Annotated in this window: 367 protein-coding genes, 11 tRNA genes and 1 pseudogene (2 of these 379 only partly in view); 214 read left to right on the top strand and 165 right to left on the bottom strand. The window is 43.9% G+C overall.

Going from position 1 to position 461,373, the window contains the following annotated elements:
• Positions 1–697 carry the 3' portion of a multidrug effflux MFS transporter gene (locus L0991_16530; protein XGB65136.1) on the top strand. Its footprint begins 497 nt before the window's first position, so the window shows 697 of its 1,194 coding nt (coding positions 498–1,194); its start codon lies beyond the left edge, outside the window; the stop codon is at positions 695–697.
• 100 nt (positions 698–797) lie between these two features.
• Here L0991_16530 and L0991_16525 read toward each other — a convergent pair whose 3' ends face one another.
• Both L0991_16525 and L0991_16520 read right to left on the bottom strand, forming a co-directional pair.
• Complete coding sequence (locus L0991_16525; protein ID XGB65135.1) at positions 798–1,583, bottom strand: ABC transporter ATP-binding protein; 786 nt, start codon at positions 1,581–1,583, stop codon at positions 798–800.
• Between the two features lie 33 nt (positions 1,584–1,616).
• Entirely contained in the window at positions 1,617–2,375 is a 759-nt protein-coding gene (locus L0991_16520) for a siderophore ferric iron reductase (protein ID XGB65469.1), read from the bottom strand.
• Positions 2,376–2,592: 217 nt separating this feature from the next.
• Here L0991_16520 and L0991_16515 point away from each other — a divergent pair, with 217 nt between their 5' ends.
• The 7 genes from L0991_16515 to L0991_16485 all read left to right on the top strand — a co-directional run bounded on the left by L0991_16515 (position 2,593) and on the right by L0991_16485 (position 11,850).
• Complete coding sequence (locus L0991_16515) at positions 2,593–3,501, top strand: AraC family transcriptional regulator (GenBank protein XGB65134.1); 909 nt, start codon at positions 2,593–2,595, stop codon at positions 3,499–3,501.
• A 206-nt stretch (positions 3,502–3,707) separates the two neighbouring features.
• The gene (locus L0991_16510) at positions 3,708–5,831 is read left to right on the top strand and encodes a TonB-dependent siderophore receptor (GenBank protein XGB65133.1); all 2,124 of its coding nucleotides are present in this window, start codon (positions 3,708–3,710) and stop codon (positions 5,829–5,831) included.
• A gap of 90 nt (positions 5,832–5,921) precedes the next feature.
• On the top strand, positions 5,922–6,875 hold the full coding sequence (locus L0991_16505) for an iron-siderophore ABC transporter substrate-binding protein (GenBank protein ID XGB65132.1): 954 nt from the start codon (positions 5,922–5,924) through the stop codon (positions 6,873–6,875).
• On the top strand, positions 6,875–8,869 hold the full coding sequence (gene fhuB / locus L0991_16500) for a Fe(3+)-hydroxamate ABC transporter permease FhuB (GenBank protein ID XGB65131.1): 1,995 nt from the start codon (positions 6,875–6,877) through the stop codon (positions 8,867–8,869). Before L0991_16505 ends, fhuB begins: the two co-directional genes overlap by 1 nt.
• A 201-nt stretch (positions 8,870–9,070) precedes the next feature.
• Positions 9,071–9,883, top strand: a complete 813-nt coding sequence (locus L0991_16495; GenBank protein ID XGB65130.1) for a crotonase/enoyl-CoA hydratase family protein — start codon at positions 9,071–9,073, stop codon at positions 9,881–9,883.
• Between the two features lie 93 nt (positions 9,884–9,976).
• Entirely contained in the window at positions 9,977–11,161 is a 1,185-nt protein-coding gene (locus L0991_16490) for a TonB-dependent receptor (GenBank protein ID XGB65129.1), read from the top strand.
• Entirely contained in the window at positions 11,161–11,850 is a 690-nt protein-coding gene (locus L0991_16485) for a hypothetical protein (GenBank protein XGB65128.1), read from the top strand. The genes L0991_16490 and L0991_16485 overlap by 1 nt, the downstream gene beginning before the upstream one ends.
• A 112-nt stretch (positions 11,851–11,962) precedes the next feature.
• On the opposite strand, the gene L0991_16480 is transcribed toward L0991_16485, so the two are convergent.
• The 3 genes from L0991_16480 to L0991_16470 all read right to left on the bottom strand — a co-directional run bounded on the left by L0991_16480 (position 11,963) and on the right by L0991_16470 (position 15,759).
• The gene (locus L0991_16480; GenBank protein XGB65127.1) at positions 11,963–13,558 is read right to left on the bottom strand and encodes a bifunctional aspartate transaminase/aspartate 4-decarboxylase; all 1,596 of its coding nucleotides are present in this window, start codon (positions 13,556–13,558) and stop codon (positions 11,963–11,965) included.
• A gap of 111 nt (positions 13,559–13,669) precedes the next feature.
• Positions 13,670–15,388: an aspartate-alanine antiporter gene (gene aspT, locus L0991_16475; GenBank protein XGB65126.1), complete on the bottom strand. Its 1,719-nt coding sequence runs from the start codon at positions 15,386–15,388 to the stop codon at positions 13,670–13,672.
• Positions 15,389–15,486: 98 nt separating this feature from the next.
• Positions 15,487–15,759, bottom strand: coding sequence for a hypothetical protein (locus tag L0991_16470; GenBank protein XGB65125.1), 273 nt, complete (start codon positions 15,757–15,759; stop codon positions 15,487–15,489).
• A 29-nt stretch (positions 15,760–15,788) separates the two neighbouring features.
• On the opposite strand from L0991_16470, the gene L0991_16465 reads away from it, so the two are divergent.
• The 4 genes from L0991_16465 (at position 15,789) to L0991_16450 (ending at position 22,106) form a co-directional block, all read left to right on the top strand.
• Complete coding sequence (locus L0991_16465) at positions 15,789–17,195, top strand: efflux RND transporter periplasmic adaptor subunit (GenBank protein ID XGB65124.1); 1,407 nt, start codon at positions 15,789–15,791, stop codon at positions 17,193–17,195.
• Between the two features lie 9 nt (positions 17,196–17,204).
• The gene (locus L0991_16460; protein XGB65123.1) at positions 17,205–20,297 is read left to right on the top strand and encodes an efflux RND transporter permease subunit; all 3,093 of its coding nucleotides are present in this window, start codon (positions 17,205–17,207) and stop codon (positions 20,295–20,297) included.
• Positions 20,298–20,386: 89 nt separating this feature from the next.
• Positions 20,387–21,067: a hypothetical protein gene (locus L0991_16455; GenBank protein ID XGB65122.1), complete on the top strand. Its 681-nt coding sequence runs from the start codon at positions 20,387–20,389 to the stop codon at positions 21,065–21,067.
• A gap of 4 nt (positions 21,068–21,071) precedes the next feature.
• Positions 21,072–22,106, top strand: coding sequence for a phospholipase A (locus tag L0991_16450; protein ID XGB65121.1), 1,035 nt, complete (start codon positions 21,072–21,074; stop codon positions 22,104–22,106).
• A gap of 58 nt (positions 22,107–22,164) precedes the next feature.
• On the opposite strand, the gene L0991_16445 is transcribed toward L0991_16450, so the two are convergent.
• Positions 22,165–23,982: a winged helix-turn-helix domain-containing protein gene (locus tag L0991_16445; protein XGB65120.1), complete on the bottom strand. Its 1,818-nt coding sequence runs from the start codon at positions 23,980–23,982 to the stop codon at positions 22,165–22,167.
• A gap of 230 nt (positions 23,983–24,212) precedes the next feature.
• Between L0991_16445 and L0991_16440 the strand changes: the two genes are divergently transcribed.
• From L0991_16440 to L0991_16415, 6 genes are all read left to right on the top strand, one after another.
• Complete coding sequence (locus tag L0991_16440) at positions 24,213–24,848, top strand: SDR family NAD(P)-dependent oxidoreductase (protein ID XGB65119.1); 636 nt, start codon at positions 24,213–24,215, stop codon at positions 24,846–24,848.
• Positions 24,849–25,157: 309 nt separating this feature from the next.
• Entirely contained in the window at positions 25,158–26,213 is a 1,056-nt protein-coding gene (locus L0991_16435; GenBank protein XGB65468.1) for an NADH:flavin oxidoreductase, read from the top strand.
• Between the two features lie 391 nt (positions 26,214–26,604).
• Positions 26,605–27,240: a CatB-related O-acetyltransferase gene (locus L0991_16430; protein XGB65118.1), complete on the top strand. Its 636-nt coding sequence runs from the start codon at positions 26,605–26,607 to the stop codon at positions 27,238–27,240.
• A gap of 139 nt (positions 27,241–27,379) precedes the next feature.
• Positions 27,380–29,017, top strand: coding sequence for an ABC transporter ATP-binding protein (locus L0991_16425; protein XGB65117.1), 1,638 nt, complete (start codon positions 27,380–27,382; stop codon positions 29,015–29,017).
• A complete protein-coding gene (locus tag L0991_16420) occupies positions 29,014–31,164 on the top strand; it encodes an ATP-binding cassette domain-containing protein (protein XGB65116.1) in 2,151 nt (716 codons plus the stop codon). The genes L0991_16425 and L0991_16420 overlap by 4 nt, the downstream gene beginning before the upstream one ends.
• On the top strand, positions 31,157–32,470 hold the full coding sequence (locus L0991_16415; GenBank protein XGB65115.1) for an HlyD family type I secretion periplasmic adaptor subunit: 1,314 nt from the start codon (positions 31,157–31,159) through the stop codon (positions 32,468–32,470). Before L0991_16420 ends, L0991_16415 begins: the two co-directional genes overlap by 8 nt.
• A 113-nt stretch (positions 32,471–32,583) precedes the next feature.
• Here L0991_16415 and L0991_16410 read toward each other — a convergent pair whose 3' ends face one another.
• Positions 32,584–42,261: a VCBS domain-containing protein gene (locus L0991_16410; protein XGB65114.1), complete on the bottom strand. Its 9,678-nt coding sequence runs from the start codon at positions 42,259–42,261 to the stop codon at positions 32,584–32,586.
• Positions 42,262–42,667: 406 nt separating this feature from the next.
• Between L0991_16410 and L0991_16405 the strand changes: the two genes are divergently transcribed.
• The 5 genes from L0991_16405 to L0991_16385 all read left to right on the top strand — a co-directional run bounded on the left by L0991_16405 (position 42,668) and on the right by L0991_16385 (position 50,230).
• Positions 42,668–43,132, top strand: coding sequence for a hypothetical protein (locus L0991_16405; protein ID XGB65113.1), 465 nt, complete (start codon positions 42,668–42,670; stop codon positions 43,130–43,132).
• A 99-nt stretch (positions 43,133–43,231) separates the two neighbouring features.
• Positions 43,232–44,674 carry a TolC family protein gene (locus L0991_16400; protein ID XGB65467.1) on the top strand — a complete coding sequence of 481 codons (1,443 nt, stop codon included), beginning with the start codon at positions 43,232–43,234 and terminating at the stop codon, positions 44,672–44,674.
• A gap of 10 nt (positions 44,675–44,684) precedes the next feature.
• The gene (locus L0991_16395; protein ID XGB65112.1) at positions 44,685–46,412 is read left to right on the top strand and encodes an efflux RND transporter periplasmic adaptor subunit; all 1,728 of its coding nucleotides are present in this window, start codon (positions 44,685–44,687) and stop codon (positions 46,410–46,412) included.
• Positions 46,409–49,552, top strand: coding sequence for an efflux RND transporter permease subunit (locus L0991_16390; protein ID XGB65111.1), 3,144 nt, complete (start codon positions 46,409–46,411; stop codon positions 49,550–49,552). Before L0991_16395 ends, L0991_16390 begins: the two co-directional genes overlap by 4 nt.
• Before the next feature lie 105 nt (positions 49,553–49,657).
• Positions 49,658–50,230, top strand: coding sequence for a copper-binding protein (locus tag L0991_16385; protein XGB65110.1), 573 nt, complete (start codon positions 49,658–49,660; stop codon positions 50,228–50,230).
• Positions 50,231–50,339: 109 nt separating this feature from the next.
• Here L0991_16385 and L0991_16380 read toward each other — a convergent pair whose 3' ends face one another.
• The 3 genes from L0991_16380 to L0991_16370 form a co-directional block, all read right to left on the bottom strand.
• Positions 50,340–50,597, bottom strand: coding sequence for a hypothetical protein (locus tag L0991_16380; GenBank protein ID XGB65109.1), 258 nt, complete (start codon positions 50,595–50,597; stop codon positions 50,340–50,342).
• Between the two features lie 218 nt (positions 50,598–50,815).
• A tRNA-Gly gene (locus L0991_16375) sits at positions 50,816–50,890 on the bottom strand.
• Between the two features lie 39 nt (positions 50,891–50,929).
• Positions 50,930–51,004, bottom strand: a tRNA-Gly gene (locus L0991_16370).
• Positions 51,005–51,527: 523 nt separating this feature from the next.
• Between L0991_16370 and L0991_16365 the strand changes: the two genes are divergently transcribed.
• From L0991_16365 to L0991_16340, 6 genes are all read left to right on the top strand, one after another.
• Positions 51,528–52,691, top strand: coding sequence for a threonine/serine exporter family protein (locus L0991_16365; GenBank protein XGB65466.1), 1,164 nt, complete (start codon positions 51,528–51,530; stop codon positions 52,689–52,691).
• A 179-nt stretch (positions 52,692–52,870) separates the two neighbouring features.
• Complete coding sequence (locus tag L0991_16360; GenBank protein XGB65108.1) at positions 52,871–53,209, top strand: PhnA domain-containing protein; 339 nt, start codon at positions 52,871–52,873, stop codon at positions 53,207–53,209.
• Between the two features lie 18 nt (positions 53,210–53,227).
• A complete protein-coding gene (locus L0991_16355; GenBank protein ID XGB65107.1) occupies positions 53,228–53,722 on the top strand; it encodes a GNAT family N-acetyltransferase in 495 nt (164 codons plus the stop codon).
• A gap of 42 nt (positions 53,723–53,764) precedes the next feature.
• Positions 53,765–54,196: a GNAT family N-acetyltransferase gene (locus tag L0991_16350; GenBank protein XGB65106.1), complete on the top strand. Its 432-nt coding sequence runs from the start codon at positions 53,765–53,767 to the stop codon at positions 54,194–54,196.
• Between the two features lie 140 nt (positions 54,197–54,336).
• A complete protein-coding gene (locus tag L0991_16345; protein ID XGB65105.1) occupies positions 54,337–55,698 on the top strand; it encodes a DUF1800 domain-containing protein in 1,362 nt (453 codons plus the stop codon).
• 8 nt (positions 55,699–55,706) lie between these two features.
• Positions 55,707–56,903, top strand: coding sequence for a DUF1501 domain-containing protein (locus L0991_16340; protein ID XGB65104.1), 1,197 nt, complete (start codon positions 55,707–55,709; stop codon positions 56,901–56,903).
• Positions 56,904–56,920: 17 nt separating this feature from the next.
• On the opposite strand, the gene L0991_16335 is transcribed toward L0991_16340, so the two are convergent.
• The gene (locus tag L0991_16335; protein ID XGB65103.1) at positions 56,921–57,853 is read right to left on the bottom strand and encodes a VirK/YbjX family protein; all 933 of its coding nucleotides are present in this window, start codon (positions 57,851–57,853) and stop codon (positions 56,921–56,923) included.
• Positions 57,854–58,149: 296 nt separating this feature from the next.
• Between L0991_16335 and L0991_16330 the strand changes: the two genes are divergently transcribed.
• On the top strand, positions 58,150–58,707 hold the full coding sequence (locus L0991_16330; GenBank protein ID XGB65102.1) for a hypothetical protein: 558 nt from the start codon (positions 58,150–58,152) through the stop codon (positions 58,705–58,707).
• Between the two features lie 57 nt (positions 58,708–58,764).
• Here the strand turns inward: L0991_16330 and L0991_16325 are convergent, their stop codons facing one another.
• Positions 58,765–59,373 (bottom strand): LysE family translocator, encoded by a 609-nt coding sequence (locus L0991_16325; protein ID XGB65101.1) that lies wholly within the window; start codon positions 59,371–59,373, stop codon positions 58,765–58,767.
• A 101-nt stretch (positions 59,374–59,474) separates the two neighbouring features.
• Between L0991_16325 and L0991_16320 the strand changes: the two genes are divergently transcribed.
• Positions 59,475–60,383 (top strand): LysR substrate-binding domain-containing protein, encoded by a 909-nt coding sequence (locus L0991_16320; GenBank protein XGB65100.1) that lies wholly within the window; start codon positions 59,475–59,477, stop codon positions 60,381–60,383.
• Here the strand turns inward: L0991_16320 and L0991_16315 are convergent.
• A complete protein-coding gene (locus L0991_16315) occupies positions 60,380–61,588 on the bottom strand; it encodes an AraC family transcriptional regulator (protein ID XGB65099.1) in 1,209 nt (402 codons plus the stop codon). The genes L0991_16320 and L0991_16315 overlap by 4 nt on opposite strands.
• A gap of 20 nt (positions 61,589–61,608) precedes the next feature.
• Here L0991_16315 and L0991_16310 point away from each other — a divergent pair, with 20 nt between their 5' ends.
• Complete coding sequence (locus L0991_16310) at positions 61,609–63,615, top strand: TonB-dependent siderophore receptor (GenBank protein XGB65098.1); 2,007 nt, start codon at positions 61,609–61,611, stop codon at positions 63,613–63,615.
• A gap of 199 nt (positions 63,616–63,814) precedes the next feature.
• On the opposite strand, the gene L0991_16305 is transcribed toward L0991_16310, so the two are convergent.
• The 6 genes from L0991_16305 to L0991_16280 form a co-directional block, all read right to left on the bottom strand.
• Positions 63,815–64,759, bottom strand: a complete 945-nt coding sequence (locus L0991_16305; protein ID XGB65097.1) for an ADP-ribosylglycohydrolase family protein — start codon at positions 64,757–64,759, stop codon at positions 63,815–63,817.
• 215 nt (positions 64,760–64,974) lie between these two features.
• On the bottom strand, positions 64,975–65,898 hold the full coding sequence (locus tag L0991_16300) for an amino acid ABC transporter permease (protein XGB65096.1): 924 nt from the start codon (positions 65,896–65,898) through the stop codon (positions 64,975–64,977).
• Between the two features lie 139 nt (positions 65,899–66,037).
• Positions 66,038–66,847 (bottom strand): transporter substrate-binding domain-containing protein, encoded by an 810-nt coding sequence (locus L0991_16295; protein ID XGB65095.1) that lies wholly within the window; start codon positions 66,845–66,847, stop codon positions 66,038–66,040.
• 12 nt (positions 66,848–66,859) lie between these two features.
• Positions 66,860–67,657 (bottom strand): amino acid ABC transporter permease, encoded by a 798-nt coding sequence (locus L0991_16290; GenBank protein XGB65094.1) that lies wholly within the window; start codon positions 67,655–67,657, stop codon positions 66,860–66,862.
• Complete coding sequence (locus L0991_16285; protein XGB65093.1) at positions 67,657–68,373, bottom strand: amino acid ABC transporter ATP-binding protein; 717 nt, start codon at positions 68,371–68,373, stop codon at positions 67,657–67,659. Before L0991_16285 ends, L0991_16290 begins: the two co-directional genes overlap by 1 nt.
• A gap of 264 nt (positions 68,374–68,637) precedes the next feature.
• Complete coding sequence (locus L0991_16280) at positions 68,638–69,786, bottom strand: iron-containing alcohol dehydrogenase (protein XGB65092.1); 1,149 nt, start codon at positions 69,784–69,786, stop codon at positions 68,638–68,640.
• Between the two features lie 193 nt (positions 69,787–69,979).
• On the opposite strand from L0991_16280, the gene L0991_16275 reads away from it, so the two are divergent.
• From L0991_16275 to L0991_16250, 6 genes are all read left to right on the top strand, one after another.
• On the top strand, positions 69,980–70,864 hold the full coding sequence (locus L0991_16275; protein XGB65091.1) for an AraC family transcriptional regulator: 885 nt from the start codon (positions 69,980–69,982) through the stop codon (positions 70,862–70,864).
• A gap of 483 nt (positions 70,865–71,347) precedes the next feature.
• The gene (locus L0991_16270; protein ID XGB65090.1) at positions 71,348–72,595 is read left to right on the top strand and encodes a RidA family protein; all 1,248 of its coding nucleotides are present in this window, start codon (positions 71,348–71,350) and stop codon (positions 72,593–72,595) included.
• A gap of 223 nt (positions 72,596–72,818) precedes the next feature.
• Entirely contained in the window at positions 72,819–73,175 is a 357-nt protein-coding gene (locus tag L0991_16265) for a hypothetical protein (GenBank protein XGB65089.1), read from the top strand.
• Between the two features lie 94 nt (positions 73,176–73,269).
• Positions 73,270–73,437, top strand: a complete 168-nt coding sequence (locus tag L0991_16260) for a hypothetical protein (protein XGB65088.1) — start codon at positions 73,270–73,272, stop codon at positions 73,435–73,437.
• A gap of 91 nt (positions 73,438–73,528) precedes the next feature.
• On the top strand, positions 73,529–74,047 hold the full coding sequence (locus L0991_16255) for a GNAT family N-acetyltransferase (protein XGB65087.1): 519 nt from the start codon (positions 73,529–73,531) through the stop codon (positions 74,045–74,047).
• A 103-nt stretch (positions 74,048–74,150) separates the two neighbouring features.
• Positions 74,151–74,627: a hypothetical protein gene (locus L0991_16250; GenBank protein ID XGB65465.1), complete on the top strand. Its 477-nt coding sequence runs from the start codon at positions 74,151–74,153 to the stop codon at positions 74,625–74,627.
• Positions 74,628–74,700: 73 nt separating this feature from the next.
• Here L0991_16250 and L0991_16245 read toward each other — a convergent pair whose 3' ends face one another.
• Positions 74,701–75,147: a YkgB family protein gene (locus L0991_16245; GenBank protein XGB65086.1), complete on the bottom strand. Its 447-nt coding sequence runs from the start codon at positions 75,145–75,147 to the stop codon at positions 74,701–74,703.
• Between the two features lie 265 nt (positions 75,148–75,412).
• Here L0991_16245 and L0991_16240 point away from each other — a divergent pair, with 265 nt between their 5' ends.
• Positions 75,413–75,775: a RidA family protein gene (locus L0991_16240; protein XGB65085.1), complete on the top strand. Its 363-nt coding sequence runs from the start codon at positions 75,413–75,415 to the stop codon at positions 75,773–75,775.
• A 96-nt stretch (positions 75,776–75,871) separates the two neighbouring features.
• Here L0991_16240 and L0991_16235 read toward each other — a convergent pair whose 3' ends face one another.
• Entirely contained in the window at positions 75,872–77,458 is a 1,587-nt protein-coding gene (locus L0991_16235; protein XGB65084.1) for a BCCT family transporter, read from the bottom strand.
• Between the two features lie 476 nt (positions 77,459–77,934).
• On the opposite strand from L0991_16235, the gene L0991_16230 reads away from it, so the two are divergent.
• Complete coding sequence (locus tag L0991_16230) at positions 77,935–81,102, top strand: glycosyl hydrolase family 18 protein (protein XGB65083.1); 3,168 nt, start codon at positions 77,935–77,937, stop codon at positions 81,100–81,102.
• Between the two features lie 257 nt (positions 81,103–81,359).
• On the opposite strand, the gene L0991_16225 is transcribed toward L0991_16230, so the two are convergent.
• Positions 81,360–81,614 carry a YgjV family protein gene (locus tag L0991_16225; GenBank protein XGB65082.1) on the bottom strand — a complete coding sequence of 85 codons (255 nt, stop codon included), beginning with the start codon at positions 81,612–81,614 and terminating at the stop codon, positions 81,360–81,362.
• 268 nt (positions 81,615–81,882) lie between these two features.
• Between L0991_16225 and L0991_16220 the strand changes: the two genes are divergently transcribed.
• The 3 genes from L0991_16220 to L0991_16210 all read left to right on the top strand — a co-directional run bounded on the left by L0991_16220 (position 81,883) and on the right by L0991_16210 (position 84,302).
• Complete coding sequence (locus tag L0991_16220; GenBank protein XGB65081.1) at positions 81,883–82,473, top strand: DUF4136 domain-containing protein; 591 nt, start codon at positions 81,883–81,885, stop codon at positions 82,471–82,473.
• Positions 82,474–82,659: 186 nt separating this feature from the next.
• Complete coding sequence (locus L0991_16215) at positions 82,660–83,844, top strand: D-alanyl-D-alanine carboxypeptidase (GenBank protein ID XGB65080.1); 1,185 nt, start codon at positions 82,660–82,662, stop codon at positions 83,842–83,844.
• A gap of 164 nt (positions 83,845–84,008) precedes the next feature.
• Positions 84,009–84,302, top strand: coding sequence for a YkgJ family cysteine cluster protein (locus L0991_16210; GenBank protein ID XGB65079.1), 294 nt, complete (start codon positions 84,009–84,011; stop codon positions 84,300–84,302).
• Between the two features lie 134 nt (positions 84,303–84,436).
• On the opposite strand, the gene L0991_16205 is transcribed toward L0991_16210, so the two are convergent.
• From L0991_16205 to L0991_16180, 6 genes are all read right to left on the bottom strand, one after another.
• The gene (locus L0991_16205; protein ID XGB65078.1) at positions 84,437–86,119 is read right to left on the bottom strand and encodes a pseudouridine synthase; all 1,683 of its coding nucleotides are present in this window, start codon (positions 86,117–86,119) and stop codon (positions 84,437–84,439) included.
• A 152-nt stretch (positions 86,120–86,271) separates the two neighbouring features.
• Positions 86,272–86,892: a glutathione S-transferase gene (locus L0991_16200; protein XGB65077.1), complete on the bottom strand. Its 621-nt coding sequence runs from the start codon at positions 86,890–86,892 to the stop codon at positions 86,272–86,274.
• A gap of 24 nt (positions 86,893–86,916) precedes the next feature.
• Positions 86,917–87,948: an NADP-dependent oxidoreductase gene (locus L0991_16195; GenBank protein XGB65076.1), complete on the bottom strand. Its 1,032-nt coding sequence runs from the start codon at positions 87,946–87,948 to the stop codon at positions 86,917–86,919.
• A gap of 150 nt (positions 87,949–88,098) precedes the next feature.
• Positions 88,099–88,692 (bottom strand): TetR/AcrR family transcriptional regulator, encoded by a 594-nt coding sequence (locus L0991_16190; GenBank protein XGB65075.1) that lies wholly within the window; start codon positions 88,690–88,692, stop codon positions 88,099–88,101.
• Positions 88,693–88,873: 181 nt separating this feature from the next.
• A complete protein-coding gene (locus L0991_16185) occupies positions 88,874–89,347 on the bottom strand; it encodes an FKBP-type peptidyl-prolyl cis-trans isomerase (protein ID XGB65074.1) in 474 nt (157 codons plus the stop codon).
• Positions 89,348–89,403: 56 nt separating this feature from the next.
• Positions 89,404–90,030, bottom strand: coding sequence for a thioredoxin domain-containing protein (locus tag L0991_16180; protein XGB65073.1), 627 nt, complete (start codon positions 90,028–90,030; stop codon positions 89,404–89,406).
• A gap of 258 nt (positions 90,031–90,288) precedes the next feature.
• Here L0991_16180 and L0991_16175 point away from each other — a divergent pair, with 258 nt between their 5' ends.
• A complete protein-coding gene (locus L0991_16175; protein ID XGB65072.1) occupies positions 90,289–90,924 on the top strand; it encodes an OmpA family protein in 636 nt (211 codons plus the stop codon).
• A 105-nt stretch (positions 90,925–91,029) separates the two neighbouring features.
• On the opposite strand, the gene L0991_16170 is transcribed toward L0991_16175, so the two are convergent.
• Positions 91,030–91,389 carry a glutaredoxin gene (locus L0991_16170; protein XGB65071.1) on the bottom strand — a complete coding sequence of 120 codons (360 nt, stop codon included), beginning with the start codon at positions 91,387–91,389 and terminating at the stop codon, positions 91,030–91,032.
• Between the two features lie 89 nt (positions 91,390–91,478).
• Positions 91,479–93,071: a nitric oxide reductase transcriptional regulator NorR gene (norR, locus tag L0991_16165; protein ID XGB65070.1), complete on the bottom strand. Its 1,593-nt coding sequence runs from the start codon at positions 93,069–93,071 to the stop codon at positions 91,479–91,481.
• Between the two features lie 370 nt (positions 93,072–93,441).
• Here norR and hmpA point away from each other — a divergent pair, with 370 nt between their 5' ends.
• A complete protein-coding gene (hmpA, locus tag L0991_16160) occupies positions 93,442–94,638 on the top strand; it encodes an NO-inducible flavohemoprotein (GenBank protein ID XGB65069.1) in 1,197 nt (398 codons plus the stop codon).
• A gap of 138 nt (positions 94,639–94,776) precedes the next feature.
• Here hmpA and L0991_16155 read toward each other — a convergent pair whose 3' ends face one another.
• Together L0991_16155 and clcA are read right to left on the bottom strand one after the other, a co-directional pair.
• Complete coding sequence (locus L0991_16155; GenBank protein ID XGB65464.1) at positions 94,777–95,724, bottom strand: TDT family transporter; 948 nt, start codon at positions 95,722–95,724, stop codon at positions 94,777–94,779.
• Positions 95,725–95,973: 249 nt separating this feature from the next.
• Positions 95,974–97,380, bottom strand: a complete 1,407-nt coding sequence (gene clcA, locus L0991_16150) for a H(+)/Cl(-) exchange transporter ClcA (GenBank protein ID XGB65068.1) — start codon at positions 97,378–97,380, stop codon at positions 95,974–95,976.
• 584 nt (positions 97,381–97,964) lie between these two features.
• On the opposite strand from clcA, the gene L0991_16145 reads away from it, so the two are divergent.
• From L0991_16145 to L0991_16135, 3 genes are all read left to right on the top strand, one after another.
• Complete coding sequence (locus L0991_16145; protein ID XGB65067.1) at positions 97,965–98,948, top strand: GTP-binding protein; 984 nt, start codon at positions 97,965–97,967, stop codon at positions 98,946–98,948.
• A 1,265-nt stretch (positions 98,949–100,213) separates the two neighbouring features.
• Positions 100,214–101,500: a DEAD/DEAH box helicase gene (locus tag L0991_16140; GenBank protein XGB65066.1), complete on the top strand. Its 1,287-nt coding sequence runs from the start codon at positions 100,214–100,216 to the stop codon at positions 101,498–101,500.
• A gap of 208 nt (positions 101,501–101,708) precedes the next feature.
• On the top strand, positions 101,709–102,329 hold the full coding sequence (locus tag L0991_16135; protein XGB65065.1) for a LysE family translocator: 621 nt from the start codon (positions 101,709–101,711) through the stop codon (positions 102,327–102,329).
• A 270-nt stretch (positions 102,330–102,599) separates the two neighbouring features.
• Here L0991_16135 and L0991_16130 read toward each other — a convergent pair whose 3' ends face one another.
• Entirely contained in the window at positions 102,600–104,627 is a 2,028-nt protein-coding gene (locus L0991_16130) for a PhoX family phosphatase (protein XGB65064.1), read from the bottom strand.
• A gap of 254 nt (positions 104,628–104,881) precedes the next feature.
• Here L0991_16130 and L0991_16125 point away from each other — a divergent pair, with 254 nt between their 5' ends.
• The 5 genes from L0991_16125 (at position 104,882) to L0991_16105 (ending at position 109,209) form a co-directional block, all read left to right on the top strand.
• Positions 104,882–105,223 (top strand): YggL family protein, encoded by a 342-nt coding sequence (locus tag L0991_16125; protein ID XGB65063.1) that lies wholly within the window; start codon positions 104,882–104,884, stop codon positions 105,221–105,223.
• 382 nt (positions 105,224–105,605) lie between these two features.
• Entirely contained in the window at positions 105,606–106,289 is a 684-nt protein-coding gene (locus L0991_16120) for a spondin domain-containing protein (GenBank protein ID XGB65062.1), read from the top strand.
• An 8-nt stretch (positions 106,290–106,297) separates the two neighbouring features.
• Entirely contained in the window at positions 106,298–106,978 is a 681-nt protein-coding gene (locus tag L0991_16115) for a spondin domain-containing protein (GenBank protein XGB65061.1), read from the top strand.
• A gap of 80 nt (positions 106,979–107,058) precedes the next feature.
• Positions 107,059–107,790: a response regulator transcription factor gene (locus tag L0991_16110; protein XGB65463.1), complete on the top strand. Its 732-nt coding sequence runs from the start codon at positions 107,059–107,061 to the stop codon at positions 107,788–107,790.
• Between the two features lie 45 nt (positions 107,791–107,835).
• Positions 107,836–109,209: a HAMP domain-containing histidine kinase gene (locus tag L0991_16105; protein ID XGB65060.1), complete on the top strand. Its 1,374-nt coding sequence runs from the start codon at positions 107,836–107,838 to the stop codon at positions 109,207–109,209.
• A 61-nt stretch (positions 109,210–109,270) separates the two neighbouring features.
• On the opposite strand, the gene L0991_16100 is transcribed toward L0991_16105, so the two are convergent.
• On the bottom strand, positions 109,271–109,735 hold the full coding sequence (locus L0991_16100; GenBank protein ID XGB65059.1) for an exoribonuclease R: 465 nt from the start codon (positions 109,733–109,735) through the stop codon (positions 109,271–109,273).
• Between the two features lie 148 nt (positions 109,736–109,883).
• Positions 109,884–110,813, bottom strand: coding sequence for a DMT family transporter (locus L0991_16095; GenBank protein XGB65058.1), 930 nt, complete (start codon positions 110,811–110,813; stop codon positions 109,884–109,886).
• A 219-nt stretch (positions 110,814–111,032) separates the two neighbouring features.
• Here L0991_16095 and L0991_16090 point away from each other — a divergent pair, with 219 nt between their 5' ends.
• Positions 111,033–111,491, top strand: coding sequence for an Lrp/AsnC family transcriptional regulator (locus L0991_16090; protein XGB65057.1), 459 nt, complete (start codon positions 111,033–111,035; stop codon positions 111,489–111,491).
• Between the two features lie 170 nt (positions 111,492–111,661).
• On the opposite strand, the gene L0991_16085 is transcribed toward L0991_16090, so the two are convergent.
• Positions 111,662–111,904 (bottom strand): hypothetical protein, encoded by a 243-nt coding sequence (locus L0991_16085; GenBank protein XGB65056.1) that lies wholly within the window; start codon positions 111,902–111,904, stop codon positions 111,662–111,664.
• A 235-nt stretch (positions 111,905–112,139) separates the two neighbouring features.
• Entirely contained in the window at positions 112,140–112,727 is a 588-nt protein-coding gene (locus L0991_16080; protein ID XGB65055.1) for a hypothetical protein, read from the bottom strand.
• A 105-nt stretch (positions 112,728–112,832) separates the two neighbouring features.
• On the opposite strand from L0991_16080, the gene L0991_16075 reads away from it, so the two are divergent.
• From L0991_16075 to phaC, 5 genes are all read left to right on the top strand, one after another.
• The gene (locus L0991_16075) at positions 112,833–113,504 is read left to right on the top strand and encodes an SH3 domain-containing protein (protein ID XGB65054.1); all 672 of its coding nucleotides are present in this window, start codon (positions 112,833–112,835) and stop codon (positions 113,502–113,504) included.
• A gap of 557 nt (positions 113,505–114,061) precedes the next feature.
• Positions 114,062–114,802 (top strand): SDR family oxidoreductase, encoded by a 741-nt coding sequence (locus tag L0991_16070; GenBank protein XGB65053.1) that lies wholly within the window; start codon positions 114,062–114,064, stop codon positions 114,800–114,802.
• A 26-nt stretch (positions 114,803–114,828) separates the two neighbouring features.
• Complete coding sequence (locus tag L0991_16065) at positions 114,829–116,040, top strand: acetyl-CoA C-acetyltransferase (GenBank protein XGB65462.1); 1,212 nt, start codon at positions 114,829–114,831, stop codon at positions 116,038–116,040.
• Positions 116,041–116,172: 132 nt separating this feature from the next.
• A complete protein-coding gene (locus L0991_16060; protein ID XGB65052.1) occupies positions 116,173–116,520 on the top strand; it encodes a phasin family protein in 348 nt (115 codons plus the stop codon).
• 75 nt (positions 116,521–116,595) lie between these two features.
• The gene (gene phaC, locus L0991_16055; GenBank protein XGB65051.1) at positions 116,596–118,422 is read left to right on the top strand and encodes a class I poly(R)-hydroxyalkanoic acid synthase; all 1,827 of its coding nucleotides are present in this window, start codon (positions 116,596–116,598) and stop codon (positions 118,420–118,422) included.
• Between the two features lie 129 nt (positions 118,423–118,551).
• Here the strand turns inward: phaC and L0991_16050 are convergent, their stop codons facing one another.
• The 6 genes from L0991_16050 to napF all read right to left on the bottom strand — a co-directional run bounded on the left by L0991_16050 (position 118,552) and on the right by napF (position 123,182).
• Positions 118,552–118,689: a TIGR02808 family protein gene (locus tag L0991_16050; GenBank protein ID XGB65050.1), complete on the bottom strand. Its 138-nt coding sequence runs from the start codon at positions 118,687–118,689 to the stop codon at positions 118,552–118,554.
• Positions 118,690–118,700: 11 nt separating this feature from the next.
• Entirely contained in the window at positions 118,701–119,279 is a 579-nt protein-coding gene (locus tag L0991_16045; protein XGB65049.1) for a NapC/NirT family cytochrome c, read from the bottom strand.
• 29 nt (positions 119,280–119,308) lie between these two features.
• Positions 119,309–119,764 carry a nitrate reductase cytochrome c-type subunit gene (locus tag L0991_16040; protein XGB65048.1) on the bottom strand — a complete coding sequence of 152 codons (456 nt, stop codon included), beginning with the start codon at positions 119,762–119,764 and terminating at the stop codon, positions 119,309–119,311.
• A gap of 124 nt (positions 119,765–119,888) precedes the next feature.
• Entirely contained in the window at positions 119,889–122,378 is a 2,490-nt protein-coding gene (napA, locus tag L0991_16035; protein XGB65047.1) for a periplasmic nitrate reductase subunit alpha, read from the bottom strand.
• Entirely contained in the window at positions 122,375–122,680 is a 306-nt protein-coding gene (locus L0991_16030; GenBank protein ID XGB65046.1) for a chaperone NapD, read from the bottom strand. The genes napA and L0991_16030 overlap by 4 nt, the downstream gene beginning before the upstream one ends.
• A gap of 22 nt (positions 122,681–122,702) precedes the next feature.
• Complete coding sequence (napF, locus tag L0991_16025) at positions 122,703–123,182, bottom strand: ferredoxin-type protein NapF (GenBank protein ID XGB65045.1); 480 nt, start codon at positions 123,180–123,182, stop codon at positions 122,703–122,705.
• Positions 123,183–123,435: 253 nt separating this feature from the next.
• On the opposite strand from napF, the gene narQ reads away from it, so the two are divergent.
• From narQ to L0991_16010, 3 genes are all read left to right on the top strand, one after another.
• A complete protein-coding gene (gene narQ / locus L0991_16020) occupies positions 123,436–125,166 on the top strand; it encodes a nitrate/nitrite two-component system sensor histidine kinase NarQ (protein ID XGB65044.1) in 1,731 nt (576 codons plus the stop codon).
• Positions 125,153–125,785 carry a response regulator gene (locus tag L0991_16015; protein ID XGB65043.1) on the top strand — a complete coding sequence of 211 codons (633 nt, stop codon included), beginning with the start codon at positions 125,153–125,155 and terminating at the stop codon, positions 125,783–125,785. Before narQ ends, L0991_16015 begins: the two co-directional genes overlap by 14 nt.
• A 202-nt stretch (positions 125,786–125,987) precedes the next feature.
• Positions 125,988–126,503, top strand: a complete 516-nt coding sequence (locus tag L0991_16010; GenBank protein ID XGB65042.1) for a porin family protein — start codon at positions 125,988–125,990, stop codon at positions 126,501–126,503.
• Positions 126,504–126,594: 91 nt separating this feature from the next.
• Here the strand turns inward: L0991_16010 and dcuC are convergent, their stop codons facing one another.
• The 3 genes from dcuC to L0991_15995 all read right to left on the bottom strand — a co-directional run bounded on the left by dcuC (position 126,595) and on the right by L0991_15995 (position 129,589).
• Positions 126,595–127,962, bottom strand: coding sequence for an anaerobic C4-dicarboxylate transporter DcuC (gene dcuC, locus L0991_16005; GenBank protein XGB65041.1), 1,368 nt, complete (start codon positions 127,960–127,962; stop codon positions 126,595–126,597).
• Positions 127,963–128,385: 423 nt separating this feature from the next.
• A complete protein-coding gene (locus L0991_16000) occupies positions 128,386–128,892 on the bottom strand; it encodes a hypothetical protein (protein XGB65040.1) in 507 nt (168 codons plus the stop codon).
• A complete protein-coding gene (locus L0991_15995) occupies positions 128,885–129,589 on the bottom strand; it encodes a winged helix-turn-helix domain-containing protein (protein XGB65039.1) in 705 nt (234 codons plus the stop codon). Before L0991_15995 ends, L0991_16000 begins: the two co-directional genes overlap by 8 nt.
• Positions 129,590–129,984: 395 nt before the next feature.
• Here L0991_15995 and L0991_15990 point away from each other — a divergent pair, with 395 nt between their 5' ends.
• From L0991_15990 to L0991_15975, 4 genes are all read left to right on the top strand, one after another.
• Positions 129,985–132,174 (top strand): lipase, encoded by a 2,190-nt coding sequence (locus tag L0991_15990; GenBank protein ID XGB65038.1) that lies wholly within the window; start codon positions 129,985–129,987, stop codon positions 132,172–132,174.
• Entirely contained in the window at positions 132,164–133,357 is a 1,194-nt protein-coding gene (locus L0991_15985; GenBank protein ID XGB65037.1) for an outer membrane protein transport protein, read from the top strand. The genes L0991_15990 and L0991_15985 overlap by 11 nt, the downstream gene beginning before the upstream one ends.
• Positions 133,358–133,548: 191 nt before the next feature.
• Positions 133,549–134,820, top strand: a complete 1,272-nt coding sequence (locus L0991_15980; protein ID XGB65036.1) for an efflux RND transporter periplasmic adaptor subunit — start codon at positions 133,549–133,551, stop codon at positions 134,818–134,820.
• Entirely contained in the window at positions 134,807–137,884 is a 3,078-nt protein-coding gene (locus L0991_15975) for an efflux RND transporter permease subunit (GenBank protein XGB65035.1), read from the top strand. The genes L0991_15980 and L0991_15975 overlap by 14 nt, the downstream gene beginning before the upstream one ends.
• A gap of 110 nt (positions 137,885–137,994) precedes the next feature.
• Here L0991_15975 and L0991_15970 read toward each other — a convergent pair whose 3' ends face one another.
• The 5 genes from L0991_15970 to L0991_15950 form a co-directional block, all read right to left on the bottom strand.
• The gene (locus tag L0991_15970; protein ID XGB65461.1) at positions 137,995–138,735 is read right to left on the bottom strand and encodes a DUF481 domain-containing protein; all 741 of its coding nucleotides are present in this window, start codon (positions 138,733–138,735) and stop codon (positions 137,995–137,997) included.
• Between the two features lie 177 nt (positions 138,736–138,912).
• A complete protein-coding gene (locus L0991_15965) occupies positions 138,913–139,809 on the bottom strand; it encodes a hypothetical protein (GenBank protein ID XGB65034.1) in 897 nt (298 codons plus the stop codon).
• A gap of 278 nt (positions 139,810–140,087) precedes the next feature.
• Positions 140,088–140,378 (bottom strand): antibiotic biosynthesis monooxygenase, encoded by a 291-nt coding sequence (locus L0991_15960; protein ID XGB65033.1) that lies wholly within the window; start codon positions 140,376–140,378, stop codon positions 140,088–140,090.
• A gap of 190 nt (positions 140,379–140,568) precedes the next feature.
• A complete protein-coding gene (locus L0991_15955) occupies positions 140,569–141,939 on the bottom strand; it encodes an endonuclease/exonuclease/phosphatase family protein (GenBank protein XGB65032.1) in 1,371 nt (456 codons plus the stop codon).
• Positions 141,940–142,220: 281 nt separating this feature from the next.
• Positions 142,221–143,363 carry a fatty acid desaturase gene (locus L0991_15950; GenBank protein XGB65031.1) on the bottom strand — a complete coding sequence of 381 codons (1,143 nt, stop codon included), beginning with the start codon at positions 143,361–143,363 and terminating at the stop codon, positions 142,221–142,223.
• 167 nt (positions 143,364–143,530) lie between these two features.
• On the opposite strand from L0991_15950, the gene L0991_15945 reads away from it, so the two are divergent.
• Positions 143,531–144,076, top strand: coding sequence for a GNAT family N-acetyltransferase (locus L0991_15945; GenBank protein ID XGB65030.1), 546 nt, complete (start codon positions 143,531–143,533; stop codon positions 144,074–144,076).
• Between the two features lie 127 nt (positions 144,077–144,203).
• On the opposite strand, the gene L0991_15940 is transcribed toward L0991_15945, so the two are convergent.
• From L0991_15940 to L0991_15920, 5 genes are all read right to left on the bottom strand, one after another.
• The gene (locus tag L0991_15940; protein XGB65460.1) at positions 144,204–145,229 is read right to left on the bottom strand and encodes a GGDEF domain-containing protein; all 1,026 of its coding nucleotides are present in this window, start codon (positions 145,227–145,229) and stop codon (positions 144,204–144,206) included.
• Between the two features lie 254 nt (positions 145,230–145,483).
• Positions 145,484–146,419, bottom strand: a complete 936-nt coding sequence (gene ylqF / locus L0991_15935) for a ribosome biogenesis GTPase YlqF (protein XGB65029.1) — start codon at positions 146,417–146,419, stop codon at positions 145,484–145,486.
• A gap of 166 nt (positions 146,420–146,585) precedes the next feature.
• The gene (locus L0991_15930) at positions 146,586–146,900 is read right to left on the bottom strand and encodes a cytochrome c (GenBank protein XGB65028.1); all 315 of its coding nucleotides are present in this window, start codon (positions 146,898–146,900) and stop codon (positions 146,586–146,588) included.
• Positions 146,901–146,990: 90 nt separating this feature from the next.
• Positions 146,991–147,995 (bottom strand): low-specificity L-threonine aldolase, encoded by a 1,005-nt coding sequence (gene ltaE, locus L0991_15925; protein XGB65027.1) that lies wholly within the window; start codon positions 147,993–147,995, stop codon positions 146,991–146,993.
• Positions 147,996–148,034: 39 nt separating this feature from the next.
• Positions 148,035–148,550: an NUDIX hydrolase gene (locus L0991_15920; protein ID XGB65026.1), complete on the bottom strand. Its 516-nt coding sequence runs from the start codon at positions 148,548–148,550 to the stop codon at positions 148,035–148,037.
• A 287-nt stretch (positions 148,551–148,837) separates the two neighbouring features.
• Here L0991_15920 and L0991_15915 point away from each other — a divergent pair, with 287 nt between their 5' ends.
• The 7 genes from L0991_15915 to L0991_15885 all read left to right on the top strand — a co-directional run bounded on the left by L0991_15915 (position 148,838) and on the right by L0991_15885 (position 154,934).
• Positions 148,838–150,493 carry a DUF3763 domain-containing protein gene (locus L0991_15915; GenBank protein XGB65025.1) on the top strand — a complete coding sequence of 552 codons (1,656 nt, stop codon included), beginning with the start codon at positions 148,838–148,840 and terminating at the stop codon, positions 150,491–150,493.
• Between the two features lie 11 nt (positions 150,494–150,504).
• The gene (gene viaA / locus L0991_15910) at positions 150,505–151,950 is read left to right on the top strand and encodes an ATPase RavA stimulator ViaA (GenBank protein XGB65024.1); all 1,446 of its coding nucleotides are present in this window, start codon (positions 150,505–150,507) and stop codon (positions 151,948–151,950) included.
• Between the two features lie 197 nt (positions 151,951–152,147).
• Positions 152,148–152,221: transfer RNA gene (locus L0991_15905), tRNA-Cys, on the top strand.
• Positions 152,222–152,257: 36 nt separating this feature from the next.
• Positions 152,258–152,333, top strand: a tRNA-Gly gene (locus tag L0991_15900).
• A gap of 80 nt (positions 152,334–152,413) precedes the next feature.
• Positions 152,414–152,500: transfer RNA gene (locus L0991_15895), tRNA-Leu, on the top strand.
• Positions 152,501–152,564: 64 nt separating this feature from the next.
• Positions 152,565–152,638: transfer RNA gene (locus tag L0991_15890), tRNA-Cys, on the top strand.
• 430 nt (positions 152,639–153,068) lie between these two features.
• A complete protein-coding gene (locus tag L0991_15885; protein XGB65023.1) occupies positions 153,069–154,934 on the top strand; it encodes a methyl-accepting chemotaxis protein in 1,866 nt (621 codons plus the stop codon).
• Between the two features lie 87 nt (positions 154,935–155,021).
• Here L0991_15885 and L0991_15880 read toward each other — a convergent pair whose 3' ends face one another.
• Entirely contained in the window at positions 155,022–155,810 is a 789-nt protein-coding gene (locus L0991_15880; GenBank protein XGB65022.1) for a lipase, read from the bottom strand.
• Positions 155,811–156,157: 347 nt separating this feature from the next.
• Between L0991_15880 and L0991_15875 the strand changes: the two genes are divergently transcribed.
• The 9 genes from L0991_15875 (at position 156,158) to cobA (ending at position 162,423) form a co-directional block, all read left to right on the top strand.
• Positions 156,158–156,244: transfer RNA gene (locus L0991_15875), tRNA-Leu, on the top strand.
• 67 nt (positions 156,245–156,311) lie between these two features.
• Positions 156,312–156,385: transfer RNA gene (locus L0991_15870), tRNA-Cys, on the top strand.
• Between the two features lie 36 nt (positions 156,386–156,421).
• Positions 156,422–156,497: transfer RNA gene (locus tag L0991_15865), tRNA-Gly, on the top strand.
• An 80-nt stretch (positions 156,498–156,577) separates the two neighbouring features.
• Positions 156,578–156,664 (top strand) — tRNA-Leu (locus L0991_15860).
• A gap of 64 nt (positions 156,665–156,728) precedes the next feature.
• Positions 156,729–156,802: transfer RNA gene (locus L0991_15855), tRNA-Cys, on the top strand.
• Positions 156,803–157,489: 687 nt separating this feature from the next.
• Positions 157,490–160,048, top strand: a complete 2,559-nt coding sequence (gene nirB, locus L0991_15850) for a nitrite reductase large subunit NirB (GenBank protein ID XGB65021.1) — start codon at positions 157,490–157,492, stop codon at positions 160,046–160,048.
• 15 nt (positions 160,049–160,063) lie between these two features.
• Positions 160,064–160,387, top strand: coding sequence for a nitrite reductase small subunit NirD (gene nirD / locus L0991_15845; protein ID XGB65020.1), 324 nt, complete (start codon positions 160,064–160,066; stop codon positions 160,385–160,387).
• A gap of 122 nt (positions 160,388–160,509) precedes the next feature.
• Positions 160,510–161,325 (top strand): formate/nitrite transporter family protein, encoded by an 816-nt coding sequence (locus tag L0991_15840; protein XGB65019.1) that lies wholly within the window; start codon positions 160,510–160,512, stop codon positions 161,323–161,325.
• A 327-nt stretch (positions 161,326–161,652) separates the two neighbouring features.
• Positions 161,653–162,423, top strand: coding sequence for a uroporphyrinogen-III C-methyltransferase (gene cobA, locus L0991_15835; GenBank protein XGB65018.1), 771 nt, complete (start codon positions 161,653–161,655; stop codon positions 162,421–162,423).
• Between the two features lie 30 nt (positions 162,424–162,453).
• On the opposite strand, the gene L0991_15830 is transcribed toward cobA, so the two are convergent.
• Complete coding sequence (locus L0991_15830) at positions 162,454–162,993, bottom strand: DUF4174 domain-containing protein (GenBank protein XGB65017.1); 540 nt, start codon at positions 162,991–162,993, stop codon at positions 162,454–162,456.
• A gap of 249 nt (positions 162,994–163,242) precedes the next feature.
• On the opposite strand from L0991_15830, the gene L0991_15825 reads away from it, so the two are divergent.
• The 3 genes from L0991_15825 to L0991_15815 all read left to right on the top strand — a co-directional run bounded on the left by L0991_15825 (position 163,243) and on the right by L0991_15815 (position 165,853).
• A complete protein-coding gene (locus L0991_15825) occupies positions 163,243–163,716 on the top strand; it encodes an NYN domain-containing protein (GenBank protein XGB65016.1) in 474 nt (157 codons plus the stop codon).
• An 80-nt stretch (positions 163,717–163,796) separates the two neighbouring features.
• On the top strand, positions 163,797–164,462 hold the full coding sequence (locus L0991_15820) for a response regulator transcription factor (protein ID XGB65459.1): 666 nt from the start codon (positions 163,797–163,799) through the stop codon (positions 164,460–164,462).
• Positions 164,459–165,853: a histidine kinase sensor domain-containing protein gene (locus tag L0991_15815; GenBank protein XGB65015.1), complete on the top strand. Its 1,395-nt coding sequence runs from the start codon at positions 164,459–164,461 to the stop codon at positions 165,851–165,853. Before L0991_15820 ends, L0991_15815 begins: the two co-directional genes overlap by 4 nt.
• Positions 165,854–166,007: 154 nt before the next feature.
• On the opposite strand, the gene L0991_15810 is transcribed toward L0991_15815, so the two are convergent.
• Positions 166,008–167,312, bottom strand: a complete 1,305-nt coding sequence (locus L0991_15810) for a dicarboxylate/amino acid:cation symporter (protein ID XGB65014.1) — start codon at positions 167,310–167,312, stop codon at positions 166,008–166,010.
• A gap of 561 nt (positions 167,313–167,873) precedes the next feature.
• Between L0991_15810 and L0991_15805 the strand changes: the two genes are divergently transcribed.
• From L0991_15805 to L0991_15775, 7 genes are all read left to right on the top strand, one after another.
• Entirely contained in the window at positions 167,874–170,006 is a 2,133-nt protein-coding gene (locus tag L0991_15805) for a TonB-dependent receptor (GenBank protein ID XGB65013.1), read from the top strand.
• Between the two features lie 178 nt (positions 170,007–170,184).
• Complete coding sequence (locus L0991_15800; protein ID XGB65012.1) at positions 170,185–170,952, top strand: DUF3450 domain-containing protein; 768 nt, start codon at positions 170,185–170,187, stop codon at positions 170,950–170,952.
• Entirely contained in the window at positions 170,952–172,328 is a 1,377-nt protein-coding gene (locus L0991_15795; protein ID XGB65011.1) for a MotA/TolQ/ExbB proton channel family protein, read from the top strand. Before L0991_15800 ends, L0991_15795 begins: the two co-directional genes overlap by 1 nt.
• Entirely contained in the window at positions 172,328–172,888 is a 561-nt protein-coding gene (locus tag L0991_15790; protein XGB65010.1) for a MotA/TolQ/ExbB proton channel family protein, read from the top strand. The genes L0991_15795 and L0991_15790 overlap by 1 nt, the downstream gene beginning before the upstream one ends.
• A complete protein-coding gene (locus L0991_15785) occupies positions 172,885–173,289 on the top strand; it encodes a biopolymer transporter ExbD (protein ID XGB65009.1) in 405 nt (134 codons plus the stop codon). The genes L0991_15790 and L0991_15785 overlap by 4 nt, the downstream gene beginning before the upstream one ends.
• 19 nt (positions 173,290–173,308) lie before the next feature.
• Positions 173,309–173,929 (top strand): energy transducer TonB, encoded by a 621-nt coding sequence (locus tag L0991_15780; protein ID XGB65008.1) that lies wholly within the window; start codon positions 173,309–173,311, stop codon positions 173,927–173,929.
• Positions 173,926–175,104, top strand: a complete 1,179-nt coding sequence (locus L0991_15775) for a hypothetical protein (GenBank protein XGB65007.1) — start codon at positions 173,926–173,928, stop codon at positions 175,102–175,104. Before L0991_15780 ends, L0991_15775 begins: the two co-directional genes overlap by 4 nt.
• Before the next feature lie 105 nt (positions 175,105–175,209).
• Here L0991_15775 and L0991_15770 read toward each other — a convergent pair whose 3' ends face one another.
• The gene (locus tag L0991_15770) at positions 175,210–175,530 is read right to left on the bottom strand and encodes a hypothetical protein (GenBank protein XGB65006.1); all 321 of its coding nucleotides are present in this window, start codon (positions 175,528–175,530) and stop codon (positions 175,210–175,212) included.
• Positions 175,531–175,848: 318 nt separating this feature from the next.
• On the opposite strand from L0991_15770, the gene L0991_15765 reads away from it, so the two are divergent.
• The 9 genes from L0991_15765 (at position 175,849) to L0991_15725 (ending at position 182,522) form a co-directional block, all read left to right on the top strand.
• Entirely contained in the window at positions 175,849–176,478 is a 630-nt protein-coding gene (locus tag L0991_15765) for a PepSY-associated TM helix domain-containing protein (GenBank protein XGB65005.1), read from the top strand.
• 72 nt (positions 176,479–176,550) lie between these two features.
• A complete protein-coding gene (locus L0991_15760) occupies positions 176,551–177,069 on the top strand; it encodes a DUF2271 domain-containing protein (protein ID XGB65004.1) in 519 nt (172 codons plus the stop codon).
• Between the two features lie 118 nt (positions 177,070–177,187).
• The gene (locus L0991_15755; GenBank protein ID XGB65003.1) at positions 177,188–178,024 is read left to right on the top strand and encodes a DUF4198 domain-containing protein; all 837 of its coding nucleotides are present in this window, start codon (positions 177,188–177,190) and stop codon (positions 178,022–178,024) included.
• 117 nt (positions 178,025–178,141) lie between these two features.
• Complete coding sequence (locus tag L0991_15750) at positions 178,142–178,477, top strand: hypothetical protein (protein XGB65002.1); 336 nt, start codon at positions 178,142–178,144, stop codon at positions 178,475–178,477.
• Positions 178,474–179,034 (top strand): hypothetical protein, encoded by a 561-nt coding sequence (locus tag L0991_15745; GenBank protein XGB65001.1) that lies wholly within the window; start codon positions 178,474–178,476, stop codon positions 179,032–179,034. The genes L0991_15750 and L0991_15745 overlap by 4 nt, the downstream gene beginning before the upstream one ends.
• Positions 179,035–179,051: 17 nt before the next feature.
• Positions 179,052–179,987, top strand: coding sequence for a zinc ABC transporter substrate-binding protein (locus L0991_15740; GenBank protein ID XGB65000.1), 936 nt, complete (start codon positions 179,052–179,054; stop codon positions 179,985–179,987).
• Positions 179,987–180,721, top strand: coding sequence for a metal ABC transporter ATP-binding protein (locus tag L0991_15735; GenBank protein XGB64999.1), 735 nt, complete (start codon positions 179,987–179,989; stop codon positions 180,719–180,721). The genes L0991_15740 and L0991_15735 overlap by 1 nt, the downstream gene beginning before the upstream one ends.
• The gene (locus L0991_15730; protein ID XGB64998.1) at positions 180,721–181,596 is read left to right on the top strand and encodes a metal ABC transporter permease; all 876 of its coding nucleotides are present in this window, start codon (positions 180,721–180,723) and stop codon (positions 181,594–181,596) included. The genes L0991_15735 and L0991_15730 overlap by 1 nt, the downstream gene beginning before the upstream one ends.
• Positions 181,597–181,598: 2 nt before the next feature.
• Complete coding sequence (locus L0991_15725) at positions 181,599–182,522, top strand: ABC transporter substrate-binding protein (protein XGB64997.1); 924 nt, start codon at positions 181,599–181,601, stop codon at positions 182,520–182,522.
• 112 nt (positions 182,523–182,634) lie between these two features.
• Here the strand turns inward: L0991_15725 and L0991_15720 are convergent, their stop codons facing one another.
• The gene (locus tag L0991_15720) at positions 182,635–182,838 is read right to left on the bottom strand and encodes a DUF2986 domain-containing protein (GenBank protein ID XGB64996.1); all 204 of its coding nucleotides are present in this window, start codon (positions 182,836–182,838) and stop codon (positions 182,635–182,637) included.
• 96 nt (positions 182,839–182,934) lie between these two features.
• Here L0991_15720 and L0991_15715 point away from each other — a divergent pair, with 96 nt between their 5' ends.
• Together L0991_15715 and L0991_15710 are read left to right on the top strand one after the other, a co-directional pair.
• Positions 182,935–183,450, top strand: coding sequence for a GNAT family N-acetyltransferase (locus L0991_15715; protein XGB64995.1), 516 nt, complete (start codon positions 182,935–182,937; stop codon positions 183,448–183,450).
• A 2-nt stretch (positions 183,451–183,452) separates the two neighbouring features.
• Positions 183,453–183,848: a nitrous oxide-stimulated promoter family protein gene (locus L0991_15710; GenBank protein ID XGB64994.1), complete on the top strand. Its 396-nt coding sequence runs from the start codon at positions 183,453–183,455 to the stop codon at positions 183,846–183,848.
• A 105-nt stretch (positions 183,849–183,953) separates the two neighbouring features.
• On the opposite strand, the gene L0991_15705 is transcribed toward L0991_15710, so the two are convergent.
• A complete protein-coding gene (locus tag L0991_15705) occupies positions 183,954–185,351 on the bottom strand; it encodes an MATE family efflux transporter (protein ID XGB64993.1) in 1,398 nt (465 codons plus the stop codon).
• Between the two features lie 50 nt (positions 185,352–185,401).
• On the opposite strand from L0991_15705, the gene L0991_15700 reads away from it, so the two are divergent.
• From L0991_15700 to L0991_15690, 3 genes are all read left to right on the top strand, one after another.
• Positions 185,402–186,295 (top strand): AraC family transcriptional regulator, encoded by an 894-nt coding sequence (locus L0991_15700; GenBank protein ID XGB64992.1) that lies wholly within the window; start codon positions 185,402–185,404, stop codon positions 186,293–186,295.
• A gap of 231 nt (positions 186,296–186,526) precedes the next feature.
• Positions 186,527–186,871: a winged helix-turn-helix domain-containing protein gene (locus L0991_15695; protein ID XGB64991.1), complete on the top strand. Its 345-nt coding sequence runs from the start codon at positions 186,527–186,529 to the stop codon at positions 186,869–186,871.
• Positions 186,872–187,025: 154 nt separating this feature from the next.
• Positions 187,026–187,367, top strand: coding sequence for a helix-turn-helix domain-containing protein (locus tag L0991_15690; protein XGB64990.1), 342 nt, complete (start codon positions 187,026–187,028; stop codon positions 187,365–187,367).
• 102 nt (positions 187,368–187,469) lie between these two features.
• Here L0991_15690 and L0991_15685 read toward each other — a convergent pair whose 3' ends face one another.
• Both L0991_15685 and L0991_15680 read right to left on the bottom strand, forming a co-directional pair.
• Positions 187,470–188,621 (bottom strand): MFS transporter, encoded by a 1,152-nt coding sequence (locus tag L0991_15685; GenBank protein ID XGB64989.1) that lies wholly within the window; start codon positions 188,619–188,621, stop codon positions 187,470–187,472.
• 262 nt (positions 188,622–188,883) lie between these two features.
• Complete coding sequence (locus L0991_15680) at positions 188,884–189,915, bottom strand: AraC family transcriptional regulator (GenBank protein ID XGB64988.1); 1,032 nt, start codon at positions 189,913–189,915, stop codon at positions 188,884–188,886.
• A 368-nt stretch (positions 189,916–190,283) separates the two neighbouring features.
• On the opposite strand from L0991_15680, the gene L0991_15675 reads away from it, so the two are divergent.
• Entirely contained in the window at positions 190,284–191,870 is a 1,587-nt protein-coding gene (locus tag L0991_15675) for a long-chain fatty acid--CoA ligase (GenBank protein ID XGB64987.1), read from the top strand.
• Positions 191,863–193,548 carry a GMC family oxidoreductase N-terminal domain-containing protein gene (locus tag L0991_15670; GenBank protein XGB64986.1) on the top strand — a complete coding sequence of 562 codons (1,686 nt, stop codon included), beginning with the start codon at positions 191,863–191,865 and terminating at the stop codon, positions 193,546–193,548. Before L0991_15675 ends, L0991_15670 begins: the two co-directional genes overlap by 8 nt.
• Before the next feature lie 107 nt (positions 193,549–193,655).
• Here L0991_15670 and trxC read toward each other — a convergent pair whose 3' ends face one another.
• The gene (gene trxC, locus L0991_15665; protein XGB64985.1) at positions 193,656–194,090 is read right to left on the bottom strand and encodes a thioredoxin TrxC; all 435 of its coding nucleotides are present in this window, start codon (positions 194,088–194,090) and stop codon (positions 193,656–193,658) included.
• Between the two features lie 123 nt (positions 194,091–194,213).
• Here trxC and L0991_15660 point away from each other — a divergent pair, with 123 nt between their 5' ends.
• The 5 genes from L0991_15660 to L0991_15640 all read left to right on the top strand — a co-directional run bounded on the left by L0991_15660 (position 194,214) and on the right by L0991_15640 (position 198,220).
• Positions 194,214–195,311, top strand: a complete 1,098-nt coding sequence (locus L0991_15660; protein ID XGB65458.1) for a ketoacyl-ACP synthase III — start codon at positions 194,214–194,216, stop codon at positions 195,309–195,311.
• 23 nt (positions 195,312–195,334) lie between these two features.
• On the top strand, positions 195,335–195,799 hold the full coding sequence (locus L0991_15655) for a GNAT family N-acetyltransferase (protein XGB65457.1): 465 nt from the start codon (positions 195,335–195,337) through the stop codon (positions 195,797–195,799).
• 88 nt (positions 195,800–195,887) lie between these two features.
• Entirely contained in the window at positions 195,888–197,120 is a 1,233-nt protein-coding gene (locus L0991_15650) for a glycosyltransferase family 4 protein (protein XGB64984.1), read from the top strand.
• 207 nt (positions 197,121–197,327) lie between these two features.
• On the top strand, positions 197,328–197,789 hold the full coding sequence (locus L0991_15645) for a YeeE/YedE family protein (GenBank protein XGB64983.1): 462 nt from the start codon (positions 197,328–197,330) through the stop codon (positions 197,787–197,789).
• Positions 197,789–198,220, top strand: a complete 432-nt coding sequence (locus tag L0991_15640; GenBank protein XGB64982.1) for a YeeE/YedE family protein — start codon at positions 197,789–197,791, stop codon at positions 198,218–198,220. The genes L0991_15645 and L0991_15640 overlap by 1 nt, the downstream gene beginning before the upstream one ends.
• 100 nt (positions 198,221–198,320) lie before the next feature.
• On the opposite strand, the gene L0991_15635 is transcribed toward L0991_15640, so the two are convergent.
• Positions 198,321–199,196 (bottom strand): endonuclease/exonuclease/phosphatase family protein, encoded by an 876-nt coding sequence (locus L0991_15635; GenBank protein XGB64981.1) that lies wholly within the window; start codon positions 199,194–199,196, stop codon positions 198,321–198,323.
• A gap of 303 nt (positions 199,197–199,499) precedes the next feature.
• Between L0991_15635 and nrdD the strand changes: the two genes are divergently transcribed.
• Positions 199,500–201,620: an anaerobic ribonucleoside-triphosphate reductase gene (nrdD, locus tag L0991_15630; protein ID XGB64980.1), complete on the top strand. Its 2,121-nt coding sequence runs from the start codon at positions 199,500–199,502 to the stop codon at positions 201,618–201,620.
• Positions 201,621–201,774: 154 nt separating this feature from the next.
• Positions 201,775–202,245 (top strand): anaerobic ribonucleoside-triphosphate reductase-activating protein, encoded by a 471-nt coding sequence (gene nrdG, locus L0991_15625; GenBank protein ID XGB64979.1) that lies wholly within the window; start codon positions 201,775–201,777, stop codon positions 202,243–202,245.
• A 117-nt stretch (positions 202,246–202,362) separates the two neighbouring features.
• On the opposite strand, the gene L0991_15620 is transcribed toward nrdG, so the two are convergent.
• Positions 202,363–203,790 carry an MATE family efflux transporter gene (locus tag L0991_15620; protein ID XGB64978.1) on the bottom strand — a complete coding sequence of 476 codons (1,428 nt, stop codon included), beginning with the start codon at positions 203,788–203,790 and terminating at the stop codon, positions 202,363–202,365.
• Between the two features lie 90 nt (positions 203,791–203,880).
• Between L0991_15620 and L0991_15615 the strand changes: the two genes are divergently transcribed.
• From L0991_15615 to L0991_15600, 4 genes are all read left to right on the top strand, one after another.
• Positions 203,881–204,729 carry an AraC family transcriptional regulator gene (locus tag L0991_15615; GenBank protein XGB64977.1) on the top strand — a complete coding sequence of 283 codons (849 nt, stop codon included), beginning with the start codon at positions 203,881–203,883 and terminating at the stop codon, positions 204,727–204,729.
• Between the two features lie 193 nt (positions 204,730–204,922).
• A complete protein-coding gene (locus tag L0991_15610) occupies positions 204,923–206,107 on the top strand; it encodes an aspartate/tyrosine/aromatic aminotransferase (protein XGB64976.1) in 1,185 nt (394 codons plus the stop codon).
• A gap of 14 nt (positions 206,108–206,121) precedes the next feature.
• The gene (locus L0991_15605) at positions 206,122–206,808 is read left to right on the top strand and encodes a RimK/LysX family protein (protein ID XGB64975.1); all 687 of its coding nucleotides are present in this window, start codon (positions 206,122–206,124) and stop codon (positions 206,806–206,808) included.
• Positions 206,809–207,107: 299 nt separating this feature from the next.
• Positions 207,108–208,691, top strand: coding sequence for an ABC-F family ATPase (locus tag L0991_15600; GenBank protein XGB65456.1), 1,584 nt, complete (start codon positions 207,108–207,110; stop codon positions 208,689–208,691).
• Between the two features lie 125 nt (positions 208,692–208,816).
• Here the strand turns inward: L0991_15600 and L0991_15595 are convergent, their stop codons facing one another.
• From L0991_15595 to L0991_15585, 3 genes are all read right to left on the bottom strand, one after another.
• Positions 208,817–210,637: a methyl-accepting chemotaxis protein gene (locus L0991_15595; protein XGB64974.1), complete on the bottom strand. Its 1,821-nt coding sequence runs from the start codon at positions 210,635–210,637 to the stop codon at positions 208,817–208,819.
• A gap of 370 nt (positions 210,638–211,007) precedes the next feature.
• Positions 211,008–211,532, bottom strand: coding sequence for a hypothetical protein (locus tag L0991_15590; protein ID XGB64973.1), 525 nt, complete (start codon positions 211,530–211,532; stop codon positions 211,008–211,010).
• A 98-nt stretch (positions 211,533–211,630) separates the two neighbouring features.
• Positions 211,631–212,008, bottom strand: coding sequence for a NirD/YgiW/YdeI family stress tolerance protein (locus L0991_15585; protein XGB64972.1), 378 nt, complete (start codon positions 212,006–212,008; stop codon positions 211,631–211,633).
• 196 nt (positions 212,009–212,204) lie between these two features.
• On the opposite strand from L0991_15585, the gene L0991_15580 reads away from it, so the two are divergent.
• Genes L0991_15580 through modC form a run of 4 tightly spaced genes read left to right on the top strand, consistent with a single transcriptional unit; the run spans position 212,205 to position 216,270 of the window.
• Positions 212,205–213,704, top strand: coding sequence for a cobyric acid synthase (locus L0991_15580; GenBank protein XGB64971.1), 1,500 nt, complete (start codon positions 212,205–212,207; stop codon positions 213,702–213,704).
• 5 nt (positions 213,705–213,709) lie between these two features.
• A complete protein-coding gene (modA, locus tag L0991_15575) occupies positions 213,710–214,468 on the top strand; it encodes a molybdate ABC transporter substrate-binding protein (protein XGB64970.1) in 759 nt (252 codons plus the stop codon).
• Entirely contained in the window at positions 214,469–215,167 is a 699-nt protein-coding gene (gene modB, locus L0991_15570) for a molybdate ABC transporter permease subunit (protein XGB64969.1), read from the top strand.
• Entirely contained in the window at positions 215,164–216,270 is a 1,107-nt protein-coding gene (gene modC / locus L0991_15565; protein XGB64968.1) for a molybdenum ABC transporter ATP-binding protein ModC, read from the top strand. The genes modB and modC overlap by 4 nt, the downstream gene beginning before the upstream one ends.
• 290 nt (positions 216,271–216,560) lie before the next feature.
• Here modC and L0991_15560 read toward each other — a convergent pair whose 3' ends face one another.
• Positions 216,561–216,998, bottom strand: a complete 438-nt coding sequence (locus tag L0991_15560; protein ID XGB64967.1) for a DUF3069 domain-containing protein — start codon at positions 216,996–216,998, stop codon at positions 216,561–216,563.
• Between the two features lie 131 nt (positions 216,999–217,129).
• On the opposite strand from L0991_15560, the gene L0991_15555 reads away from it, so the two are divergent.
• Both L0991_15555 and L0991_15550 read left to right on the top strand, forming a co-directional pair.
• Positions 217,130–218,101 (top strand): diguanylate cyclase, encoded by a 972-nt coding sequence (locus L0991_15555; protein XGB65455.1) that lies wholly within the window; start codon positions 217,130–217,132, stop codon positions 218,099–218,101.
• Positions 218,102–218,179: 78 nt separating this feature from the next.
• A complete protein-coding gene (locus L0991_15550; GenBank protein ID XGB64966.1) occupies positions 218,180–219,190 on the top strand; it encodes a Solitary outer membrane autotransporter beta-barrel domain in 1,011 nt (336 codons plus the stop codon).
• Positions 219,191–219,283: 93 nt separating this feature from the next.
• On the opposite strand, the gene L0991_15545 is transcribed toward L0991_15550, so the two are convergent.
• Positions 219,284–220,525 carry a GGDEF domain-containing protein gene (locus L0991_15545; GenBank protein XGB64965.1) on the bottom strand — a complete coding sequence of 414 codons (1,242 nt, stop codon included), beginning with the start codon at positions 220,523–220,525 and terminating at the stop codon, positions 219,284–219,286.
• A gap of 390 nt (positions 220,526–220,915) precedes the next feature.
• Between L0991_15545 and L0991_15540 the strand changes: the two genes are divergently transcribed.
• The 9 genes from L0991_15540 (at position 220,916) to L0991_15500 (ending at position 229,618) form a co-directional block, all read left to right on the top strand.
• Entirely contained in the window at positions 220,916–221,284 is a 369-nt protein-coding gene (locus L0991_15540; GenBank protein XGB64964.1) for a late competence development ComFB family protein, read from the top strand.
• A gap of 39 nt (positions 221,285–221,323) precedes the next feature.
• A complete protein-coding gene (locus tag L0991_15535) occupies positions 221,324–221,605 on the top strand; it encodes an HlyU family transcriptional regulator (GenBank protein ID XGB64963.1) in 282 nt (93 codons plus the stop codon).
• A gap of 387 nt (positions 221,606–221,992) precedes the next feature.
• A complete protein-coding gene (gene pntA / locus L0991_15530; GenBank protein XGB64962.1) occupies positions 221,993–223,540 on the top strand; it encodes a Re/Si-specific NAD(P)(+) transhydrogenase subunit alpha in 1,548 nt (515 codons plus the stop codon).
• Between the two features lie 10 nt (positions 223,541–223,550).
• Positions 223,551–224,948 carry a Re/Si-specific NAD(P)(+) transhydrogenase subunit beta gene (gene pntB, locus L0991_15525; GenBank protein ID XGB64961.1) on the top strand — a complete coding sequence of 466 codons (1,398 nt, stop codon included), beginning with the start codon at positions 223,551–223,553 and terminating at the stop codon, positions 224,946–224,948.
• Positions 224,949–225,231: 283 nt separating this feature from the next.
• Positions 225,232–226,704 carry a sensor histidine kinase gene (locus L0991_15520; protein ID XGB64960.1) on the top strand — a complete coding sequence of 491 codons (1,473 nt, stop codon included), beginning with the start codon at positions 225,232–225,234 and terminating at the stop codon, positions 226,702–226,704.
• The gene (locus L0991_15515; protein ID XGB64959.1) at positions 226,679–227,338 is read left to right on the top strand and encodes a response regulator transcription factor; all 660 of its coding nucleotides are present in this window, start codon (positions 226,679–226,681) and stop codon (positions 227,336–227,338) included. The genes L0991_15520 and L0991_15515 overlap by 26 nt, the downstream gene beginning before the upstream one ends.
• Entirely contained in the window at positions 227,338–228,225 is an 888-nt protein-coding gene (locus L0991_15510) for a DUF2861 family protein (protein ID XGB64958.1), read from the top strand. Before L0991_15515 ends, L0991_15510 begins: the two co-directional genes overlap by 1 nt.
• A gap of 50 nt (positions 228,226–228,275) precedes the next feature.
• Complete coding sequence (locus L0991_15505; protein ID XGB64957.1) at positions 228,276–229,424, top strand: conjugal transfer protein TraF; 1,149 nt, start codon at positions 228,276–228,278, stop codon at positions 229,422–229,424.
• Positions 229,425–229,465: 41 nt separating this feature from the next.
• Positions 229,466–229,618 carry a YoaH family protein gene (locus L0991_15500; GenBank protein ID XGB64956.1) on the top strand — a complete coding sequence of 51 codons (153 nt, stop codon included), beginning with the start codon at positions 229,466–229,468 and terminating at the stop codon, positions 229,616–229,618.
• A gap of 703 nt (positions 229,619–230,321) precedes the next feature.
• On the opposite strand, the gene L0991_15495 is transcribed toward L0991_15500, so the two are convergent.
• From L0991_15495 to L0991_15485, 3 genes are all read right to left on the bottom strand, one after another.
• On the bottom strand, positions 230,322–231,587 hold the full coding sequence (locus L0991_15495; GenBank protein XGB64955.1) for a GGDEF domain-containing protein: 1,266 nt from the start codon (positions 231,585–231,587) through the stop codon (positions 230,322–230,324).
• Between the two features lie 1,328 nt (positions 231,588–232,915).
• Positions 232,916–233,227 (bottom strand): stress response translation initiation inhibitor YciH, encoded by a 312-nt coding sequence (yciH, locus tag L0991_15490; protein XGB64954.1) that lies wholly within the window; start codon positions 233,225–233,227, stop codon positions 232,916–232,918.
• Between the two features lie 3 nt (positions 233,228–233,230).
• Complete coding sequence (locus L0991_15485; protein XGB64953.1) at positions 233,231–233,599, bottom strand: DUF3319 domain-containing protein; 369 nt, start codon at positions 233,597–233,599, stop codon at positions 233,231–233,233.
• Between the two features lie 100 nt (positions 233,600–233,699).
• Between L0991_15485 and L0991_15480 the strand changes: the two genes are divergently transcribed.
• On the top strand, positions 233,700–234,668 hold the full coding sequence (locus tag L0991_15480; protein ID XGB64952.1) for a tyrosine-type recombinase/integrase: 969 nt from the start codon (positions 233,700–233,702) through the stop codon (positions 234,666–234,668).
• Between the two features lie 111 nt (positions 234,669–234,779).
• Here the strand turns inward: L0991_15480 and L0991_15475 are convergent, their stop codons facing one another.
• Both L0991_15475 and L0991_15470 read right to left on the bottom strand, forming a co-directional pair.
• Positions 234,780–235,775 (bottom strand): D-alanine--D-alanine ligase, encoded by a 996-nt coding sequence (locus L0991_15475; GenBank protein ID XGB64951.1) that lies wholly within the window; start codon positions 235,773–235,775, stop codon positions 234,780–234,782.
• A gap of 179 nt (positions 235,776–235,954) precedes the next feature.
• The gene (locus L0991_15470; protein XGB64950.1) at positions 235,955–236,518 is read right to left on the bottom strand and encodes an SPOR domain-containing protein; all 564 of its coding nucleotides are present in this window, start codon (positions 236,516–236,518) and stop codon (positions 235,955–235,957) included.
• Positions 236,519–236,734: 216 nt separating this feature from the next.
• Here L0991_15470 and L0991_15465 point away from each other — a divergent pair, with 216 nt between their 5' ends.
• Positions 236,735–239,419, top strand: coding sequence for a bifunctional acetate--CoA ligase family protein/GNAT family N-acetyltransferase (locus L0991_15465; GenBank protein ID XGB64949.1), 2,685 nt, complete (start codon positions 236,735–236,737; stop codon positions 239,417–239,419).
• Here the strand turns inward: L0991_15465 and L0991_15460 are convergent.
• Positions 239,408–240,295, bottom strand: a complete 888-nt coding sequence (locus L0991_15460) for a LysR family transcriptional regulator (protein ID XGB64948.1) — start codon at positions 240,293–240,295, stop codon at positions 239,408–239,410. The two genes, L0991_15465 and L0991_15460, sit on opposite strands and share 12 nt — an antisense overlap.
• Before the next feature lie 226 nt (positions 240,296–240,521).
• On the opposite strand from L0991_15460, the gene L0991_15455 reads away from it, so the two are divergent.
• Positions 240,522–242,660, top strand: coding sequence for a TonB-dependent hemoglobin/transferrin/lactoferrin family receptor (locus tag L0991_15455; protein ID XGB64947.1), 2,139 nt, complete (start codon positions 240,522–240,524; stop codon positions 242,658–242,660).
• A gap of 339 nt (positions 242,661–242,999) precedes the next feature.
• Here the strand turns inward: L0991_15455 and galE are convergent, their stop codons facing one another.
• The 4 genes from galE to L0991_15435 all read right to left on the bottom strand — a co-directional run bounded on the left by galE (position 243,000) and on the right by L0991_15435 (position 248,645).
• Complete coding sequence (gene galE / locus L0991_15450) at positions 243,000–244,013, bottom strand: UDP-glucose 4-epimerase GalE (GenBank protein ID XGB64946.1); 1,014 nt, start codon at positions 244,011–244,013, stop codon at positions 243,000–243,002.
• Between the two features lie 75 nt (positions 244,014–244,088).
• Positions 244,089–246,071, bottom strand: coding sequence for a diguanylate cyclase (locus L0991_15445; protein ID XGB64945.1), 1,983 nt, complete (start codon positions 246,069–246,071; stop codon positions 244,089–244,091).
• Positions 246,071–246,532, bottom strand: coding sequence for a YfiR family protein (locus tag L0991_15440; protein ID XGB64944.1), 462 nt, complete (start codon positions 246,530–246,532; stop codon positions 246,071–246,073). Before L0991_15440 ends, L0991_15445 begins: the two co-directional genes overlap by 1 nt.
• Positions 246,533–246,581: 49 nt before the next feature.
• Positions 246,582–248,645 carry a TonB-dependent receptor gene (locus tag L0991_15435; GenBank protein ID XGB64943.1) on the bottom strand — a complete coding sequence of 688 codons (2,064 nt, stop codon included), beginning with the start codon at positions 248,643–248,645 and terminating at the stop codon, positions 246,582–246,584.
• Between the two features lie 170 nt (positions 248,646–248,815).
• Here L0991_15435 and L0991_15430 point away from each other — a divergent pair, with 170 nt between their 5' ends.
• The 3 genes from L0991_15430 (at position 248,816) to L0991_15420 (ending at position 251,347) form a co-directional block, all read left to right on the top strand.
• Entirely contained in the window at positions 248,816–249,559 is a 744-nt protein-coding gene (locus L0991_15430) for a LamB/YcsF family protein (protein ID XGB64942.1), read from the top strand.
• A 98-nt stretch (positions 249,560–249,657) separates the two neighbouring features.
• Complete coding sequence (locus tag L0991_15425; GenBank protein ID XGB64941.1) at positions 249,658–250,404, top strand: allophanate hydrolase subunit 1; 747 nt, start codon at positions 249,658–249,660, stop codon at positions 250,402–250,404.
• Positions 250,397–251,347, top strand: coding sequence for a biotin-dependent carboxyltransferase family protein (locus L0991_15420; protein XGB64940.1), 951 nt, complete (start codon positions 250,397–250,399; stop codon positions 251,345–251,347). Before L0991_15425 ends, L0991_15420 begins: the two co-directional genes overlap by 8 nt.
• Before the next feature lie 82 nt (positions 251,348–251,429).
• Here L0991_15420 and L0991_15415 read toward each other — a convergent pair whose 3' ends face one another.
• From L0991_15415 to L0991_15405, 3 genes are all read right to left on the bottom strand, one after another.
• Positions 251,430–252,884: an FAD-dependent oxidoreductase gene (locus L0991_15415; GenBank protein ID XGB64939.1), complete on the bottom strand. Its 1,455-nt coding sequence runs from the start codon at positions 252,882–252,884 to the stop codon at positions 251,430–251,432.
• 532 nt (positions 252,885–253,416) lie between these two features.
• The gene (locus L0991_15410; protein XGB64938.1) at positions 253,417–255,855 is read right to left on the bottom strand and encodes an ABC transporter permease; all 2,439 of its coding nucleotides are present in this window, start codon (positions 255,853–255,855) and stop codon (positions 253,417–253,419) included.
• A 1-nt stretch (position 255,856) separates the two neighbouring features.
• A complete protein-coding gene (locus L0991_15405) occupies positions 255,857–256,531 on the bottom strand; it encodes an ABC transporter ATP-binding protein (protein XGB64937.1) in 675 nt (224 codons plus the stop codon).
• On the opposite strand from L0991_15405, the gene L0991_15400 reads away from it, so the two are divergent.
• From L0991_15400 to mrdA, 5 genes are all read left to right on the top strand, one after another.
• Positions 256,530–257,153 carry an arylesterase gene (locus L0991_15400; protein ID XGB64936.1) on the top strand — a complete coding sequence of 208 codons (624 nt, stop codon included), beginning with the start codon at positions 256,530–256,532 and terminating at the stop codon, positions 257,151–257,153. The two genes, L0991_15405 and L0991_15400, sit on opposite strands and share 2 nt — an antisense overlap.
• Positions 257,154–257,234: 81 nt before the next feature.
• Positions 257,235–258,434, top strand: a complete 1,200-nt coding sequence (locus L0991_15395) for a trans-2-enoyl-CoA reductase family protein (protein ID XGB64935.1) — start codon at positions 257,235–257,237, stop codon at positions 258,432–258,434.
• A gap of 179 nt (positions 258,435–258,613) precedes the next feature.
• The gene (locus L0991_15390) at positions 258,614–260,521 is read left to right on the top strand and encodes an EAL domain-containing protein (protein ID XGB64934.1); all 1,908 of its coding nucleotides are present in this window, start codon (positions 258,614–258,616) and stop codon (positions 260,519–260,521) included.
• Positions 260,522–260,641: 120 nt separating this feature from the next.
• Positions 260,642–262,297: an ABC-ATPase domain-containing protein gene (locus L0991_15385; GenBank protein XGB64933.1), complete on the top strand. Its 1,656-nt coding sequence runs from the start codon at positions 260,642–260,644 to the stop codon at positions 262,295–262,297.
• Between the two features lie 267 nt (positions 262,298–262,564).
• Positions 262,565–264,463, top strand: coding sequence for a penicillin-binding protein 2 (gene mrdA / locus L0991_15380; GenBank protein XGB64932.1), 1,899 nt, complete (start codon positions 262,565–262,567; stop codon positions 264,461–264,463).
• Positions 264,464–264,542: 79 nt separating this feature from the next.
• Here mrdA and L0991_15375 read toward each other — a convergent pair whose 3' ends face one another.
• Together L0991_15375 and L0991_15370 are read right to left on the bottom strand one after the other, a co-directional pair.
• Positions 264,543–265,178, bottom strand: a complete 636-nt coding sequence (locus L0991_15375; protein ID XGB64931.1) for a DnaJ domain-containing protein — start codon at positions 265,176–265,178, stop codon at positions 264,543–264,545.
• Positions 265,179–265,341: 163 nt separating this feature from the next.
• On the bottom strand, positions 265,342–266,181 hold the full coding sequence (locus L0991_15370; protein XGB64930.1) for an isopenicillin N synthase family oxygenase: 840 nt from the start codon (positions 266,179–266,181) through the stop codon (positions 265,342–265,344).
• 199 nt (positions 266,182–266,380) lie between these two features.
• Here L0991_15370 and L0991_15365 point away from each other — a divergent pair, with 199 nt between their 5' ends.
• On the top strand, positions 266,381–266,986 hold the full coding sequence (locus tag L0991_15365; protein ID XGB65454.1) for a DUF2238 domain-containing protein: 606 nt from the start codon (positions 266,381–266,383) through the stop codon (positions 266,984–266,986).
• 93 nt (positions 266,987–267,079) lie between these two features.
• Here L0991_15365 and L0991_15360 read toward each other — a convergent pair whose 3' ends face one another.
• From L0991_15360 to L0991_15340, 5 genes are all read right to left on the bottom strand, one after another.
• On the bottom strand, positions 267,080–267,331 hold the full coding sequence (locus L0991_15360; GenBank protein ID XGB64929.1) for a hypothetical protein: 252 nt from the start codon (positions 267,329–267,331) through the stop codon (positions 267,080–267,082).
• Positions 267,332–267,350: 19 nt separating this feature from the next.
• A complete protein-coding gene (locus L0991_15355; GenBank protein ID XGB64928.1) occupies positions 267,351–268,256 on the bottom strand; it encodes a DMT family transporter in 906 nt (301 codons plus the stop codon).
• A gap of 42 nt (positions 268,257–268,298) precedes the next feature.
• Positions 268,299–269,990: an SgrR family transcriptional regulator gene (locus L0991_15350; protein ID XGB64927.1), complete on the bottom strand. Its 1,692-nt coding sequence runs from the start codon at positions 269,988–269,990 to the stop codon at positions 268,299–268,301.
• Between the two features lie 162 nt (positions 269,991–270,152).
• Positions 270,153–270,386 (bottom strand): DUF3389 domain-containing protein, encoded by a 234-nt coding sequence (locus tag L0991_15345; GenBank protein XGB64926.1) that lies wholly within the window; start codon positions 270,384–270,386, stop codon positions 270,153–270,155.
• A gap of 76 nt (positions 270,387–270,462) precedes the next feature.
• Positions 270,463–270,888 (bottom strand): hotdog fold thioesterase, encoded by a 426-nt coding sequence (locus tag L0991_15340; protein XGB64925.1) that lies wholly within the window; start codon positions 270,886–270,888, stop codon positions 270,463–270,465.
• 155 nt (positions 270,889–271,043) lie between these two features.
• On the opposite strand from L0991_15340, the gene L0991_15335 reads away from it, so the two are divergent.
• Positions 271,044–271,832, top strand: a complete 789-nt coding sequence (locus L0991_15335) for a M48 family metallopeptidase (GenBank protein XGB64924.1) — start codon at positions 271,044–271,046, stop codon at positions 271,830–271,832.
• A gap of 130 nt (positions 271,833–271,962) precedes the next feature.
• Here the strand turns inward: L0991_15335 and L0991_15330 are convergent, their stop codons facing one another.
• Positions 271,963–273,045 (bottom strand): site-2 protease family protein, encoded by a 1,083-nt coding sequence (locus L0991_15330; protein ID XGB64923.1) that lies wholly within the window; start codon positions 273,043–273,045, stop codon positions 271,963–271,965.
• 358 nt (positions 273,046–273,403) lie between these two features.
• Between L0991_15330 and L0991_15325 the strand changes: the two genes are divergently transcribed.
• From L0991_15325 to L0991_15315, 3 genes are all read left to right on the top strand, one after another.
• Positions 273,404–274,663: an outer membrane protein transport protein gene (locus tag L0991_15325; protein XGB64922.1), complete on the top strand. Its 1,260-nt coding sequence runs from the start codon at positions 273,404–273,406 to the stop codon at positions 274,661–274,663.
• Between the two features lie 15 nt (positions 274,664–274,678).
• Positions 274,679–277,105: a lipase gene (locus tag L0991_15320; GenBank protein XGB64921.1), complete on the top strand. Its 2,427-nt coding sequence runs from the start codon at positions 274,679–274,681 to the stop codon at positions 277,103–277,105.
• Positions 277,106–277,324: 219 nt separating this feature from the next.
• Entirely contained in the window at positions 277,325–277,882 is a 558-nt protein-coding gene (locus tag L0991_15315) for a PhnA domain-containing protein (GenBank protein XGB64920.1), read from the top strand.
• A gap of 80 nt (positions 277,883–277,962) precedes the next feature.
• On the opposite strand, the gene L0991_15310 is transcribed toward L0991_15315, so the two are convergent.
• From L0991_15310 to L0991_15290, 5 genes are all read right to left on the bottom strand, one after another.
• Positions 277,963–279,252 (bottom strand): DEAD/DEAH box helicase, encoded by a 1,290-nt coding sequence (locus L0991_15310; protein XGB64919.1) that lies wholly within the window; start codon positions 279,250–279,252, stop codon positions 277,963–277,965.
• Positions 279,253–279,442: 190 nt separating this feature from the next.
• Positions 279,443–280,183 carry a DUF1223 domain-containing protein gene (locus L0991_15305; GenBank protein XGB64918.1) on the bottom strand — a complete coding sequence of 247 codons (741 nt, stop codon included), beginning with the start codon at positions 280,181–280,183 and terminating at the stop codon, positions 279,443–279,445.
• 151 nt (positions 280,184–280,334) lie between these two features.
• Positions 280,335–280,523 (bottom strand): hypothetical protein, encoded by a 189-nt coding sequence (locus tag L0991_15300; protein ID XGB64917.1) that lies wholly within the window; start codon positions 280,521–280,523, stop codon positions 280,335–280,337.
• Positions 280,524–280,835: 312 nt separating this feature from the next.
• Positions 280,836–281,837 (bottom strand): TerC/Alx family metal homeostasis membrane protein, encoded by a 1,002-nt coding sequence (locus L0991_15295; GenBank protein XGB64916.1) that lies wholly within the window; start codon positions 281,835–281,837, stop codon positions 280,836–280,838.
• Positions 281,838–282,429: 592 nt separating this feature from the next.
• Positions 282,430–284,169 (bottom strand): bifunctional metallophosphatase/5'-nucleotidase, encoded by a 1,740-nt coding sequence (locus L0991_15290; protein ID XGB64915.1) that lies wholly within the window; start codon positions 284,167–284,169, stop codon positions 282,430–282,432.
• A gap of 238 nt (positions 284,170–284,407) precedes the next feature.
• Between L0991_15290 and L0991_15285 the strand changes: the two genes are divergently transcribed.
• Positions 284,408–286,093, top strand: a complete 1,686-nt coding sequence (locus tag L0991_15285; GenBank protein XGB64914.1) for an ATP-dependent endonuclease — start codon at positions 284,408–284,410, stop codon at positions 286,091–286,093.
• Positions 286,094–286,276: 183 nt separating this feature from the next.
• Here the strand turns inward: L0991_15285 and L0991_15280 are convergent, their stop codons facing one another.
• Together L0991_15280 and L0991_15275 are read right to left on the bottom strand one after the other, a co-directional pair.
• Entirely contained in the window at positions 286,277–286,771 is a 495-nt protein-coding gene (locus L0991_15280) for a DUF1097 domain-containing protein (GenBank protein ID XGB64913.1), read from the bottom strand.
• A 469-nt stretch (positions 286,772–287,240) separates the two neighbouring features.
• Positions 287,241–288,146, bottom strand: a complete 906-nt coding sequence (locus L0991_15275) for a LysR substrate-binding domain-containing protein (protein XGB64912.1) — start codon at positions 288,144–288,146, stop codon at positions 287,241–287,243.
• Positions 288,147–288,419: 273 nt separating this feature from the next.
• On the opposite strand from L0991_15275, the gene focA reads away from it, so the two are divergent.
• Positions 288,420–289,871, top strand: a complete 1,452-nt coding sequence (gene focA, locus L0991_15270) for a formate transporter FocA (protein ID XGB64911.1) — start codon at positions 288,420–288,422, stop codon at positions 289,869–289,871.
• Between the two features lie 331 nt (positions 289,872–290,202).
• Here the strand turns inward: focA and L0991_15265 are convergent, their stop codons facing one another.
• The 3 genes from L0991_15265 to L0991_15255 all read right to left on the bottom strand — a co-directional run bounded on the left by L0991_15265 (position 290,203) and on the right by L0991_15255 (position 291,706).
• Entirely contained in the window at positions 290,203–290,772 is a 570-nt protein-coding gene (locus L0991_15265; protein ID XGB64910.1) for a YceI family protein, read from the bottom strand.
• Entirely contained in the window at positions 290,769–291,308 is a 540-nt protein-coding gene (locus L0991_15260) for a cytochrome b (protein XGB64909.1), read from the bottom strand. The genes L0991_15265 and L0991_15260 overlap by 4 nt, the downstream gene beginning before the upstream one ends.
• Positions 291,309–291,460: 152 nt before the next feature.
• Positions 291,461–291,706, bottom strand: a complete 246-nt coding sequence (locus L0991_15255; GenBank protein XGB64908.1) for a DUF2164 domain-containing protein — start codon at positions 291,704–291,706, stop codon at positions 291,461–291,463.
• 284 nt (positions 291,707–291,990) lie between these two features.
• Here L0991_15255 and L0991_15250 point away from each other — a divergent pair, with 284 nt between their 5' ends.
• Both L0991_15250 and L0991_15245 read left to right on the top strand, forming a co-directional pair.
• On the top strand, positions 291,991–292,626 hold the full coding sequence (locus tag L0991_15250; protein ID XGB64907.1) for a hypothetical protein: 636 nt from the start codon (positions 291,991–291,993) through the stop codon (positions 292,624–292,626).
• A 585-nt stretch (positions 292,627–293,211) separates the two neighbouring features.
• Positions 293,212–293,949 (top strand): EAL domain-containing protein, encoded by a 738-nt coding sequence (locus L0991_15245; GenBank protein ID XGB64906.1) that lies wholly within the window; start codon positions 293,212–293,214, stop codon positions 293,947–293,949.
• 174 nt (positions 293,950–294,123) lie between these two features.
• Here the strand turns inward: L0991_15245 and L0991_15240 are convergent, their stop codons facing one another.
• The 3 genes from L0991_15240 to L0991_15230 are packed head-to-tail and all read right to left on the bottom strand — an operon-like array spanning position 294,124 to position 299,323.
• Complete coding sequence (locus tag L0991_15240; protein XGB64905.1) at positions 294,124–297,183, bottom strand: efflux RND transporter permease subunit; 3,060 nt, start codon at positions 297,181–297,183, stop codon at positions 294,124–294,126.
• Positions 297,180–298,235, bottom strand: coding sequence for an efflux RND transporter periplasmic adaptor subunit (locus L0991_15235; GenBank protein ID XGB64904.1), 1,056 nt, complete (start codon positions 298,233–298,235; stop codon positions 297,180–297,182). The genes L0991_15240 and L0991_15235 overlap by 4 nt, the downstream gene beginning before the upstream one ends.
• Entirely contained in the window at positions 298,235–299,323 is a 1,089-nt protein-coding gene (locus tag L0991_15230; GenBank protein ID XGB64903.1) for an efflux RND transporter periplasmic adaptor subunit, read from the bottom strand. The genes L0991_15235 and L0991_15230 overlap by 1 nt, the downstream gene beginning before the upstream one ends.
• Before the next feature lie 150 nt (positions 299,324–299,473).
• Here L0991_15230 and L0991_15225 point away from each other — a divergent pair, with 150 nt between their 5' ends.
• Positions 299,474–300,214 carry a TetR/AcrR family transcriptional regulator gene (locus L0991_15225; protein ID XGB65453.1) on the top strand — a complete coding sequence of 247 codons (741 nt, stop codon included), beginning with the start codon at positions 299,474–299,476 and terminating at the stop codon, positions 300,212–300,214.
• Positions 300,215–300,364: 150 nt separating this feature from the next.
• Here L0991_15225 and L0991_15220 read toward each other — a convergent pair whose 3' ends face one another.
• Both L0991_15220 and L0991_15215 read right to left on the bottom strand, forming a co-directional pair.
• On the bottom strand, positions 300,365–301,636 hold the full coding sequence (locus L0991_15220) for a DEAD/DEAH box helicase (GenBank protein ID XGB64902.1): 1,272 nt from the start codon (positions 301,634–301,636) through the stop codon (positions 300,365–300,367).
• Positions 301,637–301,693: 57 nt separating this feature from the next.
• Positions 301,694–302,305, bottom strand: coding sequence for an ACP phosphodiesterase (locus L0991_15215; protein ID XGB64901.1), 612 nt, complete (start codon positions 302,303–302,305; stop codon positions 301,694–301,696).
• Positions 302,306–303,017: 712 nt separating this feature from the next.
• Between L0991_15215 and L0991_15210 the strand changes: the two genes are divergently transcribed.
• Together L0991_15210 and L0991_15205 are read left to right on the top strand one after the other, a co-directional pair.
• Entirely contained in the window at positions 303,018–304,241 is a 1,224-nt protein-coding gene (locus tag L0991_15210) for an aromatic amino acid transporter (GenBank protein ID XGB64900.1), read from the top strand.
• 148 nt (positions 304,242–304,389) lie between these two features.
• On the top strand, positions 304,390–305,814 hold the full coding sequence (locus tag L0991_15205) for a methyl-accepting chemotaxis protein (GenBank protein ID XGB64899.1): 1,425 nt from the start codon (positions 304,390–304,392) through the stop codon (positions 305,812–305,814).
• Between the two features lie 435 nt (positions 305,815–306,249).
• On the opposite strand, the gene L0991_15200 is transcribed toward L0991_15205, so the two are convergent.
• The 3 genes from L0991_15200 to L0991_15190 form a co-directional block, all read right to left on the bottom strand.
• Entirely contained in the window at positions 306,250–306,978 is a 729-nt protein-coding gene (locus L0991_15200) for an HAD-IA family hydrolase (GenBank protein XGB64898.1), read from the bottom strand.
• 260 nt (positions 306,979–307,238) lie between these two features.
• Positions 307,239–309,047, bottom strand: coding sequence for an HD domain-containing protein (locus tag L0991_15195; protein ID XGB64897.1), 1,809 nt, complete (start codon positions 309,045–309,047; stop codon positions 307,239–307,241).
• Positions 309,048–309,107: 60 nt separating this feature from the next.
• Positions 309,108–309,602 (bottom strand): hypothetical protein, encoded by a 495-nt coding sequence (locus L0991_15190; GenBank protein XGB64896.1) that lies wholly within the window; start codon positions 309,600–309,602, stop codon positions 309,108–309,110.
• A 248-nt stretch (positions 309,603–309,850) separates the two neighbouring features.
• Between L0991_15190 and L0991_15185 the strand changes: the two genes are divergently transcribed.
• The 4 genes from L0991_15185 (at position 309,851) to L0991_15170 (ending at position 315,909) form a co-directional block, all read left to right on the top strand.
• Positions 309,851–310,327, top strand: a complete 477-nt coding sequence (locus tag L0991_15185) for a CreA family protein (GenBank protein ID XGB64895.1) — start codon at positions 309,851–309,853, stop codon at positions 310,325–310,327.
• Between the two features lie 116 nt (positions 310,328–310,443).
• A complete protein-coding gene (locus tag L0991_15180) occupies positions 310,444–311,748 on the top strand; it encodes an inosine/guanosine kinase (GenBank protein ID XGB64894.1) in 1,305 nt (434 codons plus the stop codon).
• Positions 311,749–312,018: 270 nt separating this feature from the next.
• The gene (locus L0991_15175; GenBank protein XGB64893.1) at positions 312,019–313,767 is read left to right on the top strand and encodes a formate--tetrahydrofolate ligase; all 1,749 of its coding nucleotides are present in this window, start codon (positions 312,019–312,021) and stop codon (positions 313,765–313,767) included.
• Positions 313,768–314,004: 237 nt separating this feature from the next.
• Positions 314,005–315,909 (top strand): diguanylate cyclase, encoded by a 1,905-nt coding sequence (locus L0991_15170; protein ID XGB64892.1) that lies wholly within the window; start codon positions 314,005–314,007, stop codon positions 315,907–315,909.
• A 40-nt stretch (positions 315,910–315,949) separates the two neighbouring features.
• On the opposite strand, the gene L0991_15165 is transcribed toward L0991_15170, so the two are convergent.
• The gene (locus L0991_15165) at positions 315,950–316,555 is read right to left on the bottom strand and encodes a beta-phosphoglucomutase family hydrolase (protein XGB64891.1); all 606 of its coding nucleotides are present in this window, start codon (positions 316,553–316,555) and stop codon (positions 315,950–315,952) included.
• 87 nt (positions 316,556–316,642) lie between these two features.
• Here L0991_15165 and arfB point away from each other — a divergent pair, with 87 nt between their 5' ends.
• Positions 316,643–317,053 (top strand): aminoacyl-tRNA hydrolase, encoded by a 411-nt coding sequence (gene arfB / locus L0991_15160; protein XGB64890.1) that lies wholly within the window; start codon positions 316,643–316,645, stop codon positions 317,051–317,053.
• Between the two features lie 81 nt (positions 317,054–317,134).
• On the opposite strand, the gene L0991_15155 is transcribed toward arfB, so the two are convergent.
• Positions 317,135–317,452: a helix-turn-helix transcriptional regulator gene (locus L0991_15155; protein XGB64889.1), complete on the bottom strand. Its 318-nt coding sequence runs from the start codon at positions 317,450–317,452 to the stop codon at positions 317,135–317,137.
• Positions 317,453–317,653: 201 nt separating this feature from the next.
• Between L0991_15155 and L0991_15150 the strand changes: the two genes are divergently transcribed.
• A complete protein-coding gene (locus L0991_15150) occupies positions 317,654–317,971 on the top strand; it encodes a hypothetical protein (GenBank protein XGB64888.1) in 318 nt (105 codons plus the stop codon).
• A 153-nt stretch (positions 317,972–318,124) separates the two neighbouring features.
• On the opposite strand, the gene L0991_15145 is transcribed toward L0991_15150, so the two are convergent.
• From L0991_15145 to L0991_15135, 3 genes are all read right to left on the bottom strand, one after another.
• Complete coding sequence (locus tag L0991_15145; GenBank protein ID XGB64887.1) at positions 318,125–319,183, bottom strand: trypsin-like serine protease; 1,059 nt, start codon at positions 319,181–319,183, stop codon at positions 318,125–318,127.
• Positions 319,184–319,432: 249 nt separating this feature from the next.
• On the bottom strand, positions 319,433–320,566 hold the full coding sequence (gene gcvT, locus L0991_15140) for a glycine cleavage system aminomethyltransferase GcvT (GenBank protein ID XGB64886.1): 1,134 nt from the start codon (positions 320,564–320,566) through the stop codon (positions 319,433–319,435).
• A gap of 448 nt (positions 320,567–321,014) precedes the next feature.
• Positions 321,015–321,638 carry an XRE family transcriptional regulator gene (locus L0991_15135; protein XGB65452.1) on the bottom strand — a complete coding sequence of 208 codons (624 nt, stop codon included), beginning with the start codon at positions 321,636–321,638 and terminating at the stop codon, positions 321,015–321,017.
• Positions 321,639–322,078: 440 nt separating this feature from the next.
• On the opposite strand from L0991_15135, the gene L0991_15130 reads away from it, so the two are divergent.
• The 3 genes from L0991_15130 to gcvP all read left to right on the top strand — a co-directional run bounded on the left by L0991_15130 (position 322,079) and on the right by gcvP (position 326,773).
• Positions 322,079–323,371, top strand: a complete 1,293-nt coding sequence (locus L0991_15130) for a serine hydroxymethyltransferase (protein XGB64885.1) — start codon at positions 322,079–322,081, stop codon at positions 323,369–323,371.
• Between the two features lie 51 nt (positions 323,372–323,422).
• The gene (gcvH, locus tag L0991_15125) at positions 323,423–323,803 is read left to right on the top strand and encodes a glycine cleavage system protein GcvH (GenBank protein XGB64884.1); all 381 of its coding nucleotides are present in this window, start codon (positions 323,423–323,425) and stop codon (positions 323,801–323,803) included.
• 90 nt (positions 323,804–323,893) lie between these two features.
• A complete protein-coding gene (gcvP, locus tag L0991_15120) occupies positions 323,894–326,773 on the top strand; it encodes an aminomethyl-transferring glycine dehydrogenase (GenBank protein XGB64883.1) in 2,880 nt (959 codons plus the stop codon).
• Between the two features lie 144 nt (positions 326,774–326,917).
• Here the strand turns inward: gcvP and L0991_15115 are convergent, their stop codons facing one another.
• Positions 326,918–327,751 carry an alpha/beta hydrolase gene (locus L0991_15115; protein XGB64882.1) on the bottom strand — a complete coding sequence of 278 codons (834 nt, stop codon included), beginning with the start codon at positions 327,749–327,751 and terminating at the stop codon, positions 326,918–326,920.
• Between the two features lie 911 nt (positions 327,752–328,662).
• Between L0991_15115 and L0991_15110 the strand changes: the two genes are divergently transcribed.
• Entirely contained in the window at positions 328,663–330,045 is a 1,383-nt protein-coding gene (locus L0991_15110; GenBank protein ID XGB64881.1) for an MATE family efflux transporter, read from the top strand.
• Positions 330,046–330,140: 95 nt separating this feature from the next.
• Here the strand turns inward: L0991_15110 and L0991_15105 are convergent, their stop codons facing one another.
• The 11 genes from L0991_15105 to L0991_15055 all read right to left on the bottom strand — a co-directional run bounded on the left by L0991_15105 (position 330,141) and on the right by L0991_15055 (position 341,495).
• Positions 330,141–330,677, bottom strand: a complete 537-nt coding sequence (locus L0991_15105; GenBank protein XGB65451.1) for an MSHA biogenesis protein MshA — start codon at positions 330,675–330,677, stop codon at positions 330,141–330,143.
• Between the two features lie 381 nt (positions 330,678–331,058).
• On the bottom strand, positions 331,059–331,685 hold the full coding sequence (locus L0991_15100; protein ID XGB64880.1) for a LysE family translocator: 627 nt from the start codon (positions 331,683–331,685) through the stop codon (positions 331,059–331,061).
• Between the two features lie 156 nt (positions 331,686–331,841).
• The gene (locus L0991_15095; protein ID XGB64879.1) at positions 331,842–332,702 is read right to left on the bottom strand and encodes a hypothetical protein; all 861 of its coding nucleotides are present in this window, start codon (positions 332,700–332,702) and stop codon (positions 331,842–331,844) included.
• Positions 332,703–333,074: 372 nt separating this feature from the next.
• Complete coding sequence (locus tag L0991_15090) at positions 333,075–333,545, bottom strand: hypothetical protein (protein XGB64878.1); 471 nt, start codon at positions 333,543–333,545, stop codon at positions 333,075–333,077.
• 201 nt (positions 333,546–333,746) lie between these two features.
• Positions 333,747–334,124 carry a VOC family protein gene (locus L0991_15085; protein ID XGB64877.1) on the bottom strand — a complete coding sequence of 126 codons (378 nt, stop codon included), beginning with the start codon at positions 334,122–334,124 and terminating at the stop codon, positions 333,747–333,749.
• Positions 334,125–334,321: 197 nt separating this feature from the next.
• Positions 334,322–336,364, bottom strand: a complete 2,043-nt coding sequence (locus L0991_15080; GenBank protein XGB64876.1) for a M4 family metallopeptidase — start codon at positions 336,362–336,364, stop codon at positions 334,322–334,324.
• 403 nt (positions 336,365–336,767) lie between these two features.
• Entirely contained in the window at positions 336,768–337,124 is a 357-nt protein-coding gene (locus tag L0991_15075; protein ID XGB64875.1) for a hypothetical protein, read from the bottom strand.
• A 215-nt stretch (positions 337,125–337,339) separates the two neighbouring features.
• A complete protein-coding gene (gene trpS, locus L0991_15070) occupies positions 337,340–338,362 on the bottom strand; it encodes a tryptophan--tRNA ligase (GenBank protein ID XGB64874.1) in 1,023 nt (340 codons plus the stop codon).
• A 307-nt stretch (positions 338,363–338,669) separates the two neighbouring features.
• The gene (locus tag L0991_15065) at positions 338,670–340,001 is read right to left on the bottom strand and encodes a D-serine ammonia-lyase (protein ID XGB64873.1); all 1,332 of its coding nucleotides are present in this window, start codon (positions 339,999–340,001) and stop codon (positions 338,670–338,672) included.
• A 133-nt stretch (positions 340,002–340,134) separates the two neighbouring features.
• Complete coding sequence (locus L0991_15060; protein ID XGB64872.1) at positions 340,135–340,920, bottom strand: helix-turn-helix transcriptional regulator; 786 nt, start codon at positions 340,918–340,920, stop codon at positions 340,135–340,137.
• 41 nt (positions 340,921–340,961) lie between these two features.
• Positions 340,962–341,495 carry a YbhB/YbcL family Raf kinase inhibitor-like protein gene (locus L0991_15055; protein XGB64871.1) on the bottom strand — a complete coding sequence of 178 codons (534 nt, stop codon included), beginning with the start codon at positions 341,493–341,495 and terminating at the stop codon, positions 340,962–340,964.
• Positions 341,496–341,768: 273 nt separating this feature from the next.
• On the opposite strand from L0991_15055, the gene L0991_15050 reads away from it, so the two are divergent.
• The 4 genes from L0991_15050 (at position 341,769) to L0991_15035 (ending at position 347,122) form a co-directional block, all read left to right on the top strand.
• Positions 341,769–343,178 carry a sensor histidine kinase gene (locus L0991_15050; protein ID XGB64870.1) on the top strand — a complete coding sequence of 470 codons (1,410 nt, stop codon included), beginning with the start codon at positions 341,769–341,771 and terminating at the stop codon, positions 343,176–343,178.
• The gene (locus L0991_15045) at positions 343,156–343,806 is read left to right on the top strand and encodes a response regulator transcription factor (protein XGB64869.1); all 651 of its coding nucleotides are present in this window, start codon (positions 343,156–343,158) and stop codon (positions 343,804–343,806) included. The genes L0991_15050 and L0991_15045 overlap by 23 nt, the downstream gene beginning before the upstream one ends.
• Positions 343,803–344,621 (top strand): DUF2861 family protein, encoded by an 819-nt coding sequence (locus L0991_15040; GenBank protein XGB64868.1) that lies wholly within the window; start codon positions 343,803–343,805, stop codon positions 344,619–344,621. Before L0991_15045 ends, L0991_15040 begins: the two co-directional genes overlap by 4 nt.
• Positions 344,622–344,800: 179 nt before the next feature.
• Positions 344,801–347,122, top strand: a complete 2,322-nt coding sequence (locus L0991_15035) for a glycoside hydrolase (protein ID XGB64867.1) — start codon at positions 344,801–344,803, stop codon at positions 347,120–347,122.
• 85 nt (positions 347,123–347,207) lie between these two features.
• Here L0991_15035 and L0991_15030 read toward each other — a convergent pair whose 3' ends face one another.
• Positions 347,208–348,110, bottom strand: coding sequence for a LysR family transcriptional regulator (locus tag L0991_15030; protein ID XGB64866.1), 903 nt, complete (start codon positions 348,108–348,110; stop codon positions 347,208–347,210).
• Between the two features lie 134 nt (positions 348,111–348,244).
• Here L0991_15030 and L0991_15025 point away from each other — a divergent pair, with 134 nt between their 5' ends.
• From L0991_15025 to L0991_15005, 5 genes are all read left to right on the top strand, one after another.
• Positions 348,245–349,309, top strand: a complete 1,065-nt coding sequence (locus L0991_15025; GenBank protein XGB64865.1) for an HlyD family secretion protein — start codon at positions 348,245–348,247, stop codon at positions 349,307–349,309.
• Between the two features lie 2 nt (positions 349,310–349,311).
• Positions 349,312–350,862, top strand: a complete 1,551-nt coding sequence (locus tag L0991_15020) for a DHA2 family efflux MFS transporter permease subunit (GenBank protein XGB64864.1) — start codon at positions 349,312–349,314, stop codon at positions 350,860–350,862.
• 270 nt (positions 350,863–351,132) lie between these two features.
• On the top strand, positions 351,133–352,722 hold the full coding sequence (locus L0991_15015; protein XGB64863.1) for a response regulator: 1,590 nt from the start codon (positions 351,133–351,135) through the stop codon (positions 352,720–352,722).
• Positions 352,716–353,048, top strand: coding sequence for an Hpt domain-containing protein (locus L0991_15010; protein XGB64862.1), 333 nt, complete (start codon positions 352,716–352,718; stop codon positions 353,046–353,048). The genes L0991_15015 and L0991_15010 overlap by 7 nt, the downstream gene beginning before the upstream one ends.
• A gap of 404 nt (positions 353,049–353,452) precedes the next feature.
• Complete coding sequence (locus L0991_15005) at positions 353,453–354,349, top strand: sigma-70 family RNA polymerase sigma factor (GenBank protein XGB64861.1); 897 nt, start codon at positions 353,453–353,455, stop codon at positions 354,347–354,349.
• Positions 354,350–354,452: 103 nt separating this feature from the next.
• Here L0991_15005 and L0991_15000 read toward each other — a convergent pair whose 3' ends face one another.
• Together L0991_15000 and L0991_14995 are read right to left on the bottom strand one after the other, a co-directional pair.
• Positions 354,453–354,806, bottom strand: coding sequence for a hypothetical protein (locus L0991_15000; GenBank protein ID XGB64860.1), 354 nt, complete (start codon positions 354,804–354,806; stop codon positions 354,453–354,455).
• Between the two features lie 194 nt (positions 354,807–355,000).
• Positions 355,001–377,164: a tandem-95 repeat protein gene (locus L0991_14995; protein XGB64859.1), complete on the bottom strand. Its 22,164-nt coding sequence runs from the start codon at positions 377,162–377,164 to the stop codon at positions 355,001–355,003.
• A 184-nt stretch (positions 377,165–377,348) separates the two neighbouring features.
• Between L0991_14995 and L0991_14990 the strand changes: the two genes are divergently transcribed.
• The 10 genes from L0991_14990 to L0991_14945 all read left to right on the top strand — a co-directional run bounded on the left by L0991_14990 (position 377,349) and on the right by L0991_14945 (position 391,874).
• A complete protein-coding gene (locus tag L0991_14990; GenBank protein ID XGB64858.1) occupies positions 377,349–377,711 on the top strand; it encodes a hypothetical protein in 363 nt (120 codons plus the stop codon).
• A gap of 3 nt (positions 377,712–377,714) precedes the next feature.
• A complete protein-coding gene (locus L0991_14985; GenBank protein ID XGB64857.1) occupies positions 377,715–379,064 on the top strand; it encodes an HlyD family type I secretion periplasmic adaptor subunit in 1,350 nt (449 codons plus the stop codon).
• Between the two features lie 3 nt (positions 379,065–379,067).
• A complete protein-coding gene (locus L0991_14980) occupies positions 379,068–381,299 on the top strand; it encodes a response regulator (protein ID XGB64856.1) in 2,232 nt (743 codons plus the stop codon).
• Positions 381,274–382,698 (top strand): TolC family protein, encoded by a 1,425-nt coding sequence (locus L0991_14975; protein XGB64855.1) that lies wholly within the window; start codon positions 381,274–381,276, stop codon positions 382,696–382,698. The genes L0991_14980 and L0991_14975 overlap by 26 nt, the downstream gene beginning before the upstream one ends.
• Positions 382,688–384,274 (top strand): ATP-binding cassette domain-containing protein, encoded by a 1,587-nt coding sequence (locus tag L0991_14970; protein ID XGB64854.1) that lies wholly within the window; start codon positions 382,688–382,690, stop codon positions 384,272–384,274. The genes L0991_14975 and L0991_14970 overlap by 11 nt, the downstream gene beginning before the upstream one ends.
• Positions 384,271–386,409, top strand: a complete 2,139-nt coding sequence (locus L0991_14965; protein XGB64853.1) for an ATP-binding cassette domain-containing protein — start codon at positions 384,271–384,273, stop codon at positions 386,407–386,409. The genes L0991_14970 and L0991_14965 overlap by 4 nt, the downstream gene beginning before the upstream one ends.
• Before the next feature lie 108 nt (positions 386,410–386,517).
• Positions 386,518–386,892 (top strand): hypothetical protein, encoded by a 375-nt coding sequence (locus L0991_14960; protein ID XGB64852.1) that lies wholly within the window; start codon positions 386,518–386,520, stop codon positions 386,890–386,892.
• Between the two features lie 214 nt (positions 386,893–387,106).
• On the top strand, positions 387,107–390,319 hold the full coding sequence (locus L0991_14955; GenBank protein XGB64851.1) for a response regulator: 3,213 nt from the start codon (positions 387,107–387,109) through the stop codon (positions 390,317–390,319).
• Between the two features lie 9 nt (positions 390,320–390,328).
• Positions 390,329–390,805 (top strand): hypothetical protein, encoded by a 477-nt coding sequence (locus L0991_14950; protein XGB64850.1) that lies wholly within the window; start codon positions 390,329–390,331, stop codon positions 390,803–390,805.
• A 1-nt stretch (position 390,806) separates the two neighbouring features.
• The gene (locus tag L0991_14945) at positions 390,807–391,874 is read left to right on the top strand and encodes a sulfate ABC transporter permease (protein XGB64849.1); all 1,068 of its coding nucleotides are present in this window, start codon (positions 390,807–390,809) and stop codon (positions 391,872–391,874) included.
• Between the two features lie 88 nt (positions 391,875–391,962).
• On the opposite strand, the gene L0991_14940 is transcribed toward L0991_14945, so the two are convergent.
• The 3 genes from L0991_14940 to L0991_14930 all read right to left on the bottom strand — a co-directional run bounded on the left by L0991_14940 (position 391,963) and on the right by L0991_14930 (position 395,108).
• Positions 391,963–392,373 carry a substrate-binding domain-containing protein gene (locus tag L0991_14940; protein ID XGB64848.1) on the bottom strand — a complete coding sequence of 137 codons (411 nt, stop codon included), beginning with the start codon at positions 392,371–392,373 and terminating at the stop codon, positions 391,963–391,965.
• 9 nt (positions 392,374–392,382) lie between these two features.
• Entirely contained in the window at positions 392,383–393,525 is a 1,143-nt protein-coding gene (locus L0991_14935) for a hypothetical protein (protein ID XGB64847.1), read from the bottom strand.
• A gap of 116 nt (positions 393,526–393,641) precedes the next feature.
• Complete coding sequence (locus L0991_14930) at positions 393,642–395,108, bottom strand: methyl-accepting chemotaxis protein (protein XGB65450.1); 1,467 nt, start codon at positions 395,106–395,108, stop codon at positions 393,642–393,644.
• A 623-nt stretch (positions 395,109–395,731) separates the two neighbouring features.
• Here L0991_14930 and ggt point away from each other — a divergent pair.
• The gene (ggt, locus tag L0991_14925; protein ID XGB64846.1) at positions 395,732–397,462 is read left to right on the top strand and encodes a gamma-glutamyltransferase; all 1,731 of its coding nucleotides are present in this window, start codon (positions 395,732–395,734) and stop codon (positions 397,460–397,462) included.
• A gap of 180 nt (positions 397,463–397,642) precedes the next feature.
• On the opposite strand, the gene L0991_14920 is transcribed toward ggt, so the two are convergent.
• Positions 397,643–398,701 carry a hypothetical protein gene (locus L0991_14920; protein ID XGB64845.1) on the bottom strand — a complete coding sequence of 353 codons (1,059 nt, stop codon included), beginning with the start codon at positions 398,699–398,701 and terminating at the stop codon, positions 397,643–397,645.
• Between the two features lie 81 nt (positions 398,702–398,782).
• Positions 398,783–400,114: an anaerobic sulfatase maturase gene (locus L0991_14915; GenBank protein XGB64844.1), complete on the bottom strand. Its 1,332-nt coding sequence runs from the start codon at positions 400,112–400,114 to the stop codon at positions 398,783–398,785.
• A 137-nt stretch (positions 400,115–400,251) separates the two neighbouring features.
• Here L0991_14915 and L0991_14910 point away from each other — a divergent pair, with 137 nt between their 5' ends.
• The gene (locus L0991_14910) at positions 400,252–401,040 is read left to right on the top strand and encodes a formylglycine-generating enzyme family protein (protein XGB64843.1); all 789 of its coding nucleotides are present in this window, start codon (positions 400,252–400,254) and stop codon (positions 401,038–401,040) included.
• A gap of 101 nt (positions 401,041–401,141) precedes the next feature.
• The gene (locus tag L0991_14905) at positions 401,142–402,824 is read left to right on the top strand and encodes an alkaline phosphatase family protein (protein XGB64842.1); all 1,683 of its coding nucleotides are present in this window, start codon (positions 401,142–401,144) and stop codon (positions 402,822–402,824) included.
• 104 nt (positions 402,825–402,928) lie between these two features.
• Here the strand turns inward: L0991_14905 and L0991_14900 are convergent, their stop codons facing one another.
• The gene (locus tag L0991_14900; GenBank protein XGB65449.1) at positions 402,929–404,023 is read right to left on the bottom strand and encodes a substrate-binding domain-containing protein; all 1,095 of its coding nucleotides are present in this window, start codon (positions 404,021–404,023) and stop codon (positions 402,929–402,931) included.
• Between the two features lie 81 nt (positions 404,024–404,104).
• Here L0991_14900 and L0991_14895 point away from each other — a divergent pair, with 81 nt between their 5' ends.
• Together L0991_14895 and L0991_14890 are read left to right on the top strand one after the other, a co-directional pair.
• Positions 404,105–405,223: a substrate-binding domain-containing protein gene (locus L0991_14895; protein XGB64841.1), complete on the top strand. Its 1,119-nt coding sequence runs from the start codon at positions 404,105–404,107 to the stop codon at positions 405,221–405,223.
• The gene (locus L0991_14890; protein ID XGB64840.1) at positions 405,220–407,697 is read left to right on the top strand and encodes an EAL domain-containing protein; all 2,478 of its coding nucleotides are present in this window, start codon (positions 405,220–405,222) and stop codon (positions 407,695–407,697) included. The genes L0991_14895 and L0991_14890 overlap by 4 nt, the downstream gene beginning before the upstream one ends.
• A 105-nt stretch (positions 407,698–407,802) precedes the next feature.
• On the opposite strand, the gene L0991_14885 is transcribed toward L0991_14890, so the two are convergent.
• From L0991_14885 to L0991_14845, 9 genes are all read right to left on the bottom strand, one after another.
• The gene (locus tag L0991_14885; protein XGB64839.1) at positions 407,803–408,708 is read right to left on the bottom strand and encodes a LysR family transcriptional regulator; all 906 of its coding nucleotides are present in this window, start codon (positions 408,706–408,708) and stop codon (positions 407,803–407,805) included.
• 143 nt (positions 408,709–408,851) lie between these two features.
• Positions 408,852–410,129 carry a BatD family protein gene (locus L0991_14880; protein XGB65448.1) on the bottom strand — a complete coding sequence of 426 codons (1,278 nt, stop codon included), beginning with the start codon at positions 410,127–410,129 and terminating at the stop codon, positions 408,852–408,854.
• Positions 410,130–410,218: 89 nt separating this feature from the next.
• Positions 410,219–411,910, bottom strand: coding sequence for a VWA domain-containing protein (locus L0991_14875; GenBank protein XGB64838.1), 1,692 nt, complete (start codon positions 411,908–411,910; stop codon positions 410,219–410,221).
• A complete protein-coding gene (locus L0991_14870; GenBank protein XGB64837.1) occupies positions 411,903–412,976 on the bottom strand; it encodes a VWA domain-containing protein in 1,074 nt (357 codons plus the stop codon). Before L0991_14870 ends, L0991_14875 begins: the two co-directional genes overlap by 8 nt.
• Positions 412,969–413,508 carry a DUF4381 domain-containing protein gene (locus L0991_14865; protein XGB64836.1) on the bottom strand — a complete coding sequence of 180 codons (540 nt, stop codon included), beginning with the start codon at positions 413,506–413,508 and terminating at the stop codon, positions 412,969–412,971. The genes L0991_14870 and L0991_14865 overlap by 8 nt, the downstream gene beginning before the upstream one ends.
• Complete coding sequence (locus L0991_14860; protein XGB64835.1) at positions 413,509–414,471, bottom strand: DUF58 domain-containing protein; 963 nt, start codon at positions 414,469–414,471, stop codon at positions 413,509–413,511.
• 12 nt (positions 414,472–414,483) lie between these two features.
• Positions 414,484–415,467: a MoxR family ATPase gene (locus L0991_14855; protein ID XGB64834.1), complete on the bottom strand. Its 984-nt coding sequence runs from the start codon at positions 415,465–415,467 to the stop codon at positions 414,484–414,486.
• Positions 415,468–415,595: 128 nt separating this feature from the next.
• Complete coding sequence (locus tag L0991_14850; GenBank protein XGB64833.1) at positions 415,596–417,980, bottom strand: tetratricopeptide repeat protein; 2,385 nt, start codon at positions 417,978–417,980, stop codon at positions 415,596–415,598.
• Between the two features lie 190 nt (positions 417,981–418,170).
• Complete coding sequence (locus L0991_14845) at positions 418,171–419,718, bottom strand: arylsulfatase (protein XGB64832.1); 1,548 nt, start codon at positions 419,716–419,718, stop codon at positions 418,171–418,173.
• A 346-nt stretch (positions 419,719–420,064) separates the two neighbouring features.
• Here L0991_14845 and L0991_14840 point away from each other — a divergent pair, with 346 nt between their 5' ends.
• The 5 genes from L0991_14840 (at position 420,065) to L0991_14820 (ending at position 426,537) form a co-directional block, all read left to right on the top strand.
• Positions 420,065–421,627: an arylsulfatase gene (locus tag L0991_14840; protein ID XGB64831.1), complete on the top strand. Its 1,563-nt coding sequence runs from the start codon at positions 420,065–420,067 to the stop codon at positions 421,625–421,627.
• A 258-nt stretch (positions 421,628–421,885) separates the two neighbouring features.
• Positions 421,886–422,962, top strand: coding sequence for a cytochrome B6 (locus L0991_14835; protein ID XGB64830.1), 1,077 nt, complete (start codon positions 421,886–421,888; stop codon positions 422,960–422,962).
• Positions 422,955–425,342, top strand: a complete 2,388-nt coding sequence (locus L0991_14830; GenBank protein ID XGB64829.1) for an ATP-binding protein — start codon at positions 422,955–422,957, stop codon at positions 425,340–425,342. Before L0991_14835 ends, L0991_14830 begins: the two co-directional genes overlap by 8 nt.
• Before the next feature lie 12 nt (positions 425,343–425,354).
• Positions 425,355–425,774, top strand: coding sequence for a hypothetical protein (locus tag L0991_14825; GenBank protein ID XGB64828.1), 420 nt, complete (start codon positions 425,355–425,357; stop codon positions 425,772–425,774).
• Between the two features lie 106 nt (positions 425,775–425,880).
• Positions 425,881–426,537, top strand: a complete 657-nt coding sequence (locus L0991_14820) for a DUF2057 family protein (protein XGB64827.1) — start codon at positions 425,881–425,883, stop codon at positions 426,535–426,537.
• A gap of 115 nt (positions 426,538–426,652) precedes the next feature.
• On the opposite strand, the gene L0991_14815 is transcribed toward L0991_14820, so the two are convergent.
• Both L0991_14815 and L0991_14810 read right to left on the bottom strand, forming a co-directional pair.
• Positions 426,653–426,811, bottom strand: a complete 159-nt coding sequence (locus L0991_14815; protein ID XGB64826.1) for a hypothetical protein — start codon at positions 426,809–426,811, stop codon at positions 426,653–426,655.
• Positions 426,812–426,964: 153 nt separating this feature from the next.
• Positions 426,965–427,684: a Crp/Fnr family transcriptional regulator gene (locus tag L0991_14810; protein XGB64825.1), complete on the bottom strand. Its 720-nt coding sequence runs from the start codon at positions 427,682–427,684 to the stop codon at positions 426,965–426,967.
• Positions 427,685–428,098: 414 nt separating this feature from the next.
• On the opposite strand from L0991_14810, the gene L0991_14805 reads away from it, so the two are divergent.
• Positions 428,099–428,881: a LuxR C-terminal-related transcriptional regulator gene (locus L0991_14805; GenBank protein ID XGB64824.1), complete on the top strand. Its 783-nt coding sequence runs from the start codon at positions 428,099–428,101 to the stop codon at positions 428,879–428,881.
• Positions 428,882–429,035: 154 nt separating this feature from the next.
• Here the strand turns inward: L0991_14805 and L0991_14800 are convergent, their stop codons facing one another.
• Together L0991_14800 and L0991_14795 are read right to left on the bottom strand one after the other, a co-directional pair.
• Positions 429,036–429,536, bottom strand: coding sequence for a GNAT family N-acetyltransferase (locus tag L0991_14800; GenBank protein XGB64823.1), 501 nt, complete (start codon positions 429,534–429,536; stop codon positions 429,036–429,038).
• A gap of 139 nt (positions 429,537–429,675) precedes the next feature.
• Positions 429,676–430,659: a DUF2860 domain-containing protein gene (locus L0991_14795; protein XGB64822.1), complete on the bottom strand. Its 984-nt coding sequence runs from the start codon at positions 430,657–430,659 to the stop codon at positions 429,676–429,678.
• A 203-nt stretch (positions 430,660–430,862) separates the two neighbouring features.
• Between L0991_14795 and L0991_14790 the strand changes: the two genes are divergently transcribed.
• The gene (locus L0991_14790) at positions 430,863–431,360 is read left to right on the top strand and encodes a fasciclin domain-containing protein (protein XGB64821.1); all 498 of its coding nucleotides are present in this window, start codon (positions 430,863–430,865) and stop codon (positions 431,358–431,360) included.
• A gap of 113 nt (positions 431,361–431,473) precedes the next feature.
• Here L0991_14790 and L0991_14785 read toward each other — a convergent pair whose 3' ends face one another.
• The 6 genes from L0991_14785 to L0991_14760 form a co-directional block, all read right to left on the bottom strand.
• The gene (locus L0991_14785; protein XGB64820.1) at positions 431,474–431,770 is read right to left on the bottom strand and encodes a hypothetical protein; all 297 of its coding nucleotides are present in this window, start codon (positions 431,768–431,770) and stop codon (positions 431,474–431,476) included.
• A gap of 498 nt (positions 431,771–432,268) precedes the next feature.
• On the bottom strand, positions 432,269–432,739 hold the full coding sequence (locus L0991_14780) for a GNAT family N-acetyltransferase (GenBank protein ID XGB64819.1): 471 nt from the start codon (positions 432,737–432,739) through the stop codon (positions 432,269–432,271).
• A gap of 93 nt (positions 432,740–432,832) precedes the next feature.
• The gene (locus tag L0991_14775; protein XGB64818.1) at positions 432,833–433,051 is read right to left on the bottom strand and encodes a hypothetical protein; all 219 of its coding nucleotides are present in this window, start codon (positions 433,049–433,051) and stop codon (positions 432,833–432,835) included.
• A gap of 25 nt (positions 433,052–433,076) precedes the next feature.
• Positions 433,077–433,391: a cupin domain-containing protein gene (locus L0991_14770; GenBank protein XGB64817.1), complete on the bottom strand. Its 315-nt coding sequence runs from the start codon at positions 433,389–433,391 to the stop codon at positions 433,077–433,079.
• A gap of 50 nt (positions 433,392–433,441) precedes the next feature.
• Positions 433,442–433,945 carry a YgjV family protein gene (locus L0991_14765; GenBank protein ID XGB64816.1) on the bottom strand — a complete coding sequence of 168 codons (504 nt, stop codon included), beginning with the start codon at positions 433,943–433,945 and terminating at the stop codon, positions 433,442–433,444.
• Between the two features lie 104 nt (positions 433,946–434,049).
• Positions 434,050–434,847, bottom strand: coding sequence for a PhzF family phenazine biosynthesis protein (locus L0991_14760; GenBank protein XGB64815.1), 798 nt, complete (start codon positions 434,845–434,847; stop codon positions 434,050–434,052).
• Positions 434,848–435,246: 399 nt separating this feature from the next.
• On the opposite strand from L0991_14760, the gene L0991_14755 reads away from it, so the two are divergent.
• Both L0991_14755 and L0991_14750 read left to right on the top strand, forming a co-directional pair.
• Entirely contained in the window at positions 435,247–436,278 is a 1,032-nt protein-coding gene (locus L0991_14755; GenBank protein ID XGB64814.1) for an extracellular solute-binding protein, read from the top strand.
• Between the two features lie 3 nt (positions 436,279–436,281).
• Positions 436,282–438,711 (top strand): bifunctional diguanylate cyclase/phosphodiesterase, encoded by a 2,430-nt coding sequence (locus L0991_14750; GenBank protein ID XGB64813.1) that lies wholly within the window; start codon positions 436,282–436,284, stop codon positions 438,709–438,711.
• Between the two features lie 279 nt (positions 438,712–438,990).
• Here L0991_14750 and L0991_14745 read toward each other — a convergent pair whose 3' ends face one another.
• Together L0991_14745 and L0991_14740 are read right to left on the bottom strand one after the other, a co-directional pair.
• On the bottom strand, positions 438,991–440,016 hold the full coding sequence (locus L0991_14745) for a diguanylate cyclase (GenBank protein XGB64812.1): 1,026 nt from the start codon (positions 440,014–440,016) through the stop codon (positions 438,991–438,993).
• 8 nt (positions 440,017–440,024) lie between these two features.
• Positions 440,025–440,480: a hypothetical protein gene (locus tag L0991_14740; GenBank protein XGB64811.1), complete on the bottom strand. Its 456-nt coding sequence runs from the start codon at positions 440,478–440,480 to the stop codon at positions 440,025–440,027.
• A gap of 385 nt (positions 440,481–440,865) precedes the next feature.
• Between L0991_14740 and L0991_14735 the strand changes: the two genes are divergently transcribed.
• The 6 genes from L0991_14735 to L0991_14710 all read left to right on the top strand — a co-directional run bounded on the left by L0991_14735 (position 440,866) and on the right by L0991_14710 (position 446,380).
• Positions 440,866–441,252, top strand: a complete 387-nt coding sequence (locus tag L0991_14735; protein XGB64810.1) for a cytochrome c — start codon at positions 440,866–440,868, stop codon at positions 441,250–441,252.
• A gap of 24 nt (positions 441,253–441,276) precedes the next feature.
• Complete coding sequence (gene ccoN / locus L0991_14730) at positions 441,277–442,701, top strand: cytochrome-c oxidase, cbb3-type subunit I (GenBank protein XGB64809.1); 1,425 nt, start codon at positions 441,277–441,279, stop codon at positions 442,699–442,701.
• A complete protein-coding gene (locus tag L0991_14725; GenBank protein ID XGB65447.1) occupies positions 442,702–443,316 on the top strand; it encodes a cbb3-type cytochrome c oxidase subunit II in 615 nt (204 codons plus the stop codon).
• Positions 443,313–445,469 (top strand): c-type cytochrome, encoded by a 2,157-nt coding sequence (locus L0991_14720; GenBank protein ID XGB64808.1) that lies wholly within the window; start codon positions 443,313–443,315, stop codon positions 445,467–445,469. Before L0991_14725 ends, L0991_14720 begins: the two co-directional genes overlap by 4 nt.
• A 212-nt stretch (positions 445,470–445,681) precedes the next feature.
• The gene (locus L0991_14715) at positions 445,682–445,909 is read left to right on the top strand and encodes a PAS factor family protein (protein XGB64807.1); all 228 of its coding nucleotides are present in this window, start codon (positions 445,682–445,684) and stop codon (positions 445,907–445,909) included.
• A gap of 288 nt (positions 445,910–446,197) precedes the next feature.
• Positions 446,198–446,380, top strand: a complete 183-nt coding sequence (locus tag L0991_14710) for a hypothetical protein (protein ID XGB64806.1) — start codon at positions 446,198–446,200, stop codon at positions 446,378–446,380.
• A 140-nt stretch (positions 446,381–446,520) separates the two neighbouring features.
• Here the strand turns inward: L0991_14710 and L0991_14705 are convergent, their stop codons facing one another.
• From L0991_14705 to L0991_14675, 7 genes and pseudogenes are all read right to left on the bottom strand, one after another.
• Positions 446,521–447,813 carry an alpha/beta hydrolase gene (locus tag L0991_14705; protein ID XGB64805.1) on the bottom strand — a complete coding sequence of 431 codons (1,293 nt, stop codon included), beginning with the start codon at positions 447,811–447,813 and terminating at the stop codon, positions 446,521–446,523.
• Between the two features lie 313 nt (positions 447,814–448,126).
• Entirely contained in the window at positions 448,127–448,864 is a 738-nt protein-coding gene (locus tag L0991_14700) for a DUF3726 domain-containing protein (GenBank protein ID XGB64804.1), read from the bottom strand.
• Positions 448,861–450,674: pseudogene (locus L0991_14695) on the bottom strand (hypothetical protein). The gene L0991_14700 and the pseudogene L0991_14695 overlap by 4 nt, the downstream one beginning before the upstream one ends.
• Before the next feature lie 223 nt (positions 450,675–450,897).
• Positions 450,898–452,505 carry a BCCT family transporter gene (locus L0991_14690; protein XGB64803.1) on the bottom strand — a complete coding sequence of 536 codons (1,608 nt, stop codon included), beginning with the start codon at positions 452,503–452,505 and terminating at the stop codon, positions 450,898–450,900.
• Positions 452,506–452,736: 231 nt separating this feature from the next.
• Positions 452,737–453,732 (bottom strand): dipeptidase, encoded by a 996-nt coding sequence (locus L0991_14685; GenBank protein XGB64802.1) that lies wholly within the window; start codon positions 453,730–453,732, stop codon positions 452,737–452,739.
• A gap of 207 nt (positions 453,733–453,939) precedes the next feature.
• Positions 453,940–455,400, bottom strand: coding sequence for an aldehyde dehydrogenase family protein (locus L0991_14680; protein ID XGB65446.1), 1,461 nt, complete (start codon positions 455,398–455,400; stop codon positions 453,940–453,942).
• Between the two features lie 187 nt (positions 455,401–455,587).
• Entirely contained in the window at positions 455,588–455,986 is a 399-nt protein-coding gene (locus L0991_14675) for a RidA family protein (GenBank protein XGB64801.1), read from the bottom strand.
• Positions 455,987–456,143: 157 nt separating this feature from the next.
• Here L0991_14675 and L0991_14670 point away from each other — a divergent pair, with 157 nt between their 5' ends.
• The 7 genes from L0991_14670 to atpA form a co-directional block, all read left to right on the top strand.
• Entirely contained in the window at positions 456,144–457,028 is an 885-nt protein-coding gene (locus L0991_14670) for a LysR substrate-binding domain-containing protein (GenBank protein XGB64800.1), read from the top strand.
• 757 nt (positions 457,029–457,785) lie between these two features.
• Positions 457,786–458,187, top strand: a complete 402-nt coding sequence (locus tag L0991_14665; GenBank protein ID XGB64799.1) for an ATP synthase subunit I — start codon at positions 457,786–457,788, stop codon at positions 458,185–458,187.
• Position 458,188: 1 nt separating this feature from the next.
• Positions 458,189–458,959, top strand: a complete 771-nt coding sequence (gene atpB, locus L0991_14660) for a F0F1 ATP synthase subunit A (GenBank protein XGB64798.1) — start codon at positions 458,189–458,191, stop codon at positions 458,957–458,959.
• A gap of 46 nt (positions 458,960–459,005) precedes the next feature.
• A complete protein-coding gene (atpE, locus tag L0991_14655) occupies positions 459,006–459,242 on the top strand; it encodes a F0F1 ATP synthase subunit C (GenBank protein ID XGB64797.1) in 237 nt (78 codons plus the stop codon).
• A 55-nt stretch (positions 459,243–459,297) separates the two neighbouring features.
• A complete protein-coding gene (locus L0991_14650; GenBank protein ID XGB64796.1) occupies positions 459,298–459,768 on the top strand; it encodes a F0F1 ATP synthase subunit B in 471 nt (156 codons plus the stop codon).
• 11 nt (positions 459,769–459,779) lie between these two features.
• Positions 459,780–460,331 carry a F0F1 ATP synthase subunit delta gene (locus L0991_14645; protein XGB64795.1) on the top strand — a complete coding sequence of 184 codons (552 nt, stop codon included), beginning with the start codon at positions 459,780–459,782 and terminating at the stop codon, positions 460,329–460,331.
• An 8-nt stretch (positions 460,332–460,339) separates the two neighbouring features.
• Positions 460,340–461,373, top strand: partial view of a F0F1 ATP synthase subunit alpha gene (gene atpA / locus L0991_14640; GenBank protein XGB64794.1) — the 5' portion only. It continues 508 nt past the right edge of the window; 1,034 of the gene's 1,542 nt are visible here — the first part of the coding sequence; it begins with the start codon at positions 460,340–460,342; the stop codon falls past the right edge of the window.

The raw sequence follows: 461,373 nt of genomic DNA, 5'->3' as shown, positions 1-461,373 counted from the left end.
TATCTCGCTACTTGGCTATGTCTCATTAGCTTGGGTCGTATTGGCGTTTAAATTCAAAGAAACGGTTTTACAGCTCTCGCCGATTCCCTCACCGAAGAAGATGGCATCGCAATACAAAGAGCTACTCACTTCTCGCTACTTTATGAGTTTTGCGAGCATTGGTTGGCTTAACTTTAGTCTCATGATCACCACTGTGTCGGTGATGCCATTTATTATGCAAAACCAGATCGGGATGACATCCGATGAATACGCGATGTGGGCGGTGATCCCAGCGTTAGGCATGCTTGGCGGGACAAGTTTGTGTAACCGTATCCGTCCAATGTTAGGTAACAAGAAAACACTGTTATGCACGCCTGTGTTACATATTTCGGCAGCGTTGTGGCTTTTCTTCTGCCCACTTGAGCCTCTCTATCTAATGCTCGGTCAGTTTTTGATGATACTTGGGAATGGCATCGCGTTACCTTGTGCACAAGCCTTGGTGATGTTGCCTTACAAAAAGAATGCAGGTGCAGCTGCTGCGATGTCTGGAGGCGGCCAAATGGTGGTGTCTTCGCTGGTAAGTATGGGGCTGGTTAAACTTGGTCTTGGCGAAGCGTGGCATCTGTCATTGGTCATCGCGTTATTCACCGCGATTACGTTATTGAATATTTTACGTGGCTTTAGTAGCCAAGAAGCCAGAGACGCTCAGCTTAGCTAGTTAAATGAGTTATCGAATCTAAACTGAAAGGCCACTGAAATGATGAATTTCAATGGCCTTTTAATGCTCAACGCTTTGGTTTAAGTTGCCAAAAGATCGGCTATTCGCAAACCACGGCGACTTTCTCACTGGCTGCAGTCTTAGCTGGAACCGGATGGTCGATCAGTCGAATAGGGGACTCATAAAGCTCAGATAAGGCCTGTTCATTAAGTAACTTATCAGCGCAGCCTTCAAAGGCGATCTTACCTTTCTTTAGAGCGACTATGTGTGTCGCGTAACGCAGAGCAAGATTCAAGTCGTGCAGAATGACGATGATTCCAACGTCTTCTTTTTTATTAAGCTCAGACAGCAAACCCATCAATTGGAACTGGTGATGAACATCTAGCGCGGATGTTGGCTCGTCGAGAATCAATACTGGAGACTGTTGAGCGAGCAACATTGAAACCCATGCACGTTGGCGCTCACCGCCGGATAAATCGTCTGCTAAAGCTTGTGAAAACTCGGCAACGCCTGTTCTATCCATAGCTTGTTGAATAATGGATTGATCTTCAGAGTTCCAACGACCAAACGCGCCTCGCCAAGGAAAACGTCCTAAACGAACCAATTCTTCGACCGTTAAGCCTGCCGAAGCAGGGAGCTTTTGAGGTAAATACGCAATCTTCTTGGCTAAGTCTTTGCTTTTGAAAGAAGAGATGGAAGCGCCATCCAGCTTTACTGTGCCGAGATCTGGTGCCATTTGTCCAGAGAGCAAGTTAACCAGAGTCGATTTACCAGAACCATTGTGACCAAGAACGACCGTAAGTTCATTGGTTGGAATGGAAAGCTCGTCAATTGAGAGAATAGTGCGTTCGTCACGGACCATTTTTATACTTGAAAGCTGAAACATGTCAGTCCTGGATTTTAAGATTAAGTAATAGTGTTAAGCGGTTTTCTTATTGTCTGGGTGTCTAGGGCAATCGTCGCAATATTTTCTAGAGTCACACTTGTAGACTAAGCAACAGCTGACCCTAACGAGCTTAAGCAACCCTGTTGTATCGTCGACTTTGAGGCTGTCTAAGTGGTTCTCTGGTAGTTGGCACGCTGTTAACCATAGCCTTGCTTGCTCAGTGATGTACTCATTAGTCAGGCTTTGTTCGCGCTGTTGCAGTTTGATCAAACAACCCAGCAGTAGATCCGCGAGCAAATGGTTGGTAAACCCCGGGCGAATGCGTGTCCACTCACTAATCTGGCTGCGAAAAAATTCTGTGAGTTCCAATATGGCTTGACCCGCATGTGGGATTAGCTCTTCTGGTGTACCGTGTTGGTGATCACCATTAAAGAAGCGGTATCCTGTGACGAACTCTTTATACCTAAACTGACCGATATTCTTGATATCTGGCAATGAATGAAGGCCATAGATAGAAACGAAGGTGACGTAGATTGGCTGCCAGCATACTAAATCCCAGGTTCGGGTTAACCAATAAGCTTTACCTGCTTCGGAATGGTTTTCCGCTAAGCCATCGTAAACGCGCTTTATCTCGATGTGGCTTTTGTCATTTGTGATGGCGATACTTTTGCTGCTCAGAGAACCATAACTGCCGCTTAAATAAGGGGTAATCTGTTTTGAATAAGCGAAGATTTTCTGGTGTAGAGAAGGAGCTCTACGACGAGTGGCAATATTGTGCAGCTGGGAAAGCATGTTAAACCAGTAAATGATAATCAGTTGCGTTATCATATCGAACCTTATCGATGATAACCATACAAAATGGAGCATCTCCTCGGAGAACTCTAATTATAGAATTTATAAATTGAGTGCGTCTTAGTCATTTTTAAGTGATAAAAGCCTCTTTAAATGATAAAAAGTATTTCTGAATTAACTTAATTGCTGCCACTAGCGAGATTATAAAAGCGTGACTATGAACACTCCTGCATTTGACCGTATCAGCCGTGTCTTGGCTTATATACATGCGAACCTCAGCTCGACATTATCTTTAGAGGATATTGCGAAACAGAGCTGTTGGTCTCGTTGGCAACTGCAAAGAGTGTTTCAAGCCGAAACTGGGCTCACTGTGGCGAACTACGTCAGAGAGCTTAAGTTAAGCCAAGCAGCTGAAGAACTGTTAGATACCAAAGAGCGAGTTATCGATATCGCGCTTGAACTGGGATTCAATTCAGAAATTAGCTTTAGCCGTTCGTTTAAGCAGATGTTTGGCTCCAGTCCGAGTCAGTACCGAAAAGCGGGCAAAAGAACGGGGCTTCGTAAACCGATACAAGTGTCTGACATGCTGAGCAGCGCTGATAATGGCCCGCTGAGCTTCGTTGAAGTCCGTATTGAGGAAAGAGAGTCGTTCCTAGTGAAAGGCATCACTTCTGAAATCAGTGGTCTGTTTTCGCTGACACAAGATTTTGCACAGAAAGTCCCTCAATTGTGGTCACGATTAGAAGGGGAAGTGACACTACCTGACGACAATGTCTATCAGTTCATTGGTGTGGTTGATCTCACTCAGGCTTGCTTTGATGGTACCAATATTCATTATTGGGCGGGAGTTGAACTGAATGATGAGATTTCAATTCCTCAATTGCCGAGCATTATCTCTGACAAGCTAGAGATCTTAAACATTCCAAAGCAAACCTATGCTGTGGTTAAACATTGTGGTCCGATTGAGAATCTTCGACATACTTTGAGTTGGTTTGTACTTAATTGGTTACCAAGTTCTGGTTATCGAGGTGTTGATGGCTACGAGCTTGAAGTATACCCACTCGATTATCAAACTCATGCAGCAGATGCAGTGATGGAGTACTGGGTTCCTATTATTAAATCGTAGTCATATCGCGTCTAGCATACTCTTTACAAAGCCACTCACTAAGTAAGGTCAATTGTGTTTTTAATCATCAATTGACCTTATTTCGTTATAAATAGGCCAAGTTCTTTTTGAACTTGCACCAAATTGTTAATTATCCCATCTATAGATACATACAATGCAAATGAGATTTATTATTATTTACAATAAGCATTGGTACCGAGGGAATCATGACCACTCACACTCGTTTTAAGTATTCATCACTAGCAGTTGCATTGCTGACTGCACTTTCAGCGCAAGCCATGGCGGAAGAGACCGTTCCTACGGCAGATTCGAATGTAGAAACAGTTACGATTATGGGTAAAGCCTATCGTAATACCGCGACTAAATCGGCACTTGAGCCTGAAGAAACGCCTCAAGGCATTACCGTTATTGATGAAGAACAGTTAGAGCAACGAGGTGTTCAATCTTTGAATCAAGCCCTTCGTTATGCACCGGGTGTTGTAACTGAAAACCGCGGTAGCTCGGTGGCAATGTTTGACTCGTACTCTATTCGTGGTTTCGCGACTAACAATGTTAACTACTACGATGGTCTGTCACTTCAATTCTTGAATGGTTGGAACCTACAACCGCAACTTGACCCGATTGCAATGCAGCAAGTAGAGATCTTCAAAGGACCTACCTCTGTACTTTATGGCGCTATGCCACCGGGTGGTATGGTCAACATGATCGCTAAAGCGCCACAAACGGAGCAGTCTACTAAAGTTGGCGTTGCGACAGGTTCACGTAATCTACAAGAAGCGTCGATTGATACTACTGGTCAGTTCGGCGACAGTGACTTTTCTTACCGTTTGATAGCACTTGCTCGTAAGCAAGATAGCCAAGTTGATAACGCAGAAGAAGAGCGTTACTTGATTGCTCCTTCTGTGGACTGGCAAGCAACGGACAGCACGTTAATCAACTTCAATCTGTACTACCAAAATGACCCTTCAATGGGTATCAACTCGGCAATGCCATTGGATGTGCTGAAAGCAAGTGATCCATCTGTTTCTATGGGTGACAAGAACTGGAGTAAATTTGAGCGTGAAGTTCTTATGGTCGGCTATAAGATCAACCATGAGTTCAATAGCAACTGGACATTCCTACAGAACGCTCGTTATACAGATGCCTCTTTATACCAAGAGAACACTTATCATGTGAGCTACGACCCAAGTACACCTAATCAGCTTGACCGTTACTTGTACTCTACCGATGAGAGCTTTAAAGGGTTTGTTATTGATAACCAATTGAGCGGTATTATCGATGTTGGTTCAGTAGAGCATAACTTGTTGCTTGGTATCGATTACCAAGATCTAGACGGTAATGTTAACTACTCATCTTACAGTGCGAATGGCAGCGGCTTTAGCAGCTTTGATCCATTGAATCCGAACAACGATCTACTAGACCGTAGTGACGTGACTAAAACCGGTGAATACTTAGATGACACAACGTCAAGCCAGCTTGGTTTCTACGTTCAAGACCAAATTCGTCTGGATGCGTTAGTGCTGATTGCTGGTGCGCGATTCGATCACTACAAGTCTGAAAGTGATTACTACGCACATGAATCCGATCACAAGCAGTTCACTTACCGTTTAGGTGGTTTGTATCAGTTTGATAATGGATTAGCACCATTCGCAAGTTATGCGACGAGCTTTGAACCAGCTCCAGGTGTCGATAAAGCGGGTAACGAATTCGATCCAGAGAATGCTCAACAAGCAGAGATTGGTGTGAAATACCTGTCTGATGATATGTCGAAGGAAGCGACAGTTTCTCTATTCCATATCGTTAAGCAAGATATGTTGATGACAGACCCAACTAACGTTTATGGCCCAAGAATCCAAGTGGGTGAAGTGGTATCGCAAGGTGCGGAACTATCAGGACGTTGGTTCGCGACAGAAAGCTTCGATATTGCGGCAGCATACACGTATGTTGATATGGAAATCACAGAAGACTCTAGTAACGGTTTAGAGGGTACTACACCGATCTATGTGCCTGAACATACGGCTAATGTGTGGGCTAACTACAACGTATTTAATGGTATGTTGGCTGGTTCTCGATTCAGTGCCGGCGCTCGTTACGTGGGTGAAATGCAAATGGATGCGAGCAACACGCAAGGTAAAGTTCCGTCTTACACGGTTGTTGATTTGTCGGTGGGTTATGATCTAGGTGCAGCAAGCGACACACTATCTGGTGCGACAGCTAACCTAGCCGTGAACAATATTTTCAACGAAGAATATTATGCGTGTTACGACCAATCTAACTGCTGGTTCGGTGCTGAGCAGTCTGTAGAGCTTAGCGTGAACTACGAGTTCTAATTCAGTTAGTAATATCACTTAAAAAGCAGCCTTACATTGGGCTGCTTTTTCTTATCAAGAAATATTTAATTTAGATTGAGTAGGTTAGGCATGAATACAACACGTGTAGACTCCCATTTTTCTAAAGTGACAAAACTGAACAAGACACTGGTATTTGCGTTGTTGGCGAGCGCCTTATCGTTTAATGCGATGGCGGATTATCAAGTTGAAGATAGCGAAGGAGTGAAAACCCTAGAAGCTCAACCTGTTAGAGTGGCGGCGCTGAACTGGGACATTGCAGAGCAAGTGATCGAACTCGGTGTAACACCCGTCGCAGTACCTGATATTGCAGGGTATACCGATTGGGTTGTTCAACCCGCTATTCCTAAGGGGGTTGCGGATATCGGTACTCGAACTGAACCTAACTTTTCTGCACTTAAGAAACTCAACCCTGATGTGATTCTTATTGCTTCACCTCAAAAAGATTTGCAGGAGCGACTTTCTGAAATCGCGCCTGTGCTTTACTACCAGACATACAGTGAACAACACAGTAATGCTGAAGCTGCTATTGATAACTTCAAAAAAATAGGTCAATTGCTTGGCAAAGAAGAGCAAGCGAGCAACAAACTGGCTGCGATGGATGAACGTATTGTTGCCCTCAAAGCCGAACTAGACAAAGCGTATCCGGGTGACAAGCCGAAAGTGACTTCTTTCCGATTTGCAAGCACCACTTCGGTATCCATTTATGGTGATAACTCGATTCCACAATATGCGCTTGAGCAACTTGGCTTTGAAAATGCGATGGAGCTTCCTGCGAGCCAGTGGGGTATCAGTCAAAAGCGTATGACCGAACTTAAGAAGGTGAAGAATGGCATAGCGCTTTACTTTGAACCTTTCCCGTATCAAGCAAAGTTAGACAGATCTCCGATATGGCAAAGTATGCCTTTTGTTCGTACTGAACAATTTAGCCCTGTGGCAGCAAGTTGGAGCTACGGTGGTGCGATGTCGATCCTGTATAACGCGGAAGCCTTGGCACAATCATTATTGGCGCTAGCGGAGCATTAATGAAATCCAGTGGTTTGATGGTGGGGGTGGCGCTATTTCTCGCTGCCCTTATTCATTTATGGCTAGGCCAGTCTGAATTTGGGTCTGTCGTTCAGTTGTTCCAGCAAGTTTCACAGGTCAGTGACATCGTGACATTCAATAGAATGGTTGATGATTCATTCGAGTTGATGGCGTTACTTAATGTCAATTTACCTCGTTTGGTGATGGCTATTCTGGTTGGTGGAACACTCGGCACTATCGGTAGTTTGTTCCAACAGTTAACGCAGAACCGCATGATGTCTCCGCTCACACTCGGTACTTCATCAGGTGCATGGCTTGGCTTGGTTATTCTGAATGTGGTCGCGCCGATGTTGGTCGCTCAATATTCAGTTTGGTTTGCACTGACAGGGGCGCTGCTTGCTATGGGGCTGATTGTCTCCATTGTTGGCATCAAAAACATGAGCGGTTTGCCGATTGTTTTGGCGGGCATGGCTGTTAACTTACTGCTCGGTGCATTTGCGACGGCGATTATTTTGCTTAATGACCAGTATGCGCAGAACTTGTTTATTTGGGGAGCTGGCGACCTTGGTCAGAATGGTTGGGAACAAGTGTTTTGGTTGATCCCTAAACTGCTGCCAATCTTTGCTATTTTCCTGTTGGCTCCGAGGGTTCTGACTCTGCTTTCGATTGGTACAGAAGGGGCTGCTGCACGTGGTCTTAATATCGGTACGACCTTCTTTGTACTAATGGCGATTGGCGTTTGGCTGGTTTCCGTGTCGATTACTTCGGTAGGGGTGATCAGCTTTATCGGTTTGATTGCGCCAAACATCGCGAGACATTTGGGCTTTTTAAAGGCGAAATCTGAACTCATCGCCAGCTGCGTGCTAGGAGCGTTGTTACTTTGTGTGACTGATAGCTTGGCGATTTTCTTGGCACAATGGTCATTGGATATGATTCCAACAGGAACGGCAACCGCGGTAATTGGTGCTCCAGCTTTGATCATTATTGCTCGTAAGCAGATGTCAGCTCAGGATCAGCTATTCTTCTCGATGCCTAAAGGGCCAAGGTCTATTTCACCTCTGGCTTATTTCTTAGTGGGTACGATGATCTTCGCTTTACTGGCGTTGAGTACAATGTCACAGCCTGCTTCTGATATGGGCTACTTTGTTATCCCAGATTCATTTGAATGGTCTATTCGTTGGCCTAGAATGTTAACCGCAATATTCGCTGGTGGCGGTTTGGCTGTGGCAGGTGTGATTTTACAAAGGTTGGTATACAACCCACTTGCCAGCCCTGACATTCTTGGTGTGTCAGCCGGTGCGGTTTTAGCCTTGATTTTCAGTAGCCTGTTTATGGGATACTCGATTCACTCATTAAGCCCGTGGGTAGCGTTTTTGGGCAGTGCAGTAGCACTGTGCTTGTTACTGCTACTTGGTAAAAAGCATCAGTTTGCACCTTCGATTCTCATTCTCACTGGTATCTCATTGACCGCCGTGTTGGAGGCTTTAGTGCAATTTTCTCTAACACGAGTCGGCGAGGGGAAATACACTTTATTGGCTTGGTTGGCAGGCTCTACGTATCGTGTTGAACCTGATACCGCGACGATCATGGCTTTAGTGACAACCGTTTGTATTGGCATTGCCTTACTGTTGAGCCCTTGGGTGACGCTAATTGCAACGGGTCGTCAATTCGCGAGTGCTAGAGGACTGAATATCAACATCGCCTATGTGGCTCTGTTGTGTATTGTCGCGGTTTTATGTTCGATGGTAACAACCACTATGGGGCCGGTCGCTTTTGTTGGTCTACTGGCTCCGCATATTGCCGCCATGGTTGGTGCTCGCTTGGTTCGAGAGCAGATCATCTTATCGTTTTTGATTGGTGCAGCACTAATGTTATTCGCTGACTGGTTAGGGCAAGTGGTGGTGTTCCCGGCTCAGCTTGCGGCAGGCACGTTGGTTTCTATTATAGGTGGAAGCTACTTCATCTTCTTGTTGCTGAAATCTCGAAGAGTGTGAGTGAACGCCCAGCACTTTGTCTGCTGAAATCAGTATTAAAGGCAGTGATTGATGTTATCTATCGCTGCCTTTTTAGTTCGTATGCGTTATTCAACCTGAGCGTAAAATGATCAACCTAGCTCTCGCTTTTGATACGCAAACTTTGCATATGTTAACAAGATGTATAACGCTAAGGTCTGACCACTTAGTTGAGTAGCCCATATGACCGACCTATCTCGTATTACTTGTTCCATTGATGAAAACCAAATTGCGACGGTGGCATTAAATCGCCCAGATAAGCTAAATGCCATTGATATGGATATGTTTCAAGGCGTTAATGACATGGTCAAGGCGCTTAAAAACAACACGGATATTCGAGCTGTGATCGTGAAAGGGAACGGGGCTGACTTTTGTTCCGGACTTGATGTGAAGTCGCTGCTGAACAGCAAATCTGGTGCGATGAAGCTTTTGTTTAAGTGGTGGCCAACACGTCCTAATGCCGCGCAGTATTTCTCGGTTGGTTGGCGAGATATTCCATGCCCAGTTATCTTTGCAATCCATGGCCGCTGTTGGGGAGGTGGCTTGCAACTGGTGAGCGGGGGAGATTTTAGAATTGCTAGCCCTGATGCGAACTTTTCTATCCTAGAAGCCAAGTGGGGCTTGATTCCTGATATGGGAGGCGCGATAGCCTTTAGAGAGTTGATGCGTAAAGATCACACTCTTGAAATGGCAATGACCGCTAAGGTGATCGATAGCGAGACCGCAAAAGAATACGGGCTTGTCACAAAAATAGCCGAAGATCCGTACGCGGAAGCTTATGCCTTGGCATTGGAGTGTGCGAACCGGTCGCCGGATGTTGTCGCTGCTAATAAAAAGCTCTACAACAAAACTTGGTGGTCTAGCCCTGGTGTCGCGTTATTCTACGAGACTTGGTACCAAATCAAAGTCGCTTTAGGCAAGAATAGAGCGATAGCGGCACAGCGTGAAATTCATCCTGATAAACCACGCGCCTACTTAGCGAGAAAGTTCAAATAACGTTTGTACAGGAATAATCGATATTCCCTTTGTTTATAGGGCATTGCGGTAACCTTAGAGCAATTTTATGTCTAAGGCTAAATGAGCATCCTGATGAACAAAACTTTTACTTACTCTCTAGCTGCCACCGCTATCCTAACTAGCTTAAATGCGTTCGCAAGTGGCCTATTTTTACAAGAGGCTGTTGTCGCCAACGCTGGTACTACAGGTGCAGGTGATGGTGTGTACACTCGTTCTGCTGCGGCGATGTGGACTAACCCTGCCACTATGTCTCACATGGGCGAAAGTAAGACGACCATCAACACCATGGCGTTCGATCTTGAGATGAAATATCAAGATAACGGTGACAAGCAAGATGGTAAAGCTCACTCAGTAATGCCTTCATTTGGCGCCTTTCACGCGCACCAAGTGACTGACAAATTACACCTTGGTATTGCACTTGGTGCCGTTGGTGGTTCTAGCCTTGACTACGGCAGTGATTGGGCTGGAGCGGGGCTGTTAGAAGATATCACTTTAACCGCAATGCAGATTAACCCATCGCTTAGCTACAAGTTGAATGATCAATGGTCTGTAGGTGCAGGTGTGCAATTTAACTGGGGTGCATTCCAACAGACGACTTCAATGCTGACAGCTAAACAAGACACTGATTGGGCATACGGTTATAACCTTGGCGTCATGTTTACGCCAACAGATAAACTTAAGCTCGGTGCAAGTTACCGTTCAAAGTTAGAGCATGAATTCAACAATGATGTAAACGGTAAGCTTGGTGCGAACGCTCTGAATTCGCTATCGACTGAAATTATTCTCCCTGAGATCATCGACTTAAGTGCAAGTTATTCTTTGAACTCTCAACTTGATCTTCTGGCGAGCATTCAATTCCACCGTTGGAGTGAATGGGATGAAACCGTACTTGATTTTGGCGCAACTGATATCGGTGGTGTTCCTATTAAACGTGATTGGGATGACGTATGGAAATTTGCTGTTGGTGCGGACTACCAATTGAACTCTGACTGGCGCTTAAAAGCAGGTTTCTCCTACGAAACTTCGCCGCAGGATGATCCGTCAATGCAATGGGCTGACCTACCGGTGGGTGAACAGTACCGTTACTCAGTAGGCGCTTCTACCTATTGGGACGACATCTTAATCGATGTGTTCTATGAATATGCAGATTTGGGTTCTGTTGATATGAATCGCAACTTAGCAGGATCATCAGTTAATTTGTTGAACGGTTCGTTCGATGGCCGTATCCACTTCGTTGGCATTAGCGCGACCTTCTAATGACAGTACGTAAACTACTCGTTATTGGTGTGGCAATACTGGGTTCAACGGGTGCTTTGGCTGAAGAGAAGCACCCCGACGATCCAACCAAGATTGTTACTAAAGCTGGCTTTGCCTACAACGAAGAGCTCAAGTTCTCTGGTTCTATTGGGCTTGACGAAGCTCGAATGATCAACGCTCGTGTTAATGCTGACGGTGAAGAGTGGCGAGTTGGGGGCTCTTGGCTATTGCCTTTGGGAATCGTCAACTTTAACTTTAGTCGCTCTGAATACGACAACGATGCTTATAAGAACAACTACAGTATCGGGACATTTGTTCCACTGAGTTACTTTGATATTGAGCCTTTCGGCTGGCAGATCTTCCCAATGGCGGGCTACAGCTATAACGATGGCGAAGTAGCCGTTTTCGATGACGAAAACGTTGGTTCTGATTACGTGTTGATGCCGAGCTCTACACATGGTGGCTATATTGGTGCCTTCGGCTTAAAAACGATTACTGACGAGTGGTCGATAATGGCTTTTGGTGGGGGCTCAATGGGCTCTGATGACTATTCAGGATACTGGACCGGCGTAGGGGCAAGCTACAGATTGACTGATGCACAGTCATTTAACTTCTTCACTATTTTTGCTGAGGATGACTTTGGTGAAAATAACAGTGTCGGTGCTTCCTACACCTACGAGTTCAAATAAAACTCGTTTGGTATCGATATAATAACCTGAACGTAGGCTCAGCGGCTGAGGTGAGCTTACGCTCAGGTTTTTTTATAGATGATTGAATCCAAATTTACTTAGTGTTGGCAAATTAAATGGCTTCGTAACGCTCAATATAGCTTTGCATTACCGCGTTCATAGCACGAGTGATATTAGCGTATTGCGCTTCTTCTAGGTTTGCGAGAGAAACGCGTAGCGACCATGTTGGCGCATCAAATCCAGCACCCGGCATCACAATCACGCCATGTTCCTCTGCAAGACGAACCAAGAAATCTAATGGTTCATACGTCTCTTCTAACCAAGTAAAGAACCCATCGCTATGAATCGTTTGAGCGATTTCTTTTAGGTCAATTTCGACGTAATAAAACGCACCTGTTTGATCGCCTTCTGCAACGATCGGTGCCGCCAAGTTCTTCTCCATCAAAGTATGATAACGACGACGCACGATCTGTTTGGCCAAGCGCTTATATTCTTCACCGCCTTGCATTAGAGATAGCAGCGAGAACATCGTCATCTGGATTTGTTGCGGAGTAGAAAGGCCAGCAGTGTGGTTCAGTGCCACGGCACGGCTGTCAGCCACCAAGCGATCAATAAACTTAAGCTTACTCGGTTCTAGAGTGATGCCTTGGTATCGTGTTGAAAGCGCATTTCGAGTCCCTTCTGGGAGATCACCAATCATACGGTCGAAGTTATTATCTTCATGAACACCGATTACTCCTAAACGCCAGCCTGTTGCGCCAAAGTACTTAGAGTACGAGTACACCAGAATCGTGTTTTTCGGAGCAAGCATAGCCAACGAAGTGAAGTTATCTGCGAAGGTGCCGTAAACATCATCTGTCAGCAGGATCAATTCAGGGCGACGGTTCGCGATCTCCGCAATCTTAAGCAGAGTCTCATCACTCAGCCTTACTGATGCCGGGTTGCTTGGGTTTACTAAGAAGAACGCTTTGACGCTTGGATCGTTTAACTTATCTAATTCAGAATCAGGGATCTGCCACGCTGACGCTTCCGTTGCCATGATTTCTACTTTGTTGAGCGAGTAATCCTCAAGCTCTGGCATCTCGATGTAAGGCGTGAAAATTGGCGCGCCAATCGCAATGGTATCACCTTGGTTTAATAGGCGGTTGCTCTTCAACGTATTGAAGATATAAACCATGGCCGCGGTGCCACCTTCAACAGCAAACAAGTCAAATTTGCCTGCAGGCACGGGTTGAGAGCCTGCCATTTCCTGCTCAATGTATTTGCGAGCAATCAGTTCTGAATACTTAAGCATGCGGTCTGGAACGGGGTAGTTATTCCCCAGAATGCCGCCAACCCATTCATAAATCAGCTCATCGCTGTCTACCTGATATTGCTCAGTAACAAACTGGAAGGCTTCAATAAGGAACTGAACGCCTTCTTGCTCTTCATGCTTCTCACAAAACTGAAGGAAACGTAGGCTAATGTCCTCTTTAGCTCCCATACCGCCAAAGCCTTGGTAGTCAGAAAAGGTCGCTTTTGACTCTTCTAGTGCAAACATTCCTAATTGAAAGAAGGCTTCGCGTGGCGCTGTTGCTACCCAGTTTGGGTTGCCGCGACCAGCGTTGATCATTGTTTTCTCATGTGAATGCTGGGCAAGGTCGATCAGTGTATTTTTTACTTCGAATGGGCTGAGTGTTTCCAGGCGCTGTTCATCTGTGCGTTTCATGGTCTTTTCTCTTTAAATTTTTGATTCGTAAATGCGTTAATTAGGTATTTGGTGCTTGTTCAAGAGGTGTGCTCTTGAACAAGCGGTTGCTCTTTCCAACGAGCGGTTGTTCTAGGAAATTTTGGTAATTAGGTTGACGATGATTGGCCCCCACAAGGTGAGGAAAATATTGGCAACCGCGTAAGTCATGGTGAAGCTCGGTACTGGTGTACTGTTCTGAGTTTTCTCTAGTAGAGACGCGAAGGCTGGGTTAGCGCTGCGGCTACCTGCGACAACTGCTAAGGCTTCGACTGGGTTCTTGATTTTCAGAACGTAGTAGTTGAATAGGAACGTCAGTATTTGTGGAATCATGGTGACCAATACGCCAAGCAGTAATAGCGTCACACCATTTTGCTTGATGGCCGTAAGGGCAGGCGCACCAGCATTGATACCGACAACGGCAACAAACACTGCAAGTCCAAACGTTTGCATAAAGTTAGCAGCACCGTGGTTAATGCTTCCTAAGCGTGGCGTGCGCATTCTCAGGTAACCGACAAGCAAACCAGAAACTAGACAACCTAAGCCAGAACCTAAGGCAATATGCGAACCGCCGATAGAGAATCCGATCTCACCAATCAGATAGCCCAGTACCATACCGAAGGACATGGTCACAAAGTCGGTGACACTTGGAAGCGGGCTGTTATAGCCAATTTTCTTCTCTACTTTGGCAAGGTCGTCTTTCTGACCGACTAACGTTATTTCGTCGCCTAGGTGCAGCTCGGTATCTGGCAATGTCGAAATGTCATGACCCATACGTGACAGTTGAGTAATGTAAACACCACGACGAATATGTGCGTTGGTTTCATCGTGAAGCTTACGTAGCGTAATACCCGCTAACTTTTTGTTGGTGAGGACGACTTTTTTCTGCGTGTGAACCACATTGGTCTCTTCGCTGAATTCGCCAAGCTCGATACCAAGAGAGGTCACTTTCGGAAAGGCTTGCGTAAGACCTGTCAGGTAGACTTTGTCATCGGCAGCCAGAATCGGGTTTTTTGCTATATCTAACGTCGAGTCTGAATCTCCATGTTGGCGGTAAATCGCTTCAATCGTTAGATCAGAATCGAGCGCTTCTTCCAACTCAACAACGCTCTTGCCTACAAATACTGAGTTTGCTGTGACTTGATAAGCGCGAGAAGAGACACGGTTGAGTGCCGAGAATTCACCTTCATTAAGTTGTTTGCTGCCTGAGCCCATTTGTTCAGCCAGTTTCTTGGCTTCTTTAGTGATGTTCCAACCCATTACCATTGGGATTAGAGACATCATCAAGATAGGGCCAAGAGATCCAAAGATGTAGGTAATCGAGTAGCCTACTGCCACATTGGTTTTGAGTGTTGAGGTGACATCGGGTGCTAGATTTAGCTGATCAATGGCGTTACCAGCAGTACCTATTATCGCCGATTGTGTGAGACCGCCCGCAGCAAGACCCGCCGCTAAACCTTTATCTAGGCCTGCCCATTTAGCTAATACGACAACGGTTACGAGCCCAACAAACGTCATTACGAATGAGGCGAATAAGCGCGTTAGTGATGAAAGGCGGAATGATGAGAAGAACTGCGGTCCTCCGTTGTAACCCACCATGAAAATAAACAAAGCAAAGAAGATACTTTTTACTTCATTGGAAATTGTAATTCCGCCGATTTGGCCAAGCCCAACGGCGACCAAAAGCGAGCCTGCAATCCCACCTAATTCAAACTTACCGATTTTAATTTTACCGATTAAGTAACCAAGTCCTAGAGATAGGAATAGAGCTATAAATGGATAGTCTCTTAATTGTTCAATAATAAATGACATGATAAACCTTTAAATGAAACACCTTCGATATTTCACTTTAATTAATACGTTAACTTGTAAATGATAAATATTTATTGATTTCTATCGATTGTTCTTACCTAAGAGTTGCTTGTCTTATGGTGTAATCGAGATGATTTCTTATGAGTATGGGTTTTATCTTTGTGATGCTTATTGTGGTGACCATCAGGGTGGTGATTTACTAAATGTTTATGACCTTCTGGATTACCACCATGTGGTTGACCAGAATGAGAGGGCTGATGTTCTCTATATTCCAAATGGTCTTTGTTATGTTTATGCTCGACTTCCTCGCCGTATACTCGTTTCATTTTTTCTTTGATAGCGACTTTGGTGTGGTGTGATTGATTAGACATATTATTCTCAGTTAGTTGTTTAAGGAACGATGAGAATTATATCTATCAATGTGGGATATAAATCATTTCCAAATAAAATCGCCATAAAGCCAGGAAATGATTTTTGCTTGATAAATCTTTATCAAATTGTTGTATTTATTGGTTTTATTTTTATTTTATATACGTTGATTTCAATGTTATGTCAGTTTGATTTATTGGGCTTGCCGATAGTTAAAATAGTCGCACTTCAAAACCAAGGTGAACACATGAGTAAGTATAAAGGCGTAATTGTTGGGTCAGCTTTATTTATATTACTGTCTTTTGTATTTGGCTTTCATTATGTAAAAAGCGAGATAATAAAAGAGAAAGTAGCTAATTTTAAATTTCCAGCCGTATCGGTAACAACTGAGGTTGTCAATAAGGATGTTTGGAATGAGCATTTAAATGTAATTGGTAATATCCATGCTAATCAATCAGTAGAGGTAACGAGTCAAATATCAGGGCAAATAAAAGAGGTGCTTTTTAAATCAGGTCAATTTGTTAATAAAGGTGACGTTCTAGTTAAGTTGGACGATGCATTATTGAAGGCAAACTACAAGAGCCAGTTGGCAAAGGTAGAGTTGGCGAGAACAGAGTTAAAAAGAAACAGAAGGCTATTGAAAAATAATAGTGTCTCTCAGAATTCGGTGGATAAGCTAGCCGCTCAATTTAATGCCGAATCAGCGAAGTTAGAATATATTTCTACACAGGTTGAATATATGAAAGTTAAAGCGCCTTTCTCTGGGCATGTTGGAATCAGAAAAATAGACGTGGGGGACTTTATCAATTCGAGCACAGCGATTGTGGATCTTGAAGATAACTCAAAACAGTATGTCGACTTTTCTATTTCGGAGCTTTATCTACACAGTGTGCAAGTAGGACAAGATCTACAGTTTAAATCTGATGCAGCGAATGATGCCACTTATCACGCGACCATAACTGCTATTGAGCCTAGTTCAGATGCGAACACACACAATATCGAATTACGAGCTGTGACGACTGAATCTGTGCCGTTGGAGTCGGGTATGTATGTGGATGCAACACTAACCACTTCCGATTCAAACACGGTGATCAGTGTGCCATCCGTGGCAATCAGCTACACCTTATCTGGCGATACTGTGTTTGTTCTAGATACTTCAACGAAACAAGTGAGCACGAATTCTGGAGCTTCAAGTTCAGCCAGCACAAGTTCAAGCAAGCAAGATTCAGAAAAGGCAGAAACACCATTTTACGAATATAAAGTGGTTCAGCGCACAGTGGAAATTGGTCCCAAACAGGGAGGTTATGTTGGTGTTCTTTCTGGCTTGAAAGAAGGGGATGTGGTGGTGACCTCAAATCAGCATCAGCTCAAAAACGGTGGTTTGGTTTTGGTAAACAATCAACGACCACTTGTTACTCATGCGCAGCCAGGTAAATAGGAAAATCCCATGACATTTACTGATGTATTCATCAAACGTCCGGTGTTGGCGACGGTATTAAGCCTTGTGTTGTTGGTACTGGGGCTTAAAGCTTTTACTTCACTGCAGGTTCGTCAGTACCCGGAAATTGAAACGGGTGTGATCACTATTACCACTAGCTATCCCGGTGCCAGTGCGTCAAGTGTGCAAGGTTATGTGACCCAGCCGCTACAAGCTGAAATTGCTCAAACAGCGGGCATTGACTACATGACATCAGACAGTGCCTTGGGTAAATCGGTGATTACGGTGTACTTGAAGTTGGGATACCCATCAGATGGTGCATTGACGGAGATTTTGTCTCTGGTGCAGCAAGTGAAATACAAGCTGCCCTCTGGAGTCTTGGATCCAAGTATTCTTAAATCGACTTCTCAATCCCCAATTCTGTATGTCTCTTTTTCAAGCGATACACTGAAAACAGAGCAAGTATCGGACTATGTGAGCCGAGTGGTTAAACCGACGTTTTCTACTGTAGAAGGGGTGTCTAAAGTCGATATGTTGGGTCAGCAAGATTTTGCGATGCGTATTTGGCTGAAACCTCAAAAATTAGCGTCTTATGGTTTAACAGCTACCGATGTACAAAATGCACTGCGAGCAAATAACATTGTGAGCGCGGCCGGCAAGTTACAAAACCCATATATCGAAGTCGATATTAATGCTCATACAGACTCGAGCTCGGTGGCTGATTTTAAAAACATGTCGCTCAAAGCCCACGATGGGCAACTGGTGCACTTGAAAGATGTTGCCACCATTGAGTTGGGCGCGGCTACTTATGACTCGGACGTTGAGTTTAATGGCGTGACCACAGTAGCAACGGCGATCAGTAATACCGCGACATCTAACCCATTAACCGTGGTTGAAGGTATCTATGACTTATTACCTCAGATAGAAGCGGGCTTACCTGATGGTATTAAAGCGGACGTGGTATACGACTCAACCAAGTTCATTGAGACATCAATTGAAGAAGTAGCCAAGACTTTGATGGAAGCAGCGCTGATCGTTGTGATTGTCATCTTTGCGTTCCTCGGTTCGATGCGTGCGATGTTAATCCCGTTGGTGACCATTCCATTGTCCCTGATTGGCTCGATGTTCTTCATGCTGAGTATGGGTTTTAGCATTAATTTGCTGACGTTACTGGCAATGGTGCTCGCGATCTCTTTGGTGGTGGATGATGCGATTGTGGTCGTAGAGAACACATTCCGTCACCTTGAGGATGGCACTAATCCAATTAAAGCGGCTATCAACAGTGCGCGCGAAATTGCAGGCTCTGTGATTGCCATGACCATTACTTTGGCTGCGGTGTATGCGCCGATTGGCTTCATGGGTGGCTTGACCGGTAAGCTGTTTACCGAGTTTGCTTTCACTTTAGCGGGCTCTGTTTTGATCTCTGGTTTTATCGCACTCACGCTCACACCAATGATGTGTTCAAAACTACTCAATAAGTCGATTTTGGATGGAAAACTGGTTAAGAAAATCGATGCGGTTATTGGTGGTTTGACTGAGCGCTACCGCAAGGTGTTAGAACATGTGCTGAATAACCGTGTTTATATCTGGCCGGTAGTAGGAACACTGCTTATTAGCTTAGTGTTCATGTTCATGAATACCGCTTCTGAATTAGCGCCGGAAGAAGATCAAGGCGTAATGATCGTGATGGGACAAGGGCCGGCCCAAGCCAATACTGATTACATTCGTCACTTCACGCCTGCTCTTATCGACGCCATTGGAAAAAATGACGAAGTCGAAATGACCATGCTAGACAACGGCTACATGAACAACAATGCGTTCTTTGGTTTGGGTGTATTGAAAGATTGGGATTCACGAAAAGCAACCGCAAAAGAGGTGATGCAACGTTTCCAAAAAGAGAGTTCGGTTTTACCAGGTTTGCAGGTGTATACCTTCTCGCCACCAGACTTACCAGGGACACCGCAAGGCTTACCATTCCAAATGGTATTGAAGACGCCAACGGGTTCTTATCAAGACCTTTACCAGTATGCTGAAAAGCTAAAAGAGTATGCAGAGAAGAGCGGTAAGTTTATCTATGTGCAGAATGACCTTAACTTCAACAAGCCTCAAGTTGAGATCCATATAAACCGAGATAAAGCGGCACAAATGAATGTCAGCGCTCAAGATGTTGGTACGGTGCTGTCACGCTTTATCAGTGAAGGCTTCGTGAACTATTTCTCAATGGACCAACGTAGTTATCAGGTGATTACTCAAGTACCGAACGAAAATCGTAACTCTTGGAATGACTTGAAGAACTATTACGTACGTTCGAACACTGGGGAAATGGTGCCATTAGCGTCCTTAATTGAGATTAGCCAGTCGGTACAACCATCAAAAGTGGACCAATTCCAGCAACTGAACAGTGCCATGATAGAAGCGAAAATGATGCCGGGTATCAGTATTGGTGAAGCTTACCAAGTGATGGAAGAGGGTGCCGCTCAGATCTTACCTAAGTCATACAGCACAGATACCTCCGGACAGCTTCGTCAGTTCTTGCAAGAAGGATCATCATTAGTCACGACGTTCTTCTTAGCCTTGGTGATCATCTACTTAGTATTAGCTGCGCAGTTCGAAAGCTTACGCGATCCGCTGGTGGTATTAACCAGTGTTCCGCTGTCGATTTTTGGTGCCTTAATGCCGCTGTATTTGGGGATTGATACGCTCAATATCTACACCGAGGTTGGATTGGTCACCTTAATCGGACTTATCAGTAAACACGGTATCTTGATTGTTGAGTTCGCCAACCAGATGCAAGAGCAATTGAAATGCAGCCGCCGCGAAGCCGCTATCCGTTCAGCAACAGTGCGGATGCGCCCAGTACTGATGACAACCGCAGCTATGGTCGTCGGTGTTGTGCCGCTACTGATTGCAAGTGGTGCCGGAGCACAAAGTCGCTTCTCTATAGGTTTGGTTATCACCGTTGGTATGTCGGTAGGCACGCTGTTTACCTTGTTTGTTGTCCCTACGATCTACACCTATTTGGCGGCGGACCACACCACAAAGGAACAGGATGATGATTCAAGCGAAGAGCCTAGTAAGCCAGTTCAAATAAACCAGTCATAAACAAGAAAATTTAATCAACACGAATCCCACTGATGAGCTTAGCCGCTTAGGGGTTCGTGCACTCAAAATTCAGGAAATTAGAGGTTCACATGAAATTACATTACCTATATCCACTGTTAGCGTTGTTCACCGTTGGCTGCGCAAGTTCAATACCAAATCGGGAAGAAGTTAAAAGCGTCGATTCCCAGCATTATTTTGTGGATAGTCAGTTTGATGACGACATGGCGGGAATGTCTTGGGTGGCAAAGGACAGTGCTTCACACCACTTTAATCAGTTCAAATTCAATAGTGTTGAGATTAAAAGTTCTGGCATCGATAAACGTGTCTCGAAGACGGTACAGAAAGAGTTCAAAGCGCAGATCCTTACCAGTATGAACGAGAAACTTGAGCTTAAATTACAGGGGTACGAGAACAAGTTCTTAGAAAACAAAATGCTGGATATCAGCGTCACTTTGTATGGCATTGACGATATTCCTGAGGACATTCACGTCACAGAGTTTATTCCGGTTGGCTCTATCATTGGCGCTATCAAATACGCGGTTGGTACTCGTGATCGTTCAATTCGAGTGCTCGCAAGCGTAGACCTAAAGGACCATGATTCTGCTGAGTTGGTAGGGCGCCGTATCTTCGTGGTGAATGATAATGGTGTTCTAGAAAATGATAAATCAGCGATAACGATCGAGATGCTTGATAAGAATGTCGATCAAATCACTAAGCAGGCGGTCGACTTTGCTTTTGAGGTGACTTACCTAAACACAAAGCAAGGTTAAGGCTATGAAGCGTAAAAACAAACTCTGTAGCCAAATGACGTTAATGATGCTGGTTATCGGTGTGAGTTGTTCGGTATTCGCGAGCGACGATAATTATGAGCAGTGTATTCTGACCGCATTATCTGAAGCGAAAAGCCAACAAAATATCGAATGGCTAAAAGAACAGTGCGCTGCTTTGAAGACTGATGCTGAGAATAAGACTCAAGACAACGAAGCAAATGCAGGTTCACCTGAAAGGTCACCAGAGCAAAAGATCTCGCGTTTGAAATTGGAGTACACAACAGAAGATAACCCATTTGTGATAACGCCATATCGTTTGAATTATATTTTGCCCATTACCCACATGACGAGCGTCAATACTGAGCCGTACGGAGATGAGCGATTTGGCGGTAAAGCCGATGATCTGAGCGACGAAGAGATTAAGCTACAGGTAAGCTTTAAAATTCCTGTCATGGACAGTGGTGTGTTTAATCAAGAGGACAAAATCTATTTTGGTTTTACGATGAAATCATTTTGGCAGGCGTATTCGTCCGATATTTCAGCACCGTTTAGAGAGACAAACTACCGTCCGGAATTGTTTTATGAAATGCCTTTGAATATTGAATCGAGTGATGGTGTCTGGTTCTCTCGATTCGGTCTAGAGCATGAATCGAATGGTAGAACTGAGGATCTTAGTCGCAGCTGGAACCGAGTCTATACAGGGGTAGGATACATACAAGATGACTTCTTAGTTTATCTACAGCCTTGGTATCGTATTCCGGAATCTAGCAGCAGTGACGACAATCCAGACATTGAAGATTACTTAGGTCACTATGAGTTGTCGGGGGCTTATAAATGGGAGGCGTTTGAACTCTCAGCACTAGGCCGCTACAACTTTCAAACCGGCTATGGCGGCGTTCAAACCTCGCTGAGTTTTCCTCTGTTTGGGCGACTAAAAGGCTATGTGCAGTACTACAAGGGGTATGGTGAGAGCTTAATTGATTATGACTATAACAGCGAGCGGATCGGTGTCGGTGTTCTTCTTACTAATGCGTTATAGAGCAATGTTTAGAGTTGTGTTGCAAAGAGAAACACCGCCGATAACGGCGGTGTTTACATTACTTGGCGACTTCCAGTTTCGATTCTATCTCAGATATATTGCTATTGAAGAATAAGGTTTGTGCAACCTTCAAAACCACCGGGTAGCCAGACTCTAAAATGGTTTCGTAGTAATACTCTTCTGCAGCTGCCGGGTTGCCTTTTGATTCCTCTAGCTTGGCCAATATGATGGTGGACATGACGTTGTAATCGTTTCTTGGTATTAACGTCATATAACGCTCAGCTTCATTCGGATTATCTTGTGTGAGGGAATAGGCGGCCAGTGCATCGTAAACTCGATAAGACGTTGGATTGATTCCCGCTGAAAGTAGTTTTTCCCCAAACCGATTATTCAACTTTTTGACAAGCTGTTCTTTTTGAGAGGACTTCAATAAAAAGATATCGGCAAGCTCATACAAGTAACGACTCGACATTAGAAAGTGGTTATCAGGCTCAAGCTCGTTGGCTTCGATGATTTTCTTTAAGGTGTCTGTTCTATCCAGAGTCATAAAGGTGAGGCCCAGAGACTCAAGTGCCAGTCTCAACGGTACTTCTTGTTTTGGAAGCTCAGAGATTTGCTGCTTTAAGATGGTTTTCTGAATGTCGATATTAAATGAGTCTAATAAGTCATCGAGCATCGTTCGCATCGTGCTGTGTAGAGAAGAGGCATCAATCAGGTAGTCTCGCCCTAAATGTTTGAAGTTAGAGATGCGATTAAAATAAGTGATATCGAGATACTCTCTGTCGCCCTCTGTTTTGCTTTTAAAACTGACCACGTTTGCCGAGTTAGGAACCAAGGATTCATCCACTATGATGCGAAAGTTTCGGTAGGTCGTAACATAGCTCATCAACTTATGGACAATACCGCGCATAAAGGCATTGTTTTTTAAATTCTCATCCACTCTAACGTAGATGTAACGGGGTTCGAGTGATAAGTAATGAACCGTAGCGTGTGCTTTATGCTCTTCAATGACTTGGTGATTAGTTACGGCATTCGACTTTGCGTCAGAATCCGAAGCGTGATTTCTGGAATACGCTCGCTCTGTGGTCACAAGGGTGGAGCTATCAATACTGTTGTACGATTTGTTCGGCGATTGGATCCACCACCAAAACACGCCAATGGCAATAACGATAGCGCTTGCAGCCAAAGCCCCGACGGCAACAACCAATGGGGAGGGTTTTGCGGTTTTTTCTTTAGGTTGAGCTGTTGATGAGGTTTGTGTCTGATGGCTTGAATTGGGCTGTTCGAAGTGTGTTGATGTGCCTGAGTCATTGCTTTTTGACTTTGCCAAGCTTGGTGTCGTGTTGGTTTGATTACCTTGAATGCTAGTGTCTTGTAGCGTGAAATTAGCGCTGCCTTTTCCACTTTCATTTAGGGCGCCATCATTACCTTGTTCAGCAGAAGGTTCACTCTGAGAAGAGCTAGTTTGTGGTGAGTGATCCTCTGTATCAATGGTGCTAGCTTCATCGATTGAAACGGTATTGACCTGCAATGATGGGGTAATTAGGACATTTTTTCGCACCTCGACATCAAGCTTGTACCCTCGTTTAGGGACGGTAATTATGTAGCCCATCGAATGTCGTTCAGCCGATTTCAAGGTTTTTCGCAGCTCAAAAATCGCTTGAGTAATCACTTGATCCGTCAAGATCGAGCCATTCCAAACCTCATTAATGAGCTCATCGCGTGAGAACACAATGTTAGGGTTCTGACAGAAGAAGTCTAACAACTTGGACAAACGATTATCGATAATCACGTCTTCATTATCCATGATGAGCTTGTCTTCATCTGGGATAAACAGCCACACGTCGAAAGAATATTGGATGCGCTCTTTTTTCATAAGTACCGATACTAAGTCTTTGTATTAAAATTACTTTAGTAGACAAGTATGGGCAATTCAATGAACCAATGTTCAATAGTGATAGGTGTGCGTGCTTTTGACGCAGCCATACGCTGACTACGAACTATATATTTAATATTGAGAATTATTCGCATTTATTGATCTAAGCGAAAGAACCGATTAGATTGTGTCGTTAATATTAGGAACAACATGATTCTTTTGAGGTATTTATGAGTACAGTCGTTGTATGGGGAGCGGGTAGTGGCTTGGGCGCAGCAATGGTCGAGCACTTTCATCAACAAGGTTTTGAAGTGATCGCGATTGCTAGAAACCCAGAAAAGAACCCACGCTTGGCTATCCTTGGAGTAACAACACTGAGCTGCGATGCGATCGACAAGCAACAAGTTGAGAATACGGTGGCTGAGTTGCCGAAATCGGCGTTGGTGATTTCAAGTATGGGCAGTTTTAGAGCGGATGTGCCAGTTGACTATATTGGTCACCGGTATGTGATTGATGCTCTGGAAACGAATGACATTAAGCGCTTTGTATTGGTGACGTCTTTAGGTTGCGGTGATTCATGGCAATACTTGTCAGAGCGCTCTAAGAAAGGATTTGGCGCTGCCGTTCGTGAAAAATCGTTGGCGGAAGCGTGGTTAATGTCGAGCTCGTTGGAGTACACGATTTTACGTCCCGGTGGCTTGTTAGATGGTGAAGTGACGGGTAACGGTGAGCTTTCTCAAGACGTGGAAGTGCATGGCGTGATTTACCGACAAGAAGTGGCTCGCCTTATCGAAACCCTATTGGCAAATGACGCGAGTATCGGGCAAGTGTATCAGTGTATTGATCCTACCGTTGAGTATGGATAAAAGCCTGGTATTGTTTTCTGAAGGCATTCCCATCTGGTGAAAAGTTTTAAGGCCGTTTAGTCTCACTGAGCGGCTTTTCTTGTTTTTGTCCTCAACGACTTCCATTTTAAGCAAATGTGCCTGTTTCTTATATGAGAGTGCCGCTCTCTTAATCTAGATTAAGTTTTGCCTGTCTTATTCTCTGTAGTATCCGCGCAATCAGCCTCGCACTAGATGGGGCAATGGCGTAATACGATTGAATGAGGATTAGATTTGAGTACTTTGTTTGCAGAAACCCGCATTGGCACCATGACACTGAAGAACCGTTTTATGAGAAGTGCAACGTGGGAAAATATGGCGACTGAAGATGGTCATATGACAGATAAACTTTACGCTATCTATGAAGAGCTAGCTCAAGGTGAGGTTGGCTTGATCGTGACGGGTTACGCGAACATTGTTGAAGAAGAAAAGCCGAATGCTGGCATGATGGGTATGTATAACGACTCGTTTATCGATGAATACAAAAAGCTAACTCAGTTGGTGCATGACAACGATTCTAAAATCGTGATGCAATTGGCTTATGGCGGTACAAAAACCACGTATGACCTTGGAGAACGTGTGATCTTTGCACCGAGTGAGGTTCCTGAAAAAGGGACTCAAACACTGGGTAAAGCAATGACCAAAGAGGAGATTGACTACATTGTTGATGCGTTTGCCAAAGCGTCATCAAGAGCGAAACAGTCGGGCTTTGATGGTGTAGAAATTCATGCTGCTCACACATACTTGATCAACCAGTTCTTGAGTCCTTATTACAACCAGCGTGAAGATGAATACGGCGGTAGCTTAGAAAATCGCATGCGATTCTTGCTTGAGATCTACACGGCAACACGCAAGTTGGTTGGTGAGGATTTCCCTATCTTGGTTAAGCTGACGGCTTCTGAGTTTTTCGAGGGGGGCGTGACCTTCGATGAAACGCGTTTAGTGTGTAAAAAGCTTGAAGAAGTAGGCGTTGATGGCATTGTTGTTTCTGGCAACATTCATGGCAAAGCCGACACCATGATTGGCGAGTCACACGATGGATTTACTATCCAAGCTGAAGGTTACTTCCATGAATATGGCCACGCAGTCAGCCAAGACGTCGATATTCCTGTTATCACGGTGGGCGGCTTAACGGATTTTGATGCCATTGAAGAGATCGCCAACAATACAGGTATTGAGTACTTCGCACTCTCTCGACCTCTATTATCTGAACCTCATCTAATCAAACGCTGGAAAGAGGGCGACCGAAGCCCAGTTGAGTGTGAGAGATGTTCTAAGTGTCGTACTAAGCGCGGAAACTTCTGTGTGGTAAACAAAGATAGAAAGGTGCAGTTAGCTCGTATGTAGTTACTGAAGACGTGAGTTTAAACATGAGCTGGTGCTATAGTGCTGGCTCATGTTTTTCTTTTGCCACATGTACTGATATTTGAAACCTTATTAATCACATTTCTCTGTCAAATGAGTTGGAGTTAATGGGTACAATGCCCCAATAAACTTTTCAACAAAATTTTCCTCCTTGCCTGAGCATACTGTGAAATTACTTCCTCTTCTAAAGCAACCTCGAATCCACTGACGCTTCTTAGTTTTAGCGGCATTGCTATGATTTAAATATGGCATTCACTGTTCCTCCAAGCCTTTCTTGTGCCTATGGGGCGCTTGTTTGTGCATGTCTAGATCTTCAATGTCGAATCTTTTGATATTTAAACGAATAAAACTAACAAGTTAATCAGAGGTAGAAATGCAAAATAAGCATTGGTCTAAATTCGAATTGCTGCATGAGGTCGTCACCAATCCTAATATTCACATCAAGGGTCAACACAGCTATTACAGTGATTGTTGGGATAACGGATTTGAGCGTTCAGTTGTCCGTTATCTGCACGGTGACGAGGTTAGTCGCCAGTGGGAGCCTCGTTGGGAAATCGATGAGCTCTACATCGGGGATTATGTCTGCATAGGAGCCGAGGTTGTGATCCTTATGGGCGGCAATCACACCCACCGAATTGATTGGTTCTCTTTGTATCCATTTATGGATGTGATCGACGAAGCCTACATTGGCAAGGGCGATACTCATATCAAAGACGGAGTTTGGCTAGGGATGCGTGCCATGATCATGCCGGGTGTGACCATCGGAGAAGGAGCGGTTGTCGCTGCGAACAGCGTAGTAACCAAAGATGTGGAACCGTACAGTATTGTTGGTGGTTCTCCCGCGAAGTTAGTTAAACATCGCTTTGATAAGCCTGTTATCGAAGAGCTAACCTCAATGAAGATATACGACTGGCCACCAGAGAAATTTGAATCATTGAGACAGTATTTGTGTGATTCAGATTTATCTAACTTAAAGCAGGCAATCACTGATTATGACAAGGGATTGTAAGGAACAACTAAAAACACGGGTTTACGTATAAAGATCTTTGTCATATTTATCTTGAAAAATACGTTAAATCAGTTCGTTACCTTGCAATACCCAACATGGTGTACCAATCTTATTTCATAAGCATGGATAAGGATTGTGTATGCCTGTAACGTCAGTAAAAAACAAAGGGGTAGTAAGGAAAGTCTTACTGCCTTCTTTACTTATTAACCTCTTGTCATTAGCCGTTCCATTAACGGTTCTCCAGATCTACGATCGCATTCTTCCCAATCAAAGCTATGGTACGGCCACACTGCTATTAGCAGGGGCGACACTAGCTGCAGGCATGGAAGCACTCATACGTTTTGTGCGTACATGGCTTTTGTCTGCGGCGGCCAGCAATACAGAAAAAGCCACTTACCAAACTTTGGTTGAAAGGGTGACGACTGCATCATCAGGTCACCTTCGTAAGCTCGGTGTAGGCGGTGTCGAAGAGGGACTAGGATCGGTATCCAAAGTTAAGAATTGGTATTCTGGTGGAATAATCTCTGGCTTCATCGACTTGCCTTTCGCATTGATCTTTCTAGGGCTGGTGGCTTATATCGGCGGTGAGCTAGTGGCGATACCTTTGGCAGTTTGGCTTATTACGCTTGGTATTGTTTGGCTGTCTTCTATCCGCGTGAAAAGTTTAAGTGAAGAAGCTTCTAAAGATGAGCAGGAGAGAAAAGCCTTCTTGATCCTTCTTAGCCAAACCATTCAGGGTATTAAACGTCAGGCTGTTGAATCTCGAATTTTTAATCAGTTTAAATCGCTTAATAATGTCCGCTCTCAATCCAAAGCCAAAGAAGAAGAGCAGAATGCCTTCGCTCAAGAGTGTATTCAGCTTGCCGCACTCGCGACTTCTGTGTTGTTGGTGATTATCGGGAGCTTGTGGGTACTGGATGGTCAATTAACTACTGGTGGGTTAGCAGCATGCTCCATCTTATCGGGTAGAACTGTGGCGCCGCTTAGCGCTCTGGTTGGGGTTCGAATCAAGCTTAATTCAATCCATAGTGCCAATCAGGCAATTGAAAAGTTAGGGGACTTGTCACTGTCTGAGTCTGCGGTTTCTGAGCTTAATTTCTCTGACTTTGAGACTTTAGAAATCAAGCAAGCCACCGTTGAAAGGTATGGTGAACTCGCCAGTGCGGACGTGACGCTGAATAAAGGTGAGCTGGTGTTGTTAGAGAGTGAAGATCGCCACATCAATAGTCACTTACTGTCTTCGATAGCAGGGATTGATGATTTAGCCGCGGGTGAGTGCTTCATTAATGGTGAAGCCGTTTCTATTGCTTCTGTCGCTCAAGTTACAGCTTACTGCGGGGTTAAAGGGCAGTTAGTCTCAGGTACGATTCTGGACAATTTGTGTGGATTTGATCCTGAGAGAACACAAAGCGCCAATGATTATGCTGAGCGCTTAGGATTAACCAAAGAAATTACCCGTTTACCTGATGGGTTAGAAACACAAATCGGTCATACAAATGCCTCTTTGTTGAGTATGGGCAACATTAAAATGCTCAATATTGCGGCTCAATTAGCGAGTGGCAAGCCCGTTATCATGCTAGAAAGGCCGGATTCATCGCTCGATCTCAATGCTCTCGGTAATCTGGTCAAGGTGCTGGAAGAAGAAGTATTGGCAGGGCGCACCATATTGATGGTGAGCTATCATGCAAAACTTCGCGAAATAGCGAGTCGAACAATTACAGTAGAAAACGGTTCGATTGCCGAAGACAGTTCTAATAAGCAGGAGGTCATTGCATGAATCGTTTAGATGCTAATCGCCATGGCGAAACAGACGGTCAACATGAGCCGATGAACCGACTGGAAACTGAAAGCCTTTCTGTACTCAAGGCGTTGGAAGTAAATGCGAATATCCAACTGTTCGCTAGTCAATGGGTTGATGAGAACGGCATTGAATCAATAGATGATATGTTTGCCCTGTTTGATAGGCTTGCATTGCCATATCGCTTAGTTGCTAACCTAGATGAGGTGGGCGATCACAAATTAGTTCTCCTAGTTCTTAGTGAAAGTGAATTGGTTTCTGGTCACTTGGAGTCAAAACAGTTTGTGGCTGTTGATGGCAATGAAGACGTTTCAGAGGTTCCTCAATTTTGCATTGTGATCGAAGGGGCGCCATTGGAGAAGGCTTCTCCGGATTGGGTTGGTGAACGGTTACATGCTTTCCGTCCTATCATTCCTAAATTGCTCTTGGTCAGCTTTATCACCAATCTATTTGCTCTCGCAGTGCCATTTATCACGATGTCGATCTATGACCATGTAATTGGTGGCGATGCTGGGCACGAACTGCAAGGAATTGCCATTGGTGCCGCTTTGTTGTTTGTGATGATGGGTTGGTTAAGAACATTGCGCAGTCGAGTGTTTGCTTCTGTGTCCAACCGAGTCAGTCGCGAGATATCTCAATCCCTTGTGCAGCGACTATTAAGAAATAGCTATGCTCAAAATCAGCAAACTGCCTCGTCTAGTCAACAAAACCAAGTGATGTTATCTGAGCGCATTTCAGGTGTGTTATCAGGACCACTCGGTAATGCGTTGTTTGATTTACCTTTCATTGCCATTTTTGTCCTGGCGATAGGAGTGCTAGGTGGATGGCTAGTACTGGTTCCAATAGTCTCTTTAGTTTTGTATTACCTGTTAGCTAAGCGTTCGATACGTTCGAGTAGTAAGCGGTCAATGCAATCGACGGTAGCCGGCACGAATCGTCAAAACATGACTAATGAGTTGACGTCTAAGCTTGCTTTTATTCGTAGTGCCGGGTTTTCGGAACACTGGATTCAACGTTTCCAAAAGGCCAATCTGCTTGCCTCTACGGTGACATTTAATCAATCGGTGCTGCAAAGTCGATACACCTCGATTTATTACTTTATTGGAGTGGGTTCAACACTGGCTGTTATGGGCTTAGGTATTGGACTTATTTTCGAGCAAGTGATGACGCCCGGTGGTTTGATTGCATCAATGATGTTGATTTCCAAAGTGACTGGGCCTGCGCAGGTGCTGGCAAACAGTGCGATGCGTTTTAATAGCTTTAATCAATCTAAGCTGCAGGTAAATCGTATTCTGTCTCAGCCGTCTGAACGTGAATTCAGTTACCAGCATCATCCATTGCCAATGGTTGCTCCGAGCTTGAAGTTAGATCAAGTGACTCTCCGATATCCTAAACAGAGTCGCCCTGCATTGAATGGGGTAAGTTTTGATGTTGAAGCGGGGGATATTGTCGCGATTACAGGCCCTTCAGGCAGTGGTAAATCGACATTAATTGAAGTGTTGTCTGGTTTACAGCCTATTCAGAACGGCATGGTAGAGCTTAAAGGGGTAAACCTTGCTCAGTACGATCCGCAGCTCTATCGGCACTGGTGTTTCATTCGCGCGGCTTACCCCGACTTACTGACATTGAGTATTCGAGAGTGGTTGAGCGATGGACATAAAGTGGAGGAGCAGAAAATGATATCAGCCATTGATATGGTTGGCGGCAAGCGCTGGTTCTCCACATTACCAGATGGCTTAGATACCTCTATCAGTAGCATCCAACCGGATAGCCTGTTTGACATGTTGTCAGGCACTGTCGCTCAGATCCTCATTGACGCCAAAGCTTTGGTGTATGACTACCCGATGTTCCTAATGGATAACCCGGTACCAGATGGCCATCCCAATGCTAAACGTGTATTCGGTGAATTCTTAGCGACGAAGAAAGGAAAAGCAACGGTGATCTATACATCGCATGATCCAGACTTGATTAAGCTCGCTGATAAAGTCGTGGTGTTAGACGAGGGTGCTGTGGTTTATGCCGGTCCTTTGGAGCAGCCATCAGAGTCTCAAGAGCAGCAGTTATCTGACACACAAGAGTTACCAAAGCAAAAAGTAGAGTCAAAGCAAGGAGTCGCTAATGGCTAAAAAACCTATCGAGACTGGCAAGCGTTACGGTGAGCTTGTTGAATCACAAAATACAGCTCGAACATTGGCGCTGGCGACATGGTCAGTTGCCTTGTGTGTTATCGCTTTTGTTACTTGGTCTGTGGTTACTCAAGTGGATGAAATCGCAAAAGCAAAAGGTGCGGTGATTCCTGAAGGGGAAAAGCAAGTATTACAAAGCGCCATTGGCGGTAAGTTGAAGCAAATTCTCGTTAAAGAAGGTCAACTGGTAGAGAAGGGGCAGCCGCTTGTTGAGTTTGACGCGACCTTCCAGCGTACAGCACTCGAAGAGTTGAAATCACAACAAGTAACCTTGCTTGCGAGTATCGAGCGTATGAACGCTTTGCTAGATAATCGTGAACCGAATTTTGGGGAATTTGAAATTGATTTCCCGGAGATCGTTAGCCAACAAAAAGCGCAATTAAATGCACAAAAAGGCCTCTACTATCAAAAACGCATTGTGTTGGAAAAGGACAGTGAGCAGATAGCAGAGCAGCTTCGTGTCGTAGAAAAGTCTCTACCTAGCTACGACAAAGAGCTAAGTGCCACTAAGCAAGAACTGAACATCTTAGAAAAAGGTTATAAGGCCGGGAACATCTCTCGTTTACGTGTGCTTGAAATGCGTCAGAAGTTGGCCAGCATAGAGCAGAAAATTGAAGAAGCTCGCGGCAAGAAGTCGGTTCTGATTAAGCAGGCAGACAGCAATGAGCAAAAAATCGAACAACTTCTTGCTGAGGCCAAAGCAAAAGTCAGTGACGATCGATCCAAAGCAGTATCAGATTTGTCAGCTCTTAATGCACGAGTGCGTTCAAGCCAAGCGAAATTGACAAACACCATGTTAGTGTCACCGCTACAAGGCTTAGTACAAAGCCTGCCAAGTACGCAGAACGGCGGCGTTATTCAACCGGGCGGGACTGTGGTTGAGATTGTTCCTGTTGGCGGTAAAGCCGATTTTAAAGCTCGTTTATCTCCGAGAGATATTGGTTTCGTGAACGTAGGCCAGCCAACTCGAATCAAGATTGATGCGTTTGATTACAGCCGTTTTGGTGCCTTAAAAGGTGAGGTTGAGAGTATTTCACCAACCACAAGTCAAAGTGAGCGCGGTGAAATCTATTATGAGGTTGTGGTGTCTGTGGAAACGCCGTATTTCCGTGACAACCCTGAAAGCTTTTCAATTCTTCCTGGAATGACGGGAGAGGTAGATATCACGACGGGCGAGAAGTCGGTGTTCCAATACCTTTGGAAGCCGATCTATACCAATATCAGTGTTGCATTTGGTGAAAGGTAACTCGAAGAATCACAACTGTTCTTAGTTCAGAATTATATAAGAAACAACCATTAAAAAGGGAGCACATGGCGTGCTCCCTTTTGTTTTCTTCACTAATGATTAATCACCCAGCATTAGTTATTTGGATCTATGTCTGGTAGTCCATCTACGTCGTGGTGATGATGGTGCTCATCATCTTGGTTGTGGTTATTGGCTGCATCATGGTGTTCAAGTGCATCCGACATATCTAAATGCGTTTGATCGTAATCTACCGCATGTTGCTCGTCGACTTGTGCAAGCACGATGTCCATATCTGCGGGTTGATCGTGCCCTGTGGTAGGCGATGCATTCGGCTGAATACCTAGGGCATCCAAATAAGCCGCAGCACCCTGGTGATCTGTTTTTTGGTCTGGCTCCTGATGAGCATGCTGAGATAAATCTAGAGAAGTGTCTTCACTTACAGTAAACGTGAAGTCCTCGTGAGAGGCGATCTCTGGCTCGTCATGCTGAACTGGCGGTGGTGGAGGTGGAGCAGGGTGAGATGCGTGGACAATAGGTGTGATCGTCATATCAACAACCTCAGTTCCAATCGTAAGCTTGCCACTATGCCCTGGTCCATGACTGAGTATCTGAACATTCACGTGGGCAACCACCTCATCCTGATTGGTCCCTTGCAGCGCGATTTCGAACTTATCTTCATGCTGACCAATACCTGAAGCACTGCCATGTGGTCCCGTGTGGACTTGTGCTTGCTCTTGGTAATGTAAGTGACCGGTTTGAGGGTCAATGGTTAACGTTCCATATTGCCCATGATGGCTTGTTACATACTGACCATTAGGTAGGTGGATACGCCAACCGTTTTGCGCCGATGGGACAGGCGTTTGAGATGGGACAAGAGGTGGAACACCAAGTGTACCGGACACTTGATGGCTACCAGATGGTGGTTTAACAACAATCGGCTCTGGGATTGCACTGGCGGCAACACCTTGGCTACCCGCTGTATTTCCGTGTTCGTCTGTCATGGTGACTTGCACTTGAGAGCCTGGGTTTACTTCAATTTGTAACCCATGCTGGAGTGAATGGGCATCTAGTACGTGATCTTGTCCATTAACAACGAGATGTTCGCCAACCTTAGCATCACCCGGTGGGGTAATTGTCGCAGTGACTGTATTGGGGTGCCCGTGGGCTATTTCTGCTTTGCTGTAAAGCCCATCGGGTCCAGGGTTTTCAAAGGTAATTGTCGGCAGGCTAACATGAGTATCAACGCTGAATACCTGGGAACCTGTCGTCGCACTGCCAACATTTCCTACGGCATCGGTGGTTATAATGGTGGCTTCTATTGAGTGTATCGAGCCAGACTGGCCATTTGCATAGCTAGTATGAATATTGGCATGTTCCAATACATTACCAGCCACTGGAATAGAAAAATGTCCACTCGAATCAACTGAGCCTGTGAGTGATGAAATAGTTGCACCGTTTATCTTTAAGCTGACAATATCACCTGCTTGGTAATCGCCAGTTACTGTTCCGGTTATCGCGATAGTTTGACCAGACTCAAGAGCATTGAGCACGTTATCTTGTGTCACTGAGTCAACTGCGATATGTGGAATCGGACTCTGCGTATCAATCAGCAGATGGGTCGAAATGCGAGGCGTCGAATTGCCTGCCGTATCAACGGTACCGACTTGTATTGAGTAGTCGCGATCGGTCGCCATTATGTTTTGATGTATAGAAGTACCTAGAGTTAATGACCACGTGCCATCTGTTTTTACCGTTGCATCATAAAAGTGTTTATTGCCGATGACGACATAGACGACATCCCCTGGTGCTATGTTGGATGTCGTGCCGGTGATCACTAATGGTTGATTGTTCTCTGCTGCATTTAACGCATTGTCCTGCGATATCGGGTTTACTGTGATTGTGCCGGGAGTGGTGTCCAAGGTGAAGCTAAAGTGCGTCACTGGCGATACGTTGCCTGCGATATCAGTCTGTCTTACCTGTAGGTCATTAACCCCCTCAACTGGATTGAACACAGCTGTCCAAGTGTGCCCGCCGTCATTCGAGTATTCTACTTTTGCACCAGCTTCAGTTTGAATTGTAAGTTGAGAGTCTTTAGTGATTAAGTCTGGGGTGTTAACCGAGTGTCGCCCAGTGTCGTTGCGCAAAGAGACCGCTGGCGCAGCAATCGTATTATCGAGTGTGAAAGTCACCGAAGTATCAGGGGATATATTTCCTGCTGCATCAGTTTGTCTCACGCTAACCGTATTTGAGCCTTGTTGAGGGGTGAAACTCGGTGTCCATGTGTGTCCGTTGTCGGTCGAGTATTCAACGGTTGCGCCTGTCTCTTGTCCAGTGATAGTCAATGAACCATCGCTAGTAATCAAATCAGACGAATTGCTTCCTGTGTCATGGGTTAACGAGACTTGTAGCGGCGCGACAGTAACATCTGCACTCGGCGCGATAGCGTTTGTGACAGTTGATGTATTACCATTCTGGTCAGTAATACTTGCTGTAATTGATGCCCCTGGTGCGACTTCTATGTTGACGGATTTAGCCAAAAATTCAGCGTCGGTGATATGGTGAGAATGTCCGTTAATTGTCAGCGTATCTTTTGGATGTGCATCAGAAGGTAAGTGAATTGTACTGGTAATGGTACTCGCAGCTCCTGATGCAACTTCGGCTGCGTTATAAATGTTATCCAAGCCGGTGCTTTCAAAACTGATAGTAGGCGCGGATGCATGAGTATCAACGATGAAACGATCAAAAGTGCCTGCGTAACCAGATGCGGTGCTATTGCCAGCTTTGTCAGTTGCTTGAATATATGCTGTGTAACTTTGGTCTGGCAAATTAGTTGCGTCAACCGTGTAACCACCTTTTCCATCTAGTGTCGCGTGTAAGGTTTCAATAATGGTGCTTCCGCTTTTGATGACGATGTCAACGCTGGTGGTATCTAGAGAAACCGTACCGCTAAATGTTGGCTGATGGGTAGTCTCTGTTTTTAAGTTGACCTTTGAAATGGTTGGCGCTGTGTAGTCAACTTCAACGGGTAGGGACGCACTACTTTGGTTACCTGCTACATCGGTAGAAGACACTGTTAAAGTATGTTTACCCTCAGCAATATCCGATGTGGTCAGCTGATAAACACCACTGCTATTAGCTGTTCCAGTAGCAATCACTTTCCCTGTTTCGTCGGTAATGGAAATTGCTGAGTTTGCTTCAGCCATACCGGTGATTATCGGGGTATGAATGTTCGTAAGATCGTCGGTTGTAGACACTCCCGAGTCAGTTGACGCTTTCAAATCAATGGAAGGCGTAGCGGTTTGATCATCATAAGTAAACGTTAGAGATGTCGGAGTGGATACATTTCCTGCGGCGTCAGTTTGTCTCACGCTGACCGTATTTGAGCCTTGTTGAGGGGTGAAACTTGATGTCCATGTGTGTCCGTTGTCGGTCGAGTATTCAACGGTTGCGCCTGTCTCTTGTCCAGTGATAGTCAATGAACCATCGCTAGTAATCAAATCAGACGAATTGCTTCCTGTGTCATGGGTTAATGAGACTTGAAGCGGTGCCACTACAGTATCAACATGCAATGGAAGAATGGATGATGTTGATGGTAAAACTGAAGAAGGCGCTAAGGCTTTGGCAGAAAGATTATGAGCGCCATTCGATAAGCTGCTTACCGCCACACTATACTGTCCCGAGCCATCAGATAGCGCATGTCCAATAGGTGTTGAGCCATCATAAATAGTGACTTGTGAGTAAGGAATATCCGTGTGCCCGGTGACTGTCGGTGTGCTGTCTTTAGTGAGGTTATCGGTATCGGAAGTACCAGTATCGCTAGATGTCGCTAAGTCGACGGTGACTGCATTATTTGGCGGAGTGTTTGTTCCTGCTGGTAAACTTGGTTGCGTTGTCGTTACCAGTGGATTGGAAGGCACAGAGGTTGAAATCGTCGGTGATTGTCCTGGCACAACTGAAACATGACCGTTGGCATCAAAAGTGATGAACTTCGATGACTCCCCGCCGTGATTGTCAGACACTTTTACTTCGAACACATCGGCGCCGTGATATGTGTGCGTAGTTGCGTTGTAACTCATCCCAGCAACCGAACCGTTGGCTGTATACACATACGCGCCCGAATCTGGGTCAACCGATAGCGAACCGAATTGACCTGTTGAATTGACGACAGAGAAGGTATGAGTGTCTTTCACGTCAACATCAGTTTCGGTCAGTGTACCTGTTGTTGGAGTTGTTTGGGTTACCGATAAAACGGGATCATCATTGGTGCCATTGATAGTGAGAGTAATCATATGTGGCGTGCCATCTTTAGATTGGATAGTGACGGTATCCGTGAGCGTTTCACCTGCGCCTAAACTTTGAACTTCAGACTTACGATTATCGATGTAATAGTGCCATCTTCCTTGTTGATCTATTTCTAACTCACCACCAAGTGCGGATCGGTAGGGTGCCCAGTTAGGATGTGTAGGAGCGCCGATGAGTGTGTGGTAGTCAAAACCTGATTCTCCTGCATCTGGGTCAACGGCTGTAAGGTGGCCTTTAGCTTCTAATTTATATGAATAATTGCCTTGTACAGAAGAGTGAACATTTTGGTCTTCGGTGACGGAACCCGAGTCCACGCCTGTGATGGTCGCTGCATCATTGACCGCTGCTAAGGTTGTGTTTGCCCCTGTGTGTGTTGTTCCCCCATGTGCATCATTAACGTCATAAGTGAAGTGCACTTGACCGTTGTAATTATGATCTGGCGTAAAGGTGAATGTACCATCTTTATTATCGACGATTGTTCCATGATCAGCATGTAAGTTATCAATGAAGAGCTTGCCAATATCATTGAGATCAACGTCGCTAGAGTTCGCTAGTAGTGTTGTTGAACTCAACACTTGAACTGAATCTTCTTGCCCTGTGGCCAGTTGTACCTGTGTCGAAACAATGGGAGCATCGTTAGTACCGTGGATAACGGCGGTTAGCTGCTGAGTTGTACCATCAGCACTTTGCACTGTAATGGTGTCTTGAATTTTCTGCCCAGCCCCTAGTTGGTCTATTTGAGGGTTGTTGTTGTCTGCCCTGAATAGCCATTGTCCAGAGGCATGAAGAATGAACTGACCAACATTGTTGTCACCATCGACCCACGTTCCGTTTGATTGTCCGTTGGTGGTGCCTGTTGCTCCTGTAGGAATAAAGAAATTTTGACCTGAATCTGGGTCATGCACGTGCAGAGTCATAGAATCGGAAGACAACATATGACCGCTCACTCTAACATCCTCAGTGACGTGAGAACGGTCTTCGGTCGTTAATTGTCCACTGATTTGTGCAGCGTCACTAACCGCATCAATATGCAATGTATTAGTTGTTTCTGCAGAGCTGGCATGTCCATCATTCACCGTGAACTTAAATTGAACATCACCGTTAAAGTTTGGGGCAGGGACAAACTGAAGCTTAGTGATATCGGAGGCTATGATGCGCTGACCTGCGGTGATATCGTGTCCATCGAGTACAAACTTACCTTGAGCCGCTGTTGGCAGGTCAGTGATCGCGATGGAATGCAGCGTATCGCCTGTATCGACGTCGGTGAATCCGAACTGACTCGCCTGCATTTGATAGTTTATATCTTCCGTTCCATTGCTTAGAGCCACCTTGGTAACTGTCGGTGCGTCGTTGGTTCCGACGACATCAATATTTAAGTCGTAGGCAGTACCATCGAAGCTGTGCACTCGATAGGTGACCGTTTCAACTTGCCCTTGCGCTAGATGTTGAAGTGCCGCGTTGTCGACGCTATATCCCCAATTACCCGCACTATCAATTCGAAGCATGCCACCAAACGGATCGTGAATTCGAGTCTCACCAAATTGGCTGTATTGGAACTTATCTTCGCCGCTGTCTAGGTCGATGACTTGAAGTTGGCCGTTGGCTAATTCAGTCGTGGTGCCGTTGTTGTGCGTTGCATGTGGTCCATCCTCAATAACCCTTCCAGTGGTCACTTCAGAGATAATGGCTTTGTCAGGGGTAGCTGCGAGAGTAGTATTCGCGCCAGTGTGGGTGGTACCGCCATGCGCGTCTTTCACATCGTAAGTGAAATGAACTTGGCCGTTATAGTCTTTGACTGGCGTGAAAGTATAGGTTCCATCGTGGTTGTCTTGGATCGAACCGTGATCAGCATGTAAATTAGCGATAGTGAGCTTGCCTGCATCGTTGGCGTCTACGTCAACTGTATTTGTCAATAACTCGGTTGCTGTGATGGTTTGAGCTAGATCTTCCTTGCCTGAATTGAGCTGTACTTCAGAAGCGCAGTAAGGGCGGTCATTACTACCGTGAATCGTAATGACAATATCGTGCGATGTACCATCTTTAGAAAAAACGGTGATGGTGTCAGTTAGAGTTTGATTTTCACCAAGCTGGTCGATGGTTGTTCCTCGGGTGCTTGTGAGACCACCAGTGCTACGAATTTGCCCCGTATCAGCGTGATAAAACCAAGTTCCGTCTTTTCGTAGAAGTAGGTCGCCATATTGGCCAGCGTAATTAAAACCAAGTCCGTGTGTATCAAACTCCGCCTCACCTGTGTCTGTGTCGGCAATAGTAAGCTTGCCACTGGCGTCAATTGTACTTCGAACCAAGTGAGCCATGCCTGGTTGGGCATAATCTGGGGACATGTCCTGTCCAGCATTACCTTCGGTTACGTTACCCGTGTCGACACCGCCAATAACGGCAGAGTTATTAACCCCTGTAATCGTAATTGAGAGGTTTTGAGTGCTGCTCGCATTATGTTCGTCTGTGACTGTTACGGGAACAGTCAGCGTTTTCGTGACTCCTGATGCTAACGATTGATAGCTAGAGTGAGCAGGATTGAAACTATAACTGCCGTCCGGATTAACCACTAAACCATCAATCTGCGGTGCGCTGTAAGTCAAGGTCGCACCGGTATCTATATCTTGGCCAACCATTTGTCCATTTAGAACACTTCCACCTTCAGTCACTGAGTGAGACTGTGCATTGATGGTAGGGGCATCGTTGGTACCATGAACCGTAAGCTCTATCGTGTGCGTAGTACCATCCGCTGAACGTATAACGGCAGAATCGTGTTTAACTTCACCTTGCGCTAAGTTCTGTATGTTGCGGTTGTCGAGAGTATAGATGTAGTGGCCATCGCGCATAAGCAGTATATGACCACCTAACTTGGTGTCGTAGCCAATACCTTGATAGGTTTGTGGGCCGATATTTGGATCAAATTGAGCTTCACCCGCATCAGGGTCTTGGATGTCTAACTTGCCGTCGTAATGTAGTTGGTAGTGGGTATCTATGTAACCACGATCTTCAGTTACTCCCCTTAAGTCTGCATTGGTTTGTGCGTCGGTAATAATCGCGTTATCAGGAGTTGCGGTAAGGTCAAACTTAGCTTGAGTACTAACGCTACCACCATGGCCGTCAACGACATCATAGGTGAGTCGAATCTCACCATTGAAATCTTTGTCTGGCGTGAAGGTATAAGTGCCGTCTTTGTTGTCGACCAGATGTCCGTGAGTAGCTTGCAGATTCGTCACATGCAAAACATCGCTACTATCAACATCGTTTGCATGCGTTAGCAAATCAGAAGCTTTTATGGTTACAGGTTGATCTTCTTTGCCCGCAGGAAGCTGAGTCCACGCACTGACAATCGGTTTGTCGTTACTACCTTGCACATCGATAACGATTTTATGAGGGACTGTTGCTCCAGCTGAGTCGGTAGCAGTGATCCAGAATTGTTCTGACTGATGTTCACCACTCGCTAGCTTATCTGCAGCACCACCGGCTAAATTGTCGAGCTGATAGTGCCAATGACCATTCTGATCAATCGACAACGTTCCCCATTGGCCTTGGGGTTGATTGATTGCCCATGTGATAGTGTCAGACTTATCTATATCAGTTGCGATTAAACTCCCTGTCGCATCGGGGTTTCCTGCGGTGTTCAAGCCCTGCTCGATGACTGCACCACTTGAGGTTCCTGAGATGGTAGGGCGGTCATTGGTACCATTAATTGTGACGGTAACTTGATGCGGTGTTCCATCTGCCGAATGCACGGTAACCGTATCGGTGGCCGTCGCGCCTTTGCCCAAGGCTTGCACTTTAGGATTGGTGTTATCGAGGTCGTAAGTCCACGCACCATTGTCTTTGAGGTGGAGCGTGCCCAAAGCACCAGTAACATCAGTATTTGAGAAGTGCGCTTCACCGGTATCGACGTCAGTAATCGTCAATGTGCCGGACGTTTGAAGTTGAGATTCCTCCGTTACAGCGCCGGAGTTTGTACCACCAATCACAGCTTTATCGTTAGTTCCGTTAACAGTAACTGTGATTTGATGTGGCGTGCCGTCTGCCGAATGTACGGTAATCGTATCAGTGGCCGTGGCGCCTTTGCCCAAGGCTTGCACGGTTGGGTTGGTGTTATCGAGATCGTAGGTCCATGCTCCATTATCTTTGAGGTGGAGCGTACCTAAAGCACCAGCAACATCAGTATTGGAGAAGTGCGCTTCACCAGTATCAACGTCAGTAATCGTTAACGTTCCGGATGTTTGAAGTTGAGATTCTTCCTTTACTGCACCTGAGCTTGTGCCACTAATCACGGCTTTGTCATTGGTACCGTTAACTGTGACCGTGATTTGATGTGGCGTGCCGTCTGCTGAATGAACGGTAACCGTATCGGTGGCCGTCGCGCCTTTGCTCAGGGCTTGCACTTTTGGATTGGTGTTATCGAGATCGTAAGTCCACGCACCATCTTTGTCGATGGTTAATGTACCTAGATGGCCATTAACTTGAGACGCTTGAAAATGATCTTCTCCAAGATCTGGGTCTGTTACTGAAAGCTGGCCCTGTACCTGAGTTGTTAGGTCTTCTATAACTGAGCCTGTGTCCACACCTGTGATAACCGCATTGTCATCGTTGCCACCAATGGTCATGTCGATGGTTTGTGGTGTGCCATCTTTCGTGTGGATTGTGAAACTTTCATGCAGTGACGTCGCCCTGGTTAACGCTTGAACGTTGGAAAGCGAGTTGTCTACTTGATATTGCCAGTGCCCATCCGCGTCTATGGTTAATGAGCCATATTTACCTGAGATAACTTCTGGGGTTACTGAGCTTTCATTTTGGTCTGGGTCAATGACGTCAATCTTACCGTTTGCATGGAGTAAACCTTGTGAATCGACATTGTGATCTTCGGTAACGATCCCTGCTAAATCACCAGAAATACTTGGCAAGTCTTGCTTACCCGTTACCGGTATCTGAACAACGATGCTCGCGCCATTAGATAGGTGTAACGCAAAGTGATCGGTGCCTTGTTGGTGTTGGTTAAGCAAGATGTATTGAGGTGAGTTGGGGTTTAATACGAACGTGTATTGGCCGTTTACATCGACATGAAGCTCTCCGTACGTCCCCTTGATCACTTCTGGAATAAAAGTGACGGGTGTAGTTGGTGTAGGAGGCGTGTTTGAATGAGTTGGCTGACCGTTACCTCCTGCTGAAATGGTTGGCATGGAGACGGAAGGGATGTAGTGAACCTGTGGGTGTGAAAGCGTCGATAGGTGATGAGAAGGAACTAAATGCGTGTTTGCCCCATGAGGTGCCTGACTTTCAGTGGTATCAGGGATTTCTTGGCTCTCATTTTTTTGAATATTTTGATGAGTAGCTTCTAAGGGGGCTGCATTGGTGTGTTTATCGACGATGTCTTCATCTGCAACACTATTCGTCGCCGCTAAATCCATGTCATGAGAAGAATCACCTGACCCCTCGGTAGCTTCAGCGTGCCTAGCCAATGATGGTAAGATCATCATGAGAGACTGGAAGAGTGGGATGTTAACCCTCAGGTGTGAATGTAGTCTGAGCTTTTTATTTTTTGTTGTTTCTTTTGGCTTTAGCTCGCTGCTTTTTTCATTCTCTATTTTTGTATTTTTCTTGTGTGTTTCGACGTTGTTGTTTTTAGCCATTTTCTCATCCGTGAATCTTGGTTGCACTTTCTTAAGTAAAATACACAGATAGAGGTTTCGCGAGGTAATCGGATAATTTTTAAAGAAAATTTCCTTAAATCAAACGACTCTCTCACTTTAGTGTAAGGCGTGTTGAATAATCCTTGGTCAATTAGTTAAAAATTTCATCGATTAGTTAAAGATAACGCTTAACAAGCTTGACCTTACCCTAAGGGTAACCTTTATAGTCTTCTTATAAATTTAAAGGTTAGCTATGACAAACACATTCCGAACAACTTGGATTACTGTTTTCAGCATCATTGCGATGTTGATGTCTAGCTATGCCTCAAGCTCATCAGCCATGATGACTGACATCATGATGATGGATATGAGCTCGGGTAAATCGGCTTGTTACCACAACGATGCGTCGACCAACGACGCAATGGCGGGATGTCATGTGATGAGTGAAGAAGTACACGCCGAACACTCTAATATGAGTGCCCATGATTTGATGGCTCAATGCGATATGTCTTCAATGAGCGAAGACGGTAGTATGATGATGGGTAATCATTGTTCGAGTGCCGATTGCTGTGCCTCAGTGTGTTCTGCAACTTCTTATCCAATTCAGGCTGTTCAAGCCGCTAATCCATATGTCTCTTCTTTAGCTCGTTTTCAATCTGTCACTATTGGACAGAAAGTCGCACGTGCTCAATCTCTGTTACGCCCACCCACCGCATAAATCTATATCTAAAAACATAGCGATATCAGACTCATAAACCTGATACGCCAATCTTTTATATGCGTTATTTAACGCTAGATATGGACATTCACTGTGAATATAAAACCAACAACCTCCGTGTTTGGAATAAACGCGAGTGTCGTGGTCGCTGCTGCCTTTGTTTCGAGTGCTGCTTTTATTTCAGCCAGTGCTTTGGCTGCTGCACCTGCTTCAACACACGCTGATCAACAGAGCTCAACACAGCAACTCAATACATTGATTGAGATAGCATTGAACCAAGACAGCAATCGCAAACAGTACTTTGCTCAGTCGCAAGCGATGCGTGAAACCGGTATTGCGAGCGCTACCCTGATGGATCCGAAACTCAAAGTCGGGTTCGGTGGATTACCCGTCGATAGCTTTCAGTTTGATGAAGACCCGATGACCAATATCTCGGTCGGGCTGATGCAGCAATTCGAGCGTGGCAATACGCTTGATCTTCAGCAGAAAAAGGCAAGTCAGCAAGCTGATGGCCTCGCTCTTCAAGTTGAGGCTCGTGAATTGACTGTTGCTAACAGCATGACGCAGCTATGGCTTGAGTTGGGTTACCAGCAAGTCGCAGAAGGTGTGATGCGTGAAAACCGACGCCTTTTGGTTGAACTAGAGAACTACGTGCAAACCAATTACTCGATTGGCAAAAGCGAAGCGCAAGATCTGCTTAATGCTCAGCTTCAAGTCAGCAAACTTGATGAGAAACTGCAGGCAAACCAGCAAATTCAGCGTCGTTTAATCTCTCAGCTTTCTGAATGGTTGGGTTCGGATTGGCTAGGGACTCAAGCGATTAGCTCTCAGGTTCTTGATTCTCAGGCTCCTGATGCTCAAAGCGTACTCAATGCAACGAACCAAATTGATTGGTCGGTGTTGGAAAATAAACTAGCAACCAACCTCGATTCAACTAAACACTATCAACTGTTGATGGAGCATCCGCTCGTTAAGATAACGGATGCGACTATCTCGTCTAATCAGACACAAGTTGAATTGGCAGAACAAGCTTACACACCTCAGTTTGGTGTAGAAGTTATGTATGCCCACCGACAAGCTAATAACATGGCAGGTGAACCTGCTTCTGACCTTGTCAGTGCTTATCTAACGGTCGACATCCCTCTGTTTACAGGTAATCGACAAGACAAAACCTTGTCTGCGGCTCAACACCAAGTTGGCGCTGCTAAATCTCAAAAAGACACCTTACTTGCTCAAATGAATGCTCAAGTGAATGCATTATTGGTGGATAAGGCGAATCTCACCCAGCGCCTAGAGCGTTACCAAAGTTCCTTATTACCCCAGACATCGGCGCGAATCCGTGCGGTTGAAAGAGGTTATCAAAACAACACGGCACAGTTTAACGATGTGATTTCAGCAACGGCAGATGAGCTTGCTTTGAAGCTTGAGCAACAGCGTTTGATCACTGACCTTAACATCGTGAATAGCAAGCTCGCGTCACTCCTGAGTGGCTTTGATTATCAGGTTGAGCAACCGCAACTAACTGCGACAAACCATCAATAAGGAACGAATAATGAAATCAGTAAAAGTAGCAACAATCGCATTGTTGGTTGGTGGTGCATTAGGTTTTGGTGCGAATCATTTTCTAATTAACCAGTCACACGATATGCCAGCGATGGCGGGGACGATTGAGGGAAACTCCTCCTCACAGGCGAGCGATGAACCCTTGTATTGGGTTGCACCGATGGATCCCAATTATCAGCGTGACAAGCCAGGCAAATCTCCGATGGGCATGGATTTGATTCCTGTATACGCCGATGACGTAAGTGGTGGTTCAGACAAAGCTGGCACTGTATTTATTGACCCGTCAGTAGAGAACAACCTCGGTGTAAAAACAGCAAAGGTTGAGCTGGAGTCTTTGTCTCCACGCATTGAAACCGTAGGTTATGTGGCGTTCGATGAGAGTGCATTATGGCAAACCAACGTTCGCGCTGCGGGTTGGGTTGAAAAACTGTATATCAATGCGGTTGGTGAGAAGGTAAATAAAGGCGATGTACTGTTCACGCTTTATTCTCCTGAGCTTGTTAAGGCGCAAGAAGAGCTGCTGAGTGCCTACAAAACGGGTCGCAAAGGGCTGATCAAAGGCTCGACTGAGCGCTTGATTACGTTAGGTGTCGATAAGGCTCAGATTCGATCTATCACTCGTCAAGGCAAGGCTTCACAAACCATTGAAATCAAAGCGCCTGCTGATGGTGTTATTGCTAGCCTCAACATTCGTGAAGGTGGTTATCTTTCTCCTGCACAAGCGGTAATCAGTGCGGGGCCACTAGGCGAAGTGTGGGTCGATGCCGAAGTGTTTGAACGTCAAGCGCATTGGATATCTACTGGCAGCAATGCCGAGATGACACTCGATGCGATCCCCGGTAAAGAATGGCAGGGAACTGTCGACTATGTGTACCCGATCCTTGACCCTAAAACACGAACCTTACGCGTTCGTTTGAAATTCTCTAACCCAAATGGCGAGCTTAAACCAAATATGTTCGCCAATATCGCACTGAAACCAATCAGTGAAGACCAAGTTCTTACCATTCCTCGATCATCGGTTATTCATTCCGGCGGTATGACTCGTGTTGTGTTGTCTGAAGGGGAAGGTAAATACCGTTCGGCACGCATTGAAGTAGGGCGTGAAGCGGGTGACAAGATCGAGGTGTTGCAAGGGCTCACACAAGACGAACGGATTGTCACGTCAGCGCATTTCATGCTGGATTCTGAGTCTAGCCAATCAGCGGATTTGTCACGAATCAATGGTGTAGAAGAACAAGCAGACACAGCTTGGGCAAAAGGTGAAATTGCAGATGTTATGCAAGGCAGCCGTATGGCAACCATCAATCACCAACCCGTTCCTGAGTGGGATTGGCCGGGCATGGTAATGAACTTTACCTTTGCAGAAGGCTTGGACATTAGCCAACTTAAACGCGGACAAGTGGTTGATTTTGAGATGATGAAAACGGAGTCAGGCCAATACGAAGTGGTTGATTACAAGGTTAATGAACATCAAATGCCAGGTGAAGTATGGGTGAAGGGCAACATCACCATGCTAATGCCTGATTTCGGAATGATCACAGTGAATCATAAGCCAGTGCCAGAATGGGATTGGAAAGCGGGTGAAATGAATTTCCAAGCCAGTGATGACCTTGATTTATCTGAGTTTGCTGAGGGGCAAACCATCCGGTTTCTAGTGGCAAAGGAAGGTTCAGAGTATGTGCTTAAATCTATAGAAGCGAGTGAGGGCACACTATGATCAATGCAATCATTCGTTGGTCCATCAGTAACCGATTCTTGGTTTTGGTCGCCACTGTCGCCATCGTGTTTGGTGGGTTATACAGCGTTAAAAACACGCCCGTTGATGCTATTCCAGATCTCTCTGATGTTCAGGTGATCATTAAAACCAGTTATCCGGGCCAAGCGCCGCAAGTTGTTGAGGACCAAGTAACGTATCCACTCACTACCGCAATGTTGGCTGTGCCCGGAGCCGAAACGGTACGTGGTTACTCGTTCTTTGGCGATTCCTACGTCTATATCATCTTCAATGACGACACCGATATGTATTGGGCGCGGTCTCGTGTGTTGGAGTACCTCAGCCAAGTTGCACCTAATTTACCACCAAGCGCGAAACCAACGCTTGGGCCAGATGCAACGGGTGTGGGCTGGGTTTATAGCTATGTCCTGCAAGACAAAACCGGTAAGCATGACTTAGCCGAACTTCGCAGCCTGCAAGACTGGTTTTTGAAGTATGAACTGCAAACCGTTGAGGGTGTGTCTGAAGTCGCAACTGTGGGGGGCATGGTGAAGCAGTATCAAGTACAAATTGATCCTGCCAAATTACGTGCTTATGACCTGACGCTTCAGCAAGTTAACAAAGCAATCCAAGATGGTAACCAAGAAACAGGTGCCTCAGTGGTCGAAATTGCTGAAGCGGAGCACATGGTTCGCACCACAGGTTACCTGACGAGCATTGAGGACATTCAGTCACTGCCATTAAAAGTAACCGACAAAGGTACACCGCTGTTGTTGGGGGATATTGCTGACATCAACCTTGGCCCGCAGATGCGTCGTGGTATCTCTGAGCTTAATGGTGAAGGTGAAGCAGTTGGTGGCGTTATCGTGATGCGCTTCGGTGAAAATGCCAGTGAGGTGATTGATTCTGTAAAGAATAAACTTGCAGAGCTACAAGCTGGCTTACCTGATGGGGTTGAAATTGTTGCGACCTATGACCGTTCAACCTTGATCGACTCTGCGGTTGAGAACTTATGGAAGAAGCTGGCAGAAGAGTTCATCGTGGTTGCGATTGTATGTGCGCTGTTCTTATTCCACATCCGCTCATCATTGGTGATCGCGCTTAGCTTGCCTGTCGGTATCTTAGGTGCATTCATTGTTATGCATTGGCAGGGCATTAACGCCAACATCATGTCTCTTGGCGGTATCGCTATTGCGATAGGTGCGATGGTCGATGGGGCGATCGTAATGATAGAGAACGTCCACAAACACATCGAACGAACGCCTCTGACCGATAAAAACCGTTGGCAAGTCATTGGTAAAGCGGCAGAAGAGGTAGGGGCTCCTTTGTTTTTCTCTTTGCTGATCATTACCTTGAGTTTTGTGCCAGTGTTCGCGCTAGAAGGCCAAGAAGGCAAGATGTTCTCGCCACTTGCGTTCACTAAAACCTATGCAATGGCGGCGGCTGCAGGCTTGGCTATCACGCTTGTGCCAGTGCTAATGGGTTACTTCATTCGTGGCAACGTGTTACCTGAACACAAGAACCCGGTGAACCGCAGCTTAGTCGCGATGTATAAGCCATTGCTCAACCTAAGTCTCAAGTATCCAAAAGTGATGATAGTGATTGCACTGGGTTTGATGGCTTCGGCGTATTACCCAACCAGCAAGCTTGGCAGTGAGTTCATTCCTCCTTTGGATGAAGGCGATCTGATGTACATGCCGACGACTTATCCGGGCATTTCGATAGGTAAGGCACGTGAACTGCTGCAGCAAACCAACAAGTTAATCAAAACCATCCCAGAAGTTGAAACTACATGGGGCAAAATCGGGCGAGCTGAGACTGCAACCGATCCTGCGCCACTGACCATGATTGAAACGGTTATTCAGTTGAAACCTCGCGATGAATGGCGTGACGGTGTCACTACTGAGTCGCTGCGTAAAGAGTTCGATGATCTGATTCAGTTCCCGGGTTTAACCAACGCGTGGGTTATGCCAATCAAGACGCGCATCGATATGTTAGCGACCGGTATTAAAACGCCAATCGGAATCAAGATAGCAGGACCGGAGTTGAGTGTTATTGAGGATATCGGATCTCAACTGGAACCTATCTTGAATGGTGTGAGTGGTACCGCTTCTGTGTATGCCGAGCGTGTGGCTGGTGGTCGATATGTCACGATAGACATCAAGCGCCGCTCTGCTGCTCGTTATGGGTTAAGTATCAAAGAAGTGCAGCAGGTGATCTCCACGGCCGTAGGTGGAATGAATGTAGGTGAAACTGTTGAAGGGCTGGAGCGCTATCCAATCAACGTCCGCTACCCGCAAGATTACCGTGATTCTGTCGTTAAGCTGCAGAACTTACCACTCGTTACGCCTAACGGTGCCCGTATTGCGCTTTCTGATGTCGCGGATATCCGCTACGAAGATGGCCCACCGATGATCAAAACCGAGAATGCACGTCCTAACGGTTGGGTATTCGTGGATATTGATGGTCGTGATCTTGGTTCTTATGTGGCAGAAGCGCAGCAAGTGGTTGCCGAGCAAATCGTATTACCTGCCGGTTACTCACTCGCATGGTCTGGTCAATACGAATACATGGAACGCGCCAAAGATCGCCTAAGTGTGGTCGTGCCTATCACCATCGCCATCATTATGTTGCTGCTGTATCTGAGCTTCCGCCGTGTCGGTGAAGTGATGATGATCATGCTGACATTGCCTTTAGCCATGGTTGGTGGTTTGTGGTTGATGCATTACCTCAATTACAACTTCTCCATTGCGGTTGGTGTTGGCTTCATCGCGCTAGCGGGCGTTGCGGTAGAGATTGGGGTAATCATGTTGGTGTACCTCAACCAAGCGTGGCATTTCAAAAAGCTTGATGCTGAACAGAGCCAGCAAACCCTCCAACAAACTGATCTCACTGATGCCATTCGTGAAGGGGCAGGGCTTCGTGTGCGTCCAGTCATGATGACAGTGCTTACCGTAATCATTGGATTAATCCCAATCATGTACGGAGAAGGTACAGGCTCAGAAGTGATGCAACGAATCGCTGCACCAATGATTGGGGGAATGGCGTCTGCGCTACTGCTCACTCTATTGGTGCTTCCTGCGATCTTTAAACTTTGGAAGCAGCGTGAGATCACTCAGAGCCAAAGCGAGACAAGTAAATAACGTACTGATTATAAAGCCCTTACTTGCGAGATAGGAGTAGGTAAGGGCACACGATATGAACATGTGAAACTAGAAAAACAAACAGAATCAATTTAAGGAACGACCATGAAAAAAACACTAATTACTATCGCCCTAACAATCACCGCTTCAACAGCATTTGCTGCAATGGATCATTCAACGATGGACCACTCAGGTATGGATCACTCGATGATGAAGAGCGGAGAAATGGACCACTCGAAAATGAATCACAGCATGATGAAAGGTGGAAAGATGGATCATTCAATGATGATGAACATGGACGGTATGTCTGAAGTAGGCATGCCTGCGACGGGTGCAAAGCCGGATAAAGTGGTTCATGTTTTACTCAGTGACGATATGAAAATCACCTTTAAGAACAAGGTCGAAATTGAGCCGAACGATGTGGTGCAGTTCGTTGTGATGAACACAGGCAAGATCGATCACGAATTTTCGATTGGTTCTGCCGCGGAGCAGTTAGAGCATCGTGAAATGATGAAAAATATGGGGAATCATGCTCATGATTCTGGCAGTACAGTGACAGTAAAACCGGGCAAAGCGAAGCAGCTGCTTTGGCATTTCCATGGAGACAATCACGTAGAATTTGCCTGTAATATTCCAGGGCACGCAGAAGCGGGTATGGTGAAAAGTGTAACGCTTTAGACGCTAGTCATTAGATCTTGGTTGGATTAGAAATTCAATCGGGCTAGGAAATTAAAGATAAGTCTTAACTCATACCAATGCGTGAGTTGAGACTTATCCTCCTTTCTCATCACTGTAAAAGAATCGATGTTTCCAGTAGGTGCTGTGCCTCTCCACTAAGGTGAGGGAGCTCTGACATGATTCTTTTAAGCTTGTCGTCGATAGACTCCACTTCACTCAAAGAACGAAACGCAAGAATAGCTTGCTCAGGCTCACTGCTCACATAACCTTTCAACGTATTAAGTTGAATTTTGTTCGCGTTTTCGACTTTGGACAGGGCGATATTGATTGTCTCAATATTGATAGTTAACTCATTGCTTTTAAACATTTTTATTATTTTATGGTTGTTTCCAGTTGAGCGCACATTAACACAACAAAGGATTCGAACATTGACCGAGATTATAAAACTAGAAGAATTCTGAGAGACAGTAAGAGTTGTAAAGGGGAAACTAAAGGTAATTTAAGCAGTTAGTGCACTAAGTCAAAGTATTAAAATTATCTTTGAAGATTGGGTTCGAGCTGAGGGAATAAATGATGAACTTGAGTTGGAGCGTGCAGCGGGAATCGAACCCGCATCATCAGCTTGGAAGGCTGAGGTAATAGCCATTATACGATGCACGCACACGGTCTTAAGAGTAAGACTGAGGCATTAAGAAGACTTGGAGCGTGCAGCGGGAATCGAACCCGCATCATCAGCTTGGAAGGCTGAGGTAATAGCCATTATACGATGCACGCACATCGTCTTAACGAGTTTGATAATGCCACATCTAACTGAAAACGAAACCTTTTTCTTCCATTTTTATTCTAAGTGCTCGCATAACCACCACTCCGCTAGTTTTTCAATCACGTCTGCTGTTTCGTGGTTGCATAAAGTGTGACTAAACTCTCGTTAAGCGCTCTGTCCTTAAATGTCATGACTACCGCTAGCTGTGGATGAGTTTTAATCTTGATTTATAAACCGCCGCATTGTTTGCTCTTTGCTCTGTATTTAACCTGAATTTTATGAATAATCTCGTTAACACACGCGGGTTTTTTGAGCAGACTTAACGGTCTGTTTATAACAATATGGATGCATAGATTTAACTTGTGAACAATTCTTATTATTCATAGGCTTAATCCTAAATGAGTAGAGTCATTCGTACTTTTGAGTGTTCGAAGAAAAAAGTGACGAATCTAGTTGATAAATTACGCAAAAACCTCGTCATTCCGTCTATCGTCTGGTACATTTGCCGCACATTTTGTTTCCCCTAAAATACCCATGCCTTCTCAGTACCGAATTAACAAAATTGTTGAAATTGGCGATACACTTCACCGCAGTGGTTGTGCTCCTTATAAGCTTGAAAAATATACACAGCATTATGCTAAAAAGCATGGTGTAGACGTCATGATTCAGGCAACACCGACCGCGATTAATTATCAATTTCCAGACGATAACAATGCCGTTATCCTCAAACGTCTAAAGCCAGCTTCAATTAACCTGAGTTTGTTGGCAAATACCATTATTCGTATCAATCAACCAAGCAGTGAACCTGTTCCAGAGCCGGTTGGATATTCTAAATGGATTACCGCACTGGCGAATATGGGGATTCCACCTGCCTATCTAATGTTGGTCGGCAGTACTTTAGAAGCGGTAGGCTTTTCTGCGTTACTTGGCTTGATGGTTTGGGTATGTCAGCAAGTTCTCCATTCACGCCGCGCGATTGCGGTTGAATTCATCTCTGCACTACTAACCGGTATTGCTGTGGCATTTTTGGCAAGCACAGGGTTACCGATTCCGGTATGGGCGTTGTGTATTGCCTCGATCGTTTTGTTTGTCCCCGGGTTATCCATAGCCAACGCACTGGAGTGTTTGGCCTTTAACGATTTAGTCTCTGGTACCAGCTTACTAGGGCAGAGTGCGTTAACACTGATAAAGCTGTTTGTTGGCATCATCATGGGCCTGAATATTGGTGAAGCAGTATGGGGACAAGCGGTATCCATTGATTACACCAATGCTGTGCCGACTTGGATGCATATCTCCGGTTTGGTGCTGATTTCTGTTTCTATCGGTGTGATGTTTAATGCGCGCCCAACCGATATCCTGTTAGGCTTGCCAGTTGCGGTTCTCGGTATGTGGGGACCATTCTATCTAGGTTTTGATAGTGGTTGGGTAGTGGGTACTTGGGTGACAACAGTATTGATTACGCTCTATGGAACTTGGATTGCGAAGAAGATGGATCTAACGGGTTCTATCTATATTGTTCAAGGGATCATTATCTTGGTTCCAGGTAGCCGTGTTCTAGTAAGTGCCAGTCAATCGGTATTTGAGCAGTCTATCTTACCGATTCCAAGTATCGGTTTATCGGCACTATTTATGTTCTCTGCGATCGTCGCTGGTCAAATCACGGCGTACTCCATTTACTCGCCTAAAGTTGAACGTTAAGCCGCTTTACTTATCGGAACCTTCTAAACAAACACAGCTTACTGCTGTGTTTGTTCGTTTTGGGGCCGCTCTTTCTTGCCACTAACTTATCTTGAAGCAATTGATTCGATTTATGCTCGCTAACCCGCTAAAGAGCCATTAAGATGAACGCAAATTCCATTTAAATGAAGTAGTAACGTATGTCTTTTCCTCCTTGCCCGCAATGTCAGTCTGAATATGTTTATCCAGACCAAAACAACTTAATCTGCCCTGAGTGTGCTTATGAGTGGAATCCAGAAGAAGAACGTTTGGAAAGAGAAGCTGCGCGAGTGAAAGACGTTAATGGCGTTGTGTTAGAGACTGGCGACAAAGTCACTTTCATCAAAGATTTAAAAGTAAAAGGCAGCTCTAGCGTGCTAAAAATTGGTACCAAAGCCGTAATTCGCCGCATCAACGAAGGTAAAGATCATCAGCTAGATTGCAAACTGGATGGTGGCGGTGAAATGCTTGTGACTGCGAAATACGTTAAAAAGCAGTAATCGGGATCTCAAAACGACATGGATATAGTCAAAGCCGATTTATCGTATTCAACAGCCTTTCATCATTATGTGAATGCTTGTGCTGAAGATGGGCTTGATATCTACACTGGTATTTCTGATAGCAGTGACGCTTATTTAAAAAGGCGTATTGCTTATTCTAAAGGTGAAGGCTTGCCAGAAGGTTGGACTCCAGCCTCTACCTATTTTTGTATCGACTGTGCCGAGATCCTTGGTGTGATTCGAGTTCGTCATGGAACGACTGATTACATCCATGACGTCATCGGACACATAGGTTATGAAACTTTGCCCCAAGCTAGAGGGCGAGGTGTTGCTAGCTATATGTTGTCTTGGATACAACATCATGCGCTAACAGAAAGCGCTATCATTACTTGTGAAAGTGGCAATATCGCTTCGAAGAAAGTGATTGAGAAGTGCGGTGGTAGGTTCTTGAGTACATTTTATTCAGAGCAAGACAAACACGAAGTATTGCGATATCAACTAGACCCTAAATAAACCTTATTTAAGCAAGACGCCCTAGTGACTTTTGGAGATATTTTGAAGTATTCAACAAGGCCCGCTCAATCATCAGATTATGAATTTCTGTTCGAGCTTAAAAAGGCCGCCGAGTTCGAACCGATCAAAGCCGTATTTGGTTGGGATGAACAAGTCCAGCGAGATATACACACCGAAGAGTGGGAAGAAGAAAGACCTGAGATTATTGAATTTCAAGGCAAAGCCATTGGCAGTGTGTTGCTGCAAGACAAAGGTGACCACTTCTACTTTTGTCGATTTTTCTTGCTGCCTGAATATCATGGCAAGGGGATTGGAAGCCAAGTTTTGACGGATTGTTTAGCCCACGCTTCAAAGCTTAATAAGCCAGTAGAGCTGTGTTATCTGCAAGGTAACCGCGTTGGGGAGTTGTATCTCCGATTTGGTTTTGAAATTACCTCGCAAAACGATCAGTTTGTGTATATGTGGCGTAAATAGACACCCATTCAAAATGAACACAGCGTGTCTGTAACTTGATAGGCACCTGACACCCATCTAACGTAAAATCTTGTAAAGCTCCCTATGCTTGATGACTAAGCGATTACACTTAGAACAGATTGAGCGTGAGGGAGTGTGCAATGAATTATTACCCAACTTCAGAAATCTTGGGTGAACAGAGGTTTGGTTTTGGGCCTAGATTGGGACAGGAAACCTATTATTCCCCTTTAGAGCAGTTGGATAAAAAGTCATTTGTTCATCAGTCCATTCAAGCTTTACCTACAACCGAATCTATTCTCATAACTATCGGTGAAAATCGTGAACAGCGAAAGAAAGCCAAGGGTGATGAGCAAAAGATGCAAGCAATGAAGAAAGAGGCACAGTCGTTTCTTCGAACTCATTATCGACAACAATCTCAAGCTCGCCACCTGCAAAGCGTTGAAACACCCTATGGTTTCCAAGAACGAATTATTCAGTTTTGGAGCAATCACTTTGCCATTTCGGTCGATAATCGAAAATTGATGCCCTTAGCGGCAAGCATTGAAAACGACGTGATTCGCCAGCATTGGAATGGAAACTTTGGCGATATGCTGATGGCGTCTTCCAAGCATCCGGCCATGCTTCTTTATCTGGATAATCAACTGTCTATTGGACCAAACTCAAAAATTGGTAAGCGTCGTGATAAGGGGCTGAATGAAAATCTCGCTCGTGAAATTTTAGAGCTCCACACCCTAGGCGTTGATAGCTCCTATAACCAACAGGATGTGATTGCCTTGGCGAAGGCGATTTCAGGCTGGGGGATAAAGTTCAAATCACCCAACACTGGTTTTCGCTTTGCTTCGGATTTACACGAACCGGGTACGATAACTCTACTTGGAAAAGCCTATTCCCAGTCAGGAGTCTTACAGGGCGAATCGTGTTTGCAAATGCTAGCTACCCATAAAGACACAGCGGGACATTTGGTTGATAAGCTTTGTCAGCATTTTATTGGTGATACGCCTAAAGAACTCTCGGAACAGATGGTTGCAGAGTATCTAAAAAGCGATGGTGATTTGCTACCTATTTACCGTTTGTTGCTGAACAGCAAGGAGGCGGGCACGCCTAGGCCTAATCGATTTAGACCACCTAAAGAGTGGTTATTTGCCGTGCTTCGTAGCGCTGACATTTCACTTAACGAAAAACAGGTACTGAATACTCTTAACACACTAGGCCAACCACCTTTTAAACCGGGTTCACCTGCAGGGTGGTCAGATCAAGACAGAGACTACAACAGCCCGTCGGCGTTAACACAACGTATGCAAGTGGCTAATCGACTTGCTTCGGCTGTTATCAAGTCTGCTAGAGCTGCAGGTGAAAAACCTAAGGTCGTGGTGGATAAAGTGATTGCGACTCTATACGGCGATGCTATTGATGAACACACCCAAATTGTATTAAGCAAAGCCGACAGCGCAGCCATGCAACTTTCTCTGTTGTGGCTAAGCCCACAGTTTCAATATCGTTAGGAATGGGTATGAAAAAGACAAACGGTTTGCAAAGTATCAATCGTCGCCAGTTTATGGGAATGGCTGCTGCAGTTGGTATGAGTGCGATGTTGCCATTTCCAAGTTTTGCCAAAACACGCTCAGAGAATATTTTTATTTGGGTCTCATTGCGTGGCGCTATGGATGGGCTAAACGTTGTGGTGCCATACGCTGACTCAGATTATTTGAGTTTAAGGCCAAGTATTGGATTGAAGCAGAGCCAGCTACTAAGACTAGACAGCTTTTTTGGGTTACACCCTTCGCTTAAAAACTGTCATCAATGGTATGAAAACAAAGAGCTTAGTTTTGTACATGCGTGCTCAACGGCTTATCGTGAGCGCTCGCATTTTGATGGTCAGAAGATACTAGAGAATGGTACCTCTGATCCTTACAACAAGGAGGGCTGGCTTAACCGCTTGCTAAGTCTTAGCTCAGAAAAATACGATGGTATTGCGATTGATTCTGGCTTGCCGCTTATCATGCAGGGTGAATCTAGCGTGGCAAGCTGGTATCCAAACCGACTAAAAACCCGCGATAAACAAACCGAGCTGCTTGAAGAGCTTTTCCAGAGTGATCAAATGCTGTCTGCTAACTTTGAAAGCGTCATGAAGATAGATGAGTTGGTCGGTGACCAAGGCGTTGGCAAACAATTTAAGTCATTGATGAGTAAAACAGGAGATATCTTATCTGCTGACAACGGACCAAACATTGCTGCGTTAGAGCTCGGCGGTTGGGATACCCACGCTAATCAAGGCAGCGTAAATGGTAGGTTAAGCAATCAACTTAAAACTCTGGATGCAGGCCTAGCAGCGCTTAAGGAGTCATTAGGCTCACGTTGGAACAATACGGTGATCATGGCTGCGAGTGAATTTGGTCGAACAGCGAAGGAAAATGGCACAAAAGGCACCGACCACGGCACTGGTAATGTCATGTTGGTTGCTGGTGGTGCGATGGCTAACAAGGCTTCAGGAGCATCGAGTTCAGATGCTTTTGGAGGGCAAGTTATCGCAAGCTGGCCGGGATTAAGCGCAAAGGATTTGTATCAAGGGAGAGACCTCAAACCAACCTGTGACATGCGAGGCGTGATAAAAGGCGTGCTTGGCGAGCACCTATCTATAAACACGGAGCAGCTAAACACCATCTTCCCTGATAGTGAAATGGTCAAGCCGCTGGGTATCATCGAGTAGGGCGCTTCGATTAATAATTAATGTAATAACGTGGGAGCAGACTTAATTTCGTTTAACCGTGAAATGATCTGCTCTTCAGTTTCCTTTAGCCAATCATAGCGTTTTGTGTACAAGCGGCGTTTGGTCTTTTTCAATGTGTCAGTGTCTTTACGAAGAGGCTTAGTGGGCAAAGAAAACCAGTGTTTATCGACCAAAGAGGCGCCATTTTCAGTCCATAGTGTGTTGTAATCAAACGAGATTGCTCCTCGTTTTGATCCGATATAGCGCATCGCTTGGTAGATATGACCTTTATTCGAAACTGCTAGAATCTCATCAACTTTCATGTAATTCGCAAACATAATTGCGAGCTCAACCATCAGTGACTTTGGCCTTAACCCGTGTAAGGAACGCGTTAGTTCTTTGATCTTATCCTGGCTACTGGTGATGCGCTTGTTTGTGCCTTGTAGGCAGCCGATGTGCATGGTGCGCTGCCCATTGTTATCAGAGATATTGAAGGTGACCGAGTAAATAGTCAGCCCAGTATTGGCTTCGACGAGTCTGATCCCCAAGGAGCCTTCACGAGACTCCCCTGAGAAAGTCTCAATCCTGAACTCATCTCCATTTCGATCTGCAAAGGTCAGAAGCTCAAAGTTAGAAAGGTGCAGATGCACTGTGTTTGGACCAAATGTTTGTTCTAAAAGTTCGAAGTGAGAATGCAGTAACGAAGCACGTGTTTTAGGTTTGATGGCAATACAGATGAATGGTTTGAGTGGCTTTTCAAAGATTTTAGGATTCTGCTCAAGAAGGTTTGAGAGATTGCTTTTCTCTTTAAGCTGATGCACTTTGCGAATGATCTTAGGGTTCATAACGCCCCATAGTGTAAAGCGCAGATTTTTCTTGATTCGGGTTAAACCTTTGGTGTTTGGGTGTACAGCATTGGAAAGCTCAACGATTTGACGAAAATTTTGCACGTTTACCTCAACTTAGAAAACAAAAAAGCATCGTTGAAAATAAAAAACGATGCTCCATAAAATGATAAGTAGGGGGGAGTGAAAAAATCGTGAAACTTGAACAAGTTAGTTTCTATCAATCAGGATAACTAATGCGATGGGGAAAACTCGAATAAGATGCTGATAAATAATAAAACTATCAGCTTTACTACAAAATAATGCCAGCTATATCAATATTTTATAAATTAACATTTTCGGTCTGATGTTTTAATGATAGGGTCGCCGAATATTTGTGTTTATTAAAATAAAGGCTTTGTATGAATAAGTTTCTGATTGTTGCGTTTGCCGTAGCCACAAGCATCTCGGGCTGTAAAAGTATTCCCAATTCGGCTACGGACACATTGTCAGAACCTCAAGGTAACGGGGCGTTAGCTATCGCGACCAACATCTCTAAGTATGACTCAACTTACCCATGCGAAACGTTTTCTTTTGATATACAAGAAAAAGTTGATGGTAAATTAGTAGATTCTGAACCACAAACCTTACGCGTATTTGTGTATGAAGATACGAAGTACGCACTGTTTGATGGTATCAAGCCGGGAAATTATGTATTAACGCAGTTTCGATGCAATATGCGTCGTGGTCTTGTTGCCAATGATGGAAGATCGTTTCTTAGTCTTGATCTAAAGACTGAGCACACCATAAAGGCTAATACTATAACGATGTCTTCTAACTTTATTCACGCGACTCAAGACGAAGATCGTTCCTTTGCTTTACACGTTGGTTTTTGGCAACCGGATGATGCTGTGCATTTTCAAAATCTACTGACGAACGAAGTGAGTAACAAATGGGAAGTGAGTGGCTTTGAAGGTTAGTTAAGTTCATCAATATGGCAGCTTCCTTTGCTGCCATAGTTGCTGTGATTTATCGGATTATTTTAATGCTAGTGCTAAGCCAAACGTTACCAATCCAAATCCACACGCTTGGTTGAGCCTTTTCTTGGCTTTCAACAAGTGTTTTTGCAAAGTCTTCGAAGTAAATAACATTGCGACAATTCCAAACCACAAGCCGTGAAGAATAATCATATAAAGCCCATAACCGAGTGCAACATGTTGGTTTTCAGCGTTAGGTGAGATGACTTGGCTAAAAATGCTTAAGAAGAACAGCATGGTTTTAGGGTTAAGCACGTTGCACAAAAAGCCTTGCGCTAAATAGCGCCAAGTACTGATGTTCTCTGATGCTCCTTCCATAGGGGTAAGTTTGTTGTCTGCGCCTAGTATTCCCTTGATTCCAAGGTAAATAAGGTAAGCGGCACCTGCGTAACGAATGATGTCAAAAAGTTGCTCATTCTGTGAAATTAAGTAACTGATACCTAGCATTGAATAACTAATATGAACACAAATCGCTAGGCTTACCCCTAGCGCTGTCCAAATACCAGCTTGCCTACCTTGATTAACGCTATTCTTCAGAACTAAAACGAAGTCAGCGCCAGGGCTTATGACAATCAATAGTCCCAACACTGCTAAGCTTAACCACTCCATAAATACTCCAACTCTCTTATTTGATGAGCAGCCATTGTATGGTTTTTATTTGCTACCTATAATCGAAATGAAATCGACAAAACTGTGAGAAAAAATCACACATGAGGCATCTTAAAGCATTTCATGTTTTTCATGTTGCCGCGCATTCGATGAGTTACAGCGAAGCGGCAGACAAGCTGAACATTACCCATGGTGCGGTGAGCAAACAGATCAAGGTGTTAGAAAGCCACCTGTCACAAACTCTGTTTTATAAGCAGGGGCGCAATGTGTGTTTGACCAAAGAGGGTGAGCTGCTAAAAGGCTACACAGAGCAAGCGTTTCAGGCGTTGGACACAGGTATCCAAAAGCTCAACCAACTGAACAACCACGCACTCGAGGTGTCGTGTGAGCCAACATTAACCATGCGTTGGTTGATGCCTCGTTTAGGCGATTTTTACGCTGAGTCGGGTATTGATGTTCGTTTGTCGACTGCTGGTGGGGCTGTGAGTCTAGATGCGACGGGGCTCGATATGGCAATTCGACGGGATGATTTTAAGCTAACCGAGAGCTATAAACAGACACCATTAGTTGAAGAGTGGGTTGGGCCCGTTTGTTCTCCTGAATACTGGCAACAGATAAAGGAGAATTTGGGTGATATGAAGTTATTGCACAGCAGTACTCGACTGAATGCCTGGGCGCATTGGATGTCTATCACAAAAGACACAATAGACAGCGAGGCCTTATCACAAGTAGCAATGAACCAAACATTCGCACACTTCTACTTTTGCTTTCAGGCGGCTGTTGATGGGTTAGGAATTGCACTTGGGTCTTACCCACTTGTCGCCGATGATATTGAAAGAGGCAACTTGATCGCTCCGTTTGGCTTTGTACCTTCTGGTCATCAGTACATATTGCTCACACAAGACAGCGAACAAGATGATTCAGGCCACTTGTTCGTAACTTGGCTGAAGAGTGAGCTGTCGCAGTGTGTTCCAGCTATTGAACCAACGTCTCCCAAAGGCAAAAGCTAATTGACTCTTGATGCCGAGTGTTTAGCAAGCTCATGGGGTGGCACACCGAACGCTTTCTTAAACGCATTGGTGAAGTTTGAAGGATGTTGATAGCCCGCTTCATAGGCCGCTTCGGTGATTGAAACTAAGCCTCGCTCTAAATGCAAACGTGCGATATCTAGGCGTCGGTGGCGAATATAGCCGTTGATGGTTAGGTTGTAAGATTGCTTAAAGCGGCGCTGTAAATTGGAGACACTCATTGAGAACCGACGAGCGATACTTTCAAGGCTGAGCGGCTGATCCAGGTTGATTTCAATGTAGCTGATGATGTCTTCTATCTTTCCATCGAACCCTTTTTCGGCCTTAACTTGGCTATCGTTTTCAGCAAAACCACTGTTTTTATTCGTGCTATTTTGGCTAACGTTTATATTTTCAGTGGAGCACTCTTGGCAACATTGGAGCGGCATTTGAGACAAAGTTTGAGCAAGTAACTGTTGAGTCAGCGTCTCGACCATAAGCTTGTCCTGAAAGTTGGTTGGTGTCGCTTGGCTTGTAAGCGTGCTAGCGAGTTGAATGATGTCAGTGTTGATCTGAATATCGTAACAAGCCTTATGTGAATCTAAGAATGACTTACTTGAACAGTGATCACTCAAACGTGTTTTAATCCATTGTGGTTTAACCAAGATATTGATCTTATTCATTTTGTTATCTTGAATTAACGAACGTCTAAAGTTGGCTGGTTTGGCTAAGTTCACGACCACGCCTTGTGGTCCATTGCTGGCATCGAGGTCGAACTCCAAATCGTCGTAGCCAAAGGTGAGTTTTCCTTCGAGAAGGATAGTAATCAAAATAGCGGAGTGAGCCGTAGATACGATATTACTGTCGACCAGTTCGATACAGCGACCACCATGCACAAAAATTTGGTCGTTGTATTGGTAAGAAAGAAACTTCCCCTCAGCGAGTGAAGTCTGCTTAGTTTGACCTTGTGTCACGATGATCTGCTTTTCAGTCTGTTCTAGCTTTTTGGTGAGAGCGACCTTCTTGGTTAATGTAGACTTTTTGGCTGTTACATTCGCTTTCGCCACAGTCGTTTCGGCAAGTTTAGTTTGCTCTGACGTTACTTCACCCATTTGACTTTTCCTCATAACAGCTATGCGTTTTCGCATAAGCAAATCATCTGTGCATTTATAAATTACAACTCTATCATATTTGCGAATTATTATCATTTACATCTAGGATTGAATTTATGGAAAGCCCAGTCAGCTCAACAATCAAGCTTTCAGCCCTCTGTATTGCTATAGCCAGTGCGGTTAGTAGCCCTGTGATAGCAGAAGAGAACACATCGCACTTTGATGAAGTGGTGGTGTGGGGGACGAAAGTATCAAGCAATACTGAATCGATCATTGCCGACGATATGTCACTTAAGCAAGCTGACCATATGTCTGATCTACTACGTGAGATTCCGGGTGTTGATGTTGGCGGCACGCACTCGGTGAACCAAAGGATTACGATTCGTGGCTTGAGCGAAACGGACCTCGATATTCGACTTGATGGCGCTTCTCAGCACGCCAACATGTTCCACCATATTGGCAACCTCACGCTTAACCCAGACATTTTGAAATCGGCCGATATCCAAGTAGGTAACAACTCAGTCACGCAAAATGGACTCGGTGGCTCTGTGTTGTTTGAAACTAAAGATGCAAAAGACCTTCTTCGTTATGACGAAAGATTCGGAACTCGTGTCTATGGCGGTTATGCCACTAACGCCAGTCAACAAGGCTCTTTAACTGTGTATGGCTTATTGTCGGATAACGTTGATGCCATGCTCTATAGCCACTACATGAGCCGTGATAACTTTGAAGATGGTGACGGCAATGAGACCTTTGGTTCAGAAGGGGACGTATACAACATTCTTGGTAAGATTGGTTTTGAACCGAGCGACTTGCACCGTTTTGAACTCGCTTATGATCTCTACCGCGATAGCGGCGATTACAGCCCGCGCCCGGATATGTCGGGTGGCGCTAATGAAGGTCTGTCTAACGATATTCTGATCCCAACCGATTACGACCGTGACACCGTCACTGCAAGCTATGAGCTACGTGGCGATACTCATCAAGGTGACGTGACGCTTTACAACACTCAAACTGAAATTAAGCGTGATGAAACTGTTATGGCACCACGCTGGCCTTCGAACCGTTTGTCTAAAAACACGGCAAAGAATCAGAACTTTGGCGTGAATGCTAAGTTCCAGTCGGACTATCGTTTGATGTCGTTTGATAATGTTGCGACTTACGGTTTTGATTACATGGACAAGTCATCAAGCAGTTATTACGGCAGCAGTAAGTTTATGGATGAGTCGGCCATTTCTACCGCGCTTTTTGTTGAAGACCAGTTCTACTTTACTCAAGCCTTCTCGATCACAGCGGGTATTCGCTTTGATGATTATCAGCGTAAAGCAGAGACAGGAAATGACGATTTCGATGATGTAACTTGGTCTTTAGCGACGCAATGGGACGTGACACAAGATTGGACGCTGTTTGCGAGCACACGTTCGCTATTTAAAGGCCCAGAGTTGATGGAGACCTTTATTGCGTATCAAGATGCCGCATACTTAGCGGATGATATCAAAGCTGAAACAGGGCAGAACACACAAGGTGGCGTGCGTTTCGACAAGCGTATTGATGATCACTTTGTTGGTGCGAACCTAACTGTATTCCAAACCAATATTGATGATTACATTGCAGAAGAGTACCAGCGTGCGAGCCAAAGTTACTTGATCTACAACTTAGGCGACGTGGAGATCAAAGGCTTTGAAGCAAGCTTGTCTTACGGCTACGAGATGTTTAACAGTAAACTTTCTTATGCACGTTCAGATACTAAAAACAAAGACACAGGCGGCGCTGTCGCGGGTGGAAATGGTCGCAGTATTGATATGGGCGATAGCATCACGTTGACTCTGGATTATCAGTCTGAAGCGCTTGAAACGATCTTTGGGTGGAACTCGATGTTTGTTAAAGACGAAGATAACGTATTTGATGGTCAGCCAATTAAAGAAGGTTACGACGTGCATAACCTTTACGCTCAATGGGTACCATCAACAGTCGATGGACTGTCTGTTACCTTTGGTATCGACAACGTGTTTGATGAGCAATACACCTCACACGCATCTCGTTCAGGTACGGCGAGAGGCTTTACGCTAGATGACTATGAACCTGGCCGTAACTACAAGCTTTCTGCCGCGTATCAGTTCTAGGTACGAGGAACGAAATAGGTTCAGTTAGAGTGATAAACTAGCGGTCGTAGGGATCCGCGAAGTTTATTGCCCGAAACTGAAGCTATCCGTTTAAGCCATTCGTTGAAGTGAATAGTGGAAAGAAAAGCGCCTGTCGAGCAAGGAATCGACAGGCGCTTTAGTTTTTATTGCTAGAAAGGTTACATGGGCTTAATACAAATTACTCAATGGGCAGAGACAATACACCACCATTGAGCTCGACTTGCTTCAGCCACTCTTTTGGAATCGCACCGTCTTCTTCGTAGAAACAAGCCGCTAATACCGCGCCAATCACAATCGCACGTCCACAACTATCACCACCACATAAGATGTTATCTCTAATACCTTGTTTAAAGCTTTGAGCGCCTGCAATGATGCGAATCATCAGCGGGAACGCGGCGCTTAATTCACAATGCAATCCAAATTTCTTTGCGGCCTCGGTGATTGAAAGTTCAGGTTCGGCTAGTGCTTCATCGATTTGATCATGTATAAACTTGCTGCAGGTCTGTCTTACCATCTCTACCGATTGTGATGGCGAATTACCTTGTATCGAGGCTTGAATCAGCAGGGTAATAGCCTGCGCCCACTCGACGGCTTTGTCGTTGTTATTAGTCACTCGAACCGCGCTTTCGACCATCGCTGGTAAGGTGTGAGAAGTATAAGTACAAGCCACTAATGGGATGATTTTTGAAATAGCTGGTAATTGCGTGTCATCAGCGCCACAGGCTGTGATGGGGGCATTGGCCAGTTCCAGTTGGTGTATGTTCAGCAAGCTCATGCGCGTTGCTTTATCTATGTAACCTTGCCAACTGCCGCCGAAATCAAACCAGAAGCGGAAATGCTTGATGTAGCATGCTTCATCGTATTGTTGATTGTCGACTAGGCTATCGACCATCGCTAATAGTTGAGCGCCGTATTGTGATTGGTCGCCTGCGGATTTTCCTTGGTGAGCAAAATAGCCTTTATCTTGATAATCGGACTCGTTTGGCGAACGAAACTCAGGCTCGAAACCCGCTACCTGCAAGATCCTCTCTTGATCATATAACCAATGCAGCCCCATAGAGGCAGCGTCCCCGACTAATGCACCGACAACGGCATAAAACGCTCGTTCTTTATGATTGTCCATGTTGGTTTGACCTTTGAGAGAGTCCGATGGGATTTGGTATTCAAAGTATAGTAATTAAATGAAGGGTTTGCTGTGTTTTAGACGAGAGTTTTGAAATGATTAATCCTGATTGGTCAATGAGTTAAACCAATCAGGATAAGCTGATGAATATTATAGGCTAGGGTAAGAAAAGGTCACTGAAATGCTGTAGAAACAATAGGGTGACTAGGTGCAAATTAGCGGTTGAGATAAGCACTTGAGCGTTGTTCTATCTTTCTGAAAATACGCGAGAGAGTAAAGCATAATGCGAAGTAAACCGCGCCAACAATCAGCCAGATTTCAAAGATCAAACCGGATGAGTTGGCCATCTCGGTGCCAACGAAGGTCATTTCTTGAATCGAAATCAGAGACACAATCGAGGTGTCTTTTACCAACGAAATTGCTTGGCCAGCCAAAGGTGGTGTAATCGCGGTTAATACCTGTGGGCCTATCACATATCGATATTTTGAGAAGACGGATAAACCAAGTGAGTCCGCCGCTTCCCATTGGCCTTTAGGAATGCTTTCCAAGCCAGCGCGAATCACTTCAGCGATATACGCCGAAGAGAGTAGACCAATACAGATAACCCCAGAAGCTAAGTTTTCCCAAAGGTTGGCTGGGCCAAATAGAAAGGCTTGCAGCTGGTTAATATCGCCATTGTGTTCACGTAGAAGGGTTTCTAAACCAAGCAAAGGAATCAGCTGGTTAGAGACAAAAAAGTAAAAGATAAACACAAAAACCAGTGGTGGAATATTTCGAACCAATTGGATGAAAAGCAGAGCTGGTGTTTTAAATAGAGCGATCTTAGAGTGTCTTGCGACCCCAAGCAGGGTACCGAAAGATAAGGCCAACACCATACTCCACAAACTTAAACGTAGTGTTGCGACTAGGCCTTGGAAGAAGTAAGGGATGCTACCTTGAGAAGGTGGAATGAAGATCAGCGTGAACGCGTCTTCCCATCGCCACTGATAGTTAATGCCGACAGCAGAGCGATAATAAAGCCAACCTGCAAACGCACAAATGATGGCAAATAACACACCATCCAATAGATTGAGGCGTTGATACCAAGGCTTCATGTGAAGGTTGGGCTTGGGCGTTGATAATGCGCTAGTACTACTCACGTCATTCCTGTTTAAACAATGATTATTAATGTGTTGTGAGAATGGGCTATGAATTCATTGCTATCTCGGGTGTATCTTAAAAGGCAGTACCAGCAAGGTGCTGCCTTGATTAGTTCTTTAGCTTCTAATTAACCGTCGATTACTGACCTTGAGCAATCTGATCTTGCCAATCTAGAGTAGAGAACCAGTACTCGTAACGTTCTTTCAACCAACCGTCTTCAGTACGAGCTTTGATCCACTCGTTGAAGAACTCCGCTTTGTCCGTTTCACCCAGGCGAACAGCAAATGCTTCGTTACCTTTTGATAGACGTTCATCAAATGGAATGAATAGCGTGTCAGCGTTCTTGATTGCTTCGTGTTCTGGCTTAGGGCTAGAAGCGATAACCGCGTGTGCATTGCCGTTTAGTACTTCTTGGAACGCTTGAGCGTCGTCATCGAACTGAAGTACTTTCGCTTTCGGGAAGGTTTCACGAGCAACTTGAACTGTGAAGGCGCCACGACGAGCTGCAATTTTCACTCGACGAGAGTCGAAATCCGAAATCTTGTTGAAGCCTTCTGCTAGCTCTTTGTTAGCCGCCAGTTGAACACCAGAGTGAGAATATGGTTCAGTAAAAAGAACACTCTTAGCGCGCGCTTCAGTAATCGACATACCGCCAATGATTACGTCAAACTTATTCGATAACAGTGAAGGGATAATGCCATCCCATGCTGTCGGTACAAATTCAACTTTCCAGCCTGAATCCTCAGCAAGGCGTTTTGCAACATCGATTTCAAAGCCGACAAGATCGCCTTGTTTGTTACGCATTGCCCAAGGAACAAAAGTCGACATGCCAACACGTAGAGAGCCACGCTCGTTGATTTTGTCTAGGTTAGGCGTTTCAGACGCAAGTGCAGGCAAACTTACGGCAAGCGCAAGTAAAGCAGTGATAGCGGTTTTAAATAGCTTCATGCTGATAAATCCTTATTGTGTTCGCCAGTTAGCTCCGAGCTTATGCTCAAGCCAAGCTGCAACGGCAGAAAGTGAAAGTGTAAGTGCAAGATAAATGATTGCCACAGAGAACCAGATCTCAAATGGCATCGCAGTTTCAGAAACAATGTTTCTGGCCTCGGTTGTTAGGTCGAAAATAGCCATGACACTCACAATCGAAGAGTTTTTGATAAGGGAGATCACTTCGTTGGTCAGAGGTGGCAACGTGCGTTGTACCACTTGAGGAAGAATCACATCCCAATAAGTATAGGTCTTTGATAAGCCCAAAGATTGAGCGGCTTCAAACTGTCCTTTAGAAATACTATTTAACCCAGCACGAAATATCTCAGCGGTGTATGCCCCTTGGAAAAGTGCCAAGGCTAAAACAGCCGTGCTAAATCGATCCAGACCGATAACAGGGCCGAATACAAAATAGAGCAGGTAAATTTGCACCAACAGTGGTGTATTACGAATCAATTCCACATAGCTGGTGGCGAGGGTGCGACCAACCACTGAATTGGAATTACGTAATAGGGCTGTGGTTAAGCCAATTACCAGTGTTGCAACTAAAGAAATCAGAGAGATATTGATGGTAACGAGTAGTCCTTCCATCAACTCTGCAGGCCACCATTCACCATCTTCATAGAAGGCGATGTAGTCAGGTACTCGCTCCCATTGCCAGCTGTATCCCATCGCCTGAGCGCCAGAATCGAGGATCCATACAACGGCTGCCGCAAGCACCACAATTTGTACCAAGGCGGAGAGGGCGGGTTTCACTATTTTCAGCAGCATCAGTAAGTCAGAATCTGATTTAGGAACGCTTGAGTACGTTCGTGTTGAGGATTTTCGAACAGGCTCTGTGGCGTATTAGATTCCACGATCTGTCCTTCGTCCATAAAGATGACTCGGTCGGCAACGCGTTTTGCAAAGCCCATTTCGTGTGTCACGCACACCATGGTAATACCTTCACTTGCCAGTTCGACCATTACATCCAGTACTTCATTGATCATTTCCGGATCAAGAGCAGATGTCGGTTCATCGAATAGCAGTAGTTCTGGCTTCATACAAAGAGAGCGCGCAATTGCCACACGTTGTTGTTGGCCGCCTGAAAGTTGAGCCGGGTACTTATTCGCTTGCTCTGCGATGTGTACACACTCGAGATAATGCATGGCGGTTTTCTCTGCTTCTTCTTTGCTTTTTTTGAGCGTACGAATAGGAGACAGAGTCAAGTTTTCGAGCACAGTAAGATGGGGGAATAAATGGAAGTGCTGAAACACCATTCCAACTTGGCCTGGTGTGTTGAACTTGCAGGGAAGCGACTGTTCTAACACGGAAAGTTCGCCACTTTCGAACGGTTCTAGCTGATTGATACAGCGGATAAGAGTGGATTTACCAGAACCAGATGGTCCGCAAATCACCACAATCTCTCCCTGTTCAATATTTAGATCGATATCTTTTAGGGCATGAAAATCACCATACCACTTGTTAAGTGACTTAAACTTAACCATTTCCTTAAGATTGTTCAAATCGTTGTTCATACCTAGTAAAGAGACAGGTTTACCTTAACAATATAGAAATATGATTGCACATAAAATTAGGAACTTATGAGAATTTAATAGCATCTTGTAGGGCAAATAAAAAGCAGCGCCGGATGAGGACGCTGCTTGTGGGTATACGCAAGGTCAAAGAATTTGGTTCAGTTTCGCTGCATAAATTTTTAAATTATCGCGATTTTATTTAGAAACGTGATTTCTTTGCTTTAATTTTAACCGTTAATGGATCGCAGACTCTAGAATCTCGCGAGTTTTCTCTAGTGTAATCGCTTGGTTCTCGCCAAGTTGTAAATAGCCATGTGATTCTAGTTGTGCAACCACGTTGTCGATAGCTGTTGCTTTATCCGCCTCGTAGCCATCAAACATAGTCGCTACATCTAGGCTGTGGTAGAAGGCTTCGATAGCATCGATAGTGCGCTCTGCTAAATCTGCGCCAGTTTCTAGGCCAAATACGTTACGACCCATCTGTTCTAGCTTATTGCGCTTCGCTTCAATCTGGTTACGAAGTAGTGAAGGTTGAACGATAGCTAGAGAACGTGCGTGGTCGACATGCCATAATGCAGTGAATTCATGACCAATCATGTGCGTTGCCCAATCTTGAGGAACACCCGTACCAATAAGGCCGTTTAGCGCTTGGTTAGCTGTCCACATTAGGTTTGCACGCCATGCGTCGTTGTCACGCTCGTCGTATTGTTTACCCAGTACAAGAAGGTTTTTCAGCAATGTTTCTGCGTAGCCGTCTTGAACCATCGCGTTAGCAGGCATAGTGATGTATTGCTCACAGACGTGAACCCAAGCATCAACCAGACCATTCACCAATTGGCGCTCTGGTAGAGACTTCATTACATCTGGGTCCATAACTGCAAACTTAGGCTGTACCGCAGGGTTTAGGAAAGCCAGCTTCTCTTGAGTCGCTTTACGAGTGATTACTGCGCCCATGTTTGATTCAGAGCCTGTAGCAGGAAGCGTCAGTACAGCACCGATTGGCGTCGCTTCGGTTACTTGGTGCTTACCTGTTAGGATGTCCCAACCGTCACCGTCGTATTTCGCTGCTGCTGCAACATATTTCGAACCATCGATTACCGAACCACCGCCAACAGCGATAATGAATTCTACGTTTTCTTCTTTAACGATAGCGACTGCTTTGTCTAATGTTTCTTTAGTTGGGTTTGCTTCAACACCAGAAAACTCAATCCAAGCGTGATCTTTAAGAGATGCGACTACTTGGTCGTAAACACCGTTGCTTTTGATTGAACCGCCACCGTAGATGACAAGTACTTTCTTTGAAGTATCAACGGCTTGGCTGATAGCGTTGATTTGGCCTTGGCCGAAGTGGATAACAGTAGGGTTAACATAGGTAAATTGCATCGTCAGTTCCTTGTGTAAAGCTAAAATTTTTATTTTGTAGTAGTGCTTAATTTCTATATTTGCATATTAGTACACGGAATTAGGGTGGTGAAGGTCAATTTCTCCAAACTAATTGCCTATTTCTACATAATTGATATTCTCTTTGGGCTTTTGTGCAAACTAACATCACCCTTTGAATGGAACATCGCCTGTTATGAATACACTCGCTCAGTTACTGCAATCTTACGTTGAACTCAAAGGTTGGGATGATCTTGAAGGGATCAGAGAAACAGAGATAGAGGGCGTGTGGTTGTATCGCAGTAGTGGTGGGAATCAGCGCCAACCATTCACTTACCAGTCAGGTATCATCATGCTTGGACAGGGTAAAAAGAATATCTACATAGGCGACAGGCCGGTAACTTACGCGGCAGGTGACTACCTAGTGGTGGGGGTGCCAATGCCATTGGAGTGTGAAGCTTTACCGGTTGACGGTGAGCCGTTACTGGGTTTGTCGATCAACATTGATTCTCAGCGTTTGCACAGCTTAGTGAAAAAGCTCGAAGAGCAAGGTTTTCTAGAGAGTTACTGCAACAAGCACAAACAGAATTCGAGTGGCTTAGAGTCCACTCGAATGGAAACGGCGATGCTAGAGAGTTTCACTCGGTTGGCGAAGACACTGCATTGCGATATCGAAGCCAACATCTTAGGTGATGCAATGGTGACGGAGATTGTTTATCGCGCTTTAACAGGCTCTGAGGGCCGTGTACTGTTTGATTTAGCTCATCATGATGGCCATTACGCACGCGTCGCCAAAGCATTGTCTAAAGTGCATGAAGAGTATGACCAAACCATTACTGTTCAGTCACTAGCTGACGAAGCAAACATGAGTGTGTCTGCTTTTCATAATGCTTTCCGTAACGTCACTTTCGAATCACCACTCCAATACTTGAAGAAGGTAAGGCTCAACAAAGCCAAAGAACTGATCCAGTTAGAAGGCCTGCGTATCAGTGATGCCGCACGCCGGGTTGGCTACTCTAGTCCATCTCAATTCAGCCGAGAATTTAAGCGTCATTTCAATACTACTCCAAGAGCGGTGTAGTCTTTCTTCCTCGCAATCTATGTTCTGAAACAGGTGATGTTTTTTATTAAACATATTATTAACGTAACTATATAAAACAAGCTATTTAAAATAATTAGTTAGATAGCCTAAACATTTATGCATGGAAATAAGGAGTTAACTTCTAAAACTCATCGGTGAGGGTATTTTAGTGTGAACAAGCTAACAAACACGAACTAAATTTAATAACTTAACCATTATATTATGTGGGAAAGTATTCAATATTATTGGATATACTTAAAAACAGTTGGGGGGGAGTAGTTCTCAAACCTAAGTTACGTGGATAATTAGTCTTTCGATGACTAATTATCCCATAAGTCACTGGATATTAGTTGAGTGATAGTCTGATACATGTCACGTTCAACCCAAAGTTGTTCACCTAACATAGCGCTACTTTAATTATTCATTCCAATACGATTGTTCAATATAAATACGTATTCTTATTCTATTAAAAGGATCATACCGATGAGTAGCGATATCATTAAAATTTCAAGAAATACTGAAAATGCGCCACTAAATAATGTATCTACACAAACAGTTGCTTTTTCTCATTACAATAATTTCTCTGCTCAATTACCCATTGTTCCTAAAACAGGTCAAATAGTCATCGGTGATATTAAAGTTCAAGCAATGCAATGTTTGAATAATATGAAAGCGATTATTGAAAGTATCGACCATGTGATGGATGACGTGGTGAAAATTAATATCTTCGTTAAGAACGTTTCCGATATGGAAGCTATCGATGAAGTTTACAAGGGCTTCTTTAGTAATAGCCTTCCGACACGCACAGTGGTTGGTGTTGCAGCTCTGCCAATGAGCGATGCGCTAGTTCAAATGGACGCGCTTATCTCGAATGGTGAAGGTACAACACCACAGGCACCATGTGCGTTAGTTAAGGTATCAAGAAATACGGATAAAGCCCCTCAGAGTGCTTTGTCTACTCAGACTGCGGCTTTTTCTCACTACAATAATCTTTCGGCTCAATTACCGATTGATGTGAATACTGGTGAGTTGGTTCCAGGTGGAATCACAGAGCAAACAACTCAATGTTTAGCAAACATTAGAACGATTCTAGAAAGCATTGGCCATGTTATGAATGATGTGGTGAAAACCACGATTTACCTAAAAGATATCGAAGATGCAGAAAAGGTAAACGAAGCTTGTGCTAAGTTCTTCCCAAGTTACGTTCCAGCGCGAACGATTGTGCAGGCATCTGAATTACCAATGGGCGCTTTAGTCCAAATCGATACCTCAGTTTCACATGGCGATGGCACACCGCCACAACTGCCAGAAGATACTTGCTTACTGGTTATTGAAGCAAATAACACTGCTAAAGCACCATTCATGCCTTATTCGCACACCGTTGCTTTTTCTCACTACAACCATATTTCAGGTCAACTTCCTATAGATCCGAAAACCCATGAAGTGGTTGCTGGTGGTATTAAAGAGCAAGCTGAACAGTGTCTTAAGAATATTAAGGCGATCATTGAAAGTGTTGACCATTGCATGGACGATACGGTGAAAATTAATATACAACTTAAAGATATTTCAGATATTGATGCGGTGAACGAGGTTTATACTACATTCTTTAATGCTGACTTACCGGCAAGAACGGTGGTTGGGGTTTCAGAGATTCCTATGAATGCATTAATCCAAATTGATGCCGTCGTATCTAACTGCGAAGGTACACCTCCACAAGATGTTATTGCTTAATTCATTGAATCCAATTCGATAATCTCGATCTAATGTCGGCTTTAGCTTCTGAACAAGGGGCTAGAGCCGATTCTTTGATTAATGAACCCATCTCAATACGTAGCCCTTCCATTAAGCTTCTCTCCACAAATTACTCAAAACAGGCTTCTGCCAACTTATGGTGTTTATTGATTCGAAGTGTTTTAATATGAAAAACAGAAGCTTAACGTAAGAAAACAAGTTTATGCCATTTAGAATTATTTTAATGCTATGCCTAGCTCTGACGGGCTGCGCGTCCAATGAAGCTTTACAACCGGACCCAACAAGTATCACGTTGTTTTATGGCGAGACATCGATCTCTGCAGGCGTATTAGAAGACAAAACATTTAATTCAGTACTCGCCGATAGAGCTGAAAGTGTGACTTTTTCGGGCTTAGTACGAAAGCAAGACTCTGGTTACTTGGTCGATATGCTCGTGATTCGAGAAACGAAAGAGCCACGCTCGACTCGACAATTAAACACGTCACTTCATATGAAAACTGGAGAGTTAGTGGATGTGGGGGGGGTGAATAATGATGTATTTAGGGTGATTTTGGAATAACTCGTTTAACGATGTGAATTAATATGATTTTTCGCTTTACCTCAACTTAACTTCAAGTCTTAAGCTTCTCTTAGTTATTCAGAAGGAGCTTATTATGCAAAATAATTACGTTAAGGAACTCTCCGTTAAAACTTACCAAGAAGCGATTGAGAGAGAGGCCGTTAAATCAAAAGTTCGCCCATTTCATGCACCGAGTTTTTTGAGTGGTGCCTTGTTGTCTATGGCGGTAATGGGATTGTTTTTGGTCATGCCAATACTTTGAGTGATGGTTGACTCTCATTGGCCTAGAGAGAAACACGCAAACTGCGTGATCTACAAAGACAGCACTTAAAGGGAGCCTTGTAGAGTTACTTATGGATATATCTATACACTTACTTCAACCAAGTGATGTTGGTCCACTTTTGGAATTTGAACTCGAAAATAGAGAGTGGTTTGATCAATTTGTTCCTGCTAGGGATGACAGTTTCTATTCTGATTCAGGGGTTGCCGAACAAATTGCGCACTTCCTAAAGGAATATCAAAATGGTGAGCTGATTCCAATGCTGATTAAAGACGCCAGAGGCGTTATTTGTGGGAGAATCAACGTTCGCGATATCAGCCAAAATGGTGAAAGCGGGGAGCTTGGCTATCGTGTTGGTCGAGCTTTTGGTTCTAAAGGGGTTGCCACTAATGCGGTTAGGAAGTTGCTGGGTTATCTGTCGGAACACTCATCTCTTAAATATCTTGATGCCTACGCTCTAGTCAACAATATTGGTTCAAACAAAATATTATCAAATACAGGTTTTGAATTAGTTGAGTGTGTAGAAAACTACTTAGTATTCAAAGGGCAACATCAAGACGCCAATTTTTACCGCAAGGTGATATCTTTCTAAATGCATGCTCGATAGCTATTATTTGTCCTATGATCAATGAGATAATAGGCTCGGAAAGATGAGCTCACACCATTGTGGTGCGAAACAATACAGAGAACAGTTTATGAACATCGTGACAGTCGATAGTAGTATTCAGCACGTATATGCGAATTTGTATCAGGGTTATGCGGCTGAGTTTTCAAAGATCATCGGAGATAAGCCCGATGAGAACGGTTTGTTTGAGATTTATCCGACGCTTGGTGATGCAGTAACGGGTTACCTGTTATATGTTGATGGTGTGCCAGCCGCCTTGACCGCCATTGAGACCAAAGCGCCAAATGAATTCGAAATTTGTGATTTCTATGTTGTACCTTATTTCCGCAAGAACAAAGTCGGGAAGCAATTCATTTCTGAGCTTTTTAAACGTTTACAAGGCAGCTGGGAAATTAAGCAAGTACTAGGTGCGGATCACGCCGTTAAGTTTTGGAGAGATGTAGTAACGGACTACACGTCAGGTAACTATGTAGAAGATCAATATCAGGATGATAAGTGGGGCTTGGTAACGAGACAATGCTTTAACCACGATGTCGATACACAGTAAAAAGTAACGACCTATCAGAAGCTGGCAGGGTGCTTCAAGCCAGCTTCAAGCCTTTTTACTTATATCTATAAGGTTACTTTTGAGGTTTATTGCGTTCGATAATGCTGATCGCGATTGCTAAAAATAGAATATCTTTCACTAAGAAGAAGTTAGTGACCAAAATACCATCCGATACTTTCCAAGCGTTTGGTGTGGTAATTAGAAAGCTCAGTGTCACAACAAAGATAGCCGCCGCAGCAATGCCAGAATAGAACGCCACTTGCGGCTTTTTAAATCCAATCATCAGCCCAATCGCGACAATGATTTCAGCACTACCAACCATATTAGACACGGCTTGGACGGAGAATAAATCGTAAAGCCAACTCATTGCTGGGTGGTTGACAATTAAAGGCTCAATCAACATCGCCTCAGTAGGCGTAAACTTGTAAATTCCAATCCAAGCTAACACCAAAGCGACGCCTACCACGCCAAGGTTGTATCCAAAATTGCTTTGCTTCAATTCGTAGGTTTGAACATGCATAAAAGTACTCCATTAATAAGTCCTAAAACATGACCGCACTAGTGATAACTAAATTTCGCAATATTAATGAAAATTGGATTATTTCACTGAATCTTATATGGCGTACCCATCAGCGGTTTAGCCATCGAGCCTGTTGAGAAACAATGTGTTGGATTGTTTTTTGATAGCTTGATTAGGGAATTTCCAGCTGATTTTTGTTTTCAATATTTGGGATTTGAATTAGATTACTCTGATGTAGGCCCTCACAATAAGAAGAGAATAGCGAGTGAAGATTCATAGAATTAACCCGACCAAGCGCTGGTCTGATGTAACTGTTTTTAATGGTATTGCAAGCTTTGTTGAAGTTGCTGAGTCGGACACATCTGCGGGCATTAAAAGTCAGGTTCAACAAATCTTTGAGCAAGCTGAAGAGATGATGAGCCTAGTAGACAGCGATAAATCTCGCGTATTGTCGGTCACTATTTACCTAACGGATTTCGCTAACTTTGATGCACTTAATGAAGTGTGGGAAGCATGGTTCCCTGAAGGCTGTGCGCCTAGCCGTGCTTGTGTGAAAGCGGAACTGGCAAACCCTGAACTGTTGGTTGAAATGTCATTCGTGGTTGCCGCTGGTGAAAAGTTTCAATAAACCGATATACAGATAGATAAAACAAAGCCACTTAGGTGATTCACTTGAGTGGCTTTTTTGTTCGAAACACGAAACCGAGGTTAGTCGGCTTTGTGATTAAGCGATGCCTTGCTCTTTTGCCATCTGTGTCGCGATCTTAGGTGCATGCCATAAACATGGCAGTAAGATGAATGACACAGGAACCGCAGTAATAACAATGAACGACTGTAGCGCTGAAATACCGCCAGAGCCCATTGAGATCAGTGCTATCGCTACAGCACCCATGATGATACCCCAGAAGGTGCGTACCGCTGCGTTTGGCTCTGTGGTACCTGTCATAACTACACTGATGGTGTAGGTCATTGAGTCGCCCGTTGTTACGATGAACGTGGTGGTCAGGATAAGGAACAGAATCGCAATCAGAGTCGGAAATGGCAGTTGTGCCGTGATAGCCAGTAATACTGCAGGAAGGTTGAAGCCTTCAAACGCACTAGAAATCACACCTGGGCTTTCTAACTCAAACGCTAAACCGCTACCACCAACGATGCTGAACCAGAAACAGGTTACCAGCGGAGCAACGATGCTGATAGACACGATCATTTGGCGAATAGTTCGACCGCGTGAAATACGAGCAATAAAGATTGCCATCATTGGACCATAACCTAAGAACCAACCCCAGAAGAATACCGTCCAACCACCAAGCCACGCTGTATCTTGGCGATAAAGCGCCATAGGGATGAAGTTATCAATCATTTCACCTATGCCTTGCAAGTAGCCATCAACGATGAAGCTTGTTGGGCCTACAAGAAGGATGTAGCCGATAAGGCATACAGACAAGATGATGTTGTAACGGCTCACCAGTTGGATGCCTTTGTTCACGCCGCTCAATGCAGATAGGGTGTACATAGCGATAGCGAACAGAATCACAATACTCTGAGTTGTAAAGCTGTCTGAGATGCCAAACAGCTCACTCAACGCATAACTGATTTGAAGACCTAAGAAACCAATTGGACCGATAGTACCTGCGGCCACAGCAACAATGCTACACGCGTCGACTACGTTACCGATCCAGCTATTAATTGCTTTATCTCCCAGCAATGGGTAAAGCAAAGTACGAGGTTTAAGAGGAAGCCCTTTATCGTAGTGTAGGTGCATCAATACGATGGAGGATAAGCCACCTAAGATTGCCCAAGCAAGAAAGCCCCAGTGCATGAAAGACTGAGATAGGGCGTTGAATGCCATTTCTTGAGGATCAGTGTTGCCGTATAGAGGCGGAGCAGAAACGAAGTGAGCAATAGGCTCTGCTGCTGCCCAAAATACACCACCGCCTGCGAGTAGCGTACATAGGACAATCGACATCCATTTGAATGTGGTCATTTCAGGAAGGGCAAGTTTACCCAAACGAACGTGACCTGTGCGTCCTAGTGCAAGCACTAAGCCGATAATGAAGTTGAGTAGTAAGAGAACCTGCCAAAAAGCACCGAACCATTTAGTCGAATAACTAAAACCGATGTTTACAAGTTCTGACAACACCGAGGTGTTGGTGAAGGCAAGAATGACAAAGAGGGTTAAAAAGCTCCCACTTAGCCAAAATACTGGATTTCCAAGCTCCAGTTTTTCACCCAAAGATTGGGCTTTAGTGAAGTTAATAGAAGTAGATTCTGCGTTGATGTTTTCGTTGGCGACTTGCGTCAAGTTGGACATTATTTCTTCGCTATATTTGGCTCTTTCAAGCCTATGTATTTCTCCCACACTTGCATTGGAAATGTGAGGTTCGTCAAAAAAAGCCGCGATACTATCACAGTTGTTAAGAAAAAGTGGGCGAATTTAGAAAAGAAATCGGTTCTATGGCTAAATCACTCCCTTTTGGTTAGTTTTAAGACGAAATTTCAGAACGAATGAATAAAATCGATATGAATAGAGTTTTGTAATTAATGAGGTGAGTTGGGCGATATTTTTTAGCGTACCGAAATAAATTTAATATTAGTTGTTCGTGCAAAATAAGTGTCGACTCATTGCATGCTATAAACAAATTAATGCGAGTCATTTTATAAATATCGAATATTTTAGGTGTTAAATTGGCACTGTTACCTACAGTTGTTTTGCGAAGAGATTTAAGTGGTGAGAAATATGACACTTAAATTAAGCATCTTGAAACAATAACTTAAGGGACAGCTAACATGCACCTAAACCAAGGAAGAGTGGCCAAGAAGGTTTTTACACTCAGTACTCTCACCGCGTCATGCTTAATGGCGTTCAATAGCTACGCGGCTGTTGATTGTTCAACGTTAGAAGCGTGGGATTCTGCCACGGTATATACCGGTGGTGATCAGGTTTCACATGACGGCAGCGCGTACTCAGCGAATTACTGGAATCAAAACAACAACCCGAGCCAATTTGAAGGTGACTATGCACAATGGAAAAAGATTGATGTGTGTAGCGGCGGCGGAGACGGTGGGACGCCAAATGAAGCGCCAACCGCTTCGTTAACAGCACCTACCGCGTCAGATGTGATCGTTGAGGGCGATAATGTCGTCTTAAGTGCTACGGCACTTGATGCTGATGGTAGCGTTGCTTCAGTAGAATTTTTTGTCGATGGTACTTCCGTCGCAGTAGTAACAGCGGCACCATTTGAAGCGACTTGGGCTGCAACGTCTGGCAACCATCAAGTTTCTGTTGTAGCAACAGACAATGAAGGTGCAGCGAGTGTAGCAAGCGCGGTATCTGTTTCTGTTGATTCACTGCAACCTGGCAATGAAGCGCCAACAGTATCAGTTGCACTTTCCGCGGCTTCTGTGGATGTAGGTGGTGTGGTGACACTCACGGCAACGGCTGCAGACAGTGATGGTACGGTTGATAAAGTTGATTTTTATGTGGCAGGTTCTTTAGTTGGAACGGCTGCAACAAGCCCGTATGCGCTTGACTACACAACCACTCAAGCCGGTACTTTGTCTGTTTACGCCAAAGCGACCGACGATCAAGGCGCAACAACGGATTCAGCCTTGGCTTCTTTGAAGGTGAACGGCGCTCCAACGGTGAGTACATGTCGTCCTGATGGCTTATATCAAACTCAAGGTGTCGATGTTCCTTACTGTACAATTTACGATGATGAAGGCCGTGAGAAAATGGGCGCGGATCACCCTCGTCGTGTGATTGGTTACTTCACTAGTTGGCGTGCAGGGGACGACCCTCAAGCAGCTTACTTAGTAAATGATATTCCTTGGGAACAACTCACACACATTAACTACGCGTTCGTGAGCATCGGTTCAGATGGCAAAGTGAATGTTGGTGATGTAAATGATCCAAATAATGCTGCTGTCGGTAAAGAGTGGCCGGGAGTCGAGGTTGACCCTGCACTAGGCTTTAAAGGTCACTTTGGTGCGCTTGCAACAGCCAAGAAAAAACACGGTGTTAAAACACTAATCTCAATTGGTGGTTGGGCTGAGACTGGCGGTCACTTTGCCACAGACGGCAGCCGTGTCGCTGATGGTGGTTTCTACACCATGACGACCAATGCTGATGGCTCTATTAACCATCAAGGCATCGAAACATTCGCGACTTCAGCAGTTGAAATGCTGCGTAAGTATCAATTCGATGGTCTAGATATCGATTATGAGTACCCAACCTCAATGGCAGGCGCGGGCAACCCATACGACAAAGACTTCATGGAACCACGTCGACAGTACCTATGGGCTTCATACCAAGTACTGATGAAAGTATTGCGTGAGAAGCTTGATGTGGCATCTGCTGAAGATGGCAATCACTATATGTTAACTATCGCGGCACCTTCTTCTGGCTACCTGTTGCGCGGTATGGAAACATTCGATGTCACTCAATATCTTGATTACGTGAACATCATGTCTTACGACCTTCACGGCGCTTGGAACGATCACGTTGGCCACAACGCTGCTTTGTTTGATACAGGTAAAGATTCAGAGCTAGCACAGTGGAACGTATACGACACGGCGGCTTATGGCGGTATTGGCTACCTGAACACGGATTGGGCTTACCATTACTTCCGCGGTTCAATGCCAGCGGGTCGTATTAACATCGGTGTGCCTTACTACACGCGTGGTTGGCAGGGTGTAACCGGTGGTGAAAATGGTCTTTGGGGCCGAGCTGCATTGCCTAACCAATCTGAATGTGCCGCTGGTACTGGTGAAGGTGAGAAGAACAACTGTGGTCACGGTGCGATTGGTATCGATAACATGTGGCATGATACCGACCCTAAAGGAAATGAAATGGGCGCAGGTTCGAACCCAATGTGGCATGCGAAGAACCTAGAGAAAGGCATTTGGGGCTCTTATGCGGACGCCTACAAGCTAGATCCTGTAAACGATCCAACGGATGTTCTAAGAGGCACTTACACGCGTAACTACGACAGCGTGGCGGTTGCACCTTGGCTATGGAATGCTGAAAAAGGCGTGTTCCTTTCTACGGAAGATAAAGAGTCTATCAACGTGAAAGCGGACTACGTTATCGACAAAGAAATCGGCGGCATCATGTTCTGGGAACTGGCTGGCGACTACAACTGTTATGTACTTGATGCAAGTGGCAACCGAACAACGGTTGATATCACAGAGCAAGCGTGTAACAGCGGTAACGGTGAGTTCCACATGGGTAACACAATGACTAAAGCTATCTACGATAAGTTTAAGTCGGCAACGCCATATGGAAACAAAGTCGCGACTGGTGCAATCCCTACCGAAGCATTAGACATCGCAGTATCGGTTGGTGGTTTCAAAGTCGGTGACCAAAACTACCCAATTAATCCTAAGATCACGTTTACCAACAATACGGGTCAAGCACTGCCTGGCGGTACAGAGTTCCAGTTCGACATTCCAGTATCAGCGCCAGATAATGCGAAAGACCAATCTGGTGGTGGTTTGACTGTGATTGCGTCGGGTCATACTCGCCCGGATAACATCGGTGGCTTAGACGGTACTATGCACCGAGTAGCCTTCACATTACCTGCATGGAAAGAGCTTTCTGCTGGTGGAGTGTATGAGCTGGACATGGTGTATTACTTACCAATTTCAGGCCCTGCAAACTATGCCGTTAACGTAGGTGGTGTCGATTATGCCTTTAGCTTTGAGCAACCAGATTTACCTTTAGGTGATATCAGTTCTGGTGGCGGTAACCCTGGCGACGGCGGCACAAACCCTGGTACTTGTGATACTGCAGGTTTAACTGTGTACCCAGATCTGCCTCAGAAAGACTGGGCCGGCAATCCAAGCCATGCTAATACGGGTGACCAAGTGGTTCACAATGGCAGCATTTACCAAGCTAACTGGTGGACAAGTTCTGAGCCGGGCAGTGACGGTAGCTGGACCAAAGTGTGTTCATAGTATTGATTTGTTGATAGAGGTGAGAGCTTTCTAGCTTAGCCTCCTTAAACAAACCACTTAACGTAGAGTTAAACGCCGAACTCAATCCTGTTCGGCGTTTTTTATTCATGGTCTTACTATGTTTTACGCCTGCTATGTCTGAACGGTGAAAAAGTAGAAGGTAGTGAGCGTGTAGAGGAATAACAGATATAAAAAAGCCCAAATAGAACGCTCTATTTGGGCTTTTTCAGAATAGTTTGAAATCGCTAGTCGCTAAATTAAGCTTTTGCTTCTTTCATCGCTTCCGCTTTTTTTTCCTTTTGCATTTTTGCAAGGAAGTAGATGTTTACACATGCGATGAAGCCGTTGGTTGCAACCACTGGCCAAGCGTCAATCATAACGCCGTATGCTGTGAAGAGTGCACAGCCAATAAAGTTAAGGACACGCAGGCGAACGATATCTTTCATTGTTAATGAAATTGCGACCATAATAGACGCAGCGTAACCTAAAATCTCAACCATATTGAATTCCATTGTTTGACCCTCTTAAATTTGCCGATACTTTGTCGGTACCAATTCTTCTCTTCATGAGATGATTGAGGAAGCTCCGTGCCTCGAATGGTCTGGTTATGTTTAACGGGGTAGACTATACCAACTCCGTTTTTGTGATTAAACCCCCAAAATAGGTAGAAGTGAAGGTTAGCGATTACGCAAACGTTTAATGCATTTTTGCCTAACATAATTACCGTTTATGTTGGTGGTTAAATTGATAGTTATTGATATATAGGTAAAGGCTCTAACCATGATAAAACGATCCATTTGTGCAACAAAAAGCATAAAGACCGCTGTGCTTATGACCTTGATGAGCATTGGGCTGACGGCATGTACGACCCAAGAGCAAATGCCTGTGCATGATTATGGTGTCGTAACCAGCGGTGACTTCGAGTTTATGAAAAATGGCGTCACGACTTATTCATGGCACCCACAATCAGAGCAGGTATATCTCTCTAAGAAATACAATGAAACCGTCGTGACTGACATGGTACGTGATGCAATTGAAGAGCAGTTAACTGAAAAGGGGTACCGCTTAGAGCAAGGTGGGGGTGTTGGTGACGTGGTGGTTGGCTTTGGCCTAGCCGAAGAGTCAGAGCTGAATGACAACTCCATTTTCGATGCGGTTCAGCTCTCTACAGGTGTTCCATTTTATGATGGAAAGGGCAAACTCGCCGAAAAAGGCTCTCTATACATCGTGTTTTCAGTGCCAAACTCTCAGGTGATTCAGTGGCGAGCGCTAGCGCAAACAGGGATTCAGGCCGATCTTGAAGCAAGTGAGAGCAAAGAACGAATTTCTGGTTTTGTGGAGATGCTATTCAGACAAATGCCAGAGAGATAAATAGCAAATACTAAGCATGGAGAGTATTAGCTTGGTCAATATTAATGGTCGGAAAAATGAACAGATCGCAGAATATACTTTTTTATTTGTAACTAAAGGTACATTTGCGTAAAGCAACGTAAAGTTCGCGCTTCTTTTGCTAGCATTTGTCTATACTGGTCAAAACGTTAACTTAGGTTTAATTCAATGAAACTGTTCTCCAAATACTCTCTCCCTTTATTAAGTATATTCATTGTAAGTAACGCAGCGATGGTTAGCACAGCAGCTATCGCCGCACCTTCTATAGTACCGGCTCCGCCTAGTTTGGGCGCGAAAGGGTATGTGTTAATCGACTTTAATTCTGGTGATGTGCTCGTCGAAAAAAATGCACATACTAAGTTGAACCCAGCAAGCTTGACCAAACTGATGACCAGCTATGTGGCAGGTCAGGAGATGAAGCGAGGTAACATCTCTGCAGATGATAAAGTCAGAATTAGTGAAAACGCTTGGGCAAAGAATTTTCCTGACTCTTCAAAAATGTTCATTGAAGTAAATACCGACGTCGCGATGATGGATCTATACCGAGGTTTGATTATTCAATCGGGTAACGATGCCAGTGTTGCGATCGCAGAGCATGTAGCTGGTTCTCAAGATGCCTTTGTTGATTTGATGAACTCTTGGGCTGCTTCGCTTAAATTGGAAAACACTCACTTTGCTAATGCGCATGGTTTAGACGCAGACGACTTATATTCAACGCCTTACGATATCGCAATGCTTGGCCGAGCGATCATTAAAGATCTTCCAGATGTATATGGCTTATACAGTGAGCGTTCTTTCAGTTACAACGGCATCACGCAACACAACCGCAATGGCTTGCTCCGTGACAGAAGCTTAACGGTTGATGGCATGAAGACGGGTTACACCTCGGGTGCGGGCTACAGCTTAGCGAGCTCGGCAACACAAGGTGAAATGAGACTTATCGCAGTGGTGATGGGCGCATCAAGTGTTAAAAGTCGAGAGTCAGACAGTAAGCAGCTTTTAAGTTACGGCTTCCGATTCTTCGATACGCTTAATGTCCACCAAGGCGGCGACCAAGTGGCTGAAGAGAAAGTGTGGTTTGGCGACCAAGACACTTTGAAGCTTGGGGTTGCAGAAGACACGTTTATCACGCTACCTAAGTCAGACAGCAAAAAGCTAACCGCATCTATCGAATTAAACTCGGAACTCAAAGCGCCGATTACAGAGGGTCAAACTCTAGGTGTCGTTCATTACACGGTTGATGGTGAAGATGTTCAAACTCAGCCTTTGATCGCACTTGAATCGGTTGAACAAGGTGGCTTGTTCAAACGTTTGATGGACTACATTAAATTGTTCTTCTCAAGTCTGTTCTAAGCGAACTGACACCAGAACGAAAAGTAAAATGAATGGGCGCTGTGATTTGATCACGGCGCCTTTTGTTGTTTCAGAACTGGACAAAGCGAGGTGAATAACGTTCTTTATTAGCAGTCGCTGATGGTTTCGATTACTATACGCAAAATTTAGCAGTGTAGTTACTTATGACCATAGAGATAAAGAACATCACCGAACCTGAAGTAACTTGCGCCAATTGCCAGGCATGCTGTTGTCGTTTAGAGGTTATGATCATCACAGATACCGGTGTCCCAGAAGAGCATATTGCTTACGATGAGTGGGGCGGTGAAACCATGAAACGTTTAGATGATGGTTGGTGCTCTGCGGTAGATAGGGAAACACTGATGTGCACTATCTATGAAAACCGACCATGGATCTGCCGTGAGTTCGAAATGGGCTCTTTTGAGTGTATCGATCAGCGTAAAGAGGTGATGGGTTAGGTTGTATTAGCAACCGGTTGATGCATATTATTAAATCAATATACGATATCTTGTAAGTCAGGGCTTTATATCTCGATTTGATATAGAGCCCTGATTCGTTTTACTGATTTAGTTTTGTGTGAGAACGAGTCGATTTAAAACTCAGAAGGTACTTCGAACTCCATCCATTCCCCGGTTGTTGGGTGGATCAGTTTGAGGTAGCCCGCATGAAGGTGCAGTCGTTCACGCTTGTAGCCATATAGGTCATCACCGCGAATTGGTACGCCAAGTCCTTGTGGGTGAGCGCAGTGTACGCGTAGTTGGTGGGTACGGCCGGTTTTAGGGTACAAGTGCACCTTGGTTTTTCCGTTATTGGTGCTGACCGCTTGCCAGTGCGTTTCTGCGTTGCGCCCATGTTCATGACAAACGAGCTGTCTTGGTCTGTCGGTGATGTCGCCGCGTAACGGCAAACTAATATCGCCAGAATCACCGTGGATTTCACCATCAAGCAGTGCGGTGTAACGCTTTTCGACCGTTCTATCGATGAACTGTTTTTGGATATGCTTGTTGGACTCGGCCGTTAGCGCCAAGATCAACAAGCCAGACGTCGACATATCCAATCTATGGATAATCAAAGGGCCTGTTGCATCTGGATAGCGTGCTTTGATACGCGTATATACTGAGTCTTCGATGAACTTGCCCGGAACCGACAAGAACTCTTCGGGTTTGTTCACGACCACGATCTCTTCGTCTTCATAAACAATGTCAAACGACTTACCGACCGCAGGGTTCACGATAAGTGGATTATCTTCTAGCTCAATGCCATTGAGTTGATGTTCAAGGATCTCAAAGCTCTTACTTTGGCAAACCGGGTAGAGGTTTCCGTGTTGTCGAATAATATCTATTGGTGGTAGTCCCCACCAAAACTCGGCTAAAGCTAACGGTGTAAAGCCGTGTTCAAAGGCAAAGTTAAGTAGCTTTGGTAGGCAGCAGTCACCAGAGCCTTCAAGCGCGTCTTTACCATCCAACAATTCAAGCAGACTCTTTGACTCTGCCGCTCGGTTGATAAAACGATAGTGAGACAAGCGCTCTGTTTCTAGTTCTGCAGAAATGGCGTGGTAGTCGTTCTTACGGCTTTTAAGCTCGCTTTCGATAGCGTCTACTTGTGATTGCTTTTCAGCGATCTTCTGTTTCCACTCGATACGAAGTGCTTTGAGGTCTCGCTTCTCTTGGCTGCTTTGATTACCTAACTGCTTAAGTAGGCTGGCCGCAGACTCTAGATTGCCGAGTGCTTTCTCTTGGGTAGCTTGCTCTCTCAGTTCATTGCGCTGTGCTTTGTTGGCAGCCATAGTGAGCTGAAAGGCTTCTATTGCTTTACTCGCATTGTTTTTAAGTTCGCTCAGCGTTGATGTCAGTTCATCTAAGTTATGAGTGTGCTCTAGGTTAGCAATGTCGTCAGCTAGAGTCGCTTGTTGAGTTAAACGGTCTGTGTTTTGGTTTTCAAACTGCTGTTTATTAAATGCAGATGGAACAAAGCTCAAGCTCGATAGTTGAGACTCTAGCGACGAATCGAGTTGTAAACCTGAAAATGCAGAAAGGTAGCCCAACTCTTGAGTTCGAGGATGTTGAACCAGAAGAACGGCATAGAGATTACCTTGTGACGTTTCATCCGCACCACAGTCAAGCAGTGACTGTTGAAGCTGCTGCATCGCTATTTCACACAATGGGTGCGGAGTATAGTAATACGGGAATGTAAAACGCTCTGGTAGCGATAAGTCTTGATTCGCCGTTTGGTCTAAGGTGCGCAGTGGTGTGTATTGAGCAAGGTTTGCTGACATGAAGATCAAACTCTATGGGTATTCAGTTTAGAGCTCGATATTGTTGTCGAAATGAAGGTAAATGAGAAGCCAAAGCGAAAGATAAATCGGCTTTGGCTTCATTTAGACAGTCATTTTCACGCTATGGACGCATTGAATAGACTGAACCTCGATTAATTGGAGTGTTCTAACTCGAGTTGCTCCGCCTTTTGGTAAGCAGGGTGGCTCGCCAAAAGCTCACCATATTTAGCAATGTTAGGGTAGAGCGCAGTAGCACCAAAGTTACCGACGATTTCAACGATGAACGACATCATAAAATCAGCGCCAGTGAGTGTTTCCCCTACGAGGTAGGTTTTGCCTTCAAGAGATTGGTTTACGAAGGTTAGGATCTTTTGATTTTCGTCATCAGCATAACCACCAAGGAAGTTTGTTTCGGCGCCGTCTTTCATCACGAAGATCTTAAGCAGCATTGGTAAAATGCCCGAACTTTCAGCAAAGTGTAGCCATTGAGAATACTCAACGTATTCAGCTGTGCCGCGTGCTGGTGCAAATTTACCTTGACCAAATTTGTCGATGAGGTACTCAGTAATCGCGCCAGATTCGCTGATCACCATGCCATCATCTTCAATGACTGGAGATTTGCCAAGAGGGTGAACAGACTTCAGTTCAGGTGGTGCTAAAAACGTGACACTGTCTCGTTGGTAAGGTTTTATTTGATAGTCGACACCAAGCTCTTCGAGTAGCCAGATGATGCGCTTAGAACGCGATTTATTCAGGTGATGTAAAGTAATCATAGTTCTGCCTATTCTATTCTTGAGCTATTTTGGTTCGTTAGTTTTGATAACAAGTTTGCCGAAGTTCTGGCCTTCTAACAGACCCATGAAAGCTTGTGGCGCTTCGTCTAGACCTTCAATTAGGTGTTCGCGATAGTGCATTTTTCCTTGAGACAGCCATTCAGTCATTTGAGTTGCGAACTCATTGTAACGGTGCGCGTAGTCGTCAAAGATGATGAAGCCTTGCATCTTAATGCGCTTAACTAGAAGGGTCCCCATAAGGCTAGACATACGGTCAGGACCTTCAGGGAGCGATGTAGCATTGTATTGTGAGATAAGCCCACAAACTGGAATTCGAGCACCTGTATTTAGGAGAGGCATTACTGCATCGAATACCTTGCCGCCAACATTTTCAAAGTAAACGTCGATGCCGTTGTCACACGCTTTTGCTAATTGCTCTGCGAAGTCATCTGCCTTGTGGTCGATACATTCATCAAAACCAAGAACCTCTTTCGCGTATTGACACTTCTCTTTACCGCCAGCCACACCAACGACACGACAACCTTTTAACTTACCGATTTGTCCGACAGTAGCGCCTACTGGGCCAGTTGCAGCCGCTACCACTAACGTGTCGCCTTCTTTCGGTTGGCCGATATCCAGTAAACCCATGTAAGCGGTAAAGCCTGGCATACCCATGATGCCCAGTGCGTAAGAAGGGTGAGTCGGCTCTTTTCCTAACTTGATAAGACCTTCACCGTTCGACACGCCATAATCTTGCCAGCCTGTGTAAGCCAACACCCACTCGCCAACTTCATAATCGCTGTTGTTTGATGCTTCAACCTGACACACAGTTGCACCAACCATCACCTCATCAATAGCAACTGGATCGGCGTAAGATTTTGCATCATTCATACGGCCACGCATGTAAGGGTCGAGAGATAGGTAAACCGAACGAAGTAACATTTCACCATCGTTGATTGCTGGTGGAGCAACGGTTTCAAAGCGGAAGTTATCTTGAGTTGGTGCGCCGACAGGGCGAGAAGCTAATACGATACGACGATTGTCTTGTTGAGTCATTGGATGTCCTTAATTTTATATTGTGTTTATTTAGAATTAGACCAGTCGTCTAGTCTTGTTTTCTAAAAATCCCGCCGTCATCAAGTTGATAAGAGGGCGGGTGATTTCTTCTAAGTTAAAACAGTAAATGCCAATCAAACGCAGTGCGCGTTAATGGCTTTCACCTTTCAAAATTTGTTCGGTAAGTCGTAATGCCGATTCTAAGCTCTGTGAACTTTGGCTTAACTTGCTTAATAAACTAGCGCCTAGCCACATTGAATATAGGCTCTGGGCTGCTTCTTGGCTGTTTTCTACCGAGATAGAGCCATCTTCAATACCGCCAACAATACATTGCTGGATGGTTGTCGTGACTTTCTCAGCACCTTTTAGTAGAGCTTGGCGCATAGGATCAGAAAGGTCTGATACTTCAGCACTGAGCTTAACAACTAAACACTTGTGCGCATTACATGTACCGTTCTCAATCTTTGACCACAGTGAAAAGTAACTCAAAATTCGTTGATAATGGCTGCCTTCACCGTGCACTAAAATGGATTCAATCTTAGTGATATAGTTTTCAAAATAGTGTTGGATTAGCGCCTCACCAAATTGCTCTTTTGATTTAAAGTAGTGGTAAAACGACCCTTTCGGTACTTCCGCTTCTTTAAGCAATTGTGATAAGCCAACGCCATTAAAGCCGTTGTTCACTATTAATTGATAGCCGACATCTAAAATATGCAGGCGTGTGTCATTCGTTTTCTCGTTCATGGTCGATACTATAATTTAAATTAGACCAGTCGTCTAGTGGCTGTGTTATTACTTGATTATTCGTGTTAACTGGATGATGGTCAGTGCTAAGGTGTATTTAAAACGATGACTTACTAATAAAAAGCCCCAACATGTTTTGCATGTCGGGGCTTAGCATAATAGTTACTTTCAATCGAGCGGATTACTGGATAGAGATTAGCTCAACATCAAAAATCAGTGTTGCTGATGGTGGGATTGGGCCCGTACCACCTTTGCCGTAACCTAGCGTGCTTGGAATGAATAGGCGGACTTTTTGGCCTTCTACCATGTAAGTCAAACCTTCTTGCCAGCCTTTGATTACTTGCTTAAGAGCGAATGAGATTGGCTCACCACGTTCTACAGAGCTATCGAAAACCGTGCCATCGATCAGAGTACCGTGATAGTGAACTGTTACTTTGCTGTCTTTAGTAGGGTGAACAGTACCAGTACCTTCTTCAAGAACTAGGTACTGAAGGCCGCTTTCAGTCGTGATCACACCTTCTTTCTTTCCGTTCTCTAGCAGGAACTGTTGACCTTGTTCGAAGTTTTCTGCACCAGACTTATGATTTGTCCAAGTACGGTAAATCATGAAACCCGCCAAAAGAAAGACGATGACCGGGATGACAAATTTAGACATAGTAAAACCTATTATATTTATTGCTTAGTTTATTAATGAGCTGACTAAAGCCGCGCTTATGGTTGAGTCAAAAGGTAGTTGATCGTTTTTGCGATGCCAGCAACGTCTTGGTGACCTGCTGTCAGTACTTGGTATTTGCCGTTAACGATAAACGTTGGTACTGAGTTGATCTGACCTTTTACTGAAACTTCTTCTGCTTTCTTAACGTAGTCAAAAAGCGTTACTTGTTGTTCTTTGTTCAACTGGTATGGGCTAACCAAACCGCGAGAAGTAAAAGCAGTTTCTAGTGCTTGTTGACGTTGCTCTGGTGTTGCGTCTGCGCCCATTTGAACCGCAGCGAAAAGGTCTTCCATGAAAGCGTGGTCTGGCGTTGCATCTAGTTGCATTACTGCTGTGTAGTAGATCATTGCGCTGATCTGAGCACTTTCATTGAATGTTACGTGCATCTTACCAATTTTCTGGTCTGTTAGAGATTCAATCTCTGGAATTGCACTTTCCATTTGGCGACAGTGACCACAATTTAGAGAGAAGATTTCAGTGATCGGTGACAGGTTAAATTCTGTTAGAGCGGTAGGAAGCGCCTCGTATTGAACGCCTTTTTGTGGCTCGTCTGTTTCGCTACAACCAGCAATAATAAGTACAGCAACAAGCGCAGTGAAGAATTTAGTAAATGGTTTAAACATGATGTTTACTCTAGCGTTGAGAAGTCGTGAGATTCTAACTATTTAGTACGAAATGGAAAACAATTATAAGGTAAATAAATGCAAACAGTACGAACTAGCGAGCTAAGACAGGCTAGTTGACGGTTAACTGTGATCAAAAGCACTTTTTTTAGAAGTGCGTGCTTTTTGTCTAAAGTTTTTTTTGGGGGGCCGATATAGACATTAGTAAATGGTTTATCTGCATGAGTGGTTGGTGAAGTAATGAGATATTTAGCGATAATGTTAAGCATAGCTTTGGCTGGGTGTGAAACGACGTTACCAACCGGTATGTTAGGCGACAATCTGCTAGAGACAGCGCCGCAAACAGATTACGATTTGATGCATCCGGAGTGGGGCGTTGTTCAAACGACAACAACTACAAACCGCCGCGGCTACTCAATGCAAAGTAGCTCTCAACATCAAAGAACCATAACCACTAACTACGGTCGTGGCGTGTCAACGAACGACCCGCTAGAAGTGTTTCTAAGACAAAACCGCATCGATTTTGAAGTGTTGCCAGGTAACCATGTGATGGTAAAGCTTGAGCAACATGTGAATTTCAAAACAGGCTCTGCGTTCCCTGAACCAGCTTACAACCAATGGTTAGACACACTTGGTAGTTACCTTTCTCAGCGCCAAGACATCGATATCGTGATTGAAGGTCATACCGATAATACAGGTACAGATCGTATCAATGATCCTTTATCAGAGCAGCGTGCAAAAGAGGTTAAAGCTCGCTTAGAGAGCAACTACGTGTCGAGTCGTTCTATCTATACTCGCGGCTTTGGTGAGTATGTTCCAGCGTGTACCAACGCTTCACCGCAAGGTAAAGCGTGTAACCGCCGTGTAGAGCTGATGCTGATTGTCGCGAAATAGGTTTTAGTGTTTTGCTCTCAAGAGAAGAGCGCACAAATAACAGACATAAAAAATCCCTCACGTTCGAGGGATTTTTTGTGTCTGATTTTCGCTTAGCTTGTTAGCTTATACGAACTGCTTTTCTAAGTAAGCGACGATGTCTGAAGACTCGTACATCCACTCAGTTTTGCCATCTTTCTCAATACGTAGACAAGGCACTTTCACACGACCTCCCCCGGCTTCAAGCTCTGCACGGTGCTGTTCATTGTTTTTAGCATCACGAAGTTCAAACTGAACCGATTGACGTTTCATCGCGCGGCGCACTTTTACACAAAATGGGCACGCTTCGAATTGGTATAACGTGTGTGATTTAGCTTGCTCATTAACTTTGTTTTGTTCTTCTTGTGAACGTTTTACGCCACGAGGAGTAAAAACAAAATTTAATAGCAAAATGACACGACCTAAGAACCAACGGATAAACTTCATAACTCTCTCTACATATTTAAAATTAGCGTTACAATTTGCAGCATTATATACACAAGTTTTGCCAGATGCTCGCTACAAACCGCTAATATCTACTTTGTCCTTTCAATCGTGTGAGACTTAGCCACATTTAACCCTAAACGCTTCGATAGTCGGGTTAGGTTTGCTCGGTCCGTCTTTAGAACTCGACCTGCCTGCGCCCAGTTAAAATTGGCTTCTTCCAACACTTCAGTGATGATGCTACGTTGAAAATCGTCGGTTGCACCGCGTAAACCTGCTGACAGATCAACTGTTGGCGTGGATAGTGGAGTTGTTTTCGCTTGAGTCGTTGCGACTGGCTGATCTTGATCCAGTGGCCCACAATCTTCTTTAGTAATAGTTACTAGGTTCTTGTTGGTACTGCGAGCAAGTGCTTTCAGTGCCGAACGGCTGATTACGTGCTCAAGTTCACGGACGTTACCTGGCCAGCCATAGCGGTTCAGGAATACAAGAACATCAGAGCGGAATTTCACTTGGTTGATGCCGAGCTTTCGACGAGCCTGTTCTAGGAAGAAACCGGCTAGCAAACTGATGTCGTCACCACGATCTTTCAAAGCAGGGACCGCAATAGGGTACACACTTAATCGGTGATATAAATCGGCTCTGAATCGACCGTCTTCTACTTCTTGCTTTAAGTCTCGGTTAGTTGCTGCCAAAACACGCACATCAATGGTTTGAATGTTGTCTTGACCTACAGGTTGAATTTCGTTGTTTTGCAGCGCACGCAGTAACTTACTTTGCGCGGCTAACGGCAGTTCACCAATCTCATCGAGGAACAAGGTACCGCCATCGGCGAGTGCGAACTTACCTAAGCGGTTTTTGTCTGCGCCCGTAAATGCACCACGTACGTGACCAAACAGTTCACTCTCAACTAGGTTCTCAGGAATAGCTGCGCAGTTTACGTAAACCAGTGGATTACGCTTACGTTGCGATTGATGGTGCAGGGTGCGAGCGACCAGTTCTTTACCTACACCTGTATCACCGTGAATCAGAATGTTGAATTCTGAAGGCGCTACTACAGCGATGTCGTTCTTAAGCGCCACCATGGTGTCACTGTTACCAATCAACTCACCGCCGTCGCGTTCCCACGCTTCAACGTTCAACTCTTCTAACAGCTGTTTGGACTGTTTTGCTTGATGTTCAAGCTGAGAAAAGGTCAATGCCATCTGCATGCTTGACGCTGCAATGGCTGCTAATACTTCAAGGTTACGCGCTGGAATATTAGCGAAGACGTCTGGTTTAAGGCTGTCTAGTGTTAGAACCCCTAATAGCTTATCCCCAAATAGCAAAGGCAGCCCCATACAGGCATGCATTGGCAGGTCGCCATCATGGTCGATCAGCAGACCATCAAAAGGATCTGGGAGAGAACTATCAGAATCGAAACGAACAGGAGAGCGAGATGCACATATCTCCGCAAAACGTGGGTGCTCTGAAATGATAAAGCGACGACCGAACGTGTCACGGCTGAGCCCTTGCATTGCGATAGGGACTAGTGTGTCACCTTGAAGGCTTAAGAGCGCGACACAATCACACGTAATGGTTTTACGAATGGCATCGATTAGGCGATTAAAACGATCTTGATCGTTCACACCACTTGCGAGGCCAATGGTCATTTCCATGAGGGTTGATGCGGAGATATCTTGCATAAAAAACTCTAACTGTGTGTGTTTATATACATCATAGAGTCTTATTGACTTAAAAAAAAGGTCTTTTTGACATTTTTATAAAGGGATTTTTGAGAATAAAGCCAGTGCTGGCGGGGCTTGAAAAAGTTGGCACTGATTGTGCAAAAGAGACAGTGAAGCCCAATTATAGCGCTGATTAAACAGACTATTCTTGATCTCAATCAATCAGGTGGCATTAATCAGGTTTCGCGATTTTTTGAAATGAAAACGAGTCAAAATAACTCAGTTTCTAAGAATAACTAAGCTTTCAGAAAATCGATAAGTCATTCTTAATTTTTAAGTAGTCAAAATGACATAATAGGTCATAAGGCTCAGTGTTCGGAGTAAATTCATGCTTAACAATGCACATATCGAAATCATCAAATCTACTATTCCTCTACTTGAGAGCGCAGGCCCAGCTTTAACTCAGCACTTTTATCAACGTATGTTCACGCATAACCCTGAGTTAAAAGATATCTTCAATATGACTCACCAAAGAACAGGTCGCCAAGGCGTAGCACTGTTTGAAGCTATCGCGGCATATGCAAAGAACATTGAAAACCTAGCAGCGTTAACAACAGCGGTTGAACGCATTGCTCAGAAACACACAAGTTTTAACATCCAACCAGAGCATTACCAAATTGTTGGTTTACACCTGATTGAAACACTACGTGAATTGGCAACAGACGCGTTTACACCTGAAGTAGAAGAGGCGTGGACAGCGGCTTACCTTTTCTTGGCTCAAGTATTCATCGATCGTGAAGCTGAGCTTTACCTACAACGCAAACAAGCTGTTGGCGGTTGGGAAGCAGCACGTACGTTTGTGATTGCAGACAAGATTGAAGAATCAGCGCTAGTAACAAGCTTTATTCTACAACCAAAAGATGGCGGTGACGTTCTAGATTACACGCCTGGTCAATACATCGGTATCGAAGTTAAGCCAGAAGGCGCGCAATACAGCGAAATTCGTCAATACTCACTATCAGATAAGCCGAACGGTAAGCAATACCGCATCTCTGTGAAGCGTGAAGGCCATGGCCAAGAAACACAGGGCGTGGTTTCTAACCACCTACACGACACGGTTGCTATCGGTGATGAAGTAAGCCTTTACGCTCCAGCGGGTGACTTCATGTATCAAGAGCGCAGTAAGCCAGTAACGCTTATCTCTGCAGGTGTTGGTGTAACGCCAATGCAGTCAATGCTTGAGTTCTTGAATACTGAAGAGAAAAACGAGCCAGTGCTTTACCTACATGCTTGTGAAAATGAAGGTCAACACTCATTCACTAAACGTGTGAAAGACATCGTTGCTGATAAGGGCTGGTCTGCGAAGACATGGTACATGAACAAAGAAGCATCTGCGTGTGAGAATACGCACGAAGGTCAAATGGATCTTGCTTCGATCTCTGATACTGAAGGATTCAAAGACAGCGATTTTTACATCTGTGGTCCTGTAGGCTTCATGAAGAACATTGTTGAGCAGCTAGACGCACTTAAAGTTGACCGCTCTCGTGTTCACTACGAAGTATTTGGCCCTCACGCTAACTTCTAAGAACTCTAGGGAGTTGTGTTAACACTCGTCTGATCTATTAAAAACCTTGCCCAATCAAAAGGCCTCACAGTGTGAGGCCTTTTTTCATTTTGTGCGAAGCTGCGGATTTAGAGAGCTAGAAAGTGTTATTTGAATTGGTTAAGAACGTTTCACTTTCTTAGACATGTAATCAGGGTCAAAAAGCTCGGGCCAATACATCTTCACGTAACCGCCAGCGACCCAAATGACTAGGATGGTTGCGATGGTCAATTCGAAGAAACCAAATTTATGTAACCAGTACCACTGTGGATACTCGGTACCGAAAAAGGTGGTTAAACGATGCATAGCGATAGCACTGATTACCGATGGAAAGGTTACTGCTGCAATGGAAGGTTGGAACTTGAGTCGCATGAGCCTTACATAGCATAAGTAGATCAGCAACGTCATGGTAATGGCAATACCCGCTAAAGCGCCTGTCAGAATTGGGTCGGGGTGGTCGAAATTAACCAAGTAAGCGGCAAGCGACAAGTTCACTGGAGCCGCCATGATTGCTAGTGTCGGTCTTGCTCTACGAGGGAGGTTTCCTTCAAACACCAAGCGGTATAGCACCACAGGCAGCAAGAAGAAGTAGATACCGATACAGGTGGCTGCGAGCGTTTCTGAAAACACTGTATGTCCAAATTGGGTGCCCGCCAGCGAACTACTGATCAACCCCACAGGATATAGGAACCAGCTTGGAACGATATTAGACATCTTGAAATTGATGATCTGGAAACCGAAGAACAACACCATCATCGAAAAATGAAGTAATAGTGCACAGAACCAGATTGGGTAGGCGATTATTGGTGATATTTCGGCTAAATAGTCACACAGGATCAATAGTGCCATGCTCATTGGCGCCATTAAGCTTCCACTAAGCGGGTGACGAATATCATTGATGAAGGTATTAAAACTTGTGAGGTAACGAAGTAAAACAGGTAATAGAAGTAGCGCACCAAATGAAGCGAGGTAGGGGCGAATAACTTCACCTATGCCTGGGATATACAAAGCCCAAGCTTGTCCTAGACCTATAACACCAAGTGCTAAAGATGCCTGAGATGGTGGCACGTTTTTTACTTGGGTCAACCTTCTCCAGTTCAACGACTTGCTCCAACTTAGTGACTTATAAAACAACGGTTAGCAATAGAATTTTTGCTCTATTTGATGCGTGTAGTTGTGCCATCAATAGCTGTTGAGGGCGCTCAACTAATTTTGAGTGGATGATAGCAACTTTAACGTTTGCTTTTTTGACTTTGATGCGGAATCGGGACATTAAGCACGTTGAATGTGTGCTTTTGTTCTATGAGTCATTTGTCATTAACGAACTTCCTCTTGTTGAGGGAGGTCTTGTTGTCTCAATTTCTCATTTTTAAGCGTGCGGTTCAGTAGTTGGCTGTAGATTGGTTGACCACCTAGCATTTGCGCAAAGATAACGGCACCAAGGCAGGTAATGATCAAAGGTAAGATCAGGTAATAGTTATTGGTCATTTCGATAACCAGCAATATACCTGTAATCGGCGCGCGTACAGTTGCTGCGAACAGTGCGCCCATACCTGCAATCGCAAACATACCTGGTTCTATATTAAGTTCAGGGAAGAATGCCGCCGCGATAAGTCCAAATGCATAACCGAAGAGTGTACCCAGTGCTAGCATAGGAGCGAAAATACCACCCGGTGCACCAGAGCCGAAACAGAGTAGTGTGGTAAGCACACGTCCTAGGAAAATAAGCAGCAATATGTTGGTGCTGTAATTACCGTTGGTGACATTTGGGATAATGCCGATACCGCCGCCAGTCAATTCTGGGATGTAGAGAAGCAATAAACCAAAGCAACCACCGAGTAATGTACCTGTCATCAAGTAACGTTTGCGGTCGTTTTTGTGTATTGCGACAAACATGTCTTGTGAAAGGGTGATCAGTTTATTGAAAATTACACCAAACATTCCGAACAGTACGCCCAATAACAAGAATAACCAAAGTGCGCTCAGTTCAGGCTGTTGATATTGAGGCATAGTAATGACAGCCGACTGTCCATTGATAGAGCGAAATACAATGTTGGCTGAAACGGCTGAAATGATAACGGCTTTGATAGAAATGAGAGAGTAGCGGAACTGTGGTCGCATCTCTTCAACAACGAACATGATCCCAGCCAACGGAGCATTGAATGCAGCTGCTAAACCACCAGCTGCGCCAGAGGCAAGCAGTGAGTGTCGACTGTCATCGTCTTTTACACGGAAGATGTCTGTGACCATACGACCAATGCTGCCACCCATTTGCACGGTTGGTCCTTCACGACCTAATACCATGCCTGAACCTAATGCGCCCATACCGCCAAAGAACTTCACAGGTAGAACTCGCCACCAACGAACTGGACGCATCCCGTCCATCGCGCCTTCAATCTCAGGGATACCGGATCCTGCGGCTTCTGGGGCAAAGCGGTGCACAAGAAAATAACCAATGAAAGCAAAGGCTGCACTGATGAGAAACGCAGATAACCAAAGCGGTAGATGATTGCCCAGTTCATCTTTCAGCCAGTCGGTACGCGTCTCTGTGATGAAATGCACTGCAACTTCGAAGTAGGTACCAACAACACCCGCAAGGATACCGACAAGGCAAGAAAGGATGAGAACTGAAACGGGAGCTTTGTCTCTAGAAAGAAATTGGTTAATAGCACCCCTTGGCATTTTTGCTAAAAGGGACTGCTTAAATTTCTCTCTGTTGGTCATTGAAGTTTGGTTCCTGAGTTGATGCGGCGGGGCTTAAGTAAATTATACGCCTACTCTGCTTATCCTATAGCAACAAAGATGCAAAGTTGAATTTCATTTATGAAAGGAGTGTATTACATAAATAGATTGTATAAAGAATATAGTGGAATCACCGTCACAATTTTGATCGAATCTACAGCGCTAACTTGAATTACTACCAAAATGAACCATAGTTAAATCGTAAAGCAACATAACGAGCCGCAAGGAGACATGAGGTTTTACACACAATTTGGATGGATTCAAAAATACAAAGTTTTAGTTCCTCGTTAAATGTTCAGGTCGATATTTAAGACTTCCTGATTCGCGAACTCACGATTGAGTAACGAGGGTGAGGCGTACTCTTGAAGTACGCCTTTAGTTTGTTTGGAGCATCCCAAATCACTTCTCTTTCCCTAGCGTCAAACCTTCGAATACGTACACCTGCTCCTTGTCTAACTTTCCTTGGTCTAGAGCTTATTTTCAATTTATCAATCTAAGTATAAACAAGCGATTGGGGTCAACTTTTTAGTGATTGAGTATATACTCCCTTAAAAAGGAGAACTGATATGACCAAAAAAGTTCCTACGAACATAATTACGGGTTTCTTAGGTGTTGGTAAGACGACTGCTATCTTGAACCTATTGAAAAATAAACCTGAGAATGAAAACTGGGCTGTTCTGGTTAATGAGTTCGGTGAGATTGGTATTGATGGTGCATTGATGACAGATCAAGGCGCATTGATTAAAGAAGTGCCGGGTGGCTGCATGTGTTGTACTGCTGGCGTACCGATGTCGGTGGGTATTAATGCGTTGCTTCGTCAAAAGCCAGACCGTTTATTGATTGAGCCAACGGGCCTAGGACATCCAAAGCAGGTTATTGCCACGCTGACTTCAGAACAATACGCACCTTATGTCGACTTAAAAGCGACGTTAGGTTTGGTAGACCCACGTAACCTTTCCAATGAAAAATACACATCTAACCAGAACTTTAATGATCAGCTAGACAGTGCTGATGTAATTCTTGGTACCAAAGTTGACCTTGTTCACTCTGAAGACATCGATGTATTTAACGATTGGGTAACGGACCAAACGCCAGCGAAAGTGTTCCATAAGTTGATTCATGATGGTGAAGTGCCTCTAGAAGTGTTGGACATTGAGCGTGTGTACGGTAGTGCTTCAACTCATCTAGAATCACACCATCATGATCACGCTGAACAAGAACCTCAATTCGAACTTCCTCCGGGCGAAGCGTTCATCCGCAAGGAAAACAAAGGGCAGGGTTACTTTAGCTGTGGCTGGTTGTTTGGCGCAGAGTATAAATTCGATTTCGATGCGCTATTCTCAATGCTGTCTGATTTAACGGCTGAGCGCGTTAAAGCGGTGGTTAACACCGACCAAGGTTGCTTTGCTTTCAACGTCGCGAATCAAGTTGTGTCAGTCAATGAAATCACACTCGATGGCTTTGAATCACGATTAGAAGTCATCGACTCACAGCTTATGCCTTGGGGCGATCTAGAACAGATCTTGCTCAAGCTGTGTGGCATCAAATAACTTCTAAATTTGTGTTTAGATAACCTGTCATCCTAATGTCTAGAGCTGTATGTGTTGATTATTCGATTGGCGCATATGGCTTTGTATTGATATCTTAGTACTCGTTCCTTCTGTCGCATTCGCCCTGAACTCCTCGCCTCTTTTTACTCTCAAAATACTTATTGCTTAGCTTTCTCCCAAAACAGTCCTAATTAAGGATGTTTCCGGCCTCATTGAGGTTAAAAGAATCTCATTGATAGTTTTGACATGTTTTCATTCATATTTTGGGTTGGGATACTGTATCTCAGCTAAGTCATGAACTTATGCAACTGATTTTGTTCGTTACGATATCTAGATTAGGTGCGACCAGCCTCTGGTTAAGAGCCTAATTATTAGATAACTCAATCGGATAAATGCGAAAAAAGTTAGATGATTCGACAAATTTTATGAATGCTCTTGAGGTCAAATTATGCCTTCTACTATTAATAGCTTTGGTGCTAATGACTTACTAAAAAGCTCGCAAGACGTAATAATGAGAAACTTGTGAGTTTGATTTTATTAAGTGTGTTGCTTCTATGTGCGTGCGCAATCTTTATTAATTACTTTGGAGGGAGGCTAAAGAAGAACGTTAGGCACTATGTGTATTATGGAGATGGATCCTACGCAGAATTCAAAACCAAAAAGTTGGCGATGGATAAGGTGCACGAAGTACATTTAGACGCAAAGAACACTAAAGCATATTTACGAACCCAAAATATGCGTAAGCCAGGAGTTAGATTTGCTTATCACAAAGCTGATTTGATGGGGCGCAGTTATTATTCAAATGAGCTTCCCATAAACAGTGATTCTAGTGACTCTAGTGATTCCAAGGATTATGATATTTGGTAGATATCTTGAGGGTAACATAAGCTTGGCTGTGGTTATTTGCTAAGCTTGTAGTCACACTTAGTAAATTGTATCGGCAGCGATTATAATGCTATGCCACTATTTATTAGATAAGATGCTATACGGTTGCTTCAAGTTTTGCCCTGTGGTGATCGACTCACAGCTTATGCCTTGGGGCGACCTCGAGCAGATTTTGCTCAAGCTGTATGGCATTAAATAGGGTTTGTACTCTGTTTGAGCCTAATAATTGGGTGTTTGCTTCGCGGTTCGCGTGGTAAACACCAGATTAAGTGAGAAAATTTGCGTTATATCACGATAAATGTGAGATAAATCACTCTAATTACTTTATAGTGCTCGGCTGAAATAAGAATGTAGGCTGTCTGCTTAAGGAACTCGTAACAATGTCATTTTCCTCTCAAGGTTTTGCTCCTGAATTAGTCAAAGCGCTGACTGAGTGCGGTTATGAAAAACTCACTCCAATTCAACAAAAAGCAATTCCAATGGCTCGTAAAGGCCATGATATTTTTGCTACTGCTCAAACCGGTACAGGTAAAACAGCGGCATTCTCATTGCCTGTTATCCAGCATCTACTGAACAGCGGTAAAAAAGCATCTCGAGGAACGGCTCGCGGCCTTATCTTAGCTCCAACTCGTGAGCTAGCAGCGCAGATTGCTCAAAACATTAAAGACTACGTTAAATACACAGAACTGAGCGTTTCTGCGGTTTACGGTGGTAACAAGATGTCTTCACAGGTTCGTCAATTGGAACTGGGTGTTGATATTCTGGTTGCGACGCCAGGCCGTTTAGAAGAGCACTTAGAAGCGGGTAACGTGTCTATTGCTAACCTAGAATTCCTAGTATTTGATGAAGCTGACCGTATCTTAGATATGGGCTTTATCAATGCGGTTCGCAAGATCATGTTGGATGTAGAAACTTCTCCACAAATCATGATGTTCTCTGCGACCACATCAACGCAGTTAAACCAACTGTCGGTTGATATCTTACGTAAGCCAAAACGTATCAGTGTTGAGCGTGAAAACTCAACGGCTGCAACGGTAGGTCACGTAGTTTACCCTGTGGATCAAGAGCGTAAAACAGAGTTACTGTCTGAGCTTATTGGCCGTAAAAACTGGCGCCAAGTGCTGGTTTTTGTGAACTATAAAGAAACCGCTAACGAAGTGGTTAAAGAGCTTAAACTAGACGGTATTAAAGCAGTACTTTGTCACGGTGATAAAGCGCAAAGTGCTCGTCGTCGTGCTCTAGATGATTTTAAAGAAGGTAAAGCACGTGTAATGGTAGCAACCGATGTTGCAGCTCGTGGTCTTGATATTGAAGACTTACCACACGTGATTAACTACGACATGCCTTTCTTAGCAGAAGATTATGTTCACCGTATCGGTCGTACTGGTCGTGCAGGTAAGCAAGGCCATGCTGTTTCTTTCGTTAACCGTGAAGAAGAGTTAACTGTGGTTCAGGTTGAGAAACTGATTCAACAACGTATTCGTCGTGTTGAGCAACCTGGTTACGAGCCTAAGAAGCGTGATGCTTACATCGAGAAGCTAAACACGAAAGCGGCATACAAAAACCGCCAAGGTCGTAAGAATAACGCGAACGATGCACCGCAAGACCAAGCAAGCGCAGAACGTCGTCTAGCGATGATGAAGCGAATTAAAAACCGTCGTAAGTAAAATTACGGTTGGTTATGGAAAAGAGCCACTGTATTGTGGCTCTTTTGCGTTTTTGGGCGCGATGTTATTTATAAACACAGTTGTTCTACATAAATGCTTATTCTGGCGTTTGTGATCATCGATTTTTCAATCTCCCAATTTTCAGCGAACTGTTTCTCAATGGGGAAACAGTGAGTTTCAAGCAGTAACAAGGCAGTAAGGTAATAATATGGATAGCGCGCTACTTTTGGCTTTCATCCCCACGTTTTTCTTTGTTTCAATCACTCCGGGCATGTGCATGACTTTGGCTTTAACGCTGGGTATGAGTATTGGCTATAAGCGCACATTGTGGATGATGATTGGTGAGCTAGCTGGCGTCGCGGTGGTATCGGTTGCTGCAGTGCTAGGCATTGCTTCAATTATGCTGAATTACCCATGGCTATTTACTGGGTTTAAGTTTGTTGGTGCAGCTTACTTGTTCTACTTGGGTGTTCAGATGTGGCGTTCGAGAGGCAAGTTGGCCATCAGTACCGACACTCAAAACACCAAAGTGAATAATGACTGGGATCTCGTGGTTCAAGGCTTTGTGACTGCGATTGCGAACCCGAAAGGCTGGGCATTTATGATTTCTCTGCTTCCTCCTTTTATCAACAGCAGTAAAGATTTAGCGCCTCAGTTGATGATTTTGGTGTCTATCATCTTGGCTTCTGAATTTGTTTGTATGACTCTGTACGCGACGGGCGGTAAGAGCCTCAAGCATATGTTAGGTAAGGCAGATAACGTGAAGTTGATGAACCGTATTGCTGGTACGCTGATGATGGGTGTAGGTGTGTGGTTGTTCGTGAGTTAACTGTGGTTAACGGTATTGCGATTAACGATAACAGGTAAGAAGATCCCCGATTCAGTCGTTCCTCCTTCTCGAGGATGACGAGAGCTTGGGATGGATAGCTCTTGGGAAGATGACGAGCTTGAAGGCTTGGACTCTTACTAAAGCCGAAGAATGAATAGAATATAAAAAGAGCGATAGGGCAATTAGCCTTATCGCTCTTTTTGATTTTACTTAGCTAGCGAACAGAAACTAGATAACAGTAAGATTGCTGACCTTAGCTAGATTTGTTTGTTAAACCGCGATTTCACCACCGTCTTCACGGCGAATCACAACGGTAGATGCTCGTGGACGAACGTTACCTTGAGTCTGAGCGGTTGCATCGTCTGAAGATGGCCAGTTCGCAGGGTGTTGAATGTTCACAAACAATGACTTGAAGTCTGGGCTGATGGTAAAGCCTGTTACTTCACAACCGTTTGGCCCCACAAAGAAGCGCTTTAGCTGTGCTTGATTGTTTGCATCAATTACCGTGCTGTTGCCTTGGTCATCAGTTAACTGAGACGGAACCACTGCCAGCATTTGGTCATTGGTATAGCCTGTTACTTCGTCTGCACCGTTATCTGTTTGAATCCATAGGATGCCACGCGCATCAAACGCTAAGCCATCAGGGCTCGCAAATTGGTTCATGTCTGTTAGACCTGAGCGGTTGATTGACTTATCTTCCACAGCAGGAGAACCGAATACAAAGATATCCCAATCGAATTCGCCTGCCGTTTTACCTTCATCCCAGCGGATAACATGACCAAACTTGTTGTTTACACGAGGGTTCGCTGAATTCGCTTCTTTACGCTTGTTGTTGTTTGTTAGCGTTAGGTAAGCGGTACCTGTCATTGGGTCAACAGAGCACCATTCAGGGCGATCCATTGGTGTTGCGCCTACAAGGTCGGCTGCGCCTGCTGTATTGACGATAAGAGCCGCTTGTGAATCAAACGTATCACCTAGCTTGCCACCGTTTGTGGTTTTGCTGCTTAGTGTTAATGGCAACCATGTACCTGAACCATCGTCGTTGAACTTAGCGACGTAAAGCGTGCCTTTGTCCATGTACTTGTCGCCCGCACTTAGGCGGTTGCTCGGCTCAGCGTCACGTGGGTCCCATTTCGCTTCAGAAACAAATTTGTATAGGTATTCGAAACGAGAGTCGTGACCAGAATAGAATACGATTGGCTCGCCTTCGGTTAACTTACCAAACGTACAACCTTCATGACGGAAGCAACCTAGAGCGGTACGCTTCTTCGCTCGTGAGTTTGCTGTGTATGGGTCGATCTCAACAATGTAGCCGTGACCGTGTGCTTCATTACGGTAATCGTCCATTGGAGAATCAGCTGTTGGTGTGACATCAAAGCGTGCAAACTCATCTAAACGCTCTTGTTTGTCACCAGAAAGGGTGTCCCAACTGTAACGTGTTTTATCTGTCGCGATACCGATACGCTCTTGAGCTGGTGTCGTTGTCCCTTTATTAACGAAGTAACCCGGCCAGTTCTCTTCACAAGTTAGGTAAGTGCCCCAAGGTGTGTAGCCGTTGCCACAGTTGTTCAATGTACCACGAGCTTGGCTACCGTCTTGTGAGAATTTCGTTTTGGTAAACTCACTGTGAGCGACAGGGCCAGATAGGTCCATTACAGTGGCGCCAGTGTAGCGGCGGTTAAGTGGGTCGTTATCGACCATTACCCACTGGTTGCCCTCAAGCTTAACGCGAACCACACTCACGCCATGCGCGTTAATCTCTTTACGTATTTCATCAATGTTAGGGCGAGCGCCTTCATTGTATGTAGGGCCATTAGCGTGAAGTGCTTTTTGATCAATGTATTCGTGGTTGATCACCAACAAACCATCATTGCTGTTGCCATCCAACGGGAAGAAGTGCATGCCATCGTGGTGCATACCCAGTGCGTTAGCTTGGTCTTGTGCATTGTTGGTGCCGTCTTTTAGCCAAGGATTGCCTTGCTTATTGAGTGGAGTACCCCAAGGAACTAATACTTGTGCAGTGTATCCTTTAGGCACAACCACGCTGTCTGTTAATGAGCCTTTAACGGATTCAAATGCTAGCGTCGCAGTACTTTTTTGTGCGCCCGTAGCTTGCATTGTTGCTGCGTTAGCTGTGCTGTGACCACCTAAACCGAATGCACCAAAGGCTGTCATTGCGCTAATACCTAAGCCGCCTTTCAATACGTTTCTTCTTGAAAGGTTTGCTTCTAGAACCTCTTCGAAGGGCTTGTTGTTACTCTTGTTAAAACGAGTGCTATCAAATGTTTCCTTGCTCATCGCAACTGCTTCCTATTGGCTGACTTTATTATTCGTTGTTTGTCATTCACACATCTATTAATGAATAAGTTAATAGTCTGGGTAAATGTGTGACCAATCGTGAAGTAGTTAAGTGACAGATTTTTATAGTTTTTATTAAGCTTTTGTTTCTGTAGCACGATTTTTGTCTCAAGGCTTTTTATGCAAGATAAAACTCTTGGGCATTGCGTTAGAACTGTGTATAAATGCTTAATCAAACGAAAAGAGAGACAGTTATGAAATTAGATAAAATCGAAAACAAAAATCGTCGTCTACGTAAAAAGCTATACCTAGGTGAATTCGCGATTCTGGGTTTTGAAGTAAGCTGCAAAACATCGATTACTGATTTTGACCAATACGATGTGTTCATTGATGAATTCATCGACTTCATCGATAGCATCGGTTTGTGCTTTGGTGGTGGCGGCCTTGAGCTGTTTGAAGGTTTCTTATGTTCTGTCGAGCGCTACCGCTCAGTAACTGAAGCAGAACAACTTCAGGTTGCACAATGGCTTGAAGCGCGTGCTGAAGTAACGAAAGTTGAAGTCAGCGAGTTGATTGACGCAAACTACGCGTTCTAAATTGATCCTATCGTGTTAGCTTTGGTTAGAGAGTAACACGACTTTTAGGACGAGTAACGATACATAAAACAGAGGCCGAATCGGTAGATCGATTCGGCCTTTTTGCGTTTTGATATTTTCCGATTGGCTTTTTAGTGTTTCTCTTTTGGTTCATGAAGCTATCACTTTTACATAAATATCAGCGAGCTATGGTGACTTGTTGGATTGTTATAAGTTCGAAGAAACTTGTGAGACTTTTATGAGAATTCAATGAAGTTGCTGATAGATTTGGGCGTCATTCTTAGAGTCAACAACACCACAGTTCGTGGCAGGCATGGATAAAACATATTTCGATGTTTTTGTTTGCTGGTCACGAAAGGACTCGATAAAGGATGGAATCAAAATGAATAAACGTACTCAAATCAGCTTAGTGATCAGCTCAGCGATGTTCGCTCTTGGAGCTGTTCAAGCTCAGGCCGCTCAGCTTGAGGTAACAGTGACTAATGCAACGAAAGGGATCTACTTTACGCCAATCTTAGCTGCGGCTCATGACTCAAGCTTATTCATGTTTAGAACAGGGGAAACCGCTTCTGCTGAGTTGGAATCAATGGCGGAAGGAGGTGACATCTCAGGTCTTTCTGGTGTCATCGCTAATGCAGGTGGTGTAGTCGTTGAAAACCCTGCGAGCGGAATCCTTAATCCTGGTGACGCGACCACATTTGATATTGATACTGGCGATCTGGCTTACCTATCTTTGGGGGCTATGCTGTTGCCGACCAATGATGGTTTTGTCGGATTAGACAGTTGGAAGATCCCAACGCAGGCTGGCACCTATAAAGCCACGCTCAATGGGTATGATGCGGGAACTGAAGCCAACGATGAGTTGGCAGGCAGCATGCCAAACCCACCATTCATTGCCTTTGGTGCTGGTGGCACAGGTGTAGAGACTGCGGTGTCTAACAGTAAGGTTCATATTCACCCAGGTAACATTGGTGACAGTGATGCTGCAGGCGGTATTAGTGACCTTGATAACAGTAGTCATCGTTGGTTAAACCCAGTCGCAAGCATCACAATCGTTGTGAAATAGGGGGACGTATGAAAGCTAGAATCTTATTTATCGCAGCTTCTGTTGCTGTATTGGCCGGCTGTCCTGATGATGACGATGATTACTACCGTTACAATGTGACAGTCACGAACCTTACGCCTAATCAACCCATGTCGCCTCTAGCAGTACTGACTCATAATTCAAATTTCGATTTGTTTGAGATCGGGCAAAGTGCTTCTGTTGATCTCGAATACTTAGCTGAAGGTGGCAGCAATGCTGAACTGATTGCGCTGAGTGATAGTGACGACAATGTTTATCAAGGCATCTCTGGTAATGGACTGATCCTTTCCGGAGAACAAGACACGGTGTCTATTCGTATCGACCCAAATCAAGAAGGGTATATTTCGGTTGCTTCAATGTTGGTGAATACTAATGATGCGTTTGTCGGTGAATCTGGGTTATCGCTGAAATCGTTAGCGGTGGGCGACACGTTCGTCATGAACATGAACGTATGGGATTCAGGAACCGAGCTTAACGACGAGCTTGCAGCCACCATTCCGGGGCCTGCTGGTGGTGGAGAAGGCTTTAACAGCGTGAGAAACGACAGCGACGTCGTCAGTTTTCACTCAGGTGTCATCAGCCAAGATGATGGTCTGGCGACCTCCGCATTAAGTGGCAATCATCGCTTCCTTAACCCTGGCGCACGTATCACTATCACTCGTACAGAGTAACAGCTGAGTACATGATGAAAGAATTCCTGCTCTGTTCCGGTCAATTGAAAGGTGGACAGACTCCGGATAGAGCAGGGATCATGAATAGTGCTGCGGTAAATTTGATGGCAAACATTTTGTTGGTCGAAGACGATGACGACTTGGCTGAACTGGTGCAGATGCATCTTAAGTTTCAAGGACATGATGTTGTAAGAACCAACTCGATTGAAAAGGCTCAAGCGTTATACCAGGAAAGCCAGTTTGACTTGATCGTTCTTGATCGGGGCTTACCTGATGGTGATGGGCTCGATTTATGTCGCCTATTACGCCAACAGGGAGACTGGACGCCAGTATTGATGCTTACGGCAAGAGATACTGAACTCGACAAGGTATCTGGCTTAGAAGCTGGGGTTGATGACTACATCACCAAGCCTTTCAGCGTACTCGAGTTTCAAGCACGAGTTAGGAACGTACTGCGCCGCTTAAGCCACTCTGAAATAACTACCAAAGAGTCACCATCAATAGAGCCCACAATGAGCTTTGGTGGGTTAACTATTCGACCAGAGCGCCATCAGGTCTCATTGAACAATCAAGATGTCCCGCTTACCGCAACTGAGTTTACCTTACTTCACTTTTTAGCTACTCGCCCAGGGCGTGTCTACAGCAAAGACGAGCTACTTAACCACGTATGGAATACAGATCATTCGGGCTATCACCACACGGTGTGTAGCACGGTGAACCGTCTGAGAACTAAGTTAGCGATGCCTAACAGCGACGATGAGTTTATTAAAACCGTTTGGGGTGTGGGCTATAAGTTCGAATCTAAAGTTTAGGCCTATGTGTCGCGTCCTAAGCTTAAGAGCCATTGAGGAGGGAACATGAGTTTTAAATCGCGCTTAGTGTTGTTCACCAGTTTGTGGTTTTTACTAGTGAGTGTGGTGATTGCTTACACTTATCACTGGCAAAAAGAGACCATAGAGCAGAGAACTAAACAAAGTTTACATAAAGAACTCGCGGTTCACATGCGTGACGATAATCCGCTGATGATTGGCACGGATTACAATCCTAAAGCCCTTAAAACTATATTCCATACTTTGATGTTGATTGGGCCTGACTTCGACATCTACTTTCTCGATAGTCAGGGTAATATCACGACACACGCGGCGCCAGAAGGGACAGTATTAGCGAGCCAGATTGACTTAGCACCTATCAAACAATTTTTAAACAACGAGCCTTATCCCATTCTTGGGGATGACCCGATCAACCCCGGTTCTCACAAGGTATTCTCTGTTGCTGCGATTGAAGAGTTAGGCTCAACCGTGGGCTATCTTTATGTGTTGATTGGCAGTAACCGACATACTGTGATTGCTAATTCACAAGTCGACACACCTTATATTGCGTTAGCAGGGCTCATGTTGATCTCAATTCTAGGTTTCGCTATTGGTGCTTATTTGCTTGTAAAGCGAAGCCTTTTGAATCCTATCGAAGAAGTGACCGATAAATTGCAGCAGCAAGCAGAACAAGATTTCCGACTAGATCCTAATTTTGTTCATCAAGTACCAGAACTGGTGCCGATTGCTCGTTCTTACCAACTCATGGCTAAACACATCCAACAACAATTCTTACAACTCGAATATCAGTCATCACACCGAAGACAAAGTATGTTGCAGTTGAGCCATGATTTGAAAACGCCGCTATCTAGTGTGTTGGGTTACCTTGAAACATGGAAGATCCAAAACCCTCAATCCGATCCGTTAATTGATGTTGCTTACAGAAATGGTAACAAGCTGTCAGAACAGCTCCATTCTCTGTTAGATAGCGCTAAGCAAGATAACCCTTTGCCAACTTATCAATATGCTTCAATCGACTTCAACACGCTGATGACGGAATGTCTGGAAACGATGCAGAGCCAATATGTGCAGAAAGGTGTGGAGCTTGAGGTCAATCTACCTGATGGAATTAAAGCGGTGGGGGATAGTCATTTGCTTGAGAGGCTGATATTGAACTTATTAGATAATGCCTTAAGGCACAGCCCAACTGGAACAGCAGTTTCACTGAGTGTCGATTTAGAGCCAGATTCGAAGCGGGTTAGGGTGGTTATTCACAATGAGGTGGAGCGGGAAGCACCAAATGGTTCATTGGGTATCGGGACTAAAATCGCTCAGTCGATATTGATGCTGCATCACAGCGTATTAGAAACAACAAAGGCAGAGAACTCGTTTCAGCAAAGCTTTTACTTGCCTTCTGTGTAGTTCATTCTGCCTTTGTAATGAGCAGGCTGTTTTGCGGCAGCCTGTGGAAGATTAAGGGACGTTACGCGTCTTTTTTCTCTTCGTTGCCTTCATTCACTTTTGCGTAGAAGTGAAGTAGCTCAGTGAGCTCTTTAACCCAGCCAAACGCATCTTTGGGTGCGTTCTTTAAGATTTTCTCAACTTTCTCACAGTGCACTTCAATTGCGATCGCTTCTTCAAGGTTGAAAGAGATCGAGTAGAAATGCCATAACAGCAGGCGAGTCATGCGTTCGATGTTTTGCTGTGAGTTATCTGATTCAGAGAACGCTAGGTTTACTTCACCAAGTGCAATTGCTGTCATTCGTAGCATTGCATCGAATTTCGCTGATTGCATGCGTTCTTCGCTGGTCACTTCTTCTTGTTCGAATGTGAATAGCTCTGTCATTGCGTCTTCAGGAACAAGGCGATGGATCATTCTTAAACTAAATTCTTCTAGTTCATGGCGAGGCATGGTGATTAAACAATTTAAGGTGTAGTCGCGTTGCATGGTGTTCTCTTGAATCGGCAAAAAGGTCGCACAGTTTAATGGAGAAGCGTGCTGAGAAAAAGAAGATTTTAGATAAGCCTGCGAAGGTAGGCTTATCTAGACATCTTTAGTATGAAAGTGAGTAGTAGGAATGCTTGAGCAAGCGCAGTTAAGCCTTGTTGTGAGCGGGAGGCTGATAGTGCATTGATTGATCATTTCTCATAAAGATATTGCTCGCCACCAAGCTGCCAATACAAATAGAACCAAGAGCTAGCCAGGTTAGCGTGTCAGGGATCTCACCAAACAATGGAATAGCCAGCAGAGTTGCAATCGCAGGTGTTGCGCTGCCAAATGCGGCGGATCGCTCTGCTCCTAAGGTCTTTACAGCATAAAGGTATGTGAACGCCGCTATTAAACCTGCGCCAACGCCTTGTACTGCAGAATGCACAACAAGCTCGGCAAATGGCCATTGAGCGATGGGTGTGTCTGCTAGATGACTAGGGAGGGTCCCGGTAACGATGAGAAGCAACAATAGTAACGTTGAGCAGAGAGAGATGAAGCCAGCACTAACCAACGCGTCAAGGTTGGCCACACGAGCAGAAATTGTAAATATCGCCCACATCAAGCTTCCGCATAAGAATAGCAAATGTCCCTTGGTGTATTCGAAGTTAAAACTACTTAAGCTCGAGCCTAAAAACAGCATGATTCCTAGTAACACCATCGCTAATCCCGCTACTCGATGTCTGCTCAGTGGTTGCTTAAAAAAGAGGACCGCAATGCCTGTAACGAACAGAGGTAGTGTCCCGGGTACTAAAGCACTTCCGTGAGAAACAGGAACGAATTGCATCGCTGTACCAGCAACAAGCAAGTAAGGCAGGCCACTACCGATGAACATACCGAGTAAGTAACGTTTAGGCACCGCAGTGACGATGTTACGGGCTTTCCACACTAGTGGCAGTAGCACGAGGACGGGTATGAAGAAACGCGTGAGAGCGATGTCTGCGGGCGTTAAATTTGAATTAGCCCCGCCTTTTAGTGAGAGAAAAAAACTCGCCCAGATCAGTAAAGTGACAGTAATGGAAAGATAGCCAAGCTTCATAATATCAACAAACAAGTGAATGGTGATTCATTATGAGGGGATTTACGTGCCTCAAGTTGGCAAAATTGAATGAGTTTTTACTTACTGTTGGTGATTTTTGCTAACATAGTGTTGATTATTGGTGACTACAACTCTTAATGCTTGCCAAGCTGATTGTTGATCCACCTAAGTGAGGGCTGTTTTCATTGCTCTTTTTAATATCAAAGGATAAATCGCGTTATGGACAGAATAGATAGACACCTTCTTGAATTGCTGCAAAAAGATGGGCGATTGACAACGGCTGAACTCGCTGAGGAAGTCGGGTTATCTGCGTCTCCATGTGCTAGGCGTATAAAAAGGCTTGAAGAAAAAGGGATTATCGACGGATATCGCGTGAGCTTGTCGCGAGAAAAAGTGGGTGTGGCGATGAGCGTGTTTGTCGAAGTGAGCCTAAACAATCACCAAGAAGTGTCGATCGATAAGTTCGAAGGTGCGATTGTCGAGATGGAGGAGGTGATCAGCTGTCATGTCGTTTCTGGCGCTTATGATTATCTTTTAGAGGTGGTTAGCCCAAACCTAATGGCCTATGAAGCATTTACTAGAAAACTACAGCGGCTATCTAACGTCAAAGACATTCATACTCACTTAGCGATAAGGCAAGTAAAAGGTAATGCGCCTCTTCCAGTCTATACCGACTAACCCGATGGAAAGCTTAGTTGTGATTGGGGAGAGTGAGCTGAAAACGAAATGATTTGCTCTGTGGATACCAATGCGAAGATGACCCAAGATCTTTCACAAGATGCCAAACTCAATACAATAAAAAACGGAGCACCTCGTGAAAGGTACTCCGTATATGATAGGTGCAAAACTTAGTGATACTTAAAGTTAGAGATTGAACAATCTCCAGTTTGTGCATTAATTCTGAATGAAAAAGCATGTGAATGATAATCCACACCGTCATTCCAGATTGTTTCTCCAAATATCTTACATAGCTCTAATTCACTTACTGAACCGAACTCTTCCATGTGTTTAGCTACAGATAAAAGCTTAGCTCTTATCTCTGCAGTCCATTCCGTGTTACTCAAGCAGTTGAAAGCCATAGTTTTTTGCATATTACCTAGCCAAAATGTTTCTTGTTATTAAGTTATATGAAGATTCATGATAACAATTTTCTGGCGTTTGTAAATCTATTTTGTGATGAATCTCTCACATAATTACTTGCATTGGTTGGAAATTGAACTTTGTTGTTGATAGTTAGCACATTAGTTTTACAAGTTATTGATAAAGCTTTGATTAAGGCTGGGTTGAATACATTTTCATCAGACATAGCTGATTTTGCAGATAAATCTAGCGAAGCGGTTCGTTTGATTGAACGCTTTCCCGTTCATTTGATTGGCGCGCAGCATCGATCATTGTGGCTTCCTGACGATACCTAAACGATAGTTGCCTAAATTTTTCACTCAGCACATTAAGGTCTTGCGAGAGAGACTGCGAGCTCTTCACATGTGACAGTGCACTTTCTGACTGGCGCATTAGCTTGGCTTTATCACAATCTTGAGCCATTGCTTCCCATAGTTGAGCAAGAGAACGAGCGCCTTCTAATTCGGTCGATACTACATATGACTGTTTAAGCAGAACTTCGGAGATATCGTAAGCGGTATTCATGTGGCTGTTGAGCTGCGTATTAAATCTTTGTTCGTATTTTGCCCAAAGTTCAACGACTTGCTCTCCAGTGAAATGTTTAGACAGTAGGGTCTGTGACTCATAGGTTGAGAGAACTTGATTGAATTCTTTTGTGTATTGGTTATAGCGAGTTTCAAAGGCGAGCTGACGAGCTAGCAGCGTTTGCCAACTATCACTGTTACATTCACTGGCTATTACCACACTAGCACTTAAAGAGACGTTTATGATCAGAACCTTAACCCAAAAACTCATGACCTTCCTCTACTTACGATGTTCTCAATATAGAGTATAGATGAGCTGATGCGTGAGTTGATGTACACTGGAAATTCACTTCTAAAGGATAAGCTGGTGGATTGAATGAAAAAAGCGCTGATCGCTTTACTTGTATTGTTAATCTTGGGTGGAGGAGGCGCTGCGTACTACTTCTTCATTATGAAGAAAGATCCAACGCCACCAGAAAAAGTTGAAGAGCCCGTTGCTGAAACTATGGAGCAACCAATATCTGAATTAAAGCCAGTTTTGGAACTACAACCTGAGCCAGAGCAGACAGAGTTTTATGTGTTAGATAGAAAGCTCGAGGTGGTAGAACAGCCTGAGATTGATGGCTTGATAACAGGCTACCTCTACAAAGGGGAGAAGGTCGAAGTACTTGAGAAGAAGGGCGATTGGGCACGTATTTCAGATTATATTGTTCTGAAAGAAGGCGGACCTGAGATTGCTGAATGGGTGGCGATGTCAGGCCTCTCAAATGATGAAGTGGTTATTTCTGATAAGGAAAACAAAGAGATATTAGACTCTTACCTAGTTAAGTCCGACGATCTTAAGTTGTACCAGGAGAAATTTCGAAATTCAGTTGCTAAGTTGATTTCTGAAGGTGAGTGCGAGCCTAGTGACTTTGAAGAGTTAGGTGGTTGGGTAAAATCGGTTCGGTATAGCGAGCGCGATGTTTACTTTATCTACTGCGGTGGTTTATCTCTTGAAAACAAAATTTATCTCGATGTAAATACAAATGAAATATTTACAGATTAAGAGATGATCAAGTATTAATATTGAGTATGTAACCGTCGCTAGACTATAAGTTATCAATTAATTATTAAAGCCCACTCTGCAATAGAGTGGGCTTTCTTGTGTCAGTTAAAAGACAACCATTCGTTACAAAATTATATTGTCAGCTTTATGAGATAAATACGATAGATTTATTAGTAAGAGATAATACTTTTACTACTATTCTTCCGATCAATTAAATTTATTTCGAATATTGAATTATTACTGAAACAAGATGTTTTTCAGCTTTTTATCTTTGTTTAACAGCAGGTTATGTACATGTTGATATATTCAATATTAAATTAAACTCCTTTAGAATCAGTCTCTTGTTGTGATTTTACATACGCTTAACATTTCAAGGTTTTTGAGACGCAAGTCAGGTTTTTATAGATTAATAGAAATTATTTTGTGTTTGTAATAATAATTTTTGATTTTGATATGTAGTGTTTAATTAAAGCGAAATGAAAAGATTAATTATCGAGTAAGACATTATCTTATTAATATCATTGTTATTTAATTGCTTGTAAGGGATGGAACCATTAATGAAAAAACTTGCTTTAATTACAGGGTCAAAGGGCGGTATCGGATCGGCTATATCATCTAAGTTGGTCGCTGACGGATATCGTGTAATTGCAACGTACTTTACCGGAAACTACCAGTGTGCATTGGATTGGTTCAACGAGAAACAATTTACTGAAGATCAAGTGAGATTGTTTGAATTGGATGTCACCAACACAAAAGAGTGCGCATTGAGCTTGAGCAAGTTGTTAGAGGAAGAGGGAACTGTTGATGTTCTCGTTAATAATGCTGGCATTACACGTGACAGCGTATTTAAAAAGATGAACGCCGAAGCGTGGAAAGAGGTTATCGAAACGAACTTAAACAGTTTGTTCAACGTGACTCAACCTCTGTTCGCACCTATGTGTGAGAAAGGAAACTGCCGCGTAATCAATATCTCGTCAGTGAATGGCCTTAAAGGGCAATTCGGACAAACCAACTACTCGGCGGCAAAAGCTGGGATGATTGGTTTTTCGAAAGCCTTAGCTGCAGAAGGCGCTCGCAGTGGCGTAACAGTGAACGTGATTGCCCCTGGTTACACCGCAACGCCAATGGTTGAACAAATGAAGCCTGAAGTACTGGATTCAATTAAGAACCAAATCCCAATGAAACGTTTAGCAACACCAGTGGAAATTGCCGAAGCGGTTGGATTCCTAGCAAGCGATTCGGGTGCGTATATTACGGGCGAGACTTTATCTGTAAATGGCGGCTTGTACATGCACTAATTGGCGAAACTGACAGGAATTGAATGATGGAAAAAGTATTTATTGTTGCAGCGAAACGTACACCAATTGGTTCATTTACAGGTTCATTGAAAAACGTTAGTGCGGGTGAGTTAGCTGGCGTAGCAATTAAAGGTGCTCTGGATTCAGTAGATCTTCCCCTAGATGTCATAGATGAAGTGATCGTAGGTAACGTGATCTCAGCAGGTCAAGGTATGGGCATTGCACGTCAGGCTTCAATCTACGCAGGGCTACCTGAAGAGACTCCAGCTTACGGCGTTAATATGATCTGCGGTAGTGGTATGAAATCAGTCATGGACGCTGCAGCTCATATTAAAGCGCAAGATGCAGAAATCGTGGTTGCTGCGGGCGTGGAAGTGATGTCTCAAATCCCTTTCGTGGTTCCGCCAAGTATTCGTAACGGACACAAAATGGGCGACATTTCGATGAAAGATCTGCTTGTTGGCGATGGTCTGACGGATGCTTTCAATCATTACCACATGGGTGTGACTGCGGAGAACATTGCGAATGCATTGAATATCTCGCGTCTTGCTCAAGATAACTACGCGCTAGAAAGCCAACAAAAAGCGGTAGCTGCGATCGAAGCGGGTAAGTTTGCTGAGCAAATTGTGCCTGTTGAAGTGAAACAGCGCAGGCAGATCGTCAGCTTTGATACCGATGAATATCCTAAAGCGGATGCAACGTTCGAGGGTTTACAAAAGCTGCGTCCAGCCTTCGACCGTGAAGGTACGGTCACTGCGGGCAACGCTTCGGGTATTAATGATGGCGCGAGTGCAATCATTTTGGCATCAGAGAGTGCTGTATCGAAATACGGTTTGACACCACTGGTCGAGCTTACAAGCTATGCACAGTCTGGATTAGACCCAAAGATCATGGGCTTAGGTCCAGTAGAGGCAGTGTCTAAAGCGTTAGATAAAGCTGATTTAACACTCGAACAAGTTGATCTGTTTGAATTAAACGAAGCGTTTGCGGCGCAAGCTCTTGGTGTGATGTATCAGCTTTCTGAGCAGCACGATCTGCCTCTCGAAGCCTTTAAACCAAAAGTGAATGTCAATGGTGGTGCGATTGCGCTTGGGCATCCACTAGGCGCATCGGGCAATCGAATCATTGTCTCACTTATCCACGAAATGCTTGAGCAAGAGAGCACTTATGGTGTTGCTTCACTTTGCGTGGGTGGGGGAATGGGAACCGCAGTTCTGCTGAAGAGTATTGAAGGCTAACCCCGGACGTATCATTGGCAAACTAAACAATTTATCGCGGCAGTCTACAAGGTGCGTTAGTGAGTAGTAGTGCCTTTGCTTAAACGATACAAGTACGAATTTACTAAACTATGTATTCATCAGGAGTTACTTATGTACACGGATATTTTCAAAACAATTACTGACCAAACTGAAAAGCAATTTGAACCGTACTTTAAGTTCAACAAGTTAGTTGCAAAGAACGTTCAAACCATGACGGAATTGCAAATGAATGCGATGCAGACTTATACGGACATGGGTCTTGCTCAAATGAAAGCGGTAAGTGAAATTAAAGATGTGAACAGCCTTACTGCATTCAACAGCCAACAGCTCGCAGCATTGACTCAACTTTCTCAACAGATGATGAGTGACAGCGCAAAACTGCAAGCGGTAGCGAAAGAATTCAAAGAAGACGTTGAAACACTAACAACTGAAAACTTGAAAACAGTTACACCTGCATAAATTCAATCGCCATCGAGTTAGCGCAGTGTTTACTGTGAGGCTCGGTGGCGATTTTCCGATTATTGGAGTCATGTTATGTTTCAACACTTCTTTTCGGACTACCTTGTTAAACTTCAACAAACAAACCAGCAATGGTGGGACAACTTTGAACAAAACAAGGAAGCCGCGCAATCTCCCCTAAACCAAGCGATGCAAGAATTGAATTTTGATGATGCGTCGAAAATCTTCGAGCAAGCCGCCAACCAACCTGCTGCACTCCTTCAGTTGCAATCTCAATGGTGGGAGCAACAACTTAAGATCTGGCAAAACGCTGCATTGATGGGCAACACCGAGAGTGTAATCACTGAAGATCGCAGTGATAAACGCTTTATTGATGAAGCGTGGAAAAACGACCCATTTTATAGCTTTATCAAGCAATCCTATTTGTTGTTTAGCAAAAGCTATATCGACACCATTAACTCAATTGACGGCATTGATGAGAAAACCAAAGAGCGTGTTGCGTTCTTCTCACGCCAAGCGATCAACGCACTTTCTCCAAGCAACTTTATTGCGACAAACCCAGAGCTGATGAAATTGACGCTTGAGCGAAATGGTGAAAACCTGATCGATGGTCTTGAGCAATTGCAGGCTGATGTTGAAGCAAGCGCTGATATCCTCAAGATCCGTATGACTAACAATAATGCTTTCCGGTTGGGAGTCGATGTTGCTAATACGGAAGGGGACGTTGTTTTTCAAAATGAATTGTTTGAACTGATTCAATACTACCCGAAAACACCTCAGGTCAATGCTACGCCATTGCTAATCGTACCGCCGTTTATCAATAAGTATTACATTCTCGATCTTCGTGAGAAGAACTCGATGGTTCGCTGGTTGCTTGAACAAGGGCACAGTGTGTTCATGATGTCATGGCGCAATCCTGGTGAAGCACAGAAAGAGTTAGAGTTTGGTGACTATGTGACTGAAGGTGTCGCGAAAGCTGTGACCGCAATTGAAGACATTACCGGTAAAGAGCAGATCAACGCTGCAGGTTACTGTATTGGCGGCACTGTATTGGCTTCAACAGTCGCTTACTATGCCGCTAAGCGTATGAAGAAACGTATTAAAACCGCTACCTTCTTTACGACTTTATTAGACTTCTCTCAGCCGGGGGAGGTGGGCGCCTATATCAATGAAACGATCATCAACGCCATAGAGAAACAGAGCGATGCCAAAGGCTTTATGGATGGCAGATCGTTGAGTGTGACGTTCAGTTTGCTACGTGAAAACAGCTTGTACTGGAACTACTACATTGATAATTACCTAAAAGGCAGCAGCCCAATGGAGTTTGATTTGTTGTACTGGAACAGTGACAGTACTAACGTTGCTGCTAAGTGTCATAATTTCCTGCTACGAGATCTGTACCTTGAAAACAAACTGGTGCAAGACAAAGGCGTGAAAGTGGGTGGTGTCTGGATTGACCTGAATAAGATCAAAATACCTAGTTATTTCATCTCTACTAAGGAAGACCATATTGCACTTTGGCAGGGGACTTACCGCGGCGCACTGAATACGGGTGGCAACAAGACGTTCGTGCTTGGCGAGTCTGGACATATCGCAGGTATTGTTAATCATCCAGACAAGCAAAAGTATGGATTTTGGCTGAACGACAATTTGGATGATTCTGCTGATGAGTGGCTATCAAATGCTACCCATAATGAAGGTTCTTGGTGGACACACTGGAATCAATGGCTACAGGGCTTTGAAGCGGCTGAAACGGTTGAACCGTTCAATCAAGGATCTGAGTTGTATCCTGTGATTGGTAAGGCGCCAGGTAACTACGTAAAACAGGTGCTTCCAATTGTCGATAAAGCTAAGAGCGATACAGAAGTCACTGAGAAAGGCGGTCAACCAAGCGACGCGTAGTGTTCGTATGGATACTATGCAGTAATAAAATAGAATCGCAGATAACAAAAAAAGCCACTGAATTCAGTGGCTTTTTAACTTTAGCTAATCTCTAACTCATCAAAAGTAGGAGAAAAGTTGGTTCGATTATTAATCGATTTCTTTGTCTTTACCCATAGATAAAATCCAAAGAGATACGGCTGCAACACCTGCGAAGCCGGCAAGAATGATAAATGGCATAGCACTGTAACCTAAGATATGCCAAATTACGCTCTCTAAAGTACTCATTCAATTGCTCCTTATTGCCAGCCTTCAACACCGTGCATGTCTGGTAGTTTATGTGCGATACCTTTGTGGCAGTCTACACATGTTTTCTCACCAGAAGCTAGTGCTGTCGAGTGTTGTTTTGCACTACGAGGACTCTGTTCAGAGAAGTCCATGTAATCGAACTGGTGACAGTTACGACACTCAAGTGAATCGTTCTTTTTCAAACGAGCCCACTCACGTTCTGCAAGGTGAGCACGACGCTCTTTGAATTTCTCAGGAGTATCAATCGTCTTAGCAATAAAGTGAGCGTATAGCTCTTTTGATGCTTGAACTTTACGAACGATTTTATCAGTCCACTCATGCGGTACGTGACAGTCTGAACAGATTGCACGAACACCTGAGCGGTTCGAGTAGTGAATTGTCTCTTGGATCTCTTCAACGATAGGTGCGTGACAGCCAGAACAGAACTCTTCTGTGTTGGTCGCTTCCATACCTGTGTTAAATGCACCCCAGAACAAAAGACCGCCCGAGAATCCCAAGAAAAGTACAAGGCCTACGGCTGCTTTACTTGGAGTTGTCAGTCTTTTCCAAAACGCTTTTAATAATTTCATATAATAGCCTCTCTACAATACGGCTAAGATTAGCGTAGTGAGTCAACAGGTTTAAACTCGTTCTCTACTAATGGTTTCGCACTAGCTTGTGGAACGTGACACTGCAGACAGAAGTAACGACGAGGTGAAACGTCAGCAAGTACTGCATCTTCACGGTTCATGTAGTGAGTAACACTAATCTTTGTTGCACCCATCTCTTTCGCATTTTTCCAGCTGTGGCAAGACAGACATTTGTTTGCGTTTAGAGAGACTTCGTAGCTACGAATTGTGTGAGGAACCAATGGTGGTTGGTACACGTAATCACTATCAAGCACTTGGTCGCGAGGGAACTTTTTGAAGTCATCCGCTGGGCGAGTTGCTTCTAGTTCACTTGCACCACGTAGAGATTCTACGCCACCAATGCCGCCTGGGTTATCTAGCTCAGCTTGAGCTACGCCAGCTAGCAAAAGACCAGCTGATAGTAGGGCAGTAATCAGTTTTTTCATGGTTAATTTCTCCGCCTAAAGGCTAATTCTTTGAGTGGGCTACTTCGATCAAAAGGTTATGAAAAAAGTAGCCGCAATATTAAATACGTTAGATCTACGAACTAAGTTCTAGAACATATAGTTCTTAAGCGACCTTAGTGATCTTAACTGGACACTTCTTGTAGTCTGTCTGTTTAGACAGAGGATCCGTTGCATCCAAGATCAACTTGTTGATCAGAATTCTTGCATCAAAGAATGGTACGAATACCAAGCCTTGTGGTGGACGGTTACGGCCGCGAGTTTCAACACGTACACGAACTTCACCACGTTTGTTTTCGATAAGAACTTCATCACCGCGACGTAGGCCACGAGCTTTAGCATCAGCAGGGTGCATGTAACACAGTGCATCTGGTACAGCTTTGTAAAGCTCTGGTACACGACGAGTCATAGTACCTGTGTGCCAGTGTTCAAGAACACGGCCTGTACATAGCCACATATCGTATTCTTCGTTTGGTACTTCTGGTGGCGCTTCGTACGGAGCATTGATGATCAGTGCTTTGCCGTCTGGTTTGCCATAGAAATCCCAGCCAGAGCCTGCTTTCGCATATGGGTCTGAACCTTCTTTAAAGCGCCATTGAGTTTCTTTACCATCAACAACTGGCCAACGTAGACCACGAACTTTGTGGTAGCGATCGTATGGTGCTAAATCGTGACCGTGGCCGCGACCGAAGGCTGCGTATTCTTCGAATAGGCCTTTCTGTACGTAGAAACCTTGTGCTTGTGCGTCGTCGTTAAGCTCTTGAGCTTCAGACAGAGGGAAAGCATCAACATTGCCGTTTCTGTAAAGCACGTCGTACATAGTTTTGCCACGTAGTTCAGGTGCTTTAGCTAGAAGCTCTTCGCCCCAAACTTCTTCGATAGTGAAGCGCTTAGAGAACTCCATGATTTGCCATAGGTCAGACTTCGCTTCACCTACAGTTTTCACTTGTTGGTACCAAGCTTGTGTACGACGCTCTGCGTTACCGTAAGCACCTTCTTTCTCGATCCACATTGCTGTTGGAAGGATAAGGTCAGCGGCTTGCGCTGTTGCTGTTGGGTACGGGTCAGAACAGACAATGAAGTTGTCTGGGTTACGGTAACCAGGTAGACGTTCAGTGTTGATGTTTGGACCAGCTTGCATGTTGTTGTTACACATTACCCAGTAAGCGTTGATCGTACCGTCTTTTAGTGCACGGTCTTGAGCAACAGCGTGTTTGCCTGGCTTAGGTGGGATAGTGCCTTCTGGAAGCTTCCAGATTTCTTCTGCAATCTTACGGTGTTTAGGGTTCGCAACTACCATATCTGCTGGTAGACGGTGAGAGAACGTACCTACTTCACGAGCTGTACCACAAGCAGATGGTTGGCCAGTTAGTGAGAATGGGCTGTTACCTGGAGTAGAAATCTTACCTGTTAGAAGGTGGATGTTGTACACAAGGCTGTTCATCCATACACCACGAGTATGTTGGTTCATACCCATTGTCCATAGAGACATTACTTTGATGTTTGGATCCGCGTATTGCTTAGCAAGCTTAATCAGGTTCTCTTGAGATACGCCTGACATTTCAGATGCTTTCTCTACTGTGTACTCTGCAACTGCTGCTTTGTACTCTTCGAAAGTGATTGCAGTCATTGCACCTGAGTTAGGGTTTGCTGCTGCTTTCTGTAGTGGATCGTCATCACGAAGGCCGTAACCGATGTCAGTTGTTGCCTGTTTGAAGTGCGTGTGCTTGTTTACGAAGTCCCAGTTAACCGCATCGTTTTGAATGATGTAGTTTGCAATGAAGTTTGCAATTGCAAGGTCAGACTGAGGGTTGAAGATGTAACCAGTGTCTGCAAGCTCAAAAGAACGGTGGTAGTAAGTAGACAGTACGTTTACTTGAACGTGTGGGTGGCTTAGACGACGGTCTGTAATACGAGTCCATAGTACTGGGTGCATTTCTGCCATGTTTGAACCCCACAGTACAAATGCGTCTGCGTGTTCGAAGTCATCGTAACAACCCATTGGCTCATCGATACCGAAGGTACGCATGAATGCACCTACCGCTGAAGCCATACAGTGACGAGCGTTTGGATCGATGTTGTTTGAACGGAAACCCGCTTTCATCATCTTAACAGCAGCGTAGCCTTCCATTACTGTCCATTGGCCAGAACCGAACATACCAACGCCAGTTGGACCGTTCTTCTTAAGAGATGCTTTCCACTTCTCAGCCATTACGTCGAATGCTTTGTCCCATGATACAGGTGTGAAATCACCATCTTTATGGAACTCACCATCTTTCATACGAAGAAGAGGTTGCTCAAGACGGTCTTTACCGTACATGATTTTCGAAAGGAAGTAGCCTTTAATACAGTTAAGGCCTTTGTTTACAGGTGCTTCAGGGTCGCCTTGAGTCGCAACCACTTTGCCGTTTTGAGTACCTACTAGTACCGAACAGCCCGTACCACAAAAACGACAAGGCGCTTTATCCCACGTGATTTTTGTTTGATCTGAGCTAGCGATCAGGTTGGTTGCTGTTGCTGGTAGTGTTACACCTGCAACGGCTGCCGCTGATGCAGCTGCGTTTGCTTTCACAAACGCACGTCTTGTCATTTTCATACTTCACCCTCGAGTTGAGAATTGTTGCTTCCAGTTTCTAAATCCGTTTCGTCTAGTCCAGTCTCGATTTGGTGATAAACCAAAGCTGTACCTAAAACGTTCTTAATGTTGTTTATTGCTTCGATGGTGTCCGTTACAAAACCTTGGTTCTCGGTTTCTAGGACCACGATGATTTTGCCTTCAGGGCTATCTCCGTAAATCTCGGCATTATCGAACTTTTCGATCTCTGCTTTGATTTCATTTAGATGCTCTGGGCTCACATGCACGACTAAACTTGATATATGCACTTCATTTAGTGCCATAAATTGCTCTCGTTATTTTTATTTATGCATTACTCACAAGAATAGCTGAAGTAGGGCAAACTGCTACGCAGGCTCCACAACCGCTACACTCATCTAACTCGATTTTTGGTAGAGCAACACTGCCTGCTCTAAGTTGAAATTGAATGGCCATAGGTTCACACATGTCACCACAGCTTCGGCATTCAACATTTTGCTGTGCTAGGCACTTATCAGAGATTTGTGCTTTAGCTTGCCAAGGCTCTCCTTGCTTTGGCTTAAAAATGGGTTCGGGACAAACATCTGCACATTGATAGCAGAACGTACATTCATCAATTGAGAAATCGACAGTAGGAAATCCACCGTCGCCTACAATGATTATCTTAGTCTCACAACTCTCAATACATTTTCCGCATCGAGTACAGTCATCTACAAAGCGCTCTAGGTTGTTAATCCAAGGCAAACGAATTTGGCTTGCATCCACTTTTTTTCTCGAAAACATACGGCGTTTTGATAAATCTACCACAAGTAACCTATAGATGTTGCTAAGATGTTGTAATTGTAGGTCATTATTTCATTAATATCTTGTAATTTGTCCTCATAAGTAGTGTAGTTTTAGAAACAATTGTATAAATACCCCCTAAGGGCTAATTGGGGGCATATATTGTCATAGATCAATAAATTACGAGGCGAGTGATCACATATTGAATGGAGCTATGATTTTTGATGTGTGACAATACGATTTTGCTGACAAGTCAATTATCAATAGGAAGGCCAACTTGCTTATAAAACCGGTTTCATCTGTCACAAGTACGATAGCGAAATCACTGCTATCTATACTGTTGTTGTCGGTTGCTACGACTGGCTTTGCTATCTTTACGTTGGCTTCAAGTTTGAACGATGCCGAGGCGGTTAACGTAGCGGGTTCAATGCGTATGCAAAGCTACCGTTTAGCCCATGATATTCAAATAGAATCAGTTGATTATGATTCACACATCCGTGAGTTTGAAACCTCCCTTTATTCACCATCTATGACTAAGCTTGTGAGTTGGGATGTTCCGACAGATATCACAGAAGACTACTATCTTATTATTGGTCGCTGGCACGAATTAAAACGCGTACTGAATAGTGAAGACAGAAAACACTATCTCGTATTGGTTGAAAATTTCGTGGTAGAAATAGATGGCTTCGTTTTTAAACTGCAAGAGTTCTCAGAAGACAAATTGATAAAACTGGCATGGGCTGGTGGTATCGGTTTAGGCGGGATCCTCGTCATATCTCTTTTTGTTGTTCATTTCGTACGTAAACAAGTTGTTAAACCACTGCATGCGCTTGTTGGTGCAAGCCAAAGGATCAAAAACAGTGACTTCGAGGTCGAACTCAAGGTAACGAGCAACAACGAGATGGGTATTTTGACCAAAACCTTCAACTCGATGGCGAAAGACTTGGGTGTGCTTTATCGAAACCTAGAAGATGTGGTCGATGCTAAAACAATAGAACTACAGAATGCTAACCAATCGCTCCAGGCGCTGTATAACTCCTCACAAGAGCTGACAGTCACGCGTATAGCACCTGAAAACTTTAGAGCGATATTGCAGCACCTCGTAAGCTTAGAGGGTATCGAATCTTTGCGATTAGAGATCGTAGACAATTCAGGCCGACCATTGATTATGGATGAAGGCTACGATCCAAGCCGAGATTATGAAAAATTTGAAATGAAGTTGGACGATAACGAGCTCATTCTCGGCTATCTATATTGCTCTTATCATCATGGTCACTCGACAAAAGCGTTGATTGAGAGCTTTATCCAACTACTCTCAAGAGCCATCTATTATAATCGTGCTCAAAAGAAGGCTGAGCAGCTTATTATTATGGAAGAGCGTGCAACCATTGCCCGAGAGCTCCATGATTCGTTAGCCCAATCACTGTCGTATTTAAAAATCCAAGTGACGTTGCTTAAGCGGGTTATCGGTAAACTGCCTGAACAGCAACATCGTGAGCAATCTGAACAAATTGCATCGGAAATCGGCAATGGTTTAGCAGAAGCCTATACTCAATTAAGAGAACTTCTCACTACATTTAGGTTATCCATCAAAGAGGGTAACTTTGGAGATGCTTTAAGCACTATGCTTGAAGAGCTCAGTGAAAGAACAGATGCAAAGATTAAACTTAATAATAATCTTTCATCGATTGAACTTGATGCGCATAGTCAGGTTCACTTGCTTCAATTGATTCGTGAAGCAACAATAAATGCAATAAAACACGCCAATGCCGACTTGATAGATGTATGCTGTATCGATGAGGACGGTGAAGTATTAGTCGTGGTTAAAGATAACGGAGATGGCTTTGACTTAAGTAGTTCGAAAATGAACCACTATGGGATGAGCATTATGCAGGAGCGTGCGGCAAGACTGAATGGCGACTTAACGATTGAAGCGGCGCAAGGTGAAGGCTGTACAGTCATATTGAAATATAAAAGTTTGAAGGAAGTTAAAGTTGACGATTTGTAAAGTAATGCTGGTTGATGATCATCCATTAATGCGTAGAGGCATAAGCCAATTACTGAGCTTTGAAGACGAATTTGAAGTGATTGCTGAAGCAAGTAATGGTACAGAAGCTGTTGCGCTTGCTCATGAAGAAGAACCTGATTTGATCTTACTTGATCTGAACATGAAGGGTATGTCCGGCTTAGATACATTGAAAGCGCTTCGTACTGACGGTTCTAGTGCTAACATCGTTATCCTAACGGTATCTGATAGCCCAGCGGACATAGAAGCGATCGTAAAAGCGGGTGCTGATGGTTACTTATTGAAAGACACTGAACCTGATGAATTGATCGAACTCCTTAAGCAAGCACACGGTGGTGACAAGGCATACAGTAGTGTGGTTGCTCGTTACCTAAACGACGCAGGTAGCCGCAATGACATCTTCGACCAATTAACGGAACGTGAAATGCAGATCCTGCAAGAAGTAGCTAAAGGTTACCGTAATAAGCAAATCGCCGACCATCTGTTTATTTCTGAATCGACAGTTAAGGTACATATGAAGAGCTTGCTGAAAAAGCTGCAAGTACCTTCTCGTACAGCAGCAACCGTTCTTTACCTAGAGCGTTACGGAGAAATGAAGTAGGGCTTGTTCCTTTAAAACATAATTTTAAAGCCTCTAACGATATAAACGCCAAGCACAAGTTGCTTGGCGTTTTGATATATATCAATAAACGGTCTGCCATACCAAATAATTATTGATATGGGGTGCCGTTCTGTTAAAGTGCTCGCAAACAATAAAGGTGTTTACGAGTATACAAATGAATAAAATAATTTTAGCAGTAATTATGGGTGCGTTGTCTTTCGCAACTGTTGCGAGTAGCGATTTGCAAGATGGAACTGATCATTATCTTTCTATCGGTAAATCAACAATTACAGCCTCGAGCGGTGGTGAAGATTCCGATATAAGTGGTTTTGGCTTTAACTGGTTAGCAATCAAGAAGAACGCTAATTGGGGATTCGGTGTAACCTTTGATTACGCGACTAATGAATATGATGGTGGTTACTATTATTACTCTTACACAGTAGAAGAAACCATGTTTGATACAGGTTTAAACGTAGGTTATCGACCAGAGTCTGCTGATTGGTTAGTGATTATGCCTAAAGTCGGTATGTCTTTTTATAATGTTGATCTGAATGGTTCTTCTGCTTCAGAAAGTGGGATCTTTTACGGCATCGGTGCGACTGCCCGTATACCTAGTACTAACGTATTTGTAGAGTTGGACTACAAGATTCATAAGATTTCAGAGCTTGACGAATATGACTTGAACTCAACTTACATCGGTTTAGGTTACAGATTCTAATTAGATTTTAATAGTTCTAAAAAAGGCGCTGAACTTATTAAGTTCAGCGCCTTTTGTTTGGGCATTATATATCTGTATAACTATTAAAGGCTTAAACAGCCATTGGTACTAGAACAAGTGTACCGAAGATAACAGTGATAAGGCCGCAGACGACTGGTACAGATGTACGTTTTACTACTTCAAATGGGCTGATTTTACCCATGCCTGAAGTTGCTACCACTACGCCAGATACTGGAGAGATGGTACGACCTAGGTTTGATGCTTGAAGCATTGGGATAATTAGGAAAGCTGGGTTTAGGCCCATCTTCGCAGCCAGTGAAGGCGCAAGCTCAACGAATGCATAGAAAGGTGCGTTACCAGAACCTGTCGCAATGGCCGCAGCCACCGTTAGACCTGTGAGGATAAGCATTAGTGCGATGCCGCCAGCACCAGCCGCTTCAGCAAGACCGATTAGGTTGTCGATTGCACCGATAGACATCAGGCCTTGAGCAAATACACCAGCCGCAACTAAAAGCATTACAACGCCTTTAAATGCGTCCGCCATACCTTGGTAACAAGAATCTAGATCTTCTAGCGTCTTTTCACCGTCGAATTTCTTCACAACGTAATCAACAAGTGCACCAACGAAAATTGAACCCACTACGATAGTGTAGATGTCTAACTTAAGACCCGGAATAGTACGGCCGTTGAATAGGAAAACACCGATAATAGGTAGGAACGGAAGAGCCGCATAGAAAGCAGGTGCTGTTGTTTCAATCTCAGAAACATCCACTTTTTCCATTGGCGTGTTCTCTTTCTTATCTAGGTATTTGTTCCAGAAGAAAGCTGCTGCTGCCATTACGATGATTGCGCAGATTGACACTGGCAGTACCGTTTGAACCGCAAACACATCAAGGTCTAATCCTGATTTTTCTGCAGCGATAACCACGTCACCTGATGTTGGAGAAAGAATGATTGCTGCTGGTGACGCACATACCGCAACCGCTGCAGGACGAGAAATACCCATCGCAGTCATCATTGGGAATAGGGTAGCCATCAACAACACGCCAAGGCCAGTTGCAGAGCTCACTGCTAGAGACATTAAACATGCAACGATGTACGCAGCAACAAGGAGTGCGTATGGAGATTTGATAACAGATAGTGGTTTAGAAAACTGTTTCACTACAACATTGTTTGCGCCAATGTGAGTCATGTAAGAAGCGAAACCACATAGAAGCATGATCTGCATACCTAGGCCGCCGCCACGGTATTGAAGCATGTACTTAACGAATTCTAATGAGTCGGTAACCATGTTACCTGTTGAAGCGATCTTAGCTGGTAAGACTGTGTGACCAATAAGGCCAGTAATAAGAAGAAGAGCAAGGCCAGCAGTTAATAAAACACCGGCTGCTTTATAGCCTTTTACAATAAAGTAACCTACAGCGATGGTAATCACTAATCCGATCAAGAGTTCTAACATAGAAATCTCCACAAAGTTTAAAAAATATAAGAAACTGTTTCAGAATATGACAATGAATGTACAGAAAACTGCACTGTGGCACGAGGCATAGTTGAGGTTGATATGATCTAAGACAAACATTTTTTTCGATGTTAATTCTGGTTGTAAATCATGAATAACTACTGTTGTTTAGATGTTAATAAACGAATTTTATCGTTCGCTAGAATATAACTTGGATCACTTTTGTGTAGTGTGGTTGCATATGACGGTTGGAATTTATAAAGTGTTTGGATTTACAAGTTGTGCTAGGTAATTGATTAGAAAGGTGTGTTTTTGGCACCGTAAATGAGTATTTTGATGTACTGACGTCGAGTTGATTGAAGAAAATTCAACGTCAGTAATAGGAGGGGGCTACAAGAATTGTTTAGTTAGAGGTGATGATATCTAATTGATGTTCAACTCAGGCTCCGAATTAGAATAGGCTGGCAGATCAGCACACATTACTTTCTTGCAGAAATGTATCATGCCACGCTGAGTGACAAGCAAGAGTTCTTCATCGTTTAATGGAATATAAGTCATAGCATCCGATGAGAGCACAGAACCTTCACTGATCATCACCTTTTCGTAAAACGTGAGTTCTCTATTAGGCATGATCTGCTCGTGTTGAGTCTCGTCTAACGAAATATCATGTTGAGTAACGGTGTACGTACCTGATGAAGTAAAGCCCGCTTCTTTAGTAGAAACATAAAGCAGCTCGTAACTGTTATTCTTTTTAAATTCGATATTAACCGAAGCCTGATTGTAAATGATTTTATCGGGCGGATTGACCACCGATGCCGTGTTGGCTAAATAATGTCCTTTAAGGTGTGTTTGAGGAATTAATGTTGTTAGCCATCCGACTAAAATACCCAATAGCGCAACTATAACGAATATCTGCTTATCTTTATTCACAAGTAACTCCTTTAAATTCGCTAGGGAAGCTCAAAGATTTTCCTGAATTATCGATGATGATCTTGCGTCCCTTATATTCGTAAAGGGTTACATTATAGAGTTCTTTAAATGTGAACTCGTCCGTTTCTATTTTACAAGAGATAAAGTGTTCCCCTGTTAAGCTTTCAGCTAAGGTATTTCTATCTAAGTAAGAAAATAGATAGTGGGATAACAAGGCTACCACAGAAAATACCCCAACCAATGTCAGCATGTTACTGCTCTTTTTCGCAGGAGTAGTGGTTTCTTGTATCGTTTCTTCTTGCGGAGTCGTCTCTAATGATTGTTGCGAATCTTGCTTTGCTTGCGCTTGAATCTTACGAAGTGCCCCTTCTTTATCTTGCGTCACTTGACCTGCAAATCGATATCCTTTGCCACGTTCAGTGACAATGATCATTCCACTCTTATCTTCTAGTGCTTTCCTACAGATTGAGATGGTTTGCATCAGGCTTCCATCTTCAACGTAAATACCTTTAGACACCCAAACTTGTTCAATCAGGACTTGTCGTGTGATCACCTCGTTAGGTTTTGAGATGAAAAATTTAAGGAGCTCTGATTCATTAGAACCAATAGGGTATGTACGTCCTGTCTTAAAGTGATGGATTTCACTCTCTTCTAAATTGACCTGTATATCATCATTGATAATAAATTCAGCAGACATTTGGGTTCTCATTGTTATAAGCGTTCTAACCTAAATATAACAAATACCGTTACAAATATAAACTTGCTGAATTTGTTGTCTTTGAGGTTTAAATTACTGAATTTTATAATCTTATCTCCTGAATTAGATTTCCTTATATACCTTTTTGAGGTTGTTTAATGTGGTTTAAGGTGCTTGGTATTAGCAGCTATTGGATCATTAGCACGTGACGCTGATTTAGTGGGTGTGGGTTAAGTGCTCAAATTTCTTACGTAGTTCTATCAATGTGTCATTCCAACTTCGTGTTGCCTGCTCTCTGCAACAAATCGAGTCTATCTCTGACTCAAATGGCAACTCTAATAATGATAAATCGCATGACCGCACCAGTTTAATGCTAAAGCTACGAAGGAGCTGTTTTGAAAGAATTCAATAAGCCACTTTTATGTGGACTAATTACACTCGCCTTACTCGGCTGTCAGTCTGAAGACTCGACTCAAGAGCCCGTTTCAGTATTAGTGCCTTACAACATTAATGAACTACCAAAACCTAACGATGGATATGGGTATGACGACGACGGAACCATTACCGGCGTCGGTGAACATGCTGTGGTAATGTCATCGAAGAATGACGCCTATTATCAGGATTACAATAACTCGTACGCAGCTCTAGATGGCTGGGGGCTTTGTGCAGAGCCTATTTTAATCCCTCTGCAAAGCATTAATTCTGATAAGCGTTTTCCATTGAATAATGAAACGCTGGAAGGAAATGTTGCGTTAATTGATGCTTCTACAGGTGTTGAGGTTGAAACTCAAATATCTGCTGATGGGTCAAATATTATTATTCAATGTGAGACAGGCTTAAATGAAGGGACGACTTATTCGATTGTTGTTACCGATGGTGTAAAAACAGAATTCGATGAACCTTTGAAAGCAGACTCTAGTTTTGATGAATTGATATATTCAGATGTTCCGCTAAAAAGCGACAAAGAAGTAAATATTCAAGAGCAGGTTCTAAACGCTATTGATTCATATTATTCGCTTTATCCAGAGAAGGGCGTTCCGGTATACGCCGCTCAATTTAAAACTCAGAGCTCTTATTCGTCGCTAGATGCGATGAAAAGATATCATTTGTCTTACGGAAGTTCTTTTTCCAGCGCCCCACCTGAAATTCAAGAGGAAAAGCGCGGGTACAATCTATATACAAAGGTGCTAAAAATTCCGTCTTACTTACCTTTTACAAAAGAAAGGGAAGCGGAATGTATCGTCGATGAATTTGATCCGAAGAAAAATTGTCCACCACTTTATGAATGGATCACTAATACTGACGGTGGTTTCCCTACGGCTGCCAATCCAATCCCCAAACTAACAGAAGCTCTCGAGATAACAACAGACATATACGTACCGAAAGAGTTCAACTGGAATAGCTTTATAGAGTTACCGGTCGCTATTTTTATTCACGGTGTTACCGCTGAGCGCAGTACAGCATCTCTGATGGCTGCGGAATACACGAAAAAAGGTTATGCCGTTGTTGCTATTGATATGCCGTATCACGGGGAAAGAGTGCGTCATGACTCAAGTCCGGAACAAGTAGAAATAAGTGCTCGAGCGAACAAGGCGTTCTTCATCAATATTGATTCTCCTTTAGCGCTTCGTTCTAACCTCCAACAGTCGGTTTCAGATTTTCTGGGTTTACGCTATGCGCTGAGCCAAGAAGGTTGGGTTGACAACGATAACGTTCATTTAATCGGACAATCACTGGGTGGAATTATGTCGGTGATGGTGAGTGAGTTTAGCCAAACAAGCCCTGATTTTCACTCGGATACTAATTCAAATTTTGAATTTAACACGGTGAACTTTGTTGTCCCAGGCCAAGGGCTCACTAATCTGGTTCTGTCATCTCAAACTTTAGGTCCAGAGATGTCTGAAGGGGTTAAGAAATCCCCAGATGTGCAGCGCGGTATTGCTGAAACGGTCATCCCCGATATCTGTACTACGGATGCAACGAATCAAGAGTGTATTGAAGCTCTACGCGAGTTTGTCGCACTTTCAACAGACAACGCATTACTTGTAAGCCAGTTAGAGGATGACATTTTCAGCTTAGTGGTCACCGATCTTAAGCAGGGTGTTCAAACAACGATTGATAGTGCTGACCCAGCGAGTTTCATCTCTCGTCAAATTGAAGCACAACAACCAACTCTTTTGTTAGCTGCGGTTGGAGATTGCGGTGAGACCTGTGACGTAGGAGTTGATTATGTTCCGGATAGCGTTATTCCAAACACAGCTCCAGACAATATTCGGACAGGTACTGAGCCGCTGATTACTGCGCTTGGTTTAGATCCAATTACAGGTACATCGGAAAATACAGTACAAAAGCGCGGAGCGGTAAGAACAACCACCGGCGGACATGGAACTTATTTGTTTCCTTATGAAGGTCCTGTTGATGAAAATGGACTACCGGGTATGCCAGGCGACAATATGTCGGATGTGCTTGAAGCTGTCGACACACAGCAAGTTGCGGTTGCTTCAATGGTAATGAGTGACGGCGCAGTCGTTGTCATCAATAACGAAGATCATATCGAAACAGAGGTGCCTCAAAATGAAGAATAAACTTTTATTGGGCACTGCAGCTGCTCTTGTCCCGTGCTTGACCAACGCGGCTGGATTCCAACTTAACGCGCAGTCTGCAACGGGTTTAGGTCGCGCGTTTGCTGGTGACGCTGTAATGGCCGACAGTGCCGCGATTGTTGCTAAAAACAGCGCTGCAATGGCATATATCGACCAACCTATGTTGTCTGTAGGTGCTGTTTATATTGATAGTGGTATCGATGTTTCTAATGTGAGTTACACGCCTATGAGAGGTGATACAGAAACACTCGATGATCAATCCCTCGATGCGGGAACATTAGTTCCAAACCTTCACTATGTTCATCCGATTCAAGGCTCTAAATTTACCTTAGGTGCCACTGTTCATTCTAACTTCGGTACTGATGTTGAGTTTGATGATTCGTTCGAAGCAGATGAGTTTGGTGGAAAAACGGCACTCTCAAGTATCAATGTCGGCTTTGCTGTCGCTTATGAGCTCTCTGAGAAGATCAATTTAGGTGCAGGGCTAGATGTCATCTACGGGGAAGGCGAAATCCATAGAAAAAACCTGCTGGACGTTGATGCTGATGGCTTTGGATTGGGCGCTAATGTTGGTGCTACTTACCAAGTTAATGAAAACAACAGGTTTGGTATTACTTATCGATATAGCCCGGATATCGAAGTTGAAGGGGAAATTACAAAAGGTGGAGTTCCTGCTGACAAGATGAATGTGCCACTACCAGATACTCTAGAGTTTTCTGGTTGGCATCAACTTAACGAGCAATGGGCATTCCATTACAGCCTGCAATGGGTGAATTGGTCTGAGTTTGATTCACTGACTTCAGACTCCTATGACGATTCGATTAAAGAGTACCAATGGAAGGATGCAGGGCATGTCTCGGTGGGTGGTACTTACACAATGTCGAAAGACGTCGTGCTACGAGCGGGTTACATGTACGACATCTCTCCAACCGACGAGTTAACCTCTTTATCGATACCTGATGTAAACCGCCACTGGGTGACTGTTGGCGGAACATATCACTTCACTGAAGACAACTCTGTGGATGTAGGTATCGGTTTTATTATCGGAGAATCACAAAATATTGACGAAAGCCTGACGACGATTCCAGGAACGAGTTCCAATATAACTGCAGATGTGAGCGCTGACGCTGTTTTACTTGGTGTTCAATATCAACATCGTTTTTAACTTTTACTTTGGAGTTTAGAACGAAAACTTTAGGAATCATATAAACATTGCTGGGCTCGACAGTGAGTTGAGCCCAATTCTTATTATTAGCTGTTTTAGCATTATTTAAATAGCTGGAAGCTCATTAAGTAAAAAATAGCTGCTTAGAAAACGTTTAATTCAGATGAATTTGACGGTTATGGTTATTAAAAATGAAATTTACAAAGCTTAGTAAAACAATCTGTTTGGCTCTGTTTGCCTTACATATCACTCCCACATTTGCCGAAAATTCGCCCCTGATTCCAGTGACCATTGAAAAGGCTCACAAACAAGCATTCACTTCTTCAATCAACGAAGTTGGCAAAATTAGAGCAACAGATTCTGCTGCATTGACCTTTAGCGCTTCCGATAAAATTCTCGAAATCCATTTCAAAGATGGAGATTCGGTCAAGAAAGGTGAGCTGATTGCTCAACTAGATAACACCAAAGCGAAAGCTGATTTAGATAAAGCTAGAAGCTCGTTAGCGCTAGCAAAATCGAAATTAAAGCGAGTACAAGAGCTACTGAAAAAGCAACCTGATTCAATGTCTCAGCAAGATGTTGAAGAGCTAAAAGAACAAGCGAATCTTGCGGCCGCTGACTTCCGTCAGAAAGAAGCACTAATGAATGATTACCTATTGGTAGCGCCTTTTGATGGCCAGCTAACGAACTTTAACCACTCAGTGGGTAGCAAAATTGATAGTTCAACGGCCTTGGTTAGTTTGATCAAGCTTGATCCAGTTGAAGTCCAGTATTCAATTGGGCAATCGGACCTAGGTAATGCAAAGCTAGGACAGAATGTATCGATCCAAGTTGATGCATTTACTGATGAGGCTTTCTCTGGCGTCGTAGACTACATTGCTCCTGCTGTTGATGAAAGCTCAGGTCGAGTAGAGGTTCACGCGCACGTGACCAATCCAGAGCATCGCTTGGTTCCGGGCATGTTTGCCAAGGTTAGCCAAATGACCAGTGAAGACTCAACGAAAATGGTCGTTTCTCAAAACGCAGTCCAAGCCAAAGATGCAGAGCGTTTTGTTTGGGTAGTAAATGGAAACAACATTGAACAACGAATCGTTGAGCTCGGTGTAAATACTAATGATGGATATGTCGTTGTCGAAAAAGGGTTGCAGCTAGGTGATAACGTAGTAGTTACGGGCCAGCAAAACCTAAAGAAAGCCTCTTTAGTTAAGGTTATGAACCCGAATGTCGAGCAAAAAACAGTAGAGTTTATGCCTCAAAAGGTAACTGAACCGGTTGAACAAACCACTGAAACACTACTTGATGAGCAATACCCTGTAGAGCCGACGGTTGATTGGACTGATGGCTCAAAAGATTCAAAAGAAGAGCCAAGCGCAGCCAGCAACACTAAGGTGACTGCTGAGCAAAACGGTCAACCAAACAGCAAGGAAGCGATAACGAAGGAGAGCACGAATGAAGCTTCCTGAGATTTGTATTAAGCATCCTGTTTTTGCTTCTGTGTTGAGCATTGCCATCGTACTACTTGGCATGTTGTCATTTCAGAAGCTATCCATTCAGTATTTCCCTGAACACAAAACACCTTCAGCAACAGTAACGGCTGCGATTAATGGTGCGAGTGCAGAATTTATGTCGCGCAATGTTGCGGACAAATTAATTACTGCTGCTACAGGCCTTGATAGCGTGAAGACTATGACTACGGATTGTCAGGAAGGCACCTGTAATTTAAAAATCATCTTCGAAGATGATGTCGATGACGTTGAATACACAAGTCTGATGAACAATCTTCGCAGTAGTGTTGAAGCCATTGGTGATTTCCCGCCGAGCATGACCGATAAACCAACGGTCACCGACGACTCATCAGACACCAGTATGCCAAGTAATATCATCACGTTTGTGAACACTGGCAAAATGTCTAAACAAGATATGTACGACTACATTAGCCAACAAGTTGTACCTCAGTTTAAACATATTCAGGGAGTAGGTGGTATTTGGGGGCCATACGGTGGTAGCCAAAAAGCGGTGAGGGTATGGCTTCAACCTGATCGCATGATGGCGCTCAACATGAGTGCTTCTGATGTAGTGGGTACGCTGAGTTCTTACAATGCGACATTTACCGCGGGTACCATCAAAGGTCAGGTTCGAGATTTCTCTATTAACCCGGTTAATCAAGTGACCAGCGTTGATGATGTCCGAGACTTAGTGGTACGTGTCGATAATGGAAAAATCATTCGTATTGGCGATATCGCTGAAGTCAAAATGGGAGAAGAAAGCCTAACGCCAAGTATTCTTCGTGTTGACGACAACTTAGCGATGTCGATTCAGGTCTTGCCTCTTAAAAGCGAAAACCCAGTAACGGTTGCTAATAAAGTTAAAAAGCAAATCGACCTAATTCAGCCTCAATTGCCTGAAGGCATCGAGATGAAAATGGTTTATAACCAAGCTGACTTTATCAAAGCGGCTATTGATGAAGGCTTTATGACTTTGGTCGAGGCTATTGTCCTTGTTTCCGCCGTTGTTGTTCTCTTCCTTGGCTCTGTTCGCGTTGCTTCTATTCCGATCATTACCATTCCTGTGTGTGTGATTGGTGTATTTGCGGTGATGCATTTACTCGGGTTTAGTATCAATGTCCTGACAATCTTGGCGATCATTCTGGCGATTGGCCTGGTGGTTGATGATGCGATTGTTGTTGCGGAAAACTGTTATCGTCATATCGAAGAGGGTGAAACTCCATTCAACGCTGCGATTAAAGGGTGTCGAGAGATCGTCTTCCCAGTAATTGCGATGACATTGACTTTGGCCGTTGTTTATTTGCCAATCGGCTTGATGGCTGGCCTGACCGCCGATCTGTTCAGGCAATTTGCTTTCACACTTGCAGCTGCTGTTATCATTTCAGGGTTTGTCGCGTTAACGCTCTCACCAATGATGAGCGCTTACTTGATGAAGCCTGTCTCGACGCCTGCAAAGTGGTATCAAAAAGTCGATGCGAAGCTCAATGTACTGTCTGACCGATACACTAAAGAGCTCGGTAAGTGGTTTGATCGTAAAGCACTAATGAGCGGTATCGCTTTAATGCTAATTGCGTTGTCTGCATTGGCCGTTTGGAAGATGCCTCAAGTTCTGTTGCCAACAGAAGATACCGGTTTTGTGGAGGTTACCTCAACACCACCAACGGGTGTTGGTCGTCAATATCACCTTGATAACAATGAACAGTTAAACAGTGTATTTAAAGGCGATGATTCAGTTGAAGCGAACCTGTCTTACATTGAAGGCACACCGACCAATCACGTTCTACTAAAACCATGGGGAGAGCGTGAGCAGTCTGCAGATGAATTAGTGAATGAGTTTATTGCTAAAGCGCAAAGTTCAGTTTCGGCTTATGGTATGTCTTTCAAGGTTCGCTCAGCAGATAACTTGAATATTGCGACCAACATGATTCTTGAGCTTACAACTGTGAATCGTGATACCGGTGCTTTGTCTGAAACAGCGAGCAAAGTGGTAGAGGCTCTTGAGGATTATGAGGGTGTCACTAACGTTAAAAACTCAATGTTACGCGACCAGCTGCGCTATGACTTATCGATTGACCGCAATGCGATTGTGTTGTCTGGGGTGGATTACGGCAATGTTACCAACGCGCTGTCGACTTTCTTGGGCTCAGTGAAAGCTGCCGATTTACAAGCGGATGATGGCTATACATACCCAATCCAAGTACAAGTGAATCTGAAGGATCTTGGTGATTTCAAAGTTTTGGATAAATTGTATGTGGATTCTCAATCGGGACAAAGGCTTCCTCTATCTCAGTTTGTTTCCATCAAGCAAGTAACATCGGAATCGAACTTTAAGACTTTCATGGGACAAGACAGTGCAGAAATTACCGCTGATCTTATGCCGGGATATACCGCAAGTGATGTAAAAGCATATATCGACGACACGGTGCCAAGTATATTGAAACCAGCACAGAGCTACGAATTCAATGGTATTGTTAAAGACCTTGTGGATTCTACAGCTGGTGCGCAGGTGCTATTCGTACTGGCGTTGGTTTTCATCTTCTTGATTTTGGCAGCGCAGTTTGAAAGTTTTGTCGACCCGATGATCATTTTGCTGACCGTTCCCTTGTGTATTGTTGGTGCGATTTTGACGTTATCGGTGTTTGGTCAAAGCCTAAACATCTACTCGAAGATCGGTTTACTGACGCTGGTGGGCCTTGTGACGAAACACGGCATCCTATTGGTGGAATTCGCCAATGAGAAACGTAAATCAGGCGCAAGTGCAAAAGAAGCCGCGATCAGCAGTGCACGTTCAAGATTGCGTCCTATCTTAATGACGTCGTTGACGATGATCCTAGGCTCGTTACCTTTAGCCTTGGCCGATGGGCCTGGTTCTCTCGGTCGTATCAACATCGGTTTAGTATTGGTGGGCGGCTTAACGGTCGGAACTTTCTTCTCACTGTTTTTGGTACCTGTCGCGTATGTTGGGATGGCAAACTTAAAGCAGATGGATGTGCTAGCACGCTTGAGGTCAAAAACAGCGTAATGGTATATCAGAGATAGAAGTTAATCGCTTTTAGATGCATTAAGGCCCTCATTGTGAGGGCCTTTTGTTATCCGGAGTTGCGATATTAGGGGGCAGAGCAAACAGTATGGTTAGAAATCGTAGTTTAGATTCATTGAACTATAGATCTCGCTATTGCTTTGGTCTGAGGCAACAGTGGTGTTATAGATGTATTCAGTATCGAAGGTGAGCGCTAAGTTACCCATCAGAATGTTCTTTAGATAGCCTTTAAGGTTGTAGTTCGTGTTTTCTTCACCATAGGCCATGTTAGCCGTAGCACCCATAGAAAACGTTTCAGTGAGCGTTAAGGAGCCGTCGATACTAGCATTAGCAATAAGTTCGTAGTTCTCTTTGTTTGGAAACTCTTCATCAGAAGGTTGGCGTTTACTGATTCGATAACCCGGACCCGCAGACGCTTGAAGCTTGATTCTTTCGGTATCGTAGAAATGGCGACCAAGCCCAGTAGCGGTAATGAACTGCTTACGATAGGTGCCATAGTGATCGTGCTCAAAACGTGTCGTGGCAACTAAATAGGTGACGTCATTCAAGTCATAGCTAATCCCATAGTTAGTGGTATAGCGATTCGTTCCATCTTCATCATTTTCAGCATCCGTGTAATAGGTATCGAACTGAACCCGTTGTCCCCAATTTTCCTTTTTGTAGCCTACGGATATCCCGGAATTGATAGACAAGGATGAACTGGTGTTCTGAGAGTATATAAACCCCAACTTAGTTAACGTCGTGAAAGGGGATTCGTCTTCTTGTTCTTCATTGAGTACAGGCTCATCGACAAGTTCGGTCTCTTCTGCGAATACTTGTACCGATAAAACCAAAGCGACCAAAGGTAAGGTGTTGAAACAACGCCTACCTAGAGTTGTATTAGTTGAAGGGTGTTTTGTTGTTGAAATAGAGTAAGTCGACATAGCTAGTAAGTTTATTCGTGGTCTCACACAGCTAACAATGTGTTAGCCATGTGAGTTGTCAGAGAGTAAATCGGAAATTCGAGTGAATTACGACGCGATAGGCAAAGGAGAGAAGATGGTTTGAATTGCTGAGAAACCGTCTCCTCGATGAGGATTAAAATCTTCTAGGTGTACGAAGAATTCGAGTATCTCTGAGGGCTTGTCATCTTCAATTAATAAGAACTCGAGTAACCCTTTTTCAATATGACACGATAGAATAGTTTCATTGGATTGACCCGCTGAAACCTGTTCAACATTGATCACGACACTTGATTCAGGCAATACATTGAAAGAGTCCTGAGCACATTTAAGAACACAGCTACACACATATTCTCGATATAGGGTATTACTTTCAGGTATGGGTAGGCTTTCTAGTTTTACCTCACCTTGGCACAGCACTTTTCTCTCTTTAGGGATGACATTATCCTTATTCACCTGAATATTGATTTCTAACAGGTGACCATTTTTGTAAGTATTAAAGTTATGGTTGATAAGTTTTGTGTCGACTACCGAGGCGTTGATAGGATTCTGTTGTGCTTCTGAAAGAGCGGTCAGTTTGGCTTCGCTATCGTTATTCAGAACACCCTTTGAAAGCTGGTTCTTCTTTGCCCAGTAACTGTAGTTCTGTACCCAATGCACAAACTCAGTTTTGTAATCTTCAATATCTTGTTCTGCAGCGCGTTCAACGTTCTTAGTAAGAGCATGCAGCTTTGATTTATTCCCCAATAACATATCCAACCAATTAGGTTTGTAATCATCGAGCGCTTCCATAGCTTTGACTTTGTGGTCGAAGCGAACAGTTGGCATTGCAGGTGCGGGCTCCATAGCCATCGACTCCCAATTCACTTTTGGCGTCGGAATGGTATGAACAGATTGGATTAAGTGCAGGTGTTGATTGAACATGGCCACTTCACTGACCGCGTCCTCAAGTTGTTTGGTATTCATCTACATTCCTGTCGACGGTTATTTTTGTCATTTGCCGCTCATTTTATGGTCAAAGGTCGCGAACAGTATTTAAATGAATGTGATTGATCTTTCGTGAGGTTGCTTGATATCAGTTTAGGAATATTTGTCTGTAGTGAGGTTCGTTTTTGAAGGCGACAAGTGAAAGACAGTGCAGAGAGGAAGGTGCTGAATCTACTCGAAAAAGTTAAACTCACCAGAAAAAATGAAGCCCTGCTTTAAGAGTAGGGCTTGTTGATGAATCAGTAGTAAACCGCGTATCAGGCTATGTGTGTCATTCGATTGATAACAAATGACTCGATACATCCCTCAGTCGCCGCAACGTAGTCTGCGATATGCTGGCTTTCTAGGTGCTTTTCAAGCAGAGCCTCTGACTCCCAATTTTCATGAAACACAAAGTGCGCCGGGTTGCTGTTGTCTTGATGGAGGTCGTAGTTGATACAGCCTTCTTCAGCGCGGGTTTTATCGATTAGTTTGATCATCTCTGATTTTACAAACTCAATCTTCTCTTCTTTACAGACGATTGTCGCAATAATGGTTAGCGTAGTCATTGTGAATTCCTGGGCAATAAATCTATTGGTCCGGATAATATAAGTATCTATGAATCAAAGAAAAAGAATCGAGGCATCCAATGACTATGGTTATTGGTGTCCATAATCTTTTTGGCGATGACTAGACTATTGGTGAGTTACGCCCATAAAAATGCCCGACAATAAGTCGGGCATCTTAAAAGTAAAAGAACTAATTACTGAAATCAGCCTTTACCCATATCATTCGGTGATCAGAGGATACGTCCTTGCCGTTACCATAATCACCAATTCGTGAGTCATTGAATAGCTTACGCCCTTCTTCATAAGAAGCGGCCCAATAAACACCAGAGTCAACGATGTTAAGTGTTGCTGAAGGCAATGCGTAATCAACCGCAAGACCAAATGTCGAAGTGATACGGTTTGGCTGTGGGTGAGGCAATGAATTATCGACCGCATGTTCAGCTGCACCATAACTAGTAGGGTATAGACTGCCGTTGGTGACTTTTTGATTAACTAATGAGTCGTTGTGCAAGCTTTGCATAACAGAGCTTATGCCATCGCCATCAACAGGATCTAGGTTTTGGTCACCCATCATAACAAAGTGTTTGCCTTTCTCTAATCCACCAGTTTTTCCAGAATCATCATAGATGTACGATTTGTTTTGGATGTATTGGTGCCAGAAATCGACTTCCGCTGCGTTTTGCTCGATGTTCTTACCCACATCAAAAGCAGGAGGAGTAGGGTGAGACATCAGTAAGTGAACGGTCTCAGTACCATTTTTAGTTGGAATTAGAATAGGAGCATCGACATGATTCTTTGAAGACAAACGAACTTCTGACCATTCTTCTGTTGTGTACCACTCATCACCACATGTCATGCCTGTTGGAAATTCACTTGGGTCATCACATACAGTGATGGTAGGGATCGCTGAGCCTTCTAGGTCCTTCCATTTGAATTTTTGGAATGTGCGAGTGTTTGCCGTGTCGATTTCATATTTAGACATCAAAGCAAAAGCGTATTGGCCGTGATATAAGCCAAAGCCCCACGCATCTCCTGGTAATGTGCCCGCGTTGCCGTCGTTGTCTAGGTCAAAGCCAAATTCATTCAATAAGCCCGTGTTGGTAGAGTAACTTTCAAAGTAAGGGTATGAAATTGGCTCTAGGTTCGCGTCACCGCCCGCACCGTCAAGGCTTTGAGCAATAGAAAGGTAGTTTTTCTGGAAGCCTTCTAGTGCTGATTTGTCCGTTCCAGTACCGTCATTGTTAAATTCGGCCATCATCAGAACATCAGGTCGATTCTTTTGAATCACGGCTGCTACGTTGCGGATTTGAATTACTTTTGCCGCCGTCTCTTTGTCAGCCGCACTAATTGTATTGTTCAGATAGTCAGATACAAGTACTGCTTGAGCGCTTGGTTCAATCTGCATTTCCGTTACAAGATCTTGGAAGGTGGCACGATCAAAAGACAGGTTATAAGTAGCGATCTTTACTTCTTCAGGTTGAACGTAATCGGTATCGCTGCTGCAACCAATCAAAAGCGCAGAAGAGATGGCAAACGCGATAGATGTTTTTAACAATTTCATAAAATGGATCCGCTAGTTGCTTGAAAGAATTTTTGGACGCGCATGGTATGAGACGAGGGTTAAGTTGTAAGTGACAATGATCACGCGAAGTGGCGCGATAATACATGGTATTGCATCAAAAATGTGACAAATGGAACCAGTGTTTATGATTTAAAGAAAAGCTTTAAATTCAGATATTTAATTAGACCTGTAAATTAAAAAAGCCCTCACGCTTCGCATGAGGGCCTTCGAATAAGAACCAAACAGTATTGTTACTGGTGTGTTAAGCGCGCTCCTTTACTTTAAGCGTACTGCTCAACCGTCATCACCCAATTTTTCTTTTGCTGTTCGAAGTTCATCTTGATCTGCTGGTAACGGACTTTAAGTAGTGAGTGCTCGTATTTCTTAACGACATCGTCACGCTTGCTTTCTAGCAGTTGCTTTTTAACGGCGTAGTACTCGTTCATATTGGAGACGAGAGAGTCAAACTCTGCCTGCAGTTTTTCTGCAATCTGAATGTTATCTGCACGATGCATGATCTTCTGCTGCGTGCGCTTCAATAACATTGCAGCTTCGGCCTTTTCTATACGTGCTTGTGGTGTTTTCTTAAGCTTACTGGCAAGACCCATAAATGAAGCGCTTTTAATTAACCATTTCGTTGGATCATATTGCCACCAGTAAATGCCGTTACGGTAGTCGTTCTCAAAGATATGGTGGAAGTTGTGGTAGCCCTCTCCAAAAGTAAGTACGGCAAGTACACCGTTATCGCGTGCAGTGTTCTTGTCGGTAAACGGTTGGCTCCCCCAGATGTGTGCAAGAGAGTTAATGAAGAATGTGGTGTGGTGGTTAAGTACCAAACGAACCGCACCTACGATTAACAGCATGCCAATCACATCTCCATAGATCAGGCCTAGTGCGATCGGCACACCAAAGTTCATGATAAGCGCCAGGAGAATGTAGTGCTTGTGCTGCCACATTACGATCTTGTCTTTCTTCAAGTCACGACAGTTCTCGTGATCTTTATAGATAGACGTGTTGTAGTTGCGAATCATCCAGCCGATGTGTGAGTACCAAAAACCACGTTTTGCAGAGTATGGGTCTTTGTCGTTGTTATCGACATGCTTGTGGTGAACACGGTGGTCTGAAGACCAGTGCAGAGCGCTGTTTTGTAGGGCAAAGGCGCCACCTAAAGCAAATAGGAATCTTAGGCTCGAATGTGCTTCAAATGCTTTGTGTGACCACAAGCGGTGATAGCCAGTCGTGATAGAAAGGTTACAGAAGCTAAAACAGATCGCTAGCCATACCCAGTGTTCCATTCCATAGCCAAAAAAGTAGCCATAAACGGGAGCCGCAACAACAGCAAGCAGCATACTAAAAGAGAATATAAAAATATTTAGCCAGATTAACGGCGGCTTTTTTGTTGATGGTTTGTCGGCACTAGTCATTAGCAATTTTTCCATTGAGCTTACATCTGTGCGCTAGAATATCAGCGTACACGTGTAAGTCAACATTGAAAGTGTAAACGTGTATTAGTATGTTTTGCTTAAATATTGTATAAAGGTAGTGTGAAATGTAGTAACAAGTCATAAATGGAAGTACTAAGGGCTAATAAATGGAAATTAAAATAGCTGAATATAAAGATTATGAGCGGATTGCCCAATTACATGCGGATAGCTGGAAGCTTTATTACCGTGGCATTCTTGCTGATGATTACCTAGAACATGAGGTTTTGGAGGACAGATCTGTTATTTGGCAGACTCGTCTGATTAATCCACCTTTTAACCAACATGTTCTATTGCTCGAGGAAGGCGGTTTACTGGTTGGTTTTGTCTGTGCGTTTGGCAATCACAATTTTGAACGGGGCACGTTCATTGATGCATTGCACGTAGACAGTAATTATCGTGGCCGTGGTCTAGGTAAACGATTGTTGTCTGAATTGTCTCAACGCTTAAAACAATACTATTCTGATTCCGGGCTTTACCTAGAGGTGATGTCGGAAAACCACCAAGCTATAGCGTTTTATGAAGCTATTGGCGGAAAACAAGAACTGGAACAGGTGTGGAATGCGCCGTGCGGAAGTAAAGTGAATGAGAAAGTGATCTCTTGGTCTTCTCCAGTCGACCTTGAGCAGAAAACAAAAAGCATCGTCTATTCTTGATTTTCGATATTACGCTTTGTGCGACATGGCTTAATTATGCGATTGAGAATATAAATAAAGCCCCAAGTATTATAGATGCTTGGGGCTTTTTCGTTCGTCCTGTAATCAGATGACATTAAGCTTCTAACTAATCAGACCAAGAGATTTGATTCCGCCCATTTTTCTTTGAAATATAGAGTGCTTGGTCTGCGTCATCAATGAGTTGCTCGACAGAACCTAGAGCTTGAGAAGCGTGTTTGACACCGATTGAAATTGTGACTTCTAGTCTAAGTCGAGAAGGGCACTCCAATAGAGAATCTACAAGCGATTGAATAGAGTCTTTAGTTCCACCTTGAACCAGTATCAGAAACTCCTCGCCGCCATATCGAAAACAGTTACTTCCAAGTGGCAGTCTTTTCTGAATCTCAATGGCCAACTCTTTAATGACCAAATCGCCCATTTGGTGGCCGTAGGTATCGTTGATCGCTTTGAAATGGTCAATGTCGATCATAATCGATGTAATCGACTGTTTGCGGTTAATGCTCGGTTCAATAACTTGATGTAAGTAAAGTCGGTTGTAGCAACCGGTAAGCGCGTCTTTATAAGACAGTGCTTCAAACATATTCGATTGTTTACGTAATTGTATCGCTTGTTTACGAAGTTGTTCAGACTGTGCGAAGCGTTTATGTACTTCTAAGTCACGCCTTATACAGGCTGCAGAAATTAAGACATAGCCAGATAAGTAAACCGAAATGGTCTCAATTTCGTGAGTAGGTTCTGCTGCGTATAGTAGGGGAGATAGGCCGATCAGGTATGCGGAAAAGATAAATGAAAGCGTCGTAATGCTGTATTTGGCAGACAATCGAGAAAAAGTACCTATGTAGATCATCACTAGAATGATGCCACCTTGGTAGTCAAAATTCCCTAAATCAATAGCGAGTCGGCCAACATAGACCAAAAACAGAGAACTAATAACAAGAAAGGTACTTTCTACGAACTCTAAAACGTTAGGCTTGTTTTTGATGCAGTAACGGGCAACGGCCATCATCATCAAGAACAGGAGAATACGCAAGATGATTGGCGTAACGCACTCCGTACCGAAGTGAATATAGTCAGTGACAATAAAAGCGCAGAATATTGAGATCGGAATATAGATGAAATTTATGTACGGCAGATAAATTTCGTTGTCGAAATAGGTTTTAAATCGCTGATTTTTGAACCCAGTATAAGAGCGCATTGAGAAACTAGCCGAAATTGATACACAATAATTTGCGTAGTATGTCACAGTCTTGATGATTGTAAACGAGCATTTTTATTGATTTGTCAGTATGTTAGCTAGATCAACAAAGGAGGGGTACGATATTCACGTCCTACATGAAATAGAACGTGAACATGTTTAGAGGGATATATGAGAGTGATTAATCGTTATTAACGCTTGTTCTTCAAGTAACGTTTACGACGCTCTTCTTTTTTCTTAGCTTGTTGCTCAGCTTTCAGTGCCGCGGCTTCTTCAACTTCGATCAGCTCTTTAGTGATCATTTCTGGCAGCTCTAGAGTGACTTTACCCAAAGTGCCGTTACGAAGTTCATGCAGTAAGATCTCAGAACACTTATGAAGGTCAATATGACCGCCGGCACGAAGTGCACCGCGCTTGCGACCAATGGCTTCCATCAACTCGATATCAGACTCTGGCAGCTCTTCAATCTGGTAACGCTCTTGCAGTAGGTGAGGGTACTGCTTCGCAAGATACTCAACGGTGTAGAATGCTACTTCATCGTACTCCATCGCTGTATCTTTTACTGCGCCTGTAGCCGCTAGGCGGAAGCCACTGTGCGGGTTTTCTACTTTAGGCCAAAGGATTCCAGGGGTATCCGAAAGGATCACGCCGTTTTGTAGGTTAATACGCTGTTGACGACGAGTTACCGCAGGTTGGTTACCTGTCACTGCGATTGTGCGTCCTGCTAGGCAGTTGATGATGGTTGATTTACCCACATTTGGGATACCCATGATCATAGTACGAATGTTCTTACCAATCTCTTCACGGTGTGGTGCAAGCTTACGAACCAGCTCCATGATGTGATTTACTTCTTCTTTAACGCTGGTGGTAATTGCAATAGCCTTTACACCTTGCTCCTTTTCAAAGTGTTCAATCCAACGTTCAGTTAACTCAGGATCGGCAAGGTCACGCTTGTTCAGTACTTTTACACAAGGCTTATCGCCGCGCAGTGAGGAGATCATTGGGTTTTCACTACTGAACGGAATACGCGCATCCAGTACTTCGATGATCACATCAACTTGTGGGATAACTTCTTCGATTTCTTTGCGGGCTTTATGCATGTGACCCGGAAACCATTGAATAGACATAGAGATAAACCTTGATAAATATAGTTGCTGCACATTGTAAGGGTTCGATAGGGCGTGTAAAGCCATATCTATCCAGACGTTTAATGAGCTATGCGAATTTGCTTGAAGTATAGGCGACTTGGCGATGTTTTATCAGCTTGTGATTCACTTAATACAGTGAAAGCCATCATTTCTGTGAAGCATAAAAAGCAGCTATATCTCTTAAATCCTGGTCATTAAGTTTGCTTAGTTGTGCTTGCATCATTTCTGCGTAATCACCTTTTCTACTTCCGTCTTGATACGCTTTCATCGTATTGAACAGGTAGATTGGGTCTTGACCAGAAATTTTAGGGTAAGCGTTGTTTGTGTTGTCACCAGTAACTGAATGGCAAAAAACACAGCTAGGTGATTTCAGCTTCCCAAGCTCTGGGTCTCCAAAATCGTTGGCGTGTAATGAGAAAGAGAGAGTAGCAATTAGGAAGGTTATGGATTTACTAAACACGAATATACTCCTGTGAAAACAAAAGTATAAAGCTTCCCCTTAGGGGAAGCTCAAGTATTAATAGCGATAGATTGAGAACTTTGGAGAGAGTTACAGCGCTTTTTCCAATTCCGTTAGGAAACGAGAAACATCCTCTGTGCTAATGTCGCGGTGGGTAACAAAACGTACGGGGTTACCAGGAGTCATTGTTATACCTTGTTCGCTAAGTTCACCTGCGATACGGTTAATATCCACTGACTCGTCTAACTTCGCAAATACGATATTCGTTTGAACAAAATCAGGGTTAACCGAGAAGCCTTCCAATTTACTCAAGCCAATAGCCAAGTTTTTCGCGTTCTCGTGGTCAGCTTTAAGCTGAGCTACGTTTTCTGTCAGCGCCATTTTTCCTGCTGCAGCAAGAATACCCGCTTGGCGCATACCACCACCCACCATTTTACGTAGGCGGCGTGCTTTCGCTATGTACTCTTTGTTACCAAGCAGTAATGAACCAATTGGAGCGCCTAAACCTTTCGACAAGCAGATAGTCATTGAGTCGAAGTATTGAGCGATCTCTTTAATGTGGACATCTAATGCAACAGCTGCGTTGTATACTCGCGCGCCGTCTAGGTGCATTTGTAAGCCGTGCTGGTTTACGAACTCGCGAGCTTCGGCTAAGTAAGACATCGGAAGTACTTTGCCATTAATGGTGTTCTCTAGGCTTAAAAGCTTAGTACGAGCGAAGTGGCTGTCATCGGGTTTAATCGCAGCGGCCAGCTTTTTAAAGTCTAGTGTGCCGTCAGGATTGTTTTCGATCGGTTGTGGTTGAATGGAACCAAGTACCGCCGCACCCCCAGCTTCATATTTGTAGTTATGTGCTTGTTGGCCACAAAGATACTCGTCACCACGTTCACAGTGTGCCATTAGGCCAAGCAGGTTTGCTTGAGTACCTGATGAGGTGAACATTGCTGCTTCAAAACCTGTTTCGTTGGCAGCCCACTGCTCAAGTTCATTTACGGTTGGGTCGTCACCGTATACATCATCACCTACAGCTGCGTTCGCCATTGCTTTGCGCATAGCTTGTGAAGGTTTGGTTACGGTATCAGAACGAAAGTCCATGTTTTTCTCCTAGAGTACTTTAGGTAGCCATATAATTGGTTATAGATGGCCACATAGTTGGGCTTTACTTAAACAAGCGATAGTTTTGGTGTCGGTGATTTGATCGTTTCTTATTTTATCGTGTAGTTCTTCTAAGCTAAGTTCGATCACCTCTATTACTTCATCTTCATCACATTCAAAGCGGGTAGTGAGGTTGAGCTGCTTTGCTACGAACAAATGCTGAATCTCATCACAGAAGCCAGCGAGTGGGGTAACTTGCCCCAGACTTTGGAATGACTCTGCGCTATAACCGGTTTCTTCTTCTAGCTCACGTTGAGCACACTCAAGTGGTGTTTCATTGACTTCCATCGTGCCTGCGGGCAGTTCTAAAAGCCACTTTTTAAGTGAAGGGCGAAACTGGTTGATCAGGATGACTTTTCCAGAAGATGTGATAGGAAGAATAACGGCGGCACCAGGGTGGTTAATTGTTGTATGTTTTACCACGACGTTCGTAGGGAGCGTCACGTTCTCTTCTATGAGAGAAATACTTTTCCATTGATGGATAACTTTATTCATGCAGTCTGGCCACATTCCTTGCCAATTTTTCGTATTCGAAAGACGTGCTCCACCATAACGCCTATGGTGTCGAAAATAAAAGAAAATTTAGGCATAGTTTTGAATTAAATTTCACACCATTCGTGACTCTACTCTCAAATTTGCAATCTATGATTACACCGAAATTACGGACGTAACCATCTGATATAAATGCAACTCAATAATAAAATACACTTGTAACAAAGTGCTAACAAATGTATAAAAACAAATCTACACTCTTTATTGTCCAAAGATTTTCGGAGTAATGCATGACCCCTTCTATTTCTTCACATGCTGACAAGGCGCTACTCTCTGAAAGAATTAACAAATTAGCGCATGCTCTCTCTGATGGCGTCTATGAAAGAGAAGATACCATCAAGCTCTGTTTATTGGCTGCTTTGGCTGGTGAAAGTGTTTTCCTACTAGGCCCTCCGGGCATTGCAAAAAGCCTTATCGCTAAACGCCTAATCCAAGCTTTCGATAACAGCAGCTATTTCGAATATTTGATGACACGCTTTTCTACGCCTGAAGAGGTGTTTGGCCCTTTAAGTATCCAAGAATTGAAAGACAATGGTCGCTATGTAAGGCTGACTGAAGGTTATCTACCAACGGCTCAAGTGGTTTTCCTTGATGAAATCTGGAAAGCCGGCCCTGCGATCCTTAATACACTCCTTACCGTTGTGAACGAAAAAACGTTCAAGAACGGTAGTGATATTGAACGTGTACCAATGCGTCTATTGGTATCAGCGTCTAATGAACTTCCGGATGAAGACAGCGGCCTAGAAGCGCTTTATGACCGCATGCTTGTGCGCGTGTTTGTAAACCGAATCCAGAACAAACAAAATTTCAAATCGATGCTAACTGCGGGTACTTCTCAAGAAGCTGAGATCCCGAAGGGTTTGGCGATTACTGATATTGAATATCACCAGTGGCAAAAAGAACTCGACAAGCTTGAACTGACGGACAACGCCTTCAACAAGCTGTATGAGTTGAAGACTATGCTAGAAGAGACAGTGAAACAGCAGGGTTCAACTTCTGAATCTGATCTGTATGTTTCAGATAGACGTTGGAAGAAAGCCGTGAAGTTGCTGAAGGCCAGTGCGTTCTTCAGTGGTCGTGACAGCGTAAACCCTCTCGATATTCTTTTACTGCAAGATTGCTTATGGCACAGCCCTGAATCACGAGATGTGGTTCATAGCGTGGTCAAAGACTTTGCGTTGAACCGAGCTTTTGATCAACAAGAGTCTAAAGCTCAAATCGAAATGTCACGCGAAGAGCTTGAAGATATCCAAGACGAAGTTGAAGCAACACTCTCTGTTTCACTCTCTATGGAAACAACCAGTGGCCTTCTACGTAAAGACGTTTACCACAACGATATTAAAAACGCGAAGACGTACAGCGTCGGCAGTGCTTACAACTTAGTGAAGTTAGTTCTGCTGCAAAGCAACATGTCAGTGTCAGAATCAGAGAAAGGTGATAGCCGCTGGGTTTACGTAGCGAAAGATGATTTCGATCGTGTGCTTAAAGAAGGGCACGGAGATATTTACGGTTACGTAAACGAAAACAAGAATCTGTGTCGCTTGAAGTTGGATCTCGATGCATCGAACCAGCTAGTGATTAAAGACATTGCAAATCGCTCGGTATTAGTGAGTGTGGTGACTACTGACGGTCTGGACCAAGAGCTTTACAACAAATGGTTGTGTGGCGCTGAGCGAGCACTTGAGCAGCTAAACGAAGCTGAATTCAAGCTGAAACGTGTGCGCACCGATTTCCACGATGCGCTTCCTCACAACTATATCGACCCAGAACTACCAAAAGCGATGGAATCAAGTTTGCAAGCGGTAACACAAGAGCTTGAGACCGCAAAAGTGAAGAGCAGCAAGATTGCTCAGCGTCTTAAATTTATGAGTCAGTACTTCGAGTAGAGGGGACAAGTATGTTAGGAGCAGACGGTTTAAACCTTGCTTTAATGGTTGCTGACTCAGGCATCATTGATACGGCGATGAATGATCTCATCGCCCGTTCTCAAGTGATGATGGCTGCCGAGAATAAAGGGGTCAAAACGTCGGTTAAAAACCACCTAGTGAAATGGCGCGGTAAAGTAAAAAAACGTGTTACTAAGGTGTGTGAGACCGATCGATTCCAAGAAGAAATCGCACTTTACCAAGAAGTTATTCACTGGGATGAGCCCCAGTTTTTTGATGAGATTGATAGTGTCATCAAAAAACTGGAGTGGCATTCAGCGTTTTACCTACAAGCTAGACGCCTGATGGAAAACAACAAGGGTGTTTACAATGCGATGTTCCCGCACTACTTCTGTGATCAGTGGTATCAGTCGTTGTCAGATGCCATCAAGCAAGCTCAAGTAACAGAGCTGGAAACTAGCAAAGAGAAAGTTTTAGCGGATCTCTACCAACGCATGGAAACCATGAAAAACATGGATAAAGTGACGGAATCTGGTGATGAGGGAAGCGTAGGACGTTTGTGGGATATGGCTTCTGCTAAGTTGAGTAAAACAGATTTAACTGTAATGAAGCGTCACGCAGAGTTTTTAAATAAGCACAAAGGTCTGCAAGAGATAGCAGAGAAGCTAGGCCGTATGGCGGGCATGGAAGACGATCCCTCGTTACATAAGGCTCCTGTAGAAGAACTACAGATGGTAGAAGAGAAAAGCGATGAAGCCGTTGATGATATCGTCGGGATTCATGAAAGCGATGATCTTAACAAGATGCTGCCAAACGAGACTATGTTCTTGGCGTACCCAGAGCTCGAAGTTATCTTCTACAAGCACTTGGCGGATAAACGCTTACTGAGCTATCGCTCCAAAGGTAAGTCTCGTACGTTGCGTAAAGTTAAGGCACAAAAGCCAGATAGTAAACACGTTGATATCGAGAAGGGGCCGTTTATTGTTTGTGTCGACGCCTCTGGCTCTATGAGCGGCTTTCCTGAGCAATCCGCTAAAGCAATGGCCTATGCGCTAATGCAAATCGCTTTGGCGGAAGAAAGGGACTGTTACGTGATCCTTTTCTCTTCAGAACAGATTACTTACGAGCTAACAAGGCAAGATGGCTTACGTGAAGCGAGCGACTTCTTGAGTTACTCATTCCACGGAGGCACAGATTTGGAACCTGTATTGATGAAGTCGATCGATTTGATGACAGGTGACAAATACAAGAATGCCGATTTAATCGTGTTGTCTGATTTTATTGCTCCTAAGCAGTCTGACGAGATGATCGCTCAGGTTGAAAAGCTGAAGGAACATAAAAACCGTTTCCACGCAGTGAGCCTTTCTAAGTACGGAAACCCTCAATTGATGAGCATGTTTGACCATTGTTGGGCATATCACCCGAGCTTGGTTGGTCGCTTCATGAAGAAGTGGTAGATCGCGAATCATTAATTTAAAGCATTTTGCTGTGTGTTTTTTAGCTGAAAAGATCGAACATGCAGCAATTTGATTTAAATGTCAGCAAACAGAATTTAAATTCACTTTTTTGTTTGACTATCTCTCCTTAATCCGTAAAGTAGGCACCCGAACACAGCGGAGTGACTTACTTAGTCCCTAAAGTGTTGAAATAAAACGGCGCCTTGGCAGAGTGGCTATGCAGCGGATTGCAAATCCGTGGACCTCGGTTCGACTCCGGGAGGCGCCTCCATTATCTCTCTAATATCTAGAGTTGAATAATGAAAATGCGACACTAGCTCAGCTGGTAGAGCGCAACCTTGCCAAGGTTGAGGTCACGAGTTCGAACCTCGTGTGTCGCTCCAAATTTTGTAATGTTGATTGATGTTGACATTAAGATGGTGTTTTACTTTTCAGTAATCGGCATCGCAATAAATAATTGCGTGCCCTGGTGGTGGAATTGGTAGACACAAGGGATTTAAAATCCCTCGACGTTCGCGTTGTGCCGGTTCAAGTCCGGCCCGGGGCACCATCTATTTGGTTGTTACCTTTTGGGGTAGGAATCAAAAGAGTGGTTCTCTTAAAAAACTATTGAAGGCGCCTTGGCAGAGTGGCTATGCAGCGGATTGCAAATCCGTGGACCTCGGTTCGACTCCGGGAGGCGCCTCCATCATTCAGAAAAAACCAGTCCTAGTGACTGGTTTTTTCGTTTCTGGCTTCTTACTTTTTATCTGCTTATCTGCTTATCTGCTTATCTGCTTATCTGCTTATCTGCTTATCTGCTTATCTGCTTATCTGCTTATCTGCTTATCTGCTTATCTGCTTATCTGCTTATCTGCTTATCTGCTCTGTTTACGCATTCTGTTTTTACTTTTCATTTTGTTTTCTACAACTCGCTTTTGTTTGTGGCTACATAACCTTTATCGTTGATAAACCAGTAAATAAATCAAAGTCACAATTAAACATAATGCTCAATTTGTTTCATGGTTTTTTGGGATAACCCTAATAAAAACATGAGTATGGGTGATAGGATTTCTCTTTATATTTCTTTAATTGTTCTATACGAGGTTCTTAATATGCAATTTAGTCTAAAGAGGAAAATGGTTTTCTCTGTAGTTTTGGCGATTGCTTTCACATCCGCAATTCTTCTTTTCATGGGTTATAAGACGTTTCAAAGTAACAGCTGGCAGGCGATAGAGAGTGAAAGTCGTAACACGCTGAATGCCCATGCTAAAGGGATCAGTGATTGGTTTTACGATAAGAAACAAGCCGTACATGGTCTCCAACAACAAGTTCAACTTAACCCTTCATTAGATATTGTCCCGCATTTACGTCAAACCCTTGTATCTGGTGGCTTCGGGTTGAGTTATTACGGAAATAAAGACGGGGAAATGTTCCGTCATGATCCTTCCCTCAATAAAGCAGGGTACGACCCAAGAGTTCGTGGTTGGTATAAAGAGACGTTAGCGCAAAACAAAGCTGTCACAACTAAGCCGTATGTCAGTGTTACGATGCAGGCACTTGTGGTTACGCTGACCGACCCGGTTACCGAGAACGGGTCCATTATTGGTGTTGTTGCTTCCAACCTAGCCTTGGACAAGCTGATTAAAGACGTATTAGCAATACAGGTACCAGGAAATGGACGCGCGATCCTTATCGACAAACAAGGCACGGTTGTCGCTCACCAAAATGAAGACTTTATCCTTAAGCAGGTTAACGAGATAGCTCCTGAGCTAAGTGTTGCTGGTTTAAACAGTGCAGCACAGAATCTAACGACGATCTTCACCCAAGTTGATGGCCACGAACGTGTGATCATGGCGGAGCCAATTAGTGGTACGGATTGGTTGCTTGTGATTGAGATGGATAAAGATGTTTTGGAGCAACCTCTGTTTGACATGTTGGTCAGTCAGATCACCACGGGTTTGATTGTTCTGATTGTGATGGCCGCGGCAACGTCTTGGTTTGTTGCGAGACAGTTGGTAGAGCTAGGACGAGTAAGCGAAGCACTCGCTGATATCGCAGAGGGTGAAGGTGATTTAACTCAGCGTCTTCAAGTCTCCAGTAAAGACGAAGTTGGTCAATTGGCCGATAAATTTAATGTGTTTGTCGATCGACTGCATGGGATGATGACCAACGTTACCCAAGTCTCTACAGCGATGAACGACGGTGCTGAGCATGCTAATGAGAGTGCTCAAAAACGTAGCGATAGCGTAAGCCGACAGCAAGATGAAATTACGATGGTAGCAACAGCGGTAACTGAAATGGCGACTGCGACGGCTGAGATCGCGTCTAACGCGGACAATACAGCGAAGAGTGCGAGTCATTCAGTTGAATTGAGCGAGCAAGGCTTCAAACAGATGGCAAAAAGCCAATCATCAATCAATGAGCTTGCTACTGAACTGACGAGCGCTGTATCTATTATCAGCGAACTAGAAGAGCATGGGCAACAAATTGCGTCTATCTTAGCGACGATACGCGAGATAGCTGAACAAACTAACCTACTGGCACTTAACGCTGCGATTGAAGCGGCAAGGGCAGGTGAACAGGGCCGTGGCTTTGCTGTTGTAGCGGATGAGGTTCGAGTACTGTCTCAGCGTACTCATGCATCGACTGAAGAAATCGAAGACAAGATCAAGCGTTTACAGCAGGCAACGAATAGCGCGGTTAAAGTGATGACGCAAAGTCACGATATGGCGGAGACAAGCGTGCATGATGTTGATATGGCAGGAGAGAGCCTCGCTCAAATCCGTGAAGCGATTCAAGTTATCAGTGATATGGCGACTCAGATTGCTTCTGCTGCTGAAGAGCAGTCACTGGTCACAGCGGAAATTAACGCTAACACTGAATCTGTTCGTGAAGTGAGTGACGTTATGGCGCTTGATGCGACGGATGCAGTATCCCAGGCAGATCAGCTTAGCCATTTAGCGAATGATTTGAAGCAAGAGTTGTCTCGATTCAAGCTTTAAAAACTATAGCGCGATAGGGTAGACGAGAAAATACAGAGCACAGATTGTCATAAGTTTGTGCTCTTTCTTTATAATGGTGAGCGAGTCTCAGTGCAGATCAAAGAAGTCTTTATTGCGTATGTATTTACTCATCAAGTGATAAGAAAATGGCCTAATCAACCAACTAAAGAGGGATCGCCCTAAGCGAATAAAAGTCGGTGTATTTTCATAGATACGCCCGTTATAAAGCCAAAGGATCTTTCCCACGTGCCAATACAGTAAAGGCACTGGTGGCATGAAGGTTACAATGTCGATGTCACAACATATGCGGTAGGTCTTTTTACTCAAGCGATAATGTTTCTTGAAGCTCCAATCTCCAATAGCAGGCTGTCCAAAAGTCACGATACGTTTTATGCAGCCCGGGTATTTCTGTTCAAAGTAATCCGCAAAGACACAACCAATCGCACCGCCAGAAGAGTGCCCAGTAATTGCCACTCTTTTGCCTTGTTCTAATAAGGGCGCGAGAATCGTTTCCAAGCGCTCGGTCACGTTCAAACCTAAATTATCTTCATTTCGACTCGGTTGGCTCTCTTGAAACATCAGGTGATAAAATCCCGCATGAACTCGATAGTTAAGTCCAATTCTTTTGCAGCTTCTTGTCCATAGCGCAAAGTTAAGCAGCCAATCTGAAACACTGTGTGAGCCTTTAATGACGACCACCACCTCATCTTTGTCTTTATTCCACAGCACGCGAATCATGGTTTTACCAAACTGATTCTTGATGACTCTCTGACCGTTTGGAGCAAACCCATAACGAGTTTGTTTGAACCCACGAGAGTAAGCGAGGTTACAAAGAACGGCATAGCGCTCATACTGGTATCGTTTTAGTGATTTCACAGCTTTAAACTTTAGTAAGAGTTACTTAAAACTCTAGTCGTTGAATATGAAAAACACATGAAAATACGAATTGACTGCTTTGATACTACGAAAAGGGCAGATAGATAACTGTGTTTCAAACCGTTAACTCAGAGCCGAACGCTCTATTAAACACGAAGGGCAAGTATAAGAACCATACAAGGTGGGCTAAATTTATTCTCCAAAGTGCGATAATTAATCACTTGAATTAAAAGATAAAATTTATTGTTGACGAATTTTTTCCATCCGTTAAAGTACACCTCGTTCTCACGGCTTAGGTCGTTGAGAGATGGTGTTCTATTTCAGTAATAAGCATGCATAATTGCGTTGCCCTGGTGGTGGAATTGGTAGACACAAGGGATTTAAAATCCCTCGGCGTTCGCGCTGTGCCGGTTCAAGTCCGGCCCGGGGCACCATCTATATAGTTTCTACTTTTTAAGTAGAGTGCTGAACAAAGAGTTGTTCTCTTAAATCACTATTAAAGGCGCCTTGGCAGAGTGGCTATGCAGCGGATTGCAAATCCGTGGACCTCGGTTCGACTCCGGGAGGCGCCTCCATTATCTCTCTAAGATGTAGAGTTGAATAATGAAAATGCGACACTAGCTCAGCTGGTAGAGCGCAACCTTGCCAAGGTTGAGGTCACGAGTTCGAACCTCGTGTGTCGCTCCAAATTTTGTAATGTTGATTCATTTCGACGTTAAGATGGTGTTTTACTTTTCAGTAATCGGCATCGCAATAAAGAATTGCGTGCCCTGGTGGTGGAATTGGTAGACACAAGGGATTTAAAATCCCTCGACGTTCGCGTTGTGCCGGTTCAAGTCCGGCCCGGGGCACCATCTATTTGGTTGTTACCTTTTGGGGTACTAATCAAAAGAGTTGTTCTCTTAAAACACTATTGAAGGCGCCTTGGCAGAGTGGCTATGCAGCGGATTGCAAATCCGTGGACCTCGGTTCGACTCCGGGAGGCGCCTCCATCATTCAAGTTGAAAGGCCAGCAGAAATGCTGGCCTTTTTGCTGTCTGGCATTCTTATCTATCGACTTTTCTAAATTCTGTTGCCTACCATTTATCAAATGGGCACCTCATAGCTCATAGCTCATAGCTCATAGTTCATATCTTTGTATGTTGTGTTGTTAATTTTCCCTACATGTAGGCATTGGCCTAGCGAGTCGAGCGGTTGACATCGTCGTGCACAAGAAAACACTGCTGAACATTATTTATTGGTTAAGCCAGTAAACGGTTCTGAGCAATGATTACGTTTGTAAATTTAGATAGGGGATTTAAGTAGTGTGGCGGAAGCATTTCATCACTCAGGTTTTCATATTTGTACACACTTGCTCATGAACGCATCGTGCTTTAGTCGCTAATTATCGTAATTATGACCATAAATGAAAATGATTGTCATTTACTTACGTTGTTGCTAATCTTTTGTGAAATATTACAACAATCTTAATTATGTGTTTGATTGCTTATTAAATCGCTCTAAACCTTATCTAATCTACGGTTATTCGTTTGCTATGGCTGAAATTTAGCCGCTTCTACCTCTTTTGTTCTACCCCTTTTGGGTAGTTCGATTTCGTAATTGATTTACATCATATTTTCATTTTCTTTCATAATTCATTATTCGCTTAGTTAAGAAATATATAACCTTCAGGAATTCTTATGAGCAAGATGAAGCTAGTCGTAATCGGTAACGGGATGGTAGGCCATCGCTATATCGAAGATTTAGTCGAGAAGACAGACGTTGCTAACATGGACATCACAGTCTTCTGTGAAGAGCCTCGCGTAGCCTATGATCGTGTACACCTTTCTTCTTATTTTTCACACCATACTGCGGACGAACTTTCTTTAGTTAAAGAAGGCTTCTACGAGAAACACGGCATCAACATGCTGATCGGTGAGCGTGCTATTAACGTTAACCGTGAAAAGAAAACAGTTTACTCAAGCACTGGTCGTGAAATTCAATACGACAAGCTAATCCTTGCTACAGGTTCATACCCATTCGTTCCGCCAATCAAAGGTAACGAAGGTAAAGACTGTTTCGTTTACCGCACAATCGAAGATTTGAAAGCTATCGAAGCCACTGCTAAGAATTCTAAATCTGGTGTGGTTGTTGGTGGTGGTTTGCTTGGTCTTGAAGCAGCAGGCGCACTAAAGGCTCTTGGCGTAACTACGCACGTTGTTGAGTTTGCTCCAAAGCTAATGGCTGAGCAGCTTGACCAAGCCGGTGGTAACCAACTTCGTCAAAAAATCGAACGTATGGGCGTAAACGTACATACAAGCAAGAACACGCTTGAGATTGCTCCTGAAGGCACTGAAGCTCGTAACGTGATGCGCTTTGCAGACGGTACTGAGTTAGAAACAGATTTCATCGTATTCTCTGCTGGTATCCGCCCTCAAGACAAACTTGCTCGTCAAATGGGTCTGGGTATCGCGCCTCGTGGCGGTATCGAGATTAACGATCACTGTCAAACAACAGATAAAGACATCTACGCGATCGGTGAGTGTGCCTCATGGAACCAAACGTTCTACGGCCTAGTTGCTCCTGGTTACAAGATGGCGACAGTTGCAGTTGACCACATTGTTGGTAACGAAAGCACGTTCGAAGGTGCTGACATGTCTGCGAAGCTTAAGCTTCTAGGTGTGAAAGTAGGTTCTATCGGTGATGCTAACGGTCGTACTCCTGGTTGTAAGAGCTACGTTTACCAAAACGAAGAGCAAGAAGTTTACAAGCGTCTAATCGTTTCTGAAGACAACAAGAAGCTGCTAGGTGCAGTAATGGTTGGCGACACGTCTGACTACGGCGATCTTCTACAGCTTATGCTGAATGAAATCGACCTCCCTGAACATCCAGATGCGTTGATCCTTCCTGCACACGCTGGTGCTGAAAAACCAACACTTGGCGCAGACTCTCTTCCTGAATCTGCAGTTATCTGTTCTTGTTTTGATGTAACGAAAGGCAAAATCGCTCAAGCGGTTGCTGAAGGTCACCACACAATCGGTGATATCAAAGCGGTAACTGGTGCGGGTACTGGTTGTGGTGGTTGTATTCCACTTGTAACTTCAGTACTTAATGCTGAACTTGCTAAAGCCGGTGTAGAAGTTAAGAACGATGTGTGTGAGCACTTTGCTTACTCTCGTCAAGAGCTTTTCCACCTAATTCGCATTGAAGAAATCAAAACATTCGATGAGCTACTAGAGAAGTACGGTAAAGGCTACGGCTGTGAAGTATGTAAACCTCTAGCGGGTTCTATCCTTGCTTCTTGCTGGGGTGAACACATCCTTAAGCCTGAGCTAGTGAAACTGCACGATACCAATGATAACTTCCTAGGTAACATGCAAAAAGACGGCACTTACTCTGTTATCCCTCGTATGGCGGGTGGTGAAGTAACGCCTCAAGCGCTAAGCGTTCTGGCTGATGTTGCGGCTGAATACAACCTTTACACTAAGATCACTGGTGCACAACGTATTGGCCTGTTCGGTGCTCAAAAAGATGACTTACCAGCAATCTGGAAGAAGTTAATCGCAGCGGGTTACGAAACGGGTCAAGCTTACGCAAAAGCGCTTCGTATGGCTAAGACATGTGTTGGTTCTACTTGGTGTCGTTACGGCGTACAAGATTCAGTTGGTCTTGGCGTGATGATCGAGAACCGTTACAAAGGCATCCGTACTCCTCATAAGATGAAGTTTGGTGTGTCTGGTTGTACTCGTGAGTGTGCTGAAGCTCAAGGTAAAGACTTAGGCATTATCGCGACTGATGCAGGTTGGAACATGTACGTATGTGGTAACGGTGGTATGAAGCCTCGTCACGCAGACCTACTAGCAAGCGACTTAGACCAAGAAACGCTAATCAAGTACATCGACCGTTTCATGATGTTCTACATCCGTACGGCTGCTCCGCTACAACGTACTTCGGTATGGATGGATAACTTAGAAGGCGGTGTGGATTACCTACGTGAAGTTATCATCGACAATAAGCTTGGTATCAACGACCAACTTGAAGCTGATATTGCTGGCCTTGTAGATAACTTTGCTTGTGAGTGGACAGACACCATCAACGATGAAGCTCAACTTAAGCGCTTCGCTCACTTCATCAACGCTGATGACCGTGATGATAACGTTGTGTTTGTTGATGATGGCCGTGAGCAACACCGTCCAGCGACATTCACAGAGAAACACCCAGAAGCGAAGGGCGATATCCTTCACGTTGAACTGGTTTAATTGGGAGACGACATCATGGCATTTACCAAAGTTTGTAAGATCGAAGACATTATCCCCGGTACAGGTGTTTGTGCATTGGTGGCTGGTGAGCAAGTGGCTATCTTCCGCCCAACAAAAGCTGAAGAAGTGCTAGCGATTAGCAATACAGACCCTTACTTTCAATCTAACGTGTTATCTCGTGGTTTGATTGTAGAGCACCAAGACGAGCTTTGGGTGGCAAGCCCACTTAAGAAGCAACGCTTTAACCTGACAACAGGTGTGTGCATGGAAGACGAGAACTTTAGCGTGAAAGCGTACAAAGCTCGTGTGACTAAAGGCGCTGTAGAAATCTCTGCTTAATCTTTCGATGAGTAAGATTTGATAGTTCAAGGGTTCTAGTTATCGATATTGCCTTAACTCGGCAACTAGAACCTTTTCCTATCCAATTTTAACTTTTAAATTTAACTTTTAAGGACAACCTTATGTCTACTGATTTTAAACCGACAGAATTCGTTCAAACAATGATCGATGTAGGTGAAGCTAAAACCAAGACGGGTACTCGCGATCTTCTGATCCGAAGCACTATGGCTGGTATTATCCTTTCTCTTGCGGTTGTAGTGGCTATCACGACTATCGTTCAAACAGGTATCGGTATTGTTGGCGCACTCGTGTTCCCAGTTGGTTTCGTTATTCTTAGTGTAATGGGTTACGACTTAGTAACAGGTGTGTTTGGTCTTGCACCTTTAGCGAAATTCGACAACCGTCCAGGTATCACTTGGGGTCGTATTCTACGCTGTTGGGGTCTTGTTGGTCTGGGTAACCTTATTGGTTCTCTGATTGTTGCTTTCTTAGTTGCGGTATCACTAACAGGTAACTTCTCTCTAGAACCAAACGCTGTTGCTCAGAAGTTTATCGCAGTTTCTACTGGCCGTAGCCTAGGTTTTGAAAACATGGGTATGGACGGATGGATCACGTGTTTCGTGCGCGGTATCTTCTGTAACCTAATGGTTTGTCTTGGTGTAATTGGTAACATGACAGCACGCACTGTATCTGGCCGTGTAGCAATGATGTGGTTCCCAATCTTCATCTTCTTCGCACTAGTATTTGAGCACACAGTCGTAAACATGTTCCTGTTCCCACTGGGTATGATTCTTGGCGCTGATTTCGGTATCGCGACTTGGTTGAACTTTAACCTTATCCCAACAATCCTAGGTAACATCGTTGGTGGTTTGTTCCTAACATGTGTTCCTCTATTCCTAACTCACGCTAGAACAGCTCCTTCTCTGGGCGCTAAGTAATTCGAATACTCAAGGTTAATAAGTAATTGATGAAGTGTGTTAAGCCCCAAACTATTGATTTGGGGCTTTTTGATCTCAACACTCTCTACTCAGATAGCAGTGCACCTAAGTTGGGCTAAATGTGCTTGGGAATGGTGCAAATATCAGCGTTTTCCAACGTAATAGATTGTTTTGTTATATAAACTTCTATCTTGATTAGAATTAATCGTGAAGTTTTACGGCAACAACTGATAGTCTAAGAAGTAGGGATATTGATGATTCATTGAATGATGAGTCATCAAACAGAATTAAGCTTGAAATATAACAAGCTAACTTTCGGAGCAAAGTATGTCAGAAGTATCGCCATCGAATGTTAATAAAGAAAGCAATGGATTTGTATCACTGGTTGGTGCAGGGCCTGGTGACCCAGACCTGTTAACGTTAAAAGCAGCACGCGTCATCCAACAAGCGGATGTACTGGTTTACGATCGCTTGGTATCAAAAGATATCTTGGCGATGGCAAACCCAGAAGCAGAGATGTTGTATGTGGGTAAAAAGCTCGACCACCACTGTGTTCCACAAGACCAAATTAACCAATTACTGGTCACTAAAGCTCAGGAAAACAAGCACGTAGTCCGCCTTAAAGGTGGGGACTCGTTTATCTTCGGCCGTGGTGGGGAAGAGTGTGAAACGCTTGCTGAGAACGGGGTTAAATTTGAAGTCATTCCTGGTATTACAGCCGCTGCGGGCGCTACGGCTTATGCGGGTATTCCACTGACGCATCGCGACCATGCTCAAAGTGTTCAGTTTATTACTGGTCACCTTAAAAAAGACGGTGAAGATATTGATTGGCAATCTCTGGCGCAACACAATCATACCATCGTGTTCTATATGGGATTAAAAGAGAGCCCGAATATTCAAAAGAATCTGCTTGATAACGGTATGCGTGCGGATATGCCCGTGGCGATTATCGAAAACGGCACACGCCAAGAACAGAAGGTGTTTCGAGGTGGGCTGAGTGACTTAGCAAGTCTGGCTAGTATCGCGACTAGCCCAGCATTGATTGTTGTTGGTAGTGTGGCTCAACTCCATGAAAAGCTTGACTGGTTCAACAAGTAATTGAGTTACGCCTAATTTTTATGTTTTGAATTAGATACTGCAGCGGCTGTTTTGTCGCTGCATTTCTTGTTGGCGCATTGGCATCTCATCAATGATGTTGGTGATGAGGTTCCAGTCCGTTTTACCATTCCATCTGTGCTTCTCTTTTCCGTCTTTACCAATTAATACTGCAGTGTGAGAGCCTTTGGGAATCTCATAGATGTTGGTCACTGCTTCTAAGTTAAACTCTTCCTCCAGCCAAGTCGGGACGGTATATCCGCTTTCTGCTATCACCATGATGACGACATCACGTTCGTCCAATTGGCAGTTATTGATTAAGACTTCATTAAGAAACTCTTTTACCACAGAGTCTTCCTCCGGGGCGAAGTAAATGACGCTGCGATGAGGCAGTGGTTGTGAATGGGAGTAGGCTGGATAAGCAAACACTGAATGAGTGGCGAGGCTCAAAATCAACGCGGTGCTAACAGTTATTAGTTTGAGCAAAGTTAACCAACTACTGGAAGGAACTAGAGCGACCCTTGCGGTGTTGCTAATGCTTCCGTGCGATTTGTGTTTTTGTCGGTGTAGCATAGCCAACCTCCCTTTAGTAGCTTGTTAGCTTTACTTGTATCTCTAATTGCTAGCCCTTGTGAGATGGTTATCAAAGACAAGGGCGAGCATCCAATCTGATAGACATCTATTAAGCATAGTTAGGATTGCCTTAAACATGCTTAGATTTACGTTAACCATAGCCAACAGGTTCATTTTTATTAGATAAAGCGACTCGCATTTTAGGGTTGAATAGAATAGGGTATACCGAAAATCTAAAGGTATGAATTTATGGAAAACATAGCTATTTTGGTCGACGTTCAAAACGTCTACTACACAACACGAGACAAATATCGTTCTAACTTTGACTACAACCAATTTTGGTATGTAGCAACAGAAGGTCGAAATGTTGTTGCGGCCCATGCGTATGCGATTTCTAGTCAAGATCCTAAGCAGCGTCAATTCCATCATATTCTGCGCGGTGTGGGTTTTGATGTGAAATTGAAGCCATTTATTCAGCGTCGTGATGGCAGTGCGAAAGGTGATTGGGATGTCGGTATTGCCTTAGATGCCATCGAACTAGCAGAGAATGTGGATACGATCGTTTTAGTTTCTGGAGATGGAGATTTTGAGATCCTTGTGGAAAGAATAAAACAACGCTTTGGTAAAAAAGTGGAAGTGTACGGCGTACCAGGGCTTACTGCTCAAAATCTTATCGATTCTGCGTCAAAGTTCGTTCCGATTGAAAAAGATTTCTTACTATAGAGTAAATCTCTCATTTTATAATTGAAATCAATAATAACGATAATTAAAATGCAAACTATTATTATTTATCGGTTTGTATGATGTCGCGCGTTTTAGTTGTTGATGATGATATTCAGTTGTGTGAATTATTGGGTGAAGTTCTAGAGAATGAGGGGTATCACGTTGATACCGTTCATTGTGGCGAGGCTGCATTAGAGTTTATCCAATCCAATCCTGTTGATTTAGTGTTGCTCGATGTGATGCTGCCTAACCTCAGCGGCATTCAAGTCGCAAGGCGCATCTGTCAGCGTTTTGCTACGCCTATTTTGATGTTAACGGCACTCAATGACGATGCATCGATGCTTGATGGTTATCAAGCGGGTGCCGATCAATATATCGCTAAACCTTTCAATGTTCCTGAGCTATTGACTCGTATCAAGGTTATCTTACGTCGAGTTGGATTTGAGCGTCAGAGACAGTCTCTAGCTTCATCTAACCATGGTTTGTGTGAACAGATCTCTCGTTTACCCCTAACGGGTACAGAAAAAGATCTGCTTGATTATTTGATTAAGAATGACGGCATTGTTGTATCTAAGTCTGACTTACAAATACATGTCTTAAAGAAAGAGCTGTGTCCCTTTGATCGCAATCTAGACATGCACATCAGCAATATCCGCCGTAAGTTAGTACAGGCAGGCTTGTCTAAACAGCACATTAAAACGGTTCGTGGCAAAGGATATAGCTACCTAGAGTCGGTTGGAGCATGAGTACCAAGCTGATACGTTGCCCCGACTTCATTGCCAAGCGTAAAGATGGATTAACGTTCCAACTTTTCTCATATTTGACGATCATCCTTGTCAGTATCTTTATTTTTCAAGCGGTTGCAGAAAAGGCGTTGATGAAGGCACTACTTAAGGTGCCTGATTCTGTTAAGCAAGAAATGTTGGATCTTGCGTATCAAGCCAATGTGTTAATCGAAGATGGTGATATGGATGAGCTGGCGGACTGGGCCAATGCTCAGCAGTATTATTTGTTTGTTTTAGACAAAGATAATCACCCGCTAACACACAGACACATGCATCCTCACTTTGAGTTCAAGTTACGTTTCTTAAGAACGTTGGATCATCAATTGGATGCCGTTGTGAATCGGCCGATCTTCGGCCTACCTTTAGAAAACGGTAATAGCTTAGTTATCCAATTGCCGCATCGATTCCACCCAGCAAATTCGTTTGGCTTGTATTCGTCATTGATGAAAGTATTTATCGCTTTCATCATCCTGTCTTTGTTCTCTTTAATTATGGCAAGAAGGCTTCAACAACCTTTGGATCGCTTGAGAGAGGCGAGTCGACGTTTAGCCGACGGTGATTTCTCTGTGCAAGTCGTCTCTGAATTGAAATCAAACACCAGAGAGTTCAATGAACTGGCGGTGGATTTTGATCATATGACATCTGAAATTAAATCATTGGCAGAGAAGCAACGCCGACTGATACGAGATGTCTCTCATGAACTTAGGACGCCTTTAGCGAGGCAAAACCTCGCTCTGCATTTATTGCGGAATAAGGTCGATGACAAGAGTGCTGGGCTGCTTGATCGTATGGAAAGTGAAACTGAAGAGATGAACAAGCTAGTGGGCGAAATCCTCGAGTTTAGTCGCTTAGAAACCTCTCGCTATGATTCCAAGCTTAGCTTGATGCAGTTAGAGCAATATTGTTCGATGCTTATCGCGCAAATGCAAAATGATTTAAAGCCTAATCAAACGCTGGTGGGTGATTTGGAGACACCGACCTCGATGGTGAACATTGATGAGCGATTGCTTTTAAGAGTGATCGGGAATTTGGTTGGCAATGCGATTAAGTATGCGGGTGAACATGCTCATATTTCGGTAACGACGTATGAAATGACAATCGATCAACGTTACAGTGTCATTTCTGTAGAAGATGATGGAGAAGGCATCCCTGATAACAAAATTGCAGGTATTTTTGATCCGTTTACTCGTATTGAATCTGCAAGAGACAAGCAGTCTGGTGGCTACGGTCTCGGCCTTGCCATCGTGAAAGAGGCAATGGTTGTGATGAATGGTCATGTGACGGCTGAGAATAGAGAAAGTGGGGGACTAAGAGTGAATCTAATGTTCCCAATTAGTGAGTCCGCTAATTAATCTTGCCGCTCCGATTATATTTAGGCAGGAGTAGTTACTTGCTGCTGCCTAAAACCCATAAAAAAACGCCACAGCAAATGCTGTGGCGTTTTTTTGTGTTTAGAGCTAAAGCGTAGCCATTAATTACGCTTTAGCTTGAAGCAGGGCAGCTAGATTACGCTTCTTGGCGTGATAGCTTAACTTCTTCTTCTTTCTCACCTGCTGCAGGGTCGTTGAAGCGAGACTCATCAAGAGCGCCTTCAGACTTAGCAACGATGATAGATACGGCACTATCACCTGTGATGTTTACAGCGGTACGGATCATGTCTAGAAGACGGTCAACACCCATGATTAGAGCGATACCTTCTAGTGGCAGGCCGACTTGGTTCAATACCATCGCTAGCATAACCAGACCAACACCAGGAACACCTGCAGTACCTACAGACGCCAATGTCGCTGTTAGGATAACCATTAGGTAATCACCCATAGTAAGGTCGATGTTGTATGCTTGTGCGATAAACGCTGTCGCAACACCTTGCATGATTGCAGTGCCGTCCATGTTCACTGTTGCACCTAGTGGTACAGTGAATGAAGCGACTTTGTTGTCTACACCCATACGGTTCTTAGCGGTTTCCATTGTTACAGGAATCGTTGCGTTCGAAGATGCTGTTGAGAATGCAAACATGATTGCATCTTCCATCTTGCGTAGGAACGTAATAGGGCTAAGGCCAGTGAAGCCTTTAAGCATCGCGCTGTAAGTCACCAAACCGTGTAATAGTAGAGTACCTGCAAGCACTAAGAAGTATTCTGCTAGGTTCCAAATTGCACCCAAGCCTAAACCAGAGAACAGTTTCGCCATCAAGAAGAACACGCCGTAAGGAGCAAGGTTCATCAGTAGAGCAACAAGCTTCATGATAACTTCGTTTAGGTCAGCAAATACAGCAGCAATGCGCTCACCCGGTTTACCAGCAGCACTAATTGCGATACCGAATAACACAGCAAACACGATTACTTGTAGTGTCTTGCCCTCAGCCATCGCCTGAATAGGGTTGGTTGGGAACATATCGATGATTACTTGGCCAAGAGAAGGGGCATCCGCTGATTTAAAAGAGCTCGCAGCAGTCAAATCCGCACCAGCACCAGGTTGGAACAGGTTACCGATCGTCAATGCTAAAGTGATAGCAACGGCCGTAGTACCGATATAAAGTGCAAGCGTTTTGCCACCCATACGGCCAAGAGTTGATAAGTCTTTAAGAGAACTTGTACCGCACACTAGTGAAACGAAGACTAGAGGGACAACAAGCATTTTTAAACTGGCGACAAAAATTTGTCCGCCTACTTCAAAGAGTCCGTTAACGATGTAGTTGTTAACAAATCCACTTTCTGCAAAAAGGGATTGAATGGCAAATCCCGTTAATATACCTACGACCATACCAAGAATTACTCGGCCAGTCAGAGACATAGGTTTTTTGGTATTCATTTAGAACACTCCTTATTATTTATAACTTTGATACCTTTTCAAAGTGAGCAGGAGATTAGCAGTCGGTTAATCAAATCGAAAAACAAAAAATGAGTTTGGAATTATAGATGTGATCAGAATCACTGATAATTGTGCAAATTAAACAAATTTAAATAAAATAATTCACTGTTAATTAACATTTATCGAGGCTTTTATACATAAAAACGCGAAATCAAAGCTAATAAATAAGAGAAGATAAAATTTTTATCGTTTTTTGATTGTTAGATTGAGTGAGCAAATAACGCTGTTTCAAAATTTTTAACGGTGGTGGCAGGGGGGCCGAACAAAAACACTTCTAAGTATCTGTATTGAATCAGGTTCTGTTACATCTAATGAATAACGCTTACCAAGACCTTTACAAAACTTTACGAATGCAAAGAATGTAAATTTAATGCAAATGGTAATAGTTATCACTTATATTCTCTCGCGAAAAGATTCAGTGGTACCGGTAACGGTTCAGCGAGCACATCAAATAATTAACCATAGTGCTCGTACAAAAAGAATAAAAGCGGAGTAAAGGACATGTTTTCAAAGAGCCCATTGGCTTTAGTGATCGGCGCAGTATTAGCTTCACCAGCAGTATTGGCAGAAACAGCAAAAACAGACGAGCACATGGTTGTTGAAGGTCGTGACTACGGTTACAAAGCCGACACGAATACAACAGCAATGCGCATGGAGGCGACTCAATTAGAGACTCCGGGACAAGTTTCAGTAATCGATGAGCAAATCATCGATGAGCAGCGTGCATCAACTCTAGGTGAAGTTCTAAAGAACGATGCATCTATTTCTGCGGGCTCAAAATCTACAAACCGTGAACGCTTCAACCTACGTGGTTTCGCACTAGATAGTGGTTCAAGCTACCTACGTGACGGTGTTCAACATTGGTCTCATTACCGTCAACCTGTCGAGCTTTTAGAGCGTGTAGAGGTGTTGAAAGGGCCTGCTGGCCTACTTTATGGTGAATCTACACCTGGTGGCTTAGTAAACATGGTCTCTAAAAAGCCGACTTACGAGACACAAGTGTCTGTTAGCCAAGATATTGGTTCAGATAACTACACTCGTACAGTTGCAGATGTGAGCGGCTCTTTAAACGAAGCTCAAACGTTGAGAGCGCGAGCTATCGTCTCTCAAGAAAATCAAGATTCATACCGTACGCGCTTTGATGGTACAGACGTAGAAACTGACCGTTTTGTTGGTGGCTTATTTGTCGATTACGATATTAGTGATGATGTAATGCTATCTCTGCACTATGACCGTACTCAAGAGTTAGGTGATCTAGATAATGGCTCAGAGATTGACACTGCAACTGGTAAAGTGATTGATCCAAATACAGTAACTGATCAACGTTTTGCACAAACAGACAATGACGTAGCGAACTACGGTGCTGCTATTACAGCTAATCTGAATGAAACATGGTCAGTTAAAACTGGTATCAGCCGTCAGTTCTATGAGCGTCAACGTACTGAATCTGATAACGGTGTAGATTCACAAAAAGATAAAAATGGCAACATTACTGGCTACGGTTACAAAGTATCTGACCGTCACGATGAATGGACTTTCGATACTGCTTACGTAGATTTTACCGGTGACTTTGATGCGTTTGGCGTTAACCACCGAATGCTAATTGGTGCAAACGGTCTACATTACGACTACAAGCAGCTTTACTCTTCTGATTATGCATGTTTAAGCGCTACTGAAGCGGAAGCGGTAACAGCTTGTGGCAACGGTTTTGATATGCCTTCTGATATCAGCTATCACAATGATGATGCGCTATCTCACTCAGAAAGTAAGCATTATGGCTTCTACCTACAAGATTTAGTAACGTTCAATGAGCAATGGCAAGTTCTTGCAGGTGCACGTTTTGCGTACGACAAAACTATTAGCAGTAAAGGTAAAGAAGAGAGCTTTAACAATGTTCTTCCTAAGCTAGGCGTAATTTACTCACCTGTATCGAATGGTTCGATCTACACAGTATATTCAGAAAGCTTTGAACCAGTTGGTGAAATTACTGACCAAGACGATGTTAACTTCGGTCAATCACAAGACGCTAAGAAAGGCACTTTGTATGAAGTTGGTACAAAGTGGGAATTGTTTGATGAGCGCCTATTTGTATCTGGTGCAGTGTTCCAAATTACTCAATCAAACATTCAAGTGACAGAAGATGTAGATCCTAACGCTAATAACGGCAAAGAGACACGTACTTCTCAAGTTGGAGAACAGGTTCACACCGGTGTTGAACTATCAGCAACTGGCTACCTAACTAATGCGTTGTCTCTAAGTGCATCTACTATGTTCCTAGACGCTGAATACAAAAACGATCCTGCATTAGAAGGTAAGACTCCGGCAGACGTACCAGAGTTCACAGCAAGCATCTGGTCTACTTATGCATTCAACAACGGTACCGATGTAAACCTAGGTGTATACCACGTAGGTGAGCGTTACACAGAAAGCGCTAACACATTTAAGAAAGACGCATATACTCGTGTAGATATGGGCATTGCACATACTATCAAATATGACGAGAACTTAGATTTTGTTGCTCGCTTCAATGTAGAGAACTTATTCGATACAGATTACCTTGAAGGTGGTAGCACAAGCGGTGTAGTTGTGGGCGAAGGTCGTAACTACATGGCTACTTTACAGGTAAAATACTAATTTGTTAGTAGGGTACTATTCGTAGCCTAAATATGAAGGGGGAAGTTTCGGCTTTCCCCTTTCGTGATTCTGCTATTTAGTAAAAATATCCCTAGTAATGCGAGTGACTTTTAATGATAATGAGACTGCTTATCAATAAAATTCATTTGAACTTCTTCTATAGTAAATGACTACAATTATGAATCTTTTAAAAACTAGCCTAGCGCTTGCCATCAGTGTGGTAGCAACGTCTTCTATGGCCAATAGCTTGGATCAAGCTCAATCAATTCAAAACAAGACCAATAACGCATCGGCTTCAAGCCAAAAGGTTATTGATAAAAGCTCACAAGCAACACTCATGCTGCAAGCTGAAATTGAGCGTCTTCAAGAAGAAGTCAAAAACTTAGAAATTTATCATGATCACCTTGCTGCTCTGGTTGAAAGCCAAAATCAAGAAGCTCAAAGCATTGAAGGGCAGATCGAAGAAATTAAATACACACGCCAAGGTGTCGTGCCTTTGATGTATCAAATGATCGATGGCCTGCAACAGCTGATAGAAAAAGACGTACCGATTAAGAAAGAGCAGCGTCTAGAGAGAGTTGAAAAGCTTCAAGCAATGATGACTCGTGCAGACGTAAGTGATGCTGAGAAATATCGTCGTATTCTAGAGGCGTACCAAATTGAGATGGACTACGGCATTAAGCTTGGTGCATACCAAGGTCGCGTAGAACTGGCGAGCGATAAAACGATTGAAGCAGACGTACTTCACTTAGGACGTATCTCTTTAGTTGCTCGTAACTTAAATGGCAGCCAATACTGGGCTTGGAATCAAACAGCAGCTCAATGGCAAGAAGTTGATTCTTCGATGAAGTCTGAGCTCGATAAAGCTTACGATATTGCTAGCCAACAAGCGGCTCCAAGCTTGATTACTTTACCTGTTTCTCTAACTGTTGCGGAGGTTAAGTAATGAACTTAAAGCCATTAGCAGCATTGCTTTGCATCACGTCTATTTCCTTTTCTGCTTTCTCTGCTTCTGATTCAACGGCTCAGTTAGTTAACAAAGCGAAGTCAGAAAATCGCACTCAAGCTTCTCACAATGTAGTTCGTGAAGCTGACTTTAAAAAGACTGAACAAGAACTGAAAGCAATCAAAGCACAACTTGAAGCGAAACGTACATCGGTTCAAAACGCAACAGACGTTCTTACTAAAACGTTTAGCGATAACGAAAATAAGCTGGCTCGCTTAGAAGAAAAGCTGCGCTTAGAAACAGGCAGCCTTGGTGAGCTATTTGGTGTTGTTCGTCAAAACGCGAAAGAACTGGGCGCAGAACTTAGCTCTACAGTAAACAGCGTTGATCGCGCTGAGCATACAGCGACCGTTGAACAAATTATCGATGCGAAATCATTACCGTCAATGCCACAGCTTTCTGGCTTGTGGATGAGTATGGTAGAGCAGATTCAAGCGAGCTCTGAGCTTAGCAAATCTCAAATTGCTTTCATTAATGGTGAAGGTAATACACAAAATGTTGATGCTTATCGCCTAGGCTCGATTGGCCTAGTGGCAGATCAAGGTTACGTTAGCTGGAACACTCAGCGTAAAGACGCAATCGCATATCTTAAACAGCCAGAAAATGGTCCAACGCTAACATCACTTTCTTCACTGGCAAATGGTGAAGTAGCGAATGTTGTTGTCGATCCTTCACGTGGATTCATGTTGGAGCAGTTGGCGCTAACACCTAGCCTATCTGATCGCCTTCAAGCGGGTGGTGTAGTTGGTAAAGTGATTCTTGGTCTACTGGCTATTGGTTTAATTATCGCCTTGGTTCGTGGCGTCTCTCTATCGATTGCTCGTCAGAAAATTCGTGCGCAGCTTAAGAACCCTGAGCAAGCGGGTGACAACCCATTAGGTCGCGTTCTTGCCGTGTACAACAAAGAGCAAAACCAAACGGTTGAAGCGCTAGAGTTACGTCTATTAGAAGCGGTTGTTGATGAGCAGACTCATTTAGAGAAAGGTCTATCAATGCTTAAGTTATTGGCAGCGCTAGCACCAATGTTAGGCCTTCTAGGTACAGTAACGGGTATGATCGAAACGTTCCAGGTGATCACACAGTTTGGTAACGGCGATCCGAAAGTAATGGCGGGTGGTATTTCGATGGCGCTTGTAACAACCGTACTTGGTCTTGTTGCTGCAATGCCTCTTCTACTGGCACATAACATTCTTAGCACTCAAGCAGAAAATATTCGAAATATTCTTGAGAAGCAAGGTATTGGTCTTGTTGCTGAGCAGGCTGAAAAGACAACTGAATCGAGCGCTGTTGTGTCACCAGTCGGGACTGCTGCGTAATGGATATTTTGTCGGGTTCTCTATTACCAGCGAGTTGGTTAACGAGTGACTGGCTGCTGTCTTTATCAAGCTTTATGGAGCAGGGCGGTTTCGTCTTGTGGTGGCTAGCGGCTGTTGTCCTAGTGTATTGGGTGCTTGTGGTAGAGCGCGTGTTATATCTCGCGTTCTACTTTCCTAAGCAACGCCAAGCTTGGATAACAAAGTGGCATGAAAGAGAAGATCACTCTTCTTGGCATGCCAAGGCCATTCGTGAAGGTTGGTTAGGTCAGGCGAGTATCTTGCTTAACCAAAACTTAAATTTTATTAAGCTATTAGTAGCTATCTGCCCGATGTTGGGCTTGTTGGGTACCGTAACCGGTATGATCTCTGTCTTCGATGTCATGGCGACACAAGGCAGCAGTGATCCTAAATTGATGGCTTCAGGCATTTCGTTGGCAACACTGCCAACCATGGCGGGCATGGTAGCAGCCTTAGCGGGTATGTTCGTACACGCTAGATTAGCCAAAGTGTGCAACCGCTTAGAATTGAAACTAGAAAAATCTTTAAGGAGTCAACGATGAGACTCGGTCGACGTCATTCTAAAAACGAAGAGGCTCAAATAGACCTAACTTCGATGCTTGATATCGTATTTATCATGCTTATTTTCTTTATTGTGACCAGTTCATTTGTTCGTGAATCGGGGGTTGAGGTTAACCGCCCGCAAGCTTCTAACGTAGTAAGCCAAAAGGATGCGGGCATCTTTGTTGCGATTACGTCTGCTAACGACATCTTTATTGATAAACGTGTCGTTGATGTTGAACGCGTTCAAGCGACGCTAGAGCATTTATTACTAGAACAACCTGATGCTTCTTTGGTTATCCAAGCTGATGAACACGCATACAATGGTACTGTTGTAAAAGTGATGGATGCAGCTAAAGGTGCGGGTGTTAAAAACATTGCGCTTGCTGCTGATAAGCGATGATCTTGGAGGATCTTTATAAATGATTCGCCTATTTCTTGCTTTACCGCTCGCGGGGGCACTGGGCTTAGCACTGTTTTCTTTCATGGCTTGGATGGTCGACAATGGTCACCAACGTTCACCAGGTGAGAGTGAGACGCTAAGTTTCAACATGGTGATGGTGGAACAGGAACAAGAAGTTCAAAGAAGACAACGTGCTGTCCCTGAAAAACCAGAAATGCCAGAGCCGCCACCGGAAGCACAGACGTCTCAGTCGCAAGCTGAAGTAACGCCTCTGAACTCGATGTCTTCATTACCTTCATTGGATTTTAATACATCAATTGATGGTTTAGCGATTAATGCACCAACATTTTCTGACTTTGGATCAAACCAACAGGCGATGCCACTGTATCGAGTTGAACCACGTTATCCAGCGAAAGCACTCAAACGTGGTGCCGAAGGCTTCGTGATCATGTCGTTTACGATTGATGAAACGGGGCGTCCTGTTGATATTAAAGTTACTGATGCAAATCCGCGTCGTATGTTTGAACGTGAAGCGATGAGAGCACTTAAAAACTGGAAGTACCAACCAAAAGTTGTCGATGGAAAAGCGATAGCTCAAGTCGGTCAAACAGTGAAACTAGAGTTTAAGTTGGCAAAATGATGAAACAGATATGGATATTAGTGGGCTTATTGTTATTGCCCTTCACAACGCAAGCACAAGAGCTGTCTCAATATACTGCTATTCGTGTTCAAAAAGCACATAACCTTGCTCAAGAAGAAAAGGTAAAGCAGGCGATTGATGTTCTCGCTAATTTAGAGCTATCTAAAGGCTACGACAAAGCTTATGTGGCTCGTATGTTGGGTGTTTTCTACTGGCAAGACGGTAAAACGGATGCCGCTATTAAGCAGCTGACGTATGCGGTTGATACTAACTTGCTTGTGGATGAGCAAGCATGGGTGACTAAACGCATGCTTGCTGATCTTCTGTTAAATGATCAGCAGTTCACAAATGCGCTTCCACATTACTATGAGCTAGTAAAAACGGCGCCAGAGACAGAAAAGAAAGATGTGCTTTGGATGCGAATTGCACAAGCGGAATACCAAATCGAAAACTGGTCAAAAGTGCTGGTGGCCATCGGTAATCACGACAAATTCAATTCTAAACCACAGCTATCGCCTCTATCGCTAAAACTGGGTGCACAGCTGCAGTTAAAGCAGTGGAAGCAATCTATTCCAACGTTGGAGAGCCTTATCGAACTCCAACCTGAGAAAGATAATTGGTGGCGTCAGCTTGTTGGTATTCAGTTACGGTTAGAGCGCAGTAAAGATGCATTGAATACATTGGCGTTAGCAGATCTACACGGTGTTGAGTTGAAAAACTCGGACCGTAGACTTCTTGCACAGTTGTACGCGAAACGAGGCATTCCAGAGCGCGCTGCTCAAGAGATCGCTAAGCTAGATGATGCGAACAGTGATGTTAAGCTTTTAGCTGAGCAAGCTACATACTGGCAGCTAGCGAAAGAGTGGGACAACGCGATTGATGTTTGGACACTAGCATCTAAAAAGGACAGTCAATACCATTGGAATGTGGCTCAGTTGCTTGTTCAACAAGGATACTACGACAGAGCGCTAGTTGTTCTAGATAAAGTGAAAGACAAAAACAAACAAGCCGATGTTGCGTTAGCGAAAGTACGTTCATGGTACAAGCTCAAAAACTTGGATAACGCACTAGCTCAAGCGAAACGCGCTGATAACATCGAACCTTCTTCTGAAGCAAAAGGTTGGATTAAGTTTTTGACTCAACTAAGAACTGTCAGCGACAACGGAAATGCCTGATAGCTTAAAGCCCTAACAAAAGGTGTCATTTGATTTTTCAAGTGAAACCTTTTTTGTTTTATAGGCTACGTGATAAGCAATAGAGCTAAAAAGCAGAGGGATGTATTATGGGCTGCACATAGTCCCGCTTGGTGAACCACTTTCAATTACTCCACTCGCATTAACCACCCAGTTAATGGTGCAGTCTCGAAATGGGTTTTTAAACGCATGCAAGGTGTAACCATTGTCTAGCGCATTTTGTGTCTCAACCCAAGCATAGTTTCGGGATTCCCAGAAACTGATAGGACGTGAACGTTCTGTTAGATATCGTTCCTGTACATCAGTTATGTTTGAGCCAATGTATTGCTGGATGTGTTCTTCCGTACTGGCTATCTGACTTGAACATGCTGCAGTTAGCACAGCTAAAGCCAATATGATAATACGCATTACTTAATTCCTTTTAGCTTGATCGTTCCGTTCAAAAACGTCCTAAACTTTTATCCTTCAAAGCCACAGCAGCCATCAAAACATACATCACTCACTAGATTGAAATATAAGAGCGAGGTTTCACTATTTGAACAGACTGCGTGATTAATGCTGCTGTGTACACGTTAGCAAGAATATGCATCCAGTTCGATTATATCGTGTGTAATGTTATGTAAATTTCCCAGCGTGTCTCGGAAAACGTAAACAATGTAAATTGAATGCCAATACGAATGATTATCAACTAAATTGTCGCCATAAAATTTATAGGTAATGGTTTGTATGTCGTTAAAAAGTAGGGCAGTTCAGTCATGGGCTCGTCGACTTCATGTTTATATTTCTATGGCGCTCCTGTTCGTTGTTCTTTTTTTCTCAGTGACTGGTATCACCCTGAACCGACCTGAGTTATTTGAATCAAGCCAGCCAAATATCCAACGCTCTACACTGACACTTCCTACGAGCTTGTTCACCATTCAAGACGGTCGATTGAAAGCCGATCAAACGGCTTTCGAAACGTTTCTGTTTGAAGAAGCGAACTTGTCTGGCGTTCCCTCAGGTTTGGATATTTACGCAGAGATCGAAGACGGTGAACTGCTCCTTGGCGAAGCGTCTATGGACTTTAAAGGCCCTGGCTATAACGCTTCCGTTTTCGTTGACGTGACGTCTGAAATTGTCGAAGTCGAAACCACTAATTACGGTGTTATCGCACTGCTGAATGACCTTCATAAAGGGCGTAACAGTGGTGAAGTTTGGAAGTGGTTTATCGATATCACAGCGCTATTGATGATCTTCTTTGTGCTTACTGGCGTCTGCTTACTGTTACCTAAGAAAAAGACACTCAATACCTCCATCAAATGGACGGTGTTTGGGTCTGCGATCTCATTGGTAATCTATTTTGTCGCCGTGCCTTAATTATCTGATTCGATTGATGATTCTGATTGAAGAGTGAACTTAGGGTTAAACGGATTTAAAAGGTTGTTAAACATGAAAAAAATGAACTGGAGTAAAGCTCTGCTTGCTTTATCTCTTTTCCCAAGCCTTGGTATGGCACAAGCGATCCCTGAAACGGCAAAGTTGGATGTGAGTTTTGAACTTCCAAAAATTGATACCTCAATGTATGCACGCCCTTATGTGGCGGTGTGGGTAGAGAACAGCGAAAGAAAACCTGTCAAAACGGTCGAGCTTTGGGTTGGTAAAGACGAGTGGCTTAAAGACCTACGTAGCTGGTGGAGAAAAGTCGGCCGTTACGATCGTGAATTGGTTGATGCGGTGACGTCTGCGACACGTCCTGCGGGTCAATACCGTTTTGTTTGGGATGGCAAGAGCGACAGTGGTGAAACGCTTGAACAAGGTGAGTATACGGTTCATATCGAAGTGGTTCGTGAACATGGTGGTCGTAACTACCTTCGCCAAAAAGTATCTCTTACAGATTCAAACGCATCTTACGAATTAAAAGCAACAGAAGAGACGGGTGAAATCACCTTGAACTACATCGCTAAATAGTAAGTGCGAATAGTAACTAGTAAGTACGAATTAAAACCAAGCTGAACAGAATAGACAGTGGTCATCGTAGGCTCAGATAGAGCGACACGGCTAACAATTATAAATAATGGAATTGAACATGATGAAACAAACAAAAATTAAGGCGCTTGCACTAGCGGGTGTTATGGCATTTGGCTTAGCAGCAACGACAACAGCACAAGCTCACCCACGTTGGATCCTGCCATCTCACTTCACTGTATCTAAAGAAGGTGGTGATTGGCTAACGTTCGACGTAACTGCGTCTCACGGTACGTTTGTGTTTGATAAGCCTGCTGGTAGCGAAAATGCTCATGTCATCATGCCAGATGGCCGCAGTGAGCGCCCTAACTTTGTGATTCGTGGTAAGCGTCGTTCAATCTTCGACTTCTACTTCGAAGAAGAAGGTACGCACAAAGTGGCTATCAACAACTATCCGTCATACTACACACAGTACAAAGCGGGTCGTCGTGACACCGTGAAGTGGGTTAAAGCAAACAAAGCTGAGCGTGATTCAGTACTGCCAGAAAAAGCGCGTGACGTGGTAACACAAATCAGCTTCACACGTGCTGAAAGCTACATCACAGTAGGTAAGCCATCAGATTCAGTTTTCAAAATTGAAGGCAAGCTACTTGAAATGAAGCCTATTACACACCCTTCAGACATCATTGAAGGTGAACCAGTAACATTCCAGTTCTTCTACAATGGTGAAATTCAGAAAGGTGTTACAGCGGAAATCACTCGTGAAGGCACACTTTACCGCAACCACCAAGAGCAGATTGACGTGGTGAGCGATGAGAATGGTGAAATCACGTTTACTCCAGACGTAGCGGGTCGTTACGTAATGAAGGCGAACTACAAAGGTGAGTTGATTGACAACCCACTGGCAGACAAAGCGAGTGCCAACGTTCACTTAACGTTCGAAGCTCTACTTCAATAATTTGTGATATTGGGGGCTAGCCTCCCGATTAAACAACCAAAAAACTTAAGGGCTCATTTGAGCCCTTTATCGCTCAGTTTATGGCTGAGAATTTGCACAGTGGCTAGGGTACAAACCATGACAATAAAAACAAAACTGAACGCTTTAATGACTCCTTGCTTAGCATTGGGACTTGGTTTCGCGGCATTACCTGCACAAGCACACTTCCCATTGATGAGTTGCTGGTTTGAAGGCAAAACCGTAGCTTGTGAAGCGGGTTACTCTGATGGCAGCAAGGCGATTGATTATGCGGTTGAGATGTACGACTACGAAGACAATTTGATTGCAAAAGAGATGACTGATAAGCGCTCTATTGTTGAGTTCCCACATCCAGACACCGAGTTTTACCTGGTGTTCGATTCTGGCCACGAATTTCCTGTTGAAGTTGATGTCGTAGAGATCAGCGAAAAATGATGATTCAAAGCGTACGTGCCGATACTGGTGGTAGAGAGGGGAAATGGGTTGGATTGATCATTGTATTCATCCTTTGCTTTGCAACTGTCGCGATCCCATTTCATCAGGCGGAATCTCACGTAAAAGCCGTACTAGACCATCAAATTTTAGTAACGGATGTTGAACAAGAAAACTTGGCGATGCTGTTAGATCTGCGTTTGGCTCATGAAGAAATTCGCGACTTGCGTATGGACTCAGATGGCGAATGGCCAAGTATTATGTCACTTAAAGATGAATGGGTTGCGCCATTTGTAGAAGACCAGAGTTGGAAGCGCAAAGGCTCTCATGCTTGGCTAATGGACGAGCGCGGTTATTATTTTTCCACACCAAATGAACTTGGCTTTGCGGATTCTTTTATTCTGAACGCGAATAGCGTTTCTCCTGAAATCTGGATTTTCTTTGGTGGTATAGCAAAACAGCCTAGTGCTTTTGACGAGCACACACTTGAATCTGAAGGCTGGAAAATGGTTGTGAATGAATCAGAAGTTGAACAGCATCATGCAAGCGATGCTCACTAATAAATAAGAGATTTACTATGCGAATTATGACTCTGTTCATGTCGTTGTTAACGGTGTTCATGGCACCGAATGCATTAGCAAAAGAATACACAGTCGACAGTAACAAACTGACAATTGGTATCACACTTCAACCTTACTACAGCTACGTTAAAGCCGTAGTCGGCGACAAAGTGAATATTCTTCCTTTGGTTGACGCTGGTTTTAACCCACATAACTACCTACCACAACCGAACGACCTCAAGCGATTGAGCCAGATGGATGCAATCGTAGTAAACGGCATTGGTCACGATGACTTTGCGCTTAAAGTCATTGCAGCAGCGCAACGTGATGATTTGGTTGTGATCGAAGCAAACAAAGAAGTCCCTTTACTTCCGGCTCTTGGTCAATCTGTTGGTCAGGGTGCTGTTAACCCGCATACCTTCGTTGGGCTTTCGACAACCATTCAGAAGGTTTACACCATTGCCAGTGAAGTTTCTAAACTCGACCCAGACAACGCTGCGTTTTATCGTAAGAATGCGCGTAAGTACGCAAAGCAATTTCGTTTCATGAAGCGTGATGCGATGTTGTCATTAGGTGAGTTAGATACATCAGGCATGAAGGTTGCGACTACACACAACGCTTATGGTTACATTCTTCAAGAGTTTGGTGTTGATGTCGCGGCGGTAATCGAGCCAGCACACGGTGTTGAGCCAAGTGCTAGCCAACTTCAAGAGACGATCGAGAAGATCCGCGCGTCGGGTATTGATGTTCTGTTCTACGAGTTAAATATGCCAAACCGTTTTGTTGACACGATTGAAGCGGAAACAGGCGTTCAGCTTTATCGTTTCTCTCACATGACCCACGGCGAATATGAAGACGATAAAGTCGAAGTTGAGATGAAGAAGAACCTAGAAACGTTAATCGAAGCAATGAAGTTTGCAGCGGCGAACCAAGCTAAAAGCGGGAACGCATAATGCTAGGTCCATCAATCTCAATCAATAAACTGGGTCTACAGTACGATAATAATGTGATTCTTGATGATATCTCGCTAGAACTTAAAGCGGGTGAATGTCATGTGATCATGGGACCAAACGGTGGCGGCAAGACTTCTTTGCTGAGATCTGTACTTGGACTGACGCCTTTCTCTGGAGCGATCAACATTCATTGGCCAGAAAAGCCAAGTATTGGTTACGTGCCTCAAAAAGCGACATTCGAGTCGAGCTTACCTTTGACGGTCATGGACTTTGTTCTGCTTAATCAGACGCGAATCCCTCTATTTTGGCGTCGTAAATCTAAGCAGTTAGATCTTGCTCTCGCGCAGTTAGATCGCGTTGGTATGGCGACTCGTAGCGACCGCCGTATGGGACAGTTGTCCGGTGGTGAGCAGCAACGTGTTTTGTTTGCTCAAGCGTTATTGGATAATCCGAGCTTACTGGTATTAGATGAACCTACAACGGGCATGGACGAGCAGGGCGTTCGCTATTTGGAATCGCTGATTCGTGAATGTGTTGATGAAGGCCGAACGATTCTAGCGGTTCACCACGATGTTACTGCGGTACGTCGACTTGAAGCGAACGTACATGTCGTTAACCGATTCTTAGTGGATAGCGGCCCACATGAGCGAGTACTGCATCCAACGAAGATCGAAAGCCTATTCCAACACTACAGTAGTGGCTCAGCAATGACTGAATCGAAGGAGGTTGCGTAATGGATTGGTTACGACAACTTGCCATTAGTGGTGTGGAAGCAGGTTTGTTATCTGAAAGCTTCATGTATGCCTTCATGGTAAATGCTTTGGTTGCAGCCTTATTGCTTGGCCCTTTGCTAGGTGGTCTTGGTACTTTGGTGATTGCAAAGCGTCTCGCTTTCTTTTCTGAAGCCGTTGGACACGCGGCGTTAACCGGCATCGCAATCGGTGTTCTTCTTGGTGAACCACCAGAAAATCCGATTATTGGGCTGTTTAGCTTCTGTATGATTTTCGCTTTGCTTCTGCACTTTGTAAGAAACCGAACCAACGTGCCATACGATACCTTGGTTGGTGTGTTCCTTGCGCTGGCGTTGGCAGTGGGTGCAGCGTTACTGATGTACGTGGCTCGTAAGATCAATATTCACATGCTTGAGAACGTACTGTTTGGTTCGATTCTTACGGTAACGGATCAGGACTTAGCGATTCTCGCAGGCAGTTGCGCGATCATCATTTTGCTTTTGATACCGACATTCAACCGTATCCTGCTTACCTGTATCAGCCCTGATATTGCGAAGGTTCGCGGTTACAACACCAGTTTCTACGACTACCTGTTTGTCATGATGATCACGTTAGTCACGATTGCTGCCGTGAAGATCGTAGGTGCAGTTCTAGTGGGTGCGTTATTGCTGATTCCAGGTGCGACAGCTCGACTACTAACTAAACGCATGGGTAGCTTTGTGTTGTTATCAGCTCTGCTTGCGACCATTGCTTGTCTGGTTGGTACGGTGTTACCAATGGAACTTAAGTTGCCAGTTCCGTCAGGTGCTTCAATCATCATTGTTTCTGCAACGTTTTTCCTTGCAGCAACGCTATACCGAATTGTAAGAAAGGCGTAATCATGACTTGTTTAATGAATCGTATCTCGAGCTCAGTAAAAACAACTGCTAAAGTCGGTGTGCTTGGTAGTGTGTTAATGGCTGGCTCAGTGGTGTCACTTAAAGCGAATGCGGAAGATATTCTAACGAGTACACCTGTGACTTATGCATTAGCGACAGAGCTAACTAAAGGCACTGACATTACGACCGAGTATCTTCCACCAAAGCGCTATGGTATTGATCGTCTGCCGAATTGGTTTGGTACCAAGGGGGCAAGCAAAGTGCTTAAGTCTGGTGAAAAGGCGACCGTTGCTCTGACTCTGTCATCGATTTGGCAAGCCGATCCTACATTTGTATACGCAAGGCAAGGCAATATCCGCCTGGTTGAGGTCGATGCGGCTCAAGCTATTACGCCTCGAGCACAAGGTGTTGCCGCACTTACGTTGTCGAATGGCGAAGTGTCTAAGTATGCTTGGTTAAACCCAACCAACTTAACGCGCATGGCAGCGATTGTGGCTGATGACTTTAAGTTATTGTGGCCAGCACAGGCTGAGGCTATTGATAGTAATCTGCAGCGCGTGATGTTGGATGTTCGTGAACTGATTAACAAGCAACAAGCAGTATTGCTTGATAACGAAGTGGACTCAGTACTCTTGCTTTCGGAAAGCTTGGAAGATTTTGCATCTGGTAGTCAACTGTATGTTGAAGACCGCATGTTTAAAGCAGAGCTAGAATGGACAGATCAGGACAAAGCGAAGCTTAAAGCGATGTTTTCGGAAGATGATGCACTATGGCTTGTTACAGCGAAAAAGCCGAGCAACTTGATTAAGTCACTAGTGCCCAATGAGCGTATTTTAGTGGTGGACTCAGTCGATCGTTGGGGTAGAGCAGGAATCAGTGCTCAAGCACCATTCTCTCGTTGGGAAGTTAAGCTATTTAAAGGCTAATCAACGAGGTTAAATACATCAGGATCAAAAAAGCAGCCTAAATAGGGGCTGCTTTTTTTGTACTTACCTTTTAGCAAAGAGCCTGGTAAAAATGCACAGTGAGCGCTTAACCTTACTCTGCAGCTTTAGTTTCTTCAGCTTCAACAGTTCCTTCGACAGCACCTTCCGCTTGCGCTGCTTGAGCCTGTTCTTCTGCTTCCATTTTTGCGCGTTCAGCTTTAGAAATGTAGCGAGGCTTATTACTTGTATGCAGTTTAGAATTCGCTTTTTTCTGCTTCTTTTTTAGAATTTGATTAATTTTTTTCTTACGGTTCATTGCTGCATAGCCTTGTATTTAGTTTAGGCGGTGGAGGATAATCATTTTAGCTCTAGAACTCAATATTTACATGGTATTCAGCAAGGAAATATCGTCATGCAGGCAGTAGAAACCGCTCGTTTAAGATTAAGAATGATCACAACTGAAGATGCGGAATTTATCCAAAGGTTGTATAGCTCAGAAGACTTCTTGCGTTATATCGGAGACAAAGAGATAACCAACACGGCAAAAGCTGAAGAGTATATCGAGAACAACATCCTTAAGATGCATCAAGAGAAGGGTGTTTGTTTGTTGATGGTAGAAGTGAAAGCAACCTCAACGCCAATTGGAGTTTGCGGGTTAATTAAGAGGGATAGTTTAGAGTCGCATGATGTTGGCTACGGTTTTGCTCCGGAGTTTTACGGTCAAGGTTTTGCCCAAGAAGCAGCGGAGGCGATAATTGAACAAGCTAAGCAGAATGCTGATATTGATCATTTAGTTGCTATCACTACCTCTGATAACATTCGAAGCATCGCACTACTGACTAAACTTGGCTTTGCGTTCGAGCGGGTTGAAGACGTGATAAGTGAAAGCGTAAATCTCAACCTGTATAGCCTCTCTCTGGATAATTAATCATGTTCCAACATAACAATATTCTACAAGGCGAACTTGCGACGGAGTACAAAACCGTTATCGCGATGGTGCACATATACTGCAAAGATCACCACGGTGAAACTCGTCAGAATAACGCGTTATGTGAAGAGTGTGAGCAGCTGTTACGTTACGCAGAAACACGGCTTGATAGATGCCCTTATGGCGAAGCAAAACCAACCTGCAATAAGTGTCCGATTCATTGCTATAAACCTGCCCCGAAAGAGCAGATGCGTTTGGTGATGCGCTATGCAGGGCCACGAATGTTGCTCAAGCATCCTATTTTAGCTATTCGACATTTGATTCATGAGAAACGGAAAGTGCCAGAAAAGCCACTCCCGAACGTATCTAATCGCCATATCCGAATGAATAGGAAGTAGCGGGTGCGCTAGAGGCTATGCTTCCAGAAACAAAAAAGGTCTGATTTCTCAGACCTTTTCTGTTTTTTGCGTCATTTCGTTCAAATAGTTGATTACTTCAAAAGCTTAAGCCGCTTGTGGTTCTTCATAAGTAACCGTCAGGTTGTTGATCCAACGGCGACTCAAATAACGGTGTGAACAAATAGCCAGCTTCACCACTTCTTCAACTAACATCAGGCCATAGATGTACTTGAAGTCCCATCCCGCGACAAATGCGCCGTAAACACAAACAGGAATGCCGACCATCCACATCGCAATGAAGTCCATGCGAAGACAGAACGCATTATCACCACCAGCGCGAATGATACCGTTAATGATCACCATGTTGAGCATACGAATTACAACCGCAAAGCACATGATCATCATCGCTGGTGAAGCGAGTGGGTATAAAGCGTCTGTGGTGAGATTTAGCCATGATAGAACATGCTCCTTCCCCATGAACAGCATCAACCCGACAACTGCACCAAAACCGACAACGGCTTTGATGAAGGTGAGTCCCATACTCATTGCATCATCGAATTCATCGCGACCCAGTGAGTGGCCAAGTAACACTGAACAGGCAACAGAAATGCCAAAGAACACCGAGTAACATAACGACTCAAATGGAGCGAGCATTGAGAATACCGCTAGCTCTGTCGTGCCCATGTGACCAAAGATCATCTGGTAAGCCATAGTTCCCATTGCCCATAAAACGGCATTCATGGTCAGTGGCAGGGCAATACGACGGTAAGACAACCAAAGCGACGGACGATGCGGCGAGCTCGGTGTCGTTAATAGCCAGTGGTTGCGCATACGCATGTAGCCGTACATCAACCCCACTTGAATTAGTCGCGCTAGAGTCGTTGCTAATGCTGCTCCTGCAACACCCATCGCTGGAATTCCGAAAGCACCCTGAATAAGGATGAAGTTAAGTGCGATATTGAGTGCAATCGTCACCGCACCAAGCAGAAGGGGGGTGACGGTGTCACCTGATGAGCGCATGCTTGCTTCAACTACAACCACAATATGAGTCAGAAGTAGAACAGGGAAACCGTACCATAGGTAAGTCGCACCAAGTTCAATCACGGTTTGATCGCTGGTTTGAAACATCATCAAAAACTGAGAACCAAGAGTGATGATTGCAGTCACTGGCAGCAGAACTTTTAAACCAAATATCATTGCGATAGAAGATACGGTTCGTGCACTTTTACGGTCGTTTTTTCCCCAATATTGCGCTACCAATGTCCCGTTTGCTGAGGCCAACCCTGCCATAATCATAATAGCGACGAAGTGCCATTTTGATGCAATTCCCACAGCCGCTGCTGCTTCCATACCAAAATCGCTGACCATTAATACGTCAGCAAGGGCTAAAATAGCAACCAAAGCACTTTGCAAAGCAACAGGCAAACCAAGTTTGATGATGCGAGGTAATATGCTCTCTGGCTTGTTATTCATAGATGAGTTAGGGTTGATGTTAGTTGTCATAAGCTCTCCGATTTATGGCAGAACTATAGTGATTTGAGTGAAGTAACAACATGTTTAAAAAACAACAAAACCTGTGCGAATCCGTCATTGACAATATGAAGCCAAAATCAACGTGGCAAGATGACGTGTTTCTTGCAGAACAATGTAAAGAGCGTTTTTTGACCGTTGAAGATATCCCAGAGATGAGAAGCTGTGGTGTTTACATGGGGGGAATGGCAAAGCTGTATGATGCGTACTGGGTTGAACGCGAATCGGTGAATGTTCATACGTTGATTTTTACTCAAGAAGGGGGCGGAATATTAACAACCGCGTCCTCAGTACAAGCTATTACGCCGTATACGCTTGTGGTTCTTCCTGCTGAAACGCCATTTCGATTTGAACTTGATCCTCAATACAACTATTGGAAAATGGCGTGGATGCTGACGCCAGATACTCCTCAGTGGCAGCACATCGCGAGTTTGGGGCAGAGCATTGTGCCTTTTGGAGAGTGTGAGCAAATCTGGTCGCTGATGAATTTGGTTCACTTTGAAATTGGCGGCAGAGCGAGTTATCGGAAGTTACTGATGAGTGAAATCATCCGTACGTTGACTGGATTTGAACCTAAGTCAACCAGTACGACAGCGCGTGTTCAGGCGTTATACAATGAAATTGAAAGTAGTCTGCATTTACCTTGGACGGTTGCAGGGATGGCGGAGCGAGTGTTTATTAGTGAAGAGCAATTAAACCGAGTGACGAAGTCGCTATTCAATGTGTCTCCACGAAGCAAATTGATTCAGTTGAGAATGGATAAAGCTACCAGTTTGCTAAAGCAACAAGATTGGTCAGTATCTATGATTGCTAATCGTCTCGGTTATAAAGACCCTTATAATTTTTCTCACCGTTTTAAGAAACATTTTGGCTTATCACCTAGTCAATACCGTAAGAATTATCGGCTCACAAGCTAACTATTTGATCTGAAAAATAAAGTAAAATGTAGGTTGGTATGAAGGGCCAATTTAGGTCTGAACCCGCCTTAAAATATGATATAAAACAGTGTTCATTTGTGATGTCTTATAACCAAGAAATGCAGTAGATCTACTGTATTTTTCAAGATTGGTGTTATGTAGTTTTCCCTTACTTTTATGACCATACCTAGCTAAATAGATATGGTTGATCCACAAAATAAGAGGTAAGTAATGCCACATGATGTAACGGATATGCCGGATTTCACTACTGAACAAAAAATTGTTGTGAACAGTAGGGAAGTGAATACTAAAACCAAACTGGTTAGAAAGGAAGACAATGGTTCAATTGTAGGCACCTTGTCTGAACCTCATCGTAAGGTACTTTTTTATCTTTATCAGAACAAAGGCGTAGTTGTTAGCAAGAATATTCTTAAGCGTGTTGGGTGGCCTGGGAAATCGGTAACATCCGCGTCAGTGCTGGTTGCAATCTATGAAATTCGCCGAATGATAGACTGTAAATGTCTATACACTATACCAAATGAAGGCTATTTGTTAGAGCCTAGACCCTGCTGTTGATATTCTGTTCATATTCTTATAATAAAATTTTAATCTCTTTACCGTATACGCTCCTTTCATTATCTTCGAATTCAAGCGTCCATTTATAAGTGACGTTATTAAACACATCTCTTAATAAAGTTGTGTCGTTGGTTGCTCTGTTAGGGAATATTATATGAATACGGACTCTTCCCCTGTCATTGAGGGTATACGTGAAGAACAAAACGAGGTCTTGGAAGTTAACGGTAAGGTTATTGAGCTAAATACCAAGCTCATACGCAATTTGGAAAATGGTTATATCGTAGGAACGATGCCATTGGCTTATAGAAAGATGATTCTTGCTATGAATCGTCATCGTGGACAACTATTCAGTGTGCCGCAGCTAAAAAAAATCGGTTGGGAAGGTGAGAAGGTCACTAACTCTTCAGTGATTGTCGCTATTTCAGAGATACGTTCTATTCTTGGTGATGGCTTGATCCTAACGATCACTGGCGAAGGCTATGTGTTCCAACCCTAGTGTAATCTTCTAAATATTGTGTACAAAAAAGGGCGCTTCATTTGGACGTATTGTCTTTAGTGAAGAGCCCCTAAGTGTATCGCTCAAAGGTAAGATAACGACTTATTCGCCCGCAATTTGTAGATGAGAGCGTTTAAGGCTCGCAATCAACATGTAAATCGTCGTCGCTAGTAACGATGCAAACAGGTAAGTGAACAACCCTGCTTGTGAATCCATGAAGCTATCTGCCACGATCGGACCTGCAACAGAGCCAATGCTGTAGCAAAGCAGCATGATTTGAGTCACTGATACCAAGTAGCTTGGATCCAAGTTACGACAGCCCAAGTTAATAGCAATTGGATAAAGCGCGAACGTTGCCATGCCTAGTACGAATAGGCTCATACCTAACACGTAGAAATCATGATTAATAGTTAATACGCCAATGCTTGCTACGCCGAGTAGGCAGAACAGAGCCATTAGTAACACTTGACCTACATGGTGAGATAACCAAGTCACCATTGGCTGTACAGCCATACCACCCATAATAACCAAAGCCATCAAACCGCCAATGTCTTCGTGCGCAATATTACGTTGTTCTAGCTCGACAGGCATTAAACCGTAAATAGCACCCAGTGTAAGACCTGATACGATGCAGCCGATTAACGCACTGTGGCTCAACTTGCTGATCTGTTTTAGAGATAAAGACTGAGCATCATGGATCTGTGGTGGTGTCGCTTGTCCGTACATTAATACAATGATCGCGCCAAATAGCAAAGTGAACATTGCAATAAAAGGTACACCGCCAGTAATACCTAGGTAACCAATACCTAACTGACCAACTGCAGAACCGCCGTACAGTGAACACATGTAAATCGCTAAGCGTTTTGCACGTTGTGATTCGTCACCGCTCATTAGCCATGATTCAACAATGACGAAAATACCCGCAACCGACACACCCGCAACAAAGCGCGCAATTAGCCACACTGCTTGGTGTGGGATCAATGGCAACACAAGGATCGTTGCGATAAACACGGTCAGTGCCATTACAAACGCGTCTTTGTGGCCGATACGTGCAATCGCACGCTCAATCAATAACGTACCCGCTAAAAGGCCTGCATAAAAGGCACTCGCCAACCAACTCGATAGATTACTGTCTAGGCCGTATTCAGATAGCATTAATGGCAATGAGCTCATTAAGTAGCCTGAAGCGATCGCGTAGAAAGACAGTGCAATAACTGGAACGGTTATGCGAGTTGTTGGTTGGATGTTGTCCAATGCAGGAGCCTCCGAAAGTGTGAGAAACGATGAATTTTCCGCGACTATGGGGGAGAAACTGAATTGGGTAAAACGAATAAAAATGGTCGTTAAGACAAAAGAAATTTATCGACTAACAAAACTAAAATACCGATGTGAGATTTGGTCATTTTACGAGATTTTATGTGGTCAAAAAGCCGTTAAACCCTTGTTCATTGGCTATTTAATTAAGAGGGGGAAAACAAATTTATTTGTAGCGTTGAAATTAAATTATAAGTGCAGTTTACGATAAGAGTGCGTCTTTTCGGTATTGACGTGGAGAGCTTCCACTCCATTTACGAAAGGCGTGACGGAAGTTGGCACTGTCAGAAAAACCAACACGTTCAGAAATCTCTTCAACGCTCATTTTTGTCGACGATAGATAGTGTCGAGAGAGATGGAAACGAACGTGATCGAGTATTTTCTGGTAACTCGTATCGGCCGCTTTAAGATGACGACGTAAAGTGCGAGAAGACATGCCCAACTCTGAGGAGATCGACTCTATCGATGGGTAACATCCAGGCCTCTCAAGAAGCATTTGAGAGACTTTCTCTTTCAGGCTGGTAGATGCACTGACTTTTGCCAACATGTCATCACACGACTTGAGACACATTTGTAATGTGATGGTATTAGCGGTGGGCAGAGGAGAGTACAAGCTGGTCGCATCAAATTGCCATTCAAGGCGGTCACTATTAAATTCAACAGGGCAACGGAAAACCTCGGTATAAAGGTCACCGTACTCTGGCTTGGGATAAGGGAAGCGGATCACTTGTGATGGAAAGGGCTGTTGCAGTACTTCTTCACACAGGCTTTGGATCGCCGCAAACCAATACTCGCAACAAAATGGCAGCACAGAGTCTAAGTCGATCAGTTGTTCTGCGCGAAAGTACCCAACGTTATCCTCTACAGACATGGTTTTTCTCAGCACGGGGCCTGCAAGTTGCAAATATTTGAATCCGATCAGTAAAGCATCTAATAGCGTTTCGCTACTGAACACCGCATAGCCCAACACACCAAAGTCGCTAAATCGGGCCTGCTGACCAACTCGTAAACCTAATCCGCCTTCGTCAGTATTCGCTAGTGCGTTACTAAATACCGCCAACTTTTGCGCCAAAGTAATGTGAGTATCTGGCGTATTGAGCTGAAGATCATCAATGTTACTGCCTTCCAGCAGCGCTTCGATACTGAGAGCCGGTGACATGTAACGATGTAGTAGTTGAAGGTCAAGAATACCGAATGCTTGCATATCGGGTTCATAGACTGCGGTGTATTCCATAGAATTCCTCTTGTTGAAGTTTGTCATCTTAACCGAACTCTTAACATTATCGCCTCTCGTTTGTTCTCACTTCCCTAAGTTAATTCAAAATTTTTATTCGTCAGTTCAAAGTTTTACTTGGCTTGTTAGAGTTGTGTCCGAATATCACCGGTTTTTGTCTTTTTGAAACCTGTTCGGGATGTTATCAAAATGTTGTAATTTCACAAGTTGCACATTGGTCCGTTTCCAACATTTTGCTCAATATTCACTTTTATTTACGTGACGCTCCAATATGCGACTCCCGTAGCAACAAAGACAAAACTCATTAAAACGATTAAACGTCTAAGGCGAATGTGACCGCTAGGTCCAGCCAAACAAGGAGATCATGGATGCACAATCTTGCTGTTAACTTAGAACGTAGCGCTTCACTCTTTCCAACCAAAGCCGCCCTACGTATGGGAGCGGATGAAGTCAGCTTTGCTCAGTTGGAACAACTTGCAGGGAAGGTCGCTGCAAATCTAAAGCGACTTGGATTAAATAAAGGGGATAAGGTTGCACTGTCTTGTCCCAATGTGACTTATTTCCCCATCGCATATTACGGCATTCTGAAAGCAGGCTGCGTTGTCGTCCCTTTAAACGTGTTGTTTAAGGCGAGAGAAATTGCTTATCACTTGAATGACTCCGACGCGAAGGCCTACCTTTGTTTTGAGGGGACTGATGATCTTCCTATTGGGCGTTACGGGCTACAAGGCTTTGAACAGGCCAATAACTGTGAGCATTTTGTCTCTATGCCAATCCCGTCAGGCAGTGATGCTTGTTCTGAAGACGCCGCTGAAAAGAAGGAAGTCATAACCGATTGGTTGAGACAGCCTTTAGAAACTTTTGAATCTATAGCCTGCCATGGAGATGATACAGCGGTCATCCTGTATACCTCAGGTACTACTGGTCAGCCAAAAGGGGCTGAGTTGTCTCACACCAACATGCAAACCAACGCAATGTCCTCGCAGTATCTGATGAGATTGGAATACAGCGATACAACAATGGCAACACTTCCTCTGTTCCATAGTTTTGGTCAAACGGTAATGATGAACGCGAGTGTGTTGACGGGTTCAACTATGGTTTTGATTCCACGCTTCGAACCATCATTGGTGATTGAACAGATCATTAGCCACAAAGTAAGCGTGTTTGCTGGCGTTCCTACCATGTATATCGCACTGCTCAGAGCGGGAGAAGAATCGTTAGAGCGTTCTGAGCAGGTTAAGCATAGCTTGAGGTTAGGCGTGTCTGGAGGGGCATCTATGCCACTTGAGGTAATTCGTCAGTTTGAGTCTCGCTTTGAGCTGCCAGTATTGGAAGGGTACGGGCTATCTGAAACAGCGCCAGTCGCGACCTTTAATCACATTGATGGTGATCGACTATCTGGCAGTGTCGGCCAACCGCTATGTGGTCATCTTATCAAAATTACTGATGTGCAAGGCAACTCGGTCGCAATGGGAGAGTTGGGTGAAGTGTGCATTAAGAGCCCAAGTGTCATGAAAGGCTATTATCAACGACCAGAAGCAACCTCAGAGGCGATCAGATATGGCTGGTTTTTAACTGGTGATATCGGGCGTGTGGATGAGCACGGCAATTTGTTTATTGTTGATCGTGTGAAGGACATGATTATCCGTGGTGGTTACAACGTTTACCCGAGAGAGATCGAAGAAATGTTGATGTGTCACCCGGATGTCGAGATGGTGGCTGTGGTTGGCGAACATCATGATCAGTTGGGGGAAGAGATTCATGCGCATGTGGTACTTCACGAACATACACAATGTGACAGCAAAGCGTTAATGGCATGGTGCCGAGAGCAACTGGCCGATTACAAATACCCTCGTAAAGTATTCATTCGTAGCGCGTTACCCATGACGGCAACAGGAAAAATCTTAAAGCGAGAGCTACATCCTTTAGAAGTTGGGGAGGCAATCAATGGATAACTATGACTTTATTATTGTAGGCGGGGGTTCTGCTGGGTGTGTGATGGCTTCTCGATTGTCAGAAGACCCAAATACTACTGTTTGTTTGCTTGAGGCTGGTGGCAAAGACACGAGCCCCTTTATTCATACTCCAGTTGGCGTTGTAGCGATGATGCCGACCAAACTCAATAACTGGGCTTTTGAGACGGTTGAACAGCCGGGCTTAAATGGTCGTAAAGGCTATCAGCCAAGAGGAAAGACGCTTGGTGGGTCGAGTTCTATTAACGCCATGATGTACGCGCGTGGACATCGCTATGACTATGACACTTGGGAAGATTTAGGTAATACAGGATGGGGCTATGAGTCGTGCCTGCCTTACTTTAAGAAAGCTGAAAACAACGAAGTACACAAAGATGAGTACCATGGTCAAGGAGGTCCCTTGAATGTGGCAAACCTTAGATCACCGAGCCCAATGTTGGAGCGCTACTTGTCCGCGTGCGAATCGATCGGTGTACCGCGAAATGAAGACATCAACGGAGCCGCTCAGTTTGGTGCCATGCCGACTCAGGTAACTCAGTTAAATGGTGAACGATGTAGTGCTGCCAAGGCTTATTTGACGCCAAACCTATCGCGTTCCAATTTAACTGTCGTAACTAAAGCGACGACTCATAAAGTCTTGTTTGAAGGGAAGAAAGCGGTTGGAGTTGAATACGGTTCTAACGGTAATCGCTACCAGATTCGATGTAACAAGGAAGTCATTTTATCTGCAGGCGCTTTTGGATCTCCTCAACTGTTGTTGCTGTCAGGCGTGGGTGCTAAAGATGAGCTGGCGGAACACAGTATCGAGCAAGTCCATGAGCTGCCAGGGGTGGGTAAGAACCTGCAAGATCATATCGATTTGGTGCACTCTTATAAGTGCAGCGAAAAGCGAGAAACCTTCGGTATTTCGTTGCAAATGGCCGCTGAAATGACTAAAGCATTACCTTTGTGGCATAAAGAGCGCCGTGGGAAAATGAGCAGCAACTTTGCAGAAGGTATTGGCTTTCTTTGTTCTGATGATCATATCGCAGTGCCGGATTTGGAGTTTGTATTTGTCGTTGCTGTAGTGGATGATCACGCGAGAAAAATCCATACTAGTCATGGCTTTACCTCACATGTCACCTTGCTGAGGCCAAAAAGCCATGGCACCGTGACACTTAATAGCTCTGATCCTTATGATTCACCAAAGATCGATCCAGCGTTTTTCAGTCACCCTGATGACATGGAAATCATGATTAAAGGGTGGAAGAAGCAATATCAGATGCTAGAAAGCGAAGCGTTCGATGATATACGTGGTGATGCTTTTTATCCGGTCGATGCCAATGATGATAAGGCGATTGAACAAGATATCCGTAATCGTTCAGATACCCAGTACCACCCGGTAGGAACCTGTAAAATGGGCACCGCCGATGATGTACTGGCAGTAGTGGACAAAGACTTGAAAGTTCATGGGCTAGAGAGCTTACGAGTCATTGATGCGTCGATTATGCCGACACTCGTGGGAGCGAATACCAACGCACCAACCATCATGATCGCAGAGAAAATTGCTGACCAGATCAAAGAGCAATATGGTTTGAGTGAACAAAGCGACTTGAATCAGAAGAGTGATTTGAACAAGAATGAAGCAGGCGAGAACGCAGAACACGAATTGAGTGTTTAGAAGACAATTACGATAAATTGTTGTCTTAATATAGGTTATGAAGCCTTATTCGTTAGGGGCTCATAACCTATTTTTGTTTGCCAGTTAATGAATGATGTTAGGCAAACTTATTTAGCCAAAGCATCATTAAGCCATTGATCAAATTGACCTTTCGGTAAAGCACCGTTGATCGTATCAACACGTTGACCGTTCTTGAACACCATCACCGTTGGGATGCTTCTGATTTGATACATAGCCGCCAGTTGCTGTTGAGCTTCGGTATCAATTTTAACAAATCGAACATCGCCAGCGCGCTCTTTAGCGACATCGCTAAATACAGGTGCGAAACCTACACATGGGTTGCACCATGTCGCCCAAAAATCGACAACGACAGGCTGTGAACTGTTCAAAATCGATTGGAAATTCAGTGATGTACCTTCGATTGGTGCACCGTCTAGAAGTGCATTTTTGCACTTACCGCAAGTAGGGCTTTCTGAAATTCTTTCTGAAGGAACTCGGTTTACGCCACCGCAAGAAGGGCAACGAGTGTTGAATGTAGACATAACTTTCTCTTTTTTATTGCATCTCCGTGGCTAACGCGATTTACGAATCACGTACGGAACGCTTATACTGTTTAAAACATGAATACGATACTCAAATAAAAACAAACAATAAACAGGTAAATGATGACAAAATTTTACGCCGAAATTACGGGCTGGGGAAAGTGTCTGCCACCAGCCGTGCTGTCCAATGATGATTTAAGCACATTCATTGATACGTCTGACGAGTGGATTCGTACTCGAACTGGTATCGAAAACCGTCGTATCAGTCATGTAAATACCTCTGAGCTAGCGACCGTTGCTGCTCAACACGCAATGGCGTGTGCTGGCCTAACGGCTGAAGACATCGACCTAGTTATCGTTGCGACGTGTAGCCCAGATTCTCTTATTCCAAACACTGCGTCTAAAGTTCAACAGAACTTAGGTATCAAGAGCGCAGCAGCTTTTGACCTTAATGCAGCGTGTACAGGCTTCATCTACGGTGTTGAAACAGCAACTCGATTGATTCAAGCGGGCAATTACCGCAACGCTATCGTTGTCGGTGCAGAGCGTCTTTCATTCTTCATTGACTGGACCAAGCGTGATACTGCGGTTCTATTCGGTGATGGTGCGGGTGCTGTCGTACTTTCTCGCACTGAAGAGCAAGTTGGTCTCCAAGAAGCGCAAATCGGCTGTGATGCTGAAGGCCGAGATATTCTAGCAGTGCCTAAGTTCGGTACTTCAATGGACCGTTTTGCGGCTGATAACGGTTACTGGGACTTCGATTTCGTAGGTAAAGAGATCTTCAAACGTGCGGTTAAAGGCATGGGTGCAGCAGCACACACGGTATTGAGCCGTACTGGCATCTCAACAGACAACATCGATGTTGTGATTCCACACCAAGCAAATATCCGTATCATTCAAACTCTGTGTGATATGGCGGGCATTGAGCGTGAGAAAGCGTTTGTGAACATTCAAAACTACGGCAACACGTCGGCAGCGACCGTGCCAATTGCACTATGTGAATCACTAGAGCAAGGTTTTGTTAAGCCTAATTCAAATATCCTGGTTGCAGCATTTGGTGCTGGTTTAACTTGGGGTGCAGGCCACATTAAATGGGGTAGCCGTGTTGAGCCGTTAGGTCAATCAGATGCCAAACTGCCAGAAGTGGAACAATCGGCATTAGAGCTACTAGAGAAGGCCATTTTACACTGTAAAACGCGCCCTAACTCAGAAAGCGAGTAGCCGTTATGGTGCAAGTTCGTCTAATGGATAAAGCCGACCTTGATAGTGCGGCGTTAGTTCACCAAGCTACTTTTGTTCGACAACAAAACTCGAAGAATTGGTTACAATGTAACTTAAATGCAGCGCCACGCTTTCTTAACTTTGTTGCAGAAAGTGAAGGTGAGATTGTTGGTTACATTATATGGGTTCAAAAGAGTGGGTTTAGGCCTGAAGCTGTTTTAGAGTTGGAGCAACTTGCTGTGTTACCGAGTGCACAAGGGAAAGGATTGGGTAAAACGCTGATTCTAGGCTCTTTGCCGCAAGTGAAGCAGAAACTTGCAGAGCAAGGCTCGATACTAAAACACGTATTAGTGACCACCAGGGCGGACAACTTTGCACAAAAGCTGTATCAATCTACATTGGGTGCAGAAGTAGAAACTACGATTTCAAATCTGTACTCTGCGGATGAAGTGCTTATGATAGCTCGCAATGTCGGTGAGCGAATCTAATCGCTGAGTTCTTAGAACTTATTATAATCATCAGTAAATGTTCAATAAGGGGCTTCTAGAGTCCCTTTTGTTATTTCTAGGAAGTGTTTTGAAGAAAGTTTTAGCAATTGGCTACGTTTGGCCAGAACCGAATTCATCGGCGGCTGGCAGCCATATGATGTCACTTTTACGCCTGTTTAAGCGACAAGGCTGGTCTGTTGAATTCGCAACGCCTGCTCAAGAGACCGAGCATATGATCGATCTCTCTGAAGAGGGTATCACGAGCCAATCTATTGAACTGAATTGCGATAGCTTTGATCAGTACATCGAACAGCTACAACCTGATGTTGTCATGTTTGACCGTTTTATGATGGAAGAACAATTTGGTTGGCGTGTTGAGAAGGTATGTCCTAATGCCTTTAAGCTATTGGATACTGAAGATTTACAGTTCCTACGTAATGCTCGACATGAAGCTGTTAAAAAAGAGACAGATCTGACGAAAGAGCATCTTTACAGTGATCTGGCCAAACGTGAAATTGCCGCGATTCTGCGCTGTGATCTTTCGTTGATCATTTCAAGCTACGAGATGGAGCTGCTCCAATCTGAGTTCAATATCAATCCAAAGCTTCTACATCATCTACCTTTCATGGTTGATCTTAATACTTTGCCTGAACGCACGAAAAGTTATGAAGAACGTAAGCATTTCATGACGATAGGTAATTTTAGGCATGCACCTAACTGGGATGCAGTGCTTCAGTTACAGAAGGTTTGGCCGAAGATTCGTAAGCAGTTGCCTGATACTGAGCTTCATATATACGGTTCATACCCGCCACCAAAGGCAACCGCTTTGCACAATCCTAAAACCGGTTTCCACATCAAGGGTTGGGCTAAAGATGCTCAAGAAGTGATGGAAGAGGCACGTGTATGTGTTGCGCCATTACGTTTTGGTGCGGGCATTAAAGGTAAGTTGCTTGACGCGATGAAGCTACAAACCCCGAATGTGACCAGCGAGATCGGCAGCGAAGGCATGCTACCGCAAGGAGAGCTGCAATGGCCGGGTGCGGTGGCTGATGATATCGATGAGTTTGTGGCTGCAGCAGTTGAGCTTTATCGCGATGAAGAAAAGTGGCTTGAAGCCCAAAGCCAGTGTCACTCTATTCTTGAAGCGCATTACGAGCAAGATAAGTTAGGAAATCAACTGATCGAACGAATAACTGCGTTGGTTTCTGAGCTTGATTCTCATCGATTAGATAATTTCTTCGGTTCAATGCTCAAGCACCACACCATGGCAAGCACCAAGTACATGTCACAGTGGATAGCTGAAAAGAACAAGACTAAGTAGCTGATACAGCTCAAATGAAATCAAAAGCCCTTAGGTTAGCGCCTAAGGGCTTTTTGTTTGTTGGGAGCTCACAGCTAGCTGAATGACAAGGAACCGATTGTGGGTATAAATGGGATAACTTACATTAGCATTGACTAATTTATATTTATTAGTAAACTCTAATTTACTGTGATTGAAAGTTATGATGTTTGTGGATAGGAGAGGTCTGTGTTGAGTTTGATTCCTTGGAATGCCTTTTTCGGAGGCATGCTGTTGGGCATGTCGGCCATTGTGTTAATGCTCGGGATTGGTCGAGTCGCTGGTATTAGCGGAATTGTCAGTCGATTATTGCCTGTTCGCATCAGTAACAAAGAAAGTAAAAGTACGGATACAGAAAAAACGGAAAAGCAATGGCGCATCGCATTTGTTGTTGGAATGGTCGTAAGTGGTTGGTTGTTGATTCCTACCGGTTACCAACTCCCACAACTGGAAGAGATGAATTTCGTAGTGGTGGTTATCGCTGGTCTGTTGGTTGGCTTTGGCACTAAAACAGCGAATGGTTGTACAAGCGGACATGGCATTGTGGGCATGGCGCGTTTATCTAAGCGTTCAATTATCGCGACTTGTGTATTCATGGGTGTCGCAATGGCTACTGTGCTTGTTAAGAACCTAATAGGTTTGGGGGCATAATGAAAAACTCTTCATTTACTATCGTTGTTGGTTTGCTTGCTGGAGTCTTGTTTGGATCGGGTATGATTATTTCAGGCATGGTAGATCCTAACAAGGTACTAGGCTTCTTAGATGTGACTGGTGATTGGGACATAAGTCTGGCATTCGTAATGGGCGGTGCACTGATGGTGTTTGCGCCGTTTTATCATCTAGTCATTAAAAAGCGAGATAAAGCGATCAATGGTGAGCGATTAGATAGCCGCAATAATCCGGTAATCGACAGAAAGCTGATTGTGGGTTCCACAGCGTTTGGCTTAGGTTGGGGGCTTGCTGGCTTTTGTCCTGGTCCAGCGGTGACCAGTCTTAGTGGTGGCAACCCTACCGTATGGGTATTTATGATAAGCATGCTAGTGGGTATGTGGCTTGCAGGTCTAACGAATAAAACCTGTTAGGGTAAACTTATCGTGTGTCCAATTGGCTTGATATAAGTATTTGAGAGGTCGACTCGCTTTAGCTCTATAGCCAGTCGGCCTCTTTTTCGAACTACACCTATTAGTTGATGGTCGTTGAAACTGGACAGTGATCGCTGAGTTTGTAGTCCAGAACATCTTGTGTTTTGAATACTTGTTGTTTCGCAGGATCTGCATTCAATGATTCACTTACCACAATATGATCAATAACAGAGCGGAACTGATGCGTGCGATGGTTGTTGCGGTTAGAGCGCACTTTGCAGTCTGCGCGTGTCTTTCGTGTCGCTAACTGCGCATCAGTATATTGTGTTAACTCTTTCCACATCCAATCTCGTGAGTACGCGAGGTTATGGTTAAAGTCGCCAAGAATGGCGTAGTCTTCGTTATTGCGCTCTCTTTGCTTTATCCACTTGTTCAATTGCTGAGCTTGCTCTTTTAAACGTGAGCAATCGCGGTTGGACTTATACGCGCCGCTGCAGCCTGCCTTTAAATGAACAGATAGCATGTGAATGGGTTTAGTCTCTGTCTCTATAACGATATAGCTGGCAAACCTAAGTTTACTGTTGGACGTAGTTTCGAGTGGAAAGTCAGCGTAGTCGGTGAGGGTTACTCCTTTACGAACCGCAAACCCCGTGTATTGGTTCACTTCTTTAAATTGGTGGTTGCTGTTCTTAGGTAGCGCCCGGTCAGACATTAAGATCTGATATTGATCACCAGCCACACGCTGAATAGCATTTACGTCATCGACTTCTTGAAACGCAACCACATCGGCGTTTAAGGATTGAAAGTACGTTCCGAGTTTATCGAAGTCGGCTTGCTCTCGTTTATCAGAAAACTTATTCACAGCCTCGTTGGTTGATAACCATTCGATATTCCAACTGGATATGGTTAAAGGTTCAGCAATTGCTTGGTTACCGATTAGGCAGCCTAACATTAACCACTTTTGTAGTCGTTTCATCCCAAATATCCCTAAATTTGTCGACCAATATTGATGAGCCGTTATCCTACAACACTTACCAAAAATTCAACTCTTTTTACCAGTTTTTTTATTGTTACATTGTTTCTTTTCGAGTTGAGAACTAGCGTAATAATATTGAATTGATCTTAGTCAGCGTTCTCTTTTTATTGATCCAAATCAATACTCAAGTTTGGTGGTTCTCGTTAAATACGCCACAATATCTAGTGTTAGTTTAACGGTAAATCGCTCTATATAGTGTGTTTGTGGATAAGTCTGTGAATACCTCAAGAGTAAGGAGAAGTGGTGAAATCAATCGTAATCAAGCGTGATGGCTCAAGAGCTCCATTCAGTAGAGATCGCATCCAGGCTGCAGTGGAAGCAGCATCAGACAAAACCGATAAGGAAATTGCTATTTATGCATTGAATGTGGCATTAGCAGTTGAGTTGAAGCTCGAAGACTACGATGAAGTTCATATCTCTGAAATTCAAACCATGGTCGAGAACGAGCTAATGCAGGGACCATACAAGTCTTTGGCACGCGCATACATCGAATATCGTCACGACCGCGACATCGCTCGTGAAAAGCAAAGTGCGTTAACTCGTGAAATCGAAGGTTTGATCGAAGAAAGCAATGTTGATCTAATCAACGAAAACGCGAACAAAGATGGCAAAGTAATCCCAACTCAGCGCGACCTGCTAGCAGGTATCGTGGCTAAACACTATGCAAAAACTCACATTTTGCCACGTGACATCGTACATGCTCACGAGTGTGGTGACATTCACTACCACGATTTAGACTACGCACCGTTCTTCCCGATGTTTAACTGTATGCTTATCGACTTGAAAGGCATGTTAACGCATGGCTTCAAGATGGGTAACGCGGAAATCGATACGCCTAAGTCTATCTCTACCGCAACGGCGGTAACTGCGCAGATCATCGCACAAGTGGCGAGCCACATTTACGGCGGTACAACGATCAACCGTATCGACGAGGTTCTAGAACCTTACGTGATGGCAAGTTACGAGAAGCATTTATCGTTAGCGAAAGAGTGGGACATTCACAGCCCAGAAGCGTTTGCTATTTCTCGCACTGAGAAAGAGTGTTACGACGCATTCCAATCTCTAGAGTACGAAGTAAACACACTGCACACCGCTAATGGTCAAACGCCATTCGTTACGTTTGGTTTTGGCTTAGGTGAAAGCTGGGGCTCGAAACTGATTCAGCAATCTATCTTGAAGAATCGCATTGCAGGTTTGGGTAAGAACCGTAAAACAGCCGTGTTCCCTAAACTGGTCTTTGCTATCAAAGATGGTTTGAACCACCAGCCACAAGATCCAAACTACGATATCAAGCAACTGGCACTTGAGTGTGCGTCTAAACGTATGTACCCAGACATTCTTAACTACGACAAGGTAGTAGAAGTGACAGGGTCATTCAAAACACCTATGGGTTGCCGTAGCTTCTTGAATACATACGAAGAAAATGGCGAACTTATCCATGAAGGCCGTAACAACTTAGGTGTTGTGAGCTTGAACTTGCCACGTATTGCGATCAACGCAAAACAAGATATGGCTAAGTTCTACGAGTTGCTTGATGAAAAACTGAAGCTTGCTCGTCGCGCATTAGAAACTCGTATTTCTCGTCTAGAAAATGTGAAGGCACGTGTTGCTCCAATCCTATACATGGAAGGTGCATGTGGTGTTCGCTTGAAAGCGGATGATTCCATTGCAGATATCTTCAAGAACGGCCGTGCTTCTGTTTCTCTTGGTTACATTGGTATCCATGAAGCGATGACTGCACTTTACGGCACTGAGGTTCATTTGTACGACGATGGCGAAATGCGTACTAAAGCGCTTGAGCTAGTGGAGTACATGAAGCGTGAAGTGGAATCTTGGACGAAAGAGACAGGTTACGCGTTCAGCCTTTACGGCACACCAAGTGAAAACCTATGTAGCCGTTTCTGCAGTATCGATACCAAAGAGTTTGGTGTGATTGATGGTGTAACAGACCGTGGTTACTACACAAACAGCTTCCACTTAGACGTGCAGAAGAAAGTGAACCCATACGATAAGATTGATTTCGAGATGCCTTATCCTGAAATTTCTAGCGGTGGTTTCATTTGTTACGGTGAATTCCCTAACATGCAGAAAAACATCGAAGCACTAGAGAACGTATGGGATTACAGCTACACACGTGTTCCTTACTACGGTACCAACACGCCGATTGATGAGTGTTACGAGTGTGGTTACAACGGTGAGTTCGATTGTACGAGTAAGGGCTTTACTTGTCCTAAGTGTGGCAACCATGACTCAACTAAAGTATCAGTAACACGCCGTGTTTGCGGTTACCTTGGTAGCCCAGATGCACGACCATTTAACTTCGGTAAGCAAGAAGAAGTTAAACGTCGCGTGAAGCACCTTTAGTGAGCTTTAAGATCGTAAGCTAGCTTACTTAGAAGATCTACGTTTCACGAGACAAGATTGGTATCGGCTTAATGTCGATACCAATTTATTGGTTTCACTACTCGCTACATTTTAAGTAACCCATTAAGCCATCACGAGTTTTCAATACTGCCTTATGAATTATCATCAATATCATCCAATCGACGTTGTAAACGGCCCAGGCACACGATGCACCTTGTTCGTATCGGGTTGCGTGCACCAGTGCCGTGGGTGTTATAACCAGTCGACGCAAAGGTTGGATTCTGGGCATTTGTTCACTCAAGAGCTACAAGACCACATTATTGCCGATCTTAATGATCCGCGAATCAAACGCCGTGGTTTATCGCTTTCTGGTGGTGATCCTCTACATCCTGCGAACGTTTCTGAAATACTGAAGTTGGTTAAGCGTGTAAAAGCAGAATGCGAAGGTAAAGATATCTGGATGTGGACTGGCTATGAACTTGATGAATTGGATGAGAATCAGAAGCAAGTGCTGGAATACGTTGATACCTTAATTGATGGGCGTTTCGAACAAGATAAAGCAGACCCAATGCTGGATTGGCGTGGTAGTTCAAACCAAATTATCCATCGATTCACTGATATCTGAGGTTGTCGTCACTTCGTAGGTTTGTGAACGAAAAAGGGCATCATGGTTAGCGCAATGCAATCAATCAGCCCTTGGGTGTGAGTTCTTTTCGTTTGTTTTAGTAGTTCAAGTCAGTATTTAGGCGGCCAGTTGGTCCGGCTCTTCTATGAGGTTGTTTATCCATTTCTTAGAGTGGATTCGTTGGCTAGTTAATGCGATCTTCGCTAGCTCCTCCAGCAACACAATCATCAACACCCATTCTAAAGACCAGCCAAGTACTAAAGCAGTGAAATAGGCGAGGGGAATACCAATTGCCCACTGACCAAATATGTCGATAAAGATGCTGTAATTGATGTCACCACCGCTTTTCAATACGCCTCCTATGCCAACCATATTGAAGACTCGTAGTATCATGCCAGCCGCCATCACCAACGTGACATTAACCGCTGTATCTTTGAGTTCCAGATGCGTTAAATCGATCAATTGCACAATGGCGGGTTTGGCGATAAAACACACCAGTGCTAGCAAAGTAGCAAGCGCACAACTCACAAGCACATAGCCCCAAGCGGTATTTTCAACCCGTTGATAGTTTTTAGCACCAATCTCATTACCAAGGATGATCGAGGCGGCAACGGCAAAACCTAAGAAAGCCGAAATTAAGATACTTTCTACTGGCGATAACAACGAGATGATCGCAAGCTCGCCAACGCCAATCTGACCAACAATGACATTGTAAATCAGTATTCCACCCGCCCACGCCGTATCGTGAACTAGCATAGGAATCGCGATCTTGAAGTACTTCTTTCTGTGCTTAGGCAAGATGGCATCGCGCAAACTGCCGATTGTAGGGAACAAATGTGAATAGTGTTTTCTTGCCATTACTACCAGCGCGACAGTTTGAAAGCATCGTGAAACCGTAGTGCCGATCGCTGCGCCAACCACACCTAGCTCTGGGAAACCAAACAATCCGAAGATAAGCAGTGCATTTAGAATTGCATTGACGATGATTGCCCAAATACTGATTTTTGTGGGCAATTTCGCTTCACCAACCGATCGCAGTGCGCTTTCTAGTGGCACTACAATTGCGGTACCAATAAGGCTGGCTCCTGTTATCCAAAGGTAATCCGTTGCCAAGCGGATGTAATCAGGGTCTGAGGCCACTACAGACACGACTGATTCAGGAACCAATGTATAAATCAAAACAAAAGGGATGATGGCCAAAATAGACAGTGCCCATGATTGCGCCAACACACGTCGGATGCCGTTAAAGTCACCCGCTCCGAAATATTGCGAAGCTAGCACGCTCACTGCACCACTAATCCCAGACACCATGATCAAATTAAAAAAGAATATGCGGTTGCCAACGCCGACCGCTGCCGTTGCTGCGTCACCGAGTTGATTGACCATGAAAATATCAACTACGCCGAGCAGTGAGAACAGCATAGTTTGTAATGACACAGGCAAACCGATGTGCAGTAGCTTTTGCCAAAAATCTTTGTCTAAATGACGATATGTAGAGAGCATCGCATTTCCCTTGTCGTTAATATGCAAGAAGTGTATCGGCATTTAATTTCACTGTATTGTTCATACTCATCACAAACTTTTGTCAAACTATCTACTTTTATGGTTTGGTCACCTAAATGAGCTGGCACCGGAATGAGCGAAAAGCAAGAGCGATACGAGATCTCTGAAAAGACACATCAAGAGTTTGTCGACCAAAGCCATGTTCTGGCATTCGAAGAGCTAGGTATCGTTCAGTGTGGTACAGCGTCGTGCCGCGAATTCTTCTCGGTATATAGAAAGAATCAACAGAAACACATGTTGTTGTTCACTGTTAGAGGGAAAGGTTGGTTAGAGAGTGGAGGGTGCCGTTACATTCTAGAGCCGGGATCCTGCATTACGGTCCCATCCGGCATCGAGAATGGTTTTGGAATTGAAGAAGAAACATGGCAGATAGCGTGGATCTTTTTATCGCCGGATAAACACTGGGATAATATCGTCAGTGATGAAATCAATTATATGCTCTCGCCTGCGGCAGAAGTTGTCTCGTCTTGCATACATACTCTGTTGAGAAGCATTGCCTTGCCGATTGATTTGGGTGGTGCTATCGCCAATCACAGTGTGGCACAGATTGAGTTTTTGATTAATGCACCGGTTCCTAACCACCAGTCACGAAATCTGGTCCGTTTGAGGCGCGTATTCGACAATGTTCAAAAGCAGCTTCACAAAGAGTGGAATGTACATGAATTAGCAAACTTGGTTCCTTGTTCAGAGCCTCACTTCCATCGCTTGTGCCAGCGTTATTACTCTCATAGTCCGATGACACATATCATGCGAATGAGAATGGAGTACGCGGCGCGTTTATTGAAATCGAGCGACTGGTCTATTCAACACATTGGTGAGATCGTTGGGTATCCTAATGCGGCCAATTTTAGTACTCGATTTAAAGCATGGTCGGGAATGACACCAAGGCAATTCAAACGTGGCGCCACAATTGGGAGCTGATTGTTATCTACACTCACTTTTATTAGTGGAAATATTAATAGTTGTTTGATTTTTGCACGAATTTGCCCGGTAAAATGACCAATCTCTGATTACTTCTGTGAACTCAGCGCTTCTCTTAAAAAATGTTTCTGATTTGACTACGATAATGTTAACGTGAAGTTCATTACTTGAATTTCAAAGGGTTGTGACTTTCATGTTTTCACATCTACCAAAACCAACTTTAGATCCAATTCTATCTCTTTCTGTTGCTTACCGCGGCGATACTCGCACTGACAAAGTCGATTTAGGCATTGGCGTTTATAAAAACGACCAAGGCGAAACACCTATCATGAAAGCCGTATCTATGGCTCAAGATATCGTTGTTGAAACACAGAAAACTAAAGCTTACGTTGGCCTAGCGGGCTGTGAAGAGTTTAACCAAAGCATGGTTGATCTGCTGCTTAAAGGGACTTCTGCAATGGATCGTGTTGCTGCGATTCAAACACCAGGTGCAAGTGGTGCACTTCGAATGTTGGGTGACTTAATGAAAGTTTCTCAACCAGACACCACAGTTTGGATTTCAAACCCAAGCTATGTGAACCACAAACCTGTGATGGAAGCGGCAGGCTTAAAAGTTCGATACTACAATTACTTCAGTCCTGAAACGAAGCAAGTGGATACTGCAAGAATGTTAGATGACCTATCGAAAGCGGGTCCATCAGACGTGGTACTACTGCACGGTTGCTGTCATAACCCAACGGGTGCTGATATCGACTTTGAAGCGTGGCAGGAAATCACGAAATTGTCGCAGAAAAATGGTTTCTTACCGTTCGTTGATATTGCTTACCAAGGCTTTGGTGACGGTCTAGAAGAAGATGCAAAAGGTCTTCAACACATGGCGAACAACGTGGAAGAGATGTTAATTACTACCTCTTGCTCAAAGAACTTCGGCTTGTACCGTGAAAGAACGGGCGCTGCGATTGTGATTGGTAAAAACAGCGAACATGTTGGCAATGCGAAAGGTAAGTTACTGACGCTTGCTCGCTCAACTTACACCATGCCGCCAGATCACGGTGCGGCGTTGGTAAAAACAATTCTTCAGAATCAAGAGCTAACAACGATTTGGAAGCAAGAGTTGAGTGAAATGCAGCAACGTTTGTTAAATCTGCGCCAAAGTTTATGTGATGAATTGCGAAATACTTATAACACGTCACAATTTGATTTCATTGAAAGTCATAAAGGTATGTTTACTGTACTAGGCTTTAAAGAAACTCAAATGAATCAATTACGTGAAGAATATGGCATCTACGGTGTTGGTGATGGACGCATCAATATTGCAGGCCTTTCTGAATCACATATTCCTTACGTAGCGAAAGCGATAGCCAACGTATCAAAATAATAGAAGGTGACTGAATGTATAATTGGAAAGCGATTGTAACCCTAATGTTAAGTGGCGGCTTGTTTGCTTGTACAACCACGACTCAAGTACCGGTTGAACCAGAGCAAAAGCCTCAGATCGAACAACCAGTTGTTGACGATTCTTCTAAGACAGACGCAACTGAAGGCGACAAAGTAACGGAACCTGCAGAGAAGCCTGAAGAAGTAAAACCAACTGAACCAGAAGCGAAACCAAAGCCTGAAGAAAAACCGGTAGCAAAACCAACCAAAACCAGTGACGGTAAACTGATCCTTGGTGAGGAAGAGTGGGTATTTGTTCCTGGCTTGAAAGAGGCATTTAAAGCGCGTGTAGATACCGGTGCGACGACATCTTCAATCAGCGCTGTTGATATCGTAGATTTTGAACGTGACGGTAAAGATTGGGTTAAGTTCAAAATCGAGCACGATGGCATCACAACAGAAGAGATCAGCCTACCTGTAGAACGTTGGGTTAAGATCAAGCAATCAAGTGCAGAAGGCACACAACGTCGTGCTGTGGTAGTTGCTTCGATCCAGATTGGTGATCTAAAAGACAAAACTGAATTTACTCTAGCAGACCGAACGCACCTTTCTTTCCCACTTCTGTTGGGAAGAAGCTTCTTTAGAGATGTGGCGGTTGTCGACGTAAGCAAGAAATACGTTCAGAAGAAAGTGACTAAATAGTTTCAGAGCTATTCTGACACGTTAACTTTCTAATAATCGAATCCCTGCTAATTGAATTAGCAGGGATTTTTTCGTTTTTTCGACCGTAATTGGGGTAAATACTGATAATTCTGCTCTGTACGTCATCCGTTCACTGTTTAGCCTCGACAATGTGATCCTGATCTCTATATAATCCGCGCTTCATTTTTGTTTAACCCATACTTTCGTAGTCCTTATTTAGGTTTATCCAACAACCTAATAATTATCTATCCAGTACACGCTTAGGAATTACTTCTTTGATATCTACCGCGAACATCACAATGCAATTTGGCGCAGAGCCTTTGTTTGAAAACATCTCTGCTAAATTTGGTAACGGCAATCGCTATGGTCTGATTGGCGCCAATGGTTGCGGCAAATCGACGTTCATGAAAATCCTAAGTGGTGCGCTAGCGCCGAGCTCGGGCAACGTTTCCATTACTCCTGGGGAAAAACTGGGCGTATTGAGCCAAGATCAGTTTGCTTTTGAACAGTACAGCGTAATTGACGTTGTGATCATGGGTGATAGAAAGTTATGGGAAGTAAAACAAGAGCGTGACCGCATTTACTCTTTGCCTGAAATGAGCGAAGAAGATGGGATGAAAGTGGCAGAGCTTGAAAGCGAATTCGCTGAAATGGATGGCTACACAGCAGAAAGCCGTGCTGGCGATATTCTTATCCAAGCGGGTATCGAAGAAGAGCTACACTTTGGCTTGATGCAGCAAGTTGCTCCGGGTTGGAAACTGCGTGTCCTTTTGGCTCAAGCGCTGTTTGCGAATCCAGATATTCTGTTACTTGATGAACCAACCAACAACTTGGACATTCACACCATCAACTGGCTTGCTGAAGAGCTAAACCAGCGTAAATGTACAATGATCATCATTTCGCACGATAGGCACTTCCTGAACTCAGTATGTACGCACATGGCGGACATCGACTACGGTGAATTGCGTATCTACCCGGGTAACTATGAGTACTTCCTAGAAGCATCAGGTTTGCGTCGTGAGCAACTTCTGGCTTCCAACGCGAAGAAGACAGCCGAAATCAATGAACTTCAGGATTTCGTGAACCGTTTCGGTGCCAATGCATCGAAAGCGAAGCAAGCTAGTTCTCGTGCTAAGAAAATGGAAAAGATCACTCTTGATGAAGTGAAGTCTTCGAGCCGTATGAGCCCGTCGATTAACTTCGGCGAAGGTAAGAAGCTACACCGCCAAGCGCTCGAACTTCAAGAGCTAGGCCACGGTTTCGAAGGTGAAACGTTATTTGCTGGTGGTAACTTGTTACTTGAAGCGGGTACACGCCTTGCGGTTATTGGTGAGAACGGTGTGGGTAAAACCACGTTACTACGTTGTTTAGTCGGTGAATTTGAGCAAAACCAAGGCATTGTAAAATGGTCTGAAAACGCATCTGTTGGCTACTGCCCACAAGATAGTAGTGCAGACTTTGATAACGACCTGAGCATTTTCGATTGGATCTCCCAGTGGCGCACAGCGAAGCACGATGACTTAATGGTACGTGGGATTCTAGGTCGTTTATTGTTTACTGCTGACGATGCAAACAAGAAAGCGCGTAACTGTTCTGGTGGAGAAAAGAACCGCCTGTTATTTGGCAAGCTAATGATGCAAGACATTAACGTGCTTGTGATGGACGAACCAACGAACCACATGGATATGGAAGCGATCCAAGCGCTCAACGATGCACTTAAAGTATACCCGGGGACGCTTATCTTCGTGAGTCACGACCGTGAATTTGTATCTTCACTTGCGACACACATTATTGATGTGAAAGACCAGCAGCTAGTGAGTTTCCAAGGTACTTATGAAGAGTACTTAGATCATCAGAAAAAGATGTTGATGGTTAAACTATAATCGTCTCCAATGTCATTAATTCTGGTGCTGGACTGACATTAATGGTCCAGCACTAGATGTAAAAAGCCCCGAGCACGGTTGTGGTCGGGGCTTTTTCTTAGAAGAACAAAAACATCAAGACGTTGTTAGTACTTGAATAGTTGAACTTGAGAATTCAGTTGTTGAGCGATTCCACGAAGTTCTTCAGAAAGGTGGCGTGAGTTGTCCGCTTCTGTCGACATCTTGTCTGACACATCATTAACCAATTGGATGTTTTTGCTTACCTCGCCAGTCACGGTTCTTTGCTCAGATGCCGCATTTGAGATATGTGACGCCATATCTGAAATTTGCTGTATGGATGAAGCGATCTCTTCAAGTGCCGTGGTCGCATTGTTGGCATCATCGACACTGGATTGAGCCAAGTCTTGGCTACGTTGCATCGATTCAACAGCACTCACGCTGTTTTTCTGTAGAGTCTCGATCATTTCACGAATCTCATCGGTTGAGCTGTGAGTACGCTGAGACAGTACTCGAACTTCATCTGCAACAACGGCGAAACCACGGCCTTGTTCACCGGCACGCGCCGCTTCAATTGCTGCATTAAGTGCAAGTAGGTTAGTTTGCTCAGCGATGTCAGAGATCGTCGAGAGGATCGCATTGATGTCTAATGCATTCTTTTCAAGTTCTTGAATAATGCCAGACGCGTTTTCTACCTGTTGTGCAAGGTTAGTGATTGAATCTTGGTTACGGATAATCACTTGCTTGCCTTGTTCGCAGTTCTCAGTAGAGCTGATTGCGGAATCTGCTGTCATTTGTGCGTTGTTTGCCACTTCCTCTGCCGTTGCCGACATTTCATGTACTGCAGTCGCGATCTGCGAGATTTCATGCAATTGAACCGTTAGGCCATCACTTGTTTGGCGTGCAACATTGGTACTGACTTCAGATTGCTCGTTCAACTGGCTCGAAGAGTCTGCGATATCACGAACAATTTCTTGTAGCTTGGCTATGAAGGCATTGACGTGATGTGCCAGTGTGCCGATCTCGTCTTTGCTGTTTACCGAGATACGCTGTGTTAGGTCACCATCGCCTTTAGATAGAGCTTCCATTGCCGAGCTGAGCGTTGTTAGCGGTGCTAGTGCTTTTTTGATGATAAACATTGCCACGAATGCAATAACGGCAAGCTGAATCAGGCCAAAGATAGCCGATTGACGCAGTAAAGAGCGGTAAGAGGCAAATGATAGGGTTTTATCGATTACGACAGTGAAGTACCAATCAGTATGAGGAACTTTCTTCGCTGAAAGTAGGGACTCTGCGCCATCAATGCTGATTTCTTCGAAACCTGGATCTTGAGACAACGATTTGATCTTGTTCGCTGAAAGGTTTGGCGAAACGTTAGCAACCGATTTAAGTGTGAGATTACGGTCCCTATGAGCAACAATCTTGCCACTGCCATCTACAAGGAATGCGTAAACACCAGGTTGTTCAATACTTACCACGTCGTTGATCAAAGTGTTTAGGTTAAGATCCGCGCCGATGACACCTGAGTAACCACTTGTGTTGAATGGGCTTGCAATGGTCACAACTAGGTCATTGGTTGCCACGTCTACATAAGGTTCGGTTACGACCGTTTTGCCAGTAGACATAGGTACTTTGTACCAATCTCGAGTTCGAGGGTCGTAGCCTTCAGGTACAGGTAAATCAACGCCTTGTAGGAAACGACCATCGGAAAGACCAGCGTAAGCAATTTGGAATCGACCTGCGTTCGTACTCTGCGTGAAATAGGTGGATGGGTTGTCTGTGTATTTGAACGCATTTTTCGCTGCGTTTACGACATTGATACGTCCCTCAATCCACTTTTCAATGCCTGCGACATTCGCATCGGTCAGTGTGGAAGAGTACTGTTGAATAGAGCGGTAAGTCTCATTTAACAGTTGTTTGCCAGTAATATAAGTTTGGATCATCGTCATTGCGAAAATAATCACAACAAATATTAATGTAAGTTTGTTCTTGATTGAAATGCTGTTAACACCCATTTACGGTACTTCACTCTATTAATTTTTTGGAGAGAGTATCAGTACGCCGTACTATCGTAAAGTTGTTTTATCAATTAGCTTTTATTAATAAATTGCTAATATAAAAAGTAACTAAAACAGGTAATTGGCAATCTAGTAAATTGAATAGATCGATGGACGTTATTCAAGTGTCGTTGAGCAAAAATCTTGAGGGCTTAGGATAGTGGGGATTTGTTAATTGACTGATTTATATAATAAATAAAGCCGATTTTAGGAAGTCGGCTTTGAAATTAGGTTAGTTGTTTTGGTCAATGCTTTTAAAGGTTTAGAAACCGAATCGAGCTGACATTAAGAACTGATGGCCGTAAGTACCGTTATTACGCATGTCCAAACCTACAGAAAGTTGATCTGTTGAATGGAAACGAGCACCAACACCTACGATTGAGCGAGTGTCGTCATTGTCAATCAGTTGACCAAGGCGTGCGTTGACTTCAACGTTTGCCATTAACCAAGCTCTTAAACCTAGGTTAATTTCCGTTTTGATATGGTTGTCGTCATTACGTTCAATGTTGTGCAGAAGCATTTGCCCGGTCACATCGGCGAATTGGCTAATAGGGCCATTAAATCCCATACCCACTGCTGCATCCCAATCACTTTCGAATTCTGAATCGATACGGGCAACAAAGTGTGAGTTCTGAGTAAACATGGTTGTGACTTCACCACCGAAGGTACTAGGGCTGGTACCCATGCGCAGCTCGAATGTGTTGTAGTTAAAGTTGTTTGCAGACGCAGAGAAAGAACACAGTGCAGCTAGTCCTAAAAGGACAGTCTTTTTAGTGCAACCTAGCATGGTGACTCCATATAAATTGTATTTGCGGCAGTATAATACAAAAAAGCCTGCAATATGCAGGCCAATTTATTTGAAGTCGATAGTTTTATCTGTGTCGCTTATAGGACTTGGATGTGGTCAACCTCGATTTCAGGTGTTTTGCCACCTTCATACTCGCCGAAGATACGTACTTTTGTATCTGCTGTTAGTGGCTGTGCTAGGCGGATATCGTCATCCAGTTCGATTTGAATCTCGCTCTGGCCATCAGAGAAGATGAATGTATCGTTCTTAAGCTGGCGAACAATCTTGCCGTCTACAATTGCGTCTTGCTCAGAAAACATGCTTGTGTCTGCAAGTAGTGTCGCAACAGAAACAGTTTCAATAGGTCCTGTGTAAGCAATAGAGCTCTCGTGCTTATTGTCTTTGTGGTCACCAGCCATTGCGAAAGTTGGAGCAAGGATAATAGTGGTTGCGATAGCTAATACAGTTTTTTTCATGGTGAATCCCTTAATGTTGTTTGTTAGTTGAAACGTTTTGTTTCGATGAGGCTATTAAACAACACTCGGTTTGAATCTAGAGTGAGTAACACATTCATTTTCCATTCATTTTATTGAGCATCTAGTCGTCAATGACGTTAAGATGGTGAAAGAGAAGTATTGCCTGCGGGCTGAGAAATTAAGGATTTAAGTACGAATGCGAGCACCATTAAACGCCCTTATGGTTCAAGGAACCACATCAGATGCCGGAAAAAGTGTATTGGTGGCAGGTTTATGCCGTGTTTTGGCCAGGAAGGGAATTAAGGTGGCACCATTCAAGCCACAGAATATGGCTTTGAACAGTGCAGTGACTAAAGACGGTGGGGAAATCGGCCGCGCTCAAGCTGTTCAGGCTCAAGCATGTAATATCGAACCTTCGGTTCACATGAACCCTGTATTGCTTAAACCCAACTCAGACACCGGTGCTCAAGTGATTCTACAAGGCCGTGCGTTAAGTAATATGGAGGCTACGGGCTACCATGATTACAAGAAAGTGGCGATGAATACGGTTATTGATTCATTTGATCGACTTTTAGAAGAATACGATAGCGTGATGATTGAAGGTGCCGGAAGTCCTGCTGAAATTAACCTTCGTGAGAATGACATCGCGAACATGGGGTTTGCTGAAAAGGCAGACATCCCGGTGATCATTGTGGCTGATATCGACCGCGGAGGCGTATTTGCGCACTTGTATGGCACATTAGCTCTGTTATCTGAATCTGAACAAGCTCGTGTAAAAGGGTTCGTGATTAACCGTTTCAGAGGCGATATCGCTCTGCTTCAGTCCGGCCTTGATTGGCTCGAAGAGAAAACAGGCAAGCCTGTGATTGGTGTGTTGCCATATTTGCATGGTTTCAATTTAGAAGCTGAAGATGCCATTACCTCCGCCCAAGAGTCAGATGGAGAGGCCAAGCTTAAGGTCGTGGTACCGGTCCTGACTCGGATCAGCAACCATACTGACTTCGACGCGTTAAGGTTAAATCCTTCTATTGATCTTCGCTATGTGGTTAAAGGCGAGCGTTTAAGCAACGCTGATTTGATTATTTTGCCTGGCACTAAGTCTGTAAGAGCCGATTTAGACTACTTGAAGCAACAAGGCTGGGACAAAGATATTCAACGTCACCTGCGTTTAGGTGGCAAAGTGATGGGGATATGTGGTGGTTATCAGATGCTTGGTAATCTTATCCACGACCCTGATGGTGTGGAAGGTGAACCGGGCAGCAGTGAAGGGTTAGGGTACCTTGATGTTGAAACCACGTTAACGCAGCAGAAAACGTTAACGAACGTGTTTGGCACGTTAAACTTAAATGGAAAGTCGGCACCAGTTAAAGGGTATGAAATTCACGTAGGTAGGACTGATGTCAATGAAATGGCATTACCGGTTCAGTTAGAATCTGGCAGCCTTGATGGCGCGATAAACTCAGATAACTCAATATTTGGCACTTACTTGCACGGTGTATTGGATAACAGTGACGCGTTGTCACTGATTTGTGAGTGGGCCGGTGCCAATGAAGTAGCAGCGATTGACCACGAACAACTGAAAGAGTTGGGTATTAATAGAATCGCGGACGCCATCGAAGAGCACTTAAATCTTGATTTGCTTTGGCCTGAGCTGAAACAAACTGGTCAAGAAATTAAAAGAACAACAGAAAAGTGAGAGCAATGAAAAAACTAGTCACTCTTTTAGCGGTAGCGTTAACCACCTCATTGAGTTCTGCTCATGCTTTGGCTGCCGAGAAACTGCGTGTTTATGCGGCATCGTCTATGACCAATGCGGTTAATCTGTTAGTTGAAGAGTTTGAGAAAAACCATTCTGTTGATGTTATTCCTGTCTATGCCAGCACATCTTCATTAGTACGACAGATCGAAAGAGGTGCGCCAGCTGACATATTTATCTCGGCAAATGAAAAGTGGATGACTCATCTTGTCGACCGAAACTATGTTTCTAGTGACAATGTCACAAACTTATGTGAGAACGAGCTTGTGCTAATCTCTCCAAAGGAAAACGCAATTTCGTTTGATATTTCAAAAGGTGATCAGTGGTCTAAACTTTTTGATAATGAAAGGCTTGCGGTTGGCAATACCATGTCGGTTCCAGCTGGTATCTATGCGAAAGAAGCGTTAGAAAACTTGGCTGTTTGGGATGATGTCAAGACACGACTAGCACCAAGTAATAACGTTCGTATGGCATTGGCTTTGGTAGAACGCAGTGAAGCTAGGCTCGGTATTGTTTACAAAACGGATGCGCTGTTGTCTAAAGAAGTGAATATTGTATCGACGTTCCCGGCAGATTTGCATACACCAATACGTTACCCTGTAGCGAAAATGAGCGACCAAGCCGTTGCACAAGACTTCTATACTTTCCTTACGAGTGAGAAAGCGAAGTACATTTTGAATAGTTTTGGTTTTGAAGTGCGTTAAATGATGTATCTATCGGAATACGAATACCAAGCTTTAATGCTGAGCTTGAAAGTGGCTGGCTTTGCCATCTTGTGGCTTATCCCAATAGGGATTGGTTTAGCGTGGTTGCTAGCGAAAAAGCAGTTTGTTGGCAAAAGCATAGTTGAAAGCATCGTTCATCTCCCTTTAGTGCTTCCTCCCGTGGTTATTGGCTATTTGTTACTTGTGATGATGGGTAGACAAGGTGTGATAGGAGCATGGCTTAACGACGTGTTTGGTATTGTATTCAGCTTTAGTTGGAAGGGCGCGGCTCTGGCATGTGTCGTCGTCGCTTTACCATTAATGGTGCGCTCAATCCGTTTAAGTTTAGAAACAGTTGATAGTAAGCTTGAGGAGGCGGCAGCTACGTTGGGTGCTTCTCCTGTCAGAGTTTTCTTTACCATCACCTTGCCTTTGATGATCCCTGGGATCATTACCGGAACCATGCTTTCATTTGCACGAAGCCTTGGCGAGTTCGGTGCTACGATCAGCTTCGTTTCCAATATCCCTGGTGAAACTCAAACCATTCCTCTAGCTATGTACACTTTCATCGAAACTCCAGGTGCTGAAATGGAAGCTGCGCGGTTGTGTGCCATTTCTATTGTGATTGCCTTGGGTTCATTGATGCTGTCTGAGTGGTTAAACAGAAAGTCGGCACAACGCCTGGGAGGTGACGCATGAGCGCGTTAGTTCTGAAATACCAGCAACAGCTTGGCGAGACTTTCTTTGATATCGACTTAGAACTTCCAAGTAGTGGCATCACGGCGATTTTTGGTCGCTCAGGCGCGGGTAAGACGTCTCTGATTAACGCCATTAGTGGTCTTAAACAGCCGGACAAAGGTTTGATCACTGTCTCTGGCACAACCCTATTTGATAGCGAGCGAGGCATTAATTTGTCGACGCATAAACGTAATGTAGGCTATGTATTTCAGGAATCACGACTGTTCCCCCATATGAAGGTATCGGCGAATCTTAAATACGGTGTTAAAGGTACAGATAAAGCGCACTTTGATCAGATCGTGTCGCTGCTCTCATTAGGCTCGTTGCTCGATCGTTATCCAGCACGTTTGTCGGGCGGTGAGAAGCAACGTGTTGCGATTGGTCGAGCACTCTTGTCTAAACCAAGTATTTTGTTGATGGATGAGCCGTTGGCATCTCTTGATTTACCACGCAAGCGTGAAGTGATGCCGTTTCTGGAGAATCTATCTGAAACGGTTCAAATTCCCATTATTTATGTGACTCATAGTCTTAATGAGATTCTACGCTTGGCTAACCATTTAGTGATTATCGACCAAGGTAAGGTCGTATCATCTGGTGTGACAGAACAGGTATGGGCGTCACGTGCAATGCAGCCATGGCAATCTTTCTCTGAACAAAGCTCATTGTTTGAAGGGAAGCTGGTGGAACATAATGATGATTATGCCTTGTCTCGATTAACTCTGGGAAAATCCACGTCTTTGTGGGTTCAAAAGGTTTCGAGCGATATTGGTGCTGCTGTGAGGCTTCAGGTTAGGGCAAATGATGTCTCAATTACGCTAGAACAGCCTCAAGGTACGTCAATACGTAATATTCTCCCCGTAACGATTAAAAGCGTAGAGACTCACCAACAAGGTACGAATAAGCAAAGTGTCGCAGTAGAGTTAGAGTTAGAATCTGGGTGTTATCTATGGGCAACCATTACTTTGTGGGCGTTGGATGAGCTGAATCTAAAAGTAGGCCAACATGTATTCGCTCAAATTAAGGGTGTGAGTGTTGCTCAGAGAGATATTGCGGTTACTCACTAATTCACTATGAACTTTTTAGTTTAAGGTACTGTAAAACTCGATCTTGATTCCATGAATGGAAACATGCGTCATTTTTATACGGTATAAACCTCGGTTTTAATCCACACTGTATGAGTGCAAAGTCATATTATTTGTGAAGTAGTAGCTCGTGATGATGTAGTGACGGCAAGACAGATAAGTAAATATTAGAAAAAGCAGCGGGTATAGAAAAGCCGCTTGTTTAAATCAACAAGCGGCTTGTTCATAACTATCACTGTTTGCCTTCAACCTAATACAGGTCGATGAATAGCTTACTTAGTGAAAACTTCTTTAAAATCACGCTTCAAGATAGCATCACGACGAGCTTTCTTGATTTGTTTAACCATGTCTTTCACACAGTTGTGAAGAACTTGGTCTAGCAATTGAGCACGGTACTCTTCTTTCTCTTCGTCAGTCATGCCTTCTGGAAGTTTAAGAGTAGGGAACTCTTCCATCACGTTCACACCAGCGAAAGCTTGGCTAACAGTGATTAGAGCGTGGAATTGCTCGAAGTTGTCCAAAACGTTTTGCGCGCTTGCTGGAAGGCTGTTCCAAGCTTCGCGTACTGCTTCTTCAGACACTTCATGAATAGAAGTAACCATAAAGTGCATCTCTTTTGGCACTTCATCAAATTCGATAACTTGACGAAGCTCTGGAGAGATTGTGGTTAAATCGATTTCTTGTTGTTCTGTGTTTGTAGCGTCTGACATAGTATTTCTCTTTAAAAAGAAACAATGCTAAAAAGATCTGTAAAAAAGTCAATATAATATAGAGATTAGGGCATGATTTAAGCCCAAAAATGAGCTACTTTGAATATTCAACACTAGATAAAGGTGATGTGATGATAGAAAAGGGATCTTCGATGCGCATATTGCTAGTTGATGATGTTCAGCTAGACAGAATGCAACTTGCTATTCGACTCAAGCAACTGGGTCATATTGTTGAAGCTGTCGGTAGTGGTAAAGAAGCCCTAAACGTTTATTCTGGTTTTGATCCTGAGCTTGTATTACTTGATATAAGTATGCCTGATATGGACGGATTTGAAGTCGCTAACGAGGTCCGTGAGCGTTTCCCTGAATGGGTACCTATTATCTTTCTGAGTGGTCATGAAGAGCCTGAAATGATCGCTAAAGCCATTGATGCTGGTGGGGATGATTATTTGATCAAACCAGTAAACAAGGTAGTGCTTAACTCAAAGTTGATAGCCATGCAGCGTATCGCGCACATGAGGCGAGAATTAAAGCAAAGTACTGCCAAGCTCGAAGAACTTAATATACTTCTGCAACAACAAGCCAACGAAGATGGCCTCACCAAGTTATATAACCGTCGATATATGGATACTAAGCTTGAGGAGAGCATAGCGTGGCATGGAAGACGTAATATATCCATGACTGTCATCCTTCTCGATGTAGACTTCTTTAAGCCTTACAATGATAATTACGGCCATATTCAAGGGGATAAGTGTTTACAGGGCCTTGCCAATACTTTGAAGGTACTGTTTGTAAGGGCTGGAGAGTATGTAGGCCGCTACGGTGGTGAAGAGTTTGTGCTTATCCTCAGTGACACTGACAGCGATGCCGCTGAGCAGCAGGCGATTCGAATTAAAGAAGCGCTTTATGATATGAACTATGCACATGAATACTCGCGTATCTCTGACAGAGTGACAGCGTCACAGGGTGTGTTGTCGTTCGTGCCTAGTGGCGATGAATCGTTAGCGTCGATCTATGAAAAGGTCGATCAAGCGCTCTATCAAGCTAAGCAAAGCGGTAGAAACACCTATATACAGCGTAATATTTTAGAGCACTCGCGATAGCTGATGCGCTCTTTTGGTAATTTGAATTTATACTTCCAGTAGCACTTGAGTTAGGAAGTATTTTAAGTGATTAAAGACATGCCACGATCAAAGTCATTTTCTATGGCTAATTCATGTTGGACACTGGTTGTCCCTGTGCTTTGTTTGATTAGCTCTCCTACGCTTTCAGCCAACGTTTTGTCAGATGCATTTCGCAAGGAGCTAGAGCAGCGTTTTGCCACCAGTGTATTACTCAACGATACCGATGTTTTTACTTTTGGTATTAATAACTTTGATCCAAATGAAGTTTTCAGTTTAGACAATGAAGATATTGGCTCGAATGATTCGGTAAGTCGCCGTCAAAACATCACATCTCTCAGCCTTCCTTACACCTTTGAGCTGCCCAACTATATTGAAGACAATCATCAAGAGATTACGTTGCGCTTATCAGCATTGCGTATCGAGAATGACGTTGAATATGCAGCGACGATAAAAAGCGATTATCAAAAAGAGTCTGTGGTTTCTGGTTATGTCGAGTTTGCTAATGTCTCTAAATTAAATGAGTACTGGAGCTTTCATTCCGGTATTGGTAATCATATCTCGTATTATCGCAACGACTTTGAATACCGCTCGTCATTACTGGAGCCTATTCAGGACCAATTGGATGGACTTTATTACAATACTGATGCATGGGCTTATATCATAGAGCCGAAAATTAAGCTGACTTTTGAAGATAAAAATCATTGGGGTAGGTACAAACTGAGTACCAGTTGGCACTATTTTAATGGTGTTGGTTGGGGAGAAGCTAACAACGGCGATGTAGGAAACCCGGAAGGTTGGTATATCGCTAACGAAGCTAAGATCTTCTACGATCTCGTGCGTTGGGATAAAAACATTACATCGATGTATTCGAGCATTAGAAGAATTGATATCGGTGGAGACACCGTGGAGTCGATGGGGACGACCTCGTATTATGAGGGCAGTGTAGGTTGGTTGCTGAACCCCAACTTGTTCAATGAATGGGTTGATAATGTAGGCATCGGTTTTACGATCAACTACGGGAGTAGCTTAAAAGGCGGTAGTCTCGTACTGTTCTTCAACCAAGACTAGCTGCTTGCTCTTTAAAAGCGAACTGCATTAAGCACTAAATATCCAATTAACCAAATAATCAAAGCCAAGCACGTATAGAGCTTGGCTTTGTTTTTAGCTATGAATACAGAGTTTGTTACGGCCTGTCTTTTTAGCTTTGTACAATGCTTGATCGGCAAGCTTCAATACTTCTTCAGGGTGTTTTGTGGTTGTGCTATCTGCCAATCCTATACTCACTGAGACGTTAACAACTTCGGCCGATTGTCCGTTTTTCCCACGCTTTTTAATTCCTTCATCATGGTTATCCGGTCGTTCCTTGGCATTACGGATTGTCATATCGTAGTTGTGTACTTCAGAAACAAGTGCTTGTAGGTGATCTTTAACTTGTTCGGCATGCTTACCTTTGAAAATGATTGTGAATTCTTCACCACCGTAACGATAAGCACGAGCGCCGCCAGTGGTCTCTTTCAAAATACTGGCTACAAGCTTCAACACATCATCACCAATGTCATGGCCATAGGTGTCGTTGAATTTTTTAAAATGATCAATATCGACCATTGCCATTGAATACTTGCGTCCTAAATGCTTCATATCGACTTCTAACGCGTGTCGACCGGGAATATTCGTCAATTGGTCGTTGAATGCCATATCGTGGCTAGCAGACATCACATAGATAATGATTAAGGTGCCAGATAATGAAAACATGGTACTTGAGATGTACTGAACGTCGAAAAAGATGAAGGTGCTGGAAGCCAATAAAATCGCACTATAGACAACGACGTCGATAGAGCGATTGTAAACCAACACCAAAATCGCTGTTAAGCCAACTAGGCAAAGACTGTACAACACCAGCACAAAAGGCAATTTGGAAAAGTCCCTAACGGTAAACAGTAGCCCTTCACTCCATGATTCAAAACCTCCGGCATGGAAGTGAGAAACGATCAGCTGCGCCCATATCATAAATAGGACTAAAACGAGCGCGTATAAGAACATCGACTTGGAATTTACACCGGTATCGGGGAAGGCATACACAAGCAAGCAAGTAACAGGTACTAAGGCGGCTAGTAGAGAGAGCTCTAATAATGTGGTTCCCGTGCTCAAGGGTGTTTGTAGGCGGACTTGTATAACAAGATAGGCAACAAGCATAGTTACAGAAACCATCGCCATGCGCCCTTGTCTAAACGTGTGGCACAGTAATACGGCTACACTCAATAGAATGTATGGCAGGTTGCTAGCAAACCCTAAGTTTGAATCCGTCACCAGTATGACGTTGTTCATGCCTGCAAGTAATACTGCTAGGAGAAATAAGGGGAAGCAAAATCGAAACATGCTCGACGTTACAAAAGAAGATGCCATTTACGTGGTGAGCCTAACTATAATGATGATCTTGTTAATTAATACTGTACGTAGGATACGGTTAAATAAGCGCTTGCCAAGCATTTTGCTTAATTGAGAGCGAAAACATGGTCATAAGTCGCTTTTGATGCAACTATGTTTATATGTGTTTGAGTTGCTATTAACCGCAGAACGAACTACACAGTATATATGAGAAATTAATTAGTCGTTATAGATACTTAACAAAACTGAGCTTGTTAATCGGTGCCCAGTATATTGGGTTATAAAACGGTGTAATATTTGCGTTAAAAATGAACGTTAAAGTGTTTTCTATGGTTAAAAACACTTATCTCAATGTCGCTCAATAATTTGAGATCGAACGTTACATTGGACTATGAATGGAGGTGTAGTATGCAAATTAGTGTGGATGTACATAACTATATGGAAACGCTGGTGGGGCAAGTTTTAGCCACTGAAGAGTATGTATCTAGTTATACTAGCGAGCAACTGGCTGATCTCGCATGTTTAGCACTAGGGCAGTTAAAACCCATCTATATTCGGTTCGATATTGATTTTCTTTCCGCGTTACCTGAAGACAAACTCGTTCTGTACAAAAGAAATAGTGAGATCGCGGTCAAAAATGCAGAAAGTATGATTATTGATGATAGAAGACGCGATCGTAACGACAATATGCCGATTATATTTAGTCAACACAATTTTGATGAAGACGTAGAATTGCAATGGTATGAAAAGCCATTGTTGGATCGTAAACAGTCGTGATAGGTTAGTCGTAGTACCGTCATTGAAGGAGTAAAAAACGTGGGATTCTTTTCTAGATTATTTGGTGGCAAAGAAAAAACCGAACAAAAAGTAGAGATTGAGCCAGTCGAATATAAGGGTTTCAATATCTATCAAGATGCCATTGCTGAATCTGGTCAATACCGTGTTGCTGGGCGCATTGAGAAAGAAATTGACGGTGAACTTAAAACGCATCGTTTTATTCGCTCAGACGTTGTTTCAAACAAAGAAGACGCCAACGAATTGATGCTCAAGAAATCGCAAATGTTCATCGACCAAATGGGTGACAGCATATTTAGCTAACCAATTAGGGTTAGAATTGATGCTAGTCATAATTTAGAGAGCTTTCAGTGTATATGCTGAAAGCTCTTTTTAGTTTTAGGGACAAAGAACAGCTAGTCGGTTGTTATTAAAAGGATTATTAGCAAGTGGTTTGACCTCTTTATTCGAGGCGTGCATCATTTAACTCAAATAACTGCTCAAAATCCATCCAAATCGTTATAAGTAATAACTTTTTCTGTTCTTTGAACAAAACGCTTGAAGTATTAGTTGTCGTTAGATACAAACGAATAAGTCATGTGCCAATAGTGAAAGAGTAGTTATGCAAATTGGTGTATCCAATGGCTGCGATCTCTTTAACTGGTCTTTGGTAAGAATAATAATCACAAATTGATACACAAGGAGTCTAATTTGTTGATAGGTGTACCAAGAGAAACGCTCGCAGGTGAAACGCGAGTCGCTGCATCGCCGAAATCGGTCGAACAGCTTCTAAAATTAGGATTTGAAGTTTGTGTTGAATCACAAGCAGGTGCGCTAGCAAGTTTTGAGGATTCAGCTTATGAAGAAGCTGGAGCAAAAGTTGTAAGCGCAGATGAAGCTTGGAAATCCGATATTGTCTTTAAAGTTAACGCTCCAATCGTTGACGATACTCAAAATGAAATAGACCTACTTAAAGATGGCGCTACTCTGGTCAGCTTTATTTGGCCTGCTCAAAACCCTGAATTAATGGAACATCTGTCGAGCCGTAACATCAATGTGATGGCGATGGATTCCGTGCCTCGTATTTCAAGAGCTCAAGCACTCGATGCGTTAAGTTCTATGGCAAACATCGCGGGTTACCGTGCAGTGGTTGAAGCAGCGCATGAATTTGGTCGATTCTTCACTGGTCAAATTACAGCGGCAGGTAAAGTTCCACCAGCGAAAGTACTGGTTGCTGGTGCCGGCGTTGCAGGTTTGGCAGCAATTGGTGCTGCAGGTAGCCTTGGTGCAATTGTTCGTTCATTCGACGTTCGTCCTGAAGTAAAAGAGCAAGTAGAGTCGATGGGTGCTGAATTCTTGGAAGTGGATTTCCAGGAAGATACGGGTGCTGGCGATGGCTACGCAAAAGAGATGTCTGACGCGTTCAACAAGAAAGCGGAAGAGCTTTATGCGGCTCAAGCAAAAGACGTTGATATCATTATTACTACCGCGCTGATTCCAGGTCGCCCTGCGCCTAAGCTTATCACTAAAGCGATGGTTGATAGCATGAAGCCAGGCAGCGTGATTGTCGACCTTGCAGCCGCGAACGGTGGTAACTGTGAATACACTTTAGCGGATCAAGTGATCACAACGGCCAATGGTGTGAAGGTTGTCGGTTATACTGACATGGTTGGTCGTCTGCCAACTCAATCTTCGCAACTGTACGCGACTAACCTAGTGAACTTACTGAAACTACTTTGTAAAGAGAAAGACGGTAACATCAATATCGACTTTGATGACGTTGTACTTCGCGGTGTAACAGTCGTTAAAGAAGGTGAAGTCACTTGGCCTGCGCCACCAATTCAAGTTTCAGCTCAACCTCAGCAAGCTAAACCAAAAGCAGCGAAACCTGAGCCAAAAGTTGAAGAGCCTACGTCTCCAGTCAAAAAAGCGGCAGGTATGGCCGTTGCGGTTGGTGCTTTCGCTTGGATTGCGTCGGTGGCGCCTGCTGCGTTCTTATCTCACTTTACCGTTTTCGTTCTTGCTTGTGTGGTGGGTTATTACGTAGTTTGGAATGTTAGCCATTCTCTGCACACGCCTTTGATGTCTGTTACGAATGCGATTTCAGGGATCATTGTGGTAGGTGCTCTATTACAGATTGGACAAGGCAACGGTGTCGTTACTTTCCTCTCTTTCATTGCCGTGTTAATTGCAAGTATCAATATCTTTGGTGGCTTTACCGTGACCAAACGTATGCTTGAAATGTTCCGTAAAGACTAAGGAGTAATAGATGTCTGAAGGATTAGTACAAGCAGCTTATATTGTTGCTGCAGTATTCTTTATTATGAGCTTGGCTGGACTATCGAAACAGGAATCTGCACGTGCAGGTAACTATTACGGTATCACTGGTATGGCTATCGCATTGATCGCGACGATCTTCGGTCCTCACTCGGCTGGTATTGTTTGGATCATCATTGCTATGGTGATCGGTGGTGGTATCGGTATCCACTACGCACGCAAAGTAGAAATGACGGAAATGCCTGAGCTGGTGGCAATTCTGCACAGCTTCGTAGGTATGGCAGCGGTATTGGTGGGCTACAACAGCTACATCGATCCACCGGCGGCAGTGTCACTTAACCCTGCTGATATTCATGCAGAGCACGTTATTCACTTAGTGGAAGTGTTCCTGGGTGTGTTTATCGGTGCAGTAACCTTTACTGGTTCGATTGTCGCGTTTGGTAAGCTTCGTGGCGTGATTTCTTCATCTGCATTGAACATCCCTCATAAGCACAAGTGGAACCTAGCAGCTATCGTGGTTTCTACACTGCTTATGATCATGTTCGTTAAAGCTGATGGCAGCATGTTCGCACTGATGGTGATGACACTTATCGCATTCGCGTTCGGTTACCACTTAGTGGCATCAATCGGCGGTGCAGATATGCCAGTGGTTGTTTCAATGCTTAACTCATACTCTGGTTGGGCGGCGGCGGCGGCAGGTTTCATGCTTGCAAACGACCTGCTTATCGTAACGGGTGCACTAGTTGGCTCGTCGGGTGCGATTCTTTCTTACATCATGTGTAAAGCAATGAACCGCTCGTTTATTAGTGTTATTGCTGGTGGCTTTGGTCAGGAAGTTCAAGTGTCTGAAGGCGATGAAGATCAAGGTGAGCACCGTGAAACTTCAGCAGAAGACGTTGCTGATATGCTTAAGAACTCTAAGTCAGTAATTATCACTCCGGGATACGGCATGGCAGTAGCTCAAGCTCAGTACCCAGTACACGAAATTACTGAAAAGCTCCGCGCACAGGGCGTAAATGTTCGATTTGGTATACATCCTGTGGCGGGTAGGTTACCGGGTCACATGAACGTACTGCTTGCTGAAGCAAAAGTACCTTACGATATCGTTCTTGAGATGGACGAAATCAACGATGACTTTGACGAGACAGATACTGTATTGGTTATTGGTGCGAATGACACCGTAAACCCTGCAGCTCTAGAAGATCCAAATAGCCCGATTGCTGGCATGCCAGTACTGGAAGTTTGGAACGCTCAAAATGTTATCGTGTTCAAGCGTTCTATGAATACGGGCTACGCAGGCGTACAAAACCCATTGTTCTTCAAAGAAAATACACAGATGCTGTTTGGCGATGCTAAGCAAAGCTGTCTAGGTATTTTAGAGCACCTCTAAAGGTCGCTTTGTAAAACATAACTAAATTAAAGGAGCTCGATTGAGCTCCTTTTTTTGTGACCACAGCTCAGGGGAAGATACTTCGAATGTAGAGAGATTATGAGCAGAACAATTTTCTCCATCCGACGGTGAAATGGCTTAACTCCGATGCGTTAGACCGGTACATTCGTTAGCTTTGAGAGTATGCAAGTCAATTTAATGACAGCTAGCCGTCATTCTCGCTGTTTTTCATGCGGTTAAAATTTATCTTTGAAAGCGAATGGTATATATTTGTCTGATCTATATGAATTTGCGCTGGTTTGTGATCATCAAAAGAACATTTACTCTTCTTATCGCTACATTATCAGTATCAGTAAACGCGTTTGCTGATTCTTTGCCTGAGCGTATCGATAACTTCACCAAACTATTTGATCATGAAACGGCAATCGAATCTTATGATATTCGTTTGCTTCAGGCTGATTATCCAACGCGCCTAATCACGCCTTCTTCAATGCTGCCGCAAACCGCAGAATACCCACTTAAAGATATTCAGCGCCTATACCAGTTATCAAAAACCTGTAGTGGTAAGTTGCCGTTGAGCCCTTTGATCACTGAACCTTTAGTGTTTACGCGAGCGATGTGTAAGGGCACTAAATTGTCGGATCGTTGGTTTAGCCGTAGTGGCTTGATTCATCCTGGTGGTGGCTCTTATGCGGCGCGTTATGTTGAGAAGTACCCAGAAAAATTCGACTCTCTGAAACGCTACATGCATATACAAGAGCGTCCGAATACTGAAAATGATGAGCTACTGTCTCGCTTGCAACAGATGGATAACGAAGCAATCACCGCGCTGTTGGCTGGCGCTAGCATGTTCGTCGAGCTTGACGAAATGTGGGTGAAACGTGGTGACAGATACTATCTATACAAAGAATCTGATTGGCATGAAAACGCCACGGTAGCAGGGTTGTCGTTCAGCTTATCGTCAGAAGGTAAGAGCTGTTTCGTCCAACGTGGTAACGTGTGTTGGGAAATCGAAGATCATTCTGAACTGCTTCAGGTCGCAATGTTCATCTTGGTGATCGCCAACATCATGCTTGTGCTAGGTTGGGCCATATACCGTTGGAACAGTAAGAAACAGGAATTGAAGAGTCGTATGTTGGTTCTTCAGATCTTAACGCACGAACTGAGAACGCCGATTGCGAGCTTATCATTGACCGTTGAAGGGTTCAGACGAGAGTTCGAACACTTACCTGAATCGGTATATGATGAATTCCGTCGACTGTGTGAAGACACGCGTCGTTTAAGGCAGTTAGCAGAGGCAAGTAAAGACTATTTACAGTCGGACAATCAACCACTTGCAACAGAGTGGGTTCCAAGTGTACAAGAGTGGTTAGAGTACAAAGTTGAAGAAGATTTCGCTCCTGGAATCGAGCTACGAATCAACCAAGATATTGCTGCGAAAGTGAACGTATATTGGTTAGGAACCTGTATCGATAACCTGATCAGGAACGCTGTTAAATACGGTGTCGCACCAGTGATACTAGAACTGAATACTTCTGACAAGAAGCTGACATTCAAAGTTATAGATAATGGAGACTTGTCCCGCAAAGACTGGGGGCAACTAAGAAAGCCATTCGTTAGTAAGAGTGGACTAGGTTTAGGTCTGACGATAGTAGAGTCTATGGTCGGAAAAATGGGCGGTCACATGACGCTAATCGGCCCCCCGACAACATTTATTTTGGAGATACCTTGTGAAACAGACATTGCTTCTCGTTGAAGATGATAAGAATTTAGCTGATGGCCTATTAGTTAGCCTTGAGCAAGCTGGGTATGAATGTTTACATGCTGAACTGATCTCTGAAGTTGAAGGCTATTGGGAACAAGCGGATCTAGTTATCCTAGACCGTCAACTTCCTGATGGTGACTCAGTAGATTCACTTCCAGGTTGGAAGAAGAAGAAAGATATCCCTGTAATTTTGCTGACAGCATTGGTTACAGTAAAAGACAAAGTAGCGGGCCTAGATTCCGGTGCTAACGATTACCTAACGAAGCCATTCGCAGAAGCTGAGCTGTTTGCTCGTATTCGTGCGCAGCTTCGTCTGCCAGACGCTGAAGAGCAGGACGCATCAAAAGTTATCGCTCAAAACCTTGTTATCGACAAGGCAACACGTGAAGTGTTTTTCAATGAGCAAGAAGTGACGCTAACACGCACTGAATTTGACTTGTTGTTGTTCTTGGCAAGCAACCTAGGCCGCGTATTTACACGTGACGAACTACTAGATCACGTATGGGGATACAACCACTTCCCAACAACTCGTACCGTAGATACGCATGTTCTGCAATTAAGACAGAAGCTGCCAGGTCTAGAGATCGAAACGCTGCGTGGCGTTGGCTATAAGATGAAAGCGTAATGAAAAAAGCCTTACTTCCACTATTAATGCTGTCGAGTGTCGTTAACACCGCACACGCAGCAGATTGGTTTAAAAGCAGTGATGCTCTGACTCAAGTACATAAACATTTGTTGGATAACGACTTACCGCAGATGTTTGATTCTTTAGTGGAAGTTTGGCAAATCAATGCTTCTCAATCCCGAGAAGATCACCTCAACGAATTGTTTGACCAAGCGTTGAACAAAGATTGTGGTAAAACCCTCACCAAAAAAACTTTGCCCGATTGGATAAGTTCGGTCGTCGTCAAAAGGCACATTATTCAAAGCCCTGGCCGAGACACATTCCGAGTTTCAATTGATGTCGAATCTGAGCAAGGCATTCAAGATATCACCTTCGAAAAGTGGGTCGACAAGGTTGTCTCTTCCGATAGTGAATTCACGAAAGAAAGTGAGGTGGTAAACAATGCCTCTGTCAGTTTGTACCGCAAGCGTTACAACCTAGCGTCGCAGTTGGATTCTGGTTTGTATCGTCTGAACGTGAAAGGCGATGGTGGCAACTCTTGGAGCACATGGATTGTTCTTGGTGAAGTAGCGATGCGTCAGCAAGTGCGTTGGGCATCTAAAGATACATGGCGAATTGATAAGAAAGACTTACTCAACCCATATTGTCCGTTACCTAAGCTGGAAGTCGGTTTATACGACTATATCGACGAGCACTATGAACAAGTGTGGGGTAAGAGCTATGAGTCGGATTATCCGATGAGCTTGTCTGGTGAAGATTTACCCAATGACCGATACGTTCTGGCTGTTTCTATGGTGCATTCACGCTGGCAAGGCGATATAGCGATAGAACAAGCACAAACTATCAGTAAAACTTATGATATTTCTAGCGAAGAAGAGTTAAAGTAATTTAAAATTGTGCCGTTAACTATGTAAGGGATCTAACAAAGATAAACGGCATGAAAAAAACTACTAAACTACTCGCAGCGTCAATTGCATTCGCCAGTCTTCCTATTTCAGCAGCAAACTACGCCATTGAAGCGCGTGGTGATGCGATGGGTGGTGTTGGTGTTGTTTCTGCAAACTTCCTAACTGCTCCATTCTATAACCCAGCATTGGTTGCCATTTACCGTCGCAACGATGACATGGGTATGATTACGCCAAGCTTTGGTGGTAACTACAATGATCCTAACGATATGAAATCAAATATCGATAGTGTTATTGACGCTTCAAACACCGCAGACCTAGATGCCGCTCTGAGTAAACTTGATGGCAATCAAGCAAACGTAGAACTTGGGGGTGTTGTGGCATTCGCACTTCCTAACCAGTTTGTTGCTGCGAACCTTTTTGCAAAAGCTTACACAGAATCTTTTGCAACACCTGACGTTTACACGACCGGTTCCGACACGGACAAAGTCGAGTTGTCTACCGTTGAAGCTGTGTCAATCGGTGTAACTGAAGTTGGCCTTTCTCTTGCGAAATACCAAACCTTTATGGGCCAACACATTTCTTTTGGTATTACACCTAAGATTCAACGTATCTACACATACAACTACATTGCATCGGTTAACGATTACGATCTTTCTGACGTAAGAGAAAACAGCAATGGTGAAACTGCATTTAACATGGATGCAGGTGCGCTTTGGTTCTTCGGACCGTTCCGAGTGGGTGTTGCTGCGACCAACTTATTCTCAAGAGATATTGAGACGAAAGATACAACCCGAACATTAACTAGCAGCACAAGCGGTGCGACACATAAAGTTGGTGGTAAATACGCTTATCAACTTGAGCCAGTTTACACCGTTGGTGCAGGTATCGTGTCTGACTACTTCTCGTTAAGTGTTGATTACGATTTGAATGAAACTGAAAAGTTTACTTCGTTTGAAGATAACGAGCAGATGATTCGTGTCGGTACTGAAGTTGATTTGTTGCGTCAAATGCAGCTGAGGGCAGGGTACTACAAGAACCTAGCTTACTCTGACTCGGAAGGAACTATCACAGCCGGTATTGGTTTGTCGCCACTTAATTTGTTCCAACTAGATCTAAGTGCTAACTACACAAACGAAAACGCAATGGGTGCATCTATCAATTTCCTTGCTAGTTACTAATAGTCCTTATATAGTTCTGCTCCTAAATAAAGGAGCAGAACATGCTAAACGACTTACCAACCCTTTCTCACGAAGAACAACAAAAAGCTGTTGAACGAATCCAAGAAATGATGAGCCAAGGTGTTAGCACAGCACAAGCTATCAAGATCGTTGCTGAGCAAATTCGTGAAGAAATGAGTAACAAAGAAGAGTAGGGCGTCAGCCCTTCTTTTTTATCATCTTAATGCACTATAACTAAAACAATTGCACGCCAATATATTATCTCGCCAATCACAACCTTAATACCGCACTAGAGTACACACCTTTATATTCTGATAATCCACATATATTCAATAGTTTACCTCGGAGTAATCTACTTCTTGGGGTGTTTTTCACTTTTGTTTGTAATTAAGTTACAAACAAAAGTGAAAGTTAAACATTCTGATTTTTTGGTGTCAGTATTTGTGTCACTAGCCGTAAGTTGTTCAATATCAGAGCTTTTTTAACGTTCGTGACGCTGTGACTTCAATGATTCGCGAATTGATTAAGCAAAATCTCAATGAGAAAGGTTTTATGGTTTAAGTTTGGGAGTGTTTGTGGCGAGCAGCGATACTAAGATACTCAACGGCAGATCTACGTATCTAACGCTGATTAGACTAGGGTTCGTATACTTAGCGCAGTAGAAAGCATTAGCTGAGTGCGCTTTAGTGCGGCTAGTACAAGGTCCGTATTGAGGTGGATAGTGATTTACTTAAGCGTGTGCTTCAGCTTGAAGGAAGTTAATTCATGGTCGCTAGAATGGGCAACGAGATTAGAAGACTTGCCATGCAAAAGTGGCGAGCATTGGGGATTTAGTTTTGCTGGGCAGCTATCTTACAGCGGCTTAGAGACGGGCAGATGAAAAACGATGAGATGGACTTAAAACGTCACGACTTGGTTTCGTCCGTTGTACTTTGCTTCATACAGTGCTTTGTCTGCTCGTTTGATTGCGGAACGTATCGACTCGTTCTGCTTAAGCTGTGTGACACCAGTAGAAGCTGTCACAGTTAGCCCGTTCGGCCATGCCTTTGTGTCCATTGCTAGGTACAAGTTATCAATTGATTCGTGACACTGTAGCGTGGTTTGTTCTAGACAAACCAGTAGAAACTCTTCACCGCCCCAGCGATAAAGTAAATATTGCTCACCAAGGGTTTCGTAGGTGGTAGCAACAAACTGAATGAGAACTTTGTCGCCTATTTCATGGCCATGCTGGTCGTTGATTTTTTTGAAATGGTCTAAATCAAACAACGCAATGTGAATGATTTTCTTTTGTTGCGCCAGTCTTTCGAAATCATAGAAGGTATCTAGTGCTTCGGTTCTGTTTCGACAGCCAGTTAACGGATCGGTCGATGCTTTCACCTTTAGTTCTTCAATTTCTTGGGTTAAATAGCGTTGTTGCTGTGTAGAACGAGCTTTATTACGTCGAGCGATATGTAGAGCGCAGCATACATAGTAGACGGCATATATTACCCATAATCCAACCAACAGCTCACCTAGCAAAGCCTTGCTGATGATTTTACCGTGGAAGACAATACTAGAGATCTTAATTGAATGATGCCCAGCAAGCGTGCTCGCACCAAGCCCGAGTTCAACAGATACTGCGTTCGTGATGTCTACCGCGCTAACAGAAACTGGGTGGTTATAATGATCAATCCACCAGAATGGGACGTTGAAGTAGTCCAAGTCGATGTGGCTTGCATCTGGTAGCGAAAAGTCTAAGCGATTGAACTTGTTCGACATTGCATCGCCTTTCACACTGTAGCGCTCGTCGTAGTTACGAATGTAAAAACGAAACCTTGGGTTATCTTGTCCTTCGTAATCCATGTTAATGGTTACCGAATCATACGTGGAAAGATCTAAACCTTTGCCTTCTTCAGATAGCACGAATTCAATCTCACAAAATGGCTTGCTGTAGGTACGCTTAAAGTCACACTGTAACTCTATAGCATCTTTTAATCTGCGTAAGGAGCCAACTGTTCCGCCATTATGGATGCGGTCTGTGTTAACCAACGTAGGGTATTTGTCTGGCCCAATGACGTAGCTCTTGTTCATGAGCTTATCAAAAGAGAGTAACGACAATAGGGTGATTGCTAGGCAAAAAATCGAGAGGAATATGTTGAGTTTGCGGAATGCTTTGTCGCTCATGATATTTAACCCATACACGTAATTTGAACCCAATGCCGCATTATTTTAGAGTAGGTTCAATCAGATGTTAGAGTATTTGTATTCGTAGAATCGCCATACCCTAAAAATTAGTTCTTAGTTGATGTTTATACAGGAAAGCTAGCTATTAAACCAAATAGAAGTTTAAAAACTGAACGCAGAGCATTGATTTTGAATGTAATTTAGTCAGTAAGTACCGTTTTTACGGGGGTTGAAAATTAACTGTATAAATATACAGTTAATTTAAGCGGGTTTGTTTATTGTCTTTATAGCGAATCTGAGGCCTTTATGAGTTCGCTAAGTAGCGGGCCGCAAAAGCAAACAGTTCTTTAATTCGATAGCATTACGCTGTCACTTTTTTGGTGCGTTTCTTAAGTGGGTAAGGCGAGAACATGAGGAAATAACCTCAAACTAACCCCTGAACTGTTTCAGGTAATACATGATTAGAGTCTGATTTCTTTGTAGCTTAATAGCTTTGAGCACAGGTCAAGTTTAACTTACATTAGTGATAAACAGGATATGGTAATGGCTAGGTTTAAGGTCTTAAAATTTTGGTGGTTCTAAGGCAAAGCTAGTACCAAGTGCAGGTTGCTACAGAGCGAGATCAAATGTGGGCATTACAGTGCATTCGGAGTCTAAACAGTCAAAGCTAGAAAAAACAATCTCGGTAGGCACAGACTCGAAACGCATAAATCCAAGCATCTAGATTTTGTTTGTGTAGTTAGTTGACGTGGTCGCGTGTGTGAAATCTGAAAACAGAACAGCAGGATTACTGACAAAATCTACAACAGAACTGGTAGCGATCGCTTGTAAGTTGTAAGGAATTGAGCGTTTTAAATATTCAGTGGTTAGTATCAGTTGAGAAGTTATTTTTCGTGAACAAAGCAACGTAATTGTCTGGCAGGTAACCGTAACGAAATAAAGGCGAATTATAAAAGGTGCTCGGTGAAGAGCCAGTAAGAGTGTTTAGCTGATGTAATTAAGGTGGTACGAGTTATTTCGATTTAACGTGTAGCCAAACAACCAAAGTGATTACACGAATAAATTTAATCAGCGCGTACGTGAAATCTGTCAGGGATAAGGCTCGCAAAGCTCTCAGATTTCAACGTAGATCACTGCGTATTATGTACGTTATGTTAAATTGAACTTGCTGTTTATAAGGCAGGACTCTATGTTTGATGCCCTGCCTTTTTATTGTGTCGGTATTCTTTAAATTATACTGTGTATTTAACCATGTTGGTTATTTACCATAAAATACCTAATATCCAGTGATAATAATCTTCGATTTTACCCCTGGTATTAGTTAGAGATTAACCGCCAGCAAACTTAACTTTGTAGCCTTTCTTTTCGAGGTGCGCTTTGATCTTATCGCGCGCGTCGCCTTGAATTTCGATGTTGCCATCTTTTACTGAGCCACCACAGCCACAAACTTTCTTAAGCTCTGCTGCCATTAATTTTAATGGCGCGTCATCTAGATCTAAGCCAGTTACTACAGAAACGCCTTTACCTTTACGGCCTTTGGTTTCTTTTTGGATTCGAACGATACCATCGCCTTTTGGACGTTGGACTTTCTCTTCTTCAGGTTTGATACGACCTGTTTCTGTTGAATATACTAGGCTCATAATTTACTTCTTTTGTTGCTCGGCTTTTTGTTTAGCGATTAAGTAAGCTTCGATATGACGTTGTATTGCCGTTTTCCCGCCTTTAATAAGACGTCCGTTAAACATGCAATACCATGCGTTGGGCTCACCAGTGTCATTTTTGATTTGGTAACCATTGAAATTTTCAGTTTGGCCACCAGTCCCTCTAGACTTACTTAATGCTGTGAACTCTTTTGGGTCAATAATAGATGCAGTATCAATCCACCAATCGATACTCTTTTTTACGGCTGCTAAGTTACCTTGAATAACGTGGTTTTTTAATTTAGTACGCCAAATTGTGTTTGTGGAATCAGTCGATTGCAGATGGATCCCACGGTAAATTGAATTAGCCATATCTATTGATCATCTTTTTGTTTTCACTGCATTAATCATAAGTATACTAATAACGATAGCAAGCATAATATGGCAAAAACACCTGTCGAGGTACGGTAATTTGAGAAAAAATGTCCCTATTTTAACCGACTCTGCGATAATTAATTCGTTTGTTGAAAAATTAAACAGAGAATCTTCGGTTGATGTTATCGACGAGTTAACAGGCTACCAATATTCTCGTAATTCACTGTTGGGTATCTACAGTGATTGGAACCGCTACCATGCTTTCTGCACTAAGCTCCGCATCAATACACTCCCTGCGTCAATTACTGCAGTTCGTCGTTTTTTAGAAACTGAGTCTAGTAATAGAAAATTTGCTTCATTAAAACGTTACACTGCAACGCTAAGCATGTTGCATACCGTGCTTAACTTCCCCAACCCTATTAAGCATAGGCAAGTTCGCTTCACCCTGCTCCACTTACAAGCTCAAATGACTGGTGACGCTAAACAAACAAACGCGATGACATCTTCACACCTTAGCGAATTAAATACCTTGCTTGCACATGAGAAGGCAACGCTAAAAGAGATCCGTGACATAGCGATCTATAACGTGATGTTTGAGTGTGTTTTAAAGCGCTCAGAACTTAAGTCATTATCATCGAGCGATGTTGAGAGTGTCGATGGTGTTTATCAAATCGCAATCAAGGACTCGCTTTACAAGCTCTCGCCAGTTGCAAGTTCGTCACTTGAACGTTGGCTCAGTTTTACAGGGCTGGAAGATGGATTATCTCTGTTTCGGGCAATTGATAAGCATGAAAACATTAGCCTCCAACCACTAGATGATTCGTCAATCTATAGAATACTAAGGCGTGCTAGTGACTTACTTGATTTGGCAGAAAATCATCACTTTTCAGGAAACTCGATACGAGTTGGCGCGGCGCAAGAGCTTTCTAAACAAGGGCTCAAGATAAGAGAGATTCAGGACTTTGGACGTTGGCTTAGCCCTGCAATGCCTGCACAGTATGTTGGTTACTCGAATACGGCTGAAAGTGAAAAAATGAAGTATAAGGCACTAACACCATGGCAATAAGCCATTGCGACTAGTCAAGAGACAAAAAAGACAGAAGTAAAAAAGCGGCTTGGAAGTTATCCAAGCCGCTTTTTATTGTGAATTGATTATACGAATTCTCAGAAAATACGCTTAAGAAAGACTGGTTCTTACGCAGTTTTCTAGGAACTGAGCGAACTTATGTCCGTCGTGTTCAACCATTTTTGGGAACATCGAAATTGGTGTCATGCCTGGGAAGGTATTAACTTCGTTTAGGTAGATCTCATTATCTAGCGTTAAGAAGAAGTCGATGCGAGACAAGTGACGAAGCTTCATTTGTGTAAACACTTTGCGAGCGCTGTCCGCAATCAGTTGACGTTGTTCATCAGTAAGATTACTTGCTTCAACTTCTGTGATCGAGTGGCTATCTGCGCTGTATTTTTCTTCGTAAGAGTAGAATGCGCCATTCGGTGCAATTACCTCGCCTGGCTTGCTGATATACAGCTCCCCGTCGATTTCATAAGCCGCAACTTCCAACTCTCTTGGTACCACTGACTTTTCAACAAGCACTTGATCTGAATACGTAAATGCTTTGTTGATAGCTTCACTCAGGTATTCAATTTGGTTAACTTGATAACAGCCAACAGAAGAACCTTGGCGCGCCGCTTTCACGAATACCTTGCCCCACTTTTCAAAAGCTTGAGTTGCTTGTGAATGAGCTTCGTCTGTATTGTCAGATAGGAATAAGTATGGCGTGTTTGGAATACCCAATGCGTCATACCAAAGCTTAGAGGTGATCTTGTTGAAGCTGTTATTGCTAGCTTCAGAACCACAGCCTAGGTACGGGATTTTTGCCATTTCAAACAGTGATTGGATATCACCGGTTTCGCCAGGGAAACCATGGATACAAGGTACGATGAAATCAACTTTTGACTCTAGATCATCACCACGTAGCGTTTGATTATTGATATCAAGATATACTAATTCGCCCGAATCTAGACACCAGCCTTCGCTCTTAATCTCAACTCTCACTACGTTAAAATCTTCAACGCTCTTAAGCTGATCAAAAAGGTAATTGGCTGAAACTAAAGACACTTCGTGCTCTGAAGATCCACCGCCGCATAGTAGAAGAATGTTTGTGGTGTTCATGGGTAAATTCGGTCCTTGAAACTAGGAATACTGACTTCAATGATAAACCAAAGTCGAAATAGGTACAGTGTTTTGATTGTTAAAATTGCGTCCGAAAGATCGAGCGATTAACTATTAGACAAAACGGTTCGTCTTAAAACAAAAGAAGGAGCATTTGCTCCTTCTTTACGATTTAAAACTTAGTTTAACTTGTTAAGCGTTGGGTATTCAGAGTTCTTGATGTCATCAATACTCTTCACGAATGGCTTCAAGTTCTTAAGTGAACTCGGTAGTGTTGAGATAGCCTTTTTCGCTTCTAAACGTGTTGCGTAGTCACCGTAAAGTACTGTGAACCACTTAGTGCCATTAACCATCTTGTAGTTTTCCCAAACTGGTTGAGAAGTCGTTGGTAGCATTTTCACAAAAGAGTCGACTTTACTTTGGCTGCCAACCGCAACAACTTGAACTGTGTAACCAAAACGCTGGTTCATGTCTTGTTGTTTCTTAGTTGGACCTTTCACTGCTGCAACTGGTTTAGCCTGAGTTGTTTTAGTGACTTTCTGCTCAACAGGTTCTGTTCTGATAACGTTAACAACATTCTCTTCAACAACGCCTGATTGCTGTGATTGAGACACAACTGGAGCTTCAACTTTGGCAGTTTTGTACTCTTCTTGATAACTATCTGAAGTCACATCCGTGATGTAGTTTTCAGATACACATGCAGCCAAGAGCAGTGGCAAAGTCGCAATTGCAATTTTTTTCATGGAAAGCTCTATATCCTTAATAATAATTACTATAAATCATGCCGATACGTCGGTTTAGAATCAAGTTAACTTTGAGATTATACACCATTAGTGGGTGACCTATTTCACAAACTTAATGCAGTGTTTGCTTATTCATCTTAATTCGGTGAATTTGCCATCAACCTGTCATCGAAAAGTAAGTTACGATGAACTTACGTGCATTGCTAGGATATGTCTATGAATCATCTTGATCCCCTACTGAAACCCCGTTCGATTGCTGTTGTTGGTGCTTCTCAGCGCGAAAACCGAGCGGGATACATCGTTATGAATAATCTGTTGCACGGGGATTTTAAAGGCGCGGTAATGCCGGTTACGCCTAAATACGATTCTGTGGCGGGTGTACTTTCCTACAAAAACATTTTGTCGTTACCAATCGTTCCTGACCTTGCGATTCTTTGTACCAACGCGACTCGCAATATAGCTATCTTTGAGGAGTTAGCGGAGAAAGGCATTGCGTCTGTCATTGTTCTATCTTCAGACATGCAACAACCGAGTGATAACGGAGAAACGTACGACTCACGATGCCTAGCGATTGCGAAAAAACACAATATAAGAATGCTTGGTTCAAACAGCTTAGGAGTGATCATCCCTTGGCTTAATTTAAATGCATCCTTCTCTCCTGTTACCGCACTGCCCGGCAAGATTGCGTTTGTTTCTCAATCTGCAGCGGTGTGCACCACGATACTTGATTGGGCGAATGATAAAGAGATTGGTTTCTCTGCATTTATCTCAATCGGTAACGGCACGGATATCGAGTTCTCTGAGCTGTTGGATTACCTGAGTACCGACTCTCACACCGAAGCGATATTGCTTTATGTAGACAGCATTAAAGACGCCAGACGCTTCATTTCGGCTGCCCGTGCAGCTTCACGCAACAGGAGAATACTAGTATTAAAAGGTGGCCGAACCGCCAAAGGCCGAGCTGCTGCAATGGCACATACTGGTGGGGCGGATACACTCGATATTATTTACGACTCGGCCATTCGTCGTAGTGGCATGCTGCGAGTTAAGAACCTGCACGAACTGTTTGCTGCCGTAGAAACCCTAACGCACTCGGTCCCATTACGGGGAGAGCGACTCGCAATCGTCACGAATGGTGGTGGCCCTGCGATTATGGCTGTTGATACGTTATTCGAACGTGGTGGTAAACTCGCTGAGTTATCAGAAGAGACGCTCGAAAAACTCAATAAGGTGTTACCTTCAAGTTGGTCGCATAGCAATCCTATCGATATTGTTGGTGATGCGGGTGATCAGCGTTATATCGATACTATCAACACACTACTCGATGGCGACGAAGCGGATGCTATTCTCATCATGCATAGCCCCTCTGCCATCGCACATTCTGCTCAAACCGCAGAGCGCATTATCGACGCGATTAAAAAGCATCCTCGCCACAAGCGATTCAATATTCTTACCAATTGGTCCGGTGAACTGACGGCAAGGCCTGCTAGAAAGTTGTTCACAGAGGCTGGTATTCCAACCTATCGAACGCCGGAAAGCTCAGTAGTTGCATTCATGCACCTGGTTGAATACCGACGCAACCAACGTCAGCTTATGGAGACGCCAACTACGGCTGAGAAAGTCCATATTGAAGACTTAGCGGATGCCAGAAATTGGATAGAACGCCAACTGCTGGATAAAGATACAGTTAGCCTTGATACCCATCAAAACAGTCAGTTTTTCAAACACTTCAACTTGGATGTGTTACCTACTTGGATCGCTTCTGACCCAAGTGAAGCGGTGCATATTGCAGAAACCATTGGATACCCTGTCGCAGTCAAACTCCGTTCACCAGACATTGCGCACAAGTCTGACGTTCAAGGCGTAATGCTTAATTTAAGAAACAGTAATGAGGTCGCAAATGCGGCACAAGCGATTTTGGATCGCTCTCAGTTATCGTTCCCTACTGCGCATATTCATGGCTTGCTGGTTCAAGGTATGGCGAAACTGGCTGGTGGACAAGAGCTTCGCGTGAAAGTCACAACCGATGAAACATTCGGTCCTATTATTCTACTAGGTCAAGGCGGTTCCGAATGGGATGAGTCGATTGACGCGGCCGCTGCTTTCCCTCCACTTAATATGACACTGGCTCGTTACTTGATCATTCGAGCGATAAAGAGCGGCAAGATTCGCCTACAAAAGCTGCCTAACCCTATCGACATAGAAGGCTTGTCGGAGTTGCTGGTTCGTATTTCTCAAATGGTGGTTGACTGCCCTGAAATACATGACTTGGATATACATCCAGTACTTGCGAATGGCGATAAGTTCACGATATTGGATGCCGATATCATATTGAAAGCATACGAGGGGGATCCGCAAGAAAGACTAGCGATTCGTCCTTACCCTGTAGAGCTTGAAGAACGTATCCAGTTAAAAGATGGCACAGAAGTGTTGCTACGCCCTATTCTTCCTGAAGACGAACCACTCCATGCTGACTTCATTAACCGAGTCTCGAAAGAGGATCTCTACAAGCGCTTCTTTAGTGATGTGGGTGAATTCAATCATGAAGCGTTAGCTAATTTTACTCAGATTGATTTCGATAGAGAGATTGCTTTTGTTGTGGTGCGTGAAGAGCAAGGCGTACCAGCAATCATTGGCGTGTCTCGGGCTCTTATTAACCCAGAGAATACGGACGCCGAATTCGCGATATTGATTCGCTCTGATCTTAAAGGCGTAGGTTTAGGCCGAATTCTGATGACCAAGGTTATTGATTACTGCCGTGCCAAGCAGACTAAACAGATGTCGGGAATGACGATGCCAACTAATAGAGGAATGCTGACATTAGCTCAAAAACTTGGTTTCAAGCTAGATATCTGTTTTGAAGACGGCACAGCAGATATGGTGCTTTCGTTACTTGAGTGACCATGTTTTTTTAAGGTGTTGGATGCACCATGATTTGGCGTCACCCATTTTATTGCGTCGCCAAGCCATAACGATGTCAATAGGCTGGGGTTCAGTACCTGTGATTTGCTTTAAAACACCAGATTCAATTAGTGGATTAGCAACACTACAAGGTAATGTGCCAATACCTAACCCGCTGGTTAATGCTTCGACTTTTGCCGGAAAGCTCGTCACCGTTAAACGCGGCTGCTTCTCTAATATATTGATGCTTAATGCTGGCTGGTCACGTGCCGTATCTGCTATTGCAATCACCCTGTAACTTTCCCTAGCCTTTTGATCAAAATCGCCAGAACGCTTGTGAACGTAATGATTGGATGCTGCTACCCACACCATTTCCATTTTACCAATCACGTCACTTTTCAGGTCATTCGGAATGGTGTCGACTTTCGGGCAAACAAGAAGGTCGGCGCGGCCATCTGACAGTGACTCCCAACATCCCGCTAAGATCTCCTCTTGTAAACGGACACGCGTTTTACTGATTTTCCCTAGTTCATCGACAAGCGGGAAGAAATTAGCAATTGGGATAATGCCATCAAAAGCGATAGTTAAATCCAATTCCCATCCATTAGCTAGAATACTGGCTTCGTTGACGAGCCTTTCTGTCGCACCAAGGATCACCCTACCTTGTTCAAGTATCAACTGACCTGCCTCTGTAAAGTTTGCTCGATGGCCAGAGCGGTCAAAAATCATGATATCTAAGTCTTGTTCAAGCTTTTGAATTTGGTAGCTGAGTGATGAAGGCGCGCGGTCCATTTCATTGGCCGCAGCAGCGAAACTCCCACGTCTATCGATGGCGTCTAGGATGTGTAACGCTTCAAGTGTTATTGGGCTATGCATCAGTTTCCTACCTTATAAATGAGAGGTTAATCACAAAAATGGAAGCATTCACCAGATAAATGGAACCATTAAAGGTCTTTTAATACAATGAGTTATACGGTTTAAGTGAGCTTTTAATGACAAAAATACAAATAAATTGAAATGCAAATAATAGTAATTATCATTTAGATCCAATATTATCTTTCGCGAAATCAAGATAATACTATGGAATTAAGGTAACTATCAGATGTATAAGCAATCCCTACTCTCTGCTTCAATCGTTTTAGCGCTTTCATCAACTTCAGCCTTAGCTGAAGATTATGCCCTATTTGACGAGGTTGTTGTATCGGCAACTCGTACTGAACAAAGCAAAGCTGATGTTTCAAGCTCTATTGAATCAGTATCTTCGGCAGATATTGATAATCAAATGTCCAACGACATAAAGCAAGCCCTTCAGTACACACCTGGCGTAGAAGCTCAAGGTAGTGGCCGTTTTGGTATTTCAGGCTTTAATATTCGTGGTGTCGAAGGTGACCGCGTTAAATTAATGGTAGATGGTGTGCAACAACCTACTCCATATAACCCTGGTGCATCTGAACAGCGTAAATATTCAAACGCGATTGAAGTAGACACATTGAGTGTCATTGAGGTGAATAAAGGGCCCGCTTCTACGCTTTATGGCTCTGATGCTATTGGTGGTGCGGTACTGCTGAGAACAAAGAACCCAGAGGATATGCTTAGAACTGACGGTGATGAAAACCGTTTTGGTATCAAATCTAGCTACACTTCTGCTGATGAACAGTTTAAGAACACCCTTTCTTGGGCCATGCGTAAAGATAAGCTAGAAACTATTGTAATGGCGACATACGCTCAAGGTCATGAAACAGAGACTCACTCGTCGGGCTCTGATGTTGAAGGCCCAGATCGCGGTGCTGCTAACCCTGCAGATACGGAACTAAGTAACTTCTTAGCAAAAGCATTTTACAATGTATCTGATTCGAATAGGATTGGCCTAACGGTAGAACATTATCAGCGTCAATATGATGAAGATGAGCTGAACTACAATGGCTACCAACTTATGCCGGGTTTTGTTTATACGGATAACTACAATGAAGACACCAACAAACGTTTCCGTGCGACTCTAGAGCAACAACTTAAACTAAACTCTTCAATTGCAGACTCTCTGGATTGGTCTCTAAGTTACCAAGATTCTAGTACTCTGAATAAAAACTACGACACGACAGGTTTTAATGGACGTCGTTTACGTGAGCGTGATGCATCTGATGTAAATATGCAGGTCGATACACAGCTGTCTAAGTTGGTTAACATTAGCGGTGCTGACCATGAGTTTACGTATGGTTTTACTTACCTACAAAATGATTTCGAATTAGACAATACTGACCATAAGTTTGACAGAGGCACTGTTACTCCAGGTAGTACAGGTATTCCTGACGCAAAAATCACGCAATGGGGTGTTTTCCTTCAAGACCAAGCGTTCTTCATGGATGACAAGCTCATCGTAACGGGCGGTCTACGTTATGACTCGTTTGTTGCTGACCCATCAACTGATGAAGGCTACACAACGGAATACGACAAGAATGAAGATGACGCATTCACTGCCAAATTAGGTTCGGTTTACCATATCAATGATAGCTTGTCTGTTTTTGGTCAGATTGGTCAAGGCTTCAAAGCTCCTTCTGTTTATGACCTTTACTACTTCTATAACCAAGGTGCTATCGTAGAGGCAAACCCTAATCTGAAAGCAGAAAGAAGCCTTTCTTATGAGCTAGGATTGCGTGGCAACAACCAATATGCCCGTTTCGAATTGAGCACGTTCTACACCGATTACACTGATTTTATCAACGAAACGAAAACAGGTGAGCAAGGAGGTAAAGATGTGTTCACGAAAGAAAATTTAGACGAAGTAACGATTTATGGTGCTGAGTTCTCGTCAACTATCAATCTTGACACTCTGTTTGACGCACCTTACGGCACTTACACTCGCCTAGCTGTTGCTTATGCGGATGGCGAAGACAAGAAGACTGGTAAGTCAATTGATTCAGTTGCACCACTAACAAGTACAATCGGATTTGGTGTTGAACGCGATAATTTCGGTTCTGCGTTAAATGTTAAAATGGTTGCGTCGAAGGATGACTGGAACTCTGACGACAACGTTGATGTATCCGGATACACAGTTGTAGACTTGACGGCTTATTACCGTCCTATGACAGATTTAACTTTGAGAGCTGGCCTATTTAACGCGTTGGATAAGAAGTACTGGTTGTACAGTGATATGTCTGGTAGCGCACACGATTCTCAATTCAACACAGATATCAAATCTCAGCCTGGTCGTAACTGGGGCTTATCTGCAAACTACGAATTTTAATTCGTTACAAGCCTGAACTAAAGAAACTAAAAAGCCAGCGATAAGCTGGCTTTTTCAATTTCACTAAAAATTGTATCAAAAAGGAATAAAGTGAAATTACTTCTCTGCCATTTCTTTCTTAACCATTACTGCTGCAGCAACGATGAAAGTGATGATCAGGCCTAGTTCCATGATTAACTCCAAAGAAAATTAACATTAAACATATAATTCGCGTGCATAGTAACACAATGAATACAGAATGATACTTTTTAACCACTAATTTACTTTTTATTCGATTTAGATCAAAAAAGATGCCCTAGAGCATCTTTTTATAAGTTAACCATTCATGAAACAACTAGATTAGCCTGGGAAACCATTAGGGTTTGTGGACTGCCAGCGCCATGTATCTTCTGTCATTTCTGTCAGTGTACGTGTCGCGTTCCAACCAAGTTCTTTCTGAGCTTTAGCAGGATCCGCCCAGCATTCTGCGATGTCACCTGCGCGTCGCTCGACAAGCTTATAAGGGATTTCCTTACCACTTGCTTGTTCAAACGCCTTAACCATGTCTAAAACACTAGAACCGTTACCTGTACCAAGGTTGTAGATGTGCAGACCATCTTTGCGCCCTACTTTCTCAAGTGCTGCGATGTGGCCGTCTGACAGATCCATTACGTGGATGTAATCACGAACACCGGTACCATCTTTCGTTGGATAGTCGCTGCCAAATACAGACAAGAATTCGCGTCGGCCAACGGCAACTTGCGAAACAAACGGCATCAAGTTGTTTGGAATACCTTGTGGATCTTCACCTAGTTCACCACTTGGGTGTGAGCCCACTGGATTAAAGTAACGAAGTAGCGTAATGCTCCAGTCTGGATTCGCTTTTTGGAAATCCGTTAGACACTCTTCAACCATTAGTTTACTGCGGCCATAAGGGTTCGTCGCACTTGTCGGGAAGTCTTCAGTAATAGGCACAGTTGCAGGATCACCGTACACGGTTGCTGATGAGCTGAAGACTAACGTTTTAACATTCGCTTCGCGCATAGCATCCACAAGCACTAAAGTGCCGTTAACATTGTTATCGTAGTATTCAAGAGGCTTCTCTACAGACTCACCTACCGCTTTCAAGCCTGCAAAGTGGATAACTGCTTCGATGTTGTGTTGTTTCATTGTTTCCGCTAATAGCGCTTTATTGCGAATGTCACCTTCAACGAACACTGGGCGAACACCAGATACCTTCTCGATACGCTCTAATACGCTTGGTTTACTGTTGTATAAGTTATCAAAAAGGACAGGCGTCATGCCTGCGTTAATCATCTGGATACTTGTGTGGCTACCGATGTAACCCATGCCGCCTGTAACTAAAACATTCATGTTTAGTATACCTTTTTTTATGAATACTCAATCTATCACTTATGATACAACAACTTAGGGTTGGCTAACAAACTGTTAGAGGTATTCATTATCGTCAGAGAATACAAATTGACCTTTACCCTTGCGTTTCGCTTGATACATCGCTTCATCGGCTATCTTGAGAATCGCGTCGATGTCATGCTCAGATTTATCGACTAAGTGGATACCCAAACTAGCCCCAACATTGAGGGATCGCTGTTTATGATGCACTGTCTGTCCTATAAGTGTTAATAAGCGCTCAGCGAGCCTCGCTAACATGACTTTGTTTGTCTGCTTAATAATAAGAACAAATTCATCTCCCGACAAACGCGCGACTAGATCTCCAGCTCTTACTTGAGATAACAGCCTGTTTGATACTTCCTTAAGGATGGCATCACCTGCATCATGGCCGTAGTTGTCATTGACGTGTTTGAAACCATCTAAATCCAAATAGATAACGGCAAATTGTTGATTGGCGTAATTGCTTGAGGAAACAACTTCATCCATCACCTTATACAGTCGTGCTCTATTCGCTAAACCTGTTAACGCGTCGTGATGTGCTAAGTGCTCAAGCCTTTCCATCTCTTTGACGTTAGATAGATCGGATAGCGTCAGTACCATATCAAACTCATCTTTCTCTTCGTCTGATGAAACTAGGTTAACTTTGACAAACATTGGGACTAATTCATCAGATGCACTTTTTTCCCATACTTCTCCTTGCCACTGCCCGTAATTCTCTAAAGAGCTACGAATGGTTGGCATTAATGATGAGAACTGCTGCCATGAAAAGACTTCAAACGGTGTTTTGCCCACCAGCAAATCTGCATGATAGCCGAGGAGTTGAGTGACTGCGGGGTTAACCATAGTAATCACATTCGATGAATTAAGTACGATTAACCCGTCTTTGCTGTTTTCGAACACACCGGCGGCAATACGCTGGCGACTCATCGCGATTTCGATATCCGTTACATCTTGCACCGCATAAAGAATGCGGCCATGTTTTGACAACGAACGACTACTCACACGGAGCCAACGTTTGGACTGAAAAAGATCCGTAGTCTCTAACAACTCATCGTTCAGTTCGATATTGCAGTCAATCACGCTTTGTAGGAAGCCTGTTTGCTTGGTTGCTATCAAATCTTGGATCAATAAGTTTTCAAGGAACGACTCTGAACATTTGAAGATGTCGCGAGTAGCTGCATTTGCATGAACAATCAGCCCTTTTTCGTCAACGACGAGCAATGAGTGCTGAACGGTTTCAATCACCTCATTCGCAAAGGACTTTTCTTCTTGAAGCTTGTCTAGCGTGAAGTTGATTTGGTTGTCACGGTGTTGCAGCCTTTCTTGCATGGTATTAAAAGCACGAACGAGATCCCCTATCTCATCGCGATTACTTGCAATGAGCTTAGGCTGGTCAGAACGTCGCTCAACGAAGGCCTGCATTGCTTCGTTGAGCTCAAACATCGGTGCAATGATGAAGCGCTGAATCAATTTGAGGAGGACGCCACCCAGAATTAAAAGAAACAGAAGGTAGACAATAGCGATTTTGAAGATGTTGGTTAAGATCGTATTGAACGTTTCCTTTGATATCGTCACCCTCAAGTTGGCTATTACCGCGTCGTCTAAAGTGACCGGAACCAGCAAGAAGATGTAACTCTCAGAGATCGCAAACTGATGATCGGCGATATCATTGAGTTCTTCGGCATTTGGTCGAGGTATGTTCTTATCGCTGGCTTGATAGCTTGCAAATAGCTGTTCGTTCACGTCATAGAGTTTAACTCGAACAATATCTTTATCTGCGACAAATGCAGAAAGGATCTCTTGAGCGGACGATTTATCCTCAAATAGTATCGCTGCTTGAAGGTTATAAGCCACGCCTTGTGCCAGTACCTTAACTCTTTGAATGAGACTCTCTTTCTCCCTTTCAAAAGTGACAGTGTAATTTACTGATTGAATGGTGACAAAGGTGACCACAATAAAGGTGATTATTGGAAGTATCAGTTTATTTTTTATCGACATATTGTTGATGAAAGACAGCATTATTTGTCCTCCACAATAGCGATACGTAATAAGTTTGAGCCGATAACGTATTCACCTTGCTTGGCGTTAGCTAAGTTGATCTTTGGCTTAAGCTTATTATCTATATGTGTTAACTCGATAACGCCTCCCATATCAGTAAAGTTGGGAATATCACTTATCGTTACAGTATGGGGTGAATGATCCTTGCGCGTGAACTGACTATTACTGAGTTCAGAAAAATAAGTGATATCACACAGAGACGTAATAGATTGTTGAACGTTAATGGCGAGTGAACGTATCGACTTCCCCGCAGTGATCTCTGTGAGTACTTGACTTACTTTCTTGTCGCCAATCACACAAAAGTTGACGGTATCCATTGTGCTTTCGTCGTTCCAACGGATGAAATTGGCAATTCGAAACAGATATACAGCTTTGACTTCATACGACTTAAAGCTAGCCGCAGGCGTAGTCGTGGAACTCATGAGCAGCACTAGTGTGAAGGCATAGAGTGTAATTTTGCCTCTAACCCAATTAAAACTCATGAGAAACCCTCACATAAACCGACTCTTGGTTGACACTTTTTTGTGAGGTTCGCTCGGCTTGATAACCATCACTTTTACCAATATTTTCAACCACAACTTCTATCAAAGGTGCTGCTGGCGATTTTTTCCATGCTAAACGAGCATCGAAGGTAATTTCATGTGGGTATTGCTGCCATTCATATTGAGTCCCATCTGCTGCAGTCCAGTATTCAGGATAGTTCACATTAATGTATTGACCGATGAGGTCAAATTGCCAGCTGTCGGTGATGTTCCACATAATTTGTGCTGTAGCGAGATGTTCATTATCAATATCGTAATACACGCTCGTCTGCGGACTGGATTTAGGATCACCGCCTTTGCTTTCACCTTCTAACGTTGCATAGGCATAACTTAGGTAACTGGTTAGGTCCTTAGAGATTTGATAGCTTGCCCCTAACTCTAAACCGTATGTTTTGGCTTTATAGTCATCAGATAGTGCACCAACATAAACATGGCTCGCAGGGATGTCTGTCGAGTCATAACTGTGGAAACGAAGGTTGTCGTGCTCACTTAGGTAAATTGTGGCATCGAGTTCCAAATTTGCATTATTCGAATAGCGATAACCCATCTCAGCCGTTACAACATTCTCAATGTCTAGGTCCGCATTGGACTTATAAACATCTAGGTAGCTGTTGTTAGAATCAGCTGAATAACTGTTGAAGTAGTATGTGGAGTTTGAATCCATATAAGATGGTGCAACAACCGCACGGCTGAGCCCTGCCCATACAGAATGACGAGGATTTACCTTATATAAACCTCGTACTTGTGGTGAGAGCTCTGTTGAATCATTCTGGGTGAAGTGTTCCACTTTCGCGCCGATGGTAATAGAAAGCGCTTGTGTCATTTGAATTTGAGATTGAACAAACGCGTTGGCGATATAATCGTTCGCTGATTTAATATTATAAGCACGGCCGTAGTAATCAGGGTTATACCAATCCACGTCAGTAACTTGGCTCGATGAGAAATCGAGGTACATGTATCGGAGACCACCTCCGAGTGTTATTTGATGACTGGCTGATAACTGACTGATGTAGGTTGAGTCAAAGTCTATTGTCGAATAGCTACCCGGGGCATCCGGAGCATTATCCTCGTTATACTCACCCCATAGGGAATAAGAGAGCGTCGAATTTTCATCGAAGTGACGAGAGTCATTAAATTGAATGTAGGCCGATTGACTTTTGTTGTCGAAGTCGTTCGCTTGCGAATTAACAAACGCTCCTGTTTGGTCATATTGAACGCTATATAACTCTGACTCATGAAAGCTCTTTTCACCACCGATGCGTAAGGACCAGTTATCTTCGGCATTGCTCGGCTGAAACACCATACCCGCGGTTTGTGCTTTCCACTTTTTAGATTCACCAACACGATACGGTGGTTCTTCACGATACTTGTAAAATGCTCGAGCATTGACATTGTCGTTTAGGCTTAAGCCCTGACGAACACTAAACTCGTAATTATCGGTATTAGAAGCGACACCAGACAGATAGGTTCCTTTCGTATCGTTGGCAGACTTAGTAATGATGTTCACCACACCATTCACGGCATTGCCTCCCCAAATCGTACCTCCAGGTCCTTTTAGTACTTCGATTCGCTCGATATCAGCAAGCACATAGTCAACATCGCTCCAATACGTGCCGCCATAGACTGGGCTAAATAGGCTTCTACCATCCATCATGACCAGCATTTTGTTATACAGGCCATCATGAAAGCCGCGTGTAGACACAAACCACGATGTTTCATTGAACTTAGTGACTTTTAACCCAGGGACAAGCGCCAACACTTCCGCAATAGTTTTTGCGCCGCTACGTTGTATGCGTTCGTTAGAAAGTACATAGACGGAGGAAGGAATGTCGGTGAGTTTCTGCGTCACTTTTGACGCCGTTTCCATTTCGACATCTAACATCGATAACTCTTCAAGACTCATTGACATCAATTGATCTAGCGAGTTTTCTTGAGCAAATACAAAAACAGGCGTTGTTAATGCTAGTCCTAAGCAAACCTGGCGGGATATCATGTGCTCACCTAATATACAAATAGATATTAATCCTTTAATCAATAATTAAACTATATACGAAATGCTATACCGTTGATTTTTCGGTATCGAAAGTTTGAATTAGATCACGGTTTATTTATGGCATTTATAAGACCGTCATTAGTAACTTTAACGTAAAGGATTAGCACCACGTGACAACGAAGATTTTGCTTAATTGCGACATGGGAGAAAGTTTCGGCAACTGGAAGATGGGCGATGATGAATCGGTCATGGAATGGGTTGATATGGCAAATATCGCCTGTGGTTTTCATGCGTCTGATCCCCACGTGATGTCAAAGACTATCAAACTGGCCCAGCACTATCATACTCAAATCGGTGCTCATCCTGGTTATCAGGATCTTGTTGGGTTTGGTCGCCGGTCAATTCCTCACAGTGTGGACGAAATCAGTGAACTCGTATGCTATCAAGTCGGTGCACTACAAGCTCTGTGTCGCTATCACCATGCTAGTGTTGGCTACGTAAAACCTCACGGTGCGCTTTATAACGATATGATGGCAAATACAGATGTATTTAATGCAGTCGCGCAAGCCGTAGCGGAATTTAATATCCCTCTTATGATCCTCTCTTCTTCTGACAACCAACAATACTTAGACATCGCTGATGATCACGACTTACCCCTTTTGTTCGAAGCATTCGCTGACCGAGCATATTTAAACAATGGTCACCTTGCGCCACGTTCGCAGAAAGGCTCGGTGTATGTGAACCAAGACGATATCTACAACCAAGTGATGCAGATCGTTAACTACGGTTCGGTCACGACCATTGAAGGTGAAAGGCTACCTATCGAAGCTGACACCATCTGTGTTCATGGTGACAATCCCCAATCCATCGCACTCATTAGAAAAATCCGACAAGATCTCAACGCGTTTAATTAATCGCGGCGCAACGAATGCCCTCTGTTCCCTGCACAAGTACAGAGGAAACACTCATGACGCATGAACATGGAAGTTGGAATAAAACGTATGGAAAGCAAATGACGAAAAACGAGATAAAACTTAATGTCGAGCCTGTTGCTGAATGCAGTGTGCTTGTGACGCTACAGCCATTAACCGCAGGCTCTAGCGAGAGCAATGCACAATATATGGCCCACTTTTCAGATGCTATTCGCCAGAGCTTAGCCACAGTATTGATGAACGTCACTCCGGCGTATAACACAATATTGGTTGACTACTTGCCTTACCGAATTTCTGAAGAGCACTTTATTTCTCAATTCAAATCGATACTGACTGAGGCAATGGCGACATATTCACGCGAGAGTAACACTCGCAACATTATTGAATTGCCAGCCTATTACTCAAAAGAAACGGCCCTTGATTTGGATAGATATCGGGCTAAAGGCTTGTCGCTAGACGATATCATTCACTATCACACTTCTCAGACCTACAGTGTAAGCGCTATTGGCTTTATCCCTGGCTTCGCCTTTATGTCAGACGTGGTTGAGCCGTTAGTTCTGCCTCGCCACTCTACTCCACGGCTCAGTGTCCCTAAGGGAAGTATCGCAATTGCAGATTCAAAGACTGCGGTTTATCCGTCTGATTCCCCGGGAGGATGGAATATCATCGGTAATTGCCCTATTTCGTTGTTTGATCACGCTCAGTTGACTCAGGCTAACCAAATGCACGACCAACTTTCTCTTCTGAATGTGGGTGACTCTGTGCGCTTCAAAGCAATATCAAAACAAGAGTTTGTCGAGCTTGGAGGAGATGTAGGCCATGGTTAAATCAGTCAATAAAGCGAGCCTAACCATAGTGAAACCGGGGCCTTTAAGTATAATTCAAGACTTTGGACGTTTTGGTGTTTCTCACCTTGGTTTAACACAAGGGGGCCCCGTAGACGATTACTCCTATAGTTGGGCAAATCACTTATTAGCCAATCCCGTCAATCAAGCGGCGCTAGAAATCACTCTTGGACAGTGTACTCTGCAAGTCAATGATGATTGTGAGATGGCGATTTGCGGTGGTGACTTACAGGCAACTTTGGATGGGAAACCGTTAGCCAACTGGAGTACATTTCAAGCGTTTAAAGGGCAAATGCTTTCGTTTGGCTTACCTAGGAATGGACTCAGAGCTTATCTCGCGATTAAGGGGGGCTTCGTTGTTCCTGGAGTCCTTAATAGCAGTGCAACAGTAACGCGTGAAAAAATAGGTGGATTAACTCAAAATGGTGAACCTTGCCAAGTTGGAGACCAATTAATTTTCACTAAGCAAGCTCTCACTAAGCACTTTAAGCCTATTAGTGTCACCTTCCGGTATACACCCGATTACAACTTGCCTGTTAACTTAAGAGTCATTGAGAGCTACCAGAGCGAACTATTCTCAGAGGCAGCCAAGGAGACGTTTTATAGCTCACCCTATATCGTGGACCAAAACTCTAATCGTATGGGTTATCGTCTTAGTGGTGAATCGGTTCACTCTCCAGATATCTCACTGTTATCCGAAGGCATTGCGCTAGGTGCTATTCAGGTACCACAAGATGGGCAACCTATTGTTCTGCTCAATGACAGGCAGACTATTGGTGGTTATCCAAAGATCGGGTGTGTAGCAAGAATTGACTTACCACGTTTAGCGCAAGCAAAGCCCGGGCATCAGATTTCATTTAGTAAGGGGGATCGCGTGGGGTTGCAAGATGTGTGGTGTCAGTGGGCGCGCTTTTTCGGTTATTGATAATGAGCTTTCAGCCACCGTTGAGAATGGTGATTGCCAAGGGATAAAAAATCGGCTTACCTAAGTAAGCCGATTTTTCGTTTTAGTGGTGGTCTTGGCCCGAAACTTTCGCCAGCGCATTTGGGTATCCACGCTCTTGGGTCAACCCTATCGCTTTGTTTTCAATATCGTTTAACTCAAGTGACATTGTCACTGAATGTGTCTCTTCAATCGAGTCAGACTCTGGAATATCGAACCATTGTTGAGCCACTTTCTGCGCAGCTTCTAATGTTGAAGACGCCTTTACTACTTCAAGCCTTGCATAGCGTTCACCACAGAAAGAGACATCTGAGGCTCTTAGGCTTGGGTCTGTGCCTGGAATTTGTTGAGCGCCGAATAGAGGTTTTCCGCCAACTTGAGCAGAACTAAAGCTCGGAATGAACTGTGACATATGCGTAATTGCCGCACGTGTTCTCAGTTCGAGCTGTTCTTCACTCCAACCAGATACAATCTTCTTGAGCAGTTTTGATGGTAACTGCGGTTGAGAAGAGTCTGTCGAAGATGATACTAACCCGCCTTCAAACAGCGTGATCCCTTCCGTCATACCGTGAAGTTGGAATACACCGTCTGCGTATGGTGTTAATTGAGCCATGCCTTGCGGTGTGCCTCTTGGGCCATGAAAGATAACCTCCGGCCACTCTTCCTTGCATTCTTGGGAATATGGCCACTCTGTAACGTAAGCGGCTTTAAACTCAACAAGTCGCTGCTGCTTCGAGCCAACAAAGTCATCCACTATGCCGGTCTCAAAGCCACTGGCGTTAATTAAATAATCAGTGGTTAGTTTACGACTTTGGTTATCAACATCGGTATAAGTCAAAGACCAACCTTGCCCCGTTGATTGAACCGATTGTAAACGGCTGTTAGTCAGCACAGTGCAGTTAGCTTGTTGCCCCAAAGAGAGCTGAGCGGTCGCAGACAGTCGGAACACACTCCAACCGTACTCTTGAACCATAGCAACGGGATATTTAAGCGTGTCTAAGTCGGTATGCTTGGCAAAAGGAATGCACCACTCATCAAGTGATGTCGGTTTCAGTGGTTGTGTCTTCTTAGAAAGTGCGATGAGTTCTTCTTTACTGTATAGCTTATAGTATTCCTCGGGGTCACCAAGCACTTGGTTGCTTTTATCTTGTTTAACAAGCTCAGCATAAGCGTCTTTGATTATTTTTAGGCGAGGAAGTAAGTCCATTGGGTCCCCACCATCACTGTGTGGTACAGCAATGATAGTAGGACGAATATTGATCGTGTGAGGAAACAGACGAACAGTATCAATAGACTGAGTAAGTAACTGAAGACACTGCTCTACAGAAATATCTCGATACAAATTGCCGCCAGCGTGTAGGTGGCAAATCGGTGGACCATTAACCAAACTCGGCCCTTTTTCTAAGATTGTGACCTTAAAACCCAACTCACTGAAGTGAATAGCGCTTGTTGTTCCGGCTATACCACCACCAACAATGGCAATAGAAGCTTGATTTGTATCCGTTTTGTTGTGGCTCATCGTGTTCTGTAGAATAAGATTAACTGCCGCTATTCTACTTTTGTTCGAGTACGAATTAAAACACATTTTTATCAAGGTCTTAGGCTCCTTGATATTGGAATCTATGTAAAAAACTTAAATAATCTCTTGACTCAATAACTCTGAATCCTAGTTTCAAGGTTATTCTAACAGTCAAATTTGTCCTAAGTGACGCCACATAAAGGCTGTCTCAGTACTTGTAAAACAAAGATGTTAACTTATCCCTAAAGTTATCCACCGTTTTTGTGGATAACTGTTGATAACGTTCTCGCTAAGTTGCGCAAACCCTTTGTTTACAGGGACTAACCTCTGTTTATTAAATCGACATAAATACACATTAGGTTTCATTTAATGCTAAGAAATGTCGATTTTAAGGCGCTCAATCCCTAATTTAAGCCGTTCGCTGGTCAAATAAAAAGCGGTCTAACTGTGGCTTCTATCCTTGGCTAGTGCTTTGGTATAAAAATTCACAATCAGACCGCTTCAACAATCTATTTAAGGTTTTCTATATCAACTATCCAAAGTCCTTATTTACAGGCGCCAACAGACGCTTGATTAAGCTGTTAACCACAGCAGCAAGGGTTATGAAAGTGAGCACAGGTAAAGCAACCCACAACATTGGATGCAGTGACGGTTCTAACTCGAATCCAAAATTCATCACACCGGCCACACTCATTTCAGAACCGAGTGCTGCTATTGAGCCCGCAACCAATGCCATTAATCCATATTCACACCATATGGTGTTGAGGATACGTTTCTTGCTTGCCCCTAGAGTACGATATAAACGTATCTCTTGTTGTCTTTGAGATAAGCTAAGACGTAACAGCGTAAAAATAAGTAATAGCCCAGCGACAACACCAAGCGCAGCCAGCACGGTAATTGACCAAACAATCTGTTTGAGTAGCTCTTGGATCTTGCTGCCCATCACTCGGATATCCATCAAACTTACGGTTGGGTGGTTCCGAGAGAGTTCACTGAGCATAGAATTGTGTTGATCTTCTAGCCTAAAGCTAACCAGCCAAGTAGAAGGTATTGAGCTCAGTACGTCTGGGGTGAAAATGAAGTAAAAGTTTGGCTTCATTTCACGCCATTCCACTTTTCGGATGCTATTGACTTTGGCTGATACATTTTGACTGTTGATAGTAAAAACAAGCTCGTCGCCAATGTTCAAACCCAGTTGCTCGGCAACATCAGACTCAACTGATACGCCCTGCTCTTGCGTCCAACTGCCTTCAAGTACTTCATTATATTCTGGTAGCGCTTCGCCCCAAGTGAAGTTAATTTCACGGCTTAGGGCGTCGGTACGCTCTGAAGTATCACTGTATTCAGATGCTTCGACACCATTGATTGTCGTCAGTCGTCCACGAATGATTGGGAATGCTTGTGTGCGTTCAACTTGGTTTTCATCGATGGTTGAAAGGTAACTGTCTTTCTCATAGCCGGCTATGTTAAGCGCAAATGCATTCGGCGCATCCTCGGGCAAGGTTTGTTGCCAATCTGACAACAGATCACTCCTCACCAACCAGATGATAGACAACAGCATCAATGATAGTGCCAAAGAGCCAAATTGAATGCCCGTCGCAAGCGGTGTGCGATTGATTCGGCTTATAGCCAAACGCATTGAGGTCGATGTTGGCAACTTACTAAACAGTCGCAAGACGAGCGTGCTCACCAAAGCGAGAATCAAGAACAAGCCAACGATTCCTGCAAGAACAATCCACACCAACAGATTATCACCATACATCAACATCATTGGGATGATAGGCACTAACAACAATGCGAACTTCTTATAGCTATCTTGTACCTTGTGATTTGATTGAATGACGCTGATCGCAGAGGTATTGACTAGTCCAAGCAATGGAATTCCAAGTGCTGGTACACCAATTAGAATACTCGATACGATGGCAAGAATGGCAGGTTCGATACCATAGCTAGGAAGCGGAGAAGGCAATAAGTCACCAAGCGGAATACGAAGAAGAAACTCTAGTCCGATCCCGATCGCGATACCCAAAACGGCACCAATAACGACCAGTAGTGAAACTTGTACCGATAGCCACTTAATGATCCATTGTTTGCTTGCTCCCAAGCTTTTTAACATAGCGATAGTCTTTCGGCGGCTCGCTACATAATGTTGGCACGTCAATACCAAAGTAGTCGCTGCCATAATCACGACAATAGCGACCGTTAGTGATAAGTATTGAGTGGTGCTCTCAAACATATCATTAGTGCGGCTTGCTGAATCTTGCGTACGCCAACGATCGCTTGGCGTTAATTCGATACTGTCTTGAGCTGCTTTAAGTTTTGCATCATCACCGTTTAAGAACAGTCTGAAACTTACACGGCTTCCCGGTTGAATAGCCCCTGTCGCGTCAATGTCATCATTATGAATCAGTACCGCAGGCATCTGTTGGAAAGGGTTAAAGCTTAGCCCCGGTTCTTGAGTGATTCGCCCTGTAATGGTTAGGTCAGCGTCGCCGATAGTGACATTGTCACCTATTTCAACTTCCAACTGCGCGAAAATGCGTTCGTCGAGCCACAACTCACCGGGCTTAACGCGATTGCTCGATGCATTGTCTGCACCTTCTAGAACCATCTCACCGCGCAATGGGTAGTTACTCTGCACCGCTTTAACTGTCACCAACTGCATCGAGTTATCGCTAAATGCCATGGTTGAGAAACGGGTTAACTGAGAGCTTTCTAGTTGCTCAAGTTGAGCGATGTCTAGCAGTGGTTGTGGGATTGGGTTTGCTGAGATGAACACACTGTCAGCGGTGAGTGCATCTTTCCCCTGTTTTACGATGACCTGCTCCATGCGCTCAGCCAAAGCTGATAGCGCAAAAACACAGGCAATGATCAGTGTTAAAGCGATCGATACCGGCCATAGCTGACCATGTCGAATCTCTTCAATGCTCCATGAAAATAGGCGTTTGTTCAGTCCGTTTGATGAATTCAATTTAGACTTCCTCTATCTGTCCGACATGCATCTTCAGCGTTCGTTGGCAGCGTTGTGCTAGCTTAGGATCGTGTGTCACCAATACCAGTGTGGTGCCGTGAGAAGAGTTGAGCTCGAACAGTAGCTCGACGATTTTTGCTGCGGTTTGTTGGTCTAAGTTCCCCGTTGGCTCATCAGCAAATAGAATCTTTGGCTTAATCATAAATGCTCGAGCTAAAGCTACACGTTGTTGCTCGCCGCCTGACAGTTGAGATGGCAAATGATCGAGCCTGTCTTTTAGACCAACCGATTCGAGTAAGGCTGTTGCGCGCTCTATGTCTTCATCTTCGCCTTTCAGTAAACATGGAAGGGTTACGTTTTGTAGTGCAGACAAACTAGGAATTAAAAGAAAGCTCTGAAAAACAAACCCAACCGACTCGCTTCTAATTTTCGCTCTCGCTTCATCATCAAGCTGTGATAGCGGTTGCCCTAGCAGATGAATTTCACCTTTTGTAGGAACATCAAGCCCTGCAAGTAATGTCATCAAGGTCGATTTACCGGCTCCCGACGTACCGACAATCGCGACTGTTTCACCTTCACGAATATCAATATCGACATGCTCTAGGATTGTTAAATGTTCTTGATTAGTAGACACTGTCTTGGAAACAGCTTCTGCTTTTATGATGGATGTATGCATGACTCGACTAATTTCCTTTTTGTTCTTTGTATTATTTTCTACCGCTTCTTTTGCTCAAGACTCAGCGCCAGACCATGAGTCTAAGCTACTCATACTTGGCGACAGCTTGAGTGCTGGCTACAACATGGATATCAAACAGAGTTGGCCAAGTTTGTTACCAGATGCTTTAGCGAAACACGACAAAGCGGTGATCGTGGTCAATGGCAGCATTTCTGGCGATACAACGGGTAACGGTTTAGCTCGTTTGCCACAATTGCTTGAAGATCATGCTCCAGATACAGTTCTCATTGAACTGGGTGCGAACGACGGTCTTCGAGGTTTCCCACCTAAGCTGATGTCTTCAAACTTGGATCAAATCATCAAACAAGTTAAAGCCGCTGGTGCCAAACCAATCATGATGCAAATTAAAATTCCGCCTAATTACGGCAAGCGTTATAACCAACAGTTTGAATACGTATTTGCAGCGTTGGCTGATCAACAAAATGTGCCGCTGCTGCCGTTCTTCCTCGAGCACATCATTCTAAAACCTGAGTGGATGATGAACGATGGACTACACCCGAAACCAGAAGCTCAACCTTGGATTGCTGAATTTGTCGCCGAAGAATTATATCAGTATCTTTAAGTTTTAATGGTCTAGCTCAATAAATTTTACACAGCTTTACGTTAGCCTGAATGCATATCACCGTTAACTGTAAGGTTATTTATGCTGATCGAACCTGTTATCAAGGGTGTGGTAGCTAAAAGCGCTCACCCTATTGGCTGTCAAGAAGCCGTTAAGCAACAAATTAAATTCGTTAAGAGTGCGCCGCAAATCAAAGATGGCCCTAAACGAGTCTTAATCATCGGCGCTTCCTCAGGCTTCGGCCTTGCTGCTCGTATCGCCCTAACCTTTGGTGGTGCACAAGCCGACACCATTGGCGTCTCATTCGAACGTGGTCCCAACGAGAAATCCCTTGGCAGTGCTGGTTGGTACAACAACATCTACTTTAAAAAAGAAGCGGAACGCGAACAGCGCACGGCTATTAATATCGTAGGTGATGCCTTCTCTAAAGAAACACGCGCTCAAGTTGTTGAAGCGATAGAAACCTACTTCGAAGGTGAAGTTGATCTGGTTATTTACAGTTTGGCTGCTGGCCTTCGCCCTAAACCTGATTCTGATGATTTTTGGCGTTCTGCTATCAAACCTATTGGCGAAAGCGTGACAGGCGCGACCATCTCGCTTGAAAATGATTGCTGGGTTACTAACACCCTTGAAGCGGCAACGGCTGAGGAAGAAGAAAGTACTCTCAAAGTCATGGGCGGCGAAGATTGGGAAAGTTGGATAGACGAACTCATCAATGCCGAATCTATCGCTCCTGGTTGTAAAACTATTGCCTTTTCCTACGTTGGCCCTGAAGTGACACACCCTATTTATCTAGACGGTACTTTAGGTCGCGCAAAAATCGATCTTCATCAAACCAGCCATGCGCTTAACCTTGAGCTAGCTAACTTTGGCGGCAATGCCTATGCGACGGTATGTAAGGCATTGGTGACCAAAGCGAGTGTATTTATCCCAGGCTTAAGCCCTTACTTGCTTGCGTTGTACAAAGTGATGAAAGAGAAACAGACGCATGAAGGCTGTATCGAGCAAATGCAGCGCCTGTTTAGCACTAAGCTGTATGGTCAATCTAAAGTACCGCTTGATGGTGAGCGGTTAATACGAATGGACGACTGGGAACTAGATCCAGAGACGCAAGCCCATGTGACAGAGTTGCTCGATAATATGGATGAAAACAACTTCCAAACCCTAGGTGATTACCAAGGATTTAAAGATGAATTCTTGCAGCTAAACGGCTTTGCACAACCATCAGTCGACTACACTAAGAAGCTGAATAGTGAAGACTTTATAAAATTAAAGCCTTAGTCGAAATTTATCTCATTACTGAGACCCATATTCACATTTGAAAACCTCTGCAAAATTGCCGAGGTTTTTTTGTGCAACATTTCTTATACTTAATTAACGTAAGATTCACAGTTTTATTTGGTTCATCATAATTAACACAGGATGTGTTGATGCATTTAGCATAATTGACTCGGAGTCATATGAAGAAAATAAAAACACTCGATTTAGATATCCCAGACGATATGGAGCACGGTTGGCAAAATATTGTCGATCTCTTAGCTCAAATTACTCAAGTGCCAGCTGCGCTTATTATGCGTGTTCACTCAAATTACATTGAAGTATTCTCAACAAGTCATAGCGAGAACAACCCTTACAATAAAGGTGACTCAGAAAAGTTAGGCAACGGGCTTTATTGTGAAACAGTAATGGAATCGCAACGGCGCCTACTCGTACCGAATGCGCTCAAAGATCCATCATGGGAAAACAACCCCGATATTGAACTGGGCTTGGTCTCTTATTGTGGTATTCCCCTCCTTTGGCCAAATGGCGAAATCTTCGGAACCATTTGCATCTTGGACTCGAAGGAAAATCACTATACGCCCACTTATATCAAACTACTTGAGAGCTTTCGTACCTCAATAGAATCTCAGCTTAAAACCCTTTTCCAACATGCAAAGTTAGCTCAAATGAATCGCGACTTAAAAAATCGCGTCTACACACGAACTAAAGATCTCGCCAGTCTGAATTATTCATTGAATCAAGAGATTGATAAGCGCAAAGCGGCTGAACAAAAAATCAATTTTCAAAAGAACCACGATCTCGGAACCGGCTTCTTGAACCGCAATGCGTTTGAGTCGCGTCTTAATCACAAACTATCATCACAACGTCGACTTACTGATTGTTCATTCGCCGTCATTCATATCGGCTTTACTAACGGGAGGCGTATACAAGCGCGATATGGCTACAACGCGTTAGACAAAGTTTTGGTGGAGTACCGAAAACGTATCGACAGCATTTCTGATATCGACGTATTAACAGCACGCCCTACTTCTGTTGATTTGGTATTGGCGTTCAGCGTTAAGGATTTGCACCATCGCCTCGAAGAGCTTTGTCAAACACTGGTAAAGGTTGGTCACTCCGAATTCGACATAGATAAGGATAAAGTTCACCTGCACGCGTTTATCGGCATTGCGACCACCAATAGTGAAGACGATGCTGAGAGCATTCTCCAGAAATCCTCTGAAGCTATGCTCGCATGCAAAGATTCCGGACAAAAGTTTGCCTACTACTCTCAGTCTCATACTGACGAGCAAAGCCATATCAACAAGATCGAAGGTTATTTGCTGCAAGCGGTACGTAACGATGACTTGATGCTCTATTTCCAACCTAAAGTGTGCCCGTTAACTCACCGCTGGGTGGGCGCCGAAGCTCTACTTCGTTGGCGACACCCTGTTTTAGGGGACATTTCTAACGAAACGTTGATTCACATGGCCGAGCAGAACGGATTGATTTTTGAGGTCGGTAGCTTTGTACTGCGTAATGCGATTGAAAAAGCCAAAGAATGGTCTGAATACGTTGAAGATTTTAAGATGGCGGTTAATGTGTCTGCGGTGCAGCTCAAGAACGCGCACTTTGCTGAGCAAGTCGTTCATTTACTAGAAACCTATCACCTTGAACCTCACTTCTTAGAACTCGAAGTGACAGAAAGCGGACTGATTGCAGATGAAGTGGTGGCAAAGAACACGCTTGAGACACTACATGATATAGGCGTGACATTGTCACTAGATGATTTCGGTACCGGGTACGCGTCATTCAGTTACCTTAAGAAGTTTCCATTTGATGCAATCAAGATTGATAAGAGTTTCATCGACCAGATGCTCGACTCGAGTGAAGACTCTGAGATTGTCCGTTCCATCGTCCAGATCGCGAAAAAGTTGGATCTGAAAGTGATGATTGAAGGGATTGAATCAGAAGTTCAGGAGCAGTTTATTATTGATGAGGGCTGTGATGTTGGCCAGGGTTACCTTTATGGCAGACCGATGCCATGCCAAGAATTCGAGCATAGCTTAGTCAATCAAAACTATTTAGGGACAACTCGTTACGCTTAAAGCAGAAAAGCACAGTTAGTTTTGGATTTAGGCCTAGTTTCTCTTTACTCTATAGGTGGTGATTTTTATAATCGCCGCCTTTCTGTTTTTATCTTCCCCTTTATATAGGCATTCCTCGTTATGGATCAGTTGACTGCAAAGCTTAAAAAGCTCGAAAAACAAAACTACCGTGCATATCAACAAATTAAAGGTCAATACGACTTTGCTGATTTCGAATTACACATCGACCACATTCAAGGTGACCCATACGCGTCAGCTTCTCGTTTTCGTGCAACACGCGCGTGGTCGTTAACTGGGTTAGATTGGCTGAAAGAAAAGTCTTATGAATACCAAGTAGCGGCTCGTGACTTTATTGCACGTAGCTTTGCTGAGTTCGCAAAACAAGAAGCGACCGTTTCTATTGCATTAACGGGTCAAACAGTACTCGACAACACTGCCGTTGTGTTTACTGAGCACGGTATCGAAATTCGTTTCCGTATTAACCTACCTGCTGATGGTCGTAGCATTCTTGCAAAGAAAGCGAACAATATCATCACCTTCTACCTGCCGAAGTTTATCCGCCGAGCAACGCTAGAGCGTGAACTGAATATCGATGCAATGATCAAACACTGTGAAACGATCGAAGACCAAGAAGCACTACGTGCACAGCTAGATGAGCATAACCTAGCGGCATTTGTGGCAAATGGCAGTGTATTACCACGTATCGCGGGTAACTGTGACCTTCCAATGAAAGATGCGGTTCCTTTCACAGCTCCAGAATCTCTGAGCGTTACCTTAAACACGCCAAACCAAGGCGACGTAACAGGCTTAGGCATTCCTAAAGGCATTACATTGATCGTTGGTGGTGGTTTCCACGGCAAATCGACACTATTGAATGCGGTTGAGCGTTCTATCTACAACCATATTCCTGGTGATGGCCGTGAAGGCATTGTGACTGCGATTGATACCATGAAGATTCGCGCTGAAGATGGCCGATGTGTGCACAGCTTAAATCTGTCTAACTACATCAATCATCTTCCGATGAAGAAAGATACGTCTGATTTCAGTACTCAAGATGCTTCGGGCTCTACCTCTCAAGCCGCTTGGCTACAAGAGTCGATTGAAGCCGGTGTTCAAACCTTATTGATTGATGAAGATACATCTGCGACCAATTTTATGATCCGCGATGAGCGTATGCAGGCGTTGGTTTCTAAAGGTGCCGAGCCGATTACTCCTCTTGTAGACCGTATTGGCCAGCTACGTGATGAAATGGAAATCTCTACCATCGTCGTTATGGGCGGTTCTGGTGATTACCTTGACGTTGCAGACACTGTGATCCAAATGCACGACTACCAAGCAGTAGATGTGACAGAGAAAGCAAAAGATGTGATTGCCCAGCACCCTACTCAGCGTACTAACGAGTGTGAAACACCATTAGAGATGTTTGTTCCTCGTTCACTGAACCGTGCATCACTGATGAACATCCTTACTGATGGTAAGTTCCGTGTAAGTGCTAAAGGCAAAGAGTCTTTGCGTTTTGGTAAAGAGTTCGCTGACCTATCTGCACTAGAGCAACTTGAATCAACGTCTGAAGTCAACGCGATTGGTTGGGCGTGGTTCCAGTTTGCACAAACGCCGGGCTGGTCGAACAATCCTGCTAAAGAGTTTAACGCGATTCTAGGTAATGATTGGCACCAAAATATGCCTAACTACGGTGACTTAGCGAAACCAAGAACATTGGATGTTATGGCGGCTCTTAACCGCATGCGTAAATCTCAGTTCAAGCCTTCGAACTAAGTTCTAATTAATCTCAAATAACGGCTCCCAAAGATGGGGGCCGTTTTTATTCGTACTCATCTAAGAACGGACACTATCGAACCATAAATGTTGAGTAACGAGCTTTGTGCTCGATTAATACGCTGGTTATCGCTCTACGTTTCCTTGCCCATGATTTATATAACTCTGCTTATCTTTGAGAAGCTCATAAAACATGACATTGTTTTTACGAAGCTATGGTAAAGTCCGCCTAAACAAGTGTAACTAAATGTAACAGGCTAAGATTTGATGTACCACAAACGCGTAAAAATGCGTGATCATAAAAGTGAAGTAAACCTGTTTAGAAATCGTGTTATTGTCGCATTCATAGGTATTCTGCTTTTCACTCTCGTCTTAGTCGGTAACCTATACCGACTCCAAGTTCAAAACTTTGATAGCTACCAAACCCGCGCTGACGGGAACCGAATTAAAGTGCTCCCTATCGCCCCTACGCGAGGCCTAATCTACGACAGAAATGGTGTGTTGTTGGCTGAAAACAAACTGGTGTTTTCACTCACCATGATCCCTGAGCAAACAAAAGATGTAGACGTGATGCTGAGCAAGCTCAACGAGTACATTCCACTGAGTGAAGAGCAAATTACGCGTTTTAAAAAGCGCTATCGCAATACCCGTCGCTTTAAGTCCGTTACGATATTAGAGAATCTGACGGAAAAAGAGATCGCAAAATTCTCGGTTCACCAATACTTGTTTCCAGGACTGACAATCGATACCAGCTTAAAGCGTTTCTACCCTAACGGTGAAGTACTGACCCATGTATTAGGCTACGTTGCACACATCAATGACAACGACCTAAGAAAACTAGAAGAACAAGGCAAAGAAGCGAATTATCAAGCAACAACTATCATCGGTAAGCTTGGTGTTGAGCGATACTACGAAGATATACTTCATGGTCAAAAAGGCTATCAAGAGGTTGAGGTAAATAGCCGGGGCCGTGTCGTCAGAACCATAAAATATGTTCCACCAGTAGCCGGGAAAGACATAGTGCTCAACATTGATCTTGAACTGCAAAAGTACGCGTTTGAGCAGCTTGACCATCGCACTGGTAGCGCGGTTATTCTCGACCCGAAAGACAACAGTGTTTTAGCAATGGCATCAAGCCCGAGTTACGACCCTAACCTTTTCGTTGATGGCATTTCTAGTAAGAATTACCAAACACTACTCAATGACCCTGCCCATCCATTGGTAAACAGAGCAACGCTAGGTGTTTATCCGCCTGCTTCTACTGTAAAGCCGTTCATGGCTGTTGCAGGCTTGGAAGAGCATGTAATTTCAGAAAATACCATTCGTAATGACCACGGTGTTTGGCGTATCCCAGGTTCTAAGTCTAACTCCAAAGCGTGGCGTGACTGGAAGCGTTGGGGCCATGGTCCGGTTGACGTAACACAAGCAATTGAAGAGTCTGTGGATTCATTTTTCTATCAAGTGGCATTTGACCTAGGTATCGATCGGATCAGTACATGGATGAACCGTTTTGGATTTGGTAAGCCATCAGGTATCGACATATACGAAGAAAGTAACGCCAACATGCCGACTCGAGATTGGAAGATGATGCGCTACCGAACGCCCTGGTATCAAGGTGACACGGTACCGATCGGTATTGGACAAGGGTACTGGACTTCGACCCCGCTGCAACTTGCGAAAGCAACCTCTGTGTTAGTCAATCACGGGAAGGTCATGCCTCCCCATATACTGCGAGCAACACTCGATCATGGTGAAGACTTTGAGACCCAACAGCTAGTAGAACCAAAGCAAATGCCATCTATTGACGAAGTTCCAGACAAGATCTGGGATGTGTCGATTAATGCGATGCGACTAGTGAACCATGGCAGCCGTGGTAGCGGCAGGAGAGCATTTAAAGGAACCAAGTACACAAGTGGTGGTAAGTCGGGTACATCGCAAGTATTTGGCTTGGCAAAAGATCAGGTGTACAACTCCAAAAAGCTTGAAAGGCATCTACTCGACCATGCGCTCTACACTGCCTTTGCGCCTTATGAACATCCGGATTATGTTGCCACTGTCGTTATTGAGCATGGTAATGGTGGTTCTAAGGTCGGTGCGCCGTACATCCGTAAAGTGCTTGATTACGCATTCGAACATAAAAGCGGTGTGAGTAAAGGTCACTCATAACTGATAAAACGTAAAAAGCCCCACTTGTCTAAAGTGGGGCTTTGTCGTTCATAAACCACAATACATCTAACTGAGAATTTTAGCTTCGCAAGACGTGCCACGCTTCGCACAATCTTTGAAACTGAGCCGTGTTACCTTGATCTCGATCTGGGTGCCAGCGCAGTGCTAGCCTTCTCCACTGCTTACGAATTTCCTCTGGGGAAGCGTCGAGCGGTAATTCAAACAGACTCAATGCGCGGCTTCGATCCATGTCAGTTTCGACACCACCCACATACTTTTTATATCGAGTCCAAAACTCATTCAATAGCCTTCTAACTTCACCCTCTTCGGCCTCATAGTTTGACCAGTCGATATAGTACTCACGCAACGGGTCTTGGTGGTCAATAGCGTGTGTACTTCCATGATATCGGCCACACATTAGCTCTATGTCCATCGCCTGAACTTGAAGCCAATTATCTGGGTAGAGTGTTTCTTGCAGTTGGTATAGCGCATTCATGATTAAGAAGTTCTTCTTGAATAACTCCTTCTCTGGGGTTTGGTCTAATACTGGAACGAAACCGAGTTCATTAAGGTGCGTGGCCAAGGTATGCACTTTCCACCCACTTGGCTTTTGTTTGAGGACTTCCATTATCGGCCAGAGCAACGGGTTTTCCATGTGAGCATAAAAATGACGGCTTATGTCTTGTTGGCTCGATGAGTCTGGGTTGTCTAACATAATTGATTGGGCCCGCTACCATATGCATTTGTGTGTATTATTAATTGAAAGCGATCTATCGCGGTTTGTCGAGTTTCAAAATAAACAAATTTCAATTAGTTGTATGTTCTAACAACAAAAAGGCCAGCGTGATGCTGGCCTTTAGAGTATGAAGTCTGACTAATTAGATAACGCCTAGTTCTCTTAAGCGCTCCATTAGGTACTCATTTGCTGTGTACTTTTCAGATAGAACCACTTCTGGTTTAGGGTGCAAGAAAAGAGGCAGTGAGATGCGTGATTTTTCTTGGCGTGCGCCAGTTGGGTTAATTACACGGTGAGTCGTTGATGGGAAGTAGCCACCAGACGCTTCTTGAAGCATATCACCGATGTTGATGATCATGTTGCCGAAGTCACACGGTACATCAAGCCACTCGTTGTTTTGAGATTTAACTTGTAGGCCTGGCTCGTTCGCTGCAGGTAGCACAGTAAGAAGGTTAATGTCTTCGTGTGCTGCAGCACGGATAGCTCCTGGTTCCTCATCACCTTGCATTGGTGGGTAGTGAAGTACGCGAAGTAGAGTTTGTTCGCTGCCGTTGATCATTTCTGATAGAGCGATAGAGAACTTTTCTTGTACTTCTTGAGGTGCGTGAGCTTCAACCCAACCTAATAGCTCTTGAGCAAAAGCATTAGCGCGTTGGTAGTAATCTAGAATCTGCTCTTTAAGCTGCTCAGGAATTTGACCCCAAGGGTACACGTGGAAGTACTCTTTAATGTCTTTTACCGTGTGGCCCTTTGCAACTTCAGACACTGAAGGTGGAAAATAGCCATCTTGTGTTTCAACATTGAAGTGGAAGTTCTCTTTCTCCTCAGAGATAAAGAATTGGTACCAGTTCTCGTAAATTGACTCAACAAGCTCTTTCGGGATTGGGTGGTTTTTCAGTACGCCAAATCCAGTTTCACGTAAAGAGCGAACAAATTGTTCTGCTGCGTCGTCAGCAAGATAATCGACAGTTTCCAGTTTCATGACTTTCTTTCTTGTTATGTAGTGATACGGGGATTTTATGGATCGCTTTGTTGTAAATCAAACTTTAGTGAAACTCTCGCAACCGTTTGTCTAGATACTGGGCGATAACGCTACTTTTCAACAATTTTGGTAATTAAAACCCAATTGAACAGTGTTCATTATTGTGTAACTATACATCAAACTTATATAGGATCTGATGATGACAATTACGCCACTTGCTCAAAATAGACCTCTACTCTCGCTCACTGCGTTGTATCTCGTTGTTTTTCTATTCTCAGCGTTTGCACCGTCTTCAAGAGCAGTTTGGATCGCAGAAATCGTACCCGCCCTACTGATTCTTGTCGGGATTTGGTGGTTATCGACTAAATTAACGTTTTCAAAAACCGCTTATGTTTTGATGTTCATTTGGTTAGCACTGCACACGATTGGCGCTAAGTACACTTTTGCGGAAGTACCGTTCGATTGGTTTAATCAGTTAATTGGCTCTGAGCGCAACAATTTTGATAGAGTCGCGCACTTCTCTATCGGGCTTTATGCCTACCCGCTCGCTGAGTATCTAATTCGGAAGAAATTGGCTCAACCCGTGATTGCGTGCTTCTTTGCACTGTTTGCCATCATGAGTGTTGCGGCAGGCTATGAGATTATTGAGTGGTGGTATGCTGAAATCGCAGGTGGTGATGAAGGTATCGCTTTCCTTGGGTCACAAGGTGATATTTGGGATGCGCAAAAAGACATGCTATGTGATACGACCGGAGCGATCGTCTCACTGCTGCTTCTCAAGCTTCAAGGACGTACCAAAGTCTAGCCAAACACTTCGTTAACTCAGTTTATTTAAGACATAATTTCAAATGCCACACGTGCTTTACGTTGTGGCATTTTTTGTGTTTAAACTTCAAGGCTATTTCATAGTGACCTTACCACCCACGAACTTAAATGCGGGTGTGCCTCGTACTAAGGTATCTCGAGCAAACTCAATTCCACATTCAGGGCAAATGCACGGCTCTGTTGTAAAGTCTTCAACAATCCTTTCCTTAAAACATTTTACGAGCGCACCCTTACCGCCTTTTCGATATTTGAATAACTGTGTTTTACATTTCGCACAAAATATTTGAACGGTTTTCGTGGGTTGCTTCTTGTTTGGTTTCGCCATAAATGTAACGTGCTGATTCTTATTGTTTAAGTTTAGGCGCTACAAGCACTAAGCTTATTCCGACTAATATGATGGTTGATGAAATAACGAATTGCATGGTGACAGGCTCCGAGAGCAACAATACGCCGCCGAGTGTCGCGATAACCGGAACCGAGAGCTGTGCGATTGATGCCACAACAGTATTGAGCTTCTTCACTACGTAGTACCATAAACTGTAACCTACGCCTGAAGCTACAGAGCCAGACAATACGGCATAAATGATCCCTTGTTCAGATATCGAAATATCAAGAGCTGAACTTGGTACTACGAGCCACGGTGATATGAACACCAAGACAATCAAAGAACAGAACCCAAAGTTAGCCGTTGTTGACATCAGGGCATTTGAAGATCGCTTGCCAGCCAAGGTATAAATACCCCACCCGATACCCGCCAATGACATTAGAGAGATTGAAACTAAATCAGGTGTAATTGTTGAACTGGTCGGCATTAGCAAATAAACAAGCCCTGAAACAGAGAGCAAACAGCCAGCCCACTCAATTAAGGACATCTTATTGCCTGAGATGAGATGAGCCGCGATCATGGTAAATTGCACCGCAACAAACAGAACTAACGCGCCAAGCCCTGCTCCCAGCTCTAAGTAAGCAAAAGAGAAACCGAACATGTAAACAAGCAATGACAATATGGAGACTAAACTGAATTGAGATTTGAGCTTAGAAAACAGCGATATAGGACTAGATTCAGTTGTGTTATTGCTATTCTGGGACGCTATACCTAGCAAAATCAATAGAGTAAACGCGCCAGATAAAATGCGTATAACAGAAAAACTCAAAGGATCGATGGTTTGAACCGTCAATGCCCATCGACAAAGCACGGAATTTGCCGCAAAGGCCACCAGCGTAATTAATGTCACTAAGACGGTTTGCATTATTGTTCCTTTGCCTTTGCCTTTGCTGAATCTATCCACGTACTAATCAACGTCAGGTTTAACCCAAACTTGGCTAAAATCGAACCAACCAAGCGCATTACACTTCGCGTTTTGTAAGGTACCGCACTGGTCTTTGTTTACGCCTAACCAACAGTGGAACATAGGTATCAATTGGTTGCTTTGTACCAGTTGCTTACCAAGCTGCCTTGCCGGAAATTGTTCAAATTCACCTGAGCGCCAACGATCAATCATATGACACCATTGATCAAAGTCTTCTGCCGGGCTCGATTCATCAAGAAAACTGTAATCCATAAGCCAGCATGCCAACGCATCGTCCCTGTTGTTGGCAATTCCCATAGGGTTAATCCAAATATCCACGTCATCCGCGTGAGGGGGATCGGTTTCGTAACCGAAAAGCTCCACATCGACGTTATATTGCTTGAGTACCGTAACAATGGCCTTGGCAAGCGTAGGAAACATAGGGTGTTGGCATTGATATGCTAATTTAATCGAAGGCTTAGTATCGGCTGGTGGACATACTGGGACTTTTAACTTGATATCGTACCAACCTGGTTTGATGCCGTAAGCATGCAATACGCCCAAATCAATGACTGTCTCTTTGGGGATATGCACAAACAGGTCGGCAGCATTTAGAGCGTTAGACAAAAACGCTGCCCACGCAGGGTCCTTTGCGATACCTTTCTTTCTATTGAGCAGTAGATAGGTACATCCCGGGTCAAGCTCTACCTCATCACTATCACCACGATCAGCCATAACTGGCTTGGAAAGGCTCGGATAAACCATGGATGAATAGGCTTCGTCTACAACCCAAACTTCCACTCGGTCGATCAAGGGTCTAAACCCAAAGTAGCCGTTGAAAGCGGTTAACACGAGTTGTTTTTCGTCATTCTTCTCAATGCGATACGGTCCAGTACCAATTGGACGAATATCATAGTCCTCCCCTCGTAAAATCATCGGTAACGTTACTTTTGCAACAGATTCTGTGAGCGCAAGTGGGAAGTATTTATCTGGGCGCGTCAGAAAGACATCAACCACGCAATTGGCCGGAGATGATACGTCTTTAATATGGGAGAACATGTTGAGTGGTTCTAGTGCTAGCAGCGTATCAACAACATGATTTGTCATAAGTGGTTCGCCGTTATGAAAGCGAACCCCTGGCCTTAAGAAAAACCGCCATTGATGATCACTGATTTTTTGCCAAGAATGCGCAAGGTCAGGCTGTAACTGGTCATTCTCATCCAAGCGAGTTAAACCACTGAATACTTGGCAGGCGATGTGTTGCTCTGAACGACGCATCGACTTGGTTGGGTTAAGCATGGAGAGCGGACGATAGTAAGGCAAACGGATAACCTGTTCACCCTCTTGGTACTGAACGCCCAAGTAGTTTTGGATGACTTGGGTTAGCTTCGCGGCATTTTGATCAAGAACAGACAATGCCTGTCCAATCTTACCTTCTTCTAAGTAGCGCCTTGCCAAGTTTTCGCTAACGTCACAACGGTTCTGCTTAAAAATGAGTTGGGATAACTTACCTCGACCAGCTGCAGGTAGCCACTCTACCCAGCCCTCTTCTTCGAGTTTGTTGAGAACCATTCTAGCATTTCGACGGGTACAACAGAGTACATCTGTTATGTCATCAAGCTGAACATCAGAGTCTTTACCATCGAAGTATTCAAATAGGGTTTCGAATTGAACGCGAAGTCTTGGGCTACTCATAAAGAGGAAAACTTAATCAAGGGATATTGAATTCAGTTTCCTCATTTTATTATCGAAAATCAATCTAACTGATAATGTTTTTACACAGAATTATCGAATTTAGGCAGCCTTACTCAGATATAGACAGGCGACAAGTACCAAAAGTGCTTAGACGCTATAGAGCTACATGACATCACAGCCAATTTCATTGGCAATGTCGCGTAGTTGTTGCTCGTCGTCGAGTTTAATTGACCACTTACATTCAGAGCCGTTTGCGGAGATGACATTTGCCCCTTTTCCGATCAGCTGAACGGCATCAACCTGTGCTTGTAGCGTGACTCTATGTTGACCATCTAAACGCACAACAAGCTCATGTGCTGTTGCAATGACTTTTCCACTTTTAAAGGTTATGACCATGGATTTCTCAAACTAGGATTATGGTGGGTAATGGAGTTAAAACCGTTAGTCACAATGGGTCTAACAGTTTAGTGATTTATCGCTTGTGCTTTTTTACTGCAATGGTGAGACGACTTGTGCAAACTAAGCGTTGACGCTCGTCAGTGATGTTTATCTGCCATACTTGTGTCGATACACCAAGGTGAATAGGCTCAGCGGTACCGATTACATGCCCTTCACGCATCGACCTTACATGATTCGCGTTGATATCGAGTCCGACACAGTAGTAGCCTTCTGGCACGCAGAAATTTGCTGCTAATGAGCCTAACGTTTCTGCAAGCACAACGGAAGCGCCACCATGAAGCATACCAAGTGGTTGGTGAGTGAAGTGACAAACTGGCATCGTCGCCACTAATGAATTGTCGTTTACCTCGGTATAAACAATGTTGAGGTGCTCAATTAAGGTATTCTTTGAGGTTGCGTTGAAGGTATCTAGGTCAACAGGCTTTTTCCAAATAGTCATGCAGGGTCCTTAATTATTGATATCGTTATCGCTTGAGCAGATTTCGCTAATAGTGTCTGTTAGTGTCTTACATCTAATAAGTTATCTTATAGCTATTAGCCATTACGCAAGTTGATGTTAACATGCATAAAAACCGAATACACAGAGGATATTGTATGACGTCATGGATGAAGTTTGCCTCGCTTCTCACACTCGCAGGCTTAACCGCGTGCAGCGCTTCCCCAACGGGAAGAAATCAATTGCTGCTCTTTTCAGACAAAGATATGTCTCAGCTTGGTGCGCAATCTTTCGAACAGATGAAGAAAGAGCAACCTATCAGTAAAAATGCAAAGACCAACGCTTATGTACAATGTGTAGCGAATAGCATTACTCAACATATTCCTAAACAAGGTTTCAGCGAATGGGAAGTGGTTGTTTTTGATAGTGACCAAGTAAACGCGTTTGCCTTACCTGGTGGTAAAATCGGTGTGTATACTGGGCTGCTTAACGTAGCTGTAAATCAAGATCAATTAGCGACGGTTATAGGGCACGAAGTCGCACACGTTTTAGCTGATCACAGTAACGAACGTTTGTCCCAATCGCAGATCGCCAATACAGGTTTATCGATTACGAGTGTTGCTTTGGGTTCATCTGAATACAAGCAATATCAAGGCGTAACCATGGCTGCGTTAGGTTTAGGTGTCCAGTATGGCGTGATTCTACCTTATGGTCGTACACAAGAATCTGAGGCCGACATCGTTGGTTTAGAGTACATGGCACAAGCAGGTTTCGACCCAAGGCAGAGTGTCGACTTATGGCAAAACATGGCGAAGGCATCTGGCGGAAGCCAACCACCAGAATTACTATCGACACACCCTTCTCACAGTACTCGAATCAAAGATCTACAAACCAAGATCTCGACATTGCCAAAATCAAACGTCGCAAGGCCAAACTGCAAAGCCTAGTCTCAATGCGAAGAGAACCTTTATAGCAGAGCTCGACTAACACATGATAAGAAAACGCCCTATCCAATTGGTTAGGGCGTTTTTAGTTTAGCTAGATTTTCTTACTTACCTTTACTCTATAGCGAGCGTATTAAGTACCAAGGATCTGTAACGGCAGGCTTAATAGCTGGTCGCCCGTAGAAGCGAAATACCAAATAACCCCGATCAAACTAGATACTAGACCTACATACCAAAGGAAAGAAACTACTTGGCCATATCTATCTAGTGGTAATAAATGGCTATAGTGGCGTCCTCTCCATTCAAACAGGATTTCAACACTGCCCATAATCAATAAGAAACCAAACAGAGTTAGATTTAACTGGTAACTAAGCACAACTCCAGCAACCGCTGCTGCGACACACAGAACAATACCGAGCACGCTGTTCATTGAAAAGCTGATACTTTTTAGAACATGACCACCATCGAGAGGGAGAATTGGTAGTAAGTTGAATAAGTTTAGTAAGGCATTAAATACCGCAAGGCCTGCAAAGAACATCTCGCCTGTCAACCAATACAAAACGGTAAACACAAGCGATAATATCAGTCCAAATAGAGGCCCCATGATTGAGATAACGACATCTTGCCATCGTGTATTAATCTTTTCATCAGAGAGAGCTAAACCTCCAAGGAACGGGATAAGATAAATACCTTTAGTTTTCATGCCGAAGTATTTCATGGCTCTAATATGACCATATTCATGGAACATCAAGCAAGCGATCAAAGCGAGAGCGAACTGGATAGAAAATAGCCACGTATATGCCGCTAAACTTGCAGATGCAAGCACCACTTTAATCAACTTAGCACTCTTAAGCGCTTTCATTCCCAGCGATACTAACCCAATTAGGCTAAAACGCTTTTCAGGTTTAGGCGCGACAACCGGAGTTTGCTGTTCGATGTCTTTAGTATTACGGCTTCCTTCGGTGATGACTTGTCCGTTAACCAGCGCCTTATAAGCCATCTCAAAAGGTTGCCACTGAACCGTAGATTCGACGTGACACTGCAACGTTTCTTCGCCAGACCGAAGCATAAATGTGTGTGTTCGCACATCACCATCTTCCGAAGTCGCATCTAATTGAGACACTAATGTGTTGTCCCAAAATAGCTGCTGCCACCCTGCCATCGATCCTTCTAAACGAAGCGGTTTTCCAAGAAACTCTATCGCGAGTAATTCCAAACTATAAATTCCAATTAAATGACCATCAAAATGAGCCGATATTATGCCGATTTAGCGAATGGCGGTAAACAGAAACAAAATCGTTACATATTGGGCTATTGAACACTATTTATACCGCAATGGTGCATAAACGTTCTGGTCACACCTCCAACCACAAATAAATCATTGATTGTATTTATAATATTGATGTTAAAGTGCCGCCCCTCAAAAATATAAGTTCACAAAATAACAACTCTTTCTTTGACTTTATATAAAACATGAATTTAACATGCTGTTTACATTAGAGCTTCAACACCAAAAATGCTCAGTGTGTTTTCAAACAAGAATAATGAAATTTGATGCCCTAGGAGGGTCAAGGATGAAAACAATACAACGCTCTCTCGTTTCACTGTCAGTGCTATTTGCATGTAATTCACTTGCCGCTGGCTTCCAAGTTGCTGAGCATTCTGCTTCAGGTCTTGGTCGCTCGTTCTCAGGTGAAGGTGCAGTAGCTGACAACGCGAGTGTACTAGCAAGAAACCCCGCCGCAATGACCCTATTTGATACAGCCCAATTTTCAGGCGCGGTTTCTATCGTTGATCCAGAAGTAGATATTACACAGAACAATGTTCCGGGTTCTGGCGGCCAAAGCCAGAAGTCCAATGACGTTGCACCTTTGCAAGTCGTTCCGGCCGCTTATTACATCAGCCCAATCAACGAAAAGTGGGCTTGGGGTATCGGTATGTTCTCAAACTATGGTGTAGCGACTGACTACCCAGACGATATCTATGCTGGCGATCTCGCCGGTGATACTTCTCTGATCTCGGTTAACATCAACCCAAACGTAGCATATCGAATTAACCAACAATTCAGCGTTGGTGCTGGCGTGAACTTTGTTTACGCTGAGGCAGAACTGAACCGTCACCAAGGTTCAATTTCTAACATTACCGGTGATCCTGCTTCTACCAAATTGATTAGCATGACGGGTGAAACTTTTGCATTCGGTTGGAACGTTGGTGCGCTATATGAGCTAAACGAAAACAATCGTTTCGCTATCGCCTATCGTTCTGAAGTCGACCTAGATTTTGATGATGGTGACTTTAACGATTACACCGGAAGCATCGTACAAGGCAGTGCTACATCTACAACAGGTCGCCTTAAGATCACATTACCTTCGATTATAGAAATCTCCGCTTTTCACCAACTGACTGACCAGTGGGCAATTCACTATGGTTGGCAGCAAACGGGTTGGAGTAGCTTCAAAGAACTTAAAGCGACCAGTCCAGATTGTGTAAATGGTGAATGTTTCAAAAAGACTGAACATTACGACGATAACAACCGTTACTCATTAGGTGCGACTTATCAACTGAACCAAGCGTGGACTCTGCGAGCTGGTCTTGCATACGACGAACAAGCGGGTGAAGCGACGTTAAGTATCCCTGATAGTGATCGTTTTTGGTACAGCGCAGGTTTAACTTACCAGTACAGCCCTAACCTTTCCTTCGATGCTGGTTTTGCCCTTGTACAAAGTAAAGATGGTGATTTCAAAGAAACTAACGAGCTAGGCCAAGAGCTAGAGTTCTCTGGCGATGCGGTTGCGTATCTATCAGCGATTCAAATGAACTACACCTTCAACTAAACGGAATTACAAAACATGAAAAAGTTATTTAATGTTTCGCTGCTTGCTTCAGCAATGTTTCTTGCTGGTTGTGGTGACGACACATCAAGCTCTGGTGCTTCAACAGCAATTCAGTATGAGCAATACATCCAAGATTCACTTGCACAAGCAACGAGTATCAAGTTTCAGCTAACAGGTGCAGACATCGCAGTACCTCTTCCAAGCTTTGCGTTGATGGATACGACAGACGGCACACTCGGCCTACCGACTGGTGGTGATGACTCATTGACTAACCCTATTGCCGCGATGAATACCATGGATGGTTGGTCGACCTCTATGCCGATCATCATGGATTTTGAAGGTGCTGGATTAGCGGATGGTGCCGCGACTGGTGGCGTTTATCTTTTAAAACTTAGTGGTTCACTTACATCTGAGACCACGCCAAGTGTTACAAAAGTATTGACGCTAGGTAATGAATTCAATGTTCTATCTAGTGCTACAACCGACACATTCACGATCGTGTTTAAAGATTCACTTGATGCATCCAGTGAATATGTGTTGGCACTGTCAAATGAACTTACGGATGTGAATGGTGACCCTGTTGGTATGTCAGCAAGTTACGCTGCTCTTAAATCGAGTGCCGTGATTTATACCGAAGGTAGCCTTGCACAAGCTCAACAAGTCACTCAAGGTGTTGAGAAGATCTTCGCTGGCGCGACTGCAGCAGGTGCAATTAACCTGGATACAGAGAACATCATTTATTCAACGTGGTTTACTACTGAGTCTGTTGGAGACACGCTATTTGCTACTAAAGGCGCTACAGCAACAGGATTGGCCGCGACAAACCTAAATGGTGTCTGGAAAGGCAGCGCAAACCCTAACTCTGTCGATCTTACGGCAGCTTACACAATGCAATTCGGTTCTACAGAACTCTTCACTACAGCATTAGCAAACGATACAGACTTTGATAAATATGTTGCAGGCGGCGACGCGACAACTATCGCCACTCTAAAGGGGGCGATTAACGGACTATACGGTGGTACTGACAACGTTGATGTGACTCAGGGTTTTGTTCAGTTACCTTACTATCTAGAAACCAGTACTAGCGAATGGAATTCTCAGCCATTCGAATCAGGTATGCCTAGCTTGGCTAAAGTATCAAATGCTTTAAGCGATGCTAACGAGCAAGCTAATATGGCTGCTCAATTAGTTGCTGCAGGTATCGATACTAGTGTATTAGCGACTGACCAAACAGAACAGCTTAAACTGGTTGGCCTAAACCTGACTTTAGCAGATGGTTCACCACTTGATAGCGAAAGAGTTATTACGAAATACTCTCCAGTTCCTCAGGTAAAATCATTAGAGTCTGTAGAGTTTTTGTTGTTTACACCTAATGGTGCAGATCCTACTGATGTGGTTATTTACCAACACGGTATAACCTCTGCTAAAGAAAATGCGTATGCGTTCGCTTACAACTTAGCGAGAGCTGGCGTTGCTGTTATCGCAATTGACTTACCAATACATGGTACGCGCAGTCTAGATGATACCCGTTCAGCAAACGCAGATGTGTTGGCTTACTTGAATCTTGCTAACCTTCCGGTAGCTCGCGACAACGTTCGTCAAAGTGCACTCGACGTAATGGGCTTAAGAGCTTCTTTAACTGCTTCTTTGCAGGCTGGTTTACTTGCTAGTTCACCTTTGAAAGCATTTGGTGGCTCACAGGTTAAATTCTTAGGTCATTCATTGGGTGGTATTGTCGGAACAACTGCAGTTGCATCATCTAACCGTACGTTGAGTAGCCCGACTGCAGATGCTTTATATAGCTTCAGTGCTGCAGCTATTGAAAACTCTGGTGGACAAATATCTAACCTTTTATTGGGTTCACCGTTCTTTGGCCCGCAAGTTAAGCATAACGTAGCACTAGGCGCTTCTACTGAATACGCAAGTTTCGCTAGTGCTAACTGTACGGGTTTAACAGATCAAGTTTGTTATAACACGTTTGAAAGTAATGCAACTGCGGCACAAAAAGCAACAATGACCGCAGCATTCCAACAGTTCGCTTATGCGGCACAAACCGTGTTAGATACTGTAGACCCGTTTACTAATGCTGATTACTTGCTAGCAGCTTCAACTCAGATGCCTATTTATATGGGACAAGTACAAGACGATCAAACTGTGCCAAATACTGTTGTGGATGCACCGTTCGCTGGTACTACACCACTTGCTACAAAACTTAGCTTAGAAGTAGTAGATGGAAATAGCACAACCCCAAACGGCACTAAAGACTTTGTTAAGTTTAGTGATGTGGCATCGCACAGTACATTTGTCGCTCCTCAAGATGACACTACGCCTATGCCACTAGATTTAAACCATCACATTAGCATGCAGACACAAGCTACAGATTTCTTGGTAGACAATGTTTTATCAGCAGGCTCAGTTAATGGAGCGGTATTGGAACAATAACTCTCCTTCACTGAAACCAAATGCCAGCCTAACCGCTGGCATTTTTGTATCCGCAATTTTTACCTAAGCCTAGTTAACCGTTTGCATAAAACTTTAAAACACAAATGGTTGATCTCAGCTAAAATTAATCAAGACAGAATACCGTACGACCTCTTTCTTTATTGTAAATAAAGTGGATAATAGCCCCGTAAATTAATACCTAATAAATGTGAGTCCATTATGTCTTCTGAAGCTACTATGCTAGAACGCTGCCAATCTAAATGTGAACTATGTGGTTCTGATTCTTCTCTTACTGCATACGCAGTACCGCCACACAGCCACGTAACAGTGGATCACGGCATCATGGTATGTGACAAATGTCTTGGTGAGATTGACGAGCCTAAAGATATTAACCACTGGCGCTGCCTAACTGACAGCATGTGGAGCCAAGAAGCCCCTGTTCAAGTAACAGCATGGCGACAACTAACTCGTCTTAACTCAGAGAGCTGGGCTCAAGACGCGCTAGATATGATGTACATGGAAGAAGAAACATCAGTATGGGCACAAATTGGCATGTCTGCTGATGACAAGCCTCTTGATTGCAACGGCGTTGAACTAAAAAAAGGTGACGACGTAACAGTAATCAAAGATCTTCCAGTTAAAGGTACTAACCAAGTAATTAAGCAAGGTACGGTAATCCGCGGTATCAGCGTTGGTGACGACCCTAAGCTTGTTTCTGGTAAAACTAACGGTGGTCAATCAATGTACGTAATCGCTGAGTTCTGTCGTAAGAAGTAATCTCGCATTAAGTCTGATAGAAAAATAAAAGGCGCTCGATTGAGCGCCTTTTTTGTATCTACTATCAAAATGTTTTCAATTTAGTTGTTTTTCAGCCACACATCTTGGTTTTGTGCCGCTTTCTTCTTCTTTTTCTTCTTGCCTGTGCCAGCAGGCGGCGCAACAGGTTTAAGCGCTGCAATCAGTTCAGCTACCGCTTCTGCATCGACTTCAAAGCCTTCGATTTGCTCACGCTCAAGACGAATCTTGTTCTTCTTCTCGATGATTTTGAAATGATGGTAGTCTTCGTGATCGATCAGAGATAGCGCTAAGCCAACCTCACCGGCACGACCACTTCGGCCAATACGGTGCATGTAATCTGATGGGCTACGCGGTAAATCAAAGTTGATAACAACTGGAAGTTTTTCGATATCCAGACCACGTGCTGCGATGTCTGTCGCGATCAAAACGTCGATCTCGCCAGATTTGAAATCTTCTAGGATACGAGTACGAGAACCCTGTCCTTTATCGCCGTGGAAGACTTCTGCAATAATACCGCGCTTATAAAGCTTGTCTGCTAGGTGTTCACAGCTGTTCTTTGCATTCACGAAGATCAGAGCTTGGCGCCATTCGTGTTGTTTAATTAAATGCGCTAATAGAGCGGTTTTACGACCTTTTTCTACTTCGAATACACGCTGAACCAATGTACTTGCGTTCGCGCTTTGCAGTTGAACCTCTAGAGGGTCATTAAGTAGCTCTTCAGTTAGAGCTTGAACTTGCTCCGGGAAGGTTGCTGAGAACAACAGAGTTTGCTTCTTGTTTGGCAATAGCTTCAAGATAGCGCCTAGTTCTTCTGTAAAGCCAAGGCTTAACATACGGTCGGCTTCATCAAGCACTAATGTTTTGACTTTATCAAGCTTGATTGCGTTGCTTGAGATTAGGTCAAGCAGACGGCCTGGCGTCGCCACTAAGATATCCGTACCACCGCGTAACGCTTGCATCTGCGTGTTCACAGACACACCACCAAATACACAAACGGTCTTAATCGCGCCGTTAAAGTGAACAGCGTAAGACTTAACGCTGTCAGCAACTTGCTTCGCCAGTTCACGAGTAGGAACTAAGATAAGACCAGAAACGAAGTTACCTTTGCCCGAACGACGGTCTAAAGGTGCGCCTTCGTGGATCTGTTGTAAAAGTGGAAGTGCAAATGCAGCGGTTTTACCAGAGCCAGTATTCGCGCCTGCAATCAAATCGCGTCCTGCTAACACACTAGGAATAACTTGCGCTTGGATAGCTGTTGGCTGTTGATATTCAAGCTCTGTAAGGCGAGCCATCAGTGGAGAAATTAAGCCAAGATCAGAGAAGTTGGTTGGTGTCGTGGTGTTAGTCATTAATTGCAGGAACTCAAAGCTAAAATAATAGCGCGCTATATTAACGTACTTCAGCACTATTACGTAACTAAATCGCCTCTTTCTCACCAGTTACAGCAAATTTAACCAATTCACACTCTATGAAGAACGACAGCGCGACCAGCTTTATCGTCGCCATAGGTTGTTTGCCGTAGATTTGCTTTGCGCAGACCTAGTTTAACCACCCTGCTACCGTTTGTTCAGGTGCATACGAGTTGGGCTTTGTTAGCCACACTGCAATGGCATCGGGTTTGGCGACTAACGGCGTGAAATCCACATTGAATTGCCATTTCGATTCACCACGCTGGTAACCATCGTAAACTACGACGAAATCGTGCTCTAACTTCTTACCTCTGTTTTCACCAGCTTTAACACTCGTGACTTCATTCATCGCCAATAGAGCGATATGAGCCGCATAGTCACCTTTACCTTCGTAACTCACGCTGAAGGTCTCGCCTGTATGATTTACCGTCAGCTTGGGATTATTTTGTTGTGGGAGTGAAGGCAATGTACGGTCGAGCCAGTTGAAGTAGCCACGCCACTCCTTACCGTCAACAACAAAACCCGGCGTATAGACCCCGCTTGTTACCCCGTATGCTTTGTATAGTCGTTGTTTCTGACTAAAGGCCTTACTCGCGAATTTATCTCCCCACCCTAAGTAATCCCAATAGTCGACGTGATACGCAAGAGGAATAACTTGTGTCCAAAGTGCTGGGTCGTCTTCAAATGTACTTAGATACGCATCTGCGGGAGGACAACTAGAACAACCTTCTGACGTGAACAGTTCAATAACCTGTGCTGGTTGCCCTTCGTGGCTCCAAGTTTGCGCTGCCGACACTGTAGAGTAAAAGCCGATCGGTAAGGCAAATAAGCAGAGTTTAATCAATCGTGAGTTGTATTTGGCGTGTGACATACCGTGATCCTTATAGAAGCTACTTATCTAAAGACCGCGGCACATAACTCTTTCTTTCAGAAACCAAGTTATTTAGATACAAAAACGCCAGCTTGAGGAGCTGGCGTTTTTAAATTCTTTATTTCTTTTATTCTATGCGTTTACGCTTAGATTAACGGTTAATACCGATATCGCGCTGCATGTGACCAGATAGGTCGCTTGCGTAGTAACTACGTGGAGAGTTGTCTACGAAAAGAATATCAAAAATGTGTGCAATCAATCCTTTGAAGTTAACCGAGTAGGTCTTCTTATCCATAGAGTTAGGAACAGCGATAGTATTCATTTGTACTGCTTGAGCCATGATTGCCTCTCTATAAATTTGTTTGTATGTTTCGTTCTGATGACAAGAATAATAAGTGATCTTTTGCAGGTTAAAAAATGACTAAATTTAGATTTTGAGATTAGTTTTTCTAATAAAACAAACCATTAACAAGACCCCAAAATACCTATTCATCAAAGCTGACTAATAATTCATTATAATGCTTAAATCATGCATTTAGTCTAAAAAGACCACAAACAAAAGTGGCCAATGTCACATAAAATTTACATAAATAAATTTCTTGCTTCATTGACCACGTGTTAGTTATCGAGTTTTCGATAAGTTATATTTGTTTTAATTTACTTGTTCAATAGCTGGCTTCTTTGCATAAATCGACGCTATAACCGCAATCGTCATGGTAGAAACCAATACCGCTAAAGACCAGTATGTCGGGATAGCCCACTCGCTATCAACCAATAGCATTTTCACACCAATGAACACCATGATGAATGAAAGTGCAGGCTTCAAGTAGATGAACTTGTCCATCATACCTTGCAGTACAAAGTACAAAGAACGTAAGCCAAGCAATGCAAACACGTTAGCTGCAAGTACCAGGAATGGTTCTTGCGTTACCGCGAAAATTGCAGGGATAGAGTCCAAAGCAAACATTACGTCCATAACCGCTATCGCACCTATCACCAACATCATTGGTGTAAGCACCCATTTTGCACCTTGTTTGATCATCAATGCCGGGCCATGGAAATCTTCTGTCACCGGCATAATTTTTCGAAGTAGCTTTTCAGGTAGTGTATTCACACTCTCCTCTTCGCCCTTGTCTAATGCTAGTTTGATTCCTGTACCAATTAGGAACGCAGCAAACACATAAAGCACCCAGTGGTATTCAGCGAGTAATTGCGCGCCTAACGCGATCATGATTGCACGTAACACCAACGCACCAATAACACCCCAAAGAAGCGCACGAGGTCTTAGGTGTTCAGGAACTTGGTATTGCGCGAAGATCATCGCAAACACGAATAAGTTATCGACACTAAGTGATTTTTCCAACAAGTAACCAGTGATAAATGACACGGTCGCTTTCTGCGCTGTGTAATCACTGTTTGGCGCGTAAATATCCCAAAACAGGTAGATAGAGCCTGCAAACAAGAATGCTAGCAAGAACCAGAAAACACTCCAGATTGCCGCTTTTCTGATTGTGACGTTGCCACCACGAGTCTGATAAATATCAATAGAAACGAGAATGACCGTCAGCAGGAAAAAGCCCACATACGTCGTCATGATTGGCGATGAAAAAAAGGATTCACTATTGGTAGATAATAGAGATTGAGTTGAGTTCATTATTCCTCCGGGCGGAAGAACTGTTCAAAGACCTTCCGCAAACAAAACATATCAAGCTCCACGACGGATCTTGATTGTGATTGCGTTGGTCTCGTTGAAGTGAAATATGGGATTTCACCTTTACGCACCGGATAGACACTTGGCCTAACGAGATGACGATACGTAAACTTGCGCTAACTACTCCCCAAACGCGTGGATAATATTCCGCAAACTTTGTTTCGTCTAGATAAATTTTCAGAAATTAATAAAAAAGGAGCAAAGCGCTCCTTTTTTATTTGTGCCCGTCTGTCAATAAGAGACTCGTATTGATTCCGACAATACAACCATGGTGATAGCTCGCTCTGAAGCTTGCTAACAACACGTTAAATACCATTCGTTCAGTTATTGAGTCTCGTTAAGATGCTGAGCCTAGGTATGCTATATGCCCGCCATTGGAACGAGATATACCAATGCAGACCAAACAGAAACCCAGCCAACAACAGCGGCTGCATCCAACCAATCTTTCCTATTCATGCTTTGCCTCCACAGGAACTTGCCCTAGAAACTAAGCATAAACAGTGCCAATTTTATAAATGGTTCATTTTGCGAATGTTTACCTAAAACACTCCATGCAATTTAGTGGCTCTTTATATTTTAGTGACTCTGGATTGTCTTGTAAGAACGCAATAAAACAGTCGGCCATCGAGTAAGTCGTTACGATACCGTCACCAATCATATCCAGTACAGCGTTGTAACCCTCTTTTCCTTTCATTGTGTAAGCCGAAGATGCACCTCGGTAAATACGTTCACGGGAAACTGGCTGCCAACCTGACTCTTCTGAATGAATTTCCAAGTGATGGATACGATGCCCGATTGGCGCTTCTTTGTGGTAACAAAACCTTAAGTTATGGGTATAAGGAAAGCTGCCCGATCCTGTCCCCACTACGCCGTTATCCAACGCATTATTAATGGCACCTTCTAGCATAGCGGCAATGGTCTCGCCTCTTATCTCATACATTCCAATAGGTACGGCAAACGGTAGTAGCTTTCCGGCAATATCGGCAACGGACACATCACCACTATTAAGTGAGTTTCTTACCCCACCAGAGTTATGGATGGCGAAGTCTACCTGATGACCTTTTTTGTTCATTAAATAGTGGAATGATTGTGCGACGAGCGGTGCAAGTTGGCTTGGACCGTTTTCGTCAGGGATTCGAACATGGCGAAGTTTGGTGTCTGCATGAGCAATTACTTGTTGCTGCAGTTTACGGACCCTAGGCTGATACTTGTCCGTAAGGATGCTTTGCAGCTCAGGATCTTTCTTACACACCGAGATGTTCGGGTGATTATTAAGATACTCACAGGCCATATCATGAGCATCGTCCTGCCCAACCTCACTCAACTTAGCATCTATAAACAGTCGACGCCCTAACAGTAATTCATTTTTACCTTTGAACTGAATCACTTTACCTTGTGAGTCAAACTCTATTTCGCAATGGCCGAGGCTCATCGCGTGGAAGCCTGCTTGCACGACGTAGGTGTCGTCCACTTTAACGCCGTAGTCATCGTCCTTAACCAGGCCGATATCTGAGAAGTCCCCTTGTAATCGGTGGCTGTGCCCGCCAACAATCACGCCAATACCAGATACATTAGCTGCAAGCTCTAAATCGGCTTCGTAACCGAGGTGGCTTAGTAACACAATTTTATTGATACCGGCTTTATGAATCTGTTCTATGGTCGCTTTCGCTGTTTCTAGGGCATTTTCAAATGGTGTATCGATATCAGGGTTTGCAATGCTTGCCATCTTATCGATGCTCAAGCCGAAAATAGCGACTTTTTCGCCATCGAACTCCTTAGTTATAAAAGAAGCACTTCGTGTTTCAGTTAAGTAAGGCTTAACAATTTCGTTGTCCGCTAACGTATGAGTTTTATTGATATTCTCATTCGACAAATTCCAGTTACCAGCTAGGAGTGGAAATTGGATCTTCTTTGCGAACATAGCCACAGGTTCATTACCCATGTCCAACTCGTGATTGCCAAGGGTCATTGCGTCTATATTCAGCGCATTGAGTAGATCGGCGTTGGCTTTACCTTTGAAGAGTGAGAAGTACAAAGTGCCTTGAAAGCAGTCCCCAGCATGAAGAAAAAGGGTTCCAACCTTTTGCCGCTGAGCGTCTTGTTGAATCTGTTTAAAGCGTGTTGCAATTCGAGCGAAACCACCGGCACTGACATAAGGTTCAATGATGTGGTTGTTCATTTTAAGTGATAGCTGTAATGACGTTGGTTCAAAGTATGAGTGGGTGTCGTTGATGTGTGCCAACACAATCTTTGTCGGCTTATTCTTTTTAGTCATATTTTCTTCTCTCTTTGTCCCTTCATACTAGGTCGGGAATCATGACAGAATCGTGAATTTTATGAAACTGCACTGCAAAAAAATACTCGATATAGATCAAAAACCTCATTTTTCGGCGTATAAACAAAGAGTGGGTTTTGTGACAGATGAGCATACCGATTATCTGTTTTTCGATTATGATTAAAGATATCTGTTAGCTTTCAAACAATTAGCAGAGCCTTCCGTTAGGAGTAAGCCTATGCAACTAGAAAGAATCGAGATTTCTGGCTTTCGAGGTATCAAGCGCATGTCATTGGCGTTTGACGAGCTAACCACGCTTATCGGTGAAAATACTTGGGGTAAGTCTTCATTACTTGATGCCCTTTCCGTCGTTCTTCCTTCAGACGGTGTGCCATACCACTTTGAAATGACCGATTTTCATGTCGATTACTCAGTTTCACACCCGCAGTCTCAACACCTCCAAATAGTCCTGTCGCTCAAAGCCAACGACAAGAGCGAATTGAATGCAGGCCGTTACCGCAAGCTCAAGCCCATCTGGGTCCAAGACGAATTTGGTGTTTATCGCATTTATTACCGAATCAGCGCGACGTTGGAGCAATACGAAACCACAACCCACTATGCATTCTTAGGGTTAGATGGTAATCCTCTCAAACTGCACCATTCAGAAAAGCTCGCACAAGAATTGATGACCTTGCATCCGGTCATTCGCTTACGCGATGCAAGGCATTTTGATCGCCCTTTCAACGCTAAGTCAGTCACTCCAAATGGGAACGGAAATTCAAACAACGGCAATGGCAATAATGGTAACGCGCGCCAAGCCAGAATCGAAAAACGAATCGATAACACCTGCCGTCGTTTAATGGCGATCCCTGGTCATGTAAACAAAGGTGAAATGCGCAGTAGCTTACAGTCTATGCAAAGCTTGGTTGAACACTATTTTTCTTTCAAAAGTAATTCTCGCCATAACCCAAGAAAACAGAGGGATGGATTGCTCTATTCTGCTGGTGCTAACGACCAGAGTATCCATCAACTCGTAGAAGAAACTAATAATAAACAAACACGCCTGTTGTTCATGGGTTTATTAAACGCTTATCTTCAAGCCAAAGGGCCAAACGAATTGAGGCGTTGTGCACGTCCACTTTTGATCTTAGAAGATCCCGAAGGTCGATTGCACCCTACTCACTTGGCAAGAGCTTGGAGCCTGATGCAAAAGCTGCCGATGCAGAAAATCCTCACGACCAACAGTGGTGAGTTACTTGCCGCAGTTCCATTGCAATCAATTCGCCGTTTGGTTCGTCAATCAGACAAAACCATCGCTAATCAATTGAACATGAATCACTTTAGTAAAGATGAACTAAGGAGAATTGGTTTTCATATTCGATTCCACCGCTCTGGTGCACTGTTCGCTCGATGTTGGTTGTTAGTAGAAGGTGAAACAGAGGTTTGGCTGTTTAACGAATTAGCCAACCAATGCGGATATAACCTTGCAGCCGAAGGTGTACAGATCATTGAGTTTGCTCAGTCTGGACTAAAAGCGCTAATTAAAGTCGCACAAGAGTTTGGTATTGATTGGCATGTGGTTACTGATGGTGATGCGGCAGGTAAAAAGTACGCCGCAACTGTTCACTCTAAACTCGGTAACGACCAAGAGCGTCATCGCTTAACCGAGCTACCTGATAAAGATATCGAACATTACTTGTATATGAATGGGTTTGAGAGCTTCTTCAGGGACATGGTTAAGATCCCCTATGACCACCCTATTCCACCGAAAAAAGTGGTGGCTAAAGTATTGAAGAAACATGCAAAACCTGATCTCGCTTTGGCGATTGTTTCTCATTGTGAAGATCGCGGTCAAGAATGTATCCCACTGCTGTTGAGGTGGACGTTAAAACGAGTGATCACCATGGCAAACGGGAATACCTAGGCCTTTAGGTTTACTGATAGATGGTATAAGTCCTTCTGTGAAAAAGCTTGGTGAATTATTACACTCCCCAAGATCAAAAAAGGCACACCAAATGGTGTGCCTGTATAAATTGATATACAAACTAATTGGGGGTTATCTTGCAAGAGTTCACAGTAACTAGAGCATCATTGCTTAACCTATTCGTTAGGCTTTTGCTTGCTTAGCGTGTTGTTCAACCACTTCCGAAGATTGAGTTGATTTTGCGTGAAGCCACAAGCCCGTTGCTTTCATTAAGTATCCAAACACGCCACCAAGCAACAAAGAAGGCACAACCAGTTGCCAATCACCACCTGCAGCAAACGTCGCGCAACAACCAATGAAGGTTCCTGGGATATATCCTAACCACGCTTGTTTTGCTTGAATACACATAAAGAAAGCGACAATAGCAGTAATTACATAGCCAAGAATCTCTAACCCAGCGAAGGTTGAGCTTTCGATGATTACCATTGCCCAGAATACGCCTGTCATGTTGGTTAATAAGCTACCCGCCAACCCTTTAACACCACCGGTTGGCGAAGCAAAGTAACTGGTGCAACCTAAGAAACCCGCCCATGACAATAAGCCAAAAGAGATAGCTATCCATCCCCAAAGACCTGACAAAATACCTGTTGTTAATGAAATCGCGACTAATGTACTCATACTATTTCTAAAGCCTAATTACGTTATTGAACGCAACCGGTTTTAGCCTCACTTAAAATCAAGTAAGCATACTATGGTAAGAACGCCTTCTTTTGGACGATCGTGATCACATTAATTATGTACGCGAATGTGCATTTATCACTAGATAGAGACCGGAATCGCTTATTCAACACATTTGGTTATAAGGGTCTGTTAACCTTTCGAGCTTGATTTTGCAGCCTTTGTGGAAAATTTATACAAGACAGAGGCTTTGACGTGTAGCTAGCCTACATGAAAAGCCGATAACGCAGTATAAATGAACCACAAGGGCTGCCCGAAGGGTTCGGTTTAAATCGCTTTATACTTTGTTGAAGAATATTTGCTTAGAATGACTAGGCTACATACTCTTCGCCGCGTATAAAACGATTTAACCTCGAACAAAACTTAACCACGAAAGGTCAACAGCCCCTAGCCTTTTATCAAATTGCCGCTACAGAACTGACGGTTTGCCTTTCATCATGCGCTTGCCTTCGCGCTTAATACATTCAGCAAGCGGGTTTTCTGCCATGTCTGCACGCCAAATGAATGAAAGCGTACGTTCCATTTCGAGCTCGGGCACATTTAAAGTAACCAATTGACCAGATTCAACAAACTGCTCGACATCGAGATAAGGTAAGCACGTTAAATATGGACCGTTTGCTACCAGACTTCTTAAAACGGGAACGTGTTCATACTCTCGCCAAACATCGAGATCACCAATTAAATGATGAATAGAGCTATCAAAAACTTTGCGAGTACCAGAGCCGTGTTCACGCAACACCCACTTTGCTTGTTCTAACTGGGCCAAGCTGACACGTTCACGCTTCGCAAATGGATGGTGAGCCGCAGCCACAACCGTTAAATGGTCGGTACACCAAACTTCTTGATGAACTCGACTGTCATCGCAGCGACCTTCGATAACGCCGAGGTCATATTTGTAATCTAACACCCCATCGATAACTGCGTCGGTACTTTGTACGCCGAGCGATATTCGCATCTCTGGAAAGTCATTATCAATAATACTGATGAGGTCTGGAACGAGGTGTTCTGCGGGCGTTTGACTCGCACCTAATTTGAGCTCTCCACTCAATAAGTGCTGTTCGTAAAACCCCATTTCAATTTGCTGAGCATCTTGCAGTAAACGCTTCGCTTTTGGTCTCAGCCACATACCCCAGTGAGTAAGCGCCATTTGCTTGCCCTGCCTTTCAAACAAAGGCCTACCAAGCATTTTTTCCAACTGTGCAAGAGACATACTTGTCGCAGATTGAGTCAACGCCAACTTGTCTGCCGCAATACTTACACTCCCGGAATCGGCTACTGCATCAAATACCGCGAGCTGCTTTAATGAATAACGCAAATTTCATCCTTAATTCTTTTAATTATCAGTGTCCTATTGCTCTGTTTTTGTTAAGCCGATGAGCAATCAATTTCATTCTACTCGTAACCCGAGCTATATCAATAAATTTGATGTGGTTTTTAAAAATTATCAATTTTACCTCTATCGACCAACCCCCTAATCTGGAATGGCAGGACACAACGAGACCTGCAAAGCATCACTGCTTAACCATTACGGATTAAGCAAGTCATTAACACTAGGAATTACATATGACGGATTGTTCAAGGGGGGGATATGGCAACCAGCACTTCTGAAAATCATCAACTGTTCTCACCAACAGAAATGATGGCGGAAGCAGAAAAGTTTGCATTAAGCAAAGCGAATAAAACCAGCAGCATGACTTTAAGTTTAGCGATCATGGCTGGTGCATTCATCGGGCTTGCTTTTTTATTCTACATCACTGTGACCACAGGCAGCGCAGACGCTGGATGGGGTTTAAGTCGCTTAGCTGGCGGGCTCGCATTCAGTATGGGTTTAATCTTGATTGTGATTTGTGGCGGTGAGCTATTTACCAGCTCAGTGTTATCAAGCATCTCATGGGCTAACAAGCAAATTACCTTCACTAAAATGCTGTCTATCTGGGGCAAGGTGTATGTTGGCAACTTTATCGGTGCCATGTTCCTTCTGGCCTTAGTAAGCGCGGCAGGTCTTTATCAGTTGGATGGCGGGCAATGGGGTTTAAACGCTCTAAATATTGCTCAACACAAACTACACCACAGCCCTGTTCAAGCTTTCGCTTTGGGTGTGCTTTGTAACTTATTGGTGTGTTTAGCTATTTGGTTAACGTTCAGCTCGGCAAACGCAATGACCAAAGCCATGATGACCGTGCTACCCGTAGCAATGTTTGTTAGTTCAGGCTTTGAACACTGTGTGGCGAATATGTTCATGGTGCCTCTAGGCATCTCGATTCAAGCATTCGCACCAGAAAGCTTTTGGTTACAAATCGGTGCAACGCCAGCCCAATACGCAGACTTAAACATCATGCAATTTGTCACTGCAAACTTAATACCCGTGACAATCGGCAACATCGTGGGTGGCTCAGTGTTGGTCGGCTTAGCCAACTGGAGCATTTACCGTCGTCCACAACTAAAAGCAGCAAAAATTACCGCTATTACACAAACAACAGAAATCACGTCAGTTAAGGAAATCACTATGAACACAGCAACAACTATCAAGCAAATCATGAACACTCAACCAATTACACTAAGCGTAGAGATGCCTACATCAGTGGCAATTGATTCACTTTTAGACGCTCAAATTGTTAGCGCTCCTGTTTGCGATGTTGAAGGTCGTCTTGTTGGTATTTTCTCTGTTCATGACGTAATGGTTGATCTTTGGTGCCAAGATTACATCCCAACTAAAGGTCAGAAAGTCGTAGACCTAATGAGCCGTGACGTTGTGGCAATCGATGCAAACGACAAGCTAGTTGATGTGGCTGAGTTCCTATGTATCGACAAAGAGCAACTGTACCCTACTACTAGCATGGGCTTCGCGACTCGACTGACTTCTCTTTCTCTAGAGGAACGAGCTAAAGCGATGAAAGTAAGCCAACCACACATGCTTCCAGTATTAGAAAACGGTGTAATGGTGGGTGTTCTCACTCGAACTGAGGTGATGCAAGCACTTCGCCCTATTTACGGTGACCGTCTAAACGTGGTTGCTGAAGCTGAATTAGAAACAGCATAACTAGTTAATCGTCAAACTGACAACGGTTTAGCTAGGAAGAATTTAGCTGGCGATGCGATATGCGAAGGTAAAGGTAATCGAATAGGGATTAGTCGGTTACGTAAATGAATCAGTCATAGCAACGTTGACTGGCTAAAGTAAATGGTGGCTTAAGACGCTACTAAAGATTTGACACAAAACAGATCAAAACGCGTTGCCATTTACGTTAATAAAAAGGCGCAAAGTGAATACTTTGCGCCTTTCGTTATTTCTAATTGTCGTGTTTAGGTATCTAGTGAACTTTGAAATTAGCTAAAAGATTGATACCTATAAACGCCCACTAATCGCGAGATTATTTCTTGATACCTTCAACGTGTAAATCCATATCTACATAGCTTGAAGCACCCATTACTGGAATGTTGAAGTCAGCAAGTTCTAGACGAGTTGTACCAACGAAACCAGCACGCTCACCACCCCATGGGTCTTGACCAGCACCGATGAATTCAGCTTCGATAACGATTGGCTTAGTTACACCGTGAAGTTTAAGATCACCCATAACTTCAAGTTTGCCGTCGCCTTTATCAACAACTTTCGTACTGTTGAATGTAGCGTCTGAGAACTTACCAGCGTCAATGAAATCAGAGCTACGAATGTGTTTATCACGCTCAGCATGGTTAGAGTCTAGACTCGTTGTATCAACAACAACGTTTACTTTTGATGCTTCAACGTTGTTTGCGTCATACGAGAAATCACCAGAGAATGTGTTAAAACGACCTTGGATAAAGCTGTAACCTAGGTGGCTAACTTTAAAGTTAACTGATGCGTGTGCACCTTTTGTATCAATCACGTAATCAGCAGCGTTAGCAGCGAAAGGCATTGCCATAGCGAATGCTAATCCTGTAGCGATAATTGACTTTTTCATTTTGAAGCTCCTATCATTTTTCGTAGCGTATCGTCTTTGTCGATAACGTGGTGTTTTATCGCCGCTAAGGCGTGCACTGATGCCATAATGATCAGTACCCAGGCAGCATAGTAGTGAACCGTTCCTGCAAGATCAGATTGGTTTGCAAATAGTTCGCCCATACTAGGCACGGTGAACCAATTGAAAACATCTATCCCACGGCCATCTGATGTAGAAATCAAATAACCAGAAATAAATAAAACCACTAAGTTAAGGTACATAAAGCCATGAGCAATTTTCGCAGCTACAACTTCATAAGCTTTACCTTCCACTTTCGGTGACGCGGTAACTAACTTCCAAACCAAGCGAACCACAGTAACAACAGCCAAAAGAATGCCTACCGAACGGTGGTAGTCCGGTGCTGTTTTGTACCACTCGCTGTAATATGAAAGGTCAACCATCCACAGGCCAACGCCAAATAAACCAAAAATTGTTAGCGCTGAAATCCAATGCATCGCTCTTGCTAAAGGGTTGTAATTTCTAACGTTGTTTTCCATACATCTATTCCGAAAGTTAACGAGTCGTGTAGTTTTCAAAGCGTACCCTACACTAAGTTTCTGTAACATAGTATTTACCAAGCTTTACATTGGTAACATCATTTCAAATTAAACGAGTTATTCAAAATTTTTGAACAAGTTTGGACACAACGTTAGATTTCAACGATTTGTTCAATCTCATAAAGCTCATCTGAGATATCCATCATCTTTCGTTCCATGACCTTTTGTGCGTCTTCTATCCCCTTGTTGTAGTAAACCGCACCAAACTTTTTACTGATGAAGTCAACCAAGAATTCAGTGTCAAACTGACCAAGTTCCACATCAAGTTCATCCTGAAGGTACTTCTGAAGTGTATGGGTAAGTTCTGACTTCTGTTTCGAATCTAATTGAATGGTCATTAACGTGTCCAAATAAAATGTAAGTAGAAGAATTCTGATTAACTGACTAAGCTTACGTTAACTCACTGCTACTTAGCTAACTAACCAAATCCTTCTAACTGATTAGAATTCCTCATAATTTAGAATACAGACCTACGAAGTGCCAGTGCTATCCAGAAAATCGCTCGGCAAACGCTAATTTTGATATAGGGATCAAGAACTCGGACTTTGCTAATAGGTAATGACACATCAATTACCGTACTATTGCCCATCAATAAGATAGTAACTATGTATAAGGGACTTCATTGTTATTAGATCTCGTGATTAAAAGCGTTAATCAGTTTCAAGACGATTGCCTAAAACTTTGTGAACACCATTACCCTACTGTGCACAACCAAGGGATCAGTGAGCATCACATCGGCAAAGCATTTGCACGCCGAATGGAGCACACCTTCGTTAGCTTTAATCATGCAAGTAACATCAGTCCTTTAGAGATGCTTTCTTCTGGAGATAACCCACGACACTTTCGAATCTCTTCTGAGATCGGGACCGTTTGGATGATAAGCCATCATATGGTCAGCGCGGGAAAGACCTGTCGTAAAAAATTGATGTTAGATATTCATAACTGGCAACAGGAGTATGGATTTGCAATTCAACCCAATGACCTTCTAATTATCGTTTCTGACCATTGGATTAGCCGCAGCAAGAATAGTGGAGAGTTACTGCACTGGTGGATGGGCGAGTTGCCTGATGAGATAAACGAATACAGCCAGCAAGGTATTACACTTAGAGAGAGCGATGCTCAATTCGCTGCTGACCTAAACAATAACTTTAGGATTAGCCCCTGTTTTATAAAATTCGGCCATCCCTTAAAACGTTCAGGTAATCAGCAATTAGTCCGCAAGTACCTTCAGCTTTATGCGGTACTTCAGTGGCAATAAAAATATCGGTCAACTTTTCTCTTTGTACTTAAAATACAAATTCTAGACCTTCATCCCAATATTTTACAAAAATCTATTTTCCATGCGTTCATTATTTATCCAAAAGTTAACTTAGGTTAAATAATTACAACTTGGTGTTTTGAGTGTATTTTGAGTGTATTTTGAGAAGTAGATATCATTTTTATGCAAAGATCAAAGCTGTTCGATTTTACAACTTTGACATTCACCCATAATCTGGTCCTTTAACCCTACTTTTCTCTTGTGTATAGCCCGTATTGCCTTAAATTGGTGCATCATGATATGGACAATGTTACTCAGCTCATTAATTCATAAAAACTATTAATTGCGGTTAATGATAAGTAACTTTAATGACTAATATCAATTATCATGCTGATTTTTCGTTAATTATATTTATTTATACATTGATCCGGCAAATAAGTTTTTATTAATTGACAATTTACTTACACCTGTCAATATTGTGACAGCCGTGACTTTTATGTCCGTCAATGAATTACCCCCTTACTAGCGAATATGATTTTATCAGACAGAAGTGAATTTATTAGCTGTATATCAGTAGATGCCGATATGCAGTTTATTGCTAAATATAAAGACCTCACTCTAAGAAGCGTCTATCAACCTATATTTGACCGTTCTATGTGTCAGATAGGTGTAGAGGCTTTGGTGCGAATCTCTAATAGTAATGGCGAAAGTGTTCGCCCTGACCACTTCTTTCATTCAGACGAAACCTCTAATGCGGATAAAATAAACGTTGAAAGGTTGAGTCGCGCAATTCATATCCGTAACTTTGCTCAATCGACTGTCCGTCACCTTCAACTCTTTTTGAATGTTCTGCCAAATGTAGGCGAACTATTTGCCGCAGAAAAAGTAAGCGAAAGCTTATTGGCTAAAAGACTGCACGAATTAAACCTATCCTGTGACCAAATCGTCATGGAACTCGTTGAACTAAGCGTCGATAGTGAAGAAAAGCTCAAATTGGCAGCAACCTCCCTTGCAGACAACGGCTTCCAAATCGCTGTCGATGACTTCGGCACTCAAGCATCTACAGAAAGCCGCGTTTTACACATTGCTCCACACATCATTAAAGTCGACCGCTCCGTCATGCTTAAGTTTGAGGACGGCGATACATCCGATATGGAACTTGCTATCTCTCTTGCTGAGTCGATTAATGCTAAAACGGTGATTGAAGGAATTGAAACTCAGCAGCAGTTAGAACGTATGCAGGAACTAGGATTTGATATGTTCCAGGGCTACCACTTAGCGATGCCACAATCGATTGAACTCGACTTACAACTTGCCATGTAATTCCCCTCCTCCTTTTTTCACTCTACTCAATACTGATTGAGCCCCAATACCACTTAATGCTCGACTTTGGCTCCGGTTTGCTCTCGCCTGAGCATTTTAAATTCAATTAGACACAAAAAAAGCCCAGTCAAAATTGACCGGGCTGGCTTAAAAGAATCTTTTTTATATCAATCCCTAATAACCCGCAGTGGACGGTTTGATTCTATATAGGATAGCAAACATCACCGGTACTACTATTAGTGTTAGTACTGTAGCAAAGCCTAAGCCTGCCATGATGGTTATCGCCATCGAGCCAAAAAATGCATCGAATACCAAGGGGATCATGCCCAAGATTGTCGTAAGTGCAGCCATAGATACCGGACGTACGCGACTAATCGCACTATCAACAACCGCTAAATATGGATCTTTACCTGTCGCAAGTTCACTGTTGATTTGGTCAAGCAATACGATACCGTTCTTAAGAATCATGCCGCTCAGGCTTAATAAACCTAAGAACGCCGTGAAGCTAAATGGCATATTAGTACCCAACAGACCAATTGAAACACCAATGATAGATAGTGGAACCGTAAACCAAATCACCAGAGGCTTACGAACCGAATTAAACAGAAGCATCGTGATGATAAACATCAATAAGTAACCCATTGGTAATGAACCAAATAGAGACTCTTGTGCGTCTTTAGAGCTTTCGTATTCACCACCCCAACTAATGCTGTAGCCTTCAGGCAGATCTAACGCTTCTACCTTAGGTTTCACACGGGCAAACAAACTTGCCGGTGTTTCATCACCCAGCACATCATGGTCAGCAAGAACCGTCAGCGTACGTTTTCTGTCACGTCTTTGAATCAAAGGTTCAGACCATTGAAGTTCTACGCCATCAATCACTTGTTCAACCGGTATGTAAGTTTGTAGCGATGGGCTCCAAATCTTCACATTGTTAAGTGATTCGAAGTCAAAACGCTCTTCTTCTGGTAAACGCGCCACAATAGGTAACATATGAGTACCATCGCGAAGTAAACCTATGTTGTAACCACCAAACGCCATCTGTAACGTCTCAGACAAGTCAGTTTTTGAAATGCCTAGGCGACGAGCCTTAGATTCGTTGAACAGCGGTACCAGTTCTTTAGTGCGTTCACGCCAATCGTGACGAACATTTCGAGAGCCTGGGTCGGCTAACAAGATGTCTTCCACTTGTACTGCGATATTACGAAGTATTTGTGGGTCCGCACCGCTAATACGAGCCTCGATTTTTGACGCTGGCGATGGGCCAAACTCAATCAATTTGAACTGGAATGTTGGCTGTTCAAATGTCTTGGCTAGGTCTTTGTCTAACGCCTCTAATGTCTGAAACATGGTGTCGCGGTCAGTCGTTCTTACTTGTAACTGAGCGTACGCTTCATAGCTTTTCTCTGGTTGGTAAGTTAGAGCGAAACGCTGCATACCCTGTCCAACCGTTGTCGTAACGAACTCAACGTTGTCTTGCTTACGAATGTAACTTTCTACTTTTTCCGTCTGTTTGATGGTCTCACGAACATCAGTGCCTTCTGGCATCCACATATCAACGTAGAACATTGGTGTGTTTGATGGCGGGAAGAACTGTTGCTTCACCATACCGAACCCAACGATCGAAGCGGCAAGTAACGCAACCATGCTCACAACGGTTAACCATCGGAAACGAAGTGCAAACTTAAGAGAAGCACCGAACACTACGAACAGAATACCTTTGTAAGGGTCTTCGTTTTCGTCGACTTTATCCTCTTCTTTAAGCATCATTTCAGCAAGGAACGGCGTTAATGTCAGTGCAGTAACCCAGCTCAAGAACAATGAGAAACACAGTACCCAGAATAGAGAGCCCATGAATTCGCCGGTCGCGTCTTTTGACAAACCGATTGGAGCAAAGGCTGTGATAGCAATAATGGTTGCGCCGAGCAGCGGCCATTGAGTTTGTTTTACAATATCTTTTGCTGCTTGCAGCTTTGTTTTGCCTTTTTTCAAGCCAACCAAGATGCCTTCAACCACTACAATTGCGTTATCCACTAGCATTCCGAGTGCTATAATCAATGCACCCAGTGAAATACGGTGTAGCTCTACGTTGTTGTAGTCCATCAAGATGAAGGTGCCAAATACCGTCAACAGGAGAACCAAACCAATGATCAAACCACTACGCAAACCCATTGCAAACAGCAGCACGATGATTACGATCGCAACCGCTTCAACCAGACTAATCAAGAAATCCGCTACTGACTTATCGACTTCTTGCGCTTGGTTGTAGAAATAGTTCAGCTCTACACCTGCGGGTTTTATGCTTTCTAAGCGTTCAAGTTCAGCGTCCAACGCTTTACCAATCTCAACCACGTTTACGCCAGATGAGAAAGCAATACCTAAGTTGATTGCAGGTTTACCGTTATACGTTAATACATTCCCCGGCTTTTCTTGAATACCACGAGTTACTTCAGCAACGTCTTTTAAACGAATCAGATTGCCCGTGTCACGACCGTGAATAATCAGATTTTCCAATTCTTCAACTGTGCTCAATGTACCGTTTGGCTTGATAGCTAGACTCTGCCCATTGAGCATTACCTCACCAGCAGAAACCACACTGTTTTGCTGTGCTAATAGTGACGTAACCGTCGACATATCAAGGTTTAATGCGGCTAAACGCTCTAATGACATTTCAACGAACAGTTGCTCTTGTTGGTCGCCCGCAATACTTACTTTACCAACGCCATCGACCAATTCGATTTCACGCGTTAGATAATCGGCGTACTGTTTTAGTTCGACGTAGTCATAACCGTCACCTGTCAACATGATCATTACACCGAACACGTCACCAAAATCGTCGATGATCTGAACAGAATTTACACCACTTGGTAGTGTTGGTTGTAGATCGTTGATCTTACGGCGCATTTCATCCCAGATTTGAGGCAGTTCGTCTGGACCATAGTCCATCTTCATACTAACCATAATTTGGGACATACCGTTCGATGATGTCGAGGTAATCTTGTCGATGTACGGAAGCTGCCTTATCTCTTTTTCTAGCGGGTAAGTCAGCTCCTCTTCAACTTCCATAGACGTAGCGCCAGGGTAAGTTGAAATAATCATTGCATCTTTGATCGTAAAAGCTGGGTCTTCTAAACGGGATAGATTGCCAAAAGACGTGACACCGCCAATGGCCAAAATGACTAGAAACAGCCAGCTAATTACTTTGTTCTTTATTGAATATTCTGCGATGTTCATTCTGCTTTTCCTGACAATTGGATTCCGTCACGGAGTTTTCTTAGATTCGAATTTACGAGTACGTCACCTTGTTCAACGCCATGCGAAATAAGTGCGCCTTGACCGCTGATTTTGTCGACTTCGACTTCACTCTTGAATGCTTGGCCATCTTCCATTTTCCAAACGTAAAACTGGTTCGCTTCTGCGCCCGCTTCAAGTGTTGTCATTGGCAATTGGTAACCTTGTACATCGCTAAGACCAGCCTTGGCCATATCGACATTAACTGTCGCGCTTGTTCCTGGCAGAATTTCGCTTTCAGGCTGTTGCATCTGCATCCAAAACTCGTAAGTGCGAGATTGTGGGTGCAGTTCACTGGTATGTTCCAAATACGTCAGCGGGTATTCCCCAGTGTGCCCACCAAATGTCGCCTTCGGACGATAGCTATTCGAACGCATGTCAGGACTAATAGACGCTAAAATCGAATCCGACACCTGTATACGTACATACACTTTGTCGTTTTGGTACAAGCTTAATAACGTTTCACCCGGTGTCGCGTTTTCAAAACGTTGTTTGTCTACGGTAGAAACAGTACCGGAAAAAGGTGCAAGCAGCTTGGTGTAACTGAGTTTACGCTCCGCCGATGCCAAGTTCGCAGAAGCGAGTTTGTAGTTAGCTGTTAGCTGATCGTGCTCAGATTGCGATAGCATCTCGCTGCTAAACATTTCGTTACCGCGAGCAAGTTGCTTACTGGCAAGTTCAAACTGTGATTTAGCGTCTGTCAGCTCCTGGATGTAGGTTGCATTGTCCAACGTTGCGAGCAGCTGCCCTTTTTCTACAACGTCACCGGCTTCTACTGTCACTTGTTGAATCTCACCTGCAAGCTTGAATGACAATGGAGTCAGTTCTGCGGGCATTACCTGACCATTAAAACTTCTGAATTGATCTGTCAGTGGCGCACCAACTTCAAAAGTAGAAACCAGTAACGAAGGTTGTTCACGGTGTTCGATTTCACTATTGCAAGCTTGAAGCAGCAATGCAGATGCAACGACTACCGATAATTTAGAAAGGTTCATTAAATACCACCCTCGCGTAACCAAGCTTTTACTTGTTGTCCTTCAGATAAAACGTCAACACCCGCTTCAACGATTAATTCACCAGACGTTAGGCCATCAATCACATTGCCTTGCTTATTCAGAGTGACTTGTACCTTAGAAATCAATTGTGAATCTGGGTTGTAACGCCATAACTCACCATGGTCCGCGTCTTTTCTTAACCAAGCTGAATCAACAATGCCAATGCCCGATTCTGATCTGTTTTTCTGCACTTCAACTTGCGCTGTCATACCCGACAGTAGATTGATGCCGTCAGGTTTTTCGATAGATACAACCGCTTGATAACTGTTGGTATCTTCGTCTGGTTGAGTAGAAATTTCTTTAAAGCGTGTAGGAATGCGAACACCACGGTGGCTATCCATTACTACCCACATATTTGAACCGACGAAATCTTGAATCGAGCGGTCTTCAAGTTTTGAAACTGGAATAGAGAACGTCACATCCATTTCGCCATTATTCAAAATATTGAGAACAGGTTGTTTCTCCGCAATCAACTGATATTGCTTACCAAACACCATGGACACCACGCCATCAAAAGGAGCAACTAATGTTGTGTAACCAAGGTTTGTTTTCGCTTGGTCCAACTCAACTTCAGCAGCAGTAAAAGTGTTGACGGCTTGGTCGTAGTAATCGGTACTCACAAGTTTCTTCGAGTACAACTCTGACGCCTGTTTGTATTGGCTATTGGCTAAGTCGAATTTAGCTTGTGCTGCATCGACTGCAATTCGGTAATCCGTTGCGTCTAATACAGCTAAAACTTGGCCTTTTTTAACTTCTTCTCCCATACGTACGTCGAACACTTCAATATCGCCCCCCACTTGGAACGACAATGCCGCACGGTCAGTGGCATCGACTTTCGCAATAAAACTATCAAGCTCGATATCGGTTTGCTGAGGGATCTCAAACAGCTTTACCGGCTTTACAACTTGAACATTTTCTTCTGACTGAACCTTGTTACATCCGCTCAGCGAACCGGCGAGTAACAGTGCAGCGGCCACCGCTCCTAACTGCTTACTCGCTTTGGCTTGAATAGACACCTTGGATTGCATCTTGCGTCTCCATTTAATTATTATGATTTATTACACAGGTGTGCAGTATATTGAAAAATTTCAGATCCACAAGCTTTACTTTCCACCTGTGCAGTATTTTTTATTTGAGTAAAAACAGTGTAGAATGTGGTAATCAGATAAATGTGTGAATTGAAGATGACTGAAAAGAAACAAGGTAGAAGAAGCGCAAAAGACGCGGAAGAAACTCGATTTCAAATAATGACTGTGGCTGCAGAGATGTTCTGTGACTCTGGTTACGAGCGCGTTTCATTACGTAATATCAGTGAGAAAGCGGGTGTGTCTCATAGCCTTATTCGCCACCATTTCGGTAGTAAAGAGAAGATATGGCATGCAATAAGTGATTGTTTGCACGCATATTTCCAGTCTTACATCAGTAAAATTATGCAAGAACTACCGAAAGACGTCGCACCGAATATCGCTATCTATTTGTTTTCTATGCGTCTGTTTACCAACATGATCCATTCACGCAGGCCAATGCAACTTCTGTCAGATTCTGTACGTCAAGAAGACAACTTGGTCGATTATTTTATCGACAACGTGGGTGACCTCGAATACGAGATCAACATGCTTGCTGACCAGTACAACAAAGAAAACCCAGCCAGAACTATTAATATCTTCGAAATTAAGTGGCAAATGATCATGTTTGCTAATGGTGCAGTCTGCCTTACTCCCTTCATGGAGAGCACTTGGAACGAAGGTGATATGGAAGCAACGGCAGAAGAAGCGCTAATGAAGCACTGGCAGATGTTCAATAAACAAATGATCAACCAATTTGGCATTGATGATGAGTGGGTACTAAACCCTAGCACTCTAGAAGAGCTCATTTATGATGTGCCGTGTGTTTGGAAATGTAGCCACGACCACAAATAGTTATGCTTTATGTAAGGTTGACGAGTAACTAACTCGAAGGCGATCCAGACTTTACTGATTTGATGTGCTTAACCTTAAAACTGAAAACGCGCCGTTACATAGTTTATGTAACGGCGCGTTTTCATTAGAGTGAAGTGATCGTACTCATATTTATCGGCGGGCTTTACCACGGTTTTGGTGAATCTTAAGCTTTGCTTTCATCTTACGCTTTTCTGACGAGCGGCTCTTGCTACGCCCACCTCGGTCAGGAGAAACATCTTGTTCTAAGCTAGGTTCAAAACCTTTTAGCCACTCTTGCGGCAAACGAGTATCAAGTAAGCGTTCAATTGCGCCAAGTAAGTACTCTTCGTCATGGCTCATAAGAGAGATTGCTAAACCACTGTTACCAGCACGGCCTGTACGACCAATACGGTGAACATAGTCCTCAGCTTTGTAAGGCATATCATAGTTCACCACTTGCTCGAGCTGCTGAATATCAATACCACGAGCTGCAACATCAGTTGCGATCAGTGCTCGAACTTTACCTGATTTAAAATCATCGAGAGCTTTTTGACGTGCACCTTGGCTTTTATCACCGTTGATTGACGCCGCTTTGATCCCGTCTAGCTTAAGCTCTTTAACCAACGCATCAGTGCCCTGCTTAGTCTTGGTGAAAACCAATACTTGTTGCCAATTGTTTGAGCCAATTAAGTACGCCAGTAGTTCGCTTTTGCGCTTTTTATCGACTGGGTAAACCATCTGCTTAACTGTCTCAGCAGTGCTGTTCGTAGGTGTGACTTGGATTTCACTCGGTGATTGCATCATACGATGTGCAATCGCCTTAATCTTGTTGTCAAACGTTGCTGAGAAGAACAGAGTTTGACGAACCTCGTTCATACGCGAAAGAATACGTTTGATGTCGGGCATGAAGCCCATATCTAGCATGCGGTCAGCTTCATCAAGTACCAATACTTCTGTTTGGCTTAACATGATGTTTTTAGTAAACATATGGTCAATCAAACGACCTGGTGTCGCGACTAAAATGTCAGCGCCTTGACGAAGGTTATCAGTTTGAACCTTCATACTTACACCACCGTAGGCTACGACCACTTTAAGATCGGTACCTTTTGCATAACTGGATACGTTATCAAACACCTGTTGCGCAAGCTCACGGGTTGGCACTAAAACCAAGGCGCGAACCAGCTTAGGATTTGGAATTACATTATCCTTAGTGGCAAGTAATCTTTGAATAATTGGCAAGCCAAAAGCCGCCGTTTTACCCGTCCCCGTTTGAGCACCAGCCAGTACATCTTTGCCTTCTAAAACCAAAGGAATCGCTTGTCCTTGAACACTGGTTGGAGCCGTGAAGTTCAGCTCTTCTAGCGTAGCAAGTAGATGATCAGACAATCCTAATTGATTAAAAGATTTAGTAGATTCAGACATAGTAAGATGCTCAAAGATTAAATAGGCGCGGATTGTAGCAAACCTGCATTACGCTGTTTACCTTTCCTTTTGATTTTTCTTCAATTGAAGCGTATTAAACTCACTCGCTTCTTTTAAAACCATAGGATAAAGCTCATTAAAGTGACACTGCAACGTATCATAATGGTTTTCCAAATCAGCGTAGCACGCTTTTAGCATGCCAAGCTTTGGCCTTCTCAACGCTATTCGCTGTAACACCATTTCAATGGACTCCATATCCTGGTAACTCTCCAACCAGCGTTGTTCTGCCATTTTCTGATGAATGACCACAAAGCTTTCCGGCCAATGAGGTTCTTGATGATCAAATATTTGTTGATGGCTATCGAGACAAAAACGCTCTAGTGATTGCTTAGAAAAATTGGCCCACTGATTGGCTAAACAGTGATCCCAGAATACATCGAGTGCGATAGGTGCAAAGCGTTTCGTTTGATTTGAAAAGAGTGATTTAGCAGAGCGAGAAACATCGTGCCTGTCTGTATAGCTGTCTACAAATCGATGAAGTCGAATGCCATCGGAAAGCGAATCTGAATAGTGTTTATTTGGGTCGCCTTTCACAAAATCACCTAACAAGTTTCCTGCTAGGTTGCTGTTACAGTAACTGGCGATATGAAGGTGTGCGAGAAAGTTCATTGAACCTCATTAAAGTGTCGAGAACTAAGTAACATGGTAAACGTACTTGTTTATCTTCGCGAACTTTAATGAGGATAGCTTTTAGTATGACGAGTGAGCGAATCAGATTTGCTCAGTATAAGAATTGAAATGAAACGTTAGTTAGAAGATGGAAAAAGTTCTTCAGCTAACTGTTTAACTGTCTGTTCGTAGTCAGATAAATCAATGCCAATTTCCATAGCATCTAACAACTCTAGACTTTCGTCATTTAAAGATTGGTCACTCATAGTGCCCCCTCTATTCCTTGATGTGGACGTTATGTCCAATTAACCAGTGCACCATCTTGGACTTATATTATGTCACTTTGATGAACGCACTCTACTCTACCCATTCCATATTTATAGCTTGAAGCTACTCGCGATCATTAACGGTTATCTACGTTAAAGGGGTATACGCGAACGACATATGTACTGCCACCATACATTAAGTACAATAAATTACTCTAATTATTTTGAAGCCGATCATGGTCAAACGTTTGCTCACCTCATTTTTTGCACCTCAACAACATCAACGTAAACATTAATTTACAGTGGATATTTTAAATTACATTAACCGTTGCAATTGGAATTAAACTCAATCAGAATACTCCAAAATCGAGATATTCTTTGGGTTTATGCGCTTAAGCTAGAAGAATTACAATTAAAACACACCCTAACGTAAAGAATTATATACAATGAATAAATCAAAGGTTTTTGGTAGTACTTTGATCATTGCTGGCACAACAATTGGTGCCGGCATGCTCGCTCTTCCTCTTGCTTCTGCAGGTATTGGCTTTTCAACTTCACTTTTCTTGATGCTTGGTTTATGGGCACTAATGGCATTTACAGCGTTATTAATGGTGGAGTTACACCAATTCGTTGAATCTGATGCCACCCTACACACTTTGGCTCACACCATTTTAGGAACAAAAGGAAAGTGGATTGCGAGCTTCGCAGTTATGTTTCTATTTTACGCACTGTGCGCCGCTTACATCGCAGGCGGTGGTGCGCAGTTTAATCAACGAATTGCCGACATCGCAGGAATTAAGCTCAATGGCCAAGTGACGACTTTGCTGTTTACATTGTTGGTGGCTGGTGTTGTAACTATTGGTACGCACAGTGTTGATAAGGTTAACCGTGTATTATTTGGGCTAAAACTGGTCGCTATGGTTTTGGTTCTGAGCTTCTTAGCACCTAACATTACTTCTCAATACCTATTGAGCATGCCACTACAGCAAGGTCTGATTGTTGCGGCAATTCCAGTCGTGTTCACCTCTTTCGGCTTCCACGGCAGTATCCCTTCTATCGTAAGATACCTTGATGGTGATGTACGCTCACTACGCAAAGTAATGATTGTAGGTTCTGCACTACCTTTAATTATCTACATTTTTTGGCAAGGCGTTACTTTAGGTGTTGTGAGCCAAGAGCAGTTGCTTTCTGACACAAGCTTGGGTGCACTTTTGGTATCGCTGTCGCAAACTGTGCATCAGTCAAATCTAAGTGTGATCGTTGGTGTGTTTGCCGATCTCGCTCTTCTTACGTCTTTTATCGGTGTTAGCTTAGGTCTGTTCGAATTTATGGGCGACTCATTAAGCAATAAACTAGGTAGTGCAAAACGCGTAAAGACTGCCGTTATTACTTTCTTACCACCGCTGGGCTTTGCGCTATTTTACCCACAAGGCTTCATCATGGCTTTGGGTTACGCAGCCATCGCACTTTCTGTATTAGCCATTCTTTTACCTACTGTCATGGTCTACAAAGTACGCTACACAGACTTCACCATCGCGACTAACGGCTCACAATCTAATTACCAAGTTTTGGGCGGGAGCAAAGCACTGTTCTTAGCGGGTGGCGTTGGTGTATTTATCATTGCAATTCAAATCCTTATATCTGTAGGGTTATTACCGTCACTCGGTTAATAAAGCAATTCACTAATGATATAGTCGATCAATCTCTCATTTATGGAATGTCTATATCATTAGTTTTCACAATTACTCGGCTTGTATCACATTTTTCTTGAGGTCGGTTATTTAGAGTCCACGGTAAAGGATTTACCGTGGAGTTTTTATGAAAGAAGTACAATTTCGAACGATAGACAAACTGTTTATCAAAATGTCTATTAACGACAAATTTTGGGTTATTTTCTTAATCTTTCTCGCCGCTGTGGCAAGCTTGTCAGGCTTAAATTACGTTAATAAAGTGGAATATATTGACGCTAGTGCAAAGCATCAAGCCGAGTATAAACTCCAAGGCATTTTGTCAGCATCAGACAACCCTACTAACGTGAGTGGCATTACTCAACAACCTCGTCCACAACAAACTACGATTTCAAGTAATGGTGTTGTGGCTGCAACGGCAATCGCTAATGATGGCAATTATTACTCATTAACCGTTTCTAACAACGATATTCAAAACCAAAAGCAGCAAGCACTGTACACCTTATTACTCAGCTTTTTATGGTGTGTGCCTTTCGGTCTTTTCTGTTACTGGGTCGCAACTTTCTTAGGTGGTGCACTTTGGGTACTTTACACAACCACTCAAAAGATTGGTGACGGTGACCTAACCTCACGACTCGGATTCCACCCTGGACGTGATGAATTTGGTACGATAGGCTGCGCACTAGATCGTTCCATGGATACGTTGACTGAGCTAGTTAACAATGTGAACCAAAGTGCTGCTACGCTTAGTGAAACCTCCTCTTCCTTCGAAACTGAGATGAAACGCAGCGAAACACAAATCATGAGTCAGAACGCTTCTCTCGATTCTGTTGCGACAGCTATGGATCAGATGACGGCTTCAGCGAATGAAGTGTCTAACATTTCTGCACGCTCTACCGAGCAAACTGAGCAAGACGCACAACAAATCAATGACAGCCACGCCAAAGTTCAGCACGCTATCTCAGAGATCACCACACTTTCCTCTTTGATTGAGCAAACCTCTTCTTCAGTAACAAGCCTGAACGTTAACACTAGCCAAATTAATGAAGTAATCACCACAATTAACGCGATCTCAGAGCAAACAAATCTGTTAGCACTCAACGCAGCGATCGAAGCAGCTCGTGCGGGGGAACAAGGTCGAGGTTTTGCGGTTGTTGCCGATGAGGTAAGAACACTTGCAAGCAGAACTCAGTCTGCCACGGTAGAAATCCAAGCGATGATTGAGCGTTTGCAACAAGAGAGCCGAAATATCGCTAAGATCACAGAGCAAACGGTCGACCAAGCACAAACTAGCAGCCAGCTGATTTCTAATATCGGTGACGACGTTAACTCAATCGCCGATTCAGCTCAAGCGCTGATGGATATGAGTATTCAAATCGCCACGTCAGCGGATGAGCAAAGCAACGTAGCAAATACCATTGCAGCTGAGCTTAACGACATTCGCAGTCAATCTGATGTGATTAAAGAAGTGGCACAAAACTCATCGAATGGCGTGTCTAAGTTGACGGAAGCGTCTGTAACCCTATCGCAGACATTGGCGAGATATCGCACCTAAACGTTTGTAGATAACAGGCACCTAGCTCGCGCGAAAGAATCATCTCGTTTATAGAGCAAAGGGGCAACAACAAATAAGGGCTCACATGAGTCCTTTTTTATTGGATGGCGTTAATACCATAAGAAAAATGCGCCACTAACGATGAAGTTATCATTACCATGAAGCAAGTCGCAAAGGAGAGAATATAAATGAGCAAAACTGTCTAATAAACGAGCTTAAGAGTAGTCTATCTATACGGGTCTTATTTTCGCTTACCCTCTTGCTGCAGGTGACACATAATGAATAAAACAGAAGCACCAAACATCGAAGACGTGACATGCCCTTTATGCCAACATGACGAATACCTACTTTCAGAAAGTGGAGAGAAGTTTACTTGCGCATCCTGCGGGTTTCACACAAAACAATTTAGTAAAGTACTCAGCCTTCAACTAGGCGCTAACCCACCAAAGCTGCAGAGTTCGGTTTATCACCACTTGAGCAGTGCTTGCCATTAATCCAGAGAGAAATCTCTTCCAAACTATAGATGTCCTGAGCCGCTAGCTCCGCTGTGTCGGCTTTTGGATTGCCATCTACTGATTCGTCTAGATTTGGTCTTAACCTAAATGACTGAATGCCAGCACGGACCCCTGCTTCTATGCCTTTCAAGGTATCATCAACATAAATACACTCGTTTGGCAAAAAGCCCATATTCATTGCTGTGTACATGATCAAGTCAGGTTCTGGCTTCCAGCTATTTGCATCGAATGCTGAAAACACCTTACCTTTAAAATCGTCGAGCATACCAGTCATCGCAAGGGAAGATTCAACACGAGATTTAGGTGCGTTTGAAGCGATACAAAATTCTATGTCTTGGTTCTTTAGAAACTCAATCAGTTCAACGGCCCCATCCATTGGCTTCAGGTGACGTTGAAACAGTGCTTCTAGTTCTGCTCGATATAATGGCTCTAGTGTGTCAATGGAGATAGACAGGCCCAGGCGTGTCTGTGTGTCCATTAAAATATCGGCTAGCTTCCCCCCTTGAAAGTGAGCGTAGCAGTCGTTGAGGTTTAGCTTGGCCCCAAATTCGCTGAAGACATTGACTAAGGCTTGGCAGCACAGCTTTTCACTGTCGATAAGCGTGCCATCGCAATCAAATATCACACATTTAGTCTGTTCTAACCGCATAGTTCTCTCACTCAGATTAAATCCAAGTTTTATCCTATAGGGTTCTTTCAAAGTGAGGGATGACTGAGGTAACAGTTTATGGATGCACGCTTATTTCTCTTCGCAAAATATGCAGCAGATCACCTTCTGAGCCGCCATAAGCAACAGTTTTCATCAAATCATCACCAGACTCGCAGTATCAATGCCTGAAAGCTTTACAAAAAACTGAAGTTAATAGGAGAAAATATAAATATTAGAATACAAAATCGTTGTACAAAATATTAACTGACTGCCGTCTCTTCTTCGACTTTGGATTGCTCTTCAACCTTGAAGGTATATTCAAAAGCTGCGGTGTCAGGATAAGTATCACGTATCGCGACAAATTCAGGCAAATGTTTTAGAAGTAATCGAGTGAGTTGTGGGTCGAATTGATAACCGCACTCGCGTTCGAATAAATCGACAACCATATCTAAAGACCAAGGTTCTTTGTAACAACGTGCGCTCAGCAACGCATCAAATACGTCCGCTACAGCGGTAATACGCGCGAACAAATGAATCTCCTCACCTGCTTTACCATTTGGATACCCGGCACCGTCCCAACGCTCATGATGTTCATTGGCAATAATTGCCGCAAGGTTAGTAATATCACCCGCACCGCTCTTCAATAAATTATAACCGGCAGTGGTATGAAGCTTCATTACCTCCCACTCTTGCTCGGTTAGCTTGCCCGGTTTATCGAGAATAGACTCAGGAACCGAGATCTTACCGACATCGTGCATTGGGCTGATGATCTCTATCATCTCGACTTCTCTATGACTCAAGCCGCTGTGTTTAGCTAACAGTGCTGACAATTTGGCAACGCGTTTTACGTGATTGCCAGTCTCGCCTGAACGAGTCTCAATGGCTTCACCTAAGACATGAATCATCTCTTTTTGTACATTTAACGTCTGTTTTTGCAGCGCTAGAATCCGTTTGTTCTTTTTGGCTAACTCTTTTTTCTGACGTAAGGTGATAAATTGCATCACGATAATCAAGCTCAAACCTGCGATTACCATGGTTAAGCCCAATAGCAACTGGAAGTTCTTACGTATGAAAGATGAAGGTTCGTTAATGATTACCGATTCTTCTGGAAGTGTACTTTCACGTAATCCGAACTTTTTCATCGCATCGTAATTGAATACAAAACGTATGTTATCACCGGGTACTAACGAGCTTTTAAAACCAAGTGGGACGTACTTATCCAATGCATCGACCGCTTGTTCACCCATACTTTGTGAATGATTCACATATCCGCCAAGAACATCCCCAAGAATGTAAAACTGCCAAAGTGCGAATACGGGTGCAGCGCTCGCCTGAGATATGGTTTCTGCAATTTCGGTATAAGAGTGGTAGACACCTTGCGTCAATTCGGTGTTGTAGTGACTAATCAACACTGCATCATCGGCGGAGATATTTTTCAAATACTCACCCGCCTGCTCTAAAGTCTGATTGCTGATTTCCACAAGATTGATTTGTGGATAGCCCGCCATGACTTTATGAACTTCTTTACGGATCAGCTGAGACGTGACACTGTAATCATTTACAAAGTATAAGTTCTTGATATTTGGGCGTAGCTGAGAAATGAGCTCAATATTAATATCAATATGATCATTCTCATAAAGCACAGTCGCTTTGTCGGTCACGGAGTACATGTCTGTATCTAAGTCATTAATACCAACGGCAACAACAGGTGTTGAACGATCTATGATTGCACCTAGTGACTCAAGGAAATTAGCGGCATTATCATCAGTCGCGATTACCCCATCAAACTCATAACCTGAATATTTTGCTTCGAAGTAATCCACGAGAGAATCGTAGTAGTCTTGGTTATGAATGCGTTTAGTATCTAAATACTCGATAGAGAGTTTTACTTCGCCATGGGATTGCTTGAACGCGTTATCGATCCCCTTTTGGAAATCAGCGGTCCATTGATAGGAAGGTTCGTAGGAGTGTAATACTAGGATTTGTTTAACATCCCAGTCGTTAGCATAAATTGCAGGAGAAAAAGCGCTAACACACAATACAGCGATTGAGATCAATAGCTTGTACATACCGAACCCTTTTTAAAAGACGGTGTATTGTACTCAGATTAACGCTTTCTCAAAGAGTCATTAGTTCTCGAATAATACTTTATAGGTAGAATCTTGATCTTGAGCCCAAAAATCATGTAACTGTTTAGCAAACCCGACAATATTTTGATCGTCTTGGTTAACAATATCTGATATTAGCAGTTCATCGTCACTCGCCGTTACGATGCCACTCGCCACCACATCACCGCTCTTAGTACCTACATACAGCTCATGTTCGTCTGACAACATAATTTGGCTTAAGAATTCTAGAATATTCGCCCTTTCCGCTTCATCTTGATAAGCACTAGCTTGGTTTAGAGAGAAAAGAACCGTCAGTTTGTGAAAATCTACTTTATGCAGTTCGTCAATTTGTGAGGGCGTTTGGTCTTGCGGGAGAAGTTGGTAAGTTTTTTGGGAAAGCTGATTCTTATAGATATCTAGACCTAAAAGGCTTTCTTTCGCGGGGTAAGCAATATCAAGCTGGCTAAACAGCCACTGATTCTTCTTTAATGCGATTTCAGGTATTTCGTTATTCATTCTTTTAGTACCTACAGTTAGTATCCCCAAATATCACAGTTATTTGGCAGACATACGGTCGGCTGAGGCGCCGAACTACATGCTGAGAGCATACAGAGCATCACTAAGGCCAACAAGTACTTTAAATGCTTCATATTTTTCATTATCCAACAACATCCTTTAAGAACTTAACGAAAAGCTCTACACTCGTATTCAAGCTTTCAATTTTCTTATAGTAAACAGAACTATACAAATAAAAAGGACTTCTTATGAAAAAAGCCTTAATAGCAGCCGGTATCATGACAATGTTAGCAGGTTGTTCGGACAACGAGGTTGGCGACGTATCTTTAGGTTTCTTCACAATGAAGGATATTAAGATGTCATCTTTAGACGATGACAAAATCCCGGGCGTAACGTGTCACATAGCTTCCATCGAAGCGAACCTGAGTCTTTCTGATCCAAGTGATAGCTCTATTTCTTGCCGCCAAACGGGTGAAATCACGCCTGAAATGATCGCGCAGATTGATAAGAGTAAATCTGGCGAAGTGGTATTCAAGCAGTCGAAAAGTATTTTCTTCAAAACCATGAAAGTTCGCCGTATTTACGACGCAGAAAACCAGTCCCTGCTCTACTTGTCTTACACCACTAAAGAGACTGAAGGCAGCTTCAAACACAGCCTATCTACTGTTCCTCTGTGGGGTACAGCGGCTTACGTTGATCCAGCAACACTCGTACCAACAGAATAATCAATACGAATCACCTGTACAGACATTGTGCAGGTGATTCAAAATGTAATAAAAATGAAAGAAACAGAAACAAAATGTGATATCATGCGGCAAAATTTTTTCACTGTATTTTTCATATGAAGTTTCCTGGACAGCGTAAATCTAAGCATTACTTTCCAACTCACGCACGTGATCCGTTGGTCAACCAAATTCAACAAACACCTAAACTGCACCGTGCAACGATTGTTGGTGTAGGTCAAACCATTGTTGATATCGAAGCTCGTGTTGACAGTGCGTTCCTTGATAAATATGAGCTGAGTAAAGGTCACTCACTGGTATTGGAAGAAAGTAAAGCCGATGCGCTGTATGAAGAGCTTGTAGAGCGCGGTTTGATTACGCATCAATACCCTGGCGATACTATCGGCAACACACTGCACAACTATTCCGTACTTGCAGACAGCAAATCTGTACTGCTTGGCGTAATGTCTAAGAAAATTGAAGTTGGCTCATTTGGTTACCGTTACCTTTGCCGCACTTCTTCTCGTATGAACCTGAACCACTTACAAACGGTAGATGGCCCAATCGGTCGTTGTTACACGCTAATTACCGAAGATGGCGAGCGTACGTTTGCGATTAACGAAGGACACATGAACCAGCTGCTTCCAGAGAGCATTCCTGAGAAAGTGTTCGAGAAAGCATCGGCTCTAGTCGTTTCTTCGTACCTAATGCGCGGTAACCCTGAAGATCCAATGCCAAAAGCAGTACAAAAGGCGATTGAATACGCGAAAGCGCACAACGTCCCTGTTGTTCTAACGCTTGGTACTAAATACGTGATCGAAGGTAACGCTGAATGGTGGCAAGAATACCTGAAAGAGAACGTAACTATCGTTGCGATGAATGAAGACGAAGGTGAAGCGTTAACAGGCGAAAAAGATCCACTTCTTGCAGCGAACAAAGCACTAGAATGGGTTGACTTAGTACTGTGTACTGCTGGTCCAATCGGCCTTTATATGGCAGGTTACACAGACGAGCTAGCAAAACGCGAAACTACACTTCCACTGTTACCAGGCAATATCCCTGAGTTCAATAAATACGAATTCAGCCGTGCTATGCGTAAACAAGACTGTGAAAATCCAGTTAAAGTATACTCTCACATTGGTCCATACCTTGGTGGTCCACTAGAGATTAAGAACACTAATGGTGCGGGTGATGGCGCGCTTTCTGCTCTGTTACACGACATGGCAGCAAACAGCTACCACTTCGTTAACGTGCCAAACTCAGAGAAACACGAACACACGTGTCTAACATACTCTTCACTATCTCAGATTTGTAAGTATGCAAACCGCGTAAGCTACGAAGTGCTAACACAGCACTCACCTCGCCTTTCTCGTGCACTACCAGAACGCGAAGATAGCTTAGAAGAAACATACTGGGACCGTTAATCGCGTATCTGTCACGTGACTAATACTATCATTTAAAAGGGGCTGCGATATGCAGCCCCTTTTGTATTTAAAGTGGATGTGAGCGTAATTCGAACCCACTAAATCGAATATTTGGCTCATTTAAGATTTGATCTCGCGCAATGACTCTTCAGATCTGTTATCTTCCAGCACATAATCTGTGTGGTTTGCCTTTACTTAGCAAATTTATACAGTACCATCGCCACGCAAACGTTTACGTACCACCTTTCGGTTCTGATATAAGGATCAAATATGCTGTCTGATATCGATATTTGTCGTTCAACACCCCTTAAAAACATCAGTGAGGTTGCTAAGCAAGCCGGCCTACAAGAACAAGAACATCAGCCCTTGGGGCAATTCAAATCAAAGGTGTCTCTAACATCACTCGAACGCCTATCTCAAAAGCCAGATGGAAAACTGGTTGTCGTGACCGCAATTACACCGACACCACTTGGTGAAGGAAAGACCGTGACGACTATCGGTTTAGCACAAGGACTGGCGAAGATTAACCAATCAGCAATGGCGTGTATTCGCCAACCTTCAATGGGCCCAGTGTTTGGTGTGAAAGGTGGTGCTGCTGGCGGTGGTTATTCTCAAGTTGCTCCTATGGACGAGTTGAACCTTCACCTAACTGGTGATATCCATGCTGTAACAGCCGCTCATAACCTTGCCTCTGCGGCTATTGATGCACGCTTGTATCACGAACAGCGTGAAGGCTTACAAGCATTTGAAACTCGCTCAGGCTTGAAAGCACTGGATATAGACCCTAGCAGAATCGTTTGGCGACGTGTACTCGACCATAATGACCGCGCGTTACGTATGATTACCGTGGGTAAAAACGAAACGGATAAAACGATCAACGGCTATGAACGCGAAGATGGATTTGATATCTCAGCCGCCTCAGAGCTTATGGCTATTTTAGCACTGGCCGATGACCTGCAAGATTTACGCAAACGAATTGGTCGTGTCGTACTGGCATACAACAGACAAGGTAAGCCTTTAACAGCAAATGACTTTGATGTTGCCGGTGCAATGACAGTAACAATGAAAGACTCTATCGAACCAACCTTGATGCAGACACTTGAAGGCGTACCAACGCTTATACACGCAGGTCCTTTTGCGAATATTGCTCATGGTAACTCTTCGATTATTGCAGATAAGATCGCACTGAAACTCAGCGACTTCGTTGTAACTGAAGGTGGATTTGGTTCAGATATGGGCTTCGAAAAGGCCTGCAATATCAAAGTTAAAGCATCTGGTAAGAAGCCCGATTGCGCGGTAGTCGTAGCGACATTGCGTGGACTAAAGGCGAACTCTGGTTTGTATGATTTGAGACCAGGAACACCACTACCCGATTCGCTCTTCAGTGACGACAACGACGGGTTACTCTCTGGCTTTGAAAACCTAAAGTGGCACATTAACAACGTTAAGCAATACGGTGTGCCTACCGTAGTAGCGATCAACCGCTTCCCGCAAGATTCTCAACAAGAACTCGACACATTGAAACAGATGATTACAGAGTTCGATAGCAACGTCGCTGTTGAAGTCAGTGAAGCATTTGATCAAGGCGGTGACGGCGTAACTAAACTTGCACAAGCGGTTGTCAAATCATGCCAAAGTGACAGTGACTTTAAGCCCCTTTACCAAACAGGCCAAAGCTTAGAAGAGAAACTCATGGCGGTTGCTGAAATCGGTTACGGTGCCGCGAGTATTACACTCTCCCCGAAAGCAAAGCAGCAGTTGGCTGAGTTTAAACAACATGGCTATCAAGACCTGTCGGTATGCTTAGCTAAAACACCACTCTCTATTTCAACGGAAGCATATATCAAAGGCGCACCAAGCCAATTTGACGTGCCCGTAAGAGAACTAAAACTGTGTGCGGGTGCTGGTTTTATTTACGCTTTATGCGGCAATGTAATGACCATGCCTGGGTTACCAGATAAACCGGCGTTCATGTCGTTAGATATTGATAGTAATGGAAATATTGTTGGTCTTAGTTAGACACCTTTATCCAGATAAATGTCGAAATATCGGGATTTAATCGCCTCGTTTTTCGGAGCACTGTTCTATATTGAGCAATCATTTTATCGTTAAGTGATTGCTCATTAATCAAGCTAAGGTGCACAAAGTTGCACTAAAACCACAGTAATATGCAAATCTTGTTTTAAGTTCTGGGTCAAGATCACATTAAAAACCCTATAAAATATATAGTATTGCGCTGATTCTTTGAGGACAGTGATGAATACAAGTATAAAGAAACTAGTCAGCCAATTTCTGTGCACCGTGTTTGCCCTAGGATTAGTCCCTGCCCTCTATATCAACTCTGAATTCGACAGAGTCGAAGCCCAGCACTCGCTAAACATCAAACAATCTAGCCAAAACCAGATTGAGTACAGCTTTCACGAGCTCGCTGTCATTGTTGAACAAATCTCTAACTCCGTTCCCTCTATAGCAGATTCCAAAACGTTACTTCGAGCAATTAAAGAGCCGTCGGTCATTCACACGGAAGCGTTACAAGATCTGTGGGTAATGCTTGCACGTGGCCAAAAGTACTATTCTCAATTACGCTATCTTGATTTAACCGGTAATGAAGTGTTCCGCATTAATTACAAAGATGGCCATGCTTCAGTTGTTCCGGAACACGAACTCCAAGATAAATCATCACGTAGTTACTTCTCCGCACTTCAAGAACTTAAGATCGGCGAGGTCAGTACTAAAGGCATCGACCTTGAAGTCGAAAACGGTCAGATAGTTCGCCCGTTGATTCCGGCACTGCGGATTATGTCACCTGTCGCAGACAACAATCGCATTATTGGTTACTTCATTGCCAACTTAAACATGCTAGAGATTTATAAACGCCTTCATTACCAAATCGGCGACTCCTCTGCTGTCCCAATTATTCTCAATAAGACTGGTCACATCATCATGGGGCCAGATCCTTCACTGTCTTTTGGTCACGTTATTGAATCACGCTCAGGCCAAACATATGCCAAGCTGTATCCCAAGCTCTGGGCTGCGATAAAAGACAACACATCTTCTAGTTACTTTGATGGTGAAAACTGGTATTTCCATGCTGATATCAGTCCTAAGATCAAGCAGTTTGAAGGCCCTATCTACATGGTACTTCATATAGAGAATCAGCAGTTTAATAGCCAGTACCAACGTGAGAACCACGCCATCGTCGTGCAGATCGTTACCTTAACGGTTTTAATCTCGATGATCTCAGCAGGTTTTGTACTGTGGAACAGAAACCATAAGAAGAACAGTATTGAAAGCCAATTAGCAAAGGCCGCGATGAATGGCATGTCGGCATTGGTCATCACTGACCGTAATAACCGCATCATCAAAGTAAACCAAGAGTTTACTCGAGTCAGTGGTTATGAATTGGAAGACGTAAAAGGTCGCCAACCTTCAATGTTTGCATCAGGGCGTTACAACCAAGAGTTCTACATCAAAATGTGGAGCGTTATTAAGAAGCAAGGTATGTGGGAAGGTGAAGTCGTCAACCGTCGTAAAGACGGGTCGTTGATTACTGAAATACTTCGCATCCAAACCATTAAAGATGCAAAAGGCGTAATCCAGTTTTATGTCGCGTCATTTGTTGATATCAGTAAACACAAAGAGCTTGAGAACAAACTAAGAAACTTAAGCGAAAAAGACGCCTTAGCGGGATGTTGGAACCGCCGCAAGTTTGATCTGGAGCTGCGCGATGAATGCTCCCGTATTAACCGTTACCCTACCCGAGAACACTCTTGTTTGGCGATCCTAGATATCGATCACTTCAAACGCATTAACGATAGGTTTGGTCATGACTATGGTGATCGAGTGATTCAGACCGTTGCTCAAGTATTGCAACGTGAGTGTCGTGAAACTGACTTCGTTGCTCGTATTGGCGGTGAAGAGTTTGGTGTTATTCTTCCTCACACCACAACAGAAGAAGCTGACTACGTGCTTAATAGGCTGCGAATTGCGGTTAGTCTTGAGCTAGACAGTGTTGTTACCGTTAGTGCTGGTATCACGAATCTAACTGGCGACCCTGCCCTAAACTACAAATGTGCCGACCTAGCGCTATACGAAGCGAAAGCTGCAGGGCGTGATAGCGTATGTCTATTCTTAGACACCGAGATGAGTGAAATCGCCTAGCACGAACTAACGCCTAAGCGACCTCATATTCTGAAGGTAATCAGCTCGGTGCAGGGTGAAACTCTAATTTATTTCCATCTACCACTAGAATACAGTCCATCTTTGCTGCGTGAGCAGCTTGTTTACCAAGGTCCGTATCCTCAAACACCACACATTGCTTCGGTTGTAACCCCATACCAAAACAAGCATCTAAGAAGGTATCAGGGTTCGGTTTGTGATTTTTCACGTCTGTAGCGGTAACAAGAATATCGAGCTTGCTAAGAATGTTCGTCTTTTCTAGCAACTGCTCCGCGCTTTTACGCTGGCTTCCTGTTCCAACCGCAATCTTCTTATTTCCTAAATGTTCGAGTAATAACGAATGTGTACAAGGGATGACATCCCCTTTGTCTTCAATCGCCGCGAATGATGCCATCTTGAACTTAGACACCGCCTGCGGGTCGAGAGACAAACCGTATTTGCTGTTCACTTCGCCTGCTATTTTGTAGCTCGGCATGCCGCCTAAGCTATGCAGCCAAGATGCTTCAAAGTGGAATCCAAATTCCTGTGCCGTTTGCTGCCAAGCCTGGACATGAGCCGGCATTGTGTCGATCAACGTACCATCCATATCAAAGATTAATCCTTCATATGCCGTTAAATCTATTTTCATTACTGTTACCACTCTTTAAGAAAGTTACTGATACCATAACCAATATTCAGTATCATGACGCCACATTACGGTTCAAAATGGAAGTTTATGTTACAAATATCTAACTCTGTATCAATTCAAGACTGGGAACTTCAGTTAACCGCGATCAGAGCCCAAGGTGCGGGAGGCCAAAACGTCAATAAGGTCTCTAGCGCAATACACTTACGCTTCGATATCAAGCACTCTACTCTGCCCGATTTCTACAAAGAAAAGTTGTTGGCCTTCAAAGATAGCCGAATTACTAAAGACGGTGTGATCATCATTAAAGCGCAACAATACAGAACTCAGGAGCAAAACCGAGAAGATGCGTTAGTACGCTTGAAAGAACTGATATTGGAAGCAACAAAGGTTCAAAAAGTAAGAAGAGCCACTAAGCCTACACGTAGCTCACAAAGAAAGCGTTTAGAGAACAAAAAGCAAAGAAGCAACACCAAACAACTTAGAGGAAGAGTGAGCTAGCTGCTTCCTTCCCAATGGTGCGCCACTACCAATCAAATAACGGCTCTATTCGCTTTCCCCCACTGTTTCACCCGTAAATATTCACTGTGGCTTTTTAAACGCGAGAATTAGCTTGATCAGCAACATGCGTTCTTCATTTGTGAGCAAGCGACTCACCGCAGCGACGTCTTCGGCCGTTGCATGAGAAGCGCCAACAACATCTAACACCACATCCAGATCTGTCGCTTTCAATGTCCGAATTATCGAGCGATATTGTGACATCTTAATATCTGCTTCACCGCGCTCGATGCGCTGATAAGTTTTTAAGCTCATTCCTGCGCTAGCAGCCAGTTTCTCTTGGGACAAATTAGCTCGCTTCCTACGCTCAATGAGCGCCATGACAATCGGCTCTTGTGACATAAGCTTACTCCCACTAGACAGTTATGACCTATATTCAGCAAGAAGCAGACCATATTGACTCACTCATGTTTACATAAGCTATTAAAGGCATATTATTCGATCCTTAAAAAACCTTACGTATCATAAACATTTACACATACGTCTATAACAACTATTCAGGCTAGTAAACTTGGTCAGCCAAGTCTTAGGAAATAATAAAAATTGCATATTGCGAACAAGAAAGAAGTCGAGTTGGAAATTGCGAATGACTACAAATTAGCGTTTCCTTGTATAAAACAGGCTTTAGATTCAAACACAACACGTGCCGATATTATCGAAGTTCAACACAGACTTCTTACTTACAAAGAGGTCTTACTCCACGGCGATATGCTAGAAGACAAAGAGCTTAAACGTGCTTTTTCCGCTTTAAACACTAATGAGAAAAGTGTCGCGCAAGGCGGAATAAGAAGCATCAATGACGCTATTAAAGAAATGGATGAGATAATCGAACGATACAGTAGGAAAGCCAATTCGGTTTGAGTTACTACTCTATTGTTTATTCGTAACTTAGGTTAGTTAAGCATTGGTAATACTTACTAGCTCAAAGCCATCACAATAAGCCTAGAAACTCAGAAACAAAAAAGTCGACGTCATCATTCGATGAAACGTCGACTTATTCAAAGTCATCAACTTCTAGCGTTTAACCGCTTTTCTCACACCAGCGATCAACATTAGCATGCCTAATAAACCAAACGAAACGCTGCCACCACTGCTAGAGCCCGATGAAGTACGCGCATTCACATAAGCAGTACGCTTAGCATCTGTAGAGACAAACTTAGGTGTTTCATTGCCAGCAACTACACTATCAATCCAATCTTTGTAGTCATAGATCTCTGTAAATACCGAAGTCACAGTAGAGCTTCCCCCACACGTTTCTGGGCCAAAGCTTGTAATACCAACTTGTCGGTAATCCGCGCCGTCTAACCAGTAAACTGGGCCACCAGAGTCACCTTGGCAAGTACCGCCGTATAATTGAGTAAATACACTGAAATCACCGACGAAACAAATCTGATTATCTGTTAAAGCAGAGCCATCAGAGAAAGCCGACGCACACGTAGTGTTATCTACATGGTGAAGCGGTGCTCTTTGCAAAATCGTCGTAGCATCAAAACCAGAACGAGTGTCTCCGTGCCCAACTGCTACAAAGTCATTTACGCCGATACGGTAGCTATCATCTGAAGGACGCTTAACCACATCATTCACTGAATCAATGTTCAATGCACTTTCAAGCTTTAAAACAGCAACGTCGTTACGTAGAAGATCACTTAGGTTATCCGAGTAGTCACTTCGATAGTAAACTTCAACTACGCGCGATTTCTGGATATTACCATTAGGAAATTCAGACGTATCTTCAAGTTGCGGTACCACTGTTGTAAACAGCTGACCTTCTTCATTACCGTAAATACAGTGCGCGGCGGTCAGAATATGAGTCGGATTTAAAATGGTTGCGCCGCAATACGCACCTGTCGAGTACACACCATCGTAATCAATACGATCGATAAACAAACTCGCCATTGAAGGGAAATCGCTAACTGATGCATTGCTGCCATTAACAATATAAGGTGTCACGCCCGCATCAGGAGTCGGTTCAACCGCATTCTCTATAGCCATAACACTTGATGAATAAATCAAAGGCGCTAAAAGACCTACAACGACTTTGTTTATAGGACTAATTGCTTGATTCAAATTCATAGATAACTCCTTGTAACACTTACAACTTATTTATAATGCGAATAGTTCCCAACAATAACATGCTATGGCTTTCAGTATAGCGTGTTTTTGCAACCTCAATACGACATTTTTTAAACATGACAACGAAAAATGACAGGATACTGATGGCCGAAGATCCAATCAAAACAAAAAAGCCTACCGTTAAACATCCCTAAAAAGAGAAGCTAACAATAGGCTTTCGTTATAATTTGTGTTTTATCTTAAAAGAGATTAGCCACGGTAGTAACGTTGAGGTACGAATGGCATTTTTTCTACTGTCATTGGTAGCTTCTTACCACGAACTTCAGCAAATACTTCTGTACCGATAGCAGCAAGATCAGTGCGTACGTATGCCATTGAAACAGGCTTACCCGCGTTAGGACCAGCAGTACCACTCGTTACCACACCTACTTTATTTCCTTCCACATCAAACAGCTCAGCACCTTCACGTACAGGAGCTTTAGTTTGTCCCACTAGGCCAACACGCTTACGTTGAACGTCTTTAGTCGCGATTTGCTCAAGGATGATATCGGCACCTGGGAAACCGCCAGCACGCTCACCGTCAGTACGACGAACCTTTTGAATACCCCACAGAAGACTAGCTTCTACTGGTGTTGTCGTTGTATCTAGATCGTGACCGTATAGGCAAAGACCACATTCAAGACGAAGTGAGTCACGAGCACCAAGGCCAATCCACTCTACTTCAGCTTCTGCCGTAAGTTTACGAGCTAGTGCTTCAGCATGATCGTTCGGTACAGAGATTTCGTAGCCATCTTCGCCAGTGTAACCACTACGGCTTACGATGCATTCAACACCGTCTACATCAACTTTTTGAACGTCCATGAATAGCATGTCTGCAATGCTCGGTTGGAAACGAGCAAGAACTTCAGCCGCTTTAGGGCCTTGAAGTGCTAATAGTGCACGGTCATCAATCACTTCCATCTCAACATCTGCAGGAAGATGAGCGGTAAGGTGGTCGATATCTTGTGTCTTACAAGCTGCGTTAACAACAACAAATAGGTGATCACCTAGGTTAGCAACCATAAGGTCATCCATGATGCCGCCCTGCTCGTTAGTAAAGAACGCGTAGCGCTGCTTGCCAGCGGGAAGATCGATAATATCGACAGGAACTAGAGATTCTAAAACAGCGGCTGCGTTTTCACCGTGTAAACGCAGTTGCCCCATGTGAGAAACATCAAAAAGACCAGCAGCGTCACGAGTATGTAAGTGCTCTTTCTTTACACCTAGTGGGTACTGAACTGGCATGTCGTAGCCAGCGAAAGGAACCATTTTTGCGCCCACTTCTACGTGAAGTGCGTGCAGAGGTGTTTTTAGTAGGTCTTGATTAGCGTGTTCTTGAGTCATTTTCTTCTCCATGAAGCGTTGCAGGCTTTCCAAAGTCGAGTCTGCCGCTTATATCTCTATTTAGAGTCGCTTCTAACGATACGGATTAACGTTAGAAACAGTAGATAGTAAAAAGTGATGTCTTTTATATAGGCTTTTATTACTAGCGATATAAAAAGGGGCTTATGTATAAAAGCTATACGACTCACTTTCTAAGAATTCACTTCAGTAAACTTCAATCAACATGAGTAAACCGTGTTCACTATAGTAAACAAGCCTGAGTCAGTTTTACACCCTTAACAAGATTAAAACAGCTCAAAATGTGACATTTAACAATTTAAAAACAACTTTTAGTCGCATACAAAAACGCGATATTGATGCTTTTAACACCAATATCGCGTCTTTTGGTAAACGTTAGAAACAAAAGCAAACGTTTGCATTCACTATAAGAAATTCTGATTTTGTTAACTTATTTTGCAGTCACCCACAAAATAAGAGCATCTTCTGTACTGGTGGAAATCAACATATGGCCCATGTTGGCGTCGTAATACATGCTATCCCCCTCGCTCATCGGTACAGGTTCATAGAATTCTGAGTAGAACATCACATCACCAGAGATAACCATTAAGAACTCTTCACCATCATGACGAACCCAATCATTATACTCTTCAAAAGTACGTGCTCTAACACGGCTTTTGAATGGCATCATCTTTTTATTGGAAAGCTCAGTCGCCAGCAGTTCATGCTCATAAGTTGGAGTTGGGTGAGGTTTCCCCTGGCCTGCCTTAGTTAAGTCACGACGTCCCGTTGCAACTTTTTTCCTTGGTGGCTCAAAGAGTTGCGGCATGTCAATTTGCAAACCCATTGCCAGTTTCTGCATTGCTTGAAACGTTGGTGAAATCTGTTCGTTCTCAATCTTACTCAACGTAGAGCGTGCTAAGCCGGTACGTTGGCTCGCCTCTTCTAGCGTAATGCCTAACTTGCCGCGGATATCTTTAATACGCTGACCGAGCTTAAGTGGCTCGATATTCTGATCTAACGTTTCCTTCGCTAACGTTAAAGATGGGTACTCATCATAAATGTCTTCTGACATAGGTCCCTCATTCATTTCTTACTTCCTGTCTATTAAATTCATTGTTGCATGAAGCGCTTTGTTGATTAAAGAGCACACAGAGAAATAAAGCGTGCTCCCTGTAGCAAAACGAGAAAAACTGTTTCCTATTGGAAATTTTTGTTGAAAATTGATTTTATCGGAGCTATGTTATCGACTTGTTAGATGAAGAGATGCTACTTCAGCTTGTCGCAAGTGATAGATTTAACATTTGTAAGAGCTGTTTTTTACCCGAAATTTTGGGAACCAATTCGTGCTGCATTGACCCTACAACGATCGCTTTGATGGTGTAGATGTATAAATAAAACGCAAACCGTCTATCTATACAGCTATATAACGCAAACGATACCGATGCAGAAATCTACGTAAGACCTAATGGACTATAAAAACAATCACCATTAGCTTAATGAAAGGTCTCGACAATGAACGCTTACCAAAACCATAGCTTAGACAGTTTTTTCTCTACGAACCTATCTGCGACTGACGACGCAGTATTTGCTGGAATCCAAGCAGAGAACACTCGTCAAAACGAACAAATCGAACTTATTGCTTCTGAGAACATCGTTTCTAAAGCAGTAATGCAAGCTCAAGGCACTTGCCTAACCAACAAATACGCAGAAGGCTACCCAGGTCGTCGTTACTACGGTGGTTGTGAGCACGTAGATACAGTTGAAGCTATTGCTATTGAACGTGCTAAACAACTGTTCAAATGTGAATACGCAAACGTACAGCCTCACTCAGGCGCTCAAGCAAACGGCGCAGTTAAACTTGCCCTACTTCAACCTGGCGATACTATCCTGGGTATGTCTTTAGACGCTGGCGGCCACCTTACTCACGGTGCACGCCCTGCTCTTTCTGGTAAATGGTTCAACGCAGTTCAATATGGTGTAGATCGCGACACACTAGAGATCGATTACGAAGCAGTACGCGCTCAAGCGATCGAATGCCAACCAAAAATGATTATTGCAGGTGGTAGTGCTATCCCACGCGTTATCGACTTCGCTAAATTCCGTGAAATCGCTGACGAAGTTGGCGCTATTCTAATGGTCGATATGGCACACATCGCGGGTCTTATCGCGACAGGTGCTCACCCTAGCCCACTACCACACGCACACGTTGTAACGACAACAACGCACAAAACACTTCGTGGCCCACGCGGCGGTATGATTCTGACTAACCACGAAGACATCAATAAAAAGATCAACTCTGCAGTATTCCCTGGCCTACAAGGCGGCCCACTAATGCACGTAATTGCGGCTAAAGCTGTCGCATTTGGTGAAGCACTTGGCCCAGAATTTAATACTTATATTAATTCAGTGATCGATAACGCAAAAGTTCTTGCTGAAGTGTTGCAAACTCGCGGTTGTGACATTGTGACTGGCGGAACTGATACGCACCTAATGCTGGTTGACCTTCGTCCTAAGGGCTTGAAAGGTAACGTAACTGAAGAAGCATTAGAGCGTGCGGGCATCACATGTAACAAAAATGGCATACCATTCGACTCAGAGAAGCCTATGATTACTTCGGGTATTCGTTTAGGTACGCCAGCTGGAACCAGTCGTGGTTTTGGCACTGAAGAATTCAAACTTATCGGTGAATGGATCGGTGATGTTCTTGATGGCTTAGTTGAAAGCCCTGAAGGCAACGCTGAAGTTGAGCAACGTGTTCGCAAACAAGTTAAAGAGCTTTGCAAGCGCTTCCCTCTTTACCGTTAATCCGTTTTTAAGATTTAAATTAAAACCTCATAAATTTTTGGAGAATAAGCAATGGACAATACACTTAAGTTTGCAGACAGCCACGAGTGGGTAAAAGACAACGGTGACGGTACTGTAACTATCGGTATTTCTGAGCACGCTCAAGAGATGCTAGGTGACGTTGTGTTTGTTGACCTGCCTGAAACTGAAGACGAAATTGAAGCTGGCGAAAGCTTCTCTCTAGTTGAGTCAGTTAAAGCTGCTTCTGATATCTACGCGCCAATCTCCGGTGAAATCGTAGAAATCAATGAAGAACTAGAAGATAGCCCAGAGCTAATCAACGAAGAACCTTATGAAGGTGGTTGGATTGTTAAAGTGAAGATGTCTGATGCGTCTGAACTAGACAACCTTAAAGATGCGGAAGAATACCTAAGCTCTATCGAAGAAGACTAATAGGTAACCTCATTACGATAAAGCTGCTCTTGTGAGCAGCTTAATTTTAGGGGCTAGCTCACGGCTCCAGAGAGAAAGTAGAACGATATCATGACTGAATTACTTCAAAGCCAATTACTGAAAGACTTGGGCACACAAAACGAGTTTGTTGCTCGTCATAACGGCCCAAATAAAGCAGACCAGCAAAAAATGCTTGAAGCGATCAATGCAGCTAGCCTAGATGCACTGATCGACGAAACGGTTCCTGCACAAATCCGTCTTGAAAAACCAATGACACTTGCTGCGCCACTGAGCGAAATGGACATGCTGACCTCTCTTAAAGAGATCGCTAACCTAAACCAAGTGAAACGTACTTTCATTGGCCAAGGCTACTACAACACATTTACTCCAAACGTTATTCTACGTAACGTTTTAGAGAACCCAGGCTGGTACACGGCTTACACACCATACCAACCAGAGATTTCTCAAGGTCGTCTTGAAGCTCTACTGAATTACCAACAAATGGTCATGGACCTTACTGGTATGGAAATCGCGAACGCATCACTTCTTGATGAAGCGACAGCGGCTGGCGAGGCAATGACACTGTGTAAGCGTGCTGGTAAAAGCAAGAGCAAAGTATTCTTCGTTGCTGACGATGTTCACCCTCAAACACTAGAAGTTGTTAAAACTCGTGCTGAGTACATCGGCTTCGAAGTAATGGTTGGCGCTCTTGAAACACTTCCAGAGCAAGACGTATTTGGTGCACTAGTTCAATACCCTGGTACAACAGGTGAAGTTCGTGATCTAACAGACATCATTGCGAAAGCTCAAGCAAACAAAACACTTGTAACTGTTGCGACAGATCTACTTGCTTCTGCTCTACTCAAGCCAGCAGGCGAAATGGGCGCAGATGTAGTAATCGGTTCAGCTCAGCGCTTTGGTGTTCCTATGGGCTACGGCGGTCCACACGCTGCATTCATGGCAACTCGTGAAAAGCACAAGCGTACAATGCCAGGTCGTGTAATCGGTGTTTCTATCGATACGCACGGTAACCAAGCGCTACGTATGGCAATGCAAACTCGTGAGCAGCACATCCGCCGCGAGAAAGCGACATCGAACATCTGTACAGCTCAAGCACTTCTAGCAAACATGGCGTCTTTCTACGCGGTTTACCACGGTGCAGAAGGCCTACGTACTATTGCTCGTCGTACACACCACATGACAGCTATCCTAGCGGCTGGCCTGACTAAAGCGGGTTACGAGCTAACGAACAACAGCTTCTTCGATACCATCACAATCAACTCCGAAGAGAAGACAGATGCACTGTACGCGAAAGCGCAAGCAGCAGACATCAACCTACGTCTACTTCCAGGTAAGATCGGTATCAGCTTAGACGAAACAACCACAGTGGATGATGTGAATGCCCTATTCGCTATCTTCGACGTGAAAGAAGACGTTCAAGCACTATCTTCTGACATTGCATCAAACGAGTTTGCAGCAATTCCAGAAAACTGCCGTCGTGAATCTGAGTTCCTAACTCACCCAGTATTCAACACGCACCACAGCGAAACGCAAATGATGCGTTACCTAAAACAGCTTGAGAACAAAGACTTCTCACTAACGCACGGCATGATCCCACTTGGCAGCTGTACGATGAAGCTGAACGCTGCTGCTGAGATGATCCCAGTAACATGGCCTGAGTTTGGTTCTATTCACCCATTCGCACCTCTAGAGCAAGCGGCTGGTTACACAGCACTAGCGAAAGATCTTAAAGAGAAGCTATGTGAAATCACCGGTTACGACGATTTCTCACTACAGCCTAACTCTGGTGCATCTGGCGAATACGCAGGTCTAATCGCGATTCAACGTTACCACGCAAGCCGCGGTGAAGCTCACCGTAACGTTTGTCTGATTCCAAGCTCTGCGCACGGTACTAACCCTGCAACAGCATCTATGGTTTCAATGAAGGTTGTCGTTGTTAAGTGTGATGAAGATGGCAACATCGACATGGCTGACCTAGCAGCGAAAATCGAGAAGCACAAAGACAACCTATCAAGCATCATGATCACTTACCCTTCTACGCACGGCGTATACGAAGAGCAGGTGAAAGAAGTGTGTGAACAAGTACACGCAGCGGGCGGTCAGGTTTACCTAGACGGCGCGAACATGAACGCTCAAGTAGGTCTAACTTCTCCTGGCTTCATCGGTTCAGACGTATCTCACTTGAACCTTCACAAAACATTCTGTATCCCACACGGTGGTGGCGGTCCGGGTATGGGTCCTATCGGCGTTAAATCGCACCTAGCACCTTTCCTACCAGGTCACATCGAAAACGGTGTACAAGGTTCTGACTACGCGGTATCAGCAGCAGATCTAGGTAGTGCTTCAATCCTACCTATCTCTTGGGCTTACATCGCTATGATGGGCGAACCTGGCCTAACAGACGCGACTAAAGTTGCGATCCTGAACGCGAACTACGTGATGGAAAAACTACGTCCTCACTACCCTGTTCTTTACCGTGGTACTAACGGCCGCGTAGCGCACGAATGTATTATCGATATTCGTCCACTAAAAGAAGAAACAGGCATCAGCGAAGAAGATATTGCTAAGCGTTTAATGGACTTCGGTTTCCACGCGCCGACTATGTCTTTCCCAGTTGCTGGCACGCTAATGGTAGAGCCAACTGAGTCAGAAGACTTGGAAGAGCTAGACCGTTTCTGTGAAGCGATGATCGCAATCCGCCACGAAATGGCAGCAGTGAAAAATGGTGAATGGCCACTAGACAACAACCCTCTAGTGAACGCACCGCACACACAGGTTGACCTAGCTGGCGCAGAATGGGATCGCCCTTACTCTCGTGAACTTGGTTGTTTCCCATCGAAAGCAACGAAGAACTCGAAGTACTGGCCTACTGTTAACCGTGTAGACAACGTATACGGTGACCGTAACCTAATCTGTTCTTGCCCAAGCATCGATAACTACGAAGACTAATTCGTAGCGACGCTAAGCAGCGAAACATAACAAAGGCGAACCAAACGGTTCGCCTTTTTGTTTTTGGAGACTCAATCATTTCAACCTGAGAGGCAAAGATCTCGTCAGCAACACATATTGATTTTTATTGTAGTTGCTGAATATCTAAGTTTTGGTGCTATTTCTAACGCCAGTAATAAACTTATCTACTTCCGTATAGAACTTGCCCGGTTCGTTTTGCACCCAGTGGTTTGCGCCTTCAAATGAAACATTGTCTAGCGTGCTAATAAATACTTTCGCACGTTCACAACCCTCTAGGCTGTCAGTACCCCAAAAATATACTTTAGGTATGGATAAGTTTTCGAAGATCTGTCCCCAGCCAACCACGCCACGGACATCTTGAGTCGCATGTTGTCCGAAGATTTCACTCGCGGTTTGACCAAGAACCTCTGGCTCACATCTTCTAACTGATGAAAGATACTTAACACCCGCTCCGTGTCCCCAAGCCATAGGGAAACGTTTTGAGAAACCTTCTCCTTTCACCCAGCTCGCAAATTCGTCGCGACTTAATTCAGTATATGTATCTGCAATAATCTGGGATAGGATGATGCTTTCTTCGTGCAATCCGCCTTCAGCATTAATAAAACCACGCACGATGCCTCTCGTGTCGTATTCACAAACCAACGTCGATGTATCGCCTCCCCAAGAGTGCCCAAGTAGAAAGCAATCATGGATGTTCAATAGGTCGAGTGCTTTCAATATTCGCTTTGCTTGAGCTTCAGTTGAATGGGATACATTCGAAGCAGGAGAATAGCCATAACCACACAGGTCGAACATGACTAAGTTGTAATTCGGGAGCCAATCCAACGCGTCGGCAAAACATAAATGCGACTCACCCAACCCATGAATTAACACCAACGTTTCCTGAGACTCTTTGATATCAGTCGACAAGCAATAAAGCTGGTCATCATCGATCTCTAACCACTTTTCTATCAACATATTACCCTCTCAGTTCTAACCACAGAGTTTGGATTTATCTTACCGAATCCAACACGATAAGAAAGGTAAATTTGGTCAAGTTTTATAAACTCATTGACCTTACCGTAAGGGAAAGGTTTAAGGTGAAATGAATCCAACAATGAATTAGGAAACGATGATGGGATGTTGCAATAAAGCGCCAAAAGGTGGAGCCCCTCTAGGCTTGCTTCTAAAAGTAACACTTGGGATAGGTCTTTTTGTGTTTCTGCTGGCTTTGTGGCAGTAAGATGCAGTACTAGGTTTAAAGTTAAGAAGTGATGGTACGAACAAGATAGATAGCGCCAAGTTGATATTGGCGCCATAGTTGTGTGGTAGGTGTTTACCCTATTGGCTTACATGTTCCTAAAAACGCACTTTGATACTTATAGGATTCAATTACACCTTGCTCATCCGTAATAAAAGTATACGTGCAACTGTCATTGAAGATCCTATATTCCGCCTCAATCAGACCATCATCTTTAGACTTCATTTGGTAGGGTTCTCCCCACAGCTCTACAAGTTTATCTATATGATGCCCGGTCCAACTTTCACCAAAGTAGCTCTCAGTAACAAGTAAAGAGCAACCACTTAGGACGAGCGCAAACGCTAAACTCAGTAGTCTTAATTTCATAACGGTTAACCTAATCATTCATACGGATGCGAGGGTAACAATTAAATGATTCACATAAAAGATAAAGCGAGGGCGCGTTAAATCCGTGTTATAACCATCACAACCTACCCTTACCTCGGAGCAAGTGAAACTCTATAAATCCAATGCTTGACCGTATACGGTAAGGTGTTTATATTGTCGCCGCCCAAATGGGGCACATCCTAAAATGCACACCGGCCATCCTGCCATCACTGGTGCATTTATATTGGTGTTTTGAACTTCCATGCTAACGAAACTTCGTCCTTTTACTCGTGAATCGGGTGCGCTTATGCATCTTTCGATTCCAATCATTTTGACTCAAATAGCTACCCAGGCGATGGGATTTGTCGATACGACAATGGCTGGCCAAGTAAGCCCCGCCGATCTTGCTGCTATTGCACTTGGCACGAGCCTTTGGATTCCTGTGTTGCTGCTACTACGTGGTGTGATTATGGCATTAACGCCTGTAGTCGCTTATCACCGTGGCGCTCGCGACTTCCAAAGTATCTCTGTCGAGTTTTTCCAAATGGTATGGCTTGCATTAATTGCGAGCGTGCTTCTCATCGCTTACCTCGTAAGTGCGAAACCTATCTTAGAATGGATTGGTGTGGCTGCTGAGATTATCCCTATTGGCAGTGACTATGCGTTTGCCCTAGCCTTTGGTGTACCGGGTATTGCCCTGTTTTACACTTTAAACGGCTTCTGTGAAGGTATGAACAACACCAAAGTACCGATGATCATTTCGGTCATTGGTTTGTTGATTAATATTCCAGTCAACTACGTGCTTATCTACGGTAAATTTGGTTTCCCTGAAATGGGTGCGGTAGGCTGTGGCTGGGCGACAAGCTTAGTGTATTGGCTCATGTCGGGTATGCTGTATTCCTACATTAAAGGTCATCATCACTACAAGACGATTATTAGCTTTACAGATGCGAAGCCAAAAGCAAAAGAGATGCTTCACCTTCTAAAGCTAGGTTTACCTATCGGTATGAACATCGCTGTATGTGGCAGTATCTTTGCGGTCATCGCATTGATGATTGGCCGTATTGGTGCAGAGAACGTGGCAGCAGCGCAAATCGCTCTCAATATATCGAGCCTGACTTACGTGATCCCGATGAGTATCTCATTTGGTATTACGATTCGTGTTGGTCACGCTTTGGGTGAAAAAGACGAACTTGGCGCGATTGAGCGCAGTAAAGTCGGTATTTTAGTGGCAGCATTAATCTCGTTGCTTTCGGTAGCGATGTTCCTACTGTTCCCTGAATTAATCATTAGGCTTTACACGACAGACCCAGTAATCAGCGCTACGGCGGCAGTGTTATTGACCTTTACCGCTATGTACCAATTCAGTGATGCTCTGCAAACCTCTGCAAATGGTGCTCTGCGTGGCTATAAAGATACTAAGATCCCAATGATCTTAGCTATCGCTTCATACTGGGGCTTAGCGCTACCTATGGGTATGGTGTTGGGCTTAACCGACTACGTGGTTCCAGCAATGGGCGAAGAAGGCTTTTGGATTGGTATTCTAACTGGCTTGAGTGTCTCAGCCGCTCTGATGCTACTTCGCTTACGATACGTGATTAAGAAGCGTGACGTGCCACCAGCAGATGCGATAACGACAAATTGAGTTGAACCAATCAACTAATACAAAAAAGCGCGTTACTGCCCATTGGCGATAACGCGCTTTTTTATTCTGTCTTTAAAAGCTAAGAATGCGTTTGTTTAACACTCATCGTTCACAACACGAACCGTACACACACACCCTTCCGGAGGACATTGACTGGCATTGGAGCGCCCAAAAGAGTCATAAAGCACATAACACCCTGACGGTAACGCGTCATCCGTTATATGGTTCTTATTTAAATCATCGTCACTAAAAGGTTGGTTATATCCGACGACCGTGTGTCTATTGCCAAAGTCCGAAATTATACTGTCATCATCAGACAAGGTCATAAAGTCGATCATCGTTAATTTGTCGCCCGACTCTCCTCGACTCTCTGGGCAAAGTGTTCCCCAGTCAACTTCAACACTACCGATACCAAAATCGATCACATAGTTGCTCTGATCACCTGGGTTTGACGCGTCTGGATTAAGTCCAGCGATAATTGCTTTAGACGTTACTTGTGTAATGACCCCTTCCATTGCACCCGCAACACCTTCAAGCACCGCTTCTCTCGCTGATTCTTGGATATTAAGAAACCTCGGCGCTGCCGTTACAGCAATAATACCGATTATCACGATCACAACGATGAGTTCCATTAACGTAAAGCCGTTTTTCTTCATAACACCCACATCAGCAACAACTTAAAGATTCGATAGCTCAATCATTAGATAACTTAATGAATTATCATTAACTATACATCCTGAATAGCGCACTTAAAACTCTCCCCACTTCGCCATAAATGGCTTGAAAGAGCTCAATTTATAAATCCTACACTAATAGGAAGCGTTGTCACATAAGGTACGAATAAGCTTTCTACCAATAATACTGTTGGTTCGAATGAGGCTATATACGGATTAACTTTAATCCAATTATTTGAGCTAAAGCATGAACGACCAAATAGAAGCTACATATAGCTAACGAAAAGGCGAACCAATTTGGTTCGCCTTTTTTTAATAATCGAGCTTAACAAGTCATTTTTATCGATTAATCGCCAGATATGAGCCTGCAGCAATCATGATGCCACCAGCGCTTTGATTTAACCGTTTATGCGCGCGCGGGGTTTTCAGCAAAGTCACCATGCGCCCTGCTCCCATTGCAATTAGCATTAAGCCAGCCATCAGTGCAATAGAAGCTAGTACAGAAACTAAGACGATATCTTGTGAACGTAAAACCGTTAGATCAACGAACGTTGGTAAGAAAGAAATATAAAACAGAATCACTTTAGGGTTTGACGCTGAGATCAGAAACCCTTGCGCGAAGCTAGCAAGTTCTGATTTCTGACTTTTTTTGGCTGCATGCTCTGCCGATCCTTGCACTTCAGGTAAGGCCTTGAACATCTTGTACCCAAGGTAAATAAGGTAAGCTGCGCCGACATAACGAATGATCTCGAAAGCAAAAGACCAGTTTTCCGCAATCGTTGCCAAGCCAAAACAAGCAAGCGCTAGATAAATAAGATCACTGCATATCATACCTAAAGAAAGGGAAATGCACTTGCGCCATCCATCGACCATTCCACGGGCCAAAATCGCAAATACACCTGGCCCCGGAGTAATGCCAAATATAAACATGGCAATAAAGAATGTAACCGCACCTTCAAACGACATTGGCTTGTCCTTATTCATAGCTCAACATGATATTTGCTGAACGTAACATGCGATCTTAAAAGGAGTAAAGAAACTATTCACCGATTCTTTATTAATAAAAAAGCGACCCGTATGGCTCGCTCTTTATATTTCAGCTGCAGTTGAAAAGAAACTTAACTAGTTCGCGATTGGTGACAGCAACTTAGGGTTTACGACTAAGTTTCTCACACCGTGTGCGTGGTCTTCATTAAAATCGTTCCCTTCACACCAACTGCCAACCGTTGCGATATTCACTTTCGCCACTTGTGGTCGTACGCTCCATGTTACTTGGAATGGTGAACCTTGCTCGTTGTAGCCAGGGCCGGTAGTAGAGCCTGCGTATTGAATAGCAGAACCTGTATTTTGTGGAATGTTGGTCGCTTGGTGCAAACCATTCACTTTAGAGTGTTTAGCTAGCTCTTCAAAATCGAGCGCTTTATCGTCGTTCACTAAGACATAGACTTGGGTTTCTACACGTAACTGAGGGTTGGTAATCGCATCATTGAAACACGCCCCCAATGTTTCACCCGGCCCCACTTGTGCCGTTGAGTACACATAATGCACTTCGATAGTATCACCAGAATGAAGTGAACCATGGTCGCTCGGGCAAATGTCCTGACCGAATGGCTTCAGTTCAGCCTCACTTAGCTTACCCGTGTATTTGAATCCACTTTGGAAACCTTTGCCGTCACCATTACCCGCATACTGGGTAAACTCACCACCTTTGTGCTCTGCATTTTTATGAAAGTGAATATTACATAAGTTCATCGCAGATGAATCCGGCGCATCAGAGAACAGACGCTCGTTAGTCCCCTCGTATGAACCTAGATCACGTGGTGCCTGAGGACCAAAACCTTTGCCTTGTGTATTTTCGGACAGTTGTGCCCTTTGTTCGGCGATAACGCTGTCTGAAACCGCCTCATGGCTAGCACTAGACGCACTCGCCTGTGTCGATAACATAACCATGGCGACGCTTAAAAACACACTTTTGTTTTTCATATCTCTTCCCTAGACTCTAATTTATTAAACCTAACTGACTGTGTCACAACGGCATATTACTATGCTCACGAGTGAATATAAGACATTGTCTTTGTAAGATTAGATTTCAATGCTTACTTTGGGAGAGTATTCAAACCCTTGGTGCATATCACAAGATCAATAGGTTAAATACGGCGACTCCCTTCCATAACAAGTAAATAGCGAACTGCGCTGACCTGCCGCTTACTCAAATCCAACTCATATTATGTTAGTGAGCAGAAACAAGACGTTACGTAATCCTGAGGAATTTACTGCCAGTCACCAAATTCAGGATCAAAAAAGGCGAACCCATTGGCTCGCCTATTTTGTTTTGTCGTGATTTTTAAAATTTAACTATTGTGCTGGTCGCGCTCCTGAAGCAAATATTCCGAAAGTCATGACATTCAAAGCATCTGTCACACCCTCCAATGATTTGATGACTTGCTTCGTAGGCCCGTTACTGAATATATGGTTTCCCAAGCCTTTTTCGCTGTGAACCTTAGCGTGATCCTCAGGGGTTTGTTTCTCGGTCACTTGGGTCTTTTCATTCGCTTCTGGTGGTTCACTCAGTTCATGAGCAGCCACACTGTCATTGCTATTGATCCCACTGTCTTCTGCTGTGACAACTGAACTCTCTTTTACGTTATTTGTGTTAGGCTGAATGACCTCTTCACTTGCCGTTTCATTGACCACACCCTCTTCGACACTGTTGTTAATCACTTTTTCATTGCTTGAGATATTTTCGTCAGTTTGATTTTCACTGGTTGTTGCACAAGCGGATAAAAGCAACAGGCTAATAGTTATTGTGATTAATTTTCTGACCATGACGATTGGGACTGGATTAATAAAACATTGTTCGATTGTAAGTAACTTAGGTCAGAAGTTCCAGTTACGCACTTGTTTTGTCGTAACGAGATGTGTACATAATTACGTACTGCTTAGAGGCTCTTGGGTTTACGGAGTCTTACTTCAAGCTTAAAGAGAGTATCTGATTTTTGGATAGCGCAATCTACCGACATCGACCTTCTAATAATTAGATACTTCGATTAGGTTGCCATCAGGATCTCGCAGATAAATAGAGATGATCTTGTCCACTGCACCCGTTCGTTCCACAGGCCCTTCTTCGATCGTGACGCCTTGTCCATTGATATGCTCGTATACTTTATCAATGTGTGTATTGGTTATGAAACACAAGTCAGCACTCCCAGCTTGAACATGCCTAGCCTTAGGCTCGAACTCTTTCCCTTGCTGATGGAGATTTATCTTTTGGTTACCAAACGATAATGCCCAGCGTCCCTCTCCAAACTGTATAGGTTTCATCCCTAACACTCTCTGATAGAAATCTACTGTTGTCTCTATATCTTTAACAGTTAATACAAGGTGATCTAGGTGACTTATTTCCATAAATAATGACTCTCCATGAATAACAGACTCCAAATTTAAACATTCGACAGGACCCTGAATGTTCGCCACTCATAATCTAATGCTTAGAGGAGTGACACAAGCACCTTGTACGCCGATACATCTCATTATTAACGAATAAAGGGAGTACGTTTAAGCACTCCCTTTGTTCGATTTTTCTATTGGATTAACGAGTTAAGTTAGTTACACATCCCGTCAAACGTCCAATGCCAGTAACTCTGGAACGGATCGGATCCCCAGTTATCAACGTTGGCCGTAAAACGGTTACCCCAATACTGAACGGTAGCGCCAGCAGGATAGAAAATGTTTGAGCTCCACTCTGGCACATCAACACAAGAACCTTCAGGCTCTGGCTGTGGTTCAGGCTGAGGCAGTTCCAATACACTGCTTACCGCTACATATGCATCCGTTGCCCCTTTTGCACCAGATACCATTACGTAGATATCATCCCCTTGTATACCGCCAAAGCCACAATACTCGTAGTTATCCAAGTTGGTAGACGAGCAATCATAATCATTCAAGGATGCTGGGCGACCAATAGCAACATACAAATCAACGTTACCGTATCCATTGTAAGTTTGGATCCAAACATCGCTTTGAGAGCTGTTCTTTAGAACGAATTGCTGCTGATCGTTACCGCTGCTCAGCACAGGTTCAGGCACATTAAACTCAAGAGCCGTGATGCCCGGTGTTGGTGTTGGTGTTGGTGGATTAGGGTTCGGATTCGGCTGACCGGAACCACAATCTTGAACATTAATTCCAACCTGGCTGAATGCAGTACGCACCGCTGATGCTTCATAACCTAGCTTTTGCGCTGCCTTACAAACACCATCCGCTCCAGCTTGGAAATTGGATCTTGATGTCCAGTACAATTGGTTCGCTGTCGCGTAAGCCATAAATGCTTTTTTAATGTCCCAACCGTTACTGGTTGCTAAGTGGTAGAACGCTTTATTGAAGATTCCTGAACTGTGGTGAACATCGATGCCATTGTAGTATTGGTTAACATGATCGATAGACATACCATCTTGGCTAGGTTGAATGAAGTAGCGCATTGCTGGGCTGTACTTCATAACGTGCTCACCCATCTTCCAGTTAAAACTGCCATGAACATATTCACTTAAAGCCGCCGCTGCCACATCAGAGAATGATTCATTCATACCACCTGACTGACCTCGGTATTCAAGGTTTGAGTTCTGTTCGGTAAAGCCATGGCTCACTTCATGCGCAATCACATCCCATGTAGCCAATGGGTACATAGACTGGTTGCCATCACCAAACGTCATTTGACGACCATCCCAAAACGCATTGCCATAGTTAGAACCGTAATGCACTCGCATGGTTAGCTTTTGCTGGATTGGACGTGTGTTTAACCACTCTTTGTACATGTCGAATACACGCTGGCCAAAGTAATGCGCATCGTTCATAGGCGCGTATGCACCGTTAACGGCTCGGTACGTATTGACGTTGTTACCGTAATTTCCGTTACATGCAAACTGGTGAGTCTGCCCATAATCTTGTCGATTATTCATATTCACGGTAACAACGTTTTGGCTGTCCATTTGGCAATATGAATTAACTTGGAACCCACCATACTGAGTGTTTGGGCCGAAGTAGTAGCGACCACTTTTTTGGTTACCGCCGGGGCCTTCAGCTTCAATGAAAGCAATCCCCTCCCACTGATCAATTAATTCACCAGATTTTGCATCAACGAGTGTAATTGGGCGTGAAGGTGCCATACCTTTAGTTTGCAGGAAATCTACCTTATAGATTAGGCGAGCCTGTTGTTGGTCATCAAGCCAAATGAAAAGATCAGCATTAGGGTTGCGCACTGTCATCGCTGCAATGCCTTTATGTTGAGACTTGGCTATATCAATGGCCTGCTGCGCGTTGATCATTGGTAAAGTAGAACCAATATCAGCTTCAATGCCGGTTAACACTTGTCCATCAACGGCTTGAGCAATACCTTTCTGGGAAAGATCAACCACTACCGACTGACCATAAACTGGAACGCCATAGTGAAGTTGTTGTTTACGAAGGAGTGTCGTTGTTCCGGTCTCAACTCGACTTGCTTCTTGGTAAGCAAGTGATTGATTTGACGACGCGACGCCCTGTTTAGTTTGATTAAGAATGGTTGATAAATCGACTTCCGAATAATCGAGTAGATTGGCAGCTTGAGAAGTAAACGCTATTGGAAATAGCATTAGTAAATGTGTACCACGCATACATCACCTTTATAATTTTGTTTTTATAAATTCACCCTGCGGATGAGCGCGCATCTTAACGATAGATTTGACGCATGATTAAGTGCACTTAGTTTTATATGTGATGTCGATTCAGAACATAAATTTTCACGAGATAGAAAGTGAGATGGGGAGTCAAAAAACTAATACTTTCCGTCACTTACCAACAACTCATTAAATAGACGTAAAATATGGAGGGGTATCAAATTTTGATAATTTCCCGAAATTTGATGCTTCAAATCGCTACGAGATTAAGGGGCGAGATCGATTTTAAAATAGCAACGCCAACTCACCATCACGAAATTCAACGCTCCCATTCACAAGGGACCAATTAAAATAATGATGAGGGTGTGTTGGCGATGAATAAGTTGGTTGAGGTTGGGATTTAGCCTTTCATTTTATTGAGTGTATAAGTGATTACGCTATCGTCTCCTATATTAAACGCCCAAGTGCTGTCACCGCTAGTAAAGTGATATTCATCCTTAAACGAAGTTGGTGTGAGTTTGGCGATAAACTCGCTTAGTTGAGGCTCATCTATACGAAAACTCCCTTCCGACGTATTGGTGTCTAAATCGTTATTTACTTCAATCTGTGTAACCGAACTAGGAACGATATCTGGCAACCAACCTCTATCAAACAAGTGAGCTTGTTGAGCCAGTTCATAAGTTGCGTATTTATCGCTGACCACATCCGAACAACCAGACAGTAGAAGTAAAATTGGGAGTAACAGTTTGATTTTCATTTAATTCCATCATGTGAAGATAAGGCCTTAGCCACTCTCAGTTGTATTCAAATAAAGAATAGCTCCGAGTGACAAGTACCGTAACAAAAACGATTTTATAAATTAGTTGTTAATCCCATTCAATTTAATTGACTTTATTTACATATAATCCACAATTAAATCATTGATAATTCGAGCTTTAAATGTAGAATTTCGCTTAAAAAGCAGCCTATTATTTAGAGTATGTTCAAGCCAAACACGCCCTTCACATCGAACAAAACGGCTTCTGTTTTCTCTCTCGAGACTTGCGTACCTTCGCGTAAAATATCAATGAGCTGTGATTTGTCATTTAATAACTCAGCTCTACGAGCTCTTATCGGCCTTAACATCTCCTGCAAGCACTCCTCTAATACCTTCTTAGTTTGTCCGTCCCCTAACCCGCCTCTACGGTAATGATCTTTTAACTCACTGACATACTGTGCGTCACTATGGAACGCATCAAGATAGGTAAACACGATGTTCCCTTCCACTTGGCCCGGATCTTCAATTTTTAAGTGGTTTGGATCGGTATACATGGACTTCACTGCCGTTCGAATCTCTTTCTCAGTTGCCCCGAGGTTAATCGCGTTGCCCATCGACTTAGACATCTTGTTTTTCCCATCCGTACTAGGAAGGCGTGATGCATTACTCAGAAGCGGCTTACATTCGTTCAAAATTGATTTACCAGCGAGTGAGTTTAGCTTTCGAACAATCTCGTTTGTTTGCTCTAGCATTGGCAGTTGATCATCGCCTACCGGGACTAACGTCGCATTGAACGCCGTAATATCTGCAGCCTGAGATATCGGATAAGTGAGAAAGCCTGCAGGAATAGAACGACCAAACGCCTTGTTTTGAATTTCACTTTTGACCGTAGGATTACGCTCTAAACGTGCGATAGATACAAGGTTACTGTAAAACATGGTCAGTTCAGCCAATGCTGGAAGCTGAGATTGAAGACAAATCGTCGTTTTAGTTGGGTCGATGCCCACAGCCAAGTAATCGGCAACGACATTGAGAATATTTGAAGATACCTTTGCCGGATTATGCGCGTTATCAGTCAAGCCCTGCATGTCAGCAACCAATATCGTTTGGTCATGCTCATGTTGTAAAGATACACGTTGTTTTAAAGAGCCTACGTAATGCCCTAAATGCAAAGGACCCGTCGCGCGGTCGCCGGTAAGAATAATTTCTGATTTATTGTTGTTTCGATTTGTTTTCATTGAGTATCTCCAAGTTAAAAAGCTACTGGAGATAAAAAGAGAGGACAATATTGATGACATTCTTAGCTACCTTCCAGCAGCGTAAGAATGTGAGTATTCCGTGCTGCTCTAGATAGAGCACCACCAGAAGAAAACTGAAGTTGAAGCGGGATTAAATTTCATTATTAAAACGTATCAATATTATTGGCTAACGACAACACATTTTATCAATTTACTTTAAGTCACTGTATTAAATGAAAAATCGACAACTATAAAAGCATGACTTGGCAAGCATCAGAGTAAGTTTTTAAGTCAACGATCTGCGCAACTAAACTGACGAGTTAGCAAGGTACTCAGCCATTTCTTGCTCAGGTACCATTCCTCCACCCGTCGCCCAAACAAGATGTGTGCTCTTGGCTAATATCACATCATCGATACCTAATCTCGTCAGATACTCACTATCGTGTTCGACATGGATCGCCCCCGGCATGCCCGCTAAAGCAGAGGGTTCTAGCTTGATATCTTCTGCTAGATTCAACTCACCTAACAGCTGATACATGCGCTCATCCGTTAATGTGTAGTAACCATCTAACAAACGCTCCATCGCTCTACCAACAAAGCCTGACGCACGGCCTACGGCTAACCCATCAGCTGCAGTAAGGTTATCAATACCTAGGTCTTGTACGGCAATCTCGTCATGCAAACCGGTGTGAACGCCTAATAACATACACGGAGAATGCGTCGGTTCTGCGAAGATACAGTGGACATGGTCGCCAAATGCCATCTTCAAACCAAACGCCACACCACCAGGGCCGCCACCTACGCCACATGGCAAGTAGACAAACAACGGGTGCGCTTTATCGACCACAATCTGTTGCTGCTCAAATTGCTGTTTGAGTCTTTCTCCAGCCACAGAATAACCAAGAAACAGGGTTTTTGAGTTTTCATCATCAATGAAGAAACAACTTGGATCTTGCTCTGCTTCTTTCCGTCCTTGTTCGACCGCAACGCCGTAATCTTGCTCATACTCAACCACATTTACGCCATGCTCACGCAGTTTGTTCTTCTTCCATGCTCTCGCATCAGCAGACATATGAACGGATACGGTAAAGCCCAGTTTCGCACTCATAATACCGATCGACATACCTAGGTTGCCTGTTGAGCCTACCGCAATGCTGTATTGTTTAAAAAAGTCTCGAAACTCCGGCTCTAACAGTTTGCTGTAATCATCGCTTTCACTTAATAACCCAGCTTCAAACGCGAGTTTCTCGGCGTGAGTCAGTACCTCATAGATACCGCCACGGGCTTTGATAGATCCAGAGATGGGCAAGTGACTGTCTTTCTTCATCATCAACCGCCCTTTTATCGGTAATTGATAATGCGCCTCCAATGCTGTTTTCATCGTTGGAATATCAACAAGCTCAGATTCAATGATGCCATCAGACAATTGAGTTTCAGGAAACGCTTTTGCTAGATAAGGGGCGAATCGTTGTAAACGTAGACTCGCATCAAGAATATCTTTCTCATCTAAGCCGACATAAGGTAACCCTTGCTCTAGTGTTGTGACATATGGGTTAAACCAAACCACCTCTTCGAGTGCCATAAGTTTATTTAGTAATGGAAAGTCGTTGATGAGGTTGTTTAGATTCAATGTGGTCATGGGCTACCTTCTCTGGTATTAAGCGTTCTGCGCTATTTCAATCACTTGGTGTGCAACCTATTAGAGCCGTAATCGAGAAATGATTCAATAACCTAAACTTGTGCCTAACCAGAACTGGATGGTACTTCCCTTTCTATACCCTTGAGGCGACTGTTTTGATGTATTCGCTTGGCGACAGACCAAACTTACCCTTAAAGCGCTGACTAAAGCGCCCTTCAGACTGGTAACCACAAGATTGAGCGAGCATCGTGACATTCTGTTGGCCATTTTGCATAAGATACAAAGCATGGCTCAAACGTACTTCCGCTAACACTTCACGATATTGCATGCCTTCCAACTTGAGCTTACGGATTAACGTAGCACGACTCATTGCGAAGCGCTCTGCAACATCTTCTAAAGGGTGCTTCTCGTCTGGAGAATGAGACAGGTAGTGACTGAGCTTTTGGCTGAAAGAGACATTTGAACTTGAAAACAATCGATGTAAAACACCTTTCTCTGCGAGTTGTTGATACAAACCTTGCAACCAAAATTGCTGTGTTGTTTGACTCATACTTTGACGGTCAAACGTAAACAGTGCGTTCAAAGAGTCTTGCAAACTACGCTCTGCTCCAACAGTGGGCAAATCGGATGTATTCGAGTTCTTTTCACTCAGCTCGAGCATCGCCTGATTAGGTTGAAAATGAAAGCTGAAAACACGAGACAGGAAACGCCCTTTCTGTGGCATATTCTCAAAACTCAGTGATGCCGAAGCTTCACACAACAACAATTCAGAATGAGTAAGCTCTGCTGCCGAGTCTTTCCAAAATAAACGCTTACTGCCTGTGATGATTTGAATAATACTAGGGGATAGAATCCTCACATTACGCAGTTTTTGTAACTGCTCAGCTCGAAAAACTGTCACTTGATATTGATGATTCATCTCATCCCCCATTTATTCGTATTTACGTTTAGCGCAACAAACTAGCGTGTGTAAGTTGCCGTCAATCTTGCTTTGTCTAACGCCATGCTATTCAGTGTAAAGCCTACGACAGCCGACGGTGTATTCTCATCAAGGTTTAGCTTGTCAGTTGGTAACGCCCAAACCGTGAATTGATAACGATGCATGCCGTCTTTCTCTGGAGGGCAAGCACCACCAAAGCCAACGGTTCCGTAATCGATGCGACCTTCCTTACCACCTAGCTTTGCAATATCCACAGCGCGAGGCAGTTCATTGACCGTTGCCGGAATATCGAATGCGACCCAATGCCAGAAACCACTTTCGGTTGGGGCATCAGGATCATAAGCCGTAATAGCGAAGCTTTTAGTTCCTTCAGGCGCATCTTTCCACATTAATTGCGGAGACAAATTGTCACCATCACAGCCCCAACTAGAATATTCAAAAGTCTTCGCCATTGGGTGGCCTTCTTGAATATCGTTACTCGTTAATTCAAAAGCGTGAGCTGATCCTGCCGCTACGATGCTGATTGCCAATACTGATTTAATAATTGTTTTCATGATGGTTCCTCTTATTGGTTTTAATCCATTATATTCAGACCCATCGTTTTAAAGATAACAGTAAGTACACAATTATCTAATAAAAACCAAATAAGTGATACTTACTGCACTTTCGGGTTTGTAGTTAATGTAACCGTCAAATGAAATGCAATATTCGTTTCGCGACTCTCGGTCACAATTTGATAAAGTGAGGACACTTGTTGACATTCAGGTTACAAATCTCGAGCAAAACGCTTTAGACTCCCGCGAATGACTTTTAATGAGAATAACTGGATGCGCAGGCTGACCCTAGCCCTTTGTTTTTTGTTTTGGCTTCCTACATTAGCCAATGCCCAAAGCTTACAAGATAGATGGCAAGCACTCTATCAATTGAGCTGGCAAGCATCCCCGATCTCTGTTTCTCAACAAGAGTTATCTCATTACCCGAAGGTTCTGCTTATAGACCGTAGTCGTTACCCCAATTTCAACAAATTCAGTTGGCAAGATATTGCGTCGTTAGCCACGATACAGCAAACATGCCAAGCGATTGAACCCTCTAATTCTGCGTTAAACGATGCCATCGAGTTCGAGCTCGCTTTGTGTCAGCAACAAACCTTAGATTCAATCTGGTTTGCCGCTCACTCTAAACAACATCCTGCTGGTGGAAGTTTTGCAGACCGTTATGTGGCGTATTACCCAGAGACAAGTGAACAAATCCGCCCGTTTTTAACGATTACCAATCCACTGCACCCGCTCTACACCAAACTGCAACCGTTATCAGCAGAAGGAAGAGAAGCTCTGCTTGATGGATACCGAGCCTGGCAACAAGGTGATGTACTTTGGTTAAGTGGAGAACAAGGCTGGAAGGCCGTCCCGGAAGATATTTGGGAACCCATTGCACAACAACAAGGCGTAAGTTTATCTGGAGAGAACTGCTCTTTTCGTTACAGCAACCTGTGTCTTAGTGAAACAAGCAATGACACGCTCATGATGAAAGTGATGATCTTTTCATTACTGATTATTCTGTGTTCTATATTAGGACGCTCACTGTATTTAAAAACGAAGCAACGCAAAGAGAGACAGTTTGTGTTGCAACTACTGACTCATGAGTTGCGTACACCGATCACCAGTTTGGGATTAACAGTCGAAATGTTCAGAAATCGCTACGATGAGTTCCCAGATGAAACTCAAGGTGCGGTTTGGCGTTTAATCTCTGACTATCAAAGGCTGTCTCAGCTCACTGAAAACAGTAAGGTCTACCTAAGCACTGAACAATCTGAACCTTTATTGAAGCAAAACGCTTCGCTTGAAGAGTGGCTTGAACATGTATGCGAGAAGCACAACATAGGCTATCAATGTGAGTCCGGAGAAGTCGAGCTTAACCTGCCCTATTACTGGCTAACGATTTGCTTAGATAATTTGATCAAGAACGCTAAGCAACACGGTCAAGGTGAGGTATTGGTTAATGTAACGCTCGCGGATAAACTGAGGATCGAAGTGCAAGATCAAGGACATTTCCCTTCGTTGTTACAACGTACTTTGTCCCGAGTCACTCCAAACGACCCGCATAAACACGATAACATGGGTATTGGCCTGACCATTGTGGAACATTTAATGAAACAGGCAAATGGACGCCTCATTATTCTTCGTAATCCAACCAGATGTATTTTGGAAATAGCTTATGAACACCCTACTACTGATTGAAGATGACCCGTTACTTGGGCAAGGCCTCGTCAGTTTCTTTGAGTCTAACGGTTATCAATGTCTTTGGGCACAAGATTCCAGTAACGCCAATAAACTATGGTTACGCGCCGATCTTGTGGTGCTCGATAGACAACTAGAAGACGGTGACAGCTTACAACATCTTCCAAACTGGTTGCTCCTTAAAGCGCTACCCGTGATTGTATTAACCGCGAAAGTAGAAGTTCAACAGCGTGTAGAAGGCTTAATGGCGGGCGCCAAAGATTATGTGACTAAGCCATTTTCAAATGAAGAGTTACTCGCGCGCGTCATCACTCAACTGCGCCCTCTAGGTACAAGCCATCTAGCTTACGCCAACATAAAGATCAATCTATCAGAAAGAATTGCTTATTTGGAAGAAAGCCCTATCGCTCTGAAACCAAAAGAGTTTCAGTTGCTGGTTCTGTTTATCCAGAACCAAGGGCGAGTGTTTCATCGAGACGAACTGCTCAATAAAATTTGGGGCTATCAAGCCTTTCCAAGCACCCGAACCGTAGACAATCACATACTCCGTTTGCGTCAGAAACTGCCGACACTCCACTTAGAAACTCACCGTGGTGTTGGCTATCGTTTAGTTGGGGACTCCCAATGAGAGTAAGATCGTTAACCGCTTTGCTGTGTGCGTTGCCGTTTGCTAGTCATGCGACTTGGTTTGTAGAGACACCTTTACAGCGCTCCTATCAATCGCTACTTGATGAGCAACCGCAGCTTGCATGGCAAGAACTACAGATCGCACTTAATCAAGAAACACTTGATCGTCAGCTTTGGCTGCCCGTAAAACAAGAAATACTCACTAGAACTCAATGTGGAAGACAACTAAAACAAAGTGATGTATCTACCCACCATATCCAAGTGAGCTTTATTAAGCGTTACGGTCTTTCATCACAGGGCTATCAGATTAAAATCTCAGCCGAACCACGCAGCAGTGATCTAAATGAACAGGCTCAGCCTGTCACACTCATCGCTCCAGATGGTCTTTCTGTGATTGACGGGCAGCTCGACTCGGGCGTTGATTACCAAGAAATCGAGACGAATGAGATGTTCATTAAGCCCGAATCTGGTGTTTATCAATTAACCGTTGGGGCGAACAGCTACCCCATTGTTGTTGCTTTAGATGACAGTAATCGCTGGTTAACACTGGAGAATAAACTTGAGAACGCACACGTAGTGGTGACGCCACCAGAGGTTATCGATAACTGCCCGAATACCCATGTAAGTTGGCAATGGTTTGATGAAAGCTACAACATGTTAGGTTTCAAAGTGCCGATCAAGGCAAAGCAAGTTGCGGTTCCTGCACAAAGCCCAGCGGGAGAAAAGGCCAAGCACCTAAGTGCATCAGTGGAAATGTTCGAGTACCAAGGTGCGATTGAGGTTCAATACGTTCAACGCGTCGCTGTACCTTTCTAGAAAGCGTTTTTGTATAACTTTGATGGATATCTTGGTAGGTAGTTTTGATGAATTGCTTTGATGGATCGTTTGATAGATCGCTTTGATGGTTCTACGAGGCAGAAATAGAGACATATAGGTGACAAAACACTAACGCATCTTAGATGTAATAGCCGTAATTACTACCACGGAATCTAAACATGCTGAATATCCACCATAAATTAAATGCTTCATCCTGTGCCATGTTAGCCCTATTCACCGCTTGTACTTTTTCAACAGAGACACAAGCGAGTGGATTTACACTTCAAGACCACAGTGGTGACAACACCAACAATACTGTTCTAATAAACCCATCAACACTCACGATAGATTGGAATGGCTTGAGCGTTAACAATGCTCCGCTAACCGTTGACGGTATACCTCAAACAGTAACCAAGATATCGCAGGATTCAACCAGCGCCTCTTGGACGTTAATGCCAAGCCGAGTCGCAGTAAAAGCTGAGTTAAACCAAGGTGAACTGTTCCTGCAATTCACCCTTCCTTCTGATATCAAGGTAGACCGCAACCAACCAATAGAGCTGGCTTGGTTTGATCTTGAAGAACAAGAAACACAAACACTGCTACTGCCCTTTAGTGAAGGTATGCGCGTGCCTACCAACCATAAACTTTGGGCCAACTATCTCACCAATAACCACTCTGGGAGTAACACCACTCAAGACTTAAAGATGCCGTTTTGGACCACGCAGCAGAGCGATCAGTTCATCAGCTACCAGTTGATCAACCCAACCAATAACCAACTGTTTTTTACTGATGTCAGTTCTGAATCGAGCTCTAAGAACAAGTCCCTTATTGATATGAGCGCATCACATCAATTTACCACGCTAAATCAATCACAACCTTTTGCTGTCCGCATAACGCTCGGCGATTCAATGCTCGATGGTGCCAAGCAATACCGAGACTGGCGCATCGCTAATGGATTATCAGAATCACTAGCGTCAAAACAAACACGTAATTCAGATATCAGCAAGCTGATTGGTGCAAGTCATGTCTACCTATTTGGTAAAGATCCTTTGAGTATCCAAGATGTGAAAGACTGGTGGGGACTAAGAGAATGGTACTTTGGACGCTCTAAGCTCAGCATATCCGATGAAGCTAAGCGCGAGCTATTACCTTTGTCTAAGGGTAAGGACTGGTTGAGCCAATACCACAAACAGTTGCTGTTGGATTCGATTAGCCAATCACTGAAAAGCTTATATCCCGTCGCATCTCCTACACTTGCTGACAACACGATTGAGGCGCAATACATCGCAGCGCAAAGCAGAAAAAAATGGTTATTTGAACATGCGTCTTCGTTTCTAAATTCACCAGACACTTGGGGGCAAGCTTTATCATCCGGCATGGTCGATAATCTAAATAACGCCGGATTGAACAAGCTTTGGTTGGGCTTTGATAACTGGATGCCCGCCTTTTATCAGCCAAACGCGGTCGAGTTAGCCAAACAATCTGGTTACTTGGTTGGGACTTACGACTCCTATAACACCGCAATACCGGCTCAATTAAATGACAGCTGGTTAACCGCTCAGCTACCAGATCCAATACGAAAAACATGCGCAATTGAACAAGCTGATGGAGCTTTGAAAAAAGGATTTCGTGGTAACGGCTTCTACTTAAACCCTAATTGCCATTTGGACTACGTAAAACAGCGCGTTAAAGACATCATGAAATTTGGTCACTTCAATAGTTTATTTTTAGATGTCGATGCGACCGCAATGGCACGTGAAGACTACAGTGACAATACCAGTGAATCGCAGATGCTTTCCGCTTTTAACAACCGAATGCAGTGGTTAAGCGATCAACCATCTCTCGTATTGGGCTCCGAAGACGGCAACAGCTTAACCACCAAAGGCATTGCGTTTGCGCACGGCTTGGAAACAGTTGGGTTTGGGTGGACGGATAAAGAAATGAAACAAGACCGCCAGTCCCCCTACTTTCTAGGTCGCTGGTATCCTGTTCATAAGCCCGACTTTTTCTTCAAACCGGCAAAAGTTAAGGAACCGTACAAGTCGCTACTGTTTTCACCTCAATATCGTGTTCCGCTATACCAAGCTGTATTTCATGATGAAGTGATTAATACGCACCATTGGCACTCAGACAGTCTCAAGTTTACCAATGTGAAAACCAACCGTGACTTAACAGCCATGCTATATAACACGCCCGCGATGGTGCACTTAACCAGAGACGAAGCTGTGAAAAGTACAAGCCCAAGGCTCAAAGCATTAAAACACTATCAAGATGGATTTGAGCCGATACATGAACAACTGTGGGTTACAGCCTTGATTGATTTCTCATGGTTAAATAACAACGGTAGCGTCCAACAAACCACGTTCAGTGATGGCAGTAAGATCATCGCAAACTTCTCTGACCAAGCGTTTGATCAAGGCGACATTGATGTAGCTGCGGCTTCCATAAAAGCAATATTAAGCAATGGAGAAGTCATTAAGTGGAAAGCTCAACTTAACTGAATGTAATTAGTTTACCCCTTAGCTGCTAATAGAAAACTAAGGGATTGGGCGCTCCGTAATGGTGCTCAGGATTGAGCTAGCCGAGCTACTTACGCTTCTCACCCTGAAACGCTGTAAGTAGATAATCGATAAATACCTTCTTGCGTTTCGGCATTAATTGTCTGTCGGCATACACCAAGCTTACCGAGACTTGGGGCATGTTGTATTCCGGCAGCAGATTGACCAGTCGACCAGTCTTAAAATGCTCCCGACAGATGAACTCAGGTAACACAGCCAGCCCCAATCCATCGACACAAGCCGTTAAACACGCGGTAATCGTATTTACCCGAAGTTGGCTTGGAAGCTGAATCAATTCAGACTCCCCATCGCCTAACTGTAATTCCCACTTAGGTAAACGCGCGGCTTTGTTTACCACCTCTATCATGCGAAATGGAATCTTCAGATCCTTTGGCGTGTTTATCGGACCAACTTGTTCTAGATATTTAGGGCTCGCCACTAATACACGTTTAGAGGTTGTTAGGTATCGAGAGACCAAGCTTGAATCAAGCAGCTCACCAATCTGTGCGTACAGATCGATTCCTTCGCCGATAATGTCAACCTCACGGTTGGTTAGCTCCAAGTTCATCGTCACATTCGGGTATTCAAGCAGAAAACTATGAATGTACTTAGCAAGCACTTGATGACCCAACTCTACCGGTAGTACTACATTCAATGGACCGCGAATCAGGTCTTGATTTGCAGAGACTTCTAGCTCCGCTTGATTCATGATCTCTTGCATTTGAAGGCTCGACTGATAGAAGCGCTCACCTTCAGGCGTGAGTATCAAACTGCGAGTCGAACGAGTGATCAGTCTCACACCTAAATGCTGTTCTAGCTCCGCTAATTTTCGACTCACTGTTGATTTCGTCATATTCAACACTTCAGCAGCATGCGTAAAACTCCCACAATCAACCACTTGTGTGAAAACAGTCACAGCATTTAAGTCCATAAGACCTCCGAAAACTAGAATTAGTAAGATTTTTGCAACAGTGTTTCCCTTTTTTCCTATCTTATCAATCAATCAGATTCATTTACAATTCGTTACATCCAAATAAAAACAAAATGAGAAAAGAGAAAAGAGAAATGGCAGAGAACAACACCGCTTCGCAACCAGTAAGCACAAAAAAACGTAAAAAAGCCCCGCTTATTGCCACTGCGATCATGCTGTCATTGGGTTTAACTGGTGCTGGATATTGGTACGGTTACGGTCAGTACTTTGAGTCGACCGATAATGCCTACCTACAAGGCGACATTACCAATATCAGCCCTAAGGTATCTGGCTACATCGTTAAGTCCTATGTAACGGACAACCAATTAGTTAAGGAAGGCGATCTTTTGGTTCAAATTGATGATCGTGACTACCAAGCTGCGCTTGCTCAGGCTAATGCTCACCTAGCCGTCGTCCAGTCTGATGTGAAGAACCTCATCGCTCAACAGACGTTACAGCGTAGCAAAATTAGCCAAGCAGAAAGTGGCGTTGACTCAGCGAAAGCAGAGTATGAACGTGCGATTCAACAAGTACAGCGCTCTCGTAGTCTGTTAAAACGTAATTATGCTTCTCAAGATGAAGTCGATAGCATGGTCGCTCAACAAAAAGTAACCCTTGCTGACTTAGAAGAAGCAAAAGCAAACCTAATTGCAAGCAACGATCAATTAACAGTTATTGCTAGCGAAATAGAACAAGCTAAAGCATCGGTCACTGAAGCCCAAGCACAGCAAGAACAAGCACAGCTAAACCTTGAATACACCAAAGTTTATGCGCCAACAGATGGCGTAATTGGTAAACGAAGTGTACGTGAAGGCTTATTAATTCAAGCCGGTGCGCCGCTCATGAGTTTAGTGCCAAACAATCAAGTGTGGATTGAGGCGAACTTCAAAGAGACACAACTAAGTGGAATCCACAAAGGCCAAACGGTTGAAGTGGAATTGGATGCTTTTCCTGGGCAACCACTTGAAGGCGTTGTCGACAGCTTCTCACCGGCAACCGGTGCTAAGTTCGCACTACTTCCACCAGAAAACGCAACAGGTAACTTCACCAAGATCGTGCAACGTGTACCAGTGAAAATTACGATTCCAGACCAGAAAGAGCTAAAAGGTCGTCTGCTTCCTGGTTTGTCTGTGGTTGCGACCATCGATAAACGAGGCTAACCATGAGCAACGCTGGCGTTATCACCCCAACGAATGATCAGAATGAGGTATCAACTCGCCATTGGATCGCCCTATTCGGCGGCTTGATTGGTGCGTTTATGGCGATCTTGGATATCCAGATAACCAACTCATCTCTTAAAGATATTCAAGGCGCACTATCTGCGACCTTGGATGAAAGTTCATGGATATCTACGTCATACCTAGTCGCTGAAATGATCGCGATTCCACTCAGTGGTTGGCTTTCAAAAGCGCTAGGTAAACGTCGTTATCTAACATGGACTACAGCGATCTTCACCGTGTCATCGTTACTATGTTCATTCTCTTGGAACATGACCTCGATGATCGTGTTCCGTGCGATGCAAGGTTTTAGTGGTGGTGCTTTGATACCACTCGCCTTCTCACTCGTTATTCAGCTACTACCTATCAACAAGCGCGCAGTCGGCATGGCTTTGTTTGGTGTTACCGCGACATTTGCTCCATCTATTGGTCCAACGTTTGGGGGCTGGTTAACCGAGAACTTCTCATGGCATTACATTTTCTACATCAACATTCCACCAGCCCTGTTGTTGATCACAATGATCCGTTACGGCTTAGATGATGAGAAACTCGACCTTGGTACGCTGAAAAAAGCCGATTGGTTTGGTATCGCAACCATGGCATTAGGACTTGGCTGTTTGGAAGTGGTACTCGAAGAAGGCAACCGTGAAGAGTGGTTTAGCTCAAGTTTCATCATTACGTTGAGCATTATTTCTGCGGTGAGTTTGGTTTACTTCGTTATTAACGAACTTCAACACAAAAAACCATTGGTTAATTTACGGTTGCTGCGTGATGGTCAGTTTGCGATGTCTTGCTTAGCGTACCTGATATTGGGTATGGCATTGCTTGGCTCTATCTACGTATTGCCGATGTACCTCACTCAGATTCAGCAATACAACGCGATGGAAATCGGTGAAGTGCTTATGTGGATGGGCTTCCCTCAACTATTGATATTTCCAATCGTGCCTAAGCTAACTCAAGTCATTAAGCCTAAATACTTAGTGACCTTTGGCTTCGCGATGTTTGGGTTCAGTTGTTACGTAAATACCCACATGACCATAGATTTTGGTGGCCAACAATTGATTTTATCGATGGTACTGCGTGCGATTGGTAGCCCGTTCATCATGGTTCCACTTTCTTTAGTGGCAATGAAGAACATCAGTAAAATGGATACGCCTGACGCTTCTACGCTTACTAACGTTATGCGTAACCTAGGCGGGGCTTTCAGTATCGCGATTATCGCTACTCTGTTGGATAACAAGACGCGTGAACACCTGGGTCATATTAAAGAGTCATTGCCCTCAGTGAGTCAATTGGGTTGGCAAACACTAAAAGAGCAACAGGCGTTCTTTATTCAATCAGGAAGTGACGCTGCAACGGCGATGCATCAAGCCCAAGCGAGTTTGCTAGGAACCATGCAACGTGACGCGGCAATCATGGCCTACAATGATGTGTTTCTTATGATGACTGCATTCTTGGCATTGGCTGCTGTGTTAATTCTTAGCATGCGTGATTAGGTTTGAAGGCTTATAAACGTCGTTTGTATCGTTGATAAGTACCATTCTAATTCAGCAAAGAGGCAAGCCTAACCGCTTGCCTCTTTTGATCGAACAAGTGTTAACCTCACAAAATCAAGGGAAAAACAGTCACCGTAATGAAACACTCTCAATGGTTTGTGAATATTCTTTAATTACCAATAGCTTATTGACCATATAGATGTGAACTGAGCACCTTGACAATGTGCAACCTGACACCTAAATTAAAAATATCATTTGGTATAGAGGAAAATGGATTTGACCTTACCAGGAGACCTAAGGGTGTTAATCGTCGACGACTCTAAAAGTGCGACGATTCTGATCAAACAACAGCTTGCTAGTTTGGGCATTGCGCATGAGTGTATTTTCATTGCGACAGATTATAGACAAGCCATTAAGGCTGTCGAAACGCATGCGTTTCATGTTCTTCTCATTGATTATCACTTAGAGCAGTCTTTTACCGGCTTCGAGCTACTAGGTATTCTGTATCGTAATCGTCTTATCGACCACACGGTTGCAACAATTTTACTCTCCGGGGATATGCGCCAAGAAACAGTGCTTACGGCCCTATCAGGAGAAGCTCACCATTTTATTTCTAAGCCAATTAACACTCAGGCATTAGGCAAAAAGATCAAAAGTGCCGTATTCGAATCAAGACAGATAGACCAACTCAATCGCTTATACCCTATTACCACACCGCAATTGCTTAAACAGGCATTAGAAATAACCAGCGAGAAATCCAACGTTCAATTTGAAGCAACACTGATTGAGCACCTAATCTCCGGGAAGAAGTGGCAACTTCTCTCTAGTCTCATCACTCACTCTAAAACGAACATGCACCCAACCAAATTGGTCGCAGAAGCCCTAATTCTAGACAGCTTAGGAAAGCCCAACTTGGCAATAGAGAAGCTGCACAACTATCTTATCGTGCAACCACTATCGTTGAACGTGATTGATTGCCTAAGCTGTATTTATGAAAAACATAAGATGCTACTGCCCGCTTTAAAATTGGCTATTCGTGCATTTGAGATGACACCAAGTATTAGCCATCGTGCAATCAGAGCGATCGATTTGGCCGAGAATGCTGACAATACACACATGCTCATTAAACTTGGTGAAATGTACGCAAGCCACATTTCACCCGCCGATATCGATGTAATTAATTCTATTGGAACCCACTTCGATTCCCTTAAAGCGACGTACCAAAGAGAAACTCAAGTACAGAATAAACGTCTGTTGCTTGAGCATGCCAACCAATTTACCGAGTTGGTCAACTTGAAGCTTCCATCCAAACTCCATCAACAAGTCTTGGCAAGCCTAGCCCTATTTCAAAGCAATATATTGTTGATTGAAGGCAACCCGTTAGTTGCGCACAAAAAAGTAATACGGGCGACTAAGTTGTTAGCTAATCAGTTTTACAATCAGCCGACTTCCCTGCTATCGCAACTTTTGCCTTTGCTCTGCCACTTTGGTGAATACTCTTTGTATCACATCGTTGAGGAGTGTTTGAAATCACGCGGTGAAGCAATAAACGATAAACTGGAGTCTCGCAAAGACGATCCTTCGAACTGTATCAACATCGAAAACTCAGGATCGATCCAAGAACTACGCGACTTTATTACCAATTACCCCTATTCAGTCGCCGCTAAGCTAGATTATCTTTACGCAGTCAATAACGCATGCGTTGAAACAGACCTTAGCGACGAATACGTGGAAGATCTTATTCAGTTAGACCTTCCTCCTAGATGGAATCAATGGATTAGTGACTCATCAAAATATGGTTATTCCACTAAGCCGCCCAGCCCATTTTCAATATGCAGCCGACAGGAGTCTATATGCTAGATTTTGATGCTTTAAATGCTTACCTAGACAATGACAGAGATGTAATTTTTGCCGTGTTATCAACCTACCAAGAGGACCATGGCAATTCGTTACAAGAGATCGAAGAACTGGTACAACAGCAAGATTGGGGCAAACTTCATTTCACGGTGCATACCTTAAAAGGCATTTTGGCCAGCTTCGGAGAAGAGACAGCAACCGTTGCCCTAGAAAGAGTTGAACAGAACACGTTTAACAAAATAGCTCCTGAAGCTGAAGACCTTTCGCTGATCTACAGTGAGATGAAAATTATTAATCAACAAATCGATGAAGTGCTCAGCACCTATTAGTCTGGAAGTCGTTCCGCTTACTTCATTTTATCCCACCACAAGTACTGACGATGCATGTTGAGGTTTTGTAGATTCACAGAACCTCAACGCTTGTCATTTTCGTGAATAAATTATTCCTTTCCTATCACCTATAAATTCACGTAATTTATCTAGACTTCACACACATAACAATCTCTTTATAAAAGATTTATCTAATTGTTTTTATTGTAAAAAGCAGACTCTCGTTAGAATGTAATTTAGTTAATTATTTGTTGAGTATTTTGTGACATTCACATACGAAATTGCATTTTATTTATTGGTAAAGATAGAACTCTTATCTACACTCTAATGAAACCACGCGTTAATCGCTTAGTGGCATAATAATAAATAAAAAAACGTTCAGTCGGCTAGATAAGGACAAGGAAATGAACAACGAGAACATTGCTGCGTTTCAAGGGCTCACGGATGAAACCCCTATTACTGAATCATTTTCCGCAACTTCAGAACCTTACGCACATTATTTGAAGGACATTGTAGGTATTGACCTACTATCTCGTGAAGATGAACTGTACTACGCACGTTTAAATCGTCAGGGTGACAAAAATGCTCGTGATGTGATGATCGAGTCCAATTTACGTCTTGTTGTTAAGATCGCAAAAAGTTATCTCAAACGAAAAGGAAATAATTTCACACTGCTCGATCTTATCGAAGAAGGTAACATCGGCTTAATTAAAGCGATCGATAAGTACGACCCAGAACCAGGTTATCGTTTCTCGACTTATGCCGTTTGGTGGATTCGTGAAAACATTGAAGCTGCCTTGATGAATAAAGGACGTACAGTTCGTTTGCCTGCGCACGTTTGCAAAGAGATAAATAGCCTCGCATCTAAGAAGCTCGATGTAAGCAAAAAAATGCGCAAATCGGTTTCCATATCAGAGTTATCTGACAATTCAGGAATCAATCCTGAACGCGTTGATCAACTTGTCGCACTAAGCGGTTTTATCGACGTGACCACCACGGTCGATATCAACCATGCACCATTAGTTTTGGATCAATTCGAAAGTCTTGATATCACCGATCCCCAGCAAGATCTGGAAGCTCAATCGTTCACACAAGCTTTGGAGCAAATTATCGGTACTTTACCGTCTAAATTACAGAAAGTCTTAATTCACCGTTTTGGGCTGTTTGATAATAACGTTAAAACACTATCTGAAGTGGCAGGCATGTTAGATGTGAGTGTTTCCAACGAACGAGTCAGACAGATGCAAAAAGAAGCGGTTGAAAGGATTCAAAAGCGACTGCAATTTGATGGGTGGGTATAAATAAAAACCTATATAACTTTACTGTCAGAGGGTGAGCTTAGAGGCTTGCCCTTTTTTGTGGCTGCCTTCCAAAACAACCTGAACAGCGTTACCAGTGACTACGTCACTTATAGAGCGTAGAACGTTCACTACGTAAGATAAGATAATTAACATAAGTGGTTTCAAATCGGTCCTGCTCCCACAAAGATAGGATTCGCTTCGCCGCAAAATAGTAATCTTTATTTCTCAATAGCATGCCAACCGTGCTACTTAATTTCTCAAACCTTGCTTGTTCACTCTCGGATATGTAGCTTGCGTCGTTTTCAATAATTGGCGCTAATCCGTCTGCAAACCAGTTATTTAGAATTTCACGCATCTCTAATTCACACTCAGGCACGTCCACATTCGATAGCTCTCGATGTTGTGGGGGTGGCACGATGTATTTAGATGCTTGTGGCGAACTAACATATCGATACATGTCAACGCTCCTTATAAATGACTCTTTTAATAATTAAGGACATTTTTATGCGTTCTCAAGTTTTTATAGCGAACTAATCGATGAATTAATGACAAATAAAAAGCCATGCAAGGTAGGCCCAGCATGGCTTTCGATAAGGGCAACTTTACGCTGCCCTGTTAACTTGTCGGCTCAAGTAATACCAACGTTTTGGTTTAGATTGAGCTTTGATCGAAGTCGTTGCCTTGATCGTTTCCAGATTGCGAATCTGAGTCGAAGCTTCCAGAGTCGTCTGTGAAGTCAACACCTTGGTCTTGACCACCAGCACTAGTCCAGTCACTGCCACCTGATTCCATACCTGCCATGTCTGGTTGCTGCTCTTGAGTAGAACCTTGCATGGTGTATTGATCATCAACTTCAACTTCCACAGAGCCACTTGCACCGTCTATCGAACTACCCAACTCGTCGTAACCTTGGAATTGGATCTCGCTAGTGCCTTCATAACCTTCAGGAAGCTCAACCGATACCGGTTGCTCAAGGTTACCACTGATAGTGAAGCTACCATCACCGTTATCCAACGCATTACTCACGCTAGAACCTTCAGGTAAACCAGACATTTCCGCGTAATCCACCGACTCGTTACCACTTACCTCATCAGGGATCGAGATAGAGATAGTATCGCCCGGTGCCGCTGTTACGTCAGCAACGCTGTCTTCTGCTTCAGCATCTTGAGCTTGATCATCAGCTTGTTGTGCGACTTCCACTTGCTGCTCTTCTGTTGCATGAGCAGCTTCTGCTTGTGGTTCATCACCTTGAACTGAATCATCAGCGACTTGGATGCTTAAGCTATGGCTCGATACTTCACCACCGTCATTAACTTCGACATTCATTGCTAAGTTGCCATCGAAGTCTTCATTTGGCCAGTACGTCCACTCACCTTCACCAGATTCAGCGAAGAAACCTGCATCGTTCGCGTCTGCAACATCGACGACTTCTGCCGTTTCGCTCACGCCAAGTTCATCCACCAACTGCGATTCTGTGATAGTTAATGAACCATCGTCGGCTAATGCATAACCGTCACTCGCAGCCGCTTCATCGCCACCTTGGATATCCACATTGAAGAAGCTTTCGATACGGTTTTCGCCATCGGTCGCAATAAATCCAACTTGAACATCGCCGGTGTAATCTTCGGCTGGTGTGAATTGGTAGTTACCTTGGTTATCGCTTTCTATTACGCCCTGACCTTCCATCAAGCTCACTGATTCAATGCTCAAGCTATCGCCTTCTGCATCGCTCAGGTTCGCTAACATATCTTCGTCAGTAAACGACAAGGTAGCATCTGCCGCGATTTCGGTGGTTGTGATGCTGTTTACTTCTGGTGCAGCATTCTCTTGTGAGTCGCCCTCTTTAACGACTACGCCAGTTTGCTCATCATGAAGTACACCATCTTTGTCAATCACGTACGCAATGTCTGCTTCACCAGTAAAGCCAGGAGCTGGTGTAAACGTCCAAGTGCCATCGCCATTATCGACAATCTCACCTTGGCTACGGTCCGCTAGGTGAACCAATTTCACTTCATCATCACCATCTGCGTTAACGTTTTCAGCAAGTCCAATTAGGTCATCCGCTGTTAGGATAATCGAGTCACCCGCAACAGTTTCAAAATCACCTGAATCAATACCATCTTCAAACGCTTCTGGTTCATCGCCGTAGTCAACGGTTGTTGCACTTACGGTTACGAAGAACTCGCCGTGGAAGTCTTCAGGAGGCGTCATTTGAATGTTTGAAATATCCCAGTCGAACAAGTCAATGTATTGACCCGGTTCAGTGATCATTACGATGTTCACACCATCAGTCACTTCGAATCCAACAGGGAAACCAGTCATCACTAGATTACTTAGGGTTTCTGAATCATCGACTAAGCCAACGTTCAATCCTAGGTGACCCGTTTCATCTTCACCGAAGACAAGTGGACCGTCATGGTCGGTTGTAATCACCGCGCCATCCGCAACAGGACGAACGTACACAGGAACATCTAGAACCGTTTCAAACTCACCATCGCTCACCACAACTTGTAGGTCAGAAACGCCTGCAAAGTCGCCCGTTGGTGTGAATGTCCAAGTGCCATCACCATTGTCAGTAACTTCACCGCCATCTTCACCGTCTGCAGTGATAATGCGTGAAACCACAAGGTCAGCGGTATCAATGTCACCGAACAGATTCATTAAGTCGCCAGCATCGAAGGTGAACGCGCCATCTTCGTCTGTCGTCATCATTGCGTTACCGACATTGAACGGCGCATCGTTAACTGGAATAACGTCTACGTTCAGCGAGCCATCTACCACTTCTTCGCCATCGGTTGCTTGATACCCTAGTTCTACTAAGCCATTAAAGTCTTGAGTAGTGACTAAGTGATACATTCCGTCTGGTTGCTGAGTTAAGGTTGCGTTTGCAGGAGCTCGAACCGTAATGCTTTCGATGCTGATCTCATCACCATCAAGGTCCGTCACTTGATCCGCGATGTACGCTGGGTCAATGACCATCACGACATCTTCTTCACCTTGCATCTCAATGGTAGGTGCTTCAGGCGCATCGTTGACAGGCGTAACATCAATGTTGCCATCGACAGAAATGCTCTCCTGACCATCACTAACATTGAACGTCATTGGCACATCGCCATTGAAGTTTTCGTTAGGCGTAAATGACCAAGTTCCATCTTCGTTATCTAGCAGCTCACCGAAGCTAGGGTCTATTTGTAGACCTGACGCTTCTAGTTCGTCTGCTGTGTTGTCAATATCCGTCGCTTGAGCCAACAACATGTCTTGTGTGATAAGAATGGTGCTGTCTTCGGCTGTGGTTAGGTTCACATCCTCTGATTCAGGTCCATCATTCACAGCCAGAACTTCAATACCCGCCGTTGTTGTCGCCGTTGCACCGTCATCGTCGGTTACTACTACGTCTAGGCTAATATTGCCGTTAAAGTTCTCACTTGGTGTGAATGTCACTGAGCCATTATCGTTTTGAACTAAGGTGCCATCAGAGCCCGAGTAAGTCACACTCTCTAGCGACACTTCGCCATCAACGTCTGAGCTGTTCGCAATCAATTGCTCTGGGCTAATGGTTATCGTGCCATCTTCGTTCATTTGGTAAGACGTTGAACCTGCCACTGGTGCATCATTCACATCCGTGACTGTCACATCGATGTTGGCGTCAACCGTGTCAGTACCGTCAGACACTGTGAAACCAAGGTTTACATCGCCATTGAAGTTCTCATTCGGAGCAAAGCTATAAGTGCCGTCGCCGTTATCGGTGAACACACCCTCTGCACCTGTGTAAGACACATCAGTGACGGATAGGTCGTCCCCATCAATGTCCGCTGCACCTGCTAGTAGGTCCGCATCCGTGAAGATCAGCGTTCCATCTTCCTCAACAGTGAAGCTTTGATCTTCAGCCGTTGGCAAGTCGTTAACTGGGTTAACCGTTAGGTCAACACCAGCTTGAACGGTTTCAAGGCCATCCGATACATCGAAGCTTAGGTCGATGTCACCATTGAAGTTCGCATCCGGCGTGATAGTAAATGAACCATCATCGTTCGCCGTTACCGTTGCGTTGTCACCTGCACTCAAGTTGGCAGCAGTTAGGTCATCGCCATCAACATCCGATGCGTTCGCTAATAGCTGCTCTTGAGATAGCGTAATTGAACCATCTTCATCAACTGAGTAAGCCACGTTGCCCGCAACTGGAGCATCATTAACAGCAATGACTTCAATACCAGCGGTTGTTTCAGCCGTCGCGCCATCGTCATCAATAACGGTTACATCAAGGCTGATATCACCGTTAAAGTTTTCATTTGGAGCAAAGGTCACTGAACCATCTTCATTTTGAACCAAGATACCGTCGGTACCTGAGTAGCTCACGCTATCAAGTGACACTTCGCCATCAACATCTGAGCTATTCGCAATCAACTGCTCTGGGCTCAATGTGATGGTGCCATCTTCGTTCATCTGGTAAGTCGTTGAACCTGCCACCGGTGCATCATTCACATCTGTGACTGTCACATCAATGTTGGCATCAGCGGTGTCCGTACCATCCGACACAGTGAAACCAAGGTTTACATCACCATTGAAGTTCTCATTTGGAGCAAAGCTATAAGTGCCGTCACCGTTATCGGTGAATACACCGTCGGTACCCGTGTAAGACACATCAGCAACTGATAGGTCGTCACCGTCAATGTCCGCAGCACCAGCTAACAGATCCTCATCAGTGAAGGTTAGCGTTCCGTCTTCCTCAACGGTGAAGTTTTGATCTTCAGCCGTAGGCAAGTCGTTCACTGGGTTAACTGTTAGGTCAACGCCTGCTTGAACGGTTTCAAGGCCATCTGAAACGTCGAAGCTTAGGTCAATGTCGCCATTGAAGTCCGCATCCGGTGTAATCGTAAATGAACCATCATCGTTCGCCGTTACCGTCGCGTTGTCACCTGCTGTTAGGTTAGATGCCGTTAGAGCATCGCCATCAACATCAGATGCTTGAGCAAGCAGCTGCTCTTGGCTTAGTGTGATTGAGCCGTCTTCATCAACTGAGTACGCCAAGTCACCTGATACTGGTGCATCGTTAACCGCGATAACATCAATGCCCGCCGTCGTTTGAGCAGTAGCACCATCTTCATCAGCCACGGTGACATCTAGACCGACATTACCGTTGAAGTTTTCGTTTGGTGCAAAACTGTAAGTACCGTCGCCGTTATCGGTAAAGATACCGTCTGTGCCTGAGTAAGACACATCGCTAACGGATACATCACCTTCGATGTCTGAGCTATTTGCAAGAAGCTGTGCATCAGAAATCGTAATGACGTTATCTTCGTCAACACTGTAGGTTGTTGAACCAGCTACCGGTAAGTCATTAACGGCAATAACGTCTATACCTGCAGTCGTTTCGGCCGTTGCGCCATCTTCGTCCATAACAGATACATCAAGGCTGATGTCACCGTTAAAGTTTTCATTTGGCGAGAAGGTATAAGTACCATCACCATTATCAGTAAACACACCATCCGTGCCGCTGTAACTTACATCGCTAACAAACACTTCCCCTTCAACATCTGAACTGTTCGCCAGTAGTTGTGCATCGCTCAGCGTAATGCTGCCATCTTCTTCGACGCTGTAAGAAGTTGTGCCAGCAACTGGTACATCATTGATTGGTACAACTTGAACATCAATGTTCGCCGAGACCACATCCGTGCCATCGCTGACATCGTAAGTTAGGTCAACGTTACCATTGAAGTTCTCATTTGGAGCAAAGGTGTAAGTGCCATCGCCATTATCCGTGAACACACCATCAGTGCCTTCATAGTTAACAGATTCTACTGATAGGTCATCACCATCAATATCGGTTGCACCAGCCAGTAACTGCTCATCTGTGAAGGTTAACGAGCCATCTTCGTTAATGGTGTAATCATGGTCGTAAATCACAGATAGGTCGTTGACTGCTGTGACTGTCACATCAAGCTCAGCAGGAGTCACTCCACCATTACCATCATCTACGTTGTAGCTAATGGAGAATTCACCATTGAAGTTCTCTTCTGGGGTGATGGTGTAGGTACCGTCACCATTGTCAGTGATCAGAGCGTTCTCGATTGAGATATCACCAACACTTGGTTCGTTACCATCGGTATCGCCCGAATCACCGCCTTCTTCGCCGCTTAGCAATTCAGAGATATCAATACCGTTTTCATTCGCAAGCGCTTCTTCTGCCGTTGGTAAATCAAATGCATTTTGACTACCTACATCTTGGCTTGGAACAATTACGCCGTTAACGATATCAAACACATGCCAGTGATCGCCTGATGGGTTATCTGGCAGTTCAGGAGTGAAGGTTTCAACTAACGTATCACCAACAAACACCTGAACTTGCACATCTTCAACACCATCTACATCCCAACTTCTGTTGGTGTAGTTGTGCACTGAATAGTGCATGTCTGCATCTTGATAGTTTGGAATGGTAATAGTTTCAGGGCCATGACCATTTACATCATCCACGTCTTGTTGAACTACGTTACCTTCACCTAGGTCGTGGCTCATATCGCGGTAGTAGATATGGTCTAGCTCATTTCCATTCTCTGTATCGTATAGCCATAGGTGGTTATCCATGTCTCGTGGGCTTTCACCCCAGGTAACCACGATACGCATATCTGTTTCTTCAAGCACTTCAGATATTGCGGTCACGCCACCATTTGTCTCTTCACCAGCAGGAACCAGGAAGCTGCTGGTAATTGAGCCTTCTTGCTCAATCGTCACCGTGCCTTGGTCTACAACAGAACCTGTGACAGTGTAACTACCAGAGTCATCTGTAACCGTGGTGTAGCTATTACCCGCACTGTCAGTCAACGTCACTTCAGCACCAGATACTGGGTTACTGGTTTCAGCATCCAACACCGTACCCGTTACCGTAGTTTCATCACCCTGCTCTCCAATAATTGCGGTCATGTCATCGTTTTCGATGTCAGTCGCGAATTGAAGGAGTTCTTCTTGAGTAATCGTGTACGAGCCATCTTCTTCAATGGTTATCGCTACATCAGCAGAGACAATTGGCGCGTCATTGACTGGGTCAACCGTTAGTCCCAAGTTCGCTGCAATCGGCGTATCACCATCGCTAATGCTGTACGCCACATCAATGTAGCCATTGAAGTTTTCGCTTGGAGTAATTGAGAATGTGCCATCGCCATTATCGACAATGGTCGCATCGTCTCCAACCAAGGTTAGGTTAGAAGCTACAAGATCATCACCTTCAATATCTGCTGCATTCGCAAGTAACTGCTCCTGCGTGATAGTAATGGTGTTATCTTCATCCACATTGGCATAAACATCATCGCTGGTTGGTAGGTCATTGATTGGGTTAACCATCAGATCAGCGTTAGCCACAATCGACTCTGTACCGTCAGAGATGTCAAAACTTAGGTCGATGTTACCGTTGAAGTCAGCATCCGGTGTTACCGTAAAGGTACCATCGCCATTATCAACTACGGTCGCATTATCCCCCGCACTTAGGTTGCTTGCCGTTAGGTCATCACCATCAACATCCGAAGCTTGCGATAGCAATTGCTCTTGCGTCAGAGTAATCGAACCATCTTCATCAATGCTGTACGCCAAGTCGCCCGATACTGGTGGATCATTAATTGGCAGAACATCAATACTTGCCGTTGTGGCTGTCGTTGCGCCATCCTCATCAGTCACTACAACATCAAGGCTTACATCACCGTCGAAGTTTGCGTTCGGCGCGAAACTAAATGTTCCATCGCCATTGTCAGTAAAGATACCGTCAGCACCAGTGTAGTTTACGCTATCGATCGCCACTTCACCTTCAATGTCTGAAGAGTTCGCCAGCAGTTGTTCAGAACTGATAGTGATAACTTCATCTTCATTCACTGAGTAGCTCGTAGAGCCAGCGACTGGTGGATCGTTAACCTCAAGAACGGTAATTCCAGCGGTAGTCGCTTCGGTTGCACCATCTTCATCGGTAACAACAACGTCAAGACTTACTTCACCATTGAAGTTTTCATTTGGTGAGAAGGTAAATGTACCATCACCATTGTCTTGGAACACACCATCACTGCCAGTGTAAGACACACTGTCTATCGCCACTTCACCTTCAACATCTGAAGAGTTAGCCAATAGTTGCTCGTTACTGATGGTGATTGAGTTGTCTTCGTGAACCGTGTAAGACGTGCTGCCTGCCACTGGAGGATCGTTCTCTGGTGTCACGCTTACGTCAATGTTGGCTTGAACAGTGTCCGTACCATCTGACACATCGAAGCTGAAGTTCACATCACCATTGAAGTTCTCGTTTGGCGCGAAGCTATAGCTACCATCACCATTATCAGTAAGCACACCGTCAGCACCCGTGTAAGTCACGCTTTCAACCGTTAGTGTGTCACCTTCAACATCCGTAGCGCCTGTTAATAGGTCTTCGTCTGTGAAGTTAAGCACTCCATCTTCACCAATGGTGAAGGCTTGGTCTTGTGGCTCTGGAGCGTCATTGATCGCCGCAATATCAAGTGTTGCTTGAGTAGAGATGGTATCGGTGCCATCGTTTATATCGTAATCTAACGACACTTCACCATTGAAGTTCTCGTTAGGTAAGAAGGTATAAGTACCATCTGATACAAACTCAAGGTCACCAACGATATCAGGGTTAAAGTTACCAGTAGTATCAACCACACCTCCATCTTGAACTTGAAGATCAAACGCTAGGTTATCCGTCAGGCTTGCAAGTGGTTCCCCAGATTCAATCGCCTCTTGGTCAACTTTATCCGTCGTAAACGTTACATGACCAATTTCACCACCTTCTAGTGCACCATTACTGTTGAAGTCACTTAGGTCGTACGCATCGGCCTCCTGACCAATAATTGGATGAGAGCTTCCATCAATGGTATGTCCAATGTGCGTCGTAGCGGTGCCCAATAGCTCACCGTTATCAAACGCTTGAACTTCACCAGTTTCAGAGTCCCAAGACACAGTAATAGTGTGCGTTTCGCCATCGTATAGATCGAATTGAGGGAAGTTCACATGGTCTGAAGCCCCGCCCTCAACCATCATTGTCATCGAACCATCTGGACGAGCCATGATTGAAACGTTGTTAAGGTTATCTGTTCCAGGCATCGCTAATAGTAATGATGCACCGTCAATATCATCACCAGCTGTGAACTCTATCTCTGCTGTAAAGCTTGAGAAGTCTTCACCTATAGTGCCACCTAGGTCAACATAACTTGGTTCACCGTCTTCATCTCCGAATTGAAGCGAACCATTTACAACTAGCTCACCATCGTCACCAGAGTAGCTAACGCCCTCAACCGTTAAGTCATCCCCTTCTATATCCGTCGCATTTTCAAGAAGATCGGCATCGGTAAACGTTAGTGGTGTATCTTCAAAGCCATCAATTACTGGCTCACCACCAACTGGTAGGTCATTGACTGGATTGACCGTTAGATCAGCAGTCGCAACCAGAGTATCGGTGCCATCATTGATGTCGAATGTTAAGTCTATATCGCCATTGAAGTTCGCATCTGGCGTGATAGTGAAACTACCGTCGTCGTTTGCTGTTACTGTCGCATTACCATCAACAGTGAGGTTAGAAGCCGTTAAGTCATCGCCATCGACATCGGTCGCTTGAGCAAGTAACTGCTCTTGGCTTAGATTAATCGAGCCATCTTCATCCACACTGTATGCCAACTCACCCGATACCGGAGCATCGTTCACAGGCAGAACATCAATGCTTGCAGTAGTGGTTGCAGTAGCGCCATCTTCATCAGTCACGACTACGTCAAGGCTGACATCGCCGTCAAAGTTAGCGTTCGGAGCGAAGCTGAATGTGCCATCTCCGTTATCAGTAAAGATACCGTCTGAACCCGTGTAGTTAACGCTATCAATTGCTACTTCACCTTCGATATCTGAAGCATTAGCCAGCAGTTGTTCAGAACTGATGGTGATGACTTCATCTTCATTCACTGAGTAGCTAGTAGCGCCAGCGATTGGCGGATCGTTAACTTCAAGAACCGTAATTCCAGCGGTAGTCGCCTCGGTTGCGCCATCTTCGTCTGTCACCACAACATCAAGGCTAACTTCGCCGTTAAAGTTCTCATTTGGCGAGAAGGTATAAGTGCCGTCACCGTTGTCTTCAAATACACCGTCGGTACCTGAATACGTCACACTATCGACTGCAACATCACCTTCGATATCCGAAGAGTTAGCTAGAAGCTGCTCATCACTGATGGTGATTGAGTTGTCTTCATGAACAGTGTAAGACGTGCTACCAGCAACCGGAGGATCATTCTCTGGTGTCACACTCACATCGATGTTCGCCTGAACCGTATCTGTGCCATCTGACACATCAAAGCTGAAGTTCACATCGCCATTGAAGTTCTCGTTTGGCGCGAAGCTATAGCTGCCATCACCATTATCGGTGAGCACACCATCAGCACCTGTGTAAGTCACACCTTCAACCGACAAGTCATCCCCATCGATATCAGTAGCACCTGTTAGCAGGTCTTCATCTGTGAAGTTCAGTACTCCATCTTCACCAATGCTGAACGTTTGATCTTGTGGCTGTGGTAAGTCATTTACCGGATTTACCGTTAGGTCACCCGTCGCAACTAGCGTATCTGTGCCATCGTTGATGTCGAACGTTAGGTCAATATCACCGTTGAAATTGGCATCCGGTGTAATGGTGAAGCTACCGTCATCATTAGCAGTAACCGTAGCATCGCCATCAACCACTAGGTTAGATGCGGTCAACGCGTCGCCTTCAACATCACTCGCTTGAGAAAGAAGTTGCTCTTGACTCAAGGTAATAGAGCCGTCTTCTTCAACGCTGTATGCCAAATCTCCCGATACCGGAACATCATTTATAGGTAATACATCTACCGTAATGTAGGTATCAACTTGAGCACCATCCTCATCCTGAATGGTTACATCCAACTGCACTTGACCGTTGAAGTTTTCATTCGGTGCAAAGCTACAAGTACCATCTCCATTAATTGAGAAGATACCATCTGGACCATCGTAGTTAATTTCAACAAGCTCAACATCGCCTTCAATGTCAGATGCGTTCAACAGCACTTGAGATTCGCTGAATGTCAGTACGGAATCTTCATCAATTGTGTAAGACGTTGGGCCAGCAACCGGAGGATCGTTAACCTCTAGAACAGTAATTCCGGCTGTGGTTGCTTCAGTCGCACCATCTTCATCCGTAACTACAACATCTAAGCTAACTTCGCCATTGAAGTTCTCATTTGGAGAGAAGGTGTATGTACCGTCCCCATTGATTTCAAGTACACCATCACTGCCGCTGTACGTAACGCTATCAATTGCTACTTCACCTTCGATATCCGACGAGTTCGCGAGCAATTGTTCGTTGCTGATCGTGATGGAGTTATCTTCATGAACAGTGTAAGACGTGCTGCCTGCTACTGGAGGATCATTCTCAGGTGTTACGCTTACATCAACGTTAGCTGTAACCGTGTCTGTGCCATCGGAAACATCAAACGTAAAGTTAACATCACCGTTGAAGTTCTCATTTGGTGCGAAGCTGTATGTACCGTCACCGTTATCAGTTAAGACACCATCTGCGCCAGTGTACGTGACACCTTCAACACTCAGGTCATCCCCTTCAATGTCTGTCGCACCTGTTAGTAGGTCTTGGTCAGTGAAGGTTAATACACCATCTTCATTTACTGTGAAGGCTTGATCTTGCGCTTCAGGACCATCATTCACTGGTGAAACAGTCAGTTCTAGGTTGGTTGAAACAACATCATCACCATCAGATACATCGAAGGTAAAGCTTACATCACCGTTGAAGTCAGCATCTGGTGTCAATGTGTATGTGCCATCACCGTTATCTGTAATAGTCACACTGTCATCGTCAGTGGCTAAGTTGAGCGCTGTTAACTGGTCGCCATCTAAATCGCGAGCGTTGGCTAACAGGTCTTCTTGCGTGATGATGATTGAGCCATCTTCTTCCACTGTTGCTGCAACAGGTAGTGCTTCAGGAGCATGTTCAATATGTGCACCTGTCGCATTGATGTGAATAGTTTGAGATACCGTCTCAGAGTCATCGTTTGATAGCTCTGTTGCGGTTGCCGTTACGTTGATTTCAATTTGTTCATTGAAATCTTCTGGCAGTTGAATCTGTAGCTCTTGTGCGATTGCTGTTGTTGGTAAATCAACTGAGCCATCAGGACCTACGGTAATTTCACCGCTATAGATTTGGCTGTTCACTTCACCAACATCAATGGTGAAGTTGAAGTCGGTATAGTCTGCGTCACCGCCACCATAAAGATCTTCAAACCCGTAAACCAGTTCACCATCTTCATTCACCGTGGTGCGTGTATGCTCGATGCCGTCTTGGTTTAGCTCAGAGCTTGAACCACCATGGAAAATTGCATCACCAAACTGACTTTGAACAACTGTCTCAGAGCCGTCAGCACCTACGAATACAAGCTGAGGATCAACCGTATCCATATTAGCTGGCGAGCCGTCTGCAGCGCGGAACTCATATTGGCCGTCCTGCATTGCATCAAAGTTATTCGTCTGATGTCCATTTGGAATCAAGAACAGGTTGAAGCTTTCACCTTCTGACATTTGGAAGCTGAATTGGTCTTGCCCTGGAACAAGATCACCGCCACCACCGACTTGTGATGCGTTTTCATAAACAACTTCAACACCGGTAATATTGCCGTCTTCATCAACCTTGTAGTAACCCGCTGCATTTTGGAAGCCAGCCGTTTCACCTTCAAACGTTACCGTGATTTCAGTATCGTTGTAACTGGTGATACCGTTCTCTTGGTCATTCAGAACGCCTTCGTTATCGTATTGAATAATCGAACCTTCTGGAACGCCATCCACAGTGACAGTGAGTGTTTCCGACAAATCTTGGTCAACAAGCGCCGCTGCAATATTCAGTTCAACGACACCGCCTGGCTCAACCAAAATAGCTTGGTCATCAACGTTAACACCATCGCCATCAGTAATGACTAGGTCTGGAGCATCCGCTACTGCTTCAATGTGAACGTTAAGGTCTTGCTCTACCTCATCAGTACCATCAGTCACTGTGAAGCTGAATTGTAAGTCACCGCTAAAGTGCTCTTCAGGAACAAAGCTGAACGTGCCATCACCGTTGTCGGTAACTGTACCCTCATCGCCAGAGTAGTTGATACTGGTAACGCTTAGGTCATCACCATCAATATCAATCGCACCACTGAGGAGGTCTTCTTGTGTGAACAAGATGCTGCCATCTTCCTCTATGTGGTACATACCCGGCGCAACAATTGGAATGTCATTCACTGGATTAACAGTCAATGTCATATCGTTTGAGGTACTTAGTTCTCCATCACTCACTTCATAAGTGAACGCGATATCACCATTGAAGTTTTCAGAAGGCGTAACTGTGTAAGTACCATCGCCATTATCGACAATGCTTGCATTTGGATCGTTAGTTTCCAATGAACTTGCAAACAGCTCGTCGCCATCTTGATCAGTTGCGTTTTCAAGCAGCATTTCTTGTGTAACAAGGATTGAGCCATCTTCGTCGACATTGGCAACCATTGGCGTTGCTTCTGGCGCGTCATTGACGAATTCAACTTTTAAGTCGATGTTTGCTGCAACTACATCCGTGCCATCGCTGACATCAAACGCTAAATCAACATTACCGAAGAAGCCCTGCTCTGGCGTTAATGTATATGTACCGTCGCCGTTATCGGTGACTTCAACTGTGTCGCTGGTGCTTGTAACATTCACAACAGACAGCTCATCGCCTTCGACATCGGTTGCTTGTGCTAATAGCTCAGCTTCAGTAATCGTAATCGCTTGACCATCTTCCGTCGTGAAAGACATATCCGGTACGTCAGGAGCGTCATTGATAGGGTTTACTGTTAAGTTCAGGTCTGCAGCCACAGTCTCGATGGCATCAGTCACATCATAAGTGAATTCAATCTCACCAAAGAAATCTGCACTTGGTGTGATAGTGAAACTACCATCAGAGTTTTCTACGATAACCGCATTTGGATCGTTGGTTGCTAAGTTAACCGCTTCAAGATTGTCACCATCAACGTCCGTCGCGTTCGCTAACAAATCCTCTTGTGTAATAGTGATTGAACCATCTTCATCCACAGCGGCTTCAACTGGACCACTCACTTCAGGGCCTTCGTTGACAATCTCAACGTCTACTCTTGCTGTGCTTGGTGCGCTTGCTTGGCCATCACTAATATCGAAGGTTAAGTTCACCTCACCATAGAAGTTCTCGGCAGGCTCAAAGGTAAAGGTGTTGTCGCCGTTATCGGTCAACGTACCTTGAGTTTGATCGACCAGTAACAGGTTCTCTACATGTAGGATGTCGCCATCAACGTCCGTTGCACCAGATAGAAGATCTTTTGCTTCAATGACAATCGTGCCATTTTCAAGCATTTGGGTGTGCAGCGGTTCACCAGGAACTGGAACATCGTTTACAGGCACAACGGTTAAGTCTAGATGAGTTGCTACTTCGTCTGTGCCATCAAATACTTTGTAGTCGATGTCGATTTCGCCGTTGAAGTTTTCATTCGGCATGAAGGTGAATGTACCATCACCATTGTCGACTAGCTCACCGTCATCACCACCGTACGTGATGTCAGAAATAGACAGCGTATCGCCCTCTACGTCTGTGGTATTTGCCAACAAGTCATCAGCGCTGAACGTAATGCCAACATCTTCATCTGTTGATAGAACAATTGGACCAGACACAATTGGCGCATCATTCACAGATTCGAAGTTGATATTAATGATGTTGTCGTCGGTTAACTCACCATCACTGACTTGATAACCCAGCTCGATTTCACCATAGAAGTTTTCATCCGGTGTTACCGTCCAAGTACCGTCGCCATTATCTGTCAGCGTTGCGTGCTCTGAGTTTTCACCCACCAGCTCTAAGTTCTGAATATCAAGGTCATCACCATCGATATCTGATGCTTGAGCGAGTAACTGTTCTTCAGTTATTACAACAGAAGCAAACTGAGCAGAACCTTCAGTATCGACAATGATATTAGGAAGGTCAGCCGTTAGCTCGATTTCGTTGTCACCCGCATGGATATTCAGCTCTACGGTTTCAGTGATTTCTGAGCCATCCACACCGATCGATGTGAACACGGCTTCATCATGACAAGTTTGTGACACTGTCATGTTTTGAACAACATAAGTACCGTTACCTTGCACTGTGCCTAGTTCAAAGTAAGACACAGGTTGGTCAACAGTCAGTGTGTAATCGGTCTCGAATGTACCACGGTCTTCTTTGTGGTAAGTCATCGAGTCGATCATGTCTCCGTCTTCATTGAAGGCGCGAATTTCTACTTCTGTAAAGTGACGCGACTCTTCCATGAACCAACCACCCAAACCATCTAGATGGAAGCTAATTTCGTTGATGTCTTGGCCTTCAACAGAAATGGTCAGTTTCTCATCACCACTTAGACCTTGGCGGTCAGTATCACCGATACCATGACCAATATGAGTATTACCATTCCATGCGCCCAGCGGATCATCGTTACTTTGTACCGTAACCGTTAAGTCACCATCCGAGAATTCACGTGTATATGGGTCAACTTCTGTTCCCCAGTCATCCACGCTCGCATTATCATCGAAGGTACCAATTTGCGTTGTATGAGTACCGTTTGCTAGAGCATCTTCACTTGGCACGAAGCGTACTTCCGTGTCAGCTGGTACTTCTTGACCAACTTCCAGTACTACCCACTCATTATCAAGATTAGCTTCGATAATGCCGTTTTCTGGTGCTTGATCTAGACGTAATGCCGGCTCTTCACGAAGCGTTACACCAACTGTTTGGTCTTCTTGCGCTTGGATGAAGATCTCTTCACCCGCTTCTGGTGCGTCATTGACTGGGTTAACGGTTAAATCCAGTGTGGTCAGGACTTCATTTTCACCATCGCTGATGCTGTATGTGAAATCTAACTCGCCATTGAAGTTCTCAGTGTGCGTAATAGTGAAAGAACCATCGTCATTTGCAACGATAGTTGCGTCGGGGTCATTGGTTTGCAGGTTAGACGCCGTTAAATCATCACCTTCAACGTCCGTTGCATTCGCTAGCAACTGCTCTTGAGTAATAGTGATTGCGTTGTCTTCATCGACTTCAGCTTGAATGCCTGACGTTTCAGGACCGTCATTCACAGCAATAACATCGATACCCGCAGTGGTTGTGGCAGTAGCACCATCTTCGTCAACGACAACAACATCAAGTGAGATATCACCGTCGAAGTTTTCGTTTGGCGTAAAGGTAAATGTGCCATTACCGTTATCAACGAATGAGCCATCATCACCGCCATAACTCACACTTGATAGTGAAACATCGCCTTCAACATCTGACGAATTCGCCAGTAGCTGTTCAGCACTGATAGTGATTTGACCATCTTCTTGAACAGTGTAAGCCGTTGAACCTGCGACAGGTGGATCATTCTCAGGTGTCACGCTGACATCAATAACAGCTGGCGTTGAGCCCGTACCATCAGAAACATCGAATGAGATTTGAACATCACCATTGAAGTTTTCGTTTGGTGCAAAGCTGTAAGTGCCGTCTCCATTATCACTTAGAACACCATCAGCACCTGTATAAAGCACGTTTTCAATTGATAGCTCATCGCCATCAATATCGGATGCGCCAGCAAGTAGATCGGCATCGGTAAATAGTAGAGTGCCATCTTCTGCAATGGTGAACTGTTGGTCTTGCGCTTGTGGTAAGTCGTTCAACGGGTTGACTGTGATATCCAGGCCAACTTGAACCTCACCGCCATCGTTATCAATGATATCGAAGCTTAGATCTAGGTCTCCGTTATAATCAGCGTCAGGAGTAATGGTATAGCTACCATCCTCGTTTTGCTGGATAGTCGCGTTTTCATCCGTCGATAAGTTTATCGCTTCAAGATTATCGCTATCAATATCGCCTGCTCGCGCTAGCAATTGATCTTGTGTCAGCGTAATTGAACTGTCTTCGTTGATGGTGTAAGCCAAGTCACCGGATACTGGTGGATCGTTAATTGGCAGAACATCAACATTGATGTGAGTTTCAACCGTTGCGCCATTCTCATCTTGAATCGTAACATCAAGCTGAACCTGACCATTGAAGTTCTCATTTGGTGCGAAGCTACATGTGCCATCACCATTCACGGTGAAGATACCGTCCGACCCGTCGTAATTGATGCCAACAAGTTCAACGTCACCTTCGACATCTGAAGCATTCGCAAGAATCTGAGATTCACTAAATGTTAGAACCGAATCTTCATCAATGGTGTATGACGTAGGCCCAGCAACAGGCGGATCGTTCACTTCAAGAACAGTAATGCCCGCTGTCGTCTCATCAATAGCGCCTTCTTCGTCTGCAACGATCACATCAAGACTGATATCGCCACTGAAGTTTTCGTTAGGAAGGAAGGTATAGCTGCCATCGCCGTTATCTTGGAATACACCATCAGTGCCGCTATAAGTCACACTATCAACCGACACCGCACCTTCAACATCCGAAGAGTTTGCTAGTAATTGCTCATCAGAAATGGTGATCGCATTGTCTTCATTAACCATGTACGAGGTTGAACCAGCGACAGGCGGATCATTTTCAGGAGTGACACTGACATCGATATTTGCGCTAACGGTTTCGGTGCCGTCTGACACATCGAAGCTAAAGTTCACATCACCATTGAAGTTCTCATTTGGTGCGAAAGTATAAGTACCATCACCGTGGTCAGTTAGAACACCATCACCACCAGTGTAACTAATTCCCTCAACCGTAAGGTCATCACCATCCACATCAGTTGCACCAGACAGTAAGTCTGCATCTGTGAATTGCAGTGTACCGTCTTCTTCAATACTAAATTGTTGATCTTGAGGAACCGGTAGATCGTTAACTGGATTAACAGTCAGATCCGCAGTGGCTTGAACGGTGTCTGTGCCATCAGTGATATTGAATTGGATATCAATGTCACCATTAAAGTTCGCGTCAGGGACAATAGTGAAGCTGCCATCATCATTAGCCGTTACCGTTGCGTTACCATCGACAGTTAAGTCACTCGCGGTTAGGTCATCTCCTTCCACATCCGATGCTTGAGACAACAACTGCTCTTGGCTCAATGTAATTGAACCATCTTCGTTTACGTTGTATGCCAAATCACCAGAAACAGGGGCATCATTGATCGGCAATACATCGACGTTAATAACCGTTTCAACTTCAGCACCATCTTCATCTCGAATAGTCACATCAAGTTGAACTTGGCCATTGAAGTTCTCATTAGGAGCAAAGCTACAAGTACCATCTCCATTTACGGAGAAGATGCCATCTGGACCGTCATAGCTAATACCAACAAGTTCTACGTCCCCTTCTACATCTGAAGCGTTAAGAAGAACTTGTGACTCGCTAAACGTAAGCACAGAGTCTTCATCAATTGTGTAAGATGTTGGGCCTGCAACTGGTGGATCGTTCACTTCAAGAACGTTAATACCAGCGGTTGTCGCATCCGTCGCACCATCTTCATCGGCAACAACGACATCAAGTGCTATCTCACCGCTAAAGTTTTCATTTGGTGAGAATGTGTATGTACCATCACCATTGATTTCCAATACACCGTCACTGCCTGAATACGTCACACTGTCGATAGAAACATCGCCTTCAATGTCTGAAGAAGTTGCCAACAGTTGTGCATCAGAAATAGTAATCGAGTTATCTTCGTTTACGGTGTAAGACGTAGAACCCGCAACTGGAGGATCATTTTCCGGAGTCACGCTAACATCAATGTTTGCCGACACTGTGTCAGTACCATCAGACACATCGAAGCTGAAGCTCACATCACCATTGAAGTTCTCATTTGGCGCAAAGCTATAAGAGCCATCACCATTATCTGTCAGTACGCCATCAGTGCCTTCATATGAGATCCCTTCAACCGTTAAGTTATCTCCCTCAACATCAGTTGCACCGTTTAGTAAGTCTGCATCGGTAAAGACAAGTGTACCGTCTTCTTCAATGCTGAACTGTTGGTCTTGTGGAACCGGTAAATCATTAATTGGGTTAACAGTTAGATCAGCAGAAGCTTGAACCGTGTTAGTGCCATCAGAGATATCAAAGCTGATATCGATGTCACCATTAAAGTTTGCATCTGGTGTGATGGTGAAGCTGCCGTCATCATTCTGAACAACTGTTGCATCGCCATCGACTGTTAGGCCACTCGCAGTAAGATCATCGCCTTCCACGTCTGATGCTTGTGAAAGTAGTTGCTCTTGGCTCAGACGGATAGAGCCGTCTTCATCAACCGAGTAAGCTAAGTCGCCAGATACCGGTGCATCATCAACTGCAGTTACACTGACGTCGATGTTCGCAGAAACAGTATCAGTACCGTCAGATACATCGAAGCTAAAGTTAACGTCACCGTTGAAGTTTTCATTTGGTGCAAAGGTGTATGTACCATTGCCATTGTCGGTGAGAATGCCATCACCGCCATCATAAGTTACCCCTTCAACCGATAGGTTATCGCCTTCAATGTCCGTAGCACCTGTTAGTAGGTCTGCATCAGTAAAGATGAGCGTACCGTCTTCTTCTACGCTGAATTGTTGGTCTTGTGGAACAGGTAAATCATTGACTGGGTTTACTGTTAGATCAGCAGAGGCTTGAACTGTGTTAGTACCATCTGAGATATCAAAGCTGATATCGATGTCACCGTTAAAGTTCTCATCCGGTGTGATGGTGAAACTACCATCATCGTTTTGAGTAACCGTCGCGTCGCCATCAACCGTTAGGCTACTTGCCGTTAGATCATCACCCTCTACATCAGAAGCTTGGGATAGCAACTGTTCTTGGCTTAAACGAATCGAACCGTCTTCATCAACTGAGTAAGCTAAATCGCCAGATACCGGTGCATCATCCACCGCAGTAACACTCACATCGATGTTTGCAGATACAGTATCGGTACCATCAGACACATCGAAGCTAAAGTTTACATCGCCATTGAAGTTCTCATTTGGCGCAAAGGTATAGGTGCCATTACCGTTATCGGTAAGAATACCGTCGCCACCATCATAGGTAACGCCTTCAACGGTAAGATTATCGCCTTCGATATCTGTCGCGCCTGCAAGTAGGTCAGCATCAGTAAAGACAAGCGTACCGTCTTCTTCGACAGTGAATTGTTGGTCTTGAGGTACGGGTAAATCATTAACTGGGTTTACAGTTAGGTCAGCAGAGGCTTGAACCGTGTTCGTACCATCTGAGATATCGAAGCTGATGTCGATGTCACCGTTAAAGTTCTCGTCTGGCGTGATAGTAAAGCTACCATCATCATTTTGAGTAACCGTCGCATCACCATCAACCGTTAGGCTACTAGCAGTTAGATCATCACCCTCTACGTCAGAAGCTTGGGATAGCAACTGTTCTTGGCTTAAACGAATCGAACCGTCTTCATCAATTGAGTATGCTAGGTCGCCAGACACAGGAGCGTCATCAACCGCAGTAACATTTACATCAATGTTTGCAGAAACAGTATCGGTACCATCAGACACATCGAAGCTAAAGTTTACATCGCCATTGAAGTTCTCGTTTGGCGCAAAGGTATATGTACCATTACCGTTATCGGTAAGAATACCGTCACCACCATTGTAGGTTACGCCTTCAACAGTTAGGTTGTCACCTTCAATGTCCGTTGCACCTGTTAATAAGTCAGCATCGGTAAAAATAAGCGTACCATCTTCTTCAACACTGAATTGTTGGTCTTGAGGAACTGGCAAGTCATTGATTGGATTAACGGTTAGATCAGCAGACGCTTGAACCGTGTTCGTACCATCTGAAATATCAAAGCTGATATCGATGTCACCGTTAAAGTTTGCATCTGGTGTGATGGTGAAACTGCCATCATCGTTTTGAACAACAGTTGCATCGCCATCAACCGTTAGACCACTCGCAGTAAGGTCATCGCCTTCCACGTCTGATGCTTGCGAAAGTAGTTGCCCTTGGCTCAAACGGATAGAGCCGTCTTCATCAACCGAGTAAGCTAAATCGCCAGATACCGGTGCATCATCAACTGCAGTTACGCTGACGTCGATGTTCGCAGAAACAGTATCGGTACCATCCGACACATCAAAGCTAAAGTTAACGTCACCGTTGAAGTTTTCATTTGGTGCAAAGGTGTAGGTGCCATTGCCGTTGTCGGTAAGAATACCATCACCGCCATCATAAATTACCCCTTCAATCGATAAGTTATCACCTTCGATATCCGTTGCACCTGTCAGTAGATCAGCGTCAGTAAAGATCAGCGTACCATCTTCTTCAATGCTGAACTGTTGGTCTTGAGGAACTGGCAAGTCATTGATTGGATTAACGGTTAAATCAGCAGAGGCTTGAACCGTATTAGTGCCATCAGAGATATCAAAGCTGATGTCGATGTCACCGTTGAAGTTTTCATCCGGTGTGATGGTGAAACTGCCATCATCGTTTTGCACAACTGTCGCATCACCATCAACCGTTAAGCTACTCGCAGTAAGGTCATCACCTTCCACGTCTGATGCTTGCGAAAGTAGTTGCTCTTGGCTCAGGCGAATTGAGCCATCTTCATCAACTGAATATGCTAAATCCCCGGATACCGGCGCATCATCAACTGCAGTTACGCTGACGTCGATATTAGCGGAAACAGTATCGGTACCGTCAGATACATCAAAGCTAAAGTTAACGTCACCGTTGAAGTTATCGTTTGGTGCAAAGGTATAGGTACCATTACCGTTATCGGTAAGAATACCATCACCACCATCATAGGTAACACCTTCAACTGAAAGGTTGTCACCTTCAATGTCTGTCGCACCTGCTAGTAAGTCTGCATCCGTGAAGATAAGTGTGCCATCTTCTTCGATCTCGAATGTTTTATCTTCGGGAACTGGCGCATCATTTATTGGGCGAACCGTTAGATCGATTGCGCTGCTTATGGTTTCTTGGCCATCACTGATATCAAATGTTAGGTCAAGCTCACCATTGAAATCTGCGGAAGGAACAACGGTAAAAGTACCATCGCCATTGTCCTGAACGGTCGCATCAGCACCAACTTGAACGTTTGATGCAACTAGGTCATCTCCATCGACATCACTTGCGTATTCTAGTAGTTGTTCTTGAGTGAACGTTATGGAGCCATCTTCATCCATGATGTAAGCAAGATCTTGCTCTACTTCTGGTGCGTCATTCTCACCTTCTACTTTGATTTTGAAGGTTTCGCTTACCGTTTCTGAATCAAAGTCGTCTTCAACTTCACTAATGGTCTCTTCATCTGAAGCTTGAACATCAACAGCAAACGTTTCTTCTACTGTCTGTGAATCAAGGCCATCATCAACTGATTGTTCAGGTGCTTCGGAAGAATCTGCACTTGGTGCTGCTGACGTTCTCGCTGCTTGCCCCTGCTCTTCATTACCTTCAGCAGTTGCACCGCCATCTGAAGCTTCATTGCTTTCACCACCTACAGCTTGAGCTCCAGCTCCTGAACCGCCACCGCTGCCGGCCGCTTCACCAGCTCCTGCATCAGAAGCTGCGCCGCCAACGACATTCGACTGAGCATCACCAGAGTCACTACCACCTTCAGGTGTCTCTTCTTGAACTGCACCACCGGAAGCTGAAGCCTCTTCTTCGTTACCAGCGCCACTTGGGTTATCCGCTAGAGCTTGGTTAACTTCGTCTGCTGCATCCGTGTTTTCAGCACCCGTCGCTATTGTTGAAGCGATTGTATTCTGTTGATTCTGCTGGTTCTGCTGCTGGGAGGGAGTACCAGCATCATTCGTGTCCGTTTGTTCGACAGCATCATTTAGATCTTCGTTTTGGTTATTTTGGTTATTTTCGCCTGCCATTACAGCCTCCGTTGCTACTAGCTAACTGATCGTTTACAGGCATTAAAGGACACCATTTCGCAAAACCAAATTTTTATACAACATTTTTCATAATTTTGTTTTTACAAATAAAGATGCAAAAAAAATTTGAAATCCTCCTTTAAAGATCCTTAGTTATTGTCATTAAAGCAATTAAGGCAGTGGAATGATGATAGACATGACAAATTTGTTGCGTTCAATCGACAACAACCACAAAGGTCTTCAATTGCTGTTGGGAGATTTTTACAAGGACTTTTCTGGCGCAGCAACAAACATCGAGCAGCTTCATCAAGGTAATCGTTTCGATGAACTTAACCAATACTCGAGAAAGCTGAAGACAATCTTAGCTTTGCTATGCGACCAAGATTTGCCGCCTAAGATGGCGAAGCTGGAACATTTAAGTAAACATGAATTCCCTGCTCCGGAAGAACTTATAAAGGATATAAAAGCTGAATTGCTAAACGTTAATCGACAAATAAATCATTTGTTAGAGCTAGAAGCCGTTCCAGATAACAAGGTATCGAGGTAGGTCATGAGCAATAATCAAATTGAGCATCACCTTAGAAAGGCCCTTGTTTCTAATACAGAAGCCACTAAGGTCACAGCAGACGACACAATAGTGCTAGCAAGTGCAATGACTAGTGTTCACAAAACACTGCTTATTATATTCATGCTAGCACTGGTTGCAGTTGCTGTAGCATCGCAAGCACGCATAGACATTGTGGTTTCTGTTCGTGGTGAACTGCTTTTGGAATCTGACGTAGAAAAAGTTCAACATCTAGAGGGTGGGATTCTAGAAGAGTTACTCGTAAGGAAAGGTGAAGTCGTTTATGAAGGACAACCCATCGCGAGAATACGCTCACTCGACCGCAATACTCAACTTGATACGGTAAATACAGAGATAATCCAACTTGAACTAGACAAGATTCGTTATGAAAGCTTGCGAGATATGGTAGAGCCCGACTTCACCGCTTTCATTGAGCAGTACCCTGAACAAGTGCAAACCAACATGAACACTTGGCGACAAGAGTTCTCTAAAAATCGCTCAAATGAAGAGCTCATCACTCATGATATAAAGCACAAAAACTCCCTTATCAGCTCAATGCTAAAGCGCCGTAAAAGTTCAGAGAATCAGCTTTCTTTGATTCGTAAACAGCTCAATATCAAAAACACTCTCTATAAAGAAGAGATGGCTTCTTACGTAGATGTTCTCAATATGCAGGTTCAAGAGTCCAATATGGTACGTGAGATAGAGAATCTGGATGAGTCGGTAATGAACGAGCGCTTCCAACTCAACAAACTAGAAAAGCAACATCGTGATTTAGTTGAGAATCGAAATTCAGAGTATCAAGCACAAATCATCCAAGCGAACAAAGATCTGAAATTGAAACGAATCCTACAACCTCAGCATTCAGACAAGGTTGACCGCCTAGTCGTTTATTCACCCGTTGATGGCGTGGTCGACAAATTGCATTTTAATTTCCGTTCGGCGGTAATTCCTCCAGGCGAAAGTATCGCTGATATCGCACCGATCAATAACTCCCTTCACGGCGAAGCCAAAATCCCTCGTAAAGACATGGGGTTTGTGGAGATTGGCCAAGCCGTAAAAGTGAAAATGGATACGTATAACTTTGCCAAGTATGGCTTTGTAGAGGGAACCATTGCCTCTATCAGTCGCTCGTCTTACGAAGAAGAAGACGCTGAGTTCTATTTGGCAGAGATTGAGATAAGCCAAAATTTTCTTGAGCGAGGAGGCACACAATACAAACTATCCCCTTATATGGAATTTACTGCCGATGTCAAAACAGGCTCACGCCGAGTCATCGAATATGCAGCCAAGCCTGTAATGTCAGCCATCGAAGATGCATTCGATGAGAGGTAGTGAATGAGCGGAAAGCCTTCATACAACATATCAGTCCCAGCGCTGCGCTTAAGCATACTGTTTAGCGTGGTATTGGCTTCGCTCGCTTTTTATTTGTATTTATCTTGGTCAAAAGTCGACTCTGTTTCGCAAGTACAAAATGCCCCACTCCTCACTAAAGCCCAAGAGCTAAACCAAACCATTGAATTAGGCATACAAACCTTACAGCGCTGCTTAAAGACAGACAGTTGTAGCGAGAATGATTTAAGCCTATCCGACCTGAAGAGTGAGATTGACGAGTTTCGTTCTTTGGCTTCTCTGAATAAAACTGAATTTAGTTTGGTTGGTGCGACCGAATATACGCAACTTGAATTGGCGATTAACCGCTTTTCTGACAGCCCAAAAGCTCGTAATGACGTACTCGACTTGTACCTTTCACTGACCAACAACTACCTGCAAATGGACGATAACTATCGCACCATGTTTAACAACCATGCAAGTGACCTAATGGCTGAGAAAAATGAGTTTTTTGTGTGGCTATTCATGGTGGTGGCAGTGTTGGCAGTGATTAGCGTATTGTCCAATTTAGTGGCGATATTTAAGCTTAAAAAATCCAGCTCAAATGAACGAGTGATCGATTATGAATTTGATGCGCTATACCAAGAGTTAAAGCAGCTTGATTTACAAAGACTTGAAGAACTTCTCAACGAAGTGAGCATCAATCCTAAACAGCGACAAATATACTCTCACCTCAAATTGATCTTCAGCAAGTTAGAAGATCAAAAGCGCAATAACGACCTTTATAAACAGCTGTATGCACTCATCGGTTATGAAATTCGCGGCATTACCAACACTATCAACGGCGGTGTCCAATATCTAGTTCAAGAAACGGATGAAAGCGGCGTGTTAATGGCGAAGGACATTACCTCCGCTTCCAATACCCTTTCTGAGCTGGCTGAAAACTACAACCGTCTGATCTCTCAAGGGACAGAAAGTAAATCGAAAGAGTTTTCGCTGTTGAATGTACTGTCTGAGTTGATGATACATATCAGCGCAAAAGTTCAGCGTAATGAGGGGCAGCTCGACTGCTTCATTTCCGACAATTTACCCAATCGCGTTGAAGGACAGTCCACCAGCTTGTTCTGGATTCTGTTTCTACAGCTATCAAACGCCATTCAACTTAAATCAAACAAGAAGTTATTCGTGACCATTGAATCTGGCGCAGCGTCCGATATGGAAAACACGCGCGTCACGATTAACCTCAACTTTCTCTCTACCCTAGATGTCTCGGTGGCAAAGCTAAACAAACTCCACTGGAGTACTCATAAAGATCACACAGCCAACACCGATGACTTGGCTAAGAGCGTGCTAAAAGACTATGGCTATTACGAAAGCCATTGGTTCCAATCTGGAGCACAAGAGCGCTTTCAGATTGAACTCGACCTCAAGGCGAAAAACTTCCATACCGAGAAAACCCGCTTCGATGGCAAACGCTTACTGCTATGTGCGAACACTCAAGTTCGTATAGATGTGATGAAAAAGATGCTCGTAAATTTAGGGCTAGATATTACCGAAGTTCGCACCGCAAACGAACTGTTCTCAGCAGCTAAAACCTTTGGTGACTATGACGCAATCATGCTGACTGACACCTTTGAACCTAACAAGCTGCCTTCATTAAGCAAAACGGTGAAATCTCAACTCAAGAACCACCCGAACACTAAACTATTGTTGTCTGTCACGAATACTCAGCATGCACAAGAGTGCCATAGCTTTGTCGACAAGATCATAAACTCACCAGCAATCCCATATGAGTTTATCCCGAACCTACTTGCCATCATGGAAGCTGAAGCCTCAGAAGAACAGATGGAAAATAGCTCATTCTTAATCGTAGAGGATGATCGAGTTCAGCAAATTCTACTCAAACGAATCCTCACAAAACAAGAGTACGAACCTGATACCGTTGGCGATGGTGCCGATGCAGTTAAGCACTTCATGAACAAGCGTTCCGACATCATTTTCATGGACTGCATTATGCCAGGTATGGGCGGTATTGAAGCAACCAAACGGATTCGTCAATTTGAACAAGAAAACGAGAAAAACCCTTGTACCATCATTGGTGCAACCGCATTGACCAGCAGTAATGAACATCAAGCGTGTATAGAAGCAGGGATGGATTACGTGATCAGCAAACCTTACAAGAGCGATGAAATCATCAAGGTGATCAACAAGTATGTGGCGGTACAAAAACTTAACTAGCGGCATTATTGCTGCACTTGCAATCAGCACGACGCCTTCAGCAATGGCAACTACCCTGCTTGAGGCGATAGAGCTCGGCCTGCAAAACAGCCTTTCCCTAAGAGCCAGTGATAAAGGCGTAGAAGAAAACGAATACAATATTGGTATTAGTCGTTCTAAGTTTCTCCCTTCATTAAATGGTGCCGCTGATACCACATGGAATGAAAACGAGACCTTGCTATCAGGAGCTCCTGATGAAACCTCTAGCTATAACTCAAACAGCTATAGCCTTTCTCTTTCTCAATCGATATTTAACCTTGGTGATATTTTCAAATACGGCACTGCAAAGCTCGATTTCAATATCGAAGAGATTAAACACGAAAACAAAATCCAAAGCACCATTTCAGAGATTGGCTCTCAGTATTTTGAATACCTAAAAAACAATGCGCAAATCAAAGCAACCATGGTCGAGCTTAAATCATCTGAGACTCGAGAACATCAAATGCGACGTAACGTCGAGCTAGGCAACACTGCAGCCAGTGAGTTATATGAGGTTATTGCACAAAAAGAAGGGGTCGCTAATAGATTAAGAACACTACAAAAAGACCGACGCGTCATTCTTAACGGGTTATCGATTCAGATTCAGTACCCTATTACTCCGTCACAAGACATCTACGAAAGTGTTCCACTAAAAGAGATAAGTGAGACAGAGCAACGCTCAATTATGGACCAAGCGCTGAAGCTCAATAACGATCTGCTGGTCGCTAAGAAAAACGTCGAACGTAGCCGTCGTAGCTTAAAAGAGAGTGGGTCTAACTTTTTACCAACCGTTTCACTCTCTGCCAGTTACCGCCATGACGATGCCAATAACTACGACAAAACAGACGTTACTGCCACTGGTGAAAGTAACTCAACCAGTGTTGGACTAAACCTAGCCGTACCTATCCTATCGGGTGGCTCGGACTACTATGGTTATCAGAAATCATCGACGGCCATCGAGCGCACAGAGTTGCTTTACCAAGACTCGCTGTACACCACTCGCAATAGCGTGAACACATCAGTTCTTAACATCAACGACTTTTCTCAGTCGATCAGCAGTTATGAAAACATCATTCGTGCTAACTACGCCTCTTACAAAGGGATTCAACGCGCATACCAACTGGGCACTCGTACTATCACCGATTTACTCGCCGCAGAAAGCAAACTGTTTAGTGCGTTGCGAGACTATGAAAGTGCACGGTACGACTACATCATTGAGACAATTAAGCTTGAGCAAATTAAAGGCGTACTGTCGATTCAGTCTATTGAGAGCATAATGCAGTTAATGAGCGACATCGAAGGACGTGACAACCAAGATTTAGTGCCGAAACACCTTCTCTCAACCGAGTCGCTAAAGAAAGGAGGTCGCAATGCAAACTGAACAGTTTTCTCAGAAAATCAATATGGCTGATAAGTGCTATCTCACTTTCTCTACCATTATCTCAACGCTTTTTGGTTTGGTACTGCCCTTTTCAATTCTGATCATTTTTGACCGAGTGCTGCCGAACCAAGCGCAAGACACCCTTTTCTTGTTGTTCGCGATTATTTTGATTTCGATATTCCTCGACTACCACCTAAAAAACCAGGAGGAGAAAATTTCCTCGGTGATCATGAGGCAGTTTGAGACAAACCTAACCAACAAGGTATTCCAATCCATCTGTTTGGCTGAGATATCAAAATTTCGTCGCCTAGAGCCAGGGGAGTATCTAGAACGCATCGCCACTATCCCCGAACTAAAAACCTTCTTTGGCGGGGAATCGGTTAGAGCTCTTATCAACCTTGCGGTCAGTGTACTGACTATTCTCATCATAGGATTAATCAACATATGGGCAGGTATCACCCTTCTCATTGCCTCGCTGATCTTGGCTATATTCGCCTGGAGTCTTTCTAAACAGAAAATTGGTAGCTTGCAAAACAAGTCGGACATCGAAGGCTTAACCACATCTAAAATCATTGAAATCATATCAAGCCCGCTGGATATCAAAGCGCGAAATATGGAGTACCGCGTAGAGAGCTTAATGACACAAATGGTCGAAGAGCGTGAAGTCGAGAACATTAAATACGAACAGATTGAATCCAACTTCAGTTTGATATTAGCGCTCATTCAACAGCTCTCAATCGCTTGTGTGGTGGTTGTTTTGGCCACAGCCGTAATCAACATGGAATCAAGCCAAGGCATCATGGCGGCAATCATCATGCTGACTAACCGTTACTTCGCCCCTTACCAACAGGTGATGCGAACTGCGAGCCGCTGGGAGCTCAACAAGCTCCATATTCAGCGTATTGCAGAACTGCTTGAGCTCGCAGCTTCTGTTGAACAGCAGCATGAGACGACAGAAGTTGAGCGGATATCGGTTAAATACTCAGACAAGCAGCGTATCGAGTTTGAGCGCGGCCAAGCGTATTTACTGACAGGGAAAAGTGGCGCCGGTAAAACGCACTTGGCGAACTGTATCACTCGGCAAAACAGTGACAGCAAATTAGAGATAATGATCAACGACACACCGTTAGATGAGTTGAACTACAACGTTTGGCGTAACAGCGTATTGATGGTTGATAAGACCAGCTCTTTCGTAGAAGGCACCATTATTGATAACCTGACCTGTTTCCGCCCAAGCTTGAATAACACAGCCTTTGCTTTGTGCGAAACCATGAACATTAAGGCACAAATCGATGGGCTACCTGCTGGCTTTTATACCGAACTCAAGGGCCACATGAGAAACCCGTTCTCGCGCCAAGTGGGATACGCCCTATTGTTGGTCCGTGCGTTGCTGGCAAGCAAGCGTGTCTTAATATTTGATGACATCGATTGTGTCTACGACGATGAGTTCGCCCGCTTAGTGCTCACCAGCACCGCTTACCGTGCCAACGATAAGATCCTCATTATTGCGAGCAACAAAATGGACAAACTGAATCACCGCCTCAAGCGCGTCAAACTTACAGGAGGTGACCAGTGAGTATCCTAGTTGATTTCAACAATGTTCCGCAGCGAGTACTCGATTTTGAAGCCAGTGGTTATGACGAGCGTTATGGTCAATCACCTCTAATTCGGGGCTTGGCCTACACCTTGATAGCCCTCGAATGGGAAGGCACGCCAGCGATACTCAGTGATGCATTCATTCCCAAACCAAAAGACAGCGACAGTTTTACTGCTACCATAGAGCGCCTGGGCTACCGCTGCGATGTCACTAAGTTAAAAACACTCGAGAACATCGATAAACACCCACATCCATGTTTTATCGAGATTGAAAACCTTAGCGCTATCTTTCTTGGTACCAAAGATGGCAAGTTAATGCTGTTTGATTACACAAACAACAACACCATCGAATATCCGATGTGTAAAAAGCCTTGCTTGTTGATTTCCATCAGTGAGTACTCTCGCCTATTCCGAGAGCCACCACCAGAATCACAAGACAGAAGTAACTGGATTAAATACGCGTTCTATCGATACAACAACGAACTCAAGAGTCTAATCATATTGAGCTTTGTGATCAGTATTTTAGGAGCGCTTCAACCCTTCTTCATCATGAGTGTGTATAACTTCGCCTTGACGTCTAGTTCTGAAGCTACCCTCTATTGGTTGACCCTCTTTGCCGTGATTGTTGGGTTCTCTGAATACTTCTTCAAGAAGATGCGGGTCAACATCATCGCCACTTCGGGGAAAGATCTTGCGGTTCATATCTCGCAAGCGGTGATATCGAAGTTGTTATGGCTCCCGTACGCGATGACCTCAACCGCCGGCGTCTCATCTCAACTTGCTCGTTTAAAAGATATCGATACGTTTAGACGCTTGGTGACCGCAGAATCGACACTCAGCTACTTTGATATGCCGTTTGTCATTGTGTTTATCATTGCCATTGCTCTGATGTCAGGTACCGCTGCACTCGTGGTAATGGGCGGATTGATCTTGATGTTGGTGTTCTGTATTTACTCGCGTTATATCTATTCTCAAGCAACTTCCAAAAGCTCTCGGGCTAACGCCATGGTTTCCTACCAATGGAACGAGATACTTCGTGGTATCAAAACCATTCAAGGATTGCCACTTCTGCGTGTAGTTCAATCTCGCTTTAGTGCATCACACTTGCAAAGTACCAGTGATGCCGAAAATGTCGCGGTGACGAATAGTAAAATTCAAGCCGCCGGCGGTAGCTTAATTCAGGTGATTGGTACCGCCAGTATTGTGACCGCCGTAATTGGCGTGATGGAAGGCACCTCAGATGCCGGAGCCATGCTGGCAACCGTAATTCTGGTATGGAAAGCCTTAGGTCCAATCATGGGCATCTACAACTCGATTTCTAAGTTTCAATCAATCAAAGCATCTTCAGCGCAAATCAACAATTTGATGTCGATGAATGACGACAAGTTAACACTAGAAAAAAGCCCACCGATTCGCCTATTCCAAGGCAGTATTGTAGGTAGTGGCGTGAGTCACCGTTACGCCGGTGCAGCAACAGGGCTAACCAACCTTGGTTTCAAAATACCACCCGCTGCAAAAGTGGTGATATGTGGGCCTACCGGATGTGGAAAAACGACTTTAATTTCAATCATTGCCGGTTTAGAAGACCGCTATCAAGGTGCTGTATCTGTCGATGGTTATAACATTAAGCAATTCAACAGCTATCGCTACCGTACCTCGATTAACTACATTCCGTTTAACCTGCATATTTTTGAAGGCTCATTAGAGACTAACTTCATTCTGCACAATGGCCTTATTCCTACCGAGAAGATGCAAGAGATGGTCAGCTTCTTCGAGCTAGATGAATGGCTACCAGACGGGTTAGCAACACAGCTCAGTGTAGATAAATGTAAGAGTCTGCCTAATGGGATTCAGCAAAAACTTCGCCTCGCGCTTGGCCTCGGCAACTGTGAGCAATCTCTGATAATTATCGATGAGCCATTCAATGGCGCCGAGCAAGAAAACGCCCAATATTTTAACCGCTTATTTACTGATAAACTTTTGAATAAGAGCGTAATTTTCTCAACTAATGATCCGGGATTAATCGCGACATCGAATATGAGTCTAGTGTTAGAACCAGACGGAAATCTGAAGTATTTTGGTCTAACAGACAAATACTTGAATAGCTTAAGCTAAAAGTTCAACACACATACACAATTCATTTACTCGTTCAATGAATGCCATTGACATAAACATGAACCAAAGGGATGATTCGCTTCAAAAACCCATAGAACAAGGAATCAGATGTACACTTTCGTTGCAGACAAGCTTGATGTCACTTACTTATCCGCAATTCCTGAAAACCATCAACTTCAGGAATGTGATGTGCCTGAAGAGGAACTCGAACTCAGAGAGATCGTTGAGATCTGGTACGAAAGCGCATTCCTGCCAGCGTTCAACCTGCAACACCTAGAAATCGCCCAAAAAACAGAGCTTACTATCGTACAAACTCACGTATTGAGTAACGACACCCAAACACTCGCATTTCTCCTTAGAAACAGGGTGTATCGTGCCGCACTTAACCGAATCTTAGGTGTTTGGGTTTTGGAGCCTTCTGCAAAAACGATTCTAGAGCGACTTCTATTGGCGGCGAATCAAAGCAAATCTCGAACTCACTGATTCATCTTTTGAGTTATTAATCAGTAAGCACAAGAAACAACCTGCTATCAGTCGCCAGAAGTTAGTAGGAATTATTCATTCAATCAAAATAAGCATCGGAATCATAAGAAGTTATACTCCTCCCACACTTCCAAAAAATTAACTCGTACAAAGTTTCCATATCGTTATTTTTATTCTACTGTTTTTATATAAAAACAGTTGGATGGATCCTTATATGGCGATTACGGTCTGGAATAACCTTTCAGTCAAACATAAACTCTTTGGCTTAGTTCTACTTCCGATTTCACTTTTACTCTTCCTTGCAGGCAGACAAGCGTATATTTTGACGACACAGTTAACTGATTTTGAGCGCACCAATCAGTTATCTGTCTACCTTCAAGATATTTCTGTCTTGTATAGAAGCACCTTAGCGTCGAGTCCTGAAGAGTTTACTGCACAAAGTGAACAAGTTAAGTCAGAGCTCAAAACCTTATCTCCTATTATCTTTCTAGGGGCTTCTGATGAAATGAATCAGTTAGTCGCGGATTTTAGCGAAGCTACCCTATCCACCATGGAAGCAACGGATACTTACGATAAATTGGATGCCCAGGAGTGGCAGAGTGATTTATACAAACAGTTGTTGCTAGAGATAGAAAAAGTACCATTCGAAAATACCAAGCGAGAAATCCAACAGCACCTTACCGCCTTACAACAACTCGAATGGTTGATGTTCTGGTCGAACGAAGAATTTAAATTGGGTACCTCACTAATTGAGATATTCCAAAGTAGCCAAGAATACGATCCCGAACTAGCAGAACAGATTGAAACCCTGAGTGAAAGGCAACAACTGTTTTTGGAACGCTTCGTGTCATTGAATGCCAATGAACACCAGGTTTCACTGATGGTTGAAGTGTTCAGAAATGATGTGTTTGCTCAAAGCCAAGAAATAAGAAACGCTCTACTGGATCTCAACGCACTTAGTCAGTTAACACCTCAAGAGATATCTGTCGGCTTGGAAGCAATGAGCGCACGACTAAACCTATTACAGAGTTTGGGGAACGTCATCAAACAAGAGTTCCAAGTTGAAGTTGAACAAGCAATCTCAGCGGCTCAAGTACAAAGAACATTATTCATTTCTTTAGTCGCCCTACTCGCAACGATTGTTATGGGCTTAACGCTGAGCTTAGCAAGACAGGTAACCAATAATCTTGGTTTGGTTCTGAAGTTCTTAAAGAGTGAGAATGATGAAACTCGCCCTTCTCTGGAAAAGCTCATTCAAGGTAAAGATGAACTGAGTCTATTCGCTCAGCAGGTCGAGCGTTTAACTATTGAAAGAGAGCACGCTAAAGAAAAGCTCACGCTAGCGAAAGAAGACGCAGAGCGAGCCAAAGAGGACGCCGAAGAAGCGAAAGATCACGCAATACAAGCAAGTAAGGCGAAGAGTAGTTTCCTTGCCAACATGTCACACGAGATCCGTACCCCGTTAAATGGCGTTATCGGTATCTCAGAGATCCTTTCTGATACTCCATTAACCCCGACACAGCGTGATTATGTAGACACTATAGAAACCTCTTCTCAACTCTTGCTTAGCTTAATCAATGACATATTGGACTTCTCGAAAATTGAATCGGGTATGTTGCTGATCAGCCCACATTCAGCGTCTATTCGCGAATCCATTTATGACATTGCGTCGATTGTTGCACCAAAAGCCAAAGAGCAAAAAATATCAGTCAACGTTGATATCAGCCCGGATACTCCAGCCCGAGTGATGATCGATGACCACCGTCTAAGACAAGTGCTTATGAACTTTATGTCGAATGCTGTGAAGTTCACAGCTGAAGGTGGCGTTACCCTCTCAATCAACACTCTCCAACAATCCGATGACAAGGTTACAGTGCGCTTTGCAGTGCGAGATACGGGTATTGGTATCGATAAGCAGCAGCAAAAACAGATATTCGAACCTTTTGCGCAAGAAGATGACTCAACGACTCGTCAGTTTGGTGGTACCGGCTTAGGACTTGCCATCAGTACTCAGCTCGTAGAACTAATGGGCGGACAAATACAGTTAGATTCAGTGAAAGGCGAAGGTAGTTGTTTCTATTTCGACCTAGAGTTAGCGGTTGATTTAATGCTACCGAAACCAAGCTCAGCTTCCGCAGACATTTATATTCTTGGGCATGCTAGCTTGCTTTCAGAGCGTATCGAAAACGACCTAAAACTCTATGGGTTAGAAGTGTCGCAAACCACCGATAATACGAGCGAGATTAGTGATCAAATTATCAACAAACAACACACAAAACCGACTACGGTTATCTTTGCGGAAAGCGATGAGTTCCAAGCCAGTGACTATGCCGATCAGCTAGATAAGCTTCATAAAAATGGCGCAACCATTTGTTTGATTCGTTCCTTCCTCAGCGACCCTGCCGACATCGGAGAATGTATCGCGGCACAAGTGTCACAACCCCTACTCGGCCTTCGCTTAATAAAAGCGGTCGAGCTTTGTGATACACAAGGCTTAGCTGATCTATCGAGTGCAAACCAGTCCGAGCTTCAGGTTCAACATAAGATCTTGATTGTCGAAGATAACAAGATAAATCAAAAAATAGCCGGTCTACACGTTGGAAAAAGTGGGTTCGAGTTTGAGTTCGCTAACAATGGGCAAGAGGCCGTGGATATGTTTACCGCGAACCCTCATTACGCAGCAATCTTGATGGATTGTATGATGCCTGTCATGGATGGCTTTGAGGCAACGGGGCACATTCGACGTATCGAGAAAGAGACAGAAGCAACCCGCCGCATCCCTATCATTGCATTGACTGCCAGTGTTATCGATGACGACATTCAAAAGTGTTTCGATGTGGGTATGGACGATTACGTGCCTAAGCCGTTCAAATTCGAGATGTTAAAAGAGAAAGTGCTAACGGCTGTCGAAGCAATGCCGCTTCCAGCAACACACAATACAGCGCCAACGCACAACTCAACCGTTACCCCTATTCACAATGCCACTCCTACAACTCAAGCGGCAAAAACCACGCTGCCGGAGGAGCCTCAAGAAGAATCTGTACCAAGTAAGTCTGAAAAGATTCTGTTGGTCGAAGACAATCGTGTAAACCAAAAAGTGGCGTCGGTCATGCTTAAGAAAGCAGGTTATACCTTTGAAATTGCGGACAACGGACAGATTGCCGTTGATATGTATCAGAACGACAGCAGCTTCGACATTATTTTAATGGACTGCATGATGCCGGTGATGGATGGTTTCACCGCAACCAGGGAGATTAGAGAACACGAGAAAAACCTAGGCTTAACAAAGACTCCTATCATCGCGTTAACCGCCAGCGTTATCGACGATGATATTCAAAAGTGCTTTGATTCGGGAATGGATGGTTACGTTGCGAAGCCCGTAAGAAAAGAGAAACTATTCCACCAAATTGAAAGCGCGACTTGCTAGGAGAAACCAATGGATTGGAAAAAAACAATAAAAACATTCCAGTGCAGAGCTGCGTTCATCGCGGTACTAGGGCTATTAGGAAGTCTACTTCTTGTTAGCCCAGCTCATGCAGCGGAAGACTACGCCATATTCTCTTTAGACACAGAGTTTGAAGCGATTTCTATTAACAAAGCAAGAAAACTATATCGAGGAAAAACCAAACGTCTTAACAGCAAACGTGTAGAACTATCAGATTGGCCTGAAAACAGCGCCGAAAGAGAGGAATTTTATCAACTTTTACTAGGAAAGAACGCCGCTCAAATGAACGCTCACTGGGCCGGATTATCTTTCTCGGGTAAAGCGCGTTATCCAAGAGAAATCAAAGCGGCGTCGACAGACAGCTTAGTGGATTGGCTTAACGACAAACCTAACCGTATTGGTTATGCCCCACTCTCTTCGATTCCTCAAAATGCCAACGTTCTCTACGTTATAAGCTCGGAGAAATAACATGAAAAAAATAATTACGTCAGTGCTATGTGCTTCAATTGCCTCTCCGGCTTTCGCGATCATCGAGCTCACCGATAACTTGTCTCTGAGCGGCTTTGGTTCAACGTCTTGGGCGACATCAGACAACGACAACCCTTTAATCATCAATCGTGGTTTTACCGATGAGAGTTGTTACGACTGTGATACCACTTTTGGTGTTCAACTCGATTATTTCTACGACTCATTCAAAGCCTCTGTGCAAGTTGTTAAAGCTCCTCAGTACGATTGGAGTGACCCGCAATTAGAATGGGCTTACCTTGGTTATGAATTCAATGATTTTGATGTCAGTATCGGGCGATTGAGACTGCCTCTTTTCCTTGCATCTGAGTACTACTATGTTGGGCAAGCCTACATGACAGCAAGGCCACCTACAGAAGTGTATAACGCCGTATTAGGTATAACCGCATTTAACGGGATTAAAGTCAGCTGGACTCATGATGTGAGTGATGAGGCAACGCTGTTACTCTCCCCTTTCTTTGGCGTAAAAGACAAAAACGAAGTTGATTTTAATTCGAGTACAGAACTGGAATTTGAAACCAATCGCATGTTTGGTGCCAACCTTCAGTTAAGTGGCGAGAACTATCGTTGGAATTTGTCCTTCCTCGACTCCAACTTTGATCAGACTGTTAAGATTAAAAACGTTGGTGCGTTACCCACTGCAGACAACCAACACATCCAGCTTTGGTCTTTGGGTGCTGAGTATGAATTTGGTCAAGCGGTACTATCAAGTGAAGGACAAATCAGTGATTTCTCTTCATCGATGTATGCAAGTCTAGGCTACAGATTGAATTCGTTTACGCCTTATGTCGTTTATGGTGCTGAATTTGACTCAAACGAACACCTCACAGGCAACAGCTATTTGATTGGTATCGATTACGACGTATTGCCGAACGTTTCCCTCAATGGTGAGGTGCAATACTTTGAAGCTCGTAAGACAAACGGCGCCTTTGTTGAAGACTTTAATCCACTGACGGGCTTTGATGATAAAGATGCTGTGCTATATACCATTATGCTGAGTTTCGTGTTCTAACCTCTACCGAGAAAACACATAACAGTAAAACGAAAAGCCCAAGACAACACCTTTGTCTTGGGCTTTTTTATTATCATCTAAAATTGCATTAGTACTTAAACAGCACTTTCACGTCACCCGTCAATGCCGACTCATCAACGTAACCAATGGCGTTAGTTTTTGACGCTACCGTTGTGATGGCCTCACTATAGTCCGCAACTTGAATAGGCGCTTCAGCTTTACCTGTAAACACTAGCCTTGACCAAGCAGATTGTAGCTGAGATTCACTGCGCCCCGTTGCGACTTCATGGAAGGCAAGTCGCCCTTCTGAACCATCAACTAACTCTATAATTTGCGCCTTAGTCCCGTTAGCCAGCTTGCTCTTTTTACCCATAAAGAGCTTTTTGACATCCGACTTCGACAAAGAATCCACACCGGCATTGTTACCAATAACAACCATGCCTGCCGATACATTAAATGAAAGGACGGCTAATGTTATCGCTGATAATAAAGTTTTCATGTTGCCTCCTTAAAATACGAAATCTAGACGAGCTGAATAGACAATTGAGCTGTCTTCAAGGTAATTCCCTGTCGCCATAAATGGGTTGGCTGCAGACGTCTCAACATTGGTTTGGAAGCCACCGCTTGTATCGCGGTAATCCACGTAAGTCACGTCAGCCTTTAACGACATATTCTTAGCAAAGTCCCAACGGTTACCGATAGAGTAAGAGATACGCTCGTAATTCATCGTCTCTTTAACTGCTGTAATCATCATGTTTTCACGTTCATCGTTATCCGTGGTTTCAACCCAGCTAACTGAAAGATAAGGTGTAAACTCATTGATTCGGTAGCCGACCAAGCCTGAAACTGATTGATAGTCGTAGAATTGACCTTCAATTTGAACGTCAGCGGCTTCTACGTTAACCAGTAGATCGCCGTTATCATATTGCGCCCCCAAAGAGATAAACTGACCATCTTGGCTATCAAGTAAAGGAGCTAACTGGCGGCAGTACGGGTCCGTTGATGTATTGAAATCACATGACGGGTTTGTTTCAGCAACCAAGTAAGAACCACGGAAAGTAAAATCATCAACGTTCCAGTTCGCGCTCAAACCATACAGTTGATCTAGCTTAACCTCACCTACGATTGAATCTTCCTCATCGATAGTGCCAATACCAACCAATGGCTGCAGCAATAGGCTTGAGTCTTCAAGCTCTATCGGAATCAGCAAGTCTGCGCCGGTATAACCTTTCAAAACAATGTTTTCATAAAGCTCTTGTGACGGCCTGATCATTGGATACGCATAGCCAAGATCGGTATAGTCTGAATAGAAGAATAGAGGAAGACGAAGCTTACCTGCACGAGCAGTAAACGAGTCGAAATCATAAGACGCGTAAGCCATCTCAAATTTTGGATCATAATCATAGCGGCTATTAGCAACCACCTGTGTTACGAATTTAGCACGCTCGTTGACTTGAAAGTCAAACTGCACCCCCGCTAGCGTCTCTTGTTCCCAGTCGAGTTTTTCGTCAGTGTAACCCGCATAGCCTATGGCGTTATCTGACTTACCAATACCTACAGAACCGAATCCGCTAATACGAATATTGTCCATGCTTGTCGCATTAGCGCCAAACGCCATGCCTACGAGTGCAGCAACCACTGTCTTTCTCATAACTAACTCCATTGTTATGTTATTTTCTTGTTTTTATATGAATCACCCGAATTTCGGGTGTAGACCTCCCTCCTTTATGTTTCACGAACAAGGATAAAGAGGACAATTAGGGGCTTTTAACTCACTTTAAAGTGGCCAGTTAATGTTGATATGTTTCGAGTGACCTCTTGAATATCATGGGCGACAGCATCAACTTGTTTTACACTGTTGCTGGTGCCTTCGGCCATTTTGCGAATTTCTTCTACAAAGCTTTCTATTCGGGTTGAGGTCTGTTCTTGCTGCTCTGTCGCAGCGGCAATACTTTCGTTTCGTTGGCTGATTTCGGTGACATCTGATGTAATTCTTTGCAGCGACCCTTCAGCCACTAAGAACTTCTCTACACAGTCTTCTGCTTTAATAACGCTTTCAGAGATAATGGTCGAAGCCGTTTGTGCTTGTTCTTGAAGTTGTAAAAGTACCGACTGAATTTCTTGGGTTGAAGTTTGTGTCCGTGACGCTAACGTTCGAACCTCATCAGCAACAACAGCAAAACCTCGACCTTGTTCTCCAGCACGAGCCGCTTCAATGGCCGCGTTAAGCGCTAACAGGTTGGTTTGTTCTGCAATTGCACTGATCGATTCTAAAATTGAACCTGCACTCTGTGTGTTGTCGTTCAGCTGTTTGACAACTTGCGATGCATTGCTGACATCGTTCGTTAGCTCTTTTACTGCAACGATGGTGCTCTCAACTTGCTGCTCGCCTAAGCTTGCTTGTTCACTAGCACTAGAAGCAGAAGATGACGCATCGTTTGCATTGGTTGCAATCTCTCGAGCAGCAAGAAATAGCTGATTCAATGAGCTAGAAACTTCTTCAATTGAAAGGTGTTGCTTCGTAGAAAGCTCGTTTGTAACTTGGCTCGACTTAACAAGAGAGCCAGAAATCGAATCCAGTTGAGTCACGTTGTCTATGGTATGGGTTACGTTCTGTTGCAGATGAGACACGAAGCTATTAAATGACTCTACTAATGGTTTAAGTTCATCATTTTTCTCGTGTTGAAGGCGTACTGTTAGGTCTCCGTCTCCCTCAGCGATATCGTGCATCTTATCGCTAATGTTTGCCAGATCCGCTCGAATTCCTCTTACGACTAACCACCCGAAGATACACATAGCAAGCATTGCCACCGCACCAGAAACACTCATGATTTGATTAGCCTGTTTATTATTGGCTTCTAGATCTTCAACTGCATTCTCGAACTCAGTTTGTCGGTCTGCGCTGAACTCACGCATGCCAAGGGTTAAGGCATCTAAAATCGCGGTACTTTCTTTTGCTAAACGACCGGCTTCGCTCAGACTGATCTCCTCATCGATCATTCCTTGGGCAATTTGGTAAGCAAGTTCAAAATATTGATTGGTCTTATTTTGCAGAAGCATCGATTCACCCTGCAGAGAAGGATCCAGCGTGATTTGACTATTGAAGTTACTTTGAATCGCAGCAAGAGTTTGCTTGTTCATTTCCAAAATATCTTCATCACCAAGCGTTACAGCTAAGTTAAAACGCTCCGCCAATTGGGAGATCAACACACTGTTTAACGACGCCGCGTTCATCACGGGATAAGTAACTTGGTCTATTCGATTAACCTGCTTGGTGTTGCTAGTGAGTGTATTCCCACCGACAAATAGAATACTAATAAACCCTACTAACGAAACCAAACATAACGCCAAAATTCGATTCTTAATCGATAGTGTAAACATAAGCTTCCTTGCTAAACAGTATGACAAACCGCACTAGTATTTTTTGGCACAATAACAGATCTGACCAGTTATTCAATCGGTCAATACAAAAATAGTGATAAATATGTAAATATTGTTTATAAAATGTATCATCCGTGATAATTACCATATAAATCATAAGCTTTAATTTTTAACTTCATCAAATGCTGCTTAATTCCAAGCTCGTCATCCTGTTTAAAACTTAATGTTTATTCGACTTCATACTCAACCAACATATTTAAACGCACGTATTCCATAGGCTTAATGTCGAGTTTAAATATATAAAAACACGATGATTCAAACGCGTTACCAATAATTAAATTTCCTACATGCCCTACACTTTAATAACTGTGTCAACATCGTCAGGTTTGTGTAAGAAGGCGACAGGCTCAAGAACTTACTCTTTTTAATTCAGTCAACCTTAGAGCGACTAAATTAAACCTCTAATTGGAGAGCGCATGCGTATAGCAACTTTATCTTTAAGCTTGGTTTCGGCGGTGGGTTTTGCTGCTGAGCCCAGCCCTTTTCCAGTAGTGCCTGATGCTGAAGGTGACAAATTCATGGTTAGTGCGACAAACCCCTATGTCAGCAGCACTGGCTATTCGATACTGAAACAAGGCGGTAATGCCATCGATGCCATGGTGGCAATGCAAATGACCATGTCGGTGGTCGAGCCCGACATGACCGGGATCGGCGGCGGAACGTTTGCTTTGTTTTATCAAAATGATAAAGACCAGTTTCTCGCTCTTGATGGACGAGATGAGGCGCCTTCAAGCGCGACACCCGACATGTTCATGGAAAACGGCAAGCCACTGAGTCGAAATGAAATTTTAGGTCCTCGTTCGGTCGCAATACCTGGCACTCTTCGTCTACTTTATAGTGCCCACCAAGAGTATGGGAAACTGCCTTGGTCAGAGTTAGTTCAACCGGCCATCGACCTGGCTAGCAAAGGTTATGCGATGAATAGCTACACGTACGACATTGTAGTCCGTGAGCAAAACCGTTTAATTGAAGATCCAGAAATCAAAGCGCTCTATTGGGATAACGACGAAATCAAACCGACGGGCACCTTGATGACCAATCCAAAGCTTGCCGATACGTTGACCAATATTGCTCAACAAGGTGACAAATACCTTTATGGTGGAGAGTTTGGTAAGAACATTGTAGAAACGGTCAACAGTCGCATCGATTCAGACCATGCAAAACTATCCATTGAAGACTTTGAGCAGTACCAAATCAAAAAGCGTGACGTCATTGAGAGCGACTATCGTGGTAACAAGATCGTATCCTTTGGTTACCCTGCCTCTGGTGGCGTGATGGTAGCGCAAAGCCTAGAAATGCTTGAAGCGTATGATTTGGCAGACATGTCCAAAACCGACGCAGAACCATGGCGCTTGATGACAGAGGCAATGAGAATCGCTAAAGCCGATCGTATTGCTTACGCTGGCGATCCTGATTATGTGGAAACACCCGTAAGTGCCCTGCTTGATAAATCTTATATTGATAAGCGACGCCAACTGATCCCAGAAAATGGGATCGCTCAATCAAATCCGAAAGCTGGCAAGGTTTCAGATACCGATTACGCACAACATCAAGGCTTTGAGAGCAAGGATACCGGACACATCTCCATCATCGATAAAGAAGGCAATGCGATAGCCATGACAAGCACCATCGGTACAGGAATGGGCTCTGGCGTGATGGTAGACGGTGTGATCTTGAATGCACAAATGGCGAATTTTTCTACCAAACCAACCATCAATGGCAAACCAAGCCAAAATGCAATTGAAGCAGGCAAGCGTCCTCGTTCAGCAATCACGCCATTAATGGTGATCGATAAACAAGATGACCTGCGTTTAGTTGTTGGCTCTCCGGGTAGCTCACAAATTCCTGGGTACGTGTTAAAAACCGTGGTTGGTGTTGTGGATTGGGATCTATCAGCGCAAGAAGCGATTGACCTGCCAAACATTCAATACGGAACTAAGATAGATCGCACCAAGCCCTATGACCCAACAGGCCTTTTGGTCGAGAAAAAAACCTACGCCGAAATGTTGGTTCCAGAATTCATGCAGCTTGGTTACCCAGTCCATGTCATACCTGTCGTCAGTGGCTTAAACGCCATTGAAATCAAAGATGGAAAACTTTACGGCGCAACAGACAGACGTCGCGCATCCAGTTCTATGGGTGAATAGATGTTTTATGAGTGAATAGATGCTTTACGGGTGAGTAGCTCAGCTCACCCACTATAGCGCCTCTGATTTGTCTCTTGTTCCAACCACACATTTTAAAATCACTTCCAAATGCAAAAAGCCAGTCGAACGTTTCGACTGGCTTTTCAATAACTCACTTTAGTTTATCGAATAACGCAATTACTACGAACTTGGCGCTACTCGCTTCTCTTTCAACTGTTCAATCACATAGTCAGGTGCGACCTTACTAAGCTCCGTCAAACATTCATCAGTTTTTTCATTACCATAACGCACGTAAATATCACATACAGCGTAGAGCTGCTCTGGAGCACCAGAAATCAAATACGCCTTTTCAAATGATTTTGTCGACTTGTCGATATCGAGATCTTCTTGCAATACACCGTTGAGGTACCAGTAATAACTGTTGTCTTTCGCTAGCTCAGCAGCCACTTCGATCTCTTTTGCTGCGGCGCCCTTCTCTTCTAATCGAACTAAGGTCAACGATTTTGAGTAATGCAAAGCCGCATTGTCCGGCACATTCGCTAAACCGCGATCTAACACTTCAACCGCTTGTTGGTCTTTCTTCTGAGCTCGGAAGTTGTCTGCGTAGCTCAACCATACTTGAGGATCATTTTGATGCGTTTTAATCAGCTCTAAATAAACCGTTTCTGCCTTTTCCCACTCATTGTGCCAACGTAGGACATCTGCAAACAGTAACTGAAACTTCTCTGATTCTTGTGTTTCCAAGAAAGTGATCAGCTCTTTTACCGCCGGTTCAATTTCCGCTTTTTGCGCTTCATCTAGAGTATTGAAATCACGAACTAAATTCGATGTCGCTGTGTGACGAACCATGGTATCGCTGTCTTTAAGCAAAGGAGAAATCAATGCCCAACGATGTTCCAGTTGATAGGGTTCAGAGCCAATAACTGCAGCTTCACGCACTTCAGGGTCTTGGTCTTTCAAGCCTCTCGCAACGGCCACCAGTGCGTTTTGGCTTGGGTATGAAGCCAATTCTTGCAAGGCTCCTGTGCGGTTTTCAATAGACTGATTCTTATCTTGTGCCATGTAAGACAACTGCTGAATGCGTGTTTGAGTGTCAGTCATTTCAAGCACTTGATTAATGTTCTGTGCAGGTGCGTCAACAGTGGCTTGGACGCTGTTAGCTGCCATTGCAGATGTTGATAGCAATGCTGACGTTGAAATAACTAAAGCAACCGCTGTCGCTAAACTCTTCTTGATCATAGTGGTACCTTAAACTTGAGAATTTAGCCTGTCCCTAGACTCATATCTGATTGATTGTCGTTAAGATTGATAGACCTTGAATTAGAACTTGGTCTCGAACGTCGCTTGTTTGGCCATCTCGGCACGACGCGCCATCATTACAGAATCGCTGTATTTCCCGTGTGCCACCGGGTGTCTCATAGCACGAGCGATGTACGCCATTGATTTGTCAACATGAGAAAAGAACTTGTGCCAACCCGCACATAAGTAATTCAAACCCGGCTCACCTGAACGAGTTTTGATAAAGCGGTTTTTAGGGCACTCACCATGACAAGCAAACTTATAATCACATTGCTGACATTGGCTGGTTAATGTGCGTGATTTAGCAAAGCCAAACTTCTGTTGTGAAGCGCTGTACGCCAGATCATCCAATTTCTCGTGATGGATATTGCCGATTTTGTATTCTGGATAAACATAGTGGTCACATGAGAAAACGTCACCATTAGGCTCCATAGCAAGGCCTTTTCCGCAAATCTCATTCAAGGTACAAAGTGGATTAGGACGACCAATCCACGTTTCTAAACTTGCTTCGAAATATTGCACGAACACTTTGCCGATATCGTTTTTCGCCCACTCATCAAACACGGTAATGAGAAAGTTACCCCACGCCAGATCTGATACACACCACGACTCCATAATTGAATCTTTATGACCCGGGATCAGGCGCTTGTCACCCTGCTTCAATTGCTCGCTCACTTGAGAAGTTTGCGGTGCAACCGTTCTAAAGGTTTTTTGCTCAACGATTGGGATAAATTGCATTTGTGGCGACTTCACCACATCACGTAAGAATCGGTACACTTCTAGTGCATTTTGACTGGTCAGGTTGTTCACGCAGGTTAACGTCGCGAATTTCACCTGGTGTTTGTGCAGCAGTTCAACCGCAGCCATTACTTGCTTGAACGTACCACGACCGGCTCGGTTAGTACGGTAGGCGTTATGCAGCATCTCTGGGCCATCAATACTTAAGCCTACTAGGAAGTTATTCTTTGCTAAGAATTGCCCCCAATCGTCATTCAGTAATGTGCCATTGGTTTGCAGGTCATTGGAAATCAATACACCTTCAGGTTGATACTTCTTCTGTAGTTCAACCACACGTTCAAAATAAGCCAAACCAAGCATGGTAGGTTCTCCACCCTGCCATGAAAAGATGATCTCAGGTGTATTTTGACCTTCGATGTATTGTCGGATGTAGGTCTCTAATGTTTCATCATCCATTCTTGGAGAACTGCCTTTCTTGTACTCCAACAAATCTTGCTTACTAAGGTAATAACAATATTTACAGTCAATATTACATGCTGCGCCAATTGGCTTCGCCATAACATGCAAGCGTTTAGACGCTTTGCCATTATATTGAGGACCTTGAGTAATGTGCATGATTTACCTACCTATCTTAGTGTCTTGTTCCCATAATAATTCCGAATGAAGTCAGTGGCATGTTATACCCTTTATAACCAATTGGAATGACCGAAAACGTTAGAATTGACCTCTATTTCGAACATTTGAGGCACGTGATGAAATTTATCAATTACAAACATTTAGCAGCAGTTAGTGGCGTCACCATGACTATTCTTCTTAGCGGCTGTTCAAGCGTGCCAACGCACCCTATCGCCCAACAAATTGATCAAGATATGGTGTTGGTTGAAGGTGGGACATTCACCATGGGCTCAAACAGCCCAGAAGCAAGTAAAGCCGAGCGTCCAGCACGTAGTGTTACTGTAGATAGTTTCTACATCGCGAAGTTTGAGGTGACTCAAGAATTATTCGAATCAGTAATGGGCTCATCTCTCAGTTACTTCCCAAACCCGCAAATTCCAGTCAATAACCTTAGCTGGCAACAAGCAAACTATTTCGTAGAGCAACTCAATAAGTTAACGGGTGAAGAGTACCGTTTGCCAACAGAAGCTGAATGGGAATTTGCAGCCAAAGGTGGCAACAAGAGCAAAGGGTATACTTACAGTGGTTCCAACAACTTAGATGATGTTGCGTGGTACTCAGCAAATTCGAAAAATAGCGCACACCCAGTCGGGCTAAAGAAACCAAATGAACTAGGCTTATATGACATGACAGGTAATGTTGGCGAATTCGTTATCGATGCCTTCGATGACACCTTCTACCGATTTGGTCCGACAGACAATCCAAACAACGCTAAACACAGTGACGTAGGCTTATCACATAAGTCTGTTCGCGGTGGCAGTTTTGCTTATGACGAAAATGAATCGGAAAGTTACCGTCGTGATTTCGCAAGCCAATCCATCACCATGTCTGACATGGGACTGCGCCTAGTTAAAGACGCAGACTAAGCGCATCGCGGAATAAGTTTATCGCGTTGTTTATAACGATAAACAGAACTCATGCGACACAAACGTTTTCACGCTACGGCAATACTGAATAAGGACACTCTATGCAATACACCAAGCTTTCAGGTCTTACACTTGCTCTACTCTGTGCTTTGCCCGCAACAGCTGCAGAGAAACCAGATTTGGTTCTTCAAATCACGGTTGATGGTCTGCGTGCCGATCTTATAGAGCGCTATAAGCATAACTTTGGTGAAGGTGGCTTTCGGTATTTGATGGATGATGGCACGTATTACACCAATGCCAATTATCAGCATGGCAACACGGAAACAATTGTAGGACACGTCTCTCTGGCTACGGGTGCTCCACCTAGCGTTCACGGCATGGTGGGTAATGTTTGGTACGACCGTAGTGAAGAGCGTTTAGTGTATAACGTAGAGGATGGTAACTACACCATGCTCACTTCTGGCGCAGGTGTCGACAAAGCGACAGAAATCGACCCGACACAAAAAGCAGCACAAGGCGATGGCCGTTCTCCCGAGCCAATCCTCTCGACCACGTTTGGTGACGAGCTGATGATCTCAAATAGCGGAAAATCAAAGGTTTTTGGTGTTTCAGTTAAAGATCGTGGTGCAATCTCTTTAGCGGGACACAGTGGCAAAGCCTTCTGGTTCTCTAAAGCGCAATCTGAATTTGTCACGAGTGATTACTATTATGATGAATACCCAGATTGGGTATCTCGTTGGAATGAAAAGAAAGTTGCAGCGCAATACTCGAAACAGAAATGGGAACTATCTTTACCGCGTGAACAGTATACCCTTCAAGAGCACGATACCGATTACAAGGTTAAGCTAGGTGACTTCCAACGCACCTTCCCTCACCCTTACGGCCCAGCGAGTTATAAATATTACAGCACCACGTTAACCGTGAGCCCAGCAGGTGATGAGATTACTGAAAACTTTGCCAGCACACTATTAATGCAAGAAAAACTTGGGCAAGGCGATGCCACCGACTACCTATCGGTTAGCTTCTCATCGAACGATTATGTGGTTCACCTCTACGGTCCAGAAAGTTTAGAAACTGAAGATAACTTGATTCGACTTGATAAAACCATTGCGAAACTTTTAAAAACCGTCGATGACCAAGTGGGTTTAGATAAAACACTCATTGTTTTGTCCGCCGACCATGGCGTACCTGAAGCATCGCCTGCGGCAAATGCGCTTGGTTTTAGTCAGGCACAATACTTCGACAAAGATGCTCTGCTTTCAAGCGGTGTCGAGAAGCGATTGAAAGATGAATTCGGTTTATCTAAAGATGCAATTCGCTTGTATGCACAGCCTTACATTTATCTGAATCATGACCTTATTGCTGAGAAGAAACTTGACCTAGCAAAAGTGCAAGAAGCGATGGCTGATGAGATTGCCAAAATAAAAGGCGTAGCGTTTGCTGTTTCAAGCAGTGACATAGCGAAGAACAGAGTACCTGATACCCATGTGATGCAGCTCATCAAAAACAACTATCACCCAGCTCGTTCTGGTGACGTTTATGTTGTATTTGCACCGCGCAGCTACATCAACGACATGGAAGGTCTTCAGATCGCGTCGACACATGGTTCGCCATGGAAATACGACACTCATGTACCGGTTATCTTCGCAGGTTATGACGTTGAAGCTAAAAAGGTATCACGAGCAGTTACACCTTATGATATAGCACCGACCCTCTCTAATAAGCTAGGCATCACACAGCCAAGTGGTTCGATTGGTGAGGTATTGAAAGAAATCGTCGACTAAAAGCATTGGCACTAAACCTGTGCATTACGAACGATAAAAAAGCCGCTTACCTAATACAGGCAAGCGGCTTTTTCTTTGCTGTAGTACCGGTAACGTTCGGTGCACTAGTTTTTGCCTGAATAACGGAAAGCCTCTCGCGTTAACTGACTCAACTCTTCATCATCCATTTTGTTGTGCACCACGGTTATTCTGCCTAGATAAATCAACGGCACTTCTGTTTGTCGACCTTCCAAGTGAAACTTGATGGCTTCTGCAGTGGCAACCCCCAGATCATCACTCATTCGCATTGGTGTTGCATCAAGCTCGTCAGATCGGATTTTCTCTATCTCTTTTGCGGTTCCACCCCAACCTGTCACATATATCTCAGACAACTTGTCTGCTTCGCCTAGTGCATCTACAGCACCCATCGTCATTGCCGTGTTCGCATTGTGAACCATGGTCACTTCTGGAAAGTTACCCAAAACCAAACGGATCCCATCAGCACCACCAATTTTTTGATACTGCCCAAAATGCTCATAAACCGTTAACCAATCGCCCTTCTCTTCTACACAGTCAATAAACCCTTGAGAGCGTTGTGTATCTGTAATACCTGGAATACCTCGGTTAGCGGAAAACTTCACGTCGTTACCTAGCTCTTTGACCACGTGGTCACACAACACCTCGGCTCCCATTTCGCTGGAAAAATCAAACCAACTATCAGGTTGGTGAGTCCACTGTTCGTTTGGCGTGTGAAATGCCCAAATGAAGGTTTTAAAGTCAGAGGAAGCCGACAGTTTTTGGATATTACCGGCTTGTATACCCAACTCTGATGGTCCAAAAATGACAAAATCATAGGGTTTTTCAGAGCTAAGAACTTGCTCGGTGTATTGAGTTTGAAGTGAGTGTTCGATCTGCCTAGATGTAAATTCATCAATCTCAAATTTAAGCTGTAAGGCAATCAATCTTTCCTTCAACGCGATGAAATTACGTATCCAGAAATCAGAAATATCTGCACTTGGATAAATTAAAGCGATCCTTACGGGCTTTTCAGAAGATTTCGTTGCTAAAGAAATGGGCTCTCCGCTTACAGTCTCTTGAAATTTTTCAAGTTTTTCAAAATCACTGTCAGGCCTTTCCCCATCAGCGCTCACAGGCTGTGAAACCATAAAACAAGTAGTTAGGAGCAGAGGTAAAAGGATTTTATAATTTTGACCCAGCATAAATGTTACCAAGTGTTTGAATGTTTATTAACAATATTATAAATATAGAGAGATAATAATTTAAAGACTTTTATAGAGCCGATGAATAGAACATTTCACTTTGCGAGTTTATTGCTTGCTATCACTTGCAGCTCAACGAGTTTTGCAGGGTATCCAGAGGACGTATTTTTCAAATACGCAGAAAACAAAGTCACACGTGCTGTATCAAACCAAGTCACATGGGGAGGCCCAACGGAAGGTCCTGCCGTGCGCCATGAAAAGAACATTATTTTTGTAGCTTCGGATCTGCGCAACGGCGGTGTTTATGGCGTAGGTAAAGGGTTATCAGAAGCGATATCCAACATTGATTGGCACCTGCGTTTTATCGACGGTCTAGGCTCTGAAGTTCGCCAAGGTGCGGCAATAAGAAAGGCAATAGGTTTTCACCCAGATGCAATCGTGCTTGGTGGAATTGATGCTGTCCGCCACCAAAAGATCTTAAAACAAGCTCAAGATTTAGGAATTACTATCATTGGCTGGCACGCGACGGAGTTAGCAGGTGGAGATCCTGATATTGGTCTCTTCACGAATATCACGACCGACCCATTAGATGTCGCTGAAGTTGCGGCCTTGCTTGCGATTGTTGACTCCAACGAACAAGCAAAAATTGTGGTGTTTACAGACCCAAACTACGAAATTGCGATGATTAAAGCTAACGCTATGGTCGACACCATCAAGCAGTGTCGTAACTGTGATGTTCTGGAGCTTATCTACCTACCACTCGATCAAATCGACCAAAAGATGCCTGCTACCTTGAAGATGCTGGATAAAAAATACGGAGACAATATCACGCATATTTTGGCGATAAACGACTTGTATATCGACTATGCCATCCCCTCCTTAGAATCTAACCTAGAAGAAAACAAACTGATTCCAAACAATATTTCTGCGGGGGATGGTAGCAAAGCCGCCTACAAGCGAATCAACAGAGATCAGTTCCAATCAGCGACTGTTCCAGAGCCTTTATACCTACAAGGTTGGCAAATCGTTGACGAACTCAACCGAGCATTCAATAGCATGCCACCAAGTGGTTATTCTGCGCCTGTTCACCTCGTGACTCCAAACAACGTCGCAGAGCTGATTAACAACGAAGCGACTGGTATTTATGACCCTAAAAATGGCTACCGCGAAGCGTATTTGAATATTTGGAAGCCGCAATGAAACTGAATCAAATAAACATTACCCAGCGTTTCATCATCTCCAACTTCATTTCGCTACTTATCGTCAGCCTTGCTGTGATCATGGTGATTCGCTCTTTATATTATGTTGAGTCGACACTTAAAAACGAAACCTCAACACATGTATCTGAGTTGATTGTGAATTCAGAGATCAGCCGCCGAGTTTTCACGCTTACCTCTCGAGTGAAACTGCTCGAACAAACCTTTTTGTTCAGTGATAACACCTTGTCGGAAGAAGCATTTAACGTTGACTACCAACTTCAAAAGCTCAGAGACCTATCGACCAATGAAGGTTTTTCACAGAAGATCGATGCGTTCATTGATAACTTCCATCGTTTCTTGGGTAGCTCACTTGCACTCAATCTAATACTCAAGCAAACCAATCAAATAGATGCCACCTTAGCGGCACAATTGAACCAACTGGAGTTTGCTATTGCCGACAGCAAACTCAAACACCTCAACCAACATGACTTTATTCGTTATAACAACGAGCTCGATCTCATGAACATGTTGCGAGAGTCCTTTCTTACTTCAGGAAAAATGGTCGGTGATATCCATAGCCGCATTACGCCAGAAACAGAAAAAGTGCTTTTGATTAAAGTCGAAAAAGAGCTCGACATATTCTTACTGCACTTAGAAAACGTTGATATTGAAACTTCGGCAGTAATTGAACAGAAGAAGCGCATTCAGAAAACAGTTAAACGCTATAACGCGGCGTTGAAACGAATTCGTGCCAACCTTGAGCAACGCTGGCTGGTGATGGCTTCGCTTTTAGATGCACAAAGTGACTTACTCGAAATGGTAGAGAACACAGAGTCACGCGTTCAAAATCAAGCATTGGCGCTTACCGCTCAATTGGAAGAAGAGATCGGCGAATCACGACTCAACGCCATTATGATCAGTTTATCTGCCGTTATCTTGTCTCTACTACTGCTTAACTATGTGGTAAGGAACCACATTCAAAAACCATTGAATGCACTTAAGCACGGTTTTGACCGCTTAGAATCTGGCAGCTTGAGAGAACCTATTGCACTTGGCAGAAACGATGAATGGTCTCATTTGGAGAAAGCCTACAATGACATGGCAGGAAGGTTGTCTGAAGCTTATCTAGAGCTAACAGAGGAGAAAAAGAACTTCGACTTTCTCGCCCACCACGACCCATTAACAGGGTTAGCGAACCGACTGTTAGCTACAAAAAAACTGGATGAAGAGATCAAACGTTCACTTGAACAAGATTCCCGTTTCTTACTCTTTTATTTAGATATCGACGAGTTTAAAACCATCAATGATTCTCTCGGTCATGGACAAGGTGACAACCTACTTATCAATGTATCGAATATCCTAACCACCCTTGTTGGCATTAACGGTTTTGTTGCACGAATGGGCGGCGATGAGTTTATGGTCGTGTTCTCTAACATCAGCTTGAGCGAAGGCGAACAGCTAGCAGAGCGTTTAAACCAGTCACTTCGTAAGCCTTACTATACCGAAGACAACTCAATATTTGTTGCGGCCAGTATCGGCGTATGTGAATACCCAACTCACGGCGCTAACGGTGAAACTTTAATTCGAAACGCCGACACCGCCATGTATCACGCTAAGCGCAATGGTAGAGACCAGTACCGGGTTTATGCCGATAAGATGACCCACGAAGTGAACGATCTCATCGAAACCAATATGGGGTTGCATCAAGCGGTAGCTAACGATGAACTAGAAGTGTTTTTCCAACCAAAAGTCGATTTAGATTCGCAAGAGATCATTGGGGCAGAAGCACTTGTTCGTTGGCGACACCCGAAGCTAGGCCTACTTCCACCAGTGGATTTTCTGGAAGTGGCAGAGAAGAGTGACCTGATTATCGACATCGATAAATGGGTATTTAAGAAAGTGGCAAACCTAATTACTGAATGGCAACGTTCTGGAATCAATTTAGAGGGAGTGACTTTCTCTATCAACTTCTCAGCGCGAATGTTTTACATGACCGATCTTGCTGAACAACTCCAAGTCATACTCGATGAAACCGACTGCAAACCGCATCAGTTGCTACTTGAGATAACAGAAAGAGATATGATGCGAGACTTTGAAACCTGTTCGAGAACCATAGAAGTGCTTCATTCTAAGGGTTATAAGATCGCAATTGATGATTTTGGTACCGGCTATTCATCTCTTTCGGTACTAAAAAACCTGTCCGCTGACTGCGTTAAATTAGACCGTAGTTTTATCGAAGACATCAACTCATCTAAGGTCGATTACGAGATCACATGTGCAGTATTAAAACTTGCTCAGATACTTGATTTTTCAGTCATTGCGGAAGGACTTGAAACACAAAGCCATGTCAAAACCTTACGTCAGATAGGCTGTAAATACGCGCAAGGCTATTTCTTTGCTCGACCTCTACCTATCGATGATTGGGTCTCTTATTTTGTTGGCAATGCGGAGCAAGCATCACAAGCATCAGTATAGGCTGTCGCTTCAAGCTATGTGGAATGACTCGTTTGTACCCTACTCCAGACGTAATAAAAGCGTCTGGAGTGGGCCTACGAAACCACCACTCAGCTAACGAAAGCGCTAAGCCGAGACCTCTTTTGCTGCGGCTTTGATCTTGGCGCGTAACCACTTGTGGCTTGGTTCGTTAGTGCGGCTTGGGTGCCAAATCATACACATATCGAGGTTGTCCAATTCGAATGGTAAAGGGAGTGTTTTCACCTTGTACTTTTCGGAGAAACAACGCACCGATGACATAGGTAGCATTCCGATGTAATCAGAACTCTCGATCACTGGCAGCATCTCAACGACCCCTGCAGCTCGGTACACTACCCTACGCTTTTCTAAGTCTCTGAAATGATCAGAGCTCAATAAGCTTCGGCGTGCGTGCCATTTTGATACCACAACATGCTCAAGTGATAAAAACTGCTCCATATCGATGGTATCACCGATTGACGGGTGATCTTCTCGGCATACAACCACCAGCTCTTCAGTGGAAACGACCTCGTGCTTGAGCGTCGTTCGGCCTCTTGGCGTCATATCGATGATCACATCGTGTCTTTGTAGCCTCAGGTCAGACTCGTAGTCTTCAGTAAACAGAGGGTGAATTTCCAACGCAATACCCGGTGCTACCTGGCTGATCAATTGCATCACCCTAGGCATCATTTCATAGCTGGCCGCAGATACACAGGCGATAGAAAAAACGCGGCCAGAGGTTTTAGGGTCGAAGTCTCTTGATGCAGACAGTGTCGACGTGAAGTTCTTCAGTGCCGCCGCCATTGCTGGGTAGATATCCATCGCGAAAGTGGTTGGCTCAACACCTGAAGTGGTACGGTGAAACAGTGGCTCATCATAGATATCTCTCAACCTCGCAAGTGCTTTGCTCACAGCAGGTTGGCTGATATCCATGCGGCTAGCAGCTCTTGATAAGTTCTGCTCTTCATAGATAGCGACAAATATTGGAATTAAATTTAGCTCGGTACTTTTCATACAGTTCCATATTAAAGAAGCAGGTTCCCTATAGTAGAGAACCTGCCGATTATGTTCGATGCGAATTGCTAAAAGTTGTGCGTAATGCCTCGATAAACCCCGAATTTTTATGGGTATTTCAATTGAACCAGTGCATCACATGCCTACTTAATTTTGTCTTTTAAGTCTGGCAAGGCTTTAGGAATTTTCAAGCGACCTGCGATTGAGCGAATTACATGAGAGTTACTCCGGTCATTGGCGAGTTTTTTTAACCCTTTCCACAAACGTTTAAACACATTCTTATCTTCATGTCCTTGCTGAAGTGCAGTGCTATCATCCAGCCATAACTTTTCTGTGCTAGCTTTCGATAACTCTAACTCCGTCGTTTGGTATCGTAATTGAGTGTAAATAAACGTTCGTAACGCAGCCCAGTCGCCGTGCTTAAGCAGGCGTCTCATCACTAACCACGTCGGTGTTGGTCGAGCCGCGTAATAACGCTTACCAATAACAAACAGCAAAACACATGCTAACGACACTAAACCAATCGTGATGAATACCGACATATAGGCTTTTACAAAGGACTGCAACGTGTGCTTGGCTTCAAACACTTCGCCTTTGATTACGACATCTTCTAAACGTTGTTTGTCGCTATTCCACCATTGGAACGAGAATTCAGGAAGCGTCAGTTCACCACCTTGTTGAATGACATAGACTGATTCTTCAATTCGGCTTGAACGATAGTCTCCTCGCTCTTGGGTATCATCCAGGCGGTTCGGTTGCGGATAAGCTTGATACTGCTGTGTAGATTCGTTAGTTAGTACGTTAGGTAGCAATACAGATAAGCTATCCTTTGCCTTAATAGTCACTGTTCGAGTGATCGCATCGCCGACTTTCAGTTCATCACTAGAACGTTGCCAATTTTGTTCAACCTCAACATCCGTTGCTGCGAACCAAGGCGAGTCTTCACGTAATAACCCAGAAGGTAGCGAAGCTTCAAACTTGATCGGTTGAGTATAAAGTGTACCAGTCACGTTAGAACCATCGGGAGCTGACACCTTTACACTCACAGGCAAGGTAGGAATAACAAAAGCACCCGATGCCATCGGATAAAGAGTGATTTCCCAGCGCTGGCGAGACCAAGTCGTACCGCCTACTCTCTCGGTGTAATTCGTTGCAAGCTGATTACGCTGCTTGGCAATCACGTTCGGGATTTCGATGCTACCGATGCGTGTGCCACCCGTAAACCAACGTGGTGTCGCGACTTCGATATTCAAAATCACTTGCTCATTAACGCTTACCTTAGCTGGCGTTATCTTATCGCCCGATTTCGGTTTTTCTCCGACCCATGCGATAAGCTCAACATCACCACTGCGCTGAAGATCATAAATATCACGAGCGTAGGCTGTAGAGGAACACAAGGTGATAAGCAGAGCCATCAACATTACGACGAAACCATGCTGTACATGACTTAACGGCTTAACTGAGTTCGAATCTCTAGAGTAACTGAGAGACAAAAACTGACAATAACTCATTACTTTTGCTCCTCGTTAGATACTGGTGATGGTTCGCGCAATTGGATTTGAAACTTAGCTCGAAGGAAATACTTAGGATCCGCTTCCACTCGCTTTAACCACTTATCGGCCAATTCTTGACTACCAAGAATCTCATTCGCATTGAGCGTTTCTTTTAGCATGAGCTCAGCAACTGTCTCTTCTTCTGCACCATCGCCCGTACGTGGCTTGTCCTCGTCTAGTTCAAACGATTCTTCAGGGCCATCTGTCGTCCCTGCTTGGCTTTCACTGGTTCGGTTAACCTCTTCAACAATGCCATTAACCACGGCCAAGTTGTGCTGTACGTCAGGCTTTAAATTAGGGTCAAGGTCAGGCTTATCATTTAAGCTTTTCAACAAATCTCGTGCAGCCAAATACTCTCGTTGCCTTGCTAGAGCACTGGCCGCGTTGTACAAACCAAAATCACTGTCGACTTGTAAGAACGCGCTATGGGCAAGTTTAAACTCTCGTGCGTAGTAGTAAGCGGCACCTTTTCTAAGTGGATCCTCAAGGTGTTTCGCCGCTTCTAAGTATTGTTGTTGGTTTAACAATCGCTGACCCTGTTGGTCTGGTGTCAGCCATAAATCCCACCACCATTGGGCGGTTTTATCCCAAGCCGATAACGTTTCCACTTCAACAGGTCTGTCCGCCGTCAGTTTGACCGTTTCTGCCATTGAGTTCGGCGCATAAAAAGCACCTGTCGTCACAACACCAATTAGACACCATTGCACGAGCCAACCTTTGCGGAACCAAAGCAACATAATGAAGGCAATTGGGAACAACAAGCCGTAACCCATATCTTTCCAAGGCATCGAAGATTCACCATTGAGCTGCATGTTACGTTCTACCGCACTGTTAAGTGCTTTGATGTCAGAATCGTCTACTGTCACTTCAATCAAGCGACCACCCGTGGCTTTGGCTAGCGAGCGCAATGAATCAAGGTCTACTGGGTTATTACTCACAATTTGGCTATTACCCGCGGCCAAGATCAACAGTTGGTAACTGTTTTCATTGAAAAATTGTTCGTACGCTTTGATGGTTGTAGGATTCACACCATCAGATACTAGCAACACGGTTGAGCCAGGCTCACCAGACAATTGTTGTTGAACCAAAGGCAGGGCTTTCTCAGCCGCTTTGCCATCAACAGGCATAATTTCAGGGGTAATTGCTGCCAAAAACGGTTCGAAAACCTTGCTATCTTGAGTAACCGGCATCGCGACATGTGCACTTCCTGCATACACAACTAGACCTGTATTACCGCCTTTGCGCGCCGCCAATAAGTCTCGAATTTTTTGCTTCGAGCGCTCTAAGCGACTAGGAGGTAAATCCTTTTCTAGCATGGATTCGCTATTATCAAGTACCACCAACATTGAGGCTTTGTCTTCACCAAATGGCGATGCTTCACGCTGCCACGTTGGCCCTGAGCAAATAATAATCGCAATAGTCACGATAACCATCAGCAGCTTGAGTGGCAGTTGTTTTCGCCACCCGGTCTCACCAATCGTCAACGCATTGCGTAAATGCTCTGGCAGAATGTCTTTCCAACTCGGTTTAGTCTCTTCTCGCCAACGTAACCAAAGTAAGAAAAACATCGGCACGAATGCTAAGAGCCAGAGTGGGCGAATAAAATGAAACTGAGTAAAGAACTGTTGAACTGCGAGAGAATCAAACATCACTCTCTCCTTTCGTTTCAAGGTTCGACAAACGAACGGCACGGCGACGTCTTACCGTTGCAAGGCTAAATGCAGTGAGATACATGAGTACAACGACTGCCACTAAATAGTGGTGTAAGCCCTGCTTAGGTCGATAAGTTGTGCTTTCGTATAACTGAGGCTCAAGTTGACCGATTTGCTCGTAGGCTGTGCTAAGTTCATCACGGTTTAGCGCTTCAAATGCCTCACCGCCAGATTCAGAGGCGATACGCTTGATGGTCTCCATGTCCAAGGCTACTTCACCCACAGTCTGAGGGTCACCCATCGCAATCACGTGAATACGAACCCCTTTCGCCTTAGCCACTTTTGCAGCGTCAATTGGCTCTACAAAACTGCCCGTATCATTACCATCAGTCAGTACAATCACCACCTTCTCACGTTCGATATCGTTTTGGGCTTGTTCGACAGACATCTGCTTACCGCTCTGCTCAAACACTTTTATCGCTAAGCCAATCGCATCACCCAAGTGAGTACTCTGCCCTGCCATAGCAACATCCGTTTGATTTAATAGTTCTAGCCATACATCTTGGTCGGCAGTGAAAGGAGTTTGTACAAACGCAGCATCACCAAACAGGATCAAACCTAAGCGGTCGCCTTTTCTGGTTTTCGCAAAGTCTGCCAACACCTCTTTCGTTGCTTCCAAGCGAGAGATTTTCTTGCCTTGCTTAGATGTGAAGTCTTGTTCTGCCATTGATCCAGATAAATCAACGACCACCATGACATCTCGACCTAATTGTTCACGCACTTGAGGTTCACCAAGAATGGTCGGTTTAGCTAAGGCACAAACAACCAAAACCCAAGTAATAATGAGTGTGGTGCGTTGCCACCAGCTTGGCGTCAATTGACTTGCCCCTTCAGAAGGTGCTTCCCCAATCGCTTCCACCAATTCGTGGAAAAACGGCACTTTAATGGCCATTTGTTTGGTGCGATATGCAGGCACCGCTAAGTAGACCAACAGAGGCAAAGGCAGTGCAACGAACCACAACGGATGTGCAAATTCAAAGCTAGAAGAGAAGAGATTAATCATTTACTTTCCCCTCAACCGGCACTTGAACATCAGGCTTATGAAGTTTTAGCCACATCATAGAGGTTTGAATGACTTCCGTGCGCTGTTCAAAGGTCAAGCGTACCTTTGGATCAATGAGGCTTTGCATCCATAGTCCTGAGATTTCCTCAGCAAAGAATGCGTTGTTACTCTCTCTTTGCCCGTTCACAGGAAGGTACGCATTCAAACGTTTCACATAAGCTTGCCCAAACAGCTTTGCATTACTGCTGTCTAGGTAACGAAGTACAACCTTAAGCACTTTAAAGGCCTGCTCAGGGGAGTTTTTGTCTCTCGCATCCAATAACATCAATTCATTAAGTGCTTCTTTTCGATAGCGATTATTCCACCATCTTAGAGCCAAACGATAGGCCAGGTAGAGAGCCGCTAGTAACAAGATAACGCCAAGGATCTTCCAACCAATGGTTTGTGGCGCCCAGCTAACACTATTAGGTATCGCCACATCGTGAAGTTCACGCAGGATATAAGTACTAGGAGGCGCGTGTTCGACTGTCATTTAGCGCCCTCCCACTAACTTTTGTAACTGGGAAATATGATTGCCAGACGTGTCTAATTCGATATATGGAAGGTTTTTCATCGCCATTAATTTAGCTAGAGATTGTTTTTGAAGTGCAGCTTTCTGAGCTAGGCTCTCGCTTGCAAGGCTTACCTTAGATTGGCTATCTAGGCTCAATTGAAAACGACCATCACCCACCACCCAGTTTGCGCTTGCAAGATCTCTTGGCAGTGAACGCTCTAATGGGTCAGTGACCATGATGGCGAGGATATCGTTATGCTGTTGAAGTTGTTTCAAACGGTCTAGGTGATGCTCTTGGCAATCACGCCAGTCGCTAATGAAGATTAACGTCGACTGTTTTAACCTCATTCGCTTAATCAATTCGATCCATTGAGTAAACCCGACTCCTTCATTGTCGCTTACATTAACACCCAAGCTTTGGTTCGCCTTAGCAAGGTGTTTGAGTTGGGAGAGCAAATCAGACTGAGAACGCTGCGCTTTTGTGTGAAATAGCTTTTGGTGTGACGCCAAAACAAAACCGACGCGGTCTCCATCCTTAAGAACTCGCCAACCACACAATGCCGCCAGTTCAGCGGCAACGACAGACTTCATGGTGTCTTGGGAGGCAAAGAACATAGAGCTGCGTTGGTCTACACAGATCATCACGTTACGGTCTTTCTCTTCGGTATAGCTACGAACATGTGGTTTCCCAGTTCGCATGGTCACTTTCCAATCGAGGTTACGGATATCATCACCGAGTTGGTAATGCCGTAACTCTTCAAAGTTCAAACCACGACCACGAAACAACGAATTGTGTCTTCCCGAAAGGACACTGCCCGCTTTTAGGTGAGGTAACAGAGAAAACGACTCAGCTTGCGCCTGTATTCGCACTAACTTTGAGTAATCACAGTACAGCCTTGGATCAAAGCCTTGCGATTTGGGAGCTTGTGTTGGCTTCGCCATGACGCCCCCTTGTTATCCGATCTCTACGTTATCAAGTAGCTCTTCAACGACTCTCTGATGGTCGACCCCGTCAGCAAGCGCATCGTAAGACAGTGAGAATCGGTGCCCCAACACAGTTGGCAGCATGGCACGAACATCATCTAACGTGACATGGTCACGGCCTTGTAGCCAAGCATAAGCGCGAGCACACTTATCTAGAGCGATAGAAGCACGTGGACTCGAACCAATTTCAATCCATTTGGACAAGTTAGATTCTGGGTAACGTTCCGGCTTTCGAGTCGCCATAACTAACGCCACGATATAGTTTTCAACTAAATCAGATACCGCGATTTCTGGAAGCTGGCGGCGTGCCTCAAGCACTAATTCAGGTTCAATGTGCTGCGGAGTCACTAGCTCGGAACTGGTCTCATTGCCTAGCTCTTCACTGCGAACCAAACGAATGATGTCGCGCTCTGCTTCATCTTCTGGATAGTCGACCGTCACTTTCATAATGAAACGGTCCATTTGCGCTTCAGGTAGCGGGTATGTACCTTCTTGCTCAACGGGGTTTTGAGTAGCGAGTACCATGAATAGGTCAGGAAGGATGTGAGTTTGACCACCTACTGTGATCGTGCCCTCTGCCATCGCCTCAAGCAGTGCCGCTTGTACTTTAGCTGGCGCACGGTTCACTTCATCGGCTAGGACAATACTGTTGAAGATAGGCCCCGGTTGGAAGTGCAGTTGAGGTTTCCCGTCTAGCTCTTGATACACCTCTGTACCCGTCACATCTGATGGCAATAGGTCTGGTGTGAACTGAATTCGACCAAAACTGGTATTTAATAAGTTGGCAAGCGACTTTACTGAACGCGTTTTCGCTGTGCCTGGAAGCCCTTCTAAAAGCACATGCCCATTGGTCAATAACCCTATCACCAGAGCCCGAACGACGTGACTCTGTCCGATAACACTTTTTTCTGTTTGTTCAATCAGTTGGTTTATTGCTTGTTGCGCATGGTTCATAGGTCTTCCTTTATTCAAACTGGCTGCGTACATCCTACTCACAAGCTCGATAACTATTGGTTATAAACGCAATAAGTGGTTATGGTGTAAAACGTTACAAACACCATAACCAAGGTCACTTCATCGTTTTATTTGAGCCTAGCCTTCAACTGGTTAATTGCCTCCGGTGGTGCCAATTTACTCAATGATGAAATACACTGTTCAAATGCTTTCGGCACACCCGGTATATGGCTGTTTCGCGCCAACACTTCACACTGTGCATACAAATGTTGAGGGTTTCGGCTAAATTGATAAGCCTTGTATAATGACTGGCTCGCCGCAAGTACATCGGATTTTTCCAATGCTAAGCCATACACGTACCAATATTGCGGGTCGGTTTGTGCCGTTTCTGCCGCTTGTTTTAGATAACGTGTCGCTTGGTCGTAGTCTTTTATTCGCAGCAGTGACAGCCCCGTACTGTATGGCAATACACTCGATTTTGGCTGAGCTTGGATGCCTTGCTTCAAGGTTGCTAGTGCTTTAGGTTCATCGCCCAAAGCCCGATACAGATCAGCCAAGTTGGCGTAACTGTTCTCGAAATATGGCTCAATTTCTATAGCGCCTAAGTAGTACTCAATAGCTTGTTCTTGCTTCCCTAAATCTCGGTAAACATTACCCAGATTGGTTCTTCCAAAACCTCTGTCACCATTAAAGCGCTGTATCTCAATGTACTCTTCCAATGCAGGCTTGATTTGATCTTTCTGCAGCGGATTCATTTCTCCCCAATAACGAACTAGCGCGCCAGCTGTTTCTGAACGAATAGACAATACTGGATCAGTAAGCAGTGGTTCTAGAATCTGCCAGCGGTCGGTAAACGGGAAACCAGATGAACCTTGTACAACACCTAGACGGATCATCTCATCGTCGTGTTTTACTGCCCTTGCTAATGAAATAAGAGTGTTCTTACCCGTGTTACCAGACAAGCGCTCCAAGCTTGATGCTCGAATAATATTACTTAAGCTAGAATCCTGAGCCGAATACGCCAGTGCATCTTCCGCGCCTCTATGCCCTATTGAGTCCGCGTAAAAAGCCACAGCGAAATGCTGTTGGTTTCGATATTTAGAATCAGGGAACCATTGACCAATTTGCTTATCGGCCCATTGATCGGTTTTGTCTTCATGGCAACTGGTACACACGTTCGGCGTTTTAATATGTTGGCTAATATCTGGACGTGGCACATGCCAGCTATGGCCACGTCTCGGATCGACCTCCATATACGTCGTCTCAGGCATGTGGCAAGTGGTACATTTTGAAGCTTCTGTGTTTGCCTCATGGAAGGTGTGTTTTTCTGGTGTGTATTCGGATGCAATATGGCACTGGCTACATACAGCTTCTTCCGCAATTTTCAGCTCTGCGGTATGAGGATCGTGACAGTTAGTGCAAGTGACACCTTTCTCAGCCATCGCTGACTGCAAGAATGAACCGTAAACGTAGTCTTCATCATAGATTTGACCATCGTGATGATAGAGTTCCGGGCTAATTAGGCTAAGACGATATTTATCGAAGAACGATCCCTTCACATGATCAGCAGTCTCATTCAGTTGTGTACGTCGGCTATGGCACTGAGCACAGGTCTGGACTTGGTTGGTATGAATGATGTCTTTCGGTTGAAGGGTTGAATTACCCTCTTGGTAAACCCACTCTTTGACTGACTTAGACAAATCACGGTCAAAACCATAATGCGCCGTGAGTTGAGCGCTTTTACCACTGTTGGCTTTAGGAGAATGAGCAGCTTGCTTTGCTTGTTCAACGTGCTCACTTGCAGGGCCATGACACGCCTCACAACCTACATTGATTTCAGACCAAGTTGTACTGTAGGTGTTGCTTGCCATGTCATAGTTCTTTTCTAGGTTTGTTGAATGGCAATCAGCACACATGAAGTTCCAATTTTGGCCGCTATTGGTCCAATAAAATTCATCGGTGTTGGTTGTATCTGGGTAGAGGTGAAACCAGCGTTGTCCTCCCTCACTCTTGGTGCGAGAGTCCCAAGCAAAAGGAATCAGCTGAACACGGCCGTCTTCAAACTCAACCATATATTGCTGAAGTGGTTCAAAGGCAAAGGTATAACTGATTTTGTAATCTTTGAATTGTCCATCTGGCCCTTCAATGTTGACCCAGAACTCACCACCTTTGCGAAAAAAACGATTTGGCTTGCCTTGATGCGTGATGGTTTGGTTATCAAAATTACCTATAACGGAATCATCTGTGGCGTGCTTCATCGCCATGTCATGATGAGAGCCCTGCCAAGCTTCTACTTCTGCGCTGTGGCAATCAATACAAGCCTCTGAGCCTATGTACGTGGCTAACGAGCCGTTTTCTGTAGATTTAGACACGGTTTTAGTAGCTTTATCACTGATAGGCGACGCTTGTTCACTCGCGTAAACATTGAAGTTCAATATCGTGATAATCGCGGATAATACTGCAACTCGCTGGTGTTTCAATCCGTTCACTAGTGAGCACAACAATGCAGACATAACATTCCTTGTTTTATACATCCTTATGCTTAATAAGGTAGACGCAAAAACAACTAATTTACAATTATTTAGTGACCATAAGCTCGATTGTTGTGATTCATATTCAGGACATGTGGCTGCTCACTATTACGCTCATAAAAAAGAGCTCCGAAGAGCTCTTTTCATACAGTTGGTATATCCAAACCGTCGATTACTTGTTATGGGACTCCTGAAGTTTCTCCATAACCTGATCCAAACTAAAGCTCGCCGCTTTTTGACGTGGTGGATATTCAGCGAATGTTTCTAGGAACTTGCCAACATACGCTTGTGCTGGAACGAACATATACGCGTGGTCAAGCAGCCAGTCGTAGTATGTGTTCGAGGTGATATCAGCATTTTCGTATGGGTCCATTCTAAGGTTGAACAACTTAGGAAGACGCAAGGTCACAAACGGTTCAGCCCATATTTGCATAGTACCCGTAGCTCGTTGCTCCATGAATACCGCTTTCCATTGGTTATAACGAAGCGCCGCTAAATCACCATCATCCGTAAAGTAGAAGATCTCATGACGACGACCTTTTTCTTCTTCACCCGTTAGGTAAGGAAGGAAGTTGTAGCCATCTAGGTGAAGCTTAAAGGTTTTATCACCCGCGGTATGACCTTTGAGTAGCTTCTCTTTGATCTGATCATCACCCGCTGCTGCAAGGAATGTTGGCATCCAGTCCATGTGATGCATGATTTCGTTAGAAATAGTTCCAGGTTCAATTTTACCCGGCCAACGAACCATTGCTGGCACACGGTATGCCCCTTCCCAGTTGGTGTTTTTCTCACCACGGAATGGCGTTGTACCTGCATCTGGCCACGAGTTCATGTGTGGACCATTATCCGTAGAGTAGAAAACAATGGTATTGTCTTTGATGCCTAAATCATCCACTTGTTTTAGTAGCTGACCAACGTGTCTATCGTGCTCAACCATACCATCGGCATAGTTACTGATGCCGGTTACACCTTTACTGTCTGGCTGAACGTGTGTTCTAAAGTGCATACGCGTGGCGTTCCACCAAACAAAGAATGGTTTGTCGGCTTTCACTGCGCGATCCATAAAGTCGAGAGCCGCGTCTAGTGTCTCTTCATCAACCGTCTCCATACGCTTACGCGTTAAAGGACCAGTATCTTCAATCTTACCGTCAGCGAATGACTTGATAACGCCACGTGGCCCAAACTTCTTACGAAACTCTGGGTCTTTAGGATAATCTTCATTCTCTGGTTCTTCCTCAGCATTTAGGTGGTAAAGGTTGCCAAAAAATTCATCAAACCCATGTGCTGTCGGAAGGAATTCGTCTTTGTCGCCCAAGTGGTTTTTACCAAATTGGCCTGTCATGTAACCCATAGGTTTGAGCAGTTCTGCGATCGTAGCATCTTCTGCTTGAAGACCAATATCCGCACCGGGTAAACCTACTTTACTTAAGCCTGTTCGTAATACACTTTGACCAGTAATGAACGTAGAGCGACCTGCGGTACACGACTGCTCTGCGTAGTAATCAGTAAACATCATGCCTTCTTTAGCGATGCTATCAATATTCGGTGTTTGATAACCCATTAAGCCAAAGGTGTAAGCACTAACATTGGATTGACCAATGTCGTCCCCCCAAATGACGAGAATATTTGGTTTTTCGGCGGCGAATGTGGTGGTGGAAGCCGCCATCATCGCTGTCCCCAAAATCGCTAATCGACGCTTGACGCCATATTTCGCTGTCATAGAAACCTCTTCGTAAGTTATTTGCATCCTGCCCTACAACGTATAGTTCATTTTTTACGCATGCGCGAGATTCCGTAAGCTATTAATCTTTTTGTCATTTTTATTGAGACACGGATACAAAACTTACTGGTTTAATTTGCATCGACAAACTTGATAGGGATCACACATGTAAACTAAGGGTTTATTAGAACCATAAACTTAAACCCCAATTAATCAATAAGTTAACCCTACATCATAACGATTGGTTATAAACACTATAAAAGGACGGAACACGGTTTTGGGAATAACATTTGTCCATCGATGTGTTGTTCTAACGCATTAATCTTAAAAGTGAATCGGAGTCCTTATGGGTACTAAAATTAATAAACTAGCATTAGGTGTTGGCTTATTAGCAGCTTCTTCAGCAGCGACAGCAGCAGAAAAACCAAATATTCTTGCTATCTGGGGTGATGACATTGGTGTATTCAACATCAGTGCATATAACAACGGTATGATGGGTTACGAAACACCTAACATCGACCGTATTGCTAACGAAGGCGCACTATTTACTGACCACTACGGTCAACAATCGTGTACAGCTGGTCGTGCTGCATTCCTAACAGGTCAAGAACCTTTCCGTACAGGCCTACTTACCATTGGTATGCCAGGTTCTGATCACGGTATCCCAGACTGGGCTCCAACTATCGCTGACCTTCTTAAAGAACAGGGCTACATGACAGCTCAGTTCGGTAAGAACCACATGGGTGACCAAGACAAACACCTTCCTACGAACCACGGTTTTGATGAGTTCTTCGGTAACCTTTACCACCTGAATGCAGAAGAAGAGCCAGAGACATACTACTACCCTAAAGATCCTGAGTTCCGTAAGAACTTCGGTCCACGTGGTGTAATCAAGTCTACTGCTGACGGTAAGATCGAAGATACAGGCCCTATGACGCGTAAGCGTATGGAGCACGCGGATGAAGAGTTCCTAGAAGAATCTCTAGCGTTTATGGAAAAAGCAGTGAAAGCTGACAAACCATTCTTTATCTGGCACAACACAACACGTATGCACGTGTGGACTCGTCTACAAGAAAAATACCAAGGTAAATCTGGTATCAGCATCTACGCTGACGGCATGCTAGAGCACGATGACCAAGTTGGTATCCTTCTAGACAAGCTTGATGAGCTGAAGATCGCAGACAACACTATCGTAATTTACTCTACCGATAACGGTGCAGAGACAGTATCTTGGCCTGACGGCGGTGCGACTTACTTCCACGGTGAGAAAGGTACAACTTACGAAGGTGGTATGCGTGTTCCTCAGCTAGTTCGCTGGCCTGGCGTAATCAAACCGGGTAGCAAGATCAACGACATCATGGCGCACCAAGACTGGATCCCTACTCTACTAGCAGCAGCTGGTGATGACAAAGTGGTTGAGAAGCTAGCGTCTGACAAAGGTGCTACTTACAACGGTAAAAACTGGCGCGTACACCTAGACGGTTACAACTTCCTACCTTATTTCGAAGGTAAAGAAGAGAAAGGTCCTCGTGACAGCCTACTTTACTTCTCAGCGAACGCAGAGCTAAACGCGGTACGTTGGAATGACTTCAAGATCTCATTCGCAGTTATGGACGGTAACATCACAGATGCTGTGCGTTTCCAACCAAACTGGCCACAAGTAGTACACCTACGTGCTGACCCATTCGAAAAAGCACCACACGAGTCTGGCATGTACCTACGCTGGATGGCAGACAACATGTGGTTATTCGTACCAGTTGGCGGCAAAGTACAAGAGTTCATGCAAACGCTACCTGACTACCCAATGCAGAACAGCCAAGTATTGAACCCAGGCAACTTCAACCAAAACGCTTACATGCTGCAAGGCAAACTTAAGCAACTTGAAGCGGCAGCTGCTCAGGCTAAATAAGCAAATCTGAACCATGTATTTTGAGTGAACAACTAAATTAAATACATAGTCATATACAAAGCCGTGGTGACTCAAAGTAGTTTCCACGGCTTTTCTGTATCTACCAGCCAATCTTCCTATCCCTACTCCTTATCTTGCAACATTAGATTTATGAAACTAGATTTATAAAAGAACCCTTATAATTCACAAGGTAAATAAGGGGTAATTCAGACGGATCCTGAATTGATTTAATGGATTAAATTTAGATGGAACTGAGCTATGAAGACATCCTATTTGGCTGGAATAAGCATAACTGTTATTTGTGTTTCGATCGCTATACTGGTTTATGATGGTGCATCTTCAAACTCTCATTCTTCCTTTGAACACAAAGACCATCACCCTGCTGATTCTTCTCACTCGGATTCGCACGCAAGCGACACGCATAAAACCCGTCAACTCACGACCTCTAATATCAAAGTATTTCCAATTCCTAACACCACTGAAATCGATCACGATCTGGCGAAAATTGGCTGGGTACTCTTCAAAGACCCAAATCTTTCCTCTAATCGCAGCGTCAGCTGCGAAACCTGCCACAGCCTTCAAACCAACGGTGCTGAGGTGATTCCTGTATCAATAGGGGTAAATGGTGCCGGAATGCGCAACTCTCTTACAGTCTTCAATGCAGTTTTCAATTACCGGTTCTTTTGGGATGGCAGGGTAAACAACCTTTCAGATCAGATAGACGGACCAGTACATAATGTGGACGAAATGGATTCGAACTGGGCACTCATAACCGATTATGTATCTAAGTCACCCACCTACATTGACCTATTTAAAAGCCAAGAAATGGTTATTGATACCGCCTCCGTCAAATCCGCACTCATTGAGTTTATGCGCGGTTTAACCACACCCGATTCCCCTTTTGACCGATATTTACGTGGCGACACTGCTGCACTTTCCGCTGCTGAAAAACGTGGTTGGGAAACATTTCAAGAAGAAGGATGTATTCGTTGCCACCAAGGCACCAATATTGGTGGAGGCATGGTGATGCGTTTTGGTTACTTCGGATTATCAAAAACAGGCTCTGAGCGAAGTGAAGACCAAGGTCGCTTTATGTTTACTCAGCAACCACAAGACAAGCATTTGTTTCGTGTCGCGAGCTTAAGAAACGTCGCGATTACGGCGCCTTATTTCCATGACGGCCAAACCGAAACCCTAGAAGAGGCGATAAAAATAATGGGTGAAAGTCAACTTGGTAAAACGTTTGAAGAACAAACAATCAATGACATCAAGGTGTTTCTTGAGACGCTAACTGGGCAACGTCCTCAAATGCTAGTGGAGTTTGAAAATGAATAAGATCAGGCTCATCTTTTTATTGTTCATCTCGCTTTTTATAGGCTTAGTGAGCTTCATTATGCTTACCTATTTTGAACATGAAAAAGTCGCAAAATATGGCGAATCAATTCGAGAGTTGGGCCATGAAGTCCTAGAGATGCGTGATCAGATAACGAACAGCGCCCTCACCGGAATTTCAAACCCTTATCAGCTATCAGAGAACTTGGTAACGCTAGAAAAGGAACTACAAGAACTCAACTTGAGCTATCAAGGAAAGAACATACATTCTACGTTTTTCCAAAGTCTACAAACTCGCCAGCTTTTAGAGCATTTCCACAACGCATCCATGTCTAATGTCGACACGCTAGACAACTTGGTGGGGTTAAGTGTTGCTCGTCAGTTTATCCTACAATCCCTTACCCTTTTACTCACCAACACAGAGTCTGCGAGCTCTGATTTTGCCCCCAAGTCGCAGCTGAGTATCCAGAGTGAAATGCTCAAGAGCATCCTATTCGCTGGAGCGTCTATCCAAGCTGAAAGCAATTCTGAATTAGCCAAGCTGTCTCAGACATTTACCGAATTAAATCAGCAGCAAAGCCAACTCTTATCCCAAGTACTCTCTGTGCATAGCATGGAGTATATTGAGCAAATAGAGCATCAGCTAACGGATAGCCAAGACGAGTTAAAGGGGCTAACCGTCAAGTTAATCATCGCACTTGCACTGCTTACGTTTGCGTTCTCATTGGTTTTGTTCATTCACCGCCTCTTTGAACTGAAACGTAACAACCTCTCTTATCAAGAAGCAGCAGATAAGGCACAAAAAGCGAGTGAGGCAAAATCATTGTTCCTAGCGACAATGAGTCACGAACTAAGAACCCCTATGAACGGCGTATTAGGTATTGCACAAATCATCAAAGAAGATTCTCAAAGCGCAGATACTCGGAAACAGGCACAAATCATCATCGACTCAGGGCAGCACCTTGTCACCATTCTGAATGACATTCTCGATTTTTCTAAAGTTGAGCAAGGCAAAATGGAGCTCGAACTGAGTCCGTTTTCTGTGACCGACGTTGTTACACACCTAGACAAAACGCTAACGCCGCTCGCCACCGATAAAGGAATATCTTTTGTTATTAAGGATAATATCCCAACCAATATTCAACTGATTGGCGACTCAGCACGAACGCGCCAAATCTTATTTAATCTAGCCGGAAATGCCGTCAAATTTACCGAGTCCGGTAAGGTCGAAGTCGAGTTCGCGATCGCCCCTACTACCCCACCATCGGTCAACATTATGGTCTCCGACACGGGCATAGGTATTGCTGAAGACAAGGTTGACCACATCTTCACAGCGTTCGAGCAAGCAGAACTATCTACAACGCGTAAGTTTGGCGGAACGGGTTTAGGGTTATCAATAGTCAAACAACTGGTTGAATTGATGGGGGGAACCATTAATGTCTCCAGCCAACTGAATGTCGGTACTCGGTTTACTATTTGCTTGCCATTAGAAATGCACGAACTTGAAAAACAAACCACTGAACAAGCGTCCACCAGCATTAATAAAACGCTCAATGACTTCACTGTGCTGCTCGTAGAAGACAATAAAATCAACGCCATGGTTATCAAGAAGTTCTGTGAATCTATAAACATGACTGTTGAGAATGCCTACGACGGGCTGCAGGCACTCGATAAATTGGCTACAAACCGATATGACTTAATCATTATGGATAATCACATGCCGAACATGAGTGGTATCGAGGCGATTCAAAAGATCCGCAATGAACTTAAGTTAACTACGGTTATTTTTGCTTGTACTGCGGATGTATTTAAAGAGGCTCATGACGAGTTTCTTGTGTCAGGGGCGAACTTTGTCCTTACGAAACCATTGCAAAAAAACAGCTTACAAAATGCCATTAATGAGTTTCATCATCAGTTTGAGATAAACAGACACCAATCTGTTCATTCTCGCCATTCAACCGAAACGAGTAATAGCAATGTCACCATGCTAACTCGTCCACCTAAGAACAAACTGCCTCTTACAGAAGAAGAAATATCTCGGAGCCCATTGCTCGAGGGCAATAAGCTAGAAGGTAATGAAAAGCTGAAGTGTTTAAACAACTTAGTTGATGAATTAGAAAATGAAATTGATGAGCTAATCGCCATCTTCTCGGATGATAAACCCGATGATTTATCGAGAACGTTAAAAGCCGTCATCGCCATTGCATCTAAGCACGAGATGTATGAGGTACTTGAGCTTGCTATATCTGCAGCGCAAACCACAGAGCAGCACATCATGCCTGAAGCCGAACTGCTGCAACAGCTCATCAATCGACTCATGGTAAACAGCCATCAAGCAACACGCTTAATACACAAACTCAACCAACAACGTAAAACGGGTTAACTGGGGTGTCATATGAAATTGAACCTACCTAGTATTGCTCCACATCTACTGCTGGCGGCGGGCGCTACGCTCATTTTTGTTGTCGACTATCACGTACCATTAGGTATCGCGATGGCTGTACCTTACATTACGATAGTCCTGCTCGCATCAACCACTAAAGAGCCATTGTCAGCCATTATGTGGGCGATTGTCTGTACCTTACTTACTCTCGTTGGATACTACGTTTCCGAGTCCGGCAGTGAGGCATGGTTTGTTATATTGAACCGAGTGATTACCATTTATGCGATTTGGGTATGTGCTTTTGTTCCTATCTACATCACGCTTCAATCACCGACTGATACTGAGGTTTTTGATGATGAAATCACCCCACCAGATGCACTAAACCACTCTTATGCGGATAAGAAACGTACAGGTAACACGCTCAATAATTAGGCTTAGGTTAAGTTTCGGTGAATTTTGCTAAATCGAGACAAGGTAACTTGAAATACTTCGTTCTGCGTGAGATTGTAAAATATCTCACACCAATAACTGTATGATTATGAAAACATTACAATCCATTGCGCTGCTTTCCACAATTATCGCAGCACCACAAGTGTTAGCTGATGTAAAAATTGAAGTTCCTTCTAGCGCAGATGCTCTAGTTGAAGTCTTAGCGGTTAATGAGGCTAAACCTGATCTTGAGGGTGGTTTTTTCTCTTCAAGCAAAACCATCACCGTGCCAGACGGTGTAAACCAAATCGTTTTCCAATATCAGCTCGCTTTTAGTCAAGGTAACGACCGTGAGTTTGTTGATAGTGACGCAATTATTGCTACTTTTGACGCGACAGACACAACAGTAACGTTCGACATGCCGAAGTTCCGCAACGCTAACGAAGCGAGAAAAGGCTTTCAGAACCTAGATTGGAAATTGGTTGATGAGAACCAAAATACAATCAGTGTTAAGCAAGACAAATTAACCAAAGATGGCATGCAGATTGGCCGTAAATACCCTCAAGAAGCGAAAGAATACAACCGTACAGGTGGTATTGCCGCATTAACGACAGGTGCTACAGCCGCTGCAGTTGTTCAACCAGTAACACTACCAGCAAAAATTGATGGCAACGCGTCTAACACGGCCGAAGAAATGCTGTACTTCTGGTATGAAAAAGCCGACGCTGAAACCAAGCAAAAATTCAAAGAGTTCGTGAACAAGTAAACGCTATTTGTTGATCGTCTTAATAAAAAAGCTGGCATTCAATCGCCAGCTTTTTTTGTATCAACTTTATAGGGTAACTATCTTTCCGTATTCGCCCTATTGATGCGCGTTTGCACTATGCGTTCTCAGCAGAAAACACTTCTCCGTCGATTTTGATTGGCCAACCCATCAATTCATATTCAGCAGCAAGTAAGTACGCGCAGCGGCTTGAGATTCTCGTTTTTATCCACTCACCTATCCCGCACACTTTGTATTCCAACACGGCCATTTTCATAACAACACCATTTACTCAAAATTAAATTTATAAATATCAGGTAGAAGTTATCTGTCCAAAGACCTTATGTATGTTCCCAAAAGAACACAAGCCTGCAGTTTACCTATAAAGTTGTAGGTATTTTGTTTTCAATCATTTAGCTTAAATCATACGCTACTGGGATTTTATCTCCGCAACTGGATCTCGCATCATTAGATTCATTGGCGAAATACGTTCGTAAAGCCCTTCAACATCTGAAATAAAGACTTTACCCCTTTGAATCTTGACCAGACCGTCCTGCTCTATGCCTTTCAGCACTTCATTCAAGCGTGAGCGAGAAATCCCAGTAATCGTACTCAACTGAGTTTGTGACACGTTAACACTCACGGTAGCTCCCGCTATGTTATTTTGACGCGCAGCGAGTTCTAAGAGCACATAAATCGTTTTTTGTTCTTTTTCATGAATAGAGGAAAGGTAAGCCTGCATCCAAATCGATTGTGCCTTAGTGCCACAATGCAGCAGCCACTTAAATACCATGCACTGCTCTTCAGCCAACTCTAGTACCTTTTCCGATGGGAAAAGTACCATGGTGATCGGTTCAACTTCTTCAGCTACCGCAAAAAGATTGTATTCAGCATGAATCGACAAGGCCCCCATCCAATCACCTTTACCGATCACTCCTCCTGATAAGCTCTTCATATTTTGTGTAGAAAAACAGATACCCGCAGAGCCGCTAAGAATATAGAAAACGCCAGGTAGGTTTTGAAACTTTTGTGTAATTTCCAAGCTATGAATGCCGGTTTTAAATACGGCAATCTCAAGCAAGCTATCGATGAGACTTTGTGGCAAATCACATGGCCACTGTATTTGTTTGCCTATGGTTGGATCTAACAATGATTTATTCCTCCTCCAACAATCTCACACATGAAAATGTATCATTACATCTCTTTTAAATGTAGTTCATCATTGCCAACACAGAAGGTTTTATTCAAATAAAATCTTATATCTTAGTAGCTTAAGTCTCTTTGATAACGAACAGCGGGCGCTACAAAGAAAATAACGACATTACAAGCTGCCAACATACTCGGCTCATTATGTTGGCGTTATCCCAAACTCGTCTATTAAACTTAGATATTTGACGGGCCTCTTTAGAAAGCTATTCACCTTGCGCTAATCACCACCATAGATCACCCTCGCTCTAACACTTAGGTACTAAATTCGGCTCAATACGAACGACATTCTCTACTATGGTTGACACATTTTAGCTCTTGCCGTTATTTTTGTCTTAAACCACAACAGACGGTCAGTATGAAAGACAACCAATTCGATAGCTTTGAAGAGCTCTTAGGTCACCAAACCGACACCTTGACCGCATGTCAGCCAAAAGATTTTGATAAGACGTTTGTGTCACTCGCTCAGGAGGCTCTTGCTTGGTTTAAGCTAGATAGGCTTACTCTGTTTCCAAACTCGATGATTCTTTTGGATACAGGGAAAAGCATGTCTGTCTCTCAAGTCGGAATGCCCCCACTCGAGATGGAGCGCTTTCTAAAAGGCAACTACCTTGAATATCTAAAGCTTTTACGCTCTAAAGAGTGTTGGCAGCTATTTCCAGAGCAATCTCTCGCGAACCACACAATCGATCCGCTACGTGAACTCTACCAAGAAGGTGCTCATTGGCACGCTATCGTAAGCTTATCGTTATTTGGGCAACAATGGGGCGCTATCGGTTTCTCTAGGTTCAAGCGGTACGACACTCCTATTGAAGAGCGTGATTTGAAGCGAATCAAAATGCTGAGTGATGTTTGGCTCTGTTTTTGGCAACACTCAAAAATGACTCGTAGTGTGACCAGTGATGAAGCCAGTAATATCAATGAGAGTGAAAAACTCTTGTTACTTACAAAAAAACAATGCGCTGTACTTACGCAGTTGGCGCAAGGTTACACTGCTAAGCAATGTGCCGACATACTGTTTTTAAGCCCAAGAACGATCGAATCACACAAATATCGAATGTTAGATATCCTCGAACTCGATAACCATACAGAGCTAATCCAGTTTGCGCTTCGTAATGGCTTCGGTATTGATAATCCATAAGTGCTTGTTACCAAAAAACAGTGCTCGTGCTAGTTAGTCAACACACCTCAACTCAGGACGAAAGTACAAAGCCCTCAAGCTTCTGCAGTTTGAGGGCTTTATGGCGGTAACTTAATTCTTATTCAGATTATAGATCCAATCACCTAAAGCGAATTCAAGATGCTAGATATTCTGGCTTTATTCTCGACATCAGCAACATATCAATGTACTTGCCGTTTTTGAAGGTACTCAATCGCTTAGTCCCCTCTAACTGAAAGCCAGCGCGTTCGTACAAAGCAATCGCAGCGTGGTTATCGGCATGAACCTCTAACTCTAGGCGGACGAGGTTTAGCCAATTATCCGCTTGATTGATGGCTTCTTGCATCAAGGCTTTACCAACCCCTTTTCCGTGAACATCCGGATGAATGGCAATAGCAAGCCCTGCGCTGTGTCGGTCCCTTACTTTAGTCGTCATAAACAAGGTGATATGGCCTACGACTTTCTCGGATGATTCAGCGACTAAAGTAAAATGGTCTGAATGACCAAACAGCCGATCCACTTGATCAGAACTAAGGTATGGCTTTTGTGACGTGTTTTCTGAAACCGAAGGGCGGCGATAAATATCGAATAAATCTTGGCTATCCGTTGCTTCTAAATGTCTAATTTGTATATCCAAATCGCTTCCTTAATAAGTTCCAATGTATCGTCTGGATTTCATATTACGGATAGCAGCGAGCACCTACAACCATAAAAAGTGTAAGTGCGCGAAATAATGAAGTTAACTTAGAACTGCACAGCTATGGTGGCGATCTGCGTTAAAATTTATAGTCGATGCCGACGCTTGCCAATACCTGTTCAGAGTTATAGAAATCGATATTGGAATCAATGGTTCTTAGACCGAGTAACGTAATAAACGACCAATCTTTGTAACCCAACAATCCACCGAGTTCATACGCTAAAAAGGCACCATACTCGTTCTCTTCACGAGTCTTTCCATAGATTGGGTTAGCTTCATCATACTGACGGTCATTCGCATCTAACGTAACAACAAAACCGTGACGGCCAATTCGCTTAGCGTAGTTCAACTCGATACCGTAGCTATCAAAGCTCAGAGCCCCCCCTTCCGCATCAGAATTGAAATACACCATAGAAGGTACTAACAAGCCGGCCTGATTAGGTAGAATGAAGCGATAGCCTGCCTTAGCATATAAATAAGCTCTTTCTCTATCGAGTAGTGCGGCTTCTTGTGTAGACAGACTTTGGGTACCTGACAGTTCATCATCAACATCAGACTCACCAATAGCAAAATCGGTTTGGAAAGCAGTGCCGCCGATGTTGGTCAGTTGTAGGCGCCCCACGTTACCCTTTACATCGGTTTCGTTTCGATTCACACCTACAGCGTAAGGATCAGACCAAGCCTTGCCGGAGATAAGTGTCGGTAACACGGAAACATCTAATATGGTTCCGCCAGAGAGTTGGTGTCGATAACCAATTTCAAAAGCAATGGTACCGGTCGCAATATCTTCTCGGGTGGTACCGGCATAAACTTGGTGAGTAAGGGATTCACCAAAGGTATACTTAACAGTTCCAAGAAAACCAAGTAAGCCTTGATTCTCACTATCGCCTTCCATGGTATTGGTTGCTTGGTTTGAGTCTTGTTCAGTACTCAAATTACTGCTGTCAGAATAGAACCCAGCCAAGACACTAAAGTTACCACTAAAGCCCTCACTAGGAGCTAGTCCACTGTACGCTGGCATAGAAACAGCCGCGGAAAGTACTACAGGTAAAACAGACCTCATATTCACATCCACTAGTTGAATAATCACCCATTAAATATATGTACAATTTTGGAATTACAACAAGTATTCAACCTTTCTACATCCCCACTTTGTTGAGTTTTCGGGATAGGACAATGTCTCAAGCGTGACGTAGATATGATCTATCGTGCTTGACCTTTCGTAACAAGCCTCGGAAATAAAGGAAAAACTGAAAGGAACCCAATATGTTTAAGAACTTATATAAAAGCCTGTCGCTGTTCGCCGCATCACTTCTTTTATCAACGGCTGTCCATGCTGACCATCATGGTATGAAAAAAGACATCGTGGACGTGGCAGTAGAAAACGGCTCTTTCACAACGTTAGTGGCGGCAGTAAAAGCGGCAGGATTAGTGGACACACTGAAAGGAGAAGGCCCTTTTACTGTTTTTGCACCAACAGATGAAGCGTTTGCCGCTCTACCAGACGGTACAGTAGACATGTTATTAAAGCCGGAAAATAAAGATAAACTGGTCGCAGTACTCACCTACCATGTAGTGCCAGGAAAAGTAATGGCTGAAGATGTGGTAAAACTAGACAGCGCAGTCACAGTACAGGGTGAGCCAGTCACAATTAGCACTGACCATGGTGTTGTAATGATCAACAAAGCTCATGTCGTAACGGCAGACGTTAAAGCGAGCAACGGCGTGATACATGTCATTGACGCTGTGCTGTTACCTAGGTAATAGACAACCAATGGTCGTTAAAAGAGATTTAGGAGGTGTGACAATGTCACGCCTCTTTTCTATTCGAACAGAAGATTTTGACTTATTACTTTAAATAGTAATTTGATATTGGGTTATACAAACAATCGGCCAAATATCAGGAACGCGGCCATCGACACCACTTTGGTAAACACCACCACCCAAATACAGTCACCAATACTCGAATGGGTTGCCTTCCCGAGTAGAAATACAAACAGTATAAGCCCTAGAACCCACCCCACTGTCGGTATCATAGAGACTAAAGATACGATAATCGCTATTGTTAGAAGAGACTTAAAATCCGCCACCACAAACGACATTTTAGATGCAATGTACATGCAACATGCCGTGACTAATGCATCCATAACAAATGCTAAAGCTTCGATTCCCACGTACTACCCTCACTCTTTTCAATCGAACCGAATAATACATTGAAATTAAAGAGGAAATCTTAGGACATTTGTAAAAACATCATCAATATCTGTCCCATAATTGAGACTTAGAGGGGATTTTTGACAATCATTTTCGAGATTTATTCTTTGGCATTCTCATATTTATGACCGAATAAACAAAGGAATGAATTGATGACAAAAGAAAAGAAAGAAATAACCACGACGAAAAGCGGAAACAACCCAGAGACCCCGGCTTGCAGGGCTAACACTCCAATTGCAAAAGCAAACATCGACACTAATGTATATATTTTTAATCTACTCACATGACTCATGAACAACACTCCTTGTATTCATTCAATCTTTAAGATTAGACAAATTGGCTAGCACACAATTTGAACTCATCGACAATATCAGCAGATCAGCAAAATATACCCTTAAAAAGGTTTAATAATCCTTTTAGGCCTGTTCCTCTTCACAATCTTCGCTCTTAACGTAAACCTAATTGTCGACAACCTTTTCCATAACGAAATTCGTCAACGTTACTCCCCGCATATCGACTTGCTGATCATTCACTACTTTAAAACCCATACGCTCATAAAATGGCCTCGCCGTGATACTTACCTCTGAGAAGTATCTTGCTACCCCACGAATTTGCCCAATCGTGAACACATGCTCCATCAACGCTCGGCCAACACCTCGCCCCTGATATTCATGATGGCAAAAAAAATGGTCGACTAAACCACTTGGTTGTAGGTCAGTATAGCCAACAATATGACCATCTAACTCAGCGACGAAAGGTTTTAACCCGTCCATACGCTTTTGCCATAACGCAAAGTCAAAGCCACTTGGTGCCCAAGCCTCTACCTGCTCTTGAGCATAGTCTCGTATGTTCACGTTACGAACTGTGTAGAAAAAGATCTCCCATAGCGCTTTAGCATCACTTTCTTGATAATTTCGAATTCTCACCACACTCTCTTCCTTTGGTCGCTTTTAGATTCTAACTATTGGATATAATCACGTATCAGTTAATAAAGAGCTGTATTAGGACACTCACTGTTCCCGTTAAAGAATACGTGTCACTGATGGGTACTTTTCTGAAGCAAACTCATGATAAATGTCCGCTAAATAACGTACTAATTCTTCCTCTGCTAAATCAGAAGGTATGATCACGTCATAAACTCGAGCACGTATCGATGTTTCCCATTCTCGATAAAGTAGCCACTCTCCGTTTTGCCTCTGTACCGACATATTCTGATGAAAAACCTGAAATTTTAGCCACATACGCTCTTTTACCTCTATCAGTAAATTAACGATAAAACACCGCTAGCCATATCGTGACAGAGTCTTTGTCGGTCCCCAGAACCTTGTGCTTTTCACCCGCGGGAATATTGAGGTAGTCCCCTTTAGACAAAGTAACAATGCGACCGTCAGCAAATTCGATAACGCCTTGCCCCTCGAGCACTAGAACCCATTCATGCTCATCTTGATCGTACCAACCCTCTTCGGGAGAACTGTGCCCATGTGAAAGTATCCTCTCTATTCGAATGTTGTCATTCGCTATCAAGTCACTGAATATTTCATTGGGTATCGACGAAGGGATATCCGCGTAGATATTTGACATAAGCTCTCCTAATTTTCTCTGAAACATGGCTATGGTTGGTAGTGCGCACACTAAGCCACGACATTCTTCCTGAAGTAAAAACGATAATAACCAAGCAGGTTGCTGCCAATAAATAAGGCTTCCATAACAACTGCTGTTGGAGAGCCAACTAAGTAATTATGAACAAGCCAAAAACTGGTGCCGATGATCATTAGCTCTCGAAGTCGACGGTCATCCTTGTTAAAAGCAGCAAATGTTTGGAACATTGATGCGCAGCAACTCAATACGCTGGTTAACCCAGAGAAAGTAAAGGCTGTCGCAACGACAGACAGTGAACAAAACAAATATTTGAATTTAGGTGATGTGGAAAACACACTCGTTAAATAACGGACAGTGGCAATAATCATCAAGCATGCTGCTGTCCACTGTTCTAGCAGAATAAAGTGACTTGAAATCAGTACACCTGCGAAAAATAGGCAGGTTACGATCTTCTTCCTCTCCTTAAATTGGAAAGACATAAGATCAAAGCAAATCGCAATGGCGACTAAAACTTGAGACAAATAGAAAGCTGACACTGTGATTCCTTTTACAATATTCGGATGGGTTCGGCTCAACTTCTCGACATAAAACCGCAGGTCACACCAACGGCATAGACCCACCTTTCATAACAACAAGTCCACTAAATTTTTAGCAGACCGCTAATCACTGTTTTGGCTGAACCTATTAACTTTATTCGACCATTCGCCAATAGCTCAGTCGATACATAGCCCCCACGACGAGAAGCTTGGTATGCACGAAAACACGATTTGTTGAGTTTATCAGCCCAATATTGTGTTAAAGCACAATGTGCCGAGCCAGTAACAGGATCCTCATTGTTCCCGACCCAAGGGGCAAAATAACGAGAAACAAAATCGAGATCTACGCTTGATGATTGGCTCGTCACTAGCACACCTCTGCCTGCCATTGTTTTTAAAGCATCAAAGTTCGGAGTGAGCTCCAATAGCACTTGCTCATTAGTCACCTCGATAAACTGCTTAGTATCAAATTCCAAGAATGACACTACTTGGTCTTGCGCTATGCCTAAATGCTCTAAAAGAACTAAATTAGGCTCTGCACTCAGCAACTGAGTACCTGGGAAATCTAGCTCGATAGTTGATTCACAAACTGTGGCAGTTAACTCCCCAGACAAAGTATTAAAAACAACTTTGTCGCCAACCTTAGCTAACCCCTGCTCTGTCATCACATGCACAGTAGCCAGAGTGCCGTGGCCACACAACTTAACTTCCACTTCTGGTGTAAACCACTTTAGCGTCATGGTATCCAGTGCGAGGAAAGCCGTCTCAGGTACCGCCATCTCTTCTGCAATAGATAACATCAGCGACTCATCTAGTAACTCTTGAGAAATGCAGACACCTGCAGGGTTGCCTTTGAAAGCTTGGGTAGTGAACGAATCCACTTGATATATTTCTAGATCCACAAGAGCTCCATTTCGTAGTTTAAGTTTCAAACAGTGCCCACAATAAGCACAAACCTCCTGTGCTACAAGTCATTCCTCAAAACTTTTTAAACCTACAACTAAAACCAATAAGGTGCTGATAAAAAAGAATTATATTTAGCTCGTAGCTAAGCTTGCTGTGTGGCCAACTCATAACAACTTAACCCACCATTAGCATTTATGGAGTAGCATTCATGGCGTTAAAAAATACTTAGATGTTAAAAGCCTCACTACACACGTTTAAGGGTGACCATTGAACACAACCGTTAGTCGCCTACACAAAATGCATTAGGTTGAAGTTAAATTAGTCACTTAAACTTGAAGCATGTCGCAGATTTTGAGCTAGGATTTAGTTAAGCAAAGCAGGAAAGGAATCCTTCTGTGAAATCAATTTATGTTTCAGTTCTTGTCTCATCATCCCTTTTGAGTGGGTTGGTGTTTGGTCAGAAGAACGAAATTTATCTCTACAATTGGGATGAATTTCTGTCTGACGATGTGATTCAACAACTAAACGATACTTATGGGATCTCTCTAAAGCAGCAATACTTTTCTGATGAATCAATTCGAGATGAAGTGCTACTGAGCGAACGGCGTGGAGCATTTGAATTGGTTGTCATTGAAAGCATGAAGCTGAAAGCACTAGCCAAACAGAGCTTGTTTCATAATCTCGATGATTTACAGAAGTCACTTTCGGGTAATTTTGACCCTAGGTGGGTAGACGGATGTGGGGATTACGGCATCCCTTACGCTTGGGGAACATCTGGGATTTTATACCGAAGCAACAGAGTCGAACCGCCTGTCTCATGGAAAGCTATTCTAGACCCAGAAGCAAAAAATAGTGGTCGAATAAGCATGTACTACGAGCCTACTGACTTAGTAAGTACAGCACTTTTACTCAACAGCTTTGACCCTTTCACGAACAATGAACAAGAACTTCGGATCGCTTATCAGACATTGCAGGACCAAAAAGTCCACCTTGAGAGCAGTGAATATGTCGTTGATTATATCCACCAGCCAGCGAGGCTCGCTAACATCGATTTGGCTTACGGTTATTCTGGTGACAGCCATGTACTCAATGATACCGACCCAGACCCATCATGGGTGTACATGGTTCCTCAAGAAGGAACGACATTGTGGTTGGAGTGCATTGCAGCGATCAACAACGGAGAGTTATCCAAGGAAGCCACAACGATACTCTCTTTCTTATCACAACCCGACATTGCCGCTAAAAATGCGATGGACTCTTGGTTCGCTACGCCAAACTCGAAAGCAAAAGCCCTAACCACTCAAGAGTATCAAAATGACCCTGAGCTATTCCCTAGCCAAGAAATACTAGACCGCAGTTACTTGTACCGATCACTTGAGCCCAACAGCCTTCAAATCCGTAATCGTATCGTTGATAGTTTGAGATAATAAATGCCACTATTAAAGAAGCTGTATTTAGTCCTTACCCCCGCACTGTTATTTGTATTTACGGTGGCTGGCGTGATTATCTACAATTTCGCTTCTAGCCATACCAAGCACATGTACTTGGATGAAGTGCAATCTGACGTGAATACCGCTCTTGTTGCTGCTGAATATGAGCAGCTCGGGTTATCGTTGTTAGTAAGGGATATCGGTTCGTCTCTCCAATTCTTACGTTACATTCAAAACCCTACGGATTACACAACACTGTCTCTCTTAGAAAAAAGAGTGCTCCGAACTCTAAACCAGAACCAAGTTAATCAATTTGGTCAGCGGAATATTTACATCATTGACCCTAAATTCAATCTGACACTGTCCACACTTCGAGTTGACCCGTTCGAAGATCTGAAAATCCCTGACCACATTTATGAGCGCGTCTTCGATATCTACACCTCTTTGGTGAGTCGATCTGAACTGTCTCAAAAAGGTTTCTCATACATCTCGGTAAATGGTGGGCTAAGATACGCTTACATTGAGGCCATCGACCCATACTTACTCCCACAAGATAAGCGAGCCAGTAACAGTTCAAATCGATACATCCTGATTGCAGATGGTCCACTAAAGCAGCTATCAAGCTTGCTCGTTGAATACAATGATGACGACAACATGCAACTTTCTATTGAACCGTCGTCGGATAGAGAAAACACTGAGAATACCCAGTTTGTTATCAACTCAATCGAACAGACTAAAGACAGTATCAATGTGCAAATGATCAGCCGACATTTCCTCGCACAAGTCGACATTCGTGAGCAAAAATTCAACCATGCTAAAACCATACTCGCCCAGCAAACCTTTTTAGGTTCGGTAGGCACCCTGTTTTTTATCATGCTCATCGTACATTCGGTCGTACGCTTCCAATTGGTACGCCCACTTAAAGATCTATTGCGCGAAATATCCATCGGTGGGCTTAAGCTCAGATACTTCAAACGCTCGTCAGGAAAAAGTGAGATTGATGGATTAAAGAATGCATATATCGACTCTCTCACCGAGTTAAAATTTGAGGCGGAGTTCGACCAACTCACTAAGTTAGCCAATAGGCGTTCATTCATTCGTCATCTCGGCGTACGCCACAAAAGCGCATTAAACCCAAGATGCTTTATTGTTTGTTGGGATATCATCGATTTTCGTAAAATCAATGACCTTTACGGCGCTAAGGTTGGAGATAAAGTTCTGATAAACCTGGCAAAGGCTCTGAGAGAAACCTTGCAGAACCAACAATCATCCTTCGGTTTTAATTGCAGTGATTACTCTGTAGCAAGGCTTGGAGGTAATCAGTTCATTGCCATATTAGAAATGGGGCAAAATCAATCGATAAACGAAGAAATAGAAAACATCAACAACACACTCACCGGCACAACCTTCCTTGATTATTATGGTTTCAGATTGTCACTTGCAACCGGCGTGTTACCCATGGATACACCAAAGTTCGAAGAGATTTGGCACAGGTGCATCGATGAAATGTTAGCGAATGCCAAAGCACATAGTGACGGTGAAAGCCGTATCGTTTACGGTGAAGAATTGCTGCACACCCTAGAACGTCATGACATTGTCGAGAAACGACTATTAGAGTGCTGCGAAAGTGACAACTTTGAAATTCGCTTTATGCCAATTTTCAATGCTAAGACACTTCAAATTGATGGCGCCGAATGTCTGATCCGCTGCCCGGCTTTATTTGATATCAATGCAGGTCCTGAAGAGTTTGTTCCGGTCGCGGAAAAGAGTAACCTAATATCAAGACTCGACATGTGGGTGATTACTACCGCTATTAAAAGTTACAAAGAGCTAGCAGAAATTCACGGATACAAAGGCACCCTCTCTATTAATATATCTGCAATGGAACTCTACAATCGTAACTTCGCTGACAATGTCCGTAAAGTACTCGAACGTTATCAAGTCTCGCCAGCCAATATCATAATTGAAATTACCGAGACGAGTTACGTGAAAAGCACCAAGCTAACTGTGCAGACTATTGAAAACATAAGAAATTTAGGGTTAAAGGTTTCTCTCGACGACTTTGGCACTGGCTACACGGCGTTTAACCAACTTCTCCACTACCCTGTAGATGAGTTAAAAATCGACAAAAGCTTTATCGATAATATGGTAGACGACAAAGCCGACCGTAAATTGGTCGAGTCGATGATTAACCTGGGGCACTCTTGTGACACGCTCGTTGTAGGGGAAGGCGTTGAATCCATAGAACAGTATCACTACCTAAGAAAAGCGCACTGTGACCTCATACAAGGCTACTATTTTAGTCAGCCATTAACGTACTTGGAATTTATTGAGTTCGTTCGAGACCATAACCCTCAAGCGATTTTAAACCCCGAGCCTATTCAAGACTCTACGTCGAACGATAATATCGCGGTAGTACACCACAAATAAAGTTCTCATGAATTTCAGCACCTTTATATAAACGAGCGTGCTCTCAAACCCGTTTCCGCTTCCATTTGCACTTCTCTTAAATAGTAAAAGTAGCCTGACTGTTCAAACACTAACAGGCCTAGGCACCTATCGTATTCCTCCTTAAGAAATACAGGCATCGCATACACGTTAATAATGGTGCCCACAAAACGTTAGCTCCCCTTCGGTGAGAGCGAGACGACTAAAGGTTGGCACTAAGAGTTGAGAAGGTTGATTCTTTGATACAAAAAAGTCGGAAGGCTAGCGTTGGATGGTCGTTAATAGCTCCATCATATCCTTAGAGCTGATGTTCTTTTTGTGTCTGACTACTGCGTCAATCATAAGCTCCAAATTCCCCGCAGAAATATAGTCCTTGAGTACGCTGTTGAATTTCTCCTGTATCTCATCACTCGTGTACAGGTCTTGAGGGATAAAAAATATAAACTGACTTCCACTGCTACGAAACGAGATTGTGCTTTCAGGAACCTTTTCTGTCAGAGACTTTGCCGCAGAACTCACAACCAAGTCACCATATTCAAGCCCATATTTTTGATTAATCTCACTCAGATTTCTAATTCGTACAAAATAGAGGTCGAACGTATTATCTTCAGGGTAACTATTTTTAATAAACTGCATGAGAGAGACTCTATTACGAAAGCCAGTAATAAAGTCTGTCGAATGGAGCTTCTTCTTAATTGAGAAATCCAGATAAAAGACAACAGCGATGGCAGCTAAAACCAGAACAAGAAAAGCACTGCTCGCCCGATTAACGACAACAAATTTATCAACAATAGAGGTATTTTCTTCAATAACTGGGCTTTGGAGGCGAAATTTCTCATTGATAAATTCAACCAAGCTGGTGTAGCAAATATCGATTTTCTTTTGTAAGGACTCTTGGGGAAGATCGCCCTGGCGAACCAATTTAATGGACGACTCTAGTGACTTAAACTTTTCAAATTCTGCCGAAAAATAGGTTTTGAAGTTCGCTGATTTAATAAAATTTGACGATTCAGTACTGTTGATCAGAATATCAAAACGACTCCAGGTAATATCATAAGCCAACCATAACTCATCGTAATCGAGCTTATCCGAACGGCTAACCATCAAAAAATTGGCATATTCCTTTACCAACTGAAAAACGAACCAAGTAGCCTCATTCTGGCGGCTAGAAAAGCTCTTATTGATATCGTTGATTCTTGTAACACTGTAGATATTCACGGTAAGTAAAACCGCAGCTGAAAGCAAAATAACCACTTTAATGGCAGTCAGCGATAACATTTTCTTCATAGTATATCCTACAAGTGAATATCTCGTATCTGCCAAATCATTTTTGAGTGTATATCAGTGTTGTCCAGCTCTGGACTAGAAGACAACGGATAGATTAACCAATACGGTCCCTTGTCTCTTACCGACATAAACTCCCCGTCCTGTTTTATGGCAATTATCGGCTGATAGTCATAAAAGTCTTCCTTTGGAATCGAAACCTTGTAGTCGTTTAGCGCGATAAAAGTAACGTTAGGGGAAACCGATAAATCCATGGTCGCAAGGACAGCCTGCAACGTGACCCCACTATAAACAGACTTACCTTCACTCCATGGAAGAATAGTGGCAATTTCACTCTGAGGAAGCATAAGTAGCTGCTCTCGGCTTAACTCATGTTTTTGTCCTAAATGGTCAAACACCGTTAAATTTGCTGCTGCAAAAATGGGAAATGAGCACAAGGAAAGGAAGACAAGAAGAGTAGTTCTCATTTTAAACTCCATTTAAAAAGGTCACTAACTTGAGTCTAGTTCAAATTGTGCGTATGACTCGTCTAACCAAGGCTTAATTTGCCTAAAACATTCACTCGTCCTAGCTCAAACCGTATTGCGACGATCGGCAGAGTCTTCTAAATAAAACGAGCTCTTTTACTCCCTCAGTAATCCAATTCCCCGTGTGAATACGTAGTGACTGATAAAATTGACAAGAAAGATGAGTCATTTAGTAGCGATATTCCGTGACACTGCATAACCTTTAATCGAACGTAAGTCATTTTAAGAGCCCAATTAACTGTTGTGAGCCGTTATAAATATCACCAGCTTATATTGTCTAACTCTCTTAAGTCACTTACTCAATTCATAATCAAGGGAATCGATAATGAGTTTAAATAAGCGAAAGTTTAACCCCATGACGGCACTGTCTCCCCTCTTACTGACGCTGGTCATGTTTCCTGTTTCGGCTGAAATCAACCAAGAACAATTCGAATTAGGTAAACAAAAAGCCAAGGTGTGTATGACTTGCCATGGTGATGACGGCATTTCAACACAAGACCCCTACCCAAACCTTCGTGGGCAAAAAATGGGCTACCTAATCTCATCGTTAAAAGATTATCAAACAAGAGAAAGAACCAGTGGACTGGCGGTTCTTATGCAGCAACAAGCCGATACGCTCTCGGACCAAGACATCCGCGATATTTCTTATTTCTATTCGAACCTCGGTAGCGAATCAAATTCGGTGAGCGACTCTAGCGCAATCAGCAATTAAATATCCTAGGCAAGGAGCCTTGTTATGGAACAAGTGACAACGCAGTACAGCATTAAGGTGGTGAAGTACTTTATTATCGCCTCCTTAATCTGGGCTATTTTAGGCATGATCATCGGTGTGATTCTCGCCGCACAGCTGTATTGGCCCATCTTAAACTTCGACTCAGAGTACTTTCAATTCGGTAGGCTTCGTCCCTTACATACCTCTGGCGTGATATACGGGTTTGTCGTCAATATCCTGATGGGGACATCGTTGTACATTGCTCAACGAACCGGGCATTGTGAGCTCTTCAACAAGAGCTTGTCGTGGATGGTGTTTTGGGGCTGGCAGCTTGTGTTGCTACTGGCGCTCATCTCTCTGCCTGCGGGTTACACCACTTCAAAAGAGTACGCAGAACTAGAGTGGCCAATTGATTTACTTATTGTACTTGTTTGGGTGCTTTATGCTGTGTTGTTCTTTGGCACAATAGCCAAACGGAAAGTCGACCACATCTTTGTGGCAAACTGGTTCTTTGCAGCGTTTATTATCGTGATCGCGATGATCTTCATCGTCAACAACCTCGCGATGCCCGTTTCGGCAATGAAGTCCTATTCAGTCTTCGCCGGAGCTCAAGACGCCATTGTACAATGGTGGTGGGGACATAACGCCGTCGGGTTCTTGCTGACGGCTGGCGTCATCGGTATGAACTACTACTTCATCCCCAAAGCGGCTGACCGCCCTATCTACTCGTACCGATTGTCCGTAATTCACTTCTGGGGCTTAGTTGGCTTCTACACTTGGGCGGGTACTCACCACCTCGTCTATTCTTCCGTTCCGGTGTGGGTACAAAACATTGGTATCGTGATGTCACTGATCCTCTGGTTACCATCCTGGGCGGGTGCGTTTAACAGCGCGATGACTCTGCTGCAAAACAAAGAGAAACTTAAGTCCGACTACATTCTCCTATTCTTCTTTTCGGCAATTCTCTACTACTGCTTAGCGACATTCGAAGGCCCACTGCTCGCTATTCGTTGGTTCAACATGGTTGCACACAACACCGAATGGATTATCGGTCATGTCCACTCTGGCGCTCTCGGATGGGTAGCGATGTCGGGTATCGCCGTATTCTATTACTTCATCCCACGTTTATGGGGCAAAACCGAACTTTGGTCACCAAGGATGCTCAAGTGGCACTTCTGGCTCGCACACGCAGGTGTGGCTATTTACGCCATTGCCTTGTGGGTAGCGGGTATTGGTGAAGGCTACATGTGGCTCACTCAAAACGACAACGGCGAACTCGTATACAGCTTTGTGCAAGCTATGGACTTCAAAGCACCTTGGCTATTCCTACGCTTCTTTGGTGGTGCTCTATTCGTACTTGGCTTGTTCTTAATGGCACTGAATCTTTACAAAACGGTGCGTATGCCAGCAGAGCTTGATGTTAAACGTACAGCAAATGGGGAGGCATAAATCATGAGTAAAGACTTTACCCACTCGTTGGTTATTCTAATTTTGACCACCGTAGTCGTCGCCTCGTTCTCACTAGTAGTTTGGGTGGTCCCAAACATCGTTCGAGGTGATGATATCGCTAAAAACAGCCTCGCTGTGCCGTTAACCGCTATCGAGCTAGCCGGTCGAGATATCTACATCAGCGAAGGCTGCCACGTCTGTCACACGCAGATGGTTCGTCCTCTTGATCCAGAAATCAAACGTAACGGACGCCCAAACCAAGAAGCAGACGATATCTACGAGTTTCCTAACTTGTGGGGTTCTAAACGTACTGGTCCTGACCTAACCAATTTAGCAAGAAAGTACTCTGACCAATGGCATGTGATACATCTAATCAACCCTCGACAAGTCGTGCCTACTTCTATCATGCCTTCTTACCCTTGGCTGTTTGAACAAACACTCACTGGGGATGATATCAGCGCGAAAATGGAGGTATTGCGTACGCTAGGTGTTCCGTATACCGACCAAGAAATTGGTGACGCAAGACTACAGGTTAGAGGAAAAACCAAAGGCGAAGCCTTAATTCGATACCTGCAAAGCCTAGGTAAAGATACGTCACAGGAGGTATCACAATGAGCACATTTTGGAACTTATGGGCGGCACTTTTAACCATAATATTCTTTGTTCTAATGGTATCCGTTGTCGTTAAATACTGGCGTAGTAATCACAAGGCCGACGAGGACCACACCGTTGGCACCTTTGACGGCATTGAAGAGAAAGACGCACCGCCGCCTAAATTACTGTTTGTCAGTTATGCTGTCGCTTTCTCTCTCTCCGCAGGCTACCTCGTGTTATACCCCGGGATTGGTGAATGGGAAGGCTTAGTCGATTGGCAGCAAAGTGACGATAAACTCAGTTCGCCTACCACGACCCTCAATGAGCAGTTTGCACAAACAAGTGAAACCACTTTGGCTGGGTTAGCAGAGGTGCCTGAGATCGTAAGCAGCGGTCAGATCTTATTCCAAACCCATTGTGCCGCTTGTCACCGAGATAACGCTCAAGGGCAAAAACACTTCCCTAACTTGATCGACCAAGAGTGGTTGTATGGTGGCAGTGATGAAGCCATTATTCACTCGATTGCCAAAGGGCGAAACGGTGCCATGCCGGGTTGGAGTGAAATCATGCGTCCAGATGAAGTGGCAAAAGTCTCCTACTACTTAGCGTCACTGAATCAACGCCACACTGATGTACCTGAGGTCAAAGTCGAACTAGGCAAAACCTTGTTCACTAAATACTGCTCTTCTTGTCATGCCGACGGCTCCGTTGCCAACCCTCAAATAGGAGTACCAGACCTGTCCGACGACATATGGCTCCACGGAGGCAGCATTGAAGAGATTCAACATACGATCAACTATGGCTTGAACAACCTGATGCCAGCGTTTCATAGCCAGCTAACCGAAAACGAGATACTCGCTCTGGGTGCCTATATCCGATATGCAGGAGAAGCTGAACAGCAGAGAATTGCAAACTTGGATGCTCAATCTGTTGAGCGAGGAGAATATCTTGCTTATGCCGGTGACTGTGTCGCTTGTCATAGTGCAGAGGGAGGCGAACCCTTTGCTGGTGGTCTGCCGTTTGTAACCCCTTTCGGCACTGTTTACTCAACCAACATAACGCCTCATAACACGGAAGGCATTGGAACCTATGATTTCGAAGATTTCAGAGCTGCATTGGTTGCGGGTAAAGGCAAGAATGGCTACTTGTATCCAGCTATGCCCTACACTTCGTATCAATATCTGACCGACCAAGACATGGTCGATTTGTGGGAGTACATGCAATCCATTACTGCTGTACCAAGACGCAATGACGACAACAGCATGATGTTCCCGTCGAACATTCGCCTAGGTTTGCTTGGCTGGAATATCGTATTCATGGATACCGATCCCGTCGACTATCAAGTACCAGAGGAGCTCAAAGACAAGGTTGATGATGTCGAGAAGTGGCAACAAGGTAAATACTGGGTTGCAGGGCTTGGTCACTGTTCTGAGTGTCACACGCCTCGTAACATTGCCCAAGCATTGATACCGGAGCGTATTTTCCAAGGTAATTTAATCGATGGTTGGAATGCACCTGACATCACCGCAAACGAGCTGTACATCGATGGCTGGGATGAGAAAACACTCACCGACTTCCTACACACAGGTCACTCAGACAAAGGGACGGCTTTTGCTGGTATGGCTGACGTAGTTAAAAACAGCCTAAGTTTGATGACGCGCGAAGATATTGAATCAATGTCGTACTACTTACTCAGTGGTGATACCAACAACACCATAAGTAGTGACGCGGTACCGTTAGAGCCGAAAGGCTTTGATGAAGAGTCATACGCCGCCGAGATCTACACGACTTATCGCCAAACCTGTGGTGCGTGTCATGGTGACGATGGTAAAGGGCGAGACCCTATCGCTCCTACCCTGTTGAACAATGGCATCATCATGCACAGCGACCCATTCAACACCATTGCGGTAACAGTAAGGGGCTTACAGCCTACGTATCTCGATAAAGACAGAAACTTCATGCCAATGGCGAGCTTTGAAGATGTCTTATCAGATCAAAGGCTAGCTGAACTGATCACTTTCGTCCGATTGCATCTAGGTGATAGAGACGAGCCGGTCACCGCAGAGCATGTTCGAGAAGTGAGAGAAACTCTAGAAGCAGCGGGTTACGCTGGCGGCTTACATACTACGCCGGACATGTATGACCGAAGAGATAACACCATAAACATCCGGTAGCATTAGCTCAATTTATCGAAGCTAGAAAAAAGGAGACCTGAGTGTCTCCTTTTCTTTTGCGCTGTTAGACGCCCTTTGTCACTACAACACAATTATAACTAACTGATTACACAATTAAGCAGACTTGCACATAATGCGATCAATCTCGCAGAACAAAGATGACACCAAGTGCATAATACGCAAAATTTTATAATGAGTTACTAAGGACTGATATGGATACAACTACACTCATCTACGATACGTTGGAAGGTCTATCGAGCGCGAAACCACAGCAACACGCTCAAATCCGCCAAAATCTATATAACCATCTAGATCTATCATTTGAGAAGCAGTTGGCTTTGTATTCATCCGTTCTTGGTCCAGCAAGTGCTGGTAGATTGACCGATTTAGACAGCGCAGTAATGTCTGCACGCAAGATTGTTGGCTTAGAAAACAACTAATCTGTCGTCCAAATGAATTTTGAAAAAACGCTGCCTTGTGCAGCGTTTTTTTATGCTTCAATTTCCTTCAGGTACAACTTACCACTGCTACCCATTCTCAACACTCTATCCGGATGAATAGCGATTTAGAGTAATAAGCTCGAGTGCTGATAAGTGCAATTTGTAGATATTTTCAAGTTGCAACCATTCTCATTTGGTTAATCTTATGTTCCATTTTTAACAGGTGTGTAACGACGATAATGGCGCTAATGTTAGTAGCACGTTAACCACACAACGAATGGAAGAATCATGAGAGTACTTATTGAATACACACAGACAGGCAAATATCGTGATCAAGCTTGGGAAGCACTGACCATTCGTTCGAAAGGCGAGATTCAAGCTGTGACCCCATCTTACGCGGCTCAACTTATCGAACAAAATCGCGCCTGCTTAACCACAACAGAACATCAAGATATCGTCATCCAACCTTAATGGCTTATTGAGCTACCCCTCCTAGTTCCTTAAATCGAATAGTTCGATGACCTAACAAAAACGCTGCACGGATGCAGCGTTTTCTTTTTTCTAACGTTCCAAATTTTTAACGTCTCTTATTTCGAGCAGTGATAGCTTGATTACTTTGGCAGATTCTCTAACGCTTCAACCATGGTCATCAGCTTATCTACGATTCTTTCACCGTCTGCTCGTAAGCCGTTGTGCTCATACTCGTTAGTGATCCACGTTTTTGAATTTGGAATGTTCGCCAGTGTTTCACGGCTGTAATCCAGTTCAACGTACATGTCGTCGGCATAAACAGCACACGCCATAGGCACGGTATTCTTGCTAAGCTGCTCTGCGTTGTACAAAGTGCCCCAATCCGATTTCTCAGCTAAGATATTCGCCGCTTCACGCAGTGGCTTCAGTGTTTCTAGTTGATCAAACATCCATGGGTAGACCATCTCGCCAGTAAACCAAAATTCCCCACCCGATTGATAGTTAAAGTGAGGATACTGCTCGCGAACTCGATGAGCCGACCAATTTGATGCTGTCCCTTGGCAATAGATCGATTCATGCAAAATGGCATAGATTGGATTGGTTAGGTAACCCTGCTCTTGTTGCATTTGATTTAGGAAGCTGTAGCTCAGCTGCTTTTTACCATTAGCTTCAACAAACGCACTCTCTAATGTGAAGTACATAGGAAGGTTTGCTTCGCCAGCACCAAGGTTAATGCCAATCAATTGGAACTGTTCAACCGTAAATAGCTGACCGTTTGGTAGCTTCACTTCATTGTTAACCAGATAATCAGAGATCTCACGGCACATGGCTTGTGCTTGTGGGAATTGAGCAAAGAAGGCTCTGTTCTTATCTTCAACACGCTTATAGGTCGCGCGGTAGACATCGTCAGCTTCACGTTCAATCGACGGGATACCGCCAGTTACATAGCAGCGTTGCAAGCTTTGTGGGAATAGCGATAAGTAGCTTAGAGTACAAAAGCCACCAAAGCTCTGGCCAATTGTCGACCACTGCTTAACACCAAATTTTTCACGAATCGCTTCCGCATCACGAACAATGTTGTCAGCTCTGAAATGCGTTAGATATTCAGCTTGTTGCTCTGGAGACAGATGCGCCAAAGTTTCATGGCTAATTACCGTGCTATTACCTGTGCCGCGCTGATCAAGAAGCAGAACGCGGTAGTTTTGTAACGCGCGTTTCATCCAACCGGATTCCCCACTCACACGTGGTGAAGGAAAGCCTGGGCCACCCTGAAAGTAGATAAGCCATGGGAGCTCTTGGCTGTCTTTAGCTAGATCGACAACTTCACGAGCAAAGACTTGAATCTGCTGTCCATCTTTCGCTTGATAATCGAGTGGTAGTTCAAAATAGTGCTGACGATACAGGGTGGTTCCATCTATAAACTTAGCTTGCACGCTTCATTCCTTTTTATCTGATTCTAATGTCATCGGTACGAATAAAAGTGGCGCCCTATGGCACGCATAGGTAGCAAGATACGCATAGTAGCTCGTAAATGAAACCGTTTGTTTAGCATGAATGTGAAGGTACTTCATTTGATCGCTCAAGGAGTGTTCGTATCGTAACAACCTGTGTCAAAACAGCCCCTTTTGAGGCTTTATCAAGGAATGAGAAAAAAGAAACAGGAAAATAAAAAGAGCTTAACGAGGTGAGGATACGTTAAGCTCTTTTGGTGTTATCTGATGCTTATGTTGCGCTACGTTCAATCCGCTATGAGGCGACTAGCTCTCCTGCCCCTTGAATTGAACGTTGGCTATTTTCAACCAGAATCGCAGTGGCCGTTTCTTTTAGTGTCGCCCACTCTGCGTCATTGACCTCAATGCCATCACGCCACGCCTCTTCTTGTGTCTTAAACAACGACTCAGACCTGACATGTGTTTGGTAGCCATCTGACAAGCGTTCGATATCGAAATCCTGGACGGAAAGTTCGATGGTCATATTATGGATATGTTCGTCCGATGTCAGAGGCAAATCTGATAAAAACAGCTCTGGAGCAACGCAACCACGGTTAAGCACATACAAGGTGCTCTTAGGGTTTGAGCCATTGTCCCAACGTGCAGTACACGCAATACCTTTCGCTGCTAGTTTTACAAGCTCACTGTAGGCTAACCAGCGGTTATGGCAGTTGTTTAGCTCAATCTTAAGCGATTTATTACCGACCATTTTTTCAATCGCGTAATCCATCACGACAGGAAGGTGACACGCCAAACTTGCCTTATGTAAGTCAACTTCGACCGTGTTATCGCTTGTCAATTGAATATCAACTGGGCAGTCGTCCTCTAGGCCGATAAAGTTGCTCGCATTATTAAAATGACGCACACCATCCAAGCCTACCATTTGCAAATCAGCCACCATGTTCGCTATCACATCGGCTTCACCACATGTACGGCGCATCCCTAAAAAGGCTTTGTTGACGGCCGCGACCAATTCATTGTGAGAAACGATCATAGCGATTTACCTCCATGTTGAGCATTGATATGTGTAGGAACGTTATGTGAGCCAGCTAGCTCCGCTTCACTCGGCAACAGTGGGAATACCCACTCGTCCTGATTAATTTCGTCAAGCAACGGCGCACCTTGGAAGAAGGTCACGCGAACCCAACGATCAGAGCGCGGATCAAACTTAGTTGCACCAAACATCGCTAACTTGCAACGTAACAGATGCATCGGCAGCGACTCTTTATGAAGCACATTCATTTGAATGTCGCCCATCGCTTTGTTACCCAGCGTCCATACCCGGCGCGCTATAGCACGATGCTGTGGCTGTTTTACTAAGAACTCGGCTAATGAGAGCTCTGGAGTAAACTGCAATAAAGCGTGGTACAAGCGGTAAGCTTGACGACCGATATCTAACGGCAATTCACGCTCTTCACCAAGCTCTTCGCCTCGAACACCGAGCCTTGGCTCTTCTTTGTCTTGTGAGCGATACCAGAACCAGTAGTTGTTTTCTGCTTTAGTAAAATCGGTTGTGATTGCCCAGCGGTACTTCTCTTCTAAGATCACCAACAGATCTTGTATCTTCTTACCGCTAGGAAGTGACAATGTCTCGCTACAATTCATCTGCTCCTGATGGGCGTCCACTAATTCTGGGTACAATTCCATCAAGCATGAAATAAGGATTTCTTGGGCTTCCATACTCATGTGCTTAGATTGCTCGACAAATTCACCCCATGTTTCACATCGGTTGACTGAAGCATCTAACGTTTGCTCTGCCGCTTTCAACTCAGTGACAGCAGCTTTGTTTAACTCTTGTTGGGTTTCGTTGATGGTCACCACCTGCTCTAGGTGACAGACTGCTTTTTTCACTAGTGAGCGCAATGGCTCAACTAAGCTATTGTCGGTCTGATTAGCTAGCACGTCAGATAGAGCATGCTCACGGGTTGTCATCCATTGATCGACAATACTTGGGTGGTTAATCAGGTATGGCGCCATACCTAAACCTGTCGCATTCCCTACACCCAGGTAACGTTGTAAACCTCGATGTAAAGTCGCAGCTTGCTCACCACCTTGTTGCTCTGCTAGGTAATGAACCCAATCCAGGCTGAATTCACGCAGCATATATACCGCACACATTTGCGCACTGAACGACTGATTGAAATCTGGGTTCTTCTCTAGAATTTTGAAGTCAGCGATACCGAACTTACCATTACCATAAACCGCAGTCGTTCTCAGGATGTAGCCCACTTCAGCTAACTCTTTTGGCGTTGGCTGAACCCCTTTAGCCAAGTGACTCACTATGTGTTCGAACACACGGACACTTTTGTTGGCACGCGCTAGAACGAGCACATTGTTAGGGTTACGGCCTGCTTCTTGTAGCGGTACATTCGCACGAAGTCTCTCAAGTAGAGCGACATCCACATCGCCAAGAACCAAAGCAAATGTTACGTCCCACTTTTCAGCAATTACACGGTCATTTCGCTCGTCGTCTGCAATCTCATCGCAAAAAACAACCAAATGATAAACATGGTTCGGCGTCTCTAGCTTATAGATAACATGACCAAATCCTTGAGGGTCTAATTGCCACTCATGCTTAGTCACTTTCCATTGCTGTTGCGCCATTTTGCGAATCAAAGTTCTTACGAAGCTGATACGCGTTTGGTGCATAGCACCTAGTCTTTCCGGTGCCATGACGACCGTTGCGTCACGTAGTGCTGATTCAGTGTAGGTAGAACGATGTGCATCCATTTTGCTCACCACCTTTGTAGTTATAAGGGTTTTGCTAGCCATTCAGAACCGATCGTTGCTGTCTTTTGAAGCATTTATAGCGACAGTATGTTGGTTAGCTTTCACGTTATTGGAGTAAGCGAACTCACCCCTTATTATTTGTCCTGACTAGATCTCTTGACCTAAATAGTTTGCCGCCCGATGTATCTTCACCAGTACGGGTTTTCTCTTCCTTTCGGAATCTGGTATCAGCCTAATTTCAAAGGCTGATACCTTGTTTCTCTTACATTTTTAGAGAACGTTTTTTCAGCAGTTTCTTTATAGACCCTGCTCTTTCGCCATCTTGATTGCGATTTGAGGCGCATTCCAAAGCGATGGCAGTAAGATTAAGGACACCGGAACCGCTGTAATTACGATGAACGATTGCAGCGCTGAAATACCACCAGAGCCTAGCGAAATCAGAATCAACGCTGTTACGCCCATCATCACGCCCCAGAAAGTACGGATGATTGCATTCGGTTCTGTCTCACCACTGATTACAACACTGATGGTGTAAGTCATTGAGTCGCCAGTCGTTACGATGAAAATCGTGGTTAAGATCAGGAACAAGATAGAGATAAGCATCGGCATTGGAAGCTGCTGAGTTACCGCTAGCAGAGCACCTGGTAAGTTAAAGCCTTCGAACGCTTTACTTACGCTGCCTGGATCTGCGATTTCGAACGCAAGACCTGAGCCACCAACAATCGTGAACCAGAAACAAGTAACAAACGGAGCTACTAAGCTGATGGTTGAAACCAATTGGCGAATACTACGACCGCGAGAGATACGTGCGATGAAGATTGCCATCATTGGGCCGTAACCTAAGAACCAACCCCAGAAGAACACGGTCCACCAGCTCAACCACCCCTCATCACCACGGTATGTTGCCATTGGGATGAAGTTATCGATCATGCTGCCTACACCTTGAATGTAGCCGTTAAAGATAAAGTTTGTAGGGCCAAAGATCAGGATGTAAACCATCAATGCCATCGCCAGAATCACGTTGTATCGGCTTAGCATTTGCATTCCACGGTTTAGACCGCTGAGTGCCGACATTGTGTATAGAACGATAGCGAACAAGATGATGATAAGCTGCGTTGTGAAGCCATCTGGAATCTCAAACAGTGCGTTCAGTGCATAGCTAACTTGTAAGCCCAAGAACCCGATTGGACCAATGGTGCCCGCCGCTACCGCGACAATACAACATGCATCAATCAGAGCACCGGTGTGACCTTTCAGTGCACGCTCGCCCAATACCGGGTAAAGTAAAATACGAGGTTTAAGCGGTAAGCCTTTGTCGTAGTGAAGGTGCATAACCACAATAGACGTTAAGCTGCCTACGATTGCCCATGCTAGGAACCCCCAGTGCATGAAAGATTGTGATAAAGCGTTCACCGCACCTTGCTGTGCGTTCTCTTGCGCACCGTACAATGGTGGTGGACTAACGTAGTGAGCAATCGGCTCTGCTGCAGCCCAAAATACACCGCCACCTGCAAGTAACGTACAGAAGATGATCGCCATCCAACGGAAGCCGTCCATTTCAGGTTTCGCGATGCCGCCAAGGATAACCTTACCTGTTCGCCCTGCCGCTAGGCCAAGACCAATAAGAAAGGTCAGAAGAAGAAGCATTTGCCAGTAAGGACCGAATACTTTTACCGACCACGCAAAGCCTGTGTTTACTAGGCTTGATAGTAGCTCGCCGTCAAATAAAGCAAGTGTCACGAACAGAGCGATAAAGCCGCCGCTGTACCAAAGTGCTGGGTTGGATAACCCTAATTTGTCTGACGTAGATTCAGACTGGTTTGTGTTGTTTTTTGCATTACGTGTTGTGTGTGCTTGACCCGCATTTAAGCTTGGAGATTTCACGCTATTGGTTAAATCAGACATACTCTGACTCCAGAGGTTTCTTTGCAGCTGTCATAAAAATGATGACTACAAGGGTGTATTTAACACCTGCCCTATTATTTTTTGTGTTGGGCAGGCTAATCCATGTTTGGGTTACCGCGTTGCGAAATAGACCGTTGTTCCTTTTAAATTGTGAATTTGATGAAGCAATTCTCACTAAGTGAACGTGTTTAGCAGACTGCTCGTTAGATGCTTATTAGTAAGAAGCGCAGCTTAACTTTGGCTGTGAGGCTCTAAGCCATCTTTCAAAAAGTTAAACCAGTTTTCTCCTAAGACTTGTCCAGCTTCAGACTCGCTAAAGCCGTGACGCATCAATCCGTTATATATGTTTTCCATACCTGAACTACCACAGAACCAAGGCAGGGCATCAGGCCAACCTGAATTGCTTGCCGAGCCTTCACCGTAGTCCATCGCTTTAGACCAACGACCATTTCTCATCCATTCAAGAACGGCTTGAGGTTGGTTTAAACACAGGTCACTGCCAATACCCAGATGTTCAACGCCTACCATGTCAGCAGTAGTCGCAACCATCTGGCAGAAGTCTTCCAAGGTACATTGGCTACCATTAGGTAGGTGGAATGGGTATAAACTGAATCCGATTAAGCCACCACGAGCGGTGAGTGCTTTAATCACATCGTTTGATTTGTTGCGCAGTGCATCGTGAGCAAACGTCGGGTTCGCGTGGCTGATACAAATAGGGCGAGAAGACAAGTCAATCGCTTCAAGTGTTGAGCGTTCTGCACTGTGAGACATATCGATGATCATGCCCACTCGGTTCATCTCTTCGATGGCTTGTTTTCCGAAACGAGTAATACCGGTGTCGTTCTTCTCGTAACAACCCGTCGCTAATAAGCTCTGGTTGTTGTACGTCAGTTGCATGATCAATAGACCCTGCTTACGCATCACTTCGATAAGACCAATCTCATCGTCGATTGGAGAACAGTTCTGAGCGCCTAGGAAAATACCGACTTTGCCGGTCGCTTTTGCAGTCTCAACATCAGCCATTGAGTGAATCGGCATGATAAGGTCTGCATTCTGCTCGAATCTTAAGTTCCACTCTGCAAAGCGAGATAAGGTTTCACGAGCTGTCTCGTGGTAAACCGCGGTAGCGTGAACTGCTGTAACGCCGCTCGCCTTTAGTGTTTGGAAATATTCTCTGTTCCAATTGCAGTATTGCAATCCATCTATAACAATCCGTTGCTGGTACATAACCACTCCTATTGAAAGCTCAGTGTTCTAGCTCGGTTTTGAAAAAACGCTCAAGTAACATGTTTTCAAAAAAGGGTTAAATCACTTATCTACTGTTATTTCTGATTAGGTTTGAATGTTGACCTGACTCTGAGAATCAGGCCAATTCGATAGCTGGATAGCGAGGGACTTAATGTCTTCAGCTATCCAATTCTTATATAGAGCCGATTAGTAAGGACGCTGGTAAGCCGTCTTAACTACTGTGTAGAACTCTTTCGCGTATTGACCTTGCTCACGAGGACCGAAGCTAGACTCTTTGCGGCCGCCAAACGGTACGTGGTAATCGGTACCTGCAGTTGGTAGGTTGACCATCACACAGCCTGTTTGTGCTTGTTGCTTGAACAGTGCGCTAGTACGTAGGCTTTGAGTGATGATGCCGCCTGTTAGGCCAAAGCGAGTGTCGTTAGTGGTTGCAATCGCTTCATCTAAGTCAGCTACTCGAATCACGCTTGCCATCGGTGCAAATACTTCTTCTTGGTTCACTTCCCAATCGTTCTTAGTGTTCAAGAACAACGTTGGAGACATGTAGAAACCTTCGTGTTGCATGCTCAAGCGTTCACCACCAAATGCCAGCTCACCACCGCTTTGACGCGCTTTCTCAACCCAACCTAGGTTCGCTTCAAGCTGGTTGCCATCAACAACAGGGCCCATGAACACGCCCTCTTCTAATGCGTGACCCACTTTCAGCTCGCCCATACGTTTAATCAGTGCTTCAACGTATTGGTCGTGAACGCTATCCATAACCACGAGACGAGAAGACGCTGTACATTTTTGACCTGCACCAGAGAAAGAACCTGCAATGGTCGCTTCAACTGCGGTTTGAATGTCTGCATCATCAGCAATAACCAGCGCGTTCTTACTACCCATTTCCAATTGGCAACGAACGAAATTTGGCGCGGTAGCTGCTGCTACTTTACGACCTGTATCAACAGAACCAGTAAAGCTGACACCGTTCACTTCTTTAGAGTTGATCAGCGCATCACCAACCGTTGAACCGCTACCAAGAACAAGGTTGAACGTACCTGCTGGGATACCTTGGCGGTGGATGATCTCAGTAAGCGCAACGGCACTTGCTGGTGTTAGGTTGGCTGGCTTCCAGATAACGCTGTTACCGAAGGCAAGCGCTGGAGCAATCTTCCAAGCAGCAGTTGCAGTCGGGAAGTTCCAAGGTGAGATAATGCCGATTACGCCTACCGCCTCACGAGTCACTTCAACAGAAACGCCAGGTCGTACTGAGTCTGCGTTGTCACCAATTTGGCGTAGCACTTCAGCCGCAAAGTATTGGAAGAACTGACCTGCACGGTAAATCTCACCACGACCTTCAGCAAAAGGCTTACCTTCTTCACGAGAAAGCAAAGTACCCAACTCACCACAACGGGCAATCAGCTCATCACCAATGGCTTGAAGCACGGCTTGCTTGCGTTCAATCGGTGTTTTTTCCCACTCTGGTTGAGCGTATTTTGCCGCTGAAATCGCTTGTTGAACTTGCTCTGCACTTGCTTGTGCAAAGTTACCAATGTTTTCAGAAATGTCTGATGGGTTAATGTTCGCAACGGTGCTTACACCCGCTTGCCATTCGCCGCCAATATAAAGTGCGTTTTCTGCTTGAACATTCTGTAATTGAGTCATCATTCTGTCCTTGTAACGTTAGGTTGCGGTTGAGTCTGGCAACCATCGGATTAATTAATAAATTGTTAATTTATATAGAGAATAAGTATTAATTTTGTATCTAGACGTAAAACCATTCGCTTGTATCAATAAAGATCTGCATAGACAAACAGCTTTGATTCGCTGATTGCCTCAGTTCACAGTCCATTTATTCAGGTTGAGACGCCGATGCATAAACCACGAACTCAACCAACATCTCTTCTCTAGCTAGCCCTGCAACAACGACTGCTGCACGGTTTGGATAAGGTGCGTTGAAGTATTCTCCGTATACGCTGTTTACCGTTTTCAGGTACTCACGGTCAGTCACGTAGATCAGAACCTGCAGCACAGAATCCATCGATTCGCCTGCACACTCCAAGGTATGAACAAGGTTGTTAAAAGTCTGACGCGTTTGCGCTTCAATACCGCCTTCTACGACTGCGCCCGTTTCATCAATTGGAATCTGAGCCGTGTATAGAGTGCCGTTATTAACGATTGCCCACTCTAGTGGTGCTTTTGAAGCAAAAAGAGCGGTTTTTACTGGGTGTTTTTTAGTTTGTGCGTTCACGATTCCATCCAACTTTGTAACAACTATGTTTCAAGATGGTTAAATACTGCACCTTGACGCCTGATAAATCTAACGGTAAATTTTGTGCATTTGATAAGTAAAATCTATCACCTTGCAAAAAGTAAGGTATAGCAAGGGCTAGAGAGGGATCGAAGTCATGAGTATTAAGCTACAACAGTTAAAACATTTTGTTTTAGTCGTCGAAGAAGGTGGATTTCGAGCGGCTTCTCACCGAGCTAATCGCTCTCAGGCGGCACTGTCTACTTCGATAAAAGAGCTTGAGAAAATACTCGGTCAGCCACTGTTTGAAACAGGCAATAAATCTACGCTGACACCTTTCGGTGAAATATGCCTACCAAAAATTATCCAATTCTTGAATGTTTACAAAGCACTAGACAATGACTTGCGTGCAGCGGCGGCTGGGCAACAAGGAAGAGTTCGAATAGCGAGCGTGCCGTCGGTTGCAGCCAAATTGATCCCTAGCGTGTTAGGGGCCTTTTGTGAGCAATACCCAAACGTTGAGGTGAGCCTGATTGATGATAATGCGGCAGGTGTAGAAGCAAGATTACTTTCTGGAGAAGTGGATGTCGCCCTAGGCAATACTTCCCATTTAGAAGAAGAGAGTATCGACTTCACTCCACTTCTTTCCGATCCTATCGGTGTGGTCTGCTTAAAGGACAACCCAATTGCCGCTCAATCCGAGGGCATAGAATGGCAAACTTTGTTAAAACAGCCGTTCATTCGCAACGGGACTTGTACCCTACTCGATCCAACACCTGCACGTATGCTCAGCGAGCAAGCCCTGTATTCGGTAGAAAACATCACTTCTCTATTTTCTGTGTTGGAATTAGGCATTGGGGTAACCACACTGCCTAAGCTTGCTTTCCCAACCAATGAAACACGTTTGGTGTGGATTCCTTTGATCGACCCGCCTTTACAGCGTCAAATTGGGATATTCCGACTATCTGACCGTACGATCTCACCCCAAGCGCAAGCATTTCATGATTTGTGTATTCAATATCTAAGTTATGAAGCGCCATAAGCAAAATTTAACAAGTGGCAGTGCGTCACCGCCACTTGTTACTTCAGAATACGCTTTATCTGTTCTCATCAACCACAATCAACGGGCTATGAAGTAAGGTTTGGACTTCATAAAAACGGTTTTAACACTCTCAATTCTTCCCCTCACCTTCCAATATAACCGGCAATAAATACCTCAATGAGTAACAAAAACGTGGATAACCATTGATGTGACACAGTTTTTCCACGCTTCATGAGTAATAGATAAAAAATATATATTTCTGCGTAAATAAACGCACGCTGCTCGTTATAAATAACGAAATAGTGAAGAAATCACACATCTATCGCCCGACTCTTACCCTTGTGGAAACAATCTTTAAGTGCATGAAAAGTATAAATTAACCACCTTAACCTCACTTATCGTGACTCTGAATTATTCAGGCAATTCTTAATACTTCAAGTTATCAATAAAGCATCTGAAATATTCATGATTAAAGTGACAGAATTATTACTTTCATAAATGAAAAGCACCTATTTCAAAAATGGAATTATTGATGTCGATATTTGTCGTTTTGATCACATAATTTTAGGCGTAGTTTATATTTTGTCGAAACGAGAGCGAATTAGTTTATATCGTTCTATTTCGTCAGGAGATATAAAACCAGCAAGATTATATCTTTGTTAACAAGCAAAGTTTTATTAACAAGTAAATGCGAGTAGCAAGACATATTCAAACTGTGTTTTATATGAGCTTACACTGTTAAATATAAGGTTTTATTATGAGGCTTAACGGGATAAGTGGTGACATTCTTGTTGCTGCTAAAAGAGTTGTTCTCTGCCAAATAGTATTAGCCGTCGGTGTAGTTTTATATGAAGTGTTTTTTGGTAATAAAGTAGATATGGAATCATCGGCTTTGGGCATTGTTATTGCGATGCTACCTCCGCTGTTTGGTTTTATATATGCAAGCCTAAAGGTGCGCAAGAACCCTAATTATAGTTTACGTGACTTAATGCAAATGAGTCGTGTCGTGAAAATAACTTATACGTTCTTAATGTTTATCTTGGCATTCCAGTTTTTCAAATTGGATAACCCAGTAATATTGTACGCATATATTCTCACGATGGTTGGGTACTTCTTAACACCATTTATTACTGCCTCTACAAGATCGGAGTACGTGTAGTATGGATCAAGTAACTACCGCTCACGAATACATAGAGCATCACTTAACCTTCTTAACTACAGGTGATGGTTTCTGGGCGTTCAACATCGACTCGATGTTGGTATCTTGGATTACGGGTTTACTGTTTATTGGAGCGTTTCGATACGTAGTGACCAAGGGCACCAGCGGTGTTCCAGGTCGATTTCAATGTTTTATCGAACTGATATTTGATTTTGTAAACAACCTAGTAAAAGAGATTTTTCAAGCGGAGGATAAATTAATAGGACCACTGGCATTAACCACTTTTGTTTGGGTGTTGTTGATGAACGCGGTCGATTTATTACCAATAGATTTCATACCAGCATTAAGTCGTGCAATGGGTCTAGAACACTTTAGAGATCTACCAACGGCGGATGTAAATATTCCAATGTCGATGGCACTCGGTGTATTTATCTTACTGTTGACTTATACATTTAAAAATAAAGGATTGAAAGGCTTTATCAAAGAGCTTACTACTCAGCCATTTGATAACCCTCTTTTATACCCTGTTAACTTAGTTCTTGAATTAATAACATTAATTTCAAAACCTATATCACTAGGCTTACGATTATTCGGAAACATGTATGCAGGTGAGATGATATTTATTCTTATCGCATTAATGCCATGGTGGATGCAATGGGCACTGAGTGTTCCTTGGGCACTATTCCACATATTAATCGTATTCTTACAAGCATTTATATTTATGGTACTGACCGTTGTTTATTTAGGTATGGCAACAGAAGAACACCACTAATTAATAACTAAAAATTTAACTAACAAATTATTTATCGGAGATACAAATGGATATCGTAAGCGCAGTTTTATATGTAGCAGGTGCATTACTGATTGGTTTAGGTGCGGCAGGTGCAGCGTCAGGTATTGGTAACTTGGCAGGTAAATACCTTGAGGGTGTTGCTCGTCAACCAGACCTTACTCCAATGCTTCGTACTCAATTCTTCATCATGATGGGTCTTGTGGATGCAGTACCAATGATCGGTGTTGGTATCGGTCTATACATCATCTTCGCCGTGGCTTAATCAAAAAGCTTTGAAAAGATCAATTTGTAATTAATCAAGATTTAGCGAGGAAGGTATGAACTTAAATGCAAGCATGTTCGGGCAAGCAATCTCATTCGTGATTTTTGTTTGGCTATGCATGAAATATGTATGGCCCCCTCTCACCGCAATGTTAGACGAGCGCCAAAAAGAAATTGCTGATGGTTTACGCCATTCAGAGAATGCAGCGAAAGAGCTAGAACTAGCAAAATCCAATGGCGCACAAATTGTCGAAGATGCAAAACGCAACGTCACTGAACTGATTGAACAAGGCAAAAAACGCCGCAATGAAATCATCAGCTTAGCGCACGAAGAAGCAGAGCAAGAAAAAGCTCGCATCTTAGAGCAAGGCAGAGCCGAACTAGAAAGTGAGCGTCAAAAGTTACGTCGTGAACTTCAGGCAGACATGGCAGACGCTGTTATTCAAAGTGCACAGAAACTGATCAACAAAAACCTAGATTCAGAAACGAACCGAGCGTTAGTTGACCAACTCATTAGCGAACTGTAAGCGGAGGCAGTATGTCAGATTACACCAATATTGCTCATCCCTACGCCAAAGCCTCATTCGACTTTGCTTTGGGTGAAAACAAGTTACAAGAGTGGCACTCGATGCTTTCAATTCTTGTGGCAGTAACGGAAGAAGAAGCGATCGCTGATCAGATTATCTCAGCAGAAGGGGCAAGCGCCCAACAAACTGAACAGCTCGCCAATCTCATCATTCACGTTTGCCAAGGGTTGGTTGATGAACACGTTATCAACCTAATTCGAGTGTTGGCTGAGAATGGTCGCCTTTCCGTCGTAAAAGACTTGTTTAGCTTGTTCAGCGAGCTGAAGGACGAACATGAACGTGTAATTCCTGTCACTGTCACCAGCTCAGAATGCCTTACATCAGGTCAAGTTACCTCATTAACGGCTGCACTTGAGAAGAAATTAGAGCGTCAGGTTGAATTAGAACAGGTGATTGACGACTCACTGGTCGGTGGGATTGTCATCAAGGCGGGTGAAACCGTTATCGATGGTTCATTGAACACATCAATAAGCCGATTAGCTAATCAACTTCACGCGAGATAGGTAATAAAATGCAATTAAATTCAAATGAAATTAGTGATCTAATTAGAGAACGAATCTCGCAGTTTAACGTGAGCACTGAAGCTCGCAACGAAGGCACTATCGTATCGGTTCGTGATGGCATCATCACCATCAACGGTCTTGCAGACGTGATGCAAGGCGAGATGATTGAACTACCTGGTGGCAAATACGCACTTGCACTTAACCTAGACACCCACTCTGTTGGTGCGGTGGTAATGGGTCCTTACATTGACCTTTCTGAAGGCATGAAAGTAAAAGGCACTGGGCGTATCTTGGAAGTCCCAGTCGGTAATGGGCTTCTGGGCCGTGTAGTAAACACTCTAGGTGAGCCAATTGATGGTAAAGGTCCAGTAAGTTGTGACCGTCTTGACCCTGTAGAAGTGATTGCCCCTGGTGTAATTGAACGTAAGTCTGTAGACCAGCCTATTCAGACTGGCTACAAAGCGGTAGATACCATGGTGCCTATCGGTCGTGGTCAACGTGAACTGATCATTGGTGACCGTCAGACAGGTAAAACAGCATTAGCAATCGACGCTATCATCAACCAAAAAGACTCAGGCATTAAATGTGTGTATGTGGCGATTGGTCAAAAAGCATCAACCATCGCTAACGTGGTTCGCAAACTCGAAGAGCACGACGCGCTTAAGAACACTATCGTAGTTGTCGCATCAGCATCAGAATCAGCAGCGCTTCAATACTTAGCACCCTACGCGGGTTGTACCATGGGCGAATACTTCCGTGACCGTGGTGAAGATGCACTGATCATCTACGATGACCTGTCCAAACAAGCGGTCGCATACCGCCAAATCTCATTGCTACTTAAACGCCCACCGGGTCGTGAAGCCTTCCCTGGCGACGTATTCTACCTTCACTCACGCCTGCTAGAACGCGCAGCACGAGTCAATGCAGAGTATGTAGAGAAGTTCACTAACGGTGAAGTAAAAGGCCAAACAGGCTCATTAACGGCGCTTCCTATCATTGAAACTCAAGCAGGCGATGTATCGGCATTCGTACCAACCAACGT

It is taken from the genome of Vibrio chagasii, from assembly GCA_041879415.1.
Classification (GTDB): domain Bacteria; phylum Pseudomonadota; class Gammaproteobacteria; order Enterobacterales; family Vibrionaceae; genus Vibrio.
Note: the sequence above shows the minus strand (reverse complement) of the source record. Positions and strands in the feature narration are given on the sequence as shown.

Bases quoted from the DNA above. Each gene is read 5' to 3' on its own strand.
- L0991_16525 (XGB65135.1), bottom strand. From the start codon at position 1,583: ATGTTTCAGCTTTCAAGTATAAAAATGGTCCGTGACGAACGCACTATT.
- L0991_16520 (XGB65469.1), bottom strand. From the start codon at position 2,375: ATGCTTTCCCAGCTGCACAATATTGCCACTCGTCGTAGAGCTCCTTCT.
- L0991_16515 (XGB65134.1), top strand. From the start codon at position 2,593: ATGAACACTCCTGCATTTGACCGTATCAGCCGTGTCTTGGCTTATATA.
- L0991_16510 (XGB65133.1), top strand. From the start codon at position 3,708: ATGACCACTCACACTCGTTTTAAGTATTCATCACTAGCAGTTGCATTG.
- L0991_16505 (XGB65132.1), top strand. From the start codon at position 5,922: ATGAATACAACACGTGTAGACTCCCATTTTTCTAAAGTGACAAAACTG.
- fhuB (XGB65131.1), top strand. From the start codon at position 6,875: ATGAAATCCAGTGGTTTGATGGTGGGGGTGGCGCTATTTCTCGCTGCC.
- L0991_16495 (XGB65130.1), top strand. From the start codon at position 9,071: ATGACCGACCTATCTCGTATTACTTGTTCCATTGATGAAAACCAAATT.
- L0991_16490 (XGB65129.1), top strand. From the start codon at position 9,977: ATGAACAAAACTTTTACTTACTCTCTAGCTGCCACCGCTATCCTAACT.
- L0991_16485 (XGB65128.1), top strand. From the start codon at position 11,161: ATGACAGTACGTAAACTACTCGTTATTGGTGTGGCAATACTGGGTTCA.
- L0991_16480 (XGB65127.1), bottom strand. From the start codon at position 13,558: ATGAAACGCACAGATGAACAGCGCCTGGAAACACTCAGCCCATTCGAA.
- aspT (XGB65126.1), bottom strand. From the start codon at position 15,388: ATGTCATTTATTATTGAACAATTAAGAGACTATCCATTTATAGCTCTA.
- L0991_16470 (XGB65125.1), bottom strand. From the start codon at position 15,759: ATGTCTAATCAATCACACCACACCAAAGTCGCTATCAAAGAAAAAATG.
- L0991_16465 (XGB65124.1), top strand. From the start codon at position 15,789: ATGAGAATTATATCTATCAATGTGGGATATAAATCATTTCCAAATAAA.
- L0991_16460 (XGB65123.1), top strand. From the start codon at position 17,205: ATGACATTTACTGATGTATTCATCAAACGTCCGGTGTTGGCGACGGTA.
- L0991_16455 (XGB65122.1), top strand. From the start codon at position 20,387: ATGAAATTACATTACCTATATCCACTGTTAGCGTTGTTCACCGTTGGC.
- L0991_16450 (XGB65121.1), top strand. From the start codon at position 21,072: ATGAAGCGTAAAAACAAACTCTGTAGCCAAATGACGTTAATGATGCTG.
- L0991_16445 (XGB65120.1), bottom strand. From the start codon at position 23,982: ATGAAAAAAGAGCGCATCCAATATTCTTTCGACGTGTGGCTGTTTATC.
- L0991_16440 (XGB65119.1), top strand. From the start codon at position 24,213: ATGAGTACAGTCGTTGTATGGGGAGCGGGTAGTGGCTTGGGCGCAGCA.
- L0991_16435 (XGB65468.1), top strand. From the start codon at position 25,158: ATGAGAAGTGCAACGTGGGAAAATATGGCGACTGAAGATGGTCATATG.
- L0991_16430 (XGB65118.1), top strand. From the start codon at position 26,605: ATGCAAAATAAGCATTGGTCTAAATTCGAATTGCTGCATGAGGTCGTC.
- L0991_16425 (XGB65117.1), top strand. From the start codon at position 27,380: ATGCCTGTAACGTCAGTAAAAAACAAAGGGGTAGTAAGGAAAGTCTTA.
- L0991_16420 (XGB65116.1), top strand. From the start codon at position 29,014: ATGAATCGTTTAGATGCTAATCGCCATGGCGAAACAGACGGTCAACAT.
- L0991_16415 (XGB65115.1), top strand. From the start codon at position 31,157: ATGGCTAAAAAACCTATCGAGACTGGCAAGCGTTACGGTGAGCTTGTT.
- L0991_16410 (XGB65114.1), bottom strand. From the start codon at position 42,261: ATGATGATCTTACCATCATTGGCTAGGCACGCTGAAGCTACCGAGGGG.
- L0991_16405 (XGB65113.1), top strand. From the start codon at position 42,668: ATGACAAACACATTCCGAACAACTTGGATTACTGTTTTCAGCATCATT.
- L0991_16395 (XGB65112.1), top strand. From the start codon at position 44,685: ATGAAATCAGTAAAAGTAGCAACAATCGCATTGTTGGTTGGTGGTGCA.
- L0991_16390 (XGB65111.1), top strand. From the start codon at position 46,409: ATGATCAATGCAATCATTCGTTGGTCCATCAGTAACCGATTCTTGGTT.
- L0991_16385 (XGB65110.1), top strand. From the start codon at position 49,658: ATGAAAAAAACACTAATTACTATCGCCCTAACAATCACCGCTTCAACA.
- L0991_16380 (XGB65109.1), bottom strand. From the start codon at position 50,597: ATGTTTAAAAGCAATGAGTTAACTATCAATATTGAGACAATCAATATC.
- L0991_16365 (XGB65466.1), top strand. From the start codon at position 51,528: ATGCCTTCTCAGTACCGAATTAACAAAATTGTTGAAATTGGCGATACA.
- L0991_16360 (XGB65108.1), top strand. From the start codon at position 52,871: ATGTCTTTTCCTCCTTGCCCGCAATGTCAGTCTGAATATGTTTATCCA.
- L0991_16355 (XGB65107.1), top strand. From the start codon at position 53,228: ATGGATATAGTCAAAGCCGATTTATCGTATTCAACAGCCTTTCATCAT.
- L0991_16345 (XGB65105.1), top strand. From the start codon at position 54,337: ATGAATTATTACCCAACTTCAGAAATCTTGGGTGAACAGAGGTTTGGT.
- L0991_16340 (XGB65104.1), top strand. From the start codon at position 55,707: ATGAAAAAGACAAACGGTTTGCAAAGTATCAATCGTCGCCAGTTTATG.
- L0991_16330 (XGB65102.1), top strand. From the start codon at position 58,150: ATGAATAAGTTTCTGATTGTTGCGTTTGCCGTAGCCACAAGCATCTCG.
- L0991_16325 (XGB65101.1), bottom strand. From the start codon at position 59,373: ATGGAGTGGTTAAGCTTAGCAGTGTTGGGACTATTGATTGTCATAAGC.
- L0991_16320 (XGB65100.1), top strand. From the start codon at position 59,475: ATGAGGCATCTTAAAGCATTTCATGTTTTTCATGTTGCCGCGCATTCG.
- L0991_16315 (XGB65099.1), bottom strand. From the start codon at position 61,588: ATGATAATAATTCGCAAATATGATAGAGTTGTAATTTATAAATGCACA.
- L0991_16310 (XGB65098.1), top strand. From the start codon at position 61,609: ATGGAAAGCCCAGTCAGCTCAACAATCAAGCTTTCAGCCCTCTGTATT.
- L0991_16305 (XGB65097.1), bottom strand. From the start codon at position 64,759: ATGGACAATCATAAAGAACGAGCGTTTTATGCCGTTGTCGGTGCATTA.
- L0991_16295 (XGB65095.1), bottom strand. From the start codon at position 66,847: ATGAAGCTATTTAAAACCGCTATCACTGCTTTACTTGCGCTTGCCGTA.
- L0991_16290 (XGB65094.1), bottom strand. From the start codon at position 67,657: ATGCTGCTGAAAATAGTGAAACCCGCCCTCTCCGCCTTGGTACAAATT.
- L0991_16285 (XGB65093.1), bottom strand. From the start codon at position 68,373: ATGGTTAAGTTTAAGTCACTTAACAAGTGGTATGGTGATTTTCATGCC.
- L0991_16280 (XGB65092.1), bottom strand. From the start codon at position 69,786: ATGCAATTTACCTATGTTAACCCTACTGTTATCCACTTCGGCCAAGGC.
- L0991_16275 (XGB65091.1), top strand. From the start codon at position 69,980: ATGAATACACTCGCTCAGTTACTGCAATCTTACGTTGAACTCAAAGGT.
- L0991_16270 (XGB65090.1), top strand. From the start codon at position 71,348: ATGAGTAGCGATATCATTAAAATTTCAAGAAATACTGAAAATGCGCCA.
- L0991_16265 (XGB65089.1), top strand. From the start codon at position 72,819: ATGCCATTTAGAATTATTTTAATGCTATGCCTAGCTCTGACGGGCTGC.
- L0991_16260 (XGB65088.1), top strand. From the start codon at position 73,270: ATGCAAAATAATTACGTTAAGGAACTCTCCGTTAAAACTTACCAAGAA.
- L0991_16255 (XGB65087.1), top strand. From the start codon at position 73,529: ATGGATATATCTATACACTTACTTCAACCAAGTGATGTTGGTCCACTT.
- L0991_16250 (XGB65465.1), top strand. From the start codon at position 74,151: ATGAACATCGTGACAGTCGATAGTAGTATTCAGCACGTATATGCGAAT.
- L0991_16245 (XGB65086.1), bottom strand. From the start codon at position 75,147: ATGCATGTTCAAACCTACGAATTGAAGCAAAGCAATTTTGGATACAAC.
- L0991_16235 (XGB65084.1), bottom strand. From the start codon at position 77,458: ATGTCCAACTTGACGCAAGTCGCCAACGAAAACATCAACGCAGAATCT.
- L0991_16230 (XGB65083.1), top strand. From the start codon at position 77,935: ATGCACCTAAACCAAGGAAGAGTGGCCAAGAAGGTTTTTACACTCAGT.
- L0991_16225 (XGB65082.1), bottom strand. From the start codon at position 81,614: ATGGAATTCAATATGGTTGAGATTTTAGGTTACGCTGCGTCTATTATG.
- L0991_16220 (XGB65081.1), top strand. From the start codon at position 81,883: ATGATAAAACGATCCATTTGTGCAACAAAAAGCATAAAGACCGCTGTG.
- L0991_16215 (XGB65080.1), top strand. From the start codon at position 82,660: ATGAAACTGTTCTCCAAATACTCTCTCCCTTTATTAAGTATATTCATT.
- L0991_16210 (XGB65079.1), top strand. From the start codon at position 84,009: ATGACCATAGAGATAAAGAACATCACCGAACCTGAAGTAACTTGCGCC.
- L0991_16205 (XGB65078.1), bottom strand. From the start codon at position 86,119: ATGTCAGCAAACCTTGCTCAATACACACCACTGCGCACCTTAGACCAA.
- L0991_16200 (XGB65077.1), bottom strand. From the start codon at position 86,892: ATGATTACTTTACATCACCTGAATAAATCGCGTTCTAAGCGCATCATC.
- L0991_16195 (XGB65076.1), bottom strand. From the start codon at position 87,948: ATGACTCAACAAGACAATCGTCGTATCGTATTAGCTTCTCGCCCTGTC.
- L0991_16190 (XGB65075.1), bottom strand. From the start codon at position 88,692: ATGAACGAGAAAACGAATGACACACGCCTGCATATTTTAGATGTCGGC.
- L0991_16185 (XGB65074.1), bottom strand. From the start codon at position 89,347: ATGTCTAAATTTGTCATCCCGGTCATCGTCTTTCTTTTGGCGGGTTTC.
- L0991_16180 (XGB65073.1), bottom strand. From the start codon at position 90,030: ATGTTTAAACCATTTACTAAATTCTTCACTGCGCTTGTTGCTGTACTT.
- L0991_16175 (XGB65072.1), top strand. From the start codon at position 90,289: ATGTTAAGCATAGCTTTGGCTGGGTGTGAAACGACGTTACCAACCGGT.
- L0991_16170 (XGB65071.1), bottom strand. From the start codon at position 91,389: ATGAAGTTTATCCGTTGGTTCTTAGGTCGTGTCATTTTGCTATTAAAT.
- norR (XGB65070.1), bottom strand. From the start codon at position 93,071: ATGCAAGATATCTCCGCATCAACCCTCATGGAAATGACCATTGGCCTC.
- hmpA (XGB65069.1), top strand. From the start codon at position 93,442: ATGCTTAACAATGCACATATCGAAATCATCAAATCTACTATTCCTCTA.
- clcA (XGB65068.1), bottom strand. From the start codon at position 97,380: ATGACCAACAGAGAGAAATTTAAGCAGTCCCTTTTAGCAAAAATGCCA.
- L0991_16145 (XGB65067.1), top strand. From the start codon at position 97,965: ATGACCAAAAAAGTTCCTACGAACATAATTACGGGTTTCTTAGGTGTT.
- L0991_16140 (XGB65066.1), top strand. From the start codon at position 100,214: ATGTCATTTTCCTCTCAAGGTTTTGCTCCTGAATTAGTCAAAGCGCTG.
- L0991_16135 (XGB65065.1), top strand. From the start codon at position 101,709: ATGGATAGCGCGCTACTTTTGGCTTTCATCCCCACGTTTTTCTTTGTT.
- L0991_16130 (XGB65064.1), bottom strand. From the start codon at position 104,627: ATGAGCAAGGAAACATTTGATAGCACTCGTTTTAACAAGAGTAACAAC.
- L0991_16125 (XGB65063.1), top strand. From the start codon at position 104,882: ATGAAATTAGATAAAATCGAAAACAAAAATCGTCGTCTACGTAAAAAG.
- L0991_16120 (XGB65062.1), top strand. From the start codon at position 105,606: ATGAATAAACGTACTCAAATCAGCTTAGTGATCAGCTCAGCGATGTTC.
- L0991_16115 (XGB65061.1), top strand. From the start codon at position 106,298: ATGAAAGCTAGAATCTTATTTATCGCAGCTTCTGTTGCTGTATTGGCC.
- L0991_16110 (XGB65463.1), top strand. From the start codon at position 107,059: ATGAATAGTGCTGCGGTAAATTTGATGGCAAACATTTTGTTGGTCGAA.
- L0991_16105 (XGB65060.1), top strand. From the start codon at position 107,836: ATGAGTTTTAAATCGCGCTTAGTGTTGTTCACCAGTTTGTGGTTTTTA.
- L0991_16100 (XGB65059.1), bottom strand. From the start codon at position 109,735: ATGCAACGCGACTACACCTTAAATTGTTTAATCACCATGCCTCGCCAT.
- L0991_16095 (XGB65058.1), bottom strand. From the start codon at position 110,813: ATGAAGCTTGGCTATCTTTCCATTACTGTCACTTTACTGATCTGGGCG.
- L0991_16090 (XGB65057.1), top strand. From the start codon at position 111,033: ATGGACAGAATAGATAGACACCTTCTTGAATTGCTGCAAAAAGATGGG.
- L0991_16085 (XGB65056.1), bottom strand. From the start codon at position 111,904: ATGCAAAAAACTATGGCTTTCAACTGCTTGAGTAACACGGAATGGACT.
- L0991_16080 (XGB65055.1), bottom strand. From the start codon at position 112,727: ATGAGTTTTTGGGTTAAGGTTCTGATCATAAACGTCTCTTTAAGTGCT.
- L0991_16075 (XGB65054.1), top strand. From the start codon at position 112,833: ATGAAAAAAGCGCTGATCGCTTTACTTGTATTGTTAATCTTGGGTGGA.
- L0991_16070 (XGB65053.1), top strand. From the start codon at position 114,062: ATGAAAAAACTTGCTTTAATTACAGGGTCAAAGGGCGGTATCGGATCG.
- L0991_16065 (XGB65462.1), top strand. From the start codon at position 114,829: ATGGAAAAAGTATTTATTGTTGCAGCGAAACGTACACCAATTGGTTCA.
- L0991_16060 (XGB65052.1), top strand. From the start codon at position 116,173: ATGTACACGGATATTTTCAAAACAATTACTGACCAAACTGAAAAGCAA.
- phaC (XGB65051.1), top strand. From the start codon at position 116,596: ATGTTTCAACACTTCTTTTCGGACTACCTTGTTAAACTTCAACAAACA.
- L0991_16050 (XGB65050.1), bottom strand. From the start codon at position 118,689: ATGAGTACTTTAGAGAGCGTAATTTGGCATATCTTAGGTTACAGTGCT.
- L0991_16045 (XGB65049.1), bottom strand. From the start codon at position 119,279: ATGAAATTATTAAAAGCGTTTTGGAAAAGACTGACAACTCCAAGTAAA.
- L0991_16040 (XGB65048.1), bottom strand. From the start codon at position 119,764: ATGAAAAAACTGATTACTGCCCTACTATCAGCTGGTCTTTTGCTAGCT.
- napA (XGB65047.1), bottom strand. From the start codon at position 122,378: ATGAAAATGACAAGACGTGCGTTTGTGAAAGCAAACGCAGCTGCATCA.
- L0991_16030 (XGB65046.1), bottom strand. From the start codon at position 122,680: ATGGCACTAAATGAAGTGCATATATCAAGTTTAGTCGTGCATGTGAGC.
- L0991_16010 (XGB65042.1), top strand. From the start codon at position 125,988: ATGGGTGCGTTGTCTTTCGCAACTGTTGCGAGTAGCGATTTGCAAGAT.
- dcuC (XGB65041.1), bottom strand. From the start codon at position 127,962: ATGTTAGAACTCTTGATCGGATTAGTGATTACCATCGCTGTAGGTTAC.
- L0991_15995 (XGB65039.1), bottom strand. From the start codon at position 129,589: ATGTCTGCTGAATTTATTATCAATGATGATATACAGGTCAATTTAGAA.
- L0991_15985 (XGB65037.1), top strand. From the start codon at position 132,164: ATGAAGAATAAACTTTTATTGGGCACTGCAGCTGCTCTTGTCCCGTGC.
- L0991_15980 (XGB65036.1), top strand. From the start codon at position 133,549: ATGAAATTTACAAAGCTTAGTAAAACAATCTGTTTGGCTCTGTTTGCC.
- L0991_15975 (XGB65035.1), top strand. From the start codon at position 134,807: ATGAAGCTTCCTGAGATTTGTATTAAGCATCCTGTTTTTGCTTCTGTG.
- L0991_15965 (XGB65034.1), bottom strand. From the start codon at position 139,809: ATGAATACCAAACAACTTGAGGACGCGGTCAGTGAAGTGGCCATGTTC.
- L0991_15960 (XGB65033.1), bottom strand. From the start codon at position 140,378: ATGACTACGCTAACCATTATTGCGACAATCGTCTGTAAAGAAGAGAAG.
- L0991_15955 (XGB65032.1), bottom strand. From the start codon at position 141,939: ATGAAATTGTTAAAAACATCTATCGCGTTTGCCATCTCTTCTGCGCTT.
- L0991_15950 (XGB65031.1), bottom strand. From the start codon at position 143,363: ATGACTAGTGCCGACAAACCATCAACAAAAAAGCCGCCGTTAATCTGG.
- L0991_15945 (XGB65030.1), top strand. From the start codon at position 143,531: ATGGAAATTAAAATAGCTGAATATAAAGATTATGAGCGGATTGCCCAA.
- ylqF (XGB65029.1), bottom strand. From the start codon at position 146,419: ATGTCTATTCAATGGTTTCCGGGTCACATGCATAAAGCCCGCAAAGAA.
- ltaE (XGB65027.1), bottom strand. From the start codon at position 147,995: ATGGACTTTCGTTCTGATACCGTAACCAAACCTTCACAAGCTATGCGC.
- L0991_15920 (XGB65026.1), bottom strand. From the start codon at position 148,550: ATGAATAAAGTTATCCATCAATGGAAAAGTATTTCTCTCATAGAAGAG.
- L0991_15915 (XGB65025.1), top strand. From the start codon at position 148,838: ATGACCCCTTCTATTTCTTCACATGCTGACAAGGCGCTACTCTCTGAA.
- viaA (XGB65024.1), top strand. From the start codon at position 150,505: ATGTTAGGAGCAGACGGTTTAAACCTTGCTTTAATGGTTGCTGACTCA.
- L0991_15885 (XGB65023.1), top strand. From the start codon at position 153,069: ATGGTTTTCTCTGTAGTTTTGGCGATTGCTTTCACATCCGCAATTCTT.
- nirB (XGB65021.1), top strand. From the start codon at position 157,490: ATGAGCAAGATGAAGCTAGTCGTAATCGGTAACGGGATGGTAGGCCAT.
- nirD (XGB65020.1), top strand. From the start codon at position 160,064: ATGGCATTTACCAAAGTTTGTAAGATCGAAGACATTATCCCCGGTACA.
- L0991_15840 (XGB65019.1), top strand. From the start codon at position 160,510: ATGTCTACTGATTTTAAACCGACAGAATTCGTTCAAACAATGATCGAT.
- cobA (XGB65018.1), top strand. From the start codon at position 161,653: ATGTCAGAAGTATCGCCATCGAATGTTAATAAAGAAAGCAATGGATTT.
- L0991_15830 (XGB65017.1), bottom strand. From the start codon at position 162,993: ATGCTACACCGACAAAAACACAAATCGCACGGAAGCATTAGCAACACC.
- L0991_15825 (XGB65016.1), top strand. From the start codon at position 163,243: ATGGAAAACATAGCTATTTTGGTCGACGTTCAAAACGTCTACTACACA.
- L0991_15820 (XGB65459.1), top strand. From the start codon at position 163,797: ATGTCGCGCGTTTTAGTTGTTGATGATGATATTCAGTTGTGTGAATTA.
- L0991_15815 (XGB65015.1), top strand. From the start codon at position 164,459: ATGAGTACCAAGCTGATACGTTGCCCCGACTTCATTGCCAAGCGTAAA.
- L0991_15810 (XGB65014.1), bottom strand. From the start codon at position 167,312: ATGAATACCAAAAAACCTATGTCTCTGACTGGCCGAGTAATTCTTGGT.
- L0991_15805 (XGB65013.1), top strand. From the start codon at position 167,874: ATGTTTTCAAAGAGCCCATTGGCTTTAGTGATCGGCGCAGTATTAGCT.
- L0991_15800 (XGB65012.1), top strand. From the start codon at position 170,185: ATGAATCTTTTAAAAACTAGCCTAGCGCTTGCCATCAGTGTGGTAGCA.
- L0991_15795 (XGB65011.1), top strand. From the start codon at position 170,952: ATGAACTTAAAGCCATTAGCAGCATTGCTTTGCATCACGTCTATTTCC.
- L0991_15790 (XGB65010.1), top strand. From the start codon at position 172,328: ATGGATATTTTGTCGGGTTCTCTATTACCAGCGAGTTGGTTAACGAGT.
- L0991_15785 (XGB65009.1), top strand. From the start codon at position 172,885: ATGAGACTCGGTCGACGTCATTCTAAAAACGAAGAGGCTCAAATAGAC.
- L0991_15780 (XGB65008.1), top strand. From the start codon at position 173,309: ATGATTCGCCTATTTCTTGCTTTACCGCTCGCGGGGGCACTGGGCTTA.
- L0991_15775 (XGB65007.1), top strand. From the start codon at position 173,926: ATGATGAAACAGATATGGATATTAGTGGGCTTATTGTTATTGCCCTTC.
- L0991_15770 (XGB65006.1), bottom strand. From the start codon at position 175,530: ATGCGTATTATCATATTGGCTTTAGCTGTGCTAACTGCAGCATGTTCA.
- L0991_15765 (XGB65005.1), top strand. From the start codon at position 175,849: ATGTCGTTAAAAAGTAGGGCAGTTCAGTCATGGGCTCGTCGACTTCAT.
- L0991_15760 (XGB65004.1), top strand. From the start codon at position 176,551: ATGAAAAAAATGAACTGGAGTAAAGCTCTGCTTGCTTTATCTCTTTTC.
- L0991_15755 (XGB65003.1), top strand. From the start codon at position 177,188: ATGATGAAACAAACAAAAATTAAGGCGCTTGCACTAGCGGGTGTTATG.
- L0991_15750 (XGB65002.1), top strand. From the start codon at position 178,142: ATGACAATAAAAACAAAACTGAACGCTTTAATGACTCCTTGCTTAGCA.
- L0991_15745 (XGB65001.1), top strand. From the start codon at position 178,474: ATGATGATTCAAAGCGTACGTGCCGATACTGGTGGTAGAGAGGGGAAA.
- L0991_15740 (XGB65000.1), top strand. From the start codon at position 179,052: ATGCGAATTATGACTCTGTTCATGTCGTTGTTAACGGTGTTCATGGCA.
- L0991_15735 (XGB64999.1), top strand. From the start codon at position 179,987: ATGCTAGGTCCATCAATCTCAATCAATAAACTGGGTCTACAGTACGAT.
- L0991_15730 (XGB64998.1), top strand. From the start codon at position 180,721: ATGGATTGGTTACGACAACTTGCCATTAGTGGTGTGGAAGCAGGTTTG.
- L0991_15725 (XGB64997.1), top strand. From the start codon at position 181,599: ATGACTTGTTTAATGAATCGTATCTCGAGCTCAGTAAAAACAACTGCT.
- L0991_15720 (XGB64996.1), bottom strand. From the start codon at position 182,838: ATGAACCGTAAGAAAAAAATTAATCAAATTCTAAAAAAGAAGCAGAAA.
- L0991_15715 (XGB64995.1), top strand. From the start codon at position 182,935: ATGCAGGCAGTAGAAACCGCTCGTTTAAGATTAAGAATGATCACAACT.
- L0991_15710 (XGB64994.1), top strand. From the start codon at position 183,453: ATGTTCCAACATAACAATATTCTACAAGGCGAACTTGCGACGGAGTAC.
- L0991_15705 (XGB64993.1), bottom strand. From the start codon at position 185,351: ATGACAACTAACATCAACCCTAACTCATCTATGAATAACAAGCCAGAG.
- L0991_15700 (XGB64992.1), top strand. From the start codon at position 185,402: ATGTTTAAAAAACAACAAAACCTGTGCGAATCCGTCATTGACAATATG.
- L0991_15695 (XGB64991.1), top strand. From the start codon at position 186,527: ATGCCACATGATGTAACGGATATGCCGGATTTCACTACTGAACAAAAA.
- L0991_15690 (XGB64990.1), top strand. From the start codon at position 187,026: ATGAATACGGACTCTTCCCCTGTCATTGAGGGTATACGTGAAGAACAA.
- L0991_15680 (XGB64988.1), bottom strand. From the start codon at position 189,915: ATGGAATACACCGCAGTCTATGAACCCGATATGCAAGCATTCGGTATT.
- L0991_15675 (XGB64987.1), top strand. From the start codon at position 190,284: ATGCACAATCTTGCTGTTAACTTAGAACGTAGCGCTTCACTCTTTCCA.
- L0991_15670 (XGB64986.1), top strand. From the start codon at position 191,863: ATGGATAACTATGACTTTATTATTGTAGGCGGGGGTTCTGCTGGGTGT.
- trxC (XGB64985.1), bottom strand. From the start codon at position 194,090: ATGTCTACATTCAACACTCGTTGCCCTTCTTGCGGTGGCGTAAACCGA.
- L0991_15660 (XGB65458.1), top strand. From the start codon at position 194,214: ATGACAAAATTTTACGCCGAAATTACGGGCTGGGGAAAGTGTCTGCCA.
- L0991_15655 (XGB65457.1), top strand. From the start codon at position 195,335: ATGGATAAAGCCGACCTTGATAGTGCGGCGTTAGTTCACCAAGCTACT.
- L0991_15640 (XGB64982.1), top strand. From the start codon at position 197,789: ATGAAAAACTCTTCATTTACTATCGTTGTTGGTTTGCTTGCTGGAGTC.
- L0991_15635 (XGB64981.1), bottom strand. From the start codon at position 199,196: ATGAAACGACTACAAAAGTGGTTAATGTTAGGCTGCCTAATCGGTAAC.
- nrdG (XGB64979.1), top strand. From the start codon at position 201,775: ATGAATTATCATCAATATCATCCAATCGACGTTGTAAACGGCCCAGGC.
- L0991_15620 (XGB64978.1), bottom strand. From the start codon at position 203,790: ATGCCGATACACTTCTTGCATATTAACGACAAGGGAAATGCGATGCTC.
- L0991_15615 (XGB64977.1), top strand. From the start codon at position 203,881: ATGAGCGAAAAGCAAGAGCGATACGAGATCTCTGAAAAGACACATCAA.
- L0991_15610 (XGB64976.1), top strand. From the start codon at position 204,923: ATGTTTTCACATCTACCAAAACCAACTTTAGATCCAATTCTATCTCTT.
- L0991_15605 (XGB64975.1), top strand. From the start codon at position 206,122: ATGTATAATTGGAAAGCGATTGTAACCCTAATGTTAAGTGGCGGCTTG.
- L0991_15600 (XGB65456.1), top strand. From the start codon at position 207,108: ATGCAATTTGGCGCAGAGCCTTTGTTTGAAAACATCTCTGCTAAATTT.
- L0991_15595 (XGB64974.1), bottom strand. From the start codon at position 210,637: ATGACGATGATCCAAACTTATATTACTGGCAAACAACTGTTAAATGAG.
- L0991_15590 (XGB64973.1), bottom strand. From the start codon at position 211,532: ATGCTAGGTTGCACTAAAAAGACTGTCCTTTTAGGACTAGCTGCACTG.
- L0991_15585 (XGB64972.1), bottom strand. From the start codon at position 212,008: ATGAAAAAAACTGTATTAGCTATCGCAACCACTATTATCCTTGCTCCA.
- L0991_15580 (XGB64971.1), top strand. From the start codon at position 212,205: ATGCGAGCACCATTAAACGCCCTTATGGTTCAAGGAACCACATCAGAT.
- modA (XGB64970.1), top strand. From the start codon at position 213,710: ATGAAAAAACTAGTCACTCTTTTAGCGGTAGCGTTAACCACCTCATTG.
- modB (XGB64969.1), top strand. From the start codon at position 214,469: ATGATGTATCTATCGGAATACGAATACCAAGCTTTAATGCTGAGCTTG.
- modC (XGB64968.1), top strand. From the start codon at position 215,164: ATGAGCGCGTTAGTTCTGAAATACCAGCAACAGCTTGGCGAGACTTTC.
- L0991_15560 (XGB64967.1), bottom strand. From the start codon at position 216,998: ATGTCAGACGCTACAAACACAGAACAACAAGAAATCGATTTAACCACA.
- L0991_15555 (XGB65455.1), top strand. From the start codon at position 217,130: ATGATAGAAAAGGGATCTTCGATGCGCATATTGCTAGTTGATGATGTT.
- L0991_15550 (XGB64966.1), top strand. From the start codon at position 218,180: ATGCCACGATCAAAGTCATTTTCTATGGCTAATTCATGTTGGACACTG.
- L0991_15545 (XGB64965.1), bottom strand. From the start codon at position 220,525: ATGGCATCTTCTTTTGTAACGTCGAGCATGTTTCGATTTTGCTTCCCC.
- L0991_15540 (XGB64964.1), top strand. From the start codon at position 220,916: ATGCAAATTAGTGTGGATGTACATAACTATATGGAAACGCTGGTGGGG.
- pntB (XGB64961.1), top strand. From the start codon at position 223,551: ATGTCTGAAGGATTAGTACAAGCAGCTTATATTGTTGCTGCAGTATTC.
- L0991_15520 (XGB64960.1), top strand. From the start codon at position 225,232: ATGAATTTGCGCTGGTTTGTGATCATCAAAAGAACATTTACTCTTCTT.
- L0991_15510 (XGB64958.1), top strand. From the start codon at position 227,338: ATGAAAAAAGCCTTACTTCCACTATTAATGCTGTCGAGTGTCGTTAAC.
- L0991_15505 (XGB64957.1), top strand. From the start codon at position 228,276: ATGAAAAAAACTACTAAACTACTCGCAGCGTCAATTGCATTCGCCAGT.
- L0991_15500 (XGB64956.1), top strand. From the start codon at position 229,466: ATGCTAAACGACTTACCAACCCTTTCTCACGAAGAACAACAAAAAGCT.
- L0991_15495 (XGB64955.1), bottom strand. From the start codon at position 231,587: ATGAGCGACAAAGCATTCCGCAAACTCAACATATTCCTCTCGATTTTT.
- yciH (XGB64954.1), bottom strand. From the start codon at position 233,227: ATGAGCCTAGTATATTCAACAGAAACAGGTCGTATCAAACCTGAAGAA.
- L0991_15485 (XGB64953.1), bottom strand. From the start codon at position 233,599: ATGGCTAATTCAATTTACCGTGGGATCCATCTGCAATCGACTGATTCC.
- L0991_15475 (XGB64951.1), bottom strand. From the start codon at position 235,775: ATGAACACCACAAACATTCTTCTACTATGCGGCGGTGGATCTTCAGAG.
- L0991_15470 (XGB64950.1), bottom strand. From the start codon at position 236,518: ATGAAAAAAATTGCAATTGCGACTTTGCCACTGCTCTTGGCTGCATGT.
- L0991_15465 (XGB64949.1), top strand. From the start codon at position 236,735: ATGAATCATCTTGATCCCCTACTGAAACCCCGTTCGATTGCTGTTGTT.
- L0991_15460 (XGB64948.1), bottom strand. From the start codon at position 240,295: ATGCATAGCCCAATAACACTTGAAGCGTTACACATCCTAGACGCCATC.
- L0991_15455 (XGB64947.1), top strand. From the start codon at position 240,522: ATGTATAAGCAATCCCTACTCTCTGCTTCAATCGTTTTAGCGCTTTCA.
- galE (XGB64946.1), bottom strand. From the start codon at position 244,013: ATGAATGTTTTAGTTACAGGCGGCATGGGTTACATCGGTAGCCACACA.
- L0991_15445 (XGB64945.1), bottom strand. From the start codon at position 246,071: ATGCTGTCTTTCATCAACAATATGTCGATAAAAAATAAACTGATACTT.
- L0991_15440 (XGB64944.1), bottom strand. From the start codon at position 246,532: ATGAGTTCCACGACTACGCCTGCGGCTAGCTTTAAGTCGTATGAAGTC.
- L0991_15435 (XGB64943.1), bottom strand. From the start codon at position 248,645: ATGATATCCCGCCAGGTTTGCTTAGGACTAGCATTAACAACGCCTGTT.
- L0991_15425 (XGB64941.1), top strand. From the start codon at position 249,658: ATGACGAAAAACGAGATAAAACTTAATGTCGAGCCTGTTGCTGAATGC.
- L0991_15420 (XGB64940.1), top strand. From the start codon at position 250,397: ATGGTTAAATCAGTCAATAAAGCGAGCCTAACCATAGTGAAACCGGGG.
- L0991_15415 (XGB64939.1), bottom strand. From the start codon at position 252,884: ATGAGCCACAACAAAACGGATACAAATCAAGCTTCTATTGCCATTGTT.
- L0991_15400 (XGB64936.1), top strand. From the start codon at position 256,530: ATGACTCGACTAATTTCCTTTTTGTTCTTTGTATTATTTTCTACCGCT.
- L0991_15405 (XGB64937.1), bottom strand. From the start codon at position 256,531: ATGCATACATCCATCATAAAAGCAGAAGCTGTTTCCAAGACAGTGTCT.
- L0991_15395 (XGB64935.1), top strand. From the start codon at position 257,235: ATGCTGATCGAACCTGTTATCAAGGGTGTGGTAGCTAAAAGCGCTCAC.
- L0991_15390 (XGB64934.1), top strand. From the start codon at position 258,614: ATGAAGAAAATAAAAACACTCGATTTAGATATCCCAGACGATATGGAG.
- L0991_15385 (XGB64933.1), top strand. From the start codon at position 260,642: ATGGATCAGTTGACTGCAAAGCTTAAAAAGCTCGAAAAACAAAACTAC.
- mrdA (XGB64932.1), top strand. From the start codon at position 262,565: ATGTACCACAAACGCGTAAAAATGCGTGATCATAAAAGTGAAGTAAAC.
- L0991_15375 (XGB64931.1), bottom strand. From the start codon at position 265,178: ATGTTAGACAACCCAGACTCATCGAGCCAACAAGACATAAGCCGTCAT.
- L0991_15370 (XGB64930.1), bottom strand. From the start codon at position 266,181: ATGAAACTGGAAACTGTCGATTATCTTGCTGACGACGCAGCAGAACAA.
- L0991_15365 (XGB65454.1), top strand. From the start codon at position 266,381: ATGACAATTACGCCACTTGCTCAAAATAGACCTCTACTCTCGCTCACT.
- L0991_15360 (XGB64929.1), bottom strand. From the start codon at position 267,331: ATGGCGAAACCAAACAAGAAGCAACCCACGAAAACCGTTCAAATATTT.
- L0991_15355 (XGB64928.1), bottom strand. From the start codon at position 268,256: ATGCAAACCGTCTTAGTGACATTAATTACGCTGGTGGCCTTTGCGGCA.
- L0991_15350 (XGB64927.1), bottom strand. From the start codon at position 269,990: ATGAGTAGCCCAAGACTTCGCGTTCAATTCGAAACCCTATTTGAATAC.
- L0991_15345 (XGB64926.1), bottom strand. From the start codon at position 270,386: ATGGTCATAACCTTTAAAAGTGGAAAAGTCATTGCAACAGCACATGAG.
- L0991_15340 (XGB64925.1), bottom strand. From the start codon at position 270,888: ATGACTATTTGGAAAAAGCCTGTTGACCTAGATACCTTCAACGCAACC.
- L0991_15335 (XGB64924.1), top strand. From the start codon at position 271,044: ATGACGTCATGGATGAAGTTTGCCTCGCTTCTCACACTCGCAGGCTTA.
- L0991_15325 (XGB64922.1), top strand. From the start codon at position 273,404: ATGAAAACAATACAACGCTCTCTCGTTTCACTGTCAGTGCTATTTGCA.
- L0991_15320 (XGB64921.1), top strand. From the start codon at position 274,679: ATGAAAAAGTTATTTAATGTTTCGCTGCTTGCTTCAGCAATGTTTCTT.
- L0991_15315 (XGB64920.1), top strand. From the start codon at position 277,325: ATGTCTTCTGAAGCTACTATGCTAGAACGCTGCCAATCTAAATGTGAA.
- L0991_15310 (XGB64919.1), bottom strand. From the start codon at position 279,252: ATGACTAACACCACGACACCAACCAACTTCTCTGATCTTGGCTTAATT.
- L0991_15305 (XGB64918.1), bottom strand. From the start codon at position 280,183: ATGTCACACGCCAAATACAACTCACGATTGATTAAACTCTGCTTATTT.
- L0991_15300 (XGB64917.1), bottom strand. From the start codon at position 280,523: ATGGCTCAAGCAGTACAAATGAATACTATCGCTGTTCCTAACTCTATG.
- L0991_15295 (XGB64916.1), bottom strand. From the start codon at position 281,837: ATGAACTCAACTCAATCTCTATTATCTACCAATAGTGAATCCTTTTTT.
- L0991_15290 (XGB64915.1), bottom strand. From the start codon at position 284,169: ATGACTAAAAAGAATAAGCCGACAAAGATTGTGTTGGCACACATCAAC.
- L0991_15285 (XGB64914.1), top strand. From the start codon at position 284,408: ATGCAACTAGAAAGAATCGAGATTTCTGGCTTTCGAGGTATCAAGCGC.
- L0991_15280 (XGB64913.1), bottom strand. From the start codon at position 286,771: ATGAGTACATTAGTCGCGATTTCATTAACAACAGGTATTTTGTCAGGT.
- focA (XGB64911.1), top strand. From the start codon at position 288,420: ATGGCAACCAGCACTTCTGAAAATCATCAACTGTTCTCACCAACAGAA.
- L0991_15265 (XGB64910.1), bottom strand. From the start codon at position 290,772: ATGAAAAAGTCAATTATCGCTACAGGATTAGCATTCGCTATGGCAATG.
- L0991_15260 (XGB64909.1), bottom strand. From the start codon at position 291,308: ATGGAAAACAACGTTAGAAATTACAACCCTTTAGCAAGAGCGATGCAT.
- L0991_15255 (XGB64908.1), bottom strand. From the start codon at position 291,706: ATGACCATTCAATTAGATTCGAAACAGAAGTCAGAACTTACCCATACA.
- L0991_15245 (XGB64906.1), top strand. From the start codon at position 293,212: ATGCAGTTTATTGCTAAATATAAAGACCTCACTCTAAGAAGCGTCTAT.
- L0991_15240 (XGB64905.1), bottom strand. From the start codon at position 297,183: ATGAACATCGCAGAATATTCAATAAAGAACAAAGTAATTAGCTGGCTG.
- L0991_15235 (XGB64904.1), bottom strand. From the start codon at position 298,235: ATGAACCTTTCTAAATTATCGGTAGTCGTTGCATCTGCATTGCTGCTT.
- L0991_15230 (XGB64903.1), bottom strand. From the start codon at position 299,323: ATGCAATCCAAGGTGTCTATTCAAGCCAAAGCGAGTAAGCAGTTAGGA.
- L0991_15220 (XGB64902.1), bottom strand. From the start codon at position 301,636: ATGTCTGAATCTACTAAATCTTTTAATCAATTAGGATTGTCTGATCAT.
- L0991_15215 (XGB64901.1), bottom strand. From the start codon at position 302,305: ATGAACTTTCTCGCACACCTTCATATCGCCAGTTACTGTAACAGCAAC.
- L0991_15210 (XGB64900.1), top strand. From the start codon at position 303,018: ATGAATAAATCAAAGGTTTTTGGTAGTACTTTGATCATTGCTGGCACA.
- L0991_15205 (XGB64899.1), top strand. From the start codon at position 304,390: ATGAAAGAAGTACAATTTCGAACGATAGACAAACTGTTTATCAAAATG.
- L0991_15200 (XGB64898.1), bottom strand. From the start codon at position 306,978: ATGCGGTTAGAACAGACTAAATGTGTGATATTTGATTGCGATGGCACG.
- L0991_15195 (XGB64897.1), bottom strand. From the start codon at position 309,047: ATGTACAAGCTATTGATCTCAATCGCTGTATTGTGTGTTAGCGCTTTT.
- L0991_15190 (XGB64896.1), bottom strand. From the start codon at position 309,602: ATGAATAACGAAATACCTGAAATCGCATTAAAGAAGAATCAGTGGCTG.
- L0991_15185 (XGB64895.1), top strand. From the start codon at position 309,851: ATGAAAAAAGCCTTAATAGCAGCCGGTATCATGACAATGTTAGCAGGT.
- L0991_15180 (XGB64894.1), top strand. From the start codon at position 310,444: ATGAAGTTTCCTGGACAGCGTAAATCTAAGCATTACTTTCCAACTCAC.
- L0991_15175 (XGB64893.1), top strand. From the start codon at position 312,019: ATGCTGTCTGATATCGATATTTGTCGTTCAACACCCCTTAAAAACATC.
- L0991_15170 (XGB64892.1), top strand. From the start codon at position 314,005: ATGAATACAAGTATAAAGAAACTAGTCAGCCAATTTCTGTGCACCGTG.
- L0991_15165 (XGB64891.1), bottom strand. From the start codon at position 316,555: ATGAAAATAGATTTAACGGCATATGAAGGATTAATCTTTGATATGGAT.
- arfB (XGB64890.1), top strand. From the start codon at position 316,643: ATGTTACAAATATCTAACTCTGTATCAATTCAAGACTGGGAACTTCAG.
- L0991_15155 (XGB64889.1), bottom strand. From the start codon at position 317,452: ATGTCACAAGAGCCGATTGTCATGGCGCTCATTGAGCGTAGGAAGCGA.
- L0991_15145 (XGB64887.1), bottom strand. From the start codon at position 319,183: ATGAATTTGAATCAAGCAATTAGTCCTATAAACAAAGTCGTTGTAGGT.
- gcvT (XGB64886.1), bottom strand. From the start codon at position 320,566: ATGACTCAAGAACACGCTAATCAAGACCTACTAAAAACACCTCTGCAC.
- L0991_15135 (XGB65452.1), bottom strand. From the start codon at position 321,638: ATGTCAGAAGACATTTATGATGAGTACCCATCTTTAACGTTAGCGAAG.
- L0991_15130 (XGB64885.1), top strand. From the start codon at position 322,079: ATGAACGCTTACCAAAACCATAGCTTAGACAGTTTTTTCTCTACGAAC.
- gcvH (XGB64884.1), top strand. From the start codon at position 323,423: ATGGACAATACACTTAAGTTTGCAGACAGCCACGAGTGGGTAAAAGAC.
- gcvP (XGB64883.1), top strand. From the start codon at position 323,894: ATGACTGAATTACTTCAAAGCCAATTACTGAAAGACTTGGGCACACAA.
- L0991_15115 (XGB64882.1), bottom strand. From the start codon at position 327,751: ATGTTGATAGAAAAGTGGTTAGAGATCGATGATGACCAGCTTTATTGC.
- L0991_15110 (XGB64881.1), top strand. From the start codon at position 328,663: ATGCTAACGAAACTTCGTCCTTTTACTCGTGAATCGGGTGCGCTTATG.
- L0991_15105 (XGB65451.1), bottom strand. From the start codon at position 330,677: ATGGAACTCATCGTTGTGATCGTGATAATCGGTATTATTGCTGTAACG.
- L0991_15100 (XGB64880.1), bottom strand. From the start codon at position 331,685: ATGTCGTTTGAAGGTGCGGTTACATTCTTTATTGCCATGTTTATATTT.
- L0991_15095 (XGB64879.1), bottom strand. From the start codon at position 332,702: ATGAAAAACAAAAGTGTGTTTTTAAGCGTCGCCATGGTTATGTTATCG.
- L0991_15090 (XGB64878.1), bottom strand. From the start codon at position 333,545: ATGGTCAGAAAATTAATCACAATAACTATTAGCCTGTTGCTTTTATCC.
- L0991_15085 (XGB64877.1), bottom strand. From the start codon at position 334,124: ATGGAAATAAGTCACCTAGATCACCTTGTATTAACTGTTAAAGATATA.
- L0991_15080 (XGB64876.1), bottom strand. From the start codon at position 336,364: ATGCGTGGTACACATTTACTAATGCTATTTCCAATAGCGTTTACTTCT.
- L0991_15075 (XGB64875.1), bottom strand. From the start codon at position 337,124: ATGAAAATCAAACTGTTACTCCCAATTTTACTTCTACTGTCTGGTTGT.
- trpS (XGB64874.1), bottom strand. From the start codon at position 338,362: ATGAAAACAAATCGAAACAACAATAAATCAGAAATTATTCTTACCGGC.
- L0991_15065 (XGB64873.1), bottom strand. From the start codon at position 340,001: ATGACCACATTGAATCTAAACAACCTCATCAACGACTTTCCATTACTA.
- L0991_15060 (XGB64872.1), bottom strand. From the start codon at position 340,920: ATGAATCATCAATATCAAGTGACAGTTTTTCGAGCTGAGCAGTTACAA.
- L0991_15055 (XGB64871.1), bottom strand. From the start codon at position 341,495: ATGAAAACAATTATTAAATCAGTATTGGCAATCAGCATCGTAGCGGCA.
- L0991_15050 (XGB64870.1), top strand. From the start codon at position 341,769: ATGCGCAGGCTGACCCTAGCCCTTTGTTTTTTGTTTTGGCTTCCTACA.
- L0991_15045 (XGB64869.1), top strand. From the start codon at position 343,156: ATGAACACCCTACTACTGATTGAAGATGACCCGTTACTTGGGCAAGGC.
- L0991_15040 (XGB64868.1), top strand. From the start codon at position 343,803: ATGAGAGTAAGATCGTTAACCGCTTTGCTGTGTGCGTTGCCGTTTGCT.
- L0991_15035 (XGB64867.1), top strand. From the start codon at position 344,801: ATGCTGAATATCCACCATAAATTAAATGCTTCATCCTGTGCCATGTTA.
- L0991_15030 (XGB64866.1), bottom strand. From the start codon at position 348,110: ATGGACTTAAATGCTGTGACTGTTTTCACACAAGTGGTTGATTGTGGG.
- L0991_15025 (XGB64865.1), top strand. From the start codon at position 348,245: ATGGCAGAGAACAACACCGCTTCGCAACCAGTAAGCACAAAAAAACGT.
- L0991_15020 (XGB64864.1), top strand. From the start codon at position 349,312: ATGAGCAACGCTGGCGTTATCACCCCAACGAATGATCAGAATGAGGTA.
- L0991_15015 (XGB64863.1), top strand. From the start codon at position 351,133: ATGGATTTGACCTTACCAGGAGACCTAAGGGTGTTAATCGTCGACGAC.
- L0991_15010 (XGB64862.1), top strand. From the start codon at position 352,716: ATGCTAGATTTTGATGCTTTAAATGCTTACCTAGACAATGACAGAGAT.
- L0991_15005 (XGB64861.1), top strand. From the start codon at position 353,453: ATGAACAACGAGAACATTGCTGCGTTTCAAGGGCTCACGGATGAAACC.
- L0991_15000 (XGB64860.1), bottom strand. From the start codon at position 354,806: ATGTATCGATATGTTAGTTCGCCACAAGCATCTAAATACATCGTGCCA.
- L0991_14995 (XGB64859.1), bottom strand. From the start codon at position 377,164: ATGGCAGGCGAAAATAACCAAAATAACCAAAACGAAGATCTAAATGAT.
- L0991_14990 (XGB64858.1), top strand. From the start codon at position 377,349: ATGATGATAGACATGACAAATTTGTTGCGTTCAATCGACAACAACCAC.
- L0991_14985 (XGB64857.1), top strand. From the start codon at position 377,715: ATGAGCAATAATCAAATTGAGCATCACCTTAGAAAGGCCCTTGTTTCT.
- L0991_14980 (XGB64856.1), top strand. From the start codon at position 379,068: ATGAGCGGAAAGCCTTCATACAACATATCAGTCCCAGCGCTGCGCTTA.
- L0991_14975 (XGB64855.1), top strand. From the start codon at position 381,274: ATGTGGCGGTACAAAAACTTAACTAGCGGCATTATTGCTGCACTTGCA.
- L0991_14970 (XGB64854.1), top strand. From the start codon at position 382,688: ATGCAAACTGAACAGTTTTCTCAGAAAATCAATATGGCTGATAAGTGC.
- L0991_14960 (XGB64852.1), top strand. From the start codon at position 386,518: ATGTACACTTTCGTTGCAGACAAGCTTGATGTCACTTACTTATCCGCA.
- L0991_14955 (XGB64851.1), top strand. From the start codon at position 387,107: ATGGCGATTACGGTCTGGAATAACCTTTCAGTCAAACATAAACTCTTT.
- L0991_14950 (XGB64850.1), top strand. From the start codon at position 390,329: ATGGATTGGAAAAAAACAATAAAAACATTCCAGTGCAGAGCTGCGTTC.
- L0991_14945 (XGB64849.1), top strand. From the start codon at position 390,807: ATGAAAAAAATAATTACGTCAGTGCTATGTGCTTCAATTGCCTCTCCG.
- L0991_14940 (XGB64848.1), bottom strand. From the start codon at position 392,373: ATGAAAACTTTATTATCAGCGATAACATTAGCCGTCCTTTCATTTAAT.
- L0991_14935 (XGB64847.1), bottom strand. From the start codon at position 393,525: ATGAGAAAGACAGTGGTTGCTGCACTCGTAGGCATGGCGTTTGGCGCT.
- L0991_14930 (XGB65450.1), bottom strand. From the start codon at position 395,108: ATGAACGCGGCGTCGTTAAACAGTGTGTTGATCTCCCAATTGGCGGAG.
- ggt (XGB64846.1), top strand. From the start codon at position 395,732: ATGCGTATAGCAACTTTATCTTTAAGCTTGGTTTCGGCGGTGGGTTTT.
- L0991_14920 (XGB64845.1), bottom strand. From the start codon at position 398,701: ATGATCAAGAAGAGTTTAGCGACAGCGGTTGCTTTAGTTATTTCAACG.
- L0991_14915 (XGB64844.1), bottom strand. From the start codon at position 400,114: ATGCACATTACTCAAGGTCCTCAATATAATGGCAAAGCGTCTAAACGC.
- L0991_14910 (XGB64843.1), top strand. From the start codon at position 400,252: ATGAAATTTATCAATTACAAACATTTAGCAGCAGTTAGTGGCGTCACC.
- L0991_14905 (XGB64842.1), top strand. From the start codon at position 401,142: ATGCAATACACCAAGCTTTCAGGTCTTACACTTGCTCTACTCTGTGCT.
- L0991_14900 (XGB65449.1), bottom strand. From the start codon at position 404,023: ATGCTGGGTCAAAATTATAAAATCCTTTTACCTCTGCTCCTAACTACT.
- L0991_14895 (XGB64841.1), top strand. From the start codon at position 404,105: ATGAATAGAACATTTCACTTTGCGAGTTTATTGCTTGCTATCACTTGC.
- L0991_14890 (XGB64840.1), top strand. From the start codon at position 405,220: ATGAAACTGAATCAAATAAACATTACCCAGCGTTTCATCATCTCCAAC.
- L0991_14885 (XGB64839.1), bottom strand. From the start codon at position 408,708: ATGAAAAGTACCGAGCTAAATTTAATTCCAATATTTGTCGCTATCTAT.
- L0991_14880 (XGB65448.1), bottom strand. From the start codon at position 410,129: ATGTTGATGGCTCTGCTTATCACCTTGTGTTCCTCTACAGCCTACGCT.
- L0991_14875 (XGB64838.1), bottom strand. From the start codon at position 411,910: ATGTTTGATTCTCTCGCAGTTCAACAGTTCTTTACTCAGTTTCATTTT.
- L0991_14870 (XGB64837.1), bottom strand. From the start codon at position 412,976: ATGATTAATCTCTTCTCTTCTAGCTTTGAATTTGCACATCCGTTGTGG.
- L0991_14865 (XGB64836.1), bottom strand. From the start codon at position 413,508: ATGACAGTCGAACACGCGCCTCCTAGTACTTATATCCTGCGTGAACTT.
- L0991_14860 (XGB64835.1), bottom strand. From the start codon at position 414,471: ATGGCGAAGCCAACACAAGCTCCCAAATCGCAAGGCTTTGATCCAAGG.
- L0991_14855 (XGB64834.1), bottom strand. From the start codon at position 415,467: ATGAACCATGCGCAACAAGCAATAAACCAACTGATTGAACAAACAGAA.
- L0991_14850 (XGB64833.1), bottom strand. From the start codon at position 417,980: ATGTCTGCATTGTTGTGCTCACTAGTGAACGGATTGAAACACCAGCGA.
- L0991_14845 (XGB64832.1), bottom strand. From the start codon at position 419,718: ATGACAGCGAAATATGGCGTCAAGCGTCGATTAGCGATTTTGGGGACA.
- L0991_14840 (XGB64831.1), top strand. From the start codon at position 420,065: ATGGGTACTAAAATTAATAAACTAGCATTAGGTGTTGGCTTATTAGCA.
- L0991_14835 (XGB64830.1), top strand. From the start codon at position 421,886: ATGAAGACATCCTATTTGGCTGGAATAAGCATAACTGTTATTTGTGTT.
- L0991_14830 (XGB64829.1), top strand. From the start codon at position 422,955: ATGAATAAGATCAGGCTCATCTTTTTATTGTTCATCTCGCTTTTTATA.
- L0991_14825 (XGB64828.1), top strand. From the start codon at position 425,355: ATGAAATTGAACCTACCTAGTATTGCTCCACATCTACTGCTGGCGGCG.
- L0991_14820 (XGB64827.1), top strand. From the start codon at position 425,881: ATGAAAACATTACAATCCATTGCGCTGCTTTCCACAATTATCGCAGCA.
- L0991_14815 (XGB64826.1), bottom strand. From the start codon at position 426,811: ATGAAAATGGCCGTGTTGGAATACAAAGTGTGCGGGATAGGTGAGTGG.
- L0991_14805 (XGB64824.1), top strand. From the start codon at position 428,099: ATGAAAGACAACCAATTCGATAGCTTTGAAGAGCTCTTAGGTCACCAA.
- L0991_14795 (XGB64822.1), bottom strand. From the start codon at position 430,659: ATGAGGTCTGTTTTACCTGTAGTACTTTCCGCGGCTGTTTCTATGCCA.
- L0991_14790 (XGB64821.1), top strand. From the start codon at position 430,863: ATGTTTAAGAACTTATATAAAAGCCTGTCGCTGTTCGCCGCATCACTT.
- L0991_14775 (XGB64818.1), bottom strand. From the start codon at position 433,051: ATGTGGCTAAAATTTCAGGTTTTTCATCAGAATATGTCGGTACAGAGG.
- L0991_14770 (XGB64817.1), bottom strand. From the start codon at position 433,391: ATGTCAAATATCTACGCGGATATCCCTTCGTCGATACCCAATGAAATA.
- L0991_14750 (XGB64813.1), top strand. From the start codon at position 436,282: ATGCCACTATTAAAGAAGCTGTATTTAGTCCTTACCCCCGCACTGTTA.
- L0991_14745 (XGB64812.1), bottom strand. From the start codon at position 440,016: ATGAAGAAAATGTTATCGCTGACTGCCATTAAAGTGGTTATTTTGCTT.
- L0991_14740 (XGB64811.1), bottom strand. From the start codon at position 440,480: ATGAGAACTACTCTTCTTGTCTTCCTTTCCTTGTGCTCATTTCCCATT.
- L0991_14735 (XGB64810.1), top strand. From the start codon at position 440,866: ATGAGTTTAAATAAGCGAAAGTTTAACCCCATGACGGCACTGTCTCCC.
- ccoN (XGB64809.1), top strand. From the start codon at position 441,277: ATGGAACAAGTGACAACGCAGTACAGCATTAAGGTGGTGAAGTACTTT.
- L0991_14720 (XGB64808.1), top strand. From the start codon at position 443,313: ATGAGCACATTTTGGAACTTATGGGCGGCACTTTTAACCATAATATTC.
- L0991_14715 (XGB64807.1), top strand. From the start codon at position 445,682: ATGGATACAACTACACTCATCTACGATACGTTGGAAGGTCTATCGAGC.
- L0991_14710 (XGB64806.1), top strand. From the start codon at position 446,198: ATGAGAGTACTTATTGAATACACACAGACAGGCAAATATCGTGATCAA.
- L0991_14700 (XGB64804.1), bottom strand. From the start codon at position 448,864: ATGATCGTTTCTCACAATGAATTGGTCGCGGCCGTCAACAAAGCCTTT.
- L0991_14690 (XGB64803.1), bottom strand. From the start codon at position 452,505: ATGTCTGATTTAACCAATAGCGTGAAATCTCCAAGCTTAAATGCGGGT.
- L0991_14685 (XGB64802.1), bottom strand. From the start codon at position 453,732: ATGTACCAGCAACGGATTGTTATAGATGGATTGCAATACTGCAATTGG.
- L0991_14680 (XGB65446.1), bottom strand. From the start codon at position 455,400: ATGACTCAATTACAGAATGTTCAAGCAGAAAACGCACTTTATATTGGC.
- L0991_14670 (XGB64800.1), top strand. From the start codon at position 456,144: ATGAGTATTAAGCTACAACAGTTAAAACATTTTGTTTTAGTCGTCGAA.
- L0991_14665 (XGB64799.1), top strand. From the start codon at position 457,786: ATGAGGCTTAACGGGATAAGTGGTGACATTCTTGTTGCTGCTAAAAGA.
- atpB (XGB64798.1), top strand. From the start codon at position 458,189: ATGGATCAAGTAACTACCGCTCACGAATACATAGAGCATCACTTAACC.
- atpE (XGB64797.1), top strand. From the start codon at position 459,006: ATGGATATCGTAAGCGCAGTTTTATATGTAGCAGGTGCATTACTGATT.
- L0991_14650 (XGB64796.1), top strand. From the start codon at position 459,298: ATGAACTTAAATGCAAGCATGTTCGGGCAAGCAATCTCATTCGTGATT.
- L0991_14645 (XGB64795.1), top strand. From the start codon at position 459,780: ATGTCAGATTACACCAATATTGCTCATCCCTACGCCAAAGCCTCATTC.